The sequence below is a fragment of the Streptomyces sp. Root431 genome, from assembly GCF_001426585.1.
GTDB classification, from domain to species: Bacteria; Actinomycetota; Actinomycetes; order Streptomycetales; family Streptomycetaceae; genus Streptomyces; species Streptomyces stackebrandtii.
Window position 1 is genome coordinate 111,278 of the sequence record NZ_LMEI01000010.1, and the last position, 336,410, is coordinate 447,687.

Here is a 336,410-nt window from a genome sequence, read left to right on the forward strand (position 1 = left end):
GCGGGGCGGTGTCTTCCCGGACCGCCGCCCCGCACCGGCCCCGGCCGGAGGCCCCCGCGGCGGCCTCCGGTCCGGGGCACACCCGCGTCCACGGACAGAGAGGGACCGTCATGCTCGACCACCTGATCACGGGCGCCACCGTCGTGGACGGCACCGGAGCCCCCGGCTACCTCGCCGACGTCGGCATACGCGACGGGCGCATCGCCGTCGTCGCCGAACCCGGCACCGTCCGCGAGGAGGCCCGGACCACCGAGGACGCCACCGGCCTCGTCCTCACCCCCGGCTTCGTCGACCCGCACACCCACTACGACGCCCAGCTCTTCTGGGACCCGTACGCCACCCCCTCCATGAACCACGGCGTCACCACCGTCGCCGGCGGCAACTGCGGCTTTACCCTCGCCCCGCTCCACCCGGACCGGCCCGAGGACGCCGACTACACGCGCCGCATGATGTCCAAGGTCGAGGGCATGGCCCTGGCCGCCCTGGAGGAGGGCGTCGACTGGAGCTGGTCCTCCTTCGCCGAGTACCTCGACGCCCTCGAAGGCCGGATCGCCGTCAACGCCGGCTTCATGGTCGGCCACTGCGCCCTGCGCCGGTACGTGATGGGCACCGACGCCGTCGGCGGACAGCCCACCCCCGAGCAGCTGGAGCGGATGGTCTCCCTCCTCAAGGAGGCCATGGAGGCCGGGGCCTGGGGGCTCTCCACCACCCAGTCCTCCACCCACTCCGACGGCGACGGCGCCCCCGTCGCCTCCCGGCACGCCACGCCCGCCGAGCTGATCGCCCTGTCGAAGGCCGTCGGCGAGCACGAGGGCACCCAGCTGGAGGCGATCCTCGCGGGCTGCCTCGACCAGTTCTCCGACGCCGAGATCGACCTCTTCGTCGAGATGACGGCCGCGGCCGGCCGCCCGCTCAACTGGAACGTCCTCACCATCGACGCCGCCGTCCCCGAGCGCGTCCCGCGCCAGCTCACCGCCTCCGAGCGCGCCCGCAAGTCCGGCGGCCGGATCGTCGCCCTCACCATGCCGATCCTCACCCCCATGAACATGTCGCTCGGCACGTTCTGCGCGCTCAACCTCATCCCCGGCTGGGGCGAGATCCTCGCCCTCCCCGTCCCCGAGCGGATCGCGAAGCTCCGCGACCCCGACGTGCGGGCGGAGATGCTGCGGCGCGCCGACTCCAAGGAGGCCGGGGTCTTCCGGCGGCTCGCCCACTTCGGCCGGTACGTCATCGGCGACACGTACAGCAAGGAGAACGAGGGCCTGAGCGGCCGGGTCGTGAAGGACATCGCCGCCGAACGCGGCCAGGACCCCTTCCAGTGCCTCGTCGAGATCTGCGCCAACGACGACCTGCGGACCGTCCTGTGGCCGATGCCCAGCGACAACGACCCGGCCTCCTGGGCGCTGCGCCGCGAGACCTGGGACCACGAGGACGTCCTGCTCGGCGGCTCGGACGCGGGCGCGCACCTGGACCGGATGTGCGGGGCGCCGTACACGACCCGGTTCCTCGGCGACTGCCTGCGCGGCCGGAAGCTGGTCCCGCTGGAGCGGGCGGTGCGGATGCTGACCGACGAGCCGGCCCGGCTCTTCGGGCTGCGCGAGCGGGGCCGTATAGAGGAGGGCTTCCACGCCGACCTCGTCCTCTTCGACCCGGAGCGGATCGAGGCGGGCCCGGCGACGCTCGTGCACGACCTGCCGGGGGACAGCCCGCGGCTCGACTCGCGCGCGATCGGGATCGTCTCGGTCCGGGTCAACGGCGTGGAGACCGTACGGGACGACGAGGTGACCGGCGCGATCCCCGGCAGGGTGCTGCGCTCCGGCCGCGACACGAGGACGGTGAGCACCAGGTGAGGACCGAGAGCGTGAGGACCGAGGGCGTGAGGACCGAGCGGCTTTTCATCGGCGGCGAGTGGGTCGAGCCCGAGGGCGGCCACTACGAGGTGATCGACCCGGCCACGGAGGAGGTCGTCGGCCTCGCGCCGGAGGCCTCGCGCGCCCAGGTGTACGAGGCGGCCGCCGCGGCCCGGGAGGCCTTCGACTCCTGGTCGCGGACGAAGCCGGAGGAGCGGGCGGCGATCCTCGACCGGGCCGCGGACCTCATGGCCCGGGACGCCGAGGAGAACGTCCTGCTGGCGCGGGCCGAGACCGGCGCCACCACCGGCACCGCGCGCGGCATGCAGGTCGCGGTCGGCTCCTCCCGCTTCCGGCGGTACGCCCGGGGCGCGATGGAGCCGGTCGAGCAGGCGCTGCCGCCGCAGATCAACGAGGCCGGGCCGATGGGCAAGGCCGGGGTGTTCGGCGCGGTGGCGGTGCGGCGCCCGGTCGGCGTGGTCACCTGCATCACCTCGTACAACAACCCCTGGGCCAACCCGGCGGGGAAGATCGCGCCCGCGCTCGCGATGGGCAACACCGTCCTCGTGAAGCCCGCCCCGCAGGACCCGCTCTCCGTCTACGCGATGACCCGGGCCCTCGCGGAGGCCGGCGTCCCGGCGGGGGTCGTGAACGTGGTCACCGGTTCCTCGGTGGAGGCCGGGCAGGCGGCCGTGGACTCCCCGGACGTCGACATGGTCTCCTTCACCGGCTCGACGGCCGTCGGGCAGGCGATCGGCGAGGTCTGCGGGCGCTCGCTCAAGCGGCAGCTGATGGAGCTGGGCGGGAAGGGGGCCGCGCTCGTCTTCGACGACGCGGACCTGGACTCGGCCGTGATGGGCATCGGGACGACCTTCGCCTTCTACAGCGGCCAGATCTGCACGGCGCCGACCCGGGTGCTCGCGCAGCGCGGGATCTACGAGCAGCTCGTCGAGAAGCTGACCGGCTTCATGGCCTTCATGACGGTGGGGGACCCGGCGGAGCGGGGCACGGTGGTCGGTCCGGTGATCTCGGCGGCCCACCGCGACCGGGTGGAGTCGTACGTCGAGCTGGGCCGGAAGGAAGGGGCGCGGGTGGTCGCGGGCGGCGAGCGCCCGGACTTCGCCAAGGGCTTCTACGTGGCGCCGACGCTGCTCGTCGACTGCACCAACGAGATGCGGGTGGTCCGGGAGGAGATCTTCGGTCCGGTCGTCGTGGTCGTCCCCTTCGACGGGGAGGAGGAGGGCATCGCGCTCGCCAACGACAGCGACTACGGCCTCATCGACTACGTGTGGTCCGGCGACGTGGCCCGCGCCTTCCGCGTCGCGGCCCGGCTGCGGGCCGGCGGGGTCGGCGTGAACACGATCGGGCGGAACATGGAGGCGCCGTTCGGCGGATTCAAGAAGAGCGGGGTCGGGCGGGACGTCGGCTCGTACGCGCTGCACGCGTACAGCGAGCTCCAGTCGGTCGTCTGGCCGGGCTGAGCCCGGGTCGACGACACACCGGGGAACCGTGCCGAAAATTCCTCGGGAAATTTTGAAAACGGACATTTGGGGTATGGCTGCGGTTCCCGCATATCGGACACGAGCTGACCGACCTACCAGTTGGTCGGCCCGTTCCGGTCGTCGATCTTTCAATCATTGGCGAGTGCCCGCTTCGACCCGCCCAATGTAAGGCGATGATCGATCAAGTGAGCGGACTTCGATCTTCCGGATATGGAAACCGCAGCATTTAACGTCCTGTTCATGACTCAGGTGGAAGCACGGCCCCAGGCCGGAGACACGGTAAGGCCAGTCGAGGACCCGGGCGGCACCCAAGCCGTCCGCACCAAGGGCCTCGGAGGCAACTCCGTCGGCCTGCTCGGCAGCGCCGTCATCGGCATCTCGACGGTCGCCCCCGTCTACTGCCTGACCTCGACGCTCGGCTCCACGGCCGGCGAGGTCGGCCTGCAGATGCCCGCGATCTTCCTCGCCGGCTTCCTCCCGATGCTCCTCGTCGCCTTCGCGTACCGGGAGCTCAACAAGGTCATGCCCGACTGCGGCACCTCCTTCACGTGGACCGTGAAGGCCTTCGGCCCCAAGATCGGCTGGATGTGCGGCTGGGGCCTCGTCATCGCGACGATCATCGTGCTGTCCAACCTCGCCGGCGTCGCGACCTCCTACTTCTGGCTCCTCGCGGGCGAGCTCAGCGGCAGCGAATCCATCGCCGCCCTGGACGACAACAAAGCCGTCCACATCCTCACCTGCCTCACCCTCATCGCCGTCGCCACCGCCATCAGCTACCGCGGCATGACCGCCACCAAGGGCATCCAGTACGCCCTCGTCGGCCTCCAGCTCGTCGTCCTCGTCGTCTTCGTGGCGATGGCGCTGTCGAAGGCCGGCGACTTCGAGACCTCGGTCTCCTTCTCCTGGTCCTGGATGAACCCCTTCGCGGTCCAGTCCTTCGCCGCCTTCACCGCCGGCCTCTCGCTCTCGATCTTCATGTACTGGGGCTGGGACGCCTGCATGGCGACCAACGAGGAGACCACCGGCAGCGCGAAGACCCCCGGCCGCGCCGCGCTCATCGCGATGGTCGTGCTCGTCGGCTCGTACCTCGCCACCGGCATCGCCGCGCAGATGGCCGTCGGCTCCGGCGAGGAGGGCCTCGGCCTCGCCAACCCGGAGACCTCCGACAACGTCTTCGCCGCCCTCGCCGGCCCCGTCATGGGCCCGACGCTCGGCATCCTGCTCTTCGTCGCGGTCCTCGCCTCGGCGGCCGCGAGCCTCCAGACGACCTTCATCCCGGTCGCCCGCACGGTGCTCGCCATGTCCACGTACGAGGCGCTGCCGAAGTCCTTCACCAAGGTCCACCCGGTGTTCAAGACCCCCGGCAAGGCCACCGTCGTGGCCGGCGTCGCCACCGGCGTCTTCTACACCGTGATGACCCTCGTCAGCGAGAACGTCCTGGTCGACACGATCTACGCGCTCGGCCTGATGATCTGCTTCTACTACGCCCTGACGGCCTTCGCCTGCGTCTGGTACTTCCGCGGCGAGCTCTTCCGCTCCGGCCGGGACTTCGCCTACAAGGGCCTCATGCCGCTGCTCGGCGGACTGATGCTCACGGCCGTCTTCGGCAAGACCCTGTACGACATGTGGGACCCGGCCTACGGCTCCGGCTCCGCCGTCCTCGGCGTCGGCTCGGTCTTCGTGATCGGCGTGGGGCTGCTGCTCCTCGGCGTGGTGATCATGCTGGTCATGCAGCGCAAGAGCCCGGCGTTCTTCCGCGGCGAGATCCTGACGAAGGAGACCCCGTCGCTGGTGGTCGCCGACTGACCGGTGGCAGTAGCTGAATCCTGAGTCATACGAAACGCGAAGGTGGCGGCCCGTGGGGGGTCCGCCACCTTCGTCATTGCGTCGTACCGGGCTCGTACGGGGCCGTACGGGGCTTGTACCGGGTTGTACGGGGTCAGTGCCCGGGGAGCAGGCGCTCCACGGCGGCGTTGGCCGGCGGCAGGTCGGGGGTGCCGGCCGGCTTCGCCTTGGGGGTCAGGACGCCGCTGAGCGGGACGACCGAGGGCAGGTTCATGCCGCCGGTGTCGGCGGCGGCGGTTCCGGCGGTGGCGCCCGCGAGACCCGCGGCGGCGAAGGCGGTCAGGGCGGCTGCGGTGAGGATCCTCTTCATGTCCGCTCCAACGCGGACGGGACGGATCCGGTTACGACTACCAGGTCCCGCCGGCCGGCTGCCGGGTCGTCGCGTTGAGCCGGTTGAAGAGGTTGGAGACCCCGATGCACAGCACGATCTGGGCCAGCTGCTTCTCGTCGTAGTGGCGCGCGGCCTCCTCCCACACGTCGTCCGGCACGGCGTCCGCGCGGTCCGCGAGCCGGGTGGCGCACTCGGCGAGGGCCAGCGCCGCCCGCTCGGCCTCGGTGAAGTACGGGGTCTCCCGCCAGGCGGCCACCGCGTGCAGCCGCTCGTCCGTCTCGCCCTCCTTCTGCGACTTCAGCGCCCCGCCGACCACGCAGTAGCCGCAGCCGTTGATCTGGCTCGCGCGCAGGTGGACCAGGTCGAGGGTGGAGGCCGGCACGTCGCCGCCGGACTGGACGGCCTTGATCAGCTGGAAGATCGCGGGCGTGGCCTCGGGGAGGACGGAGGCGGGGTTGGACATGCGTGCGGCGCTCACGGCGGGCTCCTTAGGATGCTGACGTGGAATACGTGTACGGGGAAGCGAACTGGTCGCTGCGGCCCGGCAGGGCGGAGGACGTCGAGCCGGTCGCCGAGCTGCGGGCGGTCGTCATGCGCGACGACCTGGTGCGGCTCGGCCGCTACGACGAGCACCGGGTGCGGCAGCGGCTGCGGGACGGGTTCTCGCCCGCGTACACCTCGGTGATCGAGGTCGGCGGCGCGTTCGCGGGCTGCGTGACGCTCCGGCCGTACGAGGAGGGCGAGGGCTTCTGGCTCGAGCACTTCTATCTGGCCCCCGAGGCGCAGGGGCGGGGGCTCGGGACGGCGGTGCTGCGCGAACTGCTCGACCGGACCGACGGGCACGGGGTGCCCGTCAGGCTGGTCGTCCTCCAGGGGAGCGCGGCCCGCCGTCTCTACGAGCGGGAAGGGTTCCGGTACGAGACCGAGGACCCGGTCGACGTCCTGATGGTCCGGCCCCCTACAGCCCGACCCCGGCCGGCTGCCGGACGGTGACGTTGATCCGGTTGAAGAGGTTGGTGATCGCGACCATCAGGACGATCGACGCGAGCTGCTTCTCGTCGAAGTGATCGGCGGCGGCGTCCCAGACCTCGTCCGGCACGGCGTCCGAGACGTCGGCGAGCCGCGTCGCGGCCTCGGCGAGCGCGAGGGCCGCCCGCTCCTCGTCGGAGAAGTACGGCGCCTCGCGCCAGGCGGCGACGGCGAACAGCTTCTCGTCGCTCACCCCGGCCTTCTTGGCGTTCTTCGCGCCGATGTCGACGCAGAAGCCGCAGCTGTTGATCTGGCTGGCCCGCAGGTGCACGAGCTCCAGGGTCGACTCGGGGACCCCGCCCTGGCGGGCGGCCTTCACCAGGTCCATGATCGCCGGGCCGGCGCCGGGCAGGACGTAGGCGGGGTTGGTCATGCGGGGCTTGGGCTCGTGCAGCATGGCGATCGCTCCTCGGTGTCTCTCGCGGGTCGTTCGTTCGTCGCTTTCACAGCACTGACGGATGGGGCGACGCGGATGTGACACGACCCGAGAACTTTTTTCGAAGAACTTTCTGAGGAGCTCTACGCCTACGCCTGTGGCTCCGGAACGGGTTCGGGCTCGGGCTCCGCGATCAGGGCGGTCGCGATCGTCCGGAAGCCGAGCCGACCGTAGAGCCGGGCCACGTCCGCGTCCGAGGCCGTCAGGAACACCAGCTCCGCGCCCCGGGCGCGGGCGTCCGCGACGAGCGCGGCCGTCACCGCGAGCCCGAGGCCGCGGCGGCGGGCCGCCGGGACGGTGCCGACGCCGACGACCTCGGAGACCGGCCCCACCGGCTGGTGCTGCCCGGACGCGAGGGCCTCGCCCGCGCCGTCGAAGGCCGCCGCGAGCCGGGTCAGCCCGGCGCCGATCCGCTCGCCGACCCGCTCGGCGGTGCCGGGCTGCGGCTCCATGCCGAAAGCCGCGTACGGGGCGGCGACGGCGGTCTCCAGAGCGGTGTCGTGCGCGTCGACCAGCCGGACGGTGACCCCCTCGGGGTCGGGCACGGCGAGCCCGTCGCCCTCCAGGACCATCAGCGGGTGCTCGTGCACGGTCAGCCCGCTCGCCTCCACGGCCGCCCGCAGCCCGGGCGTCGTCTCCGCGACCCACTCGAAGGCCTCCGGCACCCCGAGCTCCCGCTGCCGGGCCCGCACCGCCTCCACGGCCTCGACCGGGACGTCGCCGGTGTGGCCGAGCGTGGGGCGGGCGTAGTACGGCCAGCCCTTCCCCTCCTGTACGAACAGGGTCAGGGGCCCGTGCGCCTCGGCGCGGGCGGAGGAGCGGGGGACGGCGTCGTAGTACGACTCGATTCGGTTCAGCACCGGGCCACGGTAGGGGGGAGGGGCGGAAAGGCGCAGGCGGTTTTCCGCGCGGGCAGGAACCATCTCTGGCATGAGCCCGTCACCCTGGTCAGTGCATGACGCAGTGCATGACGTAGGACATGCGCAGGACGACGGGGACAGCGGAGGGGGAGCCATGAGCCGGACACACACCTGCCCGGGATGCGGCAAGGACGACCGGGTGCAGGCCGTTCCGGCCGTGTACCTCGCCGGCCGGGACGCGGTCACCAGCCGCGAGCGGAACCGGGACGGCGACCTGCGGACCGTGACGAGGACGGTGACCACCGGGCTCTCCGACGCGCTCGCGCCGGTGCCCGAATCGCCCTCCCACCCCATCAGCTGTGTCGGCTTCCTCGCCGGGTTCGTGTGCGTCGCCTCGGCCATGGGCTGGGTCTTCGTCGGGGGCGCCCTGGAGGACGAGCCGGCATCCGAGGCGGACTTCGGGATGATCGGGACGCCGCACGAGCTGGGCCCGGACCTGTCGTTCCTGGGCTGGGTCTCCGCCGTCGCCCTGGGCGTCGTCGTCTTGGTCCTCTTTGAGCTCCGGCGGCGCCGGACCGCCTTCGCCCACCTGACGCGCGGCCGCCACCGCGCCGAGGAACTGTGGTCGCAGGGCTGGTACTGCCACCGCTGCGGCACGGTCCACTTCGTGGACGTCCCCGGCGAGGACCGCGCCCCGCTCACCCTCCAGCGCTTCCGCGAACGGGTGTGGGAGAGGGGCGGCTACGGCGACCTGGCGGCGGAGCAGCGGGCGGCGGACCCGGTACGGCGACCCTGAGCGGAGACGCGGGCGCCGTGTCGGACCGTTCGGATTCGCGCGGCGCACCCTGAGCCGTACCCGTCGGATTCGCGCGGCGCGCCCTGAGCCGTACCCCTCGGAATCGCACGGCGCGCCCTGAGCCGTACCCCTCGGAATCGCGCGCCCGCGCCGTGTCGTACCCCTCGGAATCGCGCGCCGCACCCCCTACCGTGCCGCTATGCGGATCTCGACCACGATTTTCCTGACCGACGAGACCATCACCCCCGTGCGGCTCGCGCGCGAGCTGGAGGAGCGCGGCTTCGCCGGGCTGTACCTCCCCGAGCACACCCACATCCCCGTCGAGCGGACGACGCCCTACCCGGCGGGCGGCGAACTGCCCCGGGAGTACGGCCGCATCCTCGACCCCTTCGTGGCGCTCGGCCAGGCCGCCGCCGTCACCGAGCGGCTCGGGCTCGGCACCGGCGTCACGCTGATCGCCGAGCACGACGCGATCGCCCTCGCCAAACAGATCGCGACCCTCGACCACCTCTCCGGTGGCCGCTTCACCCTCGGCGTCGGCTACGGCTGGAACCGCGAGGAGGCCGCCGACCACGGCGTCGACTGGTCCACGCGCCGGGACCTCACCCACGACCGGCTGGCCCTGATGCGGGCCCTGTGGGCGCCGGAACCCACGGCGTACGAGGGGGAGTTCGGCCGCTCCGTCCGCGCGTCGGAGGCCTGGCCGAAGCCGGCCCGCGGCGCCGCGCCCCGCATCCTCCTCGGCGGCGCGGCGGGCCCGAAGCTCTTCGCGCGGATCGCCGCGGAGGCCGACGGATGGATGCCGATCGGCGGCCGGGGCCTGACGGAGTCGCTCCCGGTCCTCCGCGAGGCCTGGGAGACCGCGGGCCGCGACCCGAAGACCCTCCAGGTCGTTCCCTACGCGATCCTCCCGAACCCCGGAAAGCTCGCGCACTACGCGGATCTGGGCTGCGAGGAGGTGGTTCTCCAGCTGCCGCCGGGGGGCGAGGGGGAGGTCCTGGGCGTTCTGGATGAATTCGCCCGGTACTTGCCGTGAGCTCGCTATAGTTCACCTATGGCGACGACGACGATTCAGGTCTCCAAGGAGACCCGCGACCACCTGGCCACCCTCGCCGCCGAGCGCGGCCTCACCCTGGGCCAGCTGGTCCAGCAGCTCGCGGAGAAGGAGCCCACCCGAGAGCAGATCGCCGAGCGGCTGAAGGCGGACCGCGACGTGGCCCGCCGGAACATGGGCGTGGACATGAGCGACGAGGAGTTCGACCAGGCGCCTGACGTCCTCGGCAACATCTACAAGATCGCGGCGGAGAAGGTCCGGGTCGCCCGGGGCGCAGCCGCGTGATCATCCTCGACACCAGCGCGGCGCTCGCCATCGCCGAGGGCCACAAGGCCCTCAACCAGCTCGCCGCCAACATGGCGAACACCCCGGGTGACGTCATGTGGGTCCCAGCCCTCTGCCTGGCGGAGGCGGTGGCGGCGAGCGAGGAGGTCGGCCGCGCCGTCCTGAGCCTGTCCTCCGTCGCCGTCGACAACCTCGACACCGTCGCGGCCGTGACCGTCGGCACCCTCGTCCGCGACGGCTTCGGCGGCCTGGACACCTGTCATGCGCTCTACTGCGCCTCCCCCCGGCCGCAGTTCACCGGCATGTCGATCCTGCTCACGGCTCACGAGGACCGATACCCGCCCGGCATCGTGACGGTGGACATCGACTCGCCCGGGATGCTGGGCCACCACTGACCGCCCCCTACTACGGGGACCCGAACCCGCCCCGTGGCGCCCGCTCGTATGCTCGGTTCATGACGGATCACCAGGCAGCACGTCCCACCGAGAACGCCATGCGTCGCGCACTCAAGCGGGCCAGGGACGGGGTCGCGCTCGATGTCGCCGAGGCCGCCGTGCTGTTGCGGGCGCGCGGGGAGGACCTGGCGGATCTCGTCGCGTCCGCCGGGCGCGTGCGGGACGCCGGACTCGAGGCCGCCGGGCGGCCCGGGGTCATCACGTACTCGAAGAGCGTGTTCATACCGCTCACCCGGCTCTGCCGGGACAAGTGCCACTACTGCACCTTCGTCACCGTGCCCGGCAAGCTGCGCCGCGACGGGCACGGAATGTTCATGTCGCCGGACGAGGTCCTCGACATCGCCCGCCGCGGCGCCGAGATGGGCTGCAAGGAGGCCCTGATCACCCTCGGTGACAAGCCCGAGGACCGCTGGCCCGAGGCGCGGGAGTGGCTCGACGCGCACGGCTACGACGACACCCTCGCGTACGTACGGGCCATGGCGATCCGGATCCTGGAGGAGACGGGTCTCCTTCCGCACCTCAACCCCGGCGTCCTGTCCTGGACCGACTTCCAGCGCCTCAAGCCCGTCGCGCCCTCCATGGGCATGATGCTGGAGACGACCGCGACCCGGCTGTGGTCCGAGCCCGGCGGCCCCCACTACGGCTCCCCCGACAAGGACCCCGCCGTGCGGCTGCGCGTCCTGGAGGACGCCGGACGGTCCTCCGTACCGTTCACCAGCGGACTGCTGCTCGGCATCGGCGAGACCCTGGAGGAGCGCGCCGAGTCCCTGTTCGCGCTGCGCCGCGTGGCCCGCGCGTACCACTCGATCCAGGAACTGATCATCCAGAACTTCCGCGCCAAGCCCGACACGGCCATGCGCGGAATGCCCGACGCCGAGCTGGACGACCTCGTCGCCACCGTCGCCGTCGCCCGGCTCATCATGGGCCCCTCCGCCTGCCTCCAGGCCCCGCCCAACCTGGTCGACTCCGAGTACGAGCGGCTCATCGCGGCCGGCATCGACGACTGGGGCGGCGTCTCCCCGCTCACCATCGACCACGTCAACCCCGAGCGCCCCTGGCCCCGGATCGAGGAGCTCGCCGAGCGGTCCGCCGCCGCCGGCTTCGAGCTGCGCGAACGCCTCTGCGTCTACCCGGAGTTCGTGACCCGCGGCGAGCCCTGGCTCGACCCCCGGCTCCTCCCGCACGTCCGCGCCCTCGCCGACCCCGAGACCGGCCTCGCCGACCCCGACGCGCCCGTCCGCGGCCTGCCCTGGCAGGAGCCCGACGAGGCCTTCACCGCCGCCGGCCGCACCGACCTGCACCGCACCATCGACACCACGGGCCGCACGCACGACCGGCGCGACGACTTCGACGAGGTGTACGGCGACTGGGAGGCGCTCCGCGAGGCCGCCGCCCCCGGCATGGTGCCCGAGCGCATCGACACCGACGTCCGCGAGGCCCTCGCCGCCGCCGCCGACGACCCGACGAAGCTCACCGACGCCCAGGCGCTGGCCCTGCTCCACGCCGACGGGCCCGCGCTCGACGCGCTCACCCGCATCGCCGACGACGTCCGCAAGGCCGCCGTCGGCGACGACGTCACGTACATCGTCACGCGGAACATCAACTTCACCAACGTCTGCTACACCGGCTGCCGCTTCTGCGCCTTCGCCCAGCGGCGCACCGACGCCGACGCGTACACCCTCTCCCTCGACCAGGTCGCGGACCGCGCCCAGCAGGCCTGGGAGGCCGGCGCCGTCGAGGTCTGCATGCAGGGCGGCATCCACCCCGACCTGCCCGGCACCGCCTACTTCGACATCGCGCGCGCGGTGAAGGAGCGCGTCCCCGGCATGCACGTGCACGCTTTCTCGCCGATGGAGGTCGTCAACGGCGCGACCCGCACCGGCCTGTCGATCCGGGAGTGGCTGACGGCCGCGAAGGAGGCCGGACTCGACTCGATCCCCGGCACCGCCGCCGAGATCCTCGACGACGAGGTCCGCTGGGTCCTCACCAAGGGCAAGCTGCCCACCGCCACCTGGATCGAGGTCATCACCACCGCCCACGAGCTGGGCATCCGGTCGAGCTCGACGATGATGTACGGACACGTGGACCAGCCCCGCCACTGGCTCGGCCACTTCCGGACGCTCTCCCGCATCCAGCAGGAGACCGGGGGCTTCACCGAGTTCGTGACGCTCCCCTTCATCCACACCAACGCGCCCGTCTACCTCGCGGGCATCGCCCGCCCCGGCCCGACCGCCCGCGACAACCGCGCGGTCATCGCCATGGCCCGTCTCCTCCTCCACCCGCACATCCCCAACATCCAGACCAGCTGGGTGAAGCTGGGCACCGAGGGCGCCGCCGAGATGCTCCGCTCGGGCGCCAACGACCTGGGCGGCACCCTGATGGAGGAGACCATCTCCCGCATGGCCGGGTCGAGTTACGGCTCGTACCGCTCGATCCGCGACCTGGTCGCCATCGCGGACGAGGCGGGCCGCCCGGCGAAGCCCCGCACGACCCTCTACGGGGAGGTGCCGGAGGAGCGTCAGCGCACCGCGACCGCCTCCGACGGCCATCTTCCGGAACTCCTGCCGCTCGTCCAGGAGTGAGCGGGATGATGCGTCCATGACGCAGATCATCAAGGGGGAAAACCTTCCGCTCAGCGGCGAGCCGATGCGGGTCGCCGTCGTGCGCCGGTCCGACGGGCCGGGAGCACCGGAGGTGGACGCGGCGGCGCTGCTCGTCGGCGCGGACGGCAAGGTCAGGGGCGGGGAGGACCTGGTCTTCTACAACCAGTCCGCGCACGCCGGCAGCGGCGTGCGGCTGACGGGGAACGTCCGGGGCGAGGGCGAGGTGGTCGCGGACTGGCTGGAGATCGACCCCGGCCGCGTGGAGCCGGCCGTGGAGCGGATCGTGGTCGCGGCGTCCTGCGACGACGCGACGTTCGGTGAGGTCGAGGACCTGTACCTGCGGGCGGTGAGCGCGACCACCGGGGAGCAGCTGGCGCTGTACGCGGTCGAGGACGCGACGACGGAGACGGCGATCCTGCTCGGTGAGTTCTACCGCAGGGCCGGCGGGTGGAAGTTCCGCGCGGTGGGGCAGGGGTACGACTCCGGACTGCCGGGCCTGGCGGAGGACTTCGGGTTCGCGGTGCCGGAGGAGGCTGTCGAGGCTCCGATGGAGAGGGTGCCGGAGGAGACGGTGGTGCCGTCGGCGGGAGCGGCAGCGGAGGAAGCGGCGGTGGTGCCGCCGGAGGAAGCGGTGGTGGTGCCGGTGCAGGCGCCCGCCCCCGTCCAGGCCCCCGCCCCTGCCCCCGCCCCCGTGCCCCTCGCAGTCGGGGTCGTCGGCAAGGTGGGCGGTGCCGCGCCGCTCTCCGCGCCGGCCCTCGGCGTGCCACTGGCGCGTTGCAACGACCTTCCCGGCGAGATGGGTCCCGAGTTCGAGCCCGTCGAGTTCTCGGGTCGTGGGAAGGAGGACGTCGATCCCGGCCTCACCCTCCCCAAGGGCTTCGTGGTCGTCGACGTGCTCAGGAAGGGCGACGGGTACATCGAGGTCGTCACGCTGACCGTGCGCGGGCGCCGATGGCGGGAGGTCCTGGGCAGCGGCCTCCCGGACCTGCACGGGGTGGGCGTCTTCCACCACGACGGCCGGTCGCCGCTGCGGCTGAGGGTCGACGCGCCGGGTATGGCCGCGTGGACGATCAGGCTTCGGCCGGTGTCGACCCTGCGTCCGTTCGACGGTCCCGTGGAGGGTTGTGGGCCGGACGTCCTGGCCCACACCGGCGAGGAGACCGACGTCAGGTTCCGGTTCAAGGGCGACGAGGACAAGGAGGGGTACTTCGGTGTGAACGTCCACCGTCGCGGCGGACACGCGCAGGACACGTACAGCAGACGGGACCGGGGGCGCGGCAGCGGTTCGATCCCCCGGGGTCCTCGCCTGCTGGTGATCGAGGCCGACGGCGGCTGGTCCGTGGAGCCCGGCGCGTCGAGGATCACGAGCTTCTGGACCCGCCGCCGCTAGGGCCTGTCCGGCGGATCAGGGCCGGATAGGCCCTAGCGGGATGCGCGTACCTCCGGCGCCCTTTCGGCCCGTGGTCGAACCTCGGGTGAACTGCGGTCAAAAGCGGCCGGAAGGGCGTCGGATCACATAACGTTCCGGTCCCCGATCGGGCGTACCCGGTCGATTACAGTGCGGCGAGGAACCGTCAGCGAACCGCCGACCGGGGGAGGGCACGTCGTGGCCACGACAGCCGCAGCCGTGTGGGGCCGCGCCGAACAGCAGGACTTCCGGGCCCGCGTACGGGGCTGTCTGCTCGGCGGAGCCGTCGGTGACGCGCTCGGGGCGGGGGCCGACGGCCTCACCCTCGCGGCGACGCGGGAGGCCCACGGACCTGACGGACTGACCGAGCCCGTGCCCGCGTACGGCCGGCGCGGCGCCGTCACCGCCGCCACCCAGATGAGCCTCTTCACCGTCGACGGCCTCATCCGCGCCCAGGTACGCCGTGACACCGGCGCCTGGCACCCGCCGACCGACGTCCACCGGGCCCACCTCCGCTGGGCCGCCACCCAGTACGACTGGGGCCCCGACGAGCGCCGCAAGGACAACGGCTGGCTCGCCGGCGAGGAGTGGCTCTACGCCCGCCGCAACCCGCCCCGCGCCTGCCTCACCGGCCTCGGCGACGAGCACCTCGGCACCCTCGACAAGCCCAAGAACCCGCAGGCCGCCGACTCCGGCGCGCTCGTCCGCTCGGCCCCCTTCGGGCTCCTCGTCGGCTGGGAGCCGCAGCTCGTCTGCCAGCTCGCGGTGGAGTGCGCGGCGCAGACCCACGGCGCCCCGGAGGCCACCCTCGCGGCGGGCGCCCTCGCCGTCACGGTCCACGGGCTCGCGCGCGGCGGCTCCGTCGAGGCGGCGGTGGCCATGGCCGTACGGCAGCTGGCCGAACGTCCCGGCCACGAGCCGGTCACCGAGGCCCTCACCGCGGCCCTCGGAGCCGTACGGGAAGGGGCGCCGGACGCGGAGCGGGTGGCCGCCCTCGGGGCGGACGAGGACCGGGCCGAGGGGCAGTTGGCGGCGGCCGTCTACTGCGCGCTGGTCGGCGAGGACGTCCGGCACGGGCTGCGGCTCGCCGTGAACCACGACGGGCCCTCGTCGGTGACGGGGGCGCTCACCGGCGCGCTGCTGGGAGCCCTGCACGGCGAGACGGCCCTCCCGCCGGCCTGGCTGGCCGAACTGGAGGGCCGTGGGACGGTCCTTGAGCTCGCGGACGACTTCTCGATGGAGATGACGCAGGGCGCCGCCCTCCACACCCCCACCGAGGCCTCGCCGGGCTGGCTGGCGCGCTACCCGAGGGGCTGATCGGTCCGGGCGCCGCCCTGGGCGGGAATCCCGGCGGCCCCGGCCCCGCTCCCGTCCTCGTCCCCGTCCGGATCCGTGCCGATCCGGTCCAGGAGCGCGTCCCGCTCCGGGGTGTCCTCCGGCCGGACGAAGCCGATGAGGACGTACAGCACGAGGGAGGTGGCGAGCGGCGAGACGATCTGGATCTGGAGCTCGACGCCGTCGAGGCCGTAGTTGGTGAGCCAGAAGACGAAGAGCCCGGCCGCCCAGGAGACGAGGGCCGCCGTCGGCCCCGACTTCCGGAAGGCCTTGAGCAGGCCCAGCATGAACGGGATCGCGATCGGGCCCATCAGACCGGCCACCCACTTGATGACGACGGTGATGATGTCCTTGAAGGTGGGGGAGTTGACCTGCGTGGCGACCGCCATCGACAGGGCGAGGAAGGCGATCGTCGACCAGCGCGCGGCGATCAGCCCCGCCCGCTGCGTCCAGCTCCGCGCGGCCTTGCTGAGGACGGGAGCGATGTCGCGGGTGAAGACGGCCGCGATGGCGTTGGCGTCGGAGGAGCACATGGCCATCGTGTGCGAGAAGAAGCCGACGACGACCAGGCCGAGCAGTCCGTGCGGGAGCAACTGCTCGGTCATCAGGGCGTAGCTGTCGGAGGCGTCGGGCTTCTTCGGGTCGACGAGCAGCGGCGCGACCCACATCGGGAAGAAGAGGACGAGCGGCCAGACGAACCACAGGACGGCGGAGAGCCGGCCCGAGCGGGTGGCCTCGCGGGCGTTGGGGGTGGCCATGTAGCGCTGGGCCTGGTTCCACATGCCGCCGCTGTACTCGAAGGTCTTGATGAAGAGGTAGGCGAGGAGGAAGGTCAGCGTGTACGGGCCGGCGGTGGGCGCGGTGTGGCCCTGGAGCTCGGGCCGGTCCCAGACGTCCCACAGGGCGCTGACCCCGCCGAGCTTGGCGAGGACGGCGACGAGCATGGCGATGCCGGCGAAGAACTGGATGACGAACTGGCCGAGTTCGGTGAGAGCGTCGGCCCACAGGCCGCCGACCGTGCAGTAGATGCCGGTGATCACGCCGGTGATGAGGATGCCCTGGTTGAGCGAGATCCCGGTGAAGACGGAGAGCAGGGTGGCGATGGCGGCCCACTTGGCGCCGACGTCGACGATCTTCAGGAGGACGCCCGACCAGGCGAGGGCCTGCTGGGTGGGGAGGTTGTACCGGTTCTTCAGGTACTCCAGCGGGGAGGCGACGTGGAGCCGTGAGCGGAGCCTGTTGAGGCGGGGCGCGAAGAGGTGGGCGCCGATCGCTATGCCGATGGCGATGGGGAAGGACCAGGTGACGTACGAGGTGACGCCGTAGGTGTACGCGATGCCGGCGTATCCGGTGAACATCACCGCGCTGTAGCCGGACATGTGGTGCGAGATGCCGGAGAGCCACCAGGGCATCTTGCCTCCGGCGGTGAAGAAGTCGGAGACGTTGTCCACGCGCTTGTGGGACCAGACGCCGATCGCGACCATCACGCCGAAGTAGCCGATGAGCACGGCCCAGTCGAGACTGTTCATGGAGCCCCCTCCAAGGGGTCTGGTCCGCCTTGTGAACGCCGTTCATCGTGTGGGGAGCGGCAAGGCAGGGACAAGGCAATGGAGGGTCAAGGGACAGTAAAAACGTTCTGTTTACTGACCCTTGTTCACACCTATGAACTTGTGAAGGGGGCCCCGAGGCGGGCTCCGGCCGATGTCAGCGCATCAACTCCCCGGCGTTGACCAGCAGCGACTGCCCCGTGATGGCCCGCGCCCGGTCCGAGGCGAGGAAGGCCGCGGCCTCCGCCACGTCCCCGTCCGTCGCCAGCTCCGGCAGCGCCATCCGCTCGGTGAGCCGGGCGAGGACCTCCGCCTCCGACACCCCCTCGGTGTGCGCGGCGAACCGCACGTACGCCTGCACCGGCGGCCCCCACATCCACCCCGGCAGCACGGTGTTGACCCGGATCCGGTGCGGCCCGAGCTCGTGCGCGAGGGAGTACATCGCCGAGGTCAGCGCCCCCTTCGAGGCCGCGTAGGCCGCCTGCCGCACCTGCGTGGGCGCCGCGATCGCCGACTGCGTCCCGATGAGCACCACCGACCCGCCGCGCTCCTTGAGCGCCGGCAGACAGGCCCGGGTCATCCGCAGCGTCCCCAGCAGATTGACGTCCAGGACGGCCTGCCAGGTCGCGAAGTCGGCGTCCTCCAGGCCCCCGAAGTAGGAGTCCCAGGCGGCGACATGGACGACCGCGTCCACCCCGCCGAACCGCTCGACGGCAAGCCCGGCGAGCGCCGCGCACTGCTCCTCGTCGGTGATGTCCGTCGCCCGGTACGCCGTACGGCGCCCCTCCGGGTCGATCTCGGCGGCGGACTTGGCGAGGTTCGCCTCGGTACGCGCGCCGAGCACCGCGTTCCCGCCGTCCCGCACCACCGTCTCCGCGATCCGATGACCGAGCCCGGCCCCGACCCCCGACACGACGACCGTCTTCCCCTGGAGCAGCATCCGGACCCTCCTCGACCCTGGCGAAGCATCTGACGGTCCGTCAGAGTAGGTCTCCGTCACCGACTTGGGAAGGGATACGCGAGTGAGCGAGGAGACCCGCACCACCGGCGAGGAGACCCGCACCGCCACCGGCGCGACGAGCGAGACGTACGCGGAACTGGCCGCCGTCGGCCCCTACGGCGTGCGCCCCGGCCACGCCCTGATCACCATGGTCGAACCGCACCCGGGCCATGAGTACGCCTACAACCGCTGGTACGAGGACGACCACTACTACGCGGGAGCCATGGCCATGCCGTGGATGTACGCGGGCCGGCGCTGGGTCGCCACGCGCGAGCTCCAGGAGCTGCGCCGGCCCGAGAAGTCCGCCGTCGCGCAGCCCGTCACCGCGGGCTGCTACCTCTCCACGTACTGGATCACCGACGGCCGCTACGACGAGCACATGAAGTGGACCGTCGCCATCAACAAGCGGCTCAACCGCGACGCCCGCGTCCACCAGGACCGTACGCACGTCTTCACGGCCTTCCAGGACCACGAGGCGACCGTGTACCGCGACGGGGCGGGCGGGCCGCGTGACTTCCACGCCCTCGACCACCCCTACGCCGGGCTGATCCTCCAGGTCGTCGACAGCGACGGTCCCGAGGCGCGGGCGGAGCTGCTCGACCGGCTGCGGTCGAGGGAGCTGCCCCGGCGGCTGGCCGGCTCACCGGCGGCGATGGTGACGGCCTTCCGTCCGACCCCGCTGCCCGGCGACCGCATGACGTACGTGAAGCAGGTCGAGGGCGTCGACACCCGGCTGACCCTGCTCTGGTTCCTGGAGCGGGACCCGCGCGAGTGCTGGGCCGACCACTTCGCCGACCTCGACACCCTCGGCAGCGCGGGGAGCCGGGTGGAGCTGGTGGCACCGTTCATCCCGACGGTCCCGGGCACGGACCGGTACGTGGACGAACTGCGCTGACAGGCAGGAGAAAAGGGCCGAGCCCCCTCGGCCAGGACGGCGGACCGGTCGAGAGGGCTCTTCGGGTACTGCGGGTGATGCGGGTCCTGCGCGTACTTCGGGTCGAAGCCGGGGAGCATCGGGGCTCAGAGGGCCCCGTTGCTCACCTCGCCGACGAAGGCGTTCCACGATCCCGGACCGAAAGAGAGGGACGGGCCTTCGGGGGCCTTGGAGTCACGCACCGCGATGGCGGCCACGACAGGGGACTTCACTTCGACGCAGGCGCCGTTCCCGCCGGAGTACGAAGACTTCGTCCACACGTCCGTTGCACCCTGAAAAATCGCCATTATGCTCAACTCCGGTTCTGCCATGGGGGTGTGTCTCGCCAGCGTTCTTGCCGGCGTGATCGACGCTACTCGCCGGTCCCGTCCGGCGGGACCGGCGTTCACCCGACCGGGTGGCATATTCCAAGTGCGCTTCCATGGGAGCGATCACGCGGTGTACGGTGCCTGACCCGCCCGCGCGCGAACCGTCCGCGCTCAGCCCTGAGCGTGCTTCTTGGCCATCTTCGCGATGAACTCACGGGTCTGGTCGACGTTCAGCGCCTGCGCCCTGAGGTGCTCGTACATGACGCTGTACTTGCCGACGTCCTGGGCCTTCTCCAGATACAGGTCGCTGGTCACGCCCTCGATGTAGACGACGCTGGAGTCGGACGTGTCCGGGAACTCCAGGATCGAGTACTGGCCGCTGATCCCGGGATGCGCGCCCATCTCGAAGGGGATCACCTGCACGGTGACGTGCGGCAGGTGCGACTGCTCGATGAGGTGCTCCAGCTGCTGCACCATCAACTGCCGGCTGCCGACGATCCGGTGCAGGGCGCCCTCGTCGATGACCGCCCACAGGCGCAGCGGACGCTCGTCGTCCCGGATCCGCTCCTGGCGGCGGGTGCGGACCGTGACGCGCTTGTCGATGTCCGCCGGCGTCGACTCCGGCATCGCGCCGGAGATCACGGCTTCCGCATACGCGGGGGTCTGCAGCAGTCCGGGGATGATCTGCGACTCGTACATCCGCAGGCTCTCGGCGTCCGTCTCCAGGCCGATGTAGACGCTGTACGGGATGTCGCCGAAGGCGTGCCACCAGCCCTGCTGGCGCGAGTCCTTCGCCATCTGCATGAGCGAGTCGACCATGCGCTCGTCCTCGACCTCGTACACCCCGCACAGGTCGCGCACGTCGCGCTGGCTGATGGAGCGGCGGCCGTTCTCCAGGCGGCTGATCTTGGACTGGGAGACGAGGAGGCGCTCGGCGACCTGCTCGGCCGTCATGTTCTTCGCTTCCCGGAGCTTGCGCAGCTCCTGGCCCAATCGGCGTCGCCTGACGGTGGGGTTGACGTTGGACGCCACGGAAACTGCACCTCCGGCTGCTGTCTGCCTGCGTAGCTGTGAGTATCTACTGCTTGGCAGACTGCCACCAAAGGTCAGGTGTGCGCTGGGAAACCGGCACAACGCACGTGTGCGGGGCGGTCGTCACGACCGCCCCGCACAGCTGTGCGGCTCCCGGGTGGGTTCCTTGGTGGTGCTTGGTGCTCGGTGCTTGGTGCCTCTCGGTGTTGCCTTGCGCGTCGGCTCAGTGAGCCGCCGCGCGGGCCATGCTGCCGCGTGGCTGCGCCGGTACGCCCGCGGCGGGCGCACGGCGCGGCTGTGCCGCAGCGCCGTTCTGGACGTCCATGACGGCGTGCGCCACGAGACCGCCCATCGGGTCGTGCCGGATCAAGTCGCGCAGCCGGGACCGCGACGACCGTCCTTCATTGCCGGGGTACAGGTGCTTGCCGAGACCGACCGCGTGGGCCAGCGCGGCAAGCGCCGCGGTCCGCGGGTCCGGCGGTACGCCGGTGCGGATCGCATTGTCCAGCCGGGAACGGATCTCCCTGCTGATCGCCGTGTCCGTCGCCTGGTAGCGAGTCGTCGGCAACACCCCGCACATCTGGCCCTCCACGGCATGCACCATGCCGCATCGCTCCAGATGCGAGAGATACGTCTGGCGGAGCCCCAGTCGGGGTCCGCCGATCCAATGGACGGCCCGAACCGGACTGCCACGCCTGCGCAGCAGTTCCAGTGCGGAGTCCAAGGTCGGATCTCCGGTCGGCCGTGGCATCACCACGGCGATACGATCCCCGTCTGGGGCTATCCGTCCTGCCAGAGCCAGCTCCACTAGCTGTGCTCCGGCCAGGCCGAGGTCGAGCGACTGCGGCTGCGCTGTGGTACCCGTGGTCGGGTCCAGAGCGAGCAGCAGAAGCTCCTCCGGAATAGTTCTGCGGCTCCTGCCCATCCATGCCTCCCCGCGTGGATGAATGACAGGGTGACCCCTCTCACATTCATCTGTCGAGAGTGCCTGGGTGGTTCATCCGGGAACCAGTAGGTATGTCGTTCTCGTCTAGCACGGGAGCCAAGGGGTTCACACAGGACACTGGTAGACGGTTCGGACGTACGCATGACGCATGGAGGAGGCACGGTGGCGGGCGAGTCCCCCGACAAGGCGGAGCAGCAGGGGTCGTCGGAGGAGACGGCGGCCTCGAGCGGCGGGGGCAGGGATCCCCGGCTGTCCGCGCTCCGCGAGTCAGATTCCGCGTCGTCACAGTCGTCGCAGTCGCAGTCGCAGTCGCAGTCGCAGTCGCAGTCGCAGTCGCCTTCGTCTTCGCAGTCGGCGTCACGGTCGACGGTTCAGGTCGATCAGCCGACGGCCGTGTTCAAGACCCTGGCGCCCCGGACGCCTGAGGACGACGCGCCGAAGCCGGCCGCGTCCGCGTCCGCGCCCGCGTCGACCGATGAGCCCGAGAGCGAGCGCCTGAAGGCCGCCGTGGCGGCGTGGGTCGCGTCGGCGGAGGACGAGGCGGACGAGGCGGACGAGGCCTCCGTCGAGGGCGACGCTGACGTCGACGAGTCCGAGCCGGTCGTCGAGGACGTCGTCGAGGACGATGTCGTCGAGAGCTCCGATGACGACCAGCCCGCCGACGAGCCCGTCGAGGACGAGGACAAGGCTCCCGCCGCGTCCTGGTTCGCCGCGCGGAAGCCGGGCGATGCCGACAAGGCCGCGGAGAAGCCCGCCGCTGAGCAGAAGCCCGGGCCCGGGCCCGAGCCCGAGGCCGACGAGCCGGCTGCCGAGCCCGTCGACAAGCCCATCGAGAAGTCCGTCGACAAGCCCGTCGTCGAGCCCGACGACGAGCCCGTCGATCAGCCGACCGCCATGTTCAAGATCGTCCGGCCGCCCGTGGCGCCCGCCGTGGACCAGCCGACGACCGCGCTGAAGCTCCCGCCCACCCTGCGCGCGCAGAGCGAGGCCGAGTCCGACAGCGAGCGCACGAGCACCTTCGTGCCGCTGCGTGCGGACATCCCCGCCGAACGGAAGGCCCAGGAGGCCCAGGAGGCCCCGAAGGCGCCGGAGGCCCCCAAGGCGGCCGCGCCCGGCCCCAAGGCCGCGACAGGGGCCCCCAAGGCCTTCGCGCCCGGGTCCGACGCCCCCGTACCGCCCGCGTCCCTCGTCGAGGCCGAGCGGACCCGGCAGCAGCCGCTTCCGCCGCTGCCCCCGCTGGACCTGCTCGCGGAGCTGACGAACACCCCGCCGCCGAAGCCGAACGCCCTGCGGACGACCGCGCGCCGGGTGCGGATCTGGACCCCGCTGGTCGTGCTCCTGCTGATCGTCTTTGCGATCGTGCAGATGGTCCGGCCGCTGCCCGCGCCCGTCCTGACCCTCTCCGCCTCGCCGACCTTCACCTTCGAGGGCGGTCAGCTGAAGATGCCGTGGCCCAACGAGGGCCAGGGCGCCGTCGAGGTCGAGGGCGTCGGTTCCATGGGGACGTACGGGGCGCAGAAGCCGGCCCCGATCGCGAGCGTCACGAAGACGATGACGGCGTACGTGATCCTGCGCGACCACCCGCTCAAGGGGAGCCAGAAGGGCCCCGAGATCGAGATCGACAAGAAGGCCGCCGAGCAGGGCAAGGCCGAGCACGAGTCGACGGCGGCGGTCCAGGAGGGCCAGACCTACACGGAGAAGGAGCTCCTGGAGCTCCTCATGATCCCGTCCGCGAACAACGTGGCGCGGCTGCTCGCCCGCTGGGACGCCGGTTCGGAGGCCGCGTTCGTCGAGAAGATGAACGCCGCCGCGAAGGACCTGGGCATGACCCAGTCCACGTACACCGACCCGTCCGGTCTGCTCGACAGCACCGTGTCGACCCCGAAGGACCAGCTGAAGCTGGCGAAGGCGGTCATGCAGTACGACGTGTTCCGCGAGATCGTGAACATGCCGAACGTGACGGTCGACGGCATCCCCGGCCGGATCGAGAACAACAACAACATCCTGCTCGAGCCGGGTGTGAGCGGCATCAAGACCGGCTCCTCCACCCCGGCCGGCGGCAATCTGCTCTGGTCCGCGAACACCGTCGTGGACGGCGAGACCCGTCGCATCCTGGGCATCGTGATGGGTGCGAAGGACGCCGACGAGCTCGGCAAGAAGCTGCAGCTCGCCATCGACAACAGCCTGAAGATCATCCAGCAGGCCCAGAACGACGTCACCTCGGCCTCCGTGGTCCGCAAGGGCCAGGTCCTCGGGTACATCGACGACGGGCTCGGCGGTCAGACGCCGGTCGTGGCCACCAAGGAGCTCAAGGCGATCGGCTGGCCGGGCCTCCAGGTGAAGCTGGAGCTCACGGACGGCGGCAAGGCCGTCCCGCACTCCGGCAAGGCGGGCGACATCGTCGGTCAGGTGTCCATCGGTACGGGCGTGGGCAAGGTCAGCGCGCCGGTCGCCCTCCAGGCGGACCTGGTCGAGCCGGGCTTCGACAAGAAGCTGACGCGGGTCGGCTGAGCCGGCCGGCCGGCCGCGCCGCTCACCGCGCCGCGCCGCCGGCCCCCGCCACCACCCGCTCGGCCGGGCGCCCCGGACCTCCGGGGCGCCCGGCTGTTAGCGTTTCCGGGGGACGAGAAGCGAGACGGTACGGGCAGCACGGGAAAGGGCAGCAGTGACCACCGCTGAGCCGACACGCGCGGACCGCGCCGACCACGCCGACGGCGAGGACCACACGGATGAAGCCGACCGAGCAGCAGACCGCATCGATTCCACCCCCGGATCGGCGGCCTCTTCTTCCCTTTCGCGAATAGTGCTTCCGTCCCAGCGGCCCGCGCCGGAGCCCCAGGCGTCTCCGGCCCGCCCCCCGGCCGCATCCCCGATCGCCGTCGCGCCCTCGCCGTCCTCCCCGTCCACTCCGCCCTGGCGGAGGAAGCGGCGCTACACGGTCATGGCGGCCACCGGCGTCGCGGCCGTCACCCACATCCTGTGGTTCTTCTTCTTCGCGAACAGCGGCGGTGACCTCGCCGCGCAGGACGCGTGGGCCGAATTCGTCGGACGGCACCCGGACTCCGCGTACAACCTCGCCTGGTACGGCGGGATGCACCCGGTCTCGTACAGCGTCGTCTCGCCGTACCTGATGTCGCTGCTCGGCGTCCGCAGCACGATGATGGTGGCCGGGACGCTGTCGGCCGCGCTGACCGCGCTGATCCTGGTGCGGGTGCCGGCCGTCCGCAATCCGATGGCCTGCTCGCTCGCGGGCGTCTTCGCGTTCCTCTGCAACGCCCTGTCGGGGCGGGTCACCTTCGGCCTCGGCATGATGTTCGCGCTCGGCGCGGTCGCCGCCGTCTTCTGCTGGCCGCACCGCTGGCGCCGCAAGCGCTGGGCCAAGGCCGCGGTCGCCGCCCCCCTCGCCGGTCTCGCGACCGCGTGCAGTCCGGTCGCCGGGCTGTTCCTCGGTGTCGCGGCGGCGGCGCTCTTCCTCAACAAGCGGCGCCCCGGCGCGTACGCCCTCGGCCTCGCCCCGGTCGCGGTGGTCGCGGTCTCCTCCTGGCTCTTCCCCTTCTCCGGCACGCAGCCGATGGCCTTCGGGTCGACGGCGCTGCCGCTGCTCTTCGGGGTCCTGGTCTTCCTCCTGGTCCCGGCGGACTGGCGGACGGTCCGCACCGCCGCCGCCGTCTACACCGTCGGCACGCTCCTCACCTGGCTGATCGACTCGCAGATCGGCTCGAACATCTCGCGGCTCCCGATGCTCTTCGCGGGCGTCGTGCTGCTCGCGGCCCTGCCCTACACGGCGCCGCGCTCGCGCCGCTGGTACGCGCTGGTCCTCGCCTTCGTCGGGCTCAACTTCTGGATCGGCTTCAAGGGCGTCGACGACGTCATCCGTACGGCGCCGGACGCCTCCTGGGCGCGCGAGCTCGCCCCGCTGGTCAACCAGCTCCAGGTGCGGGACGCGGGCAAGGCGCGGGTCGAGGTCGTGCCGGCCTCCAGCCACCGCGAGTCCTCCGCGCTCAGCCCGTACATCAACCTGGCGAGGGGCTGGAACCGCCAGGCCGACATGGAGCGCAACCCGCTCTTCTACGACGACACGCTCAACGCCGTGAACTACCAGGACTGGCTCGACCGCTGGGCCGTCCACTACGTCGTCCTGCCGACCGGCGCCCCCGACTCGGGCGCCGAGCGGGAGGCGGAGCTGGTCGAGGACGGCCTGCCGTACCTGGAGCAGGTCTGGTCGGACGAGAACTGGCGGCTGTACGCGGTCGAGAACCCGACGCCGCTCGCGGACGCGCCCGCTCAGGTGATCAGCGCGGAGGAGAACGAGGTCGTGATCCGGGTCGGCAGCCCCGGCCGGGTCCAGATCCGCGTCCCGTACTCGCCCTGGCTCGCGCTCATGGACGAGGAGGGCGGCAAGATCGAGGCGCCGCAGGAGACCGAGGCCTCCAAGCTGGCCCGCGAGGAGTCGGAGACGGAGCTCCCGAAGGTCTTCGCCAACGAGGAGGGCTGCCTCTTCAAGGCGGAGGCGGACGCGGAGGGCGACGAGTGGACCGAACTGGTCGCCCCGAAGGCGGGCGTCTACCGCCTGGCCGCCCCGTACAAGCTCTCGCGCGGGACGCCGTGCCCGGAGGAACTGCGCTGAGTGCGGGGCCTGAGGCCTGAGGCCTGAGCCTCAGCTCGCGCGGCTGCACGACGCCAGCAGCCTCCTCATGCCGAAGGCGTGCCCGCCGCTGCTGATGACGAGGAGCCGGTAGACCCGCCCGGCCGCCCCGGGGAAGGCGGCCCGGGTCTCGGCGCGCAGCCGGGAGCGGCCGTCCCCGAGGTCCTCGATTCGGAAGACCAGGCTGTACGTGGAGAACCGGTGCCGGCCCCGGAGCGCCATCTCCCGCCCGGGTACGAAGCCGGCCACTCGGAAGCCGGGAAACGCGGACCCCTCGGCCAGGGGCCGCGGCCCGCCCGCCGCCCGGGGATCGGTCCGTACGAGCCGCGCGTACCGCGCCCCGCCCACCTGCGACAGCGACCGCTCCACCCCCGCGCAGAGCCGTCGCCAGGTCTCCTCGACCCCGGCGTCGACGACCGTCGTGTGCTCGTCGACGAACGGCAGTGTGCTCATCACTCTTCCCCCTCGTGCCCGTCCCGTTCCCTGCCCGGTGCCGGACGCGGTGTCGGACGAGACGGGCACGACTGTGCCAGAAGCGGCGCGGCAGGCCGCCGCCAGGTCGGCGGGCGCCGAGTCGCGAAGGGGGACATTCCGGACGAGGATGTCGGAACGTGGGCCGGGTCGGGAGCGGCCGCACGGAACGCGCCGACGGGCAGCGGCCGAACCTTCTGGAGGGCAAGGGATGTCCGAACTCATCGTCATCGGTTACGACGATCCTGCCGTCGCCGAGGAGGCGTTCGGCACCGTCCAGGAGTTGCAACGCGACTACGTCGTGCACCTGAACGGGCTCGCGGTCGTCTCGGTCGACGCCGACGGCGGGACCCATGTCGACACGACGAGCCGCATCGTGGGCGTCTCCGCCGCCTCGGGCGCCCTGTGGGGAGCGATCTTCGGGATCCTCTTCCTGCTGCCGGGCATCGGGCTCCTGACGGGTGCGGCGCTGGGCGGCCTGGTCGGCAAGCTCAGCAAGGCCGGGGTCGACGACCGCTTCCGCGAGCAGGTGCGGGATCTGCTGAAGCCCGGCACCGCGGCGGTCGTGATCATGGCGTCGAAGATCACGGACGACAAGTTCACCGTGGCGATGCGGCCGCACGGCGGCACGGTCCTGAAGACGTCGCTCAGCGACGAGGACGAGAAGGAGCTGGCGGAGCAGCTGGCAGGCCCCCAGTAAAAGCCGCACATCCTCTCAACCTCCTCTGTGTTTCCCCCTCCCCCTCCCTCGCGAAAGGTTCCTTCATGCACCCCGCGCTCAGCAGTGACGCCCTGGCGAAGCTGCGTCAGCCCCGCCCGTACCCGGCCGTGTCGCTCGTGATGCCGACGCACCGCCGCGAGCCGGACAACGCTCAGGACCCGGTACGCCTGCGGAACCTGATGGCCAGAGCGGCGAAGGCGGTCCAGGAGGACCCGGGTGTGACGCGGGAGCGGCGTACGGACGTGCTGGACCAGCTGGAGCGGGCCGTCGCCGAGATCGACCTCGCCCACGCGGAGGACGGCCTGGTGATCTACGCGGCACCCGGGGAGCACCAGGTGTGGTCGGTCGCGCGGTCGGTCCCCGAGCGGGTCGTCCTCGCCGACACCTTCCTGACCCGCAATCTCGTCGCCGCGCAGGCCGCCGAGCAGCCGTACTGGGCGCTGACGGTGGCGGCCGACCGGGTGGCGCTGTGGAGCGGCGGGCCGGAACGGGCCGTCGAGCACACGGCGGACGGGTTCCCTCTGACGCGGAGTCTGGAGGACCCGGACGCGGAGCGCAAGGAGCAGGTCGGGGACCTGCCGAGCACCTTCCGGGACGAGGACACGCGCGTCTTCTTCCGGGAGGCGCACCAGGCGCTGCGTACCGTCCTCGCCTCCGAGTCCAGGCCGTTGTACGTGATCGGCGAACCGCCCGCGGTCTCCCTCCTGGAGGAGACCGGAGCGCTGCCGCAGGGCACGACGGCCATCCACCAAGGGGGCCTGGGGCAGGGTTCGGAGAGTGCCGTGCGGAAGGCGGTGGAACCCCTGCTGGCCGCCCACGAGGCGGCCCTGACGGCCACCGTCGTGGCCGAGCTGGACGCGGCGCGGGGCCGGCGGGAGTACGCCGGCGGCCTCGACGAGGTGTGGCAGGCCGTGAAGGAGGGCCGGATCCGCCTGCTGGCCGTCGAGGAGCACTACCGCACGGTCGTGCGCGACTACGGCGACCACCTCGAACCCGCGGACTCCTCCGACCTGGACTCCCGCGACGACATCGTGGACGAGATCGTCGAGCAGGCCCTGGAGACCGGCGCCGAAGTGCGCTTCGTACGCGACGACGCCCTGGCGAGCGCAGGCCACGTCGCCGCGGTACTGCGCTACTGACCCCGACTCCACGCCCCCTTCGGAGGAACCAGACCATGAACACCTCATCGCCCCGCGGGAGGCGGCCGCTCGGTGCCCGGGCGGCCGGCGCCGCCGTCGCCGTCGTCCTCACCACCCTCGGGTCGGCCGCCCTGGTGTCCTGCGGTTCGGACGGCGACGACACCGGCGGCCCGACGTTCAGCGAACGGCCCTCGGCGCCCGACACGGCCGCGTTCTCCGGCGAGCCCCCTTCCTCCGTCGCCTCGGCGGCGGAGGAGGTGATCGAGTCCGCGCGCGCGTCGGCGTCGACGGCGGCGGCTTCGGCCTCCGCGCGGGAGGCCTCGCGCAAGGCGTCCATCGGCGCCGAGATCGAACGCTCCCGGCAGGCGGCCCAAGACGCGCTGAAGGGCGTCGAGGGCAGCGGGAACGCCCTGGGCGACGTCGGGATGACCGGCAAGCCGCGGGCCGACGCGGGCGGCCTGCTCGCCGTCGTCATCACCATCACCAACAACACGGACGAGACGGCGTCGTACGCGGTCCAGGTCGACTTCCTCGACCCGTCGGGAAAGGTCGTCGAGACCCAGTTCACCGGCGCCGAGGACCTCGCGCCGGGGAAGCGCGAACAGCCCCTGGTCATCAGCCGGCAGCCCGCGGACGCGCAGCTGACACCGAGGCTCACCAAGGCACAGAGGTACTGACGGGTACTGACGGGTCCGACGTCCGTCCGTCACGACAGAGGAGAACCGCAGCATGTCCGAACTCATCGTCATCGGCTACGACGACCACGCGGTCGCGACCAAGGCCTTCAAGGCGGTCCAGCAGCTCCGTGACGACCACGTCGTCGAACTCAACGGTCTCGCCGTCGTGAGGGTGGACGCGGACGGCGAGACCCACGTGGACACCCCGAAGAGGAGCGAAGAGGTCGCGATCTCGGCCACGGCGGGTGCCCTGTGGGGGATGGTCCTCGGCATCGTCATCCTCACGCCGGGCATCGGCGTGGTGGGCGCCGCCCTCGGCGGCCTCATCGGCAAGCTGAACCAGATGGGGGTCGACGGCAGGTTCCGCAAGAAGGTGGAGGAGCTGCTGGAGCCCGGCTCGGCGGCCGTCGTGGTGATGGCCTCCAAGATCACCGAGGACAGGTTCGCCGCGGCCATGGAGGCCTATGGCGGAACCGTGCTGAAGACGTCGCTCTCGGAGGAGAGCGAGCGGGAGCTCGCGGAGCAGCTCGCCGGCCCTGACGCGGAAGCGGCGTGACCGGCGACCGTACCGAAGGAAAAGCCCCGAAGCGCTGAGGGAGCCCTGATGCCCGCGGACCGCCGTCCGCGGGCATCAGGGTGTGAGGTGGGGGAGTACGTCAGAAATCAACGGCGTCACGGACGAGCGGGCAGGTCATGCAGTGGCCGCCGCCGCGCCCGCGGCCGAGTTCGGCGCCGACGATGGTGATGACCTCGACGCCCGCCTTGCGCAGCAGGGTGTTGGTCTGGGTGTTGCGGTCGTACGTGAAGACGACGCCGGGTTCGAGGGCGACGGCGTTGTTGCCGCTGTCCCACTGCTGGCGCTCGGAGGCGTACACGTCGCCCCCGGTCTCGATCACGCGCAGCCCGGGCAGGCCGAGGCCCTTGGCGACGACGTCGACGAAGGGGGTGGTGCCCTCGTCGACGATCTCCACGCCGGGCGCCTTGTCGCTGGGGCGCAGGGAGAAGGTGTGGACGGCGTCCATGATCGCCGGATAGAGCGTGACGATGTCGCGGTCGGCGAAGGTGAAGACGGTGTCGAGGTGCATGGCCGACCGGAGCTTCGGCATGCCGGCGACGATCACGTGCTGGGCCGCTCCGTTGGCGAACAGGGACTGGGCGACCTGGGTGATGGCCTGGCGGGAGGTGCGCTCGCTCATGCCCATGAGGACGACACCGTTGCCGACGGGCATGATGTCGCCGCCCTCGAAGGTGGCCTGGCCCCAGTCCTGTTCGGGATCTCCCCACCAGACGGTCGAGCCCTTGAAGCCGGGATGGAAGGCGTACACGGCCTTCATGAGGAGGGTCTCGCCGTGGCGGGCGGGCCAGTACAGCGGGTTGAGGGTGACGCCGCCGTAGAGCCAGCAGGTGGTGTCGCGGGTGTAGAGGGTGTTCGGCAGGGGCGGCATGAGGTACTCGCGGGCTCCGACGCCCTCCCGGGCGAGCGACACGTAACCGGAGCGGAACTCGTCGGGCAGGTCGGCGGTGGACAGCCCTCCGATGAGGAACTCGGCCAGCTCGCGGGGGGCGAGGGAGTCGAGGAAGGCACGGGTGTCGTCGACCAGGCCGAGGCCGACCTCGTTGGGCACGATCTTCCGGTCGAGGAGCCAGTCCTTGGCCTCGGGGATGGCCATCGTCTCGGCGAGCAGCGCGTGCAGCTCGACGACCTCGACCCCGCGCTGGGTGAGCTTGTTGACGAAGTCGGCGTGGTCGCGCTGGGCGTTCTCCACCCACATGACGTCGTCGAAGAGCAGGTCGTCGGAGTTGGTCGGGGTCAGCCGCCGGTGCGCCAGGCCGGGGGAGCAGACCAGGACCTTGCGCAGGCGTCCGACCTCGGAGTGGACGCCGAGCGGGGCCGCGGCGGAGCCGGTCTCGGTAGGGGGCATGGTCAGCCTTTCTGGTGGGGCGGGGTCAGAGTTCGATCCAGCCGACGGCGAGGGCGACGACACCGATGACGGCCCCGATGACGGAGACGGCACAGATGACGGCTTCGGCCGGGGAGAAGAGACGCCGGTTCTGCTCGCGCCTGGCCTTGATGAACAGGAAGGTGGCCGGGGCGTAGATGATGAAGGAGACGAGGACGAACTTGAGGCCGGCCGCGTACAGCAGGAAGGCCGTGTAGAGGGTGGCGAGGACGCCGACGACCAGCTCGCGCCGGGTGCTGCGCCCGGCCACGTTCTCGGCCCGCGGTCGTAGCGCGATCTTCACGGCGAAGCCGGCGGCGAGCAGGAACGGGATGAGGCTCAGGGCGCTCGTGAGGTCGAGGGCGAAATTGAAGGCGTCGTCGGAGAAGGCCGTGACGACGAGGATGACCTGGCTGAGCGCCGTGGTCATGAGCAGGGCGGGGACGGGGACGTCGTCGCCGCTGGAGCGGCCGAGGAAGCGGGGCATGTCCTCGTCCTTGGCGGCGACGAACAGGACCTCGGCGGCCATCAGCGTCCAGGCGAGATAGGCGCCGAGGACGGAGATGATGAGGCCGACGCTGACGAAGGCCTTGCCCCAGGTGCCGACGGCCGCTTCCAGGACGCCGGCCATGGAGGGCTGCCGGAGCTCGGCGATCTCGGCCATGGGCAGGATTCCGTACGACACGATGGTCACCGAGGCGAAGATCGCGAAGACGCTGAGGAAGCCCAGGAGCGTGGCCCGCCCGACGTCCTCCCGGCGCTTGGCGTGCCGCGAGTACACGCTCGCGCCCTCGACGCCGAGGAAGACGAACACGGTGGCGAGCATCGTGCCGCGCACCTGGTTGAAGAGGGAGCCGGCGTAGTCGGCGCCGCCGAAGTTGTCGGCGAACACGGACGGCTTGAGGCAGAACAGCGCGAGGATGATGAAGACGATGATGGGGACGAGCTTGGCGACGGTCACGATCCTGTTGATCGCGGTTGCTTCCTTCACCCCGCGGCGGATGAGGAGGAAGAACCCCCACAGACCCACGGAGGACAGGACGATGGCGAGCGCCGTGTCCCCGTCACCGAGCGCCGGGGCGATCGCCCCGATCGTCGACATGATCAGGACCCAGTAGGTGACGTTGCCGACGCAGGCACTGGCCCAGTAGCCGAAGGCCGAGAAGAAGCCGAGGTACTCGCCGAAACCCGCCTTCGCGTACGCGTAGACACCGGCGTCAAGATCCGGGCGCCGGACCGCGAGCGTCTGGAAGACGAAGGCCAGCATCAGCATGCCGAAGCCGGCGACCGTCCAGGCGATCAGCGCACCCGCGACCCCCGTCTCCTGCGCGAACCGCCGCGGCAGCGAGAACACACCGGCCCCGACCATGGAACCGACCACCATCGCGGTCAGCGTCAACAGGGTCAGCTTCGCCGCAGGCGGCGCTCCGCCGGACGATGTCTCGCTGCCGGCGTCTGCATGGGTCATGGGGCACCTCGTAGACGAGCTCGTTCCGGGGCCGACCGCCCACTGCAAAGGGAATCTAATCCGCAAGATCCCGTTTGTCCTGATATACGCACCCCTTCACCCGGGCGACACCGCTCCACTGGCGACCCCGACAGGACAGGGGTAGGGGACCGAGTCGCAGGCACGAAAAACGGCCTCCCGTTCCCATGGAACGGAAGGCCGTCGATTTCCCTGACCTGCGATGCAGGTTGTGCCCCCGGCAGGATTCGAACCTGCGACACCCGCTTTAGGAGAGCGGTGCTCTATCCCCTGAGCTACGAAGGCGAGGCGTGCTTGCCGCCGCCAGTGTAGCGGGTGGTGTGGTTGGCGGACGGGGGAGACCGGCATGGCATCTAGTGGACTTGCATGTTGGTGAGCGGGGATGTGGTGGACCTCGTCGGTGGGGCTGGTCGAGCATGGAATGCCGGGCGGGGCGAGTCCTGGCGCCGAGGTGCTCGGTTGCTGGTGTGGGGGATGTAGGGGCGGTGGGGCGTCGGTGGGTGGGGTTCGGCAGATTCGGGAGATGAATGACGAGGCCGCGCTGGCGGTGCTGGTGCGGCTCGGGCGGGCTACGGCGGGGGAGCTGAGTGCGGAGCTGGGGCTTTCGCGGCCGACGTCGTATGCGTTGGTGGCCCGGCTCGAGGCGGCGGGGCTGGTCGTCGAGACCGGGCGGCGTGGGGGGAGGACCGGGCCTCGGGCGCGGATGTACGAGCTGGCGCCGGGGCTGAGCCGGACCGTGGGGGTCGAGCTCTCGGCGTCGCGGATCACGGTGGCCGTCGCGGATCTTGCGGAGCAGCCTCTCGCGACCGCCTCGTGGCCGCTTCACGAGCGGGAGCCTGAGGCAGTGGCGCGGTTGGCGGGGGCGCTTGTGCGGCGGTTGGGCGGCTCGCCGGCCGCCGGGGGGCATGCCGTGTGCCAAGCGGTCGTCGGGCTGGAGGGCGTTCTGGACCCGGAGACGAACGCCGTGACCTCGGCAGCCGTTCCCGAGTGGGAGAAGCCGCGGTTCCGGGAGGTGCTCGCGAGGGAGCTGCGGTCCGAGGTGACCTTCGCCAGGGTCACCGAGCTGGCCGCGATCGCGGAGAACGCCGAGGGTGTCGCTCGGGGTGCCGACTCGTGTGTGCTGTTTGCGGCGGGGGACGGTGTGGGGGTCGTCGTTTCCGTGGGTGGGGTCGTGCGTGTGGGCGCGCGCGGGTACGCCGGTGATGCTTCCCGGCTGCCTCATCCCTCGGCCGTCGCCGATGGTTCAGCCGCACCCGCCGACTGGGGTGGGGTGGCGAGTGTTCTGAGGAGTGCGCGTCGGTTGGGGCTTCTGGGGGGTGGGGGTGTGGCCCGCGATGCCTTGGGATTGTTGGAGAGCGGTGCGCTGGTGCAGGGGTACGGGGCCGAGGTCGCTGCCGGGCTTGCGCCCGTGGCCGTGATCCTCGACCCCGAGATCGTGGTGCTCTCCGGTCCGCTCTGTGTCGCCGGCGGCGAGGTCCTGCGCGGCGAGGTCGAGCGGAACCTCCGGGACTTCCTGCCCTCCGTGCCGCGCGTGCTGCTGTCCCGGCTCGGCGAGCAGGCCGTGCTCCGTGGCGCGCTCCACGTCGGGCGGAGCCGCGCCCAGGGCTTTGTCTACGAGACCGCTCGTCTGTCCGCGCTGTCCTCGGGGCGGTGACCGGTTCGGTTCTTCCTCAGCGGCGCTTTCGGCCGCCTCGGCCTCTGGCTCCCTGGGTGCGGCCGCCGTGGGTCCTCGCGCCCGGCGGGGGGTTGCGGGCCATGTAGAGCTCGACCCAGTCCTGCGGGCCGAGCTGCTTGACGAGCGCGCCCGCGGGGACGCCCGCGCGGCGCAGCCAGTGGCTCGTCGAGCCGCGGGCCGCCTTGCGCAGTGCCGTGCCGATGTCGGCGTGGCCCGTGTCGTACACGGCCGCGACGAAGTCCTGGTAGGTGCGCCGTTCCCGCCAGTCGACCTCCCACTCCTCCCGGGGGATCACGAACAGCGTGGACGTGTCCGCCCGGGGGACCGGCTGGAAGGCCTGGCGGGGGAAGGCCCTGCCTTCGTGGAAGGTGTACCAGGGCCACCACTGGGCGTTGAAGGAGTTGCCTCCGTACCGGCCGACGCGCTTCGAGACGTACTCCTGCTGCATGAGGAAGACCGCTTCGAGAAGCGAGTACGGGCTGAACTCGAGGCATCGGCGCAGGATGTCGGTGCCCGTGCCGAAGGGGAGGTTGCCGATGGCGACGAACGGGTCGTCGTGGGGTTCCCATTCGAGGAAGTCCCCGCACTGCACCTCGACGTTGGGGAGGCCTAACGCCTTGACCTTGTCGTGCCAGTGCTCGTCGATCTCGACGGCGACCACGGGATGGCCCATGCGGGACAGCGAGGTCGTGATCCTGCCGGAGCCGGGGCCGATCTCCACGACGCACCGCGCGTCCTCGTGGTATGTCAGCTGCTCGGTGAAGTCGCCGGCGTCGGACGCGCTCCGGAAGAAGTTCTGGCTGAAGACCCTTCGCCGTGTCCCGGGATCGGTGTCCGGCGCGACTCCCTGGGGCTCCGGGCGTGAACTCCCGCGCTGTGGGTGCACAGTTGCGGAGACGTTCGGCCGATCGGCCTTGCGTGTCGACTTGTTGGACATTCCTTGGTTCCAGCCTCATATGTGCTTGTGCTTGTGCTTGTTGTCGTGCGTGGTGTCGTGCGCTGTGCGGGGGTTACTTCTGGGTTTCCGTCTGGCGGGGTGACGGGGTCAGTGCACCCGTGCTCGCGGCCAGATAACCGCCCTGGAACCTGCTGTTCGCCCCCATGCCCTGGAGGAGTTCGGCTATGTGCCGGCGACAGGTGCGTACGGAGACGCCGATGCGGCGGGCGATCAGTTCGTCCTTGTTGCCCTCGATGAGCATCTGGAGGATCGTCCGCTTGGTGTCGTCGAGGTCGTCGGCGAGCGGCTCGGTGAAGGGGTCGGCGCCGTGCCATAACTGGTCGAAGACGCCGCAGAGGGTCTCGACGATCGACGGCTCCCTGGTGAGCACCGCGCCGTCCTTGCCGGTGTGCGCCGGAATGAAGGCCGCTTCGCGATCGAAAATGATCATGCGTCCGAAGAGTTCGCCCACGGTCCGGACCTCACCGCCGATTTCCTCGATGGTGGACACGTACTGCTGGGTGGGGAAGCTGAATCGTGCGGTGTGCTGGTAGAGGACGCGCATACGAACTCCCCGGGCCAGCATGGCGCGGTCGCGGTCGACGGCTTCCTTGAGGATGTGGGAAGGTCGGCCGCCGCCCGGCTGGATGGTCATGACTTCCTTCTTGCACTGCGCGGCCATCCGGGCGAGTACGGAGACGACGGTCGGAGCGTCGTCGAGGATGTCCACGGCCTCGCGGGGGCGGCGCAGTTGCCGCCTTTCGAAATAGAGCGGCAGGAGTGAGGAGAGGTCCGAGCGGATCTGCTCGGCCGCCTCCTTGTAGCTGCGGATCTCGGCTTCGAGCGGGGTGATCAGCTGGGCGACGGCCGCTTCCGGGCTCACGGGGACCAGTCGGCTGTCCACGCTTCCGATGGGGCGGAGGAGGTGGAGGGAGAGGAGTTTCCGCAGGGTCTGTTCGACCTGTAAGCGTGGCAGTCCGGTCATCTGTGGGACGACGTCGGGATCGAGGTAACCGTGGTCCAGAGCTAGCTGATAAACCGCGGTGCAGAATTTGTCCAGTTGTGGAACGGGGCGTTCGCGGTCGGACATCCATCCCCCCTGATCTCGAGACTTCGCCAGATTGGGAACCGGTTTCAGGTGGGTGCGTCGGACGCGCTGGAAGCTCGATCCCGGCTGAGCCTCGGTCGCCCCAATCCCCGGTAAATGAAAGGGACTTGATCCTTCGCAATCGTAGTGGATCAGCCTAGCAGCTCGCCCGGACGGGTCAAGAAGATTAGGGGGGCGCGGGGGCAGGGGTACCGCATATGTGCATATGTCATCGAAATGTGAAGTGTTTCTGTTGATATGTTGCCAAGTCGTGGAGGGATTGGATCGATTCCTGGGGGCGGCGGGCGAGGGCCGGTTGTGCGGCTGCGGAGTGGCCGGCGGTCCCGAGGGGCTTCACCAAGCTGCAGGACCTCTACCTGTCATGTGTCCCGACGGCCTGGTCTCCGTTGCTGTGGCGCCCTACCGTGAATTCACTATGAAGAAATTGGATTCCCGATCCGTCGTCGTGCTCGCCAGAGACCGTGACGACTTCGACCTGAAGGTCCTCTCCTCGATGCTGGGAAGCCGTGGGATCGAGTTGCAGATCGCGGACCCGTTGGACCTCGCCATCCAGTGCGAAGGCCCCGAGATCAGAATGTGGAACAACGACTCGCCGGTACGTCCGGGGCTCGTCATCGGCTGGCGGAGCGGGCCGTCCGCCCTCCATGCAATAAAGCAGTTGGACGCGATCGAGCAGGCGGGAATCGACGTGCTCAACTCGGCCGTCGTCCTTCTGCGCGGGCTCAGCCCGTTCCTGAAGAGCGTCACTCTCCAGACCAATTCCGTGCCGCACTATCCCATCATCTCGGGAAAGGCGCCCTCGGGGGTTCTGAGCATGGCGGACCGGGTCGGATATCCGATGGTCGCCCGCCCGCTCATGACCCGGGATCTCGATGCGAGAGCCGCCGTGCGAGGTCAGGACATCGTCTTCGAAGACGCCTCCAGCCTGAAGGAGTTCGTGACCGGAAAGGCCGCCAGCGGGCATTTCTACATGCAACTGCGCCCGCCCAGGACCGGGCAGCGGCTGCGGGTGTTCTGCGTGAACCACCATCCGGTCGCCTGCCTGCCCGACGTGCCGGACGAGCGGCAGTCCGATCCGCTCGCGACCCTCTCGGAGCCGGCCGCGCACGTCGCCGGACTCGCCTCCCGGGCCATCGGCGGCCACCCGTCCATGGTCGAGATCTCCGAGGACCGGCCGGGCAGCCGCAACTGGCGGGTCGAGGACGTCACGGTCTGTCCCGGACCCGACCCCGATCTGTCGAGAGCCGGCCTCCACGAGACCGTCATGCGCGCACAGGCTCGGTTCCTGGCCGCCCGGCTCGCGGAGGGCCCGAAGGCGCGGGGCGGCTGGAGGCCGTCGTCCGCGGCGCACGGTTGATGCTCAGGTCTGCGAGAGTCCGTGATCCATGCCCTCGCGACGCTCCAGGGCGACCATCGCGGCGGGGCGGAAGTTGAGGAAGTACGCCCGCCGTTGGCGGTCGGGCGTGGTGTTCCCGCGCGAGTAGTGGAGGGTGCGTCCGCCGTGGGCGGCGGCGAAGCCCGGCTCAAGCCCCACCCAGGTGGCGCCGGGATCGGTCTCCGACCCGTCGCACTCCAGCGCGTAACCGGTGCCCGCGCGCCGGTGGGGGCGTACGGGGCCGAGGTGCGAGCCCTTGATGTACCACATGCAGCCGTTGTCGAGGACGGCCTCGTCCAGTGCCACCCAGATCGAGGCCTCGCGCTGGTCCGGCAGGTCGATCTCGTACGAGATGTCCTGGTGCCAGGGCGTGACGGTGTTCGTGCCCGGGGCCTTGTTGATCAGCATGTCGAAGTCGAACTCAGCGTCGGGACCGATGAGTTCACGGGCGAGGGTCAGGGCCCGTCCGTGCAGGGGGAGGTCGAGCAGCTCGGGCGCGAGCACCGACGGCCACATGATCTGGGTGATGCGCTCGGGGGCGCCGTCGGGCCGGTCCTCGCCCGCTAGGTCGCACCGCTTGGTCCCGCAGTGGATCTCTCCGCTGAGGAACCGGTCGTAGATCTTCAGGTAGGCCCGGACCTCTTCGGGCTCCAGTAGCCGGCCGAGCTCGGCGTAGCCGTCTCGCCGGAAGGCATCCCGGACATCCGGGGCGGTGATCGTGTTCATGGTCGCGACGGTAGGCCGGTAGGCGAGAGGTGGCGTTCCTCCCTCTCCTGCGGAATCTCGTGGACACGAAGGAGGACGCGCGTGCTGCCGACCGGTCGTACCGCCGCGGATCCGGCCGAGGGCCAGGGCGTCGTGGTCCTTTCCGGCCGCGGGCTCGATCCACTCCTGACGCTCCGTCATCATCGTTACGCGGACGGCTGGTCGGGGTGTTCCGTGCGACGCGACAGTAGCCGCATTCTGCTGGTCCTTCCGTCGCGCGGCGGCATCGGGTTCGAGGTCGAAGGGCAGGCCCACACCCTGCGGCCGGGGCAGTCGCTGCGCATCCCGCCCGGTGCGGCGTACCGGACCAGGCATGCCCGGCCCCACGACGCCTGCTGGACGCTCGCCATGGCCGCGCCGGTGGGCAGACAGCCCGTGACCGCGCTCACCGCCTTGGAGCGGGCCGTCGTCCTGCTCGCCTCCGCACCCGGGCCGCTCCTGCGCCGTACCTCGCGGGAGGCCGACGCCGCCCTGGGCCGGCTGCGGGTTCCCCGGCAGCCCGCGCACTGGCTGGCCGAGGGGCTGTGGGAGCACACCCTCGCCACGCTCGTCCTGCTGCTCGCCCGTGAGCACGCTACGGCGCTGTCGATCCCTCTCCGGGAGCCCCATCCCGCCGTCACGCGCGTGATCGGCTGGATCGAGGACCACTTGGAGGAGCCCGTCGACGTCGCCCGGCTGACCCGGATCTCGGCGCTGTCGACGAGCCGGTTCTACGACCTCTTCACCACGCAGGTGGGCACCAGCCCCAAGGACTACGTGCTGCGGCGGAAGACGGAGGTCGCGCGGGACTGGCTCCTGGCGGACCCCGCGGTGACCGTGACCGAGGTGGCCCACGCGCTGTCCTTCTCGACCTCCCAGCACTTCGCGACGGTCTTCCGGCGCTACCAGGGCACGTCGCCGTCCGGCGCACGGAGGTCCCCAAGTGGAACACACGTACGACTCCGGGAGGCGCAGCTCGACGGGCCGGCCGGTGGTGAAACGGAACAGCGTGAAACACCGGCACACCACTCCATTCGCCAGGGCGGTACTCCGGCACGCACCGGCTTCTCCGTACGTACGTCCGGTTGTTGACATGCATCTTGTTGAGGCCGAGGCGTGTAGACGGCGCTCGGAGCGATGGTCAATAGTCGATTGGGCCAGAGGCGAACGGCAGTTCCGGACAACGGGACGCGGTGTTCTGGTTCCTTTCCTCGACAACGCAACGGGAGATTCGACGTGCACTCTGAAAGGCTCGCCGGTGTCATCTGCGCAGTCATCGCCTGTGTCGTCCTCGCGTACTCCGGAGGACACGCCGACGAATCCGCTACCGGCAGCACCGCCGATACGGCGTCCACGGCCGTCGGCAAGGACCTCGGCGACGACACCGGCTGGGGATAGGAAGCGAATGCACTCGCCGCGTCTAGGGTGTGACAGCGTTACGGAGAGTGGTCGAGCAGGCCTTGAGGTGGGAGCTGAGATGTGGGCGGCTGGAATCTCGTGGGATGTCCTGGGGTACGAAGTCTCCTGTGTGCACGACGACGGCAGAGTGCTCCGCCCCGCGCGTTTCGCGGCGAATGAGGTGCCTCTTCTCGCCGTATATCTGAAAAGGATGTGCGGCGACCGGGTGATCGCCGTGGTCGACAGCACCAACGGACTTCTCGACGGACCGCTGCGCAATGCGGGAATCCGCGTTTTCCGGGCCGATCCCTGGGACCTTCCGCAGCGCCCGGTCGCGGGTTCCGTCCCGGCGCACGCCCTCGCCCTGCGGGGGAGGGGGCGCGCCGGCGGGCTCGTCGAGACCGACACCGAGAACGGCACGCTGAAGGGCCGCTTCGACGAGCTGGACCGGGGCGTCGAGAGCAGTGCGGGGCGGGAGGCCGAGCTCACCCGCCGCGGCTACTGCCTCACCCGCGGCGACTCGGCCGCCCCCAGAGTGGCGCTGACCTTCGACGACGGGCCGAGCGAGCCCTACACGGGCCAGGTCCTGGACGTCCTGCGCGACTACGGCGTGGCCGGCACGTTCTTCTGCGTCGGGCTGCACGCCAGTACGGCCCCGGGGGCGCTCGCCCGGATCCGGGAGGAGGGACACGCGGTCGGCAACCACACCTGGTCGCATCCGTTCCTGCCCGATCTCACCCACGACGAGATGTTGTTCCAACTGGACGCCACCAACAAGTCCATCGCCGAGGTGACGGGTGAGGCCCCCACGCTCATTCGCCCCCCTTACGGTTCCCGTACTCCGGAGACATTGCGCTGGACCGCGGACCACGACATGACCACGGTGCTGTGGGACAGGGATTCCTGGGACTGGGCCGTGCCCGGCCCGGAAACCATCGTGGAAAACGCGCTGGACGGCATCTCCAACGGCTCGATCGTGCTCATGCACGACGGCGGAGGTGACCGTTCGCAGACGATCGCGGCACTTCCCGTGATCATCGAGTCGCTGCTGGCGGACGGATTCCAGCTGGTGACCGTCGACCGGTTGCGCGGCAGCCTGCTGCAGAGCTGAAGAAAAGGACTGGGAAAGATGCCTGCCCCACCCGAAATACGTCTCAGTGTCGTCGTCATGCACCACCCCTCGCGTTCCGCCGAATTACCGGAACTGCTTTCCCGGCTGGCCGGTCTCCGGCCGCGTGTCGTGTGCGATCCCGACCCGTCCGGCCCGCCGAGCCCTTTGCGTACGGCGAAACTCGCCTGGGCCGCCATCGAGCCCGGAGCCACCCATCACGTCGTATTCCAGGACGACATCCACCCGATTGTGGAGATAGCCGAAGACCTGCTCGCCGCGGTGGCGGCACGGCCGGACCACGGAATATCGCTCTACGTCAACTGGAACAGTCCTCAGAATTCCTACCTCGTCCGCAGAAGCGCCGCCCTCGGCTCTCCCTGGGCCCCCCTCTCGCCCAGGGAGTACACCCCGACCCTCGGCCTGGTGCTGCCGGCCGGCGCCGCCGCCGAACTGGCCGCGTACCTGAGCACCCTTCCCGACCACCTGCGCGACGACGACGAGATGGTCACCCTGTTCTGCCGCGGGGCCGGCATCCCGGTCGTCGCCGCGGTGCCCCACCTCCTGGACCACGGCGGCGACCGGAGCCTCGCGGGCAACGACAGCCACGGCTCCCGGCACGCCACGGTCTTCGGTACGGAGCGGAGCCACGGCAGGGACCACTGGACGCCGGAGGCCACGGCTGCCGAGCTCCACGCGCGGCAGCCGGGCTCCGGACCGGGCCCGCACTACACCGTCGAGCTGACGGACTCGACCTGCCGCATCCGCTTCGTCCTCCCCGGGGGCGAGGAACCGGTCGAGCACCCGCTGGGCTGGTACTGGCACGACTGGTGCGCGCTGCTCGGCGTCGACCGGGACCGCGTCGTCGACTCCTGGCGCGCGGCGGTCTCCCCGCCGTCACCCCTCCCCGGCGCCGGCGCTTTCGCCCCGTCGGGCGACCACGCCGCCCTGGGCCTGGAGCTGTGGGCCGCCTGCTACCTGCTGGGCGCCGACGCGGCGGGACTCGCGGACGGCCGGGGCCGGGTCCGAGGCCCGGAGAGCCCGGCTGTCCACGCCACCGCCGACCTGGCCCGTAAAGCGATCGGTTCATGGGTCGCCTCGGGGCTCGGCGTCCGCGACCACGAGCTCGTCGGCGCCGTGGAACGACGCGGCCTCGTCGAGCTCGGCACGGCGGCGCTCGACCGGGGATGGCGCGACCGCGCGGCAGGCCCCGGACGACGGCCCGGCACGAGGTCCGGACTGGAGCAGGTCCATGCGTGAACCGGCGCTCGCGCTCCCGCAGCGCGCGGCGATCGAGCGGATGGCACGGCGGGAGGCGGCCGCCCAGCTGCTGCCCTCCCCGGACGCCACGGTCGTCACGGTCGACGTGCGGGAGTGCCCGACCTGCGGCGGCGGTGAGGAGGCCGTACGCGCCTCCCCGTTGGCCGTGCAGCCGGGCCTCGCCGTCTTCGGGGACGTACCGGACCCGGCCTCCGAGGAAGGGCCCGTCGTCACCGTCCTGGGCTGCGAGATCCTCACGCCCCGCGCCCTGCTGCCCGCGATCGTGCTCCGTCACCACGACGGATCCCCGGCCGTGTGGCGGACCCGTGCGGTCGCCTGGGCACAGTCGGCCAATCCGGGGGTCGACCGGCACAGCGACGTCGAGCAGCTCATCGTCGAACTCGCCGACGAGGAGGCCGAGTCGGACGCCTCCCTCGTCCCCGGGGGCGGCCACCGACTGCCGCCCCGGACCTCGCCGCGGGCGCTGGTCCTCCCCGCGTCGACCCGGTTGAACCCGGCCGCCGTGGGCCTGCGGGAGAGCGTCCCGCCGGCCGCCCGCTTCCTCTCCCCGCACCTGGACGGGCCCCAGGCACAGCTCTACGAGAAGGCCTACCGCGGCTCTCTTCTGCGCACGGTCGCCGCCCACCTGTGACCGCCCACCCGTGACCGCCACCGGCGATCAGGCACTTCGGCGATCAGGCACATCCCCTACCGAGGAGTTCCGATGCACCCGTCTTCCCGGTCTTCCTGGACCGGCAGCGCCATCCTCTTCGACCTGGACGGAACGCTGGTCGAATCCATGAGCACCATCGAACGGCACACCCGGCTCTGGGCGCTGCGTCACGGCCTGGACCCCGACCACACGCTGGAAGTCTGGCACGGGCGCCGTGACAGCGACGTCATCGCCGACTTCGTACCACCCGACCGGGTCGAGGCGGAGCTCCAGTGGATGCGGGACCTGTCGTGCCGCGACGTCACCGGGATCGCCGCCGCGCCGGGCAGCCGGGAGCTCGTCGCCGCGCTGCCCGCGGACGCCTGGGGCATCGTGACGTCCGGCGAGCGCGAGGTGGCCCTGTGCCGGTTGGCCGCCGCGGGGATTCCGGAGCCCCGGGTCCTGGTGTCGGCGGACGACGTCGTGAACGGCAAGCCGCACCCCGAGGGATTCCTCAAGGCCGCGGCGGCGCTGGGTGTCGACCCCGCGACGTGCCTGGTCTTCGAGGACGCGATGGCGGGCGTGGAGGGTGCGCGCGCCGCCGGCATGGAGGCGATCATGCTGGGCGACGCGGCGACGTCCGGTGCCGGCGTGCGGTACCTGTCCGGCTTCAAGAAGGTGCGTGCGTCCGTGGCTCCGGAGACGGTGCGTGCGTCCGTGGCTCCGGAGACGGTGCGTGCGTCCGTGGCTCCCGAGCCCGGGACGCCGAGCCGCCTGCTGCTGCGCTTCACGGCCTGAGCCGGCCGTGGACCTCACCCCCACCGCCCCGGTCGACCCGCGGTCACGGCTCGGCGGAGCGTACCGGGCCACCGCCGTGACCTTCTTCCTCAACGGCCTTCTGCTGTCGACCTGGTTGATCCGGATTCCCTCCATCAAGGAGGCGACCGGGCTCGGCACCGGAGCGTTCGGCACGGTGCTGATCACCCCCGTGATCGTCTCCCTGCTGTCCATGCAGTTCGCCGGCCGCCTGCTGGCCCGCACGAGCAGCCGGACCTTCGTCCGGGTCAGCGTGGTGGCGACGGCCGTCGCCCTCGTGGCGACCTCCCTCGCGCACACCGGGCTGCAACTCGCCCTGGCACTTGCGCTCTTCGGGTTCTTCGACGGCCTGCTGTTCGTGGCCTCGAACGTGCAGGGCGTGGCGGTGGAGCGGCTCACGGGCAGGCCCTGCCTGAACTCGTTCCACGCCGCGTGGAGCATCGGCAACCTGTCCGGGGCGCTGATCGGCAGCGCGTTCGCCTGGTTCGGAGCGGGTACGACGACGCAGTTCGTCCTCGTGGCGCTGCTGGCCATGTGGGCGTCCGGCGGTCTGCTGCGCCCGCTGCTGCCGCCGGCCGAGGCGCCCGCGCCCGGCCCGGAGGCGGCGCCCGGGTCGGGCGGGTGGCGCGGGGGCTGGAACGGCCGGGTACTGCTGCTCGGACTGCTCGGGCTGTGCTGTCTGGTGGCACAGGGGGCCCTGGAGGACTGGGGAGCCGTCTACCTCCGTGAGGAGCGCGGCGCCTCGACCTTCCTGGCCATGGCCGGTCTCGTGGCCTTCAGCGTCACGCTCGTCGCGGGCCGTCTGATCGGCGACCGGCTGCGCGAGAGGTACGACGACGGGGCGCTGCTGCGGGCGTTCGCGCTGCTCGCGGCGGCCGGCCTCGGTCTCTCGCTGGTGAGCTCCGCGTACGGCGTGGCCCTCGCGGGATACGCCCTCTTCGGTGCCGGGCTCTCCGTACTCGATCCGATCGTCTCCAGCGCGGCGGGCCACGCGGCGGCCGACGACCGCGAGGAGACCATCGCCTCCGCCGTCGCGCACGTGGCGACGCTCAGCCACACCGGGCTCCTGCTGGGGCCGCCGGCGATCGGCTGGCTCGCCCACGGGGTGGGCCTGACCCGGGCCCTGGTCCTCCCGGCGCTTCTCGTCCTGGTCGTGGCGGCGGCGGCCCCCGCCGTCTTCCGGGCCCTGAGGAACAGCGCACCCACCAAAGGACACATCTCAGCCGAAAGGTAACCGGTGACCAGTCTGCCGACCAGTCTGCGGAACACCCCCCTCACCTCCGACGAGATCGCACGGTTCCACAAGGACGGGTATCTCCACCCCAACCCCGTCCTGTCGCAGGACCGGATCGACATGGTCCTCCAGGCCGTCGACGAGCACCGCGCGGGCCTCTTCGAGTCGAAGACGTTCGAGCTCACCGATCCGGTCGCGATCCGCCGCAGCCAGGGCGAGCAGGGGCAGGACGTCTTCGAGTACGAGAGCAACGAAGGGACCGTCGGGCACACCTTCTCGTTCCTGTTCAACATGCGCCTTCGCGACGAGCGCATCCGCGACCTCGCCGCCGACCCGGTGATCGCCGGCATGGCACGCCAGCTCCTGGACGCCGACGAGGTCGTGATCATGGAGGACAACGTCGTCGTCAAGGAACCGGGGTCGAAGCTGCTGCCCTTCCACCAGGACTACTCCTACTGGCCGTTGGCGACGCCCGACGCGGTGACGGTCTTCATCGCCCTGGACCGGATCACCATCGACAACGGCGCCATGATGGTCGTCCCCGGCTCACAGAACGCCGGCGAGCGGCTTCCCGTGTCGTTCGGCGAGGTCGAGTCGTACATGAAGGACGAGCGGCCGGGCGTGCCCGAGGTGCCGGCCGACCCGGAGGCCGAGGGGCACCCGGTCTCGTACATCGAGCTCCAGCCGGGCGAGTGCTCCATCCACAGCTCGATGGTGTGGCACGGATCGACGCCGAACACGACGCCGAACCGGCGGCAGGCGCTGATCCTGCGCTACGTGAAGGCCGGGACGATCTGGCTCGGCAACGAGCGCTTCCCGTACGACGAGGTGCAGTGCGCCGTCGGCGACCCCATCGGCGGACCGGTCTTCCCGGTCGTGCCGACGGCCTTCTAGGGCCCGGTGGTACGGCGGTCCCGTCGGCCCCGCACGGCGCTTCCGCCGCCCCTCGCGGCGCCGGGTCCCGTCCCGCGGGCCGGCGCCGCACCGGGGCGGCCCCTTCCCCGATCCGCACCAACCGAACGGAGGCGTGATGGAATCTCCGCGCATTCCCCAGCCGAAGATCATTCTCGAAGGTACGCATCTGACGCGTAAGACCGACATCGCCTTCGCGCTGGCGGAGCACCCCCGGATCATCGGCGAGCGCAAGCATCGTTGGCACATCCCGCTGGTCTCCTCGGAGTGGGACACCTTCTCGGACGAACAGCCGACGAAGGCGAACCCCGGGCGCAGCATGATCGAGTACGAGCCCTACCAGGAGGCGCGGGCGCTGGAGGCGTTCCACACGTACACCCGGCTCTTCGAGCTCCAGCGGGACTACTACTGGATCGTCGACCGCTTCCACATCTCCACGCTGTCCCACCAGTGGACGGAGCGGGGCCGGGAGGTCGACTTCGACTGGCTGGAGGAACGGCTCCTCGCCCTCGGCTTCCACCTGGTGCTGTGCAGCAGGCGCCCGGAGACCTTCGAGCGAGCCAGGGCCGAACGCCTCGTCTACTCGGAGAACCCGCGGCGCTACGACGACCTCCAGGTCTTCGTCGACGAACAGGACACGATGCGCCGGTTCTTCGAGAAGTCGCGCCTTCCGAAACTGGAGATCGACGTCTCGGACCACGACGAGCACCGGGCGGCCGATGGAATTCTCGACTGGGTCGAATCGACCGGCGGATTCTGGCGACCGGAAGACGACGACATCAACGACAAGGCTAGGGGAGCGCGTTGAGCAATTCCGCAGGAATCCAGGTCGGAATGCCGGACGTCGTCGCCGCGTCCACCTTTCCGCAGTACGCGTACGGGACGCTGCTCGCCGCCTTCCTGGCCCGCCGGCTGGGGCTCGGCGAGGTCTCCGTCGCGGAGCTCGGGGTGGCCGGCGGCAACGGTCTGGTGGAGCTCGAACGGGTCGCCGCCGAGATCGGCGCGGCGCAGCAGGTGAAGGTGAGTACGTACGGCTTCGACCTCGGCAGCGGGATGCCCACCCCCGTCGACCACCGCGACAACCCGTCCATGTGGCAGCACGGCTTCTTCAAGATGGACGAGGAGCTGATCAGATCCCACCTGACCTCCGCCGAACTCGTGCTCGGCGACATCGCCGACACCGGCCCCCGCTTCATGCGGTCAGGGGCCGCGCCCATCGGGTTCCTCTCCTTCGACCTCGACTACTACTCCTCGACCGTGGTCGCCATGAAGGCGCTCCTGGAGGAGTCGCCCGAGCACTACCTCCCGCGGATCGTCTGCTACTTCGACGACACGGTCGGCCCGCACGAGGAACTGCACTCCGAATTCACCGGCGAACTGCTCGCCATCAAGGAATTCAACGCGGCACACGAGCACCGGAAGATCGGCAGGATCAACGGCCTCCGGTACAAGCTGCTGCCGATGACGGAATCCAACGACGAATTCTCGTGGATCGAGGGAATGTATGTCCTTCACCTTTTTGATCACCCGCTCTACAACCAGTACGTCTACCCGGACGCCGACCGGCAGTTCCCCCTCGGCGGCTGAGGGCTCGACGGCCCACGGCCAGGAGACGCGCGACGAATCGGAGAGGCAGGGAGAGCGGTGGGATTCCGGCAGCTGGTGGAAGAACCCGGGCCTGTGGGGGCGCGGCAGGGGAAGCCTGGGCTCCGGGGCGCTCTGATCGGCTACGGCACGATCGCGGAAGGCCACCTCACCGGGATCTCGCGGACGGACGGCCTGGAGATCACCGCCGTGGTCGACGTGTCCCCCGCACGCCGGGCGGCCGCGCGCCGCGAACTGCCCGGCGTCCGGGTCCTCGCGGAACTCGACGAACTCCCCGTGGAGGAGCTCGACTTCATCGACGTGTGTACCCCGCCCCACGCCCACCTCGACGGCATCCGCTTCGGGCTGCGCCACGACCTGGCGGTTCTGTGCGAGAAGCCGCTGCTCCTCGACCGGCGGGAACTGGAGGCCCTGGAACCGGAGGAGAAGGCAAGCCGCGGATTCCTCTTCCCTTGCCACAACTACCGGTTCGCCCCTTCCGTGATCGCCATGAAGGCGGCCCTGGCCGGCTGCGGGGCCGCGGACGGCGACTTCCGCGGGCACTTCCGTACCCTGCGCACCTCGCACGCCAGGGGGACGGCCGATTGGCGCCCCGACTGGCGGCGCGAGCGGTCCGTCGGCGGCGGCGGGATCCTGCGGGACCACGGACCGCACAGCGTCTACCTCGCCGCGCACCTCGTCGGCTCGCGGCCCGACCGGGTCCGCTGTGACCTGCGGCGTCCCGAAGGGGGCCCGTACGCCGACACGGAGGAGTACGCCTTCCTGTCGCTCTCCTTCGCCTCGGGGGCCGTCGTCGACTTCGAGCTCGACTGGACGGCGGCCGGCCGGCAGACCAGTTATCTCGTCTCCGGCTCGTGGGGTCATGTGCGGCTCATCGACGACGACTTGGAGCAGTGCGTCGACGGGTCGGCGCGGCGGAGCCGGCTGCCGTCGGACTTCAACGATCCGCGGCACGGCAACTGGTTCAAGGGCGTCTTCGAGGAGTTCCTCGCGGAGGTCTCCGAGGGCGGGCGAAGCGCCCGGCTGCGCGAGGACGCCGCCGTCACGATCCGCGTCATCGAGGCGGCGTACCGCTCCGCGGCGCTCGGCGGCCGCTGGATCGATGTGTAGCCCGGCGCGGCCGCGACGCGCGGAGCCGACCGGTTCGAGACCGACACGGAGAAGGGGATGGCACCAATGCGGAGCAAGACCATGCGGAGCAAGACCATTCTGATCAGCGAGCCGCAGGGCGCGACCGGTGAGCTGCAGTTCGACAACGCGAAGCCGTACTTCCCGTACATGTGGGCGATCCTGAAGTCGTACTGGGAGCGGCACGGCGACGAGTCGGCGGGCTACGAGTGGCTGGAGCCGATCTGGCGCAACGACGCGCCGAACGTGCTCCTCGATCCGTACCGCGGCACCGAGATCGGGGTCCTCGGGCTGAGCTGTTACACCTGGAACTGGGAGATCCAGTGCGAGCTCGCCCGTGAGGTCAAGGAGCTCAACCCGGACTGCCTGGTGGTGGCCGGCGGGCCCGAACCCGACTACAAGGACCCGGAGTTCTTCGCCAAGCATCCGTACATCGACGCGGTGGCGATCAAGGACGGCGAGATCACCTTCCGCGAGATCCTGGTGAAGGCGGCGCGCGGCGACCGCGACTTCTCCGACATCGGCGGGCTGTACCTGCCGGGCGGCGAGGGCGGGACGATGGTCTTCACCGGGCCGCCCGAGGTGCCCACCGAGTTCGAGCACAGCCCGTACCTGGACCAGGCCGCGTACTACGACCGGCTGGTCGCGGAGCACGGCTCGGACGCCTTCGAAGTGATCATGGAGACCAACCGGGGCTGCCCCTACGGGTGCAGCTTCTGCGACTGGGGATCCAACACCAACTCGAAGGTGCGGCGCTTCGGCATGGACCGCGTCGCCGCGGAGATCGACTGGCTCGGCCACCTCAGGATCGAGAGCGTCATGCTCGCCGACGCCAACTTCGGGATCCTCCCGCGCGACCTGGAGATAGCCGACAAGTTCAACGAGGCCCGGGACGACCACGAGGGCTACCCGAAGTACATCTTCTACAGCGCGGCGAAGAACAACCCCGACCGGGCCATCGCCATCGCGATGAAGTTCGCCAAGAGCGGCATCTGCACGGTGCACTCCCTGTCCGTCCAGCACACGAACAAGGAGGTCCTCGCGGCCACGGCCCGCAAGAACATCTCCGCCGACAAGCAGGTCCAGGTCGTCAAGCACATGATGGACGCCCACGTCCCCGTCGAGGTCCAGCTCATCCAGGGCATCCCCGGCGACACGTACGACATGTGGAAGGGCTGCCTCGCCGACCTCATGGAGTGGGGCATCCACGAGGACTACCTGATCCAGGCCTACCGCCTCCTCCCGAACGCGCCCGCCGGCGAGCGCGCCTTCCTGGAGGAGTGGCAGGTCGAGACCATCGACCGGATCACGTACGACCTCACGACCCGGGAGATCGACGAGACCCGCCGCGACGTCTTCCGCAAGCCGGAGCGGATCCTCGCCTCCACCAAGTCGTACACCCGCGAGGACTGGGTCCGTACGTCGGCCTACTCGGCGTTCATCAAGGCGCTGCACAACTCCAGCGCCACCCAGCGCGTGGCCACGTACCTGAGGCTCACCCACGGCGTCCCCTACCGGGACTTCTACGAGAGCCTCCTGGAGGACCCCGACGTCCGGACGCCGCTGCTGCGCGAGTGGCAGCTCAAGGTCCTCGACCACTACCAGTACTTCCTGACGCACGACGACGCCAGCGACCACATCCGCGTCGACGAACTGCCCAGCCTGGCCTACACCCTGCACCCGTCGCGGTGGCTCTACATCCAGGTGTGCCTGCACCTCGAACGGTTCTACGAGGAGCTCAAGGACTCGCTCCTCAAGCGCTACCCCGAGGTGGCCAACCTCGCCAGCGTCATCGACTACCAGCGAGACATCGTGATCATGCCCGACTACGACCGCGAGGCCGGGAAGGTCATCACGACGGAGTTCGACTGGCCGGGGTACTTCGAGCAGGCCCGGGTCAGGGACGGTTCCCAGCCGCTGCTCGACGAGCCGGCACCGATGGACGGAGCGGTGTTCCAGGCGGTCGACCGCGTCTCCGGCGAGCGCCCAACGGTGCGCGACGGCGTCCGGATCGGCGGCTTCTACGGCGAGCCCCTGGAGTGGGGCACCGGGGACCTCGGCGAGCGCTGGGCGACCTGGGTGCAGCGCGTGGCCATCGGCCGCAGCTCCGCCGGCATGCACAACCACAAGGAGTTCAAGGTCCTGCGTCCGCAGCCTTGAGCCGTTGACCAGTCGATCAGTCGACCAGTGCACCGGTCGACCAGGAAGGAGACGACATGGACGCGGACCTGACCGGCCGCCGGTTCACGCAATCCGAGGAATGGGCGCGGCGGGGGGAGCGCAGCGACGCCTGGGCCGCCACCCGGGGCGACATCCTCGCCGACGACCAGTTCACCCGCGGATACCCGAGGTACGTGGGCCGCGCCCGCGGCGCCTACCTCTGGGACGTCGACGGAAACCGCTACGTCGACTACATCCTCGGCTACGGGCCCGCGATCCTGGGCCACGCGCACCCCGAGGTGACGGCGGCGGTCACGCGCGAACTCGCGCTCGGCAGCTGCATGTCCCCGCTGTGGAGCCCCCGGCAGGTCGAGCTCACCGAGCTGCTCACGGCGGTGATCCCCGGCGCGGAGATGGCCTATCTGATGAAGACGGGCTCCGACGCCACCAGTGCGGCGGTACGCCTCGCCCGCATCCACACCGGGCGGTCGAAGGTCGTGCGCTGGGGGTACAACGGCTGGCACGACTGGACGGCACCCCGCCCGGCCGGGGTGCCGGAGTCGACGCTGGCCGACACCCTGAAGTTCCGCTACAACGACATCGACTCGCTGCGGGCGGTCTTCGCGGAGCACCCCGAGTCCGTCGCCTGCGTGATCATGATGCCCTTCGAGGTCGAGCCGCCCGAGCCCGGCTTCCTGGCCGCGGTGCGGGACCTCGCGCACGCCCACGGCGCGCTGTTCGTCCTCGACGAGATGCGGTCGGGCTTCCGGATGGCGCTGGGCGGGGCGCAGGAGTTCTTCGGGGTCCGGCCCGACCTGTCGACCTTCAGCAAGGCGATGGCGAACGGCTTCCCCATCTCCGCCGTCGTGGGCCGCGAGGACGTCATGCGCGGTCTGAGCGAGACCCACATGTCGTCCACCTTCTACGGCAACCCCGCCGAGATGGCCGCCGCCCTCACGACCGTCCCGATCCTGCGCGACACCGACGCCCTCGCCACGGTCTGGCGCCTCGGCGAGGCCCTGCAGACGGGGCTCGCCAAGCTGGTCGCGGAGTCCGGCCTGCCGGCCGAGGTGGTCGGCTACGCGCCGGCCCCCTTCCTCCGCTTCGCCGACGGCCACGAGGCCCTGAAGCTCTCCTTCTACGAGGAGACGACGCGCCGGGGCATCCTCCTCCACCCCAACCACCAGTGGTTCCTCTCCGCCGCGCACACGGACGAGGACGTCGAGTTCACCCTGGACGCGATCAGGGAGAGCCTCGGGTCGGGGCCGGTCGCGCGGGAGCTGGAGGCCCTCGATGTCCGCTGACGGCCCCGCTGACGGGTCCGCTGACGGTCGTCCCGAGGTGGACCTCCACATCCACACCCACTTCAGCAGCGACGCCGACCATTCCCCCGCCGAGGTCCTGGAGACGGCGGCGGCCCGGGGGCTCAGGGCCGTCGCGATCGCGGACCACGACGTCATCGCCGGCTCGGCGGAGGCGCTGGGCCTCGCGGCCGCTTACGGCGTGGAGGTCGTCCCGTGCGTCGAGCTCACGACGTTCCTCGGCGGCCGGGAGTTCCACGTCCTCGGCTACCTCGTCGACCCCGGGGCCAAGGGCTTCACGGACCGGCTGGCCGAGGTGCAGCGCCGTGACGAGGAGCGCGCCCGCGCCTTGGTGGACGCCCTGGTCCGGCTGGGCGTGGACTGCACCTACGACGAGGCCAGGGCGCTGACCCCGCGGGCCGTGCCCAAATGCTCCGTCGTGGTGCGGGCCGCGATGACGAACGGCCGCAACGACGGGCTGGCGCTGTTCGACGACTACCGGGAGGGCGGGCCCCGTGCGGGCCAGCCGTACCACAACTTCTTCCTGGACCACATGCGTCCCGGGGGTACCGCCTATGTGGAGTCGGACAGTTCGTTCTCCACGGTGGCCGCCGTGGCGCTCGTGAGGGAGTACGGGGGAGTGTCCGTACTGGCGCACCCGGGCGGAAGCCTGCCCCGCGGCGAGGGCACCGTCCTCCTCGACGAGCTGCGGGCCGCAGGCCTGGACGGCATGGAGGTGTTCTCGCCGTACCACTCGGCGGAGGACGTGGCCGGGCTGTCCGCGTACTGCGAGGAGGCCGGTCTGGTGCGCACGGCGGGCTCCGACTTCCACGGCGAGACCGTGAAGCCGGGGCTGCGGATCGGCGGTCCGGCGGAGAGCCCGTACGCCGTGGTGGAGCAGCTCAGGGAACGGGCCGAGCGGCGCTCCCGGAACCGTTCGTACGCGTGATCCGTACGCGTGATTCGTCTGTGTGATTCGTCTGTGTGAGAGGGAGGGACGTTCGTGAGTCTTGTCGCTCGGCGGCTCGCGACCACCGAGGCCGTCGTCTTCGACTTCTACGGGACGCTCGTCGAGCACGACACGGAGTTCCCCGCCATGTGGGAGTTCCTCAACAGCCTCGGCTACCGCAGCCACCCGGAGCTGGAGTCGGCCTTCGAGCCGAATGCCTTCGACGGGTGCCTGACGCCGACCGTCGCGGAGGACCCGGACCACCAGAGCTGGCTGGAGGGGAACTGGCGGCACTTCCTCCGGCTGAGCGGTGTGCCGGAGGACGACGTCGACCACGTCCTGAAGCAGCTCCAGGACTTCCAGGCCACCTACCGTCCCCGGGCCGTCGCGTGCGCGAACGACCTCATCGGAGTCGTACGAGAACGGGGACGGAAGGTCGGGCTCTGCTCCAACTGGGAGACGCCGATCCAGCCTTGCCTGGACGAGGCCGGGCTCCCACCGTTCGACGCGGTGACCGTGTCGGCCGAGGAGGGCGCGCGCAAGCCGCACGGTCTGCTCTTCGACCGCGTCGCCGCCGAACTCGGCGTCGCCGCCGACCGGATCGCCTTCGTCGGCGACACCTGGTCGGCGGATGTCGTCGGCGCCCTGCGCGCCGGCATGTCGCCGGTGTGGATCCGGGGCGGCAGGGCTTCCCGTGGACTCCCTGACCTCGTCGCAGAGTTCGACACCCTGGGTGATTTCCACCGATATATACGCGATTCCCTGTGACGAGAGCGAGGATGGGACAGCCATGGAGAAGATCACCGTCATCACGCTCACCCGAGGTCGCCCGGACCTGCTCCGGCGGTCGATCGAGTCGGTCCGGCGGCAGGACTACGCCGGTCCGGTCGAGCACCTGGTCGTGATCGACGACTGCGAGCGCACCGCGCGCGAGATCGCCGACGAGGTGAGCGCGAGCACGGACCGCCGGAGGGTGACCGCGCATCTCATGCGGCGCGCGGGGGCCGAGGACGGTGCCGGAAGAGGGGGCGGTCCGGACTCCAGGGCGTGGATCTACCCCCGGATCTCCCGCCTCCTGAACAAGGGCGCAGCCCTGGCCGATTCGACCTGGATCTCGTTCCTGGACGACGACAACGAGTACCGGCCCGACCATCTGCGCGGACTGATGGCGCTGGTCGAGCGGACGGGCTACCCCGCCGTGCACTCGGCGCGCAGCATCCACTGGGCGGACGGCTCCCCCTACCTGGAGCCCCGCTTCCCGTGGGCCCACGTCCCGGGGACCGCCGAGGAGATCTACGAGCTGATGTGCGCGCGCGGCATCTGGGTCCGGGGCACCAACGTCCTCCGGGACAGGGCCGTCCCGATCGACGTCTCCGTCTTCCGCAACAGCACGATCATGACGTCACGGGACGCGCCGTTCCTCGTCGACCAGAACATCTGGCTGATGCGCCGCGACCTCATGCTCGCGCACCCGATTCCCGACGTCTTCTCCGAGCGCGACCTCGACGAGAACATGGGGCCGGACGACATGCAGCTGAAGGTGCTGCTCTCCCAGCGGATCCCCATCGCCTCCACGGGCGAGCCGACCGTCCGGTACTACCTCGGCGGCGTCTCCAACAACCTGAGGCCGGTGCCGCAAGGGTGACCCACGCGCTTCATCCCGGATCAGGGTCAGGATCCGGATCAGAGTCAGGATCCCCCTCCGCCTCCATCCGCCGGCGCCAGTTCCGGGCCGCCTCCTCGCTGTTCGCCGTCATGGGCTTCCACACGGGCGCGTGGACGGTGCTGCTCGTCGACCTGTCCCACTGGTTCGGCCTCGACCTGCAGACGCTCGGCACGTTCATGACGCTCGCGTGCGTCGCGTCCGTACCGGTCCAGCTCGCCGGCGGATGGCTCTCGGACCACTTCGGAAGGCGTCCGCTCCTCTTCCTGGGGCTGGTCGGCATGGGCCTCACGCTCATGCTGCTCACCGTGGCGCGCAGCGATGTCGTGGCGTTCTCCGTCTTCGCCCTCATGGGTCTCTTCGGAGGAATCCTCGATCTCGGGGTCAACAGCATAGGAAGCGACTACGAAAGCCACTACGACGTTCCCGTCATGACCCAACTCCACGCCGGATTCAGCGGTGGAGCAATAGGCGGGGCGCTTTTCGTGGCCCTGGGAATGGGCGGACTCGGCTGGGATTTCCGGATCGTCTACGGAATCGACGCGGTGCTCCTGACGGCGTTCGGCGTCCTCGCTCTGCTGCTCCCGCTCTCGGGGCGCGTCGCCAAGCCCGACGGAAAGCTCCGCGGTGGCTTCGCCGAACTGCGCAAGCTCTCCGTGGTGCTGCCCGCGTCCCTGCTCCTTGCGCTCTATTTCTTCAGCGACAGCGCGATCGAGAACTTCTCGTCCCTCTATCTCCGCGACCTCCTCAAGGGCGGGGTCGTGGTGAGCGCCGTCGGCGTCGCCGGTTTCTATTTCGCTTCCTTCGTGGGCCGGCTGTGCGGCAGCGCGATCATCGGACGGCACGGTGAGGCGCTCCTCGTGAGGATCGCGGGGCTCGGCATGTTCGCCGGGATCATCCTCATCGTGACCGGTGGATCCCCCGTGGTCGCGGCGGCCGGACTGCTGCTCTTCGGCCTCTCCGAAGCACCCGTCGCACCGGTGGGCTTCTCGCTGGCCGGGCGGGCCACGTCCGACCGGGCGGGCCTGGCGATGGCCGTGGTGAGCGCGATCAGTTTCGGCGCGTACAGCCTGAGTCCTCTCGCATTCGGTGTCATCGCGAGCGGCTCGTCCTATCAGGTGGCCTTCTCCACTCTCGCCGGAACGGCACTTCTCATCTTCTTCTTCGGGTTTTCGCGAAAGGCCGGACTCTCGGGCGCCGCGCCGGTGTTCTCCTCGCGACGCCAGTGACACTCCTGTAAAGTTCGTGACCGGCTGTTGAGTCAAGCCCGCGGAAGAAGTGTGGTCATGCTGAGCGGTGCGATTGTTTCAGGGCGCGGGAAGAAAGAACGCGCGGCCCTGGCGCAGGCCCTCCTGGGGGGAATTCCCGTGATCGAGGGAGGTGATCGCAACCGACTGGACACCTTCTCCGCCGCCTGGTCCGCGCGTGACGGCGAGGCGACGCATCATTTCGTTCTCGGCGAGGACGCCGAGCCCGGCCCGGGCACCCTGGAGAGCCTTCGGCTGGCGGCCGAGACCTTTCCGGAAGCCGCCGTCTCCCTGTACGCGGGATGGGACGAGCCGAACGGCTCGGCGGTCCGCCTCGCGGCGCTCTCCCGGCACTCCTGGGCGGAGGGGATCCAGCTGCATTCCTTCCCCGCCACGGCCGTGCTGCTCCCCATGCGGCAGGCGGAGGAGTTCGCCCGGTTCCTGGAGCATTTCAAGGAGCTCGAACCGAGCTGCGACGCGGCGCTCTTCGACTTCCTCCAGCTCGCCGGCATCGACGTGTACACGATGCTCCCCTCGCCGTTGGACGCCGAGGGGAAGGCCGCCTGGTCCGCCCCCGACGCGCACCGCCTCCCCGACACACAGAGCATCCTCCACGGCTTCCGCGTCTGTCCCCACTTCCAGCGGGGCGTCGCCTACTGCCTGATCCGGTACGGCGGCGGGGGCGCGGGCGGCGACGACCACACCTGGCGGCACTTCCACTGGACGCGGCTGGCGCCCGAGTTCGGTCTCGACCCGGCGCAGCTGCGGCACGACTTCGACACGACGATCGCGAAGTCGGCGTGGGTCGAGGAACGGCCGGCGGGGGAACGGGAGTTCCTCTTCGGCTTCTGGATCACCGCGCTCCTGCTCGCGGTCGTCGCCCGCGCGACCTCGGATCCCGGGTCGGCACCCGCGGCGGCGATCCCCGACCGCCTCGTGGAGACCCTGGCCCTCGGCGGTCTCGTCGGATCGGCGCTGCCCGAGGGCACGTTCACGGGCCTGGAACCCGAGCTGAAGTCCATCGCCCTGGACGGGTACACGGCCGGAACGGCCCAGGGGGTGGGCGTGTGACCGCCGCACCGCCGCGCCTCTCGCTCGACGGCGTCGTCATGACCCACCCGCGCCGGAGCCACGCGGCGCGGGCGCTGTCGGCGGCACTGGGAGACCTGCGCGTCGTCATGGACCCGCACCCCGGCGGGTCGAACGCCCTCATCACCTCCATCGAGGCGTGGGGGGCCTACGCGCCCGATGCGACCCACCACCTCGTGCTCCAGGACGACGTGATCGTGCGGCCCGACCTGCTTGCGCAGGCCCGGCGCGCCGTGGAGCTCTTCCCGGACGCCGCGCTCTCCTTCTACGCGAACTGGGACAGCCTCAACGGCGCCGCCGCCCGGCTCGCCCTCATGGCCGGCTGCGGGTGGGTCGAGGCGGTGCGGTGGGAGTTCTTCCCGACGCTGGCCACGGTCCTGCCGGTGCGGCTCCTCGACGAGTACGGGCGGTTCGCGGAGGCCGCGGCGCAGGTCCACTTCGAGGACGACGAGGTCCTGTTCGACTTCCTCCAGGTGAAGGGGGTGCCCGGATACGTGTCCGTGCCCGCCCTGGTGGAGCACGGCGACCTGACGAGTCTCGTCGGCAACCCGAAGCGGAGGGCGGCCTGTTACGGAGGCGGCGAGCCGCTGCGGGGACCGGGGCAGGACCGGCTCGCCCACTCGCTCACCCTCTGCCCGTTCTTCTACCGGGGCATGGCCTTCCTCCTGGTCAGGGTCGGTGACCTGGACGATCACGCGTGGCGGTACGTCCACTGGAGCCGGGTCGCCCCGCGGCTCGGCCTCGACCCGGTGGCGCTGCGCCGGCGGTTCGACCGCGAGTTCGCGGCGTCCGTAGCGCCGTGGGCGTCCCAGGGGCAGACCGAGTTCCTGTTCTCGCTGTGGGTGGTCGCGCTGCTCCTCGGCCTGATCCCGCGGACCGGGCACCTGAAGATCTCCGGCCCGCCGGCCTCCGGCGCCACGGGAGAGGCCGACGCGACCCGGCACCAGGACCTGATCGCGGCCGCGCTCGGCACCCTGGCCCCGGGGGCGCTCATGGACTCGGCGCTTCCCGACGACGCCTTCGTGGGCCGGGCCGAGTGGCTGCTGAGGATCGCGCATGATGGTTACGAGGCCGGCCGCGAGGTCGGAGGCGGCGTGGGGCAGGTGGGGTTGACCTGACAGAAGGTGGCGCATAGCGTCGCGGCGCTGGGGTGAGCAAGCGCTTAGGAGGTCCTCGTGGTGGTGTCCGGCGGGCAGACGGGGGAGGCGCGGCTCAGCGCGCCCGGGGCGCCCTTCGCCGTGGAGGACGGGGTGTACACCGGCGGGCCGCGGACGCTGCGGGAGTTCGTGGAGGTCGTCTGGGCCTACGGCGACCGGGTGTTCCTGGTGTCCGAGACCGGGCAGACGACCTACCGGGAGTTCTTCGACGCCGCCTGCGGGCTCGCCCGGCAGCTCGTCGGCGAGTACGGGCTGCGGCCCGGGGACCGTGCCGTCGTCGCCATGCGGAACCTTCCCGAGTGGCAGGTCGCCTTCTGGGCCGCCCAGCTCGCCGGGCTCGTTGCCGTACCGCTCAACGCCTGGTGGACCGAGGACGAGTTCACGTACGCCCTCGACGACTGCGCGCCGGGCGTGCTGCTCGTCGACGGGGAGCGCGTCGGGCGCGTGCGGGCCTGGGCGCGGGAGCACCGGGTGCGAGGGATCGTCTTCCAGGGCGAGGCGGAGGAGGGCTTCGAGGCGTACGTCCCCGATCGTGATCCCTTCCTCGGGCCGCCGCCGGTCGACGTCCTGCCCGAGCACGACGCCACGATCATCTACACCTCCGGCACCACCGGCCGCCCCAAGGGCGCCGTCGCCACGCACCTCGCGCAGGCCGGGGCCGCCATGAACCCCCGCTTCTTCGCCGCCGCCGCGGCCCTCGCCCGCGGCGAGGTGCCCGGGACGGGGCCCGCGCCCGTGTCGCTGACGACGTTCCCCTTCTTCCACGTCGCCGCGTTCACGTCCTTCTACGCCGTCATGGCGGCCGGCGGGACCCTCGTCATGATGCGGAAGTGGGACGCCGGGGCCGCCCTCGAACTGATCCGCAAGCACGGCGTGACGCACTACGCCGGGGTGCCCACCACCGCGCTCCAGCTGATCGAGGCCGCCCGCGAGGCGGGCGACGAGCTGGAGAGCCTTGTCCTCCTCAGCACCGGGGGCGCCGCCGCCCCGCCCGGGATCGTCGCCGGGATCACCGCCGCGTACGGCGAGCGCGTCGAGCCCCGCAACGGCTACGGGCTCACCGAGACCTGCGGCGGCGTCCTGTCGAACGTCGGCGCCGAGTACCGCGCCCACCCCGGGAGCGTCGGCCGCCCCTCGCCCGCCACCGAGGTGCGCGTCGACCGGCCCGACGCGGAGGGCGTGGGGGAGCTGTGGCTGCGCGGGCAGTCGCTGATCCGGGGGTACTGGGGGAACGAGGACGCGACCCGTGCCGCCTTCACCGACGACGGCTGGTTCCGGACGGGTGACCTCGCCCGCGTCGACGCCGACGGGCGGGTCAGCGTCGTCGACCGGCTCACGGACATGGTGATCCGCGGCGGCGAGAACGTGTACTGCGTCGAGGTCGAGGCCGTGCTCCATGAGCACCCGGACGTCGTCGACGCCGCCGTCCTGGGCGTCCCGCATCCCGTCCTCGGGGAGGAGGTCGTGGCCGTCGTGCGGCTGCGTGCCGGGGCGGACCGCGACGTGGAGCGGCTGCGCGCTCACGTCGGGGCGCGCCTCGCCGCCTTCAAGGTGCCCGCCCGGGTCCTCGTGCGGGAGGAGGAGCTGCCCCGGAACCCGACCGGGAAGATCCTCAAGCGCCGGCTGAGGGACGAGTTCAGGGACGGGTTCGGGGACGGGTTCAGGAGCGCGTGACGCGGATGCGGTAGGCGCCCGTCGGCTCCTCGGCGAGGACGCTGATCCGGATGCCGTTGGCCCGGTCCGTGAAGATCTCGCCCGGGCGGTACGGGGCGTCCGACAGCTCCGCGTGGACGTTCGGGCGCCGCGTGCAGCCGCCGCTCGCGTGGTCGCTGTCGGACACGGTCACCGGGCCGTGGCCGGTGTCCACGTCGGACTCGACCCGGTAGACGAGGACGCCCTGCTCGCAGACCGCCTCGTCGTTGCCCTCCTTGCTGCGCACCTCGACCGCGTACCCCGAGGTGTCGGAGAGCGGGACGAAGGTGAGCTTGGGGCCGCCGGGGATGCCCAGCGGGGTGAGGGTGTAGTCGGCGCTGCCGGGGCCGGAGGCGCAGTTGATCTGGTCGTTGTCGAGCCAGCCCAGCTTCCACTTGTGCCAGCCGAGCAGGTCGTTGTTGGCGCCCCAGTCCTCGGACATGATGTCCCAGTGCCCGACGGTGCCGCCGCCGTCCGAGGTGTAGAGGTCGGGCAGGCCGAAGACGTGGCCGTTCTCGTGGGGCAGCACCCGGTAGCCGGTCTCGGCGAAGCTGCCGGAGCCGTCGTCCTGGCGGCTGTAGACGAAGGACGTGTTGGCGAGCGGCACGCCGTCGGCGTAGGGGGCGTCGTCGTTGCCGGAGAAGGTCACGGACAGGACGGTGTCGAGGGCGGACGGCCCGGCGTTCGGCGTGACGAGGACGTTGACCAGGTCGTACGCGCTGAAGTCCACCTTCGCGTCGGCGGCCTTCACGATGTCCTCGACGAGGGAGCGGTAGCCCGGCTCGTACGGTGAGCCGCGCTCGATCCCGTACGAGGAGAACGGCCGGGGCATCCGCAGCCAGTCGGCCATCGGGACCTCGGCCTGGTACTTCAGGCGCCCGTACGAGCTGGTGCGGAACCAGTCGGCGGTCTGCGGGAAGAACTCGCGGAAACGGCTCATCGCATCGCCCTCCCCGACGGCGTCGGGGAAGTCGACCATCAGGGTGAGGGCCCTGACGCGGCCCGTGGAGCGCACGTATCCGGGGGCGGTGGGCAGCCCCTCCGACATCTGCACACCCATCGTGGTGGCGATCCGGCACGGCCCGAGCTGCGCGCCGCGCGGCGCGGCGGCCACGGGGCCTGCCGACGCCGGGGCGGGGTCCGGGAGCGTCGTGCTCGCGGAGGCGAGCAGCGTGAGGGAGAGGGCCGTGGTCGCCGCCAGGGCGACGGGTCTGCGTATCCGTCGGCGGGGGTGCTGCATACGGGCGCCTCTCCGGTGGGGGCAGGTCTGCGGCACGGATCTCCTCGCGCGGGGGATGTCTCCCGCGCGAGGAGACGTCTCCTGTGCGACGCCTCCTGCGGGGGAGACGGAGATCCGTGTCGTGCGATCAGCCTGTGGTGATCGGCTCGGAGGCGCGCGTCGGGTGGACCGATCGTGTGGGTATTCCGTGCGGCGTGTCGCGAGTGACCCACGTCACACCGAAAGAGGGAAATAAGCGGGGACGCTGTCCCCGTTTAACCCTGTGTTCCGCGAAGTGGGGAGTCCTTCCCCGGATGTCATCGCATCGGTGATCGTTGAGGAGGTTGTGGCGTGACCAGCACCCCGGACACCGCGCCCGTGCGCCGCGTACCCCGCCCGCGCGCAGACGCCCTGCGCAACCGCGAGCGGATCGTGACGGCGGCCCGCGAGATGTTCGTCGAGTTCGGCCCCCAGGTGCCGTACGACGAGGTGGCGCGCCGCGCCGGCGTCGGGAACGCCACGCTCTACCGCAACTTCCCCGAGCGCGACGACCTCGTCCGCGAGGTCGTCCTCTCCCTCATGGCCCGCGTCACCGAGATCGCCGAGCTGGCCGCCGAGGAGGAGGCCGACACCTTCGCCGCCCTCCGCCGCTTCACCCACGCCGCCGCCGACGAACGCATCGGCGCCCTGTGCCCGATGCTCGACGGGGCCTTCGACAAGGACCACCCCGATCTGACCGTCGAGCGCGAGCGCCTTGAGGAGGCCGTCCAGGGTCTCGTCGAGCGTGCGCAGGCCGCCGGCCGGCTCCGCGCCGACGTCGGCGTCGGGGACCTGATGGTGGCGGTCTCGCAGCTGACGCGCCCGCTGCCGGGCACGGCCTGCGTGAACTTCGACCAATTCGTCCACCGTCACCTGCAGTTGTTCCTCGACGGCCTGGAGGCGCCCGCGCGCTCCGAGCTGCCGGGGACGGCCGCGACGCTGGAGGACCTGAGACGCGACTCCTGCCGGCGGTCGTGACGACCTCCTTCCGGCGGTCGTGATGACGCCCTGCCGGCGGTCGTGATGACGCCCTGCCGGCGGTCGTGACGACGCCCCGCCGGCGGTCGTGACGACCGTCCAGCGCCCCACGCACACCTTCCCTTTACGTCCTTTTTCGCCAGTACGCGCCAAGAGGTGGCTACCCCCATGTCCAAAATCCCCGAGAGCCCCGCGATCCAGGGAGCCGACCCCGGCCGCTGGAAAGCGCTCGTCTTCATCGCCCTCGCCCAGCTGATGGTCGTGCTCGACGCGACGATCGTGAACATCGCGCTGCCCTCCGCCCAGCAGGACCTGGGGATCTCGGACGGCAACCGGCAGTGGGTCATCACCGCCTACGCCCTCGCCTTCGGCGGTCTCCTCCTCTTCGGCGGCCGCATCGCCGACCTGTGGGGCCGCAAGCGGACCTTCGTCGTCGGACTGATCGGCTTCGCCGCCGCCTCCGCCCTCGGCGGGGCCGCGAACGGCGAGGCGATGATGCTCGGTGCCCGCGCGCTCCAGGGCGCCTTCGGCGCGCTCCTCGCGCCCGCCGCGCTGTCGCTGCTCGCCGTGACCTTCACCGACGCCAAGGAGCGTGCGAAGGCCTTCGGCATCTACGGCGCGATCGCCGGTGGCGGCGGCGCCGTGGGCCTGATCCTCGGCGGCTTCCTCACCGAGTACCTGAACTGGCGCTGGACCTTCTTCGTCAACATCCCGTTCGCGATCGTCGCCGCCGTCGGCGCGTACTTCGTGATCCGCGAGCCCGCGGGCGGCCGCAACCGCTCCTCGCTCGACATCCCGGGCGTGATCCTCTCCACCCTGGGTCTGGTCGCGCTCGTCTACGGCTTCACGCGCGCCGAGTCCGAGGGCTGGAGCGACGCCGGCACGATCGGCCTCTTCGTCGGCTCCGCCGTCCTGCTCGGGGTGTTCGTCCTCACCGAGGCCCGGGTGAAGTCGCCGCTCCTGCCGCTGCGCGTCCTGACCGACCGCAACCGCGGCGGCGTCTACCTGTCGCTGGGTCTCGCCGTCATCGCGATGTTCGGCCTGTTCCTCTTCCTGACGTACTACCTCCAGGTCGTGAAGGGGTACTCGCCGGTCATGACCGGCTTCGCGTTCCTGCCCATGATCGTGGGCATGATCATCGGCTCGACCCAGATCGGTACGCGGCTGATGACCCGGGTCCCGCCGCGGCTGCTGATGGCCCCCGGCTTCCTGACGGCCGGCCTCGGCATGCTGCTCCTGACCCAGCTGGAGGTCGGCACCTCGTACGCCGGTCTGATCCTGCCCGCGCAGCTGCTGCTCGGCCTGGGCATGGGCACGGCGTTCATGCCGGCCATGTCGCTGGCGACGCTCGGCGTGGACCCGCGGGACGCCGGTGTGGCCTCCGCGATGGTCAACACCTCGCAGCAGGTCGGCGGCGCCATCGGTACGGCCCTGCTGAACACGATCGCCGCCTCGGCGACCACCGCCTACCTGGCCGACCACGCGGCCGGCGCGACCACCCCGGCCGCGCAGAAGATGGTCCAGCTCCAGGGCATGGTCGAGGGCTACGCCGCGGCGATCTGGTGGGCCGTCGGCATCCTGGTCCTCTCGGCCACGATCGCCTTCGTGCTGATCAACACCGGGAAGCCGGAGACCGGAGTGGTCGCGGGCTCGGGCGAGGGCGCGGACGACGAGATGAAGATCCCCGTCATCGCGCACTGACCCCTTCCTTCCGGGTACCTGCCCTGGCTCGTTCCTCCCGGGTACCTGCCCTGGCTCACCGACCTGCCCTGGCTCCGCTCAGCGGAGCCAGGGCAGGTCCGCGTCCGGGTCCGCCGGTTCGAGGCCCTCGGCCATGACCCGCATGATCGCGCCGAGCTGCTCGACCTGCTCCGGTGCCAGCCGGTCGAACAGGGCCTGGCGCACGGCCGCCACATGGCCGGGCGCGGTGCGGCGCAGGACGTCCATGCCCTCGTCCGTGAGCCGCGCGAACTGGCCCCGCTTGTCGGAGGGGCAGTTCTCGCGCACGACCCAGCCGCTCTTCTCCAGCCGGGCGATCGCGTGGGAGAGGCGGGAGCGGGTGATCTTGGCGCTCTTGGCGAGCTCGGTCATCCGCAGCCGCCGGCGCGGCGCCTGGGAGAGCTGGACGAGCAGGCCGTAGTAGATGTGCGGCATCCCGGCGTCGCGCTGCAACTGGCGGTCGAGGTGATCCTCCAGGAGCGTGGTGGCGTGCAGGTACGCGCGCCAGGTGCGCTGTTCCTCGTCGTCGAGCCAGCGCGGTTCGGTCATGTCTCCCATGGGTCCCATCGTACGACTCGTTCTTGAAAGTTGAACTACATACGTTTACTCTGCAGATATCCAGCTTGAAGTTTCAAGTAATACGAGGATGCCGGAGGTCACCGCCATGGATGCCATGGACACCATGGACGCCACGCAGGAGCGGATGCCCGCCCTCTACCTGTCCCACGGCGCCCCGCCGCTCGCCGACGACCCCGTCTGGCCCGGCGAACTCGCCGCCTGGTCCGCGGACCTCCCGCGCCCCAAGGCGATCCTCATGGTCTCCGCCCACTGGGAGGAGGCCCCGCTGGCCCTCGGCGCCACCGAGACCGTGCCCCTCGTCTACGACTTCTGGGGCTTCCCCGAGCACTACTACCGCGTGCGGTACGCGGCGCCCGGCGCCCCGCAGCTCGCCGACGCCGTCCGCAAGCTGCTCCGCGCGCCCGGCACGCCCGTGCAGGACATCCCCGACCGGGGACTCGACCACGGCGCCTACGTGCCGCTCGTCGAGATGTTCCCGGGCGCCGACATCCCCGTACTCCAGATCTCCATGCCCACCCTCGACCCGCGCCGGCTCATGGACATCGGGCGCAAGCTCGCCCCGCTGCGCGACGAGGGCGTCCTGATCGTCGGCAGCGGCTTCTTCACCCACAACCTCGCCGCCCTCCGCCACACCGGCGGCGGCGTGCCGGGCTGGTCCGCCGAGTTCGACGACTGGGGGCACCGCGCCCTCGCGGCCCGGGACGTCGACGCGCTCCTCGACTTCGAGCACAAGTCCCCGGCCGGACGCCTCGCCCACCCGCGTACGGAACACTTCGCCCCCCTCTTCGTCACCATGGGCGCGGCGGACGCGGCCGGCGACCTCGACGCCGAGCGGTCCGTGATCGACGGCTTCTGGATGGGGCTCGCCAAGCGGTCCGTCCAGTTCGGCTGAGCCCTTCAGAAGACGGGCGGGTTCAGCTCGACGGAGCGGACGGCGGCGGCCAGCGCGAGCGGGTCGCCGACGTCCAGCGCCGTGTCGGTGAACTTGATCGTATGGTCGTCGCCGTGCGCAGCCGCCCGCTCGAAGACCTCCTCGGCGGTCGGAACGACCTTCTTGTACGGGAGCGGGTCCCGCGGGGTGTAGGCCGCCGTCACCGCGGCCGCAGCCGCCCAGGCCGCGCCCAGGCTCGGTACCCACAGCTCACGGGGGAGCGCGGGCAGCGCGCGGAGGACCGCGTTCGGTGCCGTCGCCGCGTGCACGAGCATGATCGGCTCGCCGTGGCCGTGCGTCGCGTACCGGTGCGTCGCCGCCGTCACCAGCTCGATGAGCCGCTCCTCGGCCGTGTCGGGATCCGGAGCCGTGCCCCACTGCGGGAACGCCGTCAGCTGGGCGAGCCGCTCCCGGATCCCGCCGTCCTGCCGCGGAACGGGCGGTACGGCGTCCAGGGCGGCCGCCGCGCTCGGCGCCGGGGCCAGCGGGGCGAGCGGCGGCAGCGGCCGGCTGCGGGCCGCCCAGTAGCCGAGGGCGTGCGCCAGCTCGGCGCGGCGCGGCGCCGTCTCGTCGCTCGTCAGGAGCGTCCGTACGGCGTGACCGGTACGGATCACGGGGTGCGTCGCCCCGGCCGCGATCCCCGGGAGCAGCCGGGGCCACCACTCGGCGAGGACCTCGCGCCAGGGGCGGGCCTCGGGCCCGTCGAGCCGCCGTGCGAAGAAGTGCGTCCAGTCGGTGATCCGGGCCGGGTCGCCGAGCGCCTCGCGCCAGTCGTCCGCCGTGACGGGGCGGTGCGCGGGCGGCAGCTCCTCCAGCTTGTGCGCGTAATGGTCGAGCCAGCGGTGCACGGCCCGGGCCTGGCCGCGGCGGACGAGCGCCTCGACGGCCATCGGGGCGTGGTTGGTGAGCCAGCCGTTGCGCTCGGGGCCGGTGGTGTGGAGGCGTTCGAGGGCCTCGTCGAGGATTCCGGTCGTGTCGCTCGCGTCGCGCGTATCGCTCGTAGCGCTCGTATCGCGCGTGTCGGCCGTGTCGCTCGTATCGCTCGTGTCGCTCATGGGGGCGACGCTAGGGCGGCGCGGGCGGGCGCGTAACGGGCTGGGGACCTAGGCCCGGGGGCGGAGGTCGAGGCCGAGGAGCGGCGCGGGCAACCCCATCGCCCGCGATGACGTCTGAAGAGATGACGCCGCATGTGATCGCGGTCTCACCGACAGTGTGGTCGGGGACCCCGCGAGCGGCGCCGGAACACCCTCCGTGCCCGGTCTGACCTGCGCCTCCGTGGGTTTCCGCGGCATGCCCGAAGGGGCGGCGGGCGCGCAGGATACTGCATGATCGCGAAAATCCATGTGCCGGGTGGGAATTCTGTCCTGATTCCAGTCGTTGTTTCCGTCGGATGCAGGGCACCCGAAAAGGTGTCGCGACCTACTCAGCAAGGGAGCACGCATGGCAACCCGTGCCGTCGCCCGTCGTCAGACCTCCGCCAATAGCGGGGCGAGCCGGGCCAGCAGCGTTCGCGCCGTGGGCGGGGACATCGCCGACCGCGACCTGGTCGGCATGTACCTCGACGAGATCGCGCGTACACCCCTGCTCGACGCCGCCAAGGAGGTCGAGCTCTCCCAGACGATCGAGGCGGGCGTGTACGCCCAGCAGATCCTCGACGGAGACGTAGAGAGCGAGGGAGGCGGAGCGGCCCGTGAGGAGCTCGAAGCGCTGGTCGCCGAGGGCGAGCGTGCCAAGGACCTCTTCATCAAGTCCAACCTGCGGCTCGTGGTCGCCGTCGCGCGGCGCTACCCCCGCAGCGGCCTGCCCCTGCTCGACCTGATCCAGGAGGGGAACGCGGGCCTGGTGCGCGCGGTCGAGAAGTTCGACTACGCGAAGGGCTTCAAGTTCTCCACGTACGCGACGTGGTGGATCCGGCAGGCCATCACCCGGTCGATCGCCGACCAGTCCCGGACGATCCGGCTCCCCGTCCACCTCGTGGAGGAGCTGGGCCGCATCCGGCGCGTGCAGCGCGAGTTCAACCGCGAGCACGGGCGGGAGCCGGAGCCGGCCGAGATCGCGGCGGAGCTGGACACGAAGCCGGAGCGCGTCGTGGACGTCCTGGACTGGGCGCGCGACCCGGTCTCGCTGAACATGTCGGTGGACGACGAGGGAGAGACCCAGTTCGGCGACCTCCTGGAGGACACCTCGGCGATCTCGCCCGAGCAGTCGGTGCTCACGCTGCTGCGCAGCGAGGAGCTCGACGACCTCATCGCCAAGCTCGACCACCGCACGGCCTCGATCATCCGCATGCGGTACGGCATCGAGGACGGGCGCGAGCGGACGCTGACGGAGGTCGGCAAGCAGCACGGCCTGACGCGCGAGCGGATCCGCCAGATCGAGAAGCACGCCCTGCTGGAACTGAAGAAGATGGCCCACGACACCGGCTTCGACGCGGTGGCGTAGGGGAGGAGCGACAAGAAGGAGGCGGGACGCCCGGGAGCGGGCGCCCCGCCTTCTCCCCTACCCCCGCGTCGACGTCGCCAGGCGGGTCGCCAGCTCCTCGACGTAACCGTGGAGGGTGGGCGGGCCGTGGATCGTGAAGGGGGCGTCGACGAGGGCCAGGCGGAGCGCCAGCCACTCGACGGAGTCGGCGGAGCGGGTGCGGAGACGGCAGGTCGTCGGGCCCGTCGCCGTCGGGACCAGGTGGGACGGGAGCCGGGCCGTCACGAAGTCGGCCGGGGCATCGAAGCTGACGTCGAGCTCCAGCTCGGGCTGCGCCCGGGACATGGAGCGGACCAGGAGCTGGGCCGCGTCGCCGGCCGGGAGCTCGCGCGGGGTGAAGCGGGCGCCCGTCGCGAGCGGGTCGCTGACCCGGTCCACCCGGAAGGTCCGCCAGTCGTCGCGCTCCAGGTCGTACGCGACGAGGTACCAGCGGCGCCCGGTCGAGACCAGCCGGTACGGCTCGACCAGCCGCTTCGACTCGGCGCCGTCGCCCGCCCGGTAGCCGAAGCGCAGCTTCTCCCGCCCGGTGACCGTGCCGGCGAGCGCCGTCAGGGTGGCGGGCGCGACCGTGGCGCCGTCGCCCCTGGTCAGCGGGAGCGTCGCGTTCTGGAGGGTGGAGACCCGGTGGCGGAGCCGCGCGGGCAGGACCTGCTCCAGCTTCGCCAGAGCGCGTACGGACGCCTCCTCGATGCCCTCGATGGCGTGCCCGGCACCGGCGCGCAGGCCGACGGCGATGGCGACGGCCTCCTCGTCGTCCAGGAGGAGCGGCGGCATGGCCGTACCGGCGACGAGGCGGTAACCGCCGACCGCGCCGAGGGTCGCCTCGACCGGATAGCCGAGGTCGCGCAGGCGGTCGATGTCCCTGCGGATGGTGCGCGCGGAGACCGAGAGCCGCTCGGCGAGCTCGCTTCCGGGCCACTCGCGCGGGGTCTGGAGGAGCGACAGCAGATTCAGGAGTCGAACCGGGGTATCTGTCATGTCTTCAAGGATGCGGCCCATCTAGGTCATCATTTGACCTAGATGACTTCTATCTTCTTCGTATGAGTTCACACGAAGCCGTCACGGATGCGGCCCCCACGGACACGAGCGACAAGAGGCGGTGGATCGCCCTCGCCATCGTGATGACGGCCGCCTTCATGGATCTGGTCGACGCCACGATCGTCAACATCGCGATCCCCAGCATCGAGCGGGACCTCGGCGCCTCCTTCGGGGCCATCCAGTGGATCACCGCCGGTTACGCGCTGGCCTTCGCGGCCGGGCTGATCACCGGCGGCCGGCTCGGTGACATCTACGGCCGCAAGCGGCTCTTCCTCCTCGGCACCGCCGGCTTCACGCTCGCCTCGGCGCTCTGCGGCTTCGCGGCCAACCCCGAGATGCTGGTCGCCTCCCGCCTCCTCCAGGGCGCGGCGGCGGCGATGATGGTGCCGCAGGTCCTCTCGATCATCCACGTCACCTTCCCGGCGCACGAGCGCGGCAAGGTCTTCGGAATGTTCGGCGCGATCATCGGCCTCGGGGCCGTCTCCGGCCCGCTGCTCGGCGCGCTGCTCACCCAGTGGAACATCGCCGGTCTCGAGTGGCGCCCGATCTTCCTGATCAACCTGCCGGTCGGCATCGCGGGCCTCATCCTTGGCCGCAAGTTCATCTCCGAGTCGAAGGCGCCGAAGGCGCTCCGGCTCGACATCGTCGGCATGCTCCTGGTGACGGCGGCGCTGCTGATGCTGATCTACCCGCTGACGCGCGGCCGTGAGCTCGACTGGCCGCTGTCGGGCCACCTGATGATGGTCGGCAGCCTGTTCGTCTTCGCGGCCTTCGTCCTCTACGAGAAGTTCAAGACGCGGAAGGACGGCTCGCCGCTCGTCGAGCTGTCGCTGTTCAAGGTGAAGAGCTTCGCCGCCGGCATCGCCGTCCAGCTGACCTTCGGCGTCGTCCTCGGCATCTTCTTCCTGGTCTGGACGCTGTACATGCAGATCGGGCTCCGCTGGACCCCGCTGAAGGCGGGCGTCACCGGAGTGCCGTTCTCGATCGCGGTCTCCGTGGCCGCCGGCCTCTCGGTGCAGAAGCTGGTGCCGCGCTTCGGCCGCAAGGTCCTCCAGGCGGGCGCGCTCACGATGATCGCGGGCGTCCTCCTCTACTTCTTCGTGGCGGGCCGCTACGGGACCGGGATCGAACCCTGGCAGATGATCGCGCCGCTGGTGGTCATGGGCCTGGGCATGGGCCTCATCGTGGCGCCCCTGACGGACGCGGTCCTCTCCGAGGTTCCGCGCGAGCACGCGGGCTCTGCCTCCGGACTCATCAACACGACGGGCCAGATGGGCAACGCGCTCGGCCTCGGCCTGGTGTCGGTCGTCTTCTTCGGCGTCATCGACGACCGGAACCTCGCCCAGGTCCCGACCGAGGTGGGAGCGGCCTTCACGGACGCCTTCCAGAACTCGCTCGGCTGGGCGGCGGGCGTACTCGCCGCGATCTTCCTGGTCATGTTCGCCCTCCCGGCGAAGCCGAAGCAGCACCTGGAGGGCGGCGGCGACGACGAGGACACCCCGGAGAACGTGGAGAAGGAGCCGGTGCTGACGCACTGACCCCCTCAGGAGGAAGGGCCCTGGTCCCGGGAATCTCCCCGGGACCAGGGCCCTTCGCCGTATCCGTCAGCTGCGGTTGACCGCGCCGCCGTACTTCAGGTCACCCTTGAAGGGGATGGCTCGCAGGGACCCCGGTGTCGGGGTCGCCTGCTGCACCCAGGGCTGGTTCCAGACGAAGGCGCCGCCCATGATGTTGCCCCGGGTCTGGAAGACCGTGCCGTCGGTGGTCACCACCTTGACGAACGCGTCGTTGCCCTGCGCCTCGATGGAGATGCCACAGGCGTTGGACGGGTAGTTGACGGGGACGTTCTCGTTGGGCGGGAGGAGAGCGTCGGTGAGGTCGTGCCACACGATCGTCCCGCCCGGGACGCTCGCCTTGCCGGCGTAGGCGACACCGTCCGTGAGGACGGCCTGGAAGTCCTCGGTGCTCGAGGGGCTGTAGGTGTCGATGTCGGAGCACGGCCCGGTGGGCCCGGTGGCTCCGGTGTCGCCGGTGGCTCCGGTCTCGCCCGTGGCGCCGGTCGCTCCGGTCTCGCCGGTGGCTCCGGTTTCGCCCGTGGCGCCCGTGGCGCCCGTGGCGCCGGTCTCGCCCGTGGCGCCGGTCTCGCCGGTGGCTCCGGTCTCGCCCGTGGCGCCGGTCGCTCCGGTTTCGCCCGTGGCGCCGGTCTCACCGGTCGCTCCAGTGGCGCCGGTAGCACCCGTAGCCCCGGTCTCACCGGTAGCTCCGGTGGCGCCCGTTGCTCCGGTCTCGCCAGTGGCTCCCGTGGCTCCCGTGGCGCCGGTGGCACCCGTCTCGCCCGTGGCGCCGGTCGCGCCCGTCGCCCCGGTCGCCCCAGTCGCGCCGGTGGCTCCGGTTGCACCTGTCGCCCCGGTCTCGCCAGTGGCTCCCGTGGCTCCCGTGTTGCCCTTCGGGCCGGGCGGTCCGGTCGGGCCGGTCGGGCCTGTTGGGCCCACCTTGCAGTCGTCGCCGCCGCCGGCCGGGATCGCGCGCAGGGCGCGGATGTCCTGGCCTTCGACCAGGGGCTTGATCGTGTCGTCCAGGAACTCCTGGAGGCCGTCGGCCTCCGGTGAGCCGCTCTGGCCGGCGTTGCGGGGGCCGCCGTGCTCCCAAGGCGGCGGGCCGTCCTGGTGTTCCCAAGGCGGCGGGCCGTCCTGCTGTTCCCAGGGCGGCGGACCTTCCTGGTGGTGCGGCGGCGGGCCGTCCTCGTGGTGCGGGGGCCGTTCCTCGCAGTGGTCGCCCGTCGACGGGGTCGCCGTCGTCCTTCCCGGGGGGTCCCAGGTAGCGGCGGCCGTCGCCGGTGAGGCGAAGCCCGTGAGGACGAGTGCGACGGAGGCGATGGCCCCGCCGACGACCCAAGGGCGTCGTCGGGGCAGGGGACCCAGCGGGGACCTGGTCCTGGCATCAGGACGCATGCATGCTCCTTCCTCCACCGGCCGCGCCGCGGCCGGTCCGAGTGATGTCCGGGGAAGCGTTCGCGCTTCCTGATCGGATCATCGGATCGCGCTTGCGAAGGCTTGACGGTCTCGCGGCAGTCCCAACGCCATGGCCTATCGCCCCTAGCCGAATGGATGCGTACACGAAGGCGAATTTCGAACCGCCCGTCGGCGCGCCGACACCGCTCGCTCCTCGGGCGTCCGTAGGGTCGCCCACCCGCCGAGCGCTCTCCCGCCCCCACCGGAAGTGGTGTTGCCGTGCAGCCGTCCATCTGCCTGTGCATGATCGTCAAGAACGAGTCCAAAGTCATCGAGCGATGCCTCGCCTCCGTCCGCGGTCTCGTGGACTCCTGGGTCATCACCGACACCGGTTCCACCGACGGGACCCAGGACCTGATCCGCACCGCCCTCGCCGGCATCCCGGGCGAGCTGCGCGAGGAGCCGTGGGTGAACTTCGGCCACAACCGCAGCCTGAACATCGCGCGGGCCCGCGGCCGGGCCGACTACCTCCTGCTCCTCGACGCCGACCACGTCCTGCGGCAGGACGGCCCGCTGCCGGACCTCACCGCGGACGCGTACATGATCCGCCACGAGGGATCCCTGGAGTACCGCATCAAACGCCTGGTCAGGGGCGATCTGCCCTGGCGGTACGAGGGGGTCACCCACGAGTACCTGACCGCCGACCGGGACCACGTGCAGCGGAATCTGGACGCCCTGTCCATCGAGGACCACGCCGACGGCGGGTCACGCCACGACAAGTTCGAGCGGGACGCCCGGCTCCTGGGCGCCGAGCTCGACCGGGATCCGGACAACCCCCGTACGGTCTTCTACCTCGCCCAGACGATGCGGGACATGGGCCGTGCCGACGAGGCCGTCCCCCTCTACGAGCGGCGCGCGGCCATGGGCGGCTGGGGCGAGGAGGTCTACTACTCCCTCCTCCAGTCCGGCGTCCTCCAGGCCGAGTCCGGCGCGTGGCCGTCCGCGATGGACGCCCTCTCCCGGGCCTGGGAGTCGCGGCCGCAGCGGCTCGAGGCCTGCTACGAACTGGTGGCGCGGCTGCGGAAGATGCGCCGCTACCGGGCGGCCCACGCCGTCGTCTCCGCCGTCCTGGACGGGAGGCAGCCGGACGACCTGCTGTTCATGCAGCCGTGGGTGTACCGGTACGGGCTGCTCTTCGAGTACTCGATCACCGCCTACTGGACGGGCGACTACGCCGCCTCGCTCGCCGCCTGCGACCGGCTGCTCGCGCTGCCGGAGCTGCCCCCGGCGTACCGCGAACAGACCCGCGCCAACCGTGGGTTCGCCGTGGGGAAGCTGGCGGAAGCCGGTGTTCAGGTGCCCGACGCCGTCACGCCGGACCCCGCCCCAGCCCCCGCCCCCGACCCCGCCCCGGCGCTCGTCTGACGGTCCGACCGTCGACCGCCGGGAGCGGGATGCGGGATGTGGGGTAGAGGATGCGGGACGCGCGGGCGTCAGCGGACCCGCGCGCGCGTCTCCATCGCCGCGCGGGCCGCGCGCTCGTCCTCGTACACCTCGCACATGTGACGGCCGTCCGGTGTCATCGTGTGCTCGATCTCCCAGAGGCTGACCTCGCTGCCGTCGAGCAGCAGGAACTGGTGCTCGTAGAGGGTGAAGCCGGCGTCCCGGCCCCCCTCCACCGCGCACTGCCGCCCGAAGGCCTGCGTGATGTGGTGGGCGAAGGCCAGGCGGAGCCGCCGGGCCGTCCGCTCGCCCGGCCGGTCCACGTTCTCCGCGCGCCGCAGGACGCGGCGCGCGTGGTCGGCGGAGTTGTCCGGCACGTACATCCGCGGCTGGGCGGGTATGGGGCGGGCGAGCAGGGCGCTGAGCAGCGCCATGTCATCGTCGTCGTCACCGTCGAGGGCGCGGCCGTCGGAGCGCTCCGCGGTCCAGCCCGGCAGCGGCGCGGCCGGCAGGCGGGAGGCCGCGAGCCGGGCCTCCGCCTCCTCGGCGTACAGCTCGTGCTGGTCGGTGCCGTCCCGGCCGGTGTTGTGCGTGAGCTCCCACAGGCTGAGCGCGCTGCCGTCGGCGAGCAGGTACGTGTGGCGGTAGGTGGTGCGGTGCAGCGACGCGCTGTGGTGCGAGGAGTGCAGCGCACTGGAGTGGGCGAGCGCCGTGCCGAGGCGCTCGACGGTGGAGTCGGGCAGGTCGAAGGAGTTGAGCGCCCGGCCGAGGAGCCGCTCAAGGTGCGTCTCGGTCGTCTCGTACGGATCGTGTGGATCCCGCGGATCGTTCAAGAGGGTCTCCAGGCCGTCGCCGCATGTCACTTGGTGCTTGCTAAACGTAGTCCCTGGGTCTGACATCGTGTCCTGGGTTCAGCAAAACGAAGGGCGCGCGCGGGAAGTTCCCGCGGGGTTCTTCGTCAACTCCCTTGCGGTTACCGGGAGTACGCGGGCCGGTCGCCTCGGATCCGCGCCGTACGGATCTCCGTACGGCTAGCCGCGCAGCTCGCCGTACAGCTCGCCGTACGACGGGAAATCCCCTCCCGGCCCGCGCAGCCCTCCCGGGGCCGCGAGCAGCGCCCGGACGATCGCCCGGGTCACCAGGTCCGCGCCGGCCGCCAGGATCTCGTTCAGGGCGAGCGGACCGGGCTCCTCCGGCAGCTCCCGCCGGCCGGTGGCGAGCGCGAAGACCGTGTCCCCGTCGTTCATCAGGTGCACCGGACGCACCGCGCGCGCGATGCCGTCGTGCGCGGTCCCCGCGACCTTCTGCGCCTGCGCGCGGGTGAGCACCGCGTCCGTGGCGACGACGGCGAGCGTCGTGTTCAGCGGGGGAGGGGCGCTCGCCGCCCGGGCCTCCGCGAGCCGCCGCAGCGCCGCCTCGTGCACCTCCTCCGCCGGGACGGCGGGCCTGCCGCCGTCGAACCAGCTCCCGTACGGGACGCCCGTCGCCGGATCGACGGCCGAACCCACCGCGTTCACGACGACCAGCGCGCCGACCGTGATCCCCGAGGCCAGGACCGTGCTCGCCGTCCCCACCCCGCCGCGCAGCCCGCCGACGACGGCCCCGGTGCCCGCGCCGACCGCGCCCGTCCCCACGCGCGCGTGGTCCCCGCTCGCGTCGGCCGCCTCCGCCGCCGCCCGGCCCGTCGCCGCGTCCGGCCTGGCCGAGAAGTCGCCGCCGCGCCCCAGGTCGAAGACGCACGCGGCGGGTACGACCGGCACCACATGGGACGGGTCGGGACCCACCCGCACGCCCCGGTGGCGCTCCTCCAGCCAGGCCATGACGCCGGAGGCCGAGTCCAGGCCGTACGCGCTGCCGCCGGTCAGGACGATCGCGTCGATCCGCTGGACCACGTTCCGGGGGTCGAGGGCGTCCGTCTCCCGGGTGCCGGGACCGCCGCCCCGTACGTCCACGGCGGCGACGGCCCCGCCCTCCGGGGCGAGGACGACCGTGGTCCCGCTCAGCGCGCCGGGCCCGGCCACGCGCGCGTGCCCCACGCGCACACCGCTCACGTCGGTGATCGCGTCCATGCCGTCCATGCCGTCCGTGCCGTCCGTCTGCTCGGGCTGTGTCATGTCCCCTGCCTACCACGCGGTTTGGCTCAGCGCTTGGGGCCGAGGTAGGTGCCGCCCGAGGCGTCGATCACGGTCCCGGTGATCCAGCGGCCGTCCTCGGAGGCGAGGAAGGCGACCGGGTCGGCGATGTCCTCCGGCTGCCCGACCCACGGCAGCGCCTGACCGCCGATCAGCATCCCCTCCAGCTGGGGCATGGCCGCCATGGCGGCGGTGAGCGCGGCGGTCTGCGTCGGGCCGGGGGAGATCGTGTTGACGGTGATCCGGCGCTCGCCGACCACGTTGGCGAGGGTGCGGGTGAAGGTCTCCATCGCTCCCTTCGTCATCGCGTACGCCAGCTCGTCGGAGAGGGCGATCCGCGTGACGGCCGACCCGATGTTGATGATCCGGCCGCCGTCCCGCAGCACCGGCAGCAGCCCCTGCACGAGGAAGTACGGCGCCCGGACGTTGACCGCGAAGAGCCGGTCGAACAGCTCCGGGGTCTCGTCCTTGAGGTGCCCGCCCGAGCCGGTCACGGCGGCGTTGTTGACGAGGACGTCGAGCGCGGCCTCCCCGGTGTGGGCGGCGAACCCGGCCCGTACGCCCTCGACGAGCGCGAGCACCCCGTCGTGCGTGGCCAGGTCGGCGCCCACGGAGAAGGCCCGGCCGCCGTCCCGCACGATCAGGTCCACGGTCTCCTGCGCGGCGGCGGCGTCCTGCCCGTAGTGGACGGCGACGACCATCCCGTCCGCCGCGAGCCGCCGCGCGACGGCCCGGCCGATCCCGCGCGACGAACCGGTGACGAGGGCGGTACGGGTGGTGGTGTGCTGGTCGCGGATCTGCTGCTGCATGGCGGTCTCCTCGGACTTCCGGTGCTCCCCGGGGCGTTTCCCCGGGGCACGAAAGGAAGACTCGCGCCGACCGCTGACGAGCCGCTGACCGAGCGCTGACAGCCCCTGGCAGCCCCTGACGGGCCCTGGCGTCCCCTGTCAGACGGCTCCTGACGGCTTCTGGAGGAGCGCGCCGGCCCCCTCGGCGAGGACATCGCGTGCACGGGGGTCGGTCATCGGGGCGGCAGGCCCGCCCGGCGGGCCGTGTCCGCCGCCCGGGTGCGGTCGGACGCGGCGGCGGCCGGGTCGCCGGCCGTGTCGTGGACGGTCGCGCGGCGGTGGAGCAGGTCGACGACGTCCTCGGCGACGCCCAGGGAGGAGAAGAGGTCCAGGGCCTCCGCGAGGAGGGGCAGCGGGTCGGGGGAGAGGGACGCCAGGCCCTCCAGGGCCGTCGCCGTGCCCCACCGGTCGCCGAGCGCCCGGAAACCGGCCAGGGCCTCCGTCAGGAGCGCCTCGGCAGCGGCCCGTACGTCCTCCCCGTCGTCGGCGGTCGCGGTCGTCAGGACGGCCCGGCCCACGAGGGCCAGCGACCGGGACCAGAGGTCGTCGCCCAGGCGCAGGCCCTCGACCGGGCCCACGGACGTCGACCACAGGAAGGCCGTGTACGGCTGCCGGAGCGGAGTCGTACGGGAGACGAGGAACCCCCCTGCCCGCTCGACGTGTTCGCCCTCGCGCAGGCCCGCCGCGAGCACGCACAGCGCGTACTCCTCGCCGAGTTCCGCCGTCGGCACCACCCGGTCCAGGAGCTCCGCGACCGGCGCCGCGACCCGGCCCCGGAGCCCGCGCAGCCACCAGTACGGGGTGAGCGCGGCCACCAGCCGCAGCCCGTCCTCCGGCCCGCCCCCGCGCAGCGCCGCCCGCAGGTTGGCGTCCTCGGCGTCCAGCCGGGCCAGCCACTCCAGCTGCGCGGAGCCGCGCAGTTCGGGGTCGGCGGCCTCCGCGAGCTCGCGGTAGTACGTGTGGTGGGCGGCGGCCACCGGGGCCTCGTCCGCCAACTGCCCGGCGGCGTACGCGCGGATCGTCTCCAGCATCCGGTACCGGCCGTCCCGCGCCTCGAGCAGCGACTTCTCCACCAGCGAGGCCAGCGGGCCGGTCCCCGCGCCGCACACCCGGGCCACGGCCTCCGCCGTCGCCCCGCCCCGGAACACCGAGAAGCGCGCGGCCAGTTCCCGCTCGCCGGGTTCGAGGAGCGACCAGCTCCACTCCACCACCGCGCGCAGGGTCCGGTGCCGCTCCGGCGCCGTACGGTCCCCGCGCGACAGCAGCTCGAACCGTTCGAGCCGCTCGCCCAGGCCGTCGGCGAGCTCGTCGACGGAGAGCGAGCGCAGCCGGGCCGCCGCGAGCTCGACGGCGAGCGGCAGCCCGTCGAGCCCCGCGCAGAGCTCCGCCACGCGCGCGTGGCCCGTGAATCCGGGCCGTACGGCCGCGGCCCGCCGCACGAACAGCTCCTCGGCCGCCTCGGGCGTCAGCGCCCCGAGCGGCAGCAGCGACTCCCCGGTGATCCCGAGCGCCTCCCGGCTCGTCGCCAGGACCCGCAGACCGGGGCAGGCGACGAGCAGACGGCGTACGAGGACGGCCGTCTCGTCGACGACGTGCTCGCAGTTGTCGACGACCAGCAGTACCGGCCGCCCGGCCAGCGCCGTCACGAGCCGCGCCTCGTCGCCGCCGCCCCGCACCCCGAGCGCCGCCGCGAACGCCTCGGTGACCTCACCGGGTCCGGCGACGGACGCGTGCGTGGCCCCCGTACCGGCCACCGCCCCCAGGTCCACGAAGCGCACCTCGCCCGGCAGGCCCGCGCCCACTTCCAGGGCCAGTCGCGTCTTGCCCGCGCCGCCCGGACCCACCAGGGTCACCAGGCGCGCGGCCGTCACCAGCGAGGCCAGCCGTTCCCGCTCCCGCTCCCGCCCCACGAAGTCCGTCAGGGGCGAGGGGAGGGGGACGGGAAGCGGTGCCTTGGGAGGAGGTACGGGGAGAGGCGTGCCCGCCCCGCCCCTCAGCAGCTCCAGGTGGACCGCGGACAGTTCCGGTGACGGGTCGGCCCCCAGCTCCTCGGCGAGCGTCGCCCGCACCTCCTCGTACACGCCGAGCGCCTCGGCCTGCCGCCCCGCCGCGCCCAGCGCCCGCATGTGCAGCCCGCGCAGCCGCTCCCGCAACGGATGCTCCCGGGCGGACCGTTCCAACTCCCGTATGAGGAAGGAGAGATCCCCGCCGGTGGTCAGTTCCGCCGCCGCCCACTCCTCCACCGCGTCGAGCCGCAGCCCTTCGAGCCGGGCCGCCTGGCCCGCCGCGAAGGGCGCGTCCCGTACGTCGGAGAGCGCCGGTCCGCGCCACAGCCCGAGCGCCTCCCGCAGCAGGCCCGCCGCGCGTACGGGATCGCCCGCCGCCCCGGCCCTGGCGCCCTCCCCGGCCAGCGCCTCGAACCGCAGCGCGTCCACGTCCGCCGCGGGGTCGCCGACGGTCAGCCGGTACCCGGCGGGCGAGAACTCCACCGCCACGCCCGGCGGCAGGACCCGGCGCAGCCGGGAGACCTGCGCCTGGAGGGCGCCCTGCGCGCCGGCCGGCGGCTCCTCGCCGTACAGCCCGTCGACGAGCCGGTCGACGGGGACGGTCCGGCCCGCGTCGAGGAGGAGCCGGGCCAGCAGGGCACGGACCTTGGGGCCGCCGGCGGCCGCGATCGGGGCACCGGCGGCGCCGGTCAGCGTGAGCGGTCCGAGGAGGCGGAAGATCATGGACCGGATTGTCGCGCAGGGACGGCCGACGCCTCCAGGGCCGCTACGGATCTCAGGCGGCCGTGGCCCGGGTCGCCGGGTTCCGGGCGGACAGCGTCACCCCGGTCGCGACCGTGGCCGCCGCGACGAGCCCCGCGGCGAGGACCGCCCAGCGGCCCGCGAACGTGCACATCAGGATCGCCAGCGAAGCCACCGGCAGCACCAGTTGCTGGGCGATGCCGACCTTGAAGTAGCGCGCGTGCAGCAGCCAGACGGAGAGCAGGAAAATGGCCGAGGGGATCGTGACGGCGGCGGACGCGGCGAGCGTCGAGATGTGGGCCTCGCCCACGGCCTGCTCGACGGCGATCTCCAGGCCCGCGCCGACGGCGGCGGCCGAGGCGAAGATGACGTAGTGGCCGTAGCCCCACAGGAAGCCCTGGCGGCTGGAGGTCAGCCGGTCGTGGGCGGGCACGACGAAGTAGATCCACCAGGCGGCGAAGACGAGGAGCAGGCCGCCGACGGCGATCGGCAGGAGCTCGCCGAGGGCGTCGTTCTCGACGATGCCGGACTTCACGGCGACCGTCGCGGCGGCGACGGTCTCGCCGAGCACGATGATGGTGAACAGGCCGTACCGCTCGGCGATGTGGTGCGGGTGCCAGGTGCTGGGCGCGTCCTTCTCCGCGTACACGGGCACGGCCATCTCCGCGAGCGCCATGACGAGGAAGATCCAGCCGCGCGCGGGCTCGGGCGCGAGGACGAGCGCGAGCCAGCCGAACTGGACGGCGACGACCCCGCCCGCGTACCGCCGGCACATCGTCCGCTCGGCGGGGTCGGTGGCGTGGTGGGCGGCGCGGAGCCACTGGAAGGCGAGCGCGAGCCGCATGACGGCGTAGCCGATGAAGACGACGAGGAAGTCGTGCTCCTGGAAGGCGCGCGTGATGCCGGCGGCGAGGACGAGGACGCCGGCGATCTGGACGAGCGTGACGACGCGGTAGAGGACGTCGTCGTTGTCGTAGGCCGAGGCGAACCAGGTGAAGTTCATCCACGCCCACCAGATGGCGAAGAAGACCATCGCGTAGTTGAGGATCCCCTCGCCGGTGTGGTTCTCCGCGACCGCGTGGACGAGCTCGGCGCCGGCCTGTGCGACGGCGACGACGAAGCACAGGTCGAAGAAGAGTTCCAGGGGGGTGGCGGCCCGGTGCGACTCCTCGCGGGAGCGGGCGGTGAGGGGGAGGAACGGTTGCGTCATGCGTCCCAGGACAGCAGAGCGGTCGGCGCGTCCAGGGGTATGCCACGCGGTACGGGGCGGGCGGCGCCGTACGAGGAGGGGGGCGCGGTACGGGGCGGGTGGCGCCGTACGGAGACGGGGCCCTGGCGCCGTACGGGTGCGGACCTCCGTCAGGCCGCCCGCACGGCCTCTTCCGCCCGAGCGTCCGCGCAGGCCCCCGCGTACCGCGCCACCACAAGCCCCGCCAGGCGCGGATGCCCGGCCAGCGGCTCCCCGACCGCCCACGTGTCCGGGATCTCCGCGAGGGCGCGGGTGAAGCGGCCCGGGGCCAGCAGATGCGCGGCGACCGCGACGCGGCGGAAGCCCTGGGCGTGCAGGCGGGCGACGGCCTCGGCGGGGGGCGGGGCGCTCGCCGAGCAGTACGCGACGGTCACCGGCACCGGCAGGAGCGTCGCCAGCTGCCGGACCGCCGTGAGCGTGCCGTCGTTGCCGCCGGGCCGCGAGGAGCCCGCCCCGGCGACGACGACCGCGTCGGCCGGGCCGCCGGCCGCCCGTTCGGCGGCACGCAGCCGGTCGTACAGCGCGAGGGCCACCGCTAGCTCGCCGCTCGGCCCGCGCGTGACCGCACAGTCGAAGCGGCGGGCGACGGCCGGGATGTCGACGGTGCGGTGGTAGCCGTCGCCGAGGAGCAGCGGGACGACGACCGCGCCGGGCCGGTCCGCGAGGACGTACGGGAGGGAGGGCTGCTGGTGGTCGAGGTGACCGACGGCGACGGGCGCCCCGGTCAGCCGCCGTACCGTGTCGGCGAGCCGCCCGACCGCCGCCCCCGCCTCGGGGACGGCGCTGCCGTGCACGGCCAGGACCAGGTTCCGCATGCGTACCTCCACAGACGTTCCCCCGGGGGCCACGGGCGGCGGTGTCGTACGCCGCCGGTGGCCCCACTCCGTTCACGCTAGGCCCCGCCCCGCCTCCGTACCGCCGCCGTAAGACCTCGCCGGCAGGGCCACAAGTCCCCGATCCTCGGGCCTTTCACGGGCCCGACACGCCGGCCCCGCGCCCCTACGGTCGGAAGGGTGTGGCACCCCGAATCGCACCCCGCCTCGCATTCCGCCTCGCACCCCGCCGCGCACCCCGCCTCCACCCCGAACCCGAGCCCCACGGAGACCGCCATGGCAGCCCAGCGGACACAGACGCTCGTCCTCATCGGCCACGGCATGGTCGGCCACCGGCTCCTGGAGGCGCTGGCCGAGCGCGGGGCGCTCGTCGACCCGGCCGACCCCGCGGGGCCCGGCTGGCGGGTGACCGTGCTCGCGGAGGAGGACGTGCCCGCCTACGACCGGGTCCATCTCTCCTCCGTCTTCACCGGCACCGACCCCGATCAACTGGGGCTCTCCACCCCAGAGTTCCTCGCCGGGAACGGCATCGACCTGCGGCTCGGCGACCCGGCCGAGCAGATCGACACGGCGGCCCGCACGGTCACCACGACCTCCGGCGCGGTCGTCGCCTACGACGCGCTGGTCCTGGCCACCGGCTCGTACCCCTTCGTGCCGCCGATCCCCGGCGCCGACGCGCCCGGCTGCTTCACGTACCGCACGCTCTACGACGTCGACGCGCTCACGACGTACAGCGAGGCCTTGTGCAGAGGGGCCACGAACAGCGAGGCCACGAACGGCGCGTCCGCCGCGTCCGCCGATGGCGAGGCCCGTACCGGCGTCGTCATCGGCGGCGGGCTCCTCGGCCTGGAGGCCGCCGGCGCGCTCCGCACTCTCGGACTCGCCACGCACGTCGTCGAGTTCGCGCCCCGCCTGATGCCGCTCCAGGTCGACGACGGCGGCGCGGCGGCCCTGCGCTCCACCATCGAGTCGATGGGCGTGGCCGTGCACACCGGCGTCGGCGCCGCCGAGGTTGAGACGGACGCCGACGGGCAGGTGTCCGGCCTCCGGCTGTCCAGCGGCGAGCGGCTCCCCGCCGACGTCGTCGTCTTCTCCGCCGGGGTCCGGCCGCGCGACCGGCTCGCCCGCGAGGCGGGGCTCGCGGTCGGCGACCGCGGGGGAGTGGCGGTGGACGAGCGCTGCCGGACGACCGACCCGTACGTGTACGCGATCGGGGAGTGCGCGCAGACCTCCGACGGGCGGGTGTACGGGCTCGTGGCGCCCGGCTACCAGATGGCGGAGGCGGTCGCCGACCAGCTCGCGGGCGACGGGACGACCGTCTTCACGGGCGCCGACACCTCCACCAAGCTCAAGCTGCTCGGCGCGGACGTGGCCTCCTTCGGCGACCCCTTCGCGGGCGGCGGAGACGGCCCGGACGACGGCCAGGACGGCGGCCCGCAGGTCACCGAGATCGTGTTCTCGGACGGGCGCGAGGGCGTCTACAAGAAGCTGCTGCTCGGCCCCGAGGGGCAGCTCCTCGGCGGCATCCTGGTCGGCGACGCCGACGCGTACGGCTCGCTGAAGCCGCACGCGGGGCGGAAACTCCCCGCCCCGCCCGAGGCGTTCATCCTCCCCGCGACCGCCTCCGGGGCGGAGCTCCCCGGCGCGGACGCCCTCCCCGACGACGCCGTCGTCTGCTCCTGCCACAACGTGACCAAGGGCGCGGTGGCCGGGGCGATCGCCGAGCACGGACTGACCGACATCGGCGGGATCAAGCGCTGCACCAAGGCCGGCACGGGCTGCGGCGGCTGCGTGAACACCCTCCAGGCCGTCCTCGACGCGGCCGGGGTGGAGAAGCCGCGCGGCCTGTGCGAGCACTTCCCGACGCTCTCGCGCCCCGAGCTGTACGCGCTCGTCCGCGCCGAACACATCCGCTCCTACACCGAGTTGGCCGAGCGGTGCGGCTCCGGCGGCGCGGGCTGCACCGTCTGCAAGCCCGTCGTCGCCAACGTCCTCGGCACCCTCGCCCCCGAGCTGGGCCTGCGGCACGTCCTCGAAGGTGAGCAGGCCGCGCTCCAGGACTCCAACGACCTCTTCCTCGCCAACCTCCAGAAGGACGGCACCTATTCGGTCGTCCCGCGCGTCCCCGGCGGTGAGATCACCGCCGAACAGCTCATCGTCATCGGCGAGGTGGCCCGCGACCACGGCCTCTACAGCAAGATCACCGGCGGCCAGCGGATCGACCTCTTCGGCGCGCGAAAGGAGGAACTACTCACGATCTGGCGGCGGTTGATCGCCGCCGGATTCGAGTCGGGGCAGGCGTACGGAAAGTCCCTGCGGACGGTCAAGTCCTGCGTCGGGTCCCGCTTCTGCCGCTTCGGGCAGGGCGACTCGGTCCAGCTCGCGATCGACCTGGAGCTCCGCTACCGGGGCCTGCGCGCCCCGCACAAGATCAAGGGCGGGGTCTCGGGCTGTCTGCGCGAGTGCGCGGAGGCCCGCGGCAAGGACATCGGCGTCATCGCCACCGCCGGCGGCTGGAACCTCTACGTCTGCGGCAACGGCGGCACCGGCCCTCGCCACGCCGACCTGCTCGCCTCCGACCTGTCGGCCGCCGCACTGTTCGCTCTGATCGACCGCTTCCTCATGTACTACGTACGGACCGGCGAGCGCTTGGAGCGCACCTCGGCCTGGCTGGAGCGGCTGGACGGCGGCCTCGACCACCTCAAGGAGGTCCTGATCGAGGACTCGCTGGGGATCTGCGCGGAGCTCGAAGCGCAGATGGACCGGTACGTCGCCGCGTACCGCGACGAGTGGCAGGCGGTCCTCGACGACCCGGCGGCCCTGGCCCGCTTCGAGCCGCACGTCGCCGGGGTGGAGTTCCTGGAGCCGGGGCGCGGGCGCGCCGCCGTCCTCGAAGACGGCACGGAGGCGGCGCTCTTCCGGGACGGGGACGGCGAGGTGTACGCGGTGGGGAACCGGGACCCGTTCTCGGGCGCCGACGTCATCGCGGACGGGATCATGGGCAGCCGCGACGGGGTGCCGGTCGTGGCCTCTCCGATGCACAAGCAGGAGTTCGACCTGCGGACCGGGGCGTGCCTCGACGACCCGAAGGTGTCCCTGCCGGTCCTGCGGGTGCCTACGGCCTGACCGGGGTTGCCCCCGCCCGTCCTGCGGGTGCCTACGGCCTGACCGGGGCTGCCCCCGCCCGTCCTGCCGGTGCCTACGGCCTGACGAGGAGGGTTCCCTGCCCGTCCTGCCGGTGCCTACGGCCTGACCGGGAGGGGACCTACGCCCGCCCGTCCGGCGACCATCGGCTCTGACTTCCCCCTCATGCCCGGGCGCAGCCTGGAGGAGCAAGGAAAGTCTGCGAAAGCCGAGAAGGCGAAAAGGCAGGGAAGCGCCATGAGTTCCGTAGTCCAGTCCCAGGACCAGGGCAGCAGAAGGACGGGCGGGCCTGCTCCGTCGTACGACACGGAGCAGTACCGCCCCGGGAAGCCGATCACCGACTGGGAGCCCGAGAACGAGCTCTTCTGGAAGTCCATCGGCAAGAAGGTCGCGACCCGCAACCTCTGGATCGCGGTCCCGGCGCTGCTCGTGGCCTTCGTCGTGTGGCAGGTCTGGTCGGTCACCGCGACCAACCTCAAGGACGTCGGCTTCGGCTTCTCCACCTCACAGCTGTTCTGGCTGACGGCCATCCCCGGCCTGACCGGCGGCACGGCCCGGATCTTCTACACCTTCCTCGGTCCGATGGTCGGCCAGCGCCGCTTCACCGCGCTGTCGACGGTCGTCCTGATCGTGCCGCTGATCTGGCTCGGCATCGCCATCCAGGACCCGACGACCCCGTACGCCGTGATGGTCGCCATCGCCGCGCTCTGCGGCATCGGCGGCGCGAACTTCGCCTCCTCCCTCGCCAACATCGGCTTCTTCTTCCCCAAGGCGAGGAAGGGCAGCGCGACCGGCATCAACGGCGGTCTCGGCAACCTCGGCGTCTCCGTCGTCCAGCTCCTCACCCCGATCGTCATCACCTGGTCGACCATCGCGATCGGCTCCGCCCAGCACAAGGCCGACGGCACCCCCGTCTACCTGCAGAACGCCGCGTTCCTCTGGGTCCCGATCCTGCTGATCCTGGCCGCCGTGGCCTGGTTCGGGCAGAACGACCTCAAGGTGGCCTCGACCCCCTTCAGCCAGCAGAAGATCATCTTCAAGCGCAAGCACAACTGGCTGATGACCTGGCTGTACGTCGGCACCTTCGGCTCCTTCATCGGCTTCGCCGCCGCCCTGCCGATGCTGATCAAGACCACGTTCCCGGACTACTCCGTCGCCACCTACGCCTGGATGGGCCCGGCCGTCGGCGCCCTCGCCCGCTGGGGCGGCGGCTGGATCGCCGACAAGTGGGGCGGCGCGCGGGTCACGATCCTGTCCTTCGTGGGCATGGCCGTCTCCATCATCGGCGTGATCGAATTCCTGCCCTCGGGCAGTGACGGCGGCTCCTTCTACGGCTTCTTCTTCTGCTTCCTCGCCGCGTTCTTCTTCTCCGGAATCGGCAACGGCTCGACCTTCCGGCAGATCCCGGTCATCTTCCGCGGCACCCACCTCAAGGGCCTGGAGGAAGGCACCCCGGAATACACCAAGGCGCTGAAGCAGGCGGAGATGGAGTCCGGCGCCGTCACCGGCTTCACCTCGGCCATCGCCGCCTACGGCTTCTTCTTCATCCCGGCCCTCTTCGGCTCGGTGGCCGTGACCAGCGCGATGTGGGGATTCGTCGCCTTCTACGCCAGCTGCACGGTCGTGACCTGGTGGTTCTACGCCCGCAAGAGCGCGGAGGCACCCAGCTGAGCCCCTGGTTTTCCCTCAGGAGAAGGCCCCGCCACGGCGGGGCCTTCCGGCGTATCCGGAACAGGACCAAAGCCCGTCGACCGGTGACCAATGCCGACCGAAATGATCGATCAGAAGGAGTGGAATGGAGGTAAGCAACGACGCGATCGAATGAATCGAAGAGGGCGGTGCGGGCAGTGACTGCAACTCCTGCTGAGGCAATGGTGACCGATGGGGCCTGGAAGGGCTTCAAGGGCGGGCTCTGGCGCGACGCCGTCGACGTCCGCGACTTCATCCAGCAGAACTACACGCCGTACGAGGGCGACGACTCCTTCCTCGCCGGCCCCACCGAGCGGACCACCGCCGTGTGGAAGGTCATCACGGACAAGTTCCCGGAGGAGCGCGCCAAGGGCGTCCACGACGTCTCGTACGACATCCCCTCCACCATCACCGCCCACGCCCCCGGCTACATCGACCGCGACAAGGACCTGATCGTCGGCCTGCAGACCGACGCTCCGCTGAAGCGCGCGATCATGCCGTACGGCGGCTGGCGCATGGTCGCCGGCGCCCTGGAGACCTACGGCTACCCGGTCTCCGAGGAGCTCGAGAAGGTCTTCACCGAGTACCGCAAGACCCACAACGCCGGCGTCTTCGACGCGTACACCCCCGAGATCCGCGCCGCCCGCAAGGCCGGCATCGTCACCGGCCTCCCCGACGCCTACGGCCGCGGCCGCATCATCGGCGACTACCGCCGCGTCGCGCTCTACGGCGTCGACCGGCTGATCGCGGTGAAGAAGGAGGAGAAGGAGGAGCTCAACGCCCTCCCCGCCGGAAACCGTTCGCTCGAGGAGACCATCCGCCTCCGCGAGGAGCTCTCCGAGCAGATCCGCGCCCTCGGTGAACTCAAGGCGATGGCCGCCTCCTACGGTCACGACATCTCCGGCCCCGCCGGCACGGGCCGCGAGGCGATCCAGTGGCTGTACTTCGCCTACCTCGCCGCCGTGAAGGAGCAGAACGGCGCGGCGATGTCCCTCGGCCGGACGTCCACCTTCCTCGACGTCTACCTCCAGCGCGACATCGAGGCCGGTCTCCTCACCGAGGAGCAGGCCCAGGAGCTCGTCGACGACTTCGTCATCAAGCTCCGCATCGTCCGCTTCCTGCGCACCCCCGAGTACGACGAGCTGTTCTCCGGCGACCCCACCTGGGTCACCGAGTCCATCGCCGGCATGGGCGAGGACGGCCGCCCGCTCGTCACGAAGACCTCCTTCCGCTACCTCCAGACGCTCTACAACCTCGGCCCGGCCCCCGAGCCGAACATGACCGTCTTCTGGTCGCCGCAGCTCCCGCAGGGCTTCAAGGAGTTCTGCGCGCGGGTCTCCATCGACACGTCCTCCGTCCAGTACGAGTCGGACGAGCTGATGCGCCCCCGCTTCGGCGACGACACGGCCATCGCCTGCTGCGTCTCCGCGATGCCCGTCGGCAAGCAGATGCAGTTCTTCGGCGCCCGCGTGAACCTCGCCAAGACCCTCCTCTACGCGATCAACGGCGGCCGCGACGAGAAGTCCGGCGCCCAGGTCGGCCCGGAGAGCGGCCCGCTGCGTTCAATGGAGACGGGGGCGGCCGAGGTCCTCGACTACGACGAGGTCATGGCCAAGTTCGACGAGCAGATGGAGTGGCTCGCGAGCATCTACGTCCACGCCCTGAACGTCATCCACTACATGCACGACCGGTACGCCTACGAGCGCATCGAGATGGCGCTCCACGACCGCGACGTGCGCCGCACCATGGCCTGCGGCATCGCCGGCCTCTCCGTCGCCGCCGACTCCCTCGCCGCCGTCAAGTACGCCAAGGTCACCCCCGTCCGGGACGAGACCGGACTAGCCACCGACTACGTCATCGACGGCGACTACCCGGCGTACGGCAACAACGACGAGCGCGTCGACGAGATCGCGGTCCGGCTGGTCGAGGAGTTCATGCGGAAGGTCCGCAAGCACCCCACGTACCGCGGTGCCGAGCACACCCAGTCCGTCCTGACCATCACCTCCAACGTCGTCTACGGCAAGAAGACCGGCAACACCCCCGACGGGCGCCGTGCCGGCGAGCCCTTCTCCCCGGGCGCCAACCCGATGAACGGCCGCGACACCCACGGCTACGTCGCCTCGGCCCTCTCGGTCGCCAAGCTCCCCTACGAGGACGCCGAGGACGGCATCTCGCTCACCAACACCGTCACCCCCGACGGCCTGGGCCGCACCCCCGAGGAGCGGATCAAGAACCTCGCGGGCGTCCTCGACGGCTACATGGCCAGCGACGGCTTCCACATGAACGTCAACGTCCTCAACCGCGACGTGCTGATGGACGCCATGGAGCACCCGGAGAACTACCCGCAGCTGACCATCCGGGTCTCCGGATACGCGGTCAACTTCGTCCGGCTCACCCGCGAGCAGCAGCTCGACGTCCTGAACCGCACCTTCCACGGCTCGCTGTAGCCCCCTCACCGCTCCCGGGGTCGGTGGCCCTCACCGCCGGCCCCGGGACGCACCCGACACCCTCCGCAGGAGGCCCTGCCATGACCAGCCTCGCCATCGGACCCGCCACCCCTGTCACGCCCGCCACGCCGGCCGCCCCCGTCACTCCGGCCGCCGCGGCGACCCAGCGGCCCTCCGAGGGCTCGGTCCACTCCTGGGACCTGTCCACCGGTGTCGACGGACCGGGCACCCGCTTCGTCACCTTCCTCTCCGGCTGCCCCCTCACCTGTCTCTACTGCCACAACCCCGACACCTGGAAGATGCGCAACGGCAAGCGCACCTCCGCCGACGACGTGATCGCCGAGGCGGGCAAGTACGTCCGCTTCATCGCCGCCTCCGGCGGCGGGGCCACCATCTCCGGCGGGGAGCCCCTCCTCCAGCCCGTCTTCACCGGCGAGCTCCTGCACCGGATGAAGCACGAGCTCGGCCTCCACACGGCCCTCGACACCTCGGGCTTCCTCGGCGTCCGCGCCACCGACGCCCTGCTGCGCGACACCGACCTGGTCCTGCTCGACATCAAGTCCTGGGACCCGGACACGTACAAGAAGGTCACCGGGCGGCCGCTGCGGCCGACCCTGGACTTCGCCCGCCGCCTCGCCGACCTCGGCCAGGAGGTCCACGTCCGCTTCGTGCTCGTCCCGGGGCTCACCGACGCCCCCGCCAACATCGAGGGAGTCGCCGCCTTCGCCGCCGGCCTGGGCAACGTCTCCCGCGTGGACGTCCTCCCCTTCCACAAGCTCGGCGAAGCGAAGTGGCAAGCACTCGCCATGCCGTTCACCCTGCACGACACCCCGTCCGCGACGCCCGAGCAAGTCGCCGGGGCCCGCGAGGTCTTCCTCGCCCACGGCCTGCACGCTGTCTGAGCGACGCGCTCACCCCGCCACCCCGTAAAACAGGACGAAACGGTACGTACGCCCTTACCGTGGCCGCGTGACCGAGCCACCGCAGACAGCCGAGCCGACCCCCGCCCCCGGCGACCCGGCAGCAGGAGCCCCCGCCCCCGGCACCGCCGCGCCAGGCGACCCCGCAGCCGCCGGACACGCGCCACAGACCCCCGCCGCCGTGCGCCGCCGCGCATCCCTCGCGGGCACCGTCGTCTCCGTGCTCCTGATCCTCGCGATCGTCCTCGGCAGCCGTCTGCTCCGCGACTTCGACTCGGCCCTCCTGCCGTACGCCGTCGCCACGGTCTTCCTCGCCTTCGGTGTCGCCTACCGGTACACCGTCTGGATCTCCGCCCCCGGCGCCCGCCGCCTCTTCCGCAAGGGCTGGGGCTCCTTCTTCTCCGCCGCGAACTTCCGCAAGGCCCCCACCGCCCTGCCGAAGATGATCGCCACCTACCTCGGCTTCCAGAAGTTCCTCGGCGCCCGCTCCCACGCCCGCTGGGCCGCCCACCAGCTCATCTTCTGGGGCTGCCTGCTGGCCGCCGCGATCACCTTCCCCCTCACCTGGGGCTGGTTCACCTTCACCTCCTCCACCGGCGCGGGCCCCGGCTACGAGATGCGGATCTGGGGCTTCAAGGTCATCGGCTTCGACGCCCTCAGCGTCCTCGGCTGGCTCATGTTCCACGGCCTCGACATCGCCGCCGTCCTGGTCATCCCCGGCGCCGGCTACTTCCTCTGGCGCCGCATGAAGGACCGCGGCGCCATCACCGGCCAGCGCTTCGCCTACGACCTGGTGCCGCTGCTCGCCCTCATCGTCATCTCCGTGACCGGGCTGCTGCTCACCTTCTCGTCGATCTTCCTGCACGGCGGAGGCTACGAGTTCCTCGCCATCCTCCACATGGTGTCGGTCGTCTTCACCCTCATCTACATCCCCTTCGGGAAGTTCTTCCACATCGTCCAACGGCCCGCCGCCGTCGGCATGCAGCTGTTCAAATACACCTCCCGCGGCAAGGACGAGTCCGTCCTCGCCTGCCGCCGCTGCGAGGAACCCATCGACACCACCCCCTACGTCGAGAACCTCCAGGGCACCATGCGCGACCTCGACCTGGGCGAATGGGCCGAGTACTGCCCCCGCTGCAAGCGCGTCCTCCGCGGAAACGCCTACCTCGACCACGTCAAGAAGGGCTTCAAGTGACCGCGACCGACCCCGCGACCACCTCCGGGCAGCCGCTGCCGCTCGATCCCTCCCTCGCACCGCCCGGCACCCGTGCCTTCCGGGACGCCGGCGGCATTCCCGCCGACCGCTGGCACGCCGACCAGAACGGCGAGACGCTCGTGCCCACGCACTGCTGCTTCTGCGGCGTGCAGTGCGGCATGTACCTCCGGGTCGACCGCGGCGGCAAGGTCTTCGGCGTCGAGCCCCGCAACCACGACATCAACCGCATGCGGCTCTGCCCCAAGGGCATCAACGCCTACCAGCAGGTCAACCACCCCGACCGGCTCACCGCGCCCCTCATGCGGAGCAACCGCGACGAGGAGTTCCGCGAGGTCAGCTGGGAAGAGGCCCTCGACCACACCGTCGCCGAGATCCGCCGCATCCAGGGCGAGTACGGCAACGACGCCTTCGGGCTCCTCGGCGGCGCCAGCCTCTACTCCGAGAAGACCTATCTCGTCGGCAAGTTCGCCCGGGTCGCCCTCAAGACCCGGCACGTCGACTACAACGGCCGCCTCTGCATGGTCTCCGCCGCCGGAGCCAACAAGCTCGCCTTCGGCATCGACCGGGCCGGCAACCCCTTCTCCGACATCCTCCTCACCGACTGCCTCCTCATCGCCGGATCCAACGTCGGCGAGTGCTTCCCCGTCATGACGCAGTATCTGTGGGGAGCCCGCGACCGGGGCGCCAGCCTCATCGTCGTCGACCCGCGCGAGACCGCGATCGCCCGCACCGCCGACGTCCACGTCGCCCTCAAGCCCGGCACGGACTCCGCTTTCTTCAACGCCGTCCTCCACGTCGTCGTCGCCGAAGGCCTCACCGACGAGGCCTACCTCGCCGCCCACACCACCGGCTGGGCCGAGGTCAAGAAGACCGTCGCCGACTACCCGCCCTCCCGCTCCGCCACGATCTGCGGCGTGCCCGAAGAGCAGATCGTCCAGGTCGCCCGCATGTTCGCCGGCGCCGGCAAGGCCATGGCCTGGCACGCCCGCGGCGTCGAGCACCACTCCCAGGGCGTCGAGAACTGCCTCTCGATCATCAACCTCTGCGTCGCCACCGGGAACATCGGCAAGCCCGGCGCCGGCTACGGCACCATCACCGGCCAGGGCAACGGCCAGGGCGGCCGCGAGCACGGCCAGAAGTCCGACCTCCTGCCCGGCGGCCGTTCCATCACCAACCCCGAGCACCGCCGTCAGATCTGCGAGATCTGGGGCGTCGACGAGACCGAACTCCCGCTCGCCGGCACCTCCATGATGGAGATGGTCTGGCAGATGCAGCGCCAGGAGATCCGCGGCCTCGTCGGCATCTGCAACAACCCCTTCGTCTCCCTCCCGAACTACGCCACCGTCAAGGACGGCTACGACACCCTCGAATTCCACGCCCAATTCGACTTCTTCCTCTCCGAGACCGCGGCCAACGCCCACGTCGTCTTCCCCGTCACCGTCTGGGCCGAGGACGAAGGCGTCATGGCCAACGCCGAGGCCAGGGTCGTCAAGCACAACAAGGCCCAGGAGCCCCCCGCCGGCGTCCGCACCGACACCTGGGTCATGTGCGAACTGGCCAAACGGCTCGGCGCGGGCGACAAGTTCGCCTTCCCGGACTCCCGCTCCGTCTTCGAGGAGCTCCGCATCGCCTCCGCCGGCACGGTCAACGACTACTACGGCATCACCTACGAGCGCCTGGAGGAGACCGGCGGCATCGCCTGGCCCTGCCCGACCACCGAGCACCCCGGCACCCCCCGGCTCTTCGAGGACGGGAGGACGTACCACGCCGACGGCAGGATCCACATGCAGGTCGTCGAGTGGCACCCGCCCATGGACCCGTACAGCGAGGAGTACCCCCTCTCGCTCACCACCGGCCGGACCGTCGCCCACTTCCTCTCCGGCAACCAGACCCGCCGGCTCGGCGCCCTCGTCGAACAGACCCCCCGCCCCTGGGTCGAGGTCCACCCCTCCCACGGCTTCCGCAACGGCGACCCCGTCCGTGTCGTCACCCGCCGCGGCAGCGAGGTCTTCCCCGCCCTCGTCACCGAGGCCATCCGCCCCGACACCGTCTTCATCCCCTACCACTGGCCCGTCCCGACCGCGGCCAACGCCCTCACCATCGACGCCCTCGACCCCCGCTCCAAGATCCCGGAGTACAAGGTCTGCGCCGCCCGCATCGAGGCGGCCGAGCGCGTCGACGAGGTCCCCGCGCCGCCCACCGCCCCCGGCCGGCAGGCCTACCCGGAGACCCAGGTCTCCCGTCTCGACCCGCTGCCCCCCACCTCCCCCCAAGGCCGCGGCACCGCGGAGAGGAGCTGACCCGCACATGATGGGACGCACGATCTTCATCGACCCGGGCCGCTGCATCGGCTGCCAGGCCTGCGTCTCCGCCTGCCGCGAATGCGACTCCCACCGCGGCAAGTCGATGATCCACCTCGACTACCCCGACGAAGGCCACTCCGTCGCCTCCCTCCCCACCGTCTGCATGCACTGCGAGGACCCCGTCGCCCCCTGCGCCGAGGTCTGCCCCGCCGACGCGATCCTCGTCACCGCCGACGGCGTCGTGCAGCAGGCCGACACCACCCGCTGCATCGGCTGCGCGAACTGCGTCAACGCCTGCCCCTTCGGCGTCCCCAAGATCGACCTCCAGGCGAAGCTCCAGATGAAGTGCAACCTCTGCTACGACCGCACCGCCTACGGCCTCGCCCCCATGTGCGCCACCGTCTGCCCCACCGGCGCTCTCTTCTACGGAACGCTCGAAGAGCTCCAGGCCGAACGCCCCGGCGTCCAGGTCGCCGACTCCTTCACCTTCGGCACGACCACCGTCACGACCGGCGTCGCGATGGTCGTCCCCGCCGACAAGGTCCAGTGGCCGGTCCCGGGCGGCCTGCCCGTCGTCGAGATCAACGGAAGGGCCGTTCGATGAGCGTCACCGACCCCCAGCCGCCGGCGCCGGACCCCCGCGCCGACGCGGCGCAGGAGGCGCTCCGCGACCGGATCGCCGCCGACTCCCTCACCACCCGCCGCGACTACCTGCGGATCGTCGCCACCGTCTCCGGCGGACTGGCCGTCGGCGGCGTCGCCGTCGCCTCCGGCATCCTGCACCGCCACGGCGACCCCGACGGGACCCCCGAACCGAAGCGGATCGCCGACGGGATCCTGCCCGGCGAGTCCCTGGCCTTCCGCTACCCCGGCGACGAGGACCGGGCCGTCGCCGTCCGCATGGAGGACGGCACCCTCGCCGGCTACTCCGCCGTCTGCACCCACCTCGCCTGCGCCGTGCTGTGGCGCAAGGAGCGGGGGAGCGAGGGCGAGCTGTACTGCCCCTGCCACGAGGGGATCTTCAGCGCCCGTACGGGAGAGGTCACCGCCGGCCCGCCGCCGCGCGGGCTGCCGAAGGTGCTGCTCGTGGAGGAGGCCGACGGCAGCGTCTGGGCCATCGGCACGGCCCGCTCGGGCGAGAGCGCCCGCGAGGGCCTCTGCCGCCAGCTCGGCGGAACCCGCCCCGAACTCGCCGAACGCCTCGGCTGCCCCGGAGTCTCCGCCCGCGCGGAGACCGCCGAGAAGGAGAGGAGCGAGCGGACATGAGCGAGAGCGAGACCCCGTTCCCGCGGGACCCGGGGGCGCCGGAGCCGTCCGGGGCGCCCGAGGCGGCGACGGCGCCGCCCGCCTACACCCCCGGCAGCGCCCAGCCGCGTCTGAACCGGCCGGTGCACGAGCGGTATCCGCAGATCCGGCCCACGAGCGGCTACGGCGACCCGCGGATCCGGCACACCGGTCCGGGGCCCGGAGCCGGCACGGAGCAGGAGCCGGAGCGCTCCTCGAAGCTGTCCGCCCGCCTCGCGCTGGCGCTCACGGTCGTCATCGGCCAGCTCTGGGGGCTGACGATCGTGGTGGACGAGTGGATGGCCGGCGACACCGGCACCGCGTGGTGGGGCGCGGGTTTCCTCGTCCTGTCGTTCCTGGTCGTCCTCGGCATCTGGCTCGTCGACCCGAAGGACCGCTGAGCCGAACCCCGCTGATCGGAGGGGTACGGGGCGGGGGGAGCGGCGTACCCTGAAGGGTATGAGCACCGCCCCCGCCCACGGACCGCGAGACGCGAAGCAGGCTGGCTCCCTGCCCAACCCCCAGAACACACCGAAGCCGGTACTCGTCTTCGACGATCCGCTGGACCAGCAGTCCGCGGACGACACGGACCGCGGGTGGGGCGAGCGGCCTCCGGCCGGCAGCGACAGCGCCGCCGACCTCGCGCGCTTCCTCGACGAGAAGCCGCCGCACCACCTCTGATTCCGGCGCGCTCCGCCGGTCAGGAGGTGGAGTGCGTCCCAGCGCCGCCGCCGGAGCCCGAACCGGAGCCCGTCCCCGTGCCAGTCCCCGTCCCCGTCGAGGGGCCGCGCTGCGCGACGAGGTGGTCGCGGATCTCCTTGAGCACCTCCAGCTCGCTGATCTCCATGGTCTCCGCCACGCCTTCCTTCGCCTTGTCGTGCGCCGCACGCTTGGCGAGGATCTTGGCCATCGGCAGGACCATCAGGAAGTAGACGACGGCCGCGGTGATGATGAAGCTCAGGACCGCGCTCAGGACCAGGCCCCACTGGATCTGGATGCCCTGCATCTCGCCGTTGACCACCTTGCAGGGGTCCTTGAGGCAGGACGCGTAGCTCTCCAGGTCCTTCGTGCCGAAGGCGCCGACGACCGGGTTGATGATGCCCTTGACGACCGAGTTCACGATGTTGGTGAACGCGGCGCCGATCACGACCGCGACCGCCAGGTCGATCACGTTGCCACGCATCAAGAAGGCCTTGAAGCCTCCGAGCAAGCTTTCCTTCTTCTCGGCCACCGAAGTGCCTTTCGCTCTCGTCATGTGTGCTGTGTGCGGAGCCATTACGCCGTGAACGGCGCAGAGGCGTCCAATCCGTACACACGGACCGGTGACTTGACAGTGAGTCAGTGCGAATCAGCACAGTGTCACCGCCAGTTGGGACGTGACACCGGCGCCTGCCAGCGCCGCGGCGGTCGACCGTGGCACGGACAGGACGACGAGTGCCCCTCCGTCCGAACGAGTCTCGCCCGAGCGCGGAACTTCGGCCACTCGGGCGCCCGTCGCCACCACACGGGCCTCACCGGCGCCGCCCATCGGGGAGTTGGGGGCGGCGATCACGTCGACCCGGTCACCGGCGCGCAGCAGCCGTACGGTCTCGGCGTCGGCGATCCGCACCGGCGCGGACACCAGCCGGACGGCGACGGCGGCGGGCGGCCGCGCCCGAGGCGTCACGGCGACCCCGGAAGGCGATGCCCCCGCACCGGCCCCCGCGCCCCTACCCGTCCCCGCACCCGACCCTGCCACCGCCAGCGCGGCGAGCGTCACCGCGAGCAGCACGACCGGGGCGCGCCGCCCCCGCCCCAGGGCCCTCAGCGGTCGCCGCCGGGCGCCCCCGCCCCGTACCGGCTCGAAGGCCGGCACGACGCACGGCGCCGGAACGGAGGAACGGGAGAAGGGAACGGAAGAACGGGAGAGGGGAACGGAAGCGCGGGGGAAAGAGGTCGTCGTCATCGCGGGTACCGCCTGTCCTGGTCGGGAGTGGAGAAGAGCCACGCCCCACTCTCCCGGCCCCGCCGCATCCCCGCTCCGGCCTGGGGATCACCCGCCGACTGTGGACAACTCCCTCACCCCCGAGGGTGGTTTGAGCACCCTCAAGGCGCTCTACGGCAGCTCGATCCCCAAGTCCCACCCGTCGTGCGCCCGCACGCACAGGCAGTCCCGGTCGACCGTCGCCGGGAGCGTGCCCACCGCGTCGAACAGCACCTCCCGCAGCCGCCCCACGTTCTCGCCGAACACCCGCATCACCTCGGTGTGGGACACGCCCTCGCCGGTCTCGGCGCCCGCGTCGAGGTCCGTGACCAGCGCGAGCGAGGTGTAGCAGAGGCCCAGCTCGCGGGCGAGGACCGCCTCGGGGTGCCCGGTCATGCCGACGACCGACCAGCCGGCGGCGGCGTGCCACCGGGACTCGGCCCGGGTGGAGAAGCGGGGCCCCTCGACCACGACCATCGTGCCGCCGTCCACCGGCTCCCAGTCCCGCCCCCGGGCGGCCTTGACCGCGACCCGCCGCCCGTCGGGGCAGTACGGGTCGGCGAAGGTCACGTGGACGACGTTCGGCACGGCCCCGTCGGCCCGCCGCTCCCCGTCGAAGTACGTCTGCGCGCGGGTCTTCGTCCGGTCGACGAGCTGGTCCGGTACGACGAGGGTGCCCGGCCCGTACTCCTCGCGGAGCCCGCCGACGGCGCAGGGCCCGAGGACCTGCCGTACGCCCACGGAGCGCAGCGCCCAGAGGTTGGCGCGGTAGTTGATCCGGTGCGGCGGGACGGTGTGGCCGCGGCCGTGGCGGGGGAGGAACGCGACCTGCCGGCCGGCGATCGAGCCGAGGAAGAGGGAGTCGCTGGGGCTGCCGTACGGGGTGTCCACGGACACCTCCGTGACGTCCTCCAGGAAGGAGTAGAAGCCGGAGCCGCCGATCACGCCGATGTCCGCGTACGCATCATGGGTCGCCATGGCGGTCACCCTATGCGCGGCGCCCGGATACGCCGAGGGCCCCGTCGCGGACAAGCGACGGGGCCCTCGGTGAAGAGAACGGATCAGGCGGCCGAGCTGGAGCTTCCGGCGCTCGACGACGAAGAAGACGACGACGACGCGGAAGCGGTCGAGGACGACGACGCGGCCGGCTTCGAGTCCGACGTCGAGGACGACGAGGACGAAGACGACGGGGTCGAGGACTTCGACGAGGCCGGCGAGCTGCTGGACGACGAGCCGCGGCTGTCGTTCCGGTAGAAACCGGAGCCCTTGAAGACGATGCCGACGGCCGAGAACACCTTCTTCAGGCGTCCCTGGCAGCTGGGGCACTCGGTCAGCGCGTCATCGGTGAACTTCTGGACCGCCTCAAGGCCCTCGCCACACTCGGTGCACTGGTACTGGTAGGTCGGCACGTGACTTCCTCCTGGCACTCACACTCATCGAGTGCTAACGACGATCCATCTTGACGTATTCCGCGGTATCAGTCCACCGCCACAGGCACGCGGTGACCGATGCCACGTGCCGCGACCCGGCTGGTCTCGCGCGGCTTGAGCCGCGACCGGAGGGCGAGGAGCGTGGCCAGGGCGAGGACGGTGCCCGCCATCGGCACCAGGAATCCGGCGCTCGATCCCTGGGAGTCGGCGAGGCGGCCGGCGATCGTGACGGCCGCGGCCTGGCCGAGCGCGACGGCGCCCGTGAGCCAGGTGAAGGCCTCGGTACGGGACGACGCCGGGATCAGCGTCTCGACGATCGTGTAGCCGGTGATCAGGGCGGGGGCGATGCATAGACCCACGACCAGGCCCAGGGCGCCGAGGAGGAGCACCGAGTGCGCGGTCCACAGCAGGGAGGCCGCGACCGTGAGGCCGGCGTAGCCGAGGATCAGGCGGCGGCGGGGGCCGGTCTTCCAGGCGACGGCGCCCATCGCGATGCCCGCGAGCATGTTGCCGGCGGCGAAGATCCCGTACAGCAGGCCGTTGGCGCCGGGGTTGCCGATCTCCTCGGTGAAGGCGGTCAGGGAGACCTGCATGCCGCCGAAGACGGAGCCGATGCCGAGGAAGGCGACGATCAGGACGCGGACGCCGGGGATGGAGAGCGCCGAGCGGTGGGGGCCGGCGGCGGTGGCCGCGGAGATCCCGAACGGCGGCTGGGTGGCGCGCTGCGCGGCGAAGAACAGGCCGCCGACGAGGGTGAGGGCGGCCTCGGCGATCAGACCCGCGGCCGGGTGGACGCCGGTGCACAGGGCGGTCGCGAGGACGGGTCCGACGACGAAGGTGAACTCGTCGGTCACGGACTCGAAGGCCGCGGCCGTCGGCATCAGCGGCTTCCCGTCGAGCTTCGCCGCCCACCGGGCCCGAACCATCGGTCCGACCTGGGGGACGGAGGCGCCGGCGGGCACGGCGGCCAGGAACAGCGCCCAGAGCGGGGCGCCGGCCAGGGCGAGGACGACGAGCAGTACGACCGAGGCGGTGTGGACGAGGACGCCGGGGATCAGGACGGCGCGCTGGCCGTACCGGTCGGCGAGCTTGCCGCTCTGCGGGGCGAACAGCGCCATGGAGACGCCGGTGACGGCGGCGACGGCGCCGGCGCTGCCGAACGAGCCGGTGGTGTGCTGGACGAGCAGGACGATGCCGATGGTCAGCATCGCGAAGGGCTGCCGGGCGGCGAAGCCGGGGAGAAGGAAGGACAGCGCACCGGGGGTGCGCAGGAGCTGCCCGTAGCCGGGCCGCTTGTCCGAGATGACCGTGGACGCCACGGTCCTGGCCTTTCTGCCGCCTGGTAGCGCGCCCCGGCACGGTGGTGCGGGTGTCGCCGAGAGCTGTCCTCATGCGCGTTACTGCGGTAGATACCGGGCCGGCCCCACTGCGGAGGGGCGCCTCGGCCGCCATACGGTCGCGCCAGCTCTGCGTCAGGCAGAGTTGGTTCGATCAGGTGTGCCTTCATGGTACAGGGAGGAGCGTCTTCCCGCCTGGGAAAACGCTCCCGCATCTGAATTAATGCCTGGGATTAACCGGATGTTTTCTTCTGCGGGCCGTCGCTGTGGCTGCCGGGGAGGTGGAAGCGCATCGCCGTGCCCGCGTGGGACGTGACCGCCGTCGCCCCGCCCGTGCCGAGCCAGCCGGCGAGCTTGCCGCCCTGGCCGACCGCCCGCAGGCGCCGCTCCGTGGCGTCCCGCACCGGATCGGTCGCGACGACGAGGAGCTCGTCGCCGCGGCGCAGGACGGTCGCGGGCCCCGGTACGAAGCTCTTCTCCTCGCGTACGACGAGGGTGACCGCCGCTCCGGCCGGCAGCCGCAGCTCCGCGACCTCGACGCCGTGCATCCGCGAGCCCTTGGGGATGGCGACGGAGAGCAGGTGTCCGCGCAGCCGCTCCAGGGGGGCCGATTCGACGCCGAGGTCGGCGGCCTCGGCCGAGTCGCCCAGCTTCAGCGCCTTCGCCAGCCAGGGCAGGGTCGGGCCCTGGACCAGGGTGTAGACGACGACGAGGACGAAGACGATGTTGAAGATCCGCTCGCTGCCCTCGATCTGCCCCACCATCGGGATGGTGGCGAGAATGATGGGGACGGCGCCGCGCAGGCCGGCCCAGGACATGAGGGCCTGCTCCTGCCAGGGGATCCGGAAGGGCGCCAGGCTGACGAGGACCTCCATGGGCCGCGCGATCACCGTCAGGACGAGGCCGATGACGACGGCGGGCCAGAAGTCGTGGACGAGCTCGTGCGGGGTGACGAGCAGGCCGAGCAGGACGAACATGCCGATCTGGGCGATCCAGCCGAGACCCTCGGCGAAGCCCCGGTTGGCGGGGGCGTGCGGCAGCTTGGCGTTGCCGAGGACCATCGCGGCCAGGTAGACGGCGAGGAAGCCGGAGCCGTGGGCCAGCGCGCCGGCCGCGTACGCCACGACCGCGATGGCCATGACGGCGATCGGGTAGAGGCCGGAGGCGGGCAGGGCGACGTGGCGCAGTCCGTAGGCGCCGAGGAAGCCGACGGTGAGACCGACGGCGACGCCGATGGCCAGCTCCAGGGCGATCGTGCCGACGAGGACGTACCAGGCGTCGACCGGTCCGGCGGTGGAGAAGGCGACGACGAGGATGACGACGGGGGCGTCGTTGAAGCCGGACTCGGCCTCCAGGACGCCGGTGACCCGGGACGGCAGCGGCACCTTGCGCAGGACGGAGAAGACCGCCGCGGCGTCGGTGGAGGAGACGACGGCGCCGATGATCAGCGCCTGCTGCCATTCCAGACCGACGAGGTAGTGGGCGGCCGTGGCCGTGATGCCGACGCTGACGGCGACGCCGACGGTGGAGAGGACGACCGCGGCCGGCAGGGCCGGCTTGATCTCCTTCCACTTCGTGCCGAGGCCACCCTCGGCGAGGATCACGACGAGGGCCGCGTAGCCGATGACCTGGGTCAGTTCCGCGTTGTCGAACGCGACGTTGCCGATGCCGTCCTGCCCTATCGCGACCCCGATCCCGAGGTACAGCAACAGGCTGGGGAGCCCGCTCCGGGAGGAGATCCGGACGGCCGCGACGGCGATCAGCAACACGAGGGAGCAGATGAGCAGGAGTTCGTTGAGCTGGTGGACAGTCAGTGGCCGATCCTTCCCCTCGCATGCAGCTGGATCGTTCCTCCAGCGGCCGACACTTCGTTACCTTACCTAATCTTTAACGTTTTCTTGACGCCGTCTTTGCGTCGGTCCGCTCATCAGTACGGTTCTCTTCCTGACACCGAGTCCGGGCCCTCCGGACGCTGCGCCTAAGGTTGCTCCCGTACTCCAGGACCACCCTGCCCCTCGAAGGACAGCGATGCCCTCCAACACGACCGCGCCCCCCGCCAAGAAGAAAGGGCGGCGCGCCCGCCTGCTCCTCCTCGTCCTGGTCCTTGCGCTGGTCGCGGGCATCGGATTCGGCGGGTACTGGGGTGTCAGCACCGTCCGGGCCTCGTTCCCGCAGACCACCGGCGAGATCCGGCTCGACAGCCTCTCCGCCGACGTCGAGGTGAAGCGGGACGCGAACGGCGTCCCGCAGATCTACGCGGACAACGAGACGGACCTCTTCCGCGCCCAGGGCTACGTCCAGGCACAGGACCGCTTCTACGAGATGGACGTCCGGCGGCACGTGACCGCGGGCCGCCTCTCCGAGATGTTCGGCGAGAGCCAGGTCGAGACCGACTCCTTCCTCCGCACGCTCGGCTGGCGCCGGGTCGCGCAGGAGGAGTACGACAAGGTCCTGTCGGCCGAGACGAAGAAGTACCTCCAGGCCTACGCGGAGGGCGTCAACGCCTACCTGAAGGGCCGTGACCCGGCGGACGTCTCCGTCGAGTACGCGGCGCTGTCCTTCACCAACGACTACGCGATCGAGCCGTGGACGCCGGTCGACTCGGTGGCCTGGCTCAAGGCGATGGCCTGGGACCTGCGCGGCAACATGCAGGACGAGATCGACCGCTCGCTGATGACGAGCCGGCTGAGCGCGAGCCAGATCAAGCAGCTGTACCCGGAGTACCCGTACGCGCTCCACCAGTCGATCCTCGACAAGGGAGCGGTCGACGGGTCGACCGGTTCCTTCGACCCGAAGGCCAAGCCCGGCGAGGGCGACGGGTCGACGACGGGCGACACCCCGGGCACCAACCCCACCGGCACCGGTTCCTCCAGCGGCAGCGGCGTGGACGCCCAGCTCAGCGGGCTCTCCGAGGTCCTCGACGGCATCCCCGCGCTCCTCGGCCCCAACGGCAACGGCATCGGCTCGAACTCCTGGGTCGTGGCCGGCGAGAAGACGACCTCGGGCAAGCCTCTCCTGGCCAACGACCCGCACCTTTCGCCGCAGCTGCCGTCCCTCTGGTACCAGATGGGGCTGCACTGCCGCTCGGTCTCGGCGACCTGCCGCTACGACGTCGCCGGCTACACCTTCTCCGGCACGCCCGGTGTGATCATCGGACACAACGACAAGATCGCCTGGGGTCTCACCAACCTCGGCGCCGACGTCACCGACCTCTACCTGGAGAAGATCGGCCCCGACGGCTACCTCGTCGACGGCAAGGTCAAGCCCTTCACGGTCCGCGACGAGGTCATCAAGGTGGCCGGCGGCGACGACCGGAAGATCACGGTCCGCTCCACCGAGCGCGGCCCGCTCGTCTCCGACCGCTCCACCGAGCTGGAGAAGGTCGGCCAGAAGGCCCCCGTCGGCAACGCCGCCCCCGACCGCGGCACCGGCTACGGCGTCTCCCTCCAGTGGACCGCCCTCCAGCCCGGCAAGTCGATGGACGCGATCTTCGCGCTCGACCGCGCCAAGGACTTCACCACCTTCCGGGCCGCGGCCAAGAACTTCGAGGTCCCGTCCCAGAACCTGGTTTATGCCGACACCGCGGGCAGCATCGGCTACCAGTCCCCGGGCAAGATCCCGCAGCGCGCCAAGGGCGACGGCACCCTGCCGGCGCCGGGCTGGGACTCCACGTACAAGTGGAAGGGGTACATCCCCTTCGAGAAGCTGCCGTACGAGTACAACCCGGACCGCGGCTACATCGTCACCGCCAACCAGGCCGTGATCGACCAGAAGACCTACCCCGACCTGCTCACCAAGGACTGGGGCTACGGCTCGCGCAGCCAGCGGATCAACGACCTCATCGAGTCGAAGACCAAGGACGGCGGAAAGATCTCGCCGGACGACATGCGGACCATGCAGACGGACAACCGCAGCGAGATCGCGACCCTGCTCAACCCGCTCCTGCTGAAGGTCGACATCTCCGACCCGTACGTCCGCGAGGCGCAGAAGCTCCTGGAGGGCTGGGACTACACCCAGGAGCCCGACTCGGCCGCCGCCGCCTACTTCAACGCGGTCTGGCGCAACGTCCTCAAGCTCGCCTTCGGCGACAAGCTGCCCAAGGAGCTGCGGGCCGAGGGCGACTGCATCAACGTGCTCCCGGCGGAGACCACCGGCCCGGTCGACGAGCAGAACAAGCTCGTGCGCGAGTGCGGCGAGCGCGACCCCGACTCGGCGCAGCCGGACGGCGGCGACCGCTGGTACGAGGTGGTCCGCCCGCTCCTCAAGCAGGAGAAGAGCGAGTGGTGGACGACCCCGGGCGACCGCCTGGACGCGGCCACCGAGACCCGCGACCAGCTGCTCGCCCGGGCCATGAAGGACGCGCGCTGGGAGCTGACCGCCAAGCTCGGCAAGGACATCTCCACCTGGAGCTGGGGCCGGCTGCACCAGCTGACCCTGAAGAACCAGACGCTCGGCACCGCCGGGCCGGGCTTCGTGCAGCAGCTCCTCAACCGCGGCCCGTGGAACCTGGGCGGCGGCGAGGCGGCCGTCGACGCGACCGGCTGGAACGCGGCCGGCGGTTACGAGGTCATCTGGGTGCCGTCGATGCGGATGGTGGTCAACGTCGGTGACTGGGACAAGTCCCGGTGGGTCAACCTGACCGGGGCCTCCGGCCACGCCTTCGCCGACCACTACACCGACCAGACGGACACCTGGGCCAGGGGCGAGCTCTACGACTGGGCCTACGGCAAGGCGGCGGTGGACGCGTCGACGAAGGACACGCTGATCCTGAAGCCCTAAGGGGCCACGGGGAATCGGGTGACTCCCTCGGGGGTCACCACCGCGTGTACGGGGTGGTCGTGCGGTTCCTCCGGGACCCGGGCGACCACCTCGTCCGCGTACAGGAGCACCACCAGGGCCGGGTCGGCGCCCGCCTTCGCGAGCCGGGCGAGGACCCGGTCGTACGAGCCGCCGCCCCGCCCGAGCCGCATCCCGCGCGCGTCGACCGCGAGGCCCGGCAGCAGGACGGCGTCGGCGGCGCAGACGGCCTCGGGGCCGAGGCGGGGGCCGACCGGTTCGAGAAGTCCGCGGCCGGCCTTCGCGAGCCGCTCCGGACCTTCGTACGAGGCCCAGTCCAGGTCGTTGTCGGGCAGCAGTACGGGGAGCAGGACCCGCACCCCGCGCGCGTGCAGCGCGTCGAGCAGTGCGCGCGTGCCGGGCTCGCGGCCCACGGAGACGTAGGCGGCGACGGTGGACGCCTCGGCGAGCTCGGGCAGTTCCACTCCCCGGCGGGCGAGGGAGGCGGCCGTGTGCGCGAGGGATTCGGCACTCAGTGCGGCTCGGGCGGCCAGAAGTCGACTGCGCAGCAGGGCTTTTTCGGACAACTCGGGTGCCTCGGGTGTCATGACGGCCTCATCTGAATTCACGAAAGTCTCTCAACTGTCTTTATGTGGATGAAGTTAATCGAAGCCACATCTTTCTCTCATTCCGAACGACTAAGGTGCACCTCATGAATCAGTCGCTCCCCAGGCTCGGCCGGATCAGCAAGGCTGTCATCCCGGCCGCCGGCCTCGGCACCCGCTTCCTCCCGGCGACCAAGGCGACGCCGAAGGAGATGCTGCCGGTCGTCGACAAGCCGGCCATCCAGTACGTCGTCGAGGAGGCCGTCGCGGCCGGCCTCTCGGACGTTCTGATGATCACCGGCCGCAACAAGCGTCCCCTGGAGGACCACTTCGACCGGAACTACGAGCTGGAGGAAGCTCTGATCCGGAAGGGCGACGACGAGCGCCTCTCCAAGGTCCAGGAGTCCAGCGACCTCGCCACCATGCACTACGTGCGCCAGGGTGCCCCGCGCGGCCTCGGCCACGCCGTGCTGTGCGCGGCCCCGCACGTCGGCGACCAGCCCTTCGCGGTGCTCCTCGGCGACGACCTGATCGACCCCCGGGACCCGCTCCTGTCGCGGATGGTGGAGGTCCAGGAGCGCGAGGGCGGCAGCGTGATCGCGCTGATGGAGGTCGAGCCCTCGCAGATCCATCTGTACGGCTGCGCGGCCGTCGAGGCGACCGACGACGCGGACGTGGTGCGGGTGACGGACCTGGTCGAGAAGCCGGAGCCGGCGGAGGCGCCCAGCAACTACGCGATCATCGGCCGCTATGTGCTGGATCCGGCCGTCTTCGGGATGCTGCGCGAGACCGAGCCGGGCCGCGGCGGCGAGATCCAGCTGACCGATGCCCTGCAGAAACTGGCCTCCGACGAGAAGATCGGCGGGCCGGTGCACGGCGTCGTGTTCAAGGGGCGCCGCTATGACACCGGTGACCGCGGGGACTATCTGCGTGCCATTGTCAGACTCGCGTGCGAACGTGAAGATCTGGGACCGGACTTCCGGGCCTGGCTCCGGAGGTATGTCAGCGAGGAGATGTAGGACCTTGAGCAGCAGCGCGGCACCGTCGCCGTCGGGCGAGCACGGCGATGTCCATGACCACGAGCACGGCCCGGCGGACCCCTGCGCGGGTCCGGCCCGCGGTCTCTGGTCGGTGGACGAGCACCTGGCCGACATCCTCGCGACGGTCGGCCCGCTCGAACCCATCGAGCTCCAACTCCTCGACGCGCAGGGCTGTGTCCTCGTCGAGGACGTGACGGTGCCGGTCGCGCTGCCGCCCTTCGACAACAGCTCCATGGACGGGTACGCGGTGCGGGTCGCCGATGTCGCCGGTGCCACCGAGGAGTTCCCCGCCGTCCTCACGGTCATCGGCGACGTCGCCGCCGGTGACGGCGGGCTGCCGACCGTCGGCCCCGGAGAGGCCGCCCGGATCATGACGGGCGCCCCGCTGCCGCCCGGCGCCGAGGCCGTCGTCCCCGTCGAGTGGACCGACGGCGGTACGGGCGGGGGCGCGGCCACCGGCATGCACGCCGCCAGCACCGCCCCGGAGGGCGCGCGCGGCGAGGTGCGGGTGCACCGGTCCGCCGAGGCCCGGGCGCACGTCCGCGCGCGCGGCAGCGACGTACGGGCCGGGGAGCTCGCCCTCGCGGCGGGCACGGTCCTCGGTCCGCCGCAGATCGGCCTGCTCGCCGCGATCGGCCGGGGCACGGTGCGGGTCCGTCCCCGCCCGCGGGTGGTCGTGATCTCCACCGGCAGCGAGCTGGTCCAGCCCGGCGAGCCGCTGGGCGAGGGCCAGATCCACGACTCCAACAGCTTCGCGCTGGCCGCGGCCGCGCGGGACGCCGGCGCCCTCGCCTACCGGGTGGGGGCCGTCACCGACGACGCCGAGACGCTGCGGGCCACGATCGAGGACCAGCTCATCCGGGCGGACCTGATCGTGACGACGGGCGGGGTGAGCGTCGGCGCGTACGACGTGGTGAAGGAGGCGCTGACCGCCGACGGGCAGGTCGACTTCCGGAAGCTGGCCATGCAGCCGGGCAAGCCGCAGGGCTTCGGCGCGGTCGGCGCCGAGCAGATCCCGCTGCTCGCGCTGCCGGGCAACCCGGTCTCGTCGTACGTCTCCTTCGAGCTGTTCGTCCGGCCCGCGATCCGGGCCCTGATGGGCGTCGAGCACCTCCACAGACCCACGGTCCGGGCGGTCCTCGTCGCCGACAAGGCCCTCTCGTCGCCGGCCGGCCGCCGGCAGTTCCTCCGGGGGACGTACGACGCGGAGGCGGGCACCGTCACTCCGGTGGGCGGCGCCGGCTCGCACCTCATCGCGGCCCTCGCGCACGCGGACTGCCTGCTCGTGGTCCCGGAGGAGGCGGACGGCGTGGAGCCGGGCAGCGAGCTGGAAGTGGTCCTCCTCGGCTGAGGGGGCGAGGGTGGGGGTACGGTGTCGTCCCCATACAGCGACCGGGAGTGTCACGGCCATGAGCACGCAGCAAGGTCTCACCCACATCGACGAGGCGGGTGCGGCCCGCATGGTCGACGTCTCCGCGAAGGACGTCACGGCCCGCACCGCGCGGGCCAGCGGGCGGGTCCTCGTCTCGCCGCGCGTGATCGAGCTGCTGCGCGGCGAGGGCGTCCCGAAGGGCGACGCGCTCGCGACCGCCCGCATCGCCGGGATCATGGGCGCCAAGAAGACCCCCGACCTCATCCCGCTCTGCCACCCGCTGGCGGTCTCGGGCGTCACCCTGGACCTGGCGGTCACGGACGAGGCGGTCGAGATCCTGGCGACCGTGAAGACCACGGACCGCACGGGCGTCGAGATGGAGGCCCTGACGGCGGTCTCCGTGGCGGCCCTGACGGTCGTCGACATGGTGAAGGCGGTCGACAAGGGCGCGGTCATCTCCGACGTACGGGTGGAGGAGAAGACGGGCGGAAAGTCGGGCCACTGGACGCGGAGCGGGTCGTGACGCGCGGGGGCCGGGTGGCCGGGGTCCATGACCACGAAGCCCCGCTTTCCGCGTACCGGGCGCTGGTCGTCACCGCCTCCAACCGGGCGTCGGCCGGGGTGTACGAGGACAAGGGCGGCCCGCTGATCGCCGAGGGCCTGACCCGGATGGGCTTCGACGTCGACGGCCCGCAGGTCGTCCCGGACGGGGCGCCGGTCGAGGCCGCGCTGCGGGCCGGGGTCGAGGCGGGGTACGACGCGATCGTCACCACCGGCGGTACGGGCATCTCGCCCACCGACGAGACGCCCGAGGTCACCCGCCGGGTCCTGGAGCGCGAGATCCCCGGCATCCCGGAGGCCATTCGCGCGTACGGCCGCGAGAAGGTGCCGACGGCGGCGCTGTCGCGCGGGCTCGCGGGGGTCGCGGGCGGCACGCTGATCGTGAACCTGCCGGGGTCCACCGGCGGGGTGCGGGACGGGCTCGCGGTCCTGGAGCCGATCATCCGGCACGCCGTCGACCAGATCCGCGGCGGCGACCACCCGAGACCGTCATGATCCCGTCCTGGCCCGTGGTCCTGGTGGACGGGGACGTCGTCCTCCGCCCGATAAAGATGGGCGACCAGCGGGCCTGGCGCGAGGTGAACCGGCGCAACCGCGAGTGGCTGCGGCCCTGGGAGGCGACGGTTCCGCCCCCGGCGCCGGGCGGCCCGGTCGCGCAGCGGCCGACGTACCGTCAAATGGTCCGCCATCTGCGGTCGGAGGCGAAGGCGGGCCGGATGCTGCCGTTCGTCATCGAGTACCAGGGGCGTCTCGTCGGGCAGTTGACCGTGGCGGGGATCACCTGGGGTTCGATGTGCTCGGGGCACGTGGGCTACTGGGTGGACAGCGAGGTGGCCGGGCGCGGGGTGATGCCGACGGCGGTCGCGCTCGCTGTCGACCACTGCTTCCGCGCGGTCGGGCTGCACCGGATGGAGGTGTGCATCCGCCCGGAGAACGGGCCTTCGCGCCGGGTCGTGGAGAAACTCGGCTTCCGCGAGGAGGGGATGCGCCCCCGCTATCTCCACATCGACGGCGCGTGGCGGGACCATCTGGTCTTCGCGATGACGGTGGAGGAGGTGCCGGAGGGATTGCTGCGGCGCTGGCGTCAGACGAGAATGGCATAAACGTTCGAATTTAATCGCCAGTTGGCACACGAACGATCTGAACAATCACAAAAAAGTTCAGTGATATCAGCCAGATCGTGCGACACACCGGGCCAATTGGCCGATGCCCGTAACGGAACCCCTCTACCGTGTGAGGCGTGAGCAGCAGCGGCCTCATCTACGCAGTCATCGTCGGGGCCTGGGCCGCCTACTTGGTGCCGATGTGGCTCCGCAGGCAGGACGAGCTGAACGAAGCCCGTCCGACGGAACGCTTCAGCACCGCCATCCGGCTGCTGTCCGGACGGGCGGGGATGGAGCGCCGGTACGCCAAGGAGCTCAAGGAGCGGGACCTTACGGCGGAGGGACCGACGCCCGACGTGGACCCGGACGCGGCGACCGAGCATCTGAGCTCGGTCGACGTCCGGGCCTTTTCCGCGCCCGCGGCCAGGACCGAGGCGCGCCTCGAACTCCCGGCCCCCGAGCCGGAACCCGAGCCGGAACCCGCCCCCGCGCCCGCCTCGGCTCGCGCCGCCACCGGCGCGGCGGCCGAGCGGGCCCGCCGGGGCAAGGTCCTCGCCAGGCGCCGGCGCACCACGACGCTCCTCTTCGCCGGGTTCACCCTCGGCGCGGTCGTCGCGGCCGTCGGCGGCGTCCCCTTCCTGTGGGCGCCCGCGGTCCCGGCCCTGCTCCTGAGCGCGTACATCGTGCATCTGCGGGTCCAGGAGCGGCGGCGCTTCGTGTACGTGATGGACCGGCGCCGCGCGGAAGCGGCGGCGGCCCGGCTGCGCGAGAGCCGTCGCCCCACCCCGACGCCCGAGCCGGAGGCCGAGCAGTCCCCGGTCTCGACGCCGCCCGTGTCCCCGCAGGAGGCCGGCCGGCGCGCCCTGGTCGAGCAGACGGACCACGCGGAGTGGGTGGACCAGCAGCGCGAGCGTGGCCCGGCCCGCGGCGACAGCTGGGAGCCGGTCCCGGTCCCGCTCCCCACGTACGTCACGGCGCCGGTCGCGCCGCGCGCGTCGAGCGGCGTCGACATCACGGACCCGGAGACGTGGAGCGCGGCCCGCTCCTCCACGGCGGCGGACCCGACCCCCGCCCCGTCCCCGGCCCCCCGCCGCCGCCAGGCCCCGCCCCGCCGCGGCCGCGACAACGGCCGCACGCCCCTCTTCGACCAGTACGCGGAGGACGACCGCCCCCGGGCGGCCAACGAATGACCCCACCGGGGGCCCGCGACGAGCCCCCGGTGACCTGCGGCGGAACGGATTTTTGCGTGAGCCGGTCGGGATGCTAATGTTTCACACGTCGCAAGGGCCTGTGGCGCAGTCTGGTAGCGCACCTCGTTCGCATCGAGGGGGTCTGGGGTTCAAATCCCCACAGGTCCACAGACACTAAGGATCCCGTCCGATCGAAAGATCGGGCGGGATCCTTTCTTTGTGCCCGGCGGGATGCCCGGGCGGGATGCCCGGCAGGCGATCCTGGCCCGGGCGTGAGGGTCAGATGAGGCTCTTCGCGAAGCAGCGGCTGTTGGGGTAGTCGCGGTAGTGGCCGAACTTGGTGCAGGGTTCGTAGCCGCTGGAGGTGTAGAGGGCGATGGCTTCCGGCTGGGCCGTGCCCGTTTCCAGGACCATGCGGGTGCGGCCGGCCGCGCGGGCGTCGGCTTCGAGGGTGGCGAGGATGCGGCGGGCCAGGCCAAGGCCGCGGGCCTCGGGGATGACGTACATGCGCTTCAGCTCGGCGTCGCCGTCCGCGTAGCCCTCGTCGTTCAGGTCCTGCGTGCGCCAGCCGCCGGTGGCCACCGGGAAGCCGTCGGCGTCGTAGGCGAGGAGGTAGAGGCCGTGCGGGGGGTCGAACATCCCGGCGTCCAGCGGTGTGACATCGCCCTCGTCGCCGTAGCGGGCGGCGTATTCGAGCTGCACCGCGTCGTTGAGTTTGACGGCGTCGGGGTGGTCATAGGGCGTGGGCTGGATGTTCATGCGGAATATCGTACATGTATGCAGCAACTGGGTGTCGGTATTCTCCCGGGATGCTCACTGTCACGTCCGTGAATGTCAATGGTCTCCGCGCCGCCGCGAAGAAGGGCTTCGTCGAGTGGCTGGCCGGCACCTCCGCCGACGCCGTGTGCCTTCAGGAGGTGCGTGCCGAGGAGGCGCAGCTGCCCGCCGAGGTGCGGGCGCCCGAGGGCTGGTTCACCGCCCACGCGCCCGCCGCCGCCAAGGGCCGGGCCGGCGTCTCCCTGTACACGCGCCGCGAGCCCGACGCGGTGCGCGTCGGCTTCGGGTCGAGCGAGTTCGACGGCAGCGGACGGTACATCGAGGCCGACCTGCCCGGTGTGACCGTCGCCAGCCTCTACCTGCCCTCCGGCGAGGTCGGCACCGAGCGCCAGGACGAGAAGATGCGCTTCCTCGGCGAGTTCCTGCCGTACCTGAAGGAGCTCAGGGCCCGGGCCGCCGCCGACGGCCGCGAGGTCGTCGTCTGCGGAGACTGGAACATCGCCCACCGCGAGGCCGACCTCAAGAACTGGAAGGCCAACAAGAAGAACGCCGGCTTCCTCCCCGAGGAGCGGGAGTGGCTCGGGCGGGTCTTCGAGGAGGGCGACGGCGGGTACGTCGATGTCGTGCGGGCCCTGCACCCCGATCAGGAGGGGCCCTACTCCTGGTGGTCCTACCGCGGCCGCGCCTTCGACAACGACAGCGGCTGGCGCATCGACTACCAGGTCGCCACCCCCGGCCTCGCCGCCAAGGCCGTCAAGGCCTACGTCGAGCGCGCCGCCACGCACGCCGAGCGGTGGAGCGATCACGCCCCCGTGACCGCCGTCTACGAGCTGTAGACCGACCCCGGGCGGTAGCGTGCCGGGGAAGGCAGGGGATTCAGGGGGAGTCTTGAGCGCGCGCATCCTGGTGGCCGAGGACGATCCGAAGCAGTCGCGGCTGATCCGGATCTATCTGGAGCGGGAGGGGAACACCGTCCAGGTCATGGCCGACGGACGCTCCGCCCTGGAGCGCGTCCGGTCCGTCCGGCCCGACCTCGTCGTGCTCGACGTGATGCTGCCCGCCGTCGACGGGCTCGACGTCTGCCGCATCCTGCGCTCCGAGGGATCGGACGTGCCGATCCTCCTGCTGACCGCGCGCAGCACCGAGGAGGACATGCTCCTCGGCCTCGACCTCGGCGCCGACGACTACCTCACCAAGCCGTACAGCCCGCGCGAGCTGACCGCCCGGGTCCGCGCGCTCCTGCGCAGGTCCCGGGCGACCGGCGCCGCCGCCCGCGACGAGCTGCTGCGGGTCGGCGCGGTCGAGCTCGACACCGGCCGGTTCGAGGTGCGCGTCTCCGGCCGGCCGGTGGCCCTGACCTCCAAGGAGTTCTCCCTCCTGGAGGTCCTCGCCCGTGAGCCGGGCCGCGTCTTCACCCGGACGCAGATCATCGAGCGCGTCTTCGGCTTCGGCAGCGACGTCCTGGAGCGGACCGTGGACGTCCACGTCCGGAACCTGCGGCTGAAGCTGGAGGCCGATCCCGCCCGGCCCCGGTATCTGGAGACCGTGTACGGGCGGGGGTATCGCCTCTCGGAGGCGGAGGCGGAGGCGGAGGCGGAGGCGGAGGCGGCAGCGGAGGACTTGGGGGAGCGGGCTTGAGTTTCCGGCTGCGGGTCTTCTCGCTCATTCTGCTCGTCGCCCTGGCCGCCACCTCCGCCACCGCCTGGCTCACCCTGCGCCAGGTCACCGGCCAGCTCCGCGAGTCCGCCGCCGCCGACCGGCAGTCCGTCACGCGGATCACCGAGGAACTGCGCGCCTACGGCGCGAACCGCGGCACCTGGGACGGGGTCGCCCCCACCGTCCGGGCCCTCGCCGAGAAGACCGGACAGCGGATCAGGGTCGGCACCGACCGGCAGGGGCAGATCGCCGACTCCGACGTCCTCCTCGGCCGTGACCCGAGGCCCGGCGGCACCGCGCCCGCGCTCCTCGTCGACCCGCGGCCCGTGCTGGACTTCCCCCCGAGCTTCACCCCCGCGTCGATGCCCAAGGTGACGGCCTCGGTGATCCGCGCCTACGACTCGGGCGTCACCTACGCGGCCTGCCTGACCCGCGTCGGGCACAAGGTCACCGTCCTGCGCGGCAAGTTCGGGATGCCGCTCTTCCAGGACGGCGGAATTGCTCCGGGAGGCGTGCCCGGTGGCGCGCCCTGCACCGAGGACCGTACGAGCGGGCCGCGCCCCGCCGACGACGCCGCCACTCAGGCCTGCCGCTCGGAGCGGGCCGCCGAGGTGCTCACCTGCCTGCGCCGGGTCTTCACCGAGCGGACCGCCGCCGTCGCTCCCCAGCCGCTCACCGTGCGGCTCGGCGCTGTCGACGACGCAGGGCAGTCCCTCGCCGCAGGCCCCACCGCCGTCGTCGCGGCCGGGGTGGCCGCCGCCGCGCTCGCCTGCGCGCTGCTGCTCAGCCGGGCCGTCCTCCGCCCCGTACGGGCCCTGACGTCGGCCTCCCGGGGCCTCGGCGAGGGCGACCTCGGGCGCCGGGTGCCCGCCTCGGGCCGGGACGAGATCGGGGAGCTCGGCCGCTCCTTCAACCGGATGGCCGACTCGCTCCAGGACAGCGAGGAGCGGCAGCGCCGCCTCGTCGGCGACATCGCGCACGAGCTCCGCACCCCGCTCGCCAACCTCCGCGGCTATCTGGAGGCCCTCCGCGACGGCGTCCTGGAGGCCGACGCCGAACTCCTCGACTCGCTCCACGAGGAGGTGCTGCTCCAGCAGCGCATCGTGGACGACCTCCAGGACCTCGCGCTCGCCGAGGCGGGCGCCCTCACGTACCACCGCAGGACCCTGGACGCCCGCGAGCTCGTCGAGGCCTGCCGCACCGCGCACAGCGCCCGGGCGGCGGCGGCCGGCGTCGCGCTCGACGTGGTGGGGGCGGGGCCCGGCACCGTACGGCTGGACGGGGACCCGGACCGGCTGCGCCAGGCCCTCGGCAATCTCGTCGGCAACGCCGTACGCCACACCGCCCCGGCGGGCGGTGTGGTGCGGCTGGAGCTGACTGAGGAGGACGGACTCGTGCGGATCGCGGTACGGGACACCGGCAGCGGGATCCCGGCCGCCGACCTCCCGCACCTCTTCGACCGCTTCTGGCGGGCGGACGCGGCACGCGGGCGGGCCACCGGCGGCAGCGGGCTCGGGCTCTCGATCGCCCGTCAGATCGTGGCGGACCACGGCGGGGACGTCGAGGTGACGAGCGAGGTGGGGGTGGGCTCGGTGTTCACCGTCGTGCTTCCCGCGACCCGGAGCTCCGCTCTCTGAGCGTCACGGGCCGGCCAGTGCCACCGTCGGGGCCAGGCGGCTCGCCCGTACCGCCGGATAGAGCCCCGCGAGCATCCCGATCACCAGCGTCGCCCCCACCCCGGCCGCCGTCGCCCACACCGGGACCACTGTCGGCCAGCCCCTGCTCAGCGCATACGCCGCCGTGATCAGCGTCCCCAGGACCGTGCCGCCGAGGCCGCCGATCACCGACAGGAGCAGCGACTCCGTGACGAACTGGGTACGGATCTGCCCCTTGGTGGCCCCGAGCGCCCGGCGCAGTCCGATCTCCGGGCGGCGCTCCAGGACCGAGATCACCATCGTGTTGCCCACCCCGACCCCGCCGACGAGCAGCGCCACCCCGCCGAGCCCGAGGAGCAGCCCCGTGAGCGTCGACTCGGCGGCCTCGCGGGCCGCGAGCGCGTCCGAGGGGCGGGAGACCTGGACCTCGGAGGGGTTCGCCGGGTTCGCCGTGGCCGGGAGGACCGCCCGTACCGCCGCGACGGCGCTGTCGTCGGCGCGGACGTAGACCGTCGACGGACGACCGTCGAACCGGAGGTACGTCCGGGCCGCCGGCCAGCCGACGAGCGCCGCGCCGTCCAGCTCGGGAGCGAGGGGTACGGGGTCGAGGACGCCGATCAGGGAGAACCAGCGGCCCCCGATCCAGACCCGGGTCCCCGGGGCGTACACGTCGAGCCGCTGGGCCGCCGTCGCGCCGAGGACGACCGCCGGATAGGCCTCGGTCGCCGCGTCCAGCCAGCGGCCCCGGCCGACCCGGGCGCCGACGGCCGGGAGCAGGCCGTCGTCGGCCGCGAGGACGGTGAGGGAGCCCGTACGGCCCACGGAGATCCGCTCGTTGCGGTAGACCTTCGCCTCGGTCGCACCGGTGGCGGCGACCTCCCGGACCGGCGGTACGCGGTCGATCATGCGGACCGCGTCCGCCGGGAGCCACGTCTTCTCGCCGCCGAGCGTGGCGCCCGGCGCGACCCGCAGCAGATTGGTGCCGAGGGCGTCCAGGCGGCGGTCCACCTCCGCCCGGCCCGAGCCGGAGATGCCGACCACCGCGATCATGGCGGCGACGCCGATCGCGATGCCGAGGGCGGAGAGGAAGACCCGCAGGGGGCGGGTGCGCAGGCCGGTCCCGCCGAGGCGGACGACGTCGGCGGGGCGCAGTCGGGCCGGTCGGAGGAGAGTGGCGCTCCCGGCTCCCGCGGCGCGTCCTCTCCCTCGTGGGGACGGGATCATCCGAGGGCTCCGATCGTGGGTTCCGCTGTGGGATCCGCCGTGGGTTCGGCCGTGGGTTCCGTGCTCGTGTCGGCGACCACCCGGCCGTCGCGCATCTCGATGCGGCGGGGCAGGGCCGCGGCGATCTCCCGGTCGTGGGTGATGACGACGACGGTCGTCCCGGCCGCGTGCAGCTCGCGCAGGAGCGCCAGGACCGCCGCGCCCGACGCCGAGTCGAGGTTTCCGGTCGGCTCGTCGGCGAGCAGGACCGCCGGGCCGCCGACCACCGCCCGTGCCACCGCGACCCGTTGGCGCTCGCCGCCGGAGAGCTGGTGCGGCAAGTGGTGGACGCGGTGGCCGAGCCCGACCCTGGCCAGGGCCGAGGCCGCGCGGGCCCGGCGGCGGCGCAGGGGGAGTCCGGCGTAGAGGAGGCCGTCCGCGACCGCGTCCAGGACGGGGACGCCCACCGCGAGGTGGAACTGCTGGAAGACGAAGCCGATCCGGGTGGCCCGCAGGGCGGAGACCTCCCCGTCGGTGAGGGCCGCCACGTCGTGCCTGTCCACGAGGACCCGGCCCGTCGAGGGGCGGTCCAGGCTGCCCATCAGGTTCAGCATGCTGGACTTGCCGGAGCCCGACGGGCCCACGATCGCGACGAGTTCGCCGCGGCGGACGCGCAGGGTCACGTCCCGGACCGCCGCGACCCCGCCCGGGTACGTCTTCGAGACCTCGTGGAACTCCACCACGGTGTCGGGGGCGCTCATTGGGGGATCCTCACCTTCATGCCCTCGCCGAGCGCCGGGCCGCTCACCTCCACCATGCCGTCGGCGAACAGACCCGTCCGGGCCGCGACGAAGCGGCCGTCGGGGGTCTCCAGGCCGTGCCCGCCCTCGGCCAGGGCCACCAGGGCCGCGACCGGCACGGTCAGGACGTTCTCCCGCTTCCGGCCCACGTACTCGACGGTGACCGGGCCGCCCTCCAGGCGGCCGAGGGCCCGCTGGTCGGGGACGGTGACGGTGACCGGGACCGTCGGCGCCGCACCCGCGGCGCCGCCCTCGGGTGCGGTCGCCTCCCGGCCCACCGACGCGACCCTGCCCTTCACCGGGCTTCCGTCGGGCAGGCCGACGGTGACCTCGGCGCCGCGCAGGGCCCAGGCGGCCTCCTCCGCCGAGGCGTCGACGACGACCTTGCGGGTCGTGCCCGTGTACGTCAGGGCGTTCTCCCCGGCGGCCGCGCCGAGCCGGACGCCCGCCTTGCCGATGCGGATCCGGCCGGAGGCGTAGACGACGTCGCCGAGGCCGATCCGGCCGGTCTCGGGCAGGTCCAGGGACTTCTGCCAGCGCTTGACGGCCCGTTCGGTGGCGGACGTGAACTTCTCGTCGACGGTGAAGCCCGTGTAGCCGAGCGCGGCGAGGTTGGACTCGAACTGGAGGACGTCCATGCCCTGGAGGGGGCGCGGGGGTGTGGTGCGGGGAGCCGTCGTCGCCGGTCTCTTGTCTCCGTCCTGCTTCGGAAAGGCACTCGGTGGGGCACTCGGTGGAGTATCAGGGGCCGGGGCTTCCGGGGGCGCCGTGCCAGCCGTCATGCCCAGCTCGCGGTACATCGGCAGCGTGCCGTAGAGCAGCACCACCGGGCGGTCGTCCACCCGCAGCAAGGTGTCCCCGCGCTCGGCGGTCGCGCCCGCCTCCGGGAGCCAGGTGACCGTGCCGGTCGCCTTCACGGGGAGCGGTGTCTCGTTCCCGTATCCCAGTGTTCCCTCGACCTTGGTCCGTTCGACGAGGGTCGCGCGGGTGACGGCGACCGTGGAGCCCGCGCGTGGCGGGGCGGTCGGGGCCTCGCCGTCCCCGCCGCCGAGGCCGAGCGCGCCGACGGAGGCGATCGTCCCGACCACGACGACGGCCGCGGCGAGGAGGACGGTACGGCTCCGGCGGCGGCCGGGCGCTGAAGGGGCCGTGGCGTCCGTGGAGTCTGTGGCGTCCGTGGTGTCCGTGAACGTGTCGCTCATCGTTCAGCCCTTGCCCGGGCCATGCTCCACCGGGTCGCCGATGATCGGCGCGCAGGTGCGGGCGGCCTGTTTGGCGGCGGCCGTGGTCGCGTTCCACTGCTGGTCGTCCCCGTAGGCGTGGCCGTCGGCTTCGGGGTCGGGGAAGTCGGGGGCGCCGTTCTTCTGCATGCAGTCGGCGAACTCGAACTGCTTCTTGATCTGTTCGGGGGTGAGCTTGGGGGCGAGCCTGCGCTCGATCTCCGCCGGGACGGCCGCCTTGTCCGCGCTGCACTTCTCCAGGGCCCTGCGGCTGGTGGGGTCGGTCTTGAGCGGGCGGGCGTCGCCGAGGTCGACCTGGCCGTTCTCGTCCGGGTCGGGGGCGTCGATGCCGTTCGCGCGCAGGCACTTCACCCAGGCGCGCTGGGCGTCGACGTACGCGGTGACCTCGTCCTTTCCACTGCCGCTGCCACCGCTGCCGGTCGTCTTTCCCGTACCGCCGGACGCGGTGCTCTCGACCGCCGTCGGGATCTTTCCGGTCTCGTCGCCGTCCCCGCCGCAGCCGGTCAGCGCGAGGGCCAGGCCGGCCGCCGCGGCGGTGAGCAGCAGGCGGTTCGTCCTCATGTGTTCTTCCGTCCTTCCGTCGGGCCCCGGCCGCGAGCGCGGTGAGTGGCCCGACCGTAGGACCGGGGTCATGAAGAACTTTTGAAGAACCTGTCAGGTGGCCGTGATCAGGCGGTTCCGGGGTGGAGGCGGCGGTCCAGGGCCATCGACAGCTCCGCCTCCACCACGCTCTTCGCGAGCGGGCGCAGCCGCCCCAGGTCGTCCTCGGTCGCGTGGGCGCGCAGCAGGTCGGTGAAGAGCTCCGCGAGCGCGTCGGCGTGTTCGCGGACACGGGCGCCCGCCTTGAGGACCTCGGCGAGCGGGACGCCCTCGCGGACGAGCGCGGCGGAGACGTCGAGCAGCCGGCGGCTGATGTGGATGATCTCCTCGCCGTCGGTGACGAGGTAGCCGAGGTCGAGGGCGGCCGCGAGGTTCTCGGGGGTGACCTCGCCGGCGAAGTGGTCGGCGAGCTCCTCGGGGGTGAGGCGGACGGGCTCCTCCTCGGTGGGGGAGCCGAGGGCGAGGACCTCGCGGACGTTCCGGCCGCTCTCGAAGGCGGTGGTGAGGTCGGCGATGCCGGTGAGGGTGTGGCCGCGCTCCAGGAGGGCGGCGATGGTACGCAGCCGAGCGAGGTGGTGCTCGTCGTACCAGGCGATGCGGCCCTCGCGGCGGGGCGGCGGGATCAGTCCGCGCTCGCGGTAGAAGCGCAGGGTGCGCACGGTGATGCCCGCGGCCGTCGCGAGCTCCTCCATGCGGTACTCGCGTACGCCGTCGGGCGCTGCCTCGCGCGCGCCCGCGTCGGGTCCCTGTTCTTCGCCTGATCCTTCTGCCACGCACGCCAGCCTATGTTGTACCGCCGGTAACTTTCCCTCGCCGTACCCCTACCGCTCGGTATGGAGCTGCTCTACAGTCCCGACTGTGCCAGTGATTGCTGGCGTGATCTGCCGGGCGCACGGGAGGCGGCATGGCGAAGCACGAGCACGTACGGGTGGCGGTGATCGGATCGGGATTCGGTGGCCTGGGGGCCGCCGTCCGGCTGCGCCGCGAGGGAATCACCGACTTCGTCGTCCTGGAGCGGGCCGACTCCGTGGGCGGCACATGGCGCGACAACAGCTACCCCGGCTGTGCCTGCGACGTGCCCTCGCACCTCTACTCCTTCTCCTTCGCGCCCAATCCCGACTGGCCGCGGACCTTCTCCGGACAGCGCCACATCCGCGCGTACCTGGAGCATGTCACGGACACCTTCGGGCTCCGCCCCCACCTGCGCCTCGGCCACGAGGTGCTGCGGATGGAGTGGGACGCCGAGGCGCTCCGCTGGGAGATCGAGACCGGGCAGGGCTCCTTCAGCGCCGAGGTCGTCGTCTCCGCGACCGGACCGCTCTCCGACCCCAAGATCCCCGACATCCCGGGGCTCGCCGACTTCCCCGGCAAGGTCTTCCACTCCGCCCGCTGGGACCACGACTACGACCTGACCGGCAAGCGCGTCGCCATGATCGGCACCGGCGCCTCCGCCATCCAGATCGTGCCCGCGATCCAGCCCCTGGTCGAGAAGCTGACGCTCTTCCAGCGCACGCCCCCGTGGGTCATGCGCCGCATGGACCGCGCCATCAGCGGCCCCGAGCGCTGGCTCCACCGGGCCGTGCCCGTCACCGGCACCCTCCGCCGCGGCCTTCTCTGGGGCATCCGCGAACTCCAGGTCGGCGCCTTCACCAAGCACCCGAACGAACTCGGACTCATCGAGAAGCTCGCCAAGGCCAACATCGCCAAGGCGGTCAAGGACCCGGCGCTGCGGGCCAAGCTGACGCCCTCGTACCGCATCGGCTGCAAGCGCATCCTGCTCTCCAGCACCTACTACCCGGCCGTCGCCCAGCCCAATGTCGACGTCGTCGCCTCCGGACTGCGCGAGGTCCGCGGCTCGACCGTGGTCGCCGCCGACGGCACCGAGACCGAGGTCGACGCGATCGTCTTCGGCACCGGATTCCACGTCACCGACATGCCGATCGCCGAGCGGGTCGTCGGCGCCGAGGGGCGGACGCTCGCCGAGACCTGGAAGGACGGCATGGAGGCGCTGCGCGGCGCCACCGCCGCCGGCTTCCCCAACTTCATGACGGTCATCGGCCCCAACACCGGCCTCGGGAACTCCTCGATGATCCTGATGATCGAGTCCCAGCTGAACTACATGGCCGACTACCTGCGCCAGCTGGCTGCGCTTGATTCCTCTGGGCTAGGCGGGCGGGCCGCGCTCGCCGTCCGGCCCTCCGCCGTCGGCGCCTGGAACCGCAAGGTGCAGACGCGGATGGAGCGCACCGTCTGGAAGTCGGGCGGCTGCGAGAGCTGGTACCTCGACGCCAACGGCCGCAACACCACCCTGTGGCCGGGGACGACGGGCGAGTTCCGCAAGGAGACCCGGCGGGTCGACCTCTCCGAGTACGAGGTGCTGCGCGCGCCCAAGACGGCCCCGGCGGCGAAGACCCGTCCCTCCCGCAAGAAGGAGACCGCCAAGTGAGCCGGCACCTCACCTCGCTGCCCGCGTCCCGGGAGCTCACCGCCGTCTCCGCCGACGGCTCCCGCATCCACGTCGAGGCGTACGGCCCCGAGGGCGCCCCCGTCGTCGTCCTCGCCCACGGCTGGACCTGCTCGATCGCCTTCTGGGCCGAGCAGATCCGGGCGCTCGCCGCCGACCACCGGGTCATCGCCTACGACCAGCGCGGCCACGGCCGCTCCCCGCTCCCCGCCGGCCCCTCCGGATACTCCGTCCGGGCCCTCGCCGACGACCTCGAAGCCGTCCTCGCGGCCACCCTCGCCCCCGGCGAGAAGGCCGTCGTGGCCGGGCACTCCATGGGCGGCATGACCGTGATGGCGGCTGCCTCCCGCCCCGGCTTCCGGGAGCACGCGGCGGCCGTACTGCTCTGCTCCACGGGGCCCTCGCGGCTGACCGCCGAGGCCACCGTCGTCCCGCTCCGCCCGAGCGGACGGCGCACCCGGCTGACCCGGGGCGTCCTCGGCGCGAAGGCCCCCCTCGGGCCCGTCACGCCGATATCGAAGAAGATCCTCAAGTACGCGACGATGGGCCCCGGTTCCGCCCCGGAGCGGGTCGACGCCTGCGCCCGGATCGTGCACGCCTGCCCGCGCGGCGCCCGCGTCGGCTGGTCCCACGTCCTGTCCGAGCTCGACCTCGAAGCGGGCGTACGGGAGCTGGACCTGCCGGTGGCCGTCCTCGTCGGCACCGCCGACCGGCTCACCCCGCCCGTCCACTCCCGGGCCATGGCCGAGGCGCTCCCGCAGTGCGTGGGGCTCCTCGAACTCACCGGCGCGGGCCACATGACGCCGGTCGAGGCCCCCGAGGCCGTCACCGCGCGGATCCGCGAACTGACCGGCACGTACCTGAGGGACATGCTGGGAACGTCCCTCGAAGTGAAGGAGAAGGCATGAGCCGGGTCAGCCTGGAAGGACAGGTCGCGGTCGTCACCGGAGGCGCGCGCGGCGTCGGCGAACTCCTCGCCCGCAAGCTCTCCGCGCGCGGCGCGAAGATCGCGCTCGTCGGCCTGGAGCCCGAGCAGCTCAAGGACGTCGCCGGCCGGCTGCACACCGAGGCCGACTGGTGGCACGCCGACGTCACCGACCACGAGGCCATGGCCAAGGTCGCGGCCGAGGTCAAGGAGCGGTTCGGGAAGGTCGACATCGTCGTCGCCAACGCCGGTGTCGCGGCCGGCGGTCCGTTCGTCGAGTCCGACCCGGACGCCTGGCGGCGGGTCATCGAGGTCAATCTGATCGGCGGCGCCGTGACCGGCCGGGCGTTCCTGCCCGTCCTCATGGAGTCCCGCGGGTACTTCCTCCAGATCGCCTCGCTCGCGGCGCTCACCCCGGCCCCGATGATGACGGCGTACTGCGCCTCCAAGTCGGGCGTCGAGGCCTTCGCGCACAGCCTGCGCGCCGAGGTCGCGTACAAGGGCGTGCGGGTCGGCGTCGGTTATCTGTCCTGGACGGACACCGACATGGTGCGGGGCGCCGACCAGGACGACGTGATGCGCGAGCTCCGCTCCCGGCTGCCGTGGCCCGCGAACCGCACGTACCCCCTCGGCCCGGCCGTCGACCGGATCGTCGCGGGCATCGAGCGGCGCTCCTCCCACGTGTACGCGCAGTGGTGGCTGCGCGGGATGCAGTCGGTCCGGGGCTATCTGCCCGGGATGATCGCGACGGTCGGGCAGCGCGAGATGCGGCGCTTCGAGCCGCGCCTCGGCTCCGTGTCCAAGGGGCTCGTGGGCGCGGGCGGCGCGGCCGACGAGCAGGAGCGGGCGGGGGACGCCTCCCGGCGGTGACGGGCGCCCGGTGACGGGGAGTGAGGGGGAGTGGCTGATCGAAATGCGTGGGATGTGCGCCCGTGCAAGGCTGGTCGAGCCCGATGGGGCACGACGCCCCGTCACCCCCACACACCCTTCTAGGAGTGAATCTTCATGGGCATGAAGGACCAGTTCCAGGACAAGGCGGAACAGCTCAAGGAGCAGGCCAGGCAGGCCGCGGGCAAGGCGAAGAACGAGGCGTCCGAGCGCGCCTCCCAGGGTCAGCGCCGCGAACGCACCGAGGACGAGACGCGCAGGGCCCAGCAGGAGGCCCAGGACCGTTTCGACCAGGACTACGACGCCTGACGACCGTCCTACGGACCCGTCCTGCGGACGGTCAGGTTGAGGAAGGCGCACCCGGGACGCCGGGTGCGCCTTCGCGTGTTCAAGGCTCCGGCGGGCGGGGGGCGCTGGGCACGATCGCGAAGGTCCGGTCGAGCAGGACGCTCTCGGCGCGGTTCTGGAGGCGGCGCGCGACCCGCTGGAGGTCGGCGGTCCGGGAGGACGGGAGCGATACGGCGAGGGCGGCCGCCGAGGAGCCGACCGTGATGGGGACGGCGGCGCAGACGGAGCCGAGGGCGTACTCCTCGTACTCCAGGAGGGGCTGTCCGCGCCGCTGCGAGGCGAGGCGGCGCTCGATGGCGGTGCGGCCCGCCACGGTGTGCCGGGTCAGCGGCGTCGCGGGGTGCCGGTCGAGGTGGTCGGCGCGCTCCTCGTCGCCGAGCTGGGCGAGGAGGGCCTGCCCGGCGGCGTGCGCGTGGCCGGTGAGACCGAATTCGGCCCATTCGGTGACGGGCGGGCAGTCGGGGTTCCGGGAGACGGCCGTCACCCGTATCTCGCCCTCGCGGTAGATGACGAAGTAGACAGCGGCGCCGAGTTCGAGACTGAGGGCGTCCGCCCACTCCTGGGTGGGGAGCCCCTCGGGCGCGGAGGGCTGCGGGACGGCGAGGCCGGCCGGGTCCGCGAGGGCGTATCCGTGGCGGTCCTTGCTCACCAGGCCCTCGTGGCAGAGGGTGCGCAGCAGGTGGTACGCGGTGGGAAGCGGCAGGTCCGTGTCGCGCGCGAGCTGCTTGGCGCTCGCGCTGCCGCCCCGGTGGTTCAGGGCGCGCAGCAGGTGGACGGCGCGCTGCACCGACTGGATGAGGGTCTGGCCGGTCGGTGGGCGATCGGGCATGCGGGTTCCTGTTCTGCATCTTCTGCATCCTGGACGGCGTGCTCCGCCCGGCGGGTCTCCGCCGAATCCGGCCCCGGGCCGCAGGATATTAGGGCGCCCTTTTCCCGGGCGAACGCATACCGTGCCCCCCATGCCTGAACTGCAGCGACTGCGCCCCGACCACGCGCCCGCCCTGCTCGTGTTCGAGCGGGAGAACCGGAGCTACTTCGCCGCGTCCGTGCCCGACCGGGGCGACGCGTACTTCGAGGAGTTCGAGGACCGGCACCGGGCCCTCCTGGACGAGCAGGAGACCGGTGCGATCCACTTCCACGTCCTGGTGGGGGAGGGCGGGGAGATACTCGGCCGGTTCAACCTCGTGGACGCCGTCGACGGGGCCGCCGAGCTCGGCTACCGGGTCGCCGAGAAGGCGACCGGGCGGGGCGTGGCGACGGCCGGGGTGCGCGAGGTGTGCCGGCTGGCGCGGGAGGCGTACGGGCTGACCAGGCTGACCGCCGCGACGACCCTCGACAACGCGGGGTCGAGGGCCGTGCTCGGGCGGGTCGGTTTCGGTGCGGTCGGGAGCGTGACGCTGGACGGGGAGCCGGGGACGTCGTACGAGCTGGACCTCGGCGCTGCCCACACGTAGGACGTGTGTGACGTCTACGCGTCGGACCTCGGCGGTAGTTTCGGGCGGGATCGGTCGGGGACGGCCTCGTAGCCCGGGGGGCTGGCCGGCGGGGTCTTCGCGAGGAGCGAGAGGGCGACGTGCACGGCGTCGTCGAGCTGGGCGTGCCGTCCCTCGGCCCAGTCGAGGGGGGTGCGCAGGACCGAGAGGTCGGGTTCGACGCCGTGGTTCTCCAGGGACCAGCCGTACTCGGGGAACCAGGCCGCGTTCATCGGGACCGTGATCTGGGTGCCGTCGCCGAGCCGGTGACGGCCGGTCATGCCGACGACCCCGCCCCAGGTGCGCTGGCCGACGACGGGCCCGAGGCCGAGGAGCTTGAAGGCGGCGGTGATCATGTCGCCGTCGGAGGAGGTGGCCTCGTCGGCGAGGGCGACGACCGGGCCGCGCGGGGCGTTGGAGGCGTACGAGACGGGCTGGGCGTTCCGGGTCAGGTCCCAGCCGAGGATCTTGCGGGTGAGTTTCTCTATGACGAGCTCGCTGATGTTGCCGCCGGCGTTGCCTCGGACGTCGACGATGAGCGCGGGCCGGGAGACCTCCATGCGCAGGTCGCGGTTGAACTGCGCCCAGCCGGAGCCGCCCATGTCGGGGATGTGGAGGTAGCCGCAGCGGCCGCCGCTGAGCTCCCGGACGACGGCCCGGCGTTTGGCGACCCAGTCCTGGTAGCGCAGCGGCCGTTCGTCGACGAGCGGGACGACGGCGACGCGGCGGGAGCGGCCCTCGCCCTCGGCGGGGGTGAAGGTCAGCTCGACGGTGGTGCCGCCGGTGCCGGAGAGCAGCGGGTACGGCCCGGCGACCGGGTCGACGGGCCGGCCGTCGACATGGGTGAGGACGGCGCCCTCGCGGATGCCGGTGCCGGCGAGCGGGGAGCGGGCCTTGGAGTCGGAGGACTCGCCGGGCAGGATCCGCTTCACCGTCCAGCCGGCCTCGCGGGGCACGAGGTTGGCGCCGAGCAGGCCCATGGGCCGCTGGTAGTGCGGCGGGCCCTCGTTGCGGCGGGCGGGGGTGACGTACGCGTGGGAGGTGCCCAGCTCGCCGACGACCTCGCGGAGCAGGTCGGCGAACTCGTCGGGGGAGGAGACCCGTTCGACGAGCGGCCGGTACTGGTCGAGGACGGCCGTCCAGTCGACGCCGCCCATGCCGGGCTCCCAGAAGTAGGCGCGGACGATCCGGCCGGCCTCGTCGAAGGCCTGCCGCCACTCGGCGCCGGGGTCGACCTCGTGGAGGATGCGCCGCAGGTCCAGGTAGACGGTGGAGTCGCCGTCGCCGGACTCGGTGGAGGGCACGGCCCGCAGCTCGCCCTCGTCGGCGACGACGAGCCGGGTGCCGTCGCCGCTGACCGCGAACCAGTCGAGGTCCTTGGCGAGTTCGGTCTTGCGGGCCTTGGTGATGGTGAAGTGTTCGAGCGAGGGACGGCCCGAGGTGTCGGCGGGGTTGGCGAAGGTCTCGCCGAGCGCCCCCGAGATGGGCCAGCGCAGCCAGACCAGGCCGCCGCCGCTGACGGGGTGCAGCGCGGAGTACTTGGAGGCGGTGACCGGGATGGGGGTGACCCGGTCGGGGAGCCCCTCGATCTCGACGGTGACGGTGCCGTCGCCGGTGTCCGTCTCGTCGTCGGCGGGGTCGAGACCGCCGGCCGCCGGGCGCCCGTCGGGCAGCAGCGCGAAGGGGGACGGCGTCGCGGAGGAGAGCGGTACGAGGTAGGGGCGGCAGCCGAGCGGGAACGACAGGTCGCCGGTGTGCACGTCGTACACCGGGTCGAAGCCGCGCCAGGAGAGGAAGGCCAGGTAGCGGCCGTCCCGGGTGAAGACCGGGTTCTCGTCCTCGAAGCGCCCGTTGGTGACGTCGACGACGGTCCGGGCGCCGGGGCCCGAGATGCGGGCCATCTTGATGGAGCGCAGGGAGCGGCCGATGCCCGGGTGGGACCAGGTGAGCCAGGAGCCGTCGGGGGAGAAGGCGAGGTCGCGGACGGGCCCGTTGACGGACCGGATCAGCTCGGTGACCTCGCCGTTGGAGTCCTCGGTGGCGTCGATGAGGAGGAGCCGCCCGTCGTGGGAGGCGATCGCGAGCCGCTCCCCGTCGGGGTCGGAGATGAGCTCCTCGACCCGGCCGAGCTGGCCCGAGGCGAGCCGGCGCGGCGGCCGGTCGCCGCTGGCGCGCGGCAGGTAGGCGACCTCGACGGCGTCCTCGCCCTCGGCGTCGGTGACGTACGCGACCTGGCCGCCGCTGCCGAGCATCTCGGGCAGCCGGACGCGGACGCCCGGCGAGTCGATGATCGTCCGGGCCGGGCCGTCGCGGTGCGTGAGCCAGTACAGGCTGCCGCGTACGGAGACGGCGCTGGCCCGGCCGGTCTCGTCGACGGAGACCGCGTCGACGTGGTGGGCGGCGGGCACCTGGTAGTGACGGCGGCCGACGCGCTGCCCGCCGAGCCGGACCTCCAGCTTCCGGGGGCGGGAGTCGGGGGTGAGGTCCTCGACGATCCACAGCTCGCCCGCGCACTGGTAGACGACCCGGCGGCCGTCGGTGGAGGCGTGCCGGGCGTAGAAGGCGTCGTGGTCGGTGTGGCGGCGCAGGTCGGTGCCGTCGGGCAGGCAGGAGTAGAGGTTGCCGACGCCCTCGTGGTCGGAGAGGAAGGCGACCCGGCCGCCGACGGCCATCGGGCAGTCCAGGTGGCCGCCGATGTCGGGCAGGAGCCGTTCGCCGTGCAGCCAGAGCCGTCCGGTGGCGCCGCCGAGGTACCGCTTCCAGGCGGCCGGCTCGTGCGGCGGCTTCCCGGTGAGGAGGAGGGTGCGGCGCTCGCCCTCGGCGCCGCCGCAGTGCTCGGTGACGGCGATGTCCGAGACCGGGCCCCAGGGCATGCGGAGGCCGGGGGAGCCGTCGGTGGGGACGGTGTAGGCCCAGGAGTAGTACGAGAAGGGCTGGCCGTGCGAGGAGACGGCGAGGATGTCGGAGCGGCCGTCCCGGTCGGGATCGGGGGGCGTCCAGCCGCACACGCGGGTGTCGGTCGAGCCCCAGTAGGTGAGGCGCCGGGCGGATCCGCCGTCGATGGGGACGAGGTGGATCTCCGGGTCGAGGCTGCGCCAGTTCGTGTACGCGATGTGGCTGCCGTCCGGCGAGAAGCGCGGGTGGCCGACCCGGGTGCGGTCGACGGTCAGCCGCCAGGCCCGGCCGGGGCGGTGGCCCTCGGGGGCGAGGGGCGCGATCCAGAGATCGTCCTCGGCCGCGAAGCACAGCAGGTCGTCGTGGAGGTGCGGAAACCGGAGATACGCGACGTCGTCACTCACCTGTACATGCTTTCCGCGCGGAGGGGGTGCGGCAACTCGTACGTATGTCCCGATGTCCTGTTGTCCCGGAAGGCGGGGACTGTGGGCCAGGACACGTACGAAACGGTTTCGTTTCGCTGGGGGCGCGGGTACCTTCGTACTGTACGAAACCGTTTCGTTCGCACCGTCGGATCGGAGGAGCCGTTCATGGCCCGCAGCAGACTCACTCCCGAGCGGGAGTCCGAGCTGTACGCAGCCGTGCTCGACCTCCTCCGCGAGGTCGGCTACGACGCCCTCACCATGGACGCCGTCGCCGCCCGCACCCACTCCAGCAAGGCCACCCTCTACCGCCAGTGGGGGAGCAAGCCCGAACTGGTCGCCAGGGCGCTGCGCGCCAACAAGCCCGCCGATCTCGCCGAGATCGACACCGGCTCGCTGCGCGGCGACTTCCACGAGCTCACGGAGCGGACCGACGACTGCCAGATGGAGAAGGACTCCGCGCTGATGCGGGGCCTGGCCCATGCCGTCCACACCAACCCCGAACTGCACCGGGCGCTGCGCGAGCTGCTCATCGAACCCGAGATGAACGGCCTCGACGAACTGCTGCGCCGAGCGGTCCGCCGGGGCGAGGTCGCCGCCGACAACCCGGCGCTGAAGCTCCTGCCCCACATGCTGATCGGTGCGTTCATCGCCCGGCCGCTGATCGACGATCAGCCGGTCGACCGCGATTTCCTGCGTACCTACGTCGACGCCGTCGTGCTCCCCTCACTCGGCGTCTGACCCACCTTCATCACCTGCACCACCCGCACCACCTGACGTCGAACCGCTCACGCCGTCGGGCCGGCTCCCCATGTCCTGTCCCACCCCACACTGGGAGTACGCCCCCGTGGCCACGTTCCTGTACAAGCTCGGCCGTTCCGCCTTCCGGCGCCGACGGCTCGTCGCCCTCCTCTGGGTGGCGCTCCTGGCGATAGCCGGGGTCGGCGCCGCCACCGCGCCCGCCCCCACGTCCGGATCCTTCTCGATCCCCGGCACCGAGGCCCAGCGCGCCTTCGACCTGCTCGAAGAGCGCTTCCCGGGCGCCGGCGCCGACGGGGCCACGGCCCGCGTCGTCTTCAAGGCCCCCGAGGGCCAGAAGATGACCGACCCGGCCCACAAGGCCGTCGTCGAGGAGACCGTCTCCGCGCTGAAGTCCGGCTCGGACCAGATCGTCTCGGTCACCGACCCCTACACCGCGCAGGCCGTCTCGCGGGACGGCTCCACGGCCTACGTCTCCGTCGCCTACAAGGTCAACGGGATGGAGCTGACCGACGAGACCCGCGAGGCGCTCACCCAGGCCGGGCAGAACGCCCAGGGCAAGGGGCTGACCGTCGAGGTCGGCGGCGACGCCCTCCAGTCCATGCCGGAGACCGGCGCGGGCGAGATCGTCGGCGTGGTCATCGCCGGCATCGTGCTCGTCATCACCTTCGGTTCGCTCGTCGCGGCGGGGCTCCCGCTGCTCACCGCGATCATCGGCGTCGGCATCGGCGTCTCCTCGATCGCGGCCCTCGCGAACGTCCTCGACCTGGGCTCCACCACCTCCACCCTCGCGATGATGATCGGCCTCGCGGTCGGCATCGACTACGCCCTCTTCATCGTCTCCCGCTACCGCGCGGAGCTCGCCGACGGGCGCGAGAAGGAGGACGCGGCGGGCCGCGCGGTCGGCACGGCGGGCTCGGCGGTCGTCTTCGCCGGACTCACCGTCGTCATCGCCCTCGTCGGCCTGGCCGTCGTCAACATCCCGATGCTGACGAAGATGGGCTTCGCCGCCGCCGGCACGGTCGTCATCGCCGTACTGATCGCCCTCACCCTCATCCCGGCGCTGCTCGGCTTCGCGGGGAACAAGGTCGTCGGCCGCAAGCAGCGCAAGGGCACCGCCACCACCGGCGACAAGCCGAACGGCGGCACCCGCTGGGCCCGCTTCGTCATCCGCCGCCCCCTGATGGTGCTGCTCGTCGGCGTCATCGGCCTCGGTGCGATCGCCGTGCCCGCCGCCTCCCTGGAGATGGGCCTGCCGGACGACGGCGTGAAGCCCACCTCGACCACCGAGCGCCGGGCGTACGACGCGCTGTCGGACGGTTTCGGCCCCGGCTTCAACGGCCCGCTGCTCGTCGTCGTCGACGGCGACAAGGCCACCGCGGACAAGACGGTCTCCACGATCAAGGGCCTCGAAGGCTGGGCGGCGGTCACCCCGGCGACCCCGAACAAGGCCGGCGACGCCGCGATGATCACGGTCGTCCCGAAGGACCGCCCGTCCTCCGTCGCCACCGAGGACCTGGTCCACGACATCCGGAACTCCACCGGCGACGACGTCCTCGTCACCGGTGCCACCGCGATGAACATCGACTTCTCGCAGAAGATGAACGACGCGCTCGTGCCCTACCTGGCACTCGTCGTCGGCCTCGCCTTCCTGCTCCTGACGGTGGTCTTCCGCTCCATCCTGGTCCCGCTCAAGGCGGCCCTCGGCTTCCTGCTCTCCGTCGTCGCCGCCCTCGGCGCCGTCGTCGCGGTCTTCCAGTGGGGCTGGCTCGGCAGCCTCTTCGGGGTCGAGCAGACCGGCCCGATCATGTCGATGATGCCGATCTTCATGGTGGGTGTCGTCTTCGGCCTCGCGATGGACTACGAGGTCTTCCTCGTGACCCGCATGCGGGAGGCGTACGTGCACGGCGAGCGGCCCGGCGAGGCGATCGTGACCGGCTTCCGGCACAGCGCCCGGGTGGTCGTCGCCGCGGCGGTCATCATGATCGCGGTCTTCTCCGGCTTCATCGGCATGACGGACCAGATGATCAAGATGATCGGCTTCGGTCTGGCCGTCGCGGTCCTCTTCGACGCCTTCGTGGTCCGGATGGCGATCGTCCCGGCCGTGCTCGCGCTCCTCGGCCACAAGGCCTGGTGGCTGCCGAAGTGGCTGGACCGGGTCCTGCCGAACGTGGACGTGGAGGGCGAGAGCCTCGCCGCGACGACGGGTGAGGACACGCCCGCCAAGCCGGACCTCGTGAAGGTCTGATCCCCGGGTCCGGCTCCGTAGGCCGCCCGTGAGCGTTACGCCGTCAGTGTGTCGTCAGCGACGTACTGGCGGCGTACGTGTGCCGGAGGAACCGGAGCAGGGCGGACGTGTCGAACTGGACGACCGCGACCCCGTCGGCGGTGTGGAACTCGACGACCGTCTGCACCCGGCCGCAGGGCCACACCCCGATGTCGCCGCGGCGGGTCGGGGTGCGCAGCCCGGTTTCGAGGAGGGTGCGCGGGAAGGACCACTCGATGTCGCCGGGGAAGCCGAAGCGGACGGTCTCGGGGGAGCGGTCGGCGTCGAAGCGGAGGCTCACGGGAACGGGCCGGGAGAGCGGGGCGTCGCTGATGATCCGTCCCTTGGCGTGGTCGTCGACAGCGTGCTCGTCCACCGCGTGCTCGTCGAGAGCACGGTCGTGGGCTGCGTGGACATCGACTGCGTGGTCGTCTGCGGCGCCCATCGTGAGCTCCTCACCGTTTGTCCTGCTATATGCCAATGTGTCACTCCTTCCCTCCGTGTGCGAGGGGCATGCTCCGTCTGCCCTGTGATCTGTGACCCATGCGCTCTTGCAACTCGTTCGCAAGAAGGCTCATCATTCGGGACGTGCATGTACCTGACGGATTCATCAACGCCCCCGTATCGGCCGTGGCCGGTGTCGTCGCCGCCGGCGCCGTAGCCGTGAGCCTGCGCGGGGCCCGCCGCGAGCTGGATGAGCGGACCGCGCCGCTGGCGGGTCTCGTCGCGGCCTTCATCTTCGCCGTGCAGATGCTGAACTTCCCGGTCGCCGCCGGGACCAGCGGACACCTGCTCGGCGGCGCGCTCGCCGCGATACTCGTCGGCCCGTGGACCGGCGTCCTGTGCATCGCCGTCGTCCTGCTGATGCAGGGCATCCTCTTCGCCGACGGAGGCCTCACCGCCCTCGGCGTGAACATCACCGTCATGGGCGTCGTCACGGTCGTCGTCGCGTACGCGCTCTTCCGCGGCCTCGTCCTCGTCCTGCCGCGCACCCGCCGCTCGGTGACCGTCGCCTCCTTCGCCGCCGCGCTCGTCTCCGTACCGGCCGCGGCCGCCGCCTTCACCCTCGTCTACGCGATCGGCGGCACCACCGACGTCCCGCTCTCCAAGGTCCTGACGGCCATGGTCGGCGTGCACGTCCTCATCGGCATCGGCGAGGCCGTCATCACCATGCTGACCGTCGGCGCGGTCGTCGCCGTCCGCCCCGACCTGGTCTACGGCGCCCGCGGCCTCACCGCCCCGCTCAAGCTCCGCGTCGACGGCGAGCTGGTCGACGCGGCGGAGCCCGCGCCCGTGGCCGCCGGCTCCCCGAAGAAGCTGTGGATCGGCGGTGTCGTCACCGCGCTCGTCCTCGCCGGCTTCGTCTCCTTCTACGCCTCCGCCAGCCCCGACGGCCTGGAGAAGGTCGCCGCCGACAAGGGCATCGACGCCAAGGTCGAGGAGCACGCCGCCGCCGGCTCGCCGCTCGCCGACTACGGCGTCAAGGACGTCGACAACGCCCGGCTCTCCGGCGGCCTGGCCGGCGCCATCGGCGTGGGCGCGACGCTCGCCGTCGGCACGGGCGCGTTCTGGGTCGTGCGCCGCCGGCGTACGAGCCAGGAAACCGCGGCGGTCTGACGTGGGATCCGGGCATGCTCACAAGCTCTACCGGCACGCGCACTCGCCGGTCCACGAGCTGCCCCCGCACACCAAGCTCGCCGCCGTCCTCGGCTTCGTCGTGGTCGTCGTCTCGACGCCCCGCGAGGCCGTCTGGGCCTTCGCCCTCTACGCCCTGCTCCTCGGTGCCGTGGCGGCGAGGGCCCGCGTCCCGGCCGGCTTCCTCCTGAAGCGGCTGCTCATCGAGGTGCCGTTCGTCGCGTTCGCGCTGCTCATGCCCTTCGTGGTGCCCGGCGAGCAGACGACCTTCCTCGGGGTGTCGCTGAGCGTCCCCGGCCTGTGGGGCGCCTGGAACGTTCTCGCCAAGGGCACCCTCGGCGTCGCTGCCTCCGTGCTCCTCGCCTCCACCACCGAACTGCGCGCCCTGCTCCTCGGACTCCAGCGGCTGAGGCTGCCCCCGCTGCTCGTCCAGATCGCCTCGTTCATGATCCGGTACGGCGATGTCATCACCGACGAGATGCGCCGCATGTCCGTCGCCCGTCGTTCGCGCGGTTTCGAGGCGAGGGGCGTCCGCCACTGGGGCGTCCTCGCGAAGTCCGCGGGCGCGCTCTTCATCCGCTCGTACGAGCGCGGGGAGCGTGTCCACCTGGCCATGGTCAGCCGCGGCTACACGGGCACCATGCCGGTCATCGACGAGGTGACCGCCACCCGCGCCCAGTGGACGTACGCCGCCGCGCTGCCGCTCACCGCACTTCTGATCTGCCTCCTGGGATGGACCCTATGACCGCCCCCTCACTCGACGTCTCCGGCCTCGCGTACGCCTACCCCGACGGCCACCAGGCCCTCTTCGGCGTGGACCTGACCGTCGGGCGCGGCGAGCGGGTCGCCCTCCTCGGCCCCAACGGCGCCGGCAAGACCACCCTCGTCCTCCACCTCAACGGCATCCTCACCGGCGGCGCGGGCACGGTCACCGTCGCCGGTCTCCCGGTCGGGAAGAAGCACCTCGCCGAGATCAGGCGGAAGGTCGGCATCGTCTTCCAGGACCCCGACGACCAGCTCTTCATGCCGACGGTCCGCGAGGACGTCGCCTTCGGCCCGGCGGCGGCGGGCCTCCGCGGCGCCGAACTGGAGGCCGTCGTGCGGAAGGCCCTCGACCGGGTCGGGATGGGGGAGTACGCGGACCGGCCGCCGCACCACCTGTCCTTCGGGCAGCGCCGCCGGGTCGCCGTGGCCACCGTCCTCGCCATGGAGCCGGAGATCCTCGTCCTCGACGAGCCGTCGTCCAACCTGGACCCGGCCTCGCGCCGCGAGCTCGCCGACATCCTCCGCTCCCTCGACGTCACCGTCCTCATGGTCACCCACGACCTGCCGTACGCCCTGGAGCTCTGCCCGCGCGCGGTGATCCTCAGCGAGGGCGTCATCGCCGCCGACGGGCGGACCGGCGACATCCTCGCCGACGCGGAGCTGATGGCCCGGCACCGCCTGGAGCTGCCGTTCGGCTTCGTACCGAGCTCCGTGGCCTGACGGGCCCGCCCGCGTGCACCTGACGGGCCCGCCTGCGTACACCTGACTGCCCCGTCCGCGTACACCTGACGGGCCCGCCCGCGTGCACCTGACGGCCCCGGAATCCGTCCTTCTCCCGTCGCGTTGCACCATGGAGGGTCGGAGCGACGAGTGAAGGAGTGGGGACGTGGACGTCCAGGGCACGGTGGCGGCGGGCTGGGAGCCGGTCAGGGACGCGTTCCTGCGCAACTTCGAGCAGCGCGGCGAGCGCGGGGCGGCCCTCGCCGTCCACCGCGACGGTGCGAAGGTCGTGGACCTGTGGGCGGGGACGCGCGATGTGGACGGGACGGATCCGTGGTCGTCGGAGACCGCGCAGGTCGTCCGCTCGGCCACGAAGGGCGTCGCCGCCGCCGTGCCCCTGCTCCTGCACCAGCGCGGCCTGCTCGACCTGGACGCCCCCGTGGCGACGTACTGGCCGGAGTTCAAGGCGGCCGGCAAGGACCGGGTGACCGTACGGCAGCTCCTCGCGCACCGCGCGGGCGTGCCCGTCCTGGACCGCCCCCTCACCCTCGCCGAAGCGGTCGACCTGCCGACGGCGACCCGTGCGATAGCCGCGCAGGGCCCCGTCTGGGAGCCCGGCACCGCCCACGGCTACCACGCCCACACCTTCAGCTGGCTGCTCTCCGGCCTCGTCCACCGCGTCACCGGCCGCACGATCGGCCGCTGGGTCGCCGAGGAGATCACCGGTCCCCTCGGCCTCGACCTGTGGATCGGGCTCCCCGAGGCGGAGGCCCACCGGGTCGGCCGCCTCGGCCCCGTCGAGGAGATCGACCCGCCCGGCGGCGGCGCCCTCAAGCTCCGCCCCAAGCGCTCCGTCAGCGAGGCCTACAAGGACCCGGACTCCCTGACCCGGCGCGCCTTCGGGGTCATCGAGCCCAAGCCCGACGAGAACGACCCCGTCTACCGGGCCGCCGAGCTGCCCGGCTCGGCGGGCGTCGCCACCGCCCGTGCGCTCGCCCGCTTCTACGCCGCGACCCTCGGCGCCGTCGACGGCGCCGAGCGCCTCTTCGCCCCGGCGACGCTCACGCTGGCCCGCACGGAGGAGTCGGCGGGACCGGACAAGGTGCTGCTCGTCGGCACCCGTTTCGGTCTCGGCCACATGCTCCACGGACCGGCGTCCCCGCTCCTCGGCCCGTCCTCCTTCGGCCACCCCGGCCGCGGCGGCTCCCTCGGCTTCGCCGACCCCGACTCCGGGATCGCCTTCGGGTACGTCACCAACGGCATGCGGAAGACGGTCACGGCCGACCCGCGCGCCCAGGCGCTGGTCCGGGCGGTGCGTTCGGTCGTGGACCTGACATTCTGATCCTTCGCCCGGCGGGTGCGGGGGCGGGTGGCCAGTACCGTGTGCGGGCCCACTGACCGGTGGGCAGGCACGGGGGTGCAGGTGAGCGAGATTCCGTCGCGGCCATCGGACTGCGCGACGAGCGGTGATCCGAAGAGTGATCCGAAGAGTGATCCGAAGAGGGAAACGAGCAGAGGTCCGAGCAGAGGTCCGAGCAGAGGTCCGAGCAGAGGCCCGAGCTGCGGACCGAGCGGGGGTCCGAGCAGCGGACCGAACGGCGATCCGCAGAGTGCGACCGTCCGGATCGCGAGCAGCCGGCTCTGGGAGATCTACGGCAGCATCGGGCTGCTCTCGGCGCACCGCGGCCTCGTGCCCTGGCCGTACGCCACCTGGGACAAGGCCGCCCGCCGCTCCCTGAGCCGCTCCGACGTGACCATCCCGGGCTGGCTCGTCCACCTCTTCCGGACCGGCGCCGGGAGCCTTCCGCCGTTCCTCCTCACCGTCCCGGCCTCGGACGCACCGGACCTGAGCGAGGAGCTCGCGCCCCTCGCGGCGGTCTCCCCGGCCCGGGCGCGCGCGGAGCTCGAACAGCGCTTCCCGCGGGGCGTGCCCGCCGAGGTGCGCCCGCTGTACGCGGACCCGGAGGCGCGCGCCGCCGAACTCCGCGCCTTCCTCCCGCGGTACTGGCGGGCCGCCCTGGCCCCGTACGCGGCGACCCTGCGGGCGGCGACGGAGGAGGACATCCTGCGCCGCGCCCGCACGCTGGCGACACAGGGCCCGGAGGCGCTCCTGAACGCGGTGGGCGGGATCGCGGTGCCCGGCGGGGTCGCCGTGCCCGGCGTGATGGCCGTGTCGGGCGTCTCCCGACTCGTCCTCGTACCCCTGCTGTTCGGCCGCGGAACGCCCTTCTCCGCCGTGAGCCCGGACGGCTCGGAGGCCGCCCTGTCCTACCCGGTCGAAGGGTCCGCCGTCCTCGTCGGGGAGGCGCCGCCCGAGCGGCGCGCCGACACGCCCGAGCGAGGCGACCGGCTGGAGATCCTGATCGGCCGCAGCCGGGCCGGAGTCGTCCGGGCGCTCGTCGTGCCCACGACCACCTCGGACCTCGCGACGTCCTTGGGCCTCGCCCCGAGCACGGTCTCCCAGCACCTCACGGCGCTGGTGGCCGCGGGGGTGGTGCGGCGGCGCCGGGCGGGCGTCCGCGTGCTGTACGAACTGGACCGCCCGGGAGTGGTGTTGCTCAGGCACCTGGATCATGCGCGCGGGATGCGGGCGGCCCGCTGACCGGCCAGTGGGGTCAATTCGCCGTACACGTACATCGGTTGCAAGAGGAGAGAGCTCATGTCCCAGGAAACGTACGAGAAGCTGGTCGCCCTGCTCGACGAGCGCGGCGCCGCCTACCGGGTGATCGAGCACGCGCCCGAGGGTGCCACGGAGGCGGTCAGCGCCCTGCGGGGGCACGAACTCGCCCAGGCGGCCAAGTGCATCATCGCCATGGTCAAGATCGGCAAGAAGGAGAAGCGGTTCGCGCTCGTCGTCGTCCCCGGTGACAAGCGGATCGATCTCGCGGCGGTGAAGGCGCTGTACGGCGGCACGTACGTCTCCTTCGCGTCCCCGGAGATCGCCGAGGAGCTCGCGGGCTCGGAGAGCGGCACCATCCTGCCGTTCTCCTTCGACGAGCGCCTGGAGCTCCTCGTCGACCCCGACCTGCTGACGCACGAGGAGTTCTACTTCAACGCCGCCCGTCTCGACCGCTCGATCGCGCTCTCCAGTGCGGACTACCGGTCGATCGCGGAGCCGCGTGTCGAGCGGGTGTCGTCGACGGGCTGAGGTTCGTTCGTCGAGGTCTCGCCGTCAGGCCATGGCGGGCGTCAGCGCGAGCAGCATCCCGAGTCCGACGAGCACGGTGCCGATGACCTTGTTGAGCACGGTCTGGCGCTGCAACAGGCGGGACCGCAGGCTCTGGTTGGAGAAGAGCAGCGCGGCGAGCGCGAACCAGACCAGGTGGGCGAAGGACATGAAGAGGCCGTAGCCGACCTGCTGGAAGACGGGGGTGTCCGCGCTGACGACCTGCGTGTACGTGCTCAGCACGAACAGCATGGTCTTCGGGTTGAGCGCGTTCGTCAGGAAGCCGGTGCGCAGCGCGCCGGCCTTCGACAGACCTTCGCCGCTCGACAGGTCGACGTCCACCTGGGTCTTGGTGACGAACGTCTTGTATCCGATGTACACCAGATAAGCGGCGCCGATCAGTTTCATCGCCGTGAAAAGCATCGGGGTCCTGGAAACCAGAAGTCCCACGCCCAGCATCGTGTAAGTGACGTGGACGAGAACGCCCAGGGCAATTCCGACGGCGGCGAGAACGCCGGCGGTCCGCCCGTACAGATAACTGTTGCGGACGGTCATCGCGAAATCCGCGCCGGGGCTGATGACAGCCAGAATGGTGATGACCGCCACGGCGATGAGCTGACCCATGTACGCGTCTTCCCGTCTTCTCACTCAAGGGTTGCGCGGGCGGGGGGCGGCGCCTTCGCGGACGCCGGCCCCCGCACCCGCGCCTGACATCAGGGCTTGTGACGGTAGGTCACGACCAGCACGTCGCGCGAGGCGGGGGCGGCGGAATCGATCTGCTCGATCGGCGAGACGCCGTGGTAGACCCGCTCGTCGTTGACCAGCGCAAGGTCGAGGGGGTCGGTCAGGGCGAACTTCTCGACCGGCTGCTTGTCCAGGTTGAAGACGGTGCTCTCGCCGCCGGTGGCGTTCGTGCGGCCGATCATCGCCATCAGGACGAAGGTGACGCCGTCGCGGTGGACGCCCTCGGGCGTCGGCAGGCCGATCTCGGCCCCGTCGACCTCGATGCGGAACTGGTGGGCCTCGATGTGCCACGCGGAGTACGGGGCGAGCCGGCCGAAGATGTCGCAGCCCAGGGTGACCAGGCTGTTCATCGTTGCGCCGCGCAGCGCCGCGTCCTCGAACGGCTCGTAGTGCCGGGCCACGCCGCCGTTGAGGTTGTTGTAGTCGAGCCCCTGGTAGTGCGGCTGGTGGGCCTCGACGCGGTAGTCGGCGCTCGACCGGGGCGCGCTCAGCGTGGCGTGCCGGCGGCGGCGGTAGCGCCCGCCGTCCGCCATGTAGCTGTCGAGCGGCATCCGGCCCCAGCTGTCGCGGAAGGGCTCCAGGTCGTCGAGCGCGGTTTCCGAGCGCTGGAGGAGAAGCTGCTTGACCTTCTCACCGGAGCGGAGGTCGAAACTCCGGGAAGAAAGGGACTCGCATATTTCCTCTACTCCGGATTCGTACGTCGAAGACATTGTTCCCCCTGTGTCCACGTGGTCAACGGCAGAGTTGATCGTGGTATTTGCGGCGGGTGCATGTCAAAGCCTTTCGGTCGTGGCCGAATTGCCACAACTCGCCTTTGTGAACGGAATGTTGCGGGCGGATGGTGCGAGGGGTAGGGGAAGGCACATGGACCCCATGACTCACGTGACACACACGGCGCACACGGCACAGGGAGCCCAGGCGGCACCCACGGCGCAGGCGCGGCGCTTCGACGGATACGCGGTACTGATCACGGGCGCGGCGCGCGGCATCGGCGCGGCCACCGCACGGCGCCTCGCGGCGGAGGGCGCGCGGGTGCTGGTCACGGACATCGACGAGGACGAGGCCGCGCGGACCGCCGCCGAGCTGCCCGGGGCGGTGGCCCTGCGCTGCGACGTCGGCGACCGGGACGCGGTGGAGGCGGCCGTCGCGTACGCGGTGGAGACCTTCGGCGGCCTGGACGTCCTCGTCAACAACGCCCTCGCGCCCGTCGCCCCCGACCGGGACCGCTTCGAGGACGAGCCCGACGGGGGCTGGGCCGGCCAGCTCGACGTGACGCTGATGGGCGCGGTCCGCTGCTCCCGCGCGGCGCTGCCGCACCTCGCGGCGGCGGGCGGGCGCGGGGCGATCGTCACCATCGGCTCGGTCAACGCCGAGGTGGACTTCGGCAACCACGCCTACAGCGCGGCCAAGGCGGGCCTCGCCTCGCTCACCCGGACGCTGGCGGGCGACGCGGCGCCGCGCGGCGTCCGCGTCAACCAGATCAACCCGGGGACGATCGCGACGACGGCCTGGGCGGGCAGGGAGGCCGGACTCGCGGCGCTCGCGGACCGCGTCTACCCCCTGGGCCGAGTCGGCACGCCGGAGGACGTGGCCGCCGCCGTCGCGTTCCTCGCGTCGCGGGACGCGTCCTGGATCACGGGGACGGTCCTGCGGGTCGACGGCGGGCTGCTGGCGGTGAACTCCCACTTCGCGGAGGTCCTGGCGGACTGAGGCCGGAGAGCTCCTCCGCCGGAGAACTCCTTCACCGCAGAACTTCTTCGACCGGTGAACTTCTTCGACCGGAGAACTTCTTCGACCGGGGACGCAACCCCGGGAGGTGCCACACGTCTGGTGGGTTGAAGGCGCCCTTCACGTCCCATCCCACCTCCTCCCTTGGAGAAGCCATGAACCGCAATCCCCGCCGCATCCTGGGTGCCGTCGCCGGTGCCACCCTGCTCCTGGGCGGTGCCTTCACGGCTCAGGCCGTCGCCGACTCGGGCCCCAAGCCTGCGCCGAAGGTCGTCACGCCGGGTGACGCGGCCGCGAAGCCGGCGCCGAAGCCGGCCGTGGTGAAGCCCGCGCCGAAGCCGGCCGTGGTGAAGCCGGCGTCCAAGCCCGCAGTGGCGAAGCCGGTCCCCGCGGAGAACGCGCCGCGCGTGATCGCGCCGGGTACGGGAGCCAAGAAGTAACACGGGAGCAGAGGGGGCGGGCCGGTCTCGAAGACCGACCCGCCCCACCCCCACCCCCACCCCCTCCCACTTCCCCTCCCCTCACGATGCAAGCGAGGCCCATGCAGTGCAGTACGCGATAGCCGCCGCGCCCCCTTGGTGGTCCCGTCTGCTCGCCCGCGTGTCCGGGGCCGAGGGCAGGGCGGTCGTACGGGAACTCCGCCCGCGCGCACGGGTCACGCCGTACGACGAGCGGCCGCCCACGCTGACCGACCTGTACAGCGCCCGCCGGCTCGACATGGTGCGACTGGCGCTGTTCCTCGTCGACGACCTGCACACGGCGGAGGACGTCGTCCAGGACGCGTTCGCGGCCGTGTGCCGCGCGTACGGCACGTCCCTCGACGGGCTCCAGGACCCGGCGGCGTACCTGCACACCGCCGTGGTCAACGCGGCCCGCTCCGTACTGCGCCGCCGCCGCACGGCCCGCGGCTACACCCCGCCGCACCAGCCGGCGAGCGCTCCGGTGGACGAACGCCTCCTCCTGGCGGAGGAACACCGCACCGTCCTCGACGCGCTGTCGCAGCTCACCGTCCGCCAGCGCGAGGTCCTGGTCCTCCGCTACTGGTCGGAACTGACCGAGGCACAGATCGCCCGGACGCTCGGCCTCTCGCGCGGCACGGTGAAGTCCACGGCGAGCAGGGCCCTGGACGCCCTGGAGAAGAGACTGGAGGCGTCCCGATGACCACCACCCCGCCCGCCGAAGACCGCCACGCGACGACGGAGACCCGCCTCAGAGCGGCCCTGACGGCCCGTGCGGCCCAGATCACCCACCAGGACCTCCGCCGGGAGGACCCGCCGCAGGGCCGCGCCTGGACCCTCCGCGCCCTGCGCGGCCCCGGCCTCGCCGCGCTGGTCGCGGCGGCGTCGGTGGCGGCGGTCTGCCTCCTGTACCTGTTCCCGGGCAGCCCCCTGGCCCCCGCCCCGGCCCCGCCGGCCGGCCCTCCGGGTGTCACCGACCCGACACAGCCGCCCACACCGTCGGCGTCGACCCCGTCGTCCCCCGCGACGCCCAGGGTCGTGCGGCCGTCGGACTAACCGGAAGCTGACCCTCTACTACCCTCTGCTGGTCCGCCCGGCCACGGGCGGTTCGGGAGAGGGGTGTTCATGAATCGGCAGGGAGCGGGATCAGGGGCGCGAGCGGGCAGCGGCCTGCGCATCGCGGCGCGCATCCTGGTGCCCCTAGGGCTGATCCTGGCCCTGGGAGGCGTCGGCTACTTCTTCACGACGTACCAAGGGGTCACCGTCATGGGCGAGTCGATGCGGCCCACGTACAGCCCGGGCGAGCGGCTGGTCGCCGAAGACGTCGCCGCGGACGGGATACGCAGAGGCGATGTCGTACTCGTCCACGTGCCCGACCGCTACCGGAGCGCGCCGGTCCTGCAACGGGTCATCGGGACGGGCGGCGACCACGTGACGTCCGACGGGGACCGGATCACGGTGAACGGGGAGCCGGTCGACGAGCCGTACGTGATGCCCGGCGACCTGGCCCCGGCGACCGATCCGTACGACGTCCGGGTGCCGGAGGGCCGGCTGTTCCTGCTGGGCGACAACCGTGGCAACGCGAACGACTCGCGCTTCTTCCTCGACGACAGGTCGGGCAGCGTCGCGACCTCCGCGGTACTCGGCCGCGTACGCGACGGCGCGGGCCTGCCGGTGGCCTCGGCGGTACTCGGAGTCCTCGGGATCGTCCTGACCCTGGTCGGGACGGGCCTCGGCATCGGCGGCTACGCGGCCGGCCGAAGCCCCCGACGGCTCACGGTGTGAGAGCACGGCCTCAGGGGGCCACGAGACGGCTCGTGAACCCCTGGTCCCGAAGCCGCTCGAAGGCGACGGCGACGGACCGGGGGACGTCCGTCGCCACCATGAACCCCTGTGCCGGGTAGACCATCAGCCGCTGCACGGCCCCGACGAGCATGTCGAGGACGAGCCGGGCGTCCCGGATCGAGTCGACGTACGCGGCGAGCGTCATCGGAGCCGACGCACAGACGACCTCCACCTCGGGCCAGAGCCGGCGCGCGGTCGCGTACGCCCGGCGCTCCTCGTACGGCTTGCTGACGAGCAGCACGGAGGCGACGTCGACGCCCCGCTGGGCGAGCAACTCCCGCGAGAACCGGATGTTCTCGCCGGTGTGCCGAGCCCGAGGCTCGACGAGCACGACGCCCTCGGGCACGCCCAACTCCACCGCCCGCTCCCGATAGTGCTCGGCCTCACCCCGGGGCATCCGCTCCATGGTGGTCCGACTGGTCGCCCCGGTGAACACGACGACCGGAGCGAGCCCCCGCAGGTACAACCCGGCGGCGACGTCGGCGACGCCGAGATCATGACTCCCGAGCCCGACGATGACGGAACAGGGCCGGGGTGCGTGCCGCATCTGCTGGAAGTCCCACAGCAGTTGGGCGTCCTCCATGGCGTGCGCGGGAACCACGGGAAGCTCGCGCCGGGCCACCGGCCTAGAGCCGCTCGTCCTTCACGGCCCCGACGAACGACGCCCAGGCCTCCGCCTCGAAGAAGAGGCACGGCCCGGCGGGGGCGGCCTTGCTGTCGCGTACGGGCACGGTGCCCGGGAGGTCGTCCCTGACCTCGATGCACTGGCCGTTCCCACTGCTGTAGCTGCTGCTTCGCCACATGGGCTCGGCGGGGTCGTGCTGCACTCCGAACACCTTCTCTCAGTCTTTCGCTGCCGCAACCATAGCCAGCAGATCGGCGCTGTCGTTCGGCCCGAGCGCCACCGCCTGAAGGTGCTCGAACATCGACTTGTAGCGCCGGATCTCCGCCTCCGACTCCAGGAACAGGTCACCGGCGGGGGTGTCCAGATAGACGAGCTCGGGGTCGTCCGCGTCCGGGAAGTCCATGTGCACGAAGCTGCCGGTCATGCCGGCGTGGGCGCCTTGCTCGAACGGAATCACCTGGAACGTGACGTGGGGCTCCGCCATCAGATCGAGGAGGTGCCGTGCCTGGCCCCGCATGACGTCGCGTCCGCCGACCGTGCGCCTCAAGGCCGCCTCGTCCACGATCGCCCAGAGCTGCAGCGGGCGTTCCTTGGTGAGGACGGCCTGCCGCTCCATGCGCGCCTGGACGCGCTGGGCGACCTCCTTCTGGCTGGCCATCGGCAGGACACCCTTGACGACTGCCGAGGCGTAGGGCTCTGTCTGGGCGAGTCCGGGAACGAACAGGGACTCGTAATTGCGGACGGTCCGCGCTTCTGCCTCGAACCCGATGTACGCGGTGTACTCCTCGGGCAGTTCCGAGTGGTACGGCCGCAGCCACCCTTGGTCGTTCGAGCCGCTCTGCAGGGCCAACAGGTCGGCACGAGCCCGGTCGTCGGCCTGGTACAGGTCCAACAGGCTGACAAGGGTGCGCTTTTGAGGGCGGGCGCGCGACCGCTCGATCCGGTAAAGGGTCGCTTCGTTGATCCCGGTCCGCGCCGTGACGTCCTCGCGCGTGAGCCCTGACTCGGCTCGAAGCTTTCTCAACTCGGCTGCGAGGCGCCGGAGTCTGACTGTCGGTGGGCGCGGTCGCTTGTCCGGCATGATGCGGTCCTTTCTCTGCCGAGTGATACCCGCGAGTGTGCGCGGTCAGCGCATCGACGCTCAACTCGATTCGAACGCCGAGAGGTATTTCGCAAGCCTTGCATTCTTGGCGCAGGCGCGGGCATGCTGTGACTGCGATCACTCACTGTCGCGCTTGCGTGACGGTGAGTGGATCTTGCTGGCCTGTGCGTGGAAACAGGAAGACCCCCGCGACCGTGCGACCGGTCCGGGGGCGTGGCCAACGCCTACTAGGAGCGTCAACATGGTGAACCCTATCGCCCGCCTTCTCGGGCTTGTCTTACGGCTGTTGCTGCCCCCGTCGGGGCGCAGGCGACTGGGCGGAGCGCCGCCCGTACCGCTCGCCCAGCCGGGTGCCGCGCCAACAGCTCCGCCCCGCTGCCGCGTTCCCCTCCTCCGAGGGGAGGACAGTCGTCTCGTACGGCCCTACCTCGACGAGGTCCGGTTGCAGCGGCAGCGGCGGCGGGCGTTGTGGTTGGCCGTGCACGGGGTCGACGTCGGGGCGCGGTCGATCCATGGCGTGGAGGTGGCCTGATGGGGCCCGCGCCGACGAACCCGCCGGACGACGACACCGTCGTACGCCGCTGGCGGCAGGCCGCCCGCAGCGTCCCCCTCGCCCGCCGCGAGCTGCGCCGGACGCTCGCCCGGTGGGAGTGGGGTGCCGTCGAGGACGCCGCCTCGCTTGTGCTCTCCGAGCTGCTGACGAACGCCGTCCGCCACGGCCGTGTGTCCGGGCGCGAGGTCGAGACCCACTTCGCCCGCGTGCCCGGCGGGGCGCTGCGCATCGAGGTCCATGACGCCTCCAAACAACGGCCGTTGATGGCCCTGCCGGAGAGTGGCGCGGACGGCGGGTGGGGGCTTCCGCTCGTCGATGTCCTCGCCGAGAAGTGGGGTGTCTGCGACCGTCCCGGGGCGGGAAAGCTGGTGTGGGCGGAGCTTGCCGTGGAGGGGGAGTCGGATGCGTCGTGAGGGAATGGCGTTAGGCCGCGTGGCGGGGCCGTACCACCGGGGGGCGCGGCGGCCGAAGCTCTGGGCGTTACGGGCCGACCGCTCCGGCAGCGGGCCGATCACCGAGGCGGAGTGCACCACCTGCCTGGACGGTTCCGGCGCGGCGGACGACGGGCGAGGGCCCGCCGTCTGGTGCCTCGCCCACGCCGAGGAGACCGGACACACCGGCTTCCGCCGCATCCGTACCGACTTCTTCCGGGCGACCTCGTCCGTGTCCAGCGACAGCGGTACCCAGTGAACCCCGTTTCTCGGTTGCTGTTCCTAGGGGCTCTAGGTTAAACCTAGAGCCCCTAGGAACGGTGTGGAGGAATGCATGGCACGGGCAGGGCTGACGGCGGATCGGGTCACCCTCGCGGGCGCCGAGTTGGCGGACGAGGCGGGGCTCGACCAGGTGACGATGTCGCAGGTCGCCCGGCGGCTGGGCGTGAAGGACGCGAGCCTCTACACGCACGTCCGCGGCCTGGAGGACCTGCGCGGCCGGATCGCCCTGCTGGCGGCGGACGAGAAGACCCTCCGCATCGCGGAGGCGACCGCCGGCCGTTCGGGCAAGGACGCGCTGGTCGCCTTCGCCGACGCCTGGCGGGAGTACGCCCACGCGCATCCGGGCCGCTACACGGCGACGCAGCTCCCGATCCGGATCGATCCCGAGCTGGCCGCGAACGCCCCCGGCCCGCGCCGCGCGGTCGAGCTGACCTACGGCATGTTGCGCGGTTACGGACTGGCCGAGCCGGACCTGACCGACGCGGTCCGGTTGCTGCGGAGCACGTTCCACGGGTTCGTCGCCCTGGAGGCCGCGGGTGGGTTCGGGCACGAGCGTTCGCCGCAGGACTCCTGGGTCCGCGCCCTCGACGCCCTGCACACCCTCCTGGAGCACTGGCCCCCGTCCCGAGAAGGAGACTCCGCATGACCGCCCCGACCACCGGCAGCCTGCGCGTGAACGGCGCGACCCTGCACTACGAAGTGCGCGGTCACGGCCCGCTCCTGCTGCTGATCCCCGGCGGGACGGGCGGGGCTGCCGCCTTCGACGGCTTCGCCGACGACCTGGCCGGCGCGTACACGGTCGCCACCTACGACCCGCGCGGGATGTCCCGCAGCGCGCTGGACGACCCCGAGGCCGAGCAGACCGTGGCCGAACACGCCGACGACGCGCTCCGCCTCCTGGACCTGCTCTCACCCCGCGAGCCCGCCCGGGTGTTCGGCGCCAGCTCGGGCGCGATCACCGCCCTGCACCTGCTCGCCACCCGCCCCGAACGCGTCGCACGCGTCGTGGCGCACGAGCCCCCGGCCGTCATGGTCCTGCCGGACGCCGCCGACCACCGCGCGCTCCTCGCGCGCGTGCAGGAGACGTTCCGTACGCAAGGACTCATGCCGGCGATGGCCGTGTTCGCCGCGGGGCTCAAGGGGGACGGTGATGCCGCCGAGCCGCCGTCCGCGGTGGCCGAGCTTCCGCCGCAGGCCGCGGCGAGGGCCGAACGGACCATGGCCGACCTGCCGTACTTCGTCGGCCGGATCGTCCCCGCCTTCATGTCCTCCACCCCGGACCTGAACCGGCTGGCGGCGCTGTCGGACCGGCTCGTGCTCGCCGGCGGCCGCGACTCGGTCGGTGAGTTGGCCTACCGCCCGGCCGCCCTCATGGCCGAGCGCCTCGGCCTGGAGCTGCTCCACTTCCCCGGCGGGCACGTCGGTTCGACCACGCATCCGGCCCCGTTCGGCGAAGCCCTGCGCGAGGCGTTCCGCGCCGGCCCCGGTCACCCCGCCTGAAGCATCAGGCCGATGCCGATGACCATCAGGCCCGCCGCCGCGACCCGTGGTGCGCCGAAGCGTTCCTTGAAGAAGAGGGCGCCGATCGCGGCGCCCACGATGATCGAGGACTCGCGGAGTGCGGCGATCGGGGCCAGCGGGGCCTTCGTCTGGGCCCACAGGACGAGCGCGTACGCCGAGACGGAGAGGAGGCCGCCGAGGGCGCCCCGGGCGGCGTACGGGCGGAGTTGGGGGATGAGGGCCGCGCGCCGCCGCCAGAGGGCGTACGCGGGGATCACGAGGCCCTGGAGGATCATCAGCCACGCGATGTAGCCGAGCGGCGTGCCGGAGGCGCGGACGCCGACGCCGTCGACGACCGTGTAGAGCGCGATCGACAGGCCCGTCGCGCCGGCGGCGAGCAGCGCCGGCCAGTGCGGGCGGGTGTCCTTGCCCCGGATGCCCCAGAGGGCGAGGCCCGTCAGGCCCGCGCACGCCACCGCCACCCCGAGCAGCTGCCAGCCGCCCGGCACCTCGTCCAGGAAGACCGCCGCGATCACGGTCACGACGAGCGGGGCCGTGCCGCGGGCGATCGGGTACATCTGCCCGAAGTCGCCCAGCGTGAACGAGCGCATGAGCAGGGCGTAGTAGCCGATGTGGAGGAGCGCCGAGATCACGAGGTACGGCCAGGCGCCGGCCGCCGGGAGCGGGACGAAGACCGCCGTGATCAGGCCTATCAGCGCCCCGCCGCCGGATATCAGCGTGAAGGAGAGCAGCTGCTCCTTGATGTGGTGCGCGATGGCGTTCCAGCTCGCGTGCGTGACGGCGGCGACGAGGACCGCGAGCGTGACGAGCGGGGTCACGACGCCGGGGTCTCGCGCACGTCCACCAGGGTGGCGCCCGCGTGGGCGACCAGCGTCTTCGGGTCCATGGCGAAGACGGTGTGCGGGGTGCCCGCCGCCGCCCACACGACGTCGTGGTCGAGGACGCCTCGGTCGGCGAGGACCCGGGTCCGGGTGCGGTGACCGAAGGGCGGGACGCCCCCGATCGCGTACCCGGTCGTCTCCCGGACCGCCTTCGCGTCGGCCCGGGTGACCTTCCCGGCGCCCAGCTCCTGCCGTACCCGCTCGACGTCCACCCGCGAGGCGCCGTCCATGAGGACGAGGACCGGCACCCCGTCGGCGGCGAAGATCAGCGACTTCACGATCTCGGCGACCTCGCAGCCGATGGCGTCGGCGGCCTGCTGGGCGGTGCGGGTCTCGTCCGGGAAACTGCGGACCTCGACGTGGAGGCCCAACTCCCGGAGGGCGGCGGCGAACTGGGGGTGCGCGGGGGAGGTGGTGTCGTCAGCGGTGCTCATGGCCCGCACGCTAGCGGTAGTTGTACGGGCCATGCGACAGAGTTCCGGGGGTCGGTCAGCCGGCCCTCAGGACCCGCGCGACCACCGGGCCCGCCGCGTCGCCGCCATGGCCGCCCGACTGGACGACCGCGGCGGCCGCGAGGTCGCCGGAGTAGCCGGTGAACCAGCTGTTGGACTCGTCCTGGTCGTCGACCTCGGCGGAGCCGGTCTTCGCGCCCTTGGGTGACGGGACACCGGCCATCGCCTTCGCCGCGGTGCCGTTGGTGGCCGCCTCGTTCATCATCCGGCGCAGCCCCGAGTGGACCTCGGGGGAGAGCGGCTCGGCCTTGGCGAACTCCCGGTCGCCGAGCTCCGCCGACACGAGGTACGGCTGGCGGAAACGGCCGTCCTTCGCGGTCGCGGAGAGCGAGGCGACGTTCAGGGCGCTCATCGTGATCCTGCCCTGACCGATGTACGAGGCGGCCGTCTCGGGCCCCTCCGACGCGGGGACGCTGCCGTCGGACGCGGGGACGCCGACCTGCCAGTTGAGGCCGATGCCGAAGGAACGGCGGGCGGTCTCGCCGAGGGCGGTGTCCGCGATGCCCTTGTCGTCGAGGGGCTTGACCGGCTTGATGAACGTGGTGTTGCAGGAGAGCCGAAAGGCGTTGGTGAGGTCGCCGGTCGACGAGAAGCCCTTGAGGTTCTCGAAGGTGCGGCCCTTCCAGGCGACGGTGGCAGGACACGGGACCGGGCTGCCGGGCTTCGCCAGGCCGTGCTGCATCATCATCGTGGCCGTGACGATCTTCATCGTCGAGCCGGGGGCCTGCCGGCCGAGGAAGGCGGTATTGAACCCTCCGGCCGGGCTGTTGGCGACCGCCCGTATCGCGCCCGTGGACGGCTCTATCGCCGTCACCGCGGCCTTGCCGTACGCCTGGACCGCCCTCTCGGCCGCCGCCTGGACCTTCGGGTCGATGGTCGTCTTCAGCGTGCCCGCCTTGCCCTTCGACAGGACGAGGAGGGTGGAGTCGGGGACGGTCGTGCTGCCCGAGTCGATCCACGTCTCGACCCCGGTCTCACCGCCCACCTCCGAGCCGTATCGCTTGCGCAGCTCGTCGATGATCGGGACGAGCGAGGGGTACTTCTCCGGGGTCAGCTCGTCGCCGTTGCGGTCGACGGCCTTCACGGCGGCCGTCTTCGCGACGCCCGTGCGCACGGTGGCCTCGGCGGTGAGCAGCTTCGGGTGGAGCACGGACGGCGCCCACTTCACCAGCGGCCGGCCGGTGGTCTGGCCCCGGACGACGGTCAGCTCGGAGGCGTACGACCAGGGCTTCGACACGTCCTTGTACGTGATGGTGGCCTTCACCGTGAACGGCACCTTCGCCCCGACGGGCGTCCCGGGCGTGATCACGGCCTCCGAGATGCTCGCGCCGTCCCGGTAGGCCGCGACGGCGGGCCCGGCCGAGACCGGGTCGTTCGTCAGCTGCCCGGCCTTCTCCGGCTCCCCGGCGGCCCAGGCCGCGAGGAAGTCCTTCGCGGTCGCGGTGACCTCCTCGTCGGTGACGGGCCCGGTCTTCGGAGCTTCGGCGGTGCGAGGACCGACGGACGTGTCACCGCCCGTGATCCCGTTGTAGAGGTTGAGTCCCCCGTAGCCGACACCGCCGGCCACGACGAGGAACACGCCCCCGACGATCGCGGTCTTCGCCCCACTGCGCATGACTGCGCCTCCCCTCCCCAGGTGGCCGTCCAGTCAAGCAGCGTGCCTTTGGTGTGTCGAGCAACTACCGCCACATCCGTCACAAAGGCAGTGGGCGTGGGCGGTTGCTCTATCGGAATCGGCGTGCCCGAACCTTCTTGCGCGGCTCACCGGAAACGGGGGATATGTCTGGGAATCTTCGTCTTCCAGGACTGCCGGCCGCTAGGAGAGATCTGATGGGTGTCACCTCTACGAGTACGTACGGCGCGTGGTTCTACGCCGGCCAGCAGGACGGTTCGCGGCGCTCCGCCGAGTGCGTGCTGCCGCTTGTGTTCGACCTCGTCAGGCCGTCGAGTGTGGTGGACCTCGGGTGCGGCACCGGTTCCTGGCTCGCCACCGCCCAGCAGCTGGGGGCGGCGGAGATCCTGGGCGTCGACGGACCCTGGGTGTCCGCCGACGCGCTGCGCATTCCCCCGCAGTGCTTCATGGAAAGGGACCTCACCCACCCCCTGCGCCTGGACCGGCGGTTCGACCTGGCGATGTGCCTGGAGGCCGCCGAGCACTTCGACGCGACCCGCGCCGACTCCCTGGTGGACGACCTGTGCGCGCTGGCGGACGTCGTCCTCTTCTCCGCCGCGATCCCCGGGCAGACCGGGACGGACCACCGCAACGAACAGTGGCCGGCGTACTGGCGCGGGCGTTTCGAGCAGTGGGGCTACCAGCTCGTCGACTGCCTGCGCACCCGCTTGTGGGACGACCCGGCGATCGAGCCCTGGTACGCGCAGAACGCCTTCCTCTACGTCAGCGGCGACCGGCTCGCCCGCGACGAGCGGCTGCGCGCGGCGGCCGCCGAGAACGGCCGGATGCCGCTGTGCGCCGTCCACCCGGGCGTCCTCGCGCTGTTCTCCGCCCCCTACGCGCCCGCGGAGCCCGAACCGGCGGACCGCCGGGGCGCACCACGCAGGTTCATCAGCGGCTGAGCCCGACAAAAACGCAGAGGGCGCGACCATCGGTCGCGCCCTCTGTGTTGTCCTTACGCGGCTAGATCCACGTGTCGAGCCACATCCGCCCGCGCCATTGGTCCAGCGGAATGGGAGTCCCGGTGTAGATGGGCCAGAAGTAGATGAAATTCCAGACGATCAGCAGAACGAGACATCCCGCCGCCACCGCGCCGAAAGTCCGGCGCCTTTCCGAGGAACCCCGTGGACCGATGATCGCGCCCAGCATCATGGCCACCGCGAGGCACAGGAAAGGCACGAAGACGACCGCGTAGAAAAGGAAGATCGTGCGTTCCTGGTAAAGGAACCACGGGACCCAGCCCGCGGCGATGGCGCAGGCGATCGCGCCCGCGCGCCAGTCGCGGCGGAAGGCCCAGCGCCACAGGACGTAGAGGATCGCGAAGCAGGCGGCCCACCACAGGAGCGGGGTGCCGAGGGCGAGGACCTCCTGGGCGCACTTCTCCTTGGCGGTGGCCGGGCAGCCGGCGGTGCCGGGGGCCGGGGACTCGTAGAAGTACGAGACGGGGCGGCCGAGGACGATCCAGGACCAGGGGTTCGACTCGTACGTGTGCGGCGAGGTCAGGCCCACGTGGAACGAGTAGACCTCGGACTCGTAGTGCCAGAGGCTGCGCAGCCACTGCGGCAGCCAGCCCCAGGTCCCGCCGCCGTCGATCTGGTCCTGCTTGGCGGCCCAGTCGCGGAAGTAGCCCTTGTCCGTGACGAGCCAGCCCGTCCAGGTCGCCACGTACGTGACGAGCGCCACCGGCACCACCGACACGAACGCCGGGACCAGGTCCTTCCTGATCACCGAGAGGTACGGGCGGACGGCGCCGCCCGTGCGGCGGCCCGCCACGTCCCACAGGACCGTCATCAGGCCGAACGCCACCATGACGTACAGGCCGTTCCACTTCGTCGCCGCCGCGAGGCCCAGCATGACGCCGGCCGCGATCCGCCACGGCCGCCACCCCATGCGCAGGGTCTCCGCGATCTCCGCGTCCGGCCGCAGCACCCCCTCCTCGTCCTCGGGGAGCGCCGCCGCGAGCCGTTTCCGGTTGCGGTCGCGGTCGAGGACGAGGCAGCCGAAGGAGGCGAGCACGAAGAACATCAGCACCTGGTCGAGGAGCGCCGTGCGGCTCATCACGAAGTGCAGGCCGTCGACGGCGAGCAGCAGGCCCGCGAGACAGCCCAGGAACGTCGAGCGGAAGAGCCGCCGGCCGATCCGGCACAGCATCAGCACCGACAGCGTGCCGAGCAGCGCCACCATGAAGCGCCAGCCGAAGGGCTCGAAGCCGAAGATCTTCTCGCCGACGCCGATGACCCACTTGCCCATCGGGGGATGGACGACGTAGCCGTGCTCCGTCGGCACGAGGACCGCGCCCGGGTCCGTCAGGATCGTCTTGTCGATGTCCTTCGGCCAGGCCCCCTCGTACCCCTGGTTGATCAGGGCCCACGAGTCCTTGGCGTAGTACGTCTCGTCGAATATCACCGCGTGCGGCTTGCCGAGGTTCCAGAACCTCAGCAGCCCGGCGACCGCCGTGACCAGGAGCGGACCGCCCCAGGCCATCAGCCGCCACAGCCGCTCGGCCGGGCCGGGCCCGATGCCGAGCGCCGACCACACGCGCGCCGACGGGCGGACGTACGGGGGGTCGAGCCGCTCCCGCAGCCCGATGGGAGCGGGGGTCTCGGCGCGGGGCGCGTAGCCGAAGCGCCGCAGCCTCTGCTGCCACGAAGAGGGCTCTGCCACGGGCTCTGCCATGGGGTGCTGGCCCTCCAGGGCCTCGGGTGCGGTACTGGTCACCGCGCCATCGTAGGGAACGCGCCTGTGCGCGTCGCCTGTCCGGGCTGGGAGGATGTCCTGTGTGACTGGAACGCTGGTACTCGCAGGGACCCCCATCGGTGACATCGCGGACGCTCCGCCCCGACTCGCCACCGAGCTGCAGAGCGCGGACATCGTGGCCGCCGAGGACACCCGGAGGCTGCGCGGCCTGACCCGGGCCCTCGGCATCCACACCTCGGGACGGGTCGTCTCGTACTTCGAGGGCAACGAGTCCGCCCGTACGCCCGAACTCGTCGAGGCGCTGGTCGGCGGCGCCCGCGTGCTGCTCGTCACCGACGCGGGCATGCCGTCCGTCTCGGACCCCGGCTACCGCCTGGTCGCCGCCGCCGTCGAGCAGGACATCAAGGTCACGGCCGTCCCCGGCCCGTCCGCCGTGCTCACCGCACTCGCCCTCTCCGGGCTGCCCGTGGACCGCTTCTGCTTCGAGGGCTTCCTGCCGCGCAAGGCGGGGGAGCGGCTCGGGCGGCTGCGCGAGGTCGCGGACGAGCGCCGCACCCTCGTCTACTTCGAGGCCCCGCACCGCCTCGACGACACGCTCGCCGCGATGGCCGAGGTCTTCGGCGCCGAGCGCCGCGCCGCCGTCTGCCGCGAGCTGACCAAGACGTACGAGGAGGTCAAGCGCGGCCCGCTCGCCGAGCTCGCCGCCTGGGCCGCCGAGGGCGTACGGGGCGAGATCACCGTCGTCGTCGAGGGCGCCCCCGAGGCCGGACCCGGCGAGCTCGACGCCGCGGAGCTGGTGCGCAGGGTGCAGGTGCGCGAGGAGGCGGGGGAGCGGCGCAAGGAGGCGATCGTCGCGGTCGCCGCCGAGGCGGGGCTGCCCAAGCGGGAGGTCTTCGATGCGGTGGTGGCGGCAAAGAACGCGGCAAAGGGCTGACAGGAAGAGTCCTGGTACGCGCAAAGGACTAATCTGAAAGGCAAAGCCGAACCCGGCGCCGGGACTCTTCACAGGGCGCTTGGCAAGGGAAGAGCCAAAAGCCTTCCATGGTTCGTCTCCTGCTGATGCGCTCCGGCCCGAAAAGGCGTCCACTGATCAGTGGAGAGGAGCTGGCATGAGCGAGATCACCGGCACCGGCATATCCGTCGCCCATGAGGCGTACGCCTTCGCCTGCATGCGCTGTGGATACGGCTGGGAGCAGGCGTACGACATCGAGCACCACGTCGACGCCGCCGGCCAGGAATTCGTCGTCTACAAGGCCGACGGGGAGCGGGTCCCGTCCCCGCTGTCCAGCCCCACCTGCATGAACTGCGGCGGTCACGTCGTCAGGATCATGCGCGCGGGGCAGGTGTCGTCGGTGCTCGACCTGATCGCCGCGACGGAGAAGCACCAGCACGGGGCGAAGGCGACCAAGCCCGTCTCGATGGCCGGGCCCATCGGGCAGGAACTGACCGAGGACACCGCGGGCCCGGAGACCCCGCCCGTGCCCCACCACTGGCACCTCTCCGACCTCCTGCATCCCTTCCGTAAGCACGGGTAACCCTGCACGCCGGCACTCGTGGCCCTCGTACGATCGGGGCCATGAGTGCCAAGGACGCCCCGCCGCCGCTGCCCGAACCCCTCCTCGTGGAGGTCGCGGACTCGCACACCCACCTGGACATGCAGTCCGGGACCGTGGAGGAGGCCCTGGTCAAGGCCGCCGCCGTCGGTGTGACCACGGTCGTGCAGGTCGGCTGCGACGTGAAGGGCTCCCAGTGGGCCGCCGAGACCGCCGCCGCCCACGAGCACGTGCACGCGGCCGTCGCCCTCCATCCGAACGAAGCCCCTCGGATCGTCCTCGGGGATCCCGACGGCTGGTCCCGGCAGGGCGCCCGCCCCGGCGGCGGGGACGCCGCCCTCGACGACGCGCTCGCCGAGATCGACCGCCTCGCCGCCCTGCCGTACGTCCTCGGCGTCGGCGAGACCGGCCTCGACTACTTCCGTACCGGCCCCGAGGGCATGGCCGCGCAGGAGCGTTCCTTCCGCGCCCACATCGAGATCGCCAAGCGGCACGGCAAGACGCTCGTCATCCACGACCGCGAGGCGCACGCCGACGTGCTCCGCATCCTCGACGAGGAGGGCGCCCCCGAGCGGACCGTCTTCCACTGCTACTCCGGCGACGCCGCCATGGCCGAGATCTGCGCCGCCAAGGGCTACTACATGTCCTTCGCCGGCAACGTCACCTTCAAGAACGCCCAGCACCTGCGGGACGCGCTCGCCGTCGCCCCGCTGGAGCTCGTCCTCGTCGAGACCGACGCGCCCTACCTCACCCCGGCGCCCTACCGGGGCCGCCCCAACGCCCCGTACCTCATCCCGGTCACCGTCCGGGCGATGGCGGCCGTGCGCGGGATCGGGGAGAACGACCTCGCCGAGGCGCTCGCCGTCAACACGGCCCGCGCCTTCGATTACTGATCGTCAACAACTGATCACTGATGGTGAAGCGGCGTGATACGCTGCGTACCTGCCTCGGCAGCGGTCAGGGCTTGGCCGTCCTGTGGACTTCGGTCGCAAGGGAGAAGCCCCCTCGTCCACGAGGGGGAGGAGTCACAACGGTTACGTGTCGTAGCCGAGTCGTTCGCGAGAGTAACCGGGGTCGAGAGGTAAGGTCCCGGCCTCGTGAGCACTTCCCAGGGCAGTCACCGAGCCGGACGGCGTACGGCGACCCTGCCCGTCCACGAGCAGCCGACCCAGGCGGCGCCGCTCGTCGTCCCCGCGGACCTCCCCGGTACGGCCCCCGGAGTCCCCGGCGCCGTCCCCGGGCAGGGCGGCTCCCGCGCCGGGGCCCGGCGCGCCGCCCGCCGCCGCAAGGCCTCGGGCTCGACCCGGGACGGGCTTCGGCGGCTCGTCCCGCAGGCCCTCGTCGTCGCCTTCCTCGCCGGCGGAACCAGCGCCTTCGTCGCCAACGACAAGGCCGTCCGGCTCTCCGTCGACGGCGTCCCGCGCAGCCTCCACACCTTCGCCGACGACATCGACGAGCTCCTCGCCCACGAGGGCCTCACCGTCGGCGCCCACGACATCGTCGCCCCCGCCCCCGGCGAGGCCCTGGCCAACGGCGACGAGGTCGTCGTCCGGTACGGGCGGCCCATCTCCCTCACGCTCGACGGACGGCGCCACCAGATCTGGACCACCGCGAGGACCGTCGAGGGCGCACTGCGCCAGCTCGGGGTCCGCGCCGAGGGCGCCTATCTCTCCGTCTCCCGCGCGGCCGCGATCTCCCGCCAGGGCCTCGCCCTCGACGTCCGCACCGAACGGACGGTCACCTTCCTCGCCGACGGCCGCGAGCGTGTCGTCCGCACCAACGCCGCCACCATCCGCGAGGCCCTCGCCGAGGCCGGGATCACCCTCTCCGGCCAGGACACCACCTCCGTCGCGGCCGACGCCTTCCCCCGCGACGGCCAGACGGTCACCGTGCTGCGCATCACCGGCTCCCGCCAGGTGCGGGAGGAGGCGATCCCGTACGCCGTCGAGAGGGTCCGCGACCCCGAGCTCTTCGCGGGCACCGAGACCGTCGAACGGCAGGGGATCGCGGGCGTCCGCCGCGTCACGTACACCCTGCGCACGGTCAACGGCGTCCGGCAGAAGCCCCGCAGGACCGGCGAGGAGATCGTCCGCGAACCCGTCAGCCGCAAGGTCCGCGTCGGCACGCGCGCGCTGCCCACCTCCGTCGCCGGGGCCGACGGCCTCGACTGGGCCGCACTCGCCGCCTGCGAGTCCGGCGGCCGCCCGAACGCCGTCGACCCCTCGGGGACCTACGGCGGGCTCTACCAGTTCGACCCCGGCACCTGGCGCTCCCTCGGCGGCACCGGCACCGCCCAGAACGCACCCGCAGCCGAGCAGACCTTCCGGGCCAAGAAGCTGTACGTGCAGCGGGGCGCGAGCCCGTGGCCCCACTGCGGCCGACGGCTCCACCAGTGAGCCGTCGGCCTACGGCCCCACCGGCGAGCCGTAGGCTGTACCGGTGAGCACCACCACCGGCCCCGAAAGCCCCGACGCCCTCCTCGGCCCCGCCGACATCCGTGAGCTGGCCGCCGCCCTCGGCGTGCGCCCCACGAAGCAGAAGGGCCAGAACTTCGTCATCGACGCCAACACCGTCCGGCGGATCGTCCGCACGGCCGAGGTGCGGCCCGACGACGTCGTCGTGGAGGTGGGGCCCGGACTCGGCTCCCTCACCCTCGCCCTCCTGGAGGCCGCCGACCGGGTCACGGCCGTCGAGATCGACGACGTGCTGGCCGCCGCGCTGCCCGCCACGATCGCCGCCCGCATGCCCGCGCGCGCCGACCGCTTCGCGCTCGTGCACTCCGACGCCATGCAGGTGCAGGAGCTCCCGGGCCCGGCGCCCACCGCGCTCGTCGCCAACCTGCCGTACAACGTCGCCGTGCCGGTCCTGCTCCACATGCTGGAGCGGTTCCCGACCATCGAGCGGACCCTCGTCATGGTCCAGGCCGAGGTCGCCGACCGGCTCGCCGCCAAGCCCGGCAACAAGGTCTACGGCGTCCCGTCGGTCAAGGCGAACTGGTACGCGGAGGTGAAGCGGGCAGGCTCCATCGGCCGCAACGTCTTCTGGCCCGCGCCGAACGTCGACTCCGGCCTCGTCTCCCTCGTCCGCCGCACCGAGCCGCTCGCGACCACCGCCTCCCGCAAGGAGGTCTTCGCGGTCGTCGACGCGGCCTTCGCCCAGCGCCGCAAGACCCTGCGCGCCGCCCTCGCGACCTGGGCGGGCTCGCCCGCCGCCGCCGAGGAGGCCCTGGTCAAGGCCGGGATCTCGCCGCAGGCGCGCGGCGAGGCCCTGACCGTCGAGGAGTTCGCGAGGATCGCGGAGGCGAAGGCATGAGCGAGGCCGTGACCGTACGGGTGCCCGCCAAGGTCAACGTGCAGCTCGCGGTCGGCGCGGCCCGCCCCGACGGCTTCCACGACCTGGCCAACGTCTTCCTCGCCGTCTCCCTGTACGACGAGGTGACCGCGACCCCCGCCGAGACGCTGACGATCACCTGCGAGGGCCCGGACGCCGACAAGGTGCCGCTGGACCGCACGAACCTCGCCGCGCGCGCCGCCGAGCTGCTCGCCGCCCGGCACGGCATCTCCCCGGACGTGCACCTGCACATCGCCAAGGACATCCCGGTCGCCGGCGGCATGGCCGGCGGCAGCGCGGACGGCGCGGGCGCGCTGCTCGCCTGCGATGCGCTCTGGGGCCTGAACTCCTCGCGCGAGTCGCTGCTCGAGATCTGCGCGGAACTGGGCTCCGACGTGCCGTTCAGCCTCGTCGGCGGGGCGGCGCTCGGCACCGGACGCGGTGAGCAGCTCACCGAGCTGCCGGTCGGCGGCACCTTCCACTGGGTGTTCGCCGTCGCCGACGGCGGGCTGTCGACCCCGGCGGTGTACGGCGAGTTCGACCGTCTCACCGAAGGCACCGACGTCCCCGAGCCGACCGCATCGCCGGCCCTGCTCGACGCCCTGCGCACCGGCGACACCACCGCCCTCGCGGCCGCCCTCACCAACGACCTCCAGCCGGCGGCCCTCTCCCTGCGCCCGTCCCTCGCGGCGACCCTGACGGCAGGCACGGACGCGGGCGCCCTCGCGACCCTCGTCTCCGGCTCGGGCCCGACGACGGCGTTCCTGGTGAAGGACGCGGAGGCGGCCGAATCCGTCGCCGCGGCCCTGATCGCCTCGGGCACGTGCCGCACGGCGCGGGTGGCGACGTCGCCGGCGCCGGGCGCGGTCGTCCTCCCCGCCTGACACCTTCCCGTCACCTTCGCCTGCCACCCTGGGCCCTTCGATCCGGACGGCCCAGGGGGTGGCGCGTGAAGGCGTGGCGGTGGTTGAAGGCGAGGAGAGCGCGGCACCGGCTGGTGCTGAAGCTCCTCGACGAGTGCGGTCAGGTCGTTCTCCTCAGCGGGCTGATCGTCGTGAACCTCGCGTTCTGGGACTCCGGCGAGGTCGAGGCCGCCCTGTCCCCGCTCCCCGGCGAGGCCTGGTGGAGGTGGGCGGGGTTCGCGTTCGCCGTCCTGGCCCTCCCCGCCGCCTGCCGGGGTGCCGTGCGCGCCTGGCGGGCGTGGCGCGGCGCCCCGGACCGCGACCCGGTCGCCTGACGCTCCTCAGTGCCTGTTCCTGTCAGTGCTTGTTCTTGGAGATCCGGGCCAGGAGCAGGTTCGGGTCCGGGTCCACCGTGTTGAAGAAGGCGGCGCTGTTCACGTAGACGGTCTTGGCGCGCACGGCCGCGGAGGTCGGGTTGTCGAGGCCGTCGGCGTGGGTGAGCACGGTCTTGTGGGTGCCGTCGGGCCGGACGAGTTCCAGCTTGTCGACCTGGTTCAGGGCGGCGAGGACCGTGTCGCCGTGCCCGGTGAAGGCGAAGTCGTCGATGGACGTGAGCCCGGTCGCCCGGGTCTCGATCGGACCGGCCGCGTGGTCGGGACCGGGACCGATCGGGATGCGCAGCAGCGTCGCATGGGCGGTGTTGGACACCCAGACGGCACCGTGGTGGACCTTGAGGCCGTTGGCGCCGAAGGGGATCTGCTCGGTGGGTTCGAGCGCGGCCCCGGTGGCCCAGGCCGTGGGCGTGCCGCCGGTCACCGGGAGGGACCACACCGTGCCGAGCCGCGTGTCGGCGGTGTAGAGGGTGCCGCACTTCTCGTCCAGGGCGAGCCCGTTGGGGAAGGCGTCCGCGGGGAAGAAGCCGATCTGCTCCGGCTCGCCGCCACCGGGCGCGATGCGCCAGACGCCGGTCTCCGCCTTGCCGGTGACGTACGTGACGTACAGGGTGCCGTCGTGGGCGCGGGCGATGCCCAGGACGACGGCCCCGCCGACGGGCGTCACCGCGCCCGGCACCTCGGGCAGGGTGGCGAGGACCGTCGTGTCGCCCTCCTTGGTGACGCGGGCGACCTGACGGGCGAAGGCGAAGGTGATGTCGGCGGAGCCGTCGGGTTCGAGGGCGATGTTCTCCGCGTTCTCCCCGGCGGCGAAGTCGAAGTGGGCGACGACGCGGGGATCGGACACGGTCGGATCGCCGCCCGCCGCGGGGCCCGCCGCGATCAGCGCGAGGGCGGCGGTGGCGGTGGCGACGGCGACCAGGCGTGGGTGTCTCGGCACGTGGTTCTCCTCGGGTGGGGGTGTGAGAAGAACATGACGGCCCGTCGGTCCGGGGCGTGGGCGGCCAGGCCGGGGGGTCGCCCGCGCGGTCGACGGCAAGGGGCCGGTTGGCACTGCGCCCGGCGCCGGTGCGCGTACTCAGCGGACGGTTGAGTATCCGCGCCCTGTCGGCACGATGGGCCCCCGCGGGACCGTACGAGCATGGGAATCAGCGCGCGTGAGCTCGCCGCCGCAACGCCGGCGAGCCGAGACCGGTACATCGACCTGCTCCGGGTCGCCTCGCTCGCGGTCGTCGTGCTCGGGCACTGGCTGATGGCGGCGGTCGGCCCCGACGGGCAGATCGGGAACCTCCTCGCCGTCGTCCCCGAGCTCCAGCTCGTGACCTGGGTCTTCCAGGTGATGCCGGTGTTCTTCTTCGTCGGCGGCTTCTCGCACGCCCTCGCCCACCGCTCCCGCCCCGCGTACGCGTCGTTCCTGCGGGCCCGGCTCCAGCGGCTGCTGCGGCCGACGATGGTCTTCGTCGCGGTGTGGGGCGCGGCCGCGCTCGTGCTGCAACTGGCCGGGGCGGACGGCGGGCTCACTGGGGTCGCGCTGCGGCTCGTGACGCAGCCGCTGTGGTTCATCGGGATCTATCTCGCGATGGTCGCCTTCACCCCGCCGCTGCTGCGGCTCCACGAGCGGTGGGGCTGGGGCGCGTTCGCCGTGCTCGCCGGCGGGGCGGTCGCGGTCGACGTCCTGCGGTTCGCGGCGGACGTCCCCTTCGTCGAGTTCCTGAACTTCGCGTTCGTCTGGCTCGCCGTCCACCAGCTCGGGTTCCTGCGCGCCGACGGCATGCTCCGCCGGCCCGTCCTGCTCGCCGGCGCGGGGCTCGTCGGTGCCGCCGCGCTCGTGGCCCTCGGCCCGTATCCGCTGTCGATGGTGGGCATGCCCGGCGAGAAGGTCTCGAACATGGCCCCGCCGACGCTCGCTCTGCTCTGCCACGGCCTGTGGCTGGTCGGCGCGGTCGAGCTCCTGCGGGGGCCGGGGGCGCGGCTCGTCGCGCGGGCCGGGGTGTGGCGGACGGTGGTCGCCGCCAACGGCATCGCGATGACCGCGTTCCTCTGGCACCTGACGGCGATGCTCGGGGTGTACGGGGTGCTGCTCGGGTCCGGCGTCGCCCTGCCCGAGCCGGCGTCCGGCGCCTGGTGGGCGCAGGTCCCGCTCCGGATCGCGGCGGCGGCCGTCCTCACGGCGCTGCTCGTGGGCGTCTTCCGCCGCTTCGAGGCCCCGGTCCCGGCCGCACCGGCGACCGACGCGGGCGGTCCGCTCGCCGCGCTCGGCATCGCCCTCGCCCTGCTGGGCGTCCTCGGCCTCTCCATGACGGGCTTCGCGGGCCTGCTGTCCGGCCACTCGGCCACCCTGATCGCGGTCCCGGTCACGGCACCGGCCGCCGTCGGCCTGGCCTTGGCGGGGTGGCTGCTGGTGGAGCGGGCGGGGCGGATCAGATCGCGATGACGGTCGCCCGGCGTCCGCAGAGGACGGTGAGGTCCTCCGGGTCCGAGGTGAGCACCGTGACGGGACCGGGTGCCGCCAGGGCCGTCGCGGCGACCATCGCGTCGATGGCGTACTTGTGGCCCTGCAGTCCGTTCTCGGCCAGCAGGGCCGCCGCACCGCGGGCGACGGCGTCCGTCACCGGCTCGACGACCAGGCGGGACAGGGTCCATTCCAGGGCCGCACGGTTGATGCGCGGGTGCATCACCTCCACCAGGGTGGCGGCGCTCGTCACGACGCGCAGGTCGTCGGCGCGGGCGAGCGCGAGCCAGGTGGTGACCTCGCGGTCACGCAGGACGGCCTTGGCCAGTCCCTCGCTGTCGAGGACCAGCGTGCCGCCCGGGGCGGCGTCGAGGCGTGTCACGTGGCGCTCGCCCCGGTCGGCTTCGCGTCACCCTGCTGCTCCCGGGCCCGGCGCAGCTGCTCGCGCCGTGCCTGGACCTCCTCGTCCGTGACCGGTCCGTGCTCGGCCTCGGCCACCGCGATGAGCTCGTTGAGGTCGTCCCGCTCTATCTGCCGCGCGACCGCCGCCGCGACGTAGGCGGAAAGCCCCGAGGGTCCGCTGCGGGCCCGGGCGGCCTCCGCGATGTCGCGGGGCATGCTGATCGAGTACTTCTGAGTAGGCTCGCTCATGCTCCCTATGCTACCGCCGATGCTACCCGTCGGGCGGGGCATGGGCGGCGACGTACCCTGGGACGTCGATCGATCCCCCGTACAGGAGTCAACGTGGCCGTCAACCTGGTCAATGTCGAGGCCGTCAGCAAGGTGTACGGCACCCGTGCCCTGCTCGACGGGGTCTCGCTCGGTGTCTCCGAAGGGGACCGGATCGGGGTCGTCGGGCGCAACGGCGACGGCAAGACCACCCTCATCCGCATGCTCGCCAAGCTGGAGGAGGCCGACACCGGCCGCGTCACGCACAGCGGCGGGCTGCGCCTCGGCGTGCTCACGCAGCACGACTCGCTCGACCCGAAGGCCACCATCCGGCACGAGGTCATCGGCGTCATGGCCGACCACGAGTGGGCCGGCAGCGCCAAGATCCGCGACGTGCTCACCGGGCTCTTCGGCGGGCTCGACCTGGCCGGCTTCGAGCAGGGCCTCGACACCGTCATCGGCCCGCTCTCCGGCGGCGAGCGCCGCCGGATCGCGCTCGCCAAGCTCCTCATCGAGGACCAGGACCTGATCGTCCTCGACGAGCCCACCAACCACCTCGACGTCGAGGGCATCTCGTGGCTCGCCAAGCACCTCCAGGAGCGCCGCTCGGCGCTCGTCTGCGTCACCCACGACCGCTGGTTCCTCGACCAGGTCTGCACCCGCATGTGGGACGTGCAGCGCGGTGACGTGCACGAGTACGAGGGCGGTTACTCCGACTACGTCTTCGCCCGCGCCGAGCGCGAGCGCATCGCGGCCACGGAGGAGACGAAGCGGCAGAACCTGATGCGCAAGGAGCTGGCCTGGCTGCGGCGCGGCGCCCCCGCCCGCACCTCCAAGCCGCGCTACCGCATCGAGGCCGCCAACGAGCTGATCGCCGACGTGCCGCCGCCGCGCGACACCAGCGAGCTGATGAAGTTCGCCAACGCCCGCCTCGGCAAGACGGTCTTCGACCTGGAGGACGTGACCGTCACCGCCGGCCCCAAGACCCTGCTCAAGCACCTCACCTGGCAGCTGGGCCCCGGCGACCGCATCGGTCTCGTCGGCGTCAACGGCGCGGGCAAGACCTCACTCCTGCGCGCGCTCGCCGACGCCGCCGTCTCCGACGGGGAGCAGCAGCCCGCCGCGGGCAAGGTCGTCGTCGGCAAGACCGTCCGCCTCGCCTACCTCTCGCAGGACGTCACCGAGCTCCCCGGCTCGCTGCGCGTCCTGGAGGCCGTGCAGCAGATCCGCGACCGCGTCGACCTCGGCAAGGGCCGCGAGATGACGGCCGGCCAGCTCTGCGAGCAGTTCGGCTTCACCAAGGAGAAGCAGTGGACGCCGGTCGGCGACCTCTCCGGCGGTGAGCGCCGCCGCCTCCAGCTGCTCCGCCTGCTGATGGACGAGCCGAACGTCCTCTTCCTCGACGAGCCCACCAACGACCTCGACATCGAGACCCTGACGCAGCTGGAGGACCTCCTCGACGGCTGGCCGGGCTCCATGGTCGTCATCTCCCACGACCGGTTCTTCATCGAGCGCACCACCGACAAGACGCTCGCGCTGCTCGGCGACCAGACGCTGCGGATGCTGCCGCGCGGCATCGACGAGTACCTGGAGCGCCGCCGGAAGATGATCGAGGCGGCCGTCCCGGCGCCCGCCGCAGCCGCGGCCGCACCGCAGAAGGCGGGCGTCTCCGCCGCCGACGCGCGCGCCGCGAAGAAGGAGCTCCAGAAGGTCGAGCGGCAGCTCGACAAGGTCTCCCAGAAGGAGGCCAAGCTGCACACGCAGATCGCCGATAACGCCACCGATTTCGAGAAGGTGGCGAAGCTCGACGCGGAGCTCCGGGAACTCGTCGGGGAGCGCGAGGAGTTGGAGATGCGCTGGCTCGAACTGGCCGAGGACGCATAACCGGACACATAACAGGGCGCATAACAAGGGCATCACGGGCCGGTCCTCCCTTGGGTACAAGGGGCGGACCGGTCGCTTTTGCGCCGTCGCGTGAGTGGTAGAAAGAAAAGTCGCTCACGTCAAGGGGGAACCGCTGATGACCCAGCCGCCCAGCAACCAGCCGCCGGGGGGCTTCGGAGCCCCTCAGGACCCGAACCAGGCCCCGGCCCCGGGCATGCCGCCCGTCCCGCCCGTCCCGCCGCAGGCACCGCCGGTGCCGCCGCAGGCCCCGCAGGCCGGTGCGCCCGGCGCACCCGGTCCGTACGGACAGCCGCCGCAGCAGCCCGGTTACGGATATCCGCAGCAGCCCGGCCAGCAGCCCGGCCAGCCGGCCCAGCCCGGTCCGTACGGRCAGCMGCCGCCGCAGCCCGGCCCGTACGGCTACCCGCAGCAGCAGCCCGGCCCGTACGGCCAGCAGCCGCAGCAGCCGGGTCCGTACGGCCAGCAGCCCGGCCCGTACGGCGGTGGCTATCCCACGCAGCCCATGTACCAGGGCGGCCCCACCCCGCCGCCCGCGCCGGGCGGCGGTGGCCTCAAGGGCCGGACCGGTGTCGTCGCCGCCGTGGCCGCCGGTGCCGTCCTGATCGCGGCCGTGACCACCTGGGCCGTCGTCGGCGGCGGGGACGACGAGAAGGACCCGATCGCCCAGCCGACCGCGACCGCGAGCGCCTCCTCCTCGGCCTCCGAGGCCCCGAAGCCGACCGAGTCGGTCGACGCGGGCGACGGTTCGGGCGACGGCCGGGGCGGTGACGACGACCTCAACGCCGGCCGCAAGCCCGGTGAGGCGAAGGTCGGCTGGCTGCTCAAGAACAACGTCGACCTGCCGCGCAACGGCTCCGACGTCCTCGGCCCGTGGATCGTCGGCGACGTCGTCGTCAAGGCGATGTACAAGAGCATCGACGGCTACAGCCTGAGCGACGGCTCCCTGAAGTGGCACCTCGACGTGCCCTTCGAGCTGTGCGCGGCCCCGCCGGCCCCCTCCTCCGGCGGTTTCATGGTCTTCGGGCACAACGACAGCGCCAAGGACAACGCCAAGTGCCTCGGGCTCCAGCAGGTGAACCTCAAGACCGGCAAGGTGGGCTGGAAGAAGACCATCCCCAAGCCGACCGGTCTCTTCGCCTTCTCCGACAACACTCTGTCGATCAGCGGCAACACGGTCACCGCGGCGGGCTCCAGCTCCGCCTACGGCTTCTCCCTCACCGACGGCAAGCAGCTCTTCAAGGGCGCCACCACCGGCTGCAAGCCCTTCGCCTTCGCCGGCGGCAGCAAGCTGATCGCCGCGATGGACTGCCCCTCGGGCAGCACCACCAAGAAGATCCAGGCGGTCGGCGAGGTCAACCCCGCCACCGGCAAGCCCAAGTACACCTTCCAGCTGGAAGCGAACTGGCAGGTCGACAAGGTCTACTCGGTCGACCCGCTCGTCGTCTCCGCCACGCAGCGCGAGCAGAAGAAGTGGACCATCTTCGCGCTCGACGCCAACGGCAAGCTCCGCTCGCAGATCCAGGGTGGCAAGGACAAGTTCGCCCCGTCCTGCGGCGGCAGCTTCGTCGTCTTCGGCAAGAACCTCCAGGGCTGCACCGGAGTCGCCGCCGACGCCAACACCTTCTACATGGCCACCGAGACCTCGTACGGCACGTCCAACGAGGTCGTCGCCTTCGACCTGAAGACCGGCAAGGCCAAGTGGCGTTCCAAGGCGCCGGACGAGCAGACGATGACCCCGCTGCGCATGGACAGCGGCCAGGTCCTGGTCTACGTCGACCCGTCGTACGACAAGGGCGGCGCCGTCGCGACCATCGCCCCGACCGGCGGTGCGCCGAAGATCGTCCTCCAGCACCCGGCATCGACCGCCGAGATCGAGAACAGCTTCTACGACCCGGGGTTCGCCTACGGCGGCGGCACCTTCGTCGTGACGAGCGGACGGGTCTCCGCGTCGAACGACAAGGAAGAGAAGCAGGTCAAGACGATGATGGCGTTCAGCAAGTGAGGCAGCAAGTGAGGTATTCGGACCGATGACGCAGCCCCCGCCGCCCCCGCCGAACCAGCCCCCGGAGCCCCAGGGCGGCTTCGGCGCGCCCACGCCGCCGCAGCAGCCGCCGGGTTACGGCTACCCCCAGCAGCCGCCGCAGCAGCAGCCGGAGCCGGGGTACGGCTACCCGGCCCCGCCGCTGGGGGCACCGCCCGGGTCGCAAGGCCCAGGGGGACAGCCCGACGCCGGCTACGGCTACCCGCAGCAGCCGCCGATGGCTCCGCAGCAGCCGGCCCAGTCCCCGTACGGCTACCCGACGCCGCAGCAGCAGCAGCAGCCGGTCCAGCCCCCGTACGGCTACCCGGCCCCGCAGCAGCAGCCCTACGGCGGCTACCCGCAGACCGCCCCGGTCCCGGCCGTGGCGCCCGGCGGCAAGAAGCTGTCGGCGCAGCTCCAGATCGTGATCGCGGCGGTCGTCGCCGTCGTCCTGATCATCGGCGCCGGCATCTGGTACGCCAACTCCGAGGGCGGCGGCGGCAAGGACGACGAGGCCAAGGGCTCGGCGGGCACCTCGCAGGGCACCGGCGAGCAGACCGGCGGGTCCGGCGGCTCGAACGGCCTGGGCGGCGACGGCAAGGAGAAGGCCCCGGCGAACGTCCAGTCGAAGGAGGCCTTCCGCGTCGAACTGCCGAAGGTCCCCGACACCACCGACGTGTCCGGCTCCTGGCTCACCGACAAGGCGCTCGTGAAGACGGGCGTCAACTCCATCGTCGCCTACGACCTCGACAAGGGCACCGTCCTGTGGACGCTCCCGCTGACCGGACAGGTCTGCGGCGCGTCCCGGCACATGACCGCCGACCACAAGGTCCCCGTCCTCTTCGAGGCCGCCAAGCGGGTCGCGCCGCGCTACTACCAGAGCTGCACCGAGGTCGGCATGGTCGACCTCACCACCGGAAAGCTGCTGTGGTCGACCTCCGTCACCGGTGGTTCCGCCGGTGACCAGAAGGCCCGGTTCAGCGAGGTGACGCTCAGCGGGCAGACGGTGGCCGCGGGCGGCACCGACGGCGGCGCGGCCTTCGACGCGGCCAACGGCAACCCGCGCTGGAAGCCGCAGCCCAACGACCAGGACTGCTACGACCTGGGCTACGGCGGCGGTGCGGGTCTCGTCGCCGTCCGCAAGTGCGGTCCGTTCGACACCCAGTACGTGCTGATCCAGAACCTCAACCCGACGACGGGCGCGCCGCTCTCGCAGTACAAGATGCCGACCGGCGTCAAGTACGCGTCGATCATCTCCAGCAAGCCGCTGGTCGTCGCGGCCAACGTGGGCGACGCCGCCGACGACGGCAGCGGCATCTCGGACTTCTTCTCGCTCGACGAGAAGACCGGGAAGCTCAAGGCGAAGATCACGGCCGACCCGGACCAGTACGCGGGCCGCTGCCGTTCGACCAAGGTCGAGGCGTGCTCGCAGGTCCTCGTCGGCAACGGGCGCCTGTACGTGTCGACCGAGGAACACGAGGGCTCCACCGGCGAGTTCGGCGACGAGACCAACGAGATCGTCGCCTTCGACCTGGCGACGGGTCGGATGGCGCCCGAGAAGGCCGACGCGGGCGACCAGTACACGCTGCTCCCGCTGCGGATGGACGGCGGCGACCTCATCGCGTACAAGGTTCCCCCGTACGACAAGGGGGGTCGTCTCGTGTCCGTCAACGGGGGCACGATGAAGGAGACCCTCCTGATGGAGAACTCCCCGGAGAAGTCGTCCCGCGAGCGGGAGCGGAGCTTCAGCGTGAACGGGAGCGAGTACCACTACGGCGACGGCCGGTTCTTCGTCTCGCGGACGTACGTGAGCAAGCCCCGCGAGGGCGCGTCGGCGGCCGACCGCGAGTACCTCGTCGTCTCGCACAACGTCAAGGGCTGACCTCGCGGTCGGAAACAGAGGCGGGCCCCTCCGGAATTCCGGAGGGGCCCGTTTCGTCGCTCCGACCGGGTGGTGCGTGACCGCCCGGGAGAAGAACGCGATTGGTTCGGTGCGAGGCGGGGGAGCGTGTAGCTTGCCGGGTCAGGGTTGCCGTGGCACGGCCGGCCCGGAGGATGGGGGATGACCGGGATGGGCGTACGCCTCGTGGTCGTGGACGACCACCGACTGCTCGCCGAGGCGCTGGCCTCGGCGCTGAAGCTGCGCGGGCACCGGGTGCTCGCCGCGGCGGCGCCGGTGGCGGGTGCGGCGGAGCTCGTGGTGAGCAGGGCGCCGGAGGTGTGCCTGCTCGGCACCGCGGCCCCCGCCGAGCCGGGCGCCTTCGACGTGGTCGTACGGATCAAGCGGGAGCGGCCGCAGGTGGCCGTGGTGGTGCTCGGGCCCGTGCCGTCGCCGCGCGGGATCGCGGCGGCCTTCGCGGCCGGGGCCTCGGGGTACGTCCGGCACGACGAGCGCATCGAGGGCGTCGAGCGCGCGCTCGTGAAGGCCAGGGCGGGGGAGACGGCGGTGGCGCCGCAGCTGCTGCAGGCGGCCTTCGCGGAGCTGCTCAACCCCTCCGTGCGGCAGGACGACGAGGGCCAGCGGCTGCTGCGGCTGCTCACGCAGCGGGAGGTGGAGGTCCTCGTCCGGGTCGCCGAGGGGGAGGACACCCGGCTGATCGCGGCGGGGATGCGGATCGCGCCGAGCACGGCGCGGACGCACGTGCAGCGGGTCCTGATGAAGCTGGGCGTCGGCTCGCGCCTGGAGGCGGCGGCGCTCGCGGCGCGCACGGGGCTCCTCGACCGGGCGGTGCCGACGCAGCGAGGCACCCTTTCGTAACCCTTCGATCAGTCGTCCGGAGAGACGGCCGGCTTCGCCATTGACGGCGATGTTTGAATGTGATTCTTTGTGCGTGGTTCTGTTTGATCCCGCCCGGAGGGCACCCCCGTGAAGAAGACCGTCACCACGCTCGCCGACGGGCGCGAGCTGATCTACTACGACTCGCGCGACGACGCCGTCCGCGACGCCGTCGACCCGCGCCCGCTCACCCCCGTCGTCTCCCGCTCCGAGATCCGCCTCGACGAGCTCACCGGCGACCCCGTCGCCGTCGCCTCGCACCGGCAGGCCCGCACCTACCAGCCGCCGGCCGACGCCTGCCCGCTCTGCCCCGGCCGGGACGGCCACGAGAGCGAGATCCCCGCCGCGGACTACGAGGTGGTGGTCTTCGAGAACCGCTTCCCCTCCCTCTCCGGCGGCGTCGGCCGCTGCGAGGTCGTCTGCTTCACCGACGAGCACACCGCCTCCTTCGCCGACCTCACCGAGGACCGGGCCCGGCTCGTCCTCGACGCCTGGACCGACCGGACCCGCGAACTCTCCGCACTGCCCGGCGTCGAGCAGGTCTACTGCTTCGAGAACCGCGGCCAGGAGATCGGCGTCACCCTGCCCCACTCGCACGGCCAGATCTACGCCTTCCCGTACGTCACGCCCCGCACGGCCCGGATGCGCCGCCGCCTCGACGAGCACCGCGCGGCGACCGGACGGAACCTCTTCGACGACGTCGTCGCCCGCGAGCGGACCGACGGCGAGCGGGTCGTCCTGGAGACCGAGCACTGGATCGCCTTCGTGCCGTACGCCGCCCACTGGCCGTACGAGGTGCACCTGTACCCCAAGCGCCGGGTACCCGACCTGCTCGCCCTCGACGAGGCCGCCCGCACAGAGTTCGCACAGGTCTACCTGGAACTCTTGAGGCGCTTCGACCGGCTCTTCGGCCCGGACGAGCCGCCGACGCCCTACATCGCCGCCTGGCACCAGGCGCCGTTCACGGACGCGCGGCGGGAGGACTTCGGACTTCACCTGGAGCTTTTCACCGTCCGACGGGCCTCTGGCAAGCTGAAGTTCCTCGCGGGCACCGAGTCCGGCATGGGCGCGTTCATGAACGACGTACGGCCGGAGGACGCGGCCCGACGCATCCGAGAGGTGGCCACCGCATGACCACGACCGCGAAGAAGTACCTGGTGACCGGAGGGGCCGGGTACGTGGGCAGCGTCGTCGCCGCCCACCTCCTGGAGCGGGGCCACCGGGTCACCGTCCTCGACGACCTCTCCACCGGCTTCGCCGAAGGCGTCCCGGAGGGCGCCGAGTTCATCGAGGGCCGCATCCAGGACGCCGCGAAGTGGCTCGACTCCGGCTACGACGGCGTCCTGCACTTCGCCGCCTTCTCCCAGGTCGGCGAGTCCGTCGCCAAGCCCGAGAAGTACTGGGAGAACAACGTCGGCGGCACCATGGCCCTCCTCGCCGCCATGCGCGCGGCCGGGGTGCGCCGCCTCGTCTTCTCCTCCACCGCCGCGACCTACGGCGAGCCCGAGTCCGTGCCGATCACCGAGTCCGCGCCGACCGCGCCCACCAGCCCGTACGGCGCGAGCAAGCTGGCCGTCGACCACATGATCGGCGGGGAGTGCGCCGCGCACGGCCTGGCCGCCGTCTCGCTGCGCTACTTCAACGTGGCCGGGGCGTACGGCTCGCTCGGCGAGCGCCACGCGCCCGAGTCGCACCTGATCCCGCTCGTCCTCCAGGTCGCCCTGGGCCAGCGCGAGGCCATCTCCGTGTACGGCGAGGACTACCCGACCCCGGACGGCACCTGCGTCCGCGACTACATCCACGTCGCCGACCTCGCCGAGGCCCACGTCCTGGCCCTCGACGCGATGACCGCCGGGGAGCACCTGGTCTGCAACCTCGGCAACGGCAACGGCTTCTCCGTCCGCGAGGTCGTCGAGACCGTCCGGAAGGTCACCGGCCACCCGATCCCGGAGATCACCGCCGGGCGCCGCCCCGGCGACCCGGCCGCCCTGGTCGCCTCCGCCGAGGCCGCGCGCGAGCGCCTCGGCTGGACGCCGTCCCGCCCGGACCTGGCGGAGGTCGTCGCCGACGCCTGGGCGTTCGCGCAGCAGCGGGCGGGAGTCCGGTCGTGATGCCGAAGAGTGTCGCCGCCGGCTTCGAGGCGCTGTACGGCGCCGCTCCCGACGGGGTGTGGGCCGCCCCGGGGCGGGTCAACCTCATCGGTGAGTACACCGACTTCAACGACGGCTTCGTGCTGCCGCTCGCGCTGCCGCACACCGCCGTCGCCGCCGTCTCCCGCCGGGACGACGGCATCCTCCGCCTGCACTCCGCCGACATCGACGGCGGGATCGTGCAGCTGGAGGTCGAGGGCCTGGAGCCGCTCTCCGGCGGCGGCTGGGCGGCCTACCCCGCCGGTGTCGTCTGGGCGCTGCGGGAGGCCGGGCACCCGGTGACGGGCGCGGACGTCCACCTCGCCTCGACCGTGCCGACGGGCGCGGGGCTCTCCTCGTCGGCGGCCCTGGAGGTCGTCACGGCGCTAGCCCTGAACGACCTCTTCGGCCTCGGGCTCTCCCGGCCCGAGATCGCGCGGCTCGCCCAGCGCGCGGAGAACGCCTTCGTGGGCGTCCCCTGCGGGGTCATGGACCAGATGGCCTCCGCGTGCGCGGAGGCGGGCCACGCCCTGCACCTGGACACCCGCGACCTCTCGTACCGTCAGGTCCCCTTCGACCTGGCCGGCGAGGGACTCGAGCTGCTCGTCGTCGACACCCGCGTGAAGCACGCGCTCGGAGACGGCGCGTACGCGGAGCGGCGCGCCGGTTGTGAAGCGGGTGCGCGGGCGCTCGGCGTACGGGCCCTGCGCGACGTGAGCGCCGTGCACCTACCCGAATCCCTCGCACTCCTGAGCGACGAGACGGTTCTGCGCTACGTCCGGCACGTCGTCACGGACAACGCCCGGGTGGAGCGCGTGATCGCGCTGCTCGACGCCGGGGACCCCCGGGCCGTCGGTCCGGTCCTCACCGAGGGACACGCCTCGCTCCGGGACGACCTGCGGGTCTCCTGCCCCGAGCTGGACCTCGTCGTCGAGGCGGCGAACGCGGCCGGGGCGCTCGGCGCCCGCATGACCGGCGGCGGCTTCGGCGGCTCGGCCGTCGTCCTCGTCGAGACCGACCGGGCGGAGGCGGTCGCCGCCGCCGTCGGGAAGGCCTTCGCCGAGGCCGGGTACGCGGCCCCCGGGATCTTCCCCGCCGTCCCCGCGGAGGGCGCGCGCAGGCTCTGAACCCGGTCAACCGAACGTACGAGTTCGGACAGTTCCGCCAAACGGCCCCCACCGCGACGCCCCGCCCCTAACCTGAGGGGCGGCGCCGGTGGGGGCCGGTGCTGTTCAGGGGTCGAGACCTGCCGGGTACGGCGCTGCGAGCTGGGGTAACAGTCAACGCACGGCGGCGGCCGTGCGACCGACGGACCCGCCTCCGGCGCCGTGCCCGCGCCGGTCCGCTCCTCGACACTTGGGGGTGTCCGTGGCACGTATCCGGATCCTGGTGGTGGACGACCACCGCATCTTCGCCGAGTCTCTGGCCGCCGCTCTCGCGGCCGAGCCCGACGTCGACGTCTCCGCCGCGGGCAGCGGCCCGGCCGCCTTGCGCTGCCTGGACCGCGGGATCGCGGAGGGGCGGCGCTTCGACGTGCTGCTCGTCGACGCCGAGTTGGGGGCGGGGCCCGCGGCGGCGGCCGTCGCCGCGGCGCGCGCGGTTCCGGACCAGGCGGAGGTGGTGGTCGACGGGATCTCCCTGGTCGCGGGGGTGCGCAGGACCCAGCCCGCCGTCCGGACGATCGTCCTCGCCGAGAAGGACGACCCGCGCAGGGCGGCGCTGGCGCTCCAGGCCGGGGCCTCGGGATGGGTCGCGAAGGACTGCTCGCTCCAGCGGCTCCTCGCGGTGGTCCGCGGGGTGCTGCGGGACGAGACGCATCTGCCGCCCGCGCTGCTCACGGGCGTCCTGCGGGAGCTGACGGCGGCCCGCAAGCACCGGACGGACAGCGAGCGGCTCGTGGAGTCGCTGACCCCGCGCGAGCTGGAGGTGTTGCGCTGCATGGTCGCGGGCCTGGGCCGCAAGGCCGTCGCCGAGCGGCTCTTCCTCTCCCCGCACACCGTCCGTACGCACATGCAGAACGTGCTGGGGAAGCTGGGCGTCCACTCGACCCTGGCGGCGGTGGCGCTGGCCCGCCGCGCGGGCGTCGGTCCGGCGACGCTGGAAGGGGACCCGGCGGGGGCGCCCGCTCCGGAGCTATCCGGGGACGTTGTCGAACGGGGCGGTCAGCCGGCGTAGCAGCGCGGCCAGTTCGCCGCGCTGGGCGCGGGAGAGCTGGGCCAGGATGGCGCGCTCCTGGGCGAGGAGCCCGGCGAGCGCCTCGTCGGCGCGGTCGCGGCCCTCGGGGGTGAGCCGGACGAGGACCCCGCGCCGGTCGCTGGGGTCGGGGAGCCGCTCGACCAGACCCTTTTTGGTCAGTCGGTCGATGCGGTTGGTCATGGTGCCCGAGGTGACCAGAGTCTGCGTCAGGAGCTGGCCGGGGGAGAGCTGGTAGGGCGCTCCGGCCCGGCGGAGCGAGGTGAGGACGTCGAACTCCCAGGGCTCCAGCTGGTGCTCGGAGAAGGCGAGCCGACGGGCGCGGTCGAGGTGGCGGGCGAGCCGCGAGACGCGGCTGAGCACCTCGAGCGGTTCCACGTCGAGGTCGGGGCGCTCGCGGCGCCATGCTGCGACCAGTCGGTCGACCTCGTCCTCCATGACGATCAGTGTAGAGGGTCTGTTGACATAAAGTCTCTTGTGTTCAAGTTTCTCGGATTCAAGAATCTTGATTACGAGATATATTTCACCGATGTGTGGGGAAGAGACCGGGCCGGAACACCATTCCGTTTCGGACACTCGTTCCAGCAAGGGGGCTTCGAACATGCATTCCGTGGAATCCGCCGCACCAACCTGGGATCCGCAGCAGTACCTCCTCCACTCCGGCCACCGCACCCGTCCCTTCCTCGACATGCTCGCCCGAATACCGCGCCTGCCGGCCCAAGGGCGGCCGGCCCGCATCGCCGACCTCGGCTGCGGCCCCGGAAACGTGACGGCGCTCCTCGCCGACCGGTGGACCGACGCCCACATCACCGGCTTCGACCTCTCGCCCGACATGCTGGAGCGCGCCGAGAAGGACTGGTCCGGCACCACCCGGGGCGGCGGCTGGCTCGACTTCCGGCCCGCCGACGCCGCGCACTGGACCCCCGCCGAGCCCTTCGACCTGATCGTCTCCAGCGCGGCCCTCCAGTGGGTCCCCAACCACCCCGAGTCCTTCGCCGCGTGGATCGACGGACTCCGCCCCGGCGGCACCCTCGCCTTCCAGGTTCCCGCCAACTTCACCTCGCCCAGCCACGCCCTGATCGGCGAGCTCTGCGACGCCCCCGAGTGGCGCTCCCGGCTCGGCGACCAGGGCCGCCGCTTCGTCCACATCCTCGACGCGGCCGAGTACCTCACCCGGCTCACCGACCTCGGCTGCGAGACCGAGGTCTGGGAGACGACCTACAGCCGGCTCCTCCAGGGCGAGGATCCCGTTCTCGACTGGGTCATGGGCACGGCGTTGCGACCGATCCTCACGACGCTGGGCGACGACCACGAGGCGATCGACGCGTTCGTCGCGCAGTACCGCACCAGGCTCCGCCAGGCCTACCCGCCGGGCCGGCACGGCACGGTCTTCCCGTTCCGCCGGGTCTTCGCCGTCGCGCGCAAGCCATCGTGAGTGCCTTAACGCACGGGAGCCCCGCACCGGTTCTCCGGTACGGGGCTCCCGTGTTCTGCTCTGACGAACAGGCCTAGAACAGGTCGGCGTAGGTCTGGAAGCCGTGGCCGATCTCCACCCGGCGGGTGAGGGTGGCGCCGGTGCCCGTACCGAGGTACCGGTACAGGTCGCCCGCCGCGTTCACCGCGACCAGGTCGGCCTTGCCGTCGCCGCTCATGTCGCCAGGCGCCGCCAGCTTGTTGTACGTGCCCCAGCCCCCGCCGAGGTTCTTGCGCCCGGCGAACGGGGTGGTCGCGGAGCCGGTGCCCCGGTACAGCCACAGGTTGCCCGCGCGGTCGCGTGCCAGCAGGTCCGTACGGCCGTCTCCCGAGAAGTCGCCCGCGCCCAGGATGCGGTCGTACGCGCTCCAGCCGTCACCGACCCGGATCCGGGAGGCCACGGCCGTGCCCTTGCCGTTGCCGCGGTAGAGGTAGAGGACGCCGGAGCGGTCCCGGGCGAGCAGGTCGGCCTTGCCGTCGCCGCTCAGGTCGCCGGGGCCGACGATCAGGTTGTAGATCTGCCAGCCGCCGCCGAGGTCGGTCTCGCTGTTGCTGACCAGGCGGCCTTGGTAGACCTCCAGGAAGTCGGCGAGCGGGCCCGGGTCCAGCGCGGAGACGAACGAGATGTTCGCCCCGGCGAAGACGCCGGTGGCGCTCGCCTGCTGGCGGGCGTCGAGCCTGCCACTGTTCCGGTGGCGGTACTCGAAGAGCGTCCCGGCCTTGTCACGGGCGAGGAACCCGCGCTTGCCGTTCGTGGGGATGTTGCCCGCCGCACCGAACTGATCGACGTCGAGCCAGCTGCCGGAGAGCTTCAGTGGCGCCGAGTACGAGCCGTTGCCGAGGCCGCTGTAGGCCCAGAGGGCGCCGGCGCCGTCCCGGGCGAGCAGGTCGGCCTTGCCGTCGCCGTTGCGGTCGTCGGGGGCGAGGAGCTGGTTGTACGTGTTCCAGCCCTTGCCGAGCTCCCTGCGGGGCTTGAACGGCGACCTCGGGTCGCCGGTGCTGCCGTAGAAGTACAGGCGGCCGTCCGTGGTCCGGGCCACGACGTCGCCGCGGCCGTCGCCGCTGTTGTCACCGATGCCCACGAGCTGGTCGTAGGCGCCCCAGCCGGGGCCGACCTTCACGCGGCCGGCGAACGGCGCCGTCGCCGTGCCGGTCCAGCGGTAGTAGTAGAGGTCGCCGTTGTGCTGGCGGGCCAGCAGGTCGGCCTTGCCGTCGCCGCTGATGTCACCGGGCGAGAAGAGCTTGTTGTAGAGGGTCCAGCCCTTGCCCGACCAGGTGGTCGTGCCGCCGGTCAGGGTCGACTCCGAGTACAGCCGGAGCACGCCGTCCTCGGAGAGCGAGAGCAGCTCGGGCTTGCCCGTGCCGTTCTGGTCGCCGAGCGGAACGAGGTCGAAGCCCAGCCCGGAGCCCGCGGGCTGGTCGAACACGGTGGCGGCCGAGCCGTTGGACGGCGCGACGAACGTCCAGCCGGTCCACCTGCGGTGGATCAGGTCGGTCTTGCCGTCGCCGTTCACGTCGAAGCGGGACGGCACGACGGCGGTCGCCGCGGCGGCGCGGGCCGTGCCCGACTCCACCGCCGGCTGCGACATGTCCAGCTTCGGCGTCGACGTGTCAGCGGTCTGCGGCCGCTCCACGACGGGCCGGGGGCCGGACTCGGCCACGGCGGGCGAGGCGAGCACCATGCCGGCCGAGAGGGCGAGCGCGGTGCAGGTGGTGACGCGACGGGCGCGCCCGAAGAATGCGGAACGCAAAAATCCCCCCAGGGATGAAGCGGCCCGCACCGAAGCTTCGGTGCGGGCCGGGTCACGAACGGCGAAGCCGTTACGACATGGTGTTGTAGGCCTGGAAGCCGTAGCCGATCCTGGTCGCCTGCGTGAACTTGCTCCACGCGGCGCTCGACGCGGTGCCCAGGTAGCGGTGCAGCTCGCCCGCCGCGTTCACCGAGATCAGGTCGCCCTTGCCGTCGGCGTTCAGGTCACCGGGGGCGACCAGCTGCTTGAACGAGCCCCAGCCGCCGCCGATCTTCACGCGTGTGTCGAACGGCGTGGCGGCCTTGCCGGTGCCCGGGTACAGGTACAGGTCGCCGCCCGGGGTGCGGGCCAGCAGGTCCGTACGCCCGTCACCGGTGTAGTCGCCGGCGCCGAGGAGCTTGTTGTACGCGCCCCAGCCGCTGCCGACCCGGATCCGGGTGGAGAAGGCGTCGCCCTTGCCGTTGCCGCGGTAGAGGTACAGCACGCCGGAACGGTCCCGGGCGACCAGATCGGCCTTGCCGTCGCCGCTCAGGTCGCCGGGGCCGACGAGGGAGTCGTAGATGTCCCAGCCGGAGCCGATCTCCGCGGCGTCGATGTACAGGTCGCCGTGGACGGTGAAGGAGAGGTCGGAGGCGCCGTCCGGGTTCATCGAGGACAGGTGCGTCCAGTTCCAGCCGTTCCAGCTGCCCGCGCCGCTGACCTCCTGGCGCTCGCCCAGCTTGCCGGTGGTGGTGTTGCCGTACCAGTACATCGCCCCGCCGGGCGTGGTCGCGTAGGCCCCGTCCTTGCCCGTGTACGGGTTGTTGCCGGCGCCGGCGAACTGCGTGATGCCCGCCCAGCTGCCTGCCGCACCGACCTGCTGGCGCCCGGCCAGGGTGCCGTCGCCGTTGTGGGCGTAGAAGAAGAGCGCGCCCGCGTCGTTCCGGGCCAGCAGGTCGCCGCCGCCGGCGGGCAGGATCTGGTTGTACTCGCCCCAGCCGCGGCCGATGGACTTGGGGGAGCCGAACGGCTTGGTCTTGTCGCCCGTGCCGGGGTACCACCACAGCGAGCCGGTGCGGTCGCGGGCGTACAGGTCGCCGCGTCCGTCGCCGTTGCCGTCGCCGAGGCCCACGAGCTGGTCGTAGACGTTCCAGCCGCCGCCGACGCTGATCCGGGTGCCGAGCGGCGCGGTCGCGCTGTCGGTGGCCAGGTACAGGTACAGCTGGCCGTCCTGGGTGCGGGCGACCACGTCGGCGCGGCCGTCCTCGTTCACGTCACCGGGCGAGACGATCTTGTTGTAGACCTGCCAGCCGCCGCCGACCACCGACTTCTTGGTGGTACCGGCCGGGCCGACGTCGGTGTACAGGGTGAGCGTGCCGTTCTCGGAGAGGACGAGCACCTCGGGCTTGACCGACTGGCCGCCCTGGTTGCCGATCGGGATGACGTCCTTCGCGACGTCGCCGACCCGGCCGAGGTCGAACACGGCGTCGGTCTCGAGGGACGTGGCCGCGTAGAGCCCGCCGTCCACGGCGCGCATGATGATGTCCTCAAGGCCGTCGCCGTCCAGGTCGGAGAGCGGCAGCGAGACGGCCTCGGCCGCAGCGACGCCGGCGCGGGCCGCACCCTGCTTCGGGAGCGTCAGCTTCGGCGTCGTGAACGAGGGTGCCTTCTTCTCGACCGACGGGCGCGGCGCCGGAGTACCGGCGGTGGCCGTACCGGTGAGGAGCATGCCGGCGGAGAGGGCGAGAGCGGTGCAGGCGGTGACGCGGCCGGCACGCTTGGAGCGCAGGAAGAACAAAGAAGATCCCCCCCAGGGATCAGAGGTTCAAGGGAACCAAACAGGGGGTCCGTACAGGCATCGAACGGCGTCAGCGCAGGCCGGTGGGCGCGCGGGGACGGCTTCGTTCGAAGGTCGGAACAACCCCCCGGATGTTGAACACGAGTCTACTCATCGACGCCTCGGGCACCAGACGTTTCCCTGGCGAGTACATGAATAGACGGGCGCCCCGCACCGGAGGCCGGTGCGGGGCGCCCAGTGCACTCCTAGTACAGCGTGTTGTACGTGCCGTAGCCGGAGCCGATCTGCGCACGGCCGGAGATGGCCTTGGAGGTGCCGGTGCCGAGGTACCGGAACAGCTTGCCCGCCGAGTCGACCGCGAGCAGGTCGGCCTTGCCGTCGCCGCTCAGGTCGCCCGGAGCCGCGAGCATGGTGTAGATGCCCCAGCCGGAGCCGATCTGCTTGCGGCCGGCGAAGGGAGCCGCCGGGTTGCCGGTGCCCGCGTGCAGCCACAGGTTGCCGGACTTGTCACGGCCCACCACGTCCGCGCGGCCGTCGCCCGTGAAGTCGCCGGTGCCAAGGATCTTGTTGTACGTGCTCCACCCGTCACCGACGCGGGTACGGGAGCCCACGGCCGTGCCGTAGCCGTTGCCCTTGTACAGGTAGAGGACGCCGTCCTTGGTACGGGCGAGCAGGTCGGCCTTGCCGTCGCCGGTCAGGTCGCCCGGGCCGACGAGGGTGTTGAAGACTCCCCAGCCGCCGCCGAGGTTGACCTTTCCGTTGATGTGCAGGTTGCCCTGGTAGATCTCCAGGTAGTCGGCGGCCGAGTACTGGTCGAGCGCGGAGACGTACGTGAGGTTCACCTGCGACAGGTCGCCGTCGGCCCACAGCTCGCGCGGGGTCACCGTGCCGTCGTTGTTGTTGCCGTACCAGTACACCTCGCCGGACTTCGCACGGGCGAGGAACGAGCTCCTTCCCACGGTGGGGATGCCGCCCGACTGCGCGAACTGGTCCCCGTGGCGCCAGTTGCCGTTGAGCTTGAGCGGCGCCGTGAACGAGCCGTTGCCGAGACCGCTGTAGGACCAGAGGTAGCCGGCCTTGTCGCGGGCGAGCAGGTCGGCGCGGCCGTCGCTGTTGCGGTCGTCGACGGCGATGATCTGGTTGTACGTGTTCCAGCCCCGGCCGATCTCCCGGGGGGCCTTGAACGGCGTCGCCGGGATGCCGGTGGAGCCGTAGAAGAACAGGCGGCCGTCCGTGCGCCGGGCGACGATGTCGCCGCGGCCGTCACCGCTGTTGTCGCCGAGGCCCACGACCTGGTCGTAGACGCCCCAGCCGCCGCCGATCTTCACCCGGGAGGCGAAGGGCGCGCTGCCGCCGGTCCAGCGGTAGTAGTAGAGGTCGCCGTCGTACTCGCGGGCGAGGACGTCGGCCTTGCCGTCACCACTGATGTCGCCGGGCGAGAACACCTTGTTGTAGATGTTCCAGCCCTTGCCCGTCCACATGTACGTGGCGGTGGTGGCGGTCGTGTTGGTGTACAGGCGGAGGGAACCGTCCTCCGAGAGCGTGAGCAGCTCGGGCTGCGTGGAGCCGTACTGGTCGCCCAGCGGGATCAGGTCGAAGTGCGGCACCCTGTCGGAGGACGGGCTGAACTGGGCGGGGTCCGCGCCGCCCGTCGGGGCGACGTACGTCCGGCCGTTCCAGCTGCGGTAGATCAGGTCGGTCCTGCCGTCACCGCCGACGTCGAAACGGGGCTTCAGGACGGCCGTGGCACCGGCGATCCGGGCGTCGCCCGACTCGACCGCGGGCTGCGTCATGTCCAGCTTCGGCGCGGAGACGCCGGGCTGAGTCCGCTCGGCAACGACCCGCGGCCCGGTCTCGGCGACGGCCGGCGAGGCGAGGACCACGCCCGCGGAGAGGGCGAGAGCAGTGCAGGCGGCGATGCGCCCCGCACGCTTGGAATTCGTGAAACGCAAGAGATCCCCCCCAGGGATCAGAGGTTCGAGGGAACCAAACAGGGGGGCTCGTACAGGCATCGAACGGCGTCAGCGCAGGCCGGTGGGCGTGCGGAGACGGCTTCGCTCGAAGGTCGGAACACCCCCCCGGATGTTGAACGCGATTCTACCCAAGGGGGCGCCCTACGCCAGAGCTTTACTCAGTGAAACTGACCGAACCCGACCGTCCGGTTCGGTTCTTCCCGTCAGTTCTTGCGGTGCCCTATCAACCGCGGCTTCTGCTCCAGGCCGTCCAGCCCGTGCCACGCCAGGTTCACCAGGTGCGCCGCGACCTCCGCCTTGTCCGGCTTCCGTACGTCCAGCCACCACTGGCCCGTCAGGGCCACACTGCCCACCAGGGCCTGCGCGTACAGCGGGGCCAGTTTCGGGTCGAAGCCGCGGTTCTTGAACTCCATCCCGAGGATGTCCTCGACCTGGGTGGCGATGTCGCTGATCAGCGAGGCGAACGTGCCCGTCGACTGCGCCACCGGCGAGTCCCGTACCAGGATGCGGAAACCGTCCGTGTACTTCTCGATGTAGTCGAGCAGCGCGAACGCCGCCTGCTCCAGGAGCTCCCGCGGGTGGCCCGCGGTCAGCGCGCCCGTCACCCCCTCCAGGAGCTGCCGCATCTCCCGGTCGACGACGACCGCGTACAGCCCCTCCTTGCCGCCGAAGTGCTCGTACACCACCGGCTTGGAGACCCCGGCCTTCGCCGCGATCTCCTCCACCGACGTGCCCTCGAAGCCCTTCTCGGCGAACAGCGTGCGGCCGATGTCGAGGAGCTGCTCCCGGCGCTCCGCGCCCGTCATCCTCACCCGGCGGCCACGCCGGGGCTTCCGCTCGCCGCTTCCGCTGCCGGTGCTGCCGGTACCGCTGGTACTGCCCTCGATCGCCACGTCTTCCATCATGCCGCTTCTGCGGACGCGGTCTGCCGCCGGGCTTCGATGCGCTCCTTCGCCGGCCAGCGCACGTCCGACGCCCAGCCCGCGAGCTCGAACCAGCGGATCAGCCGCGCGCTGGAGTCGATCTGGCCGCGCAGCACCCCGTGCCGGGCCGAGGTCGGGTCCGCGTGGTGCAGGTTGTGCCAGGACTCGCCGCAGGACAGCACCGCGAGCCACCACACGTTGCCCGAGCGGTCACGCGACTTGAAGGGACGCTTGCCCACGGCGTGGCAGATCGAGTTGATCGACCACGTCACGTGGTGCAGCAGCGCCACCCGGACCAGCGAACCCCAGAAGAACGCGGTGAAAGCGCCCCACCACGACATCGTCACCAGACCGCCCACCAGCGGCGGGATCGCCAGGGAGAGGACCGTGAAGGAGAGGAAGTGGCGGGAGATCCCGCGGATCGCCGGGTCCTTGATCAGGTCGGGGGCGTACTTGTGCTGCGGGGTCCGCTCCTCGTCGAACATCCACGCGATGTGCGCCCACCACAGGCCCTTCATCAGCGCCGGGACCGTCTCCCCGAAGCGCCACGGCGAATGCGGGTCGCCCTCCGCGTCCGAGAACTTGTGGTGCTTGCGGTGGTCCGCCACCCAGCGCACCAGCGGCCCCTCCACGGCCAGCGACCCCATGATCGCGAGCACGATCCGCAGCGGCCGCTTCGCCTTGAAGGAACCGTGCGTGAAGTAGCGGTGGAAACCGATCGTGATCCCGTGGCAGCCGATGTAGTACATCGCCACCATCAGCCCGAGATCCAGCCAGCTCACGCCCCAGCCCCAGGCCAGCGGCACCGCGCCGAGCAGCGCCAGGAACGGCACCGTGATGAACAGGCCCAGCGCGATCTGCTCGGTCGAGCCCTTGCTGTCACCGCCCAGCGTGGCGGAGGGCAGAGCCGTGGCGTCGTCGGGCGCCTCGGGCACCGAGGTCACCTCGGGGCTGATGGTCATGAGTGTCCCCTGGGGGTGAGGGTGAGGGTGAAAAGAGCGGTATGACGGGCCGTGGCTACGCTTCCGTAACCTACGGCGTCGTAAGTATGGCAGCGCCGTGACGCGCGGCAAGGGGGCACGAGAGGGGCGTTGGCCACGCCGCCCCGGCGGACACCTATCCTGGGTGCGTCGGACAGCGCGGTCCGCAAGCCTCCAGTACCCCTCCAGACGTGCTCAAACACTGCAAGGAGCCGCACCTGTGAGCAGTGCCGACCAGACCCCCACCGCCAGCACCGAGCTGCGCGCCGACATCCGCCGACTGGGCGATCTCCTCGGCGAGACCCTCGTACGCCAGGAAGGCCACGAACTCCTCGACCTCGTCGAGAAGGTCCGCCGCCTCACCCGCGAGGACGGCGAGGCAGCCGCCGAGCTGCTCCAGGGCGTCGAGCTGGAGACCGCAGCCAAGCTGGTGCGCGCCTTCTCCACCTACTTCCACCTGGCGAACGTCACCGAGCAGGTCCACCGCGGCCGCGAGATGCGCGAGAAGCGCGCCGCCGAGGGCGGCCTCCTCGCCCGCACCGCCGACATGCTCAAGGACGGCGACCCCGAGCACGTCCGCGAGACGGTCAAGAACCTCAACGTGCGACCGGTCTTCACCGCGCACCCCACCGAGGCCGCCCGCCGCTCCGTCCTCAACAAGCTGCGCCGGATCGCCGCCCTCCTGGAGACCCCGGTCATCGAGGCCGACCGGCGCCGCCACGACCTGAGGCTCGCCGAGAACATCGACCTCATCTGGCAGACCGACGAGCTCCGGGTCGTCCGCCCCGAGCCCTCCGACGAGGCGCGCAACGCCATCTACTACCTCGACGAACTGCACGCCAACGCCGTCGGCGACGTCCTGGAGGACCTCGCCGCCGAGCTGGAGCGCGTCGGCGTCGAACTCCCCGCCGGCACCCGCCCGCTGACCTTCGGCACCTGGATCGGCGGCGACCGCGACGGCAACCCCAACGTCACCCCGCAGGTGACCTGGGACGTCCTGATCCTCCAGCACGAGCACGGCATCACCGACGCCCTCGAACTGGTCGACTACCTGCGCGGACTCCTCTCCAACTCCATCCGCTACACCGGAGCCACCCAGGAACTCCTGGACTCCCTCCAGCGCGACCTGGAGCTCCTCCCGGAGATCAGCCCCCGCTACAAGCGCCTCAACGCCGAGGAGCCGTACCGCCTCAAGGCGACCTGCATCCGGCAGAAGCTCGTCAACACCCGCGAGCGCCTCGCCTCCGGCACCCCGCACCAGGACGGCCGCGACTACCTCGGCACCGCCGAGCTGATCCACGACCTCACCCTGATCCAGACCTCGCTGCGCGAGCACCGCGGCGGCCTCTTCGCCGACGGCCGGATGGACCGCACCATCCGCACCCTCTCGGCCTTCGGCCTCCAGCTCGCCACCATGGACGTCCGCGAGCACGCCGACGCCCACCACCACGCCCTCGGCCAGCTCTTCGACCGCCTCGGCGAGGAGTCCTGGCGATACGCGGACATGCCCCGCGACTACCGGCAGAAGCTGCTCGCCAAGGAGCTGCGCTCGCGCCGCCCGCTCGCCCCGACCCCGGCCCCGCTGGACGCCGCCGGCGAGAAGACCCTCGGCGTCTTCCACACCATCAAGCAGGCCTTCGAGCGCTTCGGCCCCGAGGTCATCGAGTCGTACATCATCTCGATGTGCCAGGGCGCCGACGACGTCTTCGCCGCGGCCGTCCTCGCCCGCGAGGCCGGTCTCGTCGACCTGCACGCCGGCTGGGCCAAGATCGGCATCGTGCCGCTCCTGGAGACCACCGACGAGCTCAAGGCCGCCGACGTCATCCTCAACGACATGCTGGCCGACCCCTCCTACCGGCGCCTCGTCTCGCTCCGCGGCGACGTCCAGGAGGTCATGCTCGGCTACTCGGACTCGTCGAAGTTCGGCGGCATCACCACGAGCCAGTGGGAGATCCACCGCGCTCAGCGTCGCCTCCGCGACGTCGCCCACCGCTACGGCGTGCGCCTGCGCCTCTTCCACGGCCGCGGCGGCACCGTCGGCCGCGGCGGCGGCCCCTCGCACACCGCGATCCTCGCGCAGCCCTGGGGCACCCTGGAGGGCGAGATCAAGGTGACCGAGCAGGGCGAGGTCATCTCCGACAAGTACCTGATCCCGTCCCTCGCCCGCGAGAACCTCGAACTGACCGTCGCGGCCACGCTGCAGGCCTCCGCCCTGCACACCTCCCCGCGCCAGTCCGACGAGGCCCTCGCCCGCTGGGACGCGGCCATGGACACCGTCTCGGACGCCGCCCACACCGCGTACCGCAAGCTCGTCGAGGACCCCGGCCTGCCGGCGTACTTCCTCGCCTCCACCCCCGTCGACCAGCTCGCCGACCTCCACCTGGGCTCACGGCCCTCTCGCCGCCCGGGCTCCGGCGTCTCCCTCGACGGACTCCGCGCCATCCCCTGGGTGTTCGGCTGGACCCAGTCCCGGCAGATCGTCCCCGGCTGGTTCGGCGTCGGCTCGGGCCTCAAGGCCCTGCGCGAGGCCGGACTCGACGCCGTCCTCGGCGAGATGTACGGGAACTGGCACTTCTTCCGCAACTTCCTCGCCAACGTCGAGATGACGCTCGCCAAGACCGACCTGCGGATCGCCCGCCACTACGTCGACACCCTCGTCCCCGACGAGCTGAAGCACGTCTTCGACACCATCGAGGCCGAACACGCCCTGACCGTCGCCGAGGTCCTCAAGGTCACCGGCGGCGAGAAGCTCCTGGACTCCAACCCGGTCCTCCAGCAGACCTTCGCCATCCGCGACGCCTACCTGGACCCGATCTCCTACCTCCAGGTCGCCCTCCTCGCCCGCCAGCGCGCGGACGCGGAGCGCGGCGAGGACCCGGACCCGCTGCTCGCGCGGGCCCTGCTCCTCACGGTGAACGGTGTCGCGGCGGGCCTGCGCAACACCGGCTGATCCCCGCCGTACGCACGACCGTGCCCCCGCCGGAATCCTCGGACTCCGACGGGGGCACGGTCATGACGGCGCGGATCAGCCCTGCTGCGCCTTGCGGCGGCGGGTGACCAGGAACGCACCGGCACCCGCGAGGGCGACGGCGACGGCGGCCAGGACGCCGACGGGCGCGCTGGAGCCGGTCTCGGCGAGGTCGCCCTCACCCTTGCTGTCGGTACCACCGGTGCCGGTACCGGCGGTCTCGCCGGCGGGCGCGGTGGCCGACGGGGACTCGGTGCCGCCCGGCGTCTCGGACGGGGACGGGGACTCGGTGCCGCCGGGGGTCGACTCGGACGGGGCCGGCGTCTCGGTGCCGGGGGTCTCCGTGCCGGGGGTCTCCGTACCGGGAGTCTCGGTGCCGGGGGTCTCCGTGCCGGGGGTCTCCGTACCGGGGGTCTCGGTGACCGGAGGCGTGGTCTCGACCGGCGGCGTGGTCTCGGTGACCGGGGTGGCCGGGCAGGTGTGGGACAGGTTGAACCAGCCCTGCTTGACCGTGCCGCTGACCTCGGCCGAGGCGGCGACCAGCTTCGCGCCCGGCTCGGACACGGCGTAGGCGTGCTTGTCGCTCGGCGGGCCGAAGACCGTGATGGTCTGCTCGCCGCCGGGCTCGAACTCGACGGTCAGCTTGGTGAAGACGGCGGAGTCGTCCTTGCCGCTGCCCGGGAGCACGAAGTGCCAGCCGTCCTTGCCGGACGGGACCGTCGGGCAGTCGCCCTTCTCGAACTCTCCGGCGGTCAGCGGGAGATCCTCGATCTGGTGCAGCGGCAGCGGCGGCTGCTCGGACGCGGACGCGACCGGGGCGAGTACGAGGGAGCCGGCAAGGGCTGCGACCAGCGCGCCGGCGGAAATCAGGGAACGTCGCATGTGCAGTCGTCCATCTGTGGGAAAAGGGTTTGCCGTGGGAGGTGGCGGGGGCAGCCTATCCATCGCTTTAAGTCAGCCTTAACCCAGAGACCGGTAACAATCGCACCATCAACCCGCGCAGTTCGGTCAGAGCGTCAGGAACGCCGCCACCAACAGCGCCCCGCCCGCCCCCGCGAGCGACCACGCCGTCCGCGTCATCCGCAGCCCGCCGCCGATCACCGGCGCCGCGAGCAGCAGCGCACCCCCCAGCGGCAGCCACGCGTGCAGCCCGCCGCCCCATCCCGTCCGTACGCCCTCGCTCGTGCCCGGCTTCACCACCACGGGGATCGTCGCGCCCTTCTCCGCCGCGACCGAGGCCTCGATCGTCAGCGTCCGCCGCGTCGACGACGGGTCCTCGGCGGCGTACGTACCGCTGCACGTCTCCTCCGTGCAGCCCGTCACCGTCAGCGTCCCGTGCTCGCGGCCCTTGGCGAGCAGGACGTGCTGGGCGGAGTCCCACGACGCCCACGCACCCCCGACGACGAGGAGCAGGGCGACCAGGGTCATGGCGGCGTTACGGACGTGCGTCATGACCCGCGATCGTACAGTCGTACGTTCCCGGGGCCAGGGGGGCTAGGAGTTGTACGCGGACTGGGCCCGCTCCAGGCCCTCCGCGACCAGGCACTCCACCGAGTCCGCCGCCCGGTCCACGAACCAGTCGAGGTCCTTGCGCTCCGTCGACGAGAAGTCCTTCAGGACGAAGTCCGCGACCTGCATCCGGCCCGGCGGACGCCCGATCCCGCACCGCACCCGGTGGTACTCGGCGCCCATCGCCTTCGTCATCGACTTCAGACCGTTGTGCCCGTTGTCGCCGCCGCCGATCTTCAGGCGCAGCACCGAGTAGTCGATGTCCAGCTCGTCATGGATCGCCACGACGTGCTCCGTCGGCACCTTGTAGAAGTCGCGCAGCGCCGTCACGGGCCCGCCCGACAGGTTCATGTACGACATGGGCTTCACGAGGATCACCCGGCGGCTCGACGGCCCGGGAGGCCCCATCCGGCCCTCGACGACCTGCGCCTGGGCCTTCTGCGCCCGCTTGAACGAACCGCGCATCCGCTCGGCCAGCAGGTCCACGACCATGAAGCCGATGTTGTGGCGGTTGGCGGCGTACTCGGGCCCCGGGTTGCCGAGGCCGACGATCAGCCAGGGGGCGTTGGCGTCGTCCGTCATGTGCGTCAGGTCTCCTCGTGAGCGTGCGGGAACAGAGAAACGGGGTGACGGGCCGTACGGCCCGTCACCCCGTCACGTCAGGCAGAGCCTACGGCTCAGGCCTCGGCACCCTCGGTGGCCTCGGCCTCGGCGGCCGGCTCCTCGGCCTGGGCGGCCAGGACCTGGAGGACGACGGCGTCGGCGTCGGTCACCAGGGTGGAGCCCTTCGGGAGGGTGATGTCCTTGGCGAGGACGGAGGCACCGGCCTCCAGGCCCTCCACGGAGACCGTGACGGCCTCGGGGAGGTGGGTGGCCTCGGCCTCGACGGAGAGCGTGTTGAGCACGTGCTCCAGCAGGTTGCCACCGGCGGCGAGCTCGCCCTCGGCCTGGACGGGGATCTCGACGGTGACCTTCTCGCCGCGCTTCACGAGGATGAGGTCGACGTGCACGAGCGAGCCCTTGATGGCGTCACGCTGGACGGCCTTCGGGATCGCCAGCTCGGTGGCGCCGCCCTCGATGTCCAGGGAGAGCAGGACGTTCGGCGTACGCAGCGCCAGACCGAGCTCGTGGGCCGGGAGGGCGATGTGGACCGGGTCCGTGCCGTGGCCGTAGAGGACCGTGGGGACCAGGGAGTCGCGGCGGAGCTGGCGGGAAGCGCCCTTACCGAACTCGGTGCGGACGGCGGCGGCGAGCTTGACCTCGGACATGTGGCACTCCTCGTAGATGGTGACGAATCACAAGTGGTCACCCGGCCACGACTGGCGATGGCCTGCTACGAAGAGCGCGTCGATAACGGACCGCCGTGACCCTGTACATCCGTACGGGTTACGACATCCCTCGCCGAGCAACTCCGGCAGTCTACCCGCCGCCACCGGGCCGCCCAAATGGATCAACCGGCACCCCCGCCGACCTGCGGCCCGCGGCCCCTGGACCCCGTCAGCCCGTCCCGCCGCCGCCGGCCCGCTCCGCCAGCAGGTCACGCAGGACCGGGCCCGCCGAACCCGAACCGCTCTCCGCCTCCTCCACCACACACGCCACCGCGATCTCGTCGTCGTACGCGACGAGCCAGCCGTTGTTGTTCCCGTCCTCCGTCACCTCGGCCGTCCCCGTCTTCGCCCCCACCTCACCCGGCACTCCCGCGAGCACCTTCGCCGACCCGTCCGTCACCGTGTCCCGCATCAGCGACCGCAACTGCTTCACCACGCCCGACGGCAGCGGCTTCGTCGCCACCGCCGGCTGCTCCGTCCCCTTCACCAGCAGCGGCTGGTGGAACGTCCCCGACACCGCCGTCGCCGTCACCGACGCCATCGCCAGCGGATTCGTCCGCAGCCTCCCCTGCCCGAAGAGGGCCGCCGCCTTCTCCGTCTCGCTCGCGGGAACCGGCACCTCGGCGTCCACCGAACCGACACCCGTCTTCCACTCCGGCCCGATCCCGAAGTGCTCCTTCGCGAACACGGTCATCTCGTCGTTCGCGAGACGCCCCCGCAGCGCCACGAACGCCGTGTTGCACGAATGGATGAAGTCCTGGCGGAACGAGGCCCCCGGAATCTCCGAGGTCTCCACGTTGTGGAACTGCTTCCCGACCGTCAGGTACTTCGGACAGTCCACCCGCGACTCCGGAGTCACCGCCCCCTTCGCGAGCAGCGCCGCACTCGTCACCACCTTCCACGTCGACCCCGGTGCGTACGTGCCCTGGAAAGCCCGGTTGAAGCCGCCGGCCGGCCCGTTCGCCACCGCGACCACCTCGCCGCTGTCGATCCGCACCGCCACCAGACCCGCGTTCCGCCCGTCCAGATGCCGGGCGAGAGCCTTCTCCGCCGCCGCCTGCGTCCGCGCGTCGATCGTCGTCCGCAGCGGACCACCGCCCTCCCCGGGATCCGGCCCGAACCTCACGGCCGTCGCTCTCGTCTCGCCCGTGATCCGGTCCACGACCTGCACCTCGCCCCGCCGCTTCCCGCCGCCGAGACCCAGCACCGACACCAGCGAGGGATGCTCCGCCGCCGAGATCGCCTTCCCGTCCCGGTCCACCGCCGCGAGCTCCGCCGACTCCTCCTCCACCAGCTTGAACCGCTGCTCGGCGTTGAGCTCCGGATGGATCAGCGGCAACTCCCACCGCACCCGCCACCCCGCATCCGTACGCGCCACCGCGAGCTCCGAGCCGTACGACCACGTCCCCAGCTCCGCCACCGGCATCCTCGCCCGGTACGGGACACGGGCACCGGCGCCCGCCGCACCGTCCACGCGCGCCGCGCCCGGCGTCAGGACCGGCTTCGCGATCTCCAGACCCGCCGTGAAGCTCCGCAACGTCTCCTCGGCCTTCGCCGGCGAGTCCGTCAGCTGCGCCGCCGCGGCCAGATCCCCCGCCTCCCAGCTGCTCAGGAACGCCCGTGCCGTCCGCACCGCCCCGGGATCGGCCGAGCTCGGCGCCTCCTCACCCGCCAAGGGGCCGTACACGACCGCCCATCCGGCGGCCCCCGCCACCAGCACGCCCGTCACCACCACCGCCGGCCACCGGCGTCGCCGCCTCGCCCGCCCCACTCCTGCCCGATGTGTCGTCATCCTCGTCATACCGGCAGCGAAACAGACACGCGTGCGACCAGTCCAAGACTCGTATCGTCATGAAAGACATAGCCGAATGCCTATCCTTGCTGCTCATGGACCTGCTCCTGCATCTGCGGTACTTCAGGACCGTCGCCGAGGAACAGCACTTCGGACGGGCTGCCGCCCGCCTGCGCATGGCCCAGCCCTCCCTCTCCCAGCGCATCCAGCGCCTCGAACGCGAACTCGGCGTCCGCCTCCTCGACCGCGGAGCCCGGGGCGCCACCCTCACCCCCACCGGCCGCCTCGTCCTCGCCGAGGCCGACCACCTCCTCGCCGCCGCCGACCGGCTCACCGCCACCGTCGCCCGCGTCCGCAGCGGCGCCGCCGGCACCCTCCGCGCCGCCGTACCGCCCGGCCTCGGAGCCAGCGCCGTCGGCGCCCTCCTCACCGCCTTCCGTGAACACTCACCCGGCGCCACCCTCGAACTCCGCGAACTCCCCACCGCCGAACAGACCGCCGAACTCGCCGCGGGCACCCTCGACGTCGGCATCGTCCGCCACCCCTGCCCCGCCCCCGGCCTCGACTTCGGCCCCATCCTCCACCAGCCCCTCGGCGCCCTCCTCGCCGCCGACGACTCCCTCGCCACGCCGCCCGAACTCCCCGCCGCCGCCCTCACCGGCCGCGACCTCGTCCTCTTCCCCCGCGCCGAAGCCCCCGCCCTCCACGACGAGACCCTCACCGCCTGTGCCCGGCACGGCTGCACCCCCGCCGCCGTCCTCGCCGCCACCGGAGCCGACTTCACCCGCGGCCTCGTCCTCTCCGGCGGCGCCGTCGCCCTCCTTCCCCGCACCCCCGACGAGGCCGGCACCGTCTGGCGCCCCCTCCGCGGCTCCCCCGTCACCTGGCGCACCTCCACCGCCTGGCCCGAGGGCAAGGACAGCCCCGCCGTACGCCTCTTCGCCGACACCGCCCACGCGGTCCTCCGCGCCCACGCGGACATGCGCACCGCACCGTCCGCGAGGATGGTCTTCCCCCGCCCCGCATCGGAGTTCCCCCTGTGACCGCGCACGCCGCAACCCGCCGCCGCATCACCGCGGCCTTCGCCGACGCGGGCGTCACCGGACAGCTCCACGCCGCCGACATCGACACGGGCACCGCACTCGGCGTCGGCTCCGACACCCTCGTACCGACCGCCAGCGTCCACAAGCTCTGCCTCGTCGCCACCCTCTACCGGCAGGCGTCACTCGGCCTCGTCGACCCGACCCGTCCCGTCGACATCCCCGCCGAAGGCCGTGCCCCCGGCGCCACCGGCCTCTCCGTCATGCGCGACGCCGCCCGGCTCTCCCTCCGCGACCTCGCGAGCCTCGCCGTCGCCGTCAGCGACAACACCGCCGCCGACCTCCTCTGGGACGCCCTCGGCCTCGACACCGTCAACGCCACCATGATCGGCCTCGGGCTGACCCGCACCCACGCCGTCCAGACCATGCGTGAACTCTTCGCGACCGTCCGCGAGGACGCCCACGGCGAGCCCGCCGCACTCACCGACCCCGCCGTCGTCGCCCGGCTCCGCGCCCTCGACCCGACCCGTACCAACCGCTCGACCCCCCGCGAGATCACCGCCCTCCTCGCCGCCGTCTGGCGCGACGAGGTCTGCCCGGGGGAGTACGGCGAGGAGCTGCGCGCCCTTCTCGGCCGCCAGGCGTGGAGCCATCGGCTCGCCGCCGGCTTCCCCTTCGACGACGTCCGTGTCAGCGGGAAGACCGGCTCCCTGCCCACCCTTCGGCACGAGGCGGGCGTCGTCGAATACCCCGACGGCGGGCGCTACGCCGTGGCCGTCTTCACCCGCGCGGCCTCCACGGACGTCACGCTGCCGGCGGCGGACGCGGCGATCGGAGCGGCGGCGAGGATCGCGGTGGACGCGCTCAGGGCATGAAGAAGGGCCGCTTCCCCCAAGAGGGGGAAGCGGCCCTTCCTACGAGCTACTGCCTACCGGCTCAGTGCTCCTCGAAGAGGCTCGTCACCGAACCGTCCTCGAAGACCTCGCGCACGGCGCGCGCGATCGTCGGAGCGATCGACAGGACCGTGATCTTGTCGAGCTCGAGCGCACCCGGCACCGGCAGCGTGTCCGTGAAGACGAACTCGCTGACCTTGGAGTTCTTCAGACGGTCGGCGGCCGGGCCCGACAGGATGCCGTGCGTGGCCGTCACGATGACGTCCTCGGCACCGTGCGCGAACAGCGCGTCCGCGGCGGCGCAGATCGTGCCACCGGTGTCGACCATGTCGTCCACCAGGACGCAGACGCGGCCCTTCACGTCACCGACGACCTCGTGGACGGTGACCTGGTTGGCGACGTCCTTGTCGCGGCGCTTGTGGACGATCGCCAGCGGCGCGTCCAGACGGTCGCACCAGCGGTCGGCGACGCGCACGCGGCCGGCGTCCGGGGAGACGATCGTCAGCTTCGCGCGGTCGACCTTCGCGCCGACGTAGTCCGCGAGGACCGGCAGCGCCGACAGGTGGTCCACCGGGCCGTCGAAGAAGCCCTGGATCTGGTCGGTGTGCAGGTCCACGGTCAGGATGCGGTCCGCACCGGCCGTCTCCAGCAGGTCCGCGACGAGGCGGGCCGAGATCGGCTCGCGACCGCGGTGCTTCTTGTCCTGACGGGCGTAGCCGTACGACGGGATGATCACGGTGATGCTGCGGGCGGAGGCCCGCTTCAGCGCATCGACCATGATCAGCTGCTCCATGATCCACTTGTTGATCGGAGCCGTGTGGCTCTGGATCAGGAAGCAGTCCGCGCCGCGGGCCGACTCCTGGAAGCGGACGTAGATCTCACCGTTGGCGAAGTCGAACGCCTTGGTGGGAACGAGACCGACGCCCAGCTGGTGCGCGACCTCCTCGGCCAGCTCGGGGTGGGCGCGGCCGGAGAAGAGCATCAGCTTCTTCTCGCCGGTCGTCTTGATCCCGGTCACAGCACTGTCTCCTCAGACGTGTTCTCTGGCCGCGGACCCACGCCCTGCGAGCGCGTGTGCGAACCAGCCGAATTTGTGTGCACGTATCACGGTACGCCGAGTTCGACGCACCCGTTTCCGGTCAGCTTTCGCTTGCGGAGTCCCCAGAGGCGACCTGAGCGGCCTGCGCGGCAGCGCTTCCGGGCCGCTTCCGGGCCACCCAACCCTCGATATTCCGCTGCTGGCCCCGGGCCACGGCCAGTGCGCCGGCCGGGACGTCCTTCGTGATCACGGAGCCGGCGGCGGTGTAGGCGCCGTCCCCGATCGTGACGGGAGCCACAAACATGTTGTCCGAGCCGGTCTTGCAGTGGGAGCCGACCGTCGTGTGGTGCTTGGCCTCGCCGTCGTAGTTCACGAAGACGCTCGCGGCGCCGATGTTCGAGTACTCGCCGATGGTCGCGTCGCCCACGTACGACAGGTGGGGGACCTTCGTGCCCTCGCCGATCGTCGCGTTCTTCATCTCGACATACGTGCCGGCCTTGGCCTTCGCGCCGAGGTTCGTGCCCGGACGGAGGTACGCGTACGGGCCCACGGAGGCGCCCTCGCCGACCACGGCCGTGTCGGAGACGGTGTTGTCCACCCGGGCGCCCTTGCCGACGCGGGTGTCCTTGAGGCGGCTGTTCGGGCCGACCACGGCGTCCTCGGCGATGTGCGTCGCGCCGAGCAGCTGCGTACCGGGGAGGACGATCGCGTCGGCCTCGAAGGTCACCGTCACGTCCACGAAGACCGAGGCGGGGTCGACGACCGTGACGCCGGCCATCATGGCCCGCTCCAGGAGGCGCTGGTTCAGCAGGGCGCGGGCCTCTGCGAGCTGCACGCGGTTGTTGATCCCGAGGATCTCGCGGTGGTCGCCGGCGACGGACGCGCCGACGCGGTGACCGGCCTCGCGCAGGATCGACAGCACGTCGGTGAGGTACTCCTCGCCCTGGCTGTTGTCCGTCCGCACCTTGCCGAGCGCCTCGGCGAGCAGCTTCCCGTCGAAGGCGAACACGCCGGAGTTGATCTCGCGGATCGCGAGCTGCTCGGCGGAGGCGTCCTTGTGCTCGACGATCTCGGTGACGGCACCGGAGGCGTCCCGGACGATCCGGCCGTAGCCGGTGGAGTCCGGCACCTCGGCGGTCAGCACGGTCACGGCGTTGCCGTCGGCGGCGTGCGTGCCGGCCAGGGCCTTCAGGGTCTCGCCGGACAGCAGCGGGGTGTCGCCGCACACGACCACGACGGTCCCGTCGGGCGCCTGGCCCAGCTCCTCCAGGGCCATGCGCACGGCGTGCCCGGTGCCGTTCTGCTCCTCCTGGACTGCGGTCCGGGTCCCGGCGTAGTGCTCCTCCAGGTGACCCTTCACCTGCTCACGGGCGTGCCCGACGACCACGACGAGGTGCTCGGGCTCCAGCTCGCGGGCGGCGGACACGACATGCCCGACGAGCGAACGCCCGGCGATCTCGTGCAGGACCTTGGGGGTCTTCGACTTCATGCGGGTGCCCTCACCCGCTGCGAGGACGACGACGGCTGCCGGGCGGTTGGCGCTCACGGGAATGCCCTTCGGCTTTGGGTGGTGGACGCACGAAGGATACCGGGGGGCAGGGTGGCGGACATGCGTGCGGGTCCTGACCGTGATGGTCAGGACCCGTGTGAAGAAGCTCCCCCGCCAGGACTCGAACCCGGACATAAGGCACCAAAAGCCTCAGTGCTGCCAATTACACCACAGGGGATTGCTTATAGGGCCAAAACGGACGCGGTGTCAGTCCTGTGCCCCGGCGGCATCCACTATGCCGTACCAGGCACCTTCGACGCGACGGTATAGCTCCGCGCCCGACGGACCGATGTCCGGGCCGCCGGTGGCACCTACGGGGACGTGCGGTGCGCCCGTAGGGTGGAGGGCATGACCACAACGGGGGCAGATCGGGACGCCTTGGGCGTCCGCGCGGGGAGCTGGTGGTGGTGGGGGAGACGGCGGAGCGTCGTCCTTGATGCGGGGCTCGCGCTGGTGTCCGCGCTGGAGTGCGCGGTCGAGGGCGTCGGTTTCGCCGAGAAGGCTTCGCTGCCCGTGCCCGTGGGGGTGGTGTTCGGGCTGATCGTGGGGTCCGTGCTGCTCGTGCGTCGGCGGTGGCCCATCGGCGTCGTGCTCGTGTCGATGGCCGTGGCGCCCGCCGAGATGGGCTTCCTCATGGGGATCGTCGGGCTGTACACGCTCGCCGCCTCCGAGGTGCCGCGCCGGATCACCGCCGTACTGGCCTCGATGTCGACCGTCGCCGTGTTCGTGGTCACCGTGGTGCGCATGCGGCAGGACGTCGCCCAGGCCGACGCCGGTCAGCAGGACTTCGACCCGAGCGGCTGGTACGTGCCCGTCATGTCGCTCTTCATGACCCTCGGACTCAACGCGCCGCCGGTCCTCTTCGGCCTCTACATAGGGGCCCGCCGCCGGCTCATGGAGAGCCTGCGCGAGCGCGCCGACAGCCTGGAGCAGGAGCTGTCGCTTCTCGCCGACCGGGCCGAGCAGCGGGCGCAGTGGGCGCGGCAGGAGGAGCGGACCCGGATCGCGCGGGAGATGCACGACGTGGTCGCGCACCGGGTGTCGCTGATGGTGGTGCACGCGGCGGCCCTCCAGGCGGTCGCCCTGAAGGACCCGCAGAAGGCCGTGCGGAACGCGGCGCTCGTCGGCGACATGGGCCGGCAGGCCCTCACGGAGCTGCGCGAGATGCTGGGAGTGCTGCGGGAGGAGGCCGTGCCCGCCGCCCCGGCCGTGGTCCCGCTGGCCGCCGTGGGGCGTGCCGCTGCCGCCGCCGCCGAGGCCGCCGCGGACGACGGTCCGCGCCTGGACGCCCTGGAGGTGCTGTGCGAGCAGTCGCGGCTCGCGGGGGCGGTCGTGGAGTTCGTCGTGCTCGGGGAGGCGCGCGCGTATCCGCCGGAGGTGGAGCGGACGGCGTACCGCGTGGTGCAGGAGGCGCTGACCAACGTCCACAAGCACGCGGCGGGCGCCGAGGTCGTGGTGCGGCTCGCGCACCGGGAGGCCGAGGTCGCGATGCAGGTGGAGAACGGCCCTCGTCCGTCGGGCGAAGGCGGCTCGGACGTACGGCTGCCGAGCGGCGGGAACGGGCTCGTCGGGATGCGGGAGCGGGTCTCCCGGATCGGCGGCGTGTTCGTGTCGGGTGCGACGGACGCGGGCGGGTTCCGGGTGTCGGCCGTGCTGCCGACGGGGGAGTAGAGGGGGCTACTGCCCCGCCGTCAGACGGGTCGGCTGGACGCCCGTGACCAGGGTCGACAGGGCCGCGTCGATGTCCTTGCCCAGGTACCAGTCGCCCGCGTGGTCGAGGCTGTAGACCCGGCCCTCGACGTCCATCGCCAGGACGGCCTGGTGCTCGCCCTCCTCGCCGAGCGGCGCGAGCTCGGTCTCCAGGGCGCGCCCCAGGTCGGCGAGGGTGCGCGCGAGGTGGAGGCCGGCGAGCGGGTCGAAGCGGACGGTCATGGGCGCTATCGTCCGCCCGTGCCCGGGGGAGGTGATCCGCAGGCCGCCGAACTCCGCCCAGGCCTCGACGGCCGCGGGGAAGACGCTGTGCCGGTGCCCGGCGGGGGAGACGTGGGCGCGCAGGGCGTCGGCCCACTCTTCGGCGAGCTTGATGTCCCAGCGGCCGGGCTGCCAGCCGGCCTCGCGGAGGGCGGCGTCGACGTTGACCGGGAAGCGCGTGGTGCTGAGGTGGTCGGGCATGGGGGTGCGGTCAGCCGTTCTCGACAGGTGTCGTGGGGTCGACGGTGCGGACACCGAAGTGGGCGAGCATCGCCGTACAGGAGCGACAGGGTGCCGCGTAGCTGCCGTGGAGCGGGTCGCCGTCCTCCCGGATGCGCCGGGCGGTGAGCTTGGCGTGCTTGAGGGACCGGCGGGCCTCGCCGGGGGTGAGCGGCTTGCGCTGGGCGCGCTTGGAGCGGCCGTTCTCGGTGGCGGTGAGGTGTCGGGAGAGCAGGATCGCCTCGGGGCAGCGCCCGGTGAAGCGTTCCCGCTGGCTGCTGGTGAGGGTGTCCAGGAAGTCCTGGACGAGCGCGTGCAGGAGGGGCGGCCGGTCGCCGCGGCCCGCGGTGCACGTCAGGGTCTCCCCGCGTACGGAGAGGGCGGCGCCGACCGTCGGCAGGATGCCGTCGCGGCGGTGACGCAGTAAGGGCGCGCGCGTGGCCTCGGCGCTGCTGCTCCAGTTGAGGCGTGGGTCACCCTGTGTGGGCGTCGTTGCTGCGTGCATGGTGCTTGTCTTCCCCTCCTGCAATCCCCCGAGTTGCGTGCACAGCCTGCCAAATAGGGAGCCATATGGGGAAGCTGGGGGCGCGAATGGTGGGGCCGGTGTGTCGGAATCATGGTGCAACTGTCATGGCGTCGTGACACTTGGTCACCGTCGGGCGGGGGCCGTTCGGGCTCTTGTGGCAGCGCATAGGCTGTGCCAGATCAGTGGGTAGAAGCAGCAGTCAGCGACGCCAGTGCAGGGGGCAACCGCCATGACGACAGGTCGGCTCGGGCAGGACACCGCGCCACCGAACGCGGCCTATGCCGGGCAGGTCGTGCATTTTCCGGACCCGGTCCGCGCCGCCCGTCACCCCAGAGGGGTACGGATCGACGAGCACGGCCACCCGGACTTCTCGCCGTACGCGCGCGCGGCCGCGGAGATCGCCGATCCTCCGGAGGGCTTCGGCGTCGACGAGCTGCGACTCACGGACTACGTGTCGGCGAACGCGGCGATGGCGGCGACCGGTCATGAGCTGTGGGACACGATCCCGTCGGTGGCGACCCCGCACGGCTGGACCTGGCACCACGTGGCGCGCAGCCGCCGGATGGAGCTGGTGCCGGTCGAGGTGAAGGCGCTGCTGCGTCACCACGGTGGCGTGGCGACGGCTGCCGTCGATCACGCGAAGCGGGGTACGCGGCCGCTCCAGGAGACCCGTCCGGCGCACTTCGGTCTGCCGAAGACCCTCGTGTCCGTGTCGGAGACGCAGCTCCAGGGCGTCGAGGAGGACCTCGGCTACCGGCTGCCCGGTGCGTACCGCTCGTTCCTGAAGGCGGCGGGCGGGTGCGCCCCGGTGGGCGCGGCGCTCGACGCGGAGCTGGGGCTCCTGGTCGACCAGCCCTTCTTCACGGTGCGGGAGCAGGCGGGGGTCAACGACCTCGTCTACGTCAACAAGTGTCTGCGGGACCACCTGACCAAGGACTACCTGGGCGTCGCCTTCGTCCAGGGCGGTCTGGTCGCGGTGAAGGTCCGGGGCGACGCGATCGGCTCGGTGTGGTTCTGCGCGTACGACGACGCGCGGGACTCCGGGCCGGAGGCGGCGGGCTGGACGGTGGCCGAGCGGGTGGAGCGGCTGCTGCTGCCCTGCGGCGAGGACTTCGACGTGTTCCTGCAGCGCCTCGCCGGCAATCCGCCGGAGCTGGAGACGGTGGCGAACCTGATGGTGGACGGCGGCTTCGCGCGCGCCGTGCCCGTGGTCGCGGTAGGGGAGTGAGCTGGCTGTGGTGACGTTCGCGCAGGCGCAGGAGCGCGCCGAGGAATGGATCAACGGCGACCTGCCGGCGTACCAGCACCGCGAGGTGCGGGTGCGGGAGTTCGAGCTGGGCTTCGTGGTCTGGGCGGAGGACCGCCAGGGCGGTCCGGTCTCGGACGGCGGGCGCCAGCGGCTGGTCATCGCACGGGACAGCGGCGAGGCCACGCTGTGGCCGGGGCTGCCCGTCGGCGAGGTGATCCGGCGGTACGAGGAGGAGTACGGGTCGCCGGAGGAGGCGGCCGCTCCGGCGGCGCCGCAGCCGGCCCGGATCGATCTGAACCAGACGTCCTTCCTGCTGAGTCCGCCCGAGTGGCTGCAGGACGCGGCGGACAAGATCGGGCTGCCGCAGCGGCCGAACGCGTCGCAGGAGGGCGAGAGTTCGTCCGCGCCGGTGGACGACGCTTCGGACGCGGTGGCTTCGGTCCCGGTGCCGGATGCGGATGCGGTGGCTTCCGCTTCGGTGGCGGCTTCGGCCGGTGCCGGTGTGGATGAGCCGACGGCTCCGGTCGCGGCCGCTCCGGCGGCTCCCGCTGCTCCGGTGGCTCCGCCGGTTCCGCCCGCTCCCGTACCCACTCCGACCCCGATCCCGACCCCCGCTCCCGCTCCCGCGGCGAGTCCGTGGGCTGACGCGAACGCGAGTTCCGGTGGTGCGGACGGGGCGGTGCCGTTGCCCGCGACCGTGTTCGCGCCGCCGCTGTCGGGGACGGACGACGAGGACACCCCGCCCCCGTTGGTGGGTGCCGACGCGCCGACCGCCCTGATGAAGGGGGGCAGCGCGCTGCCCCCGACCGCGGTGGCCCCGCGGCTCGACCCGGCCGCGCCGCCGCCGTCGGCTCCGGTGGCGCCCCCGGCCCAGCCCGTGCCCCCGGCCCAGCCCGTGCCCCCGGCCCAGCCCGCGCCGCCGGTTCCGCCGGTGCAGGCGGGCGGGCCCGGTGTGCCGCCGCCTCCGCCGCCCGCGCCCCGCGCGCCGGGTGCCGGGGACATCGCGGACGCCGCGACGAGCAAGGCCGCGCTGCCGCCGAAGAGCGGGCGCGGTCCGGCGACGCCGCCTCCGCCGCCGGGCGCGCCGGGCGTGCCCGGCGGGTCGGGCGCCCCCGCGTACGTACCGACGCAGCTGGTCTCGCAGCTGGGGCCCGAGGGGCTCCAGCCTCCCGGTCCCCCCGGTCCCCCCGGTCCTCCCGGTCCGCCGACCCCTCCCGGTCCGCCGACGCCGCCGCAGCCCGTGCACCAGGCGGCGACGATGCTGGCGCACCCGGGTCAGGGTGGTCCGGGCGCGCCTCCGCCGCCCCCGCCGCCGCCGCCGGGCGTGCCCGGCGGGACGCCCGCGGGCGGTATCGCGCACGCGGCCACGATGCTGGCGCACCCCGGTCCGGGTGGTCCGGCGATGGCGCCGCCTCCGGGTCCGCCGGCTCCGCCGCCGCCGGTTTCCGGTGGGCAGACGCCGCCGCCCGGTCCCGGGCCGGTGCCTCCGGCGTACGGGTATCCGCAGCCGGCGGGTCAGCCGACGGTCGGTCCCGGCTACCAGGCGGTGCTGCGCTACCGCGCGCCCGACGGTTCCGAGGCGCAGATCATCCGGCGTTCGGCGCCGGGCACCCCGCATCCGGAGTGGCAGATCCTGCACGAGCTGCGCGCGATGAACGTGCCGCCGCAGCAGGTGCTCGAACTGCACACGGAGCTGGAGTCCTGTGAGCTGCCGGGCGGTTACTGCGCGCGGATGATTCGGGAGACGTGGCCGCAGGCGCGGATCACGAGCATCGCCCCGTACGGCCGTGATCACGCGGGCCGGCAGCAGGGCATGCGGCAACTCCTCACCCATCAGGGTGAGTTGCACCAGGTCGCGGACGGCCCGGCGCGTCCGGCGCCGGTGCGGGCTCCGCTGCCGCAGGTGCAGCCGGCGCCGCCGGTCCCGCCGGAGGCGATCGCGCAGGAGCTGGCGGGGGCGTTCGGTCCCGGCATCCTCCGCTTCGACCAGCACGCGGTGTCCCGGCAGGGCGTCCCGGAGCTGGTGGCGCGGACGCTGGTGTGGGCGGGGCTGCCGGCGGACTTCGGTCCGTTCTTCTGGGCGCAGCCCGCCGTGCCGGTGGTGCCGACGCTCGCGGAGCTGGCGGCGCAGCGGCAGGTGCAGCCGGCGCCGGACGCGAGCTCGTACCTGGTGCTCGGTTCGGACTTCGGGCGGGCGATCTGCGTCCAGTACGGGACCGCGCACATCGTGGCGGTGCCGGTGGAAGCCGGTCCGGGCGGGCAGTCGGTGCCGCCGCAGTTCGTGAACTCGGGGCTGCCGGAGTTCACGCGCTCGATGGCGCTGCTCGGCCGGATGTGGCGGCTGCGCTTCGGGCTCAACCCGGAGCAGGCGGGCCGCTGGACGGTCGACTTCCAGGCGCAGTTGGCGATGCTGGACCCGGCGGCGCTGTCGTCGCCGGAGAACTGGTGGTCCGTGCTGCTCGAGCAGATGTGGGACGGCCTTCTGTAGGTCCTTCTGTAGGTACTTCTGTAGGCACAGTAGGCACAGTTGGACAGAATGTGATGAAAGGCGCTCGACGTGTATCCACGTTGGGCGCCTTTTGTCCGTTCTGATGGCGCATCCTGGACGTTCGGGCCGTTGGGGTCACAGGGAAGGGGCGTCAGGGATGAATTTCGCTGTCGGACGGGGGCGCGGATACCGCCCCGAGCAGGTCGACCGGCACCTTGCCGCGCTCTCCGAAGAGAGGGACGGGGCGTGGGAGCGGGCGGCGCGGCTCACCGTCCTCGCGAAAGACATGGAGGCGGAGGCGGCGCGGCTGCGCGAGGCCGTGGAGGCGCTCGAACCGCAGCGGTACGAGGCGCTGAGTGACCGGGCCCGGAAGATCCTGGCGATGGCCGAGGAGGAGGACGAGACGCTCGTCCGCGCCGCGGAGGCCGAGGCGCAGGCCCTCGCGGAGGCGGCCGATGCGGCGGGCCGGGAGGCGACGGAGTCGGCCCGGGCGTACGCGGAGGGCGTCCGGACGGCGGCCGAGTCGGCGGCCCGCGCGACCCTGACGACCGCGCGCGAGCGGGCCGAGGAGCTGGCGACGGACGCGGGCCGTGAGGCAGAGGAGCAGCGGTCCGCGGCGCGGGAGGTCTTCGAGGAGACCGAGCACCGGGCGGCGGAGCTCCTCGCGGAGCAGCGCGCCGAGCAGACGGCCGTACGGGACGAGGCCGAGCGCACGGCGGAGGGCAAGGCGGCCGACCTGGACGCGCGCCACGAGGAGCTGGTGGCCGCCGGGGAGCAGCGGCTCGCGGAGGCGCAGCGTGCCCTGGCGGAGACCGAGGAGCAGGCCCGGCACGGCCAGGAGGACGCGGAGGCGCGCGCGGAGGAGGTGCTCGCCGAGGCCCGGATGAAGGGGGAGCGGGCCGAGCGCGAGACGGAGCGGGTGCTGCGGGAGCACGAGGAGGCCCGGGACGAGATCCACGGGCACATGGAGCACATCCGGAACTCGCTCGCGGCACTGACGGGGCGGGTGGCGCCGCCGGCGCCGGAGGACGACGGCGAGTCCTCCGCCCCTGACTCTCAACAGGGGCCGGACGCCGGGTAATTCGGCTCGCAGGGGTTCGGACGGCCGGACTAGTGTTCCCCTCCATGTATCTGAAGCTGACCGCCGTCACGCTCGACTGCGCCGACCCTCTGGCCCTGGCCGACTTCTACCACCGGGCCACCGGCCTGCCGCTCCACGAGCGGTCGGACGCCGAGTTCGCGGGCCTCGCCCGGGGGCCGGGGGCGTCCGGCCTCTTCCTGGGCTTCCAGCGGGTCGACGGCTACCGGGCCCCGACCTGGCCGGGCCGGGACGTGCCGCAGCAGCTGCACCTCGACTTCGACGTCGACGACCTGGACGAGGCGGCGGCCCGGCTCGTGGAGTGGGGCGCGACCGTGCCCGCCGACCAGCCCCGCCCCGACCTGTGGCGCGTCGTCCTGGACCCGGCCGGGCACCCGTTCTGCCTCACGCTGCCGCGCAAGCCCGAGGAGCCCGCGGAGTCGTAAGGGCCCTAGGAGCCGTAAGGGCCCTAGGGGGTGCGTTCGAGCAGCGCGAGGCCGAGTTCGCTGGCCCGGTAGTAGACCTCGCGCCGGTACCGGTGCCCGGTCACGAGGCCCGCGTCGCGGAGCACCGCGAGGTGCTGGGAGACCGCGCCGGGGCTCAGTCCGGTCTGCCGGGCGAGACCGGTGGTCGTGGTCGGGGTGCTCGTACGGCCGAGGAGCCCGGCGCGGCTGCGCCCGAGGAGCCGCGCGAGCCCGTCGCCCGGCTCCGCCCGCCGCTCCCACAGGGTGCCGACGCCGCGCGAGGGATAGACCAGGCAGGGCGGGGTGCCGTTCCGGCCGGGCCCGGCGGGCCGCCCGGGGAGCAGGACGCAGCGGGCCGTGAACGCACTCGGGGCGAGGGTGATCCCGCCCCCGTCCAGGGTGAGCCGGCCGACGGGCGGGCCCGTCCAGCTCAGCCGGTCGTCCGACCACCGCAGGCTCGGGTGGAGGTGGGCGAAGACCTCCTGGATGCCGTCCTCGGCGAGCTGCCGCGTGCGGTAGGCCAGGTCGGCCTCCAGGACGGCCCGTATCCGGGGCCAGTGCGGGCGTACCCCCGCCTCCCACCAGGCGAGAACGGGCGCGACGCGCTCGGGCCGCTCCGTGAGGGCGGCGAGCTCCTCCTCGATCTCGGCGAGCGGGCAGCGCGGGGGAGGGGCGAGGGCTTCGAGCTCGGCCAGGTGCGGGAGCAGGTCGGTGCGCTCCCGGCCGACCGTCAACGCCTGTTTGATCCAGGGGAGATGGAGGGCGTGACGCCCGGGGTCGGCGCTGGCCCGCAGGGCGGCGATCGTCTCCCACAGCGGCGACACGGCGAACCGGAGCTGTGCCAGGTCGTCGACCCCGAACCGTATGTCTCCCACCGGACCACGGACCCCCTCGTGAGCTTTTCGCCCAGACTAAAACAATGGCAGGGCCGGGCGGCGGCTGGTGATGTTCGCCGACATGACCACCACCACCGCCACCACCGCCGCCACCACCACCTCCCCCGGGTCCACTCCCCGCCCCCGGCTCTTCCGGCTGCCGGACTTCCGCAGGCTGTGGATCGGCGACACCGTCAGCCAGGCGGGTGCGGCCGTCACCGCCCTCGCCCTGCCCCTCGTGGCGATCGGCCCGCTCGGCGCGTCCCCCTTCGAGGCGGGGCTGCTCGTGATGTGCGAGTACCTGGGCTTCCTGCTCCTCGGGCTGCCTGCCGGGGCCTGGGTGGACCGGATGCGCAGCCGCCGGGTCATGATCGCGGGGGATGTCGGCCGGGCCGCGCTCCTCGCGACCCTGCCGCTCGCCGCCTGGCTCGACGTCCTGACGTTGGCTCAGTTGTACGGCGTGGCCTTCGGGTTGTCCGTCCTGACGGCGTTCTTCGACATCGCGTACCAGAGCCAACTGCCCCGACTCGTCGACGAGGACCGGCTGGTGGAGGCGAACGTGGCCCTCGAAGCGTCCCGCACGGTCACGGCGGCCGGTGGTCCCGGCGCGGGCGGCGCGCTCGTCGCGGCGGTGACGGCCCCGGTGGCGCTCGCCGTCGACGCGCTCAGCTTCCTCGCCTCCGCGCTCCTGCTCTCCCGGATCCGCCGCCCCGACCCCAAGCCCGAGCCGCGTCCGGGGGCCCGGCTGCGGGACGAGATCGCCGAGGGGCTGCGGTTCGTGTTCCGCGACCGGCTGCTGCGGGCGCTGACGCTCACCGCCGCGATCTCCAACCTCTGTGGCACGATCGGCACGTCGATGCTTCTCGTGCTGCTGGCAGGGAAGTTGGGCCTGTCGCCGTTCCTGTGCGGGCTCGTGTTCACCGCGGAGGCGGTCGGCGGCTTCCTCGGCAGTCTGCTCACCACCAAGGTGGCCGCCCGTCTCGGCCAGGGGCGCGCGATGTGCGCCTCCGTGGTCGTCAGCGGGGCGCTCTGGCTGCTCGCGCTGCCGTTCTTCCACGCGGACTGGCGGTACGCCGTGGCCTGCGCGCTCCAGGGCCTCGGCTGGACCGCCTTCATGACCTTCAAGATCAGCTCGGTGGCCCTCCGCCAGCGCGTCACCCCCGCCCCCCTCCTCGGCCGCGTCACGGCCACCGTCCGCTTCGTCGTCTGGGGCGCCATGCCCCTGGGCGCCCTGGCGGGCGGCCTGCTCGGCGAGTACGCGGGCGTCCGTACGGCCCTGTGGACGGGCGGGGTGGGGGAACTCCTCGCGGTGATCCCGCTGTTGCCGGTGGCGCTGCGGGGTCGGCGGGGTCGGCGGGGCGCGGCTCCGGCCGATGCCGCTACGCGAGGGTGAACTCCGCCCAGACCGTTTTCCCCGGCGCCCCGAGCCTCGGGCGCCACCCCCACCGGTCCGCGAGCCCGTCGACGAGCACCAGCCCCCGGCCGCCCTCCGCGAGCGCGTCGCCCGGCGTGGGCAGCCGCCCGGGCCTGGGTGGTACGCGCTCCGCGCGCGTAATCGGTCACCTCCACCCGCGTACAAGCCCTGCCTGTACGCGCGGGGGGCGGCCTACGATCACGTCCATGTCGATCTCCATATCCTCCCTCCCGGTACTCAGAGGCCGGGGCGGGGCCGTTCTGTCCGTCGATGACATCGGCCTCGTCCTGGACCTCCCACAAGAGCAGATCACCTTCACCCCCGACGGGTTGGGCCGGGTCCGCGCCGAGGGCAGCTCGGTTCTGATCGAGCTGCGGGCGCGGGCCGGGGAGACTCCCCGTGTCCATCGGATCGACGACGTGGACCCGACGGCGGCCGTCGCCCTCGCCGACGGGGTCAACGAGATCCTGGCGAAGCGGACGGACAGCGACGACGTCGACGGGGCTCCGTTCGCCCTGGTCCGTTCGCTCGCGCCCACCTGGCAGTCGAGGTTCCGTCGCCGGATGTGGCGGGGTGTGCTGGCGCACCTGCTGGTGCTCGTCGCCGTCTGCGTGGTGGCCGGCGTGCTGGGTGAGTGGATGCTGGTGCTCATCACCGTCCTGATCGGGGGCCTCGCCTGGCTGGGGCTGTGGGCGGGTCTGTTCGGCCTGCTCCGCGCGCGGCGGGAGCGCTGGCTGTTCCAGAACGGCGTCATGGTGACCGCCACTCCGGCCACGTCCCGAGGGGCGTACATCTACCCGGACGCGACCGGTACGTACCGCTGCCTGCTGCACAACGGGTTCGCCCCCGCGATCACCGTGTTCTACCCGCCGGAGGACCCGGCGGACGCGATGGTGCCGAGCTCGCCGTTCCAGCACCTGCTGGACGGGGTCCTGGGCGTCGTCCTGGTCTTCTGCGGTGGCATCTTGACGCTCCTCTTCCCCGTGCTCGCGGCGATCTTCGTCTCCGCAGACTGACGCCGCCCCCGTCAGTCCTCCTCGCCCGCCGCTTCCTTCAGCACCGGGAAGCGGCGCGGCGCCAGCGTCACCAGGGCCAGGAGCGCCAGCGCCGCCGCCCCCGCCGCGCCCAGGTAGACGTAGTCGACCGCCGCGTCGACCGCCCTGCGCAGCTGGTCGGCGGCTTCCTCCGCCGGGTTCTTGAGGGCTTCGGCGACGGCGTCGAGGTCGCCGAAGCCGCCGAGGCGGGAGGCGAGGACCGCGTTGGCGACCGCGCCGCAGAGGGCCGCGCCGACGCTCTGGCCGACCTGGCGGCAGAAGAGGACGGAGGCGGTGGTCGTGCCGCGTTCCTCGTACGGGACGGTCGCCTGCACGCCGACGATGAGCGGGAGTTGGAAGATTCCGAGCGCGCCGCCGAGCAGGAACATCAGCAGGGCCGGCTGCCACGCTTGGCCGGGGTACGGCAGGAACGGGAACGCGAGGAGCAGGAGCAGTGCCGCCGACATGCCGAGGACGGCGGTCAGGCGGAAGCCGATGCGGGTGTAGATCCGGTTGGAGAGCGCCGCCGTGACGGGCCAGCTCACCGTCCAGGTGGAGAGCACGAAACCGGCGGCTATCGGGCCGAGGCCGAGGACCGACTGCGCGTACGTGGGCAGGAAGACCGCCGGAGCGACCATGAGGAAGCCCAGGGCGCCGAGGGACAGGTTCACGGCGGCGATCGTGCGGCGGCGCCAGACCCAGCCCGGGATGATCGGTTCGGCCGCCCGCCGTTCGACGAGGACGGTCAGCGCGCCGCAGGCGGCGGCGCCGCCGAGGAGGGCGAGGGACGGCGCCGACAGCCAGGGCCAGGCCACCCCGCCCTGCACCAGCGCCGTGATGAGCAGCGCGCCCGTCGCGAAGACGGCGCACGCGCCCGCCCAGTCGATACGGGGCCGGGTGCGCGGCTCCGGGCGTGCGGGTTCCACCAGGTGGCGGGTGACCAGCCAGAGCGCCACGAGGCCGATCGGCAGGTTGATGAGGAAGATCCAGCGCCAGTCGGCGTACCCGGCGAGCAGGCCGCCGACCGCTGGTCCCGCGACGGAGGACGCGGCCCACACGGAGGAGAGCCGTGCCTGGATCTTCGGGCGTTCCTTCAGCGGGTACAGGTCGGCGGCGATCGTCTGGACCGTGCCCTGGAGTGCGCCGCCGCCGAGGCCCTGGACGACGCGGAAGGCGATGAGCGAGGCCATGTTCCAGGCGGCGGCGCAGAGCAGGGAGCCGATGAGGAAGAGGACGATCCCGGCGATGAGGACGGGCTTGCGGCCGAAGGTGTCGCTGAGCTTCCCGTACACCGGCAGGGTCACGGTCACCGCGAGCAGGTAGCCGGAGAACAGCCAGGAGAAGACGGCGAGTCCGCCGAGGTCGCCGACGATCTGGGGGACGGCGGTGGAGACGATCGTGCCGTCGATCGCGGCGAGCCCCATGCCGAGCATGAGCGCGGCCACGACGGGGCCTCGGCGTGCGGCCGTGCGGGGGGTGGGGGATGCGGTGGTGACCGGGGTTCCGGTCCCGTCCGCTCCTGCCGGTGGCGTGGACGGCTCGGTCACCGCGAGATTCCTTTCTTCGTACACCTAAATGTTCGCGGTCAGGGTCTCACTGGGACCACGGTCGTAGGAACCCCTAGGGGCCTCTCCCCCATACGGGCCAGGGGTCGTTCGTACCGGCGGAGGAGGAGAAGTCCCGTTCTTGCTTCTTAACTTGAACTTACAAACCCACCCACTGCTCCATCCCACTTCTAGGAGAAGACCGTGACTTCGGCTGTGACCATCCCCAGGCACGGGGGTACTGGAGGGCGAACGGCCGTCGCCGCTCGGGCGCGGCAGGTCGTGAAGGCGTACGGCACGGGGGAGACCCGGGTCGTCGCGCTGGACGCCGTCGACGTGGACATCGCCCGTGGCCGCTTCACCGCGATCATGGGTCCCTCGGGCTCCGGCAAGTCGACCCTGATGCACTGCCTCGCCGGGCTCGACACCGTCACCAGTGGCGAGATCCACCTCGACGAGACCGAGATCACCGGGCTCAAGGACAAGAAGCTCACGCAGCTTCGCCGGGACCGGATCGGCTTCATCTTCCAGGCGTTCAACCTGCTGCCGACCCTGAGCGCCATCGAGAACATCACGCTCCCGATGGACATCGCCGGGCGGAAGCCGGACGCCGAGTGGCTGCGCCGGGTCGTCGACACCGTCGGCCTCTCCGACCGCCTCAAGCACCGGCCGAACCAGCTCTCCGGCGGTCAGCAGCAGCGCGTCGCCGTGGCCCGCGCGCTCGCCGCCCGGCCCGAGATCATCTTCGGTGACGAGCCGACCGGAAACCTCGACTCCCGGGCCGGCGCCGAGGTCCTCGGCTTTCTGCGGCAGTCCGTCGACGAGCTGGGGCAGACGATCGTCATGGTCACCCACGACCCGGTCGCCGCCTCCTACGCCGACCGGGTCCTCTACCTCGCCGACGGGCGGATCGTGGACGAGATGGAGCGGCCCACCGCCGACGCCGTCCTCGACCGGATGAAGGACTTCGACGCGCGCGGGCGGACGTCATGACCGTCCTCAAGACCTCCCTGCGCAACTTCCTCGCGCACAAGGGACGCATGGCGCTCTCCGCCGTCGCCGTCCTCCTCTCCGTCGCGTTCGTCTCGGGGACGCTCGTCTTCACCGACACGATGAACACGACGTTCGACAAGCTCTTCGCGTCGACCGCATCCGACGTCAGCGTCAGCCCGAAGGGCGCCGCCGCCGCCGACGAGTCCCCGCAGACCGGCCGCCCCGAGTCCCTCCCCGCCTCGCTCGTCGAGCAGGTCAGGAAGACGGAGGGCGTCCAGGCCGCGGTGGGCGCGATCGCCTCCACCAGCGTCACCGTCGTCGACGCCGACGACAAGAACGTCGGGCCCACCAGCGGCGCCCCGACCATCGCCCTCAACTGGAGCCCCAACGAGCTCCGTTCGGTGGAGCTCGTCGACGGCCACGAGCCGCGCGGCCCCACCGACGTGGTCGTCGACGGCGCCACCGCCGAGAAGCACGGCCTGAAGATCGGCGACGAGCTGCGGACCATCGCCGTCGACGGCGACTTCACCGCGAAGATCTCCGGCATCGTCGACTTCAAGGTCACCAACCCCGGCGCCACCCTCGTGTACTTCGACACCGCCACCGCGCAGCGCGAACTCCTCGGCAAGGAAGGCCTGTTCACGCAGGTCCAGGCCGACGCCAAGCCCGGTGTCAGCGATGACGCGCTGAAGGCGGACATCGCCGCCGCCATCGGCGACGGCTACAAGCTCCAGACCGCCGCCGAGGCCGCCGACGCGGGCCGCGAGGACGTCGCCGGCTTCCTCGACGTCATGAAGTACGCGATGCTCGGCTTCGCCGGGATCGCCTTCCTCGTCGGCATCTTCCTCATCGTCAACACCTTCTCCATGCTGGTCGCCCAGCGCACCCGCGAGATCGGCCTCATGCGGGCCATCGGCTCCAGCCGCAAGCAGATCAACCGCTCCGTCCTCGTCGAGGCGCTGCTGCTCGGCATCGTCGGCTCGGTCGCCGGCGTGGCGGCGGGCGTCGGCCTCGCCGTCGGCCTCATGAAGCTCATGTCCTCGATGGGCATGGAGCTCTCCACCCGCGACCTCACCGTCGCCTGGACGACCCCCGTCGTCGGCCTCGCCCTCGGCATCGTCGTCACCGTCCTCGCCGCCTACATCCCGGCCCGCCGGGCGGGCAAGGTCTCCCCGATGGCCGCCCTCCGCGACGCCGGCACCCCCGCCGACGGGAAGGCCGGACGCGTCCGGGGCGGGCTCGGCCTCGCCCTCACCGCCGCCGGCGCCGCCGCCCTGTGGGCCGCGACCCGCGCCGAGGAGGCCGGTCCCGGCTCCCTCTGGCTCGGCCTCGGCGTCGTCCTCTCCCTCCTCGGCTTCATCGTCATCGGCCCGCTCCTCGCGGGCGGTGTGGTCCGCGCCCTCGGCGTCGTCGTCCTGCGGGTCTTCGGCCCGGTCGGCCGGATGGCCGAGCGCAACGCCCTGCGCAACCCGCGCCGCACCGGCGCCACCGGCGCCGCCCTGATGATCGGCCTCGCCCTCGTCGCCTGCCTCTCGGTGGTCGGCTCCTCGATGGTCGCCTCGGCCACCGACGAGCTGGACCGCTCCGTCGGCGCCGACTTCATCGTCCAGTCCGGCACCGGCCAGCCGATCGTCCCGCAGGCGCAGGCCGCTCTGGAGAAGGTCACCAGCCTCGACCACGTCACCGAGTACAAGTGGGTCGACGCCAAGGTCACCGACACGCGCGGGCGGACGACGACGGCCGACCTGGCCGCCACCGAACCGACGTACATGCAGGACCTCCGCCGGGAGACGGCCTCCGGCACGCTCGCCGACGCGTATGGCAAGGACGCCATGTCCGTCGGCAGCGACTACGCCACCGAGCACGGCGTGAAGGTCGGCGACGTGCTGACCGTCGCCTTCACGGGCGGCGGGAAGGCGAAGCTCAAGGTCGCGGCGATCACCGCGGACACCGGCCAGGTCGACAACGGCGCGATGTACACCGACGTCTCCACCGTCGCCCGGTACGTCCCCGCCGACCGGATGCCGAAGAGCCTGCTGATCCTCGCCAGCGCGAAGGAGGGCCAGGAGACCCAGGCGTACGAGGCGGTCAAGGACGCCCTCGCGCCCTACCCCCAGTACAAGGCCAGCAACCAGGCCGACTACAAGGAGGACCTCAAGGACCAGGTCGGCCAGCTCCTCAACATCGTGTACGGGCTCCTCGCCCTCGCGATCGTCGTGGCCATCCTGGGCGTCGTGAACACCCTGGCCCTCTCGGTCGTCGAGCGGACCCGCGAGATCGGCCTCATGCGGGCCATCGGCCTCTCCCGCCGCCAGCTGCGCCGCATGATCCGCCTGGAGTCCGTGGTCATCGCCCTCTTCGGCGCCCTCCTCGGCCTCGGCCTGGGCATGGGCTGGGGTACGGCCGCCCAGAAGCTGCTGGCCCTGGAGGGCCTCGGCGTCCTGGAGATCCCCTGGCCGACGATCCTCACCGTCTTCGTCGGCTCGGCCTTCGTCGGCCTCTTCGCGGCCCTGGTCCCGGCCTTCCGCGCCGGCCGCATGAACGTCCTGAACGCGATCGCGAGCGAGTAGCGGTCGCGGGACGGCAACGGGGGAGTGCGGCCCCGGTGGACCCTGCCAGGTCCATCGGGGCCGCACTGCTGCGATGAGCCGACCGGGAGCCGGCTCCTGCATCCCATGCGCGGCGACCGGTACCGGGCACAGGCTCCCGTCACCCTCCCGAGTGGCCCCTTTCCTTCGGGCGAGTGACAGTGGCACGTCGTAGGCTGGTCCCTAGCCGGGCCGTACGCGCCCGGCACCACCCCGGCCCGTGACACGTGTCGGGCTGTTCGCGTTGCCCGCCCCCGTACTCCGAACCCGGGATGGAAGCTCCATGAGCCTGCACGGCCTGCTTGATGTAGTCGTCAAGGACGCGGCCCTCGCCGAGGCGGTGAAGGCCGCCGCCGACGGGAACCGCCCGCACGTCGACCTGGTCGGGCCCGCCGCCGCGCGGCCGTTCGCCGTCGCCGCGCTCGCCCGCGACTCCGGGCGCCCGGTCCTCGCCGTCACGGCGACCGGGCGGGAGGCCGAGGACCTGGCCGCCGCGCTGCGCTCGCTGCTCGACCCGGACACGGTCGTCGAGTACCCCTCCTGGGAGACCCTCCCGCACGAGCGGCTCTCGCCCCGCTCCGACACCGTCGGCCGCCGCCTCGCCGTGCTGCGCCGCCTCGCGCACCCCCGCGACGACGACCCGGCCGCCGGCCCGGTCAGCGTGGTCGTCGCGCCCATCCGCTCCGTGCTCCAGCCGCAGGTCAAGGGGCTCGGCGACCTGGAGCCCGTGGCGCTGCGCAGCGGCCGGAGCGCGGATCTGAACGAGATCGTCGAAGGCCTCGCGGCCGCCGCGTACTCCCGGGTCGAGCTCGTCGAGAAGCGCGGCGAGTTCGCCGTCCGCGGCGGCATTTTGGACGTCTTCCCGCCCACCGAGGAGCACCCGCTCCGCATCGAGTTCTGGGGCGACGACGTCGAGGAGATCCGCTACTTCAAGGTGGCGGACCAGCGCTCCCTCGAAGTCGCCGAGCACGGCCTGTGGGCGCCGCCCTGCCGCGAGCTGCTCCTCACCGAGGACGTACGGGAGCGGGCCAGGGCGCTGGCCGAGGAGCACCCCGAGCTGGGCGAGCTCCTCAACAAGATCGCGGAGGGCATCGCGGTCGAGGGCATGGAGTCCCTCGCCCCGGTTCTCGTCGACGACATGGAGCTGCTGCTCGACGTGCTACCGAAGGGCGCCATGGCCGTCGTCTGCGACCCGGAGCGGGTCCGGACCCGGGCCTCGGACCTCGTCGCCACGAGCCAGGAGTTCCTCCAGGCCTCGTGGGCGGCGACCGCCGGCGGCGGCGAGGCCCCGATCGACGTCGGCGCGGCCTCCCTGTGGGGGATCGCGGACGTCCGGGACCGGGCGCGCGAGCTGGACATCGCCTGGTGGTCGGTGTCGCCGTTCGCGGCGGACGAGATCGTTTCCGGGGAGGGCGACACCCTCACCCTCGGCATGCACGCCCCGGAGTCGTACCGCGGCGACACCGCCCGGGCGCTCGCCGACACCAAGGGCTGGCTGGCCGACGGCTGGCGCACGGTCTACGTCACGGAGGCCCACGGCCCCGCGACCCGCACGGTCGAGGTCCTCGGCGGCGAGGGCATCGCCGCCCGTCTCGACGCGGACCTGGCGGAGATCTCCCCGTCCGTCGTGCACGTGTCGACCGGCTCCATCGACTACGGCTTCGTCGACCCGGCGCTCAAGCTCGCCGTCCTCACCGAGACCGACCTGTCCGGCCAGAAGGCGGCCGGCAAGGACGGCCAGCGGATGCCGGCCAAGCGCCGCAAGACCATCGACCCGCTGACCCTGGAGGTCGGCGACTACATCGTGCACGAGCAGCACGGCGTCGGCCGGTACGTCGAGATGGTCCAGCGGACCGTGCAGGGCGCGACCCGCGAGTACCTCCTCGTCGAGTACGCCCCCGCCAAGCGCGGCCAGCCGGGCGACCGGCTGTACATCCCGACCGACCAGCTGGAGCAGGTCACCAAGTACGTCGGCGGCGAGGCCCCGACGCTGCACCGGCTCGGCGGCGCGGACTGGACGAAGACGAAGGCGCGCGCGAAGAAGGCCGTCAAGGAGATCGCCGCCGACCTGATCAAGCTGTACTCGGCGCGGATGGCGGCCCCCGGGCACGCCTTCGGCTCCGACACCCCGTGGCAGCGCGAGCTGGAGGACGCCTTCCCGTACGCGGAGACGCCCGACCAGCTGTCCACCATCGCCGAGGTGAAGGAGGACATGGAGAAGACGGTCCCCATGGACCGGCTGATCTGCGGCGACGTCGGCTACGGCAAGACGGAGATCGCGGTCCGGGCCGCCTTCAAGGCGGTCCAGGACGGCAAGCAGGTCGCCGTCCTCGTCCCGACGACGCTCCTCGTGCAGCAGCACTTCGGCACGTTCAGCGAGCGCTACTCGCAGTTCCCGGTGAAGGTGCGGGCGCTGTCCCGCTTCCAGAGCGACACCGAGTCGAAGGCGACCCTGGAGGGCCTGCGGGAGGGCTCGGTCGACGTCGTCATCGGCACCCACCGCCTCTTCTCCTCCGAGACGAGGTTCAAGGACCTCGGCCTGGTCATCGTCGACGAGGAGCAGCGCTTCGGCGTCGAGCACAAGGAGCAGCTGAAGAAGCTCCGCGCCAACGTCGACGTCCTGACGATGTCGGCCACCCCGATCCCGCGAACCCTGGAGATGGCGGTCACCGGCATCCGCGAGATGTCGACCATCACCACCCCGCCGGAGGAGCGGCACCCGGTCCTCACCTTCGTCGGCCCGTACGAGGAGAAGCAGATCGGCGCCGCGATCCGGCGCGAACTCCTCCGCGAGGGACAGGTCTTCTACATCCACAACCGGGTCGACTCGATCGACCGGGCGGCGGCGCGGCTGCGCGAGATCGTGCCGGAGGCGCGGATCGCGACGGCCCACGGCCAGATGTCGGAATCGGCCCTTGAGCAGGTCGTCGTCGACTTCTGGGAGAAGAAGTTCGACGTGCTCGTCTCGACGACGATCGTCGAGTCCGGCATCGACATCTCCAACGCCAACACCCTCATCGTGGAGCGCGGCGACAACTTCGGCCTCTCGCAGCTCCACCAGCTGCGCGGCCGCGTCGGCCGTGGCCGCGAGCGCGGCTACGCCTACTTCCTGTACCCGCCGGAGAAGCCGCTGACGGAGACCGCGCACGAGCGGCTCGCGACGATCGCCCAGCACACCGAGATGGGCGCCGGCATGTACGTGGCGATGAAGGACCTGGAGATCCGCGGCGCGGGCAATCTGCTCGGCGGCGAGCAGTCCGGTCACATCGCGGGCGTCGGCTTCGACCTGTACGTCCGCATGGTCGGCGAGGCGGTCGCGGACTACCGGGCGCAGATGGAGGGCGGCGTGGAGGAGGAGGCGCCGCTGGAGGTCAAGATCGAGCTCCCGGTCGACGCCCACATGCCGCACGACTACGCGCCGGGCGAGCGGCTCCGCCTCCAGGCCTACCGCTCCATCGCCTCCGCCAACTCGGAGGAGGACATCAGGGCCGTACGCGAGGAGCTCACCGACCGTTACGGCAAGCTCCCGGAGCCGGTCGAGAACCTGCTCCTGGTGGCGGGCCTGCGGATGCTGGCGCGCGCGTGCGGCGTCGGCGAGATCGTCCTCCAGGGCCCGAACATCCGCTTCGCGCCCGTGGAGTTGAGGGAGTCGCAGGAGCTGCGCCTGAAGCGCCTCTACCCGCGGACGGTGATCAAGCCGGCGGTCCACCAGATCCTGGTGCCGCGCCCGACGTCGGGCAAGATCGGCGGGAAGCCGGTGGTCGGGCGGGAACTCCTCGCGTGGACGGGCGAGTTCCTGACGACGATCCTGGGGTCGTGACGCGCTGACCCGACCGGCCCCGGGCGTTCGTCGCCCGGGGCCGGTCGCGTTTCTTTCCGGTTCCGTCAGAGCTCGTCGAGGTCGAGCGCTCCGGCCATCGCCTCGTAGCCCGCGTCGTTCGGGTGGAGGCCGTCGCCGGAGTCGTACGCCGGGAGGATGCGGTCCGGGTCCGCCGGGTCCGCGACCGTGCGGTCGAAGTCGACGACGGCGTCGTACGCGCCGGACGTGCGGATCCAGTCGTTGACGGCGTCCCGCTTGGCCTCGTTCGCCGGGGTGTTGTAGGACGAGCCCTTGATCGGCGTGAGGGTCGCGCCGACGACCTTGAGGCCCTTCGCGTGGGCCTCGCGGATCAGCGTGCGGTGGCCCGCGATCAGCTGCGCGGCGGAGACGTCGGGGGTGGGCGCGGCGGGGAAGGTCGTCGTGCTGCCGCCGATGTCGTTGATGCCTTCGAGGACGATCACGGTCCGGACGCCGGGCTCCGCCAGGACGTCCTGCCGGAAGCGCTTGAGGCCCTTCTCGCCCGCCCAGGTGGTGTCGTTGACGACCTGGTTGCCCGCGATGCCGTGGTTGACGACGGCGCGCGGACGCCCGGCCTCGGCGAGGCGCTCGGCGAGCGCGTCGGGGTAGCGGCGGTCGGCGTCGACCGTGGAGCCGACGCCGTCGGTGATGGAGTCGCCGAAGGTCACGATGCCGTTCCGGCGCCCGGACTCGCGGCCGCCGGTGACCTCGACGCCGGAGAGGAAGTACCAGGAGGCGCTGGTCTCCTGGAAGGCGGCGCCGGTCAGGTCGGCGCGGCGGTCGCCGTCGGCCCGGTAGCTGGTGGCCGAGGAGATGTGGTGGAAGGTGGCGGGGCCGGTCTTCTCCGCCAGGTAGAGGGTGACGGTGAGCGACTCGAAGGCCTCGACGGGGAGGTTCGCCGCGTCGCTGAGGAGCGTGCCGCCGGCGGGGATCGTCACGGACGCCCGCCCGTCGAAACGGAGTTGGCGCACGGAGCCGGGGCGCACGGCGCTGCCCTCGGCGGTACGGGCGACGGTCGCGCCCGCGATCCGCAGCGGAGTGGAGCCGTAGCGGTTCGTCAGCTCGATCCGGGCGCGGGTGCCGCTGGTGGTGACCCGGACGACCTGGCGGACGGTCTGGTTGTCGAAGCCCTGCAGGGACCAGTTGGCGGTGAAGGGCGCGGTCGGCGACTGCGGCGACGCGGCCCAGGCGGCGCGCCAGGAGGAGCCCTGGTGGCCGGTGTCGGCGAGCGCGGTCGGGGCCAGTCCGAGGGTGGCGGCGGTGAGGAGGGCTATGGCGGAGCGGCGCAGGGTGTTCGTCGTGTGCATGCTTGCGTCAATTACGGGCCGACGCGGGGTATTCCCGGGTGGTCGCCGTGATGCGCCGTCTAGTCGCGCGATTCCGTGGTGAGTTGGCCGGTGAAGAGCAGGCCGGTCAGGGAGCGGAAGTACTCCTCCGGGCCCTGGTCGCCCAGTGCCGCCGTGATGTTCCGGGTCAGGAGCAGGGTCGCGAAGCCGTGGGCGAGCGACCAGGCCGCGATGCCGGCCGCGCGAGCGTCGGGGACGTCCGGCAGGTCGGCCACGCCCGCGCGGAGTTCGGCGGAGGCGCGCTCCTTGGCGGCGACGAGGTCCGGGTCGTCGGTGCGCAGCAGCTCCGGCTGGAACATGACCTGGAAGTGGGCGGGGTGGTCCGCCGCGAACCGCACGTACCGCACGCCGCGTTCGCGCAGCTCGGGCGTCCCGGCGAGGGCCGCGGCCAGGAGGTCGTACCCCTCGGCGGCGATCGCGGTGAGGAGTCCGGCGCGGTCCTTGAAGTGGTGGGCGGGGGCGGCGTGGGAGACGCCGGCGCGGCGGGCGAGATCGCGCAGGCTCAGCGCCCCGGGACCCTCGGCGGTGATCACGTCGAGGGCGGCGGCGAGGACGGACTGCCGCAGGTCGCCGTGGTGGTAGGTCTTCCGGCTCGTCATGGCAGCAGCCTAGCCGGTATCTAGGCATTGACAAGTTCACGAGGCGGGAGCAATCTAGTCAGTGACAAGTCGATGGGTGGGTCGGTACTCGATCACTAGGGAGACCGCTGTGGAAACCGGACGCGTACGTCAGATGTGGCACCTGCTCGAACCGCTGCACGCCCTGCTCGACTACGCCCCCGAGGCCTTCGACGAGGCCGCGGCCCTCGGCTACGACACCGCCGAGCGCTGGCCCTCCTACTTCGCCTGGCGCTCCGCCCCGCTGGGCGCCCCCGGCCCGGCCCGGGTGGCCTCGGCGTTCTACAGCTTCAGCCCCGCGATGGTCGCGCGGTACGTCCCGGGGGTCGGGGAGGGCTCCGACGAGGTCCCCGCCGCCGACCCCGCCGCCGTACTCGCCGCCCGACTCCGGGCCGTCGACCGCACCTACCGGGCCGTCCTCGGTGAGGACACGGTCAAGAGCCCCGAGCTCGCCGAGGCCGCCGCCCTCGCCCGCCGCGCCGCCGAGGCGGCCGGGACGGAGGGGCGGCCCCTCGCCGCCGCCAACGCCGCCCTGCCCTGGCCCGAGGCCCCGCACCTCGTCCTCTGGCAGGCCGCGACGATCCTGCGCGAGCACCGCGGCGACGGGCACCTCGCCGCGCTCCTCGTCGCCGGGCTCGACCCGGTCGAGGCGCTCGTCTCCTTCGCGGCGATCGGCGCCGCCCCCGAGCCGGTCTTCGAGAGCCGGGGCTGGAGCGCGGCCGAGTGGGCGGCCGCCCGCGAGCGCCTCACCGCCCGCGGGGTCCTGGACGCGGACGGGGCCGTCACCGACGAGGGCCGCGCCCTGCGCGCCGAGGTCGAGCTGCGGACGGACGAACTGGCCGCCGCGCCCTGGGCCGCCCTCGGCCCCGAGGGCACGGCCCGGCTCGCTGAACTCCTCGGCGGCCCCTGGCTGTCGGCGATCGGCTCCGGCCTGCTCCCCGCCGAGAACACCCTCGGCATCGGCAAGGTGTGAGGCCGGAGCGTCACCTGGTTCAGAGGTCGGAGCGTCAGGTGGTTCGGAGGTCGGAGCCTCACGTGGTTCAGCAGCGCGGTTCGCCCGAGGGGGAGCTCGAACCGGGAGGCGCGGGGGACGAAGCATCCCGAATCCACCCAGCCTAGGATTCCAGGGTGCTGACGTATCGAAAGACCCTCACCGCGACCGCCCTCGCCGTCACCGCCCTGGTGACCGCCGCCTGCACGCCCGGCACCGGCGCCGGCTCCTCCTCGTCCGGATCGCCCGGCGGCGGCTCCGGCGGCAGGCCCGCCGCGCGCGGGTCCGCGCTCGCCGCCGTGGACACCCTCACCGTCAAGGGCCGGGCCCCGAAGACCGGGTACGAGCGGGAGAAGTTCGGCCGGGCCTGGGCGGACGTCGACGGCAACGGCTGCGGCACCCGCGACGACATACTCAAGCGCGACCTGAGCGGCGTCCGCTTCACGGACGGCCGCTGCAAGGTCGCCTCCGGCACCCTCACCGACGACCCGTACACCGGTACGACCGTCACGTACGTCCGCGGGCGCAGCAAGGTCGACATCGACCATGTCGTGGCGCTCTCCGACGCCTGGCAGAAGGGCGCGGGGAAGTGGGACGCGGACACCCGCCGCCGCTTCGCCAACGACCCGCTCAACCTCCTCGCCGTCGACGCGTCGACGAACCGGCGCAAGTCCGACGGCGACGCCGCGACCTGGCTCCCGCCGAACAAGGCGTACCGCTGCGCGTACGTGGCCCGGCAGGTCGCCGTGAAGAAGAAGTACGAGGTGTGGGTGACCGGCGGCGAGCGGGACGCGATGAAGCGGGTGCTCGCCGGCTGCCCGCAGCAGAAACTCCCGTAGGGGACCGGCCTGTTCGGAGGATCGCCGGGAAGGCCGGGGAATGCGGCGGAAAATCGTTTTGTCCGCCCGAAAATGATCTTTATCCTGCTCGCATGGACCTGAACATATCGACCCTCGCCGCCCGTCCCGAGCTGGAAGGGCCGATGTGGAGCATGCTCGACCTCTGGCCTGAGTTCATGATGTACGACCCGGTCGGCTGGGCGAACATCGGCCGGATCGTGCGCGAGCTGCCGGAGTACGTCCTCGTCGCCACCGACGCCGAGGGCAAGGTCGTCGCCCGCGGCTTCAGCGTCCCCTTCCGGATGGACGTCGACGGCCGCCGCGAGCTGCCGCCCCGCGGCTGGGACGAGGTGCTGCTCTGGGCCTTCTCCGACCTGCGGGCCGGCCGTGAGGCGGACACCGTCAGCGCGATCGAGATCACGGTCGACACGAGTGCGCTGGGCAACGGCGTCTCGCACCGGATGCTCGCCGCCATGCGGGAGAACGTGAAGCGGCTCGGCTTCTCGGAGCTCGTCGCCCCGGTCCGCCCCAACGGCAAGCACCTGGAGGCCGAGTCCTCCATCCACGAGTACGCCTTCCGCACCCGCGAGTCCGACGGCCTGCCGGTCGACCCGTGGCTGCGCGTCCACGTCCGCGCGGGCGGTGTCGTCGAGGCGGTGGCCCCGGCGTCGATGACGATCGGCGGCTCCGTCGAGCAGTGGCGGAAGTGGACGGGCCTGCCGTTCGACACGGACGGTCCGGTCGAGGTCGACAAGGCCCTCGTCCCGGTCCACTGCGAGGCCTCGCGCGGCTACGCGGTCTACGTCGAGCCCAACGTGTGGGTCCGCCACACCCTCTGAGGGGCGAGAGCGGGGAAGGGGGCCCCGTGGGGCCCCCGGTCCTGGCGGTGCGTTGCTGCCTGATGCCTGCTGCCTGATGCCTGCTGCGTGCTGCGTGGTGACCGCCTGGGTCAGCCGAGCTTCAGCTCCCACTGCGAGGGGTTGTAGTCGAAGCCGGGGTTGACCTCGACGCTCAGGGTCTTGGCGGCCTTCGGGGTGTCGAAGGCGACGGTGAGCGTGGCCTTCTTGCCGGGCAGGACGGAGCCCTGGAAGCCCGCGCCGACCTTCTCGTCGAAGATCTGCTCCGCCTCGACGCCCTCGGCACCGGCCCGCGCGCTCAGCAGGACGCCGACCGCGTCGAACTTCTTCGTGCCGCCGTTCTCGACGACGACCGTGACCTGGTAGGCCTTGTTGCCCTTGGTGTGGCCGACCGCGTACTCGCTCGCGGTGTACGCCTTCGGGTCCGAGACCGTGATCTTCAGCTTGTCGTCGTAGACCGACGAGTCGCCGTCCGCCAGGCCCTTCCCCTTGTCCGCCGTCCCCTTGTCGGTGGTCCCGGCGTCGCCCGACGACCCCCCGGCCTTCGTCGGGTCCTGCGGCGCCGCGTCCTTGATGCTCTTGTCGATCTCCTCCACCGCGTCGCTGACCGCCGTGACCGTGATGATCAGGCCGACCGTCGCGAGGATCAGGGACACGAGGCCGAGGATCGCGCCGGTGAGCGTCACGCCCTTGTTGTTCGCCTCGCCGCGCTTCACGCGTCCCTTGCCGACGAGTCCCAGGATCAGGGCGATGACGCCGAGCGTCCCGGCCAGCCAGAAGAGCAGCGGGATCAGGCCGGAGAGCGTGCCGATGATGCCGAGGATCAGGGCCGCGGTGCCGAGGCCGTTGCGCATGGCCTGCCGCGGGGCGGCGGGCGGGACCTGGGTGTCGTACGACATGAGTGTGTCCTCCCGGACAGAGAAGCTGTCTGAAGCGATGGGTCAATCACAGCAGAGCCTGTGAACCGAGTCAACACGGTTCACGGAAAAGAAGTCCGCTCACGCTGTGAAGTGATGCCGTGCGCGTGCAGCAGTAAGATCGATGTCACACGAGGACGTGGACGTGGACGTGCACGTGGACGCGGGCGAGTCAGGGAGATGAGTCAGGTGCCAGAGGAGAGCGCAGGAGACACGGGCGCGACGGACGCGGGCTCGGCAGAGGTGACCGCCGCCGGGATCGCCCGGCTCGCGGGGGTCGGCCGGGCCGCCGTCAGCAACTGGCGCCGCCGCCACCCCGACTTCCCCAAGCCCGTGGGCGGCACGGAGGCCAGCCCGTCCTTCTCGCTCGCCGAGGTCGAGCGATGGCTCCGCGACCAGGGGAAACTGGCCGAGGTCCCGCTGCGCGAGCGCGTCTGGCAGCAGATCGCGGGCCACCCCGCCGGCGCCGCCACCGCCCTCGTCCACGCGGGCTGCGCCCTCCTTCTCGTACGGGACAGGTCGGCGGCCTGGCCGGCGCTCGCCGCGCTCCCGGACGAGCGGCTCACGGGCGTGCTCCCCGTCGCCCTGGAGGAGACGCTCACCGAGCGCCTCGGCCCCGAGCGGCCCGTCCTCACCCCCACCGCCGCCGCGCTGTCCGCCTCCGTCCCCCTCCTGCGCGGGGTCGCCGAGCTCGCTGCGGAGACCGGCGGGGTCCGGCCGGCCTTCGAGTTCCTGCTCGGCCGTCACCTCGACGCCAACCCCCGGCAGTACACGCTGACCCCGCCCGGCCCCGCCTCCCTGATGGCCGCCCTCGCGACCGGCCGCACGGAGCGCCCCGCCCCCGACGGCACCGGTGCCCCGCTCACCGTCCTCGACCCCGCCTCCGGCACCGGCGGCCTGCTCAGCGCGGTCGAGTGGCCCGCCGCGGTCTGCGGCCAGGACGCCGACCACGACCTCGCCGCGCTCACCGCCCTCCGCCTGGCCCTCTCCACCGACGCCGACATCCGCGTCCGCTCCGGCGACAGCCTCCGCGCCGACGCGTTCCCGGCGCTCGCCGCCGACGCCGTCCTCTGCCACCCGCCGTTCAACGAACGCAATTGGGGCCATGACGAGCTGGCCTACGACCCGCGCTGGGAGTACGGCTTCCCGGCCCGTACGGAGTCCGAGCTCGCCTGGGTGCAGCACGCCCTGGCCCGTCTCCGCCCCGGCGGCACCGCTGTCCTCCTCATGCCGCCGGCCGCCGCCTCCCGCCGTTCCGGCCGCCGGATCCGCGCCGACCTGCTCCGCCGCGGCGCCCTCCGCGCCGTCGTCGCGCTCCCGGCCGGCGCCGCGCCCCCGTACGGCATCCCGCTCCACCTCTGGGTCCTGCGCAAGCCCGTCGCGGGCGAGCGTCCCCCGGCCGAACTCCTCCTCGTCGACACCGCGTCCGAGCACACGGGCCAGGGCCGGGACGGCCAGGGGAGGGACGGCAGGGACAGCAGGGACCGGCTCGACTGGCCGGCCGTGCACGCGGTCGTCCTGGACGCCTGGACGGCCTTCGACCGGGACGGGACCGTCGTCGCGACCCCCGGGGAGAGCCGCGCCGTCCCCGTCATCGAACTCCTCGACGACGACGTCGACCTCGCCCCCGCCCGCCACCTCCCGCCCCCGGCCGCCGCCGAGGGCGTGACCCAGCTCGCCGTGGTCCGCGAGCGGCTCGCCGCGACCCTGCACCGGACCCGCGAGCTGACCCCGCCACCCGTGACCGGCCCGGCCACGGCGGGCGGCGAAACGGCGGTCGGCGGAACGGCGGTCGGCGGAACGGCGGGCCGGCTCACGGCCACGGCCGGCACGACCACCGTCGGCGAACTCGCGCGCGCCGGGGCCCTGACGCTGCACGCGGGCGGCACGGGCACGGCCCCCGCCGGCGCCCCCGTCGCCGTCCTCACCGACCATGACGTCCTCGCCGCCCAGCCGCCCACCGGCACGCTCCCCGACGGCCCGCCCGAGGAACCGGTCCTCCTCGCCGTCGGCGACGTCGTCGTCCCGGTCCTCGGCGGCGTCGCGGCGGTCCGCGTCGTCGGCGCCCCCGCCGAGGGGGCCGCCCTCGGCCGCAACCTCCAACTTCTCCGCCCTGACCCGGCGACCCTCGACCCGTGGTTCCTGGCCGGTTTCCTCCGGGCCACCGCCAACACCCGGCAGGCCAGCAGCTACGCGTCCACCGCGACCCGGCTCGACGTGCGCCGCCTCCAGCTGCCCCGCCTGCCCCTGGCCGAACAGCGCCGGTACGGCGAGCGGTTCCGCGCCCTCGCGGAGTTCGAGGAGACCCTGCGGCAGGCCTCCCGGCTCGGCGAACAGCTCGTCCAGGGCCTGTACGACGGCCTGGCGGACGGCACGGTCGCGCCCTGATCCGGACCGTCGCGGTCCGGTCCGGGCCGCCGCGGGCCTGAACTGTTCGACAACGGTTCCGGACAACCCGGAACCGTTGTCGGTGACGGTGTATACGCTCGTCCTCGACCCGATCCGATCCGTTCGAGCAGGAGCAGCAGCCGATGTACGGCCCCCCGCAGGCCCCGCGGCCGTCGCCGCAGTCGCCGCCCGGCCCCGCCTCCGGTGGCCTGATCGCGTTGCGCGTCCTCTTCGTCGCGCTCCCGCTGCTCAGTTGCGGCTTCCTGGCCTGGGCGCCGATGCTGCGTCTCGCGATCCTGACGCAGAAGGTGCGGGACTGGGTGTTCTTCGGTCTGGCCTTCGTCGTGGCCACCGCTCTCTTCGTGTACATGGGCATCACGGGCGAGAAGGAGACCTCCGACCTGGAGGCGGTCATCGGGGTCGGCACGATCCTGGCCCTGGGGGCCGGTTCCGTCGCCTACTACCTGGTGGGGGAGATCCGGCACTACGACCGCCGCCGCGCTCTGCCGGCAGCCGTGCCGCCCCCGTTCCGGCCGCTGGGGTACGCGTACGGACCGGACGGCTCCGCCGTCGCGACGACGCCGAGCGGCGCCCCCGCCCCGTACATCTGCGCCCCGCCGGCCCCCGCCCAGCCCCACCAACCGCCCACCGCGCCCCGCATCGACCAGGTCCGCGCCGAGCTCGACGAGCTGAGCGACCTGCTGCGCAAGGACGGACGGGAAGGCGAAGGCAGCAGGTGAACGGACGCGTCATCGGCGGGCGTTACGAGCTCGCCACCGTCATCGGCCAGGGCGGCATGGGTCAGGTCTGGACGGCGTACGACGGGCGGCTCGACCGCCGGGTCGCGGTGAAGCTGCTGCACCCCGCCGGCATCGCCGGGCCCGCGACCGCCGCCGACGAGCTGCGCCGCCGCTTCGTGCGCGAATGCCGGGTCACCGCGCAGGTCGACCACCCGGGCCTGGTCACCGTGCACGACGCGGGCAGCGACGGCGAGGACCTGTACCTCGTCATGCAGTACGTGGAGGGCGCGGACCTCGCCGACCACCTCGCCGAGAACGACCCGTACCCGTGGGAGTGGGCCGTCTGCGTCGCCGCGCAGCTGTGCGCGGTCCTCGCCGCCGTCCACGCGGTGCCGATCGTGCACCGCGACCTCAAGCCGCGGAACGTGATGGTCCGCCCGGACGGCACCATCACCGTCCTCGACCTGGGGGTGGCCTCCGTCCTCGACTCGGACACCACCCGCCTCACCCACACCGGTTCGCCGATCGGCAGCCCGGCGTACATGGCGCCCGAACAGGCCATGGGCGGCGCCGTCGGCCCGTACACCGACGTGTACGCGCTCGGTGTGGTCCTCCACGAACTCCTCAGCGGGGACGTGCCGTTCTCGGGTTCGACCGCGCTCGGGGTGCTGCACCGGCACCTGTACGAGCCGCCGCGCCCGATTCGCCAACTGCGCCCCGAGATCCCCGAGGTGCTCGAAGCGCTCGTCCTGCGGCTCCTCGCGAAGGACCCGCGCGACCGGCCGTCGGGCGCGCAGGAGGTGTACGAGCACCTGCTCCCGCTGCTGCCCGCCCGCGGCGCCCCGGCGGGCCCGATGGACCCGACCCGCCCGTTCCTGCGCCCGCACGCGCCCTGGCCGGACCGGAGCGCGACGCCGGTCGCGGCCCCGCCGCCCGTACCCGTACACGTACCCGTACCCGCACAGCCGGCGTCCCCGCCGCAGCCGGTCGACCCCCGTGCGTACGTGACGCCGCCGCCCGCCAAGCCCGACGTCGCCGCCGCCGTCGACGAGGTCAAGCGGCTGCTCGGCGAGGGCTCGCTGACGCAGGCCGTGGACGTGCTCGGCGGCATCCTGCCCGCCGCCGCGGCCGAGCACGGCGAGGGGTCGCCCGTCGTCCGCATCCTGCGCAAGCAGTACGCGTCGACGCTGATGGACGACGGCCAGTACCGGCGCGCGCTGCCGGAGCTGCGCCGCCTCGCGGAGGACCGTGCGGCGGAGGCGGGCCCGGCGGACCCGCAGACGCTCCAGTTCCGGTACGACGCGGCGGTGTGCCTGGAGCAGTTGGGCGAGACGGCCGCCGCGCTCGCGGAGTTCCGTGCCGTCCTGCCGTTCTACGAGCAGGGCGCCGATCCGGCCAGGGCCTTCGACATCCGGCACCGGACGGGACTGCTGCACCTGGCGACCGGGGAGCACGCGGCCGGACAGGCGGAGCTCCAGCGGCTGTTGTTCGACGCGGAGCGTGCGTACGGGCCTTATCACCCGCTTCCGGTGGACTTGCGGAGGGCTCTCGAGCGCCAGCGGCAGCTGGGACCGCGATCCTGACGTTGCGCCAGGATCACGACTCTGTATCTGATCGAGAAGTGGATCTTCGTGTTCCCCTTTGCCCGTTTTGGCGGATGTAACGTTCGCGTCTGATCATGCTCACGTCCCCCAAGGAATCCTCATGACGACGCCGTCCGCTCCCTCCACCCCCGAGCAGCCCGCCGCCTTCGGCGCCCCCGAGGCCCCCCAGGCGCCCTCGAAGGGCAAGAAGATCCTCAAGAAGGTCGGCGCCGTCCTCGTCGCGATCGTGGCCGTCCTGGCCTGGAAGCTCGGCGTCCCGTACCTCACGGGCGAGGCCCCGGTGCACGCCGAGGCGGGCGAGTGCGTCACGGTCACCGGCCCGGACAACGACCCGAAGGTCGACACCGTCGACTGCGCGGCCGGCAAGGCCGACACCTTCAAGGTCACCAAGGTCGTCGAGGACACCTTCGACGTGAACGCGTGCGGCACGAACGTGACCGCGCTCGCGCAGCAGCTGGAGTCCCTCAAGTTCGTGCTCTGCCTCGAAGAGGTCGCCGCGAAGTAGCGCCGCGGACGAGATTTCCGAAAAGGGCCGGAACCCCCTGGGTTCCGGCCCTTCTCGCGTCCTCTCCCCGGGGCTCAGGCGTGCGAGGGGAACATCTCCCACGGCGCCTGCGGGAGGACCTCGCCGGTCTCCAGGAGCGACTTGAGGTTGGAGAGTACGGCCGGCCAGCCGCGCGAGATCCCGTTGAGCATCTCCGTGTTGGGGAGGTTCTCGTGGGTCACGGTGAGGCGGACGATGTCCTCGTGCGGTTCGGCGAGGAAGGTGACCACGGACGGTCCTTCCGGCTTCTCGGTGCCGGGTGAGTCGTCGAAGGTGATGACCAGACGGTTCGGCGGCTCGGCGGCGATCACGCTGCCGACGACGTCGACGGCCCCCGACCCGTCGACGCGCCGGTGCTCCCAGTCCGAGCCCGGCTTCCAGTCCGACACGTTGGCGTGGTTCCAGTAGCGGGCGGTCAGGTCGGCATCGGTCAGGGCCTGCCACACCTGCTCGGCGCTCGCGCGGATGTAGGTGACGTAGACGTAGGTCGGGACGGATGTGGCTGCTTCGGTCGCCATGGCGTACTCCTCTGCTTGGTGCTTGATGGCGCTGAGGGCGAGCATGCGGGGCTTGTCGAACCCTGAGATCCAGCGCTCGTCGATCTCGTGGATCGGCGCGGGGTTGAGGTAGTGGAGCCGTTCCCGGCCGCGCCGTACGACGGTCACGAGTCCGGCCTTCCCGAGGACGTCGAGATGCTGGGTCGCCGACTGGCGTGCCATGTCCAGGTGCTCGCACAGCTCGCCGAGCGTCTGGCCGTTCTGCTCGCGCAGTCGGTCGAGGAGGAGTCGTCGGGTGGGGTCGGCCAACGCTTTGAAGACCGTGTCCACCTCTTTCGCTTCGAGGGCCACGATTCGATTATGCAGGTAGTTACCTGCATATCGTCAAGCGGGACCGGAAGCGGCGTGTCCCCGCGTAAGCCCCTGGGTCCACCTCCGGGCGGGGTCTAACGTCGGACGGATGGCACATCCGTCTGATGCGATCCAGCTCAACCACACCGTCGTCCACTCCTACGACCGCTCCCTCTCCGCCCACTTCCTGGCGGACATCCTCGGTCTGGAGGTCAGCGCCCCCTTCGGCCCGTTCCTCCCCGTCGAACTCTCCAACGGCGTGACCCTCGACTACTACGAGGAGAGGGTCACCCCGATCCATCCGCAGCACTACGCGTTCCTCGTCCCCGACGGGAGCTTCGACGCGATGATCGACCGCCTGGAGGCGGCCGGCGTGACGTACTACGCCGACCCCGGTCACACGGAGCCGGGCAAGGTGAACGGGCTCTTCGGCGGCCGGGGCGCGTACTTCGACGACCCGGACGGCCACAACATGGAGATCATTACCAGGCCGTACGCGCGGGCGTAGCGGGCGGGCGCGCGCGAGCATGCGAAAGGGCGGTCGCCTTCCCGGCCGGGGCGTGGCCGGTCGCGACGCGGCCGCTCACGACATCTCTTTAAGTACCCCAGGGCAAGTACCAACCCCACCCTTCCCATCCCCCGGCGGTCACCCTGACGGGGGCCGTCACTCACACGAGCGAACTCTGCCAACTGAGCTGGATTTCGGGGTGGTTGCCTGGCATATGCTCACGGCGACCCCACACTGGAAACAGTTCGGCCCCCGTCCGGGACTCGCAATCCCGGTCGAGGGCCTGACCAACGCGGAAGAGAGAGCCTTCCGGATGGATACCCAGCACCCTAGCGCGCCCGCTTCCCGCAGGGGCGTCATCCACGTCAACGCCGCCCACACGACCGGCTACGTGGTCGTCGGCAACCACCTCGCCCAGCACGCCGACCTCTCGCTCACCGCGATCGGCTTGGCCGTGCACATCCAGTCGCTGCCCGCCGGAACCCCCATCACCGTGAAAGCGCTGGCCAAGCGCCTCCCGGAGGGCGAGATCCGCATCGCCGGGGCCCTCCGCGAACTGGAGGCCGCCGGGTACTTGAAGCGGATCCGCGTACGGCTCGCGAGCGGCCGGATCGCGACGGAGACGTACTCGTACAACAACCCGGGCGCGCTAAGGGACTTGGGCCCGGACCGGGATCCCGACGCGGACCGGGATCCCGACCCGGACCCCGACCCGGGCCCCGACGCGGACCCGGGCCCCGACCCGGACCCTGACTCCGACCCCGAACCTGACTCCGGCGGCCGCCCGGAGCGCCGGCCCAAGGCGGCGCTCCCGCCCGCCTTGGCCCCTACCCCTAGCCCCGCCCCCGCCCCCACCCCAGCCTCCGTGCGCAACGAAGCCGCGCGGCTTCCGCAGGGCCCGGCCGCCGAGCTCCTCACGGGCCTGCGCCTCACCGACCCCCGCCTGCTGCTCTCGGTCCGGGACATCCAGCGTCTGGCCCCGGCCGTGGACACCTGGTTCGCCAGGGGAGCCGCCCCGGAGGCCGTCGCCCGCACATTGACGGCCGCCCTCCCCGCGACCCTCCAGCGCCCGGCGGGCCTGCTCGCCCACCGCCTGACCACGCTTCTGCCGCCGCCCGTGCCCGACCGGCCGCGCGCGGCCGCCCCGTACCCGCTCCAGTTCTGCGTGACCTGCGACGAGACGGCCTTCCGCGCCCCGGAGCCGGGTGAGTGCCCCGACTGCGTCGCCCTGGCGAGGGAACGCGCAGCGTGAGGCGCGCGCGGCCGGTGGAGCGTCACACGGGGTGGTGGCGGCCCCAGGGCCGGTTCACGAGCGGCGCCGCCGAGCCGACCGCCCCCACGAGCATGGCGAGCTCGTACGGATCGCCGCCCTCGGGCAGGCTGCAGTACGTCGCTCCCCTTCCGCTGCCGTGGCAGTCGAACCCCGGATGGACCGCGCCCGCCACACCCCAGCAGAACGCGACCGCGCCCGCGGTGGCGATCGCCGCCCGCCACCCCTGACTGATCATCCGCCGGATGCCACCGGCGCCCGGACGAGCCCCAGGAGTGCGACCCCCGTCACGGCAACGAGCGCGTCAGCCAGGCCACTTCGCCGTTCTCCTCCGTCGTCACGCGGTCCCGCTCGAAGCCGAGCTTCTCCAGGACGCGGAGCGACGGGGTGTTCCAGGTGCCGACGGTCGACCAGAGGCGCTTCCGGCCGGTCGCGACGGTGGCGTCGAGCACGGCGCGGGCCGCCTCGGTGGCGTAGCCGTTCCCGTGGACGCGCTGGAACAGCTCGTACGCGATCTCGGGCTCCTCCACGGTGGTGCGGCCGACGATCAGCCCGCAGTAGCCGATGAAGTCGCCCTCGGCGCGGCGCTGGATGGGCAGTAGGGCGAAGCCCGTGGTCTCCGTCGCGGCGAGGAACCCCCCGATGGCCTTCCGGATGCGGTCGACCGGGGGCTTCCCCTTGCCGCGTTCGGCGAGGAGGTCGCAGAACTCTTCGGCGTCCGACTCGGCCCACGGCCGCAGGATCAGCCGCTCGGTCTCCAGGTGGAACGGCATCGTCTCGTAGATAGCCATGATCCCTACTCTGCCCCAGGGGTCCGGCCCGACCCGCACGGCCCCTGCCCGCGCGCGTGCGAGCATGCTCCGGTGCGTGAACTGAGTGAGTTGATCGAGGTAGAGGACCCGGCATGGCCGGTGCTCGGCGGGGAGCTGCGCGACGCGGCCGTGCCCGTCGAGCTGCTGGACGCCGACGAGGAGCGCGCGGCCGCCGCGCTGGTGCAGACGCAGGTGACCGTGCGGTCGTTCCTGGGGGCGTTCGTGCTGCACAGCGGCGGGGCGTTCGTCGACGACGGCTGGCTGCGGGTCTACGGCAGCCCGGCCGCCGACAACGACCGGCGGCTCCCCTCCATCGCGCGGGTCAACGGCTACCCGCCCGTGACGATCCCCGACTGGCGGCCCCAGGCCGGGCTCGTCGTGGCCCACGACGTCCTGGGCGGGGTGTTCGTCATCCAGGGCGGGCCCGCGGACCAGGTCGGGCTGCCCGGCCGGCCAGGAGAGATGGTCTACTTCGCCCCGGACTCGCTCCGATGGGACGCGCTGGGCGCCGGCTACGGGGCCTGGCTGTCGTGGATGCTCGCCGGAGGCACCGAGGAGTTCTACGAGGGGCTCCGCTGGCCCGGCTGGCGCGACGAGGTCCGCGAACTGGACGGCGACCGGGGGCTCACCCTCTACCCGCCACTGTGGTCCGCCGAGGCGCACCAGGACCTCGCGGCGACGAGCCGCAGCATCGTGGCGATGGCGGAACTCCTCGACTTCGCCCGGGAGACGAGCGTGCAGTTCGACGAGGCCGACCCCGGATTCCTGGGGACGGTGTGAGGGACACGGCCCTGCGGACCGAGCGGCTCGACCTCGAACCGCTCGCCGTCGCCCACGCGCAGGAGATGACCGGCGTCCTGGCCGACCCCGCCCTGCACACGTTCATCGGGGGCACCCCGCTGACCGCACCCGAACTGCACGCCCGCTACGAACGCCTGGCCGCCGGCTCGCCGGACCCCACGGTGACCTGGTGCAACTGGGTCGTACGGCTCCGCGCCGAGGACCGGCTCACCGGGACCGTCCAGGCGACGCTCACCGACGGCGGCCGGGTCGCGGAGATCGCGTGGGTCGTCGGCACGGCCTGGCAGGGCCGGGGGATCGCCCGCGAGGCGACCCGGGCCCTCGTCGGACTGCTCGCGGACGGCGGCGTACGAACGGTCCTCGCCCACGTCCACCCCGAACACACGGCCTCCGCCGCCGTCGCCCGCGCGGCGGGGCTCGCCCCGACGGAGGAGCGGGAGGACGGCGAGATCCGCTGGCGGCTGGACCTCCCCTAGGGGCCGGTCACAGGCCCGGCGACACCCCTAGGGGGCGCCGCCGCCCCACACCGTGCCGATCAGGGCCTCCGCCGCCCCCGGGTCGCCCGCCAGGCGGCCCGCCTCGCGGATCTGGTCGGCGTTCACGGCACCGGACTTGGCCATCTGGATGGCCTCATGGATGCCGTCGCCGTCGCCCTCGTCGTGCGCGAGTGTCGCGAGGAACCAGCGCACCGCGCGCACCGGGTCGGGTTCGGTGCCGTAGCCGTCGCGGTAGCAGCAGGCGGCGGCGTGCATCGCGCCCGGGTGGCCGCGGTCGGCCGACCAGAGGTACCAGGTCAGGGCTTCCTCGTCGCGGTCCAGTTCCGACAGGTGGTCGGCGAGCAGGGCGCCGGCGAGGGCGATGCCGTCCCGGGTGGCCGTCTCCAGGAGGTTCCGGGACTCGTCGGGGTCGTCGACGAGTTGGGCGAGGTTGACGCAGGCGTACGCGTCCCCGGCGTCGGCGGCCGCCCTGAACAGCTCGGCGGCGCGGTCGTGGTCCTCCTCGACGCCGATCCCTTCGAGCAGCATGTATCCGTACGTGCGCTGCCCGGCCGGGTGCCCGGCCCCGGCCGCCGCGCGGGCGTACCGCACGGCGTCGGGCAGGGCCGACTCGTCGAAGTACTCCAGGTAGATCCCGGCCAGCAGCGCGGCGGCCTCAGCCGACCCCGCGTCCGCCTCGGGGACGAGGCCGACCGTCACCTGCGTCGCCAGCTCGGCGCCCTCCGCGCTGCCCTCCATGGCGGCCCGCACGAACGCGTGCCCGGCGGCCACCCAGTCCCCGGCCTCGGCGGCCTTTCGTCCCTCGTCCAGATGCATGCCACGACCTTAAGGCCGGGGCCGGGAACGCCTGATGGCGGTCAGGCGCCACAGCAGGAGGCCCGTCAGCGCCGCCGCTCCCGCCGCCAGGCCCGCCCGCAGGCCTGGTGGGCGGAACGTGCAGTCCACGGTTCCGGACGGCGGTGCCGGGACGGCGAGGAGACCGCCGTACGAGCTCGTGCGGGTGTCCGCGCAGTGCCAGCCCGCGATGTGGGGGGTCGCTATGACCACCGTGCCCGAGGTCGCGGGGACCGTCGCGCTGATGCCGTCCGGTGTGGGGCTGATCGCCGTGGCCGGAGCCGTGCGGAGGGCGTTCACCGCCGACCGTAGCCGTGCGTGGTCCAGGCAGCCGACCTCGGCCTTCTTTCCGCCGGCCGGGACCTCCACCTTCGTGCCCGCCGTCCGCTGGACGCCCAGCGAGGTCATCGCGGCGCTGCGCTTCGGCCGGCCGCCCAGGAGGTCGGCCGTGCGGGGGCCCAGGCGGGCCCGGCCGCTCGCGTCCGGGGCCCAGAGGAAGACTTCGGTGCCGACCGGGCAGGCGCCCGCGCGGGGAGCCTCGTACACCCGGGCTCCCAGCAGGAGTTCCTGGTTGCGGAAGGGGGAGGGGCCGTAGGCCGGGGGCGGGCCCGGCGGGCGCAGCGTCACCAGCGGCAGGTACGTGTCCGTACGGCGGACCGAGCCGTCCCGCCAGCGCGCGCCCACCCCGAACACCGCGTCCGTCACCGGGTTGTCCAGGCTCAGCAGGTTCCGGCCCCGCGAGGTCCAGCCGCCGCCGAGCGCCGTCAGCGTCTCCGTGAGGACCGCCGGAGTGTGGCTGCTGTAGTACGCGGCGCCCTGACCGCCCAGGAGGAGGGGGTCGTTCCCGGCGAACCGGGGGAGGCCCGCGTCCGTGCGGTACGCGGGCCAGCCGTCGGCCGCCGCGAGGGCCGCCGCCCGCCGCTCCTCCTCCGGACCCAGGGGCGGGTAGTCGTCCAGGCGGGTCAGGCGCTCGTGGTCCGCGTACGCCGCCGTCGCCGCGGCCTGGCCGAGCAGCGTCCCCGTGACGAGGAGCGCGGCGAGGATCCCGTACCGGCCCCGGCGGGGCAGGAGCAGCGCGCCCGCCACCGCCGCGAGGCCCGCGCCCGCGAGCAGCAGCGCCCAGCGGGTGACGACCGGGCTCGGCAGCGCGCCCGCCGCGAGCGCCACGACCACGCCCGCGCCGCCGAGCAGCGCCCGTCGGTCAGGGAGGCCGTGGGAGACGGCCGTCCAGGCGGCCAGGACGAGGACGCCGGAGAGGACGAAGGTCTGGCGGTACGGGCTGCCGTTCGGGGTGGCGAAGACATGCCAGACGAGGTGGGTCGGGCCCCACTGCATGGACAGTGCGACCGCCGCGCACAGGCCCGTCCACAGCCACCGCTCGCGGCCCGGGACGTCCCGGCGGAAGAGCAGCGTCCCCGCGAGCAGCGGCACCGCCGTGCAGACGAAGGCCGCCGGGGTGGCGAAGCTGTACGTCGCCGGGAGCAGTCGGGCGAGCACGTCCGTACCCGCCGCCGGGTCGAACTCCCTGACCACGCCGGGGTACGCGTGACGGGAGCCGAGGAAGACGGGGACGAGGACGGGGGCCGCGAGGCCGATTCCGAGCGCCGTCGTCACCGCCGCCCGGAGGAGCGTCCGCAGCGTCCCGGCCCGGACGGCGTCCGTCGTCGCCAGGCGGACCAGGAGCACGAGGGCCGCGCCGAGCGTCGCCATGTACGCCGTGTAGAAGTTCGCCAGCCAGCAGACCGCCACCACCAGCGGCCCCAGGAGAGGCCTGCGGCCCTCCCGTACCCACTCGCCGACCAGGCAGAGCAGCGGGAAGGCGATCAGGCCGTCCAGCCACATCGGGTTGTACGTGCCCTCCGCGAGCGACCAGCCGCACAGCGCGTACGCGGCGCCGAGGACCGCCGCCCACCACCACGCTCCGGGACCGGTGCGGCGCAGCAGGAACGTCATCGCGGCCGCCGCGACCGCCGTCTTCAGGACGGTCACCGCGTACACCGCGTACTCGATGTCCGTACGGGGGAGGAGGGCGACCAGCGGGGCGAAGGGGCTCGACAGGTAGGTGCCGTAGTCCGGGAGGAAGCTCGTGCCCCAGCCCGCCCGCCAGTCGAGCAGCAGCCCGCCGTCCGCGCGGCCCCGCAGCAGGTCCCAGAGGTGCGCGTGGAACGGCACGAACTGGTTCGCGAGGTCGTTGACGGCCCGGTGGCGCGGCCCGAAGGGGAAGACGCGGGCGACGGCGTCCCCGGCGCAGACGGCGGCCGCCGCGAGGAGGGCCGCGAGGGACAGGGCGCGGGTGGTGTTCGGCATGACGGGTCGAATATGCCAGCGCCCGCCGGGGAAAGGCCCGGCCCGGCGGGCCAGTTCACGCGATGGTCGCCTGCCCGTCATCCCGGCGGACCGGCCGGGTCACCGGGCTCCGTTGTCGTGGTCCGCGTGCTGCTCTCGATCGTGGTCCCGTGCTTCAACGAGGACGACGTCCTCACCCGCTTCCATGCCCGCGTGACCGAGGAATTCTCCCGTCTCGACGGGGAGTTCGAGCTGGTCTACGTGGACGACGGGAGCCGGGACCGGACCCTCCCGCTCCTCCAGGAGCTCGCCGCCGCCGACCCCGGCCGCGTCCGCTACGTCTCCTTCAGCCGCAACTTCGGCAAGGAGGCCGCGATGCTCGCCGGGCTCCGGCACGCCGCCGGGGACGCCGTCGTCATCATGGACGCCGACCTCCAGCACCCGCCCGAGCTCGTGCACCGCATGGTCGCCCTGCACGCCGAGGGGTACGACCAGGTCGTCGCCCGCCGCACCCGCGAGGGCGACCGGGTCACCCGCACCCTGACCGCCCGCCTCTACTACCGGGCGATCAACCGGCTCGTGGACGTCGAGCTCGTCGACGGCGTCGGCGACTTCCGGCTGCTCTCCCGCCGTACCGTCGACGCCCTCCTCGGCCTCGGCGAGTACAACCGCTTCTCCAAGGGCCTCTTCGCCTGGGTCGGCTTCCGCACCACGACGTTCTCCTACGAGAACGCCGTGCGCGAGGAGGGCCGCTCCAAGTGGACCTTCGGCAAGCTCCTCAACTACGGGCTCGACGGGCTCCTCTCCTTCAACAACAAGCCGCTGCGGGCCGCCGTCTACCTCGGCCTGCTCCTCGTCTCCCTCGCCGGCGTCTACGCGGCCTGGATCGTCGCCGACGCCCTGGCCAACGGCGTCGACACACCCGGCTACGTCACGCTCCTCGTCGCCGTCACCGCGCTCGCCGGCGTCCAGATGGTGATGGTCGGCCTGATCGGCGAGTACGTCGGCCGCATCTACTACGAGGTGAAACGGCGCCCCCATTACCTGGTGCAGGAGACAGAGGCGGGGCAGGAGGAGAAGGAGATGCGGGCCGACACCCGGCGTGCCGGTGACTCGTTGTGGGAAACAGTCGCTCCGAAGTAGTGGCTACGGCCCCGGCGACTCCCTACCATCGATCACCGCAAGGTCGTTCAACTGACGCACGACCCGCCCGGGAGGCTCCTGTGCACCGCCGCGATCGCCGCATTGCTCTCTCCGTCTCCGCCGCGCTCCTCGCGGCGCCGTTGCTCACCGCCTGTGGGAGTGACGCCCATCCAGGAGCGGCGGCCGTCGTCGGCGGCGAGCGGATCGAGGTGTCCACCCTCCAGGCGCAGGTCAAGGACGTGCGGGCCGCGCAGGCCGCGTCCCCGCAGGCCGCCCAGCTCCTCGGGACCAGTGGTGACCTCAACCGCCGCAAGCTCAACGGCCTGATCTTCGACCGGGTCGTGAGCAAGGTCGCCGAGGACAACGGCGTCACCGCCACCCGCGCCGAGACGCAGGCGACCCGCGCCGCGTTCGTCCGCCAGAGCGGCGGCGAGGACCGGCTCGCGGCGGCCCTGCTCCAGGAGCAGGGCGTGGCGCCCGACCAGATCGACGACGTCGTCCGCCGCAACGTCCTCATGAACAAGATCGCCGCCAAGCTGGGGATCACCGAGACCCCCGAGGGCCAGAAGAAGCTGACCGACGTCTTCACCGCCGCCTCGAAGGACCTCGACATCGACGTGAACCCGCGCTTCGGCGCCTGGGACGACGCGCAGGTCCAGCTGGCCGCCGCTGCCAGCCCGTGGCTGCGGCAGATCAGCCAGGACCCGGGGGCGGTCGAGGCCGGCGCCTGAGCCCGGGTAGGTTCGAGGGGTGACATCTGAGAGCCCCGGCCGCATCGTCCTGCTGACCGCCAGCCACCGCGTGGCGCCCGGACTGCTGTCCTGGCCCGCGTGGCAGGCGCTGCACGCCGCGGACCGGGTGCTCTGTCCCGACGAGCACCACCCCCAGCTGCCGTACCTGACGGAGGCCGGCGTCGCCGTCGAGCACGTCCGGCCCACCGCCCAGGAGCTCGTCGAGGACTGCGCGGGCGGCCGGACGATCCTGCTGCTGCCCTCCGGCGAGGGCGACCGCGCCCTGACCGACGGGCTCGCCCGGCTCGCCGGCTCCGGCCGCGTCTCCATGCCCGACCTGGAGCTGCTCCCCGGCTCGTACGACCTGCCCGGGTCCCGCCTCCTCGACCTGGTGCAGGTCATGGACCGGATCCGGCGCGAGTGCCCCTGGGCCTCGCAGCAGACGCACAAGGGGCTCACCAAGTACGGCATCGAAGAGGCGTACGAGCTCGTCGAGGCGATCGAGGAGGGCGACCGCGAGGAGCTCCGCGAGGAGCTCGGGGATGTCCTGCTCCAGGTCGTCTTCCACTCCCGGATCGCCGAGGAGGACGAGGAGGAGCCGTTCTCCGTGGACGACGTCGCCGGGACGATCGTCGAGAAGCTGATCCGCCGGCACCCGCACGTCTTCGGGGACGCGACCGCCGAGACGCCGGAGGAGGTCAAGGCCCACTGGCTGCGGACCAAGGCCGTCGAGAAGCAGCGGGATTCCGTGACCGACGGCGTGCCGCTCGGCCAGCCGGGGCTCGCGCTCGCCGCGAAGCTCGCGGGCCGCGTGCGGACGGCGGGCCTGGACGTGTCCCTGCCGGAGGGCGAGGGCATCGGGTACGAGCTCCTCGGCCTCGCCGCACGGGCGGAGGCGGCCGGGGTGGACCCGGAGGCGGCGCTGCGGGCCGCGGCCCGGACGTACCGTGACGCGATCCGCGCGGCGGAGGGGCTGTGACGGAGCCGACGGAGCTCCGGCGGCCGGCCGCCGCCAAGCAGTGGATCCAGATGATCCCGATCGCCCTGTTCGCCACGGCGAAGGCGCTGGACGACGCTTCGGCTTGGTGGGTGCGGGCCCTGTGCGCGCTGTTCGCGCTGTGGGCAGTCACGGGGCTGGTACGGGTGGCCGTGTGGCGCCTGCGCGGGCGCGCCCGTGTCGTCGCCCGCTTCCGCCGGGCCTGAGCCCCGGACGTACGGCTCAGGACTCGCGCGGGGCGCGGGCCTCGGGGTCGTGCCAGTGGAGTTGGGGCGGGCCGAGGAGGCGCTCGGCCGCGGTGCTCGGGCGGACCGTGAAGCGGCCGACGGCCGGCAGCGTGTCGTGGTGGATCCGGTCCGGGTCGGTGCCGAGCTCCGTCAGGACCTCGACGACCTCCGTCAGGAAGCCGGGCGGTCCGGCGAGGTAGACCTCGTGCGCGGCCCACTGCTCGCAGGCCTGGAGCGCGTGGACGAGCCGCTCGGTCGCCTGGTCGCGCCGGCGGCCCGGGGCGGCGGTGATGTAGGTGACGTTCAGTCCGGGGAGACGTTCCTTCAGGGCCTCGGCGTCGGGCCGTCCGTACAGATGGTCCTTCGCGCGGGCCACGACGAAGAGCCGGCCCTCCAGCTCGGGCTCCTCCTCGGCGGCCTCCTCCAGGAGGGCCTTGACCGGGGCCCAGCCCGTACCCGCGCATATATAGGAGCGGAGTCCGGCCGCCGCGCGCGCGGTGAGGCCGCCGCCCGCGGCGCTCAGCCGCAGGACCTCGCCGGGGCCGGTCTCCCCGACGAGCGCCGTGCTCATCGCGCCGCCGGGGATCCGGCTCACATGGAGGTCGAGCGTGCCGTCCTCGCGGGGCGCGTTCGCGACGGAGTAGGTGCGCCAGACGCGCGGGACGCGCAGCGAGCTGACGCTGACGTACTGGCCGGGGACATAGGGGAAGGGCTGCCGGGGCCGCAGGGTCAGGACGGCCAGGCTGTCGCCGTACCGCTGGTGCCGGACGACGTCGGCGTCCCACCAGGCGGGCTCCCCGGCCCCGGCGGCCTCATCGGCGCCCGCCTGCATCAACTCGACCACGAGCCCGTACGCCTCGGTCCACGCCTTCTCCGCCTCGATGCTCCACGCGGAGCCCGCGGCATGGGCGAAGGCGCCGATCAGGCTCTCCCCGACGGCGGCGTAGAGCGCGGGCGAGGCCAGGAACTTGCGGTGGTCGCGGCCCAGGTGCCCCAGGTAGGCGGCGAGGGAGGGGTCCTCCAGGTGGGTCACCACGTGCGTCAGCGCGGCGAAGAGCCGGTCCCGCTGGGGGACCATGTCCTCGGGGAAGAGGGCACGCACACCGGGGTTGTTCCAGAACAGGTGCGAGTAGAAGAAGGTGACGGCGTGCTCGGCCCGTCTCTCGACGACCGCGAACGTGCTTCTGATCAGCTGGGGATCCACTGACACGAATCTAGGGCACGCCCGGGGCCTCTTGATCACATGTTCTCCACATACGTGCCCCCACGGGCCTCCCCGGGGCCTCCCTGTACGGTCGGACGGTGAGTACCAACCCCGCCCCCGAGCTCTTCACCTGGGAGTTCGCCAGCGATCCGTACCCCGCCTACGCCTGGCTGCGGGAGCACGCGCCCGTCCACCGGACGAAGCTGCCGAGCGGGGTCGAGGCCTGGCTCGTGACCCGGTACGCGGACGCCCGGCAGGCCCTCGCCGACCAGCGTCTCTCCAAGAACCCTGCGCACCACGACGAGTCCCCGCACGCGAAGGGCAAGACGGGCATCCCGGGCGAGCGCAAGGCCGAGCTGATGACGCATCTGCTCAACATCGACCCGCCCGACCACACCCGGCTGCGGCGGCTCGTGTCGAAGGCCTTCACGCCGCGCCGCGTCGCGGAGTTCGCGCCGCGCGTGCAGGAGCTGACCGACCGGCTCATGGACGAGTTCGTGGAGAAGGGGAGCGCCGACCTCATCCACGAGTTCGCCTTCCCGCTCCCCATCTACGCGATCTGCGACCTGCTCGGCGTGCCCCCGGAGGACCAGGACGACTTCCGGGACTGGGCCGGGATGATGATCCGGCACGGCGGGGGGCCGCGCGGCGGGGTCGCCCGGTCGGTGAAGAAGATGCGCGGCTACCTCGCGGAGCTGATCCACCGCAAGCGCGAGGAGCCCGGTGAGGACCTCATCTCGGGGCTCATCAGGGCCTCCGACCACGGCGAGCACCTCACCGAGAACGAGGCCGCCGCCATGGCCTTCATCATCCTCTTCGCCGGTTTCGAGACGACCGTGAACCTCATCGGCAACGGCGTCTACCAGCTGCTGCGCCACCCCGAGGAGCGGGAGCGGCTCCAGGCCTCGATCGCGGCGGGGGAGACGGGGCTCCTGGAGACGGGCGTCGAGGAGCTGCTGCGGTACGACGGGCCGGTGGAGATGGCGACCTGGCGGTACGCGACGCAGGCGCTGACGGTCGGCGGGCAGGAGATCCCGGCAGGCGATCCGGTGCTCGTCGTTCTCGCCGCCGCGAACCGGGACCCGGAGCGGTTCGCGGGCCCGGACGTGCTGGACCTCTCCCGGCGCGACAACCAGCACCTCGGGTACGGGCACGGCATCCACTACTGCCTCGGGGCGCCGCTCGCGCGGCTGGAGGGGCAGGCGGCGCTCGCCACCCTGCTGACTCGCCTGCCCGATCTGCGACTTGCGGCCGATCCGGCCGAACTGCGGTGGCGCGGAGGGCTCATCATGCGGGGATTGCGCACGCTACCGGTGGAATTCACCCCTTCCGTACGGGTGCGGTGAACTGACGGTCCGTCAAGACTGTGATCTTTACGTGATCGGGGGGCCATCGACTTGTGATGGGTGTTCGAATGCCGCTACGTTTCCCGGCAGTCTCAGCCGTCACGCGAAAGGCGTTCCTATGCGCTCCGGGAACGGACGACACCGTCGCCCCCGTCAAGCCCCCGCCATCGTCGTCGCCGCGGGTGTGACCGGCTCCGCCTTGGCGCTGCCGCTGCTCGCCACCGGCTCCGCATCCGCCGCCGACGCCGCGACCTGGGACCGGGTCGCCGAGTGCGAGTCCGGCGGCCAGTGGAGTGCCAACTTCGGCAACGGCATGTACGGCGGCCTCCAGTTCACCCAGGACAGCTGGGAGCGGAACGGCGGCCTCGCCTACGCCCCCAGCCCCGACCTGGCCAGCCGCGCCCAGCAGATCGCGATCGCCGACAAGGCGCTCGCCGCCGGCAGCACCGACTGGGCCACCTGCGCGCCCATCGCCGGCCTCACGAACGACGGCACGGCCACCGGGGTCAACCCCGGCCCGGCCACCACCCCCAAGGCGCCCACGGGGCCCGTGGCGGAGTCGAACCGGACCGCGGAGGTCCCGGCCACGCCCTCGGAGGCCGCCGCCACGAAGGGCGCGGGGAAGGCCACCGAGTCCACGGGCTCCACCGGATCCACGGGCTCCGCCGAGGCCGGTACGCCGTCGAAGGCCCCCGCCACGTCGGCCACGCCCGCCACCCCCGCCACGCCGGTCAGCCCGACCACTCCGGCGACGGGGGCCACCCCGGGCGGTACGACCGCTCCGGGCGGTTCCGGTACGCCGACGGGCCCCGGCGCGTCGACCGGTTCGGCCACGCCGGGCACCCCGGCCACGCCCGACACGTCCCTTACGCCCGTATCGCCCGGAACGTCGACGGGTGATGCCTCGTCGGCCAAGCCCGGCACCGGCAAGCACCGGGGCGAGGCGGCCCCGGAGGAAACCGGCAAGACGGACACTGCGGCTGATTCCGGTCGACACGCCTCATCGACGGACGAGCTGGCGGAAAGCTCGGTCGCCACGCCGACCGCTGACGAGGCGAAGGATTCGGGCACAACGGACAGTCAGGGCACTTCGGGCGCGTACACCGTGCGTCCCGGTGACAATCTGTCCGAGATCGCCCAGGAGAACGAACTCCCCGGCGGCTGGAACGCCCTCTACGACGCCAACCGCGGGGTCGTGGGCCTCGACCCGGACCTCATCGTCCCTGGTCAGAGCCTCGACCTGACGGTCGGTTCGGAGAAGAAGGCGGAAGCGGAAGCCGAGTAACCGGCGGTCGGGGGCCGAGTGGTTCGGGTGCGTATGTCCGGTTCTGGGCAAGTGAGACATGGGTCTCTTCGCCCCAACTGGCGTGTCACGTCCGCGAACTTTGCCCCCGTCACCTCCCACCTGCACAAACACCCCCCGCCGGAAGGCAAGTAGGGGCGTTATTTCCGCAATACGCCTCTTTGAACTTCCGGTGGGTCTGTGTCTACGGTCGTAACCGCTCGCCACCGCGGGCCCCGTCGACCGAAACGCCGAATCCTGCCGTCGGCCGATGGGAACAGTCGTCGCGCAAGCGCCGAAGGCAGGAGTGGGGGACCCAAGGTAAGTGCCGGTCCCGGCCGTTGAGAGACGGCCGACGAACGGCTTGGGGTGAAGCCGCGTGCTAGGACACGCGGCCGGGCAACTTTCCGGCCCGAACCCGACAGCTCACCTCACAGGCGTCGGTGAGGAGAATCTCCATGCTGTTTTCCGGTAAGGGCAAACACCGTCGTCCCTCCAAGGCCACCCAGGTCGCCACGCTCGTCGGCGTCACCGGTGTCGCCGTGGCCGCCCCGCTGATGACCGCGGGCACCGCCTCGGCCGCCACGGTCTCCGAGTGGGACACCGTCGCCGCGTGCGAGTCCGGCGGCAACTGGTCCATCAACACCGGCAACGGCTACTACGGCGGCCTGCAGTTCTCGGCCTCCACCTGGGCCGCGTACGGCGGCACCGCCTACGCCTCGACCGCCAACCAGGCGTCGAAGTCCCAGCAGATCGCCATCGCCGAGAAGGTCCTCGCGGGCCAGGGCAAGGGCGCTTGGCCGTCCTGTGGCGTGGGCCTCTCCAGCGCCTCCTACGACGGCGGCTCCGCCGAGAGCGCGCCGCAGCAGAGCACGCAGCAGCAGCCCCAGCAGTCGCAGCAGACCCAGCAGCCGCGCCAGGAGCGGAAGGCCGAGCAGCCGACCACCCGCAGCGAGCAGCGCCAGGCCCCGAAGAAGTCGACGCAGCAGCACGCCGCGCCGAAGGCCGCCACCAAGAAGACGGTCACCACCCCGACCGGCAAGGTGGTCAAGAAGGGCGACGGCGAGTACAAGGTCGTCGCCGGCGACACCCTCAGCAAGATCGCCCAGGCGCACGGCGTCAAGGGCGGCTGGGCCAAGCTCTTCGAGCTGAACAAGGACGTCGTCGAGAACGCCGACCTCATCTACGTGGGCCAGCAGCTCCACCTCAAGTGAGCCCGGCGGCTCGGGTGAGTCCGGCGGCTCACCCGACCCCGACGACCCTCCCGCGGTGACCACCCCGGTCCGGCGCACTCTCCCCCGTGCGCGCCGGACCGGGGTTCCGTGTGTCCGGCCCCCTCTTGTTCCGTGTCCGGACTCCTCTTATAGGGAGGACTCTGTGGCCCATGGGGAGGACTTCATGGTTACCGTCCAGTAGATCTGGGGTCCTTCGTCCCGAGATGCCTGCCCTTGGGTCCTTTTTCGTCCCAGGGGGCGGGCGCACGGCCGACCGGACCCCCTGAGCCGGTTAGGCTCTTGTCGCAAGGCCGAGCGACCCTGCACCGGCCATGCGTCACATCCAGCGTCACATCCCAAAAAGGAGATGCTCGTGCCGTCCATCGACGTCGTCGTAGCCCGGGAAATCCTGGACTCCCGAGGCAACCCCACGGTCGAGGTCGAGGTCGGCCTCGACGACGGCAGCACCGGCCGTGCTGCTGTTCCGTCCGGCGCCTCCACCGGTGCGTTCGAGGCCATCGAGCTTCGCGACGGTGACCCGAACCGCTACATGGGCAAGGGTGTCGAGAAGGCCGTCCTCGCCGTCATCGAGCAGATCGGCCCGGAGCTCGTCGGCTACGACGCCACCGAGCAGCGCCTGATCGACCAGGCCATGTTCGACCTGGACGCCACCGAGAACAAGGGCTCGCTCGGCGCCAACGCCATCCTCGGCGTCTCCCTCGCCGTCGCGCACGCCGCGTCCGAGGCCTCGGACCTCCCGCTCTTCCGCTACCTCGGCGGCCCGAACGCGCACCTGCTGCCCGTTCCGATGATGAACATCCTCAACGGTGGGTCGCACGCCGACTCCAACGTGGACATCCAGGAGTTCATGATCGCCCCGATCGGCGCGGAGTCCTTCTCCGAGGCCCTCCGCTGGGGTGCCGAGGTCTACCACACGCTCAAGAGCGTGCTGAAGCGCAAGGGCCTCTCCACCGGCCTCGGCGACGAGGGCGGCTTCGCCCCGAACCTCGAGTCGAACCGCGCCGCCCTCGACCTCATCGTCGAGGCCATCAAGGAGGCCGGCTACACCCCGGGCACCGACATCGCGCTCGCGCTCGACGTCGCCGCGTCCGAGTTCTACAAGGACGGCAAGTACGAGTTCGAGGGCAAGTCCCGCTCGGCCGCCGAGATGACCGAGTACTACGAGGAGCTCGTCTCCGCGTACCCGATGGTCTCCATCGAGGACCCGCTGTACGAGGACGACTGGGCCGGCTGGAAGGTCCTCACCGACAAGCTGGGCACCAAGGTCCAGATCGTCGGCGACGACCTCTTCGTCACCAACCCGGAGCGCCTCGCCCGCGGCATCGAGGAGGGCACCGCCAACGCCCTCCTGGTCAAGGTCAACCAGATCGGCTCGCTGACCGAGACCCTGGACGCCGTCGAGCTCGCCCAGCGCAACGGCTTCAAGTGCATGATGTCCCACCGCTCCGGCGAGACCGAGGATGTCACCATCGCCGACCTCGCCGTCGCGGTGAACTGCGGCCAGATCAAGACCGGCGCCCCGGCCCGCTCGGACCGCGTCGCCAAGTACAACCAGCTCCTGCGCATCGAGGAGATCCTCGACGACGCCGCGGTCTACGCCGGCCGCAGCGCGTTCCCGCGCTTCAAGGGCTGATCAGCTGATCACAGGCCGGGCTTCTCTCTGAAGCAGCCTCCGTACGTCCCCGCACTCGGTCCCGTACCGTGTGCGGGGACGTACGTATGAACAGGGGAGGCGACACGACATGGCCGCGAAGGACCGGGACCGGTTCTCGACCGCGACCCGGATCAGGCTGCTCGGCGAGCAGACCGCCGCCCGTGTCTACCGCTCCCAGAACCGCCGCCAGGCCCGCCGCTCCCGGCTCACCGGCCGCGCGGCCTTCCTCGCCCTCGTCGTCTGCTCCCTCGTCGTGGCCCTCGCCTACCCGATGCGGAGCTACGTCTCCCAGCAGGGCGAGATCGCCGACCAGGAGCGCAGGGCCGCCGAGGCCGCACGCCGGGTCGAGGAACTGCGGGACGAGAAGGCCCGCCTCCAGGACCCGGCCTACGTCCGTCGGCTCGCCCGCGAGCACCTGCACTACGTGCTGCCCGGCGAGACCGGCTTCACCGTGAACGACCCCGACGCGGAGCAGCGGCCCCGCGCCGACCAGGGAGCGGCGGAACGCCCCTGGTACGACAACCTCTGGGACGGCGTCGACCACGCCGACCGTCCCTGACCCCTCCTCCGCGACACACGAGCAAGGCAACCGAAAAAACATGGACACGCCCCCTCCGCAGACCGAACGCACCGAGCCCACCGAGAAGGACATCGCCGCCTTCGAGCTCCAGCTCGGCCGGCCGCCCCGCGGCCTGCGCGCCATCGCGCACCGCTGCCCGTGCGGCAACCCGGACGTCGTCGAGACCGCGCCCCGGCTCCCCGACGGCACGCCGTTCCCGACGACGTACTACCTGACCTGCCCCCGCGCGGCCTCCGCCATCGGCACCCTGGAGGCCAACGGGGTCATGAAGGAGATGCAGGCCCGGCTCGCCACCGACCCGGAGCTCGCCGCCGCCTACCGGGCAGCGCACGAGGACTACATCGCCCGCCGCGACGCGATCGAGGTCCTGGAGGGCTTCCCGAGCGCCGGCGGCATGCCGGACCGCGTGAAGTGCCTGCACGTCCTCGTCGGCCACTCGCTGGCCGCCGGTCCGGGTGTGAACCCGTTCGGCGACGAGGCGCTCGCGATGCTGCCGGAGTGGTGGGCGAAGGGCGCGTGCGTCACGCCGTGCGCCGACAAGGAAGCCAAGGAAGCCAAGGAAGAGGAGAAGGGCGAGTGACCCGGGTCGCCGGAATCGACTGCGGTACGAACTCCATCCGCCTCCTCGTCGCCGACGTCCACCCGGAGACGGGCGACCTCGTCGAGCTGGACCGGCGGATGACGATCGTCCGGCTCGGCCAGGGCGTCGACAAGACGGGCCGGCTCGCGCCCGAGGCGCTGGAGCGGACCTTCGCGGCCTGCCGCGCGTACGCCGAGGTCATCAAGGAGCTGGGCGCCGAGAGGCTCCGCTTCGTCGCCACCTCCGCCTCGCGCGACGCCGAGAACCGCGACGAGTTCGTGAACGGGGTCGTGGAGATCCTGGGCGTGGAGCCCGAGGTCATCACCGGCGACCAGGAGGCCGCCTTCTCCTTCACCGGCGCCACCGGCGAGCTCCACGGCGACGACCGCCGTCTCGTCGTGGACATCGGCGGCGGCTCGACCGAGTTCGTCACCGGCAACAAGCACGTCGAGGCCGCTCGCTCCGTCGACATCGGCTGCGTCCGGCTGACCGAGCGGCACGTCCGCCACGACCCGCCGACGGCCGAGGAGGTCGCCGCGATCCGCGCCGACGTCCGGGCCGCGCTCGACCTGGCGGCCGAGACCGTTCCGATCGGCTCGGCGGACACCCTCGTCGGCCTCGCCGGCTCGGTCACCACGGTCGCCGCGATCGCCCTCGGCCTCACCGAGTACGACTCCGGGAAGATCCACCACTCCCGGATCTCCGCCGCCCGGGTCGCCGAGGTCACCGACCGCCTCCTCGCCTCCACCCACGACGAGCGGGCCGCGATCCCCGTCATCCACCCGGGCCGGGTCGACGTGATCATCGCCGGGGCGCTCGTCCTGAGGGAGATCGTGGAGCGCGTCGGGGCGAGTGAGGTCGTCGTCAGCGAGCACGACATCCTCGATGGGATCGCCCTATCCGTGGCATAGCGGGCATCTATCGAGCGTCCTGACGACATGCCGTCGGGAAAGTTCGTGAAGTTCTTCACAAGGAAAAGGGCCCTGATGGCGTCCGAGAGGGGTTCGAAGGGGGTCTTTGGGCCCTCCGAGGGGCGTCTCAGGGCCCTTTCGCAGGCGTGGAGGCCTCTTCGCTCGTTGTTTCCATCGTGTGAATGCACCCGGTGGTTCAGCGTTAACGAGGCCTCTCCAGGCCAGTTCACGAGGGGTGAACAACGTTCGCCGTTGCACCCCGGTTCCTTTGCAGCGCCATGACATGGATCACGTGGGCGGCGGAGTGTAGCAGAGGTGCGCGAGGACCTTGTGAAGGGGCGCACGAGCAACCCCCCAGGGCTGGGTGGATACTCGATCCCATGAGCACCACGGAGCGTCCCAGGATCCTCGTAGTAGGCGGCGGGTACGTAGGCCTGTACGCAGCTCGGCGCATCCTCAAGAAGATGCGCTACGCGGAGGCGACCGTCACGGTCGTCGACCCGCGGTCGTACATGACCTACCAGCCCTTCCTGCCCGAAGCCGCCGCCGGCAGCATCTCGCCGAGGCACGTCGTCGTCCCGCTGCGACGCGTCCTCCCCAAGGCCGAGGTGCTCACCGGTCGGGTCACCACCATCGACCAGGACCGCAAGGTCGCCGTCGTCGCGCCGCTCGTCGGTGAGGCGTACGAGCTGCCCTTCGACTACCTCGTCATCGCGATGGGCGCGGTCTCCCGCACCTTCCCGATCCCCGGCCTCGCCGAGCAGGGCATCGGCATGAAGGGCATCGAGGAGGCCATCGGCCTGCGCAACCACGTCCTCGAGCAGCTCGACAAGGCCGACTCGACCACCGACGAGGAGGTCCGCCGCAAGGCGCTGACCTTCGTCTTCGTGGGCGGCGGCTTCGCCGGCGCGGAGACCATCGGCGAGGTCGAGGACCTGGCCCGTGACGCGTCGAAGTACTACCAGAACGTCAAGCGCGAGGACATGCGCTTCGTCCTGGTCGACGCGGCCGACAAGATCCTCCCCGAGGTGGGTCCCAAGCTCGGTCAGTACGGCAAGGAGCACCTCGAGGGCCGAGGCATCGAGATCTACCTCGAGACCTCGATGGACTCCTGCGTCGACGGCCACGTCGTGCTGAAGAACGGCCTTGAGGTCGACTCCAACACGATCGTGTGGACCGCCGGCGTCAAGCCGAACCCGGCGCTCTCCCGCTTCGGTCTGCCGCTCGGCCCCCGCGGCCACGTGGACTGCAACGAGAAGCTCCAGATCAACGGTCTCGACTACGCGTGGGCCGCGGGCGACAACGCCCAGGTGCCGGACATGGTCGGCCGCAAGGCCGGCAACCCGAACGCCTGGTGCCCGCCGAACGCCCAGCACGCGCTGCGTCAGGCGAAGGTCCTCGGCGACAACGTGGTGGCCGGCATGCGCGGCTTCCCGCAGGCCGAGTACAGCCACGCCAACAAGGGCGCCGTGGCCGGCCTCGGCCTCCACAAGGGCGTCGCGATGATCGTCATGGGCAAGGTGAAGATCAAGCTCAAGGGCCGTCTCGCCTGGTACATGCACCGCGGCTACCACGGCATGGCCATGCCGACCTGGAACCGCAAGATCCGCGTCTTCGCGGACTGGACCCTCGCCATGTTCCTCAAGCGCGAGGTCGTCTCGCTCGGCGCCATCGAGACGCCGCGCGAGGAGTTCTACGAGGCCGCCAAGCCCGCCCCCGCCCCGGCCGCGCCGGCGCAGGAGAAGGCCAAGGCCTCCTAAGGCACCGCAGTAACGCAACACCCCCGCAAGGGCCGTCCGCCATCCGTGGTGCGGACGGCCCTTCGCGTGTTTTGCCGACTCGTTGCGCTGCGCCGGGATGGGAAACCCCTACACAGGGTGTTCCCTTGGTGACGAGCATTTCTGGGGCACGAGATCACGGAGGTGTTGCATCATGGCCGACGCCGCGTCGCGGCTGACGACTCTCGCCGAGGAGCTCATCGGAGGACCGCTCCCGGTACGGCTGCGGGCCTGGGACGGCAGCGAGGCCGGCCCCGCGGGAGCCCCCGTCCTGATCGTCCGCGACCGCCGCGCCCTGCGGAGGATGATCTGGAAGCCCGGCGAACTGGGCCTGGCCCGCGCCTGGGTGGCCGGGGAGCTCGACGTCGAGGGGGACCTGTACGAGGTCCTGGACCGGATCTCGGGCCTCCTCTGGGAGCGCCCCGAGGACCACAGGAGCCGTCTCACGGCCGCACGCGACTCCGTACGGGACCCGAAGCTCCGCGCCGCCGCCCGGGCCCTGCTGCGGCTCGCCGGGCCCCTGCCGCCCCCGCCGCCGCCCGCCGAGGAGATGCGCGGCCGCCGCGGCCACAGCCACAGCAGGCGCCGCGACAAGCAGGCGATCAGTCACCACTACGACGTGGGCAACGACTTCTACGAGATCGTCCTCGGCCCGTCCATGGTCTACTCCTGCGCCTACTGGACGGAGGACGGGACCCTGGAGGACGCCCAGCGCGACAAGCTGGACCTCATCGCCCGCAAGCTGGACCTCAAGGAGGGCGACCGGCTCCTCGACGTGGGGTGCGGCTGGGGCTCCATGGCCCTGCACGCCGCCCGCGAGTACGGCGCCCGGGTCGTCGGCGTCACCCTCTCCCGCGAGCAGGCCGCGTACGCCCGCAAGCGCGTCGCCGACGAGGGCCTCACCGACCTCGTGGAGATCCGCGTCCAGGACTACCGGGACGTCGCCGACGGCCCGTACGACGCGATCTCGTCGATCGGCATGGCCGAGCACGTCGGGGCCGTGAAGTACCGGGAGTACGCCGACACCCTGTACGGGCTCCTCAAGCCCGGCGGACGGCTCCTCAACCACCAGATCTCCCGCCGCCCCGAGCCCGACGAGGAGGCCTACGAGGTCGACCCCTTCATCGACGCGTACGTCTTCCCCGACGGCGAACTCGCCCCCATGGGCCGGACGCTGTCCACTCTGGAGGACGCCGGCTTCGAGGTCCGCGACGTCGAGGCGCTCCGCGAGCACTACGCGCTGACGCTGCGCCGGTGGGTGGCGAACCTGGAGCGGGAGTGGGACCGGGCCGTCCGGCTCACCTCGCCCGGCCGGGCCAGGATCTGGCGGCTCTACATGGCGGCCTCGGCCGTCTCCTTCGAGCGCAACCGGATCGGCGTGAACCAGTTCCTCGCCGTGAAGACCCCGCTGTCGGGGAAGAGCGGGACGGCGCTGCGGCCGCGCGTCTGGAACGAGAAGACGGCCTGACACACGCCGAAGGGCCGGTCTCCCCGGGTGGGGAGACCGGCCCTCCGGCCGTGCGCTTCCGCTACTCGGCCTTGATGGCCGACAGCATGTTCAGCTTCGCCGCGCTCCGGGCCGGCCACAGGGAGGCGAGGACGCCGACCAGGGCGGCCAGGATCAGGAAGATCCCGATCCGGTCCCAGGGCAGGACCAGGGCGTAGCCCGGGATCTGCTCCTTGATGGTCTCGCCGATCGCCCAGCCGAGGAACGAGCCGAGGCCGATGCCGACGACCGCGCCGAACACCGAGATGACCACGGCCTCCAGACGGACCATCCGCTTGACCCGGCGCCGGTCGAGGCCGATCGCCCGCAGCATGCCGATCTCCTGCTGGCGCTCGAAGACGGACATCGCGAGGGTGTTGACGACGCCGAGGACCGCGATGATCAGGGCCATGCCGAGCAGGCCGTACATGATGTTGAGGAGCAGGTTGATCGGGCCGCCGAAGGAGTCACGGATGCCCTTGTGGTCCATCACCGTGATGTCGGGGTTGTCGCCCATGGCCTTGGCCAGGGCCCGCTCGTTGGCCGCGCTCGCGCCGCCCTCGGTGGAGACGAAGATCTGACGGATCTCCGCCCGCTCCTCGTGCGCGGTGACCAGCTTGTGGTCGATGAGGACCGGGGAGAGGAACTCGTTGGGCTCGAAGACCGCGCCGACGGTCAGCTTGGCCTTCTGCTTGTCGAGGTACTCGACGGGGACGGTGTCGCCGACCTTCAGGCCGCGCTTCGTGGCGGTCTTCTCGTCGACGGCGATCCCGCCCTTGCCGAGGGAGGACAGCGAGCCGTCCACGACGGTGAGCTTGAGGACCTTCTCGACGTCGCCGGGGGTGACGCCGGAGGCCGAGACGTACGAGCCCTTGATGTCGAGCGCGCCCGCCTGCTGCGGGGAGATCGCGGTGACGCCCGGAGCCTTCTCCAGGGCGGTCAGCGCCTCCTGGCTGAGGCTGTTGCCGCTGGCCATCGAGACCATGTAGTCGGCCTTGACCTGGTCGGTCGTCGCCTTGTCCAGGGCCGTGCCGACGGTCGCGCCGAGCACCGAGAGGCCGGTGACGAGGGTCAGGCCGATGGCGAGCGCGGAGGCGGTGGCGCCGGTGCGGCGCGGGTTGCGGACCGCGTTGAGGCCGGCGAGCTTGCCGGAGACCCCGAAGACGTTCACGAAGAGCGGGCGGATCACGGCGATCACGGGCCGGGACAGGAACGGGATCAGCACGATCACGCCCATGAGGGTGAGGAACGCGCCGCCCGCGATGAACATCCGGCCCTCGTCGCCGCCCTGGCCGGCGCCGAGCACGATCAGGACCGCGCCGAGCGCGGTGAGCGCGGCGCCGATGGAGTTCCGTACGACGAGCGACTTGGTGCTCGCGGTGGCGTGGACGCTGCTCATGGCGGCGACCGGCGGGATCTTCGCGGCGCGGCGGCCGGGCAGCCAGGCGGCGAGCATCGTGATCAGGACGCCGACGGCGAAGGCGCTGACGGCGGGGGTGGCGGTGAGGACCAGATCGCCGCCGGGGACCTTCATCTCGAAGGCGCTCATGGCGGAGCGGAGGCCGACGGCCAGGCCGATGCCGAGCACGTAGCCGACCGCGGAGGCGACCAGGCCGACCAGACCGGCCTCGGCGAGGACGGAGCGGGTGATCTGCTTGCGCGAGGCGCCGACGGCGCGCATCAGCGCCAGTTCCTTGGTGCGCTGGGCGACCAGCATGGTGAAGGTGTTGGAGATCAGGAAGATCCCGACGAAGAGCGCGATGCCCGCGAAGCCGAGGAGCACCTGGTTGAGCGCGCCGAGGCCGGCCTCGATGTCCTTGGCCTGCTGCTCGGCGAGGGCCTCGCCGGTCTGCGCGGTGGCGGACTTCGGGACGACCTTGAGGACCTCGTCGAGGAGCTTGTCGGCGTTCGTGCCGGGCGCGGCGGTGACGGTCAGGCTCCGGTAGAACCCGGGCTTCAGGTAGAGCTGCTGCGCGACGGAGGAGTCGAAGACGACGAGGCTGCCGCCGGCGTTGACGGCGCCGTCCTCGGTGGTGAAGACGCCGGAGAGCTCGTACTCCTTCACCGGTCCCGTGGTCGCGACGCGGACGGTGTCGCCGACCTTGTAGCCGCCCTTGTCCGCGGTGTCCTTGTCGAGCGCGACCTGCTCGTCGCGGACCGGTCCCGTACCCGTGGCGAAGGTGTACGCGCGGTCCTTGCCGTCCTTGCCGGGCGCGAAGTTGGTGCCCTTGTTGGACCAGCCGACGCCGATCAGCTTGCCGTTCCTGTCGGGCACACCGGCGAAGCCGTCGACGCGGGGGGTGACGGAGGCGACCCCGTCGAGCCCGGCGACCTTGTCGACGTCCTTCTGGGAGAGGCCGGGGGCCTTCCGGGCCTGCTCGGCGTTCGGGTACATCTCGACGGCGACGGCGACGTCGTCGTAGCTCTTGGCCGACTGGTTGCGGAAGGCCTGGCCGAGGGTGTCGGTGAAGACGAGGGTGCCGGAGACGAAGGCCACGCCGAGCATTACGGCGAGGACGGTCATCAGCAGTCTCGCCTTGTGCGCGAGGACGTTGCGCAGGGCGGTACGGAACATGGGTGTGTCCTGGAGGAAGAGGGACGGCAGGGGGCTGGGCTGCGCTACGGCGTCAGCTCGTACGGCCCTTGGCGTCGAAGGCCTTCATGCGGTCGAGCACCCCGTCGGCCGTCGGGTTGAGCATCTCGTCGACGATGCGGCCGTCGGCGAGGAAGATCACGCGGTCCGCGTAGGAGGCGGCGACCGGGTCGTGGGTGACCATGACGACGGTCTGGCCGAGCTCGCGCACGGAGTTGCGGAGGAAGCCGAGGACCTCGGCGCCGGAGCGCGAGTCCAGGTTTCCGGTCGGCTCGTCGCCGAAGATGATCTCGGGGCGGGAGGCGAGGGCGCGGGCCACGGCCACGCGCTGCTGCTGGCCGCCGGAGAGCTCGGTCGGACGGTGGCTGAGCCGGGCGGAGAGGCCGAGCATGTCGATGACCTGCTGGACCCACTGCTTGTCGGCCTTGCGGCCGGCGATGTCCATCGGCAGCGTGATGTTCTCCAGGGCCGTCAGGGTCGGCAGCAGGTTGAAGGCCTGGAAGATGAAGCCGATCTTGTCCCGGCGCAGCTGCGTGAGCTGCTTGTCCTTGAGGGTGGAGAGCTCGGTCTCGCCGATCCGCACGGAGCCGGAGGAGAAGGAGTCCAGGCCGGCGACGCAGTGCATCAGGGTCGACTTGCCGGAGCCGGAGGGGCCCATGATCGCGGTGAACTCGCCCTGCCGGAAGTCGACGGTGACGTGGTCGAGGGCGACCACCTGGGTCTCGCCGTGGCCGTAGACCTTCGAGAGATCCGTGGCGCGGGCGGCCACCGCGGTGGCGCGGGACACGGTGGGGGTGGTGGTCACGAGGAGGACTCCTGTCACTGCGGGGCTGCTGCGGGAACCCCTCCATCGTGTCGAGCGTTCCGCCCCGGGACGTCCGTCCACGTGCCCGTTCTCGGGGCAGCCTCGAGTCGGACCGGAGCCCTCGATCCTCCTCCTGAGGTATGACGGCGTCCCTGAGAGGCGGCTTCGCGCCGAGGTGACAGACCTGCGACGACTTTTCGTCATTCCGGTGGGCTCGGCTTTGCGCCTGCGACCCCGGTCACAGTTCGCCGAAAAGGCTCTCACCTGCACTGACGCACCCTCAGGCGTCAATAAAATAAGACAACATCGGGCCGATGTTCCGCTGAACGAGGGATAGGGCCCCGATAGGCTCCTGTGCCAACGCGGAGCTTCGCGCAACGCCCGGATGGTGGAATACGCAGACACGGCGAGCTTAAACCTCGCTGGCCCTCGGGCCGTGCCGGTTCAAGTCCGGCTCCGGGCACCGACCCGGGCCGCAGGCGAGTGCCTGGGGCCCGGCGAAGTCCCTCCACGAGTCCGGCCGCCTCGCACCCCCCCCGGACCTCCTCGTCGTACGGAAAAAGATCCTCCCCGAGCACTAGGGAGTTTCTTTTGCCTACGCATTACTCTTGACGCAAGGCCGCGCCGTGCGGTCTGCCATGGAGGAGTGAGATGAGGAGCAGTAACCCGGTCTTCTCGCGACGGGGGTTCAGCCGCGACAACGGCTACGCGGTGAACGCGCAGCAGCCGCAGGCCGGGGGCCCCGCCGTCGGAACGAACCCGTACGCCACCGGCAACCCGTATGCCGAGGGTGCGACGAACCCGTACGCCACCAACCCGTACGCCCCGCAGGACGCGCAGCTCGGCGCCCCGCAGCAGGCCCGCGGCAACGTGATGACGATCGACGACGTCGTGAGCCGTACGGCCATGACGCTCGGCACGGTCGTGGTCACCGCCGTCCTGTCCTGGTTCCTGCTGCCGGTCGACGCGGCCAACCTGGGCAAGTCCTACGGCATCGCGATCGGCGCCGCCCTGGTGGCGTTCGTCCTGGCGATGGTGCAGTCCTTCAAGCGCAAGCCGTCCCCCGCGCTGATCCTGGGCTACGCGGCCTTCGAGGGCGTCTTCCTCGGCGTGATCTCGGCCGCCGTCTCGACGTACATCGCCGACGGCGTGGTCATCCAGGCGGTCCTGGGCACGATGGCGGTCTTCGCCGGTGTCCTGATCGCCTACAAGATGGGCTGGATCCGGGTCAACCGACGCTTCTACGGCTTCGTGATGGCCGCTGCCATGGGCTTCATGCTGCTCATGGTGGTCAACCTGCTCTTCGCCGTCTTCGCCGGCGGTGACGGCCTCGGCTTCCGCAGCGGTGGTCTCGGCATCCTCTTCGGTGTCATCGGCGTCATCCTGGGCGCCTGCTTCCTCGCCCTCGACTTCAAGCAGGTCGAGGACGGCGTGAACTACGGCGCGCCGCGCGAGGAGGCCTGGCTGGCCGCCTTCGGTCTCACCATGACCCTGGTGTGGATCTACCTGGAGATGCTGCGTCTGCTGTCGATCCTGCAGGGCGACGACTGACGCGTGTGAGCTCGGGGGAAGGGCCCGTCCGGCTTCGTGCCGGGCGGGCCCTTTCCGCGTGTACGGGGGCCTAGCGCGCCGCGTCGATCAGGACGCGGGCCGCGGCCTTCGCCTGGGCGGCGGGCTCGGGGGAGCCGGTGATGCCGGCGACGACCATGGCCCCGTTGGCGAGCAGGGCGAGCTGGTCGGCGAGGGCGGGCGGGGCGCCGAGGGCGTCCGTCTGGGCGGCGAAGTACGCCCGCAGGGCCTCCTTGTGGTCGCGGGCGAGGCCGGCGACGTTCGGGGCGACGCCGCCGAGCTCCCCGAAGGTGTTGATGAACGCGCACCCCCGGAAGTCGGGCTCGGCGAACCAGTCGGCGAGCCAGTCGAAGGCCGCCAGCGCGCGCTCGTACGGGCCGTCGGCGACCCGGGCGCCGTGGGCCGCGAGGGCCTCGCGCACGGCGCCGTCGCGGCGCCTCAGGACCGCCTCGACGAGGACGTCCTTGGAGGGGAAGAGCTGGTAGAGCCGCTTGAGCGAGACCCCGGAGGCGGTGCGGAGCGCGTCCATGCCGACCGCCTGCACCCCGCGCTCGTCGAAGAGGCGCTCTGCGGTGTCGAGCACCTTCAGTTCGGCGGCTTCCGCGTCCATCGGCCGATCACCCCTTGCGTAGAGAACCATCGTTCTCGTAGCCTACAGGGCATCGGGAGAACGATCGTTCTCCCGACCGGATACGACACCGGAAACGGGGATTCCCATGTCCGCCTTCGCCCTGCGCGCCCACACCGTCACCGTCGACGGGCTCGACGTCTTCTACCGGGAGGCCGGCGACCCGGCCAACCCCACCCTCGTCCTCCTGCACGGCTTCCCGTCCAGCTCGCACATGTACCGCGGGCTCATGGCCGAGCTGGCCGACGCGTACCACCTCATCGCCCCGGACCACATCGGCTTCGGCGCCTCGGCCGCCCCGGCCGTCGGGGACTTCCCGTACAGCTTCGAGAAGCTCACCGAGATCACCCTCGGGCTGCTCGACCGGCTCGGCGTCGAGCGGTTCGCCCTCTACATCCAGGACTACGGGGCGCCCATCGGCCTGCGGATCGCCTCCCGCGACCCCGAGCGGGTCACCGCGATCGTCAGCCAGAGCGGCAACGCCTACCTGGAGGGCTTCACGCCCTTCTGGGACGTGCTCTTCGCCCACGCCAAGGACCGCGAGGCGAACGAGGCCGGGGTGCGGGAGCTGCTGACCCCCGAGGCCACCCACTGGCAGTACACCCACGGGGTGCCGGCGGACCGGCTGGACCGGATCTCCCCGGAGACCTGGACCCTCGACCAGGCCGGCCTGGACCGGCCCGGCAACAAGGAGATCCAGCTCCAGCTCTTCTGGGACTACCAGTTCAACCTGGACGGCTACCCGGCCTTCCAGGAGTACTTCCGCACCCACCGGCCGCCGCTCCTCGCGGCCTGGGGCCGCGGCGACGAGATCTTCGGGCCCGCGGGCGCGGAGGCCTTCGCGCGGGACCTGCCGGACGCCGAGATCCACCTCCTGGACGCCGGACACTTCGCCCTGGAGACCCACGGCGAGGAGATCGCCGGGCTCGTCCGCGACTTCCTCGGCCGGCACGTGAAGTGACGTAGGGTCGCGGGGTGCGTGATACCAGTGAACTGACCGTCGCCGTCGAGCGCTTCGCCGACCGGCTGCGGGCCGCCCCGCAGAGCCGCCTCCAGCGCGGGGCGGCCGCCGAGGGGCTCGCCCTCGCCCGGGAGCTCGCGGTGCGCGCCCAGCGCGCCGAGGACCCGGCGCGGGAGCCGCTGACGATGCCGGACGCGGGGGTCTTCACCGTCGCCGACCAGCTCGTCGTCGCCGGGAACGACCTGGCGGAGATCCTGCGAACGGCCCCGGCCGATTCCCGCGAGGGGGAACTGGGCGAGGCCGTGAGGCTGGTACGGGAGGCGGCGGAGCGCTCGGGGCTCTGAGGGTGTCCGGGGCGGGGGCCGGGGTCACGCCCGGCCGGTGCTCGTGCGGCCGGCGGCCGGAGGCCGCCGCAGCGCCCCGAAGCCCGTGGGGCCCTCAGGGGCCGGGCGGTGCGAGGGGCGCGGGAGGAATCAGAGGGACGCGATGACGCGGTCCGCCAGGATGTAGACGTTCTCCTCGTCGGTGTCGCCGTACGAGAAGGTGAGGGCGAAGGCGCCCGAGACGCCCGAGCCGCCGAGCAGCACCGGGGTGCGGCCGGAGCGCAGGGCCTCGGCGAGGCGCTCCGCGGTCTCGCGGTGCCCGGGGGTCATGCAGAGCGTCGTGCCGTCCGCGAAGACGTACACGTCCAGGGTGCCGAGCGGGCCGGGGCGCACGTCGGTCAGCGCCGTGCGGGTGTCCGCGAGCTCCTCCAGGCGGGCCACCGTCCGCTCGTGGTCGGTGACGACCGGGGTCTGCACGGGCACGAAGTCCGGGTGCGAGGGGTGGCGGCGGCGGGCCGCGGCCAGCTCCGCGGAGTCCTCGGGGAACTCGTCCAGCGCGTCGGCGAGGTCACCGAGGTCGCCGGCGCCGTCGAGCCCGCCGAGGCCGTCGAAACCGGAGACGCCGTCGAGCGCGGTCGCCTCCGCCTCCATGGCCTCCAGGGCCATCGCCTCCAGGCCCACGAAGTCGGCCTGGCGCGGGACGAAGAAGGTGCCGTCCTCGACCGGGCCGCCGAGCCCGCCGAGCAGGGACGGGGCGTCCGCCGCGTCACGGGCTTCCTGCGCGGCCCAGAAGGCGCGGGCCTCCGCGAGCTCGCGCTCGCGCTCCTCGGCCAGGGCCTCGGCGACCGCGGCCCGTATCTCCGCGGCGGGCGTGGCCCTGGCCGCGGGGACCGTGATGCCGCGGGCGGCCGCCAGCTCGCTGCGGAGGCCGGTGACCTCCTTGCGGAGACCGTGGACGGCGTGCAGGGCAGCAGCGCCCACGGCCGTGGCAGCGGCCGTGGTCAGCAGCAGGGCAAGAGACATGGCGCTCACTGACGTACTCCCGATTCCGAGTCGATCCCCCGACTTCCTACATCAGCTTGTCCTGGGGTGGTGCCCGCTGTCAGTGCATTACGTCACGAATTGGACAGGTATTTCGGCCGGGTGTTTAGTCCCGAAACGGCTCTGACCTGGGAAAACGAACTCCCCCGGGACGTAGGTCACATCCTGGGGGAGATTCGGTCACGGCTCGGACGCGGAGCGGTTGACCGCTCCCCGTCCAGGGTGACTACGAGAGCCGCTCGCTTCCTTGGTCGCGCTGAGCCGCGCCACCGCTGCGGGCAGGTGCCGCCTTCGTTCCTCAGGCAGCCCCTACCCTCCGCTACGGCTCAGCTCAGCCGCTCGATGACCATCGCCATGCCCTGCCCACCGCCGACGCACATGGTCTCCAGGCCGAACTGCTTGTCGTGGAACTGGAGGCTGTTGATGAGCGTGCCGGTGATCCGGGCGCCCGTCATGCCGAAGGGGTGGCCGACGGCGATGGCGCCACCGTTGACGTTCACCTTGTCCAGGTCCAGGCCCAGGTCCTGGTAGGACGGGATGACCTGGGCGGCGAAGGCCTCGTTGATCTCGGCCAGGTCGATGTCGCCGATGGTCAGGCCGGCGCGCTTGAGGGCCTGCTTCGACGCCTCGACCGGGCCGAGGCCCATGATCTCGGGGGAGAGGCCGGAGACGCCGGTGGAGACGATGCGGGCGAGCGGGGTCAGGCCGAGCTCGCGGGCCTTCGTGTCCGACATGATCACGAGCGCGGCGGCGCCGTCGTTCAGCGGGCAGCAGTTGGCGGCGGTGACCAGGCCGTCGGGGCGGAAGACCGGCTTGAGGCCCTGCACGCCCTCCAGGGTGACGCCGGCGCGCGGGCCGTCGTCCGCGGAGACGACGGTGCCGTCCGGCAGCGTCACCGGGGTGATCTCGCGCTCCCAGAAGCCGTTCTTGATGGCCTGCTCGGCGAGGTTCTGCGACCGTACGCCGAACTCGTCCATCTCCTGGCGGCTGATGCCCTTCCAGCGGGCCAGGTTCTCGGCGGTCTGGCCCATCGCGATGTACGCGTCCGGGACGATGCCGTCCTCGCGCGGGTCGTGCCAGGCCGAGCCCTCGGAGGCGGCGACCTCGGCCGTGCGGGCCTCGGCCTCGGCGAAGAACGGGTTGTGCGTGTCGGGCAGCGAGTCCGAGTTGCCCTTCACGAAGCGGGACACCATCTCGACACCGGCCGAGATGAAGACGTCGCCCTCGCCCGCCTTGATGGCGTGCAGCGCCATGCGGGAGGTCTGGAGCGAGGAGGAGCAGTAGCGGGTGACCGTACAGCCCGGGAGGTGGTCCATGCCCATCTGCACGGCGACGATCCGGCCCAGGTTGTTGCCCTGCTCGCCGCCGGGCAGACCGCAGCCCAGCATCAGGTCGTCGATGTCGCGGGGGTCGAGCTCGGGCACCTTGGCCAGGGCGGCCTGGATGATGGTCGCGGTGAGGTCGTCCGGCCGCAGGTCCTTGAGGGAGCCCTTGAAGGCCCGGCCGATGGGCGAGCGGGCGGTCGAGACGATCACGGCTTCGGGCATCACGGCTCCATGAGGGTGCGGAGTGAGCGGACTGAAAGGGAAGTTACCCGTACGTACCGCATGGGGTCACCGGCCGGGGCATGTGACGAGGGCCTCTTTTCTAAGCGAGCGCTCAGTCGGGAGGCGCCCCGCCTCGGCGGCGCCTCCGTCTCTGTGCGGGTTACGCCTGGGCGTCCTCCGGGGTTCCTTCCAAGCCTGCCTCCGGTCCGCCCGCGGTGGCCACCGGCAGCCGCCTCCGCCGGCGGTGCTTCAGCAGCGCCCACGGCGCCCGCGCGCCCGTGACCTCCGTGCCCGCCTCCTTCGCCGCCTCGGCCGCCGCCTTCGCCACCGGCAGGATGTTCTCCCGCCGTGCCGGCTCCAGCCGATCGGTTTCCGGCCACACGCCGAGGGATGCGCACAGCGTCGGCAGGACCGCCATCGCCGCCGTCGCGTACCCCTCCGCCGACGGGTGGAAGTTGTCCACCCCGAACATCTCGCGCGGATTCGCCGCGAACTCGGGCCCGAGCAGGTCGCCCAGCGACACCGTCCGCCCGCCCTGCTCCACCACCACGATCGTCTGCGCCGCCGCCAGCTGCCGCGAGGCCCGCCGGGCCAGCCAGCGCAGCGGCTGGTAGACCGGCTCGATCGTGCCGAGGTCCGGGCAAGTCCCGACCACCACCTCCGCGCCCGCCGTCCGCAGCCTCCGCACCGCCGCCGCGAGGTGCCGCACCGACTCCGTCGGCGGCATCCGGTGCGTCACGTCGTTCGCGCCGATCATGATCACGCAGACGTCCGGCGGTCCGACCGGCTGGGAGAGGAGGAGCGACACCTGCCGCTCCAGATCGTCCGAGCGCGCTCCCGAGAGCGCCACGTTCCGCAGGACCACCGGCCGCTCCGCCACCGCCGCGAGCCCGGAGGCGAGCAGCGCCCCCGGCGTCTGACCCGTGCGGCGCACCCCCTGACCCGCCGCCGTGGAATCACCCAGAAGGGCCAGCCGCAGGGGCGTCTCCGTACCGAAGGACCGGCCGTAGAGGCCGTCCGCCACCGGCGGCAGGGGCGCCGTCCCGTTCCCCACCGACCTCTTCGCCAGCTGCATCTCGGTCAGCAGCAACCCCACCGCGGCCACGCCAAGGAGCCCGATGCTCCCGCCGCCGTACGCCGCACCCGCCGCGATCCGTCGCGCCACCCTCGCCCTCGACATGAGGCCGTCACCTCCTTCAAGCCGTTCAGGGTCTAACTGCCCCGTAAGCCGCTCCGACTACGCATACGCTGGCCACACCATTACGGAGACCCCGGAGATTACGGTGCAATTCCACGACTCGATGATCAGCCTCGTCGGCAACACCCCGCTGGTGAAGCTCAACAGCGTCACGGCGGGTATCCAGGCGACCGTCCTGGCCAAGGTCGAGTACTTCAACCCGGGCGGCTCGGTCAAGGACCGCATCGCCGTCCGCATGATCGAGGCCGCCGAGCAGAGCGGCGCCCTCAAGCCCGGCGGCACCATCGTCGAGCCCACGTCCGGCAACACCGGCGTCGGCCTCGCGATCGTGGCCCAGCAGAAGGGCTACAAGTGCATCTTCGTCTGTCCCGACAAGGTGTCCCTCGACAAGATCAACGTCCTGCGGGCCTACGGTGCGGAGGTCGTCGTCTGCCCCACCGCCGTGGACCCCGAGCACCCGGACTCGTACTACAACGTCTCGGACCGGCTCGTCCGTGAGACCCCCGGCGCCTGGAAGCCCGACCAGTACTCCAACCCGAACAACCCGCGCTCCCACTACGAGACCACCGGTCCCGAGCTCTGGGAGCAGACGGACGGGAAGATCACCCACTTCGTCGCGGGCGTCGGCACGGGCGGCACCATCTCCGGCACCGGCAACTACCTCAAGGAGGTCAGCGGCGGCTCCGTGAAGGTCATCGGCGCCGACCCCGAGGGCTCCGTCTACTCGGGCGGCTCGGGCCGGCCGTACCTGGTCGAGGGCGTCGGCGAGGACTTCTGGCCGACCGCCTACGACCGGAACGTCACGGACCGGATCGTCGCCGTGTCCGACAAGGACTCGTTCCAGATGACCCGCCGCCTCGCCAAGGAGGAGGGCCTCCTCGTCGGCGGCTCCTGCGGCATGGCCGTCGTCGCGGCCCTGGAGGTCGCCAAGGAGCTCGGCCCCGACGACGTCGTCGTCGTGCTGCTGCCGGACTCCGGCCGCGGCTACATGTCGAAGATCTTCAGCGACGAGTGGATGGCCGGCCACGGCTTCCTGGAGGACACCTCCACCGCCACCGTCGCGGACGTCCTGCGCCACAAGGAGGGCGTCATGCCCTCCCTCGTCCACATGCACCCGGACGAGACGGTCGGCCAGGCCATCGAGGTGCTGCGCGAGTACGGCGTCTCCCAGATGCCCATCGTCAAGCCCGGCGCCGGCCACCCCGACGTCATGGCCGCCGAGGTCGTCGGCTCGGTCGTCGAGCGCGAGCTCCTCGACGCGCTCTTCACGAAGCGCGCCTCCCTGGAGGACCCGCTGGAGCGCCACATGTGCGCGCCGCTGCCGCAGGTCGGCTCGGGCGAGCCCGTCGCCGACCTGATGTCCGTCCTGGGCGAGTCCTCCGACGCGGCGATCGTGCTCGTCGAGGGCAAGCCGACCGGCGTCGTCAGCCGCCAGGACCTGCTGGCCTTCCTGGCCAACGGCGGCGCGAAGTAGTCCACGCACCGGGCGGGGCGGGGTGCGTGGAGTCGTTCGTACAACTGGTACGAGGGCGACACGTACCCGCAGCACCCGCTTAACACGCGTCCGGCACATTGGTGGTTGTCGGCGTCACGGACTTCCGGAGCGGCTCCCGGGCCTCCACAGACGCCGCGGACGCGGAGACCGGCCCTGACCCGGGCCCGTGTCCCACGCGGGGACCGCCGTCGTCCCGCCCCCCTTCACCGGGGGTGCGGCGGTCCCCGCGTCACGCGTTCCTCTTCCCTCACCCGTTCCCCTCCCGGCGCCCGCCTGCATATCCTTATGCAGAGGCAATCGTGGGTGAATAGGCGGAAGGGGGACGGACGGCATGAGCGACAGCCCGGCCGGACGGCTGCAGGCGCTCTTCGAGGGGCACCGGCTGACGCCGACGCAGCGGCGGATCGCGCACTGCATGGTGCGGCGCGCCGCCGACGCACCCTTCCTCTCCAGCGTCGAGCTCGCCGAGCTCGCCGGGGTCAGCCAGCCCTCCGTCACCCGCTTCGCCGTCGCGCTCGGCTTCGACGGCTACCCGGCGCTCCGCCGGCACCTGCGGGAGGTCGCGCCCCCGGAGCCCGGCGCCGCCGAGGCGAAGGACGCGGGGCACAACGAGTACCAGCAGGCCGTGCTCGCCGAGATCGAGAACCTCCAGCACCTCGCCGGGCTGCTCGCCGACCCCCGGCCCGTCGAACGGGCCGGCCGGGTCCTCGCCGCTTCCCGCCCGCTGCTCGTGCTCGGCCTGCGGGCGGCCTCCTCACAGGCGCGCGGCTTCGCCTACTTCGCCGCCAAGGTGCACCCCGACGTCCGGCTTCTCGACGAGGGCGGCTCGATGCTCACGGACCGCGTCGACGCGGCCGTACGGGCCGGGGCCACGGCGCTGCTCTGCTTCGCCCTGCCCCGGCACCCCCGGGAGGTCGTCGAGGCCCTGGAGTACGCGCGGGCGGCCGGGCTCACGGTCGTGGCCGTCGCCGACTCGGCCTTCGCGCCCGTCGCCGCCCACAGCGACCTGCTGATCCCGGCCGCCGTCGGCACCGGGCTCGCCTTCGACACCGCCTGCGCGCCGATGATGCTCGGCCGGGTCCTCCTGGAGGCCATGGCGGACGAACTCCCGGACGCGCAGGCGCGTCTGGAGGAGTTCGACACGAAGGCGGCCGCGCGGGGCCTGTTCGTCGAGTAGGCCCGGCTCCGTCGGCCAGGGGTCTCGTGGATCAGACCTGGAGCTCGGTCGCGATCTTCTTGAGCTGGTGGCGGGCCATCGCGAGGTTCGCGCGGTCCTTGTCCAGGGCGAGGTAGAGGAACAGGCCGTTCGTGCCCTGGCTCTTGAGCAGCCGGATGAGGTGGTACTGCCGGCCGAGGGTGATCAGGATGTCCTCGATCTCGTCGCCGAGGCCGAGCATCTCCATCGCCCGGACCTTGGCGCGGACCACGTCGGTGTTGCCCGCCGCGGCCACGTTCAGGTCGAGCTCCTTGCTGCCGCCGATGGTGCCGAGCGCCATGCCGCTCGTGTAGTCGACGAGAGCCGCGCCGACGGCGCCGTCGATCGCGGCGGCGTCCTTGAGTGAGGTCTCGGTGTTCGCCATGGTGTCGCACTTCCTTTTCGTGATCTTCTTGAGCTTCTTCGTGATCTGCGTGAGCTGTGCTTGGCCGTACTTCGGGTCAGGTCAGGTCCTTGCGCTCCAGCGCCCCGTCGACGAGCTCTCCTATCCGGGCGCTGGACCTGCGGGCCTCCAGATGGAGCCGCCCCACGTTGATCCGGGGCTCGGCGAGCAGCGTCAGGACGGCCGCGCCGCCCGCCGCGTACGTCGCCACGTAACCGCTCTCGCCGCGGACGAGGAGCTCGCGGAAGCGGCCCTGGCCCGTGCAGTCGGTCAGCCGCTGGCCGACGCCGAGCGCGGCCGCCGTCAGCGCGGCGACGCTCTCGGCCTCGCCGTCGACGGTGTCGTGGGCGAGGACGAGGCCGTCGGCGCTGGCGGCGAGGGCTCCGGTCAGCTGGGGCAGCCGCGCGCGCAGCCGTCTGAGCTCGCCGAGGACCTCGGTTTCTGCCGTCATGAGCTGTTTCCTTTCGGCGCGCAGGCGCAGGGCACGCCTCATCACAGGTGTGCCTCCAGGGCGTCACGGAGCCGGCGCAGCAGGGCGATGTCGGGGTCCGCCACCGGTAGGGCCGGTAAGGGGAGCGGTGGCGGCGGTACGGAGTCGGGGGCGGGCTCCGGTGGGGTCTCGACCAGGCCCGCGGCGGCGAGCCGCCGGACGTCGAGGAGCGTGTGGAAGGCGGGGCGGCCGAGCAGCCGGGCGAGCTCCGCCGGGGTCCGTTCCCCGTCGGCGGCGGCGAGCAGGGCCCGCTGCCGGGCTCCGACGGTCTGGCCGGGGGCGGCGGGGCGCGGCACGACCGGGGCGTTGTCGACGGAGGCGTACGGCCAGACGGCGTCGAGGAGTTCGCGGCGGCGGACGGTCTCGCGCTCGACGGCCTCGGCAGAGACCGGCCGGACCGTGCCGAACCAGTGGCCCACCCCGTACCGGAAGCGGGTCGGCCCGCTGGTGGGGGAGAGGGCGAAGAAGGCCGCGTCGAAGACGGCGCCGAGGTGGCAGATCTCCAGCTCGCCGTCGTGCAGCCGGCCGCTGTCGACGAGGAAGCGGCCGACGGCGCGGTGGGCGCCGGCCCGGTCGACGGCCTCGTCCCAGCCCTCGCGGGGCAGGCGTCCGCCGGTGGTCAGGAGGACGTCGACGCCGGGGGCGGCGGGGCTCTCGGCGTGTACGACGCGGCCGTCGACGAGGTAGAGCGTGCCGTGGTCGCGCAGCAGCGCGCCGGTGGCCTTCTCGGCGGCGAGCCGGACCAGCATCGGGGAGACCGGGGGTGCGGGTGGGGCGGCGACCGGGCTCATCCGAGGACCAGCCTCTCGGCGAGGTCGCGGAGGCGCATGCGGGCGAGGGCGAGGTTGCCGGTGTCGCGGTCGAGCCAGAGGTGGAGGAAGACGCTGCTGTCGAAGGAGGTCTCGACGAAGCGGAGGACGTGGTAGCCGGCGCGGGTGGTCACGATCAGGTCCTCGACGGGCGGTCCGGGTGGTGGCTCCGCCGGTGCGGGAGCCTGTCCCGTCGTGGCGAAGGAGTCGAACTCGGCGGCGGCGCGGGCGAGTTCGGCGGTCTCGGCGGCCGTCGTCTCGTGGTCGCCGGTCGGGGACTCGCCCGCCGTCCCGAGGGCGAGCCCGCTGGTCCAGTCGACCAGGGAGGCTCCGCGAGCGCCCGGCAGGGCCATGGCCTCCAGCAGGCACTCGTCGATTCCGGGCACGCGGATTCCCCTCCCGATACGGTGCGCGAACGAACGGCGGTGACGGTGACGTTACTGAACGTTCCGGCTCGCGGGGGGAGTTCTGGCATTTTCCATCGGAACATGCCAGAGGGTGGCGGGAATTGACCGATCCGTTTGCCTGAGATGCGTCCCAGGCGTCTCAGGAGCCTCAGGCGTGGGACTCGACGGCGTTCGCGATCTCGGACAGGTCCTTCGCGAGCGCCTTGGCGACGGCCTTCGCGCCGAAGCGGGCGAGCAGCCGGGCGACGAACCCGGGCGTGCGGCCGGGCGCCGGGGAGGCCGAGAACGCCATCCGCAGGGTCGTGGCCCCCTCGCCGTCGCCCTTGAGGGTGAGCTCGGAGACGTAGTGCATGCCGTGCGAGTCGGCGACCGTGACGTACCGGTCGGGCGGCTCGCACTCGGTCACGGTCATCTCCTCCGTGGCCTCCTTGCCCAGCATCCGCCGCGTCTCGCGCCAGCGCGTACCCACACCGAAGCCGCCCTCGGTGAGCACCTCGACCTTCTCGACGCCCGAGAGGACGCGGGGCATGTCCCGCAGGTCGGTGATCGCCTCCCAGACGCGCCCGGGGGAGGCGGCGACCCGGCGCTCGACGACGACGGAGGTGGTGTCCGTACCCGATCCAGTCATGTCCTCATCGAAGCCGTGCCGCCGCGCCCGCGCTACCCGACGAGCGCGTCCGGTCGCGCCCCGCCCGCCTCCGCGACGATCTCGTCGAGCGTCTGGGCCCGCCGTACCGTCGAGAAGGTCACGGCCCCGTCGTCGGCGACCGTGAAGCCGTGGATCCCGGGCCGGGGCAGACTGTTGTACGCGTAGTGGTGGGCGAAGTAGTACGCGCCGGTGTCCGGGACGGCCACGACGTCGCCGGGGTGCAGGAGCGGCAGCTCCCGGCCGGTGGCGAGCAGGTCCCCGGCGAAGCACGCGGGCCCCGCCACGTCCTGGACGGTGACGTCCCCGGCGCGGGGGCGGCCCTCGGAGTCGTACGGGAGGATCCGCAGCGGCCAGGAGTCGGGGGCGTAGACCGTACGGGTGGCGACCTGTACGCCCGCGTGGCTGACGGCGATCGGGCGGCCGCCGGAGGTCTTCGTGTACTCGACCCGGGCGAGGACCGTGCCGTGCTTGGCGAGCAGGGAGCGGCCGAACTCGGTGACCAGACGGTAGCGGCCGTCGAGGAGGCCGGGGGCGGTGTCGGCGAGCAGCCGGGCGTACTCGGCGTACGTCGGCGTCTCCTCGTCGGAGGCGAAGTTGACCGGCAGGCCGCCGCCGATGTCGAGGGTGTCGATCTGCTGCCGGCCCGCCTTGTGGTTGATCTCCTCGGCGAGCGCGTACGCCTCTCCGACGCCTTCCGCCATCAGGGAGAGCGGGACGCCCTGGGAGCCGGTGTGGGTGTGCAGCCGGGTCAGCCAGGGGCGGTCCAGGTAGGCCTGGACGACGCCGGCGCGGGCGCCCTCGTCGCGGAGCGCCACGCCGAACTTGGAGGTGGCGGTCGCGGTCGAGAGCGCACCGATGGAACCGGCTCCGACCTGCGGGTTCACCCGGAGTCCGAGGGGTGAGGCGGTGGGCGCGGAGGCGACGAGCGCGTCGAGGCGGTCCAGCTCCTGGAGGTTGTCGGCGTTCACGGCGATCCCGAGCGCGAGGGCCTGGCGGAGCTCGGCCGGGGTCTTGGCGGGGGAGTCGAGCACGGTGTGGGTGGGCGGGATCCCGGCGGCGCGGGCGAGGGCGAGCTCGCCGGGGCTGGCGACCTCGACACCGAGCCCCGCGTCGTGGAGGAGGCGCAGGACGGGGACGAGCGGGGCGGCCTTCACGGCGAAGGCGTGCAGGACGTGGGCATCGGTGACGGCGGCGAAAGCGCTGGTCAGGGCGGCGGCGGAGGCGCGGATGCCGGCGGTGTCGAGGAGTGCGACGACCGGTTCGGCGGCGGAGAGGAGTCCTTGGTCGACGGAGGCTCGGACGGCGAGATCACGACGGTAGGAGGCCATGCGGCCCATCCTCGTCCATCGCTTCACCGGTACGGGTGAGGGCGGCCCTGTTGACTACAACTATTCAGCGCGCCAAGATGTGAATATCTGATCGACATTCGAGGAGGCACCCCCATGTCAGGACCCCGCCCCGTCCGAGCAGCACGCGGTACGGAACTGAGCGCCCTGGGATGGCAGCAGGAAGCCGCCCTCCGGATGCTCCAGAACAACCTCGACCCCGAGGTCGCCGAGCACCCCGACAAGCTCGTCGTCTACGGCGGCACCGGCAAGGCCGCCCGCGACTGGCGCTCGTACGACGCCATGGTCCGCACCCTGCGCACCCTGAAGCAGGACGAGACGATGCTCGTCCAGTCCGGCCGTCCCGTCGGCGTCATGCAGACCCACGAGTGGGCCCCGCGCGTCCTCATCGCCAACTCCAACCTGGTCGGCGACTGGGCGAACTGGGAGGAGTTCCGGCGCCTGGAGCAGCTCGGCCTCACCATGTACGGCCAGATGACGGCCGGCTCCTGGATCTACATCGGCACCCAGGGCATCCTCCAGGGCACGTACGAGACCTTCGCCGCCGTCGCCGCGAAGAAGTTCGGCGGCACCCTCGCCGGCACGATCACCCTCACCGCCGGCCTCGGCGGCATGGGCGGCGCCCAGCCGCTCGCCGTGACGATGAACGACGGCGTCGCGATCTGCATCGACGTCGACCCGCGCGCCATCGAGCGCCGCATCGAGCACCGCTACCTGGACGTCAAGGCCGACAACCTCGCCCACGCCCTCCAGCTGGCCACCGAGGCCCGCGACGCCCGCCGCCCGCTCTCCATCGGCCTCCTCGGCAACGCCGCCGAGCTGCTCCCGCAGATGCTCGCCGAGGGCGCCCCGATCGACATCGTGACCGACCAGACCTCGGCCCACGACCCGCTCTCCTACCTCCCCGTCGGCATCGCCTTCGAGGACATGGCCGACGCGGCGGCGAAGGACCCGGCCGGGTTCACCCAGCGCTCGCGCGAGTCGATGGCCAAGCACGTCGAGGCCATGGTCGGCTTCATGGACGCCGGCTCCGAGGTCTTCGACTACGGCAACTCGATCCGCGGCGAGGCCCAGCTCGCCGGCTACGACCGCGCGTTCGCCTTCCCCGGCTTCGTCCCCGCCTACATCCGCCCGCTGTTCTGCGAGGGCAAGGGCCCGTTCCGCTGGGCCGCGCTCTCGGGCGAGGCGAGCGACATCCACAAGACGGACAAGGCACTCCTCGAGCTCTTCCCGGAGAACGAGTCGCTGCACCGCTGGATCAAGATGGCCGGCGAGCGCGTCCACTTCCAGGGCCTCCCGGCGCGCATCTGCTGGCTCGGCCAGGGCGAGCGCGACAAGGCCGGCGACATGTTCAACGACATGGTCGGCAACGGCACCCTCGCCGCGCCCCTCGCGATCGGCCGCGACCACCTCGACTGCGGCTCGGTGGCCTCCCCGTACCGCGAGACCGAGGCCATGCTCGACGGCTCCGACGCGATCGCCGACTGGCCGCTGCTCAACGCCATGGTCAACGTCGCCTCCGGCGCCTCCTGGGTCTCGATCCACCACGGCGGCGGCGTCGGCATGGGCCGCTCCATCCACGCGGGCCAGGTCACGGTCGCCGACGGCACCCCGCTGGCCGGCGAGAAGATCCGCCGCGTCCTCACCAACGACCCGGGCATGGGCGTCATCCGCCACGTCGACGCCGGCTACGACATCGCCGAGCGCGTCGCCGACGAGAAGGGCGTCCGCGTCCCGATGCGCGAGGGCTCCGACGACGAGGCCTCCGCGTGAGCGCGAGCTTCCACGCCATGTGGCAGTCGCTGCGGCCCATCGGCCGCAGCGACGCCTCGGGCGGCTACCGCCGCTACGCCTGGACGGGTGCCGACGCCGACTGCCGGCTCTGGTTCCGCATGCAGGCCGAGGCCCGCCGCCTCGACGTCGAGACCGACCGCAACGGCAACCAGTGGGCCTGGCTCGGCGACCCCACCGCCGGTGACGCCGTCGTCACCGGCTCCCACCTGGACTCCGTCCCGGACGGCGGCGCCTTCGACGGCCCCCTCGGCGTCGTCTCGGCCTTCGCCGCCCTCGACGAACTGCGCTCCCGCGGCGCGGTGTTCAGGAAGCCCCTCGCCATCGTCAACTTCGGCGACGAAGAGGGCGCCCGCTTCGGCCTCGCCTGCGTCGGCTCCCGCCTCACCGCCGGCCGGCTGACGAAGGAGCAGGCGTACGAGCTCCGCGACGCGGACGGCATCAGCCTCCCGCAGGCCATGGAAGCGGCAGGCTACGACCCCGACGCCATCGGACCCGACCCGGAGCGCCTCGCGCGGATCGGCGCCTTCGTCGAGCTGCACGTCGAGCAGGGCCGGGCCCTGGACCTGTCCGGGGACGCCGTCGGCCTCGCCTCCGCGATCTGGCCGCACGGCCGCTGGCGGTACGACTTCGCCGGCGAGGCCAACCACGCCGGAACGACCCGGCTCGTCGACCGCCGCGACCCGATGCTCACCTACGCGGAGACGGTCCTCGCCGCCCGCCGTGAGGCCGAACTCGCGGGCGCCGTCGCCACCTTCGGCAAGATCGCCGTCGAGCCCAACGGCGTCAACGCCATCCCGTCCCTCGTTCGCGGCTGGCTCGACGCCCGCGCCGCCGACCAGGGCGCCCTGGACAAGGTCGTCACGGGCATCGAGGCGGAGGCCCGCGCCTACGCCGACCGCCACGGCATCGACCTCACGGTCGTCCGGGAGTCCTTCACCCCGATCGTGGACTTCTCGCACACCCTGCGGGACGAGCTGTCCCGCCTCCTGGGCGAGAAGACGGGCTCCACCGCGAAGGTCCCCGTCCTCGGCACCGGCGCGGGACACGACGCCGGGATCCTCTCCGAATCGATCCCGACCGCCATGCTGTTCGTACGGAACCCCACCGGCGTCTCGCACTCCCCGGCCGAATTCGCGGCCGAGGACGACTGCGCGGCAGGGGTCCTCGCACTCGCCGACGTACTGGAGGGCCTGGCGTGTCGCTGACGACGTACTGGCTGGAGCACGCCTGGCTCGACACGAACGTCGAGCCGGGCGTGGCCCTGGAGGTCGCCGACGGCCGCATCACCGCCGTCCGCACCGGGGTCGACACCCCGCCCCCGGGCGCGGTCGTCCTGCGTGGCCTGACGATCCCCGGCCTCTCCAACGCCCACTCGCACGCCTTCCACCGCGCCCTTCGCGGCACCGTCCAGGTCGGCTCCGGCACCTTCTGGACCTGGCGCGAGGTGATGTACACCGTCGCCCAGCGCCTCACCCCCGACAGCTACTTCGCCCTCGCCCGCGCCGTGTACGCGGAGATGGCGCTCGCCGGCATCACCTCCGTCGGAGAGTTCCACTACCTCCACCACGCGCCCGGCGGCACCCCGTACGCCGACCCCAACGCCATGGGCGAGGCCCTGATCGCCGCCGCCGCCGAGGCGGGCATCCGCATCACCCTCCTCGACACCGCCTACCTCTCCTCCGGCTTCGGCGCCGCGCCCGAGCAGCACCAGCTCCGCTTCACCGACGGCACGGCGGAGAAGTGGGCGGAGCGGGTCTCGGCCCTCAAGGACCGGGACGGGGTACGGATCGGCGCGGCCATCCACTCCGTACGAGCGGTCCCGGCGGACCAGCTCGCCACGGTCGCCCGGTGGGCGCAGGACAGGGAGGCTCCCCTCCACGTCCACCTGTCGGAGCAGACCGCCGAGAACGACGCCTGTCTCGCGGCGCACGGCCTCACCCCGACCCAGCTCCTCGCCGAGCACGGCGTCCTCGGCCCCCGGACGACGGGTGTCCACAACACCCACCTGACGGACGGCGACATCGGCCTCCTCGGCTCCTCGACCACCGGCACCTGCATGTGCCCGACGACCGAACGCGACCTGGCGGACGGCATCGGCCCGGCGGTCGCCCTCCAGCGCGCCGGCTCACCGCTCTCCCTGGGCAGCGACAGCCACGCGGTCATCGACCTCCTGGAGGAGGCGCGGGCCATGGAGCTGAACGAGCGCCTGCGCACCCGCACCCGCGGTCACTGGACGGCGGCGGCACTCCTGCGCGCGGCCACGTCCGACGGCCACGCGGCCCTCGGCTGGCCGGACGCGGGCACCCTGGAGACCGGCGCCCTCGCCGACTTCACGACGATCGCCCTGGACACGGTCAGGACAGCGGGACCGGTACCGCGTCTGGCAGCCGAGACGGCGGTATTCGCCGCGTCGGCCGCGGACGTCCGTCACACGGTCGTGGCCGGCCGTCACGTCGTACGGGACGGGGCCCACCACTCCGTACCGGACGTGGGCGCCGCCCTCGCGGACTCGATCGCCGCCCTGCGCGGCTGAAACGGCTGAAGGAGACACCTCTCACCATGAACACCGGCCCCGCGGCGACGAACAACCCGGCGGCGAGCTCCGCCCCCACGAGCGCGAACAGCGCCGTGGCGACGGCCGCCACCGCCATCGTCAACATCGCCAGCCTCGTCACGAACGACCCCTCCCTCGGTGATGGCAGCCCCCTTGGCCTGATCCAGGACGCGGCCGTCGTCATCGAGGGCGACCGTGTCGTCTGGGTCGGTGAATCAAGCAAAACACCCGCCACTGACAACAGGGTCGACGCGGCCGGCCGGGCCGTCCTCCCCGGCTTCGTCGACTCCCACTCCCACCTCGTCTTCGCGGGCGACCGCACCGCCGAGTTCAACGCCCGCATGTCCGGGCAGGCGTACGCGGCGGGCGGCATCCGCACGACCGTCGCCGCGACGAGGGCCGCCTCCGACGCGGACCTCTCCGCGAACGTGGCCCGCTTCATGCGGGAAGCCCTCCGCCAGGGCACGACCACCTTCGAGACGAAGTCCGGCTACGGCCTGACGGTCGAGGACGAGGCCCGTGCCCTGCGGATCGCGGCCGAGCACACCGACGAGGTGACCTACCTCGGCGCGCACATCGTCTCCCCGGACTACGCGGACGACCCGGCGGCCTACGTGGAGCTGGTGACGGGCGAGATGCTCGACGCCTGTTCCCCGTACGCCCGTTGGGTCGACGTCTTCTGCGAGAAGGGCGCCTTCGACGGCGACCAGGCCCGCGCGATCCTCACCGCGGGCAAGGCGAAGGGCCTGCACCCCCGGGTGCACGCCAACCAGCTGACGTACGGCCCCGGCGTGCAGCTGGCGGTGGAGCTGGACGCGGCGAGCGCCGACCACTGCACGCACCTGACGGACGCGGACGTGGACGCCCTGGCCTCCGGCAGCACGGTCGCGACGCTCCTCCCCGGCGCCGAGTTCTCCACCCGCGCCGAGTGGCCGAACGCCCGCCGCCTCCTGGACGCGGGCGTGACCGTCGCCCTCTCCACGGACTGCAACCCGGGCTCGTCCTTCACGTCCTCCGTCCCCTTCTGCATCGCCCTCGCGGTACGGGACATGGGCATGACCCCCGACGAGGCCGTCTGGTCCGCCACGGCCGGCGGCGCCGCCGCCCTCCGCCGCACGGACGTCGGCCGCCTCGCCCCCGGTGCCCGAGCCGACCTGACCTTCCTGGACGCCCCGTCCCACGTCCACCTGGCGTACCGCCCGGGCGTCCCGCTGGTGACGGAGGTCTGGCGCGCGGGCGTCCGCGTGTCCTGACGTCTGGGTAAGAGCGGTGGTCAGCCCTCCAGTTGATCACGGGTGCGGTTGAGTAGCGGTACTCATGTGGGCGGTCGGCGCCCGCCCACATGATTGCCGCATGAGAACACGCACCCGCTTCGTGAAGATCGCCATGGTGGCCGCGCTCGGCGGCATGGCCCTGTCCGCCTGCGGCACCGAGGGCTCCGCGGGCAAGTCCGTGGCCGCGGTTCCGGCCGTCACTCCGACCCCGACTCCGGAGCGGATGATCTCGGGGGACGCCCTGGAGACGCACCCCGACCCGGAGGTCCGGGTCCTGGCGCTGGCCACCCGGATCGCGAACGAGTGCGAGCCGGGCAGCATGCCCGAGCTGCCCGCCCTCCCGGCGGTCGACGACATCTCCGAGACGGTGGGCCCGGAGCAGCCGACGGAGAGCCCCGAGCCGGTCCCGCTCCCCCCGGACGTCCCCGAGCCGCCGTCCGCCGAGCCCACGAACGCCGGGCCGGCGGAGGAAGTGCCCCTGACCGGCATCGACAAGTGCATCGGGGACGCCCACGCCGAGCGCATCCGCAAGGCGTTCGGCGACACGCCCCCGGCCGACTACGCGGAGCTCAAGAAGGAGCTGGCCGCCCTGAACTACCTGCCGGAGTCCGTCCACCGGATGCCGGACCACGGGGGCGAGCCCCGGGCACGGATCGACCTCGGCGAACTGAGCCTGAACGTCAGGATGGTCCTGGACGTCACGGCCACCACGCGAGGGGTGACCGCCGACGCCTTCGGGGCTTCCCTGGAGCAGGACGTGGACATCACCAAGGTGAAGCGGAAGCCCGCCCTGGACGCCCCCAAGGCCTGACCGTCAGACGGCTGCCAGGGACCGCACGAGCGACTCCGCCTCCCCCAGAGCCGCCACCTCCCCGTCCGTCAGGTTCGGGTCCGCCGCCCGGCGCCTGCGGGCCGTCGCGAGGTGAGGGAGGAGCGGTGTGCGGGTGGCCGCGAGGAGCGCGGTGAGGCCCGCGCGGGCGCCGGGGGCGTACGGGGCGGGGGAGACCGCCACCTCCGCGAGGATCAGCGCGGACATCGCGTGGTCGAGCCCCGGCGGCAGGCCCACTTCCGCGGCCTCCCAGTCGATCACGACGGGGCCCCGGCCGGTCAGGACCACGTTCCCGGGGTGCAGGTCCAGATGGGCCGGCGGCGCGTCCGGCAGGGCGTGCAGCCTCGTCAGGAGCCCCGCGATCAGCTCCCCCGCCGGCTCCGGCTCGTACGCGCCGGAGAGCAGGGCGTCCAGCAGCGACGGTCCCGCAAGGCGCTCCATCAGCAGGTCGGGGCCCTCGGCGTGGAAGACGGCCGGGACCGGATAGCCCTGCCGTGCGAGCCGCTCCATGACCTCGGCCTCACGGGTCGCGTCGCCGCCGCTCCGGTTCCGGCGCAGGACCCGCGTCCCGTCTCCGGGCACCGCGAACACGTCCGCCGTCCTGCCCCGCCCGATGATCTCCAACTCGCCCGCCCCGTCCGTCGCTTGATCATCACTGCTCCCCGCCGTGTCCGCTCCTTCACGGGTTGGTCACGGAAAGACCGAGTATCCCTGCCTCCGAGGGTTGCGGACGGGTACCGTCCTGTCCTGGCAGCACTCAGGGGGTAGACCGGGGGGTCGGCAGGGTGAGCGCATTCCGTGTGCGGATCGTGAGGCCGGGGGAGCTGAGCGGGCGCGAGATCGAGGCGTGGCGGACACTGCGTGCGACGTCCGGAGCTCCCGCGAACCCCTTCATGGAACCGGAGTTCACCCGGGCCGTCGCCGAGGTGCGGCCCCGGTCGCGGGTCGCCGTGTGGTGGGAGGGGAACGAGCCGGTCGGCTTCTTCCCGTACGAGAAAGGCCCGTTGGGCCAGGGCCGGGCCATCGGCTTCGGCGTCTCCGACAGTCAGGGCGCCGTCCTGCGGCCCGGACTGCGGCCGGCCGCGCGGGCGGTCTCGCGGGCCTGCGGGATCGCGATGTGGGAGTTCGACAACCTGGAGGACGGTCAGCTCGTCTTCGCGGGCGCCGCCACCGAGTCCTTCGCCTCGCCCGTGATCGACGTCGGCGAGGGATACGCGGCCTACGAGGCGCTGCTGCGCGTCCAGTCGCCCAAGTTCCTCAAGACCACCCTCGCCAAGGAGCGCAAGCTCGGCCGCCAGGCGGACGGCGAGGTGCGCTTCGTCTTCGACGAGCGCGACCCGGCCGCCCTGCGCACCCTCATGGAGTGGAAGTCCGCCCAGTACCGGCGGACCGGCCGCGGCGACCGCTTCGCGAAGCAGTGGATCACCACCCTCGTCCGGCGCCTCCACGAGCAGCGCACGCCGGGCTGCTCCGGCGTCCTGTCCGTGCTGTACGTGGGGGAGCGGCCCATCGCCGCCCACTTCGGACTGCGCTCCGGGACCGTGCTGTCCTGCTGGTTCCCTTCGTACGACCCCGAGTTCGCGAAGTACTCGCCCGGCCTCGTCCTGCACCTGCGGATGGCCGAGGCCGCCGCGGCCGCCGGGATCGGACTGCTCGACCTGGGGCGCGGCGACGCCGAGTACAAGGACGCGCTGAAGACGGGCGAACTGACGGTGTACGAGGGGGCCGTCTTCGTCCCGGGCGCCCGGGCCGCCCTGCACTGGCTCGGGCGCGAGCCCGCCCGGCGGGCCCACAGCTTCGTCCGCAACCGGCCCGCGCTCGCGGCCCGGGCCCGGACCACTCTCAACGGGGTCGCCCGGCTGCGGGGAAACCGTTAGCCGCGGCCTGCCGGTGACGCCGTCCGCGGTGGTTCCGGCGTTATCGGCGCGGCCGAGCCCGCCGCATCCGTAGTCGTCGAGCCCGTGCCCGCCGCCGTACCTCCCTAGGGGATCCCCGTTGAGCAGCCGACCACCCCACCCCCGGTCCCACCCCCCATCCCTCCCGCCATCCCTCTCGGTCGCCGAGCTCGATCTCGCCGCGCCCGACGGGCCCGCCCTGTCCCTCCGTCCCGCGCCCGGCGGACCCGCCCTCGTGCCCGGTGACGTCTACGCGCTCGTACGGGTCGAGGGGCGTCCCGCCGCCACCGTCCTGGGCACGGTCGCGGAAGGCGACGACCCCGCCGAGGTGCTCACCGCCCTCGCCCGCGAGCGGCTCGCGGCGACCGGGCCCCGCGCCGACGCCGAGCGCCTCGCCGCCGTGCGGCCGCTCGCCCGGCCCGACGTCCTCGCCCGGAACCGGCAGGGGCTCACCCCGCCCCGTACGGCCGTGATCGTCGCCACCCGCGAGCGCCCCGAGCAGCTCGCCCGCGCCCTCGACTCGCTCCTCGCCCAGGACCACCCCGACCACGAGCTGATCGTCGTCGACAACGCGCCCCGCACCACCGACACCCACGACCTGGTCACCGGGAAGTACGCCGACCGCGTCCGGTACGTCCGCGAGGACACCCCCGGCCTCGCCGTCGCCCACAACACCGGCGCCGCCGCCTCCGACGCCACCGTCCTCGCCTTCACCGACGACGACGTGATCGCCGACCCGCACTGGCTGACCGCCCTCACCGAGCCCTTCGCCGCCGACCCCGGCCTCGGCTGCGTCACCGGCCTGATCCTGCCCGCCCGGCTGAGCACCCCCGCCCAGATCCTCCTCGAATCGCACGGCGGCTTCGCCAAGGGCTTCGCGCCCCGCCTGTACGACCCGGCCGAACCGCCCGCCGACGAACCGCTCTTCCCCTTCACCGCGGGCAGCTTCGGCTCCGGCGCCAACATGGCCTTCCGGGCCGCAGCCCTCCGCCGGGCCGGCGGCTTCGACCCGGCGACCGGCACCGGGACCCCGGCCAGGGGCGGCGACGACCTGTACGCCTTCGTCGCCGTCCTCTCCGCCGGCTTCCGCCTCCGCTACACGCCCGAGGCGCTCGTCTGGCACCACCACCGCGAGACCTGGCAGGACGTGCGGAACCAGGCGTACGGCTACGGCGCCGGCCTCACCGCCTACCTCACCGCGACCCTCGTCCGCCGCCCCCGCATGCTGCCCGCGCTCCTCACCCGGCTGCCGCGCGGCCTCGCGCACGCCCGCACGATGACCGCCCAGCGCGGCGGCGGGCACGAGGGGCAGGGAGTCCCCGGCGAGCACGGCACCCACCACCACCCCTGGCCCCGCAGCCTCTCCCGGCTGGAGCGACGCGGCATGCTCTACGGCCCGATCGGCTACCTGAAGGCCCGCACCCGGGGAGGGAAGCGATGACCGGTGCGCCCGTCCACACCCGGATACCCGTCCTCCTCTATCACGCCGTGATGGAGGACCCGCCCGACTGGATCGCCGAATTCACCGTCACGCCCAAGGAGTTCGCCTCCCAGCTCGACGCCATCGTCGCCAGCGGGCGCACCGCGATCACCGTCGGCACCCTCGCCGCCCACTTCGCGACCGGCGCCCCGCTGCCGCCCCGCCCCGTCGTCCTCACCTTCGACGACGGCTTCGCCGACCTCGTCGGGCCGACGGCCGAGGCGCTCGCCTCCCGCGCCCTGCCGTCCACCGCGTACCTCACCACCGGGGCCATCACCCCCGGCCGGCCCTGTCTGCTGCCGCCCGCGCCGATGATGACCCTCTCCCGGGCGCCGCGCCTGGAGGAGTACGGCATGGAGGTCGGCGCCCACACGGTCACCCACCCGCAGCTCGACACCCTTCCGCCCAACCTCCTGCGCCGCGAACTGCGCGACGCGAAGGCGGTCCTGGAGGACGTCCTCGGGCACGAGGTCCGGCACCTCGCCTACCCCCACGGCTACAACAGCCCGGCGGTACGACGGGCCGCCGCGGCCGCCGGATACGCCTCGGCCGTCGCCGTCCGGCACGCCCTCAGCTCGGCGGACGACGAGATCTACCGGATCGCCCGGCTCATCCTGCGCCGCGGGCACACGGTCGCGGACGTCGAGCGGTGGATGGAGGGGCGCGGCGCGAAGGCCGCGCCGTACCCGGACTCGCTGCCCACGATCGGGTGGCGGATGTACCGCCGGGCGCGCGGGCTACTCAACGGGCCCGAATTCGCCGGCTGAGTCACACCGCCCCACAAGATCATCAACTGCCTTGTCCGGGACGAGAGTTGAACCGGGGCACATAACCGAAGTACGTTCCCTTGCTCACCAAGGGGACATTGGGGGGAGAGCCGTCGTGCAGCACCAGCCGCCAACAACACCGGTGACCGGGGACGACGGCGTGCCGTCGCAGCCCTCCGGACGGGACCGCGAGGCCGCGGAGCGGGAAGCGGCGCGGGGCACGGAACGGGACACAGCGCGGGACACAGCGCGGGAAGCGGCGCGACGGGAAGCAGGGCCGGCGCCCGCCCCCCGGCCCCGGTCCGGCGCCCTCGCCGCGCTCCGCACCCCGGCCGCCCTCAACACCGCCCCGCTCGTCGTCGCCGCCGCGCTCTGGCTCTGGGCCCTGCCCCGCATCGACTTCCGGAGCATCGAGGAGTTCGGCCTCCTCGACCGCTTCCCCTTCGGCTTCTACGCGTCCCTCGCCGTCCTGACCGGCGGCTTCGTCCTCACCCTCCGCCGCGCCGGCACCGCGCCCCTCTGGCCCGCCACCTACTGCGCGGCGATGCTCGTCGCCCTCAAGGCGCCGCCCGCGATCCTCTACGACACCGTCCGCTACGCCTGGGCGTCCAAGCACGACGCGATCATCAGCAGGCTGCTCACCGAGGGCACCGTCCACCCCGGGCGGGAGCTCTCCGGCGGCATGTCCGCCTACGACCAGTGGCCCGGCTTCTTCTCCCTCGACGCGGCCCTCGTCCGCGCCTTCGGCGTCGACGCGGCCGCCTCCTTCATCAACTGGGCCCCGGTCGCGCTCGGTCTGCTCACCGTGCCCGTCCTCATCCTCGTCTACCGCACCTTCAGTGACGACTGGCGGCTCGTGTGGACCGGTGTGTGGATCTTCCAGCTGGCGAACTGGGTCGGCCAGGACTACCTCTCCCCGCAGGGCTTCTCCTACCTGCTCTACCTCACCGTCTTCGCCGTCGTCGTCCGGCACTTCGTCCTGCCCGGCTCGGCGGGCGCGCTCCGCGACCGCTCCGCGCTCGACCCGGCCGCCGCGGCCGTCCCGCCGCCCACGACGACCCGGCAGCGCGCGGTCGCCGTCCTCTTCCTCGTCCCGATCATCGCCACCATCAACGCCTCGCACCAGCTCACCCCCGTGATGCTGTGCGCGAGCCTCTTCGCCCTCTGCCTCACCCGCCGCTACCGCAACCTCGGGCTCCTCGCCACGACCGGCCTGATCATGCTGGTCTGGAACCTCACCATGGGCCGGGAGCTCTTCCTCGAAACCCTCGGAACCCTGCGCGAGAAGGCCGGCGACCTCCTCGGCAACTCCCGCCCCGGCTTCGCCGGCGACCCCACCGGCCCCGGACCGGAGCTCGTCGGCAGCGCCAACGTCCTGATGGTCCTCGCCCTCGGCGGGCTCGCCGTCGCCGCCGTACTGCTCCGCCGCAAGCTCGCCCGCAGCGCCCTGCCGCTCGTCCTCGCCGCCGCGGCGCCCCTCCCGATGTTCGCCGTCAACGACTACGGCGGCGAGATGATCTTCCGGGTCTACCTCTTCGGCCTGCCCGGCTCGGCCTTCTTCGCCGCCGCCGCGCTCGTCCCCGCCGTCGGGGCCGCGAGCCGCGCCGCCGCGATCGCCCGCCGCACGGCCGCCGTCGCCCTGCCCGTCACCCTCGTCGCCCTGCTCGCCGGCTTCCTGCCCTCGTACTACGGCAAGGAGGGCATGCACTACGCGCCGCCCGGCGAGACCGCGCTCACGCGCCGCGCCTTCGACCGGGCGCCCGAAGGGGCCCTGATCCTCGCCGCGACCGGAGCCTTCGCCGACTCGTACTACCGCTACGACCACTACGAGCGCTGGTTCTTCACCGAGCAGGAGGTCGACGAGAACCTCCGCATGCTGAAGGACCCGGCGACCTACCTCGCCGGCGGCATCCCCGCGGGCCGCCCGGCGTACGTGATCCTCACCCCCACCCAGGGCGAGGCCGTCATCGGCGAGGGCTACCTCCCGGAGGGCGGCTTCGACACCCTCCGCGACGCGCTCAAGAGATCACCGCTCTTCGCCGTCGTGGAAGAGAGCCCGTACGGACTCGTCCTCCGCTACCGGCCCACCACCACCGGCTGACCCGGCACGCCCGGCACACACCCGGACCGCCCGCGAACACGCACACCCGCACGCACGAGGAGTAGGTAGCCATGGCCGGCCCACGTCTGACCCCGCGAGTCCAGCGCAGAGCCGCCCTCGCGGCCTCCGGATGGATCGCCCTCGCCGCCACCGCGTTCCCCGGCGGCTCCCCGCTGCGCTGGATCCCCATCCTCGCGTTCGTCGTCCTCGCGCCGGGCCTCGCGCTGCTGCTCCCGCAGCCCCTCGGGCTGCGGCCCGGCGCCCGCCTGGAGGCCCTGGCGCTCGCCGCGCCCGTCAGCCTCTCCGTGGCCACGCTCACCGCGACCGCCCTGTTCCTGACGAAGGCCTTCTCGCTCACCGCCTTCCTCGTCGCCCTCGCCCTCTTCGTGAGCGTCGCCGCCACCCTGCCCGGGGTGCCCCTGCCCGCCGCCACGCGCGGCGCCGTCGAACGGGACGGCGCCCGCACCTCCGGGGGGCTCACGGCCCGGTTCCGCAAACGAAGGACCGGTGGAGGCGCATGACCGGGCGCCACGGCAGGGGCGACCCCTGGGCCCGGCTCGCCATCGCCCTCGCCGCCGTCGGCGCGCTGACCGCCGGCATAGGCGTCTGGTCGACCCTCTCCGAGGACGACGACCGCTGCGCGCCCGACACCCTGCTCGTCGCACCGTGCGGCGCCTGGTGGGGCGCGTACATCCCGTACGACAAGGACAGTTCGCTCACCCGGCCGGTGTACGCCTTCGAGAAGAAGATCGGCCGCAGGCTCGACCTCGTCTACACGTACCACGACATGTCGGGGAGCAAGGCCGACGGCGAGCTGCTCACCCCCGACGAGCGGGAGCTCGGCCGCGACCGGCTCCTCATGCTCGCCTGGGAGTCCACGGTGTGGACCGAGAAGCACCACGCCGACTGGACCGAGAAGCAGCTGGGCTGGAAGAACATCGCCGCCGGCACCTACGACACCTCGGTCATCGACCCGCAGGCCCTCCGGATCAAGGAATACGGCAAGCGGGTCTTCTTCGCCTTCGACCAGGAGGCCGACTTCCGCATCGAGCAGGGCGCCGGGACCCCGGAGGAGTACGTCGCCGCCTACCGCCACGTCCGGGACCGCTTCCAGAAGCTGGGCGTCACCAACGTCGTATGGGTCTGGACCGTCTCCGGCTGGCTCGGCAACGCCGCCCTGATGAAGCGGCTCTACCCCGGCGACGCCTACGTCGACTGGCTCGGCATGGACCAGTACAACTACTACCTCTGCCACAAGTCGCCGAACTGGCTCGACTTCGACAAGAGCCAACGCCCCAGCTACGACTGGCTCCGGAAGAACATCTCCGCCGACAAGCCCGTCATGCTCTCCGAGTTCGCCACCGCCCCCGACCCGAAACGGCCCGAGCGGCAGCGCGACTGGTACAAGGAGATCCCCGGGGTGGCGCCGACACTGCCGGAGGCGAAGGCGTACGTGCACTGGAACCGCGCCGTGCCCGGGCCCGGTTGTGACCTGACGGTCGACTCCGGGCCGGGCCTTGAGGGGTACCGGATCGCCGGCCGGGACCCGTACTTCAAGCAGCCCCTACCGCGCCGCTGACGACTCCTAACGCCGCCCCGCCGCCAGACCGCGGAAGGCGCAGACCGCCATCGTGGCCCCGGCCAGGCCCAGGAAGAGCGGGAGCGGGGCGGCGGCGAAGGCCTGCTGGCCCGCCCAGCCGGCCCAGACGAGCACCCACACCACCCCGGCCGTGACCCGCTCGCCCACGCCCAGCACCCGCAGCAGCAGGGCCGCGAGCAACAGGCACAGCGCCTGCAGCACGATCGGGGCCGCCGAGCTCGCCGACTCGCCGGTCCCACCGAGGAGTTCCGCGCCCGGACCGCCCGCCTCCGCCGGCCGCAGGCCCAGCAGCGGCGGCGCGGTGTGCAGCGCGAGGAACGTGGCGAGCAGGACCGTTCCGGCGAAAGCCGGCCGGAAGACGCGGAGACCGACGGCGGCGCCCTGGAGGGCGACGAGCAACAGCCCCGCGAGGAGCGTGACCGGCGGGAGCGCGGTCAGCAGACCCGTCCCGGAGAGCCGCTCCACGTCCAGCACGCCGGTTCCGGCGAGCGGGAGCCAGAACAGCACGGCGGCCAGACCCAGGCACAGCCAGAGCCCCAGCAGGAGCCGGCTCGCCGCCCGGTCCGGCGCGTCCGGCCGGTCCGCGGCTCCCGCCTCCCGCCGCACGGGGGCGACCGCCGGCCCGTCCGTCCGCTGCCGCGGTACGTACACGGGGATGCCGAACGCCGGCGTCACCGAGTCGTGCGTCCCCCGCAGATAGGCGCTCTCCCGCGCCCAGTTCGTGCCGTACCCGTCCTCCGCGCGCTCCTTCACCCGCGCGGCGGCCCGCGCCCCCTCGGACGGCACCCGGCCCTTGAGCGTGGCCCGCAGGCCCGGCACGGTCACCACCGCCATCAGCGTCATCGAGCCGAGGACGGCCCACCCCGCACCGGCGATGCCGTACGGCCCCAGGAGGACGACCGCGCTGCCGAGCACCAGGACGCACATCGCGCCCTGGAGGGCGGCGAGCATGCCCGTACGCCCCTGGACGCGCAGCACCCCGATGTACAGCTCGACGGCGACCCGCGGGAGCGCGGCGGCGGCGAGCAGCCGCAGCACCGTCGTGCCGTTCTCGGCGTAGTCCTCGCCGAAGGGCGTCAGGAGCACCGGCGCGAGCACGACGAGCACGAACACGACGGGCACGAGCAGCAGCACCATGCGGCGCAGCGCGCCCCGCACGCCCTCGGCGAGGGACTCGGGGCTGTGCGAGGCGTGCGCGGTGAGCGAGGAGGCCATGTTGATGGCCATGAACTCCATCGTGCCGCCGACGGTGTACGCCGTGTAGAAGAAGGCGTTGTGGGCGGCGTCGAAACGGACCGCGACCATCATCGGCAGCAGGCTGATCATCAGCAGGCTGAAGATCGAGCCGACGGAGTCCCCGGCGAGGAAACGGCCGATCTCGCGCATCGTCGGCGGCTCGCGGTCCCGGTCGGCGTGCGCCTGCCGGGGGATCAGACGCCGGAAGACGAGCCAGCCGACCGGCACCACGGAGAGCGCGATCGCCGCCGCCCAGGAGACGAAGACGCCGAGCACCGGCAGCCCGACGGCGAGGACGACGAGCAGCACGAGCTTGCCGAGCGAGAAGACGGCGTTGCCGACGGGCACCCAGATCGCCCGTCTGAGCCCCGTGAGGACCGCGTCCTGGAGGGTGAGCAGCGCCCAGCCGATGCTGGCGGCCGTGAAGAAGATCCCGGCGGACACGGTGCCGAGCGGGGCGTACGACGGTCCCCACCAGTCCAGGGTGAGCAGGAAGACGCCGCAGGCGACGCCCACGACCGCCGTGCTCACCAGGTAGAGGCGGACCACGAGCGGCCCGGTGGCACGCCCGGCCCGGGGCACATACCGGACGACGGCGCCGGTCAGCGTCGTCGCCGTGAGGGAGGCGAGCATCCGCTGGGCGGCGATGGCGGCGGAGCCCTGGCCGACCGCCTCCTCCGTGTAGTAGCGGGCCGCGACCAGCCAGAAGCCGAGCCCGAGGGCGGCGGAGACGCCGGTGGAGAGCATCAGCGCGTAGGCGTTGCGGAACATGGAGCGGTCGCCGTCGGCCTGCGTCCCGGTCTTCGCCTCGGGCTCGGCGGCCTCCGCCGTGGACTCTGCGGCCGCCGGGTCGTCCGTCGCCCGCAGCCGTACGGTGTCGGTCACCGGGCGCCGCCGGGGGCCTCCGACAGGCGGGCGGGGCGGGTCCCGGCCGCGCGCAGCACACCGAGGACCTCGTCCGCGCGGCGCGGGTCCACCGGCAGGGCGTGCCGGGCGAACCGGGCGGCGGCCTCCGGCGCGGGGGAGAGGTCGGTGAACGCCTCGCCCGCGTAGCCGTCGAGCGGCGGATCGTAGATGTAGCCGGTGGTGATCCGGCGCCGGGCGAGGGCGGCGATCGCCGCGTCCCGGTCCTCGACGAGCAGCGGCACCCGGAACAGCGGCTGGGCCGGCGCGTCCTGAGCCGCCCCGGGCGTGCCGTACTCGCTCGACAGGAGCCGGGCCGTGCCCGCGCGGTGGGCGGCGAGGACGCCGTCGAGCCGGGCCAGCTTCCGGGTGGTGCGGCGGAGCCGCCCGGGGCCCGGCCGGAGCCGGTAGGCGTGCATGTCGACCCGGACCCAGGAGTGGAAGGGGTCGAGCGCGGGCGCCGCCGGCAGGGCCCGCCGCAGCTCGTCGGCGCGGAGCGGCATCCGGATCTCCTCCCGCTCCTCCATCCCGAGCAGCCGTACCGCCGCGCGCGCGGCCCGGACGAGCCGCGTGCCGCGCAGGGCGGCCTCCGCGTACGGCCGCGCCAGGTAGGCGAGTTCGTCGACCGTACGCGTCGGGTGCAGCAACGCGTCGCGCGCGGCCGCGAGTTCCTCGCGCAGCGCCGGGTCGGCGAGGGCGAGGAAGCCGCCGGTCTTGGCCGCGGTGTGCTTCGAGAGACTGAAGACGGACGCCTCGCCGTACGTGCCGACCGGGCGCCCGCCGACGGTGGAGCCGATCGCGTGGGCGGCGTCCTCGATCAGCGGGATGCCGAGCCGGTCGCAGTGGGCCCGCAGCTCCGGTGCCGGGTCGGGATTCCCGTACAGATTGGTCGTGAGGACGGCGGACAGGCCGCGCCAGACGGACTCGGGGACGGCCGCCGTGTCGATCGAGCCGTCCCGGGGGTCGAGCGGGGCCTGCACCGGGCGGAGTCCGGCGGCGAGCACGACGAAGAAGATGACGTCGTCGTTGACCGGCGACATCAGCACCCGGCCGCCGGGCTCGCACCAGTGGCGCAGCGCGAGGTAGAGACCGAGGCGGCACGACGGCACGTAGAGGCACTCCCTGCCCCCGAGCCGGTCGCGCATCCGCCCTTCCAGTTCCGCGTACGCAGAAACCATGTGATTCCCCCCTGAATCCCCGGGCTCAATGTGGCCCAATCCGGACGGCGCGTCAACAAGGCCTCCGGGTCACGCGGTTGGCTCTCCGCGTGGTCATGCGGAAGGGCCCGTCCGGGCCTCTCCACGTGGTCGTGCGGAAGGGCCCGTCCGGGTCGTCAGACCGTGAACGGGCCCTTTCCTCGGCCATCTTGACGGCTCGGGGAAGCCGGCGGAGGTCATTCCTCCAGAGTGAGGCCGCGGCGCAGCCTGGCGAGCGTGCGGGAGAGCAGCCGCGAGACGTGCATCTGCGAGATGCCGAGCTCCGCGCCGATCTCCGACTGGGTCAGGCCGGTGACGAAGCGGAGGGAGAGGATGTGCCGGTCGCGGGCGGGCAGCGAGGCGATCATCGGCTTGAGGGAGGCGATGTACTCGATCCCGGTGAGCCCGTCGTCCTCGTAGCCGAGCCGGTCGGCGAGCGAGTTGTCCCCGCTGCCGGCCTCGTCCTCCTCGGTCCTGGCGTCCAGCGAGCTCGCGGTGTACGCGTTGCTGGCGGTCATGCCCTCGACGACCTCCTCCGGGGAGATCCCGAGCTCCGCCGCGAGTTCGGCGACGGTGGGGGCGCGGTCGAGGCGCTGGGCGAGCGCGTCGCCGACCCTCGCGAGGTCGAGCCGGAGCTCCTGGAGCCTGCGGGGCACGTGCACGGACCACGAGGTGTCGCGGAAGAACCGCTTGATCTCGCCGATGATGGTCGGCATCGCGAAGGTCGGGAACTCGACGCCGCGGGTCAGTTCGAAGCGGTCGATCGCCTTGATGAGGCCGATCGTGCCGACCTGGACGATGTCCTCCATCGGCTCGCTGCGGCTGCCGAACCGGGCGGCGGCGAACTTCACGAGGGCCAGGTTGAGTTCGACGAGCGTGTTGCGGACGTACGCGTGGTCGTGGGTGCCCTCCTCCAGTACGGCGAGCCGCGCGAAGAGCTGCTTCGACAGGGCGCGCGCGTCGACCGCGCCGATGCGGTCGAGGGGTACGTCGGGCAGGTCGGGGACGGCTGTGCGCTGGGTGGGCAGGTGGTCGAGGGGGACTGCTGCCGACGGCGCGTCGGGGGTACGCGGAACGTCGAGCCGGGGTGACATGGGTCTCCTTCGTCGTTCTTCTGCTGCGGTTTGCGGCGCCTCCGAGGCCGTTGTATCGGGTGTTCCTTAGGTGTTCTCTTCTAGCCCTACCTGGTCAACCGCGATGGTTGCAAGTGCCAATAATCCGTTTTGGGCAGGTTTGTGTGGGCCGTGTGTGCACGGAAGGGTGCCCCGCTTGTAGGGTTCGACGGACGTCAGTCGGCATCCGCGAGAGCGAGAAGAGGCACGGCCATGGACCGCCAGCACATCGGCAGCGCGCAACCCGCGCGCCTGCGGGTCGAGGTCCGGAGCGTGGACGCGGCGAGCGAACTCCTCACACCCGTGGGTGAGCTGGATCACCACACCGCCGAACTGCTGCGCGCCCCGCTGGACGCCGCGCTCGACGCGGGCCGGTCGCGGCTCGTCGTCGACTGCGCGGGCCTCGACTTCTGCGACTCGACCGGGCTCAACGTGCTGCTCGGCGCCCGGCTGAGGGCGGACGCCGCGGGTGGCGGGGTCCATCTGGTGGGGATGCGGCCGGCGGTCGCCAGGGTGTTCCACATCACCGGTGCCGAGGCCGTCTTCACCCTGCACGACACGCTCGACACGGCCCTCCCCGGTTGAGGCGGGCGGGCCCGTCCGGCAACCGGCGCCCGCACACCCTGTTCGACCCGCACGTCCCGCCCCTCTGTCTCGTCAATCGGTGAGGTGAAGCGCTGATGGACCAAGCTTCCGACGTCCGTACGCTCGCCCTCGGCGAGACCAGCGGCACCGTGCCGCTCGCCCGTGACTTCACACGGTCGGCGCTCCAGGAGTGGGGCTGGCTCCCGGCCGCGACCGCGGACCGCAGGGCCGCCGCGGAGGACGTCCTGCTCGTCGTCTCCGAACTCGTCACCAACGCCTGCCTCCACGCCGAGGGCCCCGAGCGCCTGCGCGTCCTGCGCGGCCCCGACGTCGTCCGCCTCGAAGTCACCGACCGAGGCGCCGGCCAGCCCGCCCCCCGCACCCCCCACCGCTCCGGACGCCCCGGCGGTCACGGCATGTTCATCGTCCAGCGCCTCTGCCTGGACTGGGGCATCGACCGCACCCCCGGCGCCCCCGGCAAAACGGTCTGGGCCGAACTGGCCGCACCCGCCTAGGACTTTCACCCGCTCGTCGGGAGGGCGGAGCCGGACCAGGTGAACATTCGTACGGACTTGTCCCGCGTAGGGCGGACAGGCGCGCGAACAGACGCGGGAGTGCGGCCGGGCCGTCTACGGTGACGCGTCATGACGGCATCCCCATCCACGGGCTCAGGTCAGGCCCGGCAGGCCGGGGAGAAGGTCGAGGGCGCCGGGCACGCCCGGTGGACGTTCCGGCTGCGGGTGTCGGTCACCGCTCAGGCCGCGTTGACGGCCGAGTGGGATCGGTGCCGCTGGGTGTGGAACGAGTGCGTCGCGAAGTCGAGGCAGGTCCACGCCTGGAACCAGGCGCGCCCCGAAGGGAGCGGTCTGCGGACGTGTGGTCCGGCGCAGCTGGACCGGATGCTGACCGAGGCGCGGAAGAGCGGCGGCTGGCTGCGGGAAGGGAGTTGTGTCCCGCAGCAGCAGGTCATCCGGGACTTCGGCAGGTCCAGGGCGAAAGCGCAGAAGGACATCCGGGAGCGGGTGGGGCAGCGGCGTCGGGCGGGGATGCCGACGCTCAAGAAGAAGCGTGAGGCGTTGCCGTCCCTGAACTACACGCGGCGCGGTTTCCGGGTGAAGGATGGCCGTCTGCACCTGGCCGGGGGCATCGTCCTGAGTGTGGTGTGGTCCAGGGCCTTGCTCGCCGCCCCCTCGTCGGTGCGGGTCCACCAGGACAGTCTCGGGCACTGGTACGCCAGTTTCGTCGTCCCCGCTCTCGTCGAGCCGCTGCCCAGGACGGGGGCGGTGATCGGTATCGACTGGGGTGTGACGCAGACCGCGACCACCACCTCCGACGCCCACGACCTGCCCCACGCCGAGCACGGCAGGAAGGCCGAGGAGAAACTGGCCCGCTATGACCGGATGATGGCCCGCCGCGGGCCGAAGAAGGGGCACGCTGGATCGAAGGGGTATCGCGAGGCCAAGCGGCTGCGCGCGAAGGTGCACAAGAAGGTCGCCCGCCGGCGCCAGGACACCGGACGCAAGTGGGCCAAGGCGGTGGTCCGTGACCACGACGCGCTCGCCGTCGAGGACTTCCGGCCGAAGTTCCTGGCGAAGACGACCATGGCCAGGAAGGCCGCCGACGCCGCCATCGGCGCCACGAAGCAGGCCCTGATCGAGATGGGCCGCAAGCACGGCAGGGCCGTGCATCTGATTCATCCCGCGTACACCACGATGGACTGCGCGCAGTGCGGAGCGAGAGCCAAGCACGCACTGCCGCTGGGTGAGCGCACCTACACCTGCGGCGCCTGTGGAGCCGAAGCCCCCAGAGACAAGAACTCCGCACGCGTCATGCTCGTCCGGGCAGGTCTGAACCCGGCTGGTGCCGATCGCGGAAGACCAGCCCAGGCGCCGCCTGGGACGGCAGCGTGAGCCAGAAATCCCCACCCACCCTTGAAGGCGAGAATCTCCCTTCAAGGAGGGGAGCATTCAAAAGTTCACCCGTTCCCTTCCCTCCGTGAGGCCCCAGGCGTACCTTGACGGCCAATCTGAAAGACCGTCAGTTACGTTGCGGTGAGGGGTGCTCGGGGTGTCCAAGGTGCCGAACCGAAGGAGAACGGCCGCCGGTCTCACGGCGGCGGTCGCGGTGGCGGGTGCCGCCGTGCTGGTCGGTGCGCCGGCCGCCCAGGCGACCGTCGTCGATGTGAACTACGCGTGCGTGACGAAGATCGGGCCGAAGAGCGCCGTCTCGCCCGTCGATATCAAGGCCGTCAAGAGCGGCAGCGGCTACACGATCACCATGTCCTTCGAGAAGGGCGTCTCCGACAGCCCGATCGAACTCCCCAAGGGAGTCATGACCCCGCGCGCCGAGCTCGTCCTCGGCGGGGCCGCCGAGGGCACGGTGAAGGTCAAGGGGACGCCGAACACGGTGGCCATCCCGCCGGACACCCCGATCAGCATCGGGACGCTGACCGGGACGTTCACGCCGAAGAAGAACGGCAAGGTCACCTTCACGGCCGGCAAGCTCATCGTGCACGCCCTCGGCATGGACGCGGCCGAATGCACCCCGAAGAACAACCCCAAGCCCTCGCTGGAACTCGACGTGACCGGTCTCGCGGGCGGCGGCGACGCCCCGCCGGCCGATGACGGCAACGGCGAGGACGACGACAACGGCTCCGGGACCGAACTGCCCAAGACCGGCCCGCTCGACTCCGCCATGGCGCTCGGGACCCTCGGCGGAACGGTCCTGCTGACCGGCGCCGCCGGAGTCCTCTGGCTCACGCGGCGCACGGCACGCTGATGCGGGCGGCGGTGCGCTCCGGTCTCGTCGCCGCCGCGACCGCCCTCGTCGGCGTGGTCGCGGCGACTCCCCCCGGGGACGCCTGGACGGCGGCGCCCGCCGCCGGGCGGCCGTACGCCTATCTGGAGGGTCCCGCGGGGAGCGTCCTCCAGGACACCCTGTCGGTGACCAACCCGGGCGCGCGGCCGCTCACCGTACGGCTCGCGGGGAAGGGCGCGCCGGTGGCCTTCGCCGCGCGGACCGTCACCGTGCCGGCCAGGACCCGCGCGGACGTGCCGTTCGCCGTGACCGTCACCGCCGACACCCCGCCCGGCGACCACCGGGGCACCGTGCGCGCCACGGCCGCCGGCCGCGAGCTGAGCGTGGAGCTGCTCCTGCGGGTGAGCGGCCCGCGCCTCGCCGCGCTCACCGTCGAGGACGTCGGCGTCGACGAGGCCACCGGCGCCCTGCGCTACACCCTGGTCAACCGCGGGACGACGGTCCTCGCCCCGACCCTCGCGGTCCGTGCCGAGGGGCTCCTCGGCACGGTCCTCGACCGGCCGGAGCGCGCCCTGCCGCTCACCCTGCGCCCCGGCGAGCGGACCACCCGCACAGAACCCTGGCCCGATCCGCCCTCCCTCGACTCCGTCACCGTCCGGCTGACCGCCGGCGCCCCCGGCGCGGCCCCCGCCACCGCCCGTACCGAGGCCGCCTTCGCCGACGGCCCCGCGCTCGCGGGCGCGGTCGGGGTGCTCCTCGTGGCGGCGGGCGGCGGGGCGTACGGGATCCGGTACCGGTTCCGGTACGGGAAGCGGCGGCGCGGCGGGCCCCGTACCCAGCGAGCGTCGACGGGAGCGACAACATGAGGCCGACGAGGCCGACGAAGCCGACGAGGTGGACACCGACCGCCGCCGCGCTGCTCACGGCGCTCCTCACGGTCCTCGCCCTCGCGCTGCCGCCCGCCGCCCCCGCGACGGCGGCGCCCGGGCCCGTCGTCGAGCTCTCGCAGGCCGAGGGCGGCAAGGGCGGCACGGTCACCGTCAGCGGCAGCGGCTGGAAACCGGGCGCGCTGCTCATGCTCCTGATCTGCGGCCAGTCCGCGCCCGGCAAGGGCGTCATCGGCGGCACCAACTCCTGTGCCAACAGCGAGGGCCGGGCCGCCACCGTCGACGCCAGGGGAGCCTTCAGTACGAAACTCCCGGTCTCCGAACCGCCGAAGCCCTGCCCCTGCGTGGTGCACGTGGCCGGCGTGACGGGCCAGCAGGACGCGGTGGACAAGGAGTTCACGGTCGCCGGACATCCCACGGCCCCGCTCCCGGAGGCCTCGGGGAACGGCCGGCTCGCCGTCCTCGCCTCCGTCCGCCTCGACGGCTCCAGCGGCCTCCTCGTCTGGTTCGGCGCGCCCCCGCGCCGGGAGGTCGTCTTCACCGTCGGCAACCTCGGCTCGGCGCCCGTCAAGGACCCGGTCTTCGAAGTCGGTACGAGCCACGGCGTCTTCGCGCCGCAGTACGAGGAACGCCAGTGGCGCGGCACGATCGAACCCGGCAAGAAGGCCCTGGTGCGGCTCCCGGCCGAGCTCACGGTGGGCGCGCACGGCGACTACCAGGTCTCCGTGCGGTACGCGGGCAAGGTCCTGGTCGAGCAGCCGTGGGGCGTGGGCCGCCCCTGGGGCGTGACGCTCTTCTGGGTGCTGCTCGCCGTCGTCGTGCCGGCGGCGCTCTTCCGGATCGGGATGGCCGTCGTCGACCGCACCCGCCCCGCCGCCGGCCGTCCCGCCCACGGCCGCTCCGCCGGCCGCCCCGCCGCCCGCCTTCCCCGTACGGCCGCGCTCCGCCGCCGTACCCGCGCGTCCGTCCCCGCCCCCGCGACCGGGGAAGCGAGGGACGACGAACCGACCACGGTCCTGCCGTGGTTCAGCCCTGACTCCGCACCGTCAGCGCCAGAGAGCAGTCCGACGACGAAGGGACATGCGTGAGTACGCAACGGAGGATGAGCGCGGCCGGGGTCGCGCTGATGCTCGGCGGCGCGGGGATCCTGATTTCCGCCGGCCCTGCACAGGCCGCCGAGGTCTCGTACAAGACGGAGTGCATCCCGCCGTCCATCTCCGGGCTCCCGCCCGTGCAGGGCACCACGAAGGTGCTCATCACCGCACCGGCGGAGGCCAAGGTCGGCGACGAGGTCGAGATCGTCTGGAAGACGGTCCAGGCCGCCTCGAAGAACCCCGACGTGCTCGACCTCGGAGCGGACACGGTCAAGCCGAGCGGTGTCCTGAAGGTGGGCGGCGCGGGGAGCGGCACCGTCGCGATGGAGGGGCCGCGGAAGAATCCGCCGATCCCCAAGAACAGCGCGATGGTGCTGCCCGAGATGAAGGGGAAGCTGAAGCTGGACAAGGCGGGCGACATCACGCTGACGCCCGACAAGTACACGATCAACGTGTCCAAGCCGCTGTCGACGGACACGAAGTGCACGCCGAAGGAAGCGGTCCCGGTCGGCGCGACGATCAAGGTGACGGCGGCCGGGGGCAGCAGCTCCGGCGGCACGACCTCCGGTGGCAGCTCCGGCTCCACCACGACGACAGGTGGCAGCACGACCACCTCGGGCGGAAGCAGTACGACCACCTCCGGTGGCAGCACCACGACCACCTCGGGCGGCGGCTCCACCACCGAGGGCCACACGGGCACCGGCGGCACCGGCAGTTCGACGTCCACCTCGGGCGGCAGCAGCACGACCACTTCCGGAGGAAGCTCCAGCTCGGCCGGCGGCTCCTCCGGCGGCAGCGGGGGCCAGACAGACTTCCCCGGCAAGGAGGTCACCGTCGCCTTCACCTGCACGTCCCCCGGCCCGCCGAACATCAACTCCAAGGTGACGATCAGCGCGAAGAAGAACGGCGCCGTGTACGACCTCACGGTCAAGACGGCCAAGGGCGTCATGAACAGCCCCGCTCCCCTCCCCAAGGGAGCTCTCGTCCCCACCATGGCGGTCAAGATCGGCGGGGCCGACAGCGGCACGGTGACGGTCACCGGCGCACCCAACTCCACCGCGGTCGCGGCGGGCGCTCCGGTGAGCCTGGAGGACATGAAGGGCACGTACAAGCCCGGCGCGACCGGGAAGTCCACGCTGAGCCCGGGCGCGCTGACCATCAAGGTCACGCTCGGCGAGGCGAAGATGGAGATCCCCTGCCAGGTCAAGGGCGCGGTGAAGGCCTCCCTGGAGCTGGACACGAGCAAGCAGGCCGGCGGGGCGAGCGGCGGCTCGGACGGCGGATCGAGCGGATCGGGCTCCGGCTCGGGCTCGTCCTCCGGAGGCTCGTCCTCCGGCGGCAGCGCGGCGGACTCCGGCGGTTCCTCCGGTGAGAACCTCGCCGAGACCGGCGCCGAGAGCGACGGCGCCCTGCGCGCCCTCGCCCTGGTCGCGGGCACGGTGATCCTCATCGGCGGCGCGGTGTTCACCTTCACGCCGTGGGCGCGTCTGAGGCGCTGACGGCGCGGATGACGGCGAAGGCCGCCGCACCGGGGGTGGTGCGGCGGCCTTCGCGTGTCCGTGCGGGGGGAACGGCGTCAGTGGACGCTGCCCATGAGCCCCTGGACCTTCTTGCGGTACATGTAGATCGCGATGCCCGCGAGGACGGCCAATGAGGCTTCCATCGCGATGATCCCCGTCCCGTTGAGGTCGACGCCGGCGAGCGAGAGCAGGCCGGTGGTGCAGTCGCCCGCGGTGACGGCGAGGAACCAGACGCCCATCATCTGGGAGGCGTACTTCTGCGGCGCCATCTTCGTCGTGACGGAGAGGCCGACGGGGGAGAGGCACAGCTCACCGATGGTCTGGATCATGTAGATCGAGACGAGCCACATCGGGGAGACCTTGGTGCCGTCGCCCGCCATGTTCATCGGGACGATGAAGACGAAGAAGGACGCGCCGACCAGGACGAGACCCATCGCGAACTTCACGATGGTGTTCGGCTCCTGGTTCTTGCGGGCCAGCCACAGCCACAGCCAGGCGAAGACCGGGGCCAGCGCCATGACGAAGAGCGGGTTCAGGGACTGGTACCAGGTGGCCGGGAAGCCGAAGCCGAAGACGCTGTCGGAGGTCTTGCCGTCGGCGAAGAGCGCCAGGGTCGAGCCGCCCTGGTCGTAGATCATCCAGAAGACGGCGGCGGCGACGAAGAACCAGATGTAGCCGGTCATCTTCGACTGCTCGGTCTTGTCGAGGTCCTTGTCGCGCTTGATGCGGACGAGGACGGCGACCGGGATGATCAGGCCGGCGAGGGTGATCGGGACGAGCGCCCAGTTCAGGGTGTACATGCCCAGGGCCACGACGACGCCGTAGAAGACGGCGACGAGCACGGTGACGAGCGAGACCTTGACCAGGATGGCCTTCCGCTCGTCGGAGGAGAGCGGGTTCGGGACGACGTTGCTCTTCGGGCTCAGGCTCTTGCTGAACGAGAGGAAGCAGGCGAGGCCGAGGGCCATGCCGGCGGCGGCCAGGGCGAAGCCCAGGTGCCAGTTGACCTTCTCGCCGATGGTGCCGACGACGAAGGGCGCGACGAAGGCACCGAGGTTGATGCCGATGTAGAAGAGCGTGAAGCCACCGTCACGGCGCGGGTCGTCCGGGCCGTCGTAGAGGTGGCCGACCATCGTCGAGATGTTGGCCTTGAGGAGGCCGGAGCCGGCCGCGACGAGCGCGAGGCCGAGGAAGAACATCGCCTGGCCGGGGAGGGCCAGCGAGACGTGACCGGCGATGATCACGAAACCGGCGATGGTGACGGTCTTGCGGGCGCCCCAGACGCGGTCGCCGAACCATCCGCCGGGCATGGCCATCAGGTAGACCATCGACACGTACACGGAGTAGATCGCCGTGGCCGTGGCCGCGGTCATCGCGAGGCCGCCGCCCTGGCTGCCGGTGGCCGCGTCCGCGCCGCCGGAGACCAGGTACAGAACGAGAAGGGCCCTCATGCCGTAGTAGGAGAAGCGCTCCCACATCTCGGTGAAGAAGAGGGTGGCCAGGCCGCGGGGGTGGCCGAGGAACGTCTTCCCGGAACCAGGGGTTCCGGTCGAAGCCGTCGTCAGGCTGGACGCCATGTCGATCCTTGCTCTGTCGGGACGCTCGCTTTGTGAGCGGGGTGCGCCCGGTGGGGGAGGCCGGCACCGGCAGAGCCGTTGGACTCCACCGGGATCCACGCCCCGGGAGGCGCGTCATCGCGTCCCGGAACCCGGCCCACAGGTCGTTCACTGTCCTCGAGGCCGGCGGAGCCGACCTCACGCAGAAAGAGGACCTTGGCGCATGAAGCTGGCCAAAGGTCCCCGATTACCGCTACAGACGTCGAGCCACCATACGACACGACAGTGCCGGATATGGAAGGACTTGAGAGATGGATCACAGGCAGTAGTGCAACCGCGCATGGTCATTCGAAGGTCATGAACAGGATGCCCGCAGGATCCCCAGGGGCCAACCGGGTCGAACGGATCCCGCCACGGCCCGGCGGCCGTGCGGACTACCATCACCCCATGACCCGTGTACTGCTCGCCGAGGACGACGCATCCATCTCGGAGCCGCTGGCCCGCGCCCTGCGGAGAGAGGGGTACGAGGTCGAGGTCCGCGAGGACGGCCCGACCGCCCTCGACGCCGGACTCCAGGGCGGAGTGGACCTGGTCGTGCTCGACCTGGGGCTGCCCGGCATGGACGGCCTGGAGGTCGCCCGACGGCTGCGCGCCGAGGGCCACGCGGTCCCGATCCTGGTCCTCACCGCGCGGGCGGACGAGGTCGACACCGTCGTCGGACTCGACGCGGGCGCCGACGACTACGTCACCAAGCCCTTCCGCCTCGCCGAACTCCTCGCCCGGGTCCGGGCCCTGCTCCGGCGCGGCTCCAGCGAGCCCGTCGTCGCCCCCTCGACCCACGGCGTCCGGATCGACGTCGAGTCGCACCGCGCCTGGATGGGCGACGAGGAGCTCCAGCTCACGGCCAAGGAGTTCGACCTCCTCCGGGTGCTGGTCCGGGACGCCGGCCGGGTCGTCACCCGCGACCAGCTGATGCGCGAGGTCTGGGACACCACCTGGTGGTCCTCCACGAAGACCCTCGACATGCACATCTCCTGGCTCCGCAAGAAGCTCGGCGACGACGCCGCCAACCCGCGCTACATCGCCACCGTGCGCGGAGTCGGCTTCCGCTTCGAAAAGAGCTAGGAAAGCGCCTTGCGCCGCCGCCTGATCAACTCCACGCTCGCCGTGGTGCTCGTCGTCATCGCCGTCTTCGGCGTCTCCCTCGTCATCGTCGAGACCCGCACGATCTCCAGCAGCGCGCAGGAGAGCGTGGACTCGGAGGCGCTGCGGATCGTCTCCATCGTCGACAGCCGGCTCATCGGCGGCGAGCCGGTCAACCCGGACATCCTGGCCGAGCAGAGCGGCGCCAAGCGGTACGCGCAGATCCGCATCCCCGGCCGGGACACCATCGAGATCGGCGTCCGCCCCACCGGGGACGTCATCCGGGGTCTCGCCGAGGGCGAGCGCGGCGAGACCGTGGTCGTCGAGGAGTCCCGCTCCGCGGTCACCGCCGAGGTCGGCCGCACCCTCCTGATCATCGGCGCGGTGGCGCTGCTCGCCGTCATCGCCGCCGTCCTCCTCGCCGTACGCCAGGCCGACAAGCTGGCGTCCCCGCTGACCGACCTCGCGGAGACCGCCGAGCGCCTCGGCTCCGGCGACCCGCGGCCCCGGCACAAGCGGTACGGGGTGCCCGAGCTCGACCGGGTCGCGGACGTCCTCGACGCCTCCGCCGAGCGCATCGCCCGGATGCTCACCGCCGAGCGCCGGCTCGCCGCCGACGCCTCCCACCAGCTCCGTACGCCCCTCACGGCCCTCTCCATGCGCCTGGAGGAGGTCGCCCTCGCCGACGACCTGGAGACGGTCAAGGAGGAGGCGACGATCGCGCTCACCCAGGTCGAGCGGCTCACCGACGTCGTCGAGCGGCTCCTGACGAACTCCCGGGACCCCCGTACGGGCTCCGCCGTCGCCTTCGACCTCGACGAGGTCGTCAAGCAGCAGCTGGAGGAGTGGCGGCCGGCCTACCGCAGCGCGGGGCGGGCCATCGTGCACTCGGGCAAGCAGGGGATGCGGGCCGTCGGCACCCCGGGCGCGGTCGCCCAGGTCCTCGCGGCCCTGATCGAGAACTCGCTCATGCACGGCGGCGGCACCGTCGCCGTACGGACCCGGGTCACCGGCAACCAGTCGGTGATCGAGGTCACGGACGAGGGCCCGGGCGTCCCGGCCGACCTCGGCGCGCGGATCTTCGAGCGGGCGGTGAGCGGCCGCAGCTCGACGGGGATCGGTCTGGCCGTCGCCCGCGACCTCGCGGAGGCGGACGGCGGGCGCCTGGAGCTGCTCCAGCAGCACCCGCCGGTCTTCGCGCTCTTCCTGAGCCGAGAGGTCAGGAGCAGCGTCTCGGAGGAGCCACAGGACCGCCCCGTACGGTAAAAGGGCAGGTCAGCTGGGGTGGGGGCTCAGACGCGGTCGGGCTGGCGGCGGGCCGCCTGCCGCGGGGGCTGCTCAAGGAACGATTCGGCGGCCTGCACCGCCTCCTTCGCGGGCAGCGCGCGGAAGACCCACGTGCGGTACGACCAGAAGCGGAACAGGGTCGCGACGCCGATGCCGAAGAACTTGAAGAAGTTGCTCGCGAGCGGGCCGTCCCAGCCGAAGCCGTAGGTCGCCGCGAACAGCAGACCGTTCTGGATCACCAGACCGATCAGGCTGAACAGGAGGAAGAGCGACATCTCCTTGGTGCGGCTGCTCTTGTCCCGGTCGCGGTACGTGAAGTAGCGGAACCCCACGTAGTTGAACGCGATCGCGACCAGGGTGGCGATGATGCTCGCGCGCACGACGGGAAGGTCCGAGAAGTGGCGCACGAGGTTGAACACCCCGAGGTCCACCAGGACGCCGATAGCCCCCACAGCCCCGAACTTGGCGACCTCACGGAAGAGCCCGTTGAGTCGCATGCGCAGCGCGCCGGGTTCACTCATGGTGATGGGTCTGTCCCGTCCGTCCGGGTGACGTCCGGGCGACGTCAACCCAACCATGCTAACCAGCCCCCCTGTCACCCGCCCGGGTACCTCGTAAACGACGGGGAAACCCGGCCCTCACCTCCCCTGTCCTTGTGACAAACCACAGGCGGACGAGTGTTCCCCGGTGGTGCGGATACCCTAAGAGAGTGACGTTCCCGGTAGTCGGCATGGTCGGTGGCGGTCAGCTCGCCCGTATGACCCACGAGGCGGGCATCCCCCTCGGCATGAAGTTCAAGCTCCTCAGTGACACCCCGCAGGACTCGGCGGCCCAGGTGGTCAGCGACGTCGTCATCGGCGACTATCGCGACCTGGACACGCTGCGTGACTTCGCGCGCGGATGTGACGTGATCACCTTCGATCACGAGCACGTCCCCACGGAGCACCTGCGGGCCCTGGAGGCGGACGGCATCCCCGTCCGCCCGGGGCCCGACGCGTTGGTGCACGCCCAGGACAAGGGGGTGATGCGCGCCAAGCTCGACGAGATCGGCGCGCCGAGCCCACGCCACCGCATCGTCGCGGACGCGGCGGACGCGGTGGCCTTCGCGGCCGAGGTCGGGGGCTTCCCGATCATCCTCAAGACCGTGCGCGGCGGCTACGACGGCAAGGGCGTCTGGTTCGTGCGTACGGAGGAGGAGGCCCGCGACCCGTTCCTCGCGGGCGTCCCGGTCCTCGCCGAGGAGAAGGTCGACTTCGTCCGCGAGCTCGCGGCGAACATCGTCCGCTCCCCGCACGGCCAGGCCGTGGCCTACCCGGTCGTCGAGTCCCGCCAGGTCGACGGCGTCTGCGACACCGTGATCGCCCCGGCGCCGGACCTCGACGACGAGCTCGCGGGCCAGGCCCAGGAGCTCGCCCTCCGCATCGCCAAGGAGCTGGGGGTCGTCGGCCACCTCGCCGTCGAGCTCTTCCAGACCACGGACGGCCGCATCCTCGTCAACGAACTGGCGATGCGCCCGCACAACTCCGGCCACTGGACGCAGGACGGCGCGATCACCTCGCAGTTCGCCAACCACGTCCGGGCGGTTCTCGACCTGCCCCTCGGCGATCCGCGGCCGCGCGCCCGGTGGACCGTGATGTGCAATGTCCTGGGCGGCGACTACCCGGACATGTACTCCGCGTACCTGCACTGCATGGCCAGGGACCCGCAGCTCAAGATCCACATGTACGGCAAGGACGTGAAGCCCGGCCGCAAGGTGGGACACGTCAACACCTACGGCGACGACCTGGACGAGGTGCTGGAGCGCGCCCGTCACGCCGCCGGCTATCTGCGAGGAACGATCACCGAATGAGCAGCACCGCCACCGCCCCCGTCGTCGGTATCGCCATGGGATCCGACTCCGACTGGTCCGTCATGGAGGCCGCCGCGCAGGCCCTCGACGAGTTCGAGATCCCCTACGAGGTCAACGTCCTCTCCGCGCACCGGATGCCGCGCGAGATGATCGCGTACGGCGAGGAGGCCGCGGGCCGCGGCATCAAGGCGATCATCGCGGGCGCGGGCGGCGCCGCCCACCTGCCCGGCATGCTCGCCTCCGTCACCCCGCTCCCGGTCATCGGTGTGCCGGTGCCGCTGAAGTACCTCGACGGCATGGACTCGCTGCTCTCCATCGTGCAGATGCCGGCCGGCATCCCCGTCGCGACGGTCTCCGTCGCCGGCGCGCGCAACGCGGGCCTGCTCGCGGCCCGGATCCTCGCCGCGCACGACCCCGAGCTGCAGACCCGGATGAACGACTTCCTCCAGGAGCTCAACGACCAGGCCACGGAGAAGGGCAAGCGCCTGCGGGCCAAGGTCGAGGGCGCGGAGTCGTTCGGCTTCGGCAAGTGAGCGCGGCCGACCGCCTCGCTGAGGCACGCGAACTCCTCACCGCCCACCCCGTCGTCGACGGCCACAACGACCTCCCGTGGGCGCTTCGCGAGCACGTCCGCTACGACCTGGACCGCATGGACATCGGCGCGGACCAGACCGGCGCGCTCCACACCGACCTGGCCCGGATGCGGGCCGGCGGCGTCGGCGCGCAGTTCTGGTCGGTCTACGTGCCCTGCCGGCTGGCCGGGGACGACGCGGTCAGCGCGACCCTGGAGCAGATCGACATCGTCGACCAGCTCCTGGAGCGGTACGCGGGCGACCTCGCCCCGGCGCTGACGGCGGACGACATGGAGGCGGCCCGGAAGCAGGGCCGTATCGCCTCGCTCAAGGGCGCCGAGGGCGGCCACTCGATCAACAACTCCCTCGCCACCCTGCGCGCGCTGCACGCCCTGGGCGTCCGCTACATGACGCTCACGCACAACGACAACAACGACTGGGCGGACTCGGCGACCGACGAGCCCGGCGTCGGCGGGCTCTCCGCCTTCGGCCGCGTGGTCGTCCGCGAGATGAACCGCTCCGGCATGCTCGTCGACCTCTCGCACGTCGCCGCCACCACCATGCGGGACGCGCTCGACGCCTCGACCGCGCCGGTGATCTTCTCGCACTCCTCGTCCCGGGCGGTCTGCGACCACCCGAGGAACATCCCGGACGACGTCCTGGAGCGGCTGCCCGCCAACGGCGGCGTCGCGATGGCCACGTTCGTCCCGAAGTTCATCCTCCCCGCGGCCGTCGAATGGACCGCGCGGGCGGACGACAACCTCCGGGCGCACGGCTTCGACCACCTCGACACCACCGCCGAGGCGATGAAGCTGCACCGCGCCTTCGAGGAGGAGAACCCACGCCCGATCGCCACCGCCGCCACGGTCGCCGACCACCTCGACCACATGCGCGAGGCCGCCGGCATCGACCACATCGGCATCGGCGGCGACTACGACGGCACGGCCTTCACCCCGGCCGGCCTCGACGACGTCGCGGGCTACCCGAACCTGATCGCGGAACTCCTCCACCGCGGCTGGTCCCACCCGGACCTCGCCAAACTGACCTGGTCCAACGCGGTCCGCACCCTCCGCGACGCGGAATCGGTCTCCCGCGACCTGACGTCCCGCACGGCCCCGTCGAACGCGACGATCGACGTGCTGGACGCCGCCGTCCCGGCCGACGCGCCGTAGCCGACCCGTCACCCGGACGGTCCACTCCGCCGCGCCCCCGCCCGGGGCCGGTGGCACGGTGGACGGTACTGCCCCGCCGCACTCGGCGGGGCGGTACTGCATCACCGAGTTCGGAGTAGCACCATGGCAGATCTCGACGATCATTCCCCCTTCTCTGCCGCCCCCGCCGCCGTCGGCGCGCTCGATCCCCCTGAACCACCGCCCCCGCTCGACGAGACGGCCCGGGCCCGCGCCCTCCTGGCCGCGCAGCCCGTCGTCGAGGGCCATACGGAACTGCCCCGGGCCCTCGACCCGGAGGACCTGCCGCCCGTCCGCGCGGAGGAGGCCGGAGCGCAGTTCTGGTCCCTGCACGTGGAGGCCGACGAGGGCGTCATCGGGACGCTGCGGCGGATCGACTCGGTCCGCGCCCTCGTCGCCGCCTGTCCCGAGGACCTGAGGCTCGTGTACACGACCTCGGAGATGGCCCACGCCGGGAACTGCGGCCGGGTCGCCGCCCTGCTCGGGCCGGTCGGCTGGCCCGCGCTCGGCGGCTCGGCGGCCACCCTGCGGGCCTACCACGCCCTGGGCGTACGGGCCGTCAACCTCACCCGCTTCGACCGCTTCGCCCGCGACGCCGTACGGGAGATGAACCGCCTCGGCCTGGCCGTGGACCTCTCGGGCGCCGACCAGGACACGGTCCGCCGCACCCTCGCGGTCACCCGGGCCCCCGCCCTGCTGACCAGGGCGGCACCGGAGACCCTCCCGGACGACGTCCTGCGGCTCCTCGGCGAGAACGGCGCCGTCTGCATGGTCACGGTCACGGACGACCCGGCCGCCGACGCCGACGTCCTCGACCGCGTGCGTACGGAGGCGGGCCCGCGGTCCACGGGCATCTCCCACACCACCGCCCCGGCCCTCGGCTACGTCCCGCTCTTCGCGGAGCTCCTCCGCCGGGGCTGGCCCGCCCAGGAGCTCGTCGGGCTCGCCCACGCCAACGCCACCCGGGCGCTGCGCGAGACGGAGTTCCTGTCGAGGACGAACCGGATCCGCCCGGCCGCGGCCTGACGGTACGGAAAAGGGGGAGAGGAGGCGCGTGACGAGCGCGCCTCCTCTCCCCCTTTCTCGCGTACGTCTCAGGCGCGCGGGCGGCCCATCGCGCGGTACGTCCAGCCCGCCGCGCGCCACAGCTCCGAGTCCAGCGCGTTGCGGCCGTCGAGGATCACGGGCGACGAGGCGACCGCGGCGAGCTCCGCCGGGTCGAGCTCGCGGAACTCCCGCCACTCGGTCAGGTGCAGCACCACGTCCGCGCCGCGCACCGCGTCCAGGGCCGTCTCGGCGTACCCCAGGGTCGGGAAGAGACGGCGCGCGTTCTCCATGCCCTTCGGGTCGTAGACGGTGACCTGGCCGCCCTGGAGGTGTATCTGGCCGGCCACGTTCAGCGCGGGGGAGTCGCGGACGTCGTCCGAGTCGGGCTTGAAGGTCGCGCCGAGCACGGCCACCCGGCGGCCCAGGAAGGAGTTCCCGCCGAGGACCTCCCGCGCCATCTCCACCATCTGGCCGCGCCGCCGCATGTTGATCGAGTCGATCTCGCGGAGGAAGGTCAGCGCCTGGTCGACGCCCAGCTCGCCCGCCCGGGCCATGAACGCCCGGATGTCCTTGGGCAGACAGCCGCCGCCGAAACCGACCCCGGCCCGCAGGAACTTGGCCCCGATCCGGTCGTCGTGGCCGATGGCCTCCGCCAGCTTGGCGACGTCGCCGCCCGCGGCCTCGCACACCTCCGCCATCGCGTTGATGAAGGAGATCTTGGTGGCGAGGAAGGAGTTCGCGGCCGTCTTCACGAGCTCGGCCGTCGGGAAGTCGGTCACCACGAACGGCGAACCCTGGCCGACGGGGACCGCGTACACCTCGCGCAGCGTCTTCTCGGCGCGCGCGCCGAAGTCCTGCACGCCGACGACGATCCGGTCCGGGCGCAGGGTGTCCTGCACGGCGAAGCCCTCCCGCAGGAACTCCGGGTTCCAGGCGAGGTCGACACCCTCGGGCAGCAGGCCCGCGAGCCGCTCCGCCGAGCCGACCGGCACGGTCGACTTGCCGACGACCAGGGCGCCCTCGCGCACGACCGCGGCGAGGGAGGCGAAGGCGGCGTCGACGTAGCTCATGTCACAGGCGTACTCGCCGTGCTTCTGCGGGGTGTTCACGCAGACGAAGTGCACGTCGCCGAAGGCGCCGACCTCCTCCCAGGAGGTGGTGAACCGCAGCCGGCCGGTCGATCCCTCGATGCCGGCCACGTGCTTCGCCAGCAGGTCCTCGAGTCCCGGCTCGTACATCGGGACGCGCCCGGAGGACAGCAGCTCGATCTTCTCGGGGACGACGTCCAGGCCGAGCACCTCGAAGCCCAGCTCCGCCATGGCCGCGGCGTGGGTGGCGCCGAGGTAGCCGGTGCCGATCACGGTGATCTTGAGGGCCATGCGGTACTCCAGTGACGTCGGGCGGAATGCCTGCCCGAGCATAGTCGTGCCCCGACCGGGGGCGATGGCCGAGTCCTGCCCTGCCGGCCGGCGGACAGGGGGGAGCGGACACGGAGAAGGGGCGCCCCCGGCGTACGGGGGGCGCCCCTTCTCACTCCGCGAGGTCAGCGGTTGCCCTCGACGGTGACCTTCTCGTCGTCCCGGATCTGCTGGACGAGCTGCTTCACCTTCGGCATGTCCCACCGGTAGGAGTTCTGCGGGGCGCTGCCGGCGAGCGGCATGTTCATGGACTTGCCGTCGCCGCCGCTGATGCCCTTCATCGCGAAGAACATCTTCCCGAGGTCGTACAGCGACATGTCCTTGTCCACGATCAACGTGTCCAGACCGGCGCCCAGCGTCGGGTACAGCGCGAACGGGTTGAGGATCGTGCCCGGCGTCGCCGCCTCGTTGGCCAGGGCGGAGAGGAACTTCTGCTGGTTCTTCGTCCGCGCGAAGTCCGACTCGGCGAAGGCGTACCGGGTCCGGACGAAGGCCAGGGCCTGCTCGCCGTTGAGGGTCTGCTCGCCCGCCTGGAAGTCGGCGCCGGACTTCTTGTCCTTGAAGCCCTTCTCGATGTTGAGGTCCACACCGCCGAGCGCGTCCACGATGTTCGCGAAGCCGGCGAAGCCGATCTCCGCGTAGTGGTCGATGCGCAGGCCGGTGTTGAACTCGACGGTCCGCACGAGCAGCTCGGGGCCGTCCATCGCGTAGGCCGCGTTCAGCTTGGAGCCGCCCCGGGCCGGGTACTGCTTGCCCGATTCCGAGCCGACGAAGGACGGGATCGTCACCCACGAGTCGCGGGGGAGCGAGACCATCGTGTTCCCGCTGGAGCAGGCCGCGAGGATCATCATCGAGTCGGTGCGCTTGCCCTCGGCGGAGCCGGTGTGCAGCTTCTTCTTCTCCTCGGCGGACATGCCCTCACGGCTGTCCGAGCCGACGATCAGGTACGTCGTGCAGTCGCCCTCCGACGGCCGCTCGATGACCTTGGAGAGGTCGACCTCGTTGCGCATCTGGGAGCTGGCCCAGGCGTACGTGCCGATGCCCCAGGCGAGGACGCCGACGACCAGGACGATCGAGCCGACCTTGGCGCGCTTGCGCCAGTCCGGGGCGGGCCGCCCCGGCTGCCCGCCCGGCCGCTGCGGGTACGACGGCGGCTGCTGAGGGGGTACGGAGCCGTGGCCGCCGCCCTGCGGGCCGCCGTAGACCTGGCCGCTGCTGTAACCGGAGTCGTACCCCGAGCCCTGTGCCTGTGTGAAGTTCGGGTTGTAGCCCTGGTCGTAACGAGGCGGCTGCTGCTGCTGCGGCCGCTGCACGTGACGCATCCGGCGAGCACCCTCGGGATCGGGGTTCGCGTTGCCACGGCCGTATCCGCCGTCTTCGGGCCAGTCATTCATACGGACCAGTGTGCCGGGCGGGGGAATCCCCTGGACAGGCCGGGTGGAATATCGGACCGGCCCTGTTGCCAAGCTGATGCAAAACGGACCGCATGGGGACGGTGACAGGACCCGGCATAAGGTGGAGGGCATGACAGAACAGGGCGATATCCCGGGCAAGCCCACCTCGGCCTCCCGCACCACCCTCAGCCACATCATGACGAGCCACGACACCAACCTCCTCGGTACGGTGCACGGCGGCGTGATCATGAAGCTGGTGGACGACGCGGCGGGCGCCGTCGCGGGCCGGCACTCGGGCGGGCCCGCGGTGACCGCCTCCATGGACGAGATGGCCTTCCTGGAGCCCGTCAGGGTCGGTGACCTCCTCCACGTGAAGGCCCAGGTCAACTGGACCGGCCGGTCCTCCATGGAGGTCGGCGTCCGGGTCATGGCCGAGCGCTGGAACGAGTCCACGCCCGCCACCCAGGTCGGCTCGGCCTATCTGGTCTTCGCCGCCGTCGACGCGGACGGCAAGCCGCGGCGCGTCCCGCAGGTCGTCCCGGAGACGGAGCAGGACAAGCGCCGCCACCAGGAGGCCCAGATCCGCCGCACCCACCGACTGGCCCGCCGTCAGGCCATCAAGGACCTCCGCGAACGCCGGGCCGCCGAGGGCTACGAGGACTGAACCCCGGAGGGCCGCGCGCGAGCCGCCCCCGGGCCGCTCCGGGCTACGTGCCCCCGAGCCGCTCGGGCCTACGCGCCCCCGGGCCGCTCCGGCCTACGCGCCCCCGGCCCCTACGGGCACACCACCTGATCCCCGGTGACCGCCTCGAACGGCCCGGCCCGGCCCGGGTCCTCCGCCCGCACCCCCGTGACGCCCCGGTAGTCCGCCCCCACCGTCACCCGCAGCGTCCCGCCTCGCCCCGCCACCGCCCGCAGCTCCGCCCCCGGCAGCGCCGCCGCGAGGGACTTTGCCGAGCGGTCCCAGCGGGGGTCGTACTCCACGAGCGTGCGCGCCCGCACCTGCCCCGTCCCCGTCATCGGCGTCCGCGTCGTGTCGAAGCCGGTGCCGCGCAGCGCGTCGTCCACCTTCCGGCCGAGCCCGTCCGTCCGGGTCCCGTTGTAGACCTGCACGCGGATGGTGCGGGGAGCCACGTCCACGACGACCGTTCCGGGGGCGCCGGAGCCCTTCCCGGAGGACGCCTTCTGCGCTGCGGGCGCCGGAGCCGTCAGGGGCCGGTCCTCGCGCAGCGCCTGGAAGAGCTTCTGCGCCTTCGCCGCGTCCCACTTCACCGTCGACCCGATCCCCTTGACCTGGAAGCTCATGTCGCCGATCGGCACGGACACGAACTCGGACGACGCCGGTGTGAAGCCCCGCATCGCCTTGGCCAGCGCCAGCATCTGATCCGTACCGAAGTCCTCGTCCGCCCGGACCGAGCTCAGCATCGTCGTGGCCATCTCGCGGAACCGCACCGGGTTCAGCAGCACCCCGCCGCTCGTCGCCCGGTCGATCAGCGCCGCGAGGAACTTCTGCTGCCGCTGCATGCGCCCGATGTCGGCGGCCCCGTCGATGTGCCGCGAGCGGACGTACTGCAAGGCCTGGCCGCCGTCGAGCTCGTGGGTGCCGGCCGGGAGGTCGAGTCCCGTATAGGAGTCCTTGACGGCCTTCGTCGTACAGATCTGCACCCCGCCGACCGCGTCCACGGTCCGCATGAAGCTCGTGAAGTCGACCTCCAGGTAGTGGTCGATCTTGACGCCGGTCATCGACTCGACGGTCCGCACGGTGAGCCCCGGCCCGCCCTCCGCGTAGGCGGCGTTCAGCTTCACGGGGTGGGAGTGGTGCTTCTTGCCGCTGGTCAGGTCGGTGTGCTCGGGCATCTCGGCGTACGAGTCACGGGGCAGGCTGACGATGCTCGCCCGCTCCCGGTCCTCCGAGATGTGCACGAGCATCACGGTGTCGGTGCAGTGGCAGGGGGCGCCGCCGAGCCGGTACTTCTCCTTCTCCTCCGGGGTGATCCGGTCCCGGCCGTCGGTTCCGACGACGAGGACGTTCATCCCGTGCCCGGCCTGCGGCCGGTTCTTCATGTCCTTGAAGGGGTCGACCCGGGTGATCCCGGTGTCCAGGCCCGTCACCACCGCGTGCCCGATCCCGCCCGCCGCGAGGACCACCACGGACAGCGCGGTCGCCATCCGCATCCCCCACCGGGGCCGCCGCGGCCGCCGCCGACGGGCCGGGACGGGCGGCCGGGGGACGGGCCTGCGACGGGGCGTGCGGGGCGGCGTGGGCACGGACGGACACCTCCGCGGGTGTGACAAGGGGAACCGTGAGCACCGTAGGCCCATACGATCAGCGCAAGGGTGCACCACCCATGCGGCGCGCACCCGTGTCCCCCGTTCGCGGTAACGTGGCGGGCAATACCGCTGTCTCCCGGGGGACGACCCCCGAACCCCCGAGGAACCATGCTGCCCCCCGTCTCCGTGATCATGCCGGTCCTCAACGAGGAGCGGTATCTGCGCACCTCGGTTCGCCACATCCTGGAGCAGGAGTACGACGGCGAGATGGAGGTGGTGATCGCCCTCGGCCCGTCCACGGACCGCACGGACGAGATCGCTGCCGAGCTCGTACGAGAAGACCCCCGCGTCCACACCGTGCCGAACCCCACGGGTCGCACCCCCGCCGCGCTCAACGCCGCGATCCAGGCCTCCCGCCACCCGATCGTGGTGCGCGTCGACGGCCACGGCATGCTGTCGCCGAACTACATCGCGACCGCCGTCCGCCTCCTGGAGGAGACGGGCGCGCAGAACGTCGGCGGTGTCATGCATGCCGAGGGCGAGAACGCCTGGGAGGACGCGGTCGCCGCCGCGATGACCTCGAAGATCGGCGTGGGCAACGCGGCCTTCCACACGGGCGGCGCGGCCGGCCCGGCGGAGACCGTGTACCTGGGCGTCTTCCGGCGCGAGGCCCTGGAGCGACAGGGCGGGTACAACGTGGAGTTCATCCGCGCCCAGGACTGGGAGCTGAACTTCCGCATCCGCGAGGCCGGCGGTCTCATCTGGTTCTCGCCCGAGCTGCGCGTCCAGTACCGCCCGCGGCCCTCCGTGAAGGCCCTCGCCAAGCAGTACAAGGACTACGGCCGCTGGCGTCACGTGGTGGCCCGCTACCACCAGGGCTCCATCAACCTCCGCTACCTGGCCCCGCCGGCCGCCGTCTGCGCCATCGTCGCGGGCCTCGTGGTGGGCGCGACGCTCACCCCGCTCGGCTTCGTGATCCCTGCGGGCTACCTCGCCGCGATCGCTGCGGGCTCGGTCCCGGCGGGCAAGGGCCTGCCGCTGAAGGCCCGTCTCCAGATCCCGGTGGCGCTCGCGACGATGCACATGTCGTGGGGGTACGGCTTCCTGACGAGCCCCCGCGCGCTGGCCAGGAAGGTCATCGCCAGCCGCCGCCCGGCGGTGAAGGCGGGCGAGACCGAGTCGGTCTGATCACCTGCACGACCGACGGCCGGGTCCCTTTCGGGGCCCGGCCGTCCGTTATGTGCGGGTGAGGAGGGAGCGGATCAGCTCTTCCCGTCCCACCGGTAGACCGAGTAGATGTCCATGCACTCCGCCTTGTCGTCGGCGCCGTCCGGCAGATCACCGGCGACCTGCGTCGGCTTCTTGTACGTGGTGCCCTCGCGCCAGTCCGCGCCGACGACCAGGGTGATGCCCTTCGCCTCGGCGTCGGCCCGGGCGGCCGAGTCGGGCAGCCCGAGCGCCTTCGCCACGGAGAGCGCGTTCGCCTTGCCCTGGTCGCCGTCCGCCTTGGGGTACGTGACCACGGTGTCCTTGCGGCCGCCGCCCTCCCGGGAGGCGTCGGCCTGGGTGAAGCCCTTGGCCTGGAGGGCCTCGGCCATGTGACCCGCGCGGCCCTCGACCGCCGGCTCGTCGGCGCCGTCGGTGCCGTTGACGACGGTCACGGGGAAGGAGCCGGGGGCCTCGGCCGGGGTCTTGGGCTTGGGCGAGGCGGTGGCCTTCGGCTTCGCCTTGGTGCCGGACTTGTCGCCGTTCTTGTCGTAGGCGACGTCGTCACGGAGCATCGCCCACATCTTGTCGGCGGAGGAGGGCCGCAGCTGGAGCCATTCCTTCGGCCGCTGCGGATAGGGGTCCGTGGGGACGGTCGCCGTCGTCAGGCGGTCGATCTTCACGTTCTTGAGCTGCATCGACAGATCGAAGAGCTTTTTCACGGTGTCGAGGTCCTGCGAGACCTTGAGGGACTTGGTGGCGGTCTCGGCCAGGCCCATCAGGCGCCCGGTGTCGGTCCAGGCGTTCTGCGCCTGGAGCTTCTTCATCATCCCGTTCATGTACATGTGCTGGGCCTTGGCACGGTTCTGGTCGCTGCCGAAGGCGTGCCGGGTACGCAGCCACTGGAGCGCCTGCACGCCCTGGACCTCGGTGGTGCCCTCCGGCAGCCTCAGTCCGGAGCCGCCCTTCACCAGGCGGGTCGACTTGTCGTGCACGCCCGTCTTGACGCAGACGGGGACGCCGCCGACCTCGTCCGCCATGGCCACCACACCGGCGAAGTCGACCATCAGCCAGTGGTCGATGTAGACCCCGGTGAGGCTCTCCCAGGTGGTGAGGGTGCAGCCGGGACCGCCGCGCTGGAGCGACTCGTTGATGGGCCGGTTCGTGGTGGCGGCGTAGGGAGTGCCCTTCTCGTCCTTGCACTCCGGGATCTTGACGACCGTGTCGCGCGGGATGGAGATCAGCGAGGCGTTCTCGCGGTCCGCGGAGACGTGGAGCAGCATCTGCACGTCGGCGAGCGGCTTGCGGTCCTTGTCGTTCCGGCCGCCGCCCAGGGCGATGTTCTTCTCGTCCTCGCGGCTGTCGGAGCCTATGAGGAGGATGTTGAGCGGGGTGTCGCCGAGCGCGTTCGGCGCGGCCTTCTTCACGCCGCTGCTGCCGCCCGCGCGGTCACCGCTGCGGATGTTGCCGTTGAGGTGCTCGTAGTACAGGTATCCGGCGCCGGCCGTGCCGAGTATCAGTACGGCCAGGGTGATCGCCACCCAGCGCAGCACCTTGTGCTTGCCTGCCTTCTTGGCCCGGCGGCGCGAACCGCCGCGACGGTGGCCCGTCCGGGCGTCGCCGCCGGCCCCCGTACCGCTTCCGCCGCCGTTGCCGCCGCGTCGTCGCTCGGCCCGGGTCGACGCCGCTGCGGAGGTACCGGAGGATCCGGCGTCCTCGGGGGTGCCGGCCGTCCCGGCCCCGCTCCCGGCGCCGGTCGCCTCCCCCGCTCCGTACAGGTCGTCGTCCCAGCCCAGTTCACGGGCGCGCGGAACGCGTCCCCGCGTTCCCTCCCCACGCACGTTCTGTCCCACCCCAGGTCCCCTCGTGAATCAGCCGCGCGCCGAGGCCTGGTGTTTCCAGGTCATTCGGCGCACACCTTCTTGTCGGCTTCTACCTTGTCGACGTCCGGCGCCTTCGTCGGACCCTTGACGGGCGCCCCCGCGCCCTTGAAGTCGGCACCGAGGACGAGCGTCATGGGCTCGCGTTCCCCGGCGTCCTGCGTGCCCGGCTTGAGCGCCGTGGCGGGCAGACCCATCATGTCCGCGAGCTTGCGGGCCTGATCGGCCTGGTTCGGTGCGTAGGTGAGTGTGGTCTTCGCCGCCTTCTCGGGGGCGTTGCTCTTGTTGGTGGAGCGGCTCACACCCATGTCGTTCTGCAGCCAGTTGATGGTCGACTGGGCCGCGCCCTGGATGCCGCTGCCGTTGTAGACGTCGACGCGTACGTCGACGGCCTCGGCGCGGGGGCCCTGGAGGAGCTTGGCCTGGGCCTGCGTCTTGGCGTTCTTGGCGTCCTTCTCCTTCTTCTTGACCTCGGTGAAGGAGACGTCGTTCTGGATCATGCTGAAGACCTGCGGCGCCTTGGTCTGGTCGAGGACGACCGTGGCCCGCTTGTTCGGCGGCTCGTCGGGGTTGTCGACGACCGGCACGGTCATGAAGCTGATGTTCTTGAGGTCGACCTTGCCGATCTCCTTGGCGAGGCTGGTCAGCTTCAGGGCACTTCCTATGCCCTTGTCGACCGTCAGCGCGTCGGTCGCCGCGTTCGCGACGTCGAGCAGCTGCGTCGGGCTGTCCAGCGTGTCTTCCTTCAGCTGGCGCATCATCGACGCGAGGAACTGCTGCTGCATCTTGATGCGGTCCAGGTCGCTCTCGTTGCCGAGGCCGTGGCGGTTGCGGAGGAACGCGAGCGCGTCCTCGCCCTGGATGCGGTGCTCGCCCGCGTCGAGGTTGAGCTTGGAGTACTGGGTGTCGCGGATGGGCTTGGTCAGACAGACCTTCACGCCGCCGACCGCGGCCGACAGCGTCTTGACCGCGTTGAAGTCGACCATCATGAAGTGGTTGATGCCGATGCCGGACATCTCCGTGATGGTGCGCATGGTGCAGCCGGGGTCGCGGCCGTTCACGCCGAACGACTCGTTGAACTTGGTCCGCCCGACCGAGCCGGGGATGACCTTGGTCGAGCCGTCGGGCTGCTTCGTGGGGCAGTCCGGGATCTCGATCTTGAGGTCGCGGGGGATGCTCACCGCGGTGGCGTTGGTGCGGTCCTCGGCGATGTGGATGAGGAACGTCGTGTCGGCGTGGCCGGTGACGTTCGTCTTGTTCCCGTAGCTCTCGTTGCCCTCGCCGGTACGGACGTCGTTGCCGATGACGAGGATGTTGAGCGGCCCGTCCATGCCCGGCGTCTCGACCGCCGCGTTGCCGACGTCGACGGCGTCGATGTTGCTGTCGAGCTTCTTGTAGAGCATGTACGCGCCGGTGGCGCCGCCCACGAGCACGAAGGCCATCGTCCCGCCGGTCCACAGGAGGACCTTCTTCTTGCGGGACGCGCCCTGCTTGCGCTTGCGGCGGCTCGCGGGGGGCTGCTGACCGCCGCCCTCGGAGACGCGACGGCGGCGCTGGCCGGGGACGGGTGCCTCGGTGGCCGTGCCGTGGCCGGCGGCGGCGCCGTGGCCGGTGTCGGCCGAGTCGGCGGCGGTGGCCGTGCTCGATCTCCGGGGCCGGGACGGTGTCTGCGGCTGCCCAGCGGAGTGGTCCAGTCGCAGTTCGTAGTTGCCGGTCTGCGGGTTGAGCACCCACTGGTCGGCGGGGTCGATCTCGTCCGCCCGTCCACGGCTGTGCGCGTCCACGGTTACTCGAGTCCTCCGTCGGTGCCACGCGAGGCGCCTCCCCCGTAGGGCGCCGCTCTCTCGGTCGTTTCGATCCTTGGTGAGTGCGACGACCACACGGTCGGGGTGCACCGGATCGCGTCACACTATCCGCCCAGTTCAGCGTGGAGCGACGTCAGTGACAAATTCCACGCCCCTTACAACCGGGCAATTTGCTCAAACCTCATCCGACCCTGCCCTCCCCTTGGCACGCCCTTTACCCACGGCGTCCGGGGTGTTCCTAAGAGCACACGCCCTCCGCCGCGTTCCGCCCCGTGAAGGTCGGAGTCGTGGAGGGCGTCGGGGCGTCCGCGTCGTCGGGCTTCCCGTCGCCGCCCGTCTCCCCGCCCTGCCGGCCGTCCTCCTCCTCGGTGTGCGGCGTCACGAGGACGGGCTTGTCCTCCCTTAGCTGCTTGAAGAGTTGACTCGCCGCCGGCTGTACCAATTCGTCCCGGTTCGCGTCATATCGGTACGAGCGGCGCGGCACCGTGAGGAACTGCACCTTCTCCGTCGGGACGGCCCGCATCGCGCGCGCCAGGTCGTACAGGTCCCGCAGCGAGTCGAGCCCCGGGTCGGTCGTGATCGCCTTCGTGGCCGCGTCGAGGACCGGGTAGAGCTTCGTCGGGTTCAGCAGGACCCCGTCGCTCTGCACCTTGTTGACGAGGGCGCCGAGGAACTGCTGCTGCCGGTCCATGCGTTCCGTGTCGCTGCCGTTGCCGATCGACTTCCTGGCCCGTACGAAGCCGAGCGCCTGCTCGCCGTGGAGCGTCTGGCGCCCCGCGGGCAGCTTCAGCTTCGCGTCGGTGTCGTTGACGGGCTCCTTGAGGCAGACCTCCACCCCGTCCACGGCGTCGACCATCTTCTTGAAGCCCCGGAAGTCGATCACCATGTGGTTGTCGACGCGGATCCCGGTCAGCTTCTCGACGGTACGGATCGTGCACGCCGTACCGCCGAACTCGAAGGCCCAGTTGAACTGCGCGAACTGCTCGCGGGTCCGGGTCCCGTCGGCCTTGGTGCAGCTCGGGATCGTCACCATCAGGTCGCGGGGGATCGAGACGGCCGTCGCGCTCGACTTCTCCGCCGAGAGGTGCAGCAGGATCGTCGTGTCCGAGCGCTGGGTGCCCTCGTCCTTGCCGTACTTGCGGTTCCCCTCGCCGGTCCGGGTGTCCGAGCCGATGAGCAGGATGTTCCGGGCGGCGGTGGCGCCCGCCGTCGGCCGCTCCTTCTCGTACTTCCGCAGCTCGGTCGCGGCCGTCGTGTCCGTGGTGATGTTGCCGTCGAGCTTCCGGTAGAACCACCAGCCGATTCCGGCCGCGATCAGCACCACGACCGAGACCGCGAGGGCCGTCCACCGCAGCCAGTGGCGTTTGTGCGGCTCCGCCGGAGCGTCGGGTGCCGCGTCCTCCGTCGCCGGGGGATCCGGTTCGGGCGGCGTGTCAGCACGGTCCGTCACGTCTGAGTCCGTCCTTCGAGGCGTCGGCGGCGCGCCCGGCGGCCGCCGGTCATGGAAGGAGACGGCCGAACCCGACGCATGGTTGTGCGGAAGGATCGACTCCCCCCGGCCGATCATGTACCGGAGTCGGCGCGGGGACCCGGGGACTCGGCGTGGTGCAGGGCCGAACGGGCTACGCGGAGGTGCGACGGCCGGGGGCCGGTTGGCTCAGCCGGGGGAGAGAGCGGTGCGGGCTCAGAGGGTGGTGTCGGTCACCCGCTCGCTCTCCACGCGCTTCTCCAGGGCCTCGGGCGCGAGCTGGTGCAGGTTCCGGCAGAGCACCACCGAGCCGCCGGCCGCGAGCGGCGCGTACAGACCGGACGAGAGCCCCTGCCAGTCGCCGTAGCCGAGACCGGACAGCAGCCGGGAGCCGGGAGCGAGGCCGAGCGTCGCCGCGTCCACGCGGGCCTGCTCGACGAGCTGCGCGCCGCTCCGTTCCCTACCGTCGACGACGAGGGCGGGAGCCTCCGGATCCACCGGCACGAACGGCGCGAACCGGTCGCCCTGGCTCGGCACCTCGACCGCGTAGTCCGCGTACCCGGCGGGCGGGGCGGGGAAGCGGCGGCCCAGCGGCGCCAGCGAGAGCGCGATCCGCTCACCGGAACAGGCGAGACCCGCCTCCAGCGTCTCCGGACCCGCGACCACGAGGTCGGCGTCCGCGGGATCGCCGCCGACCTCGACGGCCACCCCGACGGAGGAGCAGGCGAGCAGCCAGACGGCCGTCTGCCAGTGCGCGGGCAGCAGCAGCGCGAGCCGGTCGCCCGGCGCGGCGGACAGCTCGCCCTGGAGCAGGTTCGCCGTCTTGGCCACCCAATTGGCGAAGGTGGCGACGGACAATTCCACGCGCTCACCGGTGGCGTCGTCGTAGAAAGTGACCAAGGGGCGGGCGGGGTCCGCGGCGAGCGCGGATCGCAGCAGGTCGGCGGGGGTGCGGTCGCTGGCGTTCACGCCGGACAGCGTACGCGGGCGGGCGCGCCGGGTCCTCCGTACCGGTGACGCCGTCCACCGGTCGGCCCGACGGTCCGTCAATTTCCGCGCGGATTCCCGGCGCGCGGAACGCGCCGGGGATACGCACGATCGGCCCATGCGTGCCTCACTCGCCTCCTCGATCGCCGTCACCTGCGCGGCGGTGCTCGCCCTGCCGGTCTCCCTCGCCGCACCCGCGGCGGCCACGGCGCCACCGGCGGTCGCCGCGCTGCCACCGGGGCCCGAGCAGCTGCCGGGCTCCACCCAGTCGCTGCCGCTCGAAGCCCTGGACGGTTCCGTACGCGGCTTCGGCGGAACCGGGGCCGACCCGGCCGAGCGGGGCCTGGCCCGGCGCGACGTCAGGCCGTTCTCCCTCGTCGGCGTCGTCTGGGACGACCCGGCCGCCGCCCTGCACGGCTCCGTGCAGGTCCGCACCCGCGCCACCGGCGGCGGGACCTGGTCGGAGTGGCAGGACGTCGAGACCCACAACGACGAGCACGGCGCCGACCCGGAGACCACGGAGGGCGCCGCCCGGGCGCTCAAGGGCTCCACGGCGCCGCTGTGGGTGGGCGACTCGGACGGCGTCGAGATCCGCGTACGGGGAGAGGAGCAGCTCCCCGACGGCCTGCGCCTCGAACTGGTCGACCCCGGCGCGGAACCGGCCGGCGCCGCCCCCGGGGCCCGCGCGGCGGCGGTCCCGGCCGACCCGACGGCGGCCGAGGCGGCGGCCAGCTCCGTCAACTCCCAGCTGGCGCCGTACGGCGCGGGCTGGATCCCGGCGCTCTCCAAAGAAGAGACGGAAGTAGCGTTCCGCTACTTCCCGAAGGCGGCGAAGGCGGCCCAGGCGGCCCGGCCTCCGCAGGCGGCGCCCGCGAAGGTCGCCCCGGCCGCGGCGGTCGCGGCGAAGCCGTACATCGGCCCCCGCCCGAAGATCATCACGCGCAAGGGCTGGGGAGCCGACGAGAAGCTCCGCGAGAAGGGCTTCGTGTACACGAAGAGCATCAAGGCGGCCTTCGTCCACCACACCGCGACCGGCAACAACTACACCTGCAGCCAGGCCCCCTCCGTGCTGCGCGGGATCTACCGCTACCACGTCAAGAGCAGCGGCTGGCGGGACTTCGGCTACAACTTCGCCGTCGACAAGTGCGGAAACATCTACGAAGGCCGCGCGGGCGGCGTGGCCAAGCCCGTCCTCGGCGCGCACACGCTCGGGTTCAACACCAACAGCATGGGCGTCGCCGTCATCGGCACGTACAGCAAGAGCAATCCGCCGGCCGCCGTGCTCACCGCCGTCGCCAAGCTGACGGCCTGGAAGCTCGGCCTGCACGGCGTGAACCCTACGAGCACGACGTATCTCACCTCAGGGGGCGGAAACCTGTACAAGAAGGGCACGAAGGTCAAGCTCCGGACGATCTCCGGGCACCGTGACGGATTCGCCACGGAGTGCCCCGGCGCACGCCTGTACGGCAAGCTCGCGACGGCCAGGACGAGCTCGGCGAAGTACCAGGGAAGGCTCTGATGGGTTCAGCCGGGCAACCATCCGCATAAACTGACCGGTCATATCGCACGGACGACCGAGACGGGCGGGCGGACCGGCCCCGAACAGGAAGCAGAGACGACAAGGTGACTGAAGCGATCCTCCTGGTCGGTGGCAAGGGCACAAGGCTGCGACCCCTCACGGTCAACACGCCCAAACCCATGGTTCCGGCGGCGGGCGTCCCCTTCCTGACGCACCAGCTGGCCCGCGCCCGCGCCGCCGGCGTCGAGCACATCGTGCTCGCCACCTCCTACCTGGCCGAGGTCTTCGAGCCGCACTTCGGCGACGGCTCCGACCTCGGCCTGAGCCTGGAGTACGTCACCGAGGAGGAGCCGCTCGGCACGGGAGGCGCGATACGCAACGTCGCCTCGCGCCTCCACTCGGGCCCCGACGAGCCGGTCCTGATCTTCAACGGGGACATCCTCACGGGCCTCGACATCCGGGCCCTCGTCGACACCCACGCCACCTCCGGCGCGGACGTCTCGCTCCACCTCACCCGCGTCGAGGACCCCCGCGCCTTCGGCCTGGTCCCCACGGACGAGACGGGCCGGGTCACGGCCTTCCTGGAGAAGCCGCAGACCCCCGAAGAGATCGTCACGGACCAGATCAACGCCGGCGCGTACGTCTTCCGCCGCTCGGTCATCGACCGGATCCCCACGGGCCGCCCGGTCTCCGTCGAACGGGAGACCTTCCCGGAACTCCTCTCCTCCGGAGCCCACCTCCAGGGCATGGTCGACTCCACGTACTGGCTGGACCTCGGCACCCCGCAGGCCTTCGTCCGCGGCTCCGCCGACCTGGTCCTCGGCCGCGCCCCCTCCCCGGCTGTCCCGGGCCGCTGCGGCGACCGCCTGGTCCTCCCGTCGGCCCGGGTCGCCCCGGACGCCAAGCTGACCGGCGGCACGGTCGTCGGCGCGGACGCGCAGGTGGGCGAGGGCGCCCGCATCACGGGCTCGACGATCCTGGCGGGCGCGGTGGTCGAACCGGGCGCGGTGATCACCGACTCCCTGGTCGGCGCGGGCGCCCGCATCGGAGCCCGTACGGTCCTCACGGGCGCGGTGATAGGCGACGGCGCCCAGGTAGGCCCGGACAACGAACTCCGCGACGGCATCCGCATCTGGTGCGACACCACCCTCCCCGCCAACGCGGTCCGCTTCTCCTCGGACCAGTAGCGAGCTCCCACCGGGCCACGACCCACACCGCGGGCACACGGCCGGCCGGGGTGCCCCCACCCCGGCCAACCGCAGGGCGCTTCGGCACCCGCCACGTTGTGGGCATGCGTTCCGCCGGGGCGGAACGGGTGGGCACAACGCCCCCAGGGCGGCGCCCGTCCCCCTGCTCGTCCACCCCCAGGACCCGCACGGCACCAGGCGGGACCCGCACGCCCCGGGACCAAGGCCCCGCACAGGGACTCGCACGCCCCCGGGACCAAGGCCCCGCACAGGGACCCCGCAAGGACAATCCGGCCAGCCCCGCACACGCCCCGGCTACGCTCGTAGCCATGGCCGGCCGCTTCCCACCCCGTACCCCCACCACCCGCACCACGGTGCGCGGCGGCCACGTCCCCGTACCCGCCACGGCGGACGCCCCGCCGAACCAGGACGAGGTCCAGGACCTGGACCTGGACCCGGGTCCGGCGACGGCGACGGCGACGGCGACGGCGACGGCGACGACCCCGGACCTCGGCCTCACCCTCGGCCCCCTCCGCCGCGGCCCCGCCGACCCCACCTTCCGCGTCACCCCCGACGGCTCCGTCTGGCGGGCCAGCCGCACCCCCGACGGCCCCGGCACGATCCGGGTCGAAGTCCGCGACGGCCGACTCGCGGCCGAGGCCTGGGGCGCGGGCGGGCCCTGGCTCCTGGAGCGCCTCCCGGCGCTGACCGGCGCCGAGGACGACCCGACCGCCTTCGTCCCCCGCCACAAGCTCCTCGCCGCGACGCACCGCCGCCGCCCCGGCCTCCGCCTCACCCGCACGGGCCTGGTCCTGGAGTCCCTGATCCCGTCGGTCCTGGAGCAGAAGGTCACGACGGACGAGGCCTACCGGGCCTGGCGGTTGCTGGTACGGAAGTACGGCGAGCCGGCACCCGGCCCGTCGCCGGACGGCATGCACGTGATGCCGGAGGCCAGGGCCTGGACCCTGATCCCGTCGTGGGAGTGGCACCGCGCCGGCGTCGACGACAAGCGCGCCGCGACGATCGTGCGCGCGGCGAGGGTGGCCCGCCGGATGGAGGAGGCCGCGGACATGGCGCCCGCCGAGGCCCGTGCCCGCCTCGAACTGATCCCGGGCATCGGCCCGTGGACCTCCGCGGAGACGATCCAGCGCAGCAACGGCGCTCCGGACGAGGTCACCACCGGCGACCTCCACCTCCCGGGCATCGTGGGCTGGGCCCTCGCGGGCGACCGCGCCGCGGACGACGCGGCGATGCTCGACCTGCTGGCGCCGTACGCGGGCCAGCGCCACCGCGCGGCCCGCCTGATCCTCCTCAGCGGCCGCGTCCCGCCCCGCCGGGCGCCCCGCATGACGCCCGGCAACATCGCGCGCCTCTGAAAAAGAGGCTCAGCGCACCTCGATGAACTCCGTCGCCCGCCGCACCGGACGCTCGCGCGGCGCCCCCGCCGCGTGCCCGATCGCCACCGCGCCCATCGGGTCCCAGCCCTCCGGCAGCCCGAGGACCTCCCGGACGACGTCCCGGCAGAACATCGTCGAGGACACCCACGCCGAGCCCAGCCGCTCGCCCGCGAGCGCCACCAGGAAGTTCTGTACGCCCGCGCCCGCCGCGACCACGAACATCTCGCGCTCGGCGGCGTCCCGGCGCGGATCGCCGTAGTGGTGGGAGCCGTCCGTCACGAGGCAGGGCACGGCCAGATAGGGCGCGTTGCGCAGAACGTCCCCGCGCCGCACGCGCTTGGCCACCGACTCCTCGGACTTCCCGTCCCGCCGCAGGTCCGCGATCCACGCGTCCCGCATCGCGTCGAGCAGCCGCACCCGCGACTCCGGCGATTCGAGCAGGACGAACCGCCAGGGCGTGGTGTGGTGCGGGGCCGGCGCCGTCACGGCCGCGGCGACCGCGCGCCGTACCGCGCCGGGGTCGACCGGCTCGTCGGTGAACTCCCGTACGGTCCGCCGCAGCGTCACCGCCTCCCGTACGGCCTCCGACGTCCCGAGCCGGAACATGTCGTCGGCGGCGCCGCGTACGAGCGCCCGCGCCCCCGGCTCCTCGTCCCCGGCCACCACGTGCGGCAGGCCCCGGACGACGGCGACCGGCAGCCCGCTCGCCTTGCCCTTCACCAGGTCGCCGGCGGCGGCGAGTTCGTCGGCGGTGGCGACCACGGTCGCGCTCAGCGGATTGCCGTGCGCGTCGGTCCCGCCGCGCAGGTCGTCGAGGACCCGCACACCGGCCGCGCCGATCGCGACGTCGGTGAGGCCGCTGCGCCAGGGCCGCCCGAAGGTGTCCGTGACGACGACCCCGACGTCGACGCCGAGCGCCTCCCGCAGCCCCGAACGGATGCTCCGCGCCGAGGCGTCGGGATCCTCCGGCAGCAACAGCACCGTCCCGGACGGGGTGTTGGAGGCGTCGACCCCGGCGGCGGCCATGACGAGCCCCTGCCGGTTCTCGACGATCCGCAGCGTGCCGCGCCGCGCCACCACCCGTACCGTCTCGGCGTCTATCGCCGCCTCCCGGTCGTCGGCGGCGATCACCCGCCCCTCGGCCTTGCTCACGATCTTGGAGGTGACGAGGAGGACGTCTCCGTCGACGAGCTCGGGCGAGGGCGAAGCGGAGGCGATGAGCTTCGCCAGATCGTCCCCGGCCGCCACCTCGGGCAGCCCCTCCAGGGCCCAGACGCGGTACGCGGGAGGGCCGCCGGTCACCCGCGGACCTCCTCGGCGAGCGCCAGCGCCTCGCGCGCCATCGCGGCCGTCGCCTCCACGTCGGTCATCATCAGCGGCACCGCGCGGCAGCGGATGCCCGCCGCCTCGACGTCCGCCACGGCGCCCGCGTCCACGGTGTCCACGAGCCAGCCGTCGACGAGTTCGGAGCCGTAGTGCAGGGCGACCGCCGTCGCGGTGGCCTCCACGCCGACCGCCGCGAGCACCTTGTCGGCCATGCCGCGCACGGGCGCGTCGCCGACGATGGGGGAGAGGCCCACGACCGGCGTCCCGGCGGCGCCGGCCTCGACGATCGCCTCGCGGATCCCGGGCACGGCCAGGATCGTCCCGACGCTCACCACGGGGTTGGACGGCGGGAAGAGGATGACGTCCGCCGCGGCGATGGCCTCCAGGACGCCCGGCGCGGGCTTCGCCGCCTCCGCGCCGACCGGCACGACGGCCTTCGCGTCCACGGAGGCGCGCAGCTTCACCCAGTACTCCTGGAAGTGCACGGCCTTCTGCTCGCCGTCGACCTCGATCGCGACGTGCGTCTCGACGCGGTCGTCGGACATGGGGAGGAGCCGCACGCCCGGCTGCCAGCGGGCGCACAGCGCCTCGGTGACGGCGCTCAGCGGGAAGCCCGCGCCGAGCATCTGCGTGCGGACGATGTGGGTCGCGAAGTCCCGGTCGCCGAGGCCGAACCACTCGGGTCCGACGCCGTACGCCGCGAGTTCCTCCTTGACCGTGAAGGACTCGTCGAGGCGGCCCCAGCCCTGTTCCTCGTTGATGCCACCGCCGAGGGTGTACATCACCGTGTCCAGGTCGGGGCAGACCTTCAGCCCGAAGAGATGGATGTCGTCACCGGTGTTGCCGACGACCGTGATCTCCGCGTCCGGGGCGGCCTGCTTGAGGCCGCGAAGGAAGCGGGCACCACCGATGCCACCGGCCAGAACCACAATGCGCATGTCCAGCAGTCTGTCAGGCGGCGACGACGCTCGGGTCGGCCGGGGCGCACTGGCCCTGTACCGACTCGTGCATGGGCATGTCCGTCAGGCCGGGGAAGTAGACGTGCAGGCTGACGGCCGGTTCGAGGGAGTCGTTGACGACCTCGTGGACGTATCCCGGCGCGAACACGCGCTGCGCGCCGCCGTCGAGCGTCCGCACGCCCCTGTCCGTACGCTCCGTCAACTCGCCCTCCAGGACGGTCAGGACGCCGGAGGAGAGGCCGTGGTCGTGGAGCCCGCTGCCCTGGCCGGGCACCCAGGAGAGCAGCCACACCTCGTAGCCGGGGCCGGTGCGCAGCCGGTGGTACCAGCGGGTGGTGGCGTCGTACTCGACGTACGGGGCCCACTGGGAGCGGTCGTCGGCGATGGCGCGCGCGAGGCCGGCGAACTCGGCCACGGTGACGGGGTGGGCGCGCTCGGGCTGGAGGAGGTGCGGGACCTCGAGGATGTCGCCGGCGATCTGAAGGTCGCTGTCCATGTTCATGGGTGGGGAGGTTCCTCAGCAGAAACAGAAGCGGTGGGGGTCGCGAAGAGCGGTGACGCGAAATGACGCGAGAGAGGAGTGACGCGATGTGACGCTGGGTGACGCTTGAGGGAAGAAGCTGGAGCTCTACGGCATCAACAGCTGGAACAACAACAGCGACAGTCGACCCGGACAGCGCGGCGGAACCCACGGGCGTGGGTCGCGGCGGTCGCAGTGGTCGCTGGCATGCCACCAAAGGTGGCGGGAGGGGGACCCGGATGTCAACTCAATGCCCGATTTGGCGGTAATGTTTCACCTCATCCGGTTACAGTGCGCGGAGAAAGGTTTGTTCACGTGCGGACCAGGAGAGATGGCGCATCAACCGTGCCCGTAAACATGGCGGCGCCCGTGCGGTGAGCCCCTGGCTCGCCCGTCACTCTCCGCGATCGGGATGTGATCCGGATCGCTTCCATGGCTGGATCGCAACAAGATCCAAGTCTCGGACGTCCTTCCTTGCGTAGGGCTCGTGCGGTACGGCCAGGCCGGTGGCATGTGTCACGTTTTTTGGTGATTTGAACACTTTCCGCATAGGCTTGGTTCCGCAGAGTGAATACGGGGCCCAATAGCAGATCTCGGCTTGACTCGCACAGAGCACGAACTTGTAATTTCACTCGTGTCGTTCGGCCGGGTTCGGCAACGGCCACATCACGGGGACGCACAGAACAGACGAGGGGCGCACATGACCGAGTTGTTCCAGGAACTGCTGGTCGAGGACGCGGACGAGGAACTCGGCTGGCAGGAGCGCGCGCTGTGCGCCCAGACCGATCCCGAGTCCTTCTTCCCCGAGAAGGGCGGCTCGACCCGCGAGGCCAAGAAGGTCTGCCTCGCCTGCGAGGTCCGTTCCGAGTGCCTCGAATACGCCCTGCAGAACGACGAGCGGTTCGGCATCTGGGGCGGTCTCTCCGAGCGCGAGCGGCGCCGACTGAAGAAGGCCGCCGTCTGAGCGGCACACGCTCCCGGGCCACCCACCGGATACCGGCCACGGAACGGCTCCCGAAGCCTTCCGGCCCGCGCGCGCGGAAGCGCGCACACCAGGACATGACGAACGGTCCGCCCCCTGTGCTCTGTCCACAGGCGGCGGACCGTTCTGCGTTCCGCCCCGCGCACAGCCGTTAGTGTGGGCCTCCGTCCGAGACGCACCCCACGCCCCCCGCGGGCGACCCCCGGCCGGAGGGCCCGTAGCTCGATGTCCTCAACTCCTGAGTTTCCGCGACACGTCGTCACCGCCGTGCTCGTCACCCACGACGGCGCCCGCTGGCTGCCGGACGCCCTCGCCGGGCTGCTCGCCCAGGAACGCCCCGTGCAGAACGTGGTCGCCGCCGACACCGGCAGCGCCGACGACTCCGCACGGCTCGTCGCCGACGCCATCGGCGCCGACCGCGTCCTGCACCTCGCGCGCCGCACCGGCTTCGGCACCGCCGTCGAGGAGGCCGCCCGCACGGCCCCCGTCCTGGGGCCCGAGGACCTGCCGTACCTGAAGCGCCCGAGCGGCTGGGACCCCGTCAGCCGGACGTGGAACGACGACGCCTACGACCTCCCCGAACTCCCGCACGGCGAACCGGTCCAGTGGCTCTGGCTCCTCCACGACGACTGCGCCCCCGAGCCCGGCGCCCTCGCCGAACTCCTGCGCGTCGCCGACTCCGACGCGTACGCCGCCGTCATCGGCCCCAAGCTGCGCGGCTGGTACGACCGGAAGCAGCTCCTCGAAGTCGGCGTCTCCATCGCCCACAGCGGCCGCCGCTGGACCGGACTCGACCGGCGCGAGCAGGACCAGGGACAGCACGACCAGGTCCGCTCCGTCCTCTCCGTCTCCACCGCCGGCATGCTCGTCCGTCGCGACGTCTTCGAGGAGCTCGGCGGCTTCGACCGCCGCCTGCCCCTCATGCGCGACGACGTCGACCTGTGCTGGCGAGCCCACTCCGCGGGCCACCGCGTCCTCGTCGCCCCCGACGCCGTCCTCCGGCACGCCGAGGCGTCCGCCCGCGAGCGCCGCACCGTCGACTGCGCGGGCCGCACGGCCGCGAGCCCGCACCGCGTCGACAAGGCCGGCGCCGTCTACGCGCTCCTGGCCAACACCCGCGGCCGCGCGCTCCCCTACGTCCTGCTCCGCCTCGTCCTCAGCACCCTGGTCCGCACCCTCGCCTCGCTCGTCGGCAAGGTCCCCGGTCAGGCCGTCGACGAGGTCACCGGCCTCCTCGCCACCCTCCTGCGGCCCGAGAAGATCCTCGCCGCCCGCAAGCGGCGCAAGAACGCCGCCGTCGACGCGAGCGAGCTCCGCCCCCTCTTCCCGCCGCCCGGCGCCACCGTCCGCGCCGCCGTCGAACAGCTCGCGGCCAACGTCGGCGGCTCCGAGGCCGACTCCGGCGGCTCCCGCCACGGCGTCGTCGAGTCCGGACCCGGCGGCGACGACGCCGACTTCCTGGAGATCGAGCAGTTCGCCCGCCTCAAGAAGATCGCCCGCAAGCCGGGCCCGGTCCTCTTCGGCCTCCTGCTCCTCATCTCCCTCGTCGCCTGCCGCAACCTCTTCGCCGGCGGCTCGCTGGCCGGCGGCGCCCTGCTGCCCGCCCCCGACACCGTCTCCGAGCTCTGGTCGCGGTACGCCGACGCCTGGCACGCCCTCGGCACGGGCGGCACCCAGACCGCCCCGCCCTACCTCGCCGTCCTGGCCGCGCTCTCCGCGCTCTTCCTCGGCTCCACCTCCACCGCGCTGACCCTGCTGCTCGTCTGCTCGGTCCCGCTGGCAGGCTTCGCCGCGTACTTCGCGGCCCGCCCGATCGTCGAGTCCAAGCTCCTGCGCGCCTGGGGCGCCATCGCGTACGCGTTCCTGCCCGCCGCCACCGGGGCCCTCGCCACCGGCCGGCTCGGCACGGCCGTCCTCGCGATCCTGCTCCCGCTGATCGCCCGCGCGGCGGTCGCCGCCCACGGCTTCAACCGGCCGGACCGCGGCAGCTGGCGCGCCACCTGGGCCTACGCCTTCCTGCTCACCTTCGCGACGGCGTTCACCCCGATCGTGTGGCCGCTCGCCGTCCTCCTCGGCCTCGGCGTGCTCGTCGTCCACCGCTCCGACATCACCGCGTACGGGCTCCGCTTCCTCGCCGCCGTCGGCACCCCGATCCTCGCCCTCGCGCCCTGGTCGCTGTCCCTGCTGACCCATCCCGCGGCCTTCCTGCGCGAGGCGGGCCTCGACGTCCGTACGGGCACGGCCACGGCGCTCGACCTGCTCGCGACGAGCCCGGGCGGGCCCGGCACGACCGGCGGGCTCCTCCTGATCGGCCTCGTCCTGGCGGCCCTGGCGGGCCTCCTGCGCGAGGAGCGCAGGTTCGCCGTCCTCGCGGCCTGGGCGGCAGCCCTCGCCGGACTCCTCTTCGCCGTCCTCTCCAACGGCGCGGACGGCACGGGCTGGGCAGGCCCGGCGACCCTCGTCTACGGCGCGGCCCTCATCGCCGCCGGCATGATCGGCGCCGAGGGCGGGCGCACCCGCGTCGCGGCCCACGGCTTCGGCTGGCGCCAGCCCGTCGCGGCCCTCATCGCCCTCGCCTGCGCGGTCGGCCCCGCCGTCGCCGCCGCCGGCTGGATGATCGGCGGCGCCGACGGCCCGCTGACCAGGCGCGACCCGGTCCAGGTCCCGGCCTTCGTCGCCGAGGAGAGCGGTACGCGCGACCAGCCCCGCACCCTCGTCCTCGGCGGCACCTCGCCCGGCGAGGTCGCGTACTCCCTGGTCCGCGGCTCCGGCGCCCGCCTCGGCGACGGCGAACTCTCCGCGGCCGCCGAGACCGACCCCCGCCTCGACCAGGTCGTCGCTCACCTCGTCGCCGGCTCCGGCGCCGACCAGACCCAGGAACTCAGCGGCTACGCGATCCGCTACGTCCTCGTACGGGACGGGGCACCGCGCCAGATGAGCCGCGTCCTCGACGCGACCCCCGGCCTCAGCCGACTCAGCCAGCTCGACGGCAGCGCGCTCTGGCGCGTGGACCGCGAGATCGCCCGGATCATGATCGTCCCGCCGGCCGCGAAGAACGGCACCGCGGCGACCGGGGACACGGCCGCCGCCGACAGCGCGAAGTCCGTCGCCGTCGCCGCCGGCCCGGTCGAGGCGCACACCGACGTCCCGGCCGGCCCCGCGGGCCGCGTCCTGCGCGTCGCCGACCGCGCCGACGAGGGCTGGACCGCCACCCTCGACGGCAAGGAGCTGCCGAGGACCACCGTCGACGGCTGGGCCCAGGGCTTCGAGCTCCCCGCCCAGGGCGGCCGCCTCGACCTCACGCACGACCAGCCGCTCACCCACACCGTGTGGACCTGGACGCAGGTCGGCCTCGCCGTCGTCCTGCTCGTCCTCGCCCTGCCGGGCCGCCGCCGCGAGATCGACGACGACCTGCCCGAGGAGGAGCTCGCGATCCCCGCCCAGGCCACCGACGGCGACGGCCGCCGCGCCCGCCGCCTCCGCGCCGCCGCCGAGGCGGAGGCCGCCGAGGGTGCCGAGACCGGGGCGCCGGACGAGGACCGGAACCCGGTCGCCGTCCCCGTCCCGATCCCGGAGCGGCAGGCGTACGAGCCCCAGGAGCAGGCCTGGGAAGGCGGCGGGTACGACCCGGCCTACGCCCAGACCGCCCAGCCCGCCCAGGACCAGGCCCAGGAACAGAACCAGGCCCACGACCCGGCGCAGGCCCAGCCGTACGCGGACCAGAGCTACTACCAGGAGTACGCGGCGGACCCGTACCAGCAGCAGCCGTACGCGTACCCCCAGCAGGGCTACGAGCAGCAGCCGCAGCAGCAGTACGCCGACCAGGGCTACGAGCAGCAGCAGTACGACCCGCAGGCGCAGTACGACCAGCAGCAGCCGCAGCAGCAGTACGACCCGTACGCCTACGGCTACGAGTACCCCCAGGGTCACGAGACCGAGCAGCGTCCCGACGGGAGCAGCAACCAGTGAAGCGCACGACCCTCTCCCTGATCGCGGTCGCCACGGCCCTCGCAGCCGTCACCGGCTTCGCCACCCTGACCACCTCGGACGGCGCCGCGGCCCCCGTGGCCAAGGCCCCCACCCGGCTGCCGGTGCAGCGCGCGGGCCTGGTCTGCCCGGCCCCGAGCACCTCCGAGGTGGCCGAGAGCGTCTACACCTCGTACACCCCGACGAGCACGGCGGGCGCGGCCGCGACCGGCACGGGCGGCAAGGCCGAGCAGCCCACGGCCCAGCTGAGGCCGGCGGCGAGCGGGGCGACCCGCGGCGGCTCGGGCGGCGGCAAGAAGAAGACCAAGGCCCCGAAGGCCCCCGCGACCGTCACCGCCCCCGGCAAGCTCGTGACCGCCGAGGCCGACGGCAGTGCGGTGCCCGCCCTCACCGGCTCGGCGACCGGCACCCTGGCCCCCGGCTGGACCGTCCAGCAGACCACCGTCGTCACGGCCGGCGGCGCTCGCGGCCTCCTCGGCCTCACCTGCGGCGCCCCCGACACCGACTTCTGGTTCCCGGCAGCCTCCACCGCCAAGGAGCGCCAGGACTACGTCCACCTCACCAACCCGGACGACACGGGCGCCGTCGCCGACATCGAGCTGTACGGCCCCGAGGGCGTACTCAAGTCCCAGTTCACCGAGGGCATCCCGGTCCCGCCCCGCTCCACGGTCCCGGTCCTCCTCTCCACCCTCACGGGCGAGGCCGCCCAGCGGGACGTCACCGTCCACGTCACCACCCGCAGCGGACGCGTCGGCGCCGCCATCGGCGTGGCCGACGAGAAGCTCGGCAGCGACTGGCTCGCCGCCGCGGCCGACCCGGCGAGCAGCGCCGTGCTCCCCGGCATCCCGGCCGACGCCACCTCCGTACGGCTCGTGGCCTTCGTCCCCGGCGACGACGACGCCGACCTCAAGATCCAGCTGGCCACCCCGACCGGCACGATCGTCCCCGCGGGCGCCGGCTCCGGCTCCCTGCACGTCAAGTCCGGGATGACGGCCTCCCTCGACCTGCCGGGCCTGACCCGGGGCCAGGCGGGCTCCCTGCTGCTCAGCCCGAGCGACCCGAAGAAGGCGACCCCGGTGGTGGCCGCCCTCCAGATCGTCCGCGGCAAGGGCGAGAACACCGAGATCGCCTTCATCCCGGCGACCGCGGCGATCTCCGCCCGAGCGACGGTCGCCGACAACCGCGCCAAGGCCTCGACGCTCGCCCTCACGGCGCCCGGCGCCGACGCCCAGGTCAAGGTCACGGCCTCGGCGGGTTCACGCGGCGGCACGCCGGTGTCGAAGACCGTCACCGTCAAGGCGGGGACGACGGCGACCGTGGCCGACCTCGTGCCCGAGGGCCTCAAGGGCGCCTACGCGCTGACCGTGGAACCGGTCTCGGGCGGCAAGGTGCACGCGGCACGGTCGCTGGCCGTGCCGGAGGACGGCGTGCAGATGTTCACGGTCCAGACCCTCGTCGACGACCGGGGCACGGTCGAGGTCCCGTCGGCCCGCCAGGACCTCCAGGTCCTGGGGGACTGAAGCGGGGCGGGGAAGCCCCGTAAGGGCGGACCGTACGGGCGGTCAGTCCTGCCCGTACCGGCGGGGTTACTCCCGCCCCTACCAGGGATCAGTCCTGCCCGTACCGGGGATCGACCGACTCCGGGGAGAGCCCGAGGAGCTCGGCCACCTGCTCCACGACGACCTCGTGGACGAGGAGCGCGCGCTCGTCGCGGCTCTTCGAGCGGATCTCGACCGGCCGCCGGTAGACGACGACCCGGGCGGGATCGTCCTTGTCGGCGGGGACCGAACCGCCCAGCGGCACCGTCTCGCCCGGCACGGGCGGCGGCACCTCCATCACGAGGAACTCGATGTCCGCGAGCTGCGGCCAGTGCCGTTCGAGGCGCTCCACCGAATCCAGCACCAGATCGCGGAAGGTGTCGGCCCGGCTCGTGGAGAGCGGCACCTGGGGCGGGGCGACCGGCCCCCGCATCCCGCGCCCGTGACGGTCGCGGCGGCGGACCCGAGGCTCCGCCGGGGGCTCCGTGGAGGGGCGCGAGGGGTTCGGCGGCACAGGACTGTCCATCACTGACGCAGCGTAACCCTCCTAGGTGTTTCCGCACCGTGGCGGATCCTCGCCACGTTCCCCCGCGCCCCCACCCCCACTGTCGAAACCTGAACATTCCGGCCAACCGCGCGCCTGATTCGGCAGCGTGTCGCGATCGGCCATCTGGCCGTGGTTGACCGGATTTGCATCCCCGACTGTCCGGATCGCTTCCTGCCCCCACCGCCGTACGCCCTCTCCCACGCAGGTCAGCACCGCCGCGACACGAGGGCGGGTGTCGGAGGTCACAGCGCGACACGGGGGAGTGACCTGAGGGAGAGTCGTCGCGGCCCGGTCAAGAGTGCGGTACCGTCCAACGTCGTGAGCCCTGTACGTCGCTGTTCGCGCACCGCGTGCGGCCGCCCTGCCGTCGCGACACTGACGTACGTCTATGCCGACTCGACTGCGGTCCTCGGCCCGCTCGCCACCTACGCCGAGCCCCACTGCTACGACCTGTGCCTCGAGCACAGCGAGCGCCTCACCGCGCCGCGCGGCTGGGAGGTCGTGCGGCTCACCGATCCCTCCGCCCCGGCCCGCCCCAGCGGCGACGACCTCGAAGCCCTGGCCAACGCGGTACGGGAGGCGGCCCGCCCCCACGAGCGCACGGCCGAGGCCGGCGGCAAGGGCGGCGGAGGCCGAGGCGGAGACCCCATGGAGGTCGGCCGCCGCGGGCACCTCAGGGTGCTCCGTTCGCCCGACAACTGACGCCAACCGGCCACCGTCCGCGTACCCCCGATCCGCTCCGGGTAGTTTTGGCGTTCCTACACGCGCCGCACACGCGTGCCGAGAACTCAGGAGGGTGGATCCGTGACTGCCGATCTGTCGCAGATCGTGAAGGCGTACGACGTCCGCGGAGTGGTACCGGACCAGTGGGACGAGGCGCTCGCGGAGCTCTTCGGCGCCGCCTTCGTACGGGTGACGGACGCGGACGCGATCGTCGTCGGCCACGACATGCGGCCCTCGTCCCCCGGCCTCTCGGCCGCCTTCGCGCGAGGCGCCGCCCGCCTCGGTGCCGATGTCACCCTCATCGGGCTCTGCTCCACCGACCAGCTGTACTTCGCCTCGGGCAGCTTCGACCTGCCGGGCGCGATGTTCACGGCCTCCCACAACCCGGCCCAGTACAACGGCATCAAGATGTGCCGCGCCGGCGCCGCCCCGGTCGGCCAGGACACCGGCCTCGCCGACATCCGCGCCCTCGCCGAGGAGTGGACGGAGACCGGCGCCCCGGAGGCCGCCGCCACCCCCGGCACCATCACCGAGCGCGAGACCCTCGACGACTACGCCGCCCACCTCAAGGGCCTCGTCGACCTCACCGCGATCCGCCCGCTGAAGGTCGTCGTCGACGCCGGCAACGGCATGGGCGGCCACACCGTCCCCACGGTCTTCGAGGGCCTCCCCCTCGACACCGTCCCCATGTACTTCGAGCTCGACGGCACCTTCCCCAACCATGAGGCCAACCCCCTCGACCCGAAGAACATCGTCGACCTCCAGGCCCGCGTCCTCGCCGAGGGCGCCGACCTCGGCCTCGCCTTCGACGGCGACGCCGACCGCTGCTTCGTCGTCGACGAGCGCGGCGAGCCGGTCTCCCCGTCCGCGATCACGGCCCTCGTCGCCGCCCGCGAGCTCGCCAAGAACCCCGGCGGAACGATCATCCACAACCTGATCACCTCCTGGTCCGTGCCCGAGGTCGTCCGCGAGAACGGCGGCGCGCCCGTCCGCACCCGCGTCGGCCACTCCTTCATCAAGGAGGAGATGGCGAAGACCGGCGCCATCTTCGGCGGCGAGCACTCCGCGCACTACTACTTCAAGGACTTCTGGAACGCGGACACGGGCATGCTCGCCGCGCTCCACGTCCTGGCGGCCCTCGGCGGCCAGGAGGGCACCCTCTCCGACCTGGTCTCCGCCTACGACCGCTACGCCTCCTCCGGCGAGATCAACTCCACGGTCGCCGACCAGGCGGCCAGCACGGCCAAGGTCAGGGCGACGTACGAGGGCGGTGACGGCGTCACCCTCGACGAGCTCGACGGCCTCACCATCACCACCGCCGACTGGTGGTTCAACCTCCGCGCGTCCAACACCGAGCCGCTGCTCCGCCTCAACGTCGAGGCCCGCGACGAGGCCACCATGACCAAGATCCGCGACGAGGTCCTGGCCCTGGTCCGCGCGACCGCCTGACACCACCCCGCCGGGGGTACGGGAGGACCGGCCGCCGAGCCGCGCCCCCCGTCCCCCGGCGGTAGGCTGACCTGGCCCGAAGGGCAGCACCACCACCGTTTGTTCCGAAGGGACACCCCATGCCGCTCGAAGCCGGCCTCCTGGAGATCCTGGCCTGCCCCGCGTGCCACGCTCCGCTGAACGACCGCACGGCGGACGAGACCCCCGAGCTGGTCTGCACGGGCACGGACTGCGGCCTCGCGTACCCCGTCCGCGACGGCATCCCCGTCCTCCTCACCGACGAGGCCCGCCGCCCGGCCTGACCCACCGGTGCTCCCCGCCCCGAGCCCCCCGACACCCGGCCCCGGACCACGCCACGCGCCACCGGGCCCGGGTCGCGGAACGACGCCTCCCACCGGCGCGCCGGGCGAAGGACGCACCACCACGACGCCGACCGGCCGGGGACGCCCCGCACCTCCCAGGGCGGCACGGCCGGGCCGCCCGGCAGCACCCACCGGCAGGCCGATCCGTGCGGTACGCCCACGAGGCAACCCCCGCCGGGCCACCGCCCCGGGGTGCCTCGACGTACGGCCCACCCCGAACCACCCGGGCACGCCCACCACCCCGGCCCGCCCCGCGACCGCCCGCACCACCGCGCGGCGCACCGCCCCGCAGCCGCAGGGAGTCCCGTACGGCCGTCGTCCGACGGCGACGGCCGGCCCGGCCCACGGGTCCCGCCCACCGCGCCCGGAGGGTTCACCGCCGACGGCGGGCACCACCCACGGACGGACCCGCACCTCCGCGCTCCCTCCCGCACGGTCGGTGCGTGCGGGGATACGAGTCGCCCCGCCGACGGCAGGGCACACCACCAGGAACCACCACCCGCGAACACCCCGCACCCACCCGGGAGGCACCGCCACATGCTCGACGAGACCCTCCTCGACGCACCGGACGCCCTCGCCCTGGCCGACCGCCGCGGCCTCCTCCGAGGGGCCGCCGAAGCAGGCGCCCGAGTACGGACGGCCGCCCGCCACGCCAGCGAGGCGGGCATCGCCGATCTGCACCCCGAGGGCCGCCCCCGCGCCGTCCTCGTCGCGGGCCCCGGCACCGCCGCCGCGGGCGTCGCCGACCTGATCGGCGCGCTCGCCGGAGCCTCCGCCCCCGTCGTACGGCTCCAGCCGACCGGCGTCGCCCCCGCCGCCGGCGCCCTGCGCTGGGCCCTGCCGGGCTGGGCCGGCTCGGTGGACCTGCTCCTGCTGCCCACCACCGACGGCTCCGAACCCGGCCTCGCCGTCCTCGCCGAGCAGGCGTACCGCCGCGGCATCACGGTCGTCGCCGTCGCCCCCAAGGCCTCGCCGCTCGCCGAGACGGTCGGCGGCTCGCACGGCCTGTTCGTCCCGATGGCCATCGCCCCCAACGAATCGCCCGACGAGTACGCGGAGAGCCTCGCGGCGAGCCCCGGCGCGCTGTGGGCCCTGTTCACCCCGCTCCTCGCCCTCCTCGACCGCGTCGGCCTGATCGACGCGCCGCCGGAGGCCCTGGAGAAGGTCGCCGACCGTCTCGACCGGACGGCAGAACGCTGCGGCCCGGCCATCGCCACGTACAGCAACCCGGCCAAGACGCTCGCGGCCGAACTGGCCGACTCGCTTCCGCTGATCTGGACCGAGGGGAACGCGGCGGGCCCCGCGGGCCGCCGCTTCGCGAGCGTCCTCGCCGAGCTCGCCGGCCTGCCCGCGCTCGCGGCGGAGCTCCCCGAGGCCCTGCCCGCGCACGGCGTGCTGCTCGCGGGTGACTACGCGGCGGGCGCGGACCCCGAGGACTTCTTCCGCGACAGGGTCGAGGAGTCACAGGCGCTGCGCGCCCGGGTCGTCCTCCTGCGCGACCGGCCGGGCGACGGCCTGACCGCGGCCCCGGCGGCGCGGGAGCTGGCCCTCGGCCACGGGACGGCCATCAGCGAGCTGGAACCGGAGGAGGGCGGCGACCTGGAGACCCTGGCCGAACTGCTCGCCGTGACCGACTTCGCCGCGGTCTACCTGGCCCTGGCGACCCCGGGCCGCCCGGACCACGGCCACTGACACCACCTCACCCCTGCCTCACCCGCCCCGTCCACCACTCCGTCACCACCCCGCCCCCCGCCGCTTCACCCACCCGTCACCCGCCCCCTGTCACCTGTCACCCGACACCCCTCACCATCCGTCACCACCCCGAGGAGCTGGCAGGCATCATGGACCGCCTCGTCAACACCGTCCGTCCCTACGCCTGGGGGTCCACGACGGCCATCCCCGCACTCCTCGGCGTCGCCCCGACCGGCGAACCCCAGGCCGAGATGTGGATGGGCGCCCACCCCGGCGCCCCCTCCCGCACCGAGCGCGGCCCGCTCGACCGGCTGATCGCCGCCGACCCCGTCCGCGAGCTCGGCGAGGCCGCGGTCGGGAAGTTCGGCCCGCGCCTCCCCTTCCTGCTCAAGGTGCTCGCGGCAGGCGCCCCGCTCTCCCTCCAGGTCCACCCCGACCTGGAACAGGCCCGCGCGGGCTTCGCGGCCGAGGAAGCGGCAGGCATCCCCGTCGACGCGCCGCACCGCACGTACAAGGACGCGAACCACAAGCCCGAGCTGATCTGCGCCCTCACCCCCTTCGAAGGACTGTGCGGCTTCCGCGCCCCCGCCGAGGCCGCCGACCTCATCGCCGCGCTGGGCGTCGACTCCCTCAAGCCGTACGTGGACCTCCTCCACGCCCACCCCGAAGAGGCGGCACTCCGCGAGGTCCTGACGGCCCTGCTGACCGCCGACCACGAGGAGATGGCGCACACCGTCGCCGAGGCGGCGGCCGCCGCGGACCGCCTGGGCGGCGCCCACGCCCCGTTCGCGAGCCTCGCCCACCACTACCCGAGTGACCCCGGCGTCATCGCCGCCATGCTCCTCAACCACGTCCTGCTCCAGCCGGGCGAGGCGCTCTACCTGGGCGCGGGCGTGCCGCACGCCTACCTCGACGGCATGGGCGTCGAGATCATGGCCAACTCCGACAACGTGCTGCGCTGCGGCCTCACCCCCAAGCACGTCGACGTCCCCGAACTCCTGCGGGTCGTCCGCTTCGAGCCGAACGACCCCGGCGTCCTGCGCCCCGAGGCCTCCCCCTCGGGCGAGGAGGTCTACGACACCCCGATCGACGAGTTCCGCCTGTCCCGCTTCGTACGGGCGGAGGGCGCCGCCCCGACCGACGTCACCACCCCCACGCCGCAGATCCTGCTCGCCGTCGCGGGCCGCCCGAAGGCCGGCGAAGTCACGCTCGCCCCGGGGGAGTCCGTCTTCGTGCCGGCGGGCGAGCCCACCGAACTCTCCGGCGAGGGAACGGTCTTTCGCGCGACCGTCGTGGCCTGACCGCCGTGGCCTGATGCGAGAATGACCGGCCGAACCGCGGCGACAGAGCCGGAGCATCGACGAAGGGACCCCGTACACCCATGAGCGCGTCAGGCGGAACCAAGGCGATCGTGGCGGCACTCGCCGCCAACCTCGCGATCGCCGTAGCCAAGTTCGTGGCGTACCTCTTCAGTGGGTCGTCCTCGATGCTCGCGGAGAGCGTGCACTCGCTCGCCGACTCCGGCAACCAGGGCCTGCTGCTTCTCGGCGGCAAGAAGGCCCAGCGTGAAGCGACCCCGCAGCACCCCTTCGGCTACGGCCGCGAGCGCTACATCTACGCCTTCCTCGTCTCCATCGTGCTCTTCTCCGTCGGTGGCATGTTCGCCATCTACGAGGGCTACGAGAAGATCAAGGACCCGCACGCCATCGAGGCCTGGTACTGGCCGGTCGGCGTCCTCGTCTTCGCGATCATCGCCGAGTCCTTCTCCTTCCGGACCGCGATCAAGGAGTCGAACGAGGTCCGCGGCGGCCTCACCTGGACGCAGTTCGTCCGCCGGGCGAAGGCCCCCGAGCTCCCCGTCGTCCTCCTGGAGGACCTCGGCGCCCTCGTCGGTCTGGTGCTCGCCCTCGCCGGCGTCGGCCTCGCCCTCGGTACCGGCAACGGCGTCTGGGACGGCATCGGCACCCTCTGCATCGGTGTCCTGCTCATCCTGATCGCGATCGTGCTCGCCGCCGAGACCAAGTCGCTGCTCCTCGGTGAGTCCGCCGGTGTCGACGACGTCCAGAAGATCGAGGCGGCCGTCGTCGACGGCGACACCGTCACCCGCCTCATCCACATGCGCACGCTCCACCTCGGCCCCGAGGAGCTGCTCGTCGCGGCCAAGATCGCGGTCCGCCACGACGAGTCGGCGACCGAGGTCGCGAACGCCATCAACGCCGCGGAGGAGCGCATCCGCGCGGCCGTCCCGATCGCCCGGGTGATCTACCTGGAGCCGGACATCTACAGCGAGACCGCGGCCTCCGCGGGCGAGAACCCGGCCAAGGCACCGGGCGGCTCCGCCCACTGACCCACCACGGCGGGGCGACCCCCGCCGTCACCACGAGGCCCCCGCGACCCCAGGTCCCGGGGGCCTCGTGCATGCGTACGACTCATCGAGTGGATCAAGCCAGAACGGGCCGCCGCTGGCCGGAACCGACGCGATCCCGCCTGAACTGGCCCCCATGCGGACTGTGGGCCGCCGCACCGATCGGTGTAGATTCGAGATCAGCCAGACGTCGCTGCTGATGGCGGTCGGGCGGTCCCTCGGACCGTCCGAGGGAGAGAGGGCCTCCGACGACGGCACCGTGGAACCGCCCGGGCATTCCTGTGCCCAGGCCCTCCCGTGGTGCCCGGCGCCCCAACCGACCCTCGCACTCCCATCACACGAGGAGCAGCACAGTCATGACGACTGCCGCCCACCAGGACTTCAAGGTCGCCGATCTCTCCCTGGCCGTCTTCGGCCGCAAGGAGATCACCCTCGCCGAGCACGAGATGCCCGGCCTGATGTCGATCCGCCGCGAGTACGCCGAGCAGCAGCCGCTCGCCGGCGCCCGCGTCACCGGCTCCCTGCACATGACCGTGCAGACCGCCGTCCTCATCGAGACGCTGGTCGCGCTCGGCGCCGAGGTCCGCTGGGCCTCCTGCAACATCTTCTCCACCCAGGACCACGCCGCCGCGGCCATCGCCGTCGGCCCGAACGGCACCCCGGAGAACCCCCAGGGCGTCCCGGTCTTCGCCTGGAAGGGCGAGACCCTGGAGGAGTACTGGTGGTGCACGGAGCAGGCCCTCACCTGGCCGAACACGCCCACCGGCGGCCCGAACATGATCCTCGACGACGGTGGTGACGCCACCCTCCTCGTCCACAAGGGCGTCGAGTTCGAGAAGGCCGGCTCCGCCCCGGACCCGTCCACCGCGGACAGCGAGGAGTACGGCCACATCCTCCGTCTCCTCAACCGCACCCTCACCGAGAACCCGCAGAAGTGGACCCAGCTGGCGTCCGAGATCCGCGGCGTGACCGAGGAGACCACGACCGGCGTCCACCGCCTGTACGAGATGCACCGCGAGGGCGACCTGCTCTTCCCGGCGATCAACGTGAACGACGCCGTGACGAAGTCGAAGTTCGACAACAAGTACGGCTGCCGCCACTCCCTGATCGACGGCATCAACCGCGCCACCGACGTCCTCATCGGCGGCAAGACCGCCGTCGTCTGCGGCTACGGCGACGTCGGCAAGGGCTGCGCCGAGTCCCTCCGCGGCCAGGGCGCGCGCGTCATCATCACCGAGATCGACCCGATCTGCGCGCTCCAGGCGGCCATGGACGGCTACCAGGTCACGACCCTGGACGACGTCGTCGAGACGGCCGACATCTTCATCACCACGACCGGCAACAAGGACATCATCATGGCCGCCGACATGGCCAAGATGAAGCACCAGGCCATCGTCGGCAACATCGGCCACTTCGACAACGAGATCGACATGGCCGGCCTCGCCAACACCGCCGGCGTCGTCAAGGACGAGGTCAAGCCGCAGGTCCACACCTGGACCTACCCGGACGGCAAGGTCCTCATCGTCCTCTCCGAGGGCCGCCTGCTGAACCTCGGCAACGCGACGGGCCACCCCTCCTTCGTCATGTCGAACTCCTTCGCGGACCAGACCCTGGCCCAGATCGAGCTCTTCACGAAGCCGGAGGAGTACCCGGTCGACGTCTACACGCTGCCGAAGCACCTGGACGAGAAGGTCGCCCGTCTCCACCTCGACGCCCTCGGCGTCAAGCTGACGACCCTCCGCCCGGAGCAGGCCGCCTACATCGGCGTCGAGGTCGACGGCCCGTTCAAGCCGGACCACTACCGCTACTGATGACCCCGCCGGCGGCACCCGCGCACCGACGCGACGCCGCCCCGGACACCCGTAGAGGATTCAGGCAGGCCCCCCGCACCCCCGTGTCGGGGGGCCTGCCCCGTCCCCCCCCGCTACCGCCCCTGGAAGCGCCCCCTCCCGAGGACCGACCCATGCCCCGCGGCCGATATTCGCTCCATGACCCGCACGACCACACCCCCCTCGGTGAAGAACACTTCCACTGCGCCCCCGGCCCCTCCGGCTGGCGCTACGTCTCCCAGACCGTCACCCCCTCCGGCGACCACCTCGGCTCCGTCGACCTGGCCGTCGACGAACTCGGCCGCCCCATCCGCCTCGAACTCAACGCCGCGAGCTGGCAGGTCCGCGGCGCGGCCCTCGACGGCGTCACCTGGGTCCGCACGGACCCCACCGGAACCCACGCCACCGAAGGCAATGTGCGCGCCCACGCCTTCACCGGCACGTCCCCGGCATTCCTCGTCGCGATCACGCGACTCCTGCGCCTCACCCCCGATTCCCCCGAGACCCGCCTCAGGCTCGTCGCCTTCACGGATCCGGTGCTCGCCCCCCTCACGGTCGACCAGTCCTGGGCCCTGCTGAAAAGTGAAGCGCACGCCACTGACAACGGCCCCCTGACCGTCGACGAATACCAGGTCAGCACCCTGGACACGGGGGAGCGGCACACCGTCCACATCGCCGGCGACGTGGTCCTCGCGGCCCCCGGCATCGAACTCGAAGCCCTCGAAACGCCGCCCTCGGTCTTCCCCTGACCGTCAGGCGGGCGGAGCGAACCCGGTGGCCCGCGGCCCGCCCTCCTCGGCCACCGCCCCGGCAGCGGGAACGACGGGAACAACGGGCGGCACGACGACCGGAGCGACAACGGAAGCAGCAGGAGCAGCGGCCAGGCCCTCCCGCGACGGAGCGAACGCCCGCCGGGAGTCCCGCGCCTGCCGCTCGGCGACCACCCCCGCAAGAAACGCGTCGGCCGGCACCCCCGGCGGCGGAGGCGTCCCGGTCCGCGCGACCAGTTCGTCGGCCAGCCGCTCCGCGAGCCGCCGCCCCACGAAGGCGTCCAGCTCACGCGCCCGCGTCAGGTACTGACGTATCTCCAGCCACAGGCTCTCCGGCACCGCCGACAGATCGAGCCCCGCGAACCGCCCCACGAGCCACGGCGGCGGAGGAGGCACCACAAGGGCCCGCGCCGCGGGTATGCGCTCCCGGACGACCAGGGTCCCCGCGAACACGTCACCGATCCGCCGCCCCCGCTCGGACACCAGCGAGGCGATACAGGCGATCACCCCGAAGGTCATCAGGATCTCCACGACCCCCATCGCACCCCGGACCAGCGCGTGCCGGAACCGGATCGGCCCCCCGTCGTCCCGCACCACCCGCAGCCCACAGGCGAGCTTCCCCAGCGACCGCCCGTGCGACAGCGTCTCCACCGCGATCGGCGCCCCCACCAGCACCAGCAGGAAGGAAGCGATCGACACCGCCGTCATCGCGGCCTCGTCCAAGGACGCCGTCGCGACGGCGAGCCCCAGCGTGACCAGCAGATAGACGGTCCACACGACCACGAGGTCGATGAGCACCGCCAACGCCCGGCTCGGCAGCCGCGCGGGCTGCAACCCCAGGACGACGGCGTCCCCCGTCACCACCCCACTCACGGCGCCCACCTCTCTCCGACTCTCCGAACGCCAGTCTGCCAAGCTGACCCGCAGCGCGCCGCAGTAGTACGGACCTGTCCACAGCCAGTGCCTGGAGCAGCAGCCGATCATGGACCTCGACGTCTACGTCACCGCCCACCGCGCCGAGTGGGAACGCCTGGACCTCCTCCTGCGCAAGGGCGGCAGACTCACCGGCGCCGAAGCCGACGAACTCGTCTCCCTCTACCAGCGCACGGCCACGCACCTCTCCCTCGTCCAGTCCACCGCCCCGGACCCCCAGCTCACGGCCCGCCTGACCCAGCTCGTCGCCCGGGCCCGCGCCACCGTCACCGGCACCCGCCGCTCCTCCTGGCGCGACGCCACCCGCTTCCTCACCGCCGGCTTCCCCGCGGCCGTCTACCGCTCCCGCCACTGGTGGGCCCCCACGGCGCTCCTCTCCACCCTGCTGGCCGTCCTCATCGGCTGGTGGATCGGTACGCACCCGGAAGTCCAGGCCTCGATCGGCGCCCCCAGCGAACTCCGCGAGATGACCCGCCCGGGCGGCCAGTACGAGACGTACTACTCCAGCCACCCCGCGGCGTCCTTCGCTGCCCAGGTCTGGACGAACAACGCCCAGGCCGCCGCCATGTGCCTGGTCCTCGGCGCGTTCCTGGGCATCCCGGTCCTCTGGATCCTCTTCCTCAACATGCTCAACCTGGGCGTCGGCATCGGCCTCATGTCCGCAGCCGGCCGCCTCGACGTCTTCCTGGGCCTGATCCTTCCCCACGGCCTGCTCGAACTGACGGCGGTCTTCGTCGCCGCCGGCACGGGCCTCCGCCTCGGCTGGACGGTCATCGACCCCGGCCCCACCACCCGCCGCGCCGCCCTGGCGGAGCAAGGACGCGCGGCCGTCGGCATGGCGATCGGCCTGGCTCTCGTCCTCTTCGTCTCGGGCCTCATCGAAGGCTTCGTCACCCCCTCGGGCCTGCCCACCTGGGCCCGCATCGCCATCGGCATCGCCGCTGAGCTGGCCTTTCTCGCCTACGTCTACGTCCTCGGCCGCCGCGCCTCCCGAACCGGCACCACGGGCGACCTCGACGAACCCGACCGCAGCGCCTCCCTCCCCACCGCAGCCTGATGTGCGGACACCCCCTCTGACCTGCTAGCCTCCTCCGGTGCCCACAAAAGCCGTTGACACGGTGGCCGTGGGGAGGTAGATTCAAACGGTTGCCTGGAACTGGACAGTTCGGCAGCAATCAAGTAGAGTCTTAATCACTCCGGTCGGGAATTCTTTCCACGGAGTCATCCCGATTCTCATTCGAATCACGAAAGCCGCCGATTAGGTCGGCCGAAATGATTCTGATAAAGTCGGAACCGCCGAAAGGCCCCCGGAGTGAAAACAAAAGGGACCGGAAAGCACCGAGGAAATCGGATCGAAAAGATCTGATAGAGTCGGAAACGNTTCTGATAAAGTCGGAACCGCCGAAAGGCCCCCGGAGTGAAAACAAAAGGGACCGGAAAGCACCGAGGAAATCGGATCGAAAAGATCTGATAGAGTCGGAAACGCAAGAACGAAGGAAAAGCCCGGAGGAAAACCCGCGAGGGTGAGTACAAAGGAAGCGTCCGCACCTTGAGAACTCAACAGCGTGCCAAAAATCAACGCCAGATTAGTTGATACCCCGTCCATCTTCGGATGGTCGAGGTTCCTTTGAAAAAGTCC

At 72.1% G+C, this 336,410-nt stretch carries 299 protein-coding genes, 4 tRNA genes, 1 pseudogene and 1 riboswitch; of the genes and pseudogenes, 191 read left to right on the forward strand and 113 right to left on the reverse strand.

The genetic code is table 11. The features are described from left to right. Positions 1 to 110: 110 nt before the first annotated feature. The 3 genes from ASC82_RS18150 to ASC82_RS18160 all read left to right on the forward strand — a co-directional run bounded on the left by ASC82_RS18150 (position 111) and on the right by ASC82_RS18160 (position 5,158). The gene (locus ASC82_RS18150; RefSeq protein ID WP_056648863.1) at positions 111 to 1,850 is read left to right on the forward strand and encodes a D-aminoacylase; all 1,740 of its coding nucleotides are present in this window, start codon (positions 111 to 113) and stop codon (positions 1,848 to 1,850) included. 26 nt (positions 1,851 to 1,876) lie between these two features. Further along, positions 1,877 to 3,331 carry an aldehyde dehydrogenase family protein gene (locus tag ASC82_RS18155; RefSeq protein ID WP_056649565.1) on the forward strand — a complete coding sequence of 485 codons (1,455 nt, stop codon included), beginning with the start codon at positions 1,877 to 1,879 and terminating at the stop codon, positions 3,329 to 3,331. 261 nt (positions 3,332 to 3,592) lie between these two features. Next, positions 3,593 to 5,158 (forward strand): APC family permease, encoded by a 1,566-nt coding sequence (locus ASC82_RS18160; RefSeq protein WP_056648865.1) that lies wholly within the window; start codon positions 3,593 to 3,595, stop codon positions 5,156 to 5,158. 133 nt (positions 5,159 to 5,291) lie between these two features. Here ASC82_RS18160 and ASC82_RS18165 read toward each other — a convergent pair whose 3' ends face one another. Together ASC82_RS18165 and ASC82_RS18170 are read right to left on the reverse strand one after the other, a co-directional pair. Beyond that, positions 5,292 to 5,507 (reverse strand): hypothetical protein, encoded by a 216-nt coding sequence (locus ASC82_RS18165; protein WP_056648867.1) that lies wholly within the window; start codon positions 5,505 to 5,507, stop codon positions 5,292 to 5,294. A 37-nt stretch (positions 5,508 to 5,544) separates the two neighbouring features. Beyond that, the gene (locus tag ASC82_RS18170; RefSeq protein WP_056648869.1) at positions 5,545 to 5,991 is read right to left on the reverse strand and encodes a carboxymuconolactone decarboxylase family protein; all 447 of its coding nucleotides are present in this window, start codon (positions 5,989 to 5,991) and stop codon (positions 5,545 to 5,547) included. 47 nt (positions 5,992 to 6,038) lie between these two features. On the opposite strand from ASC82_RS18170, the gene ASC82_RS18175 reads away from it, so the two are divergent. Further along, complete coding sequence (locus ASC82_RS18175; RefSeq protein ID WP_056649568.1) at positions 6,039 to 6,521, forward strand: GNAT family N-acetyltransferase; 483 nt, start codon at positions 6,039 to 6,041, stop codon at positions 6,519 to 6,521. Here the strand turns inward: ASC82_RS18175 and ASC82_RS18180 are convergent. Both ASC82_RS18180 and ASC82_RS18185 read right to left on the reverse strand, forming a co-directional pair. Beyond that, entirely contained in the window at positions 6,487 to 6,954 is a 468-nt protein-coding gene (locus ASC82_RS18180; protein WP_056648871.1) for a carboxymuconolactone decarboxylase family protein, read from the reverse strand. The two genes, ASC82_RS18175 and ASC82_RS18180, sit on opposite strands and share 35 nt — an antisense overlap. Before the next feature lie 128 nt (positions 6,955 to 7,082). Then, positions 7,083 to 7,853: a GNAT family N-acetyltransferase gene (locus ASC82_RS18185; RefSeq protein WP_242427701.1), complete on the reverse strand. Its 771-nt coding sequence runs from the start codon at positions 7,851 to 7,853 to the stop codon at positions 7,083 to 7,085. 154 nt (positions 7,854 to 8,007) lie between these two features. On the opposite strand from ASC82_RS18185, the gene ASC82_RS18190 reads away from it, so the two are divergent. From ASC82_RS18190 to ASC82_RS18220, 7 genes are all read left to right on the forward strand, one after another. Next, positions 8,008 to 8,649 carry a hypothetical protein gene (locus ASC82_RS18190; protein WP_157863476.1) on the forward strand — a complete coding sequence of 214 codons (642 nt, stop codon included), beginning with the start codon at positions 8,008 to 8,010 and terminating at the stop codon, positions 8,647 to 8,649. Between the two features lie 199 nt (positions 8,650 to 8,848). Then, the gene (locus ASC82_RS18195) at positions 8,849 to 9,685 is read left to right on the forward strand and encodes an LLM class F420-dependent oxidoreductase (protein ID WP_056648876.1); all 837 of its coding nucleotides are present in this window, start codon (positions 8,849 to 8,851) and stop codon (positions 9,683 to 9,685) included. 18 nt (positions 9,686 to 9,703) lie between these two features. Then, positions 9,704 to 9,988, forward strand: coding sequence for a hypothetical protein (locus ASC82_RS18200; RefSeq protein ID WP_056648879.1), 285 nt, complete (start codon positions 9,704 to 9,706; stop codon positions 9,986 to 9,988). Then, on the forward strand, positions 9,985 to 10,383 hold the full coding sequence (locus tag ASC82_RS18205; protein WP_056648881.1) for a hypothetical protein: 399 nt from the start codon (positions 9,985 to 9,987) through the stop codon (positions 10,381 to 10,383). Before ASC82_RS18200 ends, ASC82_RS18205 begins: the two co-directional genes overlap by 4 nt. A gap of 59 nt (positions 10,384 to 10,442) precedes the next feature. Next, positions 10,443 to 13,025, forward strand: a complete 2,583-nt coding sequence (locus ASC82_RS18210; protein ID WP_056648883.1) for a bifunctional FO biosynthesis protein CofGH — start codon at positions 10,443 to 10,445, stop codon at positions 13,023 to 13,025. A 16-nt stretch (positions 13,026 to 13,041) separates the two neighbouring features. Beyond that, complete coding sequence (locus tag ASC82_RS18215; RefSeq protein WP_056648884.1) at positions 13,042 to 14,436, forward strand: TerD family protein; 1,395 nt, start codon at positions 13,042 to 13,044, stop codon at positions 14,434 to 14,436. A gap of 216 nt (positions 14,437 to 14,652) precedes the next feature. After that, positions 14,653 to 15,771 carry an ADP-ribosylglycohydrolase family protein gene (locus tag ASC82_RS18220; RefSeq protein WP_056648886.1) on the forward strand — a complete coding sequence of 373 codons (1,119 nt, stop codon included), beginning with the start codon at positions 14,653 to 14,655 and terminating at the stop codon, positions 15,769 to 15,771. On the opposite strand, the gene ASC82_RS18225 is transcribed toward ASC82_RS18220, so the two are convergent. Together ASC82_RS18225 and ASC82_RS18230 are read right to left on the reverse strand one after the other, a co-directional pair. Then, positions 15,756 to 17,318 (reverse strand): sodium:solute symporter family protein, encoded by a 1,563-nt coding sequence (locus ASC82_RS18225; RefSeq protein ID WP_056648888.1) that lies wholly within the window; start codon positions 17,316 to 17,318, stop codon positions 15,756 to 15,758. The genes ASC82_RS18220 and ASC82_RS18225 overlap by 16 nt on opposite strands. 175 nt (positions 17,319 to 17,493) lie before the next feature. Next, positions 17,494 to 18,276 (reverse strand): SDR family oxidoreductase, encoded by a 783-nt coding sequence (locus ASC82_RS18230; RefSeq protein WP_056648889.1) that lies wholly within the window; start codon positions 18,274 to 18,276, stop codon positions 17,494 to 17,496. Positions 18,277 to 18,358: 82 nt separating this feature from the next. On the opposite strand from ASC82_RS18230, the gene ASC82_RS18235 reads away from it, so the two are divergent. Continuing rightward, entirely contained in the window at positions 18,359 to 19,231 is an 873-nt protein-coding gene (locus ASC82_RS18235; RefSeq protein ID WP_056648891.1) for a hypothetical protein, read from the forward strand. Positions 19,232 to 19,356: 125 nt separating this feature from the next. Here ASC82_RS18235 and ASC82_RS18240 read toward each other — a convergent pair whose 3' ends face one another. The 3 genes from ASC82_RS18240 to ASC82_RS18250 all read right to left on the reverse strand — a co-directional run bounded on the left by ASC82_RS18240 (position 19,357) and on the right by ASC82_RS18250 (position 21,535). After that, positions 19,357 to 19,557: a DUF397 domain-containing protein gene (locus ASC82_RS18240; RefSeq protein ID WP_024756945.1), complete on the reverse strand. Its 201-nt coding sequence runs from the start codon at positions 19,555 to 19,557 to the stop codon at positions 19,357 to 19,359. Positions 19,558 to 19,749: 192 nt separating this feature from the next. Beyond that, positions 19,750 to 20,610 carry a helix-turn-helix transcriptional regulator gene (locus tag ASC82_RS18245; protein ID WP_056648893.1) on the reverse strand — a complete coding sequence of 287 codons (861 nt, stop codon included), beginning with the start codon at positions 20,608 to 20,610 and terminating at the stop codon, positions 19,750 to 19,752. Positions 20,611 to 20,833: 223 nt separating this feature from the next. Then, positions 20,834 to 21,535: a GPP34 family phosphoprotein gene (locus tag ASC82_RS18250; RefSeq protein WP_056648895.1), complete on the reverse strand. Its 702-nt coding sequence runs from the start codon at positions 21,533 to 21,535 to the stop codon at positions 20,834 to 20,836. Positions 21,536 to 21,718: 183 nt separating this feature from the next. Between ASC82_RS18250 and ASC82_RS18255 the strand changes: the two genes are divergently transcribed. After that, a complete protein-coding gene (locus tag ASC82_RS18255; RefSeq protein WP_056648896.1) occupies positions 21,719 to 24,067 on the forward strand; it encodes a serine hydrolase in 2,349 nt (782 codons plus the stop codon). A gap of 430 nt (positions 24,068 to 24,497) precedes the next feature. Further along, positions 24,498 to 26,183: a hypothetical protein gene (locus ASC82_RS18260; protein ID WP_056648898.1), complete on the forward strand. Its 1,686-nt coding sequence runs from the start codon at positions 24,498 to 24,500 to the stop codon at positions 26,181 to 26,183. Positions 26,184 to 26,213: 30 nt separating this feature from the next. Here the strand turns inward: ASC82_RS18260 and ASC82_RS18265 are convergent, their stop codons facing one another. Next, the gene (locus tag ASC82_RS18265; RefSeq protein ID WP_056649577.1) at positions 26,214 to 26,654 is read right to left on the reverse strand and encodes a hypothetical protein; all 441 of its coding nucleotides are present in this window, start codon (positions 26,652 to 26,654) and stop codon (positions 26,214 to 26,216) included. 229 nt (positions 26,655 to 26,883) lie between these two features. Between ASC82_RS18265 and ASC82_RS18270 the strand changes: the two genes are divergently transcribed. The 4 genes from ASC82_RS18270 to ASC82_RS18285 all read left to right on the forward strand — a co-directional run bounded on the left by ASC82_RS18270 (position 26,884) and on the right by ASC82_RS18285 (position 29,765). Next, positions 26,884 to 27,372, forward strand: coding sequence for a DUF1269 domain-containing protein (locus ASC82_RS18270; protein WP_056648900.1), 489 nt, complete (start codon positions 26,884 to 26,886; stop codon positions 27,370 to 27,372). A gap of 65 nt (positions 27,373 to 27,437) precedes the next feature. Continuing rightward, positions 27,438 to 28,532 (forward strand): hypothetical protein, encoded by a 1,095-nt coding sequence (locus ASC82_RS18275; protein ID WP_056648902.1) that lies wholly within the window; start codon positions 27,438 to 27,440, stop codon positions 28,530 to 28,532. Positions 28,533 to 28,567: 35 nt separating this feature from the next. Next, entirely contained in the window at positions 28,568 to 29,209 is a 642-nt protein-coding gene (locus tag ASC82_RS18280; RefSeq protein WP_056648905.1) for an FxLYD domain-containing protein, read from the forward strand. Positions 29,210 to 29,261: 52 nt separating this feature from the next. Beyond that, positions 29,262 to 29,765 (forward strand): DUF1269 domain-containing protein, encoded by a 504-nt coding sequence (locus ASC82_RS18285; RefSeq protein ID WP_056648907.1) that lies wholly within the window; start codon positions 29,262 to 29,264, stop codon positions 29,763 to 29,765. Between the two features lie 100 nt (positions 29,766 to 29,865). Here the strand turns inward: ASC82_RS18285 and ASC82_RS18290 are convergent, their stop codons facing one another. From ASC82_RS18290 to ASC82_RS18300, 3 genes are all read right to left on the reverse strand, one after another. Then, a complete protein-coding gene (locus ASC82_RS18290) occupies positions 29,866 to 31,131 on the reverse strand; it encodes an arginine deiminase (RefSeq protein WP_056648909.1) in 1,266 nt (421 codons plus the stop codon). Positions 31,132 to 31,156: 25 nt separating this feature from the next. Then, positions 31,157 to 32,617, reverse strand: coding sequence for a basic amino acid/polyamine antiporter (locus ASC82_RS18295; RefSeq protein ID WP_056648910.1), 1,461 nt, complete (start codon positions 32,615 to 32,617; stop codon positions 31,157 to 31,159). Between the two features lie 230 nt (positions 32,618 to 32,847). Further along, positions 32,848 to 32,920 (reverse strand) — tRNA-Arg (locus tag ASC82_RS18300). Positions 32,921 to 33,158: 238 nt separating this feature from the next. On the opposite strand from ASC82_RS18300, the gene ASC82_RS18305 reads away from it, so the two are divergent. Next, positions 33,159 to 34,289, forward strand: a complete 1,131-nt coding sequence (locus tag ASC82_RS18305; protein WP_056648913.1) for an ROK family protein — start codon at positions 33,159 to 33,161, stop codon at positions 34,287 to 34,289. Between the two features lie 16 nt (positions 34,290 to 34,305). Here the strand turns inward: ASC82_RS18305 and ASC82_RS18310 are convergent, their stop codons facing one another. Both ASC82_RS18310 and ASC82_RS18315 read right to left on the reverse strand, forming a co-directional pair. After that, positions 34,306 to 35,196: an rRNA adenine N(6)-methyltransferase family protein gene (locus ASC82_RS18310; RefSeq protein WP_157863477.1), complete on the reverse strand. Its 891-nt coding sequence runs from the start codon at positions 35,194 to 35,196 to the stop codon at positions 34,306 to 34,308. Positions 35,197 to 35,320: 124 nt separating this feature from the next. Then, positions 35,321 to 36,151 (reverse strand): LuxR C-terminal-related transcriptional regulator, encoded by an 831-nt coding sequence (locus ASC82_RS18315; protein WP_157863478.1) that lies wholly within the window; start codon positions 36,149 to 36,151, stop codon positions 35,321 to 35,323. 454 nt (positions 36,152 to 36,605) lie between these two features. Here ASC82_RS18315 and ASC82_RS18320 point away from each other — a divergent pair, with 454 nt between their 5' ends. Continuing rightward, positions 36,606 to 37,712, forward strand: a complete 1,107-nt coding sequence (locus tag ASC82_RS18320; RefSeq protein ID WP_199862561.1) for a hypothetical protein — start codon at positions 36,606 to 36,608, stop codon at positions 37,710 to 37,712. A 3-nt stretch (positions 37,713 to 37,715) separates the two neighbouring features. Here the strand turns inward: ASC82_RS18320 and ASC82_RS18325 are convergent, their stop codons facing one another. Continuing rightward, positions 37,716 to 38,456 (reverse strand): phytanoyl-CoA dioxygenase family protein, encoded by a 741-nt coding sequence (locus ASC82_RS18325; protein ID WP_079039348.1) that lies wholly within the window; start codon positions 38,454 to 38,456, stop codon positions 37,716 to 37,718. An 81-nt stretch (positions 38,457 to 38,537) separates the two neighbouring features. Between ASC82_RS18325 and ASC82_RS18330 the strand changes: the two genes are divergently transcribed. The 20 genes from ASC82_RS18330 to ASC82_RS18420 all read left to right on the forward strand — a co-directional run bounded on the left by ASC82_RS18330 (position 38,538) and on the right by ASC82_RS18420 (position 59,827). Beyond that, positions 38,538 to 39,566 carry an AraC family transcriptional regulator gene (locus ASC82_RS18330; protein WP_056648921.1) on the forward strand — a complete coding sequence of 343 codons (1,029 nt, stop codon included), beginning with the start codon at positions 38,538 to 38,540 and terminating at the stop codon, positions 39,564 to 39,566. Between the two features lie 144 nt (positions 39,567 to 39,710). Beyond that, on the forward strand, positions 39,711 to 39,872 hold the full coding sequence (locus ASC82_RS30410) for a hypothetical protein (RefSeq protein WP_157863480.1): 162 nt from the start codon (positions 39,711 to 39,713) through the stop codon (positions 39,870 to 39,872). Positions 39,873 to 40,098: 226 nt separating this feature from the next. After that, positions 40,099 to 40,983, forward strand: a complete 885-nt coding sequence (locus ASC82_RS18335) for a polysaccharide deacetylase family protein (RefSeq protein WP_206779219.1) — start codon at positions 40,099 to 40,101, stop codon at positions 40,981 to 40,983. A 249-nt stretch (positions 40,984 to 41,232) separates the two neighbouring features. Further along, the gene (locus ASC82_RS18340; RefSeq protein ID WP_157863481.1) at positions 41,233 to 42,240 is read left to right on the forward strand and encodes a hypothetical protein; all 1,008 of its coding nucleotides are present in this window, start codon (positions 41,233 to 41,235) and stop codon (positions 42,238 to 42,240) included. Next, complete coding sequence (locus ASC82_RS18345) at positions 42,233 to 42,892, forward strand: hypothetical protein (RefSeq protein WP_056648927.1); 660 nt, start codon at positions 42,233 to 42,235, stop codon at positions 42,890 to 42,892. The genes ASC82_RS18340 and ASC82_RS18345 overlap by 8 nt, the downstream gene beginning before the upstream one ends. A 72-nt stretch (positions 42,893 to 42,964) precedes the next feature. Then, entirely contained in the window at positions 42,965 to 43,690 is a 726-nt protein-coding gene (locus ASC82_RS18350) for an HAD-IA family hydrolase (RefSeq protein ID WP_056648929.1), read from the forward strand. A 7-nt stretch (positions 43,691 to 43,697) separates the two neighbouring features. Beyond that, entirely contained in the window at positions 43,698 to 44,942 is a 1,245-nt protein-coding gene (locus tag ASC82_RS18355) for an MFS transporter (RefSeq protein ID WP_056648931.1), read from the forward strand. Positions 44,943 to 44,945: 3 nt separating this feature from the next. Then, positions 44,946 to 45,836 (forward strand): phytanoyl-CoA dioxygenase family protein, encoded by an 891-nt coding sequence (locus tag ASC82_RS18360; protein WP_056648932.1) that lies wholly within the window; start codon positions 44,946 to 44,948, stop codon positions 45,834 to 45,836. A gap of 136 nt (positions 45,837 to 45,972) precedes the next feature. Next, positions 45,973 to 46,662, forward strand: a complete 690-nt coding sequence (locus tag ASC82_RS18365) for a hypothetical protein (protein ID WP_056648934.1) — start codon at positions 45,973 to 45,975, stop codon at positions 46,660 to 46,662. Further along, positions 46,659 to 47,441 carry a hypothetical protein gene (locus ASC82_RS18370; protein WP_157863482.1) on the forward strand — a complete coding sequence of 261 codons (783 nt, stop codon included), beginning with the start codon at positions 46,659 to 46,661 and terminating at the stop codon, positions 47,439 to 47,441. Before ASC82_RS18365 ends, ASC82_RS18370 begins: the two co-directional genes overlap by 4 nt. Before the next feature lie 57 nt (positions 47,442 to 47,498). After that, a complete protein-coding gene (locus tag ASC82_RS18375) occupies positions 47,499 to 48,569 on the forward strand; it encodes a Gfo/Idh/MocA family oxidoreductase (protein ID WP_079039350.1) in 1,071 nt (356 codons plus the stop codon). 66 nt (positions 48,570 to 48,635) lie between these two features. After that, complete coding sequence (locus ASC82_RS18380) at positions 48,636 to 50,747, forward strand: radical SAM protein (protein ID WP_056648940.1); 2,112 nt, start codon at positions 48,636 to 48,638, stop codon at positions 50,745 to 50,747. A 56-nt stretch (positions 50,748 to 50,803) separates the two neighbouring features. Then, on the forward strand, positions 50,804 to 52,051 hold the full coding sequence (locus tag ASC82_RS18385; protein WP_079039352.1) for an aminotransferase class III-fold pyridoxal phosphate-dependent enzyme: 1,248 nt from the start codon (positions 50,804 to 50,806) through the stop codon (positions 52,049 to 52,051). Further along, positions 52,041 to 52,997: a PHP domain-containing protein gene (locus ASC82_RS18390; RefSeq protein WP_079039353.1), complete on the forward strand. Its 957-nt coding sequence runs from the start codon at positions 52,041 to 52,043 to the stop codon at positions 52,995 to 52,997. The genes ASC82_RS18385 and ASC82_RS18390 overlap by 11 nt, the downstream gene beginning before the upstream one ends. Positions 52,998 to 53,051: 54 nt before the next feature. After that, positions 53,052 to 53,765: an HAD family hydrolase gene (locus ASC82_RS18395; protein ID WP_056648945.1), complete on the forward strand. Its 714-nt coding sequence runs from the start codon at positions 53,052 to 53,054 to the stop codon at positions 53,763 to 53,765. A 22-nt stretch (positions 53,766 to 53,787) separates the two neighbouring features. Further along, positions 53,788 to 54,642: a glycosyltransferase gene (locus tag ASC82_RS18400; RefSeq protein WP_056648947.1), complete on the forward strand. Its 855-nt coding sequence runs from the start codon at positions 53,788 to 53,790 to the stop codon at positions 54,640 to 54,642. 110 nt (positions 54,643 to 54,752) lie between these two features. Next, complete coding sequence (locus ASC82_RS18405) at positions 54,753 to 55,889, forward strand: MFS transporter (RefSeq protein WP_056648949.1); 1,137 nt, start codon at positions 54,753 to 54,755, stop codon at positions 55,887 to 55,889. Between the two features lie 138 nt (positions 55,890 to 56,027). After that, on the forward strand, positions 56,028 to 56,978 hold the full coding sequence (locus ASC82_RS18410; protein WP_056648950.1) for a hypothetical protein: 951 nt from the start codon (positions 56,028 to 56,030) through the stop codon (positions 56,976 to 56,978). Next, complete coding sequence (locus tag ASC82_RS18415) at positions 56,975 to 58,114, forward strand: hypothetical protein (RefSeq protein ID WP_056648952.1); 1,140 nt, start codon at positions 56,975 to 56,977, stop codon at positions 58,112 to 58,114. The genes ASC82_RS18410 and ASC82_RS18415 overlap by 4 nt, the downstream gene beginning before the upstream one ends. A gap of 63 nt (positions 58,115 to 58,177) precedes the next feature. Then, positions 58,178 to 59,827 (forward strand): class I adenylate-forming enzyme family protein, encoded by a 1,650-nt coding sequence (locus tag ASC82_RS18420; protein ID WP_056649585.1) that lies wholly within the window; start codon positions 58,178 to 58,180, stop codon positions 59,825 to 59,827. On the opposite strand, the gene ASC82_RS18425 is transcribed toward ASC82_RS18420, so the two are convergent. Then, the gene (locus ASC82_RS18425; RefSeq protein WP_056648954.1) at positions 59,814 to 61,085 is read right to left on the reverse strand and encodes a M6 family metalloprotease domain-containing protein; all 1,272 of its coding nucleotides are present in this window, start codon (positions 61,083 to 61,085) and stop codon (positions 59,814 to 59,816) included. The two genes, ASC82_RS18420 and ASC82_RS18425, sit on opposite strands and share 14 nt — an antisense overlap. Positions 61,086 to 61,415: 330 nt before the next feature. Here ASC82_RS18425 and ASC82_RS18430 point away from each other — a divergent pair, with 330 nt between their 5' ends. Further along, positions 61,416 to 62,081: a TetR/AcrR family transcriptional regulator gene (locus tag ASC82_RS18430; RefSeq protein ID WP_056648957.1), complete on the forward strand. Its 666-nt coding sequence runs from the start codon at positions 61,416 to 61,418 to the stop codon at positions 62,079 to 62,081. Between the two features lie 168 nt (positions 62,082 to 62,249). Next, positions 62,250 to 63,782, forward strand: a complete 1,533-nt coding sequence (locus ASC82_RS18435) for an MFS transporter (protein WP_056648959.1) — start codon at positions 62,250 to 62,252, stop codon at positions 63,780 to 63,782. Between the two features lie 78 nt (positions 63,783 to 63,860). On the opposite strand, the gene ASC82_RS18440 is transcribed toward ASC82_RS18435, so the two are convergent. Continuing rightward, a complete protein-coding gene (locus ASC82_RS18440) occupies positions 63,861 to 64,367 on the reverse strand; it encodes a MarR family transcriptional regulator (protein WP_107105915.1) in 507 nt (168 codons plus the stop codon). Between the two features lie 115 nt (positions 64,368 to 64,482). On the opposite strand from ASC82_RS18440, the gene ASC82_RS18445 reads away from it, so the two are divergent. Then, positions 64,483 to 65,271, forward strand: a complete 789-nt coding sequence (locus ASC82_RS18445; RefSeq protein ID WP_024760602.1) for a class III extradiol ring-cleavage dioxygenase — start codon at positions 64,483 to 64,485, stop codon at positions 65,269 to 65,271. A gap of 5 nt (positions 65,272 to 65,276) precedes the next feature. Here ASC82_RS18445 and ASC82_RS18450 read toward each other — a convergent pair whose 3' ends face one another. Continuing rightward, on the reverse strand, positions 65,277 to 66,365 hold the full coding sequence (locus ASC82_RS18450) for a questin oxidase family protein (protein WP_079039354.1): 1,089 nt from the start codon (positions 66,363 to 66,365) through the stop codon (positions 65,277 to 65,279). A gap of 385 nt (positions 66,366 to 66,750) precedes the next feature. On the opposite strand from ASC82_RS18450, the gene ASC82_RS18455 reads away from it, so the two are divergent. Beyond that, positions 66,751 to 67,752 carry a sigma-70 family RNA polymerase sigma factor gene (locus tag ASC82_RS18455; protein WP_056648963.1) on the forward strand — a complete coding sequence of 334 codons (1,002 nt, stop codon included), beginning with the start codon at positions 66,751 to 66,753 and terminating at the stop codon, positions 67,750 to 67,752. A 57-nt stretch (positions 67,753 to 67,809) separates the two neighbouring features. On the opposite strand, the gene ASC82_RS18460 is transcribed toward ASC82_RS18455, so the two are convergent. After that, positions 67,810 to 68,769 (reverse strand): YafY family protein, encoded by a 960-nt coding sequence (locus ASC82_RS18460; protein ID WP_056649590.1) that lies wholly within the window; start codon positions 68,767 to 68,769, stop codon positions 67,810 to 67,812. A 62-nt stretch (positions 68,770 to 68,831) separates the two neighbouring features. Between ASC82_RS18460 and ASC82_RS18465 the strand changes: the two genes are divergently transcribed. Further along, positions 68,832 to 70,367 carry an MFS transporter gene (locus ASC82_RS18465; RefSeq protein WP_056648965.1) on the forward strand — a complete coding sequence of 512 codons (1,536 nt, stop codon included), beginning with the start codon at positions 68,832 to 68,834 and terminating at the stop codon, positions 70,365 to 70,367. Positions 70,368 to 70,433: 66 nt separating this feature from the next. Here the strand turns inward: ASC82_RS18465 and ASC82_RS30660 are convergent, their stop codons facing one another. Beyond that, positions 70,434 to 71,780 (reverse strand): hypothetical protein, encoded by a 1,347-nt coding sequence (locus tag ASC82_RS30660; protein WP_199862563.1) that lies wholly within the window; start codon positions 71,778 to 71,780, stop codon positions 70,434 to 70,436. Positions 71,781 to 72,059: 279 nt separating this feature from the next. Here ASC82_RS30660 and ASC82_RS18475 point away from each other — a divergent pair, with 279 nt between their 5' ends. Beyond that, the gene (locus tag ASC82_RS18475) at positions 72,060 to 73,205 is read left to right on the forward strand and encodes a glycosyltransferase (RefSeq protein ID WP_079039355.1); all 1,146 of its coding nucleotides are present in this window, start codon (positions 72,060 to 72,062) and stop codon (positions 73,203 to 73,205) included. Between the two features lie 68 nt (positions 73,206 to 73,273). Here the strand turns inward: ASC82_RS18475 and ASC82_RS18480 are convergent, their stop codons facing one another. From ASC82_RS18480 to ASC82_RS18505, 6 genes are all read right to left on the reverse strand, one after another. Beyond that, complete coding sequence (locus tag ASC82_RS18480) at positions 73,274 to 74,122, reverse strand: DUF6227 family protein (RefSeq protein WP_242427702.1); 849 nt, start codon at positions 74,120 to 74,122, stop codon at positions 73,274 to 73,276. Positions 74,123 to 74,254: 132 nt separating this feature from the next. Beyond that, entirely contained in the window at positions 74,255 to 75,337 is a 1,083-nt protein-coding gene (locus ASC82_RS18485) for a P1 family peptidase (protein WP_079039356.1), read from the reverse strand. Positions 75,338 to 75,363: 26 nt separating this feature from the next. Next, positions 75,364 to 76,164, reverse strand: coding sequence for an SDR family oxidoreductase (locus ASC82_RS18490; RefSeq protein ID WP_056648969.1), 801 nt, complete (start codon positions 76,162 to 76,164; stop codon positions 75,364 to 75,366). Between the two features lie 212 nt (positions 76,165 to 76,376). Then, entirely contained in the window at positions 76,377 to 78,932 is a 2,556-nt protein-coding gene (locus tag ASC82_RS18495) for a BTAD domain-containing putative transcriptional regulator (RefSeq protein WP_056648971.1), read from the reverse strand. A gap of 52 nt (positions 78,933 to 78,984) precedes the next feature. Next, positions 78,985 to 80,160 (reverse strand): low temperature requirement protein A, encoded by a 1,176-nt coding sequence (locus tag ASC82_RS18500; RefSeq protein ID WP_056648974.1) that lies wholly within the window; start codon positions 80,158 to 80,160, stop codon positions 78,985 to 78,987. Between the two features lie 149 nt (positions 80,161 to 80,309). Beyond that, complete coding sequence (locus ASC82_RS18505) at positions 80,310 to 81,014, reverse strand: CbiX/SirB N-terminal domain-containing protein (protein WP_157863483.1); 705 nt, start codon at positions 81,012 to 81,014, stop codon at positions 80,310 to 80,312. Positions 81,015 to 81,308: 294 nt separating this feature from the next. Between ASC82_RS18505 and nirB the strand changes: the two genes are divergently transcribed. From nirB to ASC82_RS18555, 10 genes are all read left to right on the forward strand, one after another. Beyond that, the gene (gene nirB, locus ASC82_RS18510; protein ID WP_056648977.1) at positions 81,309 to 84,158 is read left to right on the forward strand and encodes a nitrite reductase large subunit NirB; all 2,850 of its coding nucleotides are present in this window, start codon (positions 81,309 to 81,311) and stop codon (positions 84,156 to 84,158) included. 255 nt (positions 84,159 to 84,413) lie between these two features. Continuing rightward, complete coding sequence (locus ASC82_RS18515; RefSeq protein WP_242427703.1) at positions 84,414 to 85,847, forward strand: MFS transporter; 1,434 nt, start codon at positions 84,414 to 84,416, stop codon at positions 85,845 to 85,847. 200 nt (positions 85,848 to 86,047) lie between these two features. Then, positions 86,048 to 88,312: a formate C-acetyltransferase gene (pflB, locus tag ASC82_RS18520; protein WP_056648979.1), complete on the forward strand. Its 2,265-nt coding sequence runs from the start codon at positions 86,048 to 86,050 to the stop codon at positions 88,310 to 88,312. A gap of 80 nt (positions 88,313 to 88,392) precedes the next feature. After that, positions 88,393 to 89,214, forward strand: coding sequence for a pyruvate formate-lyase-activating protein (gene pflA, locus ASC82_RS18525; RefSeq protein ID WP_056648981.1), 822 nt, complete (start codon positions 88,393 to 88,395; stop codon positions 89,212 to 89,214). A 199-nt stretch (positions 89,215 to 89,413) separates the two neighbouring features. Further along, a complete protein-coding gene (locus ASC82_RS18530) occupies positions 89,414 to 90,427 on the forward strand; it encodes an MFS transporter (RefSeq protein WP_107105916.1) in 1,014 nt (337 codons plus the stop codon). After that, entirely contained in the window at positions 90,424 to 92,748 is a 2,325-nt protein-coding gene (locus tag ASC82_RS18535) for a molybdopterin oxidoreductase family protein (RefSeq protein WP_056648985.1), read from the forward strand. The genes ASC82_RS18530 and ASC82_RS18535 overlap by 4 nt, the downstream gene beginning before the upstream one ends. Before the next feature lie 7 nt (positions 92,749 to 92,755). Further along, the gene (locus ASC82_RS18540; RefSeq protein WP_056648988.1) at positions 92,756 to 93,355 is read left to right on the forward strand and encodes a 4Fe-4S dicluster domain-containing protein; all 600 of its coding nucleotides are present in this window, start codon (positions 92,756 to 92,758) and stop codon (positions 93,353 to 93,355) included. Further along, positions 93,352 to 94,017: a Rieske (2Fe-2S) protein gene (locus tag ASC82_RS18545; protein WP_056648989.1), complete on the forward strand. Its 666-nt coding sequence runs from the start codon at positions 93,352 to 93,354 to the stop codon at positions 94,015 to 94,017. The genes ASC82_RS18540 and ASC82_RS18545 overlap by 4 nt, the downstream gene beginning before the upstream one ends. Beyond that, the gene (locus ASC82_RS18550; protein WP_056648991.1) at positions 94,014 to 94,436 is read left to right on the forward strand and encodes a hypothetical protein; all 423 of its coding nucleotides are present in this window, start codon (positions 94,014 to 94,016) and stop codon (positions 94,434 to 94,436) included. Before ASC82_RS18545 ends, ASC82_RS18550 begins: the two co-directional genes overlap by 4 nt. A 58-nt stretch (positions 94,437 to 94,494) precedes the next feature. Beyond that, the gene (locus ASC82_RS18555; protein WP_056648993.1) at positions 94,495 to 94,716 is read left to right on the forward strand and encodes a hypothetical protein; all 222 of its coding nucleotides are present in this window, start codon (positions 94,495 to 94,497) and stop codon (positions 94,714 to 94,716) included. Between the two features lie 19 nt (positions 94,717 to 94,735). Here the strand turns inward: ASC82_RS18555 and mscL are convergent, their stop codons facing one another. The 6 genes from mscL to ASC82_RS18585 all read right to left on the reverse strand — a co-directional run bounded on the left by mscL (position 94,736) and on the right by ASC82_RS18585 (position 100,534). Next, positions 94,736 to 95,266 (reverse strand): large conductance mechanosensitive channel protein MscL, encoded by a 531-nt coding sequence (mscL, locus tag ASC82_RS18560; protein ID WP_056648995.1) that lies wholly within the window; start codon positions 95,264 to 95,266, stop codon positions 94,736 to 94,738. A gap of 117 nt (positions 95,267 to 95,383) precedes the next feature. Further along, on the reverse strand, positions 95,384 to 95,701 hold the full coding sequence (locus ASC82_RS31475; RefSeq protein ID WP_024754789.1) for a hypothetical protein: 318 nt from the start codon (positions 95,699 to 95,701) through the stop codon (positions 95,384 to 95,386). 429 nt (positions 95,702 to 96,130) lie between these two features. Further along, positions 96,131 to 96,976, reverse strand: coding sequence for an S-methyl-5'-thioadenosine phosphorylase (locus ASC82_RS18570; protein ID WP_056648997.1), 846 nt, complete (start codon positions 96,974 to 96,976; stop codon positions 96,131 to 96,133). Positions 96,977 to 97,059: 83 nt separating this feature from the next. Continuing rightward, positions 97,060 to 97,407 (reverse strand): FmdB family zinc ribbon protein, encoded by a 348-nt coding sequence (locus ASC82_RS29590; RefSeq protein WP_079039357.1) that lies wholly within the window; start codon positions 97,405 to 97,407, stop codon positions 97,060 to 97,062. 68 nt (positions 97,408 to 97,475) lie between these two features. Beyond that, positions 97,476 to 98,747, reverse strand: a complete 1,272-nt coding sequence (locus ASC82_RS18580) for an MFS transporter (RefSeq protein WP_056648999.1) — start codon at positions 98,745 to 98,747, stop codon at positions 97,476 to 97,478. 251 nt (positions 98,748 to 98,998) lie between these two features. Continuing rightward, on the reverse strand, positions 98,999 to 100,534 hold the full coding sequence (locus tag ASC82_RS18585) for a potassium/proton antiporter (RefSeq protein WP_056649002.1): 1,536 nt from the start codon (positions 100,532 to 100,534) through the stop codon (positions 98,999 to 99,001). Between the two features lie 259 nt (positions 100,535 to 100,793). Between ASC82_RS18585 and ASC82_RS18590 the strand changes: the two genes are divergently transcribed. After that, on the forward strand, positions 100,794 to 103,544 hold the full coding sequence (locus ASC82_RS18590) for a penicillin acylase family protein (protein WP_056649004.1): 2,751 nt from the start codon (positions 100,794 to 100,796) through the stop codon (positions 103,542 to 103,544). Here ASC82_RS18590 and ASC82_RS18595 read toward each other — a convergent pair. Continuing rightward, complete coding sequence (locus ASC82_RS18595; protein ID WP_056649006.1) at positions 103,541 to 104,149, reverse strand: 5-formyltetrahydrofolate cyclo-ligase; 609 nt, start codon at positions 104,147 to 104,149, stop codon at positions 103,541 to 103,543. The two genes, ASC82_RS18590 and ASC82_RS18595, sit on opposite strands and share 4 nt — an antisense overlap. A 104-nt stretch (positions 104,150 to 104,253) precedes the next feature. Here ASC82_RS18595 and galU point away from each other — a divergent pair, with 104 nt between their 5' ends. The 7 genes from galU (at position 104,254) to ASC82_RS18630 (ending at position 109,580) form a co-directional block, all read left to right on the forward strand. Next, entirely contained in the window at positions 104,254 to 105,165 is a 912-nt protein-coding gene (gene galU / locus ASC82_RS18600) for a UTP--glucose-1-phosphate uridylyltransferase GalU (protein WP_056649009.1), read from the forward strand. 4 nt (positions 105,166 to 105,169) lie between these two features. Beyond that, positions 105,170 to 106,537: a gephyrin-like molybdotransferase Glp gene (gene glp / locus ASC82_RS18605; RefSeq protein ID WP_079039359.1), complete on the forward strand. Its 1,368-nt coding sequence runs from the start codon at positions 105,170 to 105,172 to the stop codon at positions 106,535 to 106,537. Between the two features lie 58 nt (positions 106,538 to 106,595). After that, the gene (moaC, locus tag ASC82_RS18610) at positions 106,596 to 107,081 is read left to right on the forward strand and encodes a cyclic pyranopterin monophosphate synthase MoaC (RefSeq protein WP_024754798.1); all 486 of its coding nucleotides are present in this window, start codon (positions 106,596 to 106,598) and stop codon (positions 107,079 to 107,081) included. 14 nt (positions 107,082 to 107,095) lie between these two features. After that, positions 107,096 to 107,614 (forward strand): MogA/MoaB family molybdenum cofactor biosynthesis protein, encoded by a 519-nt coding sequence (locus ASC82_RS18615; protein WP_056649607.1) that lies wholly within the window; start codon positions 107,096 to 107,098, stop codon positions 107,612 to 107,614. Beyond that, positions 107,611 to 108,222, forward strand: a complete 612-nt coding sequence (locus ASC82_RS18620) for a GNAT family protein (RefSeq protein WP_056649011.1) — start codon at positions 107,611 to 107,613, stop codon at positions 108,220 to 108,222. The genes ASC82_RS18615 and ASC82_RS18620 overlap by 4 nt, the downstream gene beginning before the upstream one ends. 137 nt (positions 108,223 to 108,359) lie before the next feature. Then, on the forward strand, positions 108,360 to 109,412 hold the full coding sequence (glpR, locus tag ASC82_RS18625) for a gephyrin-like molybdotransferase receptor GlpR (protein ID WP_056649013.1): 1,053 nt from the start codon (positions 108,360 to 108,362) through the stop codon (positions 109,410 to 109,412). Between the two features lie 94 nt (positions 109,413 to 109,506). Next, positions 109,507 to 109,580, forward strand: a tRNA-Ala gene (locus ASC82_RS18630). Between the two features lie 111 nt (positions 109,581 to 109,691). Here ASC82_RS18630 and ASC82_RS18635 read toward each other — a convergent pair. Further along, entirely contained in the window at positions 109,692 to 110,171 is a 480-nt protein-coding gene (locus ASC82_RS18635) for a GNAT family N-acetyltransferase (RefSeq protein WP_056649015.1), read from the reverse strand. A 50-nt stretch (positions 110,172 to 110,221) separates the two neighbouring features. Between ASC82_RS18635 and ASC82_RS18640 the strand changes: the two genes are divergently transcribed. From ASC82_RS18640 to ASC82_RS18650, 3 genes are read left to right on the forward strand one after another with little or no spacing between them, the layout of a single operon-like run. Then, entirely contained in the window at positions 110,222 to 111,025 is an 804-nt protein-coding gene (locus ASC82_RS18640) for an exodeoxyribonuclease III (protein WP_056649017.1), read from the forward strand. A gap of 52 nt (positions 111,026 to 111,077) precedes the next feature. Beyond that, positions 111,078 to 111,827, forward strand: a complete 750-nt coding sequence (locus ASC82_RS18645) for a response regulator transcription factor (RefSeq protein WP_056649019.1) — start codon at positions 111,078 to 111,080, stop codon at positions 111,825 to 111,827. Beyond that, positions 111,824 to 113,482 (forward strand): ATP-binding protein, encoded by a 1,659-nt coding sequence (locus ASC82_RS18650; RefSeq protein WP_056649021.1) that lies wholly within the window; start codon positions 111,824 to 111,826, stop codon positions 113,480 to 113,482. Before ASC82_RS18645 ends, ASC82_RS18650 begins: the two co-directional genes overlap by 4 nt. 3 nt (positions 113,483 to 113,485) lie before the next feature. Here ASC82_RS18650 and ASC82_RS18655 read toward each other — a convergent pair whose 3' ends face one another. From ASC82_RS18655 to ASC82_RS18675, 5 genes are all read right to left on the reverse strand, one after another. After that, a complete protein-coding gene (locus ASC82_RS18655; protein WP_056649023.1) occupies positions 113,486 to 114,724 on the reverse strand; it encodes an ABC transporter permease in 1,239 nt (412 codons plus the stop codon). After that, the gene (locus ASC82_RS18660) at positions 114,721 to 115,464 is read right to left on the reverse strand and encodes an ABC transporter ATP-binding protein (RefSeq protein WP_056649025.1); all 744 of its coding nucleotides are present in this window, start codon (positions 115,462 to 115,464) and stop codon (positions 114,721 to 114,723) included. The genes ASC82_RS18655 and ASC82_RS18660 overlap by 4 nt, the downstream gene beginning before the upstream one ends. Beyond that, positions 115,461 to 116,705: a peptidoglycan-binding domain-containing protein gene (locus ASC82_RS18665; protein ID WP_056649027.1), complete on the reverse strand. Its 1,245-nt coding sequence runs from the start codon at positions 116,703 to 116,705 to the stop codon at positions 115,461 to 115,463. The genes ASC82_RS18660 and ASC82_RS18665 overlap by 4 nt, the downstream gene beginning before the upstream one ends. Before the next feature lie 3 nt (positions 116,706 to 116,708). Further along, positions 116,709 to 117,305, reverse strand: a complete 597-nt coding sequence (locus ASC82_RS18670; protein WP_056649029.1) for a hypothetical protein — start codon at positions 117,303 to 117,305, stop codon at positions 116,709 to 116,711. 107 nt (positions 117,306 to 117,412) lie between these two features. After that, a complete protein-coding gene (locus ASC82_RS18675) occupies positions 117,413 to 118,036 on the reverse strand; it encodes a MerR family transcriptional regulator (protein ID WP_056649032.1) in 624 nt (207 codons plus the stop codon). A 212-nt stretch (positions 118,037 to 118,248) separates the two neighbouring features. On the opposite strand from ASC82_RS18675, the gene ASC82_RS18680 reads away from it, so the two are divergent. The 4 genes from ASC82_RS18680 to ASC82_RS18695 all read left to right on the forward strand — a co-directional run bounded on the left by ASC82_RS18680 (position 118,249) and on the right by ASC82_RS18695 (position 121,930). Further along, positions 118,249 to 119,790 carry an NAD(P)/FAD-dependent oxidoreductase gene (locus ASC82_RS18680; RefSeq protein ID WP_056649034.1) on the forward strand — a complete coding sequence of 514 codons (1,542 nt, stop codon included), beginning with the start codon at positions 118,249 to 118,251 and terminating at the stop codon, positions 119,788 to 119,790. After that, on the forward strand, positions 119,787 to 120,716 hold the full coding sequence (locus ASC82_RS18685; RefSeq protein ID WP_056649037.1) for an alpha/beta hydrolase: 930 nt from the start codon (positions 119,787 to 119,789) through the stop codon (positions 120,714 to 120,716). Before ASC82_RS18680 ends, ASC82_RS18685 begins: the two co-directional genes overlap by 4 nt. Beyond that, complete coding sequence (locus ASC82_RS18690) at positions 120,713 to 121,603, forward strand: SDR family oxidoreductase (protein ID WP_056649039.1); 891 nt, start codon at positions 120,713 to 120,715, stop codon at positions 121,601 to 121,603. The genes ASC82_RS18685 and ASC82_RS18690 overlap by 4 nt, the downstream gene beginning before the upstream one ends. A gap of 135 nt (positions 121,604 to 121,738) precedes the next feature. Further along, a complete protein-coding gene (locus ASC82_RS18695) occupies positions 121,739 to 121,930 on the forward strand; it encodes a hypothetical protein (protein WP_056649041.1) in 192 nt (63 codons plus the stop codon). A 79-nt stretch (positions 121,931 to 122,009) separates the two neighbouring features. Here the strand turns inward: ASC82_RS18695 and ASC82_RS18700 are convergent, their stop codons facing one another. After that, entirely contained in the window at positions 122,010 to 122,798 is a 789-nt protein-coding gene (locus ASC82_RS18700) for a helix-turn-helix domain-containing protein (RefSeq protein WP_056649043.1), read from the reverse strand. Between the two features lie 130 nt (positions 122,799 to 122,928). On the opposite strand from ASC82_RS18700, the gene ASC82_RS18705 reads away from it, so the two are divergent. After that, positions 122,929 to 123,423, forward strand: coding sequence for a GNAT family N-acetyltransferase (locus ASC82_RS18705; RefSeq protein ID WP_056649046.1), 495 nt, complete (start codon positions 122,929 to 122,931; stop codon positions 123,421 to 123,423). 14 nt (positions 123,424 to 123,437) lie between these two features. Here ASC82_RS18705 and ASC82_RS18710 read toward each other — a convergent pair whose 3' ends face one another. Continuing rightward, on the reverse strand, positions 123,438 to 126,740 hold the full coding sequence (locus ASC82_RS18710; protein ID WP_056649050.1) for a S41 family peptidase: 3,303 nt from the start codon (positions 126,738 to 126,740) through the stop codon (positions 123,438 to 123,440). Positions 126,741 to 126,926: 186 nt separating this feature from the next. Here ASC82_RS18710 and ASC82_RS18715 point away from each other — a divergent pair, with 186 nt between their 5' ends. Continuing rightward, the gene (locus ASC82_RS18715; protein ID WP_056649052.1) at positions 126,927 to 127,499 is read left to right on the forward strand and encodes a TetR/AcrR family transcriptional regulator; all 573 of its coding nucleotides are present in this window, start codon (positions 126,927 to 126,929) and stop codon (positions 127,497 to 127,499) included. A gap of 106 nt (positions 127,500 to 127,605) precedes the next feature. Further along, entirely contained in the window at positions 127,606 to 129,765 is a 2,160-nt protein-coding gene (locus tag ASC82_RS18720; protein WP_056649055.1) for an MMPL family transporter, read from the forward strand. 43 nt (positions 129,766 to 129,808) lie between these two features. On the opposite strand, the gene ASC82_RS18725 is transcribed toward ASC82_RS18720, so the two are convergent. After that, positions 129,809 to 130,228 (reverse strand): SsgA family sporulation/cell division regulator, encoded by a 420-nt coding sequence (locus ASC82_RS18725; protein ID WP_079039361.1) that lies wholly within the window; start codon positions 130,226 to 130,228, stop codon positions 129,809 to 129,811. A 143-nt stretch (positions 130,229 to 130,371) separates the two neighbouring features. On the opposite strand from ASC82_RS18725, the gene ASC82_RS18730 reads away from it, so the two are divergent. From ASC82_RS18730 to ASC82_RS18755, 6 genes are all read left to right on the forward strand, one after another. Continuing rightward, positions 130,372 to 131,400 (forward strand): energy-coupling factor ABC transporter permease, encoded by a 1,029-nt coding sequence (locus ASC82_RS18730; RefSeq protein WP_056649057.1) that lies wholly within the window; start codon positions 130,372 to 130,374, stop codon positions 131,398 to 131,400. Position 131,401: 1 nt separating this feature from the next. Continuing rightward, complete coding sequence (gene cbiQ / locus ASC82_RS18735; protein ID WP_056649060.1) at positions 131,402 to 132,163, forward strand: cobalt ECF transporter T component CbiQ; 762 nt, start codon at positions 131,402 to 131,404, stop codon at positions 132,161 to 132,163. Next, positions 132,151 to 132,903, forward strand: coding sequence for an ABC transporter ATP-binding protein (locus ASC82_RS18740; protein WP_079039362.1), 753 nt, complete (start codon positions 132,151 to 132,153; stop codon positions 132,901 to 132,903). Before cbiQ ends, ASC82_RS18740 begins: the two co-directional genes overlap by 13 nt. Positions 132,904 to 133,069: 166 nt before the next feature. Continuing rightward, positions 133,070 to 134,245, forward strand: coding sequence for a serine hydrolase domain-containing protein (locus ASC82_RS18745; protein ID WP_056649066.1), 1,176 nt, complete (start codon positions 133,070 to 133,072; stop codon positions 134,243 to 134,245). A 348-nt stretch (positions 134,246 to 134,593) separates the two neighbouring features. After that, a complete protein-coding gene (locus tag ASC82_RS18750; protein ID WP_157863484.1) occupies positions 134,594 to 135,505 on the forward strand; it encodes an ArsR family transcriptional regulator in 912 nt (303 codons plus the stop codon). 57 nt (positions 135,506 to 135,562) lie between these two features. Next, the gene (locus tag ASC82_RS18755; protein ID WP_056649072.1) at positions 135,563 to 136,051 is read left to right on the forward strand and encodes a YbaK/EbsC family protein; all 489 of its coding nucleotides are present in this window, start codon (positions 135,563 to 135,565) and stop codon (positions 136,049 to 136,051) included. A 24-nt stretch (positions 136,052 to 136,075) separates the two neighbouring features. Here ASC82_RS18755 and ASC82_RS18760 read toward each other — a convergent pair whose 3' ends face one another. Both ASC82_RS18760 and ASC82_RS18765 read right to left on the reverse strand, forming a co-directional pair. Beyond that, entirely contained in the window at positions 136,076 to 136,693 is a 618-nt protein-coding gene (locus tag ASC82_RS18760) for a LysE family transporter (protein ID WP_056649075.1), read from the reverse strand. An 89-nt stretch (positions 136,694 to 136,782) separates the two neighbouring features. Next, entirely contained in the window at positions 136,783 to 137,523 is a 741-nt protein-coding gene (locus ASC82_RS18765) for a 2OG-Fe dioxygenase family protein (protein WP_056649078.1), read from the reverse strand. A 163-nt stretch (positions 137,524 to 137,686) separates the two neighbouring features. On the opposite strand from ASC82_RS18765, the gene ASC82_RS18770 reads away from it, so the two are divergent. The 5 genes from ASC82_RS18770 (at position 137,687) to lepB (ending at position 140,784) form a co-directional block, all read left to right on the forward strand. After that, positions 137,687 to 138,523, forward strand: a complete 837-nt coding sequence (locus ASC82_RS18770; RefSeq protein ID WP_079039375.1) for an SDR family NAD(P)-dependent oxidoreductase — start codon at positions 137,687 to 137,689, stop codon at positions 138,521 to 138,523. Between the two features lie 173 nt (positions 138,524 to 138,696). Beyond that, entirely contained in the window at positions 138,697 to 138,981 is a 285-nt protein-coding gene (locus tag ASC82_RS18775) for a hypothetical protein (protein ID WP_056649080.1), read from the forward strand. Between the two features lie 106 nt (positions 138,982 to 139,087). Next, positions 139,088 to 139,702: a sigma-70 family RNA polymerase sigma factor gene (locus ASC82_RS18780; RefSeq protein WP_056649083.1), complete on the forward strand. Its 615-nt coding sequence runs from the start codon at positions 139,088 to 139,090 to the stop codon at positions 139,700 to 139,702. After that, the gene (locus tag ASC82_RS18785; protein WP_056649086.1) at positions 139,699 to 140,055 is read left to right on the forward strand and encodes a hypothetical protein; all 357 of its coding nucleotides are present in this window, start codon (positions 139,699 to 139,701) and stop codon (positions 140,053 to 140,055) included. Before ASC82_RS18780 ends, ASC82_RS18785 begins: the two co-directional genes overlap by 4 nt. Before the next feature lie 69 nt (positions 140,056 to 140,124). Beyond that, entirely contained in the window at positions 140,125 to 140,784 is a 660-nt protein-coding gene (lepB, locus tag ASC82_RS18790; RefSeq protein ID WP_056649616.1) for a signal peptidase I, read from the forward strand. A 10-nt stretch (positions 140,785 to 140,794) separates the two neighbouring features. Here the strand turns inward: lepB and ASC82_RS18795 are convergent, their stop codons facing one another. Genes ASC82_RS18795 through ASC82_RS18805 form a run of 3 tightly spaced genes read right to left on the reverse strand, consistent with a single transcriptional unit; the run spans position 140,795 to position 142,550 of the window. Continuing rightward, positions 140,795 to 141,445 carry a YdcF family protein gene (locus tag ASC82_RS18795; protein WP_242427704.1) on the reverse strand — a complete coding sequence of 217 codons (651 nt, stop codon included), beginning with the start codon at positions 141,443 to 141,445 and terminating at the stop codon, positions 140,795 to 140,797. A 25-nt stretch (positions 141,446 to 141,470) separates the two neighbouring features. After that, positions 141,471 to 141,671, reverse strand: a complete 201-nt coding sequence (locus ASC82_RS18800; RefSeq protein ID WP_347336083.1) for a DUF397 domain-containing protein — start codon at positions 141,669 to 141,671, stop codon at positions 141,471 to 141,473. Between the two features lie 15 nt (positions 141,672 to 141,686). Continuing rightward, a complete protein-coding gene (locus tag ASC82_RS18805) occupies positions 141,687 to 142,550 on the reverse strand; it encodes a helix-turn-helix transcriptional regulator (protein WP_056649100.1) in 864 nt (287 codons plus the stop codon). Between the two features lie 552 nt (positions 142,551 to 143,102). Between ASC82_RS18805 and ASC82_RS30670 the strand changes: the two genes are divergently transcribed. The 4 genes from ASC82_RS30670 to ASC82_RS18830 all read left to right on the forward strand — a co-directional run bounded on the left by ASC82_RS30670 (position 143,103) and on the right by ASC82_RS18830 (position 145,337). Then, positions 143,103 to 143,537, forward strand: a complete 435-nt coding sequence (locus ASC82_RS30670; RefSeq protein ID WP_056649103.1) for an ATP-binding protein — start codon at positions 143,103 to 143,105, stop codon at positions 143,535 to 143,537. Between the two features lie 19 nt (positions 143,538 to 143,556). Continuing rightward, positions 143,557 to 143,814, forward strand: a complete 258-nt coding sequence (locus ASC82_RS30675) for a hypothetical protein (RefSeq protein WP_242427705.1) — start codon at positions 143,557 to 143,559, stop codon at positions 143,812 to 143,814. 75 nt (positions 143,815 to 143,889) lie between these two features. Continuing rightward, complete coding sequence (locus tag ASC82_RS18825) at positions 143,890 to 144,483, forward strand: TetR/AcrR family transcriptional regulator (RefSeq protein ID WP_056649108.1); 594 nt, start codon at positions 143,890 to 143,892, stop codon at positions 144,481 to 144,483. Next, positions 144,480 to 145,337: an alpha/beta hydrolase gene (locus ASC82_RS18830; protein WP_056649110.1), complete on the forward strand. Its 858-nt coding sequence runs from the start codon at positions 144,480 to 144,482 to the stop codon at positions 145,335 to 145,337. The genes ASC82_RS18825 and ASC82_RS18830 overlap by 4 nt, the downstream gene beginning before the upstream one ends. On the opposite strand, the gene ASC82_RS18835 is transcribed toward ASC82_RS18830, so the two are convergent. The 3 genes from ASC82_RS18835 to ASC82_RS18845 are packed head-to-tail and all read right to left on the reverse strand — an operon-like array spanning position 145,325 to position 148,366. Then, positions 145,325 to 146,176: a DMT family transporter gene (locus ASC82_RS18835; protein ID WP_056649113.1), complete on the reverse strand. Its 852-nt coding sequence runs from the start codon at positions 146,174 to 146,176 to the stop codon at positions 145,325 to 145,327. The genes ASC82_RS18830 and ASC82_RS18835 overlap by 13 nt on opposite strands. Then, complete coding sequence (locus ASC82_RS18840; RefSeq protein WP_056649624.1) at positions 146,173 to 146,673, reverse strand: YbaK/EbsC family protein; 501 nt, start codon at positions 146,671 to 146,673, stop codon at positions 146,173 to 146,175. Before ASC82_RS18840 ends, ASC82_RS18835 begins: the two co-directional genes overlap by 4 nt. Positions 146,674 to 146,728: 55 nt before the next feature. Continuing rightward, positions 146,729 to 148,366, reverse strand: a complete 1,638-nt coding sequence (locus ASC82_RS18845; RefSeq protein ID WP_199862565.1) for a penicillin-binding transpeptidase domain-containing protein — start codon at positions 148,364 to 148,366, stop codon at positions 146,729 to 146,731. A 215-nt stretch (positions 148,367 to 148,581) separates the two neighbouring features. Here ASC82_RS18845 and ASC82_RS18850 point away from each other — a divergent pair, with 215 nt between their 5' ends. Beyond that, a complete protein-coding gene (locus ASC82_RS18850; RefSeq protein WP_056649114.1) occupies positions 148,582 to 149,325 on the forward strand; it encodes a methyltransferase domain-containing protein in 744 nt (247 codons plus the stop codon). 61 nt (positions 149,326 to 149,386) lie between these two features. Here ASC82_RS18850 and ASC82_RS18855 read toward each other — a convergent pair whose 3' ends face one another. Next, positions 149,387 to 151,141, reverse strand: a complete 1,755-nt coding sequence (locus tag ASC82_RS18855) for a phospholipid carrier-dependent glycosyltransferase (RefSeq protein WP_056649118.1) — start codon at positions 151,139 to 151,141, stop codon at positions 149,387 to 149,389. Between the two features lie 52 nt (positions 151,142 to 151,193). On the opposite strand from ASC82_RS18855, the gene rsmI reads away from it, so the two are divergent. The 7 genes from rsmI (at position 151,194) to ASC82_RS18890 (ending at position 157,240) form a co-directional block, all read left to right on the forward strand. Then, a complete protein-coding gene (gene rsmI, locus ASC82_RS18860; RefSeq protein WP_185909558.1) occupies positions 151,194 to 152,054 on the forward strand; it encodes a 16S rRNA (cytidine(1402)-2'-O)-methyltransferase in 861 nt (286 codons plus the stop codon). 175 nt (positions 152,055 to 152,229) lie between these two features. Beyond that, complete coding sequence (locus ASC82_RS18865; protein ID WP_056649120.1) at positions 152,230 to 152,655, forward strand: hypothetical protein; 426 nt, start codon at positions 152,230 to 152,232, stop codon at positions 152,653 to 152,655. Positions 152,656 to 152,696: 41 nt separating this feature from the next. After that, complete coding sequence (locus ASC82_RS18870) at positions 152,697 to 153,566, forward strand: TatD family hydrolase (RefSeq protein WP_056649122.1); 870 nt, start codon at positions 152,697 to 152,699, stop codon at positions 153,564 to 153,566. A 204-nt stretch (positions 153,567 to 153,770) separates the two neighbouring features. Next, positions 153,771 to 155,069 (forward strand): resuscitation-promoting factor, encoded by a 1,299-nt coding sequence (locus tag ASC82_RS18875; protein ID WP_056649125.1) that lies wholly within the window; start codon positions 153,771 to 153,773, stop codon positions 155,067 to 155,069. Positions 155,070 to 155,112: 43 nt separating this feature from the next. Continuing rightward, entirely contained in the window at positions 155,113 to 155,985 is an 873-nt protein-coding gene (gene rsmA, locus ASC82_RS18880) for a 16S rRNA (adenine(1518)-N(6)/adenine(1519)-N(6))-dimethyltransferase RsmA (protein ID WP_056649131.1), read from the forward strand. Next, complete coding sequence (locus tag ASC82_RS18885; protein ID WP_056649133.1) at positions 155,982 to 156,887, forward strand: 4-(cytidine 5'-diphospho)-2-C-methyl-D-erythritol kinase; 906 nt, start codon at positions 155,982 to 155,984, stop codon at positions 156,885 to 156,887. Before rsmA ends, ASC82_RS18885 begins: the two co-directional genes overlap by 4 nt. A gap of 83 nt (positions 156,888 to 156,970) precedes the next feature. Next, positions 156,971 to 157,240: a hypothetical protein gene (locus ASC82_RS18890; RefSeq protein WP_157863485.1), complete on the forward strand. Its 270-nt coding sequence runs from the start codon at positions 156,971 to 156,973 to the stop codon at positions 157,238 to 157,240. A 22-nt stretch (positions 157,241 to 157,262) separates the two neighbouring features. Here the strand turns inward: ASC82_RS18890 and ASC82_RS18895 are convergent, their stop codons facing one another. Beyond that, the gene (locus ASC82_RS18895) at positions 157,263 to 158,237 is read right to left on the reverse strand and encodes a hypothetical protein (RefSeq protein ID WP_056649140.1); all 975 of its coding nucleotides are present in this window, start codon (positions 158,235 to 158,237) and stop codon (positions 157,263 to 157,265) included. 201 nt (positions 158,238 to 158,438) lie between these two features. Between ASC82_RS18895 and ASC82_RS18900 the strand changes: the two genes are divergently transcribed. Further along, positions 158,439 to 159,731 (forward strand): acyltransferase, encoded by a 1,293-nt coding sequence (locus ASC82_RS18900; RefSeq protein WP_056649143.1) that lies wholly within the window; start codon positions 158,439 to 158,441, stop codon positions 159,729 to 159,731. Here ASC82_RS18900 and ASC82_RS18905 read toward each other — a convergent pair. Both ASC82_RS18905 and ASC82_RS18910 read right to left on the reverse strand, forming a co-directional pair. After that, entirely contained in the window at positions 159,718 to 160,131 is a 414-nt protein-coding gene (locus ASC82_RS18905; protein WP_056649146.1) for a PIN domain-containing protein, read from the reverse strand. The genes ASC82_RS18900 and ASC82_RS18905 overlap by 14 nt on opposite strands. Continuing rightward, a complete protein-coding gene (locus tag ASC82_RS18910; protein WP_056649151.1) occupies positions 160,128 to 160,400 on the reverse strand; it encodes a hypothetical protein in 273 nt (90 codons plus the stop codon). The genes ASC82_RS18905 and ASC82_RS18910 overlap by 4 nt, the downstream gene beginning before the upstream one ends. A 93-nt stretch (positions 160,401 to 160,493) precedes the next feature. On the opposite strand from ASC82_RS18910, the gene ASC82_RS18915 reads away from it, so the two are divergent. From ASC82_RS18915 to ASC82_RS18950, 8 genes are all read left to right on the forward strand, one after another. Next, positions 160,494 to 162,302, forward strand: a complete 1,809-nt coding sequence (locus ASC82_RS18915) for an ABC-F family ATP-binding cassette domain-containing protein (protein WP_056649154.1) — start codon at positions 160,494 to 160,496, stop codon at positions 162,300 to 162,302. Positions 162,303 to 162,438: 136 nt separating this feature from the next. Beyond that, the gene (locus ASC82_RS18920; RefSeq protein WP_056649156.1) at positions 162,439 to 164,325 is read left to right on the forward strand and encodes a PQQ-binding-like beta-propeller repeat protein; all 1,887 of its coding nucleotides are present in this window, start codon (positions 162,439 to 162,441) and stop codon (positions 164,323 to 164,325) included. 25 nt (positions 164,326 to 164,350) lie between these two features. Continuing rightward, positions 164,351 to 166,225: a PQQ-binding-like beta-propeller repeat protein gene (locus ASC82_RS18925; RefSeq protein ID WP_056649159.1), complete on the forward strand. Its 1,875-nt coding sequence runs from the start codon at positions 164,351 to 164,353 to the stop codon at positions 166,223 to 166,225. Between the two features lie 189 nt (positions 166,226 to 166,414). Beyond that, positions 166,415 to 167,101, forward strand: a complete 687-nt coding sequence (locus tag ASC82_RS18930; protein WP_056649631.1) for a LuxR C-terminal-related transcriptional regulator — start codon at positions 166,415 to 166,417, stop codon at positions 167,099 to 167,101. A 108-nt stretch (positions 167,102 to 167,209) separates the two neighbouring features. Further along, positions 167,210 to 168,253, forward strand: a complete 1,044-nt coding sequence (gene galT / locus ASC82_RS18935; RefSeq protein ID WP_056649163.1) for a galactose-1-phosphate uridylyltransferase — start codon at positions 167,210 to 167,212, stop codon at positions 168,251 to 168,253. Beyond that, entirely contained in the window at positions 168,250 to 169,230 is a 981-nt protein-coding gene (gene galE / locus ASC82_RS18940; protein WP_056649166.1) for a UDP-glucose 4-epimerase GalE, read from the forward strand. The genes galT and galE overlap by 4 nt, the downstream gene beginning before the upstream one ends. Continuing rightward, a complete protein-coding gene (gene galK, locus ASC82_RS18945; RefSeq protein ID WP_056649172.1) occupies positions 169,230 to 170,375 on the forward strand; it encodes a galactokinase in 1,146 nt (381 codons plus the stop codon). The genes galE and galK overlap by 1 nt, the downstream gene beginning before the upstream one ends. Positions 170,376 to 170,616: 241 nt before the next feature. Beyond that, positions 170,617 to 171,423: a response regulator transcription factor gene (locus tag ASC82_RS18950; protein ID WP_056649634.1), complete on the forward strand. Its 807-nt coding sequence runs from the start codon at positions 170,617 to 170,619 to the stop codon at positions 171,421 to 171,423. On the opposite strand, the gene ASC82_RS18955 is transcribed toward ASC82_RS18950, so the two are convergent. Beyond that, the gene (locus ASC82_RS18955; RefSeq protein ID WP_024754861.1) at positions 171,382 to 171,879 is read right to left on the reverse strand and encodes a MarR family transcriptional regulator; all 498 of its coding nucleotides are present in this window, start codon (positions 171,877 to 171,879) and stop codon (positions 171,382 to 171,384) included. The genes ASC82_RS18950 and ASC82_RS18955 overlap by 42 nt on opposite strands. A 163-nt stretch (positions 171,880 to 172,042) precedes the next feature. Here ASC82_RS18955 and ASC82_RS18960 point away from each other — a divergent pair, with 163 nt between their 5' ends. Then, complete coding sequence (locus ASC82_RS18960; protein WP_056649176.1) at positions 172,043 to 172,876, forward strand: trans-aconitate 2-methyltransferase; 834 nt, start codon at positions 172,043 to 172,045, stop codon at positions 172,874 to 172,876. A gap of 73 nt (positions 172,877 to 172,949) precedes the next feature. Here the strand turns inward: ASC82_RS18960 and ASC82_RS18965 are convergent, their stop codons facing one another. The 5 genes from ASC82_RS18965 to ASC82_RS18985 all read right to left on the reverse strand — a co-directional run bounded on the left by ASC82_RS18965 (position 172,950) and on the right by ASC82_RS18985 (position 180,300). Next, a complete protein-coding gene (locus tag ASC82_RS18965) occupies positions 172,950 to 174,665 on the reverse strand; it encodes an FG-GAP-like repeat-containing protein (protein ID WP_056649177.1) in 1,716 nt (571 codons plus the stop codon). Positions 174,666 to 174,735: 70 nt separating this feature from the next. Continuing rightward, positions 174,736 to 176,442 carry a VCBS repeat-containing protein gene (locus tag ASC82_RS18970; RefSeq protein WP_056649185.1) on the reverse strand — a complete coding sequence of 569 codons (1,707 nt, stop codon included), beginning with the start codon at positions 176,440 to 176,442 and terminating at the stop codon, positions 174,736 to 174,738. A 245-nt stretch (positions 176,443 to 176,687) separates the two neighbouring features. Further along, complete coding sequence (locus tag ASC82_RS18975) at positions 176,688 to 178,394, reverse strand: FG-GAP-like repeat-containing protein (protein WP_056649188.1); 1,707 nt, start codon at positions 178,392 to 178,394, stop codon at positions 176,688 to 176,690. A 224-nt stretch (positions 178,395 to 178,618) separates the two neighbouring features. Continuing rightward, the gene (locus ASC82_RS18980) at positions 178,619 to 179,320 is read right to left on the reverse strand and encodes a TetR/AcrR family transcriptional regulator (RefSeq protein ID WP_024754866.1); all 702 of its coding nucleotides are present in this window, start codon (positions 179,318 to 179,320) and stop codon (positions 178,619 to 178,621) included. Then, entirely contained in the window at positions 179,317 to 180,300 is a 984-nt protein-coding gene (locus ASC82_RS18985; protein ID WP_056649190.1) for a fatty acid desaturase, read from the reverse strand. The genes ASC82_RS18980 and ASC82_RS18985 overlap by 4 nt, the downstream gene beginning before the upstream one ends. Positions 180,301 to 180,538: 238 nt before the next feature. Between ASC82_RS18985 and ppc the strand changes: the two genes are divergently transcribed. After that, positions 180,539 to 183,268, forward strand: coding sequence for a phosphoenolpyruvate carboxylase (gene ppc, locus ASC82_RS18990; protein ID WP_056649193.1), 2,730 nt, complete (start codon positions 180,539 to 180,541; stop codon positions 183,266 to 183,268). A gap of 75 nt (positions 183,269 to 183,343) precedes the next feature. Here the strand turns inward: ppc and ASC82_RS31155 are convergent, their stop codons facing one another. The 5 genes from ASC82_RS31155 to ASC82_RS31160 all read right to left on the reverse strand — a co-directional run bounded on the left by ASC82_RS31155 (position 183,344) and on the right by ASC82_RS31160 (position 187,843). Then, entirely contained in the window at positions 183,344 to 184,168 is an 825-nt protein-coding gene (locus ASC82_RS31155; protein WP_242427706.1) for an LPXTG cell wall anchor domain-containing protein, read from the reverse strand. Positions 184,169 to 184,294: 126 nt separating this feature from the next. Then, positions 184,295 to 184,738, reverse strand: coding sequence for a hypothetical protein (locus tag ASC82_RS19000; RefSeq protein ID WP_056649196.1), 444 nt, complete (start codon positions 184,736 to 184,738; stop codon positions 184,295 to 184,297). 42 nt (positions 184,739 to 184,780) lie between these two features. Further along, the gene (gene pth, locus ASC82_RS19005; RefSeq protein ID WP_056649199.1) at positions 184,781 to 185,377 is read right to left on the reverse strand and encodes an aminoacyl-tRNA hydrolase; all 597 of its coding nucleotides are present in this window, start codon (positions 185,375 to 185,377) and stop codon (positions 184,781 to 184,783) included. Between the two features lie 95 nt (positions 185,378 to 185,472). Then, entirely contained in the window at positions 185,473 to 186,063 is a 591-nt protein-coding gene (locus tag ASC82_RS19010) for a 50S ribosomal protein L25/general stress protein Ctc (RefSeq protein ID WP_056649202.1), read from the reverse strand. Positions 186,064 to 186,292: 229 nt separating this feature from the next. Continuing rightward, the gene (locus ASC82_RS31160; protein ID WP_277914789.1) at positions 186,293 to 187,843 is read right to left on the reverse strand and encodes a penicillin-binding transpeptidase domain-containing protein; all 1,551 of its coding nucleotides are present in this window, start codon (positions 187,841 to 187,843) and stop codon (positions 186,293 to 186,295) included. A gap of 167 nt (positions 187,844 to 188,010) precedes the next feature. Here ASC82_RS31160 and ASC82_RS19020 point away from each other — a divergent pair, with 167 nt between their 5' ends. Beyond that, positions 188,011 to 188,958: a LysR substrate-binding domain-containing protein gene (locus tag ASC82_RS19020; RefSeq protein WP_056649206.1), complete on the forward strand. Its 948-nt coding sequence runs from the start codon at positions 188,011 to 188,013 to the stop codon at positions 188,956 to 188,958. Further along, the gene (locus ASC82_RS19025; protein ID WP_056649210.1) at positions 188,955 to 189,830 is read left to right on the forward strand and encodes a serine hydrolase; all 876 of its coding nucleotides are present in this window, start codon (positions 188,955 to 188,957) and stop codon (positions 189,828 to 189,830) included. The genes ASC82_RS19020 and ASC82_RS19025 overlap by 4 nt, the downstream gene beginning before the upstream one ends. A 61-nt stretch (positions 189,831 to 189,891) precedes the next feature. Here ASC82_RS19025 and ASC82_RS19030 read toward each other — a convergent pair whose 3' ends face one another. The 3 genes from ASC82_RS19030 to ASC82_RS19040 form a co-directional block, all read right to left on the reverse strand. Further along, on the reverse strand, positions 189,892 to 190,866 hold the full coding sequence (locus ASC82_RS19030) for a ribose-phosphate diphosphokinase (RefSeq protein ID WP_056649212.1): 975 nt from the start codon (positions 190,864 to 190,866) through the stop codon (positions 189,892 to 189,894). A 121-nt stretch (positions 190,867 to 190,987) separates the two neighbouring features. Further along, on the reverse strand, positions 190,988 to 192,433 hold the full coding sequence (glmU, locus tag ASC82_RS19035) for a bifunctional UDP-N-acetylglucosamine diphosphorylase/glucosamine-1-phosphate N-acetyltransferase GlmU (protein ID WP_056649216.1): 1,446 nt from the start codon (positions 192,431 to 192,433) through the stop codon (positions 190,988 to 190,990). A 109-nt stretch (positions 192,434 to 192,542) separates the two neighbouring features. After that, a tRNA-Gln gene (locus ASC82_RS19040) sits at positions 192,543 to 192,614 on the reverse strand. 170 nt (positions 192,615 to 192,784) lie between these two features. Between ASC82_RS19040 and ASC82_RS19045 the strand changes: the two genes are divergently transcribed. After that, positions 192,785 to 194,107 (forward strand): histidine kinase, encoded by a 1,323-nt coding sequence (locus ASC82_RS19045; RefSeq protein ID WP_056649218.1) that lies wholly within the window; start codon positions 192,785 to 192,787, stop codon positions 194,105 to 194,107. Between the two features lie 6 nt (positions 194,108 to 194,113). Here ASC82_RS19045 and ASC82_RS19050 read toward each other — a convergent pair whose 3' ends face one another. Next, entirely contained in the window at positions 194,114 to 194,608 is a 495-nt protein-coding gene (locus ASC82_RS19050) for an SUKH-3 domain-containing protein (protein WP_056649221.1), read from the reverse strand. Positions 194,609 to 194,618: 10 nt separating this feature from the next. Further along, positions 194,619 to 195,131, reverse strand: a complete 513-nt coding sequence (locus tag ASC82_RS19055; protein ID WP_056649224.1) for a YwqJ-related putative deaminase — start codon at positions 195,129 to 195,131, stop codon at positions 194,619 to 194,621. A gap of 250 nt (positions 195,132 to 195,381) precedes the next feature. Between ASC82_RS19055 and ASC82_RS19060 the strand changes: the two genes are divergently transcribed. The 4 genes from ASC82_RS19060 (at position 195,382) to ASC82_RS19075 (ending at position 200,413) form a co-directional block, all read left to right on the forward strand. Beyond that, positions 195,382 to 196,380 (forward strand): SMI1/KNR4 family protein, encoded by a 999-nt coding sequence (locus ASC82_RS19060; protein WP_056649227.1) that lies wholly within the window; start codon positions 195,382 to 195,384, stop codon positions 196,378 to 196,380. A gap of 7 nt (positions 196,381 to 196,387) precedes the next feature. Further along, positions 196,388 to 198,889 (forward strand): SUKH-4 family immunity protein, encoded by a 2,502-nt coding sequence (locus ASC82_RS19065; RefSeq protein WP_056649230.1) that lies wholly within the window; start codon positions 196,388 to 196,390, stop codon positions 198,887 to 198,889. 157 nt (positions 198,890 to 199,046) lie between these two features. Continuing rightward, the gene (locus ASC82_RS19070) at positions 199,047 to 199,970 is read left to right on the forward strand and encodes a hypothetical protein (RefSeq protein WP_056649233.1); all 924 of its coding nucleotides are present in this window, start codon (positions 199,047 to 199,049) and stop codon (positions 199,968 to 199,970) included. Between the two features lie 44 nt (positions 199,971 to 200,014). Further along, complete coding sequence (locus ASC82_RS19075) at positions 200,015 to 200,413, forward strand: VOC family protein (protein ID WP_056649640.1); 399 nt, start codon at positions 200,015 to 200,017, stop codon at positions 200,411 to 200,413. A gap of 23 nt (positions 200,414 to 200,436) precedes the next feature. On the opposite strand, the gene ASC82_RS19080 is transcribed toward ASC82_RS19075, so the two are convergent. Next, positions 200,437 to 201,306 (reverse strand): ArsR family transcriptional regulator, encoded by an 870-nt coding sequence (locus ASC82_RS19080; RefSeq protein WP_056649235.1) that lies wholly within the window; start codon positions 201,304 to 201,306, stop codon positions 200,437 to 200,439. 82 nt (positions 201,307 to 201,388) lie between these two features. Between ASC82_RS19080 and ASC82_RS19085 the strand changes: the two genes are divergently transcribed. Then, positions 201,389 to 202,699, forward strand: coding sequence for an MFS transporter (locus ASC82_RS19085; protein ID WP_107105922.1), 1,311 nt, complete (start codon positions 201,389 to 201,391; stop codon positions 202,697 to 202,699). Here the strand turns inward: ASC82_RS19085 and ASC82_RS31170 are convergent. Then, positions 202,686 to 202,878, reverse strand: a pseudogene (locus ASC82_RS31170) (ATP-binding protein); the annotation flags it as partial. The gene ASC82_RS19085 and the pseudogene ASC82_RS31170 overlap by 14 nt on opposite strands. A 48-nt stretch (positions 202,879 to 202,926) precedes the next feature. On the opposite strand from ASC82_RS31170, the gene ASC82_RS19090 reads away from it, so the two are divergent. Further along, positions 202,927 to 203,736: a hypothetical protein gene (locus tag ASC82_RS19090; RefSeq protein ID WP_056649241.1), complete on the forward strand. Its 810-nt coding sequence runs from the start codon at positions 202,927 to 202,929 to the stop codon at positions 203,734 to 203,736. Positions 203,737 to 203,747: 11 nt separating this feature from the next. Here the strand turns inward: ASC82_RS19090 and ASC82_RS19095 are convergent, their stop codons facing one another. After that, entirely contained in the window at positions 203,748 to 205,301 is a 1,554-nt protein-coding gene (locus ASC82_RS19095) for an MFS transporter (protein ID WP_056649244.1), read from the reverse strand. Positions 205,302 to 205,502: 201 nt separating this feature from the next. Here ASC82_RS19095 and ASC82_RS19100 point away from each other — a divergent pair, with 201 nt between their 5' ends. The 3 genes from ASC82_RS19100 to mfd all read left to right on the forward strand — a co-directional run bounded on the left by ASC82_RS19100 (position 205,503) and on the right by mfd (position 212,699). Further along, a complete protein-coding gene (locus tag ASC82_RS19100) occupies positions 205,503 to 206,291 on the forward strand; it encodes an ABC transporter ATP-binding protein (protein ID WP_056649248.1) in 789 nt (262 codons plus the stop codon). Continuing rightward, entirely contained in the window at positions 206,288 to 208,861 is a 2,574-nt protein-coding gene (locus ASC82_RS19105) for an FtsX-like permease family protein (protein ID WP_056649251.1), read from the forward strand. Before ASC82_RS19100 ends, ASC82_RS19105 begins: the two co-directional genes overlap by 4 nt. 301 nt (positions 208,862 to 209,162) lie before the next feature. Next, the gene (mfd, locus tag ASC82_RS19110; protein ID WP_056649254.1) at positions 209,163 to 212,699 is read left to right on the forward strand and encodes a transcription-repair coupling factor; all 3,537 of its coding nucleotides are present in this window, start codon (positions 209,163 to 209,165) and stop codon (positions 212,697 to 212,699) included. Between the two features lie 65 nt (positions 212,700 to 212,764). Here the strand turns inward: mfd and ASC82_RS19115 are convergent, their stop codons facing one another. Continuing rightward, positions 212,765 to 214,024 (reverse strand): SGNH/GDSL hydrolase family protein, encoded by a 1,260-nt coding sequence (locus tag ASC82_RS19115; protein ID WP_056649256.1) that lies wholly within the window; start codon positions 214,022 to 214,024, stop codon positions 212,765 to 212,767. Positions 214,025 to 214,083: 59 nt separating this feature from the next. Next, the gene (locus ASC82_RS19120) at positions 214,084 to 214,662 is read right to left on the reverse strand and encodes a TetR/AcrR family transcriptional regulator (protein WP_056649260.1); all 579 of its coding nucleotides are present in this window, start codon (positions 214,660 to 214,662) and stop codon (positions 214,084 to 214,086) included. Between the two features lie 133 nt (positions 214,663 to 214,795). Here ASC82_RS19120 and ASC82_RS19125 point away from each other — a divergent pair, with 133 nt between their 5' ends. From ASC82_RS19125 to ASC82_RS19135, 3 genes are all read left to right on the forward strand, one after another. After that, a complete protein-coding gene (locus tag ASC82_RS19125; protein ID WP_056649263.1) occupies positions 214,796 to 215,653 on the forward strand; it encodes a hypothetical protein in 858 nt (285 codons plus the stop codon). Positions 215,654 to 215,808: 155 nt separating this feature from the next. Next, a complete protein-coding gene (locus ASC82_RS19130) occupies positions 215,809 to 216,510 on the forward strand; it encodes an HNH endonuclease family protein (RefSeq protein ID WP_199862566.1) in 702 nt (233 codons plus the stop codon). A gap of 92 nt (positions 216,511 to 216,602) precedes the next feature. Beyond that, positions 216,603 to 217,349 carry a hypothetical protein gene (locus ASC82_RS19135; RefSeq protein WP_056649264.1) on the forward strand — a complete coding sequence of 249 codons (747 nt, stop codon included), beginning with the start codon at positions 216,603 to 216,605 and terminating at the stop codon, positions 217,347 to 217,349. 110 nt (positions 217,350 to 217,459) lie between these two features. Here the strand turns inward: ASC82_RS19135 and ASC82_RS19140 are convergent, their stop codons facing one another. Then, positions 217,460 to 218,266, reverse strand: coding sequence for a DUF4190 domain-containing protein (locus ASC82_RS19140; RefSeq protein ID WP_056649266.1), 807 nt, complete (start codon positions 218,264 to 218,266; stop codon positions 217,460 to 217,462). Between the two features lie 198 nt (positions 218,267 to 218,464). On the opposite strand from ASC82_RS19140, the gene ASC82_RS19145 reads away from it, so the two are divergent. The 4 genes from ASC82_RS19145 to ASC82_RS19160 all read left to right on the forward strand — a co-directional run bounded on the left by ASC82_RS19145 (position 218,465) and on the right by ASC82_RS19160 (position 223,521). Continuing rightward, positions 218,465 to 220,672: an N-6 DNA methylase gene (locus tag ASC82_RS19145; protein WP_199862567.1), complete on the forward strand. Its 2,208-nt coding sequence runs from the start codon at positions 218,465 to 218,467 to the stop codon at positions 220,670 to 220,672. 143 nt (positions 220,673 to 220,815) lie between these two features. Next, positions 220,816 to 221,412, forward strand: a complete 597-nt coding sequence (locus ASC82_RS19150) for a hypothetical protein (RefSeq protein WP_056649273.1) — start codon at positions 220,816 to 220,818, stop codon at positions 221,410 to 221,412. Next, positions 221,409 to 222,995, forward strand: a complete 1,587-nt coding sequence (locus tag ASC82_RS19155) for a serine/threonine-protein kinase (RefSeq protein ID WP_056649274.1) — start codon at positions 221,409 to 221,411, stop codon at positions 222,993 to 222,995. Before ASC82_RS19150 ends, ASC82_RS19155 begins: the two co-directional genes overlap by 4 nt. A gap of 121 nt (positions 222,996 to 223,116) precedes the next feature. Next, complete coding sequence (locus ASC82_RS19160) at positions 223,117 to 223,521, forward strand: hypothetical protein (protein ID WP_056649277.1); 405 nt, start codon at positions 223,117 to 223,119, stop codon at positions 223,519 to 223,521. Between the two features lie 74 nt (positions 223,522 to 223,595). On the opposite strand, the gene ASC82_RS19165 is transcribed toward ASC82_RS19160, so the two are convergent. Continuing rightward, positions 223,596 to 224,387: a metalloregulator ArsR/SmtB family transcription factor gene (locus ASC82_RS19165; protein WP_056649280.1), complete on the reverse strand. Its 792-nt coding sequence runs from the start codon at positions 224,385 to 224,387 to the stop codon at positions 223,596 to 223,598. 130 nt (positions 224,388 to 224,517) lie between these two features. Here ASC82_RS19165 and ASC82_RS19170 point away from each other — a divergent pair, with 130 nt between their 5' ends. After that, complete coding sequence (locus ASC82_RS19170; RefSeq protein ID WP_056649285.1) at positions 224,518 to 224,916, forward strand: VOC family protein; 399 nt, start codon at positions 224,518 to 224,520, stop codon at positions 224,914 to 224,916. A gap of 313 nt (positions 224,917 to 225,229) precedes the next feature. After that, positions 225,230 to 226,168, forward strand: a complete 939-nt coding sequence (locus tag ASC82_RS19175) for a hypothetical protein (RefSeq protein WP_056649646.1) — start codon at positions 225,230 to 225,232, stop codon at positions 226,166 to 226,168. Between the two features lie 22 nt (positions 226,169 to 226,190). Here ASC82_RS19175 and ASC82_RS19180 read toward each other — a convergent pair whose 3' ends face one another. Then, complete coding sequence (locus ASC82_RS19180; RefSeq protein ID WP_056649288.1) at positions 226,191 to 226,424, reverse strand: hypothetical protein; 234 nt, start codon at positions 226,422 to 226,424, stop codon at positions 226,191 to 226,193. 49 nt (positions 226,425 to 226,473) lie between these two features. Next, a complete protein-coding gene (locus tag ASC82_RS19185; protein ID WP_056649290.1) occupies positions 226,474 to 226,977 on the reverse strand; it encodes a GNAT family N-acetyltransferase in 504 nt (167 codons plus the stop codon). 72 nt (positions 226,978 to 227,049) lie between these two features. Here ASC82_RS19185 and ASC82_RS30070 point away from each other — a divergent pair, with 72 nt between their 5' ends. Beyond that, a complete protein-coding gene (locus ASC82_RS30070) occupies positions 227,050 to 227,778 on the forward strand; it encodes a DUF2625 domain-containing protein (RefSeq protein ID WP_056649292.1) in 729 nt (242 codons plus the stop codon). After that, the gene (locus tag ASC82_RS30075; RefSeq protein ID WP_056649295.1) at positions 227,775 to 228,275 is read left to right on the forward strand and encodes a GNAT family N-acetyltransferase; all 501 of its coding nucleotides are present in this window, start codon (positions 227,775 to 227,777) and stop codon (positions 228,273 to 228,275) included. The genes ASC82_RS30070 and ASC82_RS30075 overlap by 4 nt, the downstream gene beginning before the upstream one ends. A gap of 27 nt (positions 228,276 to 228,302) precedes the next feature. Here the strand turns inward: ASC82_RS30075 and ASC82_RS19200 are convergent, their stop codons facing one another. Both ASC82_RS19200 and ASC82_RS19205 read right to left on the reverse strand, forming a co-directional pair. Then, on the reverse strand, positions 228,303 to 229,112 hold the full coding sequence (locus tag ASC82_RS19200; RefSeq protein ID WP_056649297.1) for an SEL1-like repeat protein: 810 nt from the start codon (positions 229,110 to 229,112) through the stop codon (positions 228,303 to 228,305). 9 nt (positions 229,113 to 229,121) lie between these two features. Beyond that, a complete protein-coding gene (locus tag ASC82_RS19205; RefSeq protein ID WP_056649300.1) occupies positions 229,122 to 231,437 on the reverse strand; it encodes a YfhO family protein in 2,316 nt (771 codons plus the stop codon). A gap of 126 nt (positions 231,438 to 231,563) precedes the next feature. On the opposite strand from ASC82_RS19205, the gene ASC82_RS19210 reads away from it, so the two are divergent. The 4 genes from ASC82_RS19210 (at position 231,564) to ASC82_RS19225 (ending at position 234,493) form a co-directional block, all read left to right on the forward strand. Further along, the gene (locus ASC82_RS19210; RefSeq protein WP_056649649.1) at positions 231,564 to 232,559 is read left to right on the forward strand and encodes a glycosyltransferase family 2 protein; all 996 of its coding nucleotides are present in this window, start codon (positions 231,564 to 231,566) and stop codon (positions 232,557 to 232,559) included. A gap of 80 nt (positions 232,560 to 232,639) precedes the next feature. Then, a complete protein-coding gene (locus tag ASC82_RS19215; protein WP_056649302.1) occupies positions 232,640 to 233,290 on the forward strand; it encodes a SurA N-terminal domain-containing protein in 651 nt (216 codons plus the stop codon). A 19-nt stretch (positions 233,291 to 233,309) separates the two neighbouring features. After that, on the forward strand, positions 233,310 to 234,269 hold the full coding sequence (locus ASC82_RS19220) for a nucleoside triphosphate pyrophosphohydrolase (protein ID WP_056649307.1): 960 nt from the start codon (positions 233,310 to 233,312) through the stop codon (positions 234,267 to 234,269). Continuing rightward, a complete protein-coding gene (locus tag ASC82_RS19225) occupies positions 234,266 to 234,493 on the forward strand; it encodes a hypothetical protein (RefSeq protein ID WP_056649309.1) in 228 nt (75 codons plus the stop codon). The genes ASC82_RS19220 and ASC82_RS19225 overlap by 4 nt, the downstream gene beginning before the upstream one ends. Before the next feature lie 16 nt (positions 234,494 to 234,509). On the opposite strand, the gene ASC82_RS19230 is transcribed toward ASC82_RS19225, so the two are convergent. Beyond that, positions 234,510 to 235,718, reverse strand: a complete 1,209-nt coding sequence (locus ASC82_RS19230) for a globin domain-containing protein (RefSeq protein WP_056649312.1) — start codon at positions 235,716 to 235,718, stop codon at positions 234,510 to 234,512. 98 nt (positions 235,719 to 235,816) lie between these two features. Between ASC82_RS19230 and ASC82_RS19235 the strand changes: the two genes are divergently transcribed. The 9 genes from ASC82_RS19235 (at position 235,817) to ASC82_RS19275 (ending at position 246,552) form a co-directional block, all read left to right on the forward strand. Continuing rightward, a complete protein-coding gene (locus tag ASC82_RS19235) occupies positions 235,817 to 237,064 on the forward strand; it encodes a cytochrome P450 (RefSeq protein ID WP_242427707.1) in 1,248 nt (415 codons plus the stop codon). Between the two features lie 184 nt (positions 237,065 to 237,248). Next, positions 237,249 to 238,349: a transglycosylase family protein gene (locus tag ASC82_RS19240; RefSeq protein ID WP_347336084.1), complete on the forward strand. Its 1,101-nt coding sequence runs from the start codon at positions 237,249 to 237,251 to the stop codon at positions 238,347 to 238,349. A gap of 280 nt (positions 238,350 to 238,629) precedes the next feature. Further along, positions 238,630 to 238,801: riboswitch (cyclic di-AMP (ydaO/yuaA leader) on the forward strand. Positions 238,802 to 238,804: 3 nt separating this feature from the next. Then, the gene (locus ASC82_RS19245) at positions 238,805 to 239,560 is read left to right on the forward strand and encodes a transglycosylase family protein (protein ID WP_056649320.1); all 756 of its coding nucleotides are present in this window, start codon (positions 238,805 to 238,807) and stop codon (positions 239,558 to 239,560) included. Positions 239,561 to 239,927: 367 nt separating this feature from the next. Further along, positions 239,928 to 241,214 carry a phosphopyruvate hydratase gene (eno, locus tag ASC82_RS19250; RefSeq protein WP_056649323.1) on the forward strand — a complete coding sequence of 429 codons (1,287 nt, stop codon included), beginning with the start codon at positions 239,928 to 239,930 and terminating at the stop codon, positions 241,212 to 241,214. 109 nt (positions 241,215 to 241,323) lie between these two features. After that, complete coding sequence (locus ASC82_RS19255; RefSeq protein WP_056649326.1) at positions 241,324 to 241,794, forward strand: septum formation initiator family protein; 471 nt, start codon at positions 241,324 to 241,326, stop codon at positions 241,792 to 241,794. Positions 241,795 to 241,834: 40 nt separating this feature from the next. After that, positions 241,835 to 242,395: a DUF501 domain-containing protein gene (locus ASC82_RS19260; protein WP_056649329.1), complete on the forward strand. Its 561-nt coding sequence runs from the start codon at positions 241,835 to 241,837 to the stop codon at positions 242,393 to 242,395. Further along, the gene (locus ASC82_RS19265) at positions 242,392 to 243,306 is read left to right on the forward strand and encodes a Ppx/GppA phosphatase family protein (RefSeq protein ID WP_056649332.1); all 915 of its coding nucleotides are present in this window, start codon (positions 242,392 to 242,394) and stop codon (positions 243,304 to 243,306) included. The genes ASC82_RS19260 and ASC82_RS19265 overlap by 4 nt, the downstream gene beginning before the upstream one ends. 380 nt (positions 243,307 to 243,686) lie before the next feature. Beyond that, on the forward strand, positions 243,687 to 245,066 hold the full coding sequence (locus ASC82_RS19270; protein WP_024757836.1) for an NAD(P)/FAD-dependent oxidoreductase: 1,380 nt from the start codon (positions 243,687 to 243,689) through the stop codon (positions 245,064 to 245,066). A 172-nt stretch (positions 245,067 to 245,238) separates the two neighbouring features. Continuing rightward, positions 245,239 to 246,552: a cyclopropane-fatty-acyl-phospholipid synthase family protein gene (locus ASC82_RS19275; RefSeq protein WP_056649336.1), complete on the forward strand. Its 1,314-nt coding sequence runs from the start codon at positions 245,239 to 245,241 to the stop codon at positions 246,550 to 246,552. Between the two features lie 61 nt (positions 246,553 to 246,613). Here ASC82_RS19275 and ASC82_RS19280 read toward each other — a convergent pair whose 3' ends face one another. Then, on the reverse strand, positions 246,614 to 249,145 hold the full coding sequence (locus ASC82_RS19280) for an ABC transporter permease (RefSeq protein ID WP_056649339.1): 2,532 nt from the start codon (positions 249,143 to 249,145) through the stop codon (positions 246,614 to 246,616). A 52-nt stretch (positions 249,146 to 249,197) separates the two neighbouring features. Next, complete coding sequence (locus ASC82_RS19285; protein ID WP_024757839.1) at positions 249,198 to 249,968, reverse strand: ABC transporter ATP-binding protein; 771 nt, start codon at positions 249,966 to 249,968, stop codon at positions 249,198 to 249,200. Between the two features lie 379 nt (positions 249,969 to 250,347). On the opposite strand from ASC82_RS19285, the gene ASC82_RS19290 reads away from it, so the two are divergent. Together ASC82_RS19290 and ASC82_RS19295 are read left to right on the forward strand one after the other, a co-directional pair. Further along, positions 250,348 to 250,431, forward strand: a tRNA-Leu gene (locus ASC82_RS19290). A 188-nt stretch (positions 250,432 to 250,619) separates the two neighbouring features. Then, positions 250,620 to 251,519 carry a Bax inhibitor-1/YccA family protein gene (locus ASC82_RS19295; RefSeq protein ID WP_056649342.1) on the forward strand — a complete coding sequence of 300 codons (900 nt, stop codon included), beginning with the start codon at positions 250,620 to 250,622 and terminating at the stop codon, positions 251,517 to 251,519. A gap of 70 nt (positions 251,520 to 251,589) precedes the next feature. On the opposite strand, the gene ASC82_RS19300 is transcribed toward ASC82_RS19295, so the two are convergent. Then, the gene (locus tag ASC82_RS19300) at positions 251,590 to 252,147 is read right to left on the reverse strand and encodes a TetR/AcrR family transcriptional regulator (protein WP_056649345.1); all 558 of its coding nucleotides are present in this window, start codon (positions 252,145 to 252,147) and stop codon (positions 251,590 to 251,592) included. 106 nt (positions 252,148 to 252,253) lie between these two features. On the opposite strand from ASC82_RS19300, the gene ASC82_RS19305 reads away from it, so the two are divergent. Continuing rightward, a complete protein-coding gene (locus ASC82_RS19305) occupies positions 252,254 to 253,126 on the forward strand; it encodes an alpha/beta hydrolase (protein ID WP_056649349.1) in 873 nt (290 codons plus the stop codon). A 14-nt stretch (positions 253,127 to 253,140) separates the two neighbouring features. Then, entirely contained in the window at positions 253,141 to 253,470 is a 330-nt protein-coding gene (locus tag ASC82_RS19310; protein WP_056649352.1) for a hypothetical protein, read from the forward strand. Positions 253,471 to 253,599: 129 nt separating this feature from the next. Here the strand turns inward: ASC82_RS19310 and ASC82_RS19315 are convergent, their stop codons facing one another. From ASC82_RS19315 to ASC82_RS19325, 3 genes are all read right to left on the reverse strand, one after another. Then, positions 253,600 to 254,481, reverse strand: a complete 882-nt coding sequence (locus ASC82_RS19315; protein ID WP_056649355.1) for a hypothetical protein — start codon at positions 254,479 to 254,481, stop codon at positions 253,600 to 253,602. A 335-nt stretch (positions 254,482 to 254,816) separates the two neighbouring features. Further along, the gene (locus ASC82_RS19320; RefSeq protein ID WP_056649358.1) at positions 254,817 to 256,037 is read right to left on the reverse strand and encodes an acetyl-CoA C-acetyltransferase; all 1,221 of its coding nucleotides are present in this window, start codon (positions 256,035 to 256,037) and stop codon (positions 254,817 to 254,819) included. Positions 256,038 to 256,197: 160 nt separating this feature from the next. Continuing rightward, on the reverse strand, positions 256,198 to 257,217 hold the full coding sequence (locus ASC82_RS19325) for an SGNH/GDSL hydrolase family protein (RefSeq protein WP_107105918.1): 1,020 nt from the start codon (positions 257,215 to 257,217) through the stop codon (positions 256,198 to 256,200). 103 nt (positions 257,218 to 257,320) lie between these two features. On the opposite strand from ASC82_RS19325, the gene ASC82_RS19330 reads away from it, so the two are divergent. Next, positions 257,321 to 258,709: a cystathionine beta-synthase gene (locus ASC82_RS19330; protein ID WP_056649360.1), complete on the forward strand. Its 1,389-nt coding sequence runs from the start codon at positions 257,321 to 257,323 to the stop codon at positions 258,707 to 258,709. A 352-nt stretch (positions 258,710 to 259,061) separates the two neighbouring features. Further along, positions 259,062 to 259,907 carry a MurR/RpiR family transcriptional regulator gene (locus tag ASC82_RS19335; protein WP_024757848.1) on the forward strand — a complete coding sequence of 282 codons (846 nt, stop codon included), beginning with the start codon at positions 259,062 to 259,064 and terminating at the stop codon, positions 259,905 to 259,907. Between the two features lie 31 nt (positions 259,908 to 259,938). Here ASC82_RS19335 and ASC82_RS19340 read toward each other — a convergent pair whose 3' ends face one another. From ASC82_RS19340 to ASC82_RS19365, 6 genes are all read right to left on the reverse strand, one after another. Then, positions 259,939 to 260,310 (reverse strand): hypothetical protein, encoded by a 372-nt coding sequence (locus ASC82_RS19340; protein WP_056649363.1) that lies wholly within the window; start codon positions 260,308 to 260,310, stop codon positions 259,939 to 259,941. Between the two features lie 76 nt (positions 260,311 to 260,386). Continuing rightward, positions 260,387 to 260,779, reverse strand: a complete 393-nt coding sequence (locus tag ASC82_RS19345; RefSeq protein WP_056649367.1) for a roadblock/LC7 domain-containing protein — start codon at positions 260,777 to 260,779, stop codon at positions 260,387 to 260,389. Positions 260,780 to 260,820: 41 nt separating this feature from the next. Further along, a complete protein-coding gene (locus ASC82_RS19350; protein ID WP_056649369.1) occupies positions 260,821 to 261,609 on the reverse strand; it encodes a hypothetical protein in 789 nt (262 codons plus the stop codon). Then, a complete protein-coding gene (locus tag ASC82_RS19355; protein ID WP_056649371.1) occupies positions 261,606 to 262,013 on the reverse strand; it encodes a hypothetical protein in 408 nt (135 codons plus the stop codon). Before ASC82_RS19355 ends, ASC82_RS19350 begins: the two co-directional genes overlap by 4 nt. A gap of 169 nt (positions 262,014 to 262,182) precedes the next feature. Continuing rightward, positions 262,183 to 262,662, reverse strand: coding sequence for an SRPBCC family protein (locus ASC82_RS19360; protein ID WP_056649374.1), 480 nt, complete (start codon positions 262,660 to 262,662; stop codon positions 262,183 to 262,185). 32 nt (positions 262,663 to 262,694) lie between these two features. Further along, entirely contained in the window at positions 262,695 to 264,020 is a 1,326-nt protein-coding gene (locus ASC82_RS19365; RefSeq protein ID WP_056649376.1) for a diaminopimelate decarboxylase, read from the reverse strand. 105 nt (positions 264,021 to 264,125) lie between these two features. Between ASC82_RS19365 and hutU the strand changes: the two genes are divergently transcribed. The 5 genes from hutU (at position 264,126) to ASC82_RS19390 (ending at position 270,462) form a co-directional block, all read left to right on the forward strand. Then, a complete protein-coding gene (gene hutU / locus ASC82_RS19370) occupies positions 264,126 to 265,802 on the forward strand; it encodes a urocanate hydratase (protein ID WP_056649381.1) in 1,677 nt (558 codons plus the stop codon). Positions 265,803 to 265,819: 17 nt separating this feature from the next. Beyond that, positions 265,820 to 267,028 (forward strand): allantoate amidohydrolase, encoded by a 1,209-nt coding sequence (locus ASC82_RS19375; RefSeq protein ID WP_107105925.1) that lies wholly within the window; start codon positions 265,820 to 265,822, stop codon positions 267,026 to 267,028. After that, entirely contained in the window at positions 267,019 to 268,356 is a 1,338-nt protein-coding gene (locus ASC82_RS19380; protein ID WP_056649386.1) for a formimidoylglutamate deiminase, read from the forward strand. The genes ASC82_RS19375 and ASC82_RS19380 overlap by 10 nt, the downstream gene beginning before the upstream one ends. Before the next feature lie 26 nt (positions 268,357 to 268,382). Next, positions 268,383 to 269,630, forward strand: a complete 1,248-nt coding sequence (gene hutI / locus ASC82_RS19385) for an imidazolonepropionase (protein ID WP_056649389.1) — start codon at positions 268,383 to 268,385, stop codon at positions 269,628 to 269,630. 100 nt (positions 269,631 to 269,730) lie between these two features. After that, the gene (locus ASC82_RS19390) at positions 269,731 to 270,462 is read left to right on the forward strand and encodes a hypothetical protein (RefSeq protein WP_056649392.1); all 732 of its coding nucleotides are present in this window, start codon (positions 269,731 to 269,733) and stop codon (positions 270,460 to 270,462) included. A gap of 3 nt (positions 270,463 to 270,465) precedes the next feature. Here ASC82_RS19390 and ASC82_RS19395 read toward each other — a convergent pair whose 3' ends face one another. After that, on the reverse strand, positions 270,466 to 271,104 hold the full coding sequence (locus ASC82_RS19395) for a phosphotransferase (protein ID WP_056649395.1): 639 nt from the start codon (positions 271,102 to 271,104) through the stop codon (positions 270,466 to 270,468). Positions 271,105 to 271,265: 161 nt separating this feature from the next. On the opposite strand from ASC82_RS19395, the gene ASC82_RS19400 reads away from it, so the two are divergent. The 6 genes from ASC82_RS19400 to ASC82_RS19425 all read left to right on the forward strand — a co-directional run bounded on the left by ASC82_RS19400 (position 271,266) and on the right by ASC82_RS19425 (position 278,302). Beyond that, the gene (locus ASC82_RS19400; protein WP_056649398.1) at positions 271,266 to 272,357 is read left to right on the forward strand and encodes a GNAT family N-acetyltransferase; all 1,092 of its coding nucleotides are present in this window, start codon (positions 271,266 to 271,268) and stop codon (positions 272,355 to 272,357) included. A gap of 118 nt (positions 272,358 to 272,475) precedes the next feature. After that, entirely contained in the window at positions 272,476 to 273,816 is a 1,341-nt protein-coding gene (locus tag ASC82_RS19405) for a glycosyltransferase family 2 protein (protein WP_056649401.1), read from the forward strand. After that, entirely contained in the window at positions 273,813 to 274,622 is an 810-nt protein-coding gene (locus tag ASC82_RS19410) for a polysaccharide deacetylase family protein (protein ID WP_056649404.1), read from the forward strand. The genes ASC82_RS19405 and ASC82_RS19410 overlap by 4 nt, the downstream gene beginning before the upstream one ends. Before the next feature lie 115 nt (positions 274,623 to 274,737). Continuing rightward, entirely contained in the window at positions 274,738 to 276,723 is a 1,986-nt protein-coding gene (locus ASC82_RS19415; RefSeq protein ID WP_056649408.1) for a hypothetical protein, read from the forward strand. A 71-nt stretch (positions 276,724 to 276,794) separates the two neighbouring features. After that, a complete protein-coding gene (locus ASC82_RS19420; protein WP_056649411.1) occupies positions 276,795 to 277,244 on the forward strand; it encodes a hypothetical protein in 450 nt (149 codons plus the stop codon). Then, the gene (locus ASC82_RS19425) at positions 277,241 to 278,302 is read left to right on the forward strand and encodes a glycosyl hydrolase (RefSeq protein WP_199862569.1); all 1,062 of its coding nucleotides are present in this window, start codon (positions 277,241 to 277,243) and stop codon (positions 278,300 to 278,302) included. Before ASC82_RS19420 ends, ASC82_RS19425 begins: the two co-directional genes overlap by 4 nt. Before the next feature lie 6 nt (positions 278,303 to 278,308). Here ASC82_RS19425 and ASC82_RS19430 read toward each other — a convergent pair whose 3' ends face one another. From ASC82_RS19430 to ASC82_RS19440, 3 genes are all read right to left on the reverse strand, one after another. Then, a complete protein-coding gene (locus tag ASC82_RS19430; protein ID WP_056649415.1) occupies positions 278,309 to 280,444 on the reverse strand; it encodes a hypothetical protein in 2,136 nt (711 codons plus the stop codon). Beyond that, positions 280,441 to 281,640, reverse strand: a complete 1,200-nt coding sequence (locus ASC82_RS19435; RefSeq protein ID WP_079039368.1) for a DegT/DnrJ/EryC1/StrS family aminotransferase — start codon at positions 281,638 to 281,640, stop codon at positions 280,441 to 280,443. The genes ASC82_RS19430 and ASC82_RS19435 overlap by 4 nt, the downstream gene beginning before the upstream one ends. A gap of 215 nt (positions 281,641 to 281,855) precedes the next feature. Beyond that, on the reverse strand, positions 281,856 to 282,752 hold the full coding sequence (locus ASC82_RS19440) for an RNA polymerase sigma factor SigF (protein WP_056649420.1): 897 nt from the start codon (positions 282,750 to 282,752) through the stop codon (positions 281,856 to 281,858). Between the two features lie 231 nt (positions 282,753 to 282,983). Here ASC82_RS19440 and ASC82_RS19445 point away from each other — a divergent pair, with 231 nt between their 5' ends. The 7 genes from ASC82_RS19445 (at position 282,984) to ASC82_RS19475 (ending at position 289,592) form a co-directional block, all read left to right on the forward strand. Next, entirely contained in the window at positions 282,984 to 283,355 is a 372-nt protein-coding gene (locus tag ASC82_RS19445; RefSeq protein ID WP_056649424.1) for an STAS domain-containing protein, read from the forward strand. Between the two features lie 95 nt (positions 283,356 to 283,450). Next, positions 283,451 to 283,870, forward strand: a complete 420-nt coding sequence (locus ASC82_RS19450) for an ATP-binding protein (protein ID WP_056649426.1) — start codon at positions 283,451 to 283,453, stop codon at positions 283,868 to 283,870. Positions 283,871 to 283,999: 129 nt separating this feature from the next. Next, the gene (locus ASC82_RS19455) at positions 284,000 to 285,265 is read left to right on the forward strand and encodes an RNA-guided endonuclease TnpB family protein (RefSeq protein WP_056649429.1); all 1,266 of its coding nucleotides are present in this window, start codon (positions 284,000 to 284,002) and stop codon (positions 285,263 to 285,265) included. Positions 285,266 to 285,431: 166 nt separating this feature from the next. Beyond that, on the forward strand, positions 285,432 to 286,133 hold the full coding sequence (locus ASC82_RS19460; protein ID WP_056649658.1) for a peptidase: 702 nt from the start codon (positions 285,432 to 285,434) through the stop codon (positions 286,131 to 286,133). Then, positions 286,133 to 286,978 carry a hypothetical protein gene (locus tag ASC82_RS19465; RefSeq protein WP_056649432.1) on the forward strand — a complete coding sequence of 282 codons (846 nt, stop codon included), beginning with the start codon at positions 286,133 to 286,135 and terminating at the stop codon, positions 286,976 to 286,978. The genes ASC82_RS19460 and ASC82_RS19465 overlap by 1 nt, the downstream gene beginning before the upstream one ends. Then, positions 286,975 to 288,087, forward strand: coding sequence for a neocarzinostatin apoprotein domain-containing protein (locus tag ASC82_RS19470; protein ID WP_056649435.1), 1,113 nt, complete (start codon positions 286,975 to 286,977; stop codon positions 288,085 to 288,087). Before ASC82_RS19465 ends, ASC82_RS19470 begins: the two co-directional genes overlap by 4 nt. A 14-nt stretch (positions 288,088 to 288,101) precedes the next feature. Next, positions 288,102 to 289,592, forward strand: a complete 1,491-nt coding sequence (locus ASC82_RS19475) for a hypothetical protein (protein ID WP_056649438.1) — start codon at positions 288,102 to 288,104, stop codon at positions 289,590 to 289,592. A gap of 77 nt (positions 289,593 to 289,669) precedes the next feature. On the opposite strand, the gene ASC82_RS19480 is transcribed toward ASC82_RS19475, so the two are convergent. Then, the gene (locus ASC82_RS19480) at positions 289,670 to 291,190 is read right to left on the reverse strand and encodes an oligopeptide:H+ symporter (protein ID WP_056649441.1); all 1,521 of its coding nucleotides are present in this window, start codon (positions 291,188 to 291,190) and stop codon (positions 289,670 to 289,672) included. 426 nt (positions 291,191 to 291,616) lie between these two features. Here ASC82_RS19480 and ASC82_RS19485 point away from each other — a divergent pair, with 426 nt between their 5' ends. Together ASC82_RS19485 and ASC82_RS19490 are read left to right on the forward strand one after the other, a co-directional pair. After that, positions 291,617 to 292,294 (forward strand): response regulator transcription factor, encoded by a 678-nt coding sequence (locus ASC82_RS19485; protein WP_024757648.1) that lies wholly within the window; start codon positions 291,617 to 291,619, stop codon positions 292,292 to 292,294. A gap of 9 nt (positions 292,295 to 292,303) precedes the next feature. Further along, on the forward strand, positions 292,304 to 293,578 hold the full coding sequence (locus tag ASC82_RS19490) for an ATP-binding protein (protein WP_056649444.1): 1,275 nt from the start codon (positions 292,304 to 292,306) through the stop codon (positions 293,576 to 293,578). A gap of 26 nt (positions 293,579 to 293,604) precedes the next feature. On the opposite strand, the gene ASC82_RS19495 is transcribed toward ASC82_RS19490, so the two are convergent. After that, entirely contained in the window at positions 293,605 to 294,120 is a 516-nt protein-coding gene (locus ASC82_RS19495) for a GtrA family protein (protein ID WP_056649447.1), read from the reverse strand. A gap of 188 nt (positions 294,121 to 294,308) precedes the next feature. Here ASC82_RS19495 and ASC82_RS19500 point away from each other — a divergent pair, with 188 nt between their 5' ends. The 4 genes from ASC82_RS19500 to ASC82_RS19515 all read left to right on the forward strand — a co-directional run bounded on the left by ASC82_RS19500 (position 294,309) and on the right by ASC82_RS19515 (position 298,236). After that, complete coding sequence (locus ASC82_RS19500; protein WP_056649450.1) at positions 294,309 to 295,448, forward strand: 5-(carboxyamino)imidazole ribonucleotide synthase; 1,140 nt, start codon at positions 294,309 to 294,311, stop codon at positions 295,446 to 295,448. Continuing rightward, positions 295,445 to 295,981, forward strand: a complete 537-nt coding sequence (purE, locus tag ASC82_RS19505) for a 5-(carboxyamino)imidazole ribonucleotide mutase (RefSeq protein WP_056649453.1) — start codon at positions 295,445 to 295,447, stop codon at positions 295,979 to 295,981. Before ASC82_RS19500 ends, purE begins: the two co-directional genes overlap by 4 nt. Beyond that, positions 295,978 to 297,192 carry a dipeptidase gene (locus ASC82_RS19510; RefSeq protein WP_056649456.1) on the forward strand — a complete coding sequence of 405 codons (1,215 nt, stop codon included), beginning with the start codon at positions 295,978 to 295,980 and terminating at the stop codon, positions 297,190 to 297,192. The genes purE and ASC82_RS19510 overlap by 4 nt, the downstream gene beginning before the upstream one ends. A gap of 123 nt (positions 297,193 to 297,315) precedes the next feature. Next, positions 297,316 to 298,236, forward strand: a complete 921-nt coding sequence (locus ASC82_RS19515; RefSeq protein ID WP_056649458.1) for a membrane dipeptidase — start codon at positions 297,316 to 297,318, stop codon at positions 298,234 to 298,236. A 68-nt stretch (positions 298,237 to 298,304) separates the two neighbouring features. Here the strand turns inward: ASC82_RS19515 and ASC82_RS19520 are convergent, their stop codons facing one another. Further along, positions 298,305 to 299,636: a UDP-glucose/GDP-mannose dehydrogenase family protein gene (locus tag ASC82_RS19520; RefSeq protein WP_056649461.1), complete on the reverse strand. Its 1,332-nt coding sequence runs from the start codon at positions 299,634 to 299,636 to the stop codon at positions 298,305 to 298,307. 164 nt (positions 299,637 to 299,800) lie between these two features. Next, a complete protein-coding gene (locus ASC82_RS19525) occupies positions 299,801 to 301,069 on the reverse strand; it encodes an LCP family protein (protein WP_199862570.1) in 1,269 nt (422 codons plus the stop codon). A 130-nt stretch (positions 301,070 to 301,199) separates the two neighbouring features. Here ASC82_RS19525 and ASC82_RS19530 point away from each other — a divergent pair, with 130 nt between their 5' ends. Beyond that, positions 301,200 to 301,733: an acyl-CoA thioesterase gene (locus ASC82_RS19530; RefSeq protein WP_024757657.1), complete on the forward strand. Its 534-nt coding sequence runs from the start codon at positions 301,200 to 301,202 to the stop codon at positions 301,731 to 301,733. Between the two features lie 110 nt (positions 301,734 to 301,843). Here the strand turns inward: ASC82_RS19530 and ASC82_RS19535 are convergent, their stop codons facing one another. After that, complete coding sequence (locus ASC82_RS19535) at positions 301,844 to 303,244, reverse strand: LCP family protein (protein ID WP_056649466.1); 1,401 nt, start codon at positions 303,242 to 303,244, stop codon at positions 301,844 to 301,846. Positions 303,245 to 303,508: 264 nt separating this feature from the next. On the opposite strand from ASC82_RS19535, the gene ASC82_RS19540 reads away from it, so the two are divergent. Beyond that, positions 303,509 to 304,528 (forward strand): glycosyltransferase family 2 protein, encoded by a 1,020-nt coding sequence (locus ASC82_RS19540; protein ID WP_056649469.1) that lies wholly within the window; start codon positions 303,509 to 303,511, stop codon positions 304,526 to 304,528. A gap of 74 nt (positions 304,529 to 304,602) precedes the next feature. Here the strand turns inward: ASC82_RS19540 and ASC82_RS19545 are convergent, their stop codons facing one another. From ASC82_RS19545 to ASC82_RS19560, 4 genes are all read right to left on the reverse strand, one after another. Beyond that, positions 304,603 to 306,087 (reverse strand): LCP family protein, encoded by a 1,485-nt coding sequence (locus ASC82_RS19545; RefSeq protein WP_199862574.1) that lies wholly within the window; start codon positions 306,085 to 306,087, stop codon positions 304,603 to 304,605. A 362-nt stretch (positions 306,088 to 306,449) separates the two neighbouring features. Next, complete coding sequence (locus ASC82_RS19550) at positions 306,450 to 308,210, reverse strand: LCP family protein (protein ID WP_056649472.1); 1,761 nt, start codon at positions 308,208 to 308,210, stop codon at positions 306,450 to 306,452. A 259-nt stretch (positions 308,211 to 308,469) separates the two neighbouring features. Then, complete coding sequence (locus tag ASC82_RS19555) at positions 308,470 to 309,681, reverse strand: LCP family protein (protein ID WP_056649475.1); 1,212 nt, start codon at positions 309,679 to 309,681, stop codon at positions 308,470 to 308,472. Positions 309,682 to 309,915: 234 nt separating this feature from the next. Next, the gene (locus ASC82_RS19560) at positions 309,916 to 310,668 is read right to left on the reverse strand and encodes a TIGR03089 family protein (protein ID WP_056649478.1); all 753 of its coding nucleotides are present in this window, start codon (positions 310,666 to 310,668) and stop codon (positions 309,916 to 309,918) included. Between the two features lie 136 nt (positions 310,669 to 310,804). Here ASC82_RS19560 and ASC82_RS19565 point away from each other — a divergent pair, with 136 nt between their 5' ends. From ASC82_RS19565 to ASC82_RS19575, 3 genes are all read left to right on the forward strand, one after another. Further along, positions 310,805 to 312,205, forward strand: coding sequence for a peptidoglycan recognition protein (locus ASC82_RS19565; RefSeq protein WP_056649481.1), 1,401 nt, complete (start codon positions 310,805 to 310,807; stop codon positions 312,203 to 312,205). 104 nt (positions 312,206 to 312,309) lie between these two features. Beyond that, positions 312,310 to 313,392 carry an NDP-sugar synthase gene (locus ASC82_RS19570; RefSeq protein ID WP_056649484.1) on the forward strand — a complete coding sequence of 361 codons (1,083 nt, stop codon included), beginning with the start codon at positions 312,310 to 312,312 and terminating at the stop codon, positions 313,390 to 313,392. A gap of 329 nt (positions 313,393 to 313,721) precedes the next feature. Further along, positions 313,722 to 314,768, forward strand: a complete 1,047-nt coding sequence (locus ASC82_RS19575; protein ID WP_056649487.1) for a hypothetical protein — start codon at positions 313,722 to 313,724, stop codon at positions 314,766 to 314,768. Positions 314,769 to 314,777: 9 nt separating this feature from the next. On the opposite strand, the gene ASC82_RS19580 is transcribed toward ASC82_RS19575, so the two are convergent. Genes ASC82_RS19580 through ASC82_RS19590 form a run of 3 tightly spaced genes read right to left on the reverse strand, consistent with a single transcriptional unit; the run spans position 314,778 to position 317,576 of the window. After that, positions 314,778 to 316,091, reverse strand: a complete 1,314-nt coding sequence (locus ASC82_RS19580; RefSeq protein ID WP_056649490.1) for a coenzyme F420-0:L-glutamate ligase — start codon at positions 316,089 to 316,091, stop codon at positions 314,778 to 314,780. Continuing rightward, a complete protein-coding gene (gene cofD / locus ASC82_RS19585; protein ID WP_056649493.1) occupies positions 316,088 to 317,053 on the reverse strand; it encodes a 2-phospho-L-lactate transferase in 966 nt (321 codons plus the stop codon). The genes ASC82_RS19580 and cofD overlap by 4 nt, the downstream gene beginning before the upstream one ends. Positions 317,054 to 317,066: 13 nt before the next feature. Beyond that, the gene (locus ASC82_RS19590) at positions 317,067 to 317,576 is read right to left on the reverse strand and encodes a cysteine dioxygenase family protein (protein ID WP_056649496.1); all 510 of its coding nucleotides are present in this window, start codon (positions 317,574 to 317,576) and stop codon (positions 317,067 to 317,069) included. A 718-nt stretch (positions 317,577 to 318,294) separates the two neighbouring features. Between ASC82_RS19590 and ASC82_RS19595 the strand changes: the two genes are divergently transcribed. The 3 genes from ASC82_RS19595 (at position 318,295) to ASC82_RS19605 (ending at position 324,083) form a co-directional block, all read left to right on the forward strand. Further along, a complete protein-coding gene (locus tag ASC82_RS19595) occupies positions 318,295 to 318,558 on the forward strand; it encodes a WhiB family transcriptional regulator (RefSeq protein WP_015033978.1) in 264 nt (87 codons plus the stop codon). A 243-nt stretch (positions 318,559 to 318,801) separates the two neighbouring features. Next, complete coding sequence (locus ASC82_RS19600) at positions 318,802 to 322,545, forward strand: glycosyltransferase (protein WP_056649499.1); 3,744 nt, start codon at positions 318,802 to 318,804, stop codon at positions 322,543 to 322,545. Further along, complete coding sequence (locus ASC82_RS19605) at positions 322,542 to 324,083, forward strand: DUF5719 family protein (RefSeq protein WP_056649502.1); 1,542 nt, start codon at positions 322,542 to 322,544, stop codon at positions 324,081 to 324,083. Before ASC82_RS19600 ends, ASC82_RS19605 begins: the two co-directional genes overlap by 4 nt. An 88-nt stretch (positions 324,084 to 324,171) precedes the next feature. Here the strand turns inward: ASC82_RS19605 and ASC82_RS19610 are convergent, their stop codons facing one another. Continuing rightward, the gene (locus tag ASC82_RS19610; RefSeq protein WP_079039370.1) at positions 324,172 to 324,627 is read right to left on the reverse strand and encodes a metallopeptidase family protein; all 456 of its coding nucleotides are present in this window, start codon (positions 324,625 to 324,627) and stop codon (positions 324,172 to 324,174) included. Between the two features lie 288 nt (positions 324,628 to 324,915). Between ASC82_RS19610 and ASC82_RS19615 the strand changes: the two genes are divergently transcribed. The 8 genes from ASC82_RS19615 (at position 324,916) to ASC82_RS19650 (ending at position 333,817) form a co-directional block, all read left to right on the forward strand. Next, the gene (locus ASC82_RS19615) at positions 324,916 to 325,350 is read left to right on the forward strand and encodes a DUF3499 domain-containing protein (RefSeq protein WP_078627182.1); all 435 of its coding nucleotides are present in this window, start codon (positions 324,916 to 324,918) and stop codon (positions 325,348 to 325,350) included. Between the two features lie 102 nt (positions 325,351 to 325,452). Next, positions 325,453 to 326,820 carry a phosphomannomutase/phosphoglucomutase gene (locus tag ASC82_RS19620; protein WP_056649508.1) on the forward strand — a complete coding sequence of 456 codons (1,368 nt, stop codon included), beginning with the start codon at positions 325,453 to 325,455 and terminating at the stop codon, positions 326,818 to 326,820. Positions 326,821 to 326,939: 119 nt separating this feature from the next. Beyond that, positions 326,940 to 327,122: a Trm112 family protein gene (locus ASC82_RS19625; protein ID WP_030221689.1), complete on the forward strand. Its 183-nt coding sequence runs from the start codon at positions 326,940 to 326,942 to the stop codon at positions 327,120 to 327,122. Positions 327,123 to 327,719: 597 nt separating this feature from the next. After that, positions 327,720 to 328,874: an SIS domain-containing protein gene (locus ASC82_RS19630; protein ID WP_056649511.1), complete on the forward strand. Its 1,155-nt coding sequence runs from the start codon at positions 327,720 to 327,722 to the stop codon at positions 328,872 to 328,874. A 149-nt stretch (positions 328,875 to 329,023) separates the two neighbouring features. Next, the gene (gene manA, locus ASC82_RS19635) at positions 329,024 to 330,175 is read left to right on the forward strand and encodes a mannose-6-phosphate isomerase, class I (RefSeq protein WP_056649514.1); all 1,152 of its coding nucleotides are present in this window, start codon (positions 329,024 to 329,026) and stop codon (positions 330,173 to 330,175) included. Positions 330,176 to 330,255: 80 nt separating this feature from the next. After that, the gene (locus tag ASC82_RS19640; protein WP_056649515.1) at positions 330,256 to 331,221 is read left to right on the forward strand and encodes a cation diffusion facilitator family transporter; all 966 of its coding nucleotides are present in this window, start codon (positions 330,256 to 330,258) and stop codon (positions 331,219 to 331,221) included. A 374-nt stretch (positions 331,222 to 331,595) separates the two neighbouring features. Next, complete coding sequence (gene ahcY, locus ASC82_RS19645) at positions 331,596 to 333,050, forward strand: adenosylhomocysteinase (RefSeq protein ID WP_056649520.1); 1,455 nt, start codon at positions 331,596 to 331,598, stop codon at positions 333,048 to 333,050. Between the two features lie 152 nt (positions 333,051 to 333,202). After that, entirely contained in the window at positions 333,203 to 333,817 is a 615-nt protein-coding gene (locus ASC82_RS19650) for a hypothetical protein (protein ID WP_056649523.1), read from the forward strand. A 3-nt stretch (positions 333,818 to 333,820) separates the two neighbouring features. Here ASC82_RS19650 and ASC82_RS19655 read toward each other — a convergent pair whose 3' ends face one another. After that, on the reverse strand, positions 333,821 to 334,711 hold the full coding sequence (locus ASC82_RS19655) for an RDD family protein (RefSeq protein ID WP_056649664.1): 891 nt from the start codon (positions 334,709 to 334,711) through the stop codon (positions 333,821 to 333,823). 109 nt (positions 334,712 to 334,820) lie between these two features. Between ASC82_RS19655 and ASC82_RS19660 the strand changes: the two genes are divergently transcribed. Beyond that, positions 334,821 to 335,828 (forward strand): stage II sporulation protein M, encoded by a 1,008-nt coding sequence (locus ASC82_RS19660; RefSeq protein WP_056649526.1) that lies wholly within the window; start codon positions 334,821 to 334,823, stop codon positions 335,826 to 335,828. Positions 335,829 to 336,410: the final 582 nt, after the last annotated feature.

Excerpts from the sequence above, each read along its gene's own strand:
- ASC82_RS18150 (WP_056648863.1), top strand. The coding sequence starts at position 111 with ATGCTCGACCACCTGATCACGGGCGCCACCGTCGTGGACGGCACCGGA.
- ASC82_RS18160 (WP_056648865.1), top strand. The coding sequence starts at position 3,593 with ATGACTCAGGTGGAAGCACGGCCCCAGGCCGGAGACACGGTAAGGCCA.
- ASC82_RS18165 (WP_056648867.1), bottom strand. The coding sequence starts at position 5,507 with ATGAAGAGGATCCTCACCGCAGCCGCCCTGACCGCCTTCGCCGCCGCG.
- ASC82_RS18170 (WP_056648869.1), bottom strand. The coding sequence starts at position 5,991 with ATGTCCAACCCCGCCTCCGTCCTCCCCGAGGCCACGCCCGCGATCTTC.
- ASC82_RS18180 (WP_056648871.1), bottom strand. The coding sequence starts at position 6,954 with ATGCTGCACGAGCCCAAGCCCCGCATGACCAACCCCGCCTACGTCCTG.
- ASC82_RS18190 (WP_157863476.1), top strand. The coding sequence starts at position 8,008 with ATGAGCCGGACACACACCTGCCCGGGATGCGGCAAGGACGACCGGGTG.
- ASC82_RS18195 (WP_056648876.1), top strand. The coding sequence starts at position 8,849 with ATGCGGATCTCGACCACGATTTTCCTGACCGACGAGACCATCACCCCC.
- ASC82_RS18200 (WP_056648879.1), top strand. The coding sequence starts at position 9,704 with ATGGCGACGACGACGATTCAGGTCTCCAAGGAGACCCGCGACCACCTG.
- ASC82_RS18210 (WP_056648883.1), top strand. The coding sequence starts at position 10,443 with ATGACGGATCACCAGGCAGCACGTCCCACCGAGAACGCCATGCGTCGC.
- ASC82_RS18215 (WP_056648884.1), top strand. The coding sequence starts at position 13,042 with ATGACGCAGATCATCAAGGGGGAAAACCTTCCGCTCAGCGGCGAGCCG.
- ASC82_RS18225 (WP_056648888.1), bottom strand. The coding sequence starts at position 17,318 with ATGAACAGTCTCGACTGGGCCGTGCTCATCGGCTACTTCGGCGTGATG.
- ASC82_RS18230 (WP_056648889.1), bottom strand. The coding sequence starts at position 18,276 with ATGCTGCTCCAGGGGAAGACGGTCGTCGTGTCGGGGGTCGGGGCCGGG.
- ASC82_RS18240 (WP_024756945.1), bottom strand. The coding sequence starts at position 19,557 with ATGGCGATTTTTCAGGGTGCAACGGACGTGTGGACGAAGTCTTCGTAC.
- ASC82_RS18250 (WP_056648895.1), bottom strand. The coding sequence starts at position 21,535 with ATGGGCAGGAGCCGCAGAACTATTCCGGAGGAGCTTCTGCTGCTCGCT.
- ASC82_RS18260 (WP_056648898.1), top strand. The coding sequence starts at position 24,498 with ATGGCGGCCACCGGCGTCGCGGCCGTCACCCACATCCTGTGGTTCTTC.
- ASC82_RS18265 (WP_056649577.1), bottom strand. The coding sequence starts at position 26,654 with ATGAGCACACTGCCGTTCGTCGACGAGCACACGACGGTCGTCGACGCC.
- ASC82_RS18270 (WP_056648900.1), top strand. The coding sequence starts at position 26,884 with ATGTCCGAACTCATCGTCATCGGTTACGACGATCCTGCCGTCGCCGAG.
- ASC82_RS18275 (WP_056648902.1), top strand. The coding sequence starts at position 27,438 with ATGCACCCCGCGCTCAGCAGTGACGCCCTGGCGAAGCTGCGTCAGCCC.
- ASC82_RS18280 (WP_056648905.1), top strand. The coding sequence starts at position 28,568 with ATGAACACCTCATCGCCCCGCGGGAGGCGGCCGCTCGGTGCCCGGGCG.
- ASC82_RS18285 (WP_056648907.1), top strand. The coding sequence starts at position 29,262 with ATGTCCGAACTCATCGTCATCGGCTACGACGACCACGCGGTCGCGACC.
- ASC82_RS18290 (WP_056648909.1), bottom strand. The coding sequence starts at position 31,131 with ATGCCCCCTACCGAGACCGGCTCCGCCGCGGCCCCGCTCGGCGTCCAC.
- ASC82_RS18295 (WP_056648910.1), bottom strand. The coding sequence starts at position 32,617 with ATGACCCATGCAGACGCCGGCAGCGAGACATCGTCCGGCGGAGCGCCG.
- ASC82_RS18305 (WP_056648913.1), top strand. The coding sequence starts at position 33,159 with ATGAATGACGAGGCCGCGCTGGCGGTGCTGGTGCGGCTCGGGCGGGCT.
- ASC82_RS18325 (WP_079039348.1), bottom strand. The coding sequence starts at position 38,456 with ATGAACACGATCACCGCCCCGGATGTCCGGGATGCCTTCCGGCGAGAC.
- ASC82_RS18345 (WP_056648927.1), top strand. The coding sequence starts at position 42,233 with ATGCGTGAACCGGCGCTCGCGCTCCCGCAGCGCGCGGCGATCGAGCGG.
- ASC82_RS18350 (WP_056648929.1), top strand. The coding sequence starts at position 42,965 with ATGCACCCGTCTTCCCGGTCTTCCTGGACCGGCAGCGCCATCCTCTTC.
- ASC82_RS18365 (WP_056648934.1), top strand. The coding sequence starts at position 45,973 with ATGGAATCTCCGCGCATTCCCCAGCCGAAGATCATTCTCGAAGGTACG.
- ASC82_RS18380 (WP_056648940.1), top strand. The coding sequence starts at position 48,636 with ATGCGGAGCAAGACCATGCGGAGCAAGACCATTCTGATCAGCGAGCCG.
- ASC82_RS18385 (WP_079039352.1), top strand. The coding sequence starts at position 50,804 with ATGGACGCGGACCTGACCGGCCGCCGGTTCACGCAATCCGAGGAATGG.
- ASC82_RS18390 (WP_079039353.1), top strand. The coding sequence starts at position 52,041 with ATGTCCGCTGACGGCCCCGCTGACGGGTCCGCTGACGGTCGTCCCGAG.
- ASC82_RS18400 (WP_056648947.1), top strand. The coding sequence starts at position 53,788 with ATGGAGAAGATCACCGTCATCACGCTCACCCGAGGTCGCCCGGACCTG.
- ASC82_RS18405 (WP_056648949.1), top strand. The coding sequence starts at position 54,753 with ATGGGCTTCCACACGGGCGCGTGGACGGTGCTGCTCGTCGACCTGTCC.
- ASC82_RS18425 (WP_056648954.1), bottom strand. The coding sequence starts at position 61,085 with ATGCAGCACCCCCGCCGACGGATACGCAGACCCGTCGCCCTGGCGGCG.
- ASC82_RS18435 (WP_056648959.1), top strand. The coding sequence starts at position 62,250 with ATGTCCAAAATCCCCGAGAGCCCCGCGATCCAGGGAGCCGACCCCGGC.
- ASC82_RS18440 (WP_107105915.1), bottom strand. The coding sequence starts at position 64,367 with ATGGGACCCATGGGAGACATGACCGAACCGCGCTGGCTCGACGACGAG.
- ASC82_RS18445 (WP_024760602.1), top strand. The coding sequence starts at position 64,483 with ATGGACGCCACGCAGGAGCGGATGCCCGCCCTCTACCTGTCCCACGGC.
- ASC82_RS18450 (WP_079039354.1), bottom strand. The coding sequence starts at position 66,365 with ATGAGCGACACGAGCGATACGAGCGACACGGCCGACACGCGCGATACG.
- ASC82_RS18455 (WP_056648963.1), top strand. The coding sequence starts at position 66,751 with ATGGCAACCCGTGCCGTCGCCCGTCGTCAGACCTCCGCCAATAGCGGG.
- ASC82_RS18460 (WP_056649590.1), bottom strand. The coding sequence starts at position 68,769 with ATGACAGATACCCCGGTTCGACTCCTGAATCTGCTGTCGCTCCTCCAG.
- ASC82_RS18465 (WP_056648965.1), top strand. The coding sequence starts at position 68,832 with ATGAGTTCACACGAAGCCGTCACGGATGCGGCCCCCACGGACACGAGC.
- ASC82_RS30660 (WP_199862563.1), bottom strand. The coding sequence starts at position 71,780 with ATGCGTCCTGATGCCAGGACCAGGTCCCCGCTGGGTCCCCTGCCCCGA.
- ASC82_RS18480 (WP_242427702.1), bottom strand. The coding sequence starts at position 74,122 with ATGTCAGACCCAGGGACTACGTTTAGCAAGCACCAAGTGACATGCGGC.
- ASC82_RS18485 (WP_079039356.1), bottom strand. The coding sequence starts at position 75,337 with ATGACACAGCCCGAGCAGACGGACGGCACGGACGGCATGGACGGCATG.
- ASC82_RS18490 (WP_056648969.1), bottom strand. The coding sequence starts at position 76,164 with ATGCAGCAGCAGATCCGCGACCAGCACACCACCACCCGTACCGCCCTC.
- ASC82_RS18495 (WP_056648971.1), bottom strand. The coding sequence starts at position 78,932 with ATGATCTTCCGCCTCCTCGGACCGCTCACGCTGACCGGCGCCGCCGGT.
- ASC82_RS18500 (WP_056648974.1), bottom strand. The coding sequence starts at position 80,160 with ATGACGCAACCGTTCCTCCCCCTCACCGCCCGCTCCCGCGAGGAGTCG.
- ASC82_RS18505 (WP_157863483.1), bottom strand. The coding sequence starts at position 81,014 with ATGCGGAACCTGGTCCTGGCCGTGCACGGCAGCGCCGTCCCCGAGGCG.
- nirB (WP_056648977.1), top strand. The coding sequence starts at position 81,309 with ATGGCAGCCCAGCGGACACAGACGCTCGTCCTCATCGGCCACGGCATG.
- ASC82_RS18515 (WP_242427703.1), top strand. The coding sequence starts at position 84,414 with ATGAGTTCCGTAGTCCAGTCCCAGGACCAGGGCAGCAGAAGGACGGGC.
- pflB (WP_056648979.1), top strand. The coding sequence starts at position 86,048 with ATGGTGACCGATGGGGCCTGGAAGGGCTTCAAGGGCGGGCTCTGGCGC.
- pflA (WP_056648981.1), top strand. The coding sequence starts at position 88,393 with ATGACCAGCCTCGCCATCGGACCCGCCACCCCTGTCACGCCCGCCACG.
- ASC82_RS18540 (WP_056648988.1), top strand. The coding sequence starts at position 92,756 with ATGATGGGACGCACGATCTTCATCGACCCGGGCCGCTGCATCGGCTGC.
- ASC82_RS18545 (WP_056648989.1), top strand. The coding sequence starts at position 93,352 with ATGAGCGTCACCGACCCCCAGCCGCCGGCGCCGGACCCCCGCGCCGAC.
- ASC82_RS18550 (WP_056648991.1), top strand. The coding sequence starts at position 94,014 with ATGAGCGAGAGCGAGACCCCGTTCCCGCGGGACCCGGGGGCGCCGGAG.
- ASC82_RS18555 (WP_056648993.1), top strand. The coding sequence starts at position 94,495 with ATGAGCACCGCCCCCGCCCACGGACCGCGAGACGCGAAGCAGGCTGGC.
- ASC82_RS18570 (WP_056648997.1), bottom strand. The coding sequence starts at position 96,976 with ATGGCGACCCATGATGCGTACGCGGACATCGGCGTGATCGGCGGCTCC.
- ASC82_RS18590 (WP_056649004.1), top strand. The coding sequence starts at position 100,794 with ATGCCCTCCAACACGACCGCGCCCCCCGCCAAGAAGAAAGGGCGGCGC.
- ASC82_RS18595 (WP_056649006.1), bottom strand. The coding sequence starts at position 104,149 with ATGACACCCGAGGCACCCGAGTTGTCCGAAAAAGCCCTGCTGCGCAGT.
- galU (WP_056649009.1), top strand. The coding sequence starts at position 104,254 with ATGAATCAGTCGCTCCCCAGGCTCGGCCGGATCAGCAAGGCTGTCATC.
- moaC (WP_024754798.1), top strand. The coding sequence starts at position 106,596 with ATGAGCACGCAGCAAGGTCTCACCCACATCGACGAGGCGGGTGCGGCC.
- ASC82_RS18620 (WP_056649011.1), top strand. The coding sequence starts at position 107,611 with ATGATCCCGTCCTGGCCCGTGGTCCTGGTGGACGGGGACGTCGTCCTC.
- ASC82_RS18635 (WP_056649015.1), bottom strand. The coding sequence starts at position 110,171 with ATGAACATCCAGCCCACGCCCTATGACCACCCCGACGCCGTCAAACTC.
- ASC82_RS18640 (WP_056649017.1), top strand. The coding sequence starts at position 110,222 with ATGCTCACTGTCACGTCCGTGAATGTCAATGGTCTCCGCGCCGCCGCG.
- ASC82_RS18655 (WP_056649023.1), bottom strand. The coding sequence starts at position 114,724 with ATGATCCCGTCCCCACGAGGGAGAGGACGCGCCGCGGGAGCCGGGAGC.
- ASC82_RS18660 (WP_056649025.1), bottom strand. The coding sequence starts at position 115,464 with ATGAGCGCCCCCGACACCGTGGTGGAGTTCCACGAGGTCTCGAAGACG.
- ASC82_RS18665 (WP_056649027.1), bottom strand. The coding sequence starts at position 116,705 with ATGAGCGACACGTTCACGGACACCACGGACGCCACAGACTCCACGGAC.
- ASC82_RS18670 (WP_056649029.1), bottom strand. The coding sequence starts at position 117,305 with ATGAGGACGAACCGCCTGCTGCTCACCGCCGCGGCGGCCGGCCTGGCC.
- ASC82_RS18675 (WP_056649032.1), bottom strand. The coding sequence starts at position 118,036 with ATGGAGGAGCTCGCGACGGCCGCGGGCATCACCGTGCGCACCCTGCGC.
- ASC82_RS18680 (WP_056649034.1), top strand. The coding sequence starts at position 118,249 with ATGGCGAAGCACGAGCACGTACGGGTGGCGGTGATCGGATCGGGATTC.
- ASC82_RS18690 (WP_056649039.1), top strand. The coding sequence starts at position 120,713 with ATGAGCCGGGTCAGCCTGGAAGGACAGGTCGCGGTCGTCACCGGAGGC.
- ASC82_RS18695 (WP_056649041.1), top strand. The coding sequence starts at position 121,739 with ATGGGCATGAAGGACCAGTTCCAGGACAAGGCGGAACAGCTCAAGGAG.
- ASC82_RS18700 (WP_056649043.1), bottom strand. The coding sequence starts at position 122,798 with ATGCCCGATCGCCCACCGACCGGCCAGACCCTCATCCAGTCGGTGCAG.
- ASC82_RS18705 (WP_056649046.1), top strand. The coding sequence starts at position 122,929 with ATGCCTGAACTGCAGCGACTGCGCCCCGACCACGCGCCCGCCCTGCTC.
- ASC82_RS18715 (WP_056649052.1), top strand. The coding sequence starts at position 126,927 with ATGGCCCGCAGCAGACTCACTCCCGAGCGGGAGTCCGAGCTGTACGCA.
- ASC82_RS18725 (WP_079039361.1), bottom strand. The coding sequence starts at position 130,228 with ATGGGCGCCGCAGACGACCACGCAGTCGATGTCCACGCAGCCCACGAC.
- ASC82_RS18740 (WP_079039362.1), top strand. The coding sequence starts at position 132,151 with ATGGACCCTATGACCGCCCCCTCACTCGACGTCTCCGGCCTCGCGTAC.
- ASC82_RS18755 (WP_056649072.1), top strand. The coding sequence starts at position 135,563 with ATGTCCCAGGAAACGTACGAGAAGCTGGTCGCCCTGCTCGACGAGCGC.
- ASC82_RS18760 (WP_056649075.1), bottom strand. The coding sequence starts at position 136,693 with ATGGGTCAGCTCATCGCCGTGGCGGTCATCACCATTCTGGCTGTCATC.
- ASC82_RS18765 (WP_056649078.1), bottom strand. The coding sequence starts at position 137,523 with ATGTCTTCGACGTACGAATCCGGAGTAGAGGAAATATGCGAGTCCCTT.
- ASC82_RS18770 (WP_079039375.1), top strand. The coding sequence starts at position 137,687 with ATGACTCACGTGACACACACGGCGCACACGGCACAGGGAGCCCAGGCG.
- ASC82_RS18775 (WP_056649080.1), top strand. The coding sequence starts at position 138,697 with ATGAACCGCAATCCCCGCCGCATCCTGGGTGCCGTCGCCGGTGCCACC.
- ASC82_RS18785 (WP_056649086.1), top strand. The coding sequence starts at position 139,699 with ATGACCACCACCCCGCCCGCCGAAGACCGCCACGCGACGACGGAGACC.
- lepB (WP_056649616.1), top strand. The coding sequence starts at position 140,125 with ATGAATCGGCAGGGAGCGGGATCAGGGGCGCGAGCGGGCAGCGGCCTG.
- ASC82_RS18805 (WP_056649100.1), bottom strand. The coding sequence starts at position 142,550 with ATGCCGGACAAGCGACCGCGCCCACCGACAGTCAGACTCCGGCGCCTC.
- ASC82_RS30670 (WP_056649103.1), top strand. The coding sequence starts at position 143,103 with ATGGGGCCCGCGCCGACGAACCCGCCGGACGACGACACCGTCGTACGC.
- ASC82_RS18825 (WP_056649108.1), top strand. The coding sequence starts at position 143,890 with ATGGCACGGGCAGGGCTGACGGCGGATCGGGTCACCCTCGCGGGCGCC.
- ASC82_RS18830 (WP_056649110.1), top strand. The coding sequence starts at position 144,480 with ATGACCGCCCCGACCACCGGCAGCCTGCGCGTGAACGGCGCGACCCTG.
- ASC82_RS18840 (WP_056649624.1), bottom strand. The coding sequence starts at position 146,673 with ATGAGCACCGCTGACGACACCACCTCCCCCGCGCACCCCCAGTTCGCC.
- ASC82_RS18845 (WP_199862565.1), bottom strand. The coding sequence starts at position 148,366 with ATGCGCAGTGGGGCGAAGACCGCGATCGTCGGGGGCGTGTTCCTCGTC.
- ASC82_RS18850 (WP_056649114.1), top strand. The coding sequence starts at position 148,582 with ATGGGTGTCACCTCTACGAGTACGTACGGCGCGTGGTTCTACGCCGGC.
- rsmI (WP_185909558.1), top strand. The coding sequence starts at position 151,194 with ATGTCCTGTGTGACTGGAACGCTGGTACTCGCAGGGACCCCCATCGGT.
- ASC82_RS18865 (WP_056649120.1), top strand. The coding sequence starts at position 152,230 with ATGAGCGAGATCACCGGCACCGGCATATCCGTCGCCCATGAGGCGTAC.
- ASC82_RS18870 (WP_056649122.1), top strand. The coding sequence starts at position 152,697 with ATGAGTGCCAAGGACGCCCCGCCGCCGCTGCCCGAACCCCTCCTCGTG.
- ASC82_RS18885 (WP_056649133.1), top strand. The coding sequence starts at position 155,982 with ATGAGCGAGGCCGTGACCGTACGGGTGCCCGCCAAGGTCAACGTGCAG.
- ASC82_RS18900 (WP_056649143.1), top strand. The coding sequence starts at position 158,439 with ATGGGAATCAGCGCGCGTGAGCTCGCCGCCGCAACGCCGGCGAGCCGA.
- ASC82_RS18910 (WP_056649151.1), bottom strand. The coding sequence starts at position 160,400 with ATGAGCGAGCCTACTCAGAAGTACTCGATCAGCATGCCCCGCGACATC.
- ASC82_RS18925 (WP_056649159.1), top strand. The coding sequence starts at position 164,351 with ATGACGCAGCCCCCGCCGCCCCCGCCGAACCAGCCCCCGGAGCCCCAG.
- ASC82_RS18930 (WP_056649631.1), top strand. The coding sequence starts at position 166,415 with ATGGGCGTACGCCTCGTGGTCGTGGACGACCACCGACTGCTCGCCGAG.
- galE (WP_056649166.1), top strand. The coding sequence starts at position 168,250 with ATGACCACGACCGCGAAGAAGTACCTGGTGACCGGAGGGGCCGGGTAC.
- galK (WP_056649172.1), top strand. The coding sequence starts at position 169,230 with ATGCCGAAGAGTGTCGCCGCCGGCTTCGAGGCGCTGTACGGCGCCGCT.
- ASC82_RS18955 (WP_024754861.1), bottom strand. The coding sequence starts at position 171,879 with ATGGAGGACGAGGTCGACCGACTGGTCGCAGCATGGCGCCGCGAGCGC.
- ASC82_RS18960 (WP_056649176.1), top strand. The coding sequence starts at position 172,043 with ATGCATTCCGTGGAATCCGCCGCACCAACCTGGGATCCGCAGCAGTAC.
- ASC82_RS18980 (WP_024754866.1), bottom strand. The coding sequence starts at position 179,320 with ATGATGGAAGACGTGGCGATCGAGGGCAGTACCAGCGGTACCGGCAGC.
- ASC82_RS18985 (WP_056649190.1), bottom strand. The coding sequence starts at position 180,300 with ATGACCATCAGCCCCGAGGTGACCTCGGTGCCCGAGGCGCCCGACGAC.
- ASC82_RS31155 (WP_242427706.1), bottom strand. The coding sequence starts at position 184,168 with ATGCGACGTTCCCTGATTTCCGCCGGCGCGCTGGTCGCAGCCCTTGCC.
- ASC82_RS19000 (WP_056649196.1), bottom strand. The coding sequence starts at position 184,738 with ATGACGCACGTCCGTAACGCCGCCATGACCCTGGTCGCCCTGCTCCTC.
- pth (WP_056649199.1), bottom strand. The coding sequence starts at position 185,377 with ATGACGGACGACGCCAACGCCCCCTGGCTGATCGTCGGCCTCGGCAAC.
- ASC82_RS19010 (WP_056649202.1), bottom strand. The coding sequence starts at position 186,063 with ATGTCCGAGGTCAAGCTCGCCGCCGCCGTCCGCACCGAGTTCGGTAAG.
- ASC82_RS19020 (WP_056649206.1), top strand. The coding sequence starts at position 188,011 with ATGGACCTGCTCCTGCATCTGCGGTACTTCAGGACCGTCGCCGAGGAA.
- ASC82_RS19045 (WP_056649218.1), top strand. The coding sequence starts at position 192,785 with ATGACCACAACGGGGGCAGATCGGGACGCCTTGGGCGTCCGCGCGGGG.
- ASC82_RS19050 (WP_056649221.1), bottom strand. The coding sequence starts at position 194,608 with ATGCCCGACCACCTCAGCACCACGCGCTTCCCGGTCAACGTCGACGCC.
- ASC82_RS19055 (WP_056649224.1), bottom strand. The coding sequence starts at position 195,131 with ATGCACGCAGCAACGACGCCCACACAGGGTGACCCACGCCTCAACTGG.
- ASC82_RS19060 (WP_056649227.1), top strand. The coding sequence starts at position 195,382 with ATGACGACAGGTCGGCTCGGGCAGGACACCGCGCCACCGAACGCGGCC.
- ASC82_RS19070 (WP_056649233.1), top strand. The coding sequence starts at position 199,047 with ATGAATTTCGCTGTCGGACGGGGGCGCGGATACCGCCCCGAGCAGGTC.
- ASC82_RS19075 (WP_056649640.1), top strand. The coding sequence starts at position 200,015 with ATGTATCTGAAGCTGACCGCCGTCACGCTCGACTGCGCCGACCCTCTG.
- ASC82_RS19085 (WP_107105922.1), top strand. The coding sequence starts at position 201,389 with ATGACCACCACCACCGCCACCACCGCCGCCACCACCACCTCCCCCGGG.
- ASC82_RS19090 (WP_056649241.1), top strand. The coding sequence starts at position 202,927 with ATGTCGATCTCCATATCCTCCCTCCCGGTACTCAGAGGCCGGGGCGGG.
- ASC82_RS19105 (WP_056649251.1), top strand. The coding sequence starts at position 206,288 with ATGACCGTCCTCAAGACCTCCCTGCGCAACTTCCTCGCGCACAAGGGA.
- mfd (WP_056649254.1), top strand. The coding sequence starts at position 209,163 with ATGAGCCTGCACGGCCTGCTTGATGTAGTCGTCAAGGACGCGGCCCTC.
- ASC82_RS19115 (WP_056649256.1), bottom strand. The coding sequence starts at position 214,024 with ATGCACACGACGAACACCCTGCGCCGCTCCGCCATAGCCCTCCTCACC.
- ASC82_RS19120 (WP_056649260.1), bottom strand. The coding sequence starts at position 214,662 with ATGACGAGCCGGAAGACCTACCACCACGGCGACCTGCGGCAGTCCGTC.
- ASC82_RS19125 (WP_056649263.1), top strand. The coding sequence starts at position 214,796 with ATGTGGCACCTGCTCGAACCGCTGCACGCCCTGCTCGACTACGCCCCC.
- ASC82_RS19135 (WP_056649264.1), top strand. The coding sequence starts at position 216,603 with ATGGACCTGAACATATCGACCCTCGCCGCCCGTCCCGAGCTGGAAGGG.
- ASC82_RS19140 (WP_056649266.1), bottom strand. The coding sequence starts at position 218,266 with ATGTCGTACGACACCCAGGTCCCGCCCGCCGCCCCGCGGCAGGCCATG.
- ASC82_RS19145 (WP_199862567.1), top strand. The coding sequence starts at position 218,465 with ATGAGTCAGGTGCCAGAGGAGAGCGCAGGAGACACGGGCGCGACGGAC.
- ASC82_RS19150 (WP_056649273.1), top strand. The coding sequence starts at position 220,816 with ATGTACGGCCCCCCGCAGGCCCCGCGGCCGTCGCCGCAGTCGCCGCCC.
- ASC82_RS19160 (WP_056649277.1), top strand. The coding sequence starts at position 223,117 with ATGACGACGCCGTCCGCTCCCTCCACCCCCGAGCAGCCCGCCGCCTTC.
- ASC82_RS19170 (WP_056649285.1), top strand. The coding sequence starts at position 224,518 with ATGGCACATCCGTCTGATGCGATCCAGCTCAACCACACCGTCGTCCAC.
- ASC82_RS19175 (WP_056649646.1), top strand. The coding sequence starts at position 225,230 with ATGGATACCCAGCACCCTAGCGCGCCCGCTTCCCGCAGGGGCGTCATC.
- ASC82_RS19180 (WP_056649288.1), bottom strand. The coding sequence starts at position 226,424 with ATGATCAGTCAGGGGTGGCGGGCGGCGATCGCCACCGCGGGCGCGGTC.
- ASC82_RS19185 (WP_056649290.1), bottom strand. The coding sequence starts at position 226,977 with ATGGCTATCTACGAGACGATGCCGTTCCACCTGGAGACCGAGCGGCTG.
- ASC82_RS19200 (WP_056649297.1), bottom strand. The coding sequence starts at position 229,112 with ATGCATCTGGACGAGGGACGAAAGGCCGCCGAGGCCGGGGACTGGGTG.
- ASC82_RS19205 (WP_056649300.1), bottom strand. The coding sequence starts at position 231,437 with ATGCCGAACACCACCCGCGCCCTGTCCCTCGCGGCCCTCCTCGCGGCG.
- ASC82_RS19245 (WP_056649320.1), top strand. The coding sequence starts at position 238,805 with ATGCTGTTTTCCGGTAAGGGCAAACACCGTCGTCCCTCCAAGGCCACC.
- eno (WP_056649323.1), top strand. The coding sequence starts at position 239,928 with ATGCTCGTGCCGTCCATCGACGTCGTCGTAGCCCGGGAAATCCTGGAC.
- ASC82_RS19255 (WP_056649326.1), top strand. The coding sequence starts at position 241,324 with ATGGCCGCGAAGGACCGGGACCGGTTCTCGACCGCGACCCGGATCAGG.
- ASC82_RS19260 (WP_056649329.1), top strand. The coding sequence starts at position 241,835 with ATGGACACGCCCCCTCCGCAGACCGAACGCACCGAGCCCACCGAGAAG.
- ASC82_RS19270 (WP_024757836.1), top strand. The coding sequence starts at position 243,687 with ATGAGCACCACGGAGCGTCCCAGGATCCTCGTAGTAGGCGGCGGGTAC.
- ASC82_RS19275 (WP_056649336.1), top strand. The coding sequence starts at position 245,239 with ATGGCCGACGCCGCGTCGCGGCTGACGACTCTCGCCGAGGAGCTCATC.
- ASC82_RS19280 (WP_056649339.1), bottom strand. The coding sequence starts at position 249,145 with ATGTTCCGTACCGCCCTGCGCAACGTCCTCGCGCACAAGGCGAGACTG.
- ASC82_RS19295 (WP_056649342.1), top strand. The coding sequence starts at position 250,620 with ATGAGGAGCAGTAACCCGGTCTTCTCGCGACGGGGGTTCAGCCGCGAC.
- ASC82_RS19300 (WP_056649345.1), bottom strand. The coding sequence starts at position 252,147 with ATGGACGCGGAAGCCGCCGAACTGAAGGTGCTCGACACCGCAGAGCGC.
- ASC82_RS19305 (WP_056649349.1), top strand. The coding sequence starts at position 252,254 with ATGTCCGCCTTCGCCCTGCGCGCCCACACCGTCACCGTCGACGGGCTC.
- ASC82_RS19320 (WP_056649358.1), bottom strand. The coding sequence starts at position 256,037 with ATGCCCGAAGCCGTGATCGTCTCGACCGCCCGCTCGCCCATCGGCCGG.
- ASC82_RS19325 (WP_107105918.1), bottom strand. The coding sequence starts at position 257,217 with ATGTCGAGGGCGAGGGTGGCGCGACGGATCGCGGCGGGTGCGGCGTAC.
- ASC82_RS19335 (WP_024757848.1), top strand. The coding sequence starts at position 259,062 with ATGAGCGACAGCCCGGCCGGACGGCTGCAGGCGCTCTTCGAGGGGCAC.
- ASC82_RS19340 (WP_056649363.1), bottom strand. The coding sequence starts at position 260,310 with ATGGCGAACACCGAGACCTCACTCAAGGACGCCGCCGCGATCGACGGC.
- ASC82_RS19345 (WP_056649367.1), bottom strand. The coding sequence starts at position 260,779 with ATGACGGCAGAAACCGAGGTCCTCGGCGAGCTCAGACGGCTGCGCGCG.
- ASC82_RS19350 (WP_056649369.1), bottom strand. The coding sequence starts at position 261,609 with ATGAGCCCGGTCGCCGCCCCACCCGCACCCCCGGTCTCCCCGATGCTG.
- ASC82_RS19360 (WP_056649374.1), bottom strand. The coding sequence starts at position 262,662 with ATGACTGGATCGGGTACGGACACCACCTCCGTCGTCGTCGAGCGCCGG.
- ASC82_RS19365 (WP_056649376.1), bottom strand. The coding sequence starts at position 264,020 with ATGGGCCGCATGGCCTCCTACCGTCGTGATCTCGCCGTCCGAGCCTCC.
- hutU (WP_056649381.1), top strand. The coding sequence starts at position 264,126 with ATGTCAGGACCCCGCCCCGTCCGAGCAGCACGCGGTACGGAACTGAGC.
- ASC82_RS19375 (WP_107105925.1), top strand. The coding sequence starts at position 265,820 with ATGTGGCAGTCGCTGCGGCCCATCGGCCGCAGCGACGCCTCGGGCGGC.
- hutI (WP_056649389.1), top strand. The coding sequence starts at position 268,383 with ATGAACACCGGCCCCGCGGCGACGAACAACCCGGCGGCGAGCTCCGCC.
- ASC82_RS19390 (WP_056649392.1), top strand. The coding sequence starts at position 269,731 with ATGAGAACACGCACCCGCTTCGTGAAGATCGCCATGGTGGCCGCGCTC.
- ASC82_RS19410 (WP_056649404.1), top strand. The coding sequence starts at position 273,813 with ATGACCGGTGCGCCCGTCCACACCCGGATACCCGTCCTCCTCTATCAC.
- ASC82_RS19420 (WP_056649411.1), top strand. The coding sequence starts at position 276,795 with ATGGCCGGCCCACGTCTGACCCCGCGAGTCCAGCGCAGAGCCGCCCTC.
- ASC82_RS19425 (WP_199862569.1), top strand. The coding sequence starts at position 277,241 with ATGACCGGGCGCCACGGCAGGGGCGACCCCTGGGCCCGGCTCGCCATC.
- ASC82_RS19435 (WP_079039368.1), bottom strand. The coding sequence starts at position 281,640 with ATGGTTTCTGCGTACGCGGAACTGGAAGGGCGGATGCGCGACCGGCTC.
- ASC82_RS19440 (WP_056649420.1), bottom strand. The coding sequence starts at position 282,752 with ATGTCACCCCGGCTCGACGTTCCGCGTACCCCCGACGCGCCGTCGGCA.
- ASC82_RS19445 (WP_056649424.1), top strand. The coding sequence starts at position 282,984 with ATGGACCGCCAGCACATCGGCAGCGCGCAACCCGCGCGCCTGCGGGTC.
- ASC82_RS19450 (WP_056649426.1), top strand. The coding sequence starts at position 283,451 with ATGGACCAAGCTTCCGACGTCCGTACGCTCGCCCTCGGCGAGACCAGC.
- ASC82_RS19455 (WP_056649429.1), top strand. The coding sequence starts at position 284,000 with ATGACGGCATCCCCATCCACGGGCTCAGGTCAGGCCCGGCAGGCCGGG.
- ASC82_RS19465 (WP_056649432.1), top strand. The coding sequence starts at position 286,133 with ATGCGGGCGGCGGTGCGCTCCGGTCTCGTCGCCGCCGCGACCGCCCTC.
- ASC82_RS19470 (WP_056649435.1), top strand. The coding sequence starts at position 286,975 with ATGAGGCCGACGAGGCCGACGAAGCCGACGAGGTGGACACCGACCGCC.
- ASC82_RS19475 (WP_056649438.1), top strand. The coding sequence starts at position 288,102 with ATGAGCGCGGCCGGGGTCGCGCTGATGCTCGGCGGCGCGGGGATCCTG.
- ASC82_RS19480 (WP_056649441.1), bottom strand. The coding sequence starts at position 291,190 with ATGGCGTCCAGCCTGACGACGGCTTCGACCGGAACCCCTGGTTCCGGG.
- ASC82_RS19485 (WP_024757648.1), top strand. The coding sequence starts at position 291,617 with ATGACCCGTGTACTGCTCGCCGAGGACGACGCATCCATCTCGGAGCCG.
- ASC82_RS19495 (WP_056649447.1), bottom strand. The coding sequence starts at position 294,120 with ATGAGTGAACCCGGCGCGCTGCGCATGCGACTCAACGGGCTCTTCCGT.
- purE (WP_056649453.1), top strand. The coding sequence starts at position 295,445 with ATGAGCAGCACCGCCACCGCCCCCGTCGTCGGTATCGCCATGGGATCC.
- ASC82_RS19515 (WP_056649458.1), top strand. The coding sequence starts at position 297,316 with ATGGCAGATCTCGACGATCATTCCCCCTTCTCTGCCGCCCCCGCCGCC.
- ASC82_RS19520 (WP_056649461.1), bottom strand. The coding sequence starts at position 299,636 with ATGGCCCTCAAGATCACCGTGATCGGCACCGGCTACCTCGGCGCCACC.
- ASC82_RS19525 (WP_199862570.1), bottom strand. The coding sequence starts at position 301,069 with ATGAATGACTGGCCCGAAGACGGCGGATACGGCCGTGGCAACGCGAAC.
- ASC82_RS19530 (WP_024757657.1), top strand. The coding sequence starts at position 301,200 with ATGACAGAACAGGGCGATATCCCGGGCAAGCCCACCTCGGCCTCCCGC.
- ASC82_RS19535 (WP_056649466.1), bottom strand. The coding sequence starts at position 303,244 with ATGCGGATGGCGACCGCGCTGTCCGTGGTGGTCCTCGCGGCGGGCGGG.
- ASC82_RS19540 (WP_056649469.1), top strand. The coding sequence starts at position 303,509 with ATGCTGCCCCCCGTCTCCGTGATCATGCCGGTCCTCAACGAGGAGCGG.
- ASC82_RS19565 (WP_056649481.1), top strand. The coding sequence starts at position 310,805 with ATGCGTGCCTCACTCGCCTCCTCGATCGCCGTCACCTGCGCGGCGGTG.
- ASC82_RS19575 (WP_056649487.1), top strand. The coding sequence starts at position 313,722 with ATGGCCGGCCGCTTCCCACCCCGTACCCCCACCACCCGCACCACGGTG.
- cofD (WP_056649493.1), bottom strand. The coding sequence starts at position 317,053 with ATGCGCATTGTGGTTCTGGCCGGTGGCATCGGTGGTGCCCGCTTCCTT.
- ASC82_RS19590 (WP_056649496.1), bottom strand. The coding sequence starts at position 317,576 with ATGAACATGGACAGCGACCTTCAGATCGCCGGCGACATCCTCGAGGTC.
- ASC82_RS19595 (WP_015033978.1), top strand. The coding sequence starts at position 318,295 with ATGACCGAGTTGTTCCAGGAACTGCTGGTCGAGGACGCGGACGAGGAA.
- ASC82_RS19600 (WP_056649499.1), top strand. The coding sequence starts at position 318,802 with ATGTCCTCAACTCCTGAGTTTCCGCGACACGTCGTCACCGCCGTGCTC.
- ASC82_RS19610 (WP_079039370.1), bottom strand. The coding sequence starts at position 324,627 with ATGGACAGTCCTGTGCCGCCGAACCCCTCGCGCCCCTCCACGGAGCCC.
- ASC82_RS19625 (WP_030221689.1), top strand. The coding sequence starts at position 326,940 with ATGCCGCTCGAAGCCGGCCTCCTGGAGATCCTGGCCTGCCCCGCGTGC.
- ASC82_RS19630 (WP_056649511.1), top strand. The coding sequence starts at position 327,720 with ATGCTCGACGAGACCCTCCTCGACGCACCGGACGCCCTCGCCCTGGCC.
- manA (WP_056649514.1), top strand. The coding sequence starts at position 329,024 with ATGGACCGCCTCGTCAACACCGTCCGTCCCTACGCCTGGGGGTCCACG.
- ASC82_RS19640 (WP_056649515.1), top strand. The coding sequence starts at position 330,256 with ATGAGCGCGTCAGGCGGAACCAAGGCGATCGTGGCGGCACTCGCCGCC.
- ahcY (WP_056649520.1), top strand. The coding sequence starts at position 331,596 with ATGACGACTGCCGCCCACCAGGACTTCAAGGTCGCCGATCTCTCCCTG.
- ASC82_RS19650 (WP_056649523.1), top strand. The coding sequence starts at position 333,203 with ATGCCCCGCGGCCGATATTCGCTCCATGACCCGCACGACCACACCCCC.
- ASC82_RS19660 (WP_056649526.1), top strand. The coding sequence starts at position 334,821 with ATGGACCTCGACGTCTACGTCACCGCCCACCGCGCCGAGTGGGAACGC.